Genomic DNA, 461,373 nt, shown 5'->3' on the forward strand with positions numbered 1-461,373 from the left:
GGTGGTTCCCCAGTAGTAAGACCTGTTCGGGTTGCGGCGCGGTGAAAGCCAAGCTCGCCCTGTCCGAACGCACCTACACCTGCGCCGAGTGCGGCCTTGCCCTGGGGCGGGATCTCAATGCCGCGCTGAATCTGGCCGCGCTCGCGGCCGACGTCGCCCAGAGTTGCGGGGAGACGCGAAACGCCCGTGGAGGAGCGGTAGGACCCGGCACCCGTGCCGGGCGCGCACCGGCGAAACGGGAACCCCGGACACGGGGAACGCTCCGGCGCAAGCCGGAAGCTGCCTGTGAGTGTGCTTACCAAAGCACACTCACAAGCAACGGAAAGCGTGGCTACACCGACGTGCCGTAGGCCGTGCGGACCCGCAGCACGTGCTCGACCAGGGTGATCAGCGTGCTCTTCACCGAGTCGCGGGAGCGGGCATCGGTCCGTACCACGGGGATGTGCGGGGCCAGCGTCAGCGCCTCGCGCACCTCCTCCTCGTGGTGCGGGAACTCGCCGTTCCAGCCGTTGACACCGACCACGAAGGGGAGCTTGGCCTCCTCGAAGTAGTCGATCGCCGGGAAGCCGTCGGCCAGCCGCCGGGTGTCGATCAGGACCACCGCGCCGATCGCGCCGCGGACCAGGTCGTCCCACATGAACCAGAACCGGTGCTGACCCGGCGTACCGAACAGGTACAGGATCAGGTCCCGGTCCAGCGAGAGACGGCCGAAGTCCATCGCGACCGTGGTGGTGGTCTTGTGGGGAGTCAGCCCAAGGTCGTCGATCCCGGCGCTGGCGTCGGTCATCACCGCCTCCGTGGTCAGCGGCACGATCTCCGACACCGCCCCCACGAACGTGGTCTTGCCGACGCCGAACCCACCCGCGACAACGATCTTCGTTGACGTCAGGCCACCCTGGCTAGAGCCTGCGAAGTCCACTGAGAACCCTTTCGAGCATGTTGAGGTCCGGTTGTCCCTCGTTGAGATGCGGCTGGTGGATGCGGACGAAGCCCTCGTCGACCATATCCGCCACCAGCACGCGGGCCACGCCGAGCGGCACCTTCAGCAGAGCCGAGATCTCGGCGACCGACCGGTACGAACGGCAGAGCCTGATGATCGCATCCTGCTCGGGGGTGAGCAGAGCCAGGTCCTCCTCCAGGATGAAGGAGGAGGAGACCAGCGCCTCCATCGCCATGTGGAAGCGCGGCTCCGACCTGCCGCCGGTGACGGCGTACGGACGGAACAGGGGCTCGTCGTCCCCGGTTCCGTCAATCCCGAGCACGAGCCTCTCCCGTGAGGAGACCGGGCGTGAGCGCGATCATCACCGGCCCCGGGAGGACTGCAGCTCGGCGCGGAGCGCCGGGGTGAGCACCTGTCCGGCCCTGTCGACGAGCAGGGTCATCTGGTACGCCACCAAACCCATGTCACAGTCGGGAGAGGCCAGTACGGCGAGCACGGAGCCGTCGCTGATCGCCATGACCAGCAGCAGGCCACGCTCCATCTCGACCACCGTCTGGGTGACGGCGCCTCCCTCGAACACGCGGGAGGCGCCCACCGTCAGGCTGAGCAGGCCCGCCGCGACGGCGGCGAGCTGGTCGGCCCTGTCGGGAGGAAACCCCTCGGAACTGGCGATCCTCAGCCCGTCGGCGGAGACGCACACCGCGTGCGCGACACCTGGCGTGCCGCGGACGAACTCGGTGATCAGCCAGTCGAACCTGCGTGCCTCATGACTCAGGGTCGTCACGAGCCCTCCTCCTTGTCCACCAGGCTCCTGGTGGTGGTATCGACTACTTCGGCACGGCCCCGCCGTACACCCTGCTGGAAGCTGGACAGACGGCTGCGCACCCTGTCCGGTGACATGGGTGGCATGGGGCTGGACGGCACGGCTGCGGCCGTACCGGGTACGAGATTCGCCTTGGGGGTGCGCTTGGGCAGGCCCGCGGCGGTCACCCCGCCGAGCGCGGGCTCACTCGCCGCCTGGGCGGCCCGCCACCCGGCGTCGGCGGGGGTGTTCCAGCTGTCCGGCTCGGCCGCCACCGCCCTCACCTGCTCCCTCGTCGGCGGTGTGTCGCGAGCCGTCTCGCGGACCGGCATGCCGGTCGGGGGCGTCGGCTCCTCCCCCCACGCCGCCTCCGGATCGTAGAGCTCGCTCTCCGGTCCGGAAGATGGCACCTGTCCCGGGGATCCGCCCGTGACCGGCTGCTCGCCCGGCCCCTCCGCCCGGCGGAACCAGGCCGACTCGATCGAGGCGAAGATGGGCAGGTACTCCTCCTGCTCGGCCTCGAGCGGGGAGACGCCCACCGCGGGCATCGCGCCCACCGCCGTGTCCTCGTACGAGGACTGGCTCCAGGCGGAGAAGTCGGAGACGGGAGCGCCGTTGCCGTTGCCGTTGCCGTTGACCTGTCGCTTGGGCAGCGGCGGGCCGCTCCTGGCCGGGCCACCGGGCGGGCCGGAGGCGATTCCCGGGGCCGGGGGGGCACCGAACGGCGGAGCGGAACCGAACGGGGGCGCGTCCACGGACGTCTGACCGAACGCCTCCTGACCGAACGCCTCCTGACCGAATGCCTCCTGACCGAACGAGGCCTGCCCGTACGACGCCTGCCCGAAGGGATTCGACCCGAACGGGGACTGTCCCTGCTCGAACGAGGGGTGGGTGTGTCCGAACCCGGGCCGGGACTGCCCGTACGAGGGCTGCCGACCGGCCGGGCGACCCGCGGGCGTCTGGGCGAAGAGGTCCTGCGAGAGAGCCTGCTCGGCCCCCCAGGAGGGCGTCTGGACCGGCTGGACCGCCTGGACGACGAGCTCCGGCGGGAACAGGACCATGGCGACGAGACCGCCGCCCTCCTGCGGGCGCAGCTGGACCCGGATGCCGTGGCGCAGCGCCAGGCGGCCGACCACGAACAGGCCCATGCGCCGTGACACCGAGACGTCGACGACGGGCGGGTCCGCCAGCCGGCGGTTCGTCTCGACGAGTTCCTCGTGGGTCATGCCGATGCCTGGGTCGCTCACCGCGAGCAGCGCGCCGCCGCCCTCGATCACGCTGCTGGAGACCACGACCTGGCTGGCCCGGGGGGAGAACTGCAGGGCGTTCTCCACCAGCTCGGCGACCAGGTGCACGATGTCGTTGGCGGCGCTGCCCGCGACCGAGATGGTGCGGTGCACCTTGACCTGGACCCGCTCGTAGTCCTCGACCTCCGACAGGGAGGCGCGGACGACGTCGACGAGCTTGGCCGGCTGGCTCCGCCTGCGGGTCGGCTCGTGACCGGCGAGGACCAGGAGGTTCTCGGAGTTGCGGCGCATGCGGGTGGCCAGGTGGTCGAGCCTGAACAGGTCGGCCAGCCGGCTGCCGTCCTCCTCGCCCTTCTCCAGGCCGTCGATCAGCGAGATCTGCCGCTCGACCAGGGTCTGCGTGCGCCGCGACAGGTTGACGAACATCGCGCTGATGTTGGAGCGGAGCTCGGACTCCTCCGAGGCCAGGCGCACGGCCTGCCGGTGAACCTCGTCGAAGGCCTTGGCGACCTCCCCGATCTCGTCGCTGGTGTCGACCGAGATGGGATCGACGTCGGGTTCCCGGGTGTCACCGGAGACCCGCAGGCGCCGCACGACCTCGGGAAGCCGGAAGCTCGCCACCTCCAGCGCCTCGGCGCGCAGGCGGCGCAGCGGCGTCACCATCGAGCGGGCGATGACGACCGTGAGGCCGAGCACCAGCAGGAGCAGAAGCAGGATGAGCCCGGCGGTGATGATCGCGTTGCGCTGCTCGGCGTCCTCCAGGTCCCTGGCCCGGGTGACCACGTCACCGGCGACCTGGGTCTCGACCTTCCGCATCCGGTCGAGGACCACGCTGTTGTCCGAGAACCACTGCTTGACCTCGTTGAAGTCGGACAGCAGCCGCCCGGTGCGCGCGGGATTGCTGGCGAGCACGATCACTCTGGCCTTGATCAGCTCGGCCCGGTGGACCCGCTCGTCGATCAGGGCGGTGACGAGGAGCTGGGCGTTGTCCGGGCTCGCCTCGACGCCGAAGTCCGCCTCGTACTCGTCCATCCGGGAGCGGGAGGCGATGAACTTCTCGACCTCCTGCGGATTGATCAGCGAGGGCGCGTAGTAGCCGGCCAGCAGCCGGGCGCGCTGCTTGGAGACCTCCTCCTTGGCGTACGCCAGGGCGCTGAGCGCGCGGGTGTTGCCGATGATCTCCGGGTCGTCACTGACCAGCGTGAGCTCCTCGTGGAGCGTCAGCAGCGGGGCGATCATGGAACTGTACCGTTCCACACGATTGATGCCCGGCAGACGGCGCAGCTCCGGAAGGCCCTCCAGCTGGTAGGCCACGTTCCTGGCCGCCTCGACGACCCGGGCGCCGTAGGAGTCGTCGATCGCCTGGACTTCCAGCCGCACCTTCCTGGCCAGCGCGTCCACGGTCCTGCGCTGCGCGTCGGAACTCTCCTTCAAGCCCTTGTTCGAAGGCTGGAACGACGACCACGCGCCTCGGTCACGTTCCAACCCGAGCGCCTGGGCCAGGTCACGGAGACCGCCCGAGTACTCCGCGGCGGTGGCGGTCCGCTGGTATCCGGCCACGCTGTCCACGGAGGCCACCACGCGCGTGCCGGCGAGCACGACGCCCACCGCCGTCGGCACCAGGATCAGGGCCGTCAGACGCGAACGGACACGCCAGTTTTTCAAGCCGAACCGGGCGGCAGGCCGCTTGCCACGGTCGGGTGCCGAAGCACCTCCGCTTTCGGATGTCGCCGTAGTCACCGCTCTCGCTACCCCTCAATCACGACACAAGTGGACAACATCAGACCACAAGGTCATGGGAAAGAATCGGCAAAACCGACATAGCGACTTTAATCGTTACGAAGGCGACGAGGGACCGATTTTTTACGGTTACCGCAGGGCAGCCAGCACCTGATCGCGCACCTGCGCCCGCTGTACCTCGTCGGTCAGCGGGCGGCCGGCTCTGTCGACCACGTAGAAGACGTCCACCGCCTCTGCGCCGAGAGTCTCCACACGGGCAGCCCGTACGTCAAGGCCACATTCACCGAATGCTCTACCAATCCGCCACAAAAGTCCCGGACGGTCATGGGCCCGCACCTCGATGACGGTCGCGGTGTTGGACGCGTCGTCCACCAGGTTCACCCTCGGCGGCGCCACCGGCACCCGGGCCGGGCGCATCGACCTCGTCCTCCTGGCCAGGCGTTGCTCGATGTCGAGGCGGCCGGCCAGCACCAGGCGCAGGTCGGCCTCCAGCGTCGCGGGGTCGGGCGGCGAGCCGTACTCGGGCACGACCGAGAACTCGATCACGGCGGTCGCCCCCGCCGAGGCGGCCGACGCGGCGCGGACCACCATCCGGTGCGCGGCCAGCACCCCAGCCGCGCGCCAGAGCAGCCCGGCGCGGTCGGGCGCGACCACGGTGACCGCTCCCCCGTTGACGCGTACGGCGCCGCCGCCGTGGCGGGCCAGGGACGCCTGCTCCACCGAGAGGGACGGCGCGGGGCGCAGCGGGGTTCCCGAGAGCGCCGAGCGGACTCGGCGTACCAGGTCGGCGACGAGCGAGGCCTTCCACGAGTTCCAGGCGGCGGGCCCGGTGGCGTGGCCGTCGGCCACGGCGAGGGCCGCCAGCAGCTCGAGAACCTCGCGCGAGCCGACGGCCTCGGCCACCCGGGAGATCGTCACCGGGTCGTCCAGGTCGCGGCGGGTGGCCGTCTCGGGCAGCAGCAGATGGTGGCGGACCACGGTCTCCAGGATGTCGACGTCGGCCGGGGGCAGGCCCATCCGGGCCCCGATGTCGCGGGCGACGACGGCGCCGGTGGTGGAGTGGTCGCCGGGATATCCCTTGCCGATGTCGTGCAGGAGCGCCGATATGAGCAGCAGGTCGGGCCGGGAGACCTCGCGGGTGAACGAGGCGGCTCCGGCGGCGGCCTCGATCAGGTGCCGGTCGACGGTGTAGCGGTGCACCGGGTTGCGCTGCGGGCGGTGCCGCACCCGCTCCCAGTCGGGCAGCAGGCGGACCAGCACCCCCGCCTGGTCCAGCTCCTCCCAGACCGGCACGGCCGCGCGACCGGCGCCCAGCAGTGCCACCAGCGCGTCACGCGCCTCGTCCGGCCAGGGCACGGGCAGCGGCGGCGACTGGGAGGCCAGCGTGGTGACCGTGGCGGGTGCCAGCGGCAGCCCCGCCTCGGCCGCCGCGGCGGCGGCGCGCAGCACCAGGACCGGGTCCTTGCGCGGGTTGACCCCCCGGGCGAGCACGACCTCTCCACCGTGCTCGACGACGCCGTCGGCGAGCGGGCGGCGGCCGCGGGGGGTGGGGCCGGTCAGCAACCGGTCGACGGTGCGCCAGGTGGCGTCGAAGGCGTGCCCGATCGTCCTGGCTGCCTCGGCGAGCCTGCGCATCAGCGCCTCGGCGTCGAGCAGGCCGAGCATCCCGGCGACGGCGTCCTGTTCCTGGAGCACCAGCCTGTCTGCGCCGCGGGCGGTCACCAGGTGCAGGCCGTGCCGGATGTCGAGCAGGAGCTCGTAGGCCTCGCGCACCCGGGGGCCGGGCGCCGAGGCGACCCAGGCCGCCGCCACGGCCTGCATCGCCTGCACGTCGCGGATGCCGCCGCGGGAATCCTTAAGGTCGGGTTCGAGCAGGAACGCCAGCTCACCGCTGGCCTCCGCCCGCTTGTCGGCGGCGTCGCGCAACTCGCCCAGGCGGCGCCGGGAGTCGGCACGCCACTCGGCGAGCACGATCTCGCGCGCCGAGCGGGTCAGCTCCGGGTCTCCCGCCACGTGCCGTGCCTGGATCAGGCCGAGGACCGCCTTGAGGTCCTCCCTGGCGACCTTGGCCGCCTCGTCCACCGTCCGCACCGAGTGGTCGAGCCCCACCCCGGAGTCCCAGATCGGGTACCAGATGCGGTCGGCGACGCGCGCCACGTCCTCCCGGCCGTCGTGGAGCAGGACCAGGTCGAGGTCGCTGCCCGGCGCGAGCTCGGAGCGTCCGAGACTCCCGACCGCGACGAGCGCGACTCCGGTGAGGGCGCCGCGCTCGTCGTTTCTCGTCGTTCCCCCGTTGGGCCCGTACGGCGTGCCGACCGCGGTGCGGACCAGGTCCGTCAGCCAGCGGTCGATGTCCGCGGCCCGTTCCTTACGGGCCGCGGCGTACGAGCGCGTGTCGCCTCTCACCGGTTAGAGCGCCTCGGGTCCGCGTTCCCCGGTGCGGACGCGAACGACCGTGTCCACCGGAACGGACCAGACCTTGCCGTCACCGATCTTGCCGGTCTGCGAGGCCTTGACGATGACGTCGATGACGTCCTCGGCGTCCTCCTCCTCGGCGAGCACTTCGAGGCGGACCTTGGGCACCAGGTCGACCTGGTACTCGGCGCCGCGGTAGACCTCGGTGTGACCGCGCTGGCGGCCGTAGCCGCTGGCCTCGCTGACCGTCATGCCCTTGACCCCGAACTGCTCCAGGGCCGCTTTCACGTCGTCGAGCTTGAACGGCTTGATAATCGCTGTGATGAGTCTCATGCGTCCACCTTCTTAGACGCCGGGGTGGGGGCCGGACCGTTGACGGCGGCCACACCCGAGGAGTGGATGGTGCCGAGGTCGTAACCGGTCTCGGCGTGGGAGGTGATGTCGACGCCGGTGATCTCGTCTTCCTGCGTGATACGGAAGCCCATCGTCTTGTCGATGATCTTAGCGAGGATCCACGAGACGATGAAGGAGTAGGCGCCGACCGCGACGGGACCGAGCACCTGCACCCCGAGCTGGGAGATCGGGCCGCCGTAGAAGAGGCCCTTCTCCTGGCCGTCGGCGAACGGGTAGGCGGCGACGAAGCCCAGCGCCACCGCACCCACGACACCGCCGACGAGGTGGACGCCGACCACGTCGAGGGAGTCGTCGTAGCCCAGCTTGTACTTCAGGCCGACCGCGTAGGCGCAGGCGACACCGGCGAGCGCGCCGATCAGGAACGCCGCCCAGGGGTCGACGAAACCGCAGGCCGGGGTGATCGCCACCAGGCCGGACACCGCGCCGGAGGCGACGCCCAGGGTGGTGGAGTGACCGTCGCGGAGCTTCTCGACGAGGATCCAGGCGCCCGCCGCGACGGCGGTGGCGATCTGGGTGTTCATGAAGGCCAGGCCGGTCGTGCCGTCGACGGCGAGCTCGGAGCCCGCGTTGAAGCCGAACCAGCCGAACCACAGGAGGCCGGCACCGAGAAGGACCAGCGTGAGGTTGTGCGGCCGCATCGGATCCTTGCGCCAGCCGACGCGCTTGCCGATCACCAGGGCGACCGCCAGGGCCGCGGCACCGGCGTTGATGTGGACGACCGTGCCACCGGCGAAGTCCTCGATGCCGAGGCTGCTCAGCCAGCCGCCGCCCCACACCCAGTGGGCCACGGGGAAGTAGACGAGCGTCGCCCAGACGATGGCGAAGACGACCCAGGCGCCGAACTTCACGCGGTCGGCGAGCGCTCCGCTGATCAGCGCGACCGTAATGATCGCGAAAGTCATCTGGAACGCCGAGAAGACCAGGCTCGGCATGCCCGTGCCGTCGTCCTTGGTCGCGGTCTCGACCATTCCGCTCAGACCGATGTTGTCGAGTCCACCGATGATCTTGTTAAGGAACCCCGAACCGTCCCCGACGGTGTCGAAGGCCAGCGAGTGGCCGTAGAGAACCCAGGCGATCGTCACGACGATGATGCTGACCCACGACATCATCATCATGTTGAGAACGCTCTTGGCCCTGGTCATGCCCCCGTAGAAGAACGCGAGACCCGGTGTCATGAGCAGGACGAGTGCGGTACTCGCGAGCATCCAGGCTGTGGAGCCGCTATCGATCTCCATGCGAAGCGACCCTCCTTCCAATTGGCGTTTTGCCGGTTTCACGGGCAGTGATCGCTTCCTGGGCTCCATCGACCGGCCGCGCACTGACGTTGCGCCACAGCGTGTTCTTCCACCGTTTCAAGGTGCGACCTTGTGTGTTTCACATCTGTGAATCTCGGCCGCGTGGTGTTTCAGACGTGTTTCGGACGAGGCGTGCCATGACTTGCAGTTGACCGTAAAAGCGCCCAGGTGGACCGCGCTTGACGGTTCCCGGGAGCTTGGAAGCCCTTGCTCCTGGCCGTCGCCACGCCCGCCGTGTCCCCTTGAGCCGGACATATAGGTAGGGCCGTAACCCCTGGCCAGGACCCCGTGTGATCTTGATCGGCTCCGGCGCCATTCACGCTGCGGTGGGCGGGTGCTCCGGACGGCCGTCTCGGTTGCGCTCCGGTGATCCAGGCCTCCGGCCTGCTCAGGCGCGACGGTTACGGGCTCTTTTAAGCCGTCCGGAACACCCGCCCACCTCCGCTGCGCACGCTCCCGCCGTACGGCGTGCGACCGTAGTGGCTCACTCTCCGGCCGCCCGGTGAACGGTGTGCGGCTGAAGCAATCCGTACGAGACCGTTCAGGGCGAGCCGCCGTAACTGAAGCGTCACTTTCGAAAGGAGCGCACGGCGAGCACCGTAAAAACCGTGCCGTCCTTCTCACCGCACAACAGGGTGATCTCCGCGATTTTCGATGATTCTGTTAAGTACGGAGTGGGAGGACGAGTACGGCACGGACGATGTCACCGGCTTCGCCGAAGCCGGTGATGACGCACCGCTTCAATGATCGCCGGGCAGGTCCCCACGCTGTCTCGCGGGGTCAGGTCAGGAGCCCCGTGGCGTACATGAGGGCCATTCCGGTGAGGATGCCGGTGATGCCGAGAGGGTGCAGCAGCCGTCCAGTGTGATCACGTACCGACGGCGCGATCTGAACTATCACCTGCACGATCGCGCCGACGCCCAGGCCCAGCAGCAGCGCGGCGATCGCGGGTTGCACCGTGGCGGCGCCGAGCCAGGCGCCGAGGATGGCAGGGCTGCCCGCGATGAGGCCCAGGAGTGCCAGTCGCGGCGGTGAGACGCGTTCCTCGCTGACCGGGGCGACGATGGCGAGGCCCTCGGTGGTGTTGTGGATCGTGAAGCCGACGACGAGCGTCGCCCCGAGGGCGAGCGCGCCGACGGCGTAGGCCGAGCCGATCGCGAGTCCTTCACCGAGGTTGTGCAGGCCGATGCCGACGGACACGAGCAGCGCCAGGCGGTGGCCGCCCGCCTGTCCCGGTCGCGCGGCCATCCAGGCGTGCACGCCGGACAGCAGCAGGTACGCGGCGACGGCGCCCATCGCCACGAGCCCGGCGCCGCCGAGCCCGCTCGCACCGGCGTCGGCGACCTCCATGCCTTCGAGCGCCGCGTCGATCGCCAGCCAGGCGAGCAGACCGATGGTCAGTGCCATCAGGGCGCGGATCCAGGAGGGAGGCACTCGCCGTAGCCACGGCAGCCAGAGCATCCCGATGGCGACGGGGATCACCCCGACGTACGTCCCCAGGATCGTCATCAGGCCGAGGAATCCGGACGGGTCGGGGGTTCTGACAGCGACGGGGATGCCGTGGGTGGCGACGCCTCCGGTGGAGGTGAGGAGCGTCACCTCGTAGGCCTCCGCGTCGACCCACGGGTAGGTGATCCGGACGTTGGCGGAGCCGAGGCGGCCGATCTCCGGTTCGCTCATCCGGAAGTCGGTGAAGGCGTCGTTGACCGCGACCTGGACGACGGAGACGGGATCGGCGCCCTGGTTGCGCACGATCAACTCGATGGAGCCCGCGCCGAGGATCGTCCGCTCCACCGTGAGCTCCTCGGCCGGAGGGCCGTTGCGCGCGGCCAGGCCGGGGCCGTCCAGGACGGCGAGACCCGCGACGGCCAGCGCGATGACGCACAACGGCAGGAGACCGAGCAGCCATGTGCTGACGCGGCTCCCACCCGGATGACGTGCTCGGCGGTCCTCCACGTCACCGGTTCCTCTCGCAGCCGGTGGAGGCGGTGCCGCCGCAATCGGCCTCGAAGAGGCCCATCCAGCCGAGCTCGGCGAACTCCGACTGGTGCGCGTGGAACATGAAGCGCCCCTGGCGGGAAAACGTCATCTCGAGAATTCCCCGCTGGCCCTGGCACAGCATCACGGTGTCGGTGTGCTCCGCCGGGCGCGGTGACGTGCCGGTCGGGTACCAGTCGAAGAAGTTTCCGTGGACATGGAAGGAGTTGACGAGATCGTATTCAAGGATGTTGACGAGATAGATCCTCACCAGCTCGCCGACGGTCACCTTCACCGGCTCTCCCATGTACGCGAAGGGGATGGTGTTGACCGCGTACAGCTCGTTCGAGCGATCGAAATCGGTGTCGAACCCGTTCATGACCATCACCAGTTCGTCGGCCTCGGCGCGCGAGCCCTTCGGGTCGATGACGAAGGCGCCGTACAGGCCCTTGGCGATGTGGGCGGCGAGCGGCGTCACGTGGCAGTGGTACAGATGCACGCCGAACGGCTCCGCGTCGAACTCGTACACCGTCCGCCCGCCCGGCTGGACCAGGCCGAGGCCTATTCCCGCGACCCCGTCGACCTCCGCCGCGTGCAGGCCGTGAAAGTGAATCGTGTGCGCGTGCGCCGAGTAATTGACGAGAGTGATTCTCAGGCGGTCACCCTCATTCGCGCGAAGTGTGGGTCCGGGAATCCTGTCGTTATAGGTCCAGGCGGGGAACACGACTCCGGGAGCCACCTCGATCGGCTTCTCTCGAGCCACCAATGTCCATTCTCGAAGCGTCCTTCCGCCGGACAGCGCAGACGTTCTCCCCCTGTCGAAATCACGGAGGAGCGCCGTCGGATGAAACCCGTTCTTTCCATTGTCCACCCGGGTTCCCGACCTGAAACCGGCGTGCGCGGACCCCGCGGTGTGTGCCGGAAAATGCTGGTGGCCGCCCGGATCGGGGGCCGAAATCGCCGGCCTCCCGGTCAGCTGCGCGGCGACAGCGGCTCCGACCGCGGGAGCCAATGCGGCAATTGCGCTACGTCGAGAGATGTCTGACATACAAAACACGGTAAATGGTCAAAGCTCGCGTTACAATACGCAAATTAAGTCCCCATTTGACCTAATATGCCAGAATAAGAGATCCATTGTTGGCGATGACGGCGAACATCAAGGCTCTCCGTAGTGGCCGACCCGCCACACAACCGGACCCATGAAGACACCCCGGCCAATCCACATACCATAAATATCCGATTTAGCGTGATTGTCCACCCGGAAGCGGCGAGGTAATCCCAGCGGCGATGCCGGGCGTTTTCGAGAACGGAAAAATCACGTGAAAGTAGCTTAAATCCTCTTAATGCAGCTAAAAAACGCGGGACATAGCACCACAAACCATGAAGCAGTCCGACCCGTGTCAGTTCAGGCCATTGCGGATGGCCAGCGCGTGAAGCTCCGAGGGGACCGGGCCCGCGCCGTACCTCATCCCCGAGATCAGCGTGGACACCGCCGGCCGGCGGATCTCCTGAGGGGCGGTCCGTTCCGCCGCGAGCAACGCGGTCACCGCCCGGTCCCTGCGGCCGAACTGCTCCCAGGCGCGAGCCGTGTCAACGCACCAGCGGGCACGACGTTCAGGGGTGGTGAGAAGGCGGTGGTTCACCCCACGGGCGTGGTCGAGAGCCACCCCCGGCTCACCGAGGGCGGTATGAATGCCGACCCGATACACCGCGACGTTCGCGGGCGTCGGGAGCCTCCCTCGCGACGTGGCCTCGGGAAGACGGCCCGCCGCCTGCTCCGCTTCCCCGATCAGATCGAGCGACTGGGCCCTCAGACCGTTCTGGGCGCAGGAATAGGCGGCGGTGCACAGCAGAGCGGCATAGACCTGGAGGGTCTGCGACTCCGGCGTTCCCCTGTCCACCCCCAGGTCGAGCGCGGTACGCGTGAGCATGCCGACCGCTCCCTCATGACGCCCCTGGCGCCGCATGGCGATCGCCACAGCACGGGAGGCACCGGCGACCGCGAACGGGTCACCCGAGAAGGTGGCCATGGCGAGGGCCCTGTCGGCGGCCACCCAGGCCATGCCGTCCTGGTTGAGCTTGACCGCGAGCTCGCTGGTGAGCATGTAGGCATCCGCGAGACAGGCGTTCACCTGGTCACGTTCACGCCCTTCGACCTGGGCGAGGGTGGCCTGCGCGGCGGTGGCGACTTTCGGAAGCATGGCCGACAGGTCGCCGTACCGGCAGGCGTCGAATGTCGTGCGCGCCACGTCCAAAGCCGCACGCAACTGGGTGACGGTCGCCGGGCTTCCGGCGGTGTCCATGGTGAGAAACCGTTCGAGACGCTGGGCCATCGTCGCGGCATCGGCCGCCTCCTGAGGCCCCGCGAGGAGGGCCGCCCCGGTCAGACCGGTGAGCCCGGCGAGAAACCGGCGTCGCTTCACGGCGTCATCCTCCCCTGCCAGGTGAGGTTCAACACTAACGGGCGCGGTCGTGAAACGAGGGTGGGCGCTCCGGCCCACCGGAGGACCCTCCGACGCGAGCGGGGACGACAGCCCCAGCCACGACGGCGGAATGTCAAGCACGCGGGCAAGGATGCGAAGCGTGGTGATGTCGTCCAACACCTGATGCCCGGTTTCCAGCCGCGAAATCGTCGCGGCCGAGTAACCCGCCCGGACACCGAGCTCCTGCTGCGTCAGACCTCGGGCTCGGCGGGCGAGCCGTACCACTTTCCCGTAGTCGTGCGCGGCGACCGCGTCGCGCCTCGGGGGCTGCGACATGTCATGCCTTCGCGTCTCCACCATGGGCCACCTGATCCAGGGAAGGGATCTCATCGTAAGCGGACCGTCACCTTGAGGAGCAGCGCGCACATCTCTTTCCCCGCCGATTTTGCAAGGTGCGCAAATGATCTTTCGCAGTATGTACGGGCTCTGCCGTTCCGTCGTCACATGGGATGTCGTGGGAGATGAGCGCCCGATCTCGTCGAGCCGAACGGAGAGCCCCAATGGCTGACCTCGCTCATCGACCATCCACGACCAGCGAACCGGCCGTGCCCCGTCCCGAGCTGATCCATGCGATGGTGGCGATCCGCCCCGGCGGCCTGACCTGGCGGCGGACCTTCATGGGACGTCTTGATCAGGCCCCACGGGCTCGCCAGTTCGTTCGTTTCCTGCTGGACGACTCACCCTGTCGTGAAGACGCCGAGTTGGTCGTCTCCGAACTCGTCGGCAACGCGATGCGCCACACCGCCAGCGGGAAGGCCCACGGCTCCTTCATCGTCGAGGTCATCCGCAAGACCACGACCGTCCGTGTCGCCGTCTATGACTGTGGCTGGGGTGGAACGCCCAAAACCCGGCGGCAGCGATGTCCGGCCGGGGACGAGGAGAACGGCCGAGGTCTCCTGACGGTGGCGGCCCTGGCCTCCGAAGTCGGGTATCGAGGCACCCAGGCCGTGGGCCACGTGGTGTGGGCGCAGTTCGACCTCACGTCACCGTGACGCGGTACGGCGCCCCGCCCTGCGCTCCTTTCCGAGGTGGAGCTTCAGCTACGGCGCCCCACACCGAGCGCTCCCGTACGGATCGCTTCAGCCGCGCAGAGAACCTGGGCGGCCGGAGAGAAAACCACTACGGTCCGCACGCCGTACGGCCAAAAGGCGTGCAGCGGAGGTGGGCGGGTGTTCCGGACGGCTTGAAAGAGGCCCGTAACCACCACGCCCGCGCAGGCCGGAGGCCTGGATCACCGGAGCGCAACTGAGACGGCCGTCCGGAGCACCCGCCCACCGCAGCGTGAACGGCGACGGAACCTACCGACGTGACCGGTGGCGCACCACGACCTGAACAGCCATGGAGCCGACCACAGCGCGAACAACCATGGGACCGACCAAGCGTGAACGGCAATGAAGCCCACCACAGCCCGAACAGCCACGGAACCGCCACAGCAACAGAACCCGCCGCGAAACGCGTCAGAAAAACCGATCCGGCACGGTCCAAACGGACCGTGCCGGATCGTGGGAATCAGGCGGCCGTGGCCATCTTCCGCAGCCGGGCCAGAGCGTCACGCTCGATCCGGCGGGCGCGGTCGCGGCCGATGCCGTAGCGCTCGCCGACCTCGGTCAGCGTGTGCTCGCGGCCGTCCATCAGGCCGTAGCGCCAGCGGAGCATCTCGCGGGTCTGCCCCTCCAGCCCGGTCAGCCACACCTCCAGGCGCTCGCGCTCCAGGATGTCCATCGCCTGCTGCTCGGGATCGGCCCACGTGTCGTCGGCGATCATGTCGCCGAGCTCGGTCTCGTCCTCGTCGCCCACGCCCAGTTGCAGGGAGACGGGGTCGGAGGCCCAGCGGCGGAGCTCACGGACCCGCTCGATGGGAAGTTCGAGCACCGTCGCCAGGTCGGCGTCGGTCGGCTCCTGGTCGAACTCGGCCAGCATGTCGCGGCGGACCCGCATCAGCCTGGTCATCTGCTCGCCCGCGTGGGTGGGCAGGCGCACCGGCCGGGCCTGCTCGTGGATGGCGCGCCCCACCGACTGCCTGATCCACCACGTGGCATATGTCGAGAACTTGTAACCACGCCGATAGTCGAACTTCTCAACCGCGCGGACCAACCCCAGGTTTCCCTCCTGGACCAGATCGATCAGCGGCATTCCCCGCCCCGAATATTTGCGCGCGACGGCCACCACAAGACGTAGATTGGCCTGGATGAATTCATCCTTGGCCCTCCGCCCGGAAACGGCCAGTCGTTCGAGCTCCTCATCGGCCGCGTCCCCGATCCGCGGCTCCGTCAATCCACCCAACCCACCGTCCAGCAACTGCTCGGCGAAGAGACCCGCCTCGATCCGCTTGGCGAGTTCGACCTCTTCCTCCGCGGTGAGCAGGGGCACCCGTCCGATTTCTGCCAGGTAGGTCCCGAGCAGGTCTCGATCAGAGACATGCTGATCCTGCGTCCGATTCCCCGTCGGCCTTGCCATCCGATGGCACCTCGCTCCGCCTGCTTATGACGTGTCCACTCGCTCGCTTGACGCCCCGTGCGCGCAGCCACATCGCTTGTCTTTTCAACGGACGTGCCAGGGCAAAGATTCCCTCAAAAAGTACGCCTGGAGAATGGTTTGGATTTCCTCCTCAAGGAGGAGGTTTCCTGACGTGCCGCCAAGGCCCGCAACTAACCCCCGCAAGGAGGCTCAAACCAGGCGGCGGCCCCGCTTCCACACCTGCGTCACCAGCGGCACCCCCGGCCGGTAGGCGAGATGGACGTACGTGGGTGTGTCAAGAATCACCAGATCCCCGCTGCTTCCCACCCGCAGCGTGCCGACGTCCCCGCGGCGCAGCGCCCTGGCCCCTCCGTGCGTGGCGGCCCTGATCGCCTCCAGCGGCGTCATCCGCATCTCGCGGACCGCCAGCGCCACGCAGAACGGCATGGAGGAGGTGAAGGAGGAGCCGGGGTTGCAGTCGGTGGCCAGCGCGACCGTCACCCCGGCGTCCAGCAGGCGGCGGGCGTCCGGGTAGGGCGAGCGGGTGGAGAACTCCGCGCCGGGCAGCAGGGTGGCCACCACCCCCGACGACGACAGCGCCGAGACGTCGTCGTCGCTCAGGTGGGTGCAGTGGTCGGCGGAGGCCGCGCCCACCTCGGCGGCGATCCGCACCCCCGGCCCCTCGCCCAGCTGGTTGGCGTGGATCCGCGGCAGCAGCCCCGCCTTCACCCCGGCAAGGAGGATCTCCCTGCTCTGGTCGGCGTCGAAGGCCCCGCGCTCGCAGAACACATCGACCCACCGGGCGTGCGGCGCGCAGGCCTCCAGCATCTCCCCGGTGACGGTGCGGACGTACTCGTCGGCCGAGGAGGCGTCGGGGGGGACGACGTGCGCGCCCAGGTAGGTGGTCTCCTCGGTGAACCCCCGCGCGATCTCCAGTGACCGGCGCTCGTCGTCGACCGTGAGGCCGTAGCCGCTCTTGATCTCGACCGTGGTCGTCCCCTGGGCGAGCATCTCGGCGACCAGGGTGGCGGTGCGCGTCACGAGCTCGGCGTCGGAGGCGGCGCGGGTGGCCGACACCGTCGTACGGATGCCTCCCGCCGTGTACGGGCGGCCCGCCATGCGGGCGGCGAACTCGGCCGTGCGGTCACCCGCGAAGACGAGGTGGGCGTGGCTGTCGACGAAGCCCGGGATCACGCAGCGCCCGTCCACGTCCACCCGCTCGTCGGCGCACGGAGCCGCGCCGGCGGGCCCTGCCCACACCACCTCGCCGCCCTCGACGACGAGCGCCGCGTTCTCGATCTCCTCCCGCGCCGGGTCGCCCGTGTAGAGCAGGCCGATGCGGTCGAAAAGGGTGCTCGTCACCGGCCGGTCCTCGCTCGTCATACCGACTTCTCCTCTCGCGCCTCGGCGATCGCCTCGGCGAGCATGGTGCCCACGTCGCCGAGGGCGTGCCTGCCGTCGACGACCACGTGGCGCCCGCCGGACACCACGGAGTGCACGTCGGCGGCCGTGGCGGCGAAGATCACGGTCTCGGCCAGGTGCGCCGGGGCGGCTCCGGCCGTGCGGACCGAGTCGAGGCGCACCGACACCAGGTCCGCCCACGCGCCGGGGACGAGCATGCCCGCGCAGGCGAAGCCGAGCGAGTCGTGCCCCGCGGCCGTGGCGGCGTTCAGGAGCTCGGCGGCCGACCAGTGGCCGCGCTGCTCGGTGGCCAGCCGCTCGTCCAGCTCGACCGCGCGGGCCTCCTCGAACAGGTCGACGACCGCGTGGCTGTCCGAGCCGAGCGTGATGGGCGCGCCCGCCTCGAACAGCCTCCTGGCCGGTCCGATGCCGTCGGCGAGGTCGCGTTCGGTCGTCGGGCACATGCACACGCGCGTGCCGGAGGCGCCGAGCAGCGCGACGTCCACGTCCGACAGGTGCGTGGCGTGTACGGCGGTCGAGCGGGGGCCGAGCGCGCCGTGCGCCTCCAGCAGCTGGACCGGGGTCGCGGCGTAGGCATCCACGCAGGCGGCGTTCTCCGCGCGCTGCTCGGAGACGTGGGCGTGCAGCGGGACCCCGTGGTGCCGGGAGAACTCGGCGACCACGGGGATCTGCTCGGCCCTGACCGCGCGGACCGAGTGCACGGCCACGCCGATCTCCACGTCCCGCTCGCCCCGGTAGCCGGCCGCGAGCGCCTCCGCCCGCGCGGCCCACCCGTCGATGTCCCTGTCGCCGAACCGCCGCTGCACACCGCTCAGCGGGGTGCCGACGCCGCCGGTCAGGTAGCAGGCGTCCAGCAGCGCGATGCGCAGCCCCGCCTCCCGCGCGGCCTGGACGAGCGCGTGTCCCATGGCGTTCGGGTCGTCGTACGGCCTGCCGTCCGGCCCGTGGTGCAGGTAGTGGAACTCTCCCACGCAGGTGATCCCGGCCAGCGCCATCTCGGCGAACGTGGCCCTGGCGAGCCTGAGGTAGGAGCCGGGGTCGAGCCTGCCCGCCAGGCCGTACATCTGCTCACGCCAGGTCCAGAAGCTGCCCTTCTCCCGCTGCGTCACCCCGCGCAGGGCGCGGTGGAAGGCGTGGGAGTGCGCGTTGGCCAGCCCGGGGATGGTGAGCCCGGCCAGCCGGACGGCTCCGCCGGGCGGGGCCGCCACGCCGGTGACGATCTCGGCGATCAGGGTGTCCCTGACCCTGACGAGCACCCCCGCGACGACCTCGCCCGGCGGCAGCCAGGCCAGCTCGCACCAGTAGCTCAGCTCCCGCACAGGTCCTCCACAACGGCGGCGAGGGCGGTGACCCCGGCATGGCAGTCGGCCCTGTCCGCGTGTTCCTCCGGAGAATGAGAGATGCCCGTTGGATTACGGACGAACACCATCGCACTGGGCACACCCGCGGACGCCAGGATGCCCGCGTCGTGTCCGGCGCCGGTCGGCAGGACGGGCGCGCCCCCGGCCGCGGCCGCGTTCCCAGCCGCGTTCCCCGCGGCGACCGCGTTCCCGGCGGCGACCGCGACCCGCTCCCGCAGGACCGCGTCGAAGTCGACGACCGGGGTCCACGACTCGACGGTCACCTCGGCGCCGGAGAAGTCGGTCAGCTCGTCGACCAGCGCCCTGACCGCGTTCTCGTCGCCGCCCCTGGCGTCCAGCCAGGCACTGACCAGGCCGGGCACGGCGTTGGCGTTGTTGGGTGACACGCGCGTCTTGCCGAAGGTGGCGAGCACGCCGTTGCGCTCGGCGGCCTGGCGGGCGTGCAGGACGGTACGGGCGAAGGGCAGCATCGGGTCGTCGCGGTCGGCCAGGCGGGTGGTGCCCGCGTGGTTGGCCTGGCCGTGGAAGTCGAACCGCCAGCGGCCGTGCGGCCAGATGGCCGAGGCGACGCCGACCTGGGCGTCCCGGTGGACCAGGTCCTGTCCCTGCTCGACGTGGAGTTCGACGAAGACACCGATGTGCCGCAGGGTCTCCTCGTCCCGGCCCAGCCCGCCGGGGTCGCGCCCGGCCCCGCGCAGCACCTCGGCCAGCGAGTCGCCCTCGTCGTCCTTCAGGGCGCGCGCCCTGTCCGGGTCGAGGATCCCGGTCAGCAGGCGCGATCCGACGCAGGGGACGCCGAACCGGGCGCCCTCCTCGTCGGTGAAGCAGGCGATTCCCAGCGGGCGTGCGGGCCGGAAGTCCCTGGCCCGCAGCAGGTCGAGGGCGGCGAAGGCCGACACGACGCCGAGCGGGCCGTCGAAGGCGCCGCCCTGCCGCACCGAGTCGAGGTGACTGCCGGTGACCACGCCGGGCCGGGCCGACGGGTCGCCCCACCAGGCCCACAGGTTGCCGTTGCGGTCCTCTCTCAGGTCGAGGCCGCGCCTGGCGGCCTCCTGCCCGAACCATCGCCGAAGTTCCAGATCCGCGGGCGACCACGCGTCTCGCAGGTAGCCGCGGGTCCGGCCGTCACGTCCGAGGTGCTCTATGGCACCCCACATCTCGTCGAACACCCTCCCATTATGTGAATGGGTTCATTCAATGGCGAGCCCGCCGCACCTTCGGCCCAGTCGCATCCTCGGCCAGCAAGCACGCGCTGCGCGCCCTCGGCCCGGTCGCACCGCTCTCAGTTCGGGGGCCCGGCGGCGGGACGGACGGTGATCTCGGTGATGTGGGCGTCGGAGGACGCGGTCAGGGCCGTCAGCGCCACCCGGGCCACCGAGTCCGGGTCGAGGTAGTTCTCCGGCTGGTAGGGGCCGCCCTCGCTGGCCCGCACCTCGCGCTGCATGTCGGTGGCGACCCGCCCCGGGTAGATCGTGGTGACCTGGAGCTCGGGCTCCTCCAGGCGGAGCCCGTCGGCGAAGGCGCGCAGCGCGTGCTTGCTGGCCGAGTAGGAGATCCAGTTCGGGTTGGCCCGCTGCCCCGCCCCGGAGTTGATCAGCACCACGTGGCCGCGCGCCGCGCGGAGCGCGGGCAGCAGCAGCCGGGTCAGCTCGGCCACCGCGATCACGTTGATCTCCATCGTGCGCCGCCACACCTCGGCCGGGGTCTCCTCGACACGTCCCAGGGTCACCACGCCCGCGCTGTGCACCAGCACGTCGAGCCGGTCGATGCCGGCGACGTCGGCCTCCGTGACGGTGGTGAGCTCCACCGGCCAGGGCCGCGCGCCGGGCAGTTCGGGGATCATCCCGGCCAGCGCCTCGGTGTCGCGGCCGCCGAGCAGCAGGTCGTGCGTGGGAGCCAGGGCGCGGGCGATCGCGGCGCCGACCCCTCTGGAGGCGCCGGTGACCAGCGCGGTAGGGCGTGCGGACATGACAATCACCCTACTCGGGCACTGATTCCCCACTCACCCCGCAACCACCTCACCCGGGACGAAACGTCTCCGGTCCGGGGCGCTCCGGCGTCACCGCCAGAACGTTCTCGCGTGGATGCCCTCGCGCCGTCAGTCGAGCTGCTCGGTGAAGACCCCGGCCTGGTCGGTCATCCGCTCGTACTCCTCCAGCCGGGCCTGCGTGCGCAGCGGTGCCGCGTCGGCCATGGCCTCCACCAGCACCATGGCCAGGGCCAGCGGCGCCGCGTGCGAGTCGAAGACCAGCCGCTCGCCGACGGGGGCGGCCAGCACCACGTCGGCCTCGAAGGGCACGTCCCTCCGGTCGGTGATCACCGCCGTACGCAGGCCGAGGTCGCGGGCGCCCCGCAGGGCCTGCACCGCCTCGGCCGGGTAGCGGGGCAGGATCACCGCGACCAGCCAGCCGGCCCCCGCCCGGCGCGCGGCGTGCAACCCGTCGGCCAGCTCCGAGCCGCCGTGGGTCAGCAGGCGGACGTCGGGGTGGATCCGGCGGGCGAAGTAGGCGAACGTGGTCGCCAGCCCGCTCGACACCCGCAGGCCCAGCACCGGCAGGGGCTCGCAGCCGGCCAGGTTGGCACCCAGCTCCGCGAGGTCGGAGGGGTCGCTCAGCGTGTCGCGCACGCTCCGCAGGTTGTCGATCTCCACGTCGATCGCGGTCTGCAGGTCGTTGGCCCTCGACGGTTTCCTGCCGCCCACGACGAGGGGCCGCAGCGCCTGCCTGAGCTCGGGGTATCCCGCGAAACCGAGGACCACCGCGAACCTCGTCACCGACGGCTGGCTCACCCCGGCCCGGTCGGCCAGCTCCACGCTGGACAGGAAGACGGCCTCGGACAGGTGGTCGCCCAGGTAGCGCGCGATCCGCCGCTGGACGGGCGACAGCCGTCGCCCCTCCAGAAGCCGATCGAGTCCGTCACCCACGCCCCCTCCAACCGCTCGAAGGCCCACGCGATTCCCTCCCCCGTCCCGCCCCGATGTCGTTCATACACCCGTGCGGGAGGAAGCGAGCGGCGCCCGGAGGAATCACGCCCCGGAATCGGGAGACGGCACGGCGCACGGGAGCCGGGACGGGGGCCAGGACGCCGATCGGCACGGGACCAAGACGCGGATCGGGACGCGGACCGTACGGGCCAGGGCGCGGACCCGACGGGGACCGGGACGCGGATCGACGCACGTACGGCGCGGTCACGACCCGCGTGCCCCCGGTCAGGACCCGCGCCCGGTCAGGACTCGCGCATCGGGATGCGCACGCCTCGCTCCTCGGCCACGGTGACGGCCTCGTCGTACCCGGCGTCGACGTGCCGGATGACCCCCGTGCCCGGGTCGTTGGTGAGGACCCGGTTGAGCTTCTCGGCGCCGAGCCTGGTGCCGTCGGCCACGGTGACCTGCCCGGCGTGGATGGAACGGCCGATGCCGACGCCGCCGCCGTGGTGGATGGAGACCCACGCGGCGCCGGAGGCGACGTTGAGCATGGCGTTCAGCAGCGGCCAGTCGGCGATCGCGTCGGAGCCGTCGGCCATGCCCTCGGTCTCCCGGTACGGGCTCGCGACACTGCCGCAGTCGAGGTGGTCGCGGCCGATCACCAGCGGGGCCTCGATCTCCCCCGAGGCCACCATGTCGTTGAACCGCTCCCCGGCCAGGTGACGCTCGCCGTACCCGAGCCAGCAGATGCGGGCGGGCAGTCCCTGGAAGTGGACCTTCTCCCCGGCCAGCCGGATCCACCTGGCGAGCGGCTCGTTGTCGGGGAACAGCTCCAGGATCGCGCGGTCGGTCTTGGCGATGTCGGAGGCGGCGCCGGACAGCGCGGCCCAGCGGAACGGGCCCTTGCCCTCGGAGAACAGCGGCCGGATGTAGGCGGGCACGAAACCGGGGAAGTCGAACGCGCGGGTGTAGCCCGCGAGCTGGGCCTCGCCCCGGATCGAGTTGCCGTAGTCGAAGACCTCGGCTCCGGCGTCCTGGAAACCGACCATGGCCTCCACGTGGGCGGCCATGGCCTCGCGGGCCCTGCGGGTGAAGCCCGCCGGGTCCTTCTCCCGCTCGTCGGCCATGTCCTCGAAGGCCACGCCGATCGGCAGGTACATCAGCGGGTCGTGGGCGGACGTCTGGTCGGTGACGACGTCGATCTCGGCGCCCCTGCGCAGCAACTCGGGCACGACCTCGGCCGCGTTGCCCTCGACGCCGATGCTCAGCGGCCTGCGCTGGTCGCGGGCCTCGTACGCCAGGCGCAGCGCCTCGTCGAGGCCGGCGGCGCGGACGTCCAGATAGCGGTGCTCGATCCGCCGGTCGATCGACCTGGGGTCGCAGTCGACGCAGATCGCCACGCCGCCGTTCATGGTCACGGCCAGCGGCTGGGCGCCGCCCATGCCGCCGAGCCCGGCGGTCAGCGTGATCGTCCCGGCGAGGCTCCCGCCGAACCGCTTGGCGGCCACGGCCCCGAAGGTCTCGTAGGTGCCCTGCAGGATGCCCTGGGTGCCGATGTAGATCCAGGAGCCGGCCGTCATCTGCCCGTACATGGTCAGCCCGGCGGCCTCCAGGCGCCGGAACTCCTCCCAGTTGGCCCAGTCGGGCACCAGGTTGGAGTTGGCGATGAGCACCCGGGGGGCCCACTCGTGGGTGCGGAACACCCCGACGGGGCGGCCCGACTGCACCAGCAGCGTCTCGTCGCCCTCCAGGGTGGTCAGGGTACGGGTGATCGCGTCGAAGGAGCGCCAGTCGCGGGCGGCCTTGCCCGAGCCGCCGTAGACGACGAGCTGTTCCGGATGCTCGGCGACCTCGGGATCGAGATTGTTCTGGATCATGCGGAGCGCCGCCTCCTGCGGCCACCCCTTGGCGGTGAGCGTGGTACCGCGCGGCGCGCGCACGATCCGGCTGCCGGACATGCCCGACCTCCCCCTCAGGAATGAATGAACGTATTCATATTTGGTCACCCGGAGGCTACAGGTCAACCCGAAAAAGGGGGTGCCGCGGGCAGCACGCCCGCGACACCCCGGTGGTGGCCGTAACGATCGTCACGCCCCGGGTCCTCGTCCCGCACGGACGGGACCGGGTGATCGAATGCGGCGAGCGCCCGATGGGCGCTCCGATGCGAAGGAGAGGCTTCGCACAGGCGGGGATTCCCGATTCACCGGACAGCGAATCAGCCCCCCGGCCCACTGTCCGAATTATTCCTTTATGGGCGATATGAATTTACGCAACCGAGCCAGTGACCGCAGGACCAGGTGGGCAACGGGAACCGCGGCCGGTGGCTCCGGCGGAGGCCGGAACCGGGGTGCGACCCTAGGTGGGCAGCAGGAACTGGGTGGTGGCCAGCTCGCGGTAGAGGGCGTCGTCGGCGAGCAGCTCGTCGTGGGTGCCCACGGCCCGCACCCGGCCCGCCTCCATCACCACGATCCGGTCGGCCCCCGCCACGGTGGAGAGGCGATGGGCGATCACCAGCACGGTCGTCTCCGCCGCCACCTCCGCGATCACCTCGCGGAGCCGCAGCTCGTTGACCGCGTCGAGCTGGGAGGTGGCCTCGTCGAGCAGCAGGAGCCGGGGGCTGCGCAGCAGGGCGCGGGCGATGGCGACCCGCTGGCGCTCGCCGCCGGAGAGCATGATCCCCCGATGGCCGACCCGGGTCTCCAGCCCCTCGGGAAGCCGGGAGACCAGGTCCTCCAGCCGGGTGCGGGCGAGGACCCGCCAGATGTCGGCCTCGTCCACGCCCGGCGCGGCGAAGACGAGGTTCTCCCTGAGCGTCCCGTCCAGCACCGGCGCGTCCTGCTCGACGTAGCCGAGGCAGGCGCGCAGCTCGGCGAGCGGCCAGTCCGCGATGTCGCGGCCGTCGATCGTGATCGTCCCCGCCCGCTGCTCGTAGAACCGCTCCAGCAGGGCGAAGACGGTGGACTTGCCCGCCCCCGAGGGCCCCACCAGGGCGGTCAGCCCGCCCGCGAGCACCTCGAAGGAGACGTCGTCGTGGACGACCGGCCTGTCGTCGCCGTAGCGGAAGGCGACGCCCTCGAAGACGACCCCGGCCGGGGCCCTGCCGACCTCGTACACCGCGCTGTCCGCCTTCTCGGCGGGCAGTTCCTCGATCTCGCGGATCCGCTTCACCGCGGCCAGGCCGTTCTGCACCTGGGTGAAACCGTTGACCAGCTGGCCGATGGGGGCGACCAGGTAGAACAGGTACAGCAGGAAGGCGATCAGCGAGGAGACCTCCAGCGAGCCCGAGGAGACCCGCGCACCGCCCACGCCGAGCACGGCCACGAAGGCCAGCTGCGCGGACACCCACGCCGAGACACCGGCGATCGAGGTCAGCCACGCGACGGCGATCCCGCGGTCGCGCGCCTCTCGGGCCGCCTCACCCACCGCGGCGATCTCCCGCTCCTCGGCGCCGCTGGCCTTGACCGTGCGGAACGCCTGGAGCACCCGGTCGAGGACCGCGCCCATCTCGCCGACCGCGACCTGCGCCTGCATCGAGGCGCGCTGGATGCGGGGCATGATCAGGCTGACGAACCCGCCGACCACGACCAGCACTCCCAGCGTGATGAGCAGCAGCACCCCGTCGATGACCGCCATCATCACCACGGCGCCCACGAGCATGAACAGTGAGCTGACCGTCTCGACCACGCCGTTGGTGAACACCGCCCGCAGCAGCGTGGTGTCGGAGGTCACCCGGGACATCAGGTCACCCGGCTTGAGCCGGTCGACCTCGGACACCCGCAGCCGTAGCATCCGGTCGACCAGGGTACGGCGGGCGGAGAAGACGATGCCCTCGCCCATCCGTTCCAGCACGTAACTGCCCAGCGCGCCGATGGCCGCGCCCAGGAGCACGGCGGCGGTCAGTCCGAGCACCGGGCCGAGCAGGGAGCGCTGCTCGCCGAAGGCGTCGATGACCGTCTTGGCCAGGAGCGGCATCGCCAGCCCGGCCAGCGAGCCGACGAGGCTGAGTACCCCGCCCAGCAGCAGCGCCCTGCGGTGGGGCCTGATGTACGCGACCAGCAACCGCCAGGACGCGGTCCCGGGCCGCGCGTCCCCCTGCCCCGTGTCGTCCCTGTCCCCTGGCCCGGTGTCCCCTGGCCCCGTGTCCCCCGGCACTGTTTCGTCCGGCAATGCGACCCCCGGCAATGTCATCCTCTCCGAAGCGACGTGGACGGCCTCCGGCCGCTTTTCCTGTCTACCGCGCATGAGCCCATCTCGAGCGTCTCGCCCTGTTTCGTCGGCAAAAAACCGATGCCGTCAACATAAGTTGACGGCATCGGCGTTGTCAATCCAGGTTGACCTCAAGGGGTGCACGGAGTGCGGGAAAGGGGGAGCCCGCGCGGTCGCGGGAGAGGCGAGGGGGAACGGGGGGACAAGGGGGCACAGGGGCCAGGGGCACAGGGGCACGGGGCGCCTCGGGGCGGTCCGTCACATGCCGGTGTCCCGCCGACGCGGAGTCGGCTCCGAGGAGCCCGTCGGCGGGACACCGGTGGCCGGTGTGGCTGTGCGGGGGTCAGCGGCGGCGGGCGCCGTATTCCTTGCGCATCTCCGCGACGGTGTCCAGGATCTCGTCCTGGGTCTTCAGAAGCTTCGCCTCGGCCTCCTCAGTCCTGGCCTCGGCCACCTTCCGGCGGTTGCCCGTCCGGCCGGCGAGCTTCAGCTTGGCCCTGGCCTTCATTTCGCGCAGGTTGAGCTTCTCCATGAGACCCATGATCAGCACCCTTCAGCAGAGAGGACCGTCAACTGCCCGGCGGGCGGCCGAGTATGCGTCACAGGAGTTTTCCCGCCTCTCTCGGGCCCCCGGCCTCACCACCGGCCCGCTTCCGGCTTCCTCAGTCGGGGTCGGGGACGTCGTCGTATTCGACGTCGCCCTCCTCGGCGCGGCGCAGGCCGATGTCCTCCACCCAGGCGCAGGCGAACCGGCGGATCTCCATGATCTGCTCGCCGTCCACGCCGTAGGCCTCGAAGTCCTCGTCGGCGATCAGGTCGACGAACTCCAGCCGCATCACCAGCTCGGCGAGCGAGAACTCCTCGTTGTGCAGGCGGGCGAGGTGTTCGAGCTCGCGGAAGCCGTACAGGTGGGAGACCGAGGCGATGTCGATGACGTCGCGAGCGAGGCTGCGCTCGTGCAGGGCCCGCATCTTCAGGCCGACCGCGTCGTCCAGGGAGACGACGGAGACGTCGCCGACGATCACGGGCTGCCGCTGGAACGCCTCCCTGAGCAGGTCGAACTCGCAGCTCTGCTCGGTCACCGGGTCGCTGACCACGAGGCGGCCCATCCGGAGCGTCACCTCCGTCAGGGTGACCTCCAGCCCGGCCTCCCTGAACGCCTCGGCCATTCCCTCGGCGACCTCGGGCAGCGGCGTCTCCGCGGCGGTGGCGAAGTCGAGGTCGTTGCTCGGGCGTTCGGTGAGGCCGTGCGCGTTCATCGCGTAACCGCCCGCCAGGACCAGCCCGAACCGGGTGCAGGCGGGCAGCGCGGCCTCCAGCATCCGCTGCTGGAAGGGAGGCAGGATCATCGTTCCCACCCCGGCGTCACGGCGCCCGCCCCGGTGTCACGGCCCGCCGCGGTTTCCCCTACGGCGTCACGCCCGCCCCCGGTCTCCGTCCCGGCGTCACGGCCCGCGCCGGCGTCGGGCCGCCACCCCAGGGCGGCGATCTTGGTTTCCCAGGCCCTCCGGTAACTCGGCCCGATGCCCCGGCGCAGGGTCGGCCAGTCGGCCACGAGGAGCTCGGCGTTCAGATACGACTCGGCGTCGGACCGGCCACCGCCGGTGATGACCGTACGGTAGAGGCTCATCCGCAGCAGCGGGTTCACCAGGTCGAACTCGGTGAGCCCGGACCAGCCGAGGTGCACGGGCAGGGCGACCGTCCCCGTCGCCGGGCCGCGCAGGTCGGCCAGCGATTCGGGGACGCGCTGCTCCACGCCGTCCCATCGGGACGGAAGCGTACTCACGTCCCCCAGTATGCCCGCCATTCGCCCGAGGTCCACGGGGCGCGCGGGCTCAGAGGCGGGAACGGCGGCGGGTGGAGGGGAGGTCGTGGCGGCCGGAGAGGAACTCCTGGAAGGCGATCTTGCCGCGGATCACCGGGCGGCGCCAGCGCTCCTCGCGGCCCTCGGCCCTGGCCATCTTGCGGGGCTGCGGGCGCCGGGAGTCCGGGGCGAAGAACCAGTGTGCCCAGGGCGATCCCGGGCGGGCCAGCCGCACCGCGCCGGGCACCAGGAGGATCGGGACGAACAGTCCGGCGAGCCCCGTCCAGATCTTGCCCTTGAGCAGCGTGATCACGGCGAGCGCGAGGTTGGTCACGATGAAACCGACCGTCAGCAACGTGCCGCGGGGTTCGCTGTCGTAGTCCTCCCAGCCGAGGGGGCGCAGGCCGAGCAGGAGCAGGGCGGTGATCGCGACGGCGATGAACACGGCGTCGACCGACGCGCGCCCCTCCTCCTCCCAGTAGACGTCGTGCAGGTGCAGGATCAGCGCGAACTCGTCCAGGATCAGGGCGGCTCCGGCGCCGAAGACGGCGGCCGTCACCGCGTACCAGCCCTCGGAGACGCCCGAGACGACGAGACCGGACACCCCGCCGAGCAGGGTCAGCACCACCCCGAAGACCACGTGGTGGATGTGCATCTCACCGATGTTGACGTTGCCGAACCAGCCGATCTTGGCCCGGATGAGCCGGACGTTGATCCTGGTGAGCAGGAAGACGACGATCAGCGCGACGAAGAAACAGAACAGCGGCAGCCGTCCTGTCTCCATGATTCGCTCTCGGAACAAATCCCCCACCGTCCCCCCAGGCTATGCGAGAGAGCCCTCCCGTCAGGTGAGGAACCCGCGCAGCAGCGCCGCGGTCCCCTCGAGATGCTCGGCCACGGCGCGGCGCGCGCCCTCCGGGTCCCCGGCCAGGATGGCAGTCACGATCGCCTGGTGCTGGACCGCGGCGTGCTCGATGTTGCGCTGGAGCACCGGGATGGCGTTGAGCAGGTCGGTGACCCGGAGCCTGGCGTCGGCGCAGGCCCCGGCGAGCAGGGAGGAGCCGGTCAGCTCGGCGATGGCCAGATGGAAGGCCGTGTCGAGACGGCGGTAGTCGTCGGGCCCGGCCGCGTTGACCTCGCGCAGCCTCTCCCGCAGGGCCTCGCGTCGCTCCTCGGTGAGCGAGGTGGTGGCGAGCACCTGGGCCGCGCCGCACTCGACCGCCATCCTGAAGGTGAGGGCGTCGGACAGGTCGTCGATGCCCATGTCGGCCACGGCCCTGCGCAGGTCGTCCCGGTGCGGGCGGGGCGGGTCGTAGGTGAGGAAGGCGCCGCCGTACCGGCCGCGGCGCACCTCCAGGTAGCCCGCGTCCTGCAGCTCGCGGATGGCCTCGCGCAGGGTGACCCTGCTGATGCCGAGCTGGGCGGCGAGCTCCCGCTCGGGCGGCAGTTTCTCGGCCACCAGCCCCAGTTTGATCACCTGGAGCAGGCGCTCCACGGTCTCCTCGAACGCGTTGCCCGCGCGCACCGGCCGCAGCACGGCGGTCAATCGCGACACCTCGTCCAATTATCCCCTCCGGCCCTTGACAAGGCTCCCCCCGCTACACGTCAATGGTCTGACACTAGCCCAATAGGACCCCGACGAGGAGGGCATGTGGACGTCACCGAACTCCACGACGAGGTGCGGGCAGGGCGGATCGACACCGTGCTGCTGGCGGTCGTCGACATGCAGGGGCGCCTCCAGGGGAAACGCCTGTCGGGGCGCTACTTCCTGGAGGAGGTGCTGCGGCACGCCTCCGAGGGCTGCAACTACCTGCTCGCGGTGGACGTCGACATGAACACGGTCGACGGGTACGCCATGTCGTCGTGGGAGCACGGATACGGCGATTTTGTTATGAAGCCTGACATGTCCACTCTGCGCCGCGTGCCGTGGCAGGAGGGGACGGCCCTGGTGATGGCCGACCTGGTCTGGGAGGACGGCTCCGACGTGACCGCCTCGCCGCGCCAGATCCTGCGCCGGCAGCTCGCCCGGCTGGACGAGCGGGGCTGGGGCGCCTTCGTCGGGACCGAGCTGGAGTTCGTCGTCTTCGGCGACACCTACGAGGACGCCTGGCGCCGCGGCTACCGCGACCTGACGCCCGCCAACCTCTACAACGTCGACTACTCCCTCCTCGGCACCGCCCGGGTCGAGCCGCTGCTGCGCAGGATCAGGCTCGGCATGGAGGGCGCGGGCATGTACGTCGAGTCGGCCAAGGGCGAGTGCAACCTCGGCCAGCACGAGATCGCCTTCCGCTTCGGCGAGGCCCTGTCCAGCTGCGACAACCACTCGATCTACAAGAACGGCGCCAAGGAGATCGCCTCCCAGGAGGGCATGGCGATCACCTTCATGGCCAAGCCGAACCAGCGCGAGGGCAACTCCTGCCACATCCACATCTCGCTGCGGGACGCGGCCGGGGAGCCGGTCATGGCCGGTTCCGGGGCCCACGGCCTGTCGGCCGCGGGCCGGCACTTCATCGCCGGGCAGATCGCGCTGATGCGCGAGCTGACCCTGCTGTACGCGCCGAACATCAACTCCTACAAGCGGTACGTGCCGGGCAGCTTCGCCCCCACCGCGGTCAAGTGGGGCGTGGACAACAGGACCTGCGCGCTGCGCCTGGTCGGCCACGGCCCCTCGCTGCGGATCGAGAACCGGGTGCCCGGCGGCGACGTCAACCCCTACCTCGCGGTCTCGGCGCTCGTCGCGGCCGGGCTGCACGGCATCGAGAACGAGCTGCCGCTCGAGGACGCGTTCACGGGGAACGCCTACTCGTCCGGCGCGGAGACCGTGCCGAGCACGCTGCGGGACGCGCTGGAGCTCTGGGAGGGCTCCGAGTTCGCGACGGCCGCCTTCGGCGAGGACGTCGTGGCGCACTACGCGAACAACGCCCGGGTCGAGCTGGCCGCCTTCGACGCGGCGGTGACCGACTGGGAGCTTTTCCGGGGATTCGAACGGATGTGAACATGAAGATCATCAACCCGGCGACGGAAGAGGTCGTCGCCGAGGTCGAGATGGCGGACGCCGCCGAGACCGACCGGGCCGTGGAGCGTGCCAGGCGGGCCTTCGCGACCTGGCGGAACGTCGGCCCGGGAGACCGGGCCCGGCTGCTGCGCCGTTTCGCCTCGCTGGTGCGCGAGCACGCGGAGGAACTGGCCCTGCTGGAGGTCGCCAACTCCGGGCACACGATCGGCAACGCCCGCTGGGAGGCGGGCAACGTCGCCGACGTGCTCGACTTCTACGCGGGGGCGCCCGAGCGCGACCACGGCCTGCAGATCCCGGTGCCCGGCGGGCTGGACGTCACCTTCAGGGAGCCGCTGGGCGTCGTCGGCGTGATCGTGCCGTGGAACTTCCCGATGGTCATCATGACCTGGGGGGCGGCCCCGGCGCTGGCCGCGGGCAACACCGTGATCGTCAAGCCCGCCGAGTGGACGCCGCTGACCGCGCTGCGGGTGGCCGAGCTGGCCCTGGCCGCCGGCCTGCCCGAGGGGGTGTTCCAGGTCCTGCCCGGGGCCGGGGAGGTGGCGGGCGCCCGGCTGGTCGAGCACCCCGGCGTGGCGAAGATCGTGTTCACCGGCTCGACCGAGGTCGGCAAGGAGATCGCCACCACCTGCGCCGGGCAGGTCAAGCGGCTCACCCTGGAGCTGGGCGGCAAGAGCGCCAACGTGGTCTTCGCCGACGCCGACCTGGAGAGGGCGGCGGCGACCGCGCCGTACGCGGTCTTCGACAACGCGGGCCAGGACTGCTGCGCGCGCTCCCGGATCCTGGTCGAGCGCTCGGTCCACGACGAGTTCCTGGCCCGGTTCGGGGAGGCAGTGCTGGGTGTCAGGGTCGGCGACCCCCGCGACGAGGCCACCGAGATGGGCCCGCTGATCAGCGCCGAGCACCGGGACCGGGTGGCCTCCTTCGTCACCGAACCGCCCCACCTTCAGGGCGCGTGCCCGCCGGGGCCGGGGTTCTGGTTCCCCGCGACGGTCCTGACGCCCCGGTCGGCGGACGACCGGGCGTTCACCGAGGAGATCTTCGGACCGGTGGTGTCGGTGGTGCCGTTCGACGACGAGGCGGACGCCGTGCGGATCGCCAACGACACCCCGTACGGCCTGAGCGGGTCCATCTGGACCCGCGACGTCGGCCGGGCGCTGCGGATGGCCAGGGCGGTCGAGGCGGGCAACCTCAGCGTCAACTCCCATTCGAGCGTCCGCTACTGGACCCCGTTCGGCGGTTTCAAGCAGTCGGGCCTCGGCCGCGAGCTGGGCCCCGACGCCCTGTCAGCGTTCACCGAGATCAAGAACGTCTTCATTTCCGAGGAGTAGTAGCGATGCTGCGTTTGCAGGACCGGGTCGCCGTCATCACCGGCGCCGGAAGCGGGATCGGCCTGGCCACCGCGCGCCGGTTCGCCGAGGAGGGCGCCCGCGTCGTGTGCGTGGACCTGGACGAGAAGACCGGTGCGGCGGCCGCCGACGAGGTCGGCGGGCTGTTCGTGCGGGCCGACGTGACCAGCGAGGACGACGTCGCCCGCGCGTTCCAGGCCGCGTTCGACACCTACGGCAGCGTGGACATCGCGTTCAACAACGCGGGCATCTCGCCGCCGGACGACGACTCGATCCTGGAGACCGGCATCGACGCCTGGCGCCGGGTCCAGGAGGTCAACCTCACCTCGGTCTACCTGTGCTGCAAGCACGCCATCCCGTACATGCGGCGGCAGGGCAAGGGGTCGATCATCAACACCGCGTCGTTCGTGGCCGTGATGGGGTCGGCGACCAGCCAGATCTCCTACACCGCGTCCAAGGGCGGGGTGCTGGCCATGTCGCGTGAGCTGGGCGTGCAGTTCGCCCGCGAGGGCATCCGGGTGAACGCCCTGTGCCCGGGGCCGGTGAACACTCCGCTGCTGCGGGAGCTGTTCGCCAAGGACCCCGAGCGGGCGCAGCGCCGCCTGGTGCACATCCCGGTGGGCCGGTTCGCCGAGGCGTCCGAGATCGCCGCCGCGGTGGCGTTCCTCGCCTCGGACGACGCCAGCTTCATCACCGGCTCGGAGTTCCTGGTGGACGGCGGCATCTCCGGCGCGTACGTCACCCCGTTCTGACGCCCGTCACCGGAATCCCGGCACGCCCACGCCGTCCGCCACCCCGTTCCGACGCCCGTCACCGGCGTCCCGGCACGCCCGTGCCGTCACGGGGTGGCGGCGTCGGTCACCGGCGTCCCGGAACGCCCGTGCTGCCCCGCGGCGTGAGCCGGGCCGTCTCGGTCCGGACGCCGGTGACGTGCTCACCGGCGATCAGCGCCAGCAGGCTCCGCGCGGCCTGCGCCCCGGAGTGGGGGATGTCCCGGCCGAGAGCGGTCAGGGCCGGTCGCACCACCTGGGAGAGGGGCGAGTCGTCCCAGGCCACGAGGGACAGGTCCGCGGGCACCTCCAGCCGCATCTCCTGCGCGACGGAAAGCCCGGCGACGGCCATGATGTCGTTGTCGTAGACGATCGCCGTCGGCCGGTTCGCGCCGCTGACCAGCCGCCGCGTGGCCCGCGCGCCCTCCTCGCCGGTGTAGTCCGTGTGCACGACGGAGTGACCGGCCAGGCCGAGCTCGTCGCACGCGGCGGTGAAGGCCTGATCGCGCAGGGCGGTGTGCACCAGCGCGGGCAGCCCGGCGACCCTGGCGATCCGGCGGTGGCCGAGTGCGGCGAGATACTCCACCGTCTCCCGCATGGCCGCGCCGTCGTCGGACCAGACGGCGGCGAGCGAGCCCGTCTCCGACGGATGGCCGATCACCACGGCCGGCAGGTCCAGCTCCTCGATCTCGGGGATGCGCGGGTCGGCGAAGTGCAGGTCGACCAGGATGATGCCGTCGACGCGTCCCTCTCCCCACCACCTGCGGTAAACCTCCGCCTCCTGCGCGTGGCCGGTCACCACCTGCAGGAGCAGGGCGTAGGAGCGGGCCGACAGCTCGCTCTCGATGCCGCTGATCAGCTCCATGAAGAACGGTTCCATCCCCAGGACCCGCGCCGGGCGGCACACGGTCAGGCCGACGGCGCGGGCCCGTGCCCCGTTGAGCGCGCGCGCCGCGCTGTTGGGCTGCCAGCCGATCTCCCTGGCGATGGCCTTGATGGTGTTCCTTCTCGCCTCCGACACACCCGGCCGGTCGTTCAGCGCGTAGGAGACCGCGACCTTGGACACCCCCGCGCGACGAGCGATGTCGGCGATCGTCGGTCGCTTCACGAGACCCCCACCTGAACCGGTTATTCGACGCGTTTCCGCTGCGCACCCTACTACGCTCGTCTCGATCTCCCACGCTCTCCCTGGCGGCCGGTGACCCGCCGTGATCGCCGGAGCACGGCGGAACGCCCGCGCTCGCGACGACACCGGCGGCGGTGGCTTCGCCACCTCCCCGGCGGCGGATTCGCTTAACCACTTAACTCCCGCCACCCGCCACGGCGCCGCCCGCACCCCTCCCGCCCCCCACCGGTGCCGGGGCTCGCCGGGGCTCGCCGGGGCCGGTAACGTGCGGGAGGGCGCCGGGATGGGCACACGGTGCCGGGACCTCGGTGCAAGCGCGGCGAAACAGGAGATCATGTCCCGTCCCGTCATCGGCATCACCTGCTACGTCGAGCCCGCGCGGTTCACCGTCTGGGAGACGACCACCGCACTCCTGCCGTACGACTACGTCGACCACGTGGCCCGCGCGGGCGGGCAGCCGGTGATCCTGCCCCCGGCGGGCGACCCCGCGACGCTGGCGGGACGCCTGGACGGGCTGATCCTGGCCGGCGGCGGGGACGTCGGCCCGGAGCGGTACGGGCAGGAGCCGCACGAGCGGACCGGCCACGTCCGGCCGTTCCGCGACGACGCGGAGCTGGGGCTGGTCCGGGCGGCCCTGGAGCGGGGCCTTCCCTTCCTGGGCGTCTGCCGGGGCATGCAGGTCCTGAACGTCTCGCTGGGCGGCACCCTGCACCAGCACCTGCCCGACGTGGTCGGCCACCCGGGGCACGCCCCGGCTCCCGGCCGCTACGGCAGGATGCCGGTGTGGCTCGCCCCCGGCAGCCGGACCTCGAAGATCTTCGGGGCCGAGACCGTGGATGTGGCCCACTACCATCACCAGGCCCTCGACCGGCTCGCCGCGGGCCTGAGCGTGACCGCCCACGCCGAGGACGGCACGATCGAGGCCGTGGAAGTGGACGACCACCCCTTCGCCGTCGCCGTCCAGTGGCACCCCGAGACCGACGACGAGTCGGCCCTGTTCGAGGCGCTGGTACGCCACGCCACCCCCTGACCGGCGCGGATCGGGGCGGCGAGGGGATGGCGAGGGGATGGCGAGGGGATTTCGCCCGGCCGGTTCGGGGCGGCGAGGGGATTTCGCTCGGCCGGTTCGGGCGGTTAGGCTGGCCGCTGACACCGATGAATCCCGTGCGGGAGAGCGTCCTGACACCCAGGCCAGGACCCCTGAAGGAGCAAGCCCTCCCCGCGAACCTCTCAAGGCAAAGGACCGTGCGGGTAGGTGCCCTCTGGAAAGCAGGTCCCACGGCCTCGCCGAAGGTGAAAGTCCGGTAAAACCCGGATGAAACTCTCAGGCACCGACGACAGAGGGGGAGGATGCTCTCATCTGTCCCTTGTCTGAGGTGCGCACATGTCCCGACCTACGCCGCTGCGCGGCGTGCACGAGTCCCTCGGCGCGACGCTGACCGACTTCGCGGGCTGGCTGATGCCGCTCCGCTACGGCAGCGAGTCGGCCGAGCACAACGCGGTCCGCCAGGCGGCCGGCCTGTTCGACCTCTCCCACATGGGCGAGATCTTCGTGACCGGACCGCAGGCCGCCGAGGCCCTCGACTACGCGCTGGTCGGCCACCTGTCCGCGCTGGAGCCCGGCCGCGCCCGCTACACGATGATCGTCGACGCCGAGGGCGGCGTGCTGGACGACCTGATCGTCTACCGGCTCGCCCCCGCCGAGTTCATGGTCGTCGCCAACGCCTCCAACTACCCGCGGGTGGCCGCCGAGCTGACCGGCCGCGCCAAGGGCTTCGACGCCGCGGTGGACGACCGCTCAGAGCGGTACGCGCTGGTCGCGGTCCAGGGCCCGCGCTCCGCGGAGATCCTGGGCGCGCTCACCGACGCCGACCTCGACGGGCTCAAGTACTACGCCGGCCTGCCCGCCGTCGTCGCGGGCCGCGAGGCCCTCGTCGCCCGTACGGGCTACACCGGCGAGGACGGCTTCGAGCTGTTCGTCGCGGCCGAGGACGCGGAGCCGCTCTGGGCCGCCCTCACCGAGGCGGGCGCGCCGCACGGCCTGATCCCCGCGGGCCTGTCCGCCCGCGACACCCTCCGCCTGGAGGCCGGGATGCCGCTCTACGGCAACGAGCTGTCGGCCGGGCTGACCCCGTTCGACGCCGGGCTGGGCCGTGTGGTGAGGTTTGACAAGCCGGGCGACTTCGTCGGCCGGGCCGCCCTCGAATCACGCAAGGACGTCCCGCCGTCCCGCCGCCTGGTCGGTCTGATCGCGACCGGCCGCAGGGTGCCCCGGCACGGGTACCCGGTGGTGGTCGCCGGCGACGGCACGGTCGTCGGCGAGGTCACCAGCGGGGCGCCCTCCCAGTCACTGGGCAGGCCCATCGCCATGGCCTACGTGGACAACGGCCTGTCGTCAGGACTGGCCGTGGACATCAGGGGCAGCCACGAGCCGGTCGAGGTCGTCGCACTGCCTTTCTACAGGAGGAAAAAATGAGCAGCATTCCCGAGGAACTGCACTACACCAAAGAACACGAGTGGATCTCCGGCATCGATGACGGCCTGACCCTCACCGTCGGCATCACCGCCTACGCCGCCCAGGCGCTGGGCGACGTGGTCTTCGTGCAGATCCTCCCCGAGGTCGGTTCGGCGATCGCCGCCGGCGACGCGGTCGGCGAGGTCGAGTCGACCAAGTCGGTGAGCGACATCTTCGCGCCGGTCTCCGGCGAGGTCGTCGAGGTCAACCAGGCCGTCGTGGACGACCCCTCGCTGGTCAACGGCGACCCCTACGGCGACGGCTGGCTGTTCCGCGTACGCCTCGAGGGCTCCGCCGACGACCTGCTGTCGCCGGAGGAGTACGCCGCGCTCACCTCGGGTGAGTCCTAAGCCTCTCCCCCCTCGCGTCACGGCCACGCGCGTCTCCGGGCGCGCGTGGCCGTCCACGCTGGAAGGATTCAGATGACGATCAGCGTCTTCGATCTCTTCAAGATCGGAATCGGCCCGTCCAGCTCGCACACCGGCGGCCCGATGGCCGCCGCCCACAAGTTCGCCCGCGGCCTCCACCAGGACGGGCTGCTGGAGAAGACCGCCCGGGTGAGCGCCGTCCTGTACGGCTCGCTGGGCCTGACCGGCAAGGGCCACGGCAGCGACAAGGCCGTGCTGCTCGGCCTGTCCGGCGAGAAGCCCGAGCTGGTCGACGTCGACACGGTCGACGAGCGGCTCGCCGCCATGCGCGAGTCCGGCACCCTCTCCCTGTACGGCTCCCGCGAGATCCCCTTCGTCATCGGCGAGGACCTCGTCTTCGAACGCAAGATCTCGCTCCCCGGCCACCCCAACGGCATGCGCTTCACCGCGCTGTCCGAGTCCGGCGAGACGATCCGCGAGAAGGTCTACTACTCGGTGGGCGGCGGCTTCGTCGTCGACGAGAACGCCACCGGCGCCGACCGGATCAAACCCGACGACACCGTCCTGCCGTACCCCTTCACCACGGCCGCGGAGCTGCTCGCCCAGTGCGCGGAGACCGGGCTGTCGATCTCCGGGCTGATGCTGGAGAACGAGCGGGCGTTCGGCCGCACCGAGGCCGAGATCCGCGCCCAGCTGCTCGTGCTGTGGCAGGTCATGAGCGAGTGCGTGCGGCGCGGCATCGGCAAGGAGGGCGTGCTGCCCGGCGGCCTGAAGGTCCGCCGCCGCGCCCACCAGCTCCACCGGCAGCTGCGCAGCGAGTCGCCGGAGAAGGACTCGCTGCAGACGATGGACTGGGTCTCGCTGTTCGCCCTCGCGGTCAACGAGGAGAACGCCGCCGGAGGCCGCATCGTCACCGCGCCCACCAACGGCGCCGCGGGCATCATCCCGGCCGTGCTCACCTACTACGACCGCTTCACGAAGGACTCCGACGACGAGGGCGTGATCCGCTTCCTGCTGACCGCGGGGGCGATCGGCGTGCTGTTCAAGGAGAACGCCTCCATCTCCGGCGCCGAGGTCGGCTGCCAGGGCGAGGTCGGCTCGGCCTGCTCGATGGCCGCCGCCGGGCTCACCGAGGTGATGGGCGGCACCCCGGAGCAGGTCGAGAACGCCGCCGAGATCGGCATCGAGCACAACCTGGGGCTGACCTGCGACCCGATCGGCGGCCTGGTGCAGATCCCGTGCATCGAGCGCAACGCGGTCGCCTCGATCAAGGCCATCGCCGCCGCCAGGATCGCGATGCGCGGCGACGGCCGCCACTTCGTCTCGCTGGACAAGGCCATCAAGACGATGCGCGACACCGGCCGCGACATGCTCGACAAGTACAAGGAGACCAGCCGGGGAGGGCTCGCGGTCAACGTCATCGAGTGCTGACCTCAATCCCTATCAAATTTCGCATCACGTGCAAGACCCCCCGATCCCACGCCTATGCTGGGTGGCCATGTGCGCGGGACTCGGGAGGTCGCGGTGGTAACGGGAACGCACCTGGCAAGCCGTTCCCGTCGCTCCCAGCGCCCCGCGAACCCCTCCGGCCCCCTGCGGGTGCTCCGCTTCCTCGGGTCGCACTGGCTCTTCATCACCGCCCTGCTGGCGGGCGGCGGCCTGCGGCTGCTCGCCATGCTCGGCTACCGGCCCGCCCTGTGGTTCTGGGCCGACTCCTTCGTCTACCTGAACGCGGGGCTCGACCCCCGCCCCCTGGAGTCCCGCCCGGCGGGCTACGCGCTGTTCCTGTGGATCCTCAAGCCGCTGTCCAGCGTTCCCGCGGTGGTCGCGGTGCAGCACCTGCTCGGACTGGCCGTAGCTGTCTGCGTCTACCTGCTGCTGCGCAGGCTGGGCGGGTTGCCGGGGTGGGGCGCGACGCTCGCCGCGCTGCCGGTGCTGCTGGACGCCTACCAGCTCCAGCTCGAACACCTCGTCATGGCGGACCTGCTCTTCCAGTTCCTGGCGGTGCTGGCGGTCACGCTGCTGCTGTGGCGGCGGCGCCCCGCGGTATGGGTCGCGGCACTGGCCGGAGCGCTGCTGGCCGCGGCGACCGTCACCCGCACGATCGGGCTGCCGCTGATCGCCGTGGCGCTGGTCTGCATGCTGATCCGCCGGGCCGGATGGCGGGCGGTCGTCGCCGCGACGCTGGCCGCCGCGATCGGCCTGGGCTCGTACGCGGCCTGGTTTCGGGCCGAGCACGGCAGCTTTGGGCTGACCAGGGGGAACGCCTTCCTCTGGGCGCGGACGATGACCTTCGCCGACTGTTCCAGGATCCACCCGGCCGGTCCCGAGGCGGCCCTGTGCCCCGTCGAGCCGCTCGGACAGCGCCCGGCGCCACCGGTCTACATCTGGGACGGCGAGTCGCCGCTGAACAAGGTCAAGGGCAGTTGGGCGGAGCGCGACGCGCTCGCGGGCGCCTTCGCCACCCAGGCGATCATGGCCCAGCCGTTCGACTTCCTGCGGGCGGGCCTCGACGACGCGGCCCACATCTTCGACTGGAACCGGCGCGTCTACCCGGCCCCCGGGCCGCAGAGCGCCTACGTCTTCCCCGACACCGTGCGGCCCTTCTCCTCGGGGGCCGCCTCGCAGGGAAAGACCGCCGAGCAGCTGACCGTGGCCTACCAGGGCTCGTCGGGGGCGCCGGTGATGGTCGAGCCGTACGCGGGCTGGCTGCGCGGCTACCAGGAGTACGCCTTCGTGCGGGGCCCGTACCTCGCGGTGATCCTGCTGGTCGGCCTGGTCGGGGTGTTGATGCGGCTGCGGCGGCTCGGCGGCGCGGTGCTGCTGCCCTGGGCGGCGGGGACCATGCTGCTGGTCCTGCCGCCCTTCATCGCGGCCTTCGACCACCGCTACGTCATCCCCGCCCTCCCGCTGGCCTGCCTCGCCGCCGGACTGGCCTTCGGGGCCAGGCACGAGGAGAACGCGCCCGAGGCGACGGCCGGGGAACCGGACGAGGACCCGCCGTACGAGGGCCCCGGCGACGAGGACCCGTCGTACCGCACGACGGCCGAACGGCCGGTGTACGCGAGCCCCGTCGGGGAATCGGGGTACGGGCCGGGGTCGTACGACGAGCAGGCGCACCGGGGTGGCGCGTACGGAGGCACCGCGTACGGGGGCACGACGGAGCCGCCGGTGTACGGCGCGACGGGCGAGCGACCCGCGTACGGCGTCACCGGCGAACGGCCGGCGTACGGCATGACGGGCGAATGGCCGGTGCTGGGAGGGACGGGCGAGCGGCCGGCGTCCGGAGGAACGGCCGAGCGACCCGCGTACGGCGCGACGGGCGAGCGGCCGGTGTCCGGAGGGTCAGCGGCGGCGGACGTGCAGGCGAACCACCACGCCGAGTTCTACCTCCCCGAGCGCCCGTCGGACCTTCCCCACCGCGTCCCTGTTCAGCCGGGCCACGAGTTTGCCGACATCGGTCGCGGGCGCGCAGCCCACCCCGATGCGCAGCCGCTCGTGCCGTACGTACCTGACGCGGACACGGGTGAGCCCTTCGACTTCTTTAAGAGCAACCCCGAGCATGGCGGTCCCCGTCCCGGACCGCCTGCCCCACCGTCCCCATCCCAGGGCGTGTAGCAGCCACCGCACCGCCAGGAGTGCCAGCGCCACCAGCAGCAGCGCCACCAGCCAGCCCAGCCACGGATGCGCGGCCAGCCAGCCGGGGAACCCCTTGCGCACGAGCCTGGCCCCGGGCGACTGGCCGGGAATGTCACCGCGTCCTCGCAGGAAGGCGTAGAGTCCCGCGCACACCAGCACCGCCCCGGTGACGGCCAGACCGATCCGGTTGCCCAGGTAGGGCCTCATCGCGCCTTCTTCCTGCGCAGCCGTACGACGACGTCACCCGCGCACATCGCGCCCAGCCCGGACAGCCGGTCCCCCACCGCCGCGCCCACCCGGCGCAGCACGGGCCCGGTCCGCTCGGCGTCGGTGAACACGGTGACCTCGACGATCCGCGACGTGAGCCGGACCCGGGCCCCGTTCACCTCGTCCACCGCCTCGGCGGCCTCCCGCAGCGTGCGGCGAAGCCCGGACCTGGTGATGCCGATCACCATGTGCGGATCCCCCGACTCCAGCGGCACCAGCCGGGTCCGGCCCGGCAGCGCGGCGAGCGCGAGCATCACCAGGCCCGCCGCCATGGCGAGCGTCGACGCGGCGAACGTGGCGGGATCCGACCAGTTCCACGCGCCGGCCCCGTTGACGAGCCGCCGGTAGGGAACCCGCGCGACCGGCGACTCCATGAGCAGGCCCACCGTCACCGAGGCCGAGACCACCAGCACGGCGGACACCATCATGGCCGCGGGGACACCGGCGGGGGTCCTTCCCGGCCGCAGCAACCGCACCGACCTGCGGCGGACGTCCTGGAACTGCTCGGCCGCCGCCTTGCCTCCCGAGCCGCCGGTGGTGGTCCCCGCGCCGCCGGTGCCTCCCGAGCCCGCCAGGATGTCCTGGAGAGTAGTCGTCATTCGGTCATGTGTACGCGTCCGGGCAGGAGCGGGCCGGGGATCAACCACCCACTTACGCGATCTTGAGGTCCTCCTGGCGGGAGCATTGACCACCCGTCCAGCAATATGAACATTGCTCATATTCGTGGGAGCCGGGTTATCCTGCGAACATGGACGACCGCCAGCGCTACGACCGGGCCACAGCGCACCTGGATCCTCCCTTCGCCGTCCTCGACCTGCCCGCCCTGCGCGCCAACGCCGAGGGAATGGTCCGCCGGGCCGGGGGCAAGCCGATCAGGGTCGCCAGCAAGTCCATCAGGTCCCGGGCCGTGCTCGAACGCGTCCTCGCCATGGACGGCTTCACAGGGATCATGGCCTTCACCCTCCCCGAGGCCCTCTGGCTCGTCTCCACCGGGATGCGGGACGTGCTCGTGGCGTACCCCACCGTCGACCGCGCCGCGCTCGCCGAGCTGGCCGCCGGCCCGGTCGCGGCACGGGAGATCACGATCATGGTGGACCACGCCGAGCACCTGGACCTCATCGAGTCCGCCGTCTCCGGAGTCCACGACCGCCACGAGATCCGGCTCTGCCTGGACGTCGACGCGGGCTATCTCGCCTTCGGCGGCCGGTTCAGGGCGGGGGTCCGCCGCTCCCCCATCCGCGAGATCGGCCAGGCCGCCGACCTGGCCACCGAGATCGCGAAACGGCCCGGATTCCGGCTCGCAGGCCTGATGGCGTACGAGGCGCAGATCGCCGGAGTCGGCGACGACCCTCCGGGCAACCCCGTCCTGACCCGGGCCGTCCGCCTGATGCAGGCCCGGTCCCGGCGCGAGCTGATCACGCGCAGAGGCCGCATCGTCCAGGCCGTCCGCCAGATCACCGACCTGGAGTTCGTCAACGGCGGCGGCACCGGCAGCATCGAGAAGACCGCCAGGGAGAGGGCCGTCACCGAGATCGCCGCCGGATCCGGCTTCTTCCACCCCCGCCTGTTCGACTTCTACCGGGGATTCACCGGCCGGCCCGCCGCCCTGTTCGCCCTGCCCGTCGTACGCCGCCCCTCCCCCGGCGTCGTCACCGTCCTCGGCGGCGGCTACCCCGCCTCCGGCGCCCCCGGCGACAGCCGCCTGCCCCAGCCCTACCTGCCGTGCGGGCTGCGCTACGACGCCGACGAGGGAGCCGGGGAGGTGCAGACCCCCCTCATCGGGCAGGCCGCCGAGGACCTGCGCGCCGGCGACCGGGTCTGGTTCCGGCACGCCAAGGCGGGCGAGCTCTGCGAGCGCTTCGCGAGCCTGCACCTGATCGACGGGGACGAGGTCGTGGACGAGGTCCCCACCTACCGGGGCGAGGGCCGCACCTTCCTCTGACCCGCCGCCCCCCTCTCCTCCCCCGGACCCACGGCCGGGATCGGCTGGAACTCCGGCAGAGCGGCGTCCCTTCCGAACCCGGCATTGTCCGGAACACGGGAGCGGACCCCGGCACGAGGAACGGGCACCCGCCGCTCCGGCGACGGGTGCCCGTTCCTGCCGCACCTCGGCCTCCCCGGGCACTACGGCCCCCGGTGCTCCGCGCCCGGAGAGACCGCGCTCCCGAGGAATCTCAGGGGGATCTCGGGGGGATTTCAGAAGCCCAGGTCGAGCTCTTCCCACCTGCTGCACCTGTGGGTCGACCAGCTCCGGAACTTGACCTGGCAGGTCTTGACCCGCACCTCGCTGACGTCGTGCTCCGTGACGCGGAAGCGCTTGGTGTCGTCGTAGCTGCACAGCCTGTCGCGCTTGGCGACGTCCCAGTCCTCGTCGCCGGACGGGACGACCTGGACCTCGACGTAGGCGCAGCGACCGCCCTGGCGGAAGGTGCGCCTGTCGCCGTCGTACAGCTCGCCCCGCAGCCTGAACGTGTTGTCGTCCTCCTCGTCGCCCCTGACCGAGTACCTGGCCTCCAGCGTGGCCAGGCCGTTCCTGGACTCCTGCTCGAAGCTGTCGTCGAAGTCGCGCGCCGAGGACGCAGAGGACGACGAGGACGACGAGGACGACGAGGACACAGCCGACGCGGACGAGGCGGAGGCCGGTGTCGCGGCGAAGGCGGCCGGAGCCACCGTCAGCACGAGGCCCGTGGTCGCCACCACCGCGATCGCGGCGCGAATGATGTTTTTCATGGATTTACCCCTCCCTTTCACCTACCCGCGATGTTCCGCGAGCGGGAAAAAGGTCACATGAGTAAACCCCTACTCAATTCGGGGCCGCCGACCGGTCGCCGGCGACACCGGAACCCCCGGTCAGCGATGGTCAGCGACGCCGGCGCCGCCACAGCACGACCACCGCGCCGAACGCCAGCACCGCCCCCACCCCGATCAGGATCGGCGCCAGGTCCGGCCGGTCGTCCGCCCACAGATCCTCGGGCTCGCCGGCGAGCTTGACCGGCTTCGGTCCCGCCACGCCCACCATGTCACCGACCTGGGCGACGAGATGCTCCGCGTTCGCCCTGACCTTGGCCACACCGCGTACCGCGACCCGCTTGGGGCTCACCCGGTCCGCGATGGCGTCCACCGTCTGAGCCAACTCCGCGCGCGTGCGCTCGATCTGCCGCTCCAACTCCGCGGGATCGGTGTCCGCCATGGCGCTCCTCCCCTACTCCTTGACATTGATCAGTCTGTCAGGTCCTGCCCGCCCACGGCACTTCGGACAGGCCGGTAAGTTGATCGGGGAACCATTCCTCGGAGGACCACCATGAAACTCGAGCCGGGCGACGCCGCCCCGGACTTCACGCTTCCCGCCGCCGACGGCACCACCGTGTCGCTGGAGACACACCGCGGTAAGCGCGTCATCCTCTACTTCTACCCGGCCGCGATGACCCCGGGCTGCACCAAGCAGGCCTGCGACTTCCGCGACAGCCTCGCCTCGCTGACCGCGGCCGGATTCGCCGTGCTCGGCGTCTCGAAGGACAGCCCGGCCAAGCTCGCCAAGTTCGCCGAGCACGAGGCCCTGACCTTCCCCCTCCTGTCCGACCCCTCCCTCGAGGTCCACAAGGCCTACGACGTGTACGGGGAGAAGATGATGTACGGCAAGACGACCGTCGGGGTCATCCGCTCCACCTTCGTCATCGACGCCGACGGAAAGATCGAGAAGGCTCTCTACAACGTGAAGGCGACCGGCCACGTGGCCCGCCTCCGCCGCGAACTCGGCATCGACTAAAACCCGTTTTTTCACCATTTAATACGACGTGAGCATGCCCCAAGAATTGTCAGTCCCATTGCCTAGGCTTGGGGCGTGCCCATCAAATACAAATACACCCCCGAAATGCTGGCGGAGGCCGCAGCCGACTCCCTCAGCATCGCCGACGTCCTCCGCCGCCTCGGCATCACCATCGCGGGCGGCAATTACACCCACATCAGCCGCCAGCTGAAGCGCTTCGGAATCGACACGTCCCACTTCCTCGGTCAGGCACATCAGCGAGGACAGTCCTCACCGAGGCGACGCGGCCCGGAACAGGCCCTGACCGTACGACCAGAGGGCAGCTCTCGCCCACATCCAAGGCAGCTCAGGCGCAGCATGATCGCAATCGGGGTGCCGTACCACTGCGCGGGATGTAGGATCGGGGACGTCTGGCAAGGCCAGACATTGATACTTCACGTTGACCACATCAATGGCAACTGACTGGATAATCGAAAAGAAAATCTGCGCTTTCTCTGTCCGAACTGCCATTCACAGACAGAGAATTTCGCAGGAAAATCAAGGGGCCGTAGTCCAAAGGCAGAGACGCACGGTTTAGGTCCGTGACAGTCCGGGTTCGAATCCCGGCGGCCCTACAAAACAATTCAAAATCGCCCGGCCGACATAAAGTCGATAGACACCAGCGTAACGATATCGGCCCAGGATTCATTCTTCATAGAATACTGCCGGAGCGAAAAACGCTTCGCGTCGAGGTCCGCGGTCATACGCAGGGCCATTCAGTTGCTGCGCGACTCCGTTCTCGAAGAGGAGCGCGCCGCCGCGTCCGTCGAGATGGGCGAGAGCGGTGAGACGGGTTCGCCCGGCCGCGCCGTGCGGGGTGGCTCCGGCGGGTCGCCCGCGTAGGGTTCGGTCTCGCCCGGGACCGCACGATGTCCACCCCTGGACGGGAAAACCTCCGGGAATCCGCGCGGGTGACCGGGTGAGGTCACCGAAGCATCCGAGCGGGCGGGGCAGCGGCCGTCCGGTATTGCGGCTATTCGGCGCGGCGGAAGGAAAACGTCAGGTCGCGCGGCCCGTCTTCGGGGCCGCGCGACCCGGCGTCGTTGTGATTGATCACCACAAACTATCTCCCTTTACTCACCCCAGAGGGCGCTCCCGGAAACCATGGTGCCCCAGAGACCGTAAAGGCCGCGTAAGCCGTGCCGCCTGTGCGGCTCGATGTGCGACCTGAGTCGTACACCGGGCTCCCCCTTGAGGGGGAAGGGCGCTGATCTGCGCATACGTATCGTGGTGATGTGTTCGGCAGACTACGCGCCTGGAGCGGGCGCCATCCCAGGATCACGGATGCCCTGTGGCTGGCTCCGTTCCTGCTGGTCTCGCTGCTCAACGTCTGGACCGTCGGGATCGACCTGGCGGCCTGGGGGGCGGAGAGGCTTGGGCCGTGGGGGTTCGCGGGGTTGACGCTGCTGTTGTTCGTGCCGCTGTTCTGGCTGCGCGAGCGTCCCGTCGCGGTCTTCGCGATCATCGCGCTGGCTTCCTTCCTCCAGTGGCTTCTCGGGGTGCAACCTCTGGTCTTCAACCTCTCTGTGCTCGTCGCCATGTACGAGGTGGCGTCGCGGCGCCCGTTGCGCTGGGCGGTGGGGGCGGGTCTGGTGGTGGAGCTGGGGTTGCTCCTGGTGTTCGGGCGGGTGCCTCAGGGCCTTGACCTGAGTGCGTTCGCCACGGCCTCGGCGTTCGCGGTCGCGATCTGGATGGCGGGGATCTACGCGAACACCCGCCGTCGTTACCTGGAGGGTCTGGAGGAGCGGGCCGAGCGGGCCGAGCGGGAGCGCGATCAGCAGGCCAGGCTGGCGGCGGCGGCGGAGCGGGCCCGGATCGCCCGTGAGCTGCACGACGTGGTCGCGCACAACGTGAGTGTGATCATCGTTCAGGCCGACGGGGCGGGGTATGCGATCGACAGCGATCCCGAGCAGGCGCGCAGGGCGATGCAGGCGGTCTCGGCCACGGGGCGCAGGGCGCTGGCGGAGATGCGGCGGATGGTGGGCGTGTTGCGGGCCGACGGTGTCCAGGAGGAGTACGCTCCGCAGCCGGGCCTGTCGCAGCTGGACGGTCTGGTGGCGCAGGTGCGGGAGTCGGGGTTGCCGGTGGAGTTGCGGGTGTCCGGCGTTCCCCGGGAGCTTCCCGAGGGGGAGCAGCTGACGGTTTACCGGATCGTGCAGGAGGCCCTCACCAATACCCTCAAGCATGGCGGTCCGGACAGCAGGGCCACGGTCGAGATGGAGTACGGCGTGCGGGAGCTGCTCTTGCGGGTGACCGACGACGGTCGCGGGGCCGCGACGCCGGAGCGTGAGGGCGGGCACGGCCTGGTCGGCATGCGGGAGCGGGTCGCGCTGTTCGGCGGGAGCGTGGAAGCACGGCCCGTTCCGGGTGGCGGGTTCCAGGTGGTGGCGCGGTTGCCGATCGGCGACACCGGGGCGGGTCGGGCGGCTTGACGGAGCGCGCGGTGGGTGACCAGGTGATCCGGGTGATGCTGGTCGACGATCAGGAGTTGTTGCGCACCGGTTTCCGGATGGTTCTCAGTGCCCATCCCGGGATCGAGGTCGTCGCGGAGGCGGGTAACGGGGCGGCCGCGGTGGAGACGGTGCGGACGGTCGCCGTCGACGTGGTGCTGATGGACGTGCGGATGCCGGTCATGGACGGGGTGGAGGCGACGCGGCTGATCCGTTCGGCGGCCGGCGGGCCTCGGGTGCTGATCCTGACCACGTTCGATCTGGACGAGTACGCGTTCGCGGCGTTGAAGGCGGGTGCGTCGGGGTTCCTGCTGAAGGATGTGCCGCCCGCCGATCTGGTGAGCGCGATCCAGTCGGTGCACAGCGGGGACGCGGTGGTGGCTCCGAGCACGACGCGGCGTTTGCTGGAGCGTTTCGCGGTGCATCTTCCCTCGGCGGGGGCGGCCGAGCCCGCGGTGCTGTCCGGGTTGACCGCGCGGGAGCGGGAGGTGCTGGTGCTGGTGGCCAGGGGGTTGTCGAACATGGAGATCGCCGGTCGGCTGGAGCTGGCGGAGGCGACGGTCAAGACGCACCTGGGCCGGATACTGGCCAAGCTGAGCCTGAGAGATCGGGCGCAGGTCGTCGTGTACGCCTATGAATCAGGGATCGTAACCCCGCATTCGGCCGACTAGCATGATCTTATGACGCATCCTGACGGTCGGCTTCGCGCGTCGCACGCCGACCGGGACGTGGTTATCGAACAGCTGCGCGTGGCCGCCGGAGACGGGCGGCTCACCCTGGAGGAGCTGGAGGAGCGGATCGAGCGGACTCAGGCCGCCAGGACGTACGACGACCTGAGGGCCCTCACCGCCGACCTGCCGCGGACCGACGGGACACTCGCCGTGCCGGGCGATGTCGGCAGGGTCCTGGAGTTGCGGACGAAGAGCGGGCAGGTCCACCAGAAGGACTACTGGGTGGTGCCCGGGCGCATCGTGGCGAGTTGCACCTCGGGCAACGTGAAGATCGACTTCACCGAGGCGGTGTGCTCGCATCGCGAGGTGCTGCTGGAGGCGACCTGCGGGATGGGCAGCATCCTGGTGATCGTGCCGCGCGGGTGGACGGTGTGGATCGAATCGGTGACGACGAACATGGGCACGATCAGCAACAAGGCCACCGACCCGGGCCGTCCGGACGCGCCGGTGCTGCGTGTCACCGGCAAGGTCGGCATAGGCAGCCTCAAGATCAAATATCCGCGAAGGTAGCGTCGCCTCGGCCGAATGGCCGAGGCCCGTGCTACGGCGGAGGTCGCGCCTGTCCTTCTCCGGACCCCCTCCGCCGCGCCGCAAGTCAGGCCTAACGCCTGATGGATCCCTCTTTCCCCGTCAATAACGTTTGGTCCGTCATAACGCCATACGTTGTTGAAGGAGAGCTGCCGTGACCATCACCGGAGAGGTCGGCGCGTGGGACGCGCGGGGAAGCGCGGCGCCGGCCGTGACGGCCAGAGGTCTCACCAAGGTGTACGGCCGGGGGGACACCGCCGTGCACGCGCTGCGAGGGGTGGACGTCTCCTTCTCGACGGGCGCCTTCACCGCGATCATGGGCCCCTCGGGGTCGGGGAAGTCCACGCTGATGCACTGCCTGGCCGGGCTGGACACGGTGAGCGGCGGTCAGGTGCGCATCGGGGACGTGGAGCTGACCGGGCTCAACGACAGGCAGCTCACCATGCTCCGCCGCGAGCGGATCGGCTTCGTCTTCCAGGCGTTCAACCTGCTGCCGACGCTGACGGCCGAGCAGAACATCCGGCTCCCGCTGGAGATCTCCGGGCGGCTCGCCGATCCCGCGCTGTTCGACCTGGTCGTGGAGACCGTGGGCCTGCGCGACCGGCTGGGTCACCGGCCGTCGGAGCTGTCGGGCGGCCAGCAGCAGCGCGTCGCGGTCGCCCGCGCCCTGATCAGCAGGCCTCAGGTCATCTTCGCCGACGAGCCCACCGGCAACCTGGACTCGCGCAGCGGCGCCGAGGTGCTGTCCTTCCTGCGGACGTCGGTGCGCGAGCTCGACCAGACGATCGTGATGGTCACCCACGACCCGGTGGCGGCCTCGTACGCCGACCGCGTGGTCTTCCTCCGCGACGGCCTGGTGGTCAGCGAGCTGACCGGGCCGACGCCGCAGTCGGTGCTGGACACGCTGATGAAGCTGGAGGCGTGAGGTGCTGAGGACGACGCTGGCCGGGTTGCGGGCGCACCGGCTGCGGCTGGTGCTGACGTCGCTGGCGATCGCGCTGGGGGTGGGCTTCATCGCGGGGACGTTCGTGCTGACCGACACCATCGAGGCGGGCTTCACCCAGAAGTTCGCGGCGGCGGCCGACCGGATCGACGTCGCCGTGACCCCCCTGTCCGGGGGGAACGGCGACGAGACGCCGCCCGTCTCCGAGGCGACGCTGGAGAAGGTGCGCGCCGTGGACGGCGTGGCCGACGCCCAGGGGCTGGTGCGGGGCACGTCCGCCCTGCTCGGCAAGGACGGCAAGGCGGCCGGCGACTTCCCCACCGCGGGGATCTCCCTGCCCGAGGGCGACCTGAACCGTACCTCGATCGTGAGCGGTGCGGCCCCCAGGACCGCGACGCAGGCCGTGCTCGACGAGGACACCGCCAGGACCCGGGGCTTCAGGCTCGGCGACGTCATCGCGGTGCTCGACGCGAAGAACGTCCGGCACGAGTTCACGCTGGTGGGCCTGTTCGACATCGGCCTGGACCAGGAGCTCGGATACTTCGGCGCGGTCGGCTACACCACGGACACGGCCAGGAAGATGACCGGGCAGAAGGGGTACCGGGAGGTCGACGTCGCCGCCGCCGAGGGCGTCACCCAGGAGGCGCTGCGCGGCTCGGTCGCCTCGGCCGTGGGCGCGGGTCACGAGGTCAGGACCGGTGAGCGGTACGCGGCGGACCTGGCCAGGTCCAACGGCGCCAACGGCGACTTCCTGATGCTGGGCCTGCTGCTGTTCGGCGTGGTGGCGATGTTCGTGGCCGCGCTGGTCATCTACAACACCTTCAACATCCTGGTGGCCCAGCGGACCCGCGAGATGGCGCTGCTGCGGTGCATCGGGGCGACGCGCGGGCAGGTCTTCGGGTCGATCGTGCTGGAGTCGGCCGTGGTCGGCCTGCTGTCGTCGGTGCTCGGCCTGCTGCTCGGCTACGGCCTGGGCGCGGGGGCGCTCGCCGTGCTCGCGATGTTCGACGCGCCGATGCCCTTGGACGCCGCCGTCACCCTGGCGCCGCGCACCATCGTCCTGGGCCTGGTCATCGGCCTGACGGTCACGGTCGTCGCGGCGCTGCTGCCCGCGCGGGCGGCGACGCGGGTGGCGCCGATCGCGGCGCTGCGCTCGCAGGCCGAGGAGCAGACCTTCAGGACCGGCCTGGTACGGATGATCTTCGCGGGGCTGTTCCTGGTCGCGGGCGTGGGCACCACGGTGGCCGGGATGTCCATGAAGCCCGGTGAGACCGCCCTCGTGGTGGTCATGGCCGGTTGCTCGCTCGTCTTCCTCACGGTGCTGGTCCTCGGGCCGGTGATCGTCAGGCCGCTGTCCGCGTTCGCGGGGTGGGTGCCCGCCAGGATCTTCGGCGTGCCCGGCAGGCTGGCCGTGGACAACTCCCGGCGCAACCCGAAGCGGTCGGCGACCACCACCGTGGCGCTCACCGTGGGCGTGACGCTCATGACGGTCATCTCCGTCGTCACCGGCACCGTGCGGGTGACGTACACCCAGCAGCTCGACGAGCAGTTCCCCTTCGACTACATGGTGCAGACCCAGGAGCGCGACGCGGGCCTGCCCCGTGCGATCGCCGAGAACCTCCGGAGCAGTCCCGAGCTGGCCTCGGTCATCGCCTTCCGCGAGACCACCGCCAGGCTCGCGACCGGGACCGCGAGGTACGACGTGGGGACCTTCACCCCGGCCCCGGGCTTCGACCCGCCGCTCGACGCGGGCTCGCTCGACCGGCTCGGGCCGGGGACCGCGCTCGTCGCCGAGCGCGTCGCCGAACGGCTCAAGCTGGGGGTCGGCGACCGGATCACCGTACGGACGGCGAAGGCGGGCGCGGTCGGCCTGACGATCGTGGGTCTCTCCGACATCGACGCGAGCCTCGCCAGCCTGACGGTGCCGGAGCGGGATTTCGACCGCTACTTCGGTGAGGTCGGCGACAACCGGGTGATGATCAAGAATCGGGACGGCGTGAACCCGGACCGGGCGCTCGCGGCGGTCGAGGCGGCGACGGAGCCGTACCCGACGGCGAAGGTCGCCAGCTCCACGGCGATGCGGGGCCAGTTCGACGAGGCGCTCGACATGATGCTGATGATCATCACGGGGCTGCTCGGCCTGGCGGTGCTCATCTCCCTGCTGGGCATCGCCAACACGCTCTCCCTGTCGGTCCACGAGCGCACCCGCGAGTCCGCGCTGCTGCGGGCGCTCGGCCTGACCCGGCCCCAGCTGCGGCGGATGCTCTCGGTCGAGGCGCTGGTCCTGGGCCTCATCGGCGCGCTGGTCGGCGTGGTGCTGGGCGTCGCGTTCGGCTGGGCCGCCGCGCAGACGATGACCGACAACGTCATCTTCCAGCTGCCGGTGCCGCAGATCCTGTCGTTCGTGGCCCTGTCCGGCCTGGCCGGGGTGGTCGCCGCGGTCCTGCCCGCCCGGCGCGCGGCCCGCGCCTCGGTCGTCGGCGCGCTCGCGAGCGGCTGAGTGCGGCGGCCGGGACGTCTCGCTATCGGGGGCGGCGTCCCGGCCACTGCTCGGCCACGGTCTCGGGGTTGAGCAGCGGCCGGATGACGATCTCGCCGGTGGCCCTGTCGATCACCACGCACCCGGAGCCGACGGTGTCGGGCAGCACGCTGGGATCGTCGGACTCGGGCTCGTTCGACCAGGCGACATAACCCTCGTTGAAGGCGTAGATCCTGATCTCGACGGCGGAGCCGGGGCCGCGGACCCCGTTGAAGTACTCCTCCGCCACCGCCCTCGCCTGGTCCGGGTTCACCCTGTTCTCCTCGTCTCGCTCGTCTCGCTCGTCTCGCGGAAACCCGCCGGCGCGGGGGAAGGCGCCGGGATCGGGAAGGGCACCGGGGAAGGCGTCACAGCCGCCGCCCCTCCCTGTCGATCACGACGCAGAACACGCCGGTCACCGACTCGTACGGCGGCTCCACCGCCATGTGGCCCCGCTGCGCGTCGATCCAGATCACCTCGCCGTCGAAGTTCACCGCGTTCCACGCGTGGCTGCCCCCGGCCGGCCAGCGGTTGATGATGACCGCGGAGGAGCCGTGCCCCCCGGCCAGCAGCGCCTGCGCGATCGGGAGGTAGGAGTGACGGCCCTGTCCCACGTACTGGAAGCGCTGCCCCAGCCACCGCTCCGCCCTGGCCACTCCCCCGGCCTCGCCACTGAGCAGCGGCTTGCCCACCCGGTCGTACTCGGGCCTGCGCGGCGCGGCCACCGCGGGGGTGCCGTACCAGGTGGAGAGCACCGACAGGGCGCAGTCGATCGCGTTGGTCGCCCGGAACGGGTCGTCCGCCGGGCCCGTCCCGTTGATCAGCCTGATCCACATGCCGCGCGGGTCGGGGAAGCGGCGCGGGGTGCCCTGCTCGGTGAGGGGGACGGCCCGCAGCATGTCCTCCTCGGTCTGCGGATCGGGCCTGGCCAGCCCGCCCGCCACCCCGTACGGCCTGCACTGGTCCAGCCGCGCCGGACCCCAGCGCATCCGCTCCCGCTCCCGCTCGCGCTCGCGCTCGCGCGGCGCCGGTGCCACGACCGGCACCTGGACCTCCAGCTCGAAGTCCCGCCACCGCTGCCCGTCCACCGTCACCACGGGGTTGTAGACCCCCGCGGGCAAACTCCACTCGTTCACGACTCCCCCGTCACCATCCCCTGGGAGCCAGATAGTAGGGCGGCCCTCTCCACGACAGGGAAGAGTTGACCATTTACAGCCCGGGGACCGCCCTGGGATGGGGCGGCGGAGAAGCCGCCGCATGGTGAGGATGGCGATTCGGGGCCGTTCGGCGGTACGGGCCTCGTGCTGGGCGGAAGGTCAAAGACCGTCGGGAATGTGGCTCAGATCTTCCCCCTTTCTCCCGATATTCAGGGTTATTATCTGCCCAGTTCCCCGCGATCAAGCGGGGCCCCGATCGGAACGAAGGTGGCGAGGTGTCCGAGCGCGGCGAGGATTGGAACGAGGCGATGCTGAACAAGGATCGGCTTCCTGCGGAGATCGACACGACGAAGCCCAGCATCGCGAGGGTCTACGACTGGTTTCTGGGCGGGAAGGACAATTTCGCCATCGACCGGCAGGTCGCCGAGGCGGCCCTGAAGATCTCCCCGGGAGCCCCGGAGGCCGCGCAGCAGAACCGCGCCTTCCTGCAGCGGGTCGTGCACCACATGGCGGCCGAGGCAGGGGTCAGGCAGTTCATCGACATCGGGTCGGGCCTGCCCACTTTGGGCAACGTGCACCAGGTGGCGCAGGAGGTCGATCCGGCGGCCCGGGTGGTCTACGTGGACAACGACCCCATGGTGCTGGTCCACGGGCGGGCGCTGCTCGCCGCCGACAACAGCACGACGGTCGTCCAGGCGGACGCGCGCGACCCACGGTCGATCCTGCAGAACGACCAGGTCAAGAAGTTCATCGACTTCAGCGAGCCGGTGGGGCTGCTGATGCTGAGCATCCTGCACCATCTGAACGACCACGACGATCCCGCGGGAGTGGCGGCCACGCTGCGCGCCCCGCTGGTGTCCGGCAGCTTCGTGGCGATCTCGCACTTCTGCAATCCCGGTGAGGTGCATCCGGCGGCGTCCCAGCAGGCCACGACGGTCGAGAAGCTCTTCAACGAGAACCTCGGCACCGGCCGCTGGCGCACCACGGACGAGATCACGGAGTACTTCGGCGACTTCGAGCTGGTCGAACCGGGCCTCGTCCCGCTCCCCGAGTGGCGTGACGAGCCGAGCTTCTTCGTCAAGAACGCCCTTCTGTACCACACCTATTACGGCGGTCTGGCCCGCAAGCCCTAGACGAACCTCAGCCGGGCGCCGATCCGCGGCAAGGCCGCGCCGTTCACCCGGTCCGCCGCCCGGTCCACCGCCTGATCCGTCGCCTGGTCCGCTGGAGGCCGTCCCGCACAGGCCGGAACACGATTCCCCCGCATCGGCCGCGGACTGCGCGGGGTACGAGATCACGGCCCGGGTCAGGCGACCTCGACGGTGATGGTGTGCCAGCCGGTGGCGCCGTCCGGGGCGATGGGGACGCGGTCGCCGGTCTGGGTGTAGCCGGTGGCGTCGGTGGCGCGGACCTCGATGGTGTGGCTGCCGGGGGTGGCGTCCCAGTCGTCGAGGACCCACTGGCGCCAGGTGTCGGCGGTGGGGGCCTCGGCGAGGCGCGCCTGGCGCCACTGGCCCCGGTCGACTCGGACCTCGACCGCGTCCACGCCCTTGTGCTGGGCCCAGGCGACGCCCGCGACGACGGTCTTGCCCGCCGGGACGGTCGCGCCGTCCCTGGGCAGGTCGATGCGCGACTCGGTCTTGATCGGGCCCTTGGCCGACCAGCCCCTGGGGGTCCAGTAGGCCTCGTCCCGGTCGAAGCGGGTGACCTTGATGTCGGTGACCCACTTGGTGGCCGAGACGTAGCCGTAGAGCCCGGGGACGACCTGGCGGACCGGGAAGCCGTGGTCCACGGGGAGCGGCCGGCCGTTCATGCCGAAGGCCAGCAGGGCGTCGCGGCCGTCCATGACGACGTCGACCGGGGTTCCCGCGGTCCAGCCGTCGGCGGAGGTGCTGAGCAGCATGTCCGCGTCCTTCTGGACCCCCGCGTCGCGCAGCACCCCGGCCAGGCTGACGCCCAGCCAGCGGGCGTTGCCGATGTAGGGGCCGCCGACCTCGTTGGAGACGCAGCACAGCGTGACGTCGGCCTCGACCACGGCGCGTTTCATCAGGTCGGCGAAGGTGAGCTCCACGGGCCTGTCGACCATGCCGTGGATGGTGAGGGTCCAGTCGCGCGGGTCGACCTGGGGGACCACCAGGGCGGTGTCGACCCGGTAGAAGTCGCTGTTGGGGGTGACGAACGGCGACAGTCCCTTGATCCTCAGGTCGACCCCGGCGGGCAGCGCGGGGAGGGGTTTCGCGGGCCGGGGCAGCGTGACGGAGCCGCGCGCCGCGCTCACCTCGGCCCGCCCCGAGAACGCGCGCCCGGCCAGTCCCGCCACCCCGGCGAGGGCCACGCCGCCGACCGCGCCGGTCAGCAGGCCCCGGCGGTCGAAGGCGCGCAGGTCGTTCCCCGCCCGCATGACGGACGGCGTCGACGGCTCGGGATGCTCCCCGGCCTCCGGCGGGGCCTCGGGCGTGACCAGTCGCAGGCGCGTCGGCCCGGTGTCGTGCGCGGTCCCCGCCGCGCTCACGGCACCGGCGCAACCGGACACTCCTCTGTACGGCCCGGCCCAGGCCTCGTCGGGTACGAGGGCCCGGCGGACGAGCCATCGCAGGACGAGCATGGCGGCGCCGACCCCGGCCAGCGTCGGGACGACGTCCATCGGCCCGGAGCCGGGGCGGGCCAGCACGGCGACGACACCGATGAGGCCGAACACGGCCAGCCCCGCCACCCCGTACCGGAGGTCGCGGACGGCGACCCTTCCCAGCCAGGCGGCGATCGCGGCCAGGATCAGCAGGATCCCGGCGAGCAACACGGTCTTGTCGCTCTCGCCGAAGGTGCGGATCGCCCACTCCTTGAGCGGGGCCGGGGTGAGGTCGACAACAGAGTTACCGACCGCGACGACCGGGAAGGCCGCGGGTTTCACCAGGCCCGCGACGAGCAGTGACACCCCCACCGCGACCGCACCGGACACCAGGCCGATCAGCGCCGAAGCCCAGGAAGGCATGCGCCTGTTGCTCTGCATACCCCGACGCTACGCCCATACAGGACCGAAGGTTCTTACGCGCCGATTACAGGTGCCGTCCCGCGCCTATCGCGGGCGCCCCCGGCCACCCGCGAGCACCGTCCGGCGATCCACCGGCATCCTCAGGCGATCACTTCGGCGATGATCGGGGCCAGCGCGCGGAAGGCGCGGCCACGGTGGCTGATGGCGTCCTTCTCCGCCGCGGACAGCTCGGCGGTGGTCCGGGTCTCGCCCTCGGGGACGAGGATCGGGTCGTAGCCGAAACCGCCGCTGCCGCGCGGAGCGTCGATGATCACGCCGTGCAGCGCCCCCTCGGTCACCCGCTCCTCCCCCGACGGGAGTGCCAGCGCCGCCGCGCACGCGAAGTGCGCGCCCCGGTGCCCCTCGGGCACGTCGGAGACCTGCGCGAGCAGCAGGTCAAGGTTGGCCCGGTCGTCGCCGTGCCTTCCCGACCAGCGGGCGGAGAAGATGCCGGGCATGCCGTTCAGGGCGTCGACGCAGAGGCCGGAGTCGTCGGCGATCGCGGGCAGGCCGGACTGCTGGGCGACCGCGTGCGCCTTGAGCAGGGCGTTCTCCGCGAAGGTCAGGCCGGTCTCGGCGACGTCGCCGATCTCGGGGAACTCCTCGAGCCCGACGATCTCCACCGGGATCGAGGCGTCGGCCAGGATCCGGCGCAGCTCGGCGATCTTCCCGCCGTTCCGGGTGGCGAGGACCACGCGTGCCCGGTTCACGCCGGACCCGGCCGTTCCGGCCTCGTTCACGCCGGACCCGGCCGGACCGGACCCGTTCGCACCGGACCCGCTCATGCCAGTGCCTCCCGCTGGAGCCGAGTGAGCTCGGCGCACCCGGCCGCGCCCAGGTCGAGCAGCTCGTCGAGGGCGGCGCGGTTGAACGGCTTGCCCTCGGCGGTGCCCTGGACCTCGACGAACTCGCCGGAGCCGGTCATCACCACGTTCATGTCCGTCTCGGCGGCGACGTCCTCGGTGTAGCAGAGGTCGAGCAACGCCGTGGAGCCGACGACGCCGACGGAGACGGCCGCGACCGAGTCGATCAACGGGTCTCCGCCGCACATCTTGCGCTTGCGCATCCACGCGACCGCGTCGACCAGTGCCACGTACGCCCCGGTGATGGCGGCGGTGCGGGTGCCGCCGTCGGCCTGGAGCACGTCGCAGTCGATGACGATCGAGTTCTCGCCCAGCGTCTTGTAGTCGACGCAGGCGCGCAGGGAGCGGCCGATCAGACGGGAGATCTCGTGCGTACGGCCGCCGATCTTGCCGCGGACCGACTCGCGGTCGTTGCGGGTGTTCGTGGCGCGGGGCAGCATGGCGTACTCGGCCGTGATCCAGCCCTGACCGCTGCCCCGGCGCCAGCGCGGCACGCTGTCCTGCACGGAGGCGGCACAGAGCACCTTGGTGCCGCCGAACTCGACGAGCACCGAACCCTCGGCGTGCGCGAGCCAGCCGCGGGTGATGGTGACGGGGCGGAGTTGATCGGAAGAACGTCCATCTGCGCGAGCCATGAAACTCACCCTAGGTCATACCGGACCCCGCTCCGTGCGAGTTCCATGCGCCCGCCGAACCCGCCGCGGGAGGCGTCCTCCAGGACGCGGTCGCGGTCGTTCCAGGGCACCAGATGGGTGAGTACCAGGGTGTCCACGTCCGCCTTGGCCGCGTGCTCGGCCGCCTGGCGGCCGTTCAGGTGCAGACCGGCGGGCAGGCCCGGCTTGTCGATGTGTGACGCCTCGCACAGGAGCACGTCGACCCCCGAGGCGAGCTTGACGAGTTCGGCGCTCTCACCGGTGTCGCCGGAGTAGGCCACCGAGCGCCCGCCGTGCGAGACCCTGAACCCGTAGGTCTCCACGGGGTGGTTCACCAGCGCGGCCGTCACCTCGAACGGGCCGACCTCGAACGTCCCCGGCGTCAGCCCCACGAAGTCGAAGGCCGTGTCGAGCGGCGGCTCGTCCGGCATCGCGTAGGCGGAGTTCAGCCGCCTGCGCGCGTCGGCGGGCGCGTACACCGGTATCCGGGGCAGCGGGCCCTGCGGAGAATAGGTGCGGACCACGTGGTACGGGCACATGTCGAGGCAGTGGTCGGCGTGCAGGTGCGACAGGCATATCGCGTCCACGTCGTACAGGCCTATGTGCTTCTGGAGCGCGCCGAGCGCGCCGTTCCCGAAGTCGAGCAGCATGCGGAACCCCTCCGCCTCCAGCAGATAGCAGGAAGAAGGGCTGTCAGGCCCGGGGAAACTCCCCGAGCATCCAATGATCGTCAATTTCACGGCGGCCTCCTACGGTTACTGTGCGGCGCCGCGTGTCACGGCGCGGGCGCCGGTGGCCGGTATCCGCCCCCCTTCGTCCGCCACTCCCGGCTGCTCCCCCTACGGAGCGCCTGAGCACCGTCACACGCGATGCCCGTTGTGCGGGACATCCCCTACTACCGCCACTTCGACCGCCTGGATCTCCGGCCCGAGGAACCGTCGTCCGAGGTCGGCGAAGAGGCCCGCGTCGCCGGTGGCGCGGAAACGGTGCCTGGGCGCGCCCCCTACGGCGGCCAGGCTCCGGTCGTGCAGGACGCGGTAGACGTCCTTGGCCGTCTCGTCGGCGCTGGACACCAGCGTGACGCCGTCTCCCACCACATAGGAGATCGGCCCGGCGAGGAGCGGGTAGTGCGTACATCCCAGGATCAGCGTGTCGCACCGGTCGGCGAGCACCGGCGCCAGGTATGCGCGGATGACGTCGATGAGCTCGTCGCTCATCGTCTCCCCCCGCTCGACGAACTCCACCAGGCGCGGCGCCGCCACCCCGGTCAGCCGGACGTCGGGAGCCGCGGCGAACGCGTCCTGGTACGCCATCGACGCGATCGTGGCCCTGGTCCCGATCACCCCGACCCTGCCGTTGCGGGTGGCCTGCACGGCACGGCGCGTCGCGGGCTGGATCACCTCGACGACCGGGACGTCGTAACGCTCCCGGGCGTCGCGGAGCACGGCCGCGCTGGCACTGTTGCACGCGATCACCAGCATCTTGACGTCGTGCTCGACGAGGTGGTCCATCACCTCCAGCGCGTAGGCGCGGACCTGCGCGATGCTCTTGGGGCCGTACGGCTGCCTCGCCGTGTCCGCCACGTAGAGGATCGACTCGTTGGGCAACTGGTCGATGATCGCCCGGGCCACCGTGAGACCACCGACACCACTGTCAAAGATTCCAATGCTCGCTTGCGACACAGTTCCCAAGGCTAGGCGACCTGGGACGATCGATCACGGTAAGAATCCTCACAACGCCGATTACCAGCTCAGCCATGTATTTTTCGTAACATCTGGCCGCACGAAGTCCTGCCGGGGACCACGGCGCCGCACGAAGTCCTGCCAGTCCTACGGCACGGCACGACGCCCTGCCAGTCCTACGGCACGGCACGACGCCCTGCCGGTGCGGCACCGCACGACGCCCTGCCGAGCCCTGCGGCGCCCCGCGGACGCCAGGGGTCGTCCGTGGGACGCGACCAGGACGTCAGCCCCGCCCGACGCGGGCCAGCTGGCGGGACTGGGCGACCAGGCGTCCGGCGGAGTCCCAGACCTCGACGTCCTCGTCGAACCAGCCGTCGCTGATCAGACGGCCTCCGGCGATGAGGGTGAGCCAGCCGGGGGCCGGCAGGGCGCGCAGGTGCCAGGTGAGGTCGACCGTGGGCGCCCAGCCTCGCTCTCCTGCGGAGAAGACCACCGGCGGGAGGGCGTCCACGGCCAGCGCCAGCACGTACGGGTCGGGGTCCTGCGGCTCGGCCAGCCGGAAGTAGGCGCGGGCCTCGGGCCTGCCGGTGGGCCTGCCGTCGAGCCAGCCGATGGTGGGAGGGTCGAAGACCAGCTCCATCTGGGCGTTGAGCGTCATGTTCGACTCAGCCTTGGGAGCGGGCAGCGAGACGCACCGCTCGATCGGCGGCATCGCCACCGAGGGCTCGTCCGTCCAGTCGGGCGCGGCGTCACCGAGGGTCGCGGTCGTGACGAGCCCCTCGATGAAGGACTTGCCGTCCTGGACCAGGGTCGCCCGGGTCATCGTGGCGGTGCGGCCGGTCTTGACCTGCTCCAGGCGCACCTGCGCGGGACCGGGCCCGGCCGCGCGCAGGAACTGGACACCCGTGGTCACCGGATGCTCGTGGGGAGAGGCGTCCACGACCGCGCGCAGCAGCACGGCCATCAGGTAACCGCCGTTGAGGGGGCCGCCGATCGAGTATCCGGTGTCGAGGCACACGTCGTAGGTGGTCTCGTCCACCCTGATGGCCGCTGTCGCCTCGTCGAACTTCGTCATCCACGCTCCCGAACCTTGTTCTAGAAAGGCCACTTTACCCATTCCGCGCGACCTTCGCCTCCCCAGGCCCCGGATGGCCCGCCCGCCGGAGCCCGGCCGGCCCCGAGCCGGTGAATCGGCGCCGGCCGGGACATCGGAGCCCGCGGGAGGCGCAGGGGACGGAGGTACGGAAGAAACGGCAGCGACCTGCGGGAATAGAGCGACAAAGCCGACAATGGCCCATAAAGCCCCGTTGAACAGGGGTTGATCCCGCTTAGATGCACCAATCACATAGTTAGTTCAATGCAAGCGGGTTGCTAGCAATGTGCACTAACTTCTCCATATCCGCTAAGCCCACCTTGTGAGTGATCATGCCTGCCAACAATCCCCCCGACCAGTCGCCCACGCCGGGTCAGAACCCCGACAGGACGATCGCCTACCGATGGAACGAGGGCGCGCAGCACAACGACCAGCCGCACACACAGGCCTATCCGCAGAACGGCCAGCCCGGATATCCCCAGCCTTCCGGCGGCTACCAGCAGGGGCAGCCCTACCCGCAGCAGGGCCAGCCCTACCAGCAGCAGAACCCCCAGCAGGGCTACCAGCAGCAGCCGTACGGCCAGCAGGGCTACGGCCAGCAGCCCGGCCAGCAAGGTCAGCAAAGCCAGCAGGGCTACGGCCAGCAGCCCGGTCAGCCGTACGGCCAGCTGCCCGGCTACCAGCAGCAACAGCAGCAGAACTACGGCCAGCAGGCGTACGCGCAGCAGGGCGGGAACTGGCAGCAGGGTCCCGACTTCCTGAGCGCCGGGCCGCCGGCTGGCCCGGCCGCCCGCAGGAGCGGCGGTAAGGGCTGGCTGCTCGCGGCGATCGCCGCGCTGGTCGTGGCCCTCGTGGGCGGTGGCGGCTTCTTCGCGGTCAACCTGCTCAGCGGCGGCGGCGCGCAGCCGCACGACGTGCTGCCCGCCAACGCCATCGGCTACGTGCGCCTCGACCTCGACCCCGCCGCGAACCAGAAGGTGGCGCTGTTCACCATCGCCAGGAAGTTCACGGCCACCAAGGACTCCTTCACCGGCGAGGACCCGCGCCAGGCGATCTTCGACCTGATCAAGAAGGACGCCGGCAGCCTCGGCAAGGTCGACTACGCCGCCGACATCGAGCCGTGGCTCGGCGTCCGCGCCGGCGTGGCCGCGCTGCCTCCGGCCAAGACCGGCGCCGAGCCCGGTGCCGTGGTGGCCGTCCAGGTCACCGACCAGGACAAGGCCACGGCGGGCATCGCCAAGCTGATGGGCAAGGAGAAGTACGGCATCGCGTTCCGCGACGACTACGCGCTGCTCGCACCGACCCAGGCGGAAGCCGACAGGGCCGTCGCCGCCGAGCCGCTGTCGGGGAACGCCAACTTCTCCGACGACCTGAGCGCCCTCGGCGAGACCGGCGTCCTGTCCTTCTGGGCGGACGCGGGCAAGATCGCCGGACTGGCTCCCGAACTGGCGGCCCAGGACCCCACCGCCCTCGCCCAGATCAAGAACGTCCGCGTGGCGGGCGCCCTCCGCTTCGACGGCGAGTACGTCGAGCTCGCGGGCATCAGCCGCGGCGCCGAGAGCCTGGACATGGGCACTCCCGAGGCCTCCAAGATCGGCACGCTTCCGGCCTCCACCGCCGGCGCGATCTCGATCTCCGGTCTCGGCGAGGTGATCGGCAAGCAGTGGGCGCAGGTCATGAAGTCGGCCGACCAGGCCGCGGGCGGCGGCGTCCAGCAGTTCGCCGACCAGGCCAAGCAGAGGTACGGCCTGGCGCTCCCCGACGACCTGGTGACGCTGCTCGGCAAGAACATCACCCTCGCCATCGACTCCGGCGGCCTCAACACCAGCCAGCCGCAGTTCGGCGCGAAGATCGTCACCGACCCGGCCAAGGCGCAGGAGGTCGTCGGCAAGATCGAGAAGTTCCTCGCGGACTCAGGGGCGGCCGTCCCGCAGCTCGCCAAGGTTCCCGGCGACGGCGTCTTCGTCCTGGCCAGCGCGCAGGACTACGCCGCCCTGCTCAACAAGGACGGCACCCTGGGCGACAGCGAGACCTTCCAGCTCGCGATCCCCAACGCCGGCGAGGCGACCTTCGCCCTCTACGCCGACCTGGACAAGGTGGAGAACCTCTATCTCAGCGGCCTCCAGGGCGAGGAGAAGGCCAACCTCCAGGTGCTCCGCGCCGTGGGCATGAGCGGCACCCAGTCGGGCAGCGAGGCGTCCTTCTCGCTGAGGCTCCTGTTCAACTGACCGACCTGATCCACCTGGCTCCCTGATCCTGTTCGATCAGGCCTCCCCAGATCCCCGGCCGGGCTCCGGCCCGTCGGGGATCGTCCCGCCCGGGGACGGCGAAGGGCGGGCGTCCCACCGGGACGCCCGCCCTTCGTCATCGACACGTCATTCGCCGTCGCGGTTTCCCCGCGACCTCCAGGTCCCGCCACGGCGAGAAGCCTCGCCGCCCTTCCCCGGATGCGGTTCAGGCCCAGAGCTGGCCTTCGAGCCGCTCCTCGGCCTCGTCCAGCGTCCCCTCGTAGGCGCCGGTGGACAGGTACTTCCAGCCGCCATCCGCGACCACGAACACGATGTCGGCCCGCTCGCCCGCCTTGACGGCCTTGGCCGCCACGCCGAGCGCGGCGTGCAGGGCGGCCCCGGTGGAGACCCCCGCGAAGATGCCCTCCCCGGCCAGCAACTCCCGGGTGCGCCGGAGCGCGTCGGCCGAGGAGACCGAGAAACGCGTGGTGAGGACGTCGGCGTCGTACAGCTCGGGGATGAAGCCCTCGTCCACGTTGCGCAGTCCGTACACCAGCTCGCCGTACCGCGGCTCGGCGGCGACGATCTTCACGTCGGGTACGTGCTCGCGCAGGAACCTGCCGACGCCCATCAGGGTGCCCGTGGTGCCCAGACCGGCCACGAAGTGGGTGACGGACGGCAGGTCCTCCAGGATCTCCGGCCCCGTCGACTCGTAGTGCGAGCGCCAGTTGGCCGGGTTGCCGTACTGGTAGAGCATCACCCAGTCGGGGTTCTCCTCCGCCAGGCCCTTGGCGACCCTGACCGCCTCGTTGGAGCCACCCGCCGCGGGCGAGGAGATGATCTGCGCCCCCCACATGCGCAGCAGCTGGCGGCGTTCCTCGGAGGTGTTCTCCGGCATCACGCAGATCAGCTTGTAGCCCTTGAGCCTGGCGGACATCGCCAGCGAGATGCCGGTGTTGCCGCTCGTGGGTTCGAGGATCGTGCAGCCCGGCTGGAGGAGCCCGTCCTTCTCCGCCTGCTCGATCATCCACAGTGCCGGACGGTCCTTGATCGAACCTGTCGGGTTGCGGTCTTCGAGCTTGGCCCAGACCCGCACGTCCTCCGAGGGAGAGAGCCTGGGCAGGCCGACCAGCGGGGTCCGGCCGACCGATTCGATCAGTGAGTCAAAACGCATGGTGTACGGCTTCCGCCTCGGGTTGACCTTGTGGTGACAGACCTTTGCCTCGCGGTGACAGCCCTGAAACCGCGGCGTACGCCACCCGCCCCGCGAGACCTCGCCGGATCTCGCGGGAGATCACGGAGTCTCGCGGGACGGGCGGCGCCGCGCGGCTAGCGGGAGCCGCCGGCCACGGCGGGCAGGACGGTGACCGTGTCGCCGTCGGCGACCGGCGTCTCCAGCCCGCCCAGAAAGCGGACGTCCTCGTCGTTCAGGTACACGTTCACGAAGCGGCGCAGCGCGCCCTTGTCGACCAGGCGCTCCTTCAGCCCGGGATGCCGGGCCTCCAGATCGCCGATGAGCTCCTCGAGCGTGGCGCCCTTGGCGTCGACGGCCTTGGCACCGTCGGTGTAGGTGCGCAGGATGGTCGGAATGCGAACCTCGATGGCCATCGCGGGTCAATCTCCTTGCGTCGTCATGGGAGTAAAGCCCACCGGATCAGAACACCGGCGAGCACCGGAGGATTCCAGAAAAGCCGGTCAGCGACAGTCGTAGACGACGACGAAGGGCGTGTGCGCGAACAGGAAGTTCTGTACGGGCGCGACACCCGCGTGCCGCGCCCGGGGGCCGGGACGCGAGAGCACGACGTCCTCCTGGCTCGGGGCGACGGTCAGCATACTCGCCAGTTTACCCAAAGGGGTCATTCGCCTCACGGCCGTACCGGGCACCGATGCCGTGCGAACCCGGGACGCCACCCGGCACGGGCATCCGGACGGTGACGGACGCCCGGAAACGCGAGGCCTCGGACATGCGACCCGGACGGTGACGGTCACCCGGAGGTGATCGTCACCTCCTCCTCGCTCACGACGCCGTCGACGATCCGGTACGAGCGGAACTCGGCCTTCTCCCCCAGTTCCTCCCGGGTGGAGACCAGCACGTAGTGGGCGTTCGGCTCGGAGGCGTAGGAGATGTCGGTACGGGAGGGGTAGGCCTCGGTGGCGGTGTGGGAGTGGTAGATGACCACCGGCTCCTCGTCGCGGTCGTCCATCTCCCGCCAGACGCGCAGCTGCTCCAGCGAGTCGAACCGGTAGAACGTCGGCGACCGCTCGGCGTTCTCCATCGCGACGAACCGTTCGGGAGAGTCGGAGCCGACCGGCCCGGCGATCACGCCGCAGGCCTCGTCAGGGTGATCCGCCCGAGCGTGCGCGATGATCCTGTCAACCAGTTCCCGAGAGATCGTGAGCATGACTGGAAGTTACCAAAGGGCACGGACCAGGGTGTCCTGGAGGTAGGTCAGCCAGTCGTAGATGACGTACGCCGGATAGCGGGGGTCGCTCTCCGACATGTCGGCGATCTCGTCGTGCACCTCCTCGGTCACCTCCAGCCGGGTGCCGAGCGCGAGCCGCACGTCGTTCAGCGCGCGCATCCACGCCTGCGCCTGCTCCCTGGTCAGCTCGACCCGGCCGGGCTCGGCGCTGTCGAGCATCGTCTTGGCGTCGGCCCGCTTGCCCTCGCGCAGCGTCGCCTCGGTGTATCTGCGGAACTCGGCGGCCGCCTCGCCGTCCTCGTAGGCCGAGGGGAACAGCCGGGCCAGCACCGGGTCGTCGGACTGCTCGGAGGCGCCGATGCCGAGCGCCTTCTCCAGGGGGTCGTCACCCGTCTCCCCCGGCTCGATCAGGCCCAGGATCTGGGTGACCAGCGAGCGCAGGATCGACACCTCGGCGGCGTCGAAACCCGTGATCACGCCGCCCTCGCGCCCCGGCTTGAACCCCGAACTCATCTCTCGCCCACCATTCCTCGCGGACTCCACCCGAGATCCGCCCGCCACCCGCCGCCCGGCCGTCGCTCCGAGCCTCTGCGCTCCGTACCCGAGGGCCTCGAGCCCGGCCGCCCGCCGCGCGGCGACGAGTGACGCCGGGCCGCCCGCGCGCTCACGAATCCCGCTGGACGGTGGCCCACAGCCCGTACGAGTGCATGATCTGCGCGTCGCGCTCCATCTCCTCGCGGGTGCCGCTGGAGACCACGGCCTTGCCCTTATGGTGCACGTCGAGCATCAACTTCTCCGCCTTCTCCTTGGAGTATCCGAAAACGGACTGGAAGACGTACGTCACATAGGACATCAGATTGACCGGGTCGTTCCAGACGATCGTCAACCATGGCAGATCGGGTCTTACGTCGATTGACGGACGCTCGACCTCCGTTGGAGCGGTGCTACCCACATTCACCAGTCTGCCCTACCCCGGGCTTAGTCTTCGACTCGTGACAAAGAGCATGAGCACCGCGTTGCTTACCGATCACTATGAGCTGACGATGTTGGAGGCGGCGCTGAGAAGCGGGGCCGCCTCCAGGCGGGCGGTCTTCGAGGTGTTCGCGCGCCAACTGCCCGGCGGGCGGCGCTACGGGGTCGTGGCGGGAGCCGGCCGGGTGCTGGACGCGCTGGAGTCCTTCCGCTTCGAGGAGGAGTCCCTGGCGTTCCTGCGGGACAACGAGGTGATCGACGAACCCACCCTGGAGTTCCTCGCCGGATACCGGTTCTCCGGGAACGTGGACGGCTACGCCGAGGGCGAGTGCTACTTCCCCGGTTCCCCGATCATGACGGTGGAGGGCACGTTCGCCGAGGCCGTGCTGCTGGAGACCGTGATCCTGTCGATCCTCAACCACGACTGCGCGATCGCCACCGCCGCCACGCGCATGATCCGCGCGGCCGGGACGAGGCCCCTCATCGAGATGGGCTCGCGGCGCACCCACGAGGCGGCGGCCGTGGCCGCGGCGCGGGCCGCCTACCTCTGCGGGTTCTCCTCCACCTCCAACCTCATGGCCGGCCGCGAGTACGGCATACCGACCGCCGGGACCGCGGCCCACGCGTTCACCCTGCTCCACGACTCCGAGGAGCAGGCCTTCCAGGCCCAAATCGCCTCTCTCGGCTCCGGCACCACGCTGCTCGTGGACACCTACGACGTGGCCCAGGCCGTACGGACCGCGGTGGAACTCGCCGGGCCCTCCCTCGGAGCGGTCCGCCTCGACTCCGGCGACCTCGGCCAGGTCGCCCACGAGGTCCGCGAGCAGCTCGACGCGCTCGGCGCCCACAAGACCCGGATCATCGTCACCAGCGACCTCGACGAGTACGCCATCGCCGCGCTCGCCTCCGCCCCCGTGGACGGCTACGGCGTCGGCACGTCCCTGGTCACCGGCTCCGGTTCGCCCACCGCCGCCCTGGTCTACAAGCTCGTCGCCCGCGAGGACGCCGAAGGGGTGATGCGGCCGGTGGCCAAGAAGTCGGTGGGCAAGCCCAGCCGGGGCGGGCGAAAGGAGGCCTTCCGCGAGCTCGACGCCGACGGCACGGCGATCACCGAGCTGGTCACCGTCTCGGGCGAGCACCCCTCGGACGCCCGCCCGCTGCAGGTTCCGCTGGTCAGGGAGGGTGAGATCGTCGGCCGCGAGAAGCTGGACGCGGCCCGCGTCCGGCACCGCGAGGCCGTCGCCGAGCTGCCCTCGAACGCCCACCAGCTGTCCCGGGGCTACGCCGCGATCCCCACCGTGTTTGACTGATCGCATGTCAACCGCACTCATCATCGTCGACGTCCAGAACGACTTCTGCGAGGGCGGCAGCCTTCCGGTCGGCGGCGGCGCCGAGGTGGCCGCCGCCATCTCCCGGCACGCCGCCTCACACGGCTACGACCACGTCGTGGCCACCCGTGACCATCACGTCGACCCCGGCTCCCACTTCGCCGCCGAGCCCGACTACGTGAGCACCTGGCCCGTCCACTGCGTCGCCGGAACCCCGGGGGCCGGCTTCCACCCCGCCTTCGACACCGCACGCGTCGAGGAGGTGTTCAGCAAGGGTGCCCACAGCGGCGCCTACAGCGGCTTCGAGGGCGTCACCGCCGACGGTACGAGCCTGGCCGACTGGCTCGGCGAGCGCCGCGTGGACGCGGTGGACGTCGTCGGCATCGCCACCGACCACTGCGTGCGGGCCACCGCCCTGGACGCGGTCGCGCACGACCTGTCCGTTCAGGTGCTCCTCGACCTCACCGCCGGGGTGTCCGCCCCGACCACCGAGGCCGCCCTCGCCGAACTCCGCTCTGCCGGAGCCCGCCTCACGGGCACGCCCGTGGTCCGCCCGGCCTGACGGTCTCTCAGCTCTGCGGCATCCCCAGAAAAAGGATCATCCGGTCGAGCTTTCCGTCCATGGTCCGGTAGTTCTCCTTCAACTCGCCGATGTCGCATGCCATGGCCTTCATGTCGCGCTTGACCCCGACCATGTCCTCCGCCAGGACCGCGACATCCTCCTTGACCCCGTCAAGGTCCTCCTTGGTCGCACACTTCGCGACCTCCACCTTGAGCCCGGCCACATCCTCCTTGAGCCCGGCGACATCCTGCTTAACCTCGGCCATGTCCACCTTGAGCCCGGCCACATCCTCCTTGAGCCCGGCGACATCCTGCTTAACCTCGGCCATGTCCACCTTGAGCCCGGCCACATCCTCCTTGAGCCCGGCGACATCCTGCTTGACCTCGGCCATGTCCACCTTGAGCCCGGCGACGTCCTCCTTGACCTCGGCCATGTCCACCTTGAGCCCGGCGACGTCCTCCTTGACCTCGGCCATGTCCACCTTGAGCCCGGCGACGTCCTCCTTGACCTCGGCCATGTCCACCTTGAGCCCGGCGACGTCCTCCTTGACCTCGGCCATGTCCACCTTGAGCCCGGCGACGTCCTCCTTGACCTCGGCCATGTCCACCTTGAGCCCGGCGACGTCCTCCTTGACCTCGGCGAGGTCTTCCTTGGTCGCACATTTCGCGACCTCCTGCCTGACCTCGGCGAGGTCTTCCTTGGTGGCGAGGGTGTCCATCCTCGCCATGATCTGCTCGAACATGGGAGCCACGTACTCCATGATCTCGGTACGGATCATCTCGGCCAACACTTGTCCTCTTTGGGTGCATCACAGGGGGAACCCGGCGGAGGGCCCGGGATGGTTACGACGGCACGTTACCAACAACGACCACTCTGAGCATCCGAACGATTACCGGATCGGCATGGATGGGCAAACAGAACCATCACCGGTTGCGACAGGAGTATCACGGGGAGTTGAGACTTCTTACTACCGGTGGTGACCTCATATGTTCGTGCTCGGCGTCTCCTGGCTGATCCTGACCCCGCTGTGCCTGTGGAACCTGTTTCGCGGAGGGACGCTGGTACGGCTGACGAGCGTGCTGTCGCTGGTCGCGCTGGAAGCGGCCACGATCTGGGCCACCACGGTCGTCCAGATTCCCGCGCGGACTCCGATCGCCGCGCCCCCGGCCCCGGCGGCCCGGGCTCCGTACCCTGCGTCCCCGGCGGCCCATGCGCCGGCGCCGCCCCCCGAGGCGGCCCAGCAGGGCGCGCGGGACGCACGGGGAGCACAGGCGGGACGGGAAGAGCGGCTCGCACAGGGTGAGCCGGGCGCGCGGGGCACCTCCGGCGCGCGGGACACGTCCTGCCGCGGCCGGATGCCGGCCCCCGAGCGGGTGCGGCTGGCTCGCCGCCAGGGCGCGCCGCGCGGCGTGACGCTCTTCTGGAAGGCCAGGGCGGACGAGTGCGACACCGCGACCGTGGTCCTGCACCACAGGAAGCGCACGATCAAGGTCTGGATGCGCGAGGACGAGGCGGAGAACCGTTCGTCCGGCGCCACCACGTGGCCCGTGAGCGTCGCCGGCGGCGTGGCCTCCCTGGAGGTGCCGCTCACGGCGCCGGTGCGCGACACGGGGGCCTTCAGGGCGATCGACGGGCGGACCGGCAGGCCGATCGCCCTCATCCGGCCGGGTCGCATACCGCAGGAGCCGTCCACGTTCCGGTGACCCGGCCCGGCGGGACCGCCGGGCCGGGTGGCGATCCGCCCGGCCCGGTGACCCGGTCAGCGGGAGCGCTGGGTGGCCCAGTGGCGGATCTTGCCGATCCGCTCCTGGATCTGCTCGGCGGAGGCCTGCGCGATGGCGGGCCCGCCACAGGCCCTGCGGAGCTCGGCGTGGATGACGCCGTGGGGCTGGCCGGTGCGGTGGTTCCAGGCGCCGACGAGGCCGTTGAGCTCCTTGCGGAGGTTGGCGATCAGCTCGTGCGGGGCGAGCTGCGGCTCCTTGGGCTCGGGCTTGCTGCGCCTGGCCTTCAGCTGGTCGGACTGGCGCTTGCTCAGCAGGGTCCGGACCTGGTCCGGCTCCAGCAGGCCCGGCAGGCCGAGGAAGTCCTCCTCCTCGGGGGAACCCGTCTCCGCCGCGCTGCCGAACTCGCCGCCGTCGAAGAGGACCCGGTCGAAGGTGGCGACCGCCTCCAGGGTCTCGAACGGCAGTTCGTCGCCCACGACGTCGGGGTTGTCCTTCTTGCGCTGGGCGTCCTCCAGGAGGAAGTCGTCCAGCCCTTCCTCGGGGGGCTTGCGGTCGAGCACGTGGTCGCGCTCGGCCTCCATCTCCCCTGCCAGGCCCATCAGGGTCGGCACGGAGGGCACGAAGACGGACGCGGTCTCGCCCCGCTTGCGGGCGCGGACGAAGCGGCCGACGGCCTGGGCGAAGAACAGCGGGGTCGAGATGCTCGTCGCGTAGACGCCGACGGCCAGGCGCGGGATGTCGACCCCTTCGGAGACCATCCGGACCGCGACCAGCCAGCGCTGCTCGGAGGCGGAGAACTCCTTGATCTTCTTGGACGCCGTGGGGTCGTCGGAGAGCACGACCGTGGCGCCCTCCCCGGTGATGGTCCGGATGTGGCGGGCGTAGGCGCGTGCGGTCTCGTGGTCGGTCGCGATGACCAGGGCCCCGGCGTCGGGCACACCCCTGCGCACCTCGGTCAGGCGCCGGTCGGCCGCCCGGAGGACCTGGCGGATCCACTCGCCCTTCGGGTCGAGCGCGGCCCTCCAGGCCTGGCCGAGCTGGTCCTTGGTGAGGGGGGTGCCGAGGGTCGCGGCGATCTCGTCGCCCGCGCGGGTCCGCCAGCGCATCTCACCGGCGTAGGCGAGGAAGATGACCGGCCGGACGACGCCGTCGGCGAGTGCCGGGCCGTACCCGTAGGAGTAGTCGGAGACGCTGCGCCGGACCCCGTCGCCGTCCTCGGCGTAGGTGACGAAGGGGATCGGGTTGACGTCGGACCTGAAGGGGGTTCCGGTCAGGGCGAGGCGTCTGGCGGCCGGCTCGAACGCCTCCCGCACGCCGTCGCCCCAGGACTTCGCGTCGCCCGCGTGGTGGATCTCGTCGAAGATCACGAGCGTCTTGCGTGCCTCGGTGCGGGCGCGGTGCAGCGCCGGGTGCATGGACACCTGGGCGTAGGTGATGGCCACCCCGATGTAGTCGCGGGAGGTGGCGCCCTGGCTGTTCTTGAACTCCGGGTCGATCGCGATGCCGACCTTGCTCGCGGCGTCCGCCCACTGCTGCTTGAGGTGCTCCGTCGGTGTGACGATCGTCACAGCCCGGATGATCCCTCGTGACAGGAGGTCGCTGGCGATGCGGAGCGCGAAGGTCGTCTTGCCCGCACCCGGTGTGGCGACCGCGAGGAAGTCGCGCGGCTCACGGCTGGAGTACAGGTCAAAGGCCTCCTGCTGCCACGCGCGAAGCTTCGGCGCGGTGCCCCAGGCGGCACGGTCCGGATATGAGGGCGAGAGGTGGGATGCGGCGAAAGTGCTCACAGTGTCCCCAGGGTAATCTGCGCCGCCGACAAGACGTGCCGATCCGCCGACATCCTCGCCAAGGTCGTCTCCTCGTGCTAGTGACTCGTGCCGGTGATTCTCGAAGCCGGAAACCCCGGAACCGCGCGAGACCCCCTCAGCGCAGGCCCGCGATCACCGTGTCGATCTCGGCCCTCGACACGGGATCGTCCGGCTGGGTCATCGCGACCACGACCACCGGGCGCGCCCCGGCCCCCGTCAGAAAGACCACGCGCAGGTACGCGGGCCGGTTAACCACGTCCAGGTACTCCGCGCGCAGGGAGCGGGTGTGCCCGGTACGCGCCCCCACGGTGATCTCCGTGTCGTCCACGACCTTCACCTCGTCGCCGTGGAGCAGGAGCCGCGCGTACAGGTCGCTGAGCTCGGCGGTGGTGGCGCGCACGTCGCTCACCGGCTCCGCGGGCATGACCATAACGGTCGTGTTGACGCCGTCGCCCGCGGCCGAGGTGAAGTCCGTGACCGGTGGCACCGTACCCGCGAGCCAGCGGTCGGGCAGCGGGTAGCTGACCCCCGCGACCGGGTCGGTCACCCGCCCCGGCGGCGGGGAGGGCAGCGCCCGCAGCGCCAGCACGACCACTCCGGCGATGACGCCGCCTCCAACGGCCAGGGCGAGCAGTACGAGCAGCACGCGTCGCAGGCGCCCCGGACGGCGCTCGGGAGGCGCGATGGGCGTGCCGTACCAGCGGGCCGAGGGTGGGAGGTCGTCGCCGGGCTCGGGGATGCGGGGAGGCCACGTCAGGCTGGAGCGGGCATCGGGCGGCTCGGACGGCTCGTCCTCCGGCGGCGGCCAGGGGCGGTACTCGTCGTCCTCGGGCGCCGGCCAGGGACGGCGCTCGTCGTCGAGGTCCGGATCCGAGCGCGGCCACACCTCGTCCTCGGCCGCCCGCGCGGCCCTGCGGGCCCGCCGGGACCGGCGGCCACCGCCACGGCCGGACTCGTCGGGCGGGTCCGACCGGCGAGGTCGTTCGTGCACGGGACCTCCTCCAGGCGGCGACGGTCCTACCGTCCTACCACGCATCCCGCGGCGTGACCCGGCTATGGGTGATCGCTGTTACGGGAGTGACCAATGAGTCATGGGATGTCCCTCATGCGCCGGGCCACGACCGTCCCGAAGAGCCCGATGGAGGCCATCAGCACGACGATCGTGGTGTAACCGGTGGCGATGTCGTCGTGGCCGATCAGGTTGACCAGGCCCCCGCCGACGCCGATGGTGATCGCGCTGCCCAGGGTGTCGACGACCTGGAGCGCGGCGGAGTTGGCGCCCTGCTCGGCGTCGGGCGACTGGCGCAGCGCGGTGACGTTGACGCTGGTCATGCCGAGGCCCATGCCGAACCCGGCGACGACCCAGGCGGGCACGATGACCCAGCCGCCGACCCCGGGCACGAGGGCGAGCAGGGTCGTCAGGATGCCCACGGTGATCGCCGCGGCGCCGATCCGTACCAGCAGCGGCCTGTCGTACGAGCGGCGGGTCTGCAGGTAGGAGCCGGTGCTCCAGCCCAGGGCGCCGAAGGTGAGGGCGACCCCGGCCGCAGCGACGGAGAAGCCGTGCACCTCGGTGAGGAACAGCGGGATGAAGGCGTTGACCCCGAAGAACGCCGAGGCGAACACCCCGCGCATCATGATCGTGGTGGGCAGGCCGCGGCCGAACCTGAGGGCCCGGGGAGGCAGCAGCCTCGGCAGGCCCGCGGCGAGGGCGGCCAGCCCCACGACGGTGGCGATCCCGCCCGGTACGGGGGTGTCGTGGAGGTGGCTCACCCCGTACAGCAGGATTCCCGCGCCGCACGCCGTGGCGGTGGCGGCCAGAGTCATCGCCAGCGGCCTGGAGCGGGGGCCCGTGGAGGGCGTGGGCGCCGGGGAGTGTCCGCCGATGCGCAACGCGGGCAGGAGCATCACGAGGGCGGGGACGACCAGCGGCACGATGCCGTAGAAGACCCATCTCCATCCGGCGGTCTCGGCGATGAGCCCGGTGAGACCGGGCCCGACGACGGCGGGGAGCACCCAGGCCGCCGACAGCGCGGCGAACACCCGGGGCCTGGTCGCCGGGACGTAGACCCGCGCGATCATCACGTAGATCGCCACGATGACGGCGCCGCCGCCGAGGCCCTGCACGACCCGCGCGACGATGAACAGTTCCTTGGACCCGGCGGCCCCGGCCATGGCCATACCGGCGGTGAACAGCCCCACGCCGAACAGGAACGGCCAGGCGTGCCCCCGCCGGTCGGACCAGAGCCCGGCGACGACGTTGGCGAGCAGGCAGGCGATGAGGAAGGCGGACAGGCTCGCCCCGTACAGGTCGAGGGCGTCGAGGTCCTCGGAGACGGCGGGCATGACCGTGCTCACGGACATGCCCTCGAAGGCGATCAGCGTGACGACGAGCAGGATGCCCAGGGAGGCGGTCCGGTATTCGGGACCGAAGATCCGGGGGGTTTCGTATGGAGCGTCGGCTGTCTTCGGTGCTGTCACCCGTCAAGGGTAGTGTCCGCTCCCCGGCCTCGGTAGACGGCCCATATCTCCTGCATCCTGGCGGCCTGACCAGGGGTGAACCCGGACATGCAGCGGTCGTCGGAGTAGTCCATGAAGTTGTGGACCGGGTCGGGACCCCCGCCCTTGCACGTGTCCTTGATCAGCGGGCAGCCCTCGGTGGGCTGCCCCTCGGGTTCGGTGTCGGCCACGCCGTCGCCCGGCGGATCGCAGCCCTTCTCGAAGGTGTGCAGCAGCCCGAGCCAGTGCCCGATCTCGTGGACGCCGGTGTACCCCCGGTCGAAGCTGCGCATCGCCCCGCCGGGCAGGCTCCGCCAGTCGACGACCACGCCGTCGAGGCCGGGCTCCTTGCCGTACCCGTGGGGGTAGGTGGAGTAGCCGAGCACCAGCTCGCCGAGCTGGGCGAGATAGAGGTTGAGGGTCTCGGGGCCGCCCCTGCGCATCCGTTTGATCGATCGCTCGTGGGTGACGGGCTCGCGGAACCAGGCCGCGTTGGCGGTACGGGTGACGCCGTCCAGCCTGAACCGGATCCCGGTGTCCGCGCCGCCGAACCCCCCGGAGTAGGCGGCGTTGAGCGTGGCGATCTGGGCGCGCACGGCGACGTCGGGCGCGCCAAGGCGGCCGTCGGTGATGACGTGCACCCAGGTGGGCACGGTGATGGCCGCCAGTCGCGGGAGCGGGCTCGATCCGCGCCGCCCGCCGGCGCGCGCGGGTGACGGCACGGACGGCATCGACGACACGGGCGGCACCGGCGCGTGCTCCGCCGCCGCGGGACGGGCGAGCCGGGAGGCGTGGGCGCACCCCGGTGGCCCGGACGCGGCCGTACCGCCGGGAACGGCCGGAGCGGGAGGAGAGGCGCCCACCGTGAACAGGCATGCGGACACAACGGCGATCGCACGCCGAAACATGGACTCCCCCGACAGATCCCAGACGCTGGTCGTTCGCCGCCCCCCGGCGGCATCCCGACCGTAGCCTCATCTGTGGCGATCACCCATGAGCAACACTCACTCGTTGTTGCTGTCTTCACCCTTCGGCAGACCCGAGTAGATCTCCTTGCACTCCGGGCAGACCGGGAACTTCTGGGGGTCGCGGTTCGGCACCCAGACCTTCCCGCAGAGCGCGCGGACCGGGGTCCCGCTCAGCGCGCTCTCCATGATCTTGTTCTTCTCGACGTAGTGGGCGAAGCGCTCGTGGTCGCCGTCGCCGTGCGACAGGTCCGGCCGGACGTCGCTCTCAGGGAGAATCTTCGTACTCACCCTGGCGATTTTATGCCCGTACCACCGCGCTCGGGGCACCGGCGGCCGGTGGGTCGCGGAACACCTCCCACCGGCGCGGGCACGACCGCCGGCGCGGACCCGGCCACCGGCGCGGGCGCGGGCGCCCCTGACCGGCCCGGTGCCCGGGTGGCGGGATCCCGCGCGGGCCCGGCCGCGCCGGCCCGGCCACCTGGGGACGGCCGTCCGGGAGCGGCCGTCCGGCTAGTTCATCGACGGGTCGTCGGGACAGGTGGCCACGTAGGCGAGCTCGCCCCGCTGCCGACGCAGCACCGCCCGCCACAGCGACTCGGGCTCGTGGTGGAAGGTGTCACCGGGCTCCGCGTCCACGACGTACCAGGCGCCCTCGCCGATCTCGCTCTCCAGCTGGCCCGCCGACCATCCCGCGTACCCCGCGAAGATGCGCATCTGGGCGATCTCCCCGGCGAGGATCTCCGGCGGCGCGTCGAGGTCGACGGTGCCGAGCCTGGAGACGGCCGCGGTGCCCGCGTGCAGCCTCCGCCAGCCGAGCGGTTCCTGGCCGCTCGGGACGGCGGCCAGCGCCAGCGCGCTGTCGGTCTGGACGGGACCGCCCTGGAACAGCACGGACGGGCCGGTGACCATGGTGTCCCAGGTGGGGAGCACCTGGATCACCGAGATGTCACTCGGTCTGTTGAGCACCACGCCCAGGGTGCCGCCGTCGAGGTCGTGTTCCAGCACCAGGACCACGCTGCGCCGGAAGTTGGGATCTTCCAGTTGCGGCGTCGCCACCAGAAGCCCACCGACGTAGATCGCCTCCGCCATACCTCCATCATGAGGGGTGAACCCCCTTTCGCGCTGCTCCACCCGCTCTTCCGATGGTTCGGGCCTCACCCGGTGTCATGTGACGCGCGGGTGGGCGCACTCCTCGGGGCGGGACGGGAGCCGCGGGCACCGTCCACGCCTCCGTCAGGCCTCCGTCAGGCCTCCGTCATGCCTCCGTCATGCCCGTACGAGCCCGGCCACCGGCCGACTCGCGCACGGCCGCCGCGACGGCGCCCGACACGTCCGGGTGGAACACGCTGGGGATGATGTAGTTGGGGCCGAGCTCCTCGGCGGTCACCACGGCGGCCAGCGCCTTGGCCGCGGCCAGCAGCATCTCCTGGCTGACCACGGTGGCCTGGGCGTCGAGCAGGCCGCGGAAGACACCGGGGAAGGCCAGCACGTTGTTGATCTGGTTCGGGTAGTCGGAGCGGCCGGTGGCGACCACGGCGGCGTACTCGCGGGCGTCGTCGGGCGAGATCTCGGGCTCGGGATTGGCGAGCGCGAAGACCACGGCGTCCTTGGCCATCGTGGCGATGTCGTCGCCGTTGAGGATGCCGGGCGCGGACACGCCGATGAACACGTCGGCGCCCTTGACCGCGCCGCGCAGGTCGCCGGAGTAGCCCTCGGCGTTGGTGTGGTCGGCGATCCACTGGAGCGAGTCGTCCAGGTCCTGGCGGCCGCGGTGCACGGCGCCCAGGTAGTCGCAGACGACCAGGTTGCGGGCGCCCGCCGCGAGCAGCAGGCGCAGCACCGCCGTACCGGCCGCGCCCGCGCCCGCGAGGGCGATGCGGACCTCGCCCAGGTCCTTGCCGACCACGCGCAGCGCGTTGGTGAGCGCGGCCAGCACGCAGATCGCGGTGCCGTGCTGGTCGTCGTGGAAGACCGGGATGTCCAGCAGATCGCGCAGCCGCCGCTCCACTTCGAAGCAGCGCGGCGCCGAGATGTCCTCCAGGTTGATGCCGCCGAAGCCGGGGGCGATGATCTGCACCGTGCGCACGATCTCGTCGACGTCCTGGGTGTCCAGGCAGATCGGCCAGGCGTCGATGTCGGCGAACCGCTTGAACAGCGCGGCCTTGCCCTCCATGACGGGGAGCGCGGCGGCCGGGCCGATGTTGCCCAGGCCGAGCACCGCCGAGCCGTCGGTGACGACGGCGACGGTGTTGCGCTTGATGGTCAGGCGGCGGGCGTCCTCGGGGTTGCGGGCGATGGCCATGGAGACCCGGGCGACGCCGGGCGTGTAGGCCATCGAGAGCTCGTCGCGGTTGCGCAGCGGCACCTTCGACCGCATCTCGATCTTGCCGCCGAGATGCATGAGGAAGGTCCGGTCCGAGACCTTGTGGATGACGACGCCCTCGACGCCCTCCAGCTTGTCGACGATCGCCTGCGCGTGATCGGTGTCACGCGCGGCGCAGGTGACGTCGATGCGCAGCGTTTCATGGCCGGCCGTGGTCACGTCGAGCGCGGTGACCACACCTCCGGCCGACTCTACGGCGTGGGTGAGCTGGCTGACGGCATTGCCGCCGGCGGGCACCTCCAGGCGCACGGTGATGGAGTACGACACACTCGGCACGGTGGCCACAGCCAATCCGCTCCTTTGCGACTGACTTTGGTTGGGATGGTTTCCATCGTGCCATCCCGTGACGAGTGTGCGCGCCCAGGTCGGCGGACCTGCTCATATAGATGCGGTCACGACATACCCCACGCCACCGGGCTGTCACCCGGCCCTCGATCCGGACCGTGAGCCGGGTGCCCGGACCACCGATCGCCCGGAAAGTCCCTCGGAACAGGGCTCAGAACAGGGCGCTGGCCAGGTTCCTGCGGGCCCTGCCGATGGAGGGGTCGTCACCGGGGAGCGTGTCGAACAGGCCGAGCAGGTGCACCCTGGCCGTGTCGCGGTCGGCGCCCGAGGTGCGGCGCACCACGTCGACGAGCCGGTCGAAGGCCTTGTCCACCTCGCCGGAGAGCATCTCGAAGTCGGCGGCCAGGAGCTGGGCCTCGATGTCGGCGGGGTCGGCCAGGCGGCTCTGCAGGCCGGCCGGGTCGACGTCCTGGGTGCGGCGGATCAGGCCGAGGCCGGCCAGGCCCAGCTTGGCGTCCTGGTCGTTCGGCGAGCGGGCCAGCAGCCGCTCGTACGCGGCCACCGCGCCGTCGAGGTCACCGGCGTCGATGGCCTGCTCGGCGGCGAGCACGTCCGGGTCGACCGGGGGCTCCTGCGGCTGCTGCTCCTCCGCCCCGTTCGCGGCCTCCTCACCGGGGGGCGGGAGGTACTGGGCCAGTGCCTCCATCAGCTGCGACAGCCAGTCGCGCAGCTGCGGCTCGGTGGCGATGCCCGGGACGACGGCCACCGGCTGCCCCTGGAAGATCGCGTAGAGGGCGGGCACGTTCTGCACCCGCAGCGCCTGCGCGATCTGCGGGCTGAGCTCGACGTCGACCCTGGCCAGGACCCACCGGCCGGTGTTCTCCGCGGCCAGCTTCTCCAGCAGCAGGCTGTACTGCTTGGCCTGCTCGGCACGGGTGACGGTGAGCTCCAGCAGCACGAGGCCGTTCATGGAGCGTTCGACGACCTCGGTCGCGAAGTTGGCGTCGTCGATGTCGATGACCGGCGCCGGAACACCGCCGGTTTCCTGCGCGGTGGTCTCCCGCCGCGCCTGTGCCTCGAGTGCCTGCTTGCGGGCGCCGAGATCGACGGCGCCGTAGAGCGATCCGGGTCGAGTGAAGTCCGCTGGGCTCATGACTCCAATCCTGCCGTATCCCGGTCGATGCCCCGACGCGCCACCGCTAGAAGCGGGCCGGTTCGGTGTAGACGCCCCATTCGTCGCGCAGCGCGTCGCAGATCTCGCCCAGCGTGGCCTCGGCCCTGGCCGCGTCGAGCATGGCGGGGATCATGTTGCCCTCACCCCTGGCGACCTGCACCATCGTGGCCAGGGCGGCGTCCACGGCCGCCTGGTCGCGGGCGGCGCGGCGCTCGGCCAGGACGCGGTTCTGCTCGCGCTCGACCTCGTGGCTGACCCGGAGGATCTCCAGCGGCTCGTCGATGGAGGCCGTGTGGCAGTTCACCCCGACGATCCTCTTCTCGCCCTTCTCCAGCTTGCGCTGGTAGTCGAAGGCCGCCTCGGCGATCTCGGACATGAACCAGCCGTCCTCGATGCCGCGCAGGATGCCCGAGGTCATCGTGCCGTCCGAGCCCATCTCCCTGATCCTCGTGAAGATCGCCTCGGCCTCGGCCTCCAGCCGGTCGGTGAGCGCCTCCACGTACCAGGACCCGCCGAGCGGGTCGGCGACGTTGACGATCTCGGTCTCCTCCATGAGCACCTGCTGGGTGCGCAGCGCGATCTCCGCCGCCTTCTCTGAGGGCAGCGCGAGGACCTCGTCGAGCGCGTTGGTGTGCAGCGAGTTGGTGCCGCCGAGCACCGCCGCGAGCGCCTCGACCGCGGTGCGCACCACGTTGTTGTACGGCTGCTGCGCGGTCAGCGACACACCGGCCGTCTGGGTGTGGAAGCGCAGCCACTGGGCCTTGTCGGTCTTCGCGCCGTAGACGTCGCGCAGCCACCGCGCCCAGATCCGCCGGGCGGCCCTGAACTTCGCGATCTCCTCGAAGAAGTCGATGTGCGCGTCGAAGAAGAAGGACAGGCCGGGGGCGAAGACGTCGACGTCCAGGCCGCGCGACAGGCCCAGTTCCACGTAGCCGAACCCGTCGGCCAGGGTGAAGGCCAGCTCCTGGGCGGCCGTGGACCCGGCCTCGCGGATGTGGTAGCCGGACACGCTGAGCGGCTTGTACGCGGGGATCTCGGTGGCGCAGAACTCCATCAGGTCGCCGATCAGCCGCAGGTGCGGCTCGGGGGCGAACAGCCACTCCTTCTGCGCGATGTACTCCTTGAAGATGTCGGTCTGCAGGGTCCCGTTGAGCTTCCCGACGGGCACCCCCTGCCGCTCGGCGGCGACGACGTACATGCAGAAGATCGGGACGGCCGGGCCGCTGATCGTCATCGAGGTGGTGGTGTCGCCGAGCGGGATGCCGTCGAAGAGCAGGTCCATGTCCAGCGCGGAGTCGATCGCCACGCCGCAGTGGCCGACCTCGCCGAGCGAGCGCGGGTCGTCGGAGTCGCGGCCCATCAGCGTCGGCATGTCGAAGGCCACGCTCAGCCCGCCGCCGCCCGCGCCGAGAATCATCTTGTAGCGCTCGTTGGTCTGCCTGGCGTTGCCGAACCCGGCGAACTGCCTGATGGTCCACGCCTTGCCCCGGTAGCCGGTGGGGTGCAGGCCACGCGTGAACGGGTACTCGCCGGGCCAGCCGATGCGCTCCATGCGCGCGTCGCCGCCCTCGGGCCCGTAGACCGGCTCCACCTCGATCCCGGAGAGGGTGCGGAACTCCGCCTCGCGCTTGCGCGCCCCGTCGAACCGCGCCTGCCAGCGTGCCCGTCCCGCCTCGACCCGCTCAGCGTCCATGGCCAACCCCCTTGTACGGCATGTGGCTTCTTATCCGGCTTGTGGCCTCATGCAGATACTAGGACGTCCTACTAATTCTTGGCCAGGCATGCGGCCGCGCCGAGGTGGATCGGGAGGGCCGAGCCGGGTAAGAGCGGTCTCACCGCGACGCGCAGCGTCGCCTTCGGTACTGGTCGCCTTCAGTACTGAAAGTCGCCGGCGGCCACGCGGAGGGTTCTGAACAGGTCGAACATCTGGTCCAGCTTCGCCTCGTCGTACATGGGCATGGCGAAGTCGGCCTCCATCAGGTCGGCGGTCGCCCGGCGGACGGTCTCGCGGCCCCGGTCGGTGATCTCGGCGAGCACGCCCCGGCCGTCGCGGGGGTTGGGCATGCGCCGCACCAGACCGGCACGTTCCAGGCGGCTCACGGTGTTGGTCACGCTCGTGGGGTGGACCATCAGGCGCTCGCCGATCTTGGAGAGCGGCAGCGCCCCCGTCTTGCTGAAGGTCAGCAGCACCAGCGCCTCGTACCGGGCGAAGGTCAAGTCATGCGGTTTGAGCAGCGTGTCCAGTTGCGACAGCAGGATCTGGTGCGCTCTCATGATCGATGTGACGGCGGCCATGGCCGAGGAGGGCCCGAAGTGAACGCGCCACGTCTCCGCGGCACGTTCGATGGGGTCAAACGGGAGATTCAGCTGACCTGTAACCACAGGGCTACGGTAGCGCGGCCTCATCCCGGTTCGCCCATATACGTAGAGTCACCGGACTGATGGCTTCACCAAGAACCCGGACGCCAAACGTCACGCTCCGTTATGGTTCCCACATCGAATGGTGAGGCCGTGGCCAAGTGGCCACGATGACTCAGTCCGGCCTGCGGGGGACGCGAGCCGGACCGGCGCCGAGGGGACCGGCATCCGCACATTCACGGCACGGGGGGTGCTTGATGAACGACAACTTGACGGCGTTCGAACGCCGGACGGACTTCGGCTACACCGACGCGGCGTGGGTTCTCACCACGCCGGCCGGTGCGTGAGCACAGGGGCGTTTCACGCGAGGAACTCCAGCAGAGCGGACTGATGGCCGTCGCCATCCTGCTCGTGCTCGGGGTGGTCGCGGCGTGGAGCGTCCTGGTTCCCGGTGTCAGCGCGTGGGAGAACATCGTCGTCGCGGTGATCGGCTCGCTCCGGCTGACCGGCCCGGTGGCGGCCGCGTTCGCCGCCTGGGTGGCGGTGCGCAGGCGGCGCGGGACACGCGGGCGGTCGATGACGCCGTGGCAGGCGGTACGGGCGCCACTCGCGATCCTGGTGGTGTCGGGAGGCGCGTTCACCGCCACCGTCGTGGTCCTGGCGGTCAGAACCATGGTCACGGAGCAGGCCGGGCGGCTGCTGCCCAGCGGCCTGGTGATGGGCGCGGCCGGGCTGGCGCTGTACGTCGTCATCGGCTGGGTGGTCGGCTGGCTGTTGCCGTGGACGATCACCCCGGTCCTGGCCGGGCTCGGCTGCTACAGCCTGTTCACCTGGCTGTGCCAGGGGCCGGCCTGGGGCGACCGGCTCGCCCCCGCGACGCGGGAGCCGTATGACCCGTTCCAGGGGCTGAACGCGGCGGCGTTCACCGACCAGACGCTCTGGCTGGTCGGGATCAGCTCGGCGCTGCTGCTCGGCTGGGCGGCGGTCGTGACGCGCCAGGCCCTGGTGCTGGCCGCCGCGCTGATCGCGGTGCTGGCCGCGGGGACCGGCATGGCCCGGCTGTTCACCGAGCAGCAGCCGGTCTCGGCCCAGCAGGTCGTCTACAGCTGCCAGGAATGGCCGATCATGGTCTGCGTGCACCCGGGGATGCGCGCCGGCCTGCCCGAGCTGAGCGCGGAGTTCATCAAGATCGCGTCCCGGCTGGCGGGGACGCCCGGGGAGTTCTCCCGGGTGGAGCAGCACCCACGGCGCGACACCACCCCGGTCGCCGCGGGCGTGATCGCGATTCACGTCGACGACCTGGCGGCCGGGTTCGCCGAGAAGGCGGCCGACGAGTTCGTCGACGGCCTGGCCGCCCGGTGCGACGCCACCCCCGCGGCGGGCTACCGCGACATCGTGGCCGCGTGGCTGCGCGGCGAGCCGCTGCCCGGCGGCCCGCTCCCGGAACACCGCTACGCCGCGGCGTGGTTCTCCGGCCTCACGGACGTCCAGCGGCGCGACTGGCTCCGGCTCTCCTACGCCGACTTCACCGGTTGCCGGCTACAAAGCACTCACTTCGGGGGCCAGGCCGGGCAGACCTCTCAGACAGGGCAGACCGGGCAGGGGGCGGGGGGCGCCTCGACCGGCCCCGAACCCCGGCCCGGCACCGGTCACCAGGCACCCGGCGGGCTCCCCTCCCCTGGAGCGAGCACCCCGGGCGGCCCCTGGCGCGTCCCCTTCGCCGAAGGCGGCGCGCTCCCGTCGCCACGGGGATAGGAAGATCGGCATAGGCTCCGCGTGAGAAGGTCACCGTCCGGGGAAGGAGAGCGCTGTGAAAGCCTCCCAAGAAGCTCCGCCCGCGGCGCCCCAGGCGGCCCGACGCGGGCGCGGCTGGCGTTTCCTCGCCGGGCTGCTCGTCGTCGTCGTCCTTCTCGTCGTGGGCGCCCGCCTCACCTGGTCGTGGCTGAACCCGTTCGGCGAGGAGACGGTCGACCGCAGCCAGCCGGTGCTGCTGGAGTCCATCCACAACCTCAGCCGCTTCGAGGCCGCCACCGGCAACTTCCAGGTCGTGGTCGACCTGGAGAAGGACGCGGCCTTCCTGCCCGACGCGGTCAAGGGCAGCCGGACGCTCTTCGTCGGAGCCGGCGGCGTCGACGCCTACGTCGACTTCGGCGGCATCGCCGGCAACGCCCTGACGGTCTCCCCCGACCGTACCGAGGTCACGGTGAAGCTGCCCCGCGCCCAGCTGGAGAAGCCGAATCTCGACAACAAGCGCTCGTACGTCTACGCCCAGCAACGCGGTCTCTTCGACCGGGTCGAGGACCTGCTGTCCTCCTCCCCCGCCGACCAGCGGGAGCTCTACATGCTGGCCGAGAAGAAGATCGCCGAGGCCGCCCAGGCCAGCGACCTGCGCAACCGGGCCGACCAGAACACCAAGATCATGCTTGAGGGCCTGCTGAAGGGCCTCGGCTTCGAGAAGGTCACCGTCAAGTTCGCCGACGAGACCTGAGCCCCGGTGCCCGAGCCCCCGCACACGGGCTCGGACACCGGGAGACCCGGGAGACACAGACCTCGCTCAGCCCGCGGCGGCCAGGAGTTCGTCCGCCGCCGTGTAGGGGTCGAGTCCCGCGTCCAGGACGCGGGTGGCGAGGGCGTCGAGGCGCCGGTCGCCGTGCAGGTGGGCGAAGCGGGAGCGCAGGGCGGTGAGGGCGATCGCCTCGATCTCGTCCCTCGCCCTGGCGTGGCGGCGGCGGACGAGCTCGCCCGACGCCTCCAGATAGGCCAGGTGGTCGTCAAGGGCGCCGACCACCTCCTCGCCCCCCTCGCCCCGGTAGGCCACGGTCTGCACGATCGGCGGCCTCCAGGGCCGCTCGACCAGGGCGATCATGTTGCGGAGCTCGCGGACGGTGGCCTGGGTGCCCTCGCGATCGGCCTTGTTCACCACGAACACGTCGGCGATCTCCAGGATGCCCGCCTTGGCCGCCTGGATGCCGTCGCCCATCCCCGGGGCGAGCAGCACGACGGTGGTGTCGGCCATCGAGGCGATGTCCACCTCCGCCTGGCCGACCCCGACGGTCTCGACGAGGATGACCTCGCAGCCGGCCGCCTCAAGGACGCGCAGCGCCTGGGGCGTGGCCCACGACAGCCCTCCCAGGTGCCCCCGGCTCGCCATCGACCTGATGAACACGTCCGGGTCGGTGGCGTGGTCCTGCATCCGGACCCGGTCGCCCAGCAGCGCCCCGCCGGTGAACGGCGAGGACGGGTCGACGGCGAGCACGCCGACCCTCATGTCCCGCTTGCGGAACGCGTGGACCAGCATCCCGGTCGAGGTGGACTTGCCGACGCCGGGAGAGCCGGTGAGCCCGATGATCTGGGCCCGGTGCGGCCGGTCCGCGCAGAGCAGCCCGGTGATCTCCCGCAGTCGCGGGGAGCCGTTCTCGACCATGGAGATCAGCCGGGCCACGGCCCGCGGCCTTCCCTCCCTGGCCATCGCGACCAGGTCGGAGACCTCCGCGGTCATGCCGAGGGGACGCGGATGATCAGGGCGTCGCCCTGCCCGCCACCGCCGCAGAGACCGGCCGCGCCGAGGCCGCCGCCCCTGCGCCTGAGCTCGTGGGCGAGGGTGAGCACGATGCGGGCGCCGGAGGCGCCGATCGGGTGGCCGACGGCGATGCCGCCGCCGTTGACGTTGATCCTGTCGAGGGAGACGCCGAGCTCCTTGGCCGACTGGAGGACGACCTGCGCGAAGGCCTCGTTGATCTCCAGCAGGTCGAGCTCGCCGACCGAGAGTCCCTGCTTGCCGAGCGCGTGCTTGATCGCGTTGGCGGGCTGCGACTGGAGCGAGTTGTCGGGCCCGGCGACGTTGCCGTGGGCGCCGATCTCGGCCAGCCAGTCGAGGCCGAGCTCCTCGGCCTTGGCCCTGGACATCACGACCACCGCGCAGGCGCCGTCGGAGATCTGCGAGGCCGACCCGGCGGTGATCGTGCCGTCCTTGGCGAACGCGGGCCGCAGCCGTGACAGGATCTCGACGGTGGTGTCCCCGCGCACGCCCTCGTCGGCGGAGAAGACCACCGGCTCGCCCTTGCGCTGCGGGATGGCCACCGGCACGATCTCGTCGTCGAGCGTCCCGTTCTTGATCGCGGCCGCGGCGAGCTCGTGGGAGCGGGCGGAGTACGCGTCCTGCTCCTCGCGGGTGAGGCCGAGGCGCGCGTTGTGCCGCTCGGTGGACTCGCCCATGGCCACCTGGTCGTAGGCGTCGGTGAGGCCGTCGAAGGCCATCGAGTCGACGACGCCGGCGGAGCCGTACTTCACGCCCCTGCGCAGGCCGGGCAGCAGGTGCGGGGCGTTCGACATGGACTCCATGCCGCCCGCGACCACGATGTCGAACTCGCCGGCGCGGATGAGCTGGTCGGCCAGGGCGATGGCGTCCAGGCCGGAGAGGCAGACCTTGTTGATCGTCAGGGACGGCACGGTCATCGGGATGCCCGCCTTGACGGCGGCCTGGCGGGAGGGGATCTGACCGGCGCCCGCCTGGAGCACCTGCCCCATGATCACGTACTGCACCGCCTCGGGGGCGACGCCGGAACGCTCCAGCGCGGCCTTGATGGCGATGCCGCCGAGTTCGGCGGCCGACAGGCCGGACAGCGAACCGAGCAGTCTTCCGATGGGCGTACGAGCTCCGGCGACGATGACGGAACCAGACATGAGTGGAGCCTCCCTGGCGGGCTTGGGGCGACTTTGCCACCATACCCATGAGTACATCAGCGATCGCCATGGAGGATGTCCCTATGTTCATGCGCATCGATCATGTGGGAATCGCCTGCCACGACCTTGAGGAGAAGATCGCTTTGTTCGAGCGGATCTTCGAGCTCACGGTGGTGGCCCGCGAGGTGAACACCGAGCAGGGAGTGAAGGAGGCCATGCTGCACATCGCCGACGGCGAGGGCGGTGGATCTTATATCCAGCTCCTCGAACCGCTCGGCCCCGACACGCCGGTCGGCAAATTTCTCGCGAAGCGCGGGGAAGGTGTTCATCATGTCGCCTTCGGCGTCCCGGACGTCGTGCAGGCCCTGGAAAAGATCGACGACAGGGGTGTTCGCCTCCTCGACAAGCAGCCGCGCCACGGCTCCCTGGGCTCCTCGATCGCTTTTCTTCACCCCAAGGACGTCGGGGGAATGCTCACCGAACTCGTGCAGGCCGCGGAAAGGCAAGCCGAGGTCACGCCGAATGCAAGAAACGCTGATACGTAACAAGTCACGCATAAAGCCGGACGAGACCGCCAACTCGGCACCGGCGGAGTACGCTGGCGTACCACCGGACGTGGATCCCGCCCCGGCTCCCGCTTCGGATGCCTGAAACCCCCGTCCGGCCCGTGTAGCCGTCTCGACAACCCAGGATCGAGCCTCCATGCAGTCCGACATCGACGCCCAGCTCAACAACTTCTTTGAAGACGCCCCCGCTCGGGAATTCGACGTGGTGCTCCGTGGCTATGACCGGCACCAGGTCCACGACCACCTGAAGCAGCTCGACGGCGAGCTCCGGCAGTCCCGGGAGCAGGTTCAGGGCCTGCAGCGGGAGCTGTCCGACTCCCAGCGCCAGCTTCAGGAGCAGGAGCGCCCGACCTACTCCGGGCTCGGCGCCCGCATCGAGCAACTGCTCCGCCTGGCGGAGGAGCAGGCGACCGAGCTGGTCCAGGCGGCCAGGTCAGAGGCGAACGAGATCAAGGCGGCGTCCAAGGTCGAGGCCGCCGATCTGCGCGCCGCCGCCGAGAACGAGGCGGCCGAGAAGCGTGCCCTCGCCACCCGCGAGGTCGACGAGATGCGCACCAGCGCGGAGCGCGAGGCCGAGGAGATCCGCTCGACGGCCCGCCGCGAGGCCGACGAGCTGACCGCCACCACCGAGCGCGAGGTCTCCAAGCTGCGCGCCACCGCCGACCACGAGGTGGCGGAGAAGCGCGCCGACTCCGAGCGTGAGATCGCCAAGCTGCGCACCACCACCGAGCGCGAGGTGGCCCAGCTGCGCGCCTCGACCAAGCGCGAGCGCGACGAGGTCCTCACCACCGCCAAGCGCCAGGCCGACGAGATGCGCGCCCAGGCCCAGCGAGTGCTCGAGGAGTCCGAGGCCAAGCGGGCCCAGGACGAGGCGGAGTTCGAGATCCAGCTCGCCGCCAGGCGCGAGGAGGCCGAGCGCCAGGAGGCCGAGCGCCACGCCAACGCGCAGGCCGCGGCCCAGCAGCTGACGGCCACCGCCGAGCAGCGGGCGGCCACCGCCGAGCAGCGGGCCACCAAGGCCACGCAGCAGGCCGAGCAGACCCGTCGCGAGGCCGACACGCACGCCAAGCAGTTGCTGGCCAACGCGCGCAAGAACGCCGACCAGGTCGTCTCCGAGGCCAAGGCGAGCGCCGAGTCCATCGTCTCCGAGGCGAAGGCCGAGTCCGAGCGCAGCCGCTCGGTCGCCCAGCGCCAGGTCGACGAGCTGACCCGTCAGCGCGACAGCATCACCAGCCACCTCGCGCAGCTGCGCCAGCTGCTCGGTGGCGCGCCGCTCCCGGCCGCCGAGCCGGAGCCCGCGATCGCCGCGGCACCGCCGAAGCCGGCCATCCCCGCCGCCAACGGCGCCGAGAAGCCGGTTCCCGCGCCCGCCAGGGCCGAGACGAAGGACGACGACGCGGAGTGGTGGCAGGAATAGGCGGCCGCTGACTCCGGGGCGTTGGCGCGACGGCTACCAGAGAGCCTGGCGACCTTCACGGTCGCCAGGCTCTCTTCCTGTCTCGCTGTCCCCCGCCGAGTCGTCCCGGCCTGCCCCCGCCAGGTCGTCCCGGCCTGTGGCGCCGTCGCCGCTCACCCGCGAGGTGACGATCCCCCGGCAAGCTCGGCGACGAAGCCGGACACCGCCCGGTTGAACGCCTCGGGCTGCTCTACCGCGCTGAGGTGACCGGCCTTCTCGATCACGGCGAGCCTCCCGTCGGGCACGGCCTCGACCATCGCCCCCGCCTCGGCGAGCGGGGCGATCTCGTCCTCCTCACCCACGATCACCAGGACGGGCGTCTTGAGCGCCCGCAGCGTGTCGAAGGAGTCGGGGCGGCCCGCCATGGCCCGCTGCGCCCAGGCGACGGCCGTCGGCGGGGCCGACTGGACCAGCCCGCGCACCCGGCCGAACACCATCGCCCTGCGCCGCACGGTGGTCTGCCCGACCAGTCCGGGAAGCACCTCCCGCAGCAGGACGGACGTGCCCTCCTCCAGCACCGCGGCGGCGATCCGCTCGCGGTTGGACCTGGCGGCCTCCGGGTCGGCCCCCGCCTTGGTGTCGGCGAGGATCACCCCCAGCAGCCGGTCGGGGTGGCGGCGGCACAGGGCCATCGTCACGTAGCCCCCCATGGACAGCCCGCCGACGACCGCGCGGTCCACGCCCTCGCGGTCCAGCAGGCGTACGACGTCATCGGCCATCACGTCGAGGGAGGGCTCGTCCTCGCCCAGCACCGAGCCGCCGAAACCGCGCAGGTCGGGGGTGATGACCTTGCAGACCGTGGACAACCCCTCCCGCTGGGCCAGCCACATGGCCGACGAGAGGGGGAACGCGTGAAGGAGGACGACCGGAAGCCCCTCTCCCGCCGACCGTGTGTACAGCTGCACGCCGTCCACCGTATTCCCGGGGTCCCCTCCTGGCACCCCCGGTTCCACAACCGTTTATGACGTTGTGGTAACTCCGCCGTCAACGAACGGGACCCGCCCGGCGATACACGACGAAGATCCCGCGAGAGGTCCGAACCGGACAGGCTCCTAGGCCTCCGGGACCTCGGTGGGCAGGGGGTGGGCGGCCGGGTTCACCCGCAGGACGATCCGGTCGAGGACGATGCGCACGTACGGCTCGCCGACCCACAGGTGCTTGGCGTCGTCCACCCCGACGACCTCGGCCTGGGGCACCCTGGCGAAGCGCTCGCGGGCCTGCTCGGGACGCAGGTAGTCGTCGAACTCCGGGACCATCGCGGTCAGCGGGCGGCCGAACTCCGCCCACGCGTCGAGGTCGGCGTCGGTGGCCCGGTGCAGCGGCGGGGAGAGCAGGATCGCGCCCTCCACCAGCGGGTCGCGGCCCCACTTGAGCGCCAGCTCGGTGCCGAAGGACCAGCCGAGCAGCCAGACCCGGGGCAGGTCGTGGAAGTCGGCGTACTCCAGGGCCGCGGCGACGTCCAGGCGCTCGTCCTCGCCCCCGCCGAAGGCGCCCTGGGAGGTGCCCCGATCGGAGGTGGTGCCGCGCGTGTTGAAGCGCAGGACGGCCAGGTCGGCGAGGGCGGGCAGCCGGTTGGCCGCCTTCTTGTAGACGTGGCTGTCCATCATGCCGCCGTGGGTGGGCAGCGGGTGCAGGCAGACCAGCGTGGCCACCGGGGGCCGGTCGGCGGGAAGGGCCAGCTCGCCGACGAGCGTCAGGCCGTCGCCGGTGTGCAGCTCGATCGGCTCCCTGCGCGCGGGCAGCACCGTAGAGGCCCGAATCTCCATGTCTCTCCTCGAATCCGCTTCGGCCGGCCGACGTCAGCGCCGGTCGTGGCCAGTCGTGCCGGTCGTGACCGGCCGGTCAGTATCTGCTTCGGCCGGGACCGCGCCTGACCCGGTTGCGCCAGCACGCGGTGTGCCAGTGCCTGCGCTCGTCCTCCCCGCCCTGCCAGGCGGGCCAGCTGACCAGGTGCGGCAGGCCGGGCCTGATCTCCTGGTCGCAGCCGGGGCAGCGGTAGACCTTGTCCGCCGCGCCGCCGGTGACCCGGCGCACCTGCCAGTCGCCGTCGGGCCACTCCTCGGTACGGTCGAGGCCGGGCACGAAGCCGCCGACGGGACGGGAGTGCCCCCGGTTGCCACCTCGGTCGAAGGGGTCGGCGCGGCGGGCCTTGCGGGGGCTCACGGAAGGTCTCGGATGCTCCGGACCCACGCGGCGCCGAGGTCGTCCGTCCCGGTCCTCTCGGGCGTCCCGGTCACCTCGACCGCCTCAAAAGTGCTCGTCATCGCTCTCCCACCCTGCCCGCCAGGTCCGCCCCACATGGCGGACCGCCCTTTCCGGCATCGCAACAGTCTCCCAGAGAGGTACCGACTACCCCAAAAGCCGGTCGGGTGACAGATGAGCAGACAGAAAGTACTTGAACCAGAGTTGAGTAGTAATTACCATTTGAGGATGTGAGCGGAGGAGGAGACGTGAAGGACGAGATGACACCGGAGGAGGCCCTGCGGCGGATCGCCGAGGTCGACCGGCGCGCCCGGCGCCCGGCGCGCATCGTCGGCCTGCTCTACGCGGTCGTCGGCCTGGGCACGATCGTCTACTGGCCCGTCATGTTCCTCGGCCCCGCCTGGTCACAGGTCACGGCCGGGGTGGCGTGGATCGTGCTGACCGTCCTGTTCGTCGGATACCTCGGCGGCATGAGGGTCCAGGACCCGGAGGTCACCTGGGCCAACAAGTCGAACGGCCCCGTGACGATCTCGTACGTCGTCCTGACCCTGATCGTGTTCGTGTTCGGCGCGTTCCTCCGTCCCGACGACCCGGGCGTCGGCTGGAGCGCGGCGCTGATCGCGCTGTCGCTCTGCGCGGGCGTCCCGCCCCTCTACGCGGCGTGGCGCGTGCTGCCGGCGGGGCGGTGAGCGTGGCGAGCGACACAAACGGCGACACGAACGACGCGAACGGCACGAACGGCACGGAAAGGGCGGGCCACACGCGTCGTACGGGCGGCGGCGCGGGCCGGGCGGCGCGCGACGCGGGGAGCGCAGGAGGCGGCACGGGAAGCGCCGGGGGCGGCACGGGCTCGCACCCCCGCCACGACCTCGACGACGTCATCCACGCACCCGTCAGGCTGTCGATCATGGCCGCCCTCTCGGCCACCGACAAGGCCGAGTTCCGTTTCCTGCGCGACACGATCGAGGTCAGTGACTCGCTGCTCTCCAAGCACGTCATCACCCTGGAGGAGGCCGGCTACGTGCACGTGGAGAAGGCCTTCGTGGGTAAGCGTCCACGCACCTGGCTGGCCATGACCGACGAGGGCCGCCGGGCGTTCCATGACTACGTCTCCGTGTTGAGGCGCCTCACCGAGGGATCCCCCCAATGATCGAGATAGACGACCTGCACAAACGGTACGGCGACAAGGTCGCCCTGGACGGTGTGACGTTCTCCGTGAAACCGGGCGAGATGTTCGGCTTCGTCGGAGCGAACGGCGCGGGCAAGACCACCACGATGCGCATCCTGATGGGCGTGCTGACCGCCGACTCCGGCTCGGTGCGCCGCGACGGCAAGGCCCTGACGTTCGACGACCGGCGCCGGTTCGGCTACATGCCGGAGGAGCGCGGCCTCTACCAGAAGATGAGGGTCGCCGAGCAGGTCGAGTACTTCGGCAGGCTCAGCGGGCTGACCCCGAGCGGGGCCAGGAAGGCCACCGCCGACCTGCTCGAACGGCTCTCGCTCACCGAGCGCGCCAACGACGCGGTGGACGCGCTCTCCCTGGGCAACCAGCAGCGCGTGCAGCTCGCGGTGGCGCTGGTGCACGATCCCGAGGCGCTCATCCTGGACGAGCCCTTCTCCGGGCTGGACCCGCTCGCCGTCGACGCGCTGGCCGAGGTGCTCGCCGAGCGGCGCGCCGCGGGCGTGCCGGTGCTCTTCTCCAGCCACCAGCTGGACCTCGTCGAGCGGCTCTGCGACTCGGTCGGCATCATCTCCGCCGGCCGCGTGGTGGCCAGCGGCACGGTCGAGGACCTGCGCGAGCGGGAGGGACGCGGCCGGCTCAGGGTGGTCGTCAGGAACGCCTCCCCCGGCTGGGCCTCGTCCCTGCCGGGAGAGGTCACCGAGAAGGGCGACGAGGTCCTCGTCGCGGGCGTCGACGGCGACGGCCAGGAGATCCTGCACCTCGCGGTCAAGGCCGGACGGGTCGAGCACTTCGGCTGGCAGCGCCCCACGCTCACCGAGATCTTCAGGGAGGCCGTCGCATGAGCGGACTGTGGCTGGTCGCACGGCGGGAGATCGTCACGCGCAGCCGTACGAAGGCGTTCGTCATCGGCCTCGTGGTCAGCGCCGTCCTGGTCGCGGCCCTGGCGTTCCTGCCCAGGCTCTTCTCCGGGCCCGACTCCTACACCGTGGGACTCACCGGAGCGCAGTCGCAGGCACTGGGGCCGGCCCTGACCGCCGTGGCCAAGGACGTGAAGCTCACCGTCAGGGAGTTCCCCGACGAGACCTCCGCGAGCGGCGCGGTCACCGCGGGCGACGTGGACGCCGCCGTGGTGGACGGCCGCAGGGTGCTCGCCGACGGCGAGGTGGACCGCGAGCTCGGCCTGCTGCTGGAGACCGCGAACCAGACCGCCCAGACCCAGCGGCAGCTGTCCGAGGCGGGCCTCGACCCGGCCAAGGTGGCCGCCGCCATGCGGGTCGCCCCGCTGGAGCAGGTCTCGGTCGGCGCCGACGCCCGCTACGCGGACGTGCGGGTGGGCATCGCGTCCCTGCTGGTGATGGTGCTGTTCTTCCTGCTCATCTACTCCTCCATGTACGTCGCCATGGGCGTGGTCGAGGAGAAGGGCAGCCGGATCGTGGAGATCCTGCTCACCTCGGTCCGCCCCTGGCAGCTGCTCGGCGGCAAGATCGTGGGACTGGGCGCGCTCGCGCTGGCCAACATGGTCGTGATCATCGTGGCCGGTCTCGGCGCGGCGGCGGCGACCGGCCTCGCGGCCGACCTGCCCCCGGGCATGACGGGCATCGTGGTCAGCGCCCTGTTCTGGTTCGTCCTCGGGTACGCCTTCTTCGCCGCGATGGCGGCGGCGCTCGGGTCGCTGGTGTCCAGGCAGGAGGACGCGAACAGCGTCCTGACCCCGATGACGATGCTCATGATGGTCACCTACCTGGTCGCCTACTTCGCGGCGGTCCAGCCGAACAGCGCGGTGGCCAGGATCCTGTCGCTGGTGCCGCCGTTCTCCTCGATGGTCATGCCGGTCAGGATGGCCGGGGGCGAGGTGCTCGCCTGGGAGATCGCCGTGGCGGCGGTCCTGATGCTGCTGGCGACGGCGGGCACCCTGATGCTCGGCGCGCGCATCTACAGCCGCGCGGTCCTGCGTACCGGCGCCCGCGTGAAGCTCTCCGAGGCGATGCGCTGACCCCGCGGCCCTCCCTCTCGACGGACGTGACTCCCCGAGCCGTACGGCCGGGGAGTCCGTCTTCGTTCACCGGGCCGCCAGGTCGTCAGGCCGTCCGCCCGGATCACGGGGATCCGGGCCCCGTCCGGCCGATAGGGTTCGGTCATGCGTCTGGTCATAGCGCGGTGCAGCGTGGATTACGTCGGGAAGCTCACCGCCCATCTCCCGATGGCGCCCCGGCTCATCCTCATCAAGGCCGACAGCAGCGTCTCCATCCACGCCGACGACCGGGCCTTCAAGCCGCTCAACTGGATGAACCCGCCGTGCAAGCTCCGCGAGGAGGAGGGCACCTGGACGGTGACCCACGGCAAGACCGGCGAGAAGCTCGTCCTCACCATGGAGGAGATCATCCACGACACCAGCCACGAGCTGGGCGTGGACCCGGGCCTGATCAAGGATGGCGTCGAGGCCCACCTGCAGGAGCTGCTCGCCGAGCACATCACCACCCTGGGCGCGGGCTGGACGCTCGTCCGCCGCGAGTACATGACGGCCATCGGCCCCGTCGACATCCTCTGCCGCGACCACACGGGCGCTTCCGTCGCCGTGGAGCTCAAGCGCCGCGCGGGCATCGACGCCGTGGAACAGCTCACCCGCTACCTGGAGCTGATGAACCGCGATCCCCTGCTCGCCCCGGTCGGCGGCGTCCTGGCCGCCCAGAGCATCGCGCCCCAGGCCAAGACCCTCGCCGAGGACCGCGGCATCCGCTGCGTCACCCTCGACTACGACGAGCTGCGCGGCATCGAGCGCAACGACACCCTCTTCTGAGTTCCGGCGCCCGCGGCGCCGGCGGCCGACCTACCGGCGGGGATGTGCGCAACGCGATCCCGCGGCCGAGAGGGCGGCTGCTCCGTCAGTCACGCTCCCCGGCCGGCTTCCCGTTTCCTGGCGCCAGGTGGGGGGTGTACGTCCTAACCGCTTCGAGCAGCCGGGCCTTCGACGGGTTCACCATCGCCTTCCCGGCCACGGTCACCGTCGGTACGGTCTCGTTCCCGTCCGCGACCGAGCGGACGAACGCCGCCGCCTCGGGATCTTTCCAGATGTCGACCTCGCTGTAGCGCAGCCGCGTGAAACGCAGGCGCGTGCGCAACTTCATGCAGTACGTGCAACCGGGCCGCCAGTAGACGACCACGCCGCCGTGGTCCGCGTTCTCGTACGACGTCGCCCGGCCTCGGCGGGGCAGGTTCGTGACGACGAGCAACGCGACGGCGAGAACAAGGAGGGCGAAGGACACCGGGGACATGGGGGAAGTATCTCAAGCCGCTCGTGACCTGACGGCATGGACCTCACCGACCTCACCACCCGGCGCTTCGCGCGAACCAAGCTCGGGCTGTGCCTTCCGGGGCGCCGCCCCGGACCCCGGGCGAAGGGCCTTCCGGCCCCTCGCGCTCCCCGGTCGTTCTGCGGTTCCCCTGATGACGGCCCCTTTACAACGGGAACCCAGCCGATCATGCGACGGGGACGAAGGCCCCAGCCCGGACACCGCCAAAGCCCGGACGAGATCCCTGAAACGGAGTCCGACGACCGTTACGGCGTGCCGAACTCGCCGTCCAGCACTCCACCAAGGAACGCCGACCACTCCGCGGGCGTGAAGACCAGGGCGGGGCCGTTCGGGTTCTTGCTGTCGCGGACGGCGATGACACCGGGCAGGTTTCGTGCCACCTCAACGCAGGCGCCACCCTGGCCATTGCTGCGCGCGCTCTTGCGCCACTCGGCGCCCGACAGGTCTACAGGCTGATCGTTGACGGACATCCCCGCGTCCCTTCTCCCCGGCGGTCACTGCCCAAGCTCGGCCGCGATTTTCGCCAGGAGCGTCCTTGATGCCTCTACCGGCAGTGCGGCTGCGCGCAAATGGTCGAACATCAGCGTATACCGCTCGACTTCTGGAGTCTTCTCCAAATACAGGGTGCCGGTGGTGTACTCGATGTACACCACATCGGGATCGTCAGAGCCGAAACCCAGCACGTGGAACGGACCGTCCATCGCGGCGTGCGCGCCGACCGAGAACGGAAGGACCTGCAGCGTCACGTTGCGCAGCTCACTGGCCTCGACCAGCCGCAGGAGTTGCTCCCGCATGGTCTCCGGCCCGCCTACCGCGCGGCGGATGGCCGCCTCGTTGATGACCGCCCACAAATGTGGCGCTTCAGGACCCGTGAGGAGCTGCTGCCGCGCCAGACGAACGGCTATCCGCCGCTCGATGTCCTCATCTTCGGCGCCGATCGATCCAGCCCGATGCACCGCGCGGATGTAGCTCTCCGTCTGGAGCAGGCCAGGCACGAACTCGACCTCGTACACCCGCAGTGACGTCGCCTCAGACTCCAACCCCACGTACGCCTCGAACCATTGAGGCACCGCCTCTCCGTACGTGTGCCACCACCCGCGCTGCCGCGCCTCGCGGGCGAGTGTCAGGAGCCGGTCGGATTCCGGTGCCCGCACGTCGTAGACGGCGATGGAATGGCAGGGTCCCGTGTCCTCCGTTCGGTGGACACGGGGTTCCACCGAACGTTGGTGCCGCGAAAACCGTGTGAACGCGACGCTTGGGACATGCACACAGCGGTGAGAGCGAGAGGCCTGACCAAGCGCTACGGCGACGTCCAGGCCGTCGGGGGAATCGATCTCGACATCCACGCGGGTGAGGTGTTCGCGATCCTGGGCCCGAACGGGGCCGGGAAGTCCACCACGGTGGAGATCATGGAGGGACACCGCACCAGGGACGCCGGGGAGGTCAGCGTCCTGGGGGTGGACCCCGGCAAACCCACCCGCGCGTGGCGGTCGCGGATCGGCGTCGTGCTGCAGACGGCCAACGACGCGGCCGAGGCGACCGTACGGGAGACCGTGCGGCACTTTGCAGGCTACTACCCCGGGGGCAAGGACCCGGACGAGGTGATCGAGCAGGTCGGGCTCACGGAGAAGGCGGACCAGCGCATCCGGAAGCTCTCGGGCGGCCAGCGGCGCCGGGTGGACGTCGCGCTGGGGGTGATCGGCGACCCGGAGCTGCTCTTCCTGGACGAGCCGACCACCGGGTTCGACCCGGAGGCCCGCAGGCGGTTCTGGGAGCTGATCGAGGGCCTGGCCCGCGACGGCACCACGATCGTGCTGACCACCCACTACCTGGACGAGGCCGAGGCGCTGGCCGACCGGGTGGCCGTGGTCGCCGGGGGGCGGATCGTGGCCGAGGGCGAGCCCAAGACCCTGGGCGGCAGGGCCACCGCCAAGGCCCTGGTGAGCTGGTCAGAGGCGGGTGAACGCCGCTCCCTGGAGACGGACACGCCGACCGGGACGGTCCTGGAGCTGACCGGCCGCTTCGGCGGCGAAGTCCCCGAACTGGCCGTGACCCGCCCCACCCTGGAGGACGTCTACCTCCGCCTCATCGAGACCCCCGCCTGATCGTCTCCCGTACGAGCGCCGACCGATCCCCTGAGGTGATCAGCAATATGAGCCAGACCCTTGCCCGCCCTTCAGCCCCGGCCGCAACTGCCGGGCAACCCTCCGTGATGCGACTGGGGCTGTCACGGATGGTCCTCGAGAACAGGATGTTCTTCCGCGAGCGGGACGCGGTGATCTTCACCTTCGCCCTCCCGATCATCATGCTGGTGCTCTTCGGCTCGATCTTCTCCAGCGAGATGGAGGGAACCGGCCTGACCGTCTCCCAGCTCTACGTGGCCGGGCTCATCGGGACCGCCGCGATGACGGGGTTCCAGAACCTCGGCATCAACGTCGCGATGGACCGCGACGACGGCACCCTCAAACGGCTGGCGAGCACCCCGCTGCCCCGCACCTCCTACTTCATCGGCAAGGCCCTCAACACCCTGTTCGTCTCCTTCCTGCAGGTCGTCATCCTGCTGGCCATCGGGGTCGCGCTGTTCGGCCTGGACCTGCCGTCGGAGGCGTCCAGGTGGGTGACCTTCACCTGGGTGTTCGTGCTCGGCGTGGCCGGCTCGTCCCTGCTCGGGGTCGCGATCAGCAGCCTGCCCAGGTCGGCCAAGAGCGCCAGCGCGGTGATCGCGATGCCGTTCGTGGTGCTGCAGTTCATCTCCGGGGTGTTCATCCCCATCGGGCAGCTGCCGGCCTGGCTGGTGAACGTCGCCTCGATCTTCCCGCTCAAGTGGATGTGCCAGGGCTTCCGGTCGGTCTTCCTGGGTGACGCCGGTGTCACGCTCGAGGTCGCGAACTCGTACGAACTCGACCGGGTCGCCCTGATTCTGGGAGCCTGGGCGATCGGAGGACTGCTGCTGTGCCTGATGACGTTCCGCTGGAAGAGCCGCCGAGACGGATGAGCCGCGACGGCCACACCGAGCCTCCCGCCCGGGGGGCCGGTGCCCACGCCTGGGAGTCCCTGCGCGTCTGGGAGGTGCTCCTGGTGCTCGGGCTCCTCCCGCCCATCTGGGTCGCGCTCACCGTCGACGCGCCCGTGGCCGAGAAGGTGATCGTGGCGGGCTGCCTGGCCGCGATCCTGCCGCTCTACGTCCTGCTGGGCCGCCCGGCGATCGTCGCCGGCGACCGGCTGCGGGGGGCGATCTACATCGCCCTGCTGATCGCGCTGTTCACTCCCCCGGGGCTCACCGCGTCGTACGTGACGTTCGCCCTGTTCGGCCTGTGCCCGCAGTGCTTCATCGTCTTCCGCGTCAAGCAGGCGATAGTCGCCATGATCGCGCTGAACCTCTCCCCGATGATCCGCTACCTGTTCCTGCAGGAGAATCCGGAGCCGTTCAACTTCCTGGTGGTCGTCATGACCATCGTCCTCTTCTCCTCCACGTTCGGCTTCTGGATCGAGCGGATCACCACGCAGAGCGAGGAGCGGGCCGCGCTCATCGAGGAGCTGGAGAGCAGCCGGGCCGAGATAGCCAGGCTCTCGGCCGAGCGCGGGGCACAGGCCGAGCGCGAGCGGCTCGCCGGGGAGATCCACGACACCCTGGCGCAGGGCTTCACCAGCATCATCATGCTGATCCAGGCGGCCGAGGCGCAGCCGGACCCGTCCCGTCATCTGGCGCTGGCCGTCCAGACGGCACGGGAGAACCTGACCGAGGCCCGCCTGCTGGTCACCACGCTGAGCCCGGCCCCCCTGAACGACTCGACGCTGGACGAGGCGCTGCGGCGGCTGACGAACCGGCTCGGCGAGGAGACGGACCTGTCCGGCGGGTTCGAGGTGCACGGGGAGTCCCGGCCGCTGAGCGCTCCGGTCGAGGTGGTGCTCGTCCGCGCCGCCCAGGAGGGCCTGGCCAACGTGCGCAAGCACGCGGCCGCGGAGTCCGTCACGGTCTCGATCGCCTACGGCGACGGCTCCGTGCGGCTGGAGGTACGCGACGACGGACGCGGTTTCGAGCCGCTCGGCGGCCAGGGGTACGGCCTGCGGGGCATGCGCGCCCGCGTGGAGCAGGTCGGCGGGACCCTCACGGTGACGGGACTCCCCGGCGGGGGGACGGCACTCGAAGTGGTGGTCCCCACCGGCCGGCCCGCCCTTCCCGCCGACGGCGACCCCCTGGAGCCGACCGGCGCCCCCACCGATCCGCCCGTCCTCCCCGCCGACGACCCCCCGGACCCGCCCGGCGCCCACGGCGACCGGGCCGGTCAAACCGGCCAGCCCACTCAGAGGGTGTGACACATGCTTCGCGTGATGATCGTCGACGATCACCCGGTGGTCCGCGAGGGCCTTCGGGGCATGCTGGAGGCCGACCCCGGGATCACGGTGGTGGGTGAGGCGGCGTCCGGGGACGAGGCCGTCGTACGGGCCGGGGAGCTCGCACCGGACGTGATCCTGATGGACCTGCGCATGCCGGACGGGGACGGGGTGAGCGCCACTTCGCGCATCCTCACCGGGCGGCCGGAGAGCCGGGTGGTCGTGCTGACCACCTACGAGACCGACGCCGACATCGTACGGGCGGTCGAGGCCGGTGCGGCGGGGTATCTGCTGAAGGACACCTCCAGGGCCGACCTGCTGGCCGCGATCCGCTCGGCGGCGCGCGGGGAGACCGTGCTGTCGCCGTCGGTGGCGACCAGGCTGGTCACCCGGATGCGGGCTCCGGTCGCCGAGTCGCTGTCGCCACGCGAGACGGAGGTGCTCTCCCTGGTCGCCGGGGGGCTGACCAACGCGGAGATCGGCAGGGCCCTCTTCATCAGCGAGACCACGGTGAAGACCCATCTGCTGCGTGTCTTCGGCAAGCTCGGCGTCTCCGACCGCACCGCCGCCGTGACCACGGCCCTGGACCGGGGCCTGCTCACCCGCTAGCGCGGTGACCGCACGCGTCGGCCTCGGCGATCGCGCAGCTGGTCGCCACCGTCGGAGGCATCGCCTGTGATGTCATCCACGTCCTCGTCGAGTGCGCCGACGCGAGGTCACCCCTTGAGGTGCAGGGCGAGCTGGATCCGGTCGGGCAGGAGCCCGCGCCCCGCCGACGCAGAACTCCACTCCCGCCTGTGACGGCCGTCCGGCCTCTGCACCGCTGCCCGCCGGTCCTCGATAACACCGGTACCGGCGGGACCGAGGACCGGCGGGCCAGGGGCGAGCGGGACCGAGACCCGGCCGGGCCGGGAACGAGCAAGACCGATGACGGGCGGAGCCGGGAACGAGGGGCGCCGATGACCGGCGGAACCGGGTTTTCCCGCTCCGGCCGGAATGGACCTCACCTCGTTCGCGCGAAGTTCGCGCGAACGGCAGGACCTTGACCGACTACTCAGACTTGTCACCTTCTTGCACCGGGGATGTAAGCAATAACACAACAACCCTTCCGCAAAAAGGATCTTGCACCCATAATGGTTGATTCCGGGGGCCAGAACCATGAGGTGGAAGTGATAAAGCGAGTATCTGTCAACCTCGCACTGACCTGCGGGAGCTTGACATGAATGGACGGTCCTACCGGGGAATGTCGGCGGAGGAGCGGCTGGCGGAACGTCGGGAGCGCCTCGTCTCCGCGGCGTACACCCTTTACGCCGATCCCGGATTCCCGGAAACGACGATCGAGAGATTGTGCGCCGCGGCACGCATCTCCAATCGCGCCTTCTACGAGTGTTTCTCGGGTCGCGAGGAGCTGATGCAGACCGTGTACGACCGGTGCGTGCGCGAGACGCTGGAGGCGATGTCGAAAGCCATCGACCAGGCCCCCGACACCCTGGCCTCCCGGGTCAAGACAGGGGTCACCAGCTACATCAACTTCGTCACCGGCGACCGGCGCCGCGCGCGGATCATGCATCTGGAGGTGCGCCGGGCGGGCGACTGCCTCACCACCTCCAGGCAGTCGGCCGTCTCGGCCTTCATCAAAACGATCGAGTCGAACGTCGCCGACCTGCCGGAGGCCACGAAGGCCAACCAGCGCCTCCTCGCGCTGGGCATGATCGGAGCGGTCCAGGAACTGCTCATCGAGTGGGTCCTGGCCGACGACCCGCCTCCGGTCAGCAGCCTGATCGACACCGCCACGCACATCTTCCACAGGTCCTTCGTGACCTGACGCCTGCGGGAGACGCTTGACGGGCCCGTCGGGCCCGTCCCACGATATGTTCCGGCGCCGCCGTCGCCCCCGAAGCTCCGGCGGCCGTCCGGATCAGGCCACCGCGGCCACGGGAAGCTCGACGGTGAGGACCCGGTTTAGCCGGGTCACCGCCAGCACCCGCATGACCCTCGGCGGCACCCCCCTCAGGATGAGCCGGCGTTCCGCGCCCACGGCGCGGCGATGCGTGCCCACCAGCACCCCGAGACCGGTGGCATCGATCATTTCCAGCCTGGAAAGATCTACGATCAGGTCGCCGTGCCCGGAGTCGACCGCCTCGTGCAGCCGCGGGCGCACTCGGGCGACGGTTCCGACGTCGAGACGATTCCCGACGCCGACCACTTGAGCCCGGGGGTTACCAGGGACGCGCATGCCTCCTCCTCACGCCTGGCCGCCGAGGAACAGCGGCCCGGCACAACGGCGGTGCGTCGCCATGGCCATCCGATCACGCACCGCGTTCGTACGATGTCGCAGCGTACAAGAAGGTGCGAACCTCCTTCGCTCCTGATGCCGACCGTCTGACGAACATGTGAGTTCCTTGCCCGAATCAAGTGAGAAAACGCGGTTTAAAGCCAACCTTTTTGTTGAGCCGATCGGATCGCGGTGATCCGGTTGGTCGCGCCCAGTTTGGTGATGGCGCTGGACAGGTAGTTGCGTACGGTGCCCTGGGTGAGGTGGAGCGCGGCGGCGATCTCGGCGACCGAGGCCCCCTGAGCGGCCAGCTCCAGGGCGCCACGCTCGCGCTCGGTGAGGGGGCTCTCCCCCGCCATCATCGCCGAGGCGGCCATCTCCGGGTCGAGGTAGCGCCCGCCCGCGTGGACCTTGCGGATCGCCGTCGCCAACTCGTCGGCGGAGGCGTCCTTGGGGATGAAGCCGCGCGCCCCGGCCGCGAGCGCCCTCCTCAGGTGTCCCGGCCGCCCGAAGCTGGTCAGCATCAGCACCGCGTGGCCCGGCAGCGTCTCGGCGACGCTCAGCCCGTCCATCCCCGGCATCTCGATGTCCAGGACGACCACGTCGGGCCGGTGCTCCATCACGGCCGCCGCCACCAGGTCCCCCCTGGCCACCTCGGCCACCACCTCGACATCCGGCTCCAGGCCGAGCAGGGTGGCGATCGCCTTCCTGACCAGGTGCTCGTCGTCGGCCAGCAGTACCCGGATCACCGCGCCACCCCCGCCGGAGCGCTCGCCCCGGCCGAAGAGCCCGGCACCGCGGTCATCGTCTGGACCATCATTGTCCCCCCAGCGGAACCGTCGCCCGCAGCCTGAACTCCCCGGGGCCTCCGGGTCCCGCCGTGACGGTTCCGCCGATGGCGGCGACCCGCTCCGACAGCCCGATGAGGCCGGTACCGCCCCGGCCCTCCACCCCTTCCACCCCGTCGTTCGTCATCGTCAACACGACACTTCCCTCGCGGACGGTGATCACGATGAGACACTCGGTCGCGGAGCTGTGCCGCAGCACGTTGGTGGTGCCCTCCCTGACCACCCAGGCCAGCAGGGTGGCCACCCCCTCGGGTACCTGGTCGCGCGGCGCCCGCAGCGTGCAGCGGATGCCGCCCGCCTCCAGCACCGCGGTCATCGCGCGCAGCTCCGCGGCGAGGTCGACCGTCCGGTAGCCGCGTACCGCCGTGCGGATCTCCTTGAGCGTCTGCCGCGCCAGGATCCGTACCTCGTCCATCTCCCCCGCCGCCCGCGCGGCGTCCACCCCCGACAGCTTGGCGGCCACCTCGCTCTTGACGGCGATCGCGGAGAGGCTGTGGCCGACCAGGTCGTGCAGGTCGCGGGAGAAGCGCAGCCGCTCCTCGGTGACCGCCAGCCTGGCCTGCGCCTCCTTGCCCTCCTCCGCGGCTCTCACCACCTGCCAGAACCGGAGCTGGAGCCGGTTGGCCCACGGTGCCGTCGCGGACACCCCGAGGTAGGCGCCGAGGGCGGGAAAGACTCCCTCCCGATGCGGCGACAGGAACATGTCGGCGAACCCGGGACCGGGATCGACGCTCGGAGACGCGAGAAGCAGGCTGACGGCGATCGCCGCGGCAGTGGCGGCGATCGCGGCGGGCCTGCCCAGTAGCAGCACGGCACCCGACGCCCAGGCCGGGCCGAGCAGCCCCCAGGACCAGGGGTCGCCGTCCTGGGTCAGCAGGAGGATCACCGCGACCACGGCCGAGGCGACGATCTCACCTCTCGCGGTGGTCCCGGCCACGGCCGCCTGGAGGATTCGCACGTACAGAACGCTGAAGACCAGCAGGCCCGGCACCCCGACTGCCAGCAGCGAGAGCCGGGACTGCCCGTCCGGGTCCCCCAGCGTGCTGAGAGGGCCGACCCAGGCCAGAACGAGGCCCAGAGTCAGGGAGAGCACGGTCATCCGTCGGAGCCCCTGGACGGGGGATCGCTGCTTCCTCCGGGGAAGCACGCGGGAAAACCGGGAAAATCGGGAAAGCACGGAGGGGATGAGGCGCGCGAAGCGCCTCATCCCTTTTAGAGCAGTATCAGCTGACATGTCGTGATGAAGGCTAACCGTGCCGGGGTTCCCAGCGGAACAGCCACCGGGCCAGCACCCCGGCCACCGCGATCCAGACCAGCAGGATCGCGAAGGAGGGCAGCGCGGCAGCCCACTGCCCGCCCATGCTCAGCGCCGCCCCGCCCCCGGAGACGTGGTCCCCGCCCAGGAAGGCGGTGCGTGCGATCTCCACGACCGGGGTCGCGGGGAGCAGGGCGGAGACGTCGCCCAGCACGCCGGGCAGCGTGTCGGCGGGGAACGCGATCGGGGCGCCGACCAGCACGAGCAGGAGCACCGGCAGCACCGTGATCTGGGCGAGCTCCGCGTTGGGCGTGAGGCCCGAGAAGGCGGCGGCGAGCAGGCAGAACAGCGCGACCCCCAGGACGGCGACAGTCACGAGCATCGGCACGTTGGCCACCGTGACCCCCTCGGACCGCTGCATCCAGACGGCCAGGAGTGCCACCTGGGCGAGATAGAGCACGAGCGCCCCGAGGGCACTGCCGGCGAGGATCGCCGGGCCCGACGGCTGGCCGGCGCGCAGCCGCTTGAGCACCAGTTCCTCGCGTCGGGCGGTGAAGGAGTTCACCAGGTTGACGAAGACCGCGAACACCAGGATCAACCCCGGCAGCCCGGCCAGGACGAACAGTTTCCCGGCCACGCCGTCGATCTTCTCGGCTCCGACGGCCTGGGTGTAGACCCAGGCCATCAGGAGCGGCAGCAGGAGCACGTTGAACAGGACCGTGGTGTTCCTGCTCACCAGGGTCAGGTCGATCCTCGCGAGCCTCATCGCGTGCAGCACGTCGGTTCTCATGGTCACTCGCCCCTTCTCGCCGGTCCTGCCGCCATCGGCCCTTCGCCGGCCTCCCGGGCCGCTCCATCCGCTCCGGTCGCTCCGGCTTTCTCCCCGTCCACCGACATCTCCCCGGCCACGCGCATGAAGGCGTCCTCCAGGGTCCCCCGGCGGACGGCCAGCCGCTCCAGGGTCTCGCCGCGCGCGTCGGCCCAGGCCAGGAGCTGCCGTACCGCCGTGTGCGCGCGGGCCTCGGCCCGTGCTCCGTTCAGAATGTAGGCGACCTCCGTGTCGCCCGTGTCGCCGCCGTAGGTCAGCACGGGGGCCACGCCGTCCAGCGCGGGAAGATCACCGAAGGCCCAGGAGATGCCCGGAAGGCGGAAGGAGATCCGGTCGCCCGACCCGGCCACCACCTCCTCGACGGTGCCCTGAAGGTGGATCCGGCCCTCGTGCATGATCGCCAGCCGGTTGGCGAGGTGCTCGGCCTCCTCCAGGTAGTGGGTGGTGAGCAGCACCGTGGTGCCGCCCGCCCGCAGGTCCTCGATCACCTTCCAGGTGGCACGGCGCGCCTCGGGGTCCATGCCGGTGGTCGGCTCGTCAAGGAAGAGCACCTCCGGCCGGGAGATCACCGCCAGCGCGAGGTCGAGCCTGCGCCGCTGGCCGCCGGAGAGCTGCCGCACCCTGGTCCTGGCCTTCCTGCCCAGCCCCGCCGCCTCCAGGGCGTCCGTGGTCCGCGGATCCGTGCCCCTGTGCCGGCCGAGGAAGGAGGACGCCCCGGAGGGACGGGCGGGGGTGTCCCCGCGGCCCGCGTCCTGGCTCAGCCCCTCCCACAGGCCGATGGTCTCGGCGACCGTGAGGTCACCGAGGAAACCCCCTTCCTGCAGCATGATCCCCACGCGGGGCCGCAGCCGTCGCCGCTGCCCGACCGGGTCGAGCCCGAGCACGCGGACGCTGCCGCCGGTGGGGGCACGGAAACCCTCCAGGACCTCCACGGTGGTGGTCTTGCCGGCGCCGTTCGTGCCGAGCAGGGCGAACAGCTCGCCCCTCGGGACCGTGAAGGAGACGCCGCGCACCGCCTCGAAGTCGCCGTACGCCTGCCGGAGCCCGCCGACCTCGATCACGTTGTCGAGGCCGGCGGTCGCGGCGCCGGCCGGATCCGTCGCCTGTGGTGTTCTCATGGGGACAATCGTCGTCGCCCCGCGTTTGACCAGGTAGTCGCCGATATCATCGGAAAGGCAGTGATCCTTAATGTGTTCCGGATGACAAATGTCAACTACGGGCGGGGCGGTAGCGCGGGACGCCGGCGGGACGGCCGGGTGGCGGGGTCGGGCGGGGTCGCCGCCGGACGCTCGGCCAGCGCGGCCAGCGCGAGCCGTACCGCCTCCTCGATCTGCGGGTCCCTGTCCTGCGCCCAGTCGCCGGGGGCGATGTCGACCTCGACGTCCGGATCGACGCCGTAGTTCTCCACGCCCCAGCCCAGCTCCTCGAACCAGAAGGAGTACTTGGGCACGGTGATGCGCGAGCCGTCGACCAGGCGGTGGGCGTCCTCGATGCCGATGACGCCTCCCCAGGTCCGGGTGCCCACCACGGGCCCGAGCTTGTGGATCTTGAAGGCCGCGGTGACGATGTCGCCGTCGGATCCGGCGTTCTGGTCGGTGATCGCGACCAGCGGGCCGCGCGGCGCGTCCTCGGGGTAGGTGATCGGCGTCATGCCCCGGGGCAGGTCCCAGGCGATGACCCGGCGGATCAGCTTCTCGATGACCAGCTCGGAGGTGTGGCCGCCCCGGTTCCCCCGCACGTCCACCACCAGCCCCTCGAAGGTCATCTCCCTGCGCAGGTCGCGGTGGAACTGTGCCCAGCCTTCGGCCACCATGTCCGGGATGTGCAGGTAGCCGAGGCGTCCGCCGCCGAACTCCCTGACGCGCGCCCGGTTTCCGGCCACCCAGTGCTGGTAGCGCAGGCGCCGGTCGTCGCGGAGCGGCGTGACGACCACCCGACGGCCACCGTCCAGGGTAAGTTCGACCGGCTTGTCGGCGGCGCCGACCAGCAACCGCGCGGGCCCCTCGGGCGGCACCGGGCGGCCGTCGACCGCGAGCAGCGCCTCCCCCGGCTGCACGCTCGCCCCCGGCCCGGCCAGCGGCGAGCGGGCGTGCACGTCGGAGGACTCGGCGGGCAGCACCCGGTCCACCCGCCAGCGGCCGTCGTCGCCCCTGGAGAGGTCGGCGCCGAGCAGCCCGATCGGCTCGGAGGCCGGATGGCCCCAGGGAGCGGCGTCGACGTAGGCGTGCGAGCTGCCCAGCTCGCCCGCGACCTCCCAGAGCAGGTCGGCGAAGTCGTCGGCGGTGGCGACCCGGTCCACCAGCGGCCGGTACTCCTCCAGCACGGCCTCCCACTCGACGTCGGCCATGTCCTCGACCCAGAAGTCGGCGCGCATCCGGCGGCCCAGCTGGGCGTAGGCGTGCCGCCGCAGCGCCCGGGGGTCGGCGGTGATCCGGATCCTGGACAGGTCGACGGCCGTGTCGTCGCCGTTCTTGCCCCCCTGCTTTCCCCCGGCCGGGCGGACCGTGAGCGTGTTCTTGTCGCTGACGACGAGCTGCGTACCGTCACCGCTCACCCGGTACCAGTCGAGCTTGTCGACCACTTCCTCCCACTTGCGCTTGACCAGGTCGTAGCGGTCCAGCGCCGGACGGGGCGCCTCGCCCCCCACCTCGTCCCTGTCCTCGCCGAGCTCCCCGGCCAGCGGCTCCCGCAGCCAGACGAACCCGCCCTTGACCGCCCGCAGGTCCGAGTAGCGGCCCTCGGGCACCGGCACCTGCACGACCCTGGTGGCGATGCCCTCCAGGTCCACGGTGATCGCGCCGTCGTCCTTCTTGCCGTCGTCGTCGCCGGATCCCGGGCCCGAGCCCGCGTCGGCGGCCCGCCCCGCGGAGCTGGGCGCGAACGGGGACGGCGTGGACGCGGACAGCGGCACCAGGTAGGGCCGGTAGCCGAAGGGGAAGGACATGTCGAAGGAGTGCGCGTCGTAGACCGGGTCGAAGCCGCGTCGCGACAGGAACGCCAGATAGTCCCCCGCGAACGCGGGTGAGATGTCCACGAACCGGCCGTCGGTGACGTCGGTCACGCTGCGGTCCGCCACCCTGGCCAGCCTGATCCTGCGCAGCTGCGGGCCGTCCGGGTGCGACCAGGCCAGCCAGGCCGAGTCGGACGACCAGGTGAGGCCGTTGATCTCCCCGTCTGCCCTGGACAGCTCCACGGCCTCGCCCGAGGCCACGTCGACCAGGAGCAGCCGCCCGTTCCTGCTGGTCACCGCGATCGTGTTCCCGTCGGGCGCGACGGCGAGGTCCCCGACCTCGCCCAGCGCGCCCACGGCGATCCTGCGGCTCTCCCCGCCCCCCGCCGGGGCGATCTCCAGTCCCTGCGTCTCGCCGTCGTCGAAGACCCACACCACGCGGTCGTCACCGAGGATGCGGGGCCGCCCCGCCGACAGGCCGTCGCTGAGCTGCCGCGCCGGGCCGTCCCGGTGGGTCACCCAGTGCACTGATCCCTGGACCTCCACCGCGCTGGCCCGCCCGGTCGCGTCCACGGCCAGGTCGTGCAGCCGCCTGCTCGCGTTGACCTGGTACGGCTGCCGCCCGCGCAGCGGGGAGCCCGGGGTGACGTCGAGCTTGCGGGCCTCGGCGTCGAGACCGTCCAGGAGATAGAGGTCTCCGGCGTTCTGGTAGACGATCCGGGTCCCGTCGGTGGTGGCGTGCCGGGCGTAGAAGACGTCGTGGTCGGTGTGGCGGCGCAGGCCGCCACCGTCCGGCTCGCAGGAGTAGAGGTTGCCGACGCCCTCGTGGTCGGAGACGAAGACGAGCCGCCCCCCGACAAGCATCGGGTTGGCGAGGTGGCCGTTGAGGTCGGCCAGGATCCGGGTGAAGTCACCGTCACCGCGCCGCACCCACAGTCGGCCCGCCGTGCCGCCCCGGTAGCGCTTCCAGGTCGCCGGATCGCGGGGAAGCCCCCCGGTGAGCAGCGCCACTGTGTCTTCCGGGTCCACCGTGACCGACAGGTCGTTGACCGGGCCGTACGGCAACCGCTCGACGCGTCCCTCCCCGAGCACGTAGGCCCAGGTCTGCGAGACGAACGGCCTGCCGGTCGCGCTGATCGCGAGAATCCCGCCGTCCGGCGTCCAGCCGCGGGTACGGGTCCGCGCGTCTCCCCAGTAGGTCAGCCGCTCCGCCGAACCGGATTCCAGATCCGCCAGGTAGACCTCGGGAGCGCCGTCGCGGACGCTGGTCCAGGCGACCTTGGTGCCGTCGGGTGAGAGGCGGGGATGACCCGCGGGAGCCCGGTCCGAGGAGAGGCGCCACGCCCGGCCGCCGTCCGCCGGGGCCGCCCAGACGTCGTCGTCGGCGACGAAGGTCAGCGTCTCGTGGGAGATGTGAGGGAATCGCAGGTAGAAACCAGAAACCATCGACAAATCATATTGTCCACTATCGGGTTGATCGGGAGAGTTTTTTGGCCGATACGCTGAGCCACATGACGCGAGCTGACAGAGACAAACCGGTGGTGCTCTCGAAGATCTACACCCGTACCGGGGACGACGGCACGACCGCGCTCGGCGACATGAGCCGCACCCGCAAGACCGATCCGCGCCTGGCCGCCTACGCGGACGTCGAGGAGGCCAACGCGGCGATCGGCGTGGCCCTCGCCGCGGGGACCCTGGAGGCGGACGTCACCGCCGTCCTCGGCCGGATCCAGAACGAGCTGTTCGACGTCGGGGCCGACCTGTGCGCCCCGCTCGTGGAGAACCCCGAGTTCCCGCCGCTGCGGGTCGAGCCCTCCTACGTCGACTGGCTGGAGGCCCGGTGCGACGAGTTCAACGAGCGTCTCACGCCGCTGCGCAGCTTCATCCTGCCCGGCGGCACCCCGGCCGTGGCCGCGCTCCACGTCGCCAGGACCGTGGTCCGGCGGGCCGAGCGGACCGTCTGGTCGGCGCTGGAGGCCCACGACGACGTCAACCCGCTGACCGCGAGGTACCTCAACCGGCTGAGCGACCTGATGTTCATCCTCTGCCGGGTGGCCGCGGACGGCGACGAGATCCTCTGGAAGCCCGGCGGCACCCGCTGAGGACGAGACTCCGAGGCCCGGGGCACCCGCCGAGGACGGCTCCGGAACCGCGGCGGCACCCGCTGAGAGCCCTGTGGAAGCCCGGCGGCACCCGCTGAGGAAAAGGATCCCCCAAGGCCCTGCGCGCCCGCCGGGAAGGTGAGGAGGGCTCAGGCGACGTCGAGGTAGGCGCTGGGCGGGGCGGACTCCAGCCAGGCGACGAAACCGGTCAGGGCGCGGTATCCCATGGCGAGCTCGAAGGCGTCCTGCCCGTTGCGGCACTCGATCGCCGTCACACCCTCGATGAACCCGAAGAACTCACCGGACCCGACCCTGCGGCGCCCGGAAACGACAAGGCCGCGCCTCACGATGACGTGGCGCGGCCTTGGAAGCAGACCTATGAGCGGGATCCAGTTGAGGTGGCCGTCGGCGTAGCGGGCCACCCCTACCCGCCAGCCTCGCTCCTTCGACAGGGAGCGCAGGCAACAGAGCACCGATCCCCGGGAGCGGGTCAGTATCAGAACCCGGAGTCCCAGGAGGGCGACGAGCAGCCCCAGCACGATGAGAACATCCACCACCATGTCTGCTCGCCCCCCAAAAGCGCGTACAGCCTAAGAAGCAGAATTTATCCGACTTCTTCCCCGGCCGCGCGCAACCGGGCCCTGGCACGCTTGGCCTCCGCGACCGCGTCCGCGTTCTCCTGGTCGGACTCGACCGAGGCCTGAGCCCGCTCCAGAGCGCTCTTCGCGCGGGCGACGTCGACCTCGGAGCCCAGCTCGGCCAGCTCGGCCAGGATGGACACCTCGTCGTCGGCCACCGAGAGGAATCCTCCGTGGACGGCGGCGACGAGGTCGGCTTCGCCGTCGCCTCGCTTGATCTTCAGCAGGCCGCCCTCGACGAGAACGCCGAGCACGGGCGCGTGCTTAGGCATGATACCGATCTCGCCGTCGACGGTCTTGGCAATCACCATGTCGGCCTCACCGGACCAGATCTCACGCTCCGGGGAGACGACGCCTACTCGCAGCTTCGCCACTTTCTCTCCAGTTCCTTATCGAACCAGGCGCCGGTACGGCCGCGTGACCGTACCGGCGCCGAAGGCGACTAGCGGGCGAGTTCCTTGGCCTTGGCCACGGCCTGGTCGATGCCGCCGACCATGAAGAACGCCTGCTCGGGCAGGTGGTCGTAGTCGCCGGCGCACAGGCCCTTGAACGAGGCGATGGTCTCGTCCAGCGGGACGTTCTCACCGGGCTGGCCGGTGAACGCCTCGGCGGCGTACATCGGGTGCGACAGGAAGCGCTCGATGCGACGGGCCCGGTTGACGGTGACCTTGTCCTCTTCCGAGAGCTCGTCGATACCGAGGATCGCGATGATGTCCTGCAGTTCCTTGTACTTCTGCAGGATCCGCTTGGTCTCCTGGGCCACGCGGTAGTGCTCCTCGCCCACGATCAGCGGGTCGAGGATCCGCGAGGTGGAGTCGAGCGGGTCCACCGCGGGGTAGATGCCCTTCTCCGAGATCGGCCGCGACAGAACGGTCTGCGCGTCGAGGTGCGCGAACGCGTTGTGCGGGGCCGGGTCGGTGATGTCGTCCGCGGGGACGTAGATCGCCTGCATGGAGGTGATCGAGTGACCGCGGGTCGAGGTGATGCGCTCCTGGAGGACACCCATCTCGTCGGCCAGGGTCGGCTGGTAACCCACCGCGGACGGCATGCGGCCGAGCAGGGTGGACACCTCGGAACCGGCCTGGGTGAACCGGAAGATGTTGTCGATGAACAGCAGCACGTCCTGCTTCTGGACGTCACGGAAGTACTCCGCCATGGTCAGGGCGGAGAGCGCGACGCGCAGACGGGTGCCCGGGGGCTCGTCCATCTGGCCGAAGACGAGGGCGGTGTCCTTGAGGACGTTCGCCTCCTCCATCTCCAGCCAGAGGTCGTTGCCCTCACGGGTGCGCTCGCCGACGCCGGCGAACACCGAGGTGCCACCGAAGTTGCGGGCGACCCGGCGGATCATCTCCTGGATCAGAACGGTCTTGCCCACGCCCGCGCCGCCGAACAGGCCGATCTTGCCACCCTGCACGTACGGGGTGAGCAGGTCGATGACCTTGATGCCGGTGGTCAGCATCTCGGTGCGCGACTCGAGGGTGTCGAAGGCGGGCGACGGGCGGTGGATGCCCCAGCGCTCGGTGATCTGGAGCGAGGAGGTCTCGACGTCCAGCGACTCGCCGAGGGTGCTCCACACGTGGCCCTTGACGACGTCGCCGACGGGAACCGAGATGGCCGCGCCGGTGTCGGTCACCGGGGCGCCACGGGTGAGGCCGTCGGTGGGCTGCATGGAGATCGCGCGGACGAGGTTGTCACCCAGGTGCTGGGCGACCTCCAGGGTGAGGACCTTGGCCTCGCCCTGCAGCTCGACGTCCACCTTGAGGGCGTTGTAGATCTCGGGCATCGCCTCGACGGGGAACTCCACGTCGACGACGGGACCGGTGACCCGCGCGACGCGGCCCACGCCGGTCTCAACAGTCTGTGCAGTCATTTCACTCTTTCCCCGCTGCGGAGTCGGCCAGCGCGTTCGCGCCACCGACGATCTCGCTGATTTCCTGGGTGATCTCGGCCTGGCGGACCTGGTTCATCTGCTGGGTGAACACGCGGATGAGCTCGTTGGCGTTGTCGGTGGCCGACTTCATGGCCCGGCGGCGCGAGGCCTCCTCCGAGGCCGCCGACTGGAGCAGCGCGGTGAAGATGCGCGACTCCACGTAACGCGGCAGCAGCGTGTCGAGGACCTCGCCCGCGGTGGGCTCGAACTCGAAATACGGCAGCGGCGTGTCGGACGGGTCCTCGGCGGTCTCCTCGACCTCCAGCGGAAGGATCCGCTTGACCACGACCTCCTGCGTCAGCATCGAGACGAACTCGGTGGAGACGATGTGGATCTCGTCCACCCCGTTGTCGGCCGAGAAGGCCTCGATCAGCGCGCCGGCGACCTCCTTGGCGTCGGAGTAGGCGGGCTTACGGGAGAATCCCGTCCACTGCCCGCCCATCTCACGGTTGCGGAAGGTGTGCCAGGCGACGCCCTTGCGGCCCGTCACGTAGGGCACGGGCTCGACGCCCCTGTCCCGCAGCAGGTTGCCGAGCGCCTCCGCCTCGCGAAGGATGTTGGCGTTGAAGCCGCCGCAGAAACCGCTGTCGCTGGTGACGATCAGGACGGCGGCCTTGACGGGCTGCTCCTTGGCCACCGTCAGCGGGTGGTCGGTGGTGGAGGTGTTGCTGACCACGCCCGTGACGGCGCGGGTGATCTCGCGCTCGTACGGCACGGCGGCCTGCATCCGCTGCTGAGCCTTGACGATGCGGGACGAGGCGATGAGCTCCTGGGCGCGGGTGATCTTCGCCGTGGACTTGACCGACTTGATCCGCCGCCGCAGCAGTCTTAGCTGGGCACCCATCGGCTACTTCTTCTCTGCCGTGCGGACTCGCTTCGTGATCTTCTCCTGGCCGACCTCGCCCTCGCCGAGCGCGGCGACCGGCTCGTCGTTGACCAGGTACTCACCGGAGGAGGTCTCGAAGCTCTTCTTGAACTCGGTGATGGCGTCCTTGAGGGCGACCACCGCGTCGTCGGGCAGCTGCTTGGTCTCGCGGATGCCGTCGAAGATGCCCTTGTGCTCGCGGCCCAGGTAGTCGAGGAACTCCGTCTCGAAGCGGCGGATGTCCTCGACCGGGACCTCGTCGAGCTCGCCCGTGGTGCCGGCCCACACCGAGACGACCTGCTTCTCGACCGGGAACGGGCTGTACTGGGCCTGCTTGAGCAGCTCGACCAGACGCTGGCCACGCTCCAGCTGGGCGCGGGAGGCCGCGTCCAGGTCGGAGGCGAAGGAGGCGAACGCCTCCAGGTCACGGAACTGCGACAGCGACAGGCGCAGCGTGCCGGCGACCTGCTTCATCGCCTTGATCTGCGCGGAGCCGCCGACTCGGGAGACGGAGACACCGACGTTGATGGCCGGACGCACACCCGCGTTGAACAGGTCGGTCTCGAGGAAGCACTGGCCGTCGGTGATGGAGATGACGTTGGTGGGGATGAACGCCGAGACGTCGTTGCCCTTCGTCTCGATGATCGGCAGACCGGTCATCGAGCCGGAACCCATGTCCTTGGACAGCTTCGCGCAACGCTCAAGGAGGCGGGAGTGCAAGTAGAAGACGTCGCCGGGGAACGCCTCGCGGCCCGGCGGGCGGCGCAGCAGCAGGGAGACGGCGCGGTAGGCGTCGGCCTGCTTGGTCAGGTCGTCGAAGACGATGAGGACGTGCTTGCCCTGGTACATCCAGTGCTGGCCGATGGCCGAACCGGTGTAGGGCGCGAGGTACTTGTAACCGGCCGGGTCGGACGCCGGAGCGGCGACGATGGTGGTGTACTCCATCGCGCCCGCCTCCTCGAGGCGGCCCTTGACCTGGGCGATCGTGGAGCCCTTCTGGCCGACCGCGACGTAGACGCAGAGAACCTGCTTGTCGGGGTCGCCGGAGAGCCAGTTCTCCCGCTGGTTGAGGATGGTGTCCACGGCGACGGCGGTCTTGCCCGTGCCACGGTCACCGATGATCAGCTGGCGCTGGCCGCGGCCGATCGGCGTCATGGCGTCGACCGCCTTGAGACCGGTCTGCAGCGGCTCCTTCACCGGCTGACGCTGGACCACCGAGGGGGCCTGGAGTTCGAGGGCGCGCAGGCTCTCGGACTCGATGGGGCCCTTGCCGTCCAGGGGGACGCCCAGCGGGTCGACCACTCGGCCGAGGAAGCCGTCGCCGACCGGCACGGACAGGACCTCGCCCGTCCGGCGGACCGACTGGCCCTCCTCGATCTTGCTGAAGTCGCCCAGAACAACGACACCGATCTCCCGGACGTCCAGGTTCAGTGCCAGGCCACGCGTGCCGTCCTCGAACTCAAGCAGCTCGTTCGCCATCGCCGAGGGAAGGCCGGAGACATGGGCGATACCGTCGCCGCAGTCGACGACGGTCCCGATCTCCTCGCGCGCGGCACCTTCCGGCTCGTACGCCTGGACGAAGCGCTCAAGTGCGTCCCGGATCTCGTCCGGCCGGATCGTAAGCTCCGCCATCTCTCTTCAGTCTCCCTATTCGCCTAGCCGGCCAACCGGCGGCGGACTTCTTCGATTCGTCCCGCGATGGTGGTGTCGATGAGGTCGTCCCCGATGTGAACCGAGAACCCTCCCAGCACCCGCGGATCCACCTCGACGTTCAGATGAACGTCGCGGCCGTACGAGGTGCGCAGCCACGTGGCGAGACGCTGCTTCTGCCCCTCTGAAAGCACGACGGCGCTGCGCACCACCGCGACGAGGCGCTGCCGCTGGGCGGCGACCAGCTTGCCGAACTCCTCAAGCCCACCGTCCAGGCTACGTCCTCTCGGATGCAGCACGAGCTGGGTGACCAGCCGCAGGGTGGTGGGGGCGACCTTCGCGGCCAGGAGGGAGCCCAGAAGCTCCCGCTTGGCGGACTCGGGGGCCGCCGGCGCCGTCAGGGTCCGGTGAAGCTCCAGGTTCGAGGCGGCGATGCGCCCGAACCGGAACAGCTCGTCCTCGACGTCGTCGAGCCTGCCCTGCGCCTCCGCCTCGGCCGAGGCCGCGATGACGCCGAGCCGCTCCAGGGAGTCGGCCAGGTCACCCGAGCGCGCCCACCTGGCGGACACGGCCGCGGCGACCGTCTCCAGGGCGGCGTCGCTGATCTTGCCCTCCAGCAGCACCCGGACGATCTGCGCCTTCTGGGCCGCGGGACTGGCCGGGTCGGAGAGGTTGCGGCGGAGCCCGTGTTCGCGGTCGAACAGGGCGGCGACCGAGAAAAGCTCGTCGGCCAGCGTGCCGAGGTCCGCGCTTCCCGCGACGGCGTTGAAGCGCTCTTCGACCTCGGCCAGCGAGGCCCTGCTGAGGCCCCTCATCAGCCGCTCACCGACACTCGCGCGTCACGCCTGGTTCGCCGTGTCATCAGCGGACCGCCGCGTTGCTCGACTCGAGCTCCTCGAGGAACCTGTCGACGGTACGGCGCTGGCGCGCCTCGTCCTCCAGGGACTCCCCGACGATGCGGCCGGCCAGCTCGATCGACAGGCGGCCGAGCTCCGTGCGGAGCTGGGCGAACGCCTGCTGGCGGTCGGCCTCGATCTGCAGGTGGGCGGCCTCGACCAGGCGGCGGGCCTCGGCCTGAGCCTCCTCGCGGAGCTCGGCCTTGATCTGCGCACCCTGCTCACGGGCCTCCTCACGCAGCCGCGAGGCTTCGTGACGGGCTTCGGAGAGCTGGTCCTTGTACTGCTTGAGCAGCGCCTGGGCCTCGGCCTGCGCGTCCTCGGCTCGCTTGATGCCGCCTTCGATCGCATCGGTCCGCTCGACCAGGGTCTTCTGGATGCGCGGGGTGAGGATCTTACCGACGACGAAGAGGACGAAGAAGAAGGCGAAGCCGCCGACGACAAGCTCGTAGGTGTGCGGGAGGAGGGGGTTAGCCCCCTCCTCCGCTGCCAGGAGCGAAGCTGCCTGAATCATTTGTGCAGCCTTCCGTCAGAGGTTTTTCTGCGTCTTACTGACCGAACATGAACGGCGCGACAAGGCCGATGAGGGCCAGCGCCTCGGTGAGGACGAAGCCGAGCAGCATGTTCTGGCGGATCAGGCCGTAGGCCTCGGGCTGGCGGGCGATGGCCTGCACACCCTGACCGAAGATGATGCCGACGCCGATGCCGGGGCCGATGGCGGCGAGGCCGTAGCCGATGGAACCGAGGGAGCCGGTGACCTCAGCGAGGATTCCCATTGCCATGGTGTTGTGTTTCCTTTACAGGTCGGCCGGTGAAGGCTCACCGGTCTGGATATTCGAGGGAGGTCTGTGTGCCTAGTGGTCGGCGTGGAGCGAGTTGCCGATGTACATCGCGGCGAGCATCGCGAAGAGGAACGCCTGCAGGAACTGGATGAACATCTCGAAGCCCGTCATCGCGATCGTCATGATCACGCCGACCACGCCGAGCGGTGCGCCCAGCGGGGTGAGCTTCTCGAAGAGGAACCAGAAGCCGACGAGGCTGAAGAAGGCCAGGATGATGTGGCCGGCGAACATGTTGGCGAACAGTCGCACCGCGTGCGTGAAGGGCGCGATGATCATGTTGGACAGGAGCTCGATCGGGGCCAGCAGCACGTAGATCGGCTTGGGCAACCCCGGGGGGAACATCATGTTCTTGAAGTAGCCGATCGCGCCCTGGTGCTTGACACCCAGGTAGATCTTCAGGATGTAGACGCTGAGGGCGAGCACGATCGGGAAGGCGATGTGCGAGGCGACCGGGAACTGCAGCACCGGGATGACGCCCATCAGGTTCCAGACCCAGACCAGGAAGAACATGCTGAGCAGCAGGCCCATCCACCGGTCGGCGTCCTTGCCGAGGAACGGCCGGGCGACCTGGTCGCGGACGAACATGTAGCCCATCTCGCCGATGTTCTGCACGCCCCGCGGCACCAGCTTCGGGTTGCCGAAGGCCGACCAGCAGAAGCCGATGACGATGATCGAGCTCAGCAGGGCCAGCAGTACCGGCTTCGTGAACCAGGCGACGCCCGAGACGAGCGGGGCGGCGTCGAAGAGTTCGAGTCCCGGAGGCGTGAACTCGTCCCCGGGAGCGAGGAGCGTCAGCGTGCTCACGCGGCGTTCCCTTCAGCGTGGTAGTTGATCGAAATGGCTTCGTCAGCGAAGCGACCGCCGCCGAAGGCTAGCGACCGTACTTCCGGTAGACCAGGTAGACGGATAGAGCGACCCCGAGAATCAATCCGATCGGGGTGAAGGCGACCACGCCAGTCCACTTGGACAGCAACCAGCCCGCACCGCCGTACAGGATCATCCCGGAGAGGAGATAGCTGGGGATCGACCAGGCGGCGTTGGCGAAGTCGCGGCCGTCGTCTTCGGGCCGGATTTTCTTTTCGCTCATCGCGGGCATGACGATAGCAGTCGCGGTGAGGACTAGTCATATCGGGCAGGGTCCAGACCGCCAGCGAGATGATACGCCTCATCGCGGATCGCCCTGACCTGGAACCCGGCCATCGGGGTCGACGTAGAGCATCTTGAGCTTCATGAAGCCGCGCATCTCGCCGACCGTCCAGGCGATCGTGCACGCGATGGCCGCCCAGCCGAAGGCCTTGGGCTCGAACGCGGTGGCGTCCTCGAAGGTCTTGAGCAGAGCCATGATCACGAGAATCTTCACCGCGTAGCTCAGCACCGCGGCGGTCATCATCATCATGGGCGACACGCGGCTCGCGTACGAGACCGCCATGATGCCGAGGGTGAAGAAGACGCCGACGACCACGGTCCCGATCGCGGCGCCGAGCGCTCCCTTGGCTCCGGCCAGCAACGCCGCGACGAGGATCACGACCAGCCCCACCAGCACCGTGGGTATCGCAGCCCCCTTCAGAAGGCGCACGTCGTTGGCCAGCATCGGCACTCCAAGTGACTGTTATCAAGCGAGCGATTGCTACCTTGCAGGTCTAAGCAGGTTCACCATCTGCTAGTGAAAGCTATCACAAGCTCATGGAAGAGCGCCTTTACCTGCCGTTTCAAGTGAACGATCAAGGAGCCGGGGAAAGCGGCTCAAAGCGGCGTCTCAGGGTTTGAGAAACCGTGCCGGGGAGCGCTGAGTGACAGGTCGGGCCGCACCGGCAGGGTGGCCGTCTCGTCGCCGGCGGCGGCCGGACGGTGCCCCGGCGCCTCCGCGGGATACGGATGGGGCCTGACCCGGCCCGGCTGCTGCTCACCGGGGTGCGCGTGCCGCCCGGGTCCCTCCGCGGGACCGCCGGGACCCGCGGGACCGGGATCGAGCGGGCCGCGCCCGTCACCTCGCCCGTCGCCGCGCTCCTCGTCAGTGCCCTCGGCCCCGCCGAGGTCACGGCGGGCGCGCAGGCGGGGCAGCGCCATCATCACCAGCACGCCGATGGCGAGCAGCACGGTCAGCGGGAACAGGATGAGCGGGACGCCCTCGATGGACAGCGCCACGACCGCGAAGGCGAACAGGAAGGTCCACGCGTACATGATCATGACGCTGCGGCGGTGCGAGTGGCCGATGTCCAGCAGCCGGTGGTGCAGGTGCCCCCGGTCGGGCGAGAACGGCGACAGGCCGTTGGACGTGCGCCGGATCACCGCCATGATCAGGTCCAGCAGCGGGAGCACCAGGATCGCGACCGGCACCAGGAGCGGGAGGATGACGGGGAAACGGTTGATGCTGCTGGAGTCGAGCGGTGTGACCAGAATCATCGTGGAGGCGAGGACCAGGCCGATCAGCATCGCCCCCGTGTCGCCCATGAAGATCTTCGCCGGGTGGAAGTTGTGCGGCAGGAAGCCCAGGCAGACCCCGATCAGCACCGAGGCGATGACCGCCGTCGCGTTGATGCTGGTGTCGCCGTAGTCCTTCGACAGGGCCACCGAGTACGTCCACGTGGCCATCGCGGCGATGCCGACGATCCCCGCGGCCAGCCCGTCGAGCCCGTCGACGAAGTTGACGGCGTTGATCATGACGACCACGATCAGGATCGTGATCAGCGGGCTCAGTGTCGAGTCGAGGATGGTCTGCCCGCCCAGCGCGGTCGGCAGCGGGAGCCACGGCAGGCTGACACCGAAGGTGACGAGCACCCCCGCGGCGCCGATCTGCCCGGCGAGCTTGACGAGGGCGTCCATCCCCAGCCAGTCGTCCAGGAAGCCGGTCAGCGTGATCAGGCCGCCTGCGGCGATCAGCGCGATCACGATCTTTCCCTGGCCCTCGGCCAGCTTGCCTCCGGCGTAGGGCAGCTCGGCGGCGATCAGCAGGCCGGCGACGAGGCCGCCGTACATCGCCAGACCACCCAGCCTGGGCGTCGGCGTGGTGTGCACGTCACGATCGCGGACCTCGGGCATGGCGCCGATACGGACGGCGAAAACGCGGATCAGCGGAACCAGCAGATACGTCACTGCGGCCGCGACGAGCGCCATGAGTAGATATTCGCGCACGGAACCAGTTTCGCGGATAGTCCGGCCACCTGTGACCGGAAAACGACACAGAACAGCTCATAGTTCGCTGGGATATATCCGGTGGGTCCTCGTCAGCACCGCGACGCGCTCCCGTATCTCCCCCGTCGCGTCGGGGTTGCGGATGACCTGCGCCACCATCGAGGCCACCTCCTTCATCTCCTCGGGCCCCATCCCCTGGGTCGTGACGCAGGGGGTGCCGACCCGGATCCCGGACGTCACCGTGGGCGGTTCGGGATCATAGGGGATCGCATTGCGGTTCAGCGTGATCCCGGCCGCTTGACACCGCTGCTCGGCCACCGCGCCGGAGATCCCGACGTCGCGCAGGTCGATCAGCGCCAGGTGGCTGTCGGTGCCCCCGGAGACGGGCCGCATGCCCTCGGCGGCCAGCGCGTCGGCCAGCACCTGGGCGTTGGCCACCACCCGCCGCGCGTACTCCGCGAACTCCGGCCGCAGCGCCTCGCCGAACGCCACCGCCTTGGCCGCCACCGCGTGCATGAGCGGGCCGCCCTGCACGAAAGGGAAGACCGCCCGGTCGATCCTGGGGCCCAGCTCCCCCGTGCACATGATCCCGCCGCCCCTCGGACCGCGCAGCGCCTTGTGCGTGGTGAAGGTCACCACGTCCGCGTACGGCACGGCGGAGGGCAGCGCCCGCCCGGCCATCAGGCCGACGGTGTGCGCGACGTCGGCGAGCAGCCAGGCGCCCACCTCGTCCGCGATCCCCCGGAAGGCGGCGAAGTCGATCTCGCGGGGGTAGGCGGTGGCACCACAAATGATCATCTTGGGCTGGTGCCGCAGCGCCAGCTCCCTGACCTCGTCGTAGTCGATCAGCTCGGTGTCCCTGCGCACGCCGTACGCCACGACGTCGAACCAGCGTCCCGAGAAGTTGACCTTGGAGCCGTGCGTGAGGTGGCCGCCGTGCGACAGCTCCATCGCCAGCATGGTGTCGCCCGGCTGGAGCAGGGCCGCGTAGGCCGCCAGGTTCGCCGAGGCGCCGGAATGGGGCTGCACGTTGACGTGCTCGGCGCCGAACAGCCGCTTGGCCCGGTCGATCGCGAGCCGCTCGGCCCGGTCGACGACCTCGCACCCGGCGTAGTAACGCCTGCCGGGGTAGCCCTCGGCGTACTTGTTGGTGAGCGTCGAGCCGAGCGCGGCGAGCACGGCGGGCGAGGTGAAGTTCTCACTCGCGATCAGCTGGACGCCCCCGCGGAGCCGGTCGAGCTCGTCGAGCAGCACGCTCGCGATCTCCGGGTCCTCGCGCTGCAGGAGACCGAAATCCGGCCCGTAGTACGGTTCTGCGCCCATGGCTCACACCCCGAAGACGACGACTCACCCCCACTGTAAGCCCGCCGTCCCCGGTTATCCCACGTCAGGGACACGCCGCCCCGGGACAGCGTGTCGCGGAGGACCGCCGCCGCCGGGAGGCCGCCTCACGAGAACGCGTGCGGGGCTCCGGCCTTGACCGGCACCCATCTCGGCGTGTCGGCCGCCTGGTCGCTGATCGACGTCAGGATCGCCTGCCGGTAGAGGCTCAGGCGGGTGCGCCACTCCGTCATGTCCTCGACGTAGCGGCCGGAGACGGGGGCGTCCCAGACGTCCCTGCTCCTGGCGAGCTGGTAGGCCTTGTCCAGGCTGGCGGTCAGCGTGTCGAGCACGGGGAGCACCTGCCTCCACATCATGACCAGCCGCTGGTAGTCGGGGTTGAACTCCCACGACGTGACGGCGTCCGGGGACGGCAGCCCGTTGTTGGCCGAGGCCGGCGGGGTCTCCCCCGGCTGCAGCGGCTGCGGTGCGGGTGGATCCACGAACATCACAGGCTCCTCACCCTCGCTGACACGCTCCCTGCCTCCTGCTCACTCACCGCTACCCGGTGTCTCGTGCTCATCCGCCCGCCGCTTCGCGCTCACGGCGCTCACGGCGCTCACGACCTCGCGCCCGCGTTCCGGCGATCACCGGCCGCCGCCCGGAGGCGGGATCGGCCGCAGCGGGTCTCCCGGTTCCACGTCGCCGGCCGGGCCGTCGGGCCGGATGTCCATGGGCGCCCAGGCCCCCTCACCCCAGGTCTCCCCGTCGGGCACGCTCACGCCCGGCATCTCCAGCGGCTCGATCTCGCGGGCGTTGTCCGCGAGCGTCCTGAGCGCGTCGAGATCGAGCGGGCCCGCCTCGGCGGTGACGACGTCGCTGCCGTCGTTCGCCCACCGGGCGGCCGAACCCTCGCCCGGCTGCGCGGCCACCCCGCCGGGCGCCGCCCCCGCCGCCTGCCCGGACGTGCCCTCGGCACCGCGCGCCTCACCGGAGACCGCGTCGCCGATGGACGGCGCCGGTCCTCCGGCGGGCCGGGTGGCCGCCTCGCCCGAGGTCGTGCCCGCCGTCTGGATCGCGGGCTCACCCGAGGCCGTACCGGCGGGCCGGGGCGCGGCGTCACCGGTGGACGTCGAGTCTCCCGCGGGCCGGGGCCCGGCGGGCTCGCCGGAGGTCGTACCGGTGGATTGGGGGCCCTGGGAAGTGGTGTCGCCACCGGTGCCCGGCGGCTGGACGGTCTGGTCCGTGGCCGGCCCCGCGGTGTCGAGGAGCGGGTACGCGGGCTTGGCGGAATCGAGCGGGCCGTGCGGCTCGACCCAGCCGGGCTGCCCGGTGGTGCCGGAGACATTGTCGATCGCGGGCATCTCCAGCGGCGGGATGTCCTCGATGTTCTTCAGCAGCTCGTCGACCTCGGCCGCCGTGGGCGCGTCGAGCGGGATCTGGAGCACCTTCACCCCGTCGACCTCCACGATCTTCGCCTTGGAGTCGCTCTGGTCGATGTCGTCGGGGTGGTCCTTCCTGGAGGTGTCGAGGACGGTGTCGCCGGAGGAGCCGCCCTCCTGCCTCGGCGAGCGCTCGTCGCCCTTGGAACCGGCGTCGCCCTTGGCGTCGGGATCGTTCGCGGGCGCGTTGCCGGTGGAATCCCCGCGCGGGGTCGTCTCGTCGCCCTTCGAGCCCGTGTCGCCCTTGGTGTCGGAGTCGTTCACGGGCGCGTCGCCGGTCGGATCCTGCCCGCGCGGCGTCGTGTCGTCCGCGTTGACGATCTCCGGCCGGGTGCCGTCGGCCCTGGGCGGTTCCGGCGCGGGCGTGGACTCTCCCTGCGGCGTCCCGGGCCCAGGGTTCTGGGTGGCGGTCTCGGGCGTACGCGGGACGTCGGGCGCCTCGCGCGGCGCGGCGTCGACCGGCTGCCCCCCACCCTGCGGGTTCTCCCCCGGTCCGGGGACCGCGGGCTTCAGGTCCTCGACCCTCGGCGTCTCCGGCCGCGCGTCGTCGGCCCTCGGGGCGTCCGGCGCGGGCGCGGAATCCTGCCTGGGCGCCTCCGGCGCGGGCGCGCCCTCGGCGTTGGGCGTCCCCGGCACGGGCGCGCCCTGGGCGTTCGGCACCTCAGGGACGCGATCCGGCGCGGGCGCCTCGGGCCGGGTGTCCTCGGCCCTCGGTGCGTCCGGCAGGGACGGGGAATCCGGGGTGCGGGCCTCCGGCGGGGGCGCGGAATCGCCTTCCGGGACCTCCGGTACGGGATCCGGGGCAGGAGGCTCGGGGCGCGGCTCCTCGGCCCTCGGGGGCTCCGGCGCGGGATCGGGCTTGGGGTCGGGCTTGGGAGGCTCGGGACGCGACTCCTCGGCCCTCGGGGGCTCCGGCGCGGGATCGGGCTTGGGAACCTCGCGCGGCGCGCTGTCCGTCGGCTTGCCGCTCTCCTTGGACGTCTCCCCCTCCCGCGGGGAGGTCTCGTCGGCTTTCGACCCCGTTTCCGGCTTCCGGTCGTCGGCTCCGGACGCCTCGGGTTTCGGCGTCTCCTTCCGATCGTCGCGATCGTCGCGCGGGGAGGTCTCGTCACCCTTCGAACCCGCCTCGGGCTTGGCCTCGTCGCCCTTCGGGGTGTCCGGCTTGGTGTCCGGCTTGGTGTCGGGCTTGGAGGAGTCCTTGGGATCGTCACGCTGGGTGCTCTCGGCCGACTGGTCGCCGACGCGGGGCCTGTCGTCCGACCCGACGGCCGGCTTGAGGTCCTCGGCCTTCGGGGTGTCGGGCTTGGCGCCGTTCTGAGAACCGGTCTCCGGTTTGGCGCCGTTCTGGGAGTCCGTCTGCGGCTTCGCCCCCTCGCCCTGGGAGCCCGTCTCGGGCTTCGGATCCCCGGCCTTCGGCTCGGTGGGGGGCGCCGTCGCGTTCTGGCTGACCTTCTTCTCCAGTAACGTCACGCGGGCGGAGACGTCGCGGACCATCACATCGCACGCGTCGGCGATCTGGACGGGTCGGTGGGTCGACTGCGAGGACAGGCCGGCCCCGCTCATCATCTGCGAGACCCTGCCCTCGACGTTCCGCATCTGCTCGGCGGCCCGCTGCACCTCGGACAACAGGTCGCGGACCAGCTTGGGGTCCATTCCTTCGAACTTGCCCATGGACGTCTCCCAGGAAGTGTCGGCCCACTTCAAGGTACCGGGGAGACAGCCCGGCGTCACGGTGATAATCAGATGGCATGGATCACGGCATATGCCGTGGATGCACTGGTCAGTTGTCGGGCTCCGGGCCCGTGTCCGTCGCGACGTAGCCGATCACACCGCGCAGCTTCTCCACGCTGATCGCCCCGCGCCGCAGCAGCCTGGGCACCGCGGTGGTCAGGTCGAGGATCGTCGAGGGGATGTCGCTCTCGCACGGCCCCGCGTCGAGATAGACCGACACCGAGTCGCCGAGCTGCTTCTCCGCGTCGGCGGCGGTGGTGGCGGCCGGGGCACCGGAGCGGTTGGCGCTGGAGACGGCCAGCGGGCCGGTCTCCTTGAGCAGGTCGAGGGCGACCGCGTGCAGCGGCATCCGGATGGCGACGGTGCCCTTGGCGTCACCGAGATCCCACGACAGCGACCGGTTCGCGCGGCAGATCAACGTGAGCGGGCCCGGCCAGAAGGCGTCGACAAGATCCTGGCCGTACGGGCCGAGGTTCTCCACCAGGGCGTTGGCGGCCCGGACGGTCCCGACCAGCACGGGCACCGGCATGTCACGGCCGCGCCCCTTGGCCGCCAGCAGTGCGGTGACCGCGGCGGGCGTGAAGGCGTCGGCGCCGACACCGTAGACGGTGTCGGTCGGAAGCACCACGAGCTCCCCCCGCTGGAAGGCGGAGGCGGCCTCGAGCAGGCCGGTGGCTCGCTGCTCGGCATCCATACAGTCATAACGTCGGCTCACGGCGTGCATCCTATTCCTGGCCGAATCGAGCGGTGACGAAGCGGTCCCTGCGCGTCAGATCCTGGCGGCTGCGCACGTCGCGCCAGCCGTTCTCCTCGGAGAAGATCAGATATACCGGAGTGCCCTGCTGGTCGGCGTGCTCCACGGCGACGAACCCGCCGGGACGGAGCAGCCTCCTGGCGGTCCGCTCGACCGCCCTGACCTCGTCGAGGCCGTCGCTGCCCGATCCGTACAGCGCGCGGTGCGGGTCGTAGTCGCGGACCTCGGGGTCGCGGGGGATCGCGCCCGGCGGGATGTAGGGCGGGTTGGAGATCACCAGGTCGACCTGGCCGTCCAGCTCGGAGAGGGCGTCGGCCAGATCCTCCGGGTGCAGGTGGACGCGGCCCTGGCCGTACTCGATGATGTTGCGCTTGGCCCAGGTGTAGGCGCCCGGGTCGACCTCGACCGCGTGCACGGTGGCCAGCGCGACCTCTTGGGCGATCGACAGCGCGATGGCGGCCGAGCCCGTCCCGAGATCCACGACCACCGGCGAGGCGACGTCCATCTCCCGCAGCCGGTCGATCGCCCAGCCCGCCACGACCTCGGTCTCCGGGCGCGGTACGAACACGCCGGGCCCGACCTCCAGGGACAGGTAGCGGAAGTAGGCCCGCCCGGTGATGTGCTGGAGCGGCTCGCGGGACTCCCTGCGGGCGACGCCCTCCCAAAACAGGGCGTCGAAGTCGGAGTCCTTCACCATGTGCAGCTCGCTGCGGCGCACGCCGTGCACACACGCGGCGATCTCCTCGGCGTCGGTGCGCGGCGACGGCACACCTGCCTCGGCGAGCCGGGCGGTGGCGAGGGCGATCTCGTCCAGCAGAAAGGTCATGGGCGCGTTCTATGAATGGGCGAGCTACGAATGGGCGGCGAGCTTCTCCGCCATCTCGGCGTCGAGCAGGGACTGGATGACGGCCGAGAGGTCTCCGTCGAGCACCTGGTCGAGGTTGTAGGCCTTGAAACCGACGCGGTGATCGGAGATGCGGTTCTCGGGGAAGTTGTAGGTGCGGATGCGCTCGGAGCGGTCGACCGTGCGGATCTGGGACTTGCGCTCGGCCATGGCGGCGGCGTTGGCCTCCTCCTCGGCGATCGCCTGCAGGCGGGCCCGCAGGATGCGCATGGCCGACTCCTTGTTCTGGAGCTGGCTCTTCTCGTTCTGGCAGGAGGCGACGACACCCGTCGGGACGTGCGTGATCCGCACGGCCGAGTCGGTGGTGTTGACGCTCTGGCCACCGGGGCCGCTGGAGCGGTAGACGTCGATGCGCAGGTCGTTCGGGTCGATCTGGACGTCGACATCCTCGGCCTCCGGGTAGACGAGCACCCCGGCGGCACTGGTGTGGATGCGCCCCTGCGACTCGGTGACCGGGACCCGCTGGACGCGGTGCACGCCACCCTCGAACTTGAGCCTCGACCAGACGCCCTCGTCGCCCCTGGCCTTCAGGGCGATCGTGACGTCCTTGTAACCGCCGAGGTCGGAGTGGGTGGCGTCGATCAGCTCGGTCTTCCAGCCGATCCGCTCCGCGTAGCGCAGATACATCCGCAGGAGGTCCCCGGCGAACAGGGCGGACTCCTCGCCGCCCTCGCCCGCCTTGATCTCCATGATGATGTCCTTGTCATCGTTGGGATCGCGCGGGACGAGCAGATGCCTGAGCTTCTCCTCCAGCTCGGGAATCCGGGCCTCCAGCTCCTTGGCCTCCTCGGCGAACCCCTCGTCCTCCGAGGCCAGCTCCCGCGCCGTGCCGAGGTCGGACTGGACGCCCTCGAGCTCGCGGTAGGTGGCGACGATCGGGGTCAGCTCGGCGTAGCGCCTGCCGAAGGTGCGCGCCTGCTTCTGGTCGGCGTGCACGGAGGGGTCGGCGAGCTTGAGTTCCAGCTCGGCGTACTCACTGAGCAGCTCGTCGAGATTCACCGTGCGTCCTTCCTTGAAAGCCCTGGTCAGCCTGCCTCATCACCACGAACGCCGACCCGGGCCCCCACGAGGGGGGTTCTCCGAGCCGGCGCCGGGATGAGAGCTACTGGCCCGCGGGCTTCTTGCCGAAGCGCTTCTCGAAGCGCGCCACCCGGCCGCCGGTGTCCAGGATCTTCTGCTTGCCCGTGTAGAAGGGGTGGCAGGCGGAGCACACGTCAGCGTGGATCACGCCGTTCTTGGCGGTGCTGCGGGTGGTGAAGGAGTTACCACAGGTGCAGGTCACCTGGGTCTCGTTGTACTCCGGGTGAATGTCGGGCTTCATATCGCCTTTTCCTCTCCAAAACGCGGTCGCCGGGTCGCCACTGTCTCTCGCCTGTGGGGCTTGCGCGCTGAGCACACCGAGGTGCGCGCGGGCGGGAACCGGAACCGCTACGGTTCGGCTACCAGTGTGCCAGATCCTCCAACCATCCCAGGCCACAAGACATTCCCCCACCCCGTGACCCGCGGCCCCGGAACGGGCACGGCGTGCTCACGGCCCCCCGGCGAGCGCGATATCCGTGAGGGAACCGGAACCCCGGACCCCGCGGGGAAACCAGGGGCTCCAGGCCCTCACCTCCCCAGGTACGCGAGCACGGCGAGGACCCGGCGATGATCGTCGGCGGCGGGCTCCAGCCCGAGTTTGCCGAAGATGCTGGAGATGTGCTTCTCCACGGCACCCTCGGTGACGAGCATCCGCCCGGCGACCGCGGTGTTGGAGCGCCCCTCCGCCATCAGGGCCAGGACCTCGCTCTCCCTGGCGGTCAGGGACTCCAGGGGGTCGCCCCTGCGCTGGCGGCTCAGGAGCTGTCCGATCACCTCGGGGTCGATGACCGTCCCCCCGGCCGCCACCCGGCGTACGGCGTCGAGGAACTCGGCCACGTCCGCTATCCGCTCCTTGAGCAGGTAGCCGACCGCCGCGGCGCCGCCGCCGATGAGCTCCGTGGCGTACTGCTCCTCGACGTACTGCGACAGGACGAGGATCGGCAGCCCCGGCCGCCGGGACCTGGCCTCCAGAGCGGCGCGCAGCCCCTCGTCGGTGTGGGTCGGCGGCATCCGCACGTCGACGACGGCCAGGTCCGGATCGTGCTCGTCGACCACCGTCACCAGGCCGGGGCCGTCGCCCGCCACCCCGACGGTCTCGATGCCCCCGTCGGCCAGCAGCCTGGCCAGTCCCTCGCGCAACAGCACCGAGTCCTCGGCGATCACCACCCGCATGGGTCTCACGTTCTCACCATTCGCAGGGCAACTCCGCCCTGATCATCGTGGGGCCGCCCAGCGGGCTGTCGACGGTCAGGGTACCGTCGATGGTCGCGGCCCGGTCGGCCAGTCCGGCGAGGCCGCTGCCCGGCCGCGGCACGGCGGCGCCGACCCCGTTGTCGTAGACCTCGACGATCACCCGCTGCTCCTGGCGGCTCACCCGGATGAACGCCTCGGTGGCCTCGGAGTGCTTGGCGAGGTTGCTCAGGCACTCGGCCACCACGAAGTACGCGATGCTCTCCACCGCGGGCGGGGGCCGGTGGGAGACCTCCACCGACAGGTCCACCCGTACGGGCGCGCGGGCGGCGAGCGACGACAGGGCCGCGCTCAGCCCCCTGTCGGTGAGGATCGCCGGGTAGATGCCCCTGGCGAGGTCGCGCAACTCGGCGATGGCGGCCTTGGTACCCCGGTGTGCCTGGGCCAGGAGCTCCCTGGCCGCGTCGGGGTCGGAGTCCAGCTTGGCCTGGGCCCGGCCCAGGTCCATGGCCACGGACAGCAGCCGCTGCTGGGCGCCGTCGTGCAGGTCCCGCTCGATCCGGCGCCGCTCGGCCTCGGCCGCGTCCACCCCGCGGGCCCGGCTGGCCCGCAGGTGGGCGGCACGGGCGGCCAGCCGGTTCTTCTCGCTCGTCCCCAGCAGGGCGACGCCGAGCAGACCGTGCAGCCAGGCCATGCCCCGGGTCGCGTAGAGGGCCGCGAGCAGGAAGCCGACCCCGATCAGCGTGCACAGCAGCGCCCTCGGCACGCTGTCGATCGGCAGCTCGTCGATGGGCGTCATCGGCTGCCCGGCCAGCAGCAGGGGCAGTGGCGCGACCGTCAGGCTCAGTCCGAGGATCCACAGGACCGCCGTGACGGTGAACTCCGCGATCCCGATCGGCAGCAGCAGCAGGAGATAGAGCAGGTCCTTCCAGGTCGCGGGGTCGACGAACATGTCCTTCCAGCGCAGGAACAGGTTGTCGCCCTCGGAGGGCCGGTACGGGCTGGGGATGTCGACGCCGAAGGCCAGCCGCAGGAACCGGCGCTCCAGTATCGCGGCGCCCCGCCAGGCCAGCATGGTCAGGGCGAGCAGCGGCAGCCCGACCCACACGAGCACCATCACCAGGGAGGCCGGGATCACGGACGCGAGGAACGCGAAGCAGGCGAGGCCGTAGAACATGCTGACCAGCAGGTAGGGGACGGCCCGCCAGGTCATCGGGTCGACGAGCATGCCCAGGGGACCGTTGGGACCGAGCGGCACGCGCCGCCTGAGCGGCGTCCTGACCGCGGTCGTGCTCGCCAGCGTCTCGGCCGTCATGCGCCTCCCCTGTCCCCGGTCAGCCCGTCGTACGCCGTCCTTGTCGCGTCCCGCCGTCCCTCGCGCGTCGGGGCGTCTCCTCGCACCGCCCGCCTTCGCGTGACCGCCCCTCCCCCCTCCTCGCGTGCCGTCCACACGCCGCGGTCATCGCGGGCGCGGACCCGGGAGCCGCGCGGGAAAAGCGTCCTGAAGTAGGGATATCCCGAAGTACGGGGTCGCACAAGGGCTTTGGAAATGCGAACGCCCCGGCCGGAGGGGCCGGGGCGTTCGACGTACGGCGGATGATCAGTCGCGCTCGGAGCTGACCGTCGTCTTCTGCACCTGGAGCAGGAACTCCGCGTTGGACTTGGTCTCCCTCATCTTCTCCAGGAGAAGCTCGAGGGCCTGCTGCATGTCCAGGGCGTGCAGCACGCGGCGGAGCTTCCAGGTGATCTGGAGCTCGTCCTTGCCCATGAGGATCTCTTCCTTACGGGTGCCGGACGCGTCGACGTCCACCGCGGGGAAGATCCGCTTGTCGGCGAGCTGCCGGTTGAGCTTGAGCTCCAGGTTGCCCGTGCCCTTGAACTCCTCGAAGATGACCTCGTCCATCTTGGAGCCGGTCTCGACCAGCGCGGTGGCGAGGATCGTCAGCGAGCCGCCGTTCTCGATGTTGCGGGCGGCGCCGAAGAAACGCTTCGGCGGGTAGAGCGCGGTGGAGTCGACACCACCGGACAGGATGCGGCCGGAGGCCGGGGCCGCCAGGTTGTAGGCGCGGCCCAGACGGGTGATCGAGTCGAGCAGCACGACCACGTCGTGGCCGAGCTCCACCAGGCGCTTGGCGCGCTCGATGGCGAGCTCGGCGACCGTGGTGTGGTCCTCGGCCGGGCGGTCGAAGGTCGAGTGGATGACCTCGCCCTTCACCGACCGCTGCATGTCGGTGACCTCTTCCGGACGCTCGTCCACCAGGACGACCATCAGGTGGCACTCGGGGTTGTTGCGGGTGATCGCGTTGGCGATCGACTGGAGGACCATCGTCTTGCCCGCCTTGGGCGGGGAGACGATGAGACCACGCTGGCCCTTGCCGATCGGCGCCACCATGTCGATGATCCTGGTGGTCAGGATGTTCGGCTCGGTCTCCAGGCGCAGGCGCTCCTGCGGATAGAGGGGGACGAGCTTGTTGAAGTCGGGCCGCTGCCGCGCCTGCTCCGGGTCCATGCCGTTGACCGTGTCGAGGCGGACGAGCGCGTTGAACTTCTCGCGGCGCTCACCGTCGCGGGGCTGGCGGACGGCGCCGGTGACGACGTCACCCTTGCGCAGGCCGTTGCGGCGGATCTGGGCCAGCGAGACGTAGACGTCGTTGGAGCCCGGCAGGTAACCGCTGGTCCTGACGAACGCGTAGTTGTCGAGGATGTCCAGGATTCCGGCGATCGGGATCAGGACGTCGTCGTCGCCCACCACGGGCTCGTTGCTGTCGAAGCGCTCGCGGCCACGGCGGTTGCGCTCGCGGAACCGGCCGCGACGGCCACGGCGGTCGTCGTCGTCGCCCACGCCGTGCTGGTCGTTGCGGTCCTGCGGGCCCCGGTTCTGCGGGCCCCTGTCGCCGCGCTCGCCCCTGTCGCCGCGCTCGGCCCTGTCACCGCGGTCGCCGCGGTCGGTGGTGCGGTCACCGCGGTCGTTGAGACGCTCGCCGCGCTCACCGCGGTCGTTGAGCCGGTCGCCGCGGTCGTTGAGCCGCTCCCCGCGGTTCTGGCCGGCGTCGGCGGCGCGCTGGTCGGCGCGGCCGTCGCTGCGGTTGTCGTTGCGGTTGTCGGGACGGTTGTCGCCGCGCTCACGGCGATCGTTGCCCCGCTCGCCGCGCTCGCTGTTGCGGCCACGGCGCTCGCCGCGCTCGCGACGGCTCTCGCCGCGCTCGCCACGGCCCTCGGCCGGGGCGGTGTCGATGGTCTGCTGCTCCACGACGGGCTCGGGCGCGACGACGGCGGCCACGGGCTCGGGGGCGGGGGGCGCCTGCTCCACGACGGGCTCGGCGGCCACGACGGGGCGGGAACGTTCCCTGCGGGTGCGCGCCGGACGCTCGGCGACCGGCTCGGCCACGACGGCCGGGGCGGCCACGGCAGGAGTCTCCTTGACGGCGGCGGGAGCCTGGGCGCTCTCGGTGGAGACGCCCTGCTTCTCCTGGATGGCCGCGATCAGCTGGCTCTTGCGCATCCGCCCGGTCCCGCTGATGCCGAGGCCGGAAGCCATGGCCTGCAGCTCAGGCAGCACCATGGCGGAAAGGCCTGTGCCGGAGCGACGGCGCGGCTTGGCCGCGGGGCGGGTGGGGGTGTCGCCGGACGCCGGCGCCGTGCCGGTGACGTCGGAGAGGAGTTCGGTGGTGTCGCTCACTAATGGGTCCTTCCCAGGGGTCGGGCGTGGCCATGATCAGCCAATCGTCCCGGTGGTGCGATCGACCCGGTGGGACAGACCGGGTCGGGTTGCACGTCGCGATCCTCGGCGGCCCATGGAGAGCCGCCGCCACTGTCGGAGAAGGGCGGATCCAGGCCGTCACCATCGAGAATCGCCGACGGTGGGACTTGGAGGACACCCCCCCGGATTGCTACCGGCAACCAGATGTCGAGGTAGATCGAACGCGCATGTCCCCTAAAACGCCGCTTCTCGTTGCCCCAACCGAAATCTGGAGCATTCGGAGGCGACGGATTCGGGGAGGCCACTGCGGCGCTCATGTCTCACCAGGTGAGACATGATGCAGCGATGTGTGGCTGACAAGCACGCACCCAACGCGGGGCACCTGGTGCGGCTATCAGCCTAACATCACCAGCGCACACAGCTATTCCCTGAAGGTCGAAGAGTCGTCAGCGTGTCTCAAGAGAAACAACGCGGGCGCCCCTGGTTTCGACTTCCAGTGGCTGGATGTGCCAGTCATTACCCACTTCCGGTGCGATCAAATCCTGCGTATTCATCGTTGACAACGCAAGAACCGTGGGCCCCGCACCCGAGACGACCGCGGCCACTCCCGCCCCCCGCAGCCGTCGTACCAGGTCGGCGGTGTGCGGCATCGCGGGCGCGCGGTAGTCCTGGTGGAGGCGGTCCTCCGTGGCGGCCAGCAGCAGGTCCGGCTCGGGCCTGGCGGTCAGCGCCGCGACCAGCAGCGCGGCCCGGCCGGCGTTCGCGGCGGCGTCGGCGTGCGGGACCTCCTTGGGCAGCAGCCCGCGGGCGGTCTCGGTCGACAGCCGATGCGCGGGGACGAGGACCACGGGCCTGACGGCCTCGTGCGGGAGCAGTCGCACCAGGTGCGGCACGCCCCCGGCGTCCGTCCACGCGACGGTGAGCCCGCCCGCCAAGCACGGCGCCACGTTGTCGGGATGGCCCTCGATCTCGGTGGCCAGTGCGAGGACGCCGTCGTCGGTCAGCCCGGGCGGATGATCCCGGCCGGGCTGGGAGCCGTGCTCGGACGAGGGCGCGTACGGGGTCGTGGCCAGTGCCCGGGCGGCGAGGATCCCGGCGCAGATCGCCGCGGAGGAGGACCCGAGGCCGCGGGCGTGCGGGATCCGGTTGAGACAGCGCAGCCGGATGCCGCGCGGCTGCGGGAGACCCATCCTGTCGAAGGTCGCGCGCATCGTGGTGACGATGAGGTGCCCCTCGCCCAGGTCGAGCTCTCCGGCCCCCTCGCCCTCGACCGCGATGTCGATGCCGGGGGACTCGAGGATCTCGGCCTCGATCTCGTCGTGCAGGCCGAGGGCGAGTCCCAGCGTGTCGAATCCGGGGCCGAGGTTGGCCGACGTCGCGGGGACCCGGACGGTCGCCTTCGCCCCGCCGATCATCGGGGTCCCGTGGGGGCCGTGTGGTCCGTGGGGGGCACGTCGCTTCTCCTGAGGTCCACTAGGCGAGTTCGAGGGCGGTGGCCGCGGCGTGCGCGTCGATCGGGATCGTCACCGGGGTGGGCGCGCCCGAGATGGCCCAGTCGGGGTCCTTGAGACCGTTTCCGGTCACCGTGCACACGATGCGCTGCCCGGGCTCGACCAGTCCCTGCGCGTGGGCCTGCAGGAGGCCCGCCACGCTGGCGGCGGAGGCAAGCTCGACGAACACGCCCTCCTCCTGGGCGAGCAGCTTGTACGCGGCGGCGATCTGGCGGTCGGTGACGGACTGGATGACACCGCCGGACTCGTCGCGGGCGGCCTCGGCGAGCTGCCACGAGGCCGGGTTGCCGATGCGGATCGCGGTGGCGATCGTGTGCGGGTGGGTCACCGGCGCGCCGTTGACGATCGGCGCGGCGCCGCTGGCCTGGAAGCCGAACATGCGCGGCGTCCTCGTCGCGACGCCGTCCCGGGCGTACTCGGTGTAGCCCATCCAGTACGCCGAGATGTTGCCCGCGTTGCCGACCGGGATGCAGTGGATGTCAGGGGCGTCCCCGAGCGTGTCGACGATCTCGAAGGCGGCGGTCTTCTGGCCCTGGAGCCGGAACGGGTTCACCGAGTTGACCAGCGCGATCGGGTAGTTCTCCGACAGCTTCCTGGTCATCTCCAGGCAGTCGTCGAAGGACCCCTCGACCTGGAGCAGCCTGGCCCCGTGGACCAGCGCCTGGGCCAGCTTGCCCATCGCGATCTTGCCCCGGGGCACCAGCACGGCGCAGGTCAGGCCCGCGCGGACCGCGTAGGCGGCGGCGGAGGCGCTGGTGTTGCCGGTCGAGGCGCAGATGACGGCCTTCGCCCCGTCCTCGACGGCCTTGCTGATGGCCATGGTCATGCCACGGTCCTTGAAGCTTCCGGTCGGGTTGAGGCCCTCGACCTTCAGGTAGACCTCGCAGCCGGTCAGCGCCGACACCCGGTTCGCCGGGACGAGCGGGGTGCCGCCCTCCAGGAGCGTGACGACGGGCGTCGCCGTGGTCACCGGCAGTCGGTCACGGTACTCCTCGATGAGGCCACGCCACGCCCTGGTCATGATTGCTCCTCACCGCGCGCGGCCGGTCCGCGCGCGTGCTACCTGCGGTATTGGAAAACGAGTCTACGGGCAACACGTTCGGCTCTGGGATGTGTTGTCCACCAAATGGACAAGCCGGGCGTCCTGTCTCCAGGGAACTCTAAGGATCGGCCGGTATGGTCTGCGGGGCTTGACAGAGCTTGACAGACGGGGAACACGACAAGGGGTGTCACATCATGACGGGCGGCACGGCGGCGGACCTGCCACCGATCCGGCACAACGACTACTCGCCCCTGGACCCGCCCGCGCTCGGCGAGTGGGATCCGGAGCTTCCGGTGAGCGTGATCATTCCGGCCCACGGCGGGCAGCACAGGCTCGACCTCACCCTCGCCGCACTGGCCGCGCAGACCTACCCGGACCACCTCATGGAGGTGATCGTGGTCGACGACGGCAGCGAACCGCCGCTGCGGCTGCCGGAGATCGCCCCGGGTGGCGCCAGGATCGTGACCGCCGGCTCCTCCGGCTGGGGCATCGCCCACGCGGTGAACACCGGCGCCGCCCTCGCCGAGGGGCGGATCATCCAGCGTCTCGACGCCGACATGGTCGTCTGCCGCGAGCACATCGAGGCGCTGGCCCGATGGCACCACCTGGCCGGGTACCTGGTCACGATCGGCGCGAAGAAGTTCGTCGAGGAGCCGTCACTGACGGCCGCGCAGGTGCACGAGGGCGTGCGGGCGGGCTCGCTGGGCTCCCTCTTCGACCTGTCGGGCGCCCTGCCCAGCTCCACCGAGCAGACGATCTCCCGCACCGACGGCCTGCGGGCGAGCCGCAACCCCTACCACGTGTGCACGGGGCCGACGGTGTCGATGCGGCGCGAGATCTTCCACGCCGTGGGCGGGGTGGATCCCCGGGTGCTGCGGGGCGAGGACACCGAGTTCGCCTACCGGCTGGCCGCGCACGGCGTGGTCTTCGTCCCCGACATGGCCGCCCAGGCCGTCCATCTGGGGCTTCCCGCCCAGCGCCGCGACCCGCAGCGGGCGGTGCGCGTCGTCGCCCCCTACCTGGCCCACCGGGTGCCGCTCCGCCGTGACCTGCGCAGGGACCGGGGACGCCACTGGCTGGTTCCGTACGTGGAGGTGGTGCTCCACGTCGACGGGCCAGAGGAGCGGGTACGCGAGGCGGTGGGCGCCGCGCTCGACGGGTCGTTCGGCGACGTGATCGTCACCCTGGTCGCCCCGTGGTCGAAGCTGACCGGGGACCGCCGGCCGGTGCTGGACGACCCCCTGTTCGACCTGCGGCTGCTGCGCGAGCACTTCGCCCACGACGAGCGGGTGCGGTTCGCCGACGAGGTCTCCGCCACCCCCGCCCCGATCCCGTTCCGCTACACGGGCCCGGTCTCGGTCCCGCTGGGACGCGACACGCTGGAACGGATGATCCGCGTGATGCAGGACGACCGCACGGGCATGCTCGTCGTCGAGCTCGGCGGCGACGGCGAGGCGACGCTGGAGCGGACCGAGGCACTGGGCCGGGCGAGGCTGCTCGGCGCGGACGACGTCGCCGCGTCGATCGAGGCCACCCACGGTGTGCGGCGCGGCGACCGGCCGGAGTTCTGGCCGGCCGGGCCCACGTCCTCGGCCTCCGCTCCACCCCCCGCCCGGGTTCCGGCTTCGCCCGGGGCCAAGGCCCAGGGGCAAAAGGCCGCGAGGCCCGCGGCGGAGCGGGTCCCCGGACAGGAGCAGCGGCGCCAGGAGGAGAAACGCCGGGAGGGGAAGCGCCAGGAAGGGCGCGACTCCCTCCTGGGCAGACTCCGCACCGCCCTCAGGAACTGAGCGGCGGCCCAGTGGCGGCCGGGTGATCGGGGACGGTCAGGACCGGCCGATGCCGTCGGCGAGCCGGGGCCGGGCACACGGCGCGAGCCGGGGCCGGACGCACGGGGCCGGGCGCACGCTCCGCGAGAAGGAGGCCGGGCGCACGCCGCCGGCCGGGACCGGACGCGTGCCGCGCGATGGAGGCCGGGGACGCGCGCGAGGGGAGGCCGGCCATGGCGCGATCTCGTTCGTCCGTTAAAGGCTTTCCCGATGTCATAAGTGGCTATGATCTACGCAATTCTGGAAATTTCATTACCTGGGAGCGGCGCGTGGCCGACCAGATGCCCAAGGGTGTCCAGACGCATATTCCCAACGTCGCGCGCATGTACGACTACTACCTGGGAGGCAAGGACAACTTTCCGGCGGACCGGCAGGCCGCGGAGAGGGCCCTGGAGATCGTCCCCGAGATGCGGCAGGGTGCCCGCGCCAATCGCGCGTTCCTGGGCCGGACGGTCGGTTTCCTCGCCGAGTCGGGGATCGACCAGTTCCTCGACATCGGCGCCGGACTGCCCACCCGGAACAACGTGCACCAGGTCGCTCCCGGCGCCCGGGTCGTCTACGTCGACAACGACCCGACCGTCCTGGTCCACGGCAGGGCGATCCTCGGCAAGAACGAGAACGTGACCATCGTCGAGGGGGACGTCCGCCGGCCCGGGGAGATCCTGGAGCACCCGGACGTGCGCGCGGCGATCGACTTCGACCGGCCTGTCGGGATCCTCCTGGTGGCGATCATGCATTTCGTCCCCGACGCGGACGACCCCCTGGGCATCATCGCCACCCTGCGCCGGGCCATGGCACCCGGCAGCCACCTCGTGCTGTCCCACGTCGCGACCGACGTCCGCCCGCGGGCCGCGGACGAGGTGGCCCAGGTCTACGACCGGGCCTCCGCCCCCTTCGTCACACGTACCGGCAAGGAGATCGTCCGCCTGTTCGACGGTTTCGACATGGTCGAGCCCGGCATCGTCAACCTGCCGGAATGGCGGCCGGCGCCCGGTACCGCCGTGCCCTACCGGGGCATCGGCTCCTACTTCCTGGGGGGCGTCGGCGTCGTCAGCGACGGCGGGTGATGGCCCGCCTCACCGAGGACAGCAGCCCGTACTGGACGACCTTCCTGGCGGCGGCCAGTTCCCTTCGCAGGGTGCCGACCTCGCGCCGCAGCTCGACCGTGCTCCTGCGCCAGCGGCCCGCCTCGTCGCGCCACTTGGCCACCTGCTCGCGGAGCCGCTCCGCCTCCTTGGTGAGACGGGCCACCTCGGCCGCCGCCTCGGCCCTGGCGCGGTAGGCGCCGCGACGGCCGGTGAGGACACCGGCCTCGGGCGCGAACCCGTAGGTCTCGCCGTCCACCCAGATCACGCCGAAGGTGTCGTCCACGGCGTCGTCGAGATCCTCCCCCTCCTCCAGCACGATCGCGGCGCGCGCGAACGCGGCGGCACGTTCCAGCCGCGCCTTGACGACCGTCCTCCCCGAGCCCGAGCCCGAGCCCGTGCCCGCCGCACCGCCCGCGCCACCGTCACCGTCACCGCCGGCCGCGTCGTCCTCCTCGGCCAGCAGCACCGAGACCAGGCCGTACCCCTCGTCCCTCGCCAGGTCGAGCAGGCGGGCCAGGGTGTCCTCGCCGGGCACCCATCCGGCGGGCAGCCACAGACGGTACGGAACCGCCCAGGCGGGGCCCGGCGCGGCGGAGCCGTCGGGCGGGCCGGAGGGGAGGGCCGGGACGGCGGAGGTCGCGGAGACCTTGTCGGCGAAGCGGACCCTGGGCTCGTGGGCGTAGTGGCCGCGGATCAGCACCAGGTCCAGGTCGGGGTTCTTCAGGGGAGAGCGCCCCTCGGCGCCGACGCGGTCCCACGGCCCCGTGAGGGTGACCGCGACGTCGGGCAGGGTGCCGGCGAGCACGGCGTCGACGGTGGCGCGGACCTCGTCGTAGGTGTATCCCTTCCCCGGCCGCCCCGCGAGCTCGACGACCACCTCCACGTACGGCACCTTCCACTGCCGGGCCGGGTGGGAGCGGAGCCAGCGGTAGGACGGGATCCGGTCGGCCACGAAGGCGTGGCTGACCCGGTCGATCGGGGCCTTGTCGCGCATGCGCATCGTCGGGCCCAGGTGGAAGGCGCGCGACAGCGGCTCGGGGACGAAGACGGCGCCCGCCTGGGCGAGCCGGTAGCCCATCTCGGTGTCCTGGCCGAGGATCAGGTCGGTGTCCATCGGCCCCGCGACGGCGAGCAGTGCGGCGTTGACCGAGGTCGCGCCGCCGACGTGCAGGCTGAACGCGCGGTGCGGGTTGGCGGTGAGGCCGTCGGTGCGCTCGACCAGGTCGACCAGCCAGGCGTGCGGCTCGGCGGGCTCGAAGAGCTTGGCCAGGTCGTCGGCGGCGGCGATCACCTCGGGGGCCGGCAGCCCGGCCGGGGTGAAGCGCAGGTAACCGGTCACCACGAGGTACGGGGCGGCGTGGTGCCAGCGCATGTGCGCCTCGACCGACCTGCGGTCCAGGACCACGTCGGAGTCGAGCCAGTGGATCACGTCGCCGGTGGCGGCCGCCAGCCCGGCGTTGCGGGCGTGGGCGCGGCCGGGGACCGGGCAGACGATCAGGCGGGTGTCCGCGGGGCACAGGGCCGGCAGGCGCAGCGGCGGGCTGCTGCCGTTGTCGACCACGACGACCTCGGTCAGCGCGGCCGGGTAGGTCTGCACGGCCAGCCCGGCGAGCGCCAGGTCGAGTTTCTCCTGGTCACCGTACGCGGGAACGACGACGCTGACCCGAAGCGAGGGGGTCCAGGAGCCCAGGGCGGGCGGCGTGAGGCTCCGGTAGTCGTTACCGGCGATCCGTGCTGTCATGGCGCTTCCAGGGTCGGGCTCGGGCGGGGACCGCGCCACCGGTTCGGCGCGACGCGCGGGAAACGGGCCGGGGAGAGCCGACAGGCGTGCTCGGTGCCGGCCGGGCGGTGAGAACCGTGGGCGCCGCGGCCCCCATGGACCCCACGGACCCTGTGGAAGCGGACCCCGTGGAACTCGTGGACCCCGGGGGCACGCGCCCCCGGCACCGGCCGCGGGAGGCTCACCGGGGTGGCGGGAGGGGGCGGGGGAAGGGCGGTCGGCTGCGCGGGCACGAGCGAAGGATAGCGAGGTGAGAAGATCCCTTCTCGCCGCATATCACACTTGACATCGAGGATCACCGCCAAACACTCGCAGCTGTCACACAGGTCACAGGAACCTTCGAATTTCCTATTTATCGCCGTATCTGCACTTGAGGAGCCGATAACCTCAATTACCACCCACAAGGACAGGTAAAGACAGAGCGGCACGGAAGGTAAGCGCGGATGCCCACGCCCCGAAAACTGACGCTTCTGGCGGCGATCCTCGGCCCGGTGTTCCTGATCGCGCTGACGCTGCTCGCGAGCACCGGGATCATCTCGGTCACGGCGGCCATCGTGCTCGGCGCGATCGCGACGGTACTCGCCGTCCAGGTGCTGGCGGTCGCGACCGTACGCAGGGTCGACGGCAAGGCCCAGCGGATCGACGCCCGGGTCAAGCGCTACGAGGCGGAGCTGGCCACGGTCAAGACGGCCACCCAGCGGCTGGACCGGCGGCTGGACGAGATCGTCGAGCTGCTCAAGGATCACGAGCGCAAGCGGGACGAGGACCTGCAGGCGATCCTGGTCTCCCTGGGCGAGGACCGCCTGGCCTCCGTACCCCGGCGCCAGGAGATCGAGGAGATCGTCCACGACCTGCTGCCGCGCCTGGCCGCGGAGAAGGCCGGGACCGAACGGGCCACGGAGGAGAGAGCGTGACCGAAACCGGCTTCGCCACCTCCGGCGCCGCCCCGTCCGCCCGCCCGCGCGACGACCGTGCCGGTTGCGACGACCGCGCCGACCGGGGTGAGCGGGCCGGCCGGGCCGGCCGGGCCGCTGTCCCGCGCGCCAGGATCAGGCACAACGACTACGGGTCGCTGCGCCCGCCCGACCTGGGCGAATGGGAGCCCCGGCTCAGGGTGAGCGTGGTGATCCCGGCGCACGACTGCCAGGAGGCCCTGGAGCGCACGCTCGCCGGGCTGGCCGCGCAGACCTACCCCGCGCACCTCATGGAGGTGGTCGTCGCCGACGACGGCAGTGACCCGCCGTTGCGCGTCCCAGAGATCACCCCGGCCAACACCAGGCTCGTCCGGGTGCCCGACGGCCGATGGGGACGCGGCTGGGCCCGCCAGACCGGCGCCGCCGCAGCGGCGGGCGACATCCTGCACTGGGTCGACTCCGACATGATCCTCGACAGGGAGCACGTCGAGGCGCACATGCGCTGGCACCATCTCGCCCCCTACGCCGTCGTGATGGGTGACGTCCGCTTCACCCTCGACGGGACCGGCCCCTCCGCCAGGGAGGTCTTCTCCGCGGTGGAGGCCGGGGACGCGGAGAAGCTGTTCGACGAGTCCGCGCCGCACGAGTGGCGGGCCGGGGTGCTGGAGGAGACCCGGTGGCTGCGGGACGCGGGCGCCGGGGCCTACCGGCTCCACTCGGGCGCCACCACCTCGGTTCCCGTGGCCCTGCTGCGCTCGGTCGGCGGGGTGAACACCACGCTGAACATGGGTGAGGACACCGATCTCGGCTTCCGCCTCGCGCAGGCGGGCGCGGTCTTCGTCCCCGACCCGCGGGCCCGCGCCTGGCACCTCGGGCCGTCCACGGTCATGATCCGGGAGAAGGAGGTGCACCGGCACAACTGGTCGGTGCTGCCCGACCTCATCCCCGACCTGCGCTGGCTGCGCACCCACCCGCGCAGGGCCTGGCTGGTGCCGTACGTGCACGTCGTCGTCGACGCCCGCGGCGCCTCCTACGAGGACGTGCGGGCGAGTGTGGACTCCGCGCTCGCGGGCACCCTCGTCGACGTCGCCGTCACCGTGGTCGGGCCCTGGTCGGACCTTCCCGCCGGACGCCGCCCCTCCCTCGACGAGCCGCTGCTCGACCTGCGCCTGGTGCGCAACCTGTACGTCCACGAGCCGCGCGTCTCCTTCACCGAGGAGGTGCCCGCGGGCTCAGCTCCCGCGCCGTTCAGGCTCACCTTCCCCGCCGGGTGGGCGCTCGGCGCCGACAGCCTGGCCGAGCTGGTCAAACTCGCCGAGCGTGAGGAGTACGGGCTGCTGAGCGTGGCGCTCGACGAGGGGGCCTCCGGGGTCAGGGCGGCCAGGTTCGAACGCACCGCCGCCTTCGCCAGGGCGGCGCTGGTGAGCGAGGGACCCGACGGCGACGACGACGGGCTCGACGACGTCGTCCACGAGATGTTCGGCTCGCTCTGGGTGAGCGCCGCGGAGGCCGGCGTGACGACCGCCGACGAGGCGGAGCCCGTCGCCGGGGACACCGCGAAGTGGCGGGCCGACTCCGCGCGCTGGAAGCGCGAGGCGGAGGGCCTGAAGGACGAGGTGGAGAGCCTGCGCGCCGAGACGGAACGGCTGCGGGCGGAGGCCGGGCGCCTGGCGGCCGAGCGGCGGCGCGGCCCGCTGGGAAGGATCACTTCCATGGCCAGGCGTCGGGGGAAGACCGGCTGATGTCCTTTCTGATCGAACTGGTCCGCGCCGCCCTGGAGCGGAGCGGCAAGCGACGCGTCCTCGTCTACTGCGCGGGCTTCGAGACCCTCGGCGAGCTGGAGACGTACGGGGCGATGGACCTCGACGGCGACCTCGACGGCATCCCGCGCGCCGAGGAGGGCGCCGCGGAGATCCTGGTGCTCGCCCGCACGGCGACCGACGTCCGCAGGGCCGCGAGCCTGCAGTCGCTGCTGCCCATGGCCCCCCGGGTCGTCGTCGCCGTGCGGGAGACGCCGCACTGGTACACCGCGCCGGTGATCTCCCCCACCCCCGCCCACCGCTGGCGCGCTCTCGTGGAACTCCGCGTCCACCAGCCGAAACAGCATGCCTGGGTGGTCGAGGCGAGCTTCTCCAAGCCGGTGCCGGCGGGACGGACGCTCGCCGCGACCGCGAGGGCGTTCGGCGGGCACCGGATGGACGCCGTCGCCGGGCCCGTCGCCGGTCTGGCGGGGCCGGGAGCGGCCCATTGGCGCCCCGGCGACCCGAACGCGGCCCCGGCCCCCCTGACAGGGCCCGTCCCCGACAGGTTCGGCGCCCGCGGCGCCGACCTGGTCGTGCGCGCGGTCGGCGAGGAGCCGCCACCCTGGACCGGCGCCGAGTCCCCTGGCAGGACCACGGTGGATCGCCCGGTCGCCGGGCTGATGACCTGGGAGAGGCTCGGCCGTCCCGGTGGCGGCAGAATCCTGGAGGACGGCCTGGGCGACCTGTCCGAGCCCTGGACCATCCCCCCCGTCGACGACCGTTCGGTCAACCCCATGAACTTCGTCACCGTGCCGTCCCTCGGCACGGCCGACCTGTCCTCCGAGTCCGGCCGCTGGACGATCACCTGCGAGGGCAGGACGCTCACCTCCTTCGACGCCTCCGGCCGCGTCACGGACGTTGACGTCAACCGGATCAGGCAGGTCAGAGGGGTACGGGTGGACTGGCGGCGCAGCCACACCGGCCCGCCGGCCGCGCTGCGGGTCGTCACGGGACTGGCGGCGGCCGGGGTGCCCCTGGTCTCCGAGGCCGTGCCGCGCTGGGCGGGCGCCCTCGGCCCCGAGCTGGCCAGGCTGATCACCTCGGTCGACGGGCCCGCGCTCAAGGACGACCTGGAGCGCGAGGAGCACAGCATCCGGCTGCGCCGCGAGGCACTGCGCCTCCACGGGGTCCGTGCCCGCTGGGAGCAGCTGGGCGCCCCCGCGGCGCCCGTGCCGACGGTCTCGGTGCTGCTCGTCACCCGCCGCCCGGACATGGTGGGCTTCGCGCTGGAGCAGCTGTCCAGGCAGCGCGGCGCCGAGTTCGAGGTGATCCTCGCGCTGCACGGCGTCCCCGCGACGCATCCCGGCGTGGCCGGGGCCCTGGCGTCCTTCGAGCGGCCGGTCACCGTGGTCGAGGCCGACGGCGGGACCGTTTTCGGGACCGTGCTGAACCAGGCCGCGGCCAGGGCGTCGGGGTCGTTCCTGCTGAAGATGGACGACGACGACTGGTACGGGCCCGACTTCATCTCCGATCTGCTGCTGGCCCACTCCTACTCGGGCGCCCAGGTCGTGGGCATGGTCCCCGAGTTCGTCTATCTCGCCTCGATCGGGGTGACCGTCCACCGCGAGCAGATCACCGAGCAGATCACCAACTTCATCGCCGGGGGCACCATTTTCTCCGAACGCTCCGCCTTCGAGGCCGTGGGCGGCTTCCGTCCGATGCCCGGCACGATCGACGCCCAGTTCCAGCACGCCGTGCAGGCCGCGGGCGGGCAGATCTACCGCACCCAGGGTCTGGGCTACATCCTGCGGCGCGGGAACGTCGCCAACCACACCTGGCGCGAGCCGATCGGCACGTTCCTGCGGCGCAACAAGCGCCAGTGGCGCGGCTTCCGGCCCAGCGCGCTCATGGAACTCCCCCGGGAGGCACAGTGAGCACGCCGCGGATCCCCCCTGACGCGCCGTACGTCCCCGACGCGCCGTACGCGACGCCGGTCCCGGCCGAAGGTGGCGCGAACGTTCCGCCGGTCCCTGCCGGAGGCGACGCCGCGAACGCGCCGCGAGTCCTCGCCGGCGCCCCCGCCGGCACGCCGCGGATCCCGGGCAACGACTACGGGGTGCTGGCCGTGCCCGCCCCCGGCGCGTGGGAGCCGCACCTGACGGTGAGCGTGGTGATCCCCGCCAAGGGGCGGCAGGACAGGCTCGACCTCACCCTGGCCGCGCTCGCCGCCCAGACCTACCCCTCTCACCTCCTTGAGGTGATCGTCGTGGACGACGGCAGCTCGCCCCCGCTGCGGCTCCCCGAGATCGCCCCGGAACGCACCCGGATCGTCGGCGACGCCTCCGGCCGCCGGGGCATCGCCTGGGCCCTGGAGACCGGTACGGCCGTCGCGGACGGCCAGGTGATCCACCGGATGGACGCCGACATCGTCTCCTACCGGGAGCACGTCGAGGCGCACATGCGCTGGCACCACCTGGCCGGCTACCTGGTGGTGATGGGGACGCTGCGCTTCACCGCGATGGCCGGCATCCCGCCCTCCCCCGCCGAGGTCCAGATCGCCGTCGCCAAGGACAGGGCGGGTCTCCTCTTCGAGGAGGATCCCGAGCACGGGCACGACTGGATCGGCGAGCTCGTCGCCGCCCACCGCGGCTTCCGCGACGCGCCCAGCTCCTTGCTGCACCGCGTCCACGTGGGCGCGACGGTCTCGCTGCCGGCCGCCCTGCTGAGGGAGACGGGAGGGCTGGACACCTCCCTGGCCCTCGGCGAGGACACCGAGCTGGGCTACCGGCTCACCCAGACGGGCGCGGTGTTCGTCCCCGACGCCGAGGCTCTGAGCTGGCACCTGGGCACGACGACGGCCATGCGCAGGCCCGCGGACGTCAGGCGGCACAACGACCCGTTCATCGCCGACCGGATCCCGTACCGTCGCCACCTGCGCACCGACGCGGGCCGGCAGTGGCTGGTCCCCTACGTCGACGTCGTGGTGGACGCCGGGGGTGCCTCCTTCGAGGACGTCAGGGCGAGCGTCGACGGGGCGCTGGCCAGCACCCTGCCCGACGTGCACGTCACCCTGACGGGGCCGTGGGCGTCACTGGACGGCGAGCGCCCCGCACCGCTGGACGACCCGCTGCTCGACCTGCGGCTGCTGCGCGGCCAGTACGCCCACGACGGCCGCGTCTCCTTCGCCGAGCGGGTCCCCGCGACCTCGGCGCCCGCGCCGTTCCGCCTGGTCTGCCCGGCCGGGTGGGTACCGGGGGCGGACTCGCTGGCCAGGCTGATCGAGCAAGCGGAGAAGGACGACGAGGGCCTGCTGCTCGTGGCGCTGGACGAGGACGAGTCGGGAGTGCTGGCCGCCCGCCTGGAGCGGACCTCCGCCGTCGCGAGGGCGACGCGCGTGCTCCGCGAGGGCGAGCGGCTCGACGACGTGATCGCCGACCTGCACGGGGCGACCTGGCTGGACGCGGAGTCGTGGAAGCTGCGGCCCGCCGCCCGCGCCTACCCTTACTGGGCCGTGAACCGCAACCGGGAGGCCGCGCACTGGAAGGCCGCGGCCGAGTCGCGCGCGCGGGAGGCCGAGCGGGCCCAGCGGCAGGTCGCCGCCCTCAAGGCCGAGCTGAAGGAACTGCGTGCCAAGGCCGCCAAGGGCAGCCGCGACACCGTCAGGTGGAAGGAGAAGGCCGAGCAGCGCCGCCTGGAGGCCGTCGCCCTGCGCCAGGCCCAGCAGCGCTCCCTGCTCGCCCGCGCCGCCCGCCGTCTCCGCAGGCTCACCGAGGGCTCCTGACGCCCTGCCGCCACGCCCTGCCGCCACGCCCTGCCGCCACGCCCTGCCGCCACGCCCTGCCGCCACGCCCTGCCGCCGAGGACGCCCCGGACACCGGGCGTCCTCGGCGGCCCGGTCACTCCTGCCTGGGCAGGGGGCGGTACCGGGCGCCGACGGCGCTCTGCAGGGTCCGCACGACCGTGCCGTGGGCCTTGCGGCTCACCAGCCAGTCGAGGAACTGGCCCATGAGCTTGGGAGTCGTCGAGTAGAGGCCGCAGTCGTCGCAGACGCGGTGGAACACCATCGGGACCAGCCCGCCACCGTCCTTCTCGGCGTTGAGGACCTGCTGCTTCATGTGCCGCAGCAGGGTGTCCTCGCGGATGGACCCCGGCGTGCGGATGTCGTAGCGGCTCTTCGGGCGGAGAGTCTCACCGGCCGGGCAGCCGGGGCACCCCCACTCCTTGAGCCCGCCGACCCCGCGAGCCGCGTCGTAACCGCACCGCCGCGCCACCGCCATGGCGTCGGCGTCGACCGCGCCGAACGGGTAGGCGAGGGTGGTGGGCCGGTACCCCCACGCCACGAGCGTCCTGCGGTCGTCGCAGATCTGGCCCTCCTGCTCGCTCTGGGTCAGCTCGGTGAGACGCACGTGGGTCAGCGTGTGACCGCCGATCTCGTGACCCTTCCTGGCGATCTCGGCGAGCCCGCGGCGGGTCAGTTTCTGCTCACCGCCGACGGTCTCGGTGTTGACGTAGAACGTTCCACGCATGCCGCGTTTCTCCAGCATGCGGGCCACGGCGGGGTGGGAGGAGTCGCCGTCGTCGAAGGTGAGCGCGACGACCGTCCTGACCTTCTTCGCGGGCCGTTCGGCCGCCGCGTGGGCCGCCGGGCCCAACGCCGCCACGACGGTCAGCGCCGTGGCGAAAGCCGCCGCCCGGCGAAAGACCTTCCCGGTGAGCCCTCTTTCGCGGAACGGCAAATAAAGCATGAAAGCACCTTATAAGCCGATAGAGGTCACCAAATAATCTGTTACCAAATGCCCAGGAACCCGATGCCGAGCCGGCATGGCACGATCGCCGCGAGGGCCGGGACCGGGTCCCCTGACAGTGCCGGCGACGGCGGGACGCTCCCGTGCCGAACCGGCGCGGGCCAAGCAGACCGAGCAGACCGACGGGCCGACGGGCCGACGCCGAATCAACGCGGACCGGGCGGGCCGGGCACCGCGGACCGGCCCGGCCCGGCCCGGCCCGGCCCGGCCCGGCAGCGCTAGGGGGTGTCCTCGCCCTCGACGCGCATGACGCTCACCACGTCGCGGACGATGTCCAGCTCGCGCAGGCCCTCGATCGTGGCGGAGAGCGCGGCGTCGCTGGCCCGGTGGGTGACCAGCACCAGCTGGGCGTCCGCGCCGTGCCCCTCCTGCCGGACGGTCTGGATGGAGACGTCCTGCTTGGCGAACATGTCGGCGACCCTGGCGAGCACGCCGGGCTTGTCGGCGACGTCCAGGGAGACGTGGTAGCGGGTGACGGTCTCGCCCATCGGGTGCACGACCAGATCGGCGTACGTGGACTCCTCCGGCCCCCGGGTGCCCGCCAGCACGTTGCGCGCCACGGCCACGATGTCGCCCAGCACGGCGCTCGCGGTCGGGGCGCCGCCCGCGCCCGCGCCGTAGAACATGAGCTGCCCGGCGGAGCGCGCCTCGACGAACACCGCGTTGTAGGCCTCGCGGACCCCTGCCAGCGGGTGCGTCCTGGGGATCATGGCCGGATGCACCCGTACGCCGAAGGACCTGCCGTCGTCGGAACGGGCGCAGATCGCGAGCAGCTTGATGACGTATCCCATGGCCTTGGCGCTGGCCACGTCCGTCGCGGTGATCTCGGTGATGCCCTCGCGGTGCACGTCGGCGGCCGTCACCCGGCTGTGGAAGGCGATCCCGGCGAGGATCGCCGCCTTGGCCGCGGCGTCGAAGCCCTCCACGTCGGCGGTGGGATCGGCCTCGGCGTAGCCCAGCGCCTGCGCCTCCCCGAGCGCGTCGGAGAACGAGGCCCCGCTGGAGTCCATCTGGTCGAGGATGTAGTTGGTGGTGCCGTTGACGATGCCGAGCACCCGGTGCACGTGATCCCCGGCGAGCGACTCGCGCAGCGGCCTGATCAGCGGGATGGCGCCCGCGACGGCCGCCTCGAAGTAGAGGTCGGCGTCGCCTGCCCTGGCCGCGGCGTGGACGGTCGCGCCGTCCTCGGCGAGCAGCGCCTTGTTGGCCGTGACGACCGACTTGCCGTTGTTCAGCGCGGCCAGGATGAGCGATCTGGCGGGCTCGATGCCGCCGATCACCTCGACGACGATGTCGACGTCGTCCCGGGTGACCAGGGCCTCGGCGTCCGTGGTGAGCAGGGCGGGGTCCACGTCGGCGTCCCGCCTGCGGCCCAGGCGCCGCACGGCGACCCCGGCGAGCTCCAGCGGCGCCCCGATGCGGGCGGCGAGGTCGTCGGCCTGCTCGTGCATGAGCCTGACCACCTGGGAGCCGACGACGCCGCATCCCAGCAGTGCGACTTTCAGTGCCATGCGGTCACGCCCCCTTTTCGCTCACACCATGGGCGGGCATCCCCCGCCGCTCCGGGTCGTTTCACAGCTGTCCTCTCAGGAGGTCGTCCTCGGTCTCCCTGCGGACGATCACGCGGGACACCCCGTCCTTGACCGCGACCACGGCGGGCTTGGGGAGGTAGTTGTAGTTGTTGGCGAGCGAGCGGCAGTAGGCGCCGGTGCCCGCGACGGCGATCAGGTCGCCGGTGGCCAGGTCGGCGGGGAACCACAGGTCGCGCACGACCATGTCGCCGCTCTCGCAGTGCTTGCCGACCAGGCGGGAGAGCATCGGCCTCGCGGCGCTCTCGCGGGAGGCCAGGCGCGCGGTGTAGTCGGCCCCGTACAGGGCGGTGCGGATGTTGTCGCTCATGCCGCCGTCGACGCTGACGTAGGTGCGCAGGCCCTCGACGTCCTTGATCGTGCCGACCTCGTAGAGCGTCACCCCGGCCAGGCCTGCGATGGCCCTGCCCGGCTCGACGGTGAGCTTGGGCACCGGCAGGCCCGCGGACCTGGCCACCTTGCTGACGATCTCCCGCAGGTTGTCGGCGATCTCCTTGACGTCGGGCGCGGTGTCGCCCTCGACGTAGGGGATGCCGTAGCCGCCGCCGAGGTCCAGCTCGGGCAGCACGACGTCGTGCTCGTCCTTGATCTTGACCAGGAGGGTGGCCAGACGGGCCGCGGCCACCTCGAACCCGGCGGTGTCGGTGATCTGGGAGCCGATGTGGGAGTGCAGGCCGACGAGCTCCAGCTGGGGCAGGGCGAGGATCCGCCTGGCCGCCTCCGCCGCCGCGCCGCTGCTCAGCGAGAAGCCGAACTTCTGGTCGTCGTGGGCGGTCGCGATGAACTCGTGGGTGTGGGCCTCGACGCCCACGGTGACGCGGATCATCACCTTGGGACGCCTGCCGTGCTTGTCGGCGAGGAAGCCCAGGCGGGCGATCTCCTCGAAGGAGTCGGCCACGATGTGCCCGACCCCGGCCTCGACGGCCTTCTCCAGCTCGGCGAGCGACTTGTTGTTGCCGTGCATGGTGATCCGCTCGGGCGGGAACCCGACGCTGAGCGCGACGGCGAGCTCGCCGGCGCTGCAGACGTCGAGGCCGAGGCCCTCCTGCATGATCCAGCGGGCGACCTCGCGGCACAGGAACGCCTTGCCCGCGTAGTGGACCTCTCCCCCGGAGAACGCGCTCGCGTAGTCGCGGCAGCGGGAGCGGAAGTCTTCCTCGTCCACCACGTAGAGCGGGGTGCCGTGCTCCTCGACGAGGTCCCTGACGTCCGCGCCGCCGATCGTGATCGAGCCGTCGGCGCGGCTCGACGTTCGCGGCCAGATCGTGGGGTCGAGCGTGTTCAGATCGGCAGGTGCGTGCGGAGGGCGCTCCTCGGGCAGCACTTCTGCATGCCGGTCACCGGCGGGGTGGGCGAATCGACTCACCCGATCGAGGCTATCGGACCCGGTGATCCCCCTGAGACGATTGCCCACCTATCGAGACGCGATCCACCTCGAACACGCGAACTTTTTACGTTATGTGCCACTTTGGCGACATATTTTAACGTCGTACGGCGACACGATCTTCGGGAGAGACCGGAGCGAGACCGTTCCGGGGAGACCCGGGCGAGCCTAGGAGACCGAATCGGCGGGAGCCGCCCAGGTGTTGCAGGACCCCACGGTGCCGCCCTCCTGGCCGCGCCGCATCCACTCGGCGCTGCTGGCCCCCGAGCCGTGCGACTGCCGGTAGCCCGCCTCGACGCCCTCGTCGGCGCCGGAACCGCGCCCGGCGAGGAGGCGCAGGCTCTCCAGTCGGCGCGGCGCGGCGGCGCGCAGCGTCACCGCGGCCAGGCAGTCCGCCTGCAGTTCGAGCCGCCGCGACCACGCCTCGTCGAAGGCCTCCGAGCCTCTGCGGTCGGCGATCCCGCTGACCTCCTGGACGTGGTGGGCGTACTCGTGCGCGAGCGTGAACATCATCGGGAAGGCCCGCTCACCCTCGACCAGCACGTTGACGACGCGCGGCTCGGGACAGTAGATCCCGGCCCAGTCGTAGTCGTCGATCCCGCACGCGGCCTCCTCGGGGGCGTCGACCAGCCGCACCTCCTCCGGCGGCTCGTAGTCGATGCCCGCCCGTGCCAGGGTGTCGGCCCACATCCGGTCCAGGCACCCGCCGAGGGCCTCCAGCGACGTGGTGAGGTCGGCGTCGAGGTCCCGGGGAAGCGTGCCGCAACGGCCGTCGACCGGCCGGGTCTCCTGGTAGAGGCGATGCGTCGCCGCGGCCGAGCGGGCCGAGCCCGGGGCGGTCCCGAGGAGTTCCCTGAGGTCTCCGCCCAGATAGGCGAGCCCGCCAAGGATGACGGCGAAGGCGAGCAGGGTCGGCAGCACCCGCCGGACCATCCCGGATCGGCGCGGCTCGCGCGCCTCCCAGTCCCGGGGCCCGGCCATTCACCTCTCCCCTGATCTCTTTAAGCTCCTTTGGGAGGGTCTATCACAATCTGTCGGGCGCCGTCTCGCCAAGCGCCGCCAGCGCCTCGGCCAGCACGTCCCGCACGGCCCGCGCCAGGCGCACCCGGGCGGCGTGCAGCTCCGACGGCTCCTCGTCCCCCGAGGGAAGCGCGGGGGCCCCCTCGAACGCGTCGTGGTAGGCCAGGGCCAGCTGCTCGGCGTAGGCGGCCCACCCGGGGTCCCGGCTCACCCGCCTGCCGTGCACCTCGGCCAGCAGCCTGAGCACCGCCCGGTCCCTGCGGCCCTCCAGCAGCTCGGGCCTGAAGTCCCCGCCGACGCCGAGTTCCGCGGCCCAGCGCTGTACGGCGACCGCCCGCGCGTGCGCGTACCTGACGACGAACCCGGGGTTGGCCCACGTCCTGGGCAGGTCCTCCCACGGGGACCCGCCCGCGCCCGCCACCCCGCCCGCGCCCGTGCCCTCGCCCGTGATCCCGGCCGTGACGGCGGGCGCGTCCGCGCCGATCTCCGTGACCAGCTCGCCGGGCACCGCCACCACGATCTCCAGGAAACCGCCGGGCCGCACCCGGACGGCCGTGATCCCCGGCAGCGTGCGGAGCCGGCCGGCCGTCTCCTCGGGGTCCTCGCCCCGGCGCAGCGCGGCCGGGGAGACGTAGAGCGCCTCCCCGGCCCACGTCCCCCTGGGGATCGGTGGCAGGCCGAGGACCTCGCCGAGCGCGCCGGGCGTCATCCCGGCAGCCTAACGACCCCCGGACGGCCCGCGCTCGGACCAGGGCGTGCGGGCCGCCCGCCGCCGTCGCGGCGAGGAACGCGCACCCGGGGACGCGCTCAGATCAGGGCGTGCGGGTCGGCCGGGCCGTAGTCGACGAGCTGGGCCGAGCCGAGCAGCCAGCGGTCACGGTCGCGGAGGCAGACGTACCCGAAGCGGTCGGCGGAGAAGACCTTGATCCCGTCGGCGCGGCACTGGCGCATCAGCACGTCGGCCCAGTTGTCCGAGACGTCGGCGAAGCCGATGCCCCGCAGGACCGCGCGGCGGGCCAGCAGGGTGGCCCCCGCCACGTCGGGCAGGTAGGAGTACTCCGCCGAGGGCTGGCGCAGCACGGTCGCCGCGACGTCGCGCAGGTGGGCGTAGTAAGCCGCCTTGCCCACGATGTCGGCGTTGGCGAACAGGAAGGCCCGGCTGAGATCGGTCAGGTAGTGCTCGCCGTACCGGTCGCGGGCGTCCATCACCGCCACCAGGTCGCCCTGGCACAGGTCGAGGGCGCGGTTGAGCAGGCCGCCCGTGGTCAGCTCGGTGTCGGAGCGGCGCACCGCGACGTCCACCCCGTCGGGCATCGCCTCGCGGGCCCGGCCGACGGCGTCAGGGGCGTCCGACAGCAGCACCAGCTGGACGACGCCCTTCTGCGGCGCGACCTGGGCCAGCGCGTAGTCGAGGTCGCCCCGGTCGATCATGATCACCGAAATGTTCAGGGTGGCCCTGCCGCTGGGCAGGCCGATCGCGTCCAGCAGGTCGTCGACCTTGTTGGTCATCGTGCCCGAGGCGTACGCCTGGCGGAGCGCCAGGTGGGCGCGGCGCGGGTCGGGCTCGGTGCCGATGGGGGTGCCGCAGGCGGCCAGCTCGGCCATCCGCCAGGGTTCCGTGCCCGGCGGGCAGTCGACCGCGACGGGCCAGCGGTAGGAGGTGAGCACGTCCGGGTACGACAGGTGCCCGGGAAGCAGCTCCTCCAGCGAGAGCACCCGCTCGAACCGGTCCCCGGCCAGCGGCAGCGGGTTGTGCACGCGCGGCTGGACGGCGAAGGGCAGGATTCCCAGCGAGGGCGCCCGGCGTCCCTGCTCGGGCTCCTGGGCCGCCAGCGCGGCGCCCCACGGTCCCACGGACCTGGGCAGCGCGGTCACGACGTGCTCGAACAACCTGGCCGCGGCGACGAACTCGCCGGGCTCACCCTCGGTGTGCCAGAAGACGGTGCGGATGCCCCGCTCCGCGCACCAGGCCAGCAGGGACCGCAACCCCTGGTCGGGACTGCGCAGCTCCGCGGCCCACGGCCCCTCGGTCACCGACTCGACCAGCAGCAGGTGCGGGACCTCGGCGGCCAGCACCCGGGCGAAGTCCCTCGGCGTGAAGCCGGTGGTCTGGCGCCACTCGTAGCGCAGCAGCGCCTCGCCGTGCGGCGCGGCGATCACGGCCGCGGTCAGGTGCGGGCGGGTGTTCGGGCCGGTCGGCACGCGGTACGGCTTGAGCTTCACCGACCTGCCGCCGACGGTCCTGACGGAGCTGGTGGCCTGGAAGGACGCCCCGGGGGCGGGCGCCTTGTCCCCCGCCTTGCGCGGCACCGGCTGGCGCTTGGGGGCGGTCGGGCGCTTGGCCGGCTTGGCCGCCCCGCGCAGGCCGCGCGCCAGCCGCACCGGGTTGCTCTTACCCGTCTTGATCGCGTCGCCCAGCCGCGACCAGCGGGCCACCTGCACCGAGGAGAGCTTCCACCTGGCGACCTCGGCCTGGTAGCGCTGCTCCGCCAGGTCCTTGCGGAGCTTCTCCTCGGCCGCGTTCGCGGCCTCCAGCCGCTCCTCGGTCTCGCTCAGGAGTTCCCTCACCCCGCGCAGTTCCTCGGCCGCACGCTCCGCATCGGCGATCTTTGCCTGTGCCGCGTCAAGCAGGCGGGCCAGCTCGGAAGCCCTCTCCGCGTGCGCCACCGCCTCCCGCAACGCCTGTCGTGTGCTTTCGAGTTGCTCGCCCGCCACGCCGTCCTCCGTTTCGTGAGCCGGGCGAAAGGATACCCTTTGGTCAATCGCGACACAGAGGAGTCAGCACGGTGCAGTGGCCGACGTTCAATGTGAGGCCGTACGTCTGCGGCGGCATCGGGCACCTCGACGAGGCCGTCCTGGAGACGCTGCGCGGGGCCGGGCCGCGGGTCAGGCCCGCCGTCCAGGCCGGGAACGCGGCCCTGTTCAGCTCCTCCCCGCTGCCTCCCTACCAGCGGGACGAGCGCACCTGGGCCTTCGCCTGGGGGGAGCGCAAGCCCGGCGGGACGGCCCCGTGGATCACCGTGGCGGAGACCTACGAGACGCCCGGCCTGATCGACGACGGCGAGCGGATCACGCTGCACGCCGGAGGTCTCGGCCTCGTCGACGTCTACTACCTGTCCCACGGCGGGGCGGTCTACTTCTCCTCGCTGCTGGAACCGCTGCTCTCCCTGGCGCGCACGCCGTACGAGATCAACTGGGACGCCTGGGCCTCGATCATCCAGATGACCTTCCCGCTGCGCGACGACACCCCGTACACGCAGGTGAAACGGCTGTCGGGAGCGAGCGCGCTGGTCTTCGACCGGGCGACGGGCCGGATCGGCGTCGAGCGGATGCTGCCCAGGTGGCTGCGCGAGGAGCCCTACGAGGCGGGCCGGACCGCCGGGGAGATCCTGGAGATCCTGCACGAGGTCTACAAGGAGTTCGACGGGCGCCCGCTGCTGGTGCCGGTCAGCGGCGGCTACGACTCGCGGCTGCTGTGCTCGGTGGCGGTGGCGCGCGGGGCCGACGTGGAGTCGTGGACGACCAGCCCCGACGACGGCACCGACACCGACATCGTCTTCGCCAAGGCGATCACCCGCGAGCTGGGCGTGCGCCACCGGGTGATCCCCCAGGACGCCGCCGCCTACCCCGACGACGCGCTGGCCGCGGCGCGGCGGCTGGAGTTCCTCACCCCGCACCACGCCTGGTACACCCCGTTCGCCCGCGAGGTGCACCGGGCGGGACGCACCCTGGTCGACGGGCTGGCCGGGGGTCCGCTGCTGAAGAACTTCATGGTCAGCGGGGCCGCTCTGGACGCCTCCACGCAGGCCGAGCGCAAGGCGGCGCTGCTCGGCTCGCTGGCGCTGGGCTCCCCGTCCGTGCCGTTCCTGTCGGAGGAGGCCGAGGCCTGGATCACCGACAGCGTCGGGCACGCCTTCACCCAGTCGACCGCCATGCTCAACGGCCACCGGGCGGAGCTGCCGCTGTCGGTCCTGCACACCAGGACCGCGCGGGGCATCGCCCGCTCGCCGGTCAACCTGGTCGGCCCCGAGGCCTCGTTCGCGGCGCCGTTCATCCACCCCGCCTTCTTCGACGCGGCGCTCTCGGTCGGCGTGCACCGCAAGGACCAGGGGCGCTTCTACCGCGAGATCCTGTACGCGGCCAACCCGCGCGTGGCCGCGCTGCCCTCCACCAACGTGGTCAAGCAGCCGCTCCAGCGGGTCCCGCTCCGCTCGGCCGCCGCGCCCGCCAGGGAGTACGGGCACCGGATGCTCACCCGGGTCGCCGACACCGTGCCCTCGCTGCTGTCGGAGCAGCTCCACGTCGTGATCGCCGAGGGTCCCGACGGGCTGGCGCGGTTCAACGGCTGGAACGACCGCTTCTGGGTACGCGGCCTGGTGCTGTTCGGCGCCTGGCTCGGCGACTACCGGGACGACCTCCCCGACCTCACCCCGCCCTGGGCCTGACCCACCCCCTTTCCCCCTTTTCCAGGCCCGGTCACCCCACTCCGGACCCACCCCTCTCCGGACCCGGCCCACCCCGCCCCGGGCCCGGCCCGGCCCCTGTGACCCACCCGCCGGACCCCTATGACGTGGTCCGGCGGAGCCTCGCCGCGCCTTTGGGGACCGGGTCTGGAACCCCTGATTCGGGGGCCGACCCGTACTCTCTCCGTCCGCCACGCGTACGGGCCTGACCTGCGGGCACAGGGCGAGACCGCTCTCCCGGGGCGTCCAATGTTTCGCCCGGGAAAACGGTGAGCGACGCCACGATTACGCGGCCTCGGCGCGATGCGCGCGGCGATTCCGTGGGACGGTGGCGACGTCCCACGCCAAGAGGGGTTCCACGGCGGCGGACGGCTGGTAGTGTTCGGCCCAGAAAGCGCCACAAGGGACGGCACAGAATCACAAATTCGGTCCGCCCGAGAGCACGGAGCTCGTGGGGATGACGGCTCCCGCCGGCGCGGTCACCAAACATCATCAGCCGGAGCATCCGGTGACTTCGTCCTGCCCTTCATCACCGTGAGCGAGAACACGATGACCCCATCCCCCCTCCCCTCCCCTTCCCAGGAGTCCGTGGCCGAGGACTTCGTCTCGGCGGACCCCCAGTGGTACAAGCGCGCCGTCTTCTACGAGGTCCTGGTCCGCGGGTTCAAGGACTCCAACGGCGACGGCACCGGCGACCTGCGCGGCCTCATCGAGAAGCTGGACTACGTCGAGTGGCTCGGCGTCGACTGCCTGTGGCTGCTCCCGCTGTACGAGTCTCCCCTGCGTGACGGCGGATACGACATCTCCGACTACATGAAGATCCTGCCGGACTTCGGCGACCTCGGGGACTTCGTGGAGCTGATCGAGTCGGCGCACAAGCGGGGCCTGCGCATCATCACCGACCTGGTGATGAACCACACCAGCGACAAACACCCCTGGTTCCAGGCGTCCCGGCACGACCCCGAGGGTCCGTACGGCGACTTCTACGTCTGGTCCGACGACCCGGCCGGGTACCCCGACGCGCCGATCATCTTCGTCGGCGCCGAGGAGTCCAACTGGACCTACGACCCGGTCCGCAAGCAGTACTACTGGCACCGCTTCTTCCACCACCAGCCCGACCTGAACTACGAGAACCCGGCGGTCCAGGAGGCCATGCTGGAGGTCCTGCGGTTCTGGCTGGACCTGGGCATCGACGGCTTCAGGCTCGACGCGGTGCCCTACCTCTTCGAGCGCGAGGGCACCGACTGCTCCGGCCTGCCGGAGACCCACGCGTACCTGAAGAAGGTCCGCGCCGAGGTCGACCGCCTCTACCCGGACCGGGTGCTGCTCGCCGAGGCCAACGGCTGGCCCGAGGACGTGGTCGAGTACTTCGGCGACCCCTCGGTCGGCGGCGACGAGTGCCACATGGCCTTCCACTTCCCGCTCATGCCGCGCATCTTCATGGGGGTGCGGCAGGGCAGCCGCGAGCCGATCTCCGAGATCATGTCGCGGACGCCGAAGCTCCCCGACAGCGGCCAGTGGGGCATCTTCCTGCGCAACCACGACGAGCTGACGCTCGAGACGGTCACCGAGGAGGAGCGCGACTACATGCACGCCGAGTACGCCAAGGACCCGCGAATGCGGGCCTACCTCGGCATCCGGCGCCGTCTCGCCCCGCTGCTGGAGAACGACCGCGACCAGATAGAGCTGTTCACCGCGCTGCTGCTGTCACTGCCCGGCTCCCCGGTCATGTACTACGGCGACGAGATCGGCATGGGCGACAACATCTGGCTGGAGGACCGCGACGCGGTCCGCACCCCGATGCAGTGGAGCCCCGACCGCAACGCGGGCTTCTCCAAGGCCGACCCCGGGCGCCTGTACCTGCCCGTCGTCATGGACCCGATCCACGGCTACCAGGCGATCAACGTTGAGGCGCAGCAGAAGAACCCCGCGTCGCTGCTGCACTTCACCAGGAACATGCTGGCGATCCGCCGTGACCACCAGGTCTTCGGCACCGGCATCTACAACGAGCTGTGGTCCAGCAACCAGGCGGTGCTCAGCTTCGTCCGCGAGGACGGCGACGACCTGATGCTGTGCGTCAACAACCTGTCGAAGTATCCGCAGCCGGTCGAGCTCGACCTGCGCCGCTTCGCGGGCATGATCCCGGTCGAGGCCAGGGGCGGGGTGCGGTTCCCCCCCGTGGGCACCCTGCCGTACCTGCTGACCCTGCCCGGCCACGGCTTCTACTGGTTCTCGCTCAAGAACTCCGACACCCCCGGCATCGACGTCTGAGCCCTTCCTGAGCCCTTCCTGAGCCTTACCTGAGCCCTACCTGAGACAGCCCCGGGACGGTCGCCGTCCCGGGGCTGTCCATGTCCTGGCGCTGCCTCCGCCTAGGGTGCCTCTGTCTTGGGGCCGTCTCCGTCGCCTCTATCGCGCGGTGACCGGGACCTGGGCGCGGGCCGCGCGTCCGGCCGGGATCAGCGTCACCAGCAGGGCGGTCCCGATCGCGACGAGCATCGCGACGGCGAGCGTCAGGGCCGAGGGCGTACGGCCGATGCCCGCCCCGACGCCACTGGTGTGCCCCTGCAGGTCGATCAGCCCGCCGACCAGCGAGGCACCGGCCGCGGCGCCCGCGACCACGCCCAGCACGATCAGCAGACCGGTCCCGGTGACCAGGGTGGCGGCCACCTGCCGGGGTGTGAGACCCATGGCCTTGAGCACCGCCAGGTCGAAGGCGTGGTCCCGCAGGCCCAGCGCGCTCGCCGTCAGGAGGTTGGCCAGGCCGAGCAGGGCGAGCACGACGATCAACGCCACGATCACCACGCGGATGATCGCGAGCCGTTCCGCCGGGTTGACCACCCGCTGCACCTCCAGGGCCTCGCCCGAGGCGATCAGCAGCCGCGCCCTGACCTCCGCCGGGTCGGCGCCCGGCCTGAGCACCAGGCTGTAGAACTGCGGCGGCACCGCGTCCTTGGCCGCGAGGCTGTCGATGCCGAAGGAGAGCACCTCGCCGTCCTGGTCGGGCTCCACCACCCGGCCCACGAGGTGCACGATCAGCGGGGTGCCGCCGACGGTGAGCCGGACCCGGTCCCCGATCTTCACGTCAAGCAGGTCGAGCAGCCCCTGCCCGGCGACGGCCTCGCCCCTGGCGGCGTACATCCGCCCCTCGACGACCGAGAAGGGGTACGGCTCGGCGGAGGTTCCGGCGGCGCGGGCCAGCACGCTCCTGGTCTGCTCGGGCTCCAGCGCGGGCACCTCGGTGCCGGGGTAGACGGTGAGCACCCCCGGGTCGGCCCTCGCGATCCGCAGGGCGTCGTCGGCCGGGAGCTTGTCCGGGCGCACGATGAGCGCCGCCGCCTGGCCGACCCGCTCCGGATGGCGCAGGAAGTCGTCCAGGGTGGCCCAGCAGCCGAGCCCGATGGTGATCATCATCATCGGGACCGCGACGCCGAAGATGCTCAGGAACGCCGGGACGCGCCGGGTGAAGGCGTCTCGGGTGCCCAGCACCAGGGCCGGAGGCAGCCGTACGAGCAGCGCCAGGCGCGCCAGCCGCGACAGGTGCCCCCTGGGCGGCGCCGCGGGGGCCGCGGGGAGGGGCGGGGTGCGCCCGCCCCGCCAGGCGGGCAGGGCCACCGCCACCAGGACCACGGCGGCGGTGCCGCCGGCGATGGCGAGCAGCGGGACCGGGGAGAGCGGCAGGATCGGCGCCCCGTCCAGGACGAACGAGGCGGCGAACTGGCCGCAGACCAGCCCGATGACGATGCCGAGCAGCCCGAGCGCCCCGTGCTCGGCCATGAGCACGCCGAAGACCTGGCCCCGGGTGTAGCCGAGGGACTTGAGGGTGGCGATGTCGCGCGTCTGGCTCAGCACCCGGCCGCCCACCGCGTTGGCGATGGCGAGCGCGGCGGCGACCAGCCCGGTGACCCCGAACAGCGCGAGCAGCAGGCCGAGCAGCCGGTTGTCCAGCTCCATCGAGGCGCGGACCTCGCGCCAGGTGGACATCCGCTGGATCTGCCCCTCCAGGAGGGTGACGGCGCCGTGGACGGCGGGCAACGTGGCCTCGCCGTCGGACAGGCGCAGCCCGGTGACCGACTCGCTGCGGCCCAGCGCGGGCTCGACCCTGGCCAGGACGGGCGCGAGCGTCCAGGCCAGGCCAGGCGTCCACTCGGGGTAGAAGCCCTGGTCGGCGGTGTCGGCCAGGCCGACCACGACGAGCGGGTGGGTGGCGCCGTTGAGCGCGGTCACCGGGAAGGTGCCGCCCACCCGCAGGCTGAGCGCTTTGGCGAAGGAGCGCTCGACGATCACGCCGTCGGTGTCGCCGGGGCGCAGCGGGCGCCCCTCGCGGATCAGGGGGACGGCGACCCGCGGCGGCGTCGCGGACATCTCCCTCAGCGCCACCGGTGACTTCTTCCCGTCCAGCGTGAGGGTGACCGGGGCCGACCGGTAGGGTCCGGCGACCTGGACCACGCCGGGGAGTCCCGACAGCGCGGCCGGGTCGGGGGCGTCCTTGGTGTGTATCCACACGTGCGCGCCCCTGGACTCGGCGAACAGCCCGCGCCACGGGTTGGTGCCGTCCTCCAGCAGGGTCGCGGAGGTGATCAGCGCGGTGACGATCCCGGCCACGGCCAGCACCGTCAGCAGCGCCTGGACCCTGCGGGCCCGCAGGTCGGCCCGGATCCACCTGACGGAGGCGCGTACGGTGCTCACCGCGACACCCCCCGCACGGCCCGTGAAACCCGCGCGGCCGCGGGCGGGGAGGGCATGGGACGGGGAGCCCGCGCGGCCGGGGGCGGGGAGGGCCGGAGGCGCACCGTCAGCCTCTCAGCTCGACGACGTCGCCCGCGGTGCCCTTGGGGCGGCGGCGGGCCAGCCCGGCGCCGCCGTCGTCGACGATCTGGCCGTCCAGGAGGGAGATCACCCGGTCGGCCAGGCTGGCCACCCTGGCGTCGTGGGTGACCAGGATGACGGCCTGGCCCTCGCGGTGGACCTCGCCGAGCAGGCGCAGGACGTCGCGGGTGTTGCGGCTGTCGAGGTTTCCTGTGGGCTCGTCGGCGAGCAGCAGGCTCGGTTCGTTGGCCAGCGCGCGGGCCAGCGCGACCCGCTGCTGCTCGCCCCCGGCGAGCTGGGAGGGGGCGGCGTCGGCGCGGGCGGTCAGGCCGAGCTCGCCGAGGAGGTACTCACGGCGCCGGCGGGCCTCGCGCGTGGAGGCGCCGGCCAGCAGCGCGGGCAGCTCTACGTTGTCGGCCACCGTCATGTTGGCGACGAGGTTGAAGAACTGGAAGACGAAGCCGATCTTCCGGCGGCGCAGCAGCGCCCAGGCGCTCTCGTTGAGCGTGTCGGCCCGCTGCCCGTCGAGCCAGATCTCGCCGCTGGTCCTGGCCTCGAGGCCGCCGATCATGTGGACCAGGGTGGACTTGCCGGAGCCGGACGGGCCCATGACCGCCACGAACTCCCCCGGGCTCACCCGCAGGTCGACCCCCCGCACCGCGGGCACCGGAACCCCGCCGTCCTGGTAGATCTTGACGAGGTTGACGGTTTCGACCACGGGGACCACGGGGGACGTCAACTCAGCTCCTCCTGGCAGCGTTCGAGCCAGTCGAGGTCGGCCTGGAGATGCAGCATGGCCCCCTCGACCAGCAGGAGCGCGACGCGGTTGTCCGGGTCGGTCCGCTCGGCGAGCTCGTTGAGGTCACGCATGAGTCCGAGGTAGTGACGGCGCTGGCGGTTGATCATCGCCATCCTGTCGGCGATGCCGGTCATCGGGGCCAGCACGAGCTTCATGAAGAACTCGTCCCGGACCCTGGGCCCCTCGGTGGGCTCGTCCACCCACGTGTCGAGGATCTCGCGGCCGGCGGCCGTCAGATAGTAGACCTTCTTGTTCGGCCGGTTGGACTGCTCGACGTCCACGGCACGCACCAGGCCGTCCTTCTCCAGACGGCCGAGCGTGACGTAGATCTGCCCGATGTTCGGTGAAGGGTAGGCGCTGCCGAAGATCTGTTCAAGTGCCTGTTTGAGCTCGTAGCCGTGGGCAGGTTCCTTCGCGAGGAGCGCCAGCAGCATCAGCCGCACGCCCCACCTCCTCGGAGAGCTCGTTACGTGAGCGTTACGGGGTTATCCGTTGACGGTGATGTTATCGCTATGCATAACATGAATGCATCTACCTAACACGTATGTAACCAACTGGAAACCGGGAGGTCATGGTGCGCCGACTCATCCCCGTCGCGCTCACCGTGCTTCTCGTGGCGGGGTGTTCGGCGACCGGCGCGCGGGAGACGGAACGGTTCGGCGGGACCGGTCCGTTCACCCTGGTGATCGGACGTCCCGCGACCGCCTACCTGCAGCCGCTGCTCGACCGATGGAACCAGACCCACCCCGAAGAGCGGGCGACCCTGCTCGAGCTCCCCGAGGCGGCCGACGAGCAGCGTGCCCAGATGGTCGCCAACCTCCAGGCCAAAAGCGACCGATACGACGTGATCGGGCTGGACGTGATCTGGACCGCCGAGTTCGCCGAGGCCGGTTGGATCCTGCCGCTGGAGCGCGCGATGTTCCCGCTCGACCGGTTCCTGCCGCCGGTCGTCGACACGGCGGTCTACCGGGGCAAGCTCTGGGCGGTCCCGTACACCAGCAACGCCGGCCTCCTCTACTACCGCAAGGACCTGCTGGCCAAGGAGGGCTTCAGGCCGCCGAGGACCTGGGAGGAGCTGCGCGCCCAGGCGCGCGTCCTGCACGACAAGTACGGCATCGGCGGATACGCGGGGCAGTTCCTGGCCTACGAGGGCCTGACCGTGAACTTCGCCGAGGCCGTGCAGTCGGCGGGCGGGCAGATCCTCAGCCCGGACGGCACCAAGGTGACCATGGACGTGGCCAGGGCGAAGACCGGCCTGGACTTCCTGGTGGACGGGTTCCGTGAGGGGTGGATCCCGCAGGAGGCGCTCTCCTTCAAGGAGGACGAGGCACAGCTCGCCTTCGAGGAGGGGCGGCTGGCCTTCGCCCGCAACTGGCCGCACGCCTACGGGCCGGCCACCACCTCGGCGGTCGCCCGCAAGTTCGGGGTGACCCGGCTGCCAGGTCTCGACGGCCCCGGCACCGGCTCGCTCGGCGGCTACAACCTCGCGGTGAGCGCCTTCTCCAAGCGGCAGAAGTCGGCCACCGAGTTCATCCGCTACTTCACCGGTCTGGAGAACCAGCGGCGGGTGCTCGCCGACGGCTCGTTCCCGCCCGTGTGGGCCGAGCTGTACGACGACCCCGGCCTGATCAAGCGTTTTCCCTACCTGCCGGTCCTGAAGCAGAGCATCCTCTCCGCCCGGCCCAGGCCCGCCAGCGCCAACTACAACCAGGTGAGTCTGGTGATCGCCAGCGCGGTCTCCAACGCCCTCACACCGCCCTTCACCGAGCACGACAGCGAGGACGTCGTCTCCTCCATGAAGGGCCAACTCGAAGAGATCATCCGGGCTCAATGACGCCGGGCCGACCCCCGGCACAAGCCGTCATCCCCATTTCGGCTGCTTGTACGTCCCATATATCGCTCCATTTTCAGCCTCAACGTCTCAGGAGGTCTGTTCAGCATGCGCAGAACCATTGCCGCGGTGACGACGGCGGGACTCGCTCTGGCACTCGCCGCGTGCGGCGGCGGCGAGTCGGCCGCCCCGGCACCGGCCACGAGCGGCGGCGCGTCCGCGTCGGCGCCGGCCGCCGCCAAGACCCTCGAAGGGGTGACCGTCGAGGTCGCCGCCAAGTGGACCGGAGCCGAGCAGGCCAACTTCGAGGCGGTGCTCAAGGCGTTCCAGGATAAGACCGGCGCCAAGGTCACCTACGCCTCCACCGGCGAGGACACCGGCGCCTACCTCGGCCCGCGCATCGAGGGCGGCAACCCGCCGGACGTCGCGATCCTGCCCCAGCCCGGCCTGGTCCAGCAGTACGCGGACCAGAAGGCGCTCAAGCCGCTCACCGCCGAGGTCCAGAAGCAGATCGACGACAACTACACCCCGTACTGGAAGGAACTCGGCTCCGCCGACGGCCAGTCCTACGGCGTGCTGGTGAAGGCGGCCCACAAGTCGCTCATCTGGTACCGCGACCAGGCCTTCCAGGACGCCGGCGCGACGCCGCCGGCCACCTGGGACGACCTGATCAAGACCGCCCAGACGGTCGCCGACTCCGGCACCCCGCCGTTCTCCCTCTGCGGCGCCTCCGGCTGGACGCTGACCGACCTGTTCGAGAACGTCTACCTGTCCACCGCGGGCCCGGAGAACTACACCAAGCTCTCCAAGCACGAGATCCCGTGGACCGACCCCAGCGTGACCACCGCGCTGGAGAAGATCGCGCAGCTCGTCGGCAAGAAGGAGTTCCTGCTCGGCGGCTCCGCCGGCGCCCTGCAGACCGACTTCCCGACCTGCGTGACCCAGGTCTACGGCCAGGACAAGTCGGCGATGGTCATCGAGGCCGACTTCGTGGGCGTCACGGCCGAGCAGTCGGGCGCGAAGCTCGGCGAGGAGGCCAAGTACTTCCCGTTCCCCAAGGCCGGTGAGACCGAGCCGGTCGTGCTGGGCGGCGACATCGCGGTGGCGCTGAAGGACTCCAAGGGCGCGATGGCGCTGCTGGAGTTCCTCGCCTCCAAGGAGGGCGGCGAGGTCTGGGCGAAGCTCCCCGGCTACCTCTCTCCCAACCGCAACGTCTCGCCCGACAACTACCCGGACGAGCTGACCAAGAAGCTCGCCGAAACGATCATCGCCGCCGGCGACGCCGTCCGCTATGACATGTCCGACCTCGCGCCCAGCGCCTTCGGCGGGACCGACGGCAAGGCCGAGTGGAAGCACCTGCAGGACTTCGTCCGCGACCCCTCGGACATCAAGGGCATCCAGGCCAAGCTTGAGGCCGACGCCAAGAAAGCCTGGAAGTAAGGGAGAGCGGCCGTGACCGATCGGTTAGACGGCCCGCAGGGCTCGCGTGGCGGCGACGCCGCCCGCGACCCCTCCTTCGGACCGGACGACACCCGGCGGCCGGCGCAGGACGCCGGCCCCGCCCGCACCCCGGAAACCGCCCCGGCCGAGCCGGTCGCCGAGCCCGTCACCGAGCCGGAGCTCGCGACGGCCGGGGCCGCGGCACCCGCGGCGGCACCGGCGGCGATACCCGCCGGGGCCTCCCGGCTGGGGCCGCCGCCGACGCTGGCGCTGTGGTTCCTGCTGCCGGGCGCGCTCGTGCTCGGCGTGATGGTGATCTACCCGATCATCTACTCGATCTACCGGAGCCTCTACGACGCCGGCGGCCGCACCTTCATCGGGGCGGACAACTACGCGACGATCTTCAGCGACTCCTCCACCCTGACCACGATCAGGAACAACCTGATCTGGGTCGCGGTGGCTCCCGCCCTGGTCACCGTGATCGGTCTCATCTTCGCGGTGCTGACCGAGCGGATCCGCTGGGCGACCGCGTTCAAGCTGGTCGTGTTCATGCCGATGGCCGTCTCGCTGATGGCCTCCGGCGTCATCTTCCGCCTGGTCTACGAGCAGGCCCCCGACCGGGGCGTGGCCAACGCCGTGATCACCTCGGTGACCGGCCTCTTCGGCTCGGACCAGGGCTATCCGGACGCCCGTCCCAGGGAGAACGACCAGTCCCCGGTCGCCCCCGGGCAGGGCGGCGGGGTGGTGGCCAAGCAGCCCGCGCAGCCGGGGCAGGCGGTGCTCCTGCCGCTCGTGGGCGTGAAGCCCGCCACCCTCGCCTCGGCCTCGACGGCGAAGGCGGCCCAGCCGGGCCCCGGCGAGCTGGCCGGGACCGTCTGGTTCGACTTCACCCAGGGCGGCGGCGGCGCGCCCAACCAGGTGGACGGCACCGAGAAGGCCCTGGCCGGGATGACGGTCGAGGCGGTGCAGAACGGCGCCGTCAAGGCCACCGCCACCAGCGAGGCCGACGGCACCTTCCGCTTCACCGGGCTCGCTCCCGGCGAGTACCAGGTGCGGCTGCCGCAGTCGAACTTCGACGCGGCCTTCGGCGGCATCCCCTGGCTGGGCCCGACGCTGATCACCCCGGCGATCATCGGCGCGTTCGTCTGGGTGTGGGCCGGGTTCGCCATGGTGCTGATCGCGGCCGGGCTCGCGGCCATCCCGCGTGACGCGCTGGAGGCGGCCCGCATCGACGGCGCCACCGAGTGGCAGGTGTTCCGGAAGATCACCGTTCCGCTGCTCGCCCCGGTGCTGCTCGTCGTGTTCGTCACAATGATCATCAACACCCTGAAGGTCTTCGACCTGGTCTTCGTCATCGCGCCGGGATCGGTGCAGCCGCAGGCCAACGTGATCGCGCTGGAGATGTGGCGGGTCTCGTTCGGCGGAGGCAGCAACCAGGGGCTGGGCAGCGCGCTCGCCATCTTCCTGCTGGTCCTCGTCCTGCCCTTCATGATCATCAACATCCGCCGGTTCAGGAGGGACAACCAGTGACGACCTCCACCCTTGGCACCCCGCGCCGCGGCACCCTCGGCAGGATCGTGGACCGGCTGGGCGGCGGCCTGGTCCAGGCGGTGCTGGTGGTGATCGGCCTGTTCTGGCTGGTTCCCACCCTGGGCCTGTTCGTGGTCTCGATCCGCGACGAGACGGCCAACAACTCCACCGGCTGGTGGACGGTCCTCACCAAGCCGGCCGAGCTGACCTTCAAAAACTACTCCGACCTGCTGGCCACCGGGTTCACCGCGTCGTTCTGGAACACCGTGTTCATCACGGTGCCCTCGACCGTCCTGGTGATCGGCATCGCCGCCATGGCGGCGTACGCGTTCGCCTGGATGGAGTTTCCCGGCAGGGACGCGCTGTTCCTGGTGGTGGTCGGCCTGCTGGTGGTGCCGACCCAGATCGCGCTCATCCCGATCGCGAAGCTGTACGGCTCCGCCGGGATCTTCGGCTCCATCGTGAGCGTGGTGCTCTTCCACGTCGCCTTCGGACTTCCCTTCGCCATCTTCCTGCTCCGCAACTTCTTCGCGGGCATCTCACGCTCGCTGCTGGAGGCGGCGCGGATGGACGGCGCGGGGGAATGGAAGATCTTCTCCACCGTGGTGTTCCCACTGGCCAAGCCGGCGGTCGCCTCACTCGGGATCTTCCAGTTCCTCTGGGTCTGGAACGACCTGCTCGTCTCGCTGGTCTTCGCCAACACCGAGAACCAGCCGATGACCAAGGCCCTGCAGTCCCAGATGCGGCAGTTTGGGACCAACGTGGACATTCTTGCGCCAGGAGCTTTCCTGTCGCTGATCATCCCGTTGATCCTCTTCTTCGCCTTCCAGCGGTATTTCGTCCAGGGGATGATGGCCGGTTCGGTGAAGTGATCCACAGGGGCAGGCCCGGTGCGACGCGCGCTGATTTCCAGTACTTTCCAGCACGCGCCGTACCGGGCCTAAAACCTCGATAGGGTCCTGCACATGGCCGCACGCCCCTTGAACGAAGTCGTGGAAGCCGGGTGGGCCAAGGCCCTCGAACCCGTCGCCGAGAAGATCGCCGAGATGGGCGAGTTCCTCCGGAAGGAGGTGGCGGAAGGCCGGCAGTACCTCCCCGCGGGCGCCAACGTGCTCCGGGCCTTCCAGCAGCCCTTCGACCAGGTCAAAGTGCTGATCGTGGGCCAGGACCCGTACCCCACGCCGGGGCACCCGATCGGCCTGAGCTTCTCCGTGGCCGCGGACGTGCGCCCGATCCCGGGCAGCCTGCGCAACATCTACAAGGAGCTCACCGAGGACCTCGGGCTGCCGATGCCGGGCAACGGCGACCTGACCCCCTGGACCGAGCAGGGCGTGCTCCTGCTCAACAGGGTGCTCACCGTCATGCCGGGCAAGCCCGCCTCGCACCGGGGCAAGGGCTGGGAAGAGGTCACCGAGCAGGCCATCAAGGCCCTCGTCGCCCGCGACAAGCCGATGGTGGCGATCCTGTGGGGGCGCGACGCCCGCAACCTGCGCCCGATGCTCGGGTCCACCCCGGCCATCGAGTCGGCCCACCCCAGCCCCCTGTCGGCCCGCAGCGGTTTCTTCGGCTCGCGCCCGTTCAGCAGGACGAACGAGCTTCTCGAGCAGCAGGGCGCGGGCCCCGTGGAGTGGAAGCTCCCCTAGGCAGTTCTCACCCCACCCAGGCACTAGGATTTCCACCATGAGTGATGTATCGGGCACCGAACGCTATCTGCGTCTGACCGTTGAGCTGACCGTGGAGGTGCAGGACCTCGCCGCCCTGCAAACCGCCGCGCTGAAGGAGATCAACCACCCTGACGCCGATCTGGACGACGACGAGCGTAAGGAGCAGGCCGAGCTGGTCTCGGCCGACGACACCGGCGCCAGCGCGCTGCAGTGGCTGATCGAGCCGGACCACGTCCTGGGCCTGATCGAGCACGTCGACCAGATCGAGCCCCGTGAGGCCGTGCTGGGCGTCGAGCCCTCCGACGGCCCCTCGGACGAGGATGAGGACGACGACCACGCGGGCCACGACCACGCGGGCCACGACCACAGGCACTGAGACCACCGCACTGAGACGATCACCGCCACCCCGGCGGTGGTGGGCCTTCCCGGCCAGGCGCCCCGCCGGGAAGGCCCACCACCGCCGGGGCTTTTTCATCACCGGGGTTTTCGGCCGCCGGAGCTTTTCGTCGCCGAAGCTTTTCACCGCCGGGGTTTCGACCGCCGGGGTTTCGGCCGCCGGGGTTTCGGCCGCCGGAGCTTTTCACCGCCGAGGGCCCGTTCCACTGCTGAGGGCCCGCCGGAAAGGCCCGCGCCTCAGCCGGTGACGATGACCTTCTCGCGGCGGGCCACCAGGGCGTCCCGCTGCCGGGCCAGCTCTTCGAGGCGAAGGTCCAGACCATCGACCGTGCGCCTCACCCACTCGGCGACGTCCGCGACGGCCGCGCCGGTCTCCGCGATCCGGTGGTGCTTGATCGCGTCGGTGATGATGTTGTCGAAGAACATGTCGGCGAACCAGCGGGTGTCCACCTTGGGAAGCTTCGGGGTGACGTGCACGCCGATGTCGACGAGCTCCCTGGAGAAGGTGTCCAGCAGCTGCTGGGCGTGCCAGGCGGCCTCGTCCGCGTTGCGCAGGTGGCCGTGCTCCACCATGTCCGCGAAGCCGCCCCCGGCCAGCATGTCCCACCTGGAGGCGCCACGGGCGCCGCCGAGGCAGCGCAGGACCTCGCCGACCCCGTGGAGCGCGTCCACCCCGGCCTGGTGGGCCTCCTGATGCTCCACGAGGCCGGCGCGGGTGTCGGCGAGGCGATGGCCGATCTCGACCAGCTCGCGCCCCTCGGGGGCGCCGGAGGCGACCAGCCGGCGCTCCTCCCGCTCCAGCAGCGCGTCGTACTCCTCCCGCGCCGTCCCCAGCCCGGCGAGCCCCTCGTCGACGGCCGCCCGGTCGGCGTTCAGCCATGCGAGGCGGTTGCGCTGGCCGTCCAGGCGTTGCCGTACGGCCAGCGCCTCGGCGCGCTCCCTGGCGAGCCGCTCCTCCCTGGACCCGGTGAGCCCGGACAGGAGGGCCGCGAAGCCGCCGCCCTCCAGCTTGGAGACGTCCCGCTCCTCCTTGGCGAGCTGCTCCTCAAGATCGCCCAGGAGCGCCCCGACCTCGTCGAGCTGCACGGCCACCGCCTCGCGCCTGCTGGTCAGTTGTTCGAGCCGGCGCACCCGTTCGCGGGCGGCGAGCAGGGCGTCTGCGGCGTTGTCATAGGGGGTCACACCTGTGCGACGCGTGGGGAGGAAGATTCGTTCCGAACCTCCCCGCATCATCGCTCACGGCCCCTGTCCGGCCGGGCTCAGCCCATGGACACCAGGGGCGCCGGATACCCCGGCACGCCCGAGGGGAGCCTCCAGGGCTCGTGGATCATCCGCGTGGGCACGGCGTCGAGTTCGGGGACGTGAAGGCGGACGTACTCGCCGTCCGGGTCGTACCGTTTGGCCTGCCGGATGTGGTTGACAGGCCGGTTGGGCCGGGTGTCGTTGCCGGTCCCCGCCACCCACTGCCAGTTGCCGTAGTTGTTGGCGACGTCGCCGTCGAGCAGCAGGTCGAAGAAGTGGTCGGCGCCGACGCGCCAGTCGACGCCCAGCCGCCGGACGAGGAACGAGCCCGCGACCAGGCGCGCCCGGTTGTGCATCCAGCCCTCGGTGAGCAACTGCCGCATCCCGGCGTCCACGATCGGAACCCCGGTCATGCCGGCCTTCCACGCCTGCGCCGCGTGGTCGTCGTCGCGCCACTCGTGCCCGCGCGGCCGGTAGTCGTCCCGGTTGATGCGCGGGAAGGCCCGTGTCACCTGGTAGAAGAAGTCACGCCAGCACAGCTGCCTGACGAACTCGTCGGCCCCCCTGCGGTCCTCGCCCTCTTCCTCTATCCGCCCTACGTCCCTCGCGTCACCCGCGCCCCCCGCGTCCCTGGCGAGCGCCTCCAGCTCCAGCGGCGAGACGCAGCCGAAGCGCAGGTAGGGGCTGAGCCTGGAGGTGCGGTTGCCCGCCATGTCGTCGTGGCCGTCGGCGTAGTCCTCCACGCAGTGCTTCAGCCACTGCTCCATCCTCCGCCGCCCGGCCTTCTCGCCGCCCCTGAACAGCTCGTACGGCTCACGCCCCGGCTCGGGCAGCCTTCCGGCCCTCAGGCCGCCGGGGACGTGCACGATGTCGGGGGCCTTGAGCACCTCCCTGCGCGGCTGCCGGGCCCAGGCCCGCAGATAGGGTGTGAAGACCCGGTAGTGGTCACCTCCGCCCGTCGGTCTCAGGGCGTCGGGGGGCACGATCGTCAGGCCGGGGAACACCCGGAACGCCATCCTGAGGCGATCGCACTCCTCGGCCAGGCGCCGTTGCCTGCGTCGCGCGAGGGTGCTGACGTCCAGGCTGGTGTGGACGGCCTGGGCCTTCGTCTCCTCCGCCAGGCGCATCGTCTCGGCGACCGGGTCGCCGTGGCGCACGACCAGCTCACCACCCCGCTCGCGGAGCGATCCACGCAGGTCGGCGAGACATTCGGCGAGGAACCCCCCGCGGTTTCCCGAGGGAATGGCGGGGTCTGCGACGAAGAGCGGTATGACATGACGTGCGCGCTCGCACGCCGCGGCGAGCGCCGGGTGGTCGTGCACCCGGAGGTCGCGGCTGAACAAAACGATCACAGTATCGGTCACGTTTTTCCTTCGCCCGGTAACGCTCCGCCGGTTGCGTCCGCCAGGGGCCCGGAACTCGAAAGAACGTTCAGGGAGCGACCGCTCCCCTCGCCTGTCACGCTGGTACCGCACATAGCAGGCTCGAAATGGGATGAGATGAACGAGCAGCGTCACGTGGTAGCCGACGAGGAGCCCGGATACGGCATCGGAGCCGTCGCACGGCGCCTCGGAGTACCCGCCCCCACGCTGCGGACCTGGAACCTACGCTACGGCGTGGGCCCGAGCCGCCGGAGCCCGGGGGGGCACCGACGCTACGACGCCCGTGACCTGTGGCGTCTGGAGGAGATGAACCGGCTCATCAGGAGCGGGATTCCGGCCTCCGACGCGGCACGGAGGGTCCTGCGGATCGAGGTCGTCCCCTCCGCACCTCCGGCGGAGCAGGAGCGGGAGCGGGAACCCGAGTGGCCGACCCCGAAGGGGATCCCGTCCCTCACGGCCGATCGGCTACCGGGCGTGCCGACGGTGGCGATGCTGACGCGGGCGGCGGTGATGCTGGACAGCGGGGCCGTGCACGACTGGATCGGCGCGGCGCTGGCCAGGCACGGCGTGCTGTGGACCTGGGAGCGCCTGGTGATGCCGGTCTTCGAGACGATCTGCAGGCGCCAGTCCGAGAGCGGGGCGAGCATCGAGGTCGAGCACCTGTTCTCCGACCGGCTGATGGCCGCGCTGATCGGGCTCACCGAACGCCCCGCCCGGCCGACCGGCCCGCGTCCCGTGCTGCTCGCCTGCGCCGAGAACGACCTGCACAGCCTGCCGATCTACGCGCTCGCCGCCGCGCTGACCACCGAGCATCAGGTGGAGACCCGGGTGCTGGGCGCCCGGACCCCGTACCCGGCGCTGGCGGACGCGATGCGGCGGCTGGGCCCCTCGGTGGTCTTCGTCTGGTCCCAGCTGCCCGAGACCGGGGACCCCGCCCCGCTCGCGTCGCTGCCCGTGCTCCGCCCGCCGAGCCTGATCGTCGCCGGCGGCACGGGCTGGTGGGAGGGCCTGCCCGCCTCTATCCCGCGCGTCGCGTCGTTCCAGGACGCGATCACCCGCGTCGCCGCCGCCGCCCTGACCTGATCCTTTCCCGGCACACCTCCCACCCTCCCGGCAGGCCTCCGACCCGCTTTCTCCCGGCCGGTCGGGCGCGTCCACTCTCCCTGACGGGCGCCTCCGCTCTCCCTGACGGGCGCGTCCGCTCTCCCTGACGGGCGCCTCCGCCTCTCCCGATCGGCCGGGCGCGCCACCGCTTCCCGGGCCCGCTCCCCTCGCTGTTCCGCCTGCCCGACCCCCGCGGCCCCAGGCCGTCCCAGGCCGTCCCAGGCCGTCCCGCGCCGCCTCTCCCTGCCCCGACCTGCGGGCATCTCCGTGCCGCCCGCTTGCGATCACAGGCGTTGAGCGAGTATGAATAAGTTTTGAGTAGCTTTTCTCGGTAAGAGGAGGCATCATGACAGACCCCCTGAACACCCGGTTCGCCGCGGGCGACGAGGCGGCGCTGGTCGAGTGCTTCCAGGTCCACGGGCCCCTCGTCCGTTCCTACCTGCGACGGTTCGTTCGCCCGCAGGATGTCGACGATCTTCAGCAGATCGTGTTCGTGGAGGTCTGGCGTTCCAGGCACCGCTTCGACCCGGCGCGCAGCCTTCCCGCCTGGATGCTCGGCATCGCCCACAAGCGGGCGGTCGACCAGCTGCGGATCCGCACCCTGCAAACGGTGCCGCTGGATGTCATCGCGGACCGCACCGGTGCCGACGGCCGGACCGACGGTGACGGCCTGGCGGAGCGCGACCAGGTGCAGCGGGCGCTGGCCGAGCTGCCCGCACCGCAGCGTCAGGCGATCGAGCTCGCCTACTACGGCGACCTGACCCAGCGGGAGATCGCCGAGAGGCTGAGCGTCCCGCTCGGCACGATCAAGGCACGTACGGCACGCGGCCTGCGCCGCCTGTCCGGCATCCTCGGCACGGCCGCGACGGGCGTCCGGCACGCCGAACCCCGCCGGGATGAAGTGGCCGCCGCGCGTGGCGCGGACGGTACGGGCGCGATGGACAAGGTGGACACGATGCACGGAACCGGCCGGACCGACGAGACGGGCGGGCAGGTCGTCAGACCGAGAATCGCGGTGTCCAGCTGCCTGATGGGCGAGCCGGTCCGGTTCGACGGCGGGCACAGCCGCAACCGGTTTCTCAACGGCGAGCTCGACAGGCACGTCGAGTGGGTGCACATCTGCCCGGAGATGGAGATCGGGCTCGGCAGCCCACGCGAGACCCTCCTCCTGGAGCTCTCACCGGACGGCACTCGGCTGGTCTCCAGGAAGAGCCGGGTGGACCTCACCGACAGGATGACCGCCCTCGCCGAAGAACGGGCTCCGGCCCTGCGCGAGGTGGACGGCTACGTCCTCAAGTCCAGGAGCCCCAGCTGCGGGGTGCACGGCATCCCCGTCCACGCCGGGGGCACGACCGTGGATCACAAGGGCACGGGGGTGTTCGCGGCCGCGGTGCTCGGCACCCATCCGCTGCTGCCCGTCGAGGACGAGGGACGGCTCAACGACGCCCTGCTCCGCGAGACCTTCGTGGAACGGGTCTTCGCCCGTGCCCGGCTCCGCGCGCTGCTGGAGAGCGACTGGTGCCCCCGTGACCTGGTGTCCTTCCACGCCCGGCACAAGATGCAGTTGCTGGCCCACAACCCCGCGGCCTTCAGGGAGGCGGGCAGGGTGGTGGCCCAGGCGGGCACGAGGCCCCGCGAGGAGTTGGCCGCCGACTATGCCCGCGTCTTCGGCACGGCGCTCGCCGCCAAGGCCAGCATCGGCCGGCACGTCAACGTCCTGCAGCACTGCGTGGGCATGGTGGGCGACGCGCTCGACCCGGTGCGCCGGGCCGACCTGGCCGAGGTCATCGCCTCCTACCGGGCCGGACGGGTGGCGCTGAGCGTCCCGGCGACCCTGATCCGCCACCACGCCCAGGGCCTGGCCGCCGGCTACGTGCGGGACCAGACGTACTTCTCCCCGTACCCCGAGGACCTCCGGCTGCGCAACCACGTGCCGGCCTGAGCCCGCGGCCGCTCCCTCGCCACCGCGAGGGAACGGCGATCTCACCACCCCGAAGGAGCGGCGAGGGAACGGCTCAGAGGGCAGGATCCAGCCTCACCACCGCGAGCGAGCGAGGAGGCAGGAACAGCTCCTCCCCCTCCACGGTCGCCGACGGGTCGGAGGCGAGCAGGATGTGGCCGGGCGCGAACCGGCCCGTCCCCAGCTTGACCGTGAGCGCGACCGGGCCGAGGTTGGCCGCCACCCTGAGCCCTCCCCGGTGCACGACCAGCCAGGACTCGCCGTGGTCGACCCGTACCCGATCCAGCCTCGGGTCCGTCAGCTCGGGGTGGGCGCGGCGCAGCGCGATCAGGGCGCGGTACCAGTCGAGGTGGGCCCGGTGGGCGTCGTCGTCCAGCTCGCTCCAGTCGAGCTTGGAGCGCAGGAACGTCAGCTCCTCGCCCGGATCGGGAGCCTTGTCCGCCCAGTCGTCGTAGCCGAAGCCGACGAACTCCCGCCGCCGCCGCTCGCCCTCGCCCTCGCGCAGCTGCGGCTCGACGTGGTCGGTGAAGAACAGGAACGGCGCCCGCGTCCCCCACTCCTCCCCCATGAACAGCATGGGCGTGAACGGCGAGGTCAGCAGGAGCCCCGCGGCCAGCCGCAGCGCCTCGGGCGCCATCCGGTCGCCCTCGGCCCGGTTGCCGATCTGGTCGTGGTTCTGCGCGCAGCAGACGAAGCGGTAGCCGGGCACGTGGGACGCCGGGCGGCCGTGCGAGCGCCCGCGGAAGGACGAGTAGGTCCCGTCGTGGTAGTAGGCGCGGGTCAGCACCTTGGGCAGGGCGCCGTAGAAGTCGTCGTAGTAGCCGTGCCGCTCACCGGTTGCCGCCACGTGCAGGGCGTGGTGGACGTCGTCGTTCCAGGCCGCCGCGAGACCGAACCCGCCGGCCTCGCGCGGGGTCATCAGCCGGGGGTCGTTGAGGTCGGACTCGGCGATGAGCGTGAGCGGCCTGCCCACCGCCGCCGACAGCGCCTCCGTCTCGACGGCGATCTCCTCCAGCAGGTGCACGGCCCGGTCGTCGTGCAGCGCGTGCACGGCGTCCAGCCGCAGGCCGTCGATGTGGTAGTCGCGCAGCCACTGCAGCGCGTTGCCGACGAAGTAGGCGCGCACCTCGTCGGAGCCGGGGCCGTCCAGGTTGACGGCCTGCCCCCAGAAGGAGGAGGCGCTGGAGTGGAAGTACGGGCCGAAGGGGGCGAGGAAGTTGCCCGAGGGGCCGAGATGGTTGTAGACGACGTCGAGGATCACGCCGAGCCCGCGCCGGTGACAGGCGTTCACCAGGCGCTTGAGCCCGTCGGGGCCGCCGTAGTTCTCGGTGACGGCCCACAGGTCCACGCCGTCGTAGCCCCAGTTGCGCCCGCCGGGCACCGGCGGCACCGGCATGATCTCCACGAAGTCGACGCCGAGCTCCACCAGGTGCTCCAGCTTGCCGATCGCCGCGTCGAAGGTGCCCTCAGGGGTGAAGGTGCCGATGTGCAGCTCGTAGATGACCGAGCCCGGCAGGTCACGGCCCTTCCACAGGGCGTCTCCCCACTCGAAGCGGTCGTGGTCGTAGACCCGGCTCGGCCCGAAGATCCCCTCGGGCTGCCGGCGGGTCCTGGGGTCGGGCAGCGCCTCGCCCCCGTCCAACCGGAACCGGTAGTCGGTCCCGTGCCCGGCGCCGGACACCTCCGCCGTCCACCAGCCGCCTCCGGCGGACGACATCGGGTAGCGGACCTCGCCGATCTCCACGTCCACCGCCGTCGCCCGCGGTGCCCATACCTCGAACATCGGTCAGTCCCTTTCCAGCAGCGCGACAGGGTGGATGGACAGCAGGTGGGCCAGCGGGATCCGGCCGGTGTACTCGGCGCCCGACAGCAGATCCCGCCACGTGCCGTGCGGCAGGGTGAGCGTGGTGCTCCCCCAGCCGCCGCGCCGCTCCAGGCCGACGGGCAGCCGGGTGGCCACCGCCACGGCCCGCTCCCCCCTGGCGAAGGCGATCGCGTGCTCCCCGGCCTCGATCGGGACGTACGGCGCCTCGGGGTCCAGCCTCCGCCGCAGATCCAGGGCCTGGGCGGTGACCGCCAGCTTGGCCTCGTCCCACGACAGGCTGCCGGTGGCGGCGGGGCTCGGGTGGGCCTCGCCCGGGTGGGCCTGGCTCGCGTGGGCCTGGGCCGACGAGAGCATCCGGCGGCGCAGCGGGAAGTCGACCGGGCGCCGGTTGTCCGGGTCGACCAGGGAGAAGTCGGTGATCTCGTTGCCCCAGTACAGGTCGGGCACGCCGGGCAGCATGAGCTGGACGAGCTTCTGGCTCAGCGAGTTGGACCTGGCGTACGGCTCGATCCTCGCGGCGAACTCCGCGACCGAGGCGCCGCACTCCTCGACGGCCCGGCCGACGAAGTCGCGGATGCCGCGCTCGTAGGCCGGGTCGGGGGTGGCCCAGGAGATCGAGGTCTTGGCCTCGCGGGCCGCCTTGAACAGGTACTCGAAGAACCTGTCGGACCCGATCGGCCAGGAGGCCATCAGGTTCTGCCAGGCCAGGTAGTCGAGAGCCGGGTCGAAGGAGACCTTCGAGGACCACTCGCCGACCGCCGCCGCCCACTCCCCCGGCAGCTCGGACAGCACGGCGAGCCGGGCCCGTACGTCCTCGGAGCGCTTGGTGTCGTGCGTGGAGAGCGTCGTCATCGTGCCCGGCGACATCTCCCGGCAGAACGCGTGGAACTCCTCGACCGACCCGCCGAACCGGTCGGGCTCGCCGCCCACCTCGTTGAGGCAGGACAGGGGGTACCAGCGGTAGAGGGCGGTGTCCTCGACCCCCTTGGCCATCACCGGGCCGCAGGTCTGCTGGAAGCGGGTGACCGCCTCGGCGGGCCCGTTCAGGACCCGTTCGACGACCTCCGCCACCGGGGCGCCCTCGGGCAGCCGCCCTGCGGCGACCCGCCCGGCCTCCTCGACGATCCTGACCGAGGTCTCGGGCACCGGCTCGCCCGGCACCGCGTAGGCCCGGTAGACCGGCATCGCGGCGAGCAGCTCCACCAGCGTCTGCCGGTCGGAGCCGACGACGGCGTGCAGCCGGTCGATCTCCGAGCCGAAGAACAGGTTCAGCACCTCCGCCTTGGACTCGCGGACCACGGCGGCGTAGTCGTCCCGCACCCCGGTCTGCTGGGCGAACAGCTCGACCAGCGGCTCCTTGCCCGCCGGGTCGACGAACAGCCCGGTGATCCGGTTGAGCGTCTCGTAGCCGGTGGTGCCGTCGCACTCCCAGTCGGCGGGCAGCCGCTCGGAGCCGACCAGGATCTTCTCCGCCACGGTCCACACGCCCGCGCTCTCGCGCAGCCGCGACAGGTAGCCGCGCGGCTCGGCGAGCCCGTCGGGGTGGTCCACCCGCAGCCCCTGGATGACCCCCTCCTTGACGAGCGAGAGGATGACGGCGTGCGTGGCGTCGAACACCTCCGGGTCCTCCACGCGCACCCCGATCAGCGAGGACACGTCGAAGAACCGGCGGTAGCCGGGCCCGCGCCGCCAGTCGACGAGCCGGTAGTGCGTGTCGGGCAGCGGGAACTCGTGGTCGTGGTAGCGCAGCACGTCGCCGTCGGCCACCACCTCGCCCGAGTCGCCGAGCACCGGCATGTTCACCTTGCCGCCGACGCCGGCGCCGACACCACCGACGTCACCGTTCTCGCCGTCCTCGACGGACCAGTCGATGTCGAACCACGACGCGTACGGCGAGTCCCGCCCGTCCTTGAGCACCGACCACAGCTGCGCGTTGCCCGACTCGGGCACCGGGATCGTCATGTGGTTGGGCACGATGTCGACGACGATGCCGATCCCGTGCTGGGTCAGCGTCGCCGACAGCTCCCGCAGCCCCTCGACGCCGCCGAACTCCTCGCGGACGCGCGAGTGGTCGGTCACGTCGTAGCCGTGCCGCGACTCCGGCACGGCCTGCAGGATCGGTGACAGGTAGACGTGGCTGACGCCCAGGTCCCGCAGGTACGGGGCCAGCTCGGCCACCTTCTCGAACCCGAAGTCGGGGGTGAGCTGGAAGCGGTAGGTCGAGATCGGCACCCCGTACGAACCCGGCGGCGGCGGGGGCGCGGGCACCTCCTCGGGAAGCGCCAGGGGGTCGGGGACGTCCACGCCGGTCCTGGTCCCGGGAACGGACTCCGGCAGGAGCTCGTCATGGGCGACCTGCGGCGGGACGGCACCGGGCGGGGTCTCGGGCGAGATCTCCGGCAGCGGGTCCGGCGGCATGCCGGGCCCGGGTTCCGGCACGGGTTCCGGCACGGGTTCCGGCACAGTGCCCGGCTCGGGCACCGACTCCGGGGGGACGATCCCGGGCGCGGGCTCCAGCGGAACGGGCTCGGGGACGGGCTGGGTCACGGGCTCAGACACGGCGCAGCACCCTCACCGAGCGGCCGACGACCGGCACGCTCTCTCCGGCCCGGCAGACCCGGGTGTCGACCGTGATCGGCATGGCCGTGTCGATCTCCGTCAGCCACATCTCACCGTAGTCCTTGGGCAGCGTGAACTTGATGACGTCGTGGTGGGCGTTGAACAGCAGCAGGAACGAGTCGTCGACGATCTGCCGGCCCCGGCGGTCGGGCTCGGTGATGGCCTCACCGTTCAGGAAGACGGCGAGCGACTTGGCGTACCCCACGTTCCAGTCGGCGTCGGTCATCTTCTCCCCCCTCGGAGTGAGCCAGGCGATGTCGCTGAGGTTCTCCTCCGAGCCGCGTACCGGCCGCCCGTAGAAGAACCGGCGCCGCCGGAAGACCGGATGGTCGGCGCGGAGCTTGGCCAGCCGCCGGGTGAACTCCAGCAGCAGCCAGTTCTCCCTGATGTCGGACCAGTCGACCCAGCTCAGCTCGTTGTCCTGGCAGTACACGTTGTTGTTGCCCCGCTGGGTACGGCCCAACTCGTCGCCGTGGGAGATCATCGGAACGCCCTGGGACAGGAACAGCGTGGTCAGGAAGTTGCGTTTCTGCTGCTCGCGCAGGGACTCGATCGCCAGCGAGGCGGGCCCCTCCTCGCCGCAGTTCCAGGAGCGGTTGTCGTCGGCGCCGTCCCGGTTGTCCTCGCCGTTGGCCTCGTTGTGCTTGTGGTTGTACGAGACGAGGTCCTGCAGGCTGAAGCCGTCGTGGCAGGTGACGAAGTTGATGGAGGCGGCGGGGCGGCGGCTGTCGTCCTGGTAGAGGTCGCTGGAGCCGGTCAGCCTGGACGCGAACTCGGGCAGCGAGGCGGGCTCGCCCCGCCACAGGTCGCGGATCGTGTCGCGGTACATGCCGTTCCACTCGGTCCACCTGGCGGGGAAGTTGCCCACCTGGTAGCCGCCGGGGCCGACGTCCCACGGCTCGGCGATCAGCTTGACCTGCGACAGCACCGGGTCCTGCTGGACCAGGTCGAAGAAGGCGCTCAGCCGGTCGACCTCGTGCAGCTCGCGCGCCAGCGTCGAGGCCAGGTCGAACCTGAAGCCGTCGACGTGCATCTCGATGACCCAGTAGCGGAGCGAGTCCATGATCATCTGAAGCACGTGCGGGGAGCGCATGAACAGGCTGTTGCCGGTGCCGGTGGTGTCCATGTAGTACCGCTTGTCGCTGTCGACCAGGCGGTAGTAGTCGGCGTTGTCGATGCCGCGCATGCTCAGCGTCGGGCCCAGGTGGTTGCCCTCGGCCGTGTGGTTGTAGACCACGTCGAGGATGACCTCAATGTTCGCCTCGTGCAGGGCCTTGACCATGGCCTTGAACTCCAGCACCTGCCCGCCGCGCTGCCCCGTGCTGGAGTAGGCGTTGTGCGGCGCGAAGAACCCGATGCTGTTGTAGCCCCAGTAGTTCGTCAGCCCCCGCTCGGCGAGGACGTGGTCGGTGACGAACTGGTGCACCGGCATGAGCTCGATCGCCGTCACCCCGAGGGCGGTCAGGTGATCGATGATCTCCGGGTGGCCGATCGCGGCGTACGTGCCGCGGATCCGCTCGGGGATCTTCGGGTGGTTGATCGTCAGGCCCTTGACGTGCGCCTCGTAGATCACCGTGTTGTGGTACGGCGTGCTCGGCGGCCGGTCGTGCCCCCACCCGAAGAACGGGTTGATCACGATGGAGCGCGGCACGAACTCGGCGGAGTCGGCGTCGTTGCGGCTGTCCGGATGGCCGAAGCGGTAGCCGTACACCGCCTCGTCCCACTTCACGTCCCCCTCGACCGCCTTGGCGTACGGGTCGAGCAGGAGCTTGGCGGGATTGCACCGCTGCCCTCTCGGCGGGTCGTACGGGCCGTGCACGCGGTAGCCGTACCGCTGCCCCGGGCCGACGCCCGGCAGGTATCCGTGCCAGACGAAGCCCTCACACTCGGTGAAGGTGACCCTGGTCTCCTTGTTCTCCTCGTCGAACAGGCACAGCTCGACGCGTTCCGCGGCCTCGGTGAAAAGCGCGAAGTTGGTTCCCGCGCCGTCGTAAGTGGCCCCGAGAGGATAGGGGTCACCCGGCCAAATCTCGATCATCAGTCCCTCTTGAACGTGGAGACCTCCGCCTTGAGGCGGAGGAGAGAACACGGCACGACGCCGCACTGCGGATTTCTCTCGAAAGTCTGAGCGAGCTCGGCCGATGGGGGAGGACGTCAACGCGCCGCCTTCCAGCGGTGCAGGAATATGCCCCGTGTTCGCCTGGCCATGCGCACATTCCCACTCCTGTGACGGTGATCTCAGATCCTGGCGATGACGCGCGTCGACCGAGCGTAGATCAGACCGGGGTGGAGATGTCCACCACCGCCCCGCCGGGGTCGAGCGGCGGGCGACCGCGCCGGCCGCGGAACCGGTCGCGCGGGGGCGCGACGACCGTGGTCCCGGCCGGACGGCCGGACGGGATGTCGGTCACCACACGGTTGACGGCCATGCACGCTCCTCGCTCCTCCTGGCCCCCCGGCCACGGACGCCCTCAGGCCTTTACCACCTAACCCTCTCGTCGCAGGCGAAACGTACCGGCCGGCGCGCGGACCGCGGGGCGTCGCGGCCGATCACGCCCCCGGCGGGCGGAGCGTCTCGCCCAGCGCGCGGAGCGCGGGCCCGTAGACGCGCAGCCCCGCCCCGGCGGCGAACGCCTCGGCCGCCCGCAGATGGGCCCGCGCCCGGTCCGCGTCGCCGCCGAGCAGGGCCAGCCTGGCCAGGCACAGGTCGGTCAGCGACCAGCCCAGCAACCGGCCCGCGTGCGGGGCGAGCCTGCCGTACAGGACCCTCCCCGCCGCCTCGTCGCCGAGCGCCGCGCAGATCTCGCTGACGGCGTCCGGGACGAACCGGTAGGCCAGCTCGGGGCCTACCGCCGCGAAGCCGTCGCGGGCGAGTTCGGCGAAGGCGTCGCGCGCCTCGGCCGTCCTGCCCAGGTCGATCAGGGCGAGGCAGCGCAGGATCCGCCAGGGCTTCTGGCCCGGGCGGCGGGCCAGCACCTCGTCGGCCAACGCGAGCGCCTCCCCCGCACTGCCCGGCTCGTGAACCCTGCCCGGCTCGTGCGGATCATCCGGCTCGTGGCCCCTGCCCGCCGCCCGCAGGGACAGGAAGCGGAACACCTCCCGCCGCAGCGACGCGTCGTCCCGGCCCAGCGCCCCCTCGGGATGGGCCGCGCCGGACGCGTCGGCCGCGGCGAGCGCGTCGGCGAAGCGCCCGGACAGGTAGGCCCGGACCGCGGCCTGCCAGGCGGCCAGGCTGACCATGGAGGGAAGCCTGAGCCGCTCCGCGGTCTCCCGCAGCCGGTCCAGCAGTTCCGCGGCCCGCCCGGCGGCTCCCCCGGCGGTCAGCTCGACATACTCGTTCTCCCTGCCGATCCACTCGACGGCCAGGTCACCGGTGCGGCGGCCGATCTCCGCGATCTCGCCGGCGACCGCCTCACGGCGCTCGTGGTCGGGGCCGGAGCGCAGCAGGATCTCCAGGACGATCAGCGTCCTGGCCAGGGTGGGCTCGTCACCGGCGAGGCGGGCCAGCCGCACCGCCTCCCCCGCCATCTCCACGCTCCGCTCGACGGGCCGTACGGTGGAGCCGGTCAGCGCGGCGGCGGCGAGCAACCGGGCCCGCCACGGCGAGTCCGCAACCAGGTCCGAGGCGAGGACCCGGTCGACGCGCCCGGCGAGCCGGTCGATGCCGGTCATCTCCTCGTACATGGCCAGAGAGATCGGGTCGGAGAACCCCAGCACCGCCCTGGCCAGCCGGTTGTCGTCACCGAGCCGTTCGGCGATCTCCGCGGCGGCCTCCAGCGAGGCGTGGGCCGCGGCGCTCATCCCCGCCACGGTCTGCGCCTCGGCCAGGTCGAGCAGGAGGTCGCAGCGGAGCGCGTCGTCGGGCTCCGGCAGCCGGTCGATCATCGCGATCGCCCTCTCCAGGCCCTCCACCGCGTCCTCGTGGGCGAACTGCGCGCTCGCCTGGGCCGCCGCGCGCCGGGTGTAGCCGATGGCCCTGCCCGCCATCCGAGAGTTCAGCAGCCCCTCGCGACAGTGATGGGCGATCTCGGTCAGGCGCGTCCCGCTGCGCTCCTCCAGCACCTCCGCGATCCGCGCGTGCAGCCTCCTGCGCCGCAGCGGCGGCAGCGCCTCGCGCAGCACGTCGCGGACGATGTCGTGGACGAAGCGGCAGCTCGGCCCGTCCCCCTCCACCAGCAGCCGGGCCCCCACGGCGGCGTCGACGATGTCGAGGACCCGCTCCTCGGGCAGCCCCGCCACGCGCGTGAGGATGTCGGTCGCCGCCTCCCTGCCGAGCAGCGCCGCGACGGTCAGCACCTCCTCGGTGCCGGGCGGCAGACCGGCCATCCGGCCGCGCACGACGTCCGACAGCGCCTCGGGGGTCTCCCCCAGCCGCAGCACCTCCCCCAGGAAGAACGGGTTGCCCGCGGTCAGCCTGCCCATCTCCGCGGCCAGCGCGGGGTCGGCGCCCGCACGTCCCAGATACTCGCGGATCTCCTCCTCCGCCAGGCCGCGCGGCAGGAGCCGCCGCACGTGCGGCAGCCGCAGCAGCGCGCCGAGGGCGTGCTCCAGCGGTTCGCCGGGGCGTACGTCGGTGTCGCGGTACGTGGCCACGACGGTCAGCTCGGGACAGAGCCGGGTGGAGGCCAGGAACTCCAGCAGGCGCAGCGACGAGGTGTCCGCCCACTGGAGGTCGTCGAGGACCACCAGGACCCGGCCGTGCTCGTTCAGCAGCCGGGCGAACGCCTCGTACAACGCGAACTGCCCGAGCTGCCCCGCCTGCCCGACCTGCCCGACCTGCCCAGCGGGTCCGGCTCCGGCCAGCCGCGCCAGCTCACCGTCCCTGCCGACCAGGTCCCGCGCGGCCTGTGTCCAGGGCCAGAAGGGCGGCGCGCCGGTGCCGCCCCAGCAGCGGCCCCACACCACCCGGTGGCCGCGCGCCCGCGCGGCCCCGGCGGCGTGCTCGGCCAGGCTGGTCTTGCCGATGCCGGGCTCCCCGGCGAGCAGCACCACCCGGTGCCCGCCACCGGCGACCGCCCGTTCCAGCACCTCCGCCTCGGCGTCCCTGCCCACCAGCCCGGTGCCCTTCTCCTCCTCTTCCTCCCGCGCCGCCGTCCGTCCCGCCCCCACCGCGAGGCGGGGCGCCAGCGCGGGATCCTGGCCGAGGATGCGCCGTTCCATCTCCCTCGACCGGGGATCGGGGTCCAGCCCCATGTCCTCCATCAGCAGCCGGCGCCCCTCGGCGAGCACGCCGAGCGCGTCGGCCTGCCGTCCCGCCTGGTAGAGCGCGTGGGCGGCGAGCACGCGCAGCCGCTCCCTGAACGGGTGGGCGCCGACCAGGTGGACCAGCCCGCCCGTCAGCGCCGCCCCCCGGCCGAGCGCGAGTTCCGCCTCGGCCAGGTCCTCCTCGATCGTCAGCCGCAGCTCGGCCAGGTGCGCGCTCTCCTCCACCGCCCAGGAGGTGCCCGACAGATCCGCGAGCGGCTCCCCGCGCCACTCCCCCAGCGCCAGCCGCAGCTCCCTGACCGCTCCCTCGTGGTCGCCCCCGGCTCCCAGGCTCCTGCCCCCGGCCGCGTGCCCCCGCGCCCTGCCCAGGTCGATCGCGCCGCCGGGAACGTCCAGCGCGTAGCCCCCCGGCCTGCTGACCAGCACCACCGGGGGCACGTTCCTCGTCCTGCCCGGCTCGAAGACGCGGCGGAGCTTGGAGACGTACGCCTGCACGGTGTTGAGCGCCCCCGGCGGAGGGTCGCCCTCCCAGAGCGCGTCGATCATCCGGCTCGGGCCGACCGGCCGCGGGGCGGCGAGGACGCACATGGCCAGCACCAGCCGCTGCTGGTAGGGGCCGATGTCCAGCGCCACCCCTCCGTCGGCGAACACCTCGACGGGGCCCAGCACACGAAAGTCCATCCGACCGCCTCGCTCGCGAACTGCGCCGATATTAGCTTTCCGCGTCCACCACCCCGTCTCCCGTACGCCCCGCGCGGCGACGTTCCGGTACTGTCCCTCTTCAACGAAAGGCCGGGAAAATACGGAAGTTTGGCCGCCGGCAGATGGGTAGCCCGACCGTCTCACAAGTGGAGGACATGAGTGATGGGCGGATTCAAGAAGTTCCTGCTGAGGGGCAACCTCGTCGAGCTCGCCGTGGCCGTCGTGGTCGGGGCGACCTTCAGCGGGCTGGTGCAGGCACTGGTCAAGGACCTCATCACACCGTTGATCGGAGCGATCACGGGCGGCAGGAATCCGGACTTCTCGCAGTACGTGTTCACGGTCAACGGCTCCCGGTTCATGTACGGCGACTTCATCAACCACCTGCTGAGCTTCCTGATCATCGCCGCGGTCATCTACTGGCTGGTCGTGATGCCGATGACCCGGCTGATCGGCTTCTTCGACAGGAACAAGAAGGCCACCGAGAAGGAATGCCCGGAGTGCCTGAGTGACATCCCGATCGACGCCAAGCGCTGCGCGTTCTGCACCGTGGAGCTGTCGCGGGTCGCCGCCGCCGACAGGCCGCCCGCCTAGCGCCGGCTCGGCGGGATCCCCCTGGAGTCCCGGGTTCCGTGGCCCGTTCCAACCCCCGGGAATCGTTAACGATCATTGACGGTCGGGGGGAGGTCGGGCAAACTTGGCCACTGCGAAACCTTCCAGGGGAGTGGTATGGACTTCTCCGTCCTGGGGCCGGTCGAAGTGAGAGCCGACCACCAGCCGCTTCCCCTGGGCGGACGCAAGCAGCGGGCCCTGCTCGCGATGCTGCTCCACCACGCCAACAGGTCCGTGGCCGACGACCTGCTCGTGGACGCGCTCTGGCGCGAGCACCCGCCGAAGACGGCCGACAACAACCTGCGCCTGTACGCCTCCCGCCTCCGCCAGTCCCTGGGCCACGAGCGGGTCCTGCGCCGGCACGGCGGCTACCTGCTGGTCGTGCACCCCGGTGAGCTGGACGTCCATCGATTCCAGTCACTGGCGAAGAACGGCCGCGACGCGTTCCTGCACGGTGACCACCACGAGGCCGCGGACTTCCTCCACCAGGCCCTGCGGCTGTGGCGCGGCCCCGCGTACGGCGATCTGCGGTTCGTCGAGGACCTGTCGGGCGAGGCGGCGCGCCTGGAGGAGCTGCGGCTCACCACGCTGGAGAACCGCGTCGAGGCCGACCTCGCGGTGAGGTTCCAGCCGGAACTCGTCGCCGAGCTCACCGGTCACGTGAACGCGCACCCGCTCCGCGAGCGCCTGCGGGCGCACCTGATGGTGGCGCTCACCCGCGCCGGCCGGAGTTCCGAGGCGCTGACGGTGTACGCCGACACCCGGCGCCTGCTGAACGAGGAGCTGGGCGTCGAACCCGGGGACCGGCTGCGCGACCTGCACCGGCTGATCCTGGCAGGGGAGCAGGCGAACCCCGAGCAGGTCGCGAGCGTGCTCGCCGAGGACGACCGGGACGAGCAGCCGAGAACGAACCGGGGGCCGGCCGAGCCGCGCGAGCCTCCCGCGGAACTGCCGATGAACATCGCCGACTTCGCGGGGCGCGAGCAGCACGTCAGGGAACTCGTCGCGCGGCTGGACGACCGTTCGGCGACGACCGTCTCGGTCATCACCGGAATGGGCGGCATCGGCAAGACGGCCCTGGCGGTGCGCGTGGCGCACCAGCTGGCCGACAGGTTTCCCGGGGGGCAGCTCTACGTCGACCTGCACGGCGCGCACGAAGAGGAGCAGGAGCACCCCGGCGACGTGCTCGGGCGGTTCCTCGTCGCGCTGGGCGTGCCCGGGTCGAGCATCCCGGATTCGGTCGAGGCCCGTGCCGCGCTGTACCGCAGCCGCCTGGCCCGCGCGAACGTCCTGATCGTCCTCGACAATGCCGCGTCCGAGCAGCAGGTGAGGCCTCTGCTCCCGGGCGTCTCCGGCTGCGCGGTGATCGTCACGAGCCGCGCGAGGCTCTCCGGCCTGGAGGGCGTGCGAGCGGTCGAGCTGGACGTCCTGAGCACCCAGGAGGCCGTGGAGCTGCTCTCGCGGCTGATCGGGCACGACCGCGTCGCCGCGCAGCTCTCCGCCGCCACCGAACTCGTCTGGCTGTGTGACCGCATCCCGCTCGCCGTGCGCGTCGCGGGCGCGCGGCTGGCCGCCCGCCCCCGGCAGAGCATCGCCTGGCTCGTCGGGCGGCTCGGCGACGAGCGCGGGCGCCTCGACCAGCTGGTCGTCGGCGACCGCGCGGTCAGGGCGAGCCTGGCCCTGAGCTACGTCGGTCTCCCCGCGAACGCGCGGCGCGCCTTCCGGCTGCTAGGCCTTCTCGACGTCCCCGGCTTCGCGAGCTGGGTCCCCGCCACGCTGCTCGACTGCCCGCACGAGGAGGGGGAGACATACCTGGAGTCGCTGGTGGACGCGCAGCTCGTCACCATCTCCGGGGTCGACGCCACCGGGCAGGCCCGCTACCGCTTCCACGACCTCGTCCGGCTGTACGCCCGCGAGCGCGCGGAGGCCGAGGAGGAACCGGCCGAACTCCTGCTCGCGACGACCAGGGCGTTCGGCGCGTGGCTCTGGCTGGCGGAACAGGCCATGGAGCACGTCCACGGCGCCTGCTACGCCGTGCTCCACGGCCCGGCGCCGCGTCGGGCACTGCCCGGCGACGTCGCCGCGTCCCTCCTGCGCGACCCCCTCGCCTGGTTCAACGCCGAGCGGACCGCGCTGGCCGGTCTCGTCGAGCAGTCCTGCGTCCTGGAGCTCGACGACTTCGCCTGGGACCTCGCCGGATGCCTCGAACGCTACTTCGACTCCCACGGGTTCTTCTCCGAGTGCCGGCGCCTCAACGAGCGGGCCATGCTGGCCTGCCGTACGGCCGGGAACCTGCTCGGCGAGGCCGTCATGCTGCGCGGGCTGCTCGACGTGACCACCTGGACCGGCGTCGAGCACGAGGGTGGCGCCATGGTGGCGCTGCACACCAACGCCGTCCGGCTCGCGGAGATGTTCACCGAGGCCGGCGAGCTGCGCGGGCTGTCGGACGCCCACGTGATGTGCGCCTGGGGCCTGGCCGCGCAGGGATTCGTCGAACCGGCCGTGGAGTCGGCGGGGACGGCGCTGCGCCTCGCGGAGGAGACCGGCCACCTCGGCGGCCGGGCGCGCGCCCACCTGGCGCTCGGTATCACGCACGGCCAGCGGGACGTCCTCTCGGCGATCCCGCACCTGGTGAGCGCGCTGGAGGTGGCGGAGACCCTGGGAAACCCGCGCTTCGAGGCGACGTCCCTGCAGTTCCTCGGCCTCGCGTACGTCGAGACCGGCCAGCCGGAACCCGCGGAGCGGTGTCTCAACCGCTCCCTCGTCATGTCCCGGGTGGCGCGGGACCCGGCGTCCGAGACGATGACCCTGGTCACGCTGGCGAAGCTCTACAGCGGCGAGGGCGACGAGCGGGCGCGCCCCACGGCCGTCGCCGTGGAGGAGCTCAGCCGCCGCTACAACCTCACCCACCACCTGGCCGACGCCCTCTGGATCCTGGGCGACCTCGACCGCGCCGACGGCGACCACGCGCGGGCGGTCGAGCGCCTGACGGAGTCCGTGGCGCTGTGGCGGACCCGCAGCTGGACGACATACCTGGCCGGCGCGCTCCGCAGCCTCGGCCTCGCCCACGTGGCGGCCGGCGACAGGGAGAGGGCCGTCAGGTGCTGGCGTGAGGCCCACGAGCTCTTCACCGTCATCGGGGACGGGACGAAGGCGGACGACCTGGCCGGGCTCCTCGGGTCATCGATCACCGGCTGCCCCTGATCGGTTTGTTCGGTATATGCGGAAAATATGCAGCGGCTCCGTAGCGTCCGGGTGGCAGGAAATCACGTGGTCGTTCGAGGCTTCACGATCCGTACGAGGATGAGCGGGTACGGCGGGCTCATCTCTGGCAGGGTCACACAGGGGCTGACCCTTCCCGCGCATCGTGAGCGCTCAGGCCACCGGCGCGTCCTCCGGGTCGATCACCCGATCGGTCCGGCCCTTTCCACCGGGAAAGGCACCCGGAGGACAATGGAGCCGTGAGTTTCGAACTGGCCGTCTGGTACGAGCCCAAACCGATCACCAGGGAACACGCGGAGCAGGTCTTCCGGTCCCTCCACCGTGGGGCCTCAAAGGACCCTGGAACGCCTCCTCCCGGGGAGCCTGAGACGACGCTCCCGCATGGCGAGGACCCCCGCCCCGAAGAGCGGGAGGACGCCGAGGCGTACCCGGGGGTGACGGCGTTCGCCGATCGGCTGCCCGGGGCCGAGTGGCTCTCCCCTGACCACGTCCTGGTCAGCATGGACCCGGAGCGGGCCGACGAGGTGTCCGCCGAGGTCTTCGCCCTGGCCGCCGAGTGCGGGCTGGTCTGCTACGACCCGCAGCGCGGCCTGGTGCACAACCTGTCTCCGCGAGGCGTCTATCCGACCATGGAGATGCGGACGGGCGACGGGATGATCGTGGTCGGGCCCGATCTCCAGCTCATCTCCGACGCGCTCGCCACCATGTCCCCGCAGAACCCGTTCACGGCCCTGGTCGTCTTCGGCGAGCACTTCGTCCAGAGCTCCCCGGAGATCTCGGGCTACGAGCTGGAGTACAAGGACAGCGTCAGGAACCGGATGTTCCGCACGCACGTCCCGGACCTGGGGGCGGTCCAGGAGGCCTTCACCGAGTACGCCACCGGCGAGCGCGCCTTCCTGGAACGCCACGACTGGAAGCTCGCCTGACTTCCTCTTGGTGGGGTGTTTCCCTTCCCGTGCATCCGGAGCGCTTCCCTTTCCGGGTGTGTGGGGCGCTTCCCTTCGCGTGTTCCTGGGGTGTTTTCCTTCCCGCGTGCTTTGGGGTTTTCCGGGGGTGCGGGTGGGGCGTTTTCCGGGTGCGCCGGGTGGTTGTTGTCGGTGCTCGCTGCGGTGGGCGGGTGTTCCGGCTGGCCGTCTCAGTCGCTGTCTCGTGGTTCAGGCCTCCGGCCTGCGCGGGCGTGGTGGTTGCGGGCTTTTTTAAGCCGGCCGGAACACCCGCCCACCTCCGCTGTGCGTGTTCCGGCCGTAGGGAGTACGGGCCGTAGTTGCTCACTTTCGGACCGCTCTGGCGTCCCGCCGCCGCTGAAGCGTCAGTCAGGGCTGGTTCAGGGCGAGTCACCGTAGCTGAAGCGCCCCCGCGTGACCCAGTCCAGGGTCGCCCTTTTTTCGGTACCGGGACGCGGCAGCCAGTGAGCTCACTGTTCGGCGCTCGGCGGCGCTCAGCCCTGTCGATGGTCAGCGCGTCCCGGGTGACCGCCGAATCCCGCGGAACTCAGTCTGGACCTCGAGGTCGAGCGAGCAGGACGGTGATCCGGCGGCGCCTGGGGTGCATCGGCGGTCTTTCGACTGCCGACAAGACGGTGGTGCACCAGTGAGCGGGGTGGGCCAGCGCAAGGGTTGCCGCACCACGATCACCGATCGGCGCGCTGTGGCCGCCTGCGACCTGGTCAACCGGAATTTCGAAGCAGACGAGCCGAACCGGATCTGGACCGCCGACATCCCCTACACCGACCTGACAGGGCTTTCTCTACCTGGCCGTAGTGCTGGACGTGTTCTCCCGACGGATCGTCGGTTGGGCGATGGCCGAGCACATGTGCACCAAGTTGGTCACTGACGCGCTGGCGATGGCCATCCACCAGCGCCGCCCCGGTACCTGAGTGATCCATCACAGCGACAAGGGCGGTCAACATATCTCGGTCGCCTTCGGGCAGCGCTGCGCCCAGGCCGGGACCCGCCCCTCGACGGAGAGAACGGGGTCGTGCTTCGATAATACGATCACCGAGAGCTTATTCGCCTCACTGGAGTGCGAACTGCTCGACCGGCGGACCTTTCGTACCAGGCCGGAAGCCAAGCGAGCGGTGTTCGCCTACATCGAGGGGTTCTACAACCCTCGGCGCCGGCATCCGGCCAACGGCCAGCTGAGCCCGGCCGAGTACGAGCGCCGACACGCACTCAAGAACGTTTACGAAGACGACTATGCTGCCGCGTAACCGCAAGCCCTGATATGTCTACCGAACCAGGTAAACTTCATACTTCATATCAAAAAGACTCGTTTGTCCCATGCCTAGTTGAATTCTGACAGAGATGGGGAGCGTTCGGGGTGAGGACGGCCGGTCGCGCCAGACATAGAAGTCCGACTCCGAGACGTTCAGAATGCGGCATCAGACCTGGATGGGGAGTCCTTCGGCGGCCATCACCGCGATGGCCTCGAACCGCCTTTTGGAGCACCGCCTCTCTAAACAGTTCGGCGGCACGCCTGGTCACGACCAGTTCGAGCTCCAACTCAGCGATCTTGCGTCGGGCCGCGACCCCCTCGGCGCGATCGGAGGGGGTGAGGCCGTGCTTCTGGGCGGTATCGATCAATTCCTGCTCACGCCAGTTGTAGATCGTCTAGCTGCTGATGTCCAGGTCACGGGCCACGTCGGTGACCGTGCGGCCCGCCTCAATGAGATCTAGTACCTTGCGCCGGAAATCCGACGGGTAGCCACGCCGTCCCATGCCACTCTCCTCTCAACGAGTGGCACAAGAATCCAAGAATCCGCCCCCACAAGACCAGGGGCGCATCAGCGACTCCACCGAACCCGGGGCAGACCAGCACCTCCACGAAAGCCGGGGTACATCAAACGTTCCGACACCAGTGCCGTGGTCCCGTTCCGGTCACAGGGTGCCGGACTCGCTCCACCTGGTGGCTGATTCGCATAAACTGATTTGTTCGGAACGATCTTGGCTCGGCAAAACCGTGCCTGCGATTAGTGCATGCAAGGAGACCGATGCTGGAGCAGGTACCCGATCTACAGGAGTTCGCGGCACGGCTGGCCGCCGGGCCGGCATTCCTCCTCCTCGGCCAATCAGCGGATCGCGACGAGAGCATCGCCGCGCAGTATCGCTGGAGCGGCGTCTACACTACGCGTGCCGATACCGCCGTTGCGGCGTGGCTCCGCACTGAGTGGCGGACGATTGTGCCAGTTGGCGCGATGTCATCTACTCCGTCACGCAGTCAGACCGAACTCGAGGTTTGCTATCTGTTCGGCGGCCAAAGCTTGCCCGAGGCTCAGCATCCGCCGACAAACCCGCTGCAGATAGCGGATGCCCGGATGCGATGCGTCCAGGAGCTCACACGCCTGGCCACGGAGACCATCACCCCACGAGGCGTCCTTGTGATCGAGGGGTGGAGGCCCGACGACGACCTTGCGGTCACTGACCTGGTGCCAGCGTTGCGGTCGCTCGGCGTGGGCCAGATCCACCTATTCTCGGGTAGAGCATGGGCCAGCGACATCTTCATCTCGAGCCTAGTCAGCACCGGTCAGCTGGTTCTGCATCTCGAGTCGCTCGACGATGCCGTCAGCAGACTCGCCGGGATGGGCGCGATCTTGATTGGCGCCCCCTCCGGCCGTGGTCATGGTTCCCAACACGTCATCGCGATCGGCGACGGCTTCGTTGAAATCGATGTTCATACATGGAACCAGATCCGGCGCTCCGCTCGTCCGGTAGACCTCGAACTGTTAACGCCGTCGGTTCTCAGTTCCGAGGCCGCGCGGTACCAGGAGTTCCGCAACTTCACAGGTGCCACCGAGGGTTCGCCGCACTGGCGGGGCATCGCCGCAGGTATGAACATTCGCCGCGACTTTGAAGACGACCTCGCAAGGCGAGTTGAGGAGGCCTTGGCGGATCCAGAACTTCTCTCGCCAGTCATTCTACGAGGTCAGACGGCAACTGGTAAAAGCGTTGCGCTGGCGGCACTCGCCATGGAGCTGGCCCGTGGAGGTGAATGGGCGGTGTTGCACCAGTCAAGACGCACTGTTCGGCCGTCCTTCGATGATGTCGACATGTACGCTGCCTGGGCAGAACGCCACGGCGCAAAAGCCACCATTCTTATCTGGGATGGGATGGTGGACACTGACGAGTATGCGGCGCTGCTGCGGCAGCTGCGCCGCAGGGGCCGAAAGATGCTCGTCGTCGGCTCTGGATATGTCGTACGAGACAGGGCCTTCTCGTCCGTCGATGCTCCGGCGGAGCTCTCCAGCAACGAGCTTACTCAACTCCTCACTTTGCTGAAATCGTTCGATATTAACGTTCGGGCTCCGAAGGCCACCACATTGGATGCCAGCTTCCTAGCATTCCTCTACCACGCGCTGCCAGACTCCCACTTCACACTCACCAGGGGTCTTGCACGGGAGATGCGGGCGGCCGAGCGGGGGATGGAGAAGCTCGTCCGAAAGCGCGGCGTGCAAGCTAGTCAGGGCGAGCGTATTACCGCAATGAAAGCGGCGCTTCAGGCCGCGGGATTGAACCTCAACAACCTGCTTCCTGGTCAGGGACCGGACGAGAAGCCAATCCTCGATCAGACCTTCGAGGAGCGCCACCCAATCCAGCGAGTGACAACTCTGGTGTTGACGGCTACCCGGCACGGCGTACCTGTCCCAATCGACCTGGCCTTGCGCATTCTGGGCCGTGAGGGTGCGCAAGCGATCCAAGAAGTGTTGAACTCCTTCGACATCATCCGGGATGTCGAGGACGACAACGGTGAGCTCTTCCTAGCGATCCGTACTCATCTTGAGGCGGAACTCCTGGCTAGGCATGAGGTCTCACTCGAGGTGGAGATCGAGGTCATAACCGAAGTTATCCGGAAGGCCCGGATTAACGAGGGCTACACCGGTGTGACCGACGAGGTCGGGTTCGTGGTCTCGCTCCTTGAACGCATCGGGCCGAAGTCGAAGATTTCTAGGTACCGGCCGCACTACGGCGAGATATCTGCTGCACTCGCCGACAGGCGTGTGGAGACCGGGCGCTACCACCCCCGGCTAGTACTACAAGAGTCGAATTTCGCTCGCGACTTCGTTCATTGGTGCCAGGACAGGGGCGACGGAACCGTGGAGGAACGGATCGCCGATCTCGAGCACAACCGCGTGTTGCTCGACGAGATGCTGTCTGACGGCCGAGTCAAGGGGCAGATGCGCCTGTCTCTCTCGGTGGAACTGGCCTCGACCTTGGGCTCGATCACCCACGAGGTCTCCTCGAAGCCTGAGATCGCTCAGGCGTTCGCGGTCGTCAGCGGGCTCGATGACATCCTTCAGGCGGTTCTCGAGGCAAGGGCCATCGATCCAGGAAACCTGTACCCAGTCGACGTGCTGGCGTGGTCGACCCGCGACGCCATCAAGACCAACATGCTTTCGCCTCGGGAACGGTTGAACCGTCTCACGATTGCCATTGCCACGCTGACCTCGGTAGACCGTCCATCGCTGACAGGGAAGCAACAGGCAGACCTCGATCGGCGCGGCGCCGAACTCAACAAGCTGCTGGCTGACGACGAGGCACTGTGGGCGAACCTCCGCAGTCTAGAAGCGAACGCTGATCCGGCCGCTGTTTACTTCCTGGCCAAGTTCGAGGCCGACGAGGGGCCTGAGGGCGAGGCCAAGGCGCTTCGTCGGCTGGAGGGCGCACCGCTGGCGACCAGAAGGGATTGGCGGTGTGCTCAGCTGCTGCTCGATCTCACATGGAAGAAGATCACCGGGCAGCGACTGTTGCGAGGTGATCGCACTCCGGTCCACCTGTCGCAGACAGACTTGGACACCTTGCTCCGTCTCACCACCGATCTCGGCGACGCCGAGCTTCCCGATCGCCACAAGCTCGCCTTCGTTAAGGCACTGGCGCTCTTCATATCGGGCGACTACGCCGAGGCAAAACATCTGTTCCACGAGGTCAATTGGATGACCCAACAGCTGACGCAGCGTCTCCACACTTTGGTGCTGCTTGGTGACGAGTCGGGCCGACCGAAAATTTTCACCGGCAGAGTAGAATGGGCTGATGAGGCTGGCGGGGAAGTCTGGGTTAATGAGCTCAGCACGAAGATCCACTTCGAGCCACACCGCTTCTCGGCTTCCCAGCAGTTCACCAAGCAGCAGCCGCTGCCCGCCTTCATCATCGGGTTCAAGCTGACGCGCGGACCAGTCGCCGAGCCTCGCAGTCTGTACTACGAGAAGCGGTCGCGATGATTGATCCATTCACCGTGCTCGCCAGGAACAAACTGATCTGTACAGGTGTGGCGCTGGACTATGAGGTACCTGTTGACTTAGGGCCGCGTCCTGGCACAGAAGCGGACTTTGACGCACTGGTCACGCAATATTATAAGCTTTTCCGCGAGACCATTCGTGCCGATATAGCCTTCCTTCGTTCCGTCGAGGAATCGTCAGCCGTCGCAACTTTCGATAAAGCAGTCAGCAACTTACGACATGCGAAACAGCACAACGACAACGAGAGAGCAAAAAATTTTTACGCTTCATGGACCAAAGGTCGATCTTGGGAAGCGGCAGCAGAAGCCTTTCTGAGCGCCTCAGCCCTAGCACTGTCCGAACTGGAGCGCGTGAGTTCGTTAGTACGACGGGATCCAAAGCTGACAAAGGCCTGGAAAGACAACGCTTCAACCGAGACAGAGACGATATTCGAAGCTGTATGCCGAGACCTCAGCGCCAGTTTTAACTTCGGCTTTAGAAAAAAGTTGCTACATAACATTAACCTCCGACGACAGCGTCTGAAGCCGGGGGTCGACGTGCGTGCAGCGGTCGAACAGTTCTGCGTACAGGAAATCACCGCTGCTCAAAACCTCACGCTCCCCGTACCACATTACGACATTCTCGACAGGCTGGGCCTCCTGGGCAAGCGCAAGGCACGGGCAGCACTTTTCGTAGCGTACTCCGTTAGCGCAGCCACCAACCTCACCGGTGAGGCTTTCCTGCAACGCGTCGAGCAGACATGGCGAATTGGGGCTTCCTGACAACAGGTCAGACCGTCATGCTGACCCTTTTTCATCTTTACGACCTCATGCATAGTTGGAATTGAAGCGCGGTGGCCTGTAGTCACGTTCTCTTATGCGGTCTGCTGGTCGGACAGGAGTCCCGCGATGGCAGTGACGATCTCGGGCAGGTGGTCGCGACGGCCATGGTGGCGGGCCAGGGCTCGCCAGTTCTTCAGGTGAGCGATGCCGTGCTCGACCGGTCGTCGGCGGGCGGCATGGGCGTGACGAGCTGCGTCGTGATAGGCCATCAAAAACTGCACGTCATCGAGGTATTTGCCGCGGCGTTTGCGCGGTGGAGTCACGACTTGGCCTCGGGTTTGGTTACTCAGGCCTTGATAGCCGGCATTGGCCAAGATCTCCACGTTCCAAGTATCGGACAGCAGCTCTAGCAGTCCTGATTGCCGAGCCTGGGTAATGTCGGCGACCTATCCGGGACGGACCTGACCGCAGTAGAGCACCGCGCCGTGGGCGTCGGTGAGCACCATCGCCTTCATCGCGTTGATCCGGCTTCCCATAGCGGCCCGATTTCGGCCACCAACTCCGCCAACGCATCTACCGGCAACCCGGTGACACACCTGTTGTTCACCACGATCGAACACCTGACAATCCTCGCCACACGTAGATCAACGGTCACTCACACCACTGGACTACGGCTAACCATGCACGAGGTCGTTAGACCATCACGCCGGAGGCCTGAAACACCGGCGGGAATCACGCCGGCCTGATCACCTGACCCGGACGCCCGCGCGGAAGACCGCTCGGACGTCCCGGAGCCGGTCGAGATCGTCGAGGGGGTTCCCGGTCACGGCCAGCAGGTCGGCGTCCGCGCCCACCGCGATCCGCCCCTTCCGGTCGGTAACCCCGCACGCCTGGGCGGCGAGGCTGGTCGCCGCCGTGAGTGCTTCCAGTGGGGACGGGCCCTCCGCGGTGAACTGGGCGATGGCGTACGGCAGCACGTCGTGCGGCTTGGCCGGCATGATGCCGGCGTCCGTACCGAGCACGATGCGGGCACCGAGCCTGTAGAGGGCCCTGAGGGCCTCGTGTACGGCCTGCACGCGCTTGGCGACCTCCGGCGGCAGGACGAGCGGTGAGTCGCCGGGGACGACTCCGATCGTCACGCTCACGAAGACGTCGCTCCCGGCGATGGCGGCGAGCAGGACGGGATCCGCGTCGACGCCGTCCGCGGTCACGAACGTGGCGTGCTCGATGCTGTCCACTCCCGCCGCCAGCGCGTCCCCGATCGCTCGCGTGCCGTGCGCGTGGGCGGCGACGGGCAGGCCGAGCCGGTGCGCTTCGTCGACGACGACCCGCAGGTCGGCCGCCGAGTACTGCGACTCGTGTGGCGGCGGCGAGCCCGGCGTCATGTTCCCGCCGCTCAGCATGATCTTGACCACCGCGCAGCCCCGCTCGTGCCGGTCCCGTACCGCGGCGCGCAGGGCGGCGGCCCCTTCGGCCGCGCCGCCCATGAAATGGCAGTGGCCGCCGGGCGTGGTGATCGGAGGCCCGGCGGCGAGGATCTCCGGGCCCTCTCCGGGGCATCGCCCCATCTCCGCACTGAGCGCCAGCGCCAGGTAGTCGCGGTCACCGAGGTCACGCACGGTCGTGATACCGGCCCGGAGCGCCCTGCCGGCCGCGGTCCGCATCCTGGCCAGCAGCTCCGCGTCGTCGGCGGTGGTGAACGCGGTCACCGGGTCGGGGCCGGCGTCGAAGCCGAGATGCACATGAGGGTCGACGAGCCCCGGCATCAGGAAGGTGTCCGTGCCGAGGTCGATCAGGTCCACCCCGTCCGGCGGAAGGACGCCCGTGGTGTCCACGCCGGTGATCCGCCCGTCCTCCACGAACACCGTCGCGGGGCCGGACAGGCTCGTGCCGTCGAACATCAGTCCGGCGTGAATCGCGAGAGAAGTCATGGTCGGGAAGCTCCTGGAGGGAGGCGGCATGCGTGGCCCCCGTCCCGTTCCCCGGGCGTTGCGGGTCTGGTGAAGGCGGCGGGCACAACAACATCACGAACGACCTGAGAGGCCCCTGAATCTCCCTGAGAAGATCCTGAGAGGGGCACCTCGAATATCAGGCACGGGTCCCGTACATCCGACATCGATGAGCCAGGGCGGCCTGTGGCGCCTCAGCCCTGGACTGGGTCGTGCACGGGGCGCTTCAGCTACGGCGACCCGCCCCGAACGATCCCGAAGCGACGCTTCAGCGGCGGCGGGACCACCGGGCGGCCGGAAAGCGAGCGACTACGGCCCGCACCCCCTACGGCCGGAACACGCACAGCGGAGGTGGGCGGGTGTTCCGGCCGGCTTAAAAAAGCCCGCAACCACCACGCCCGCGCAGGCCGGAGGCCTGAACCACGAGACAGCGACTGAGACGGCCAGCCGGAACACCCGCCCACCGCAGCGAGCACCGACAACAACCACCCGGCGCACCCGGAAAACGCCCCACCCGCACCCCCGGAAAACACCTCAGATGTGCGGGAAGGGAATCGTTCACGGCAAGCGGGAAGGGAAACGTCTCCGGTGTGTGGGAAGGGAAACGTCTCACGCACCCGGATCAGTTATTCACCGGGAAAACGGACACCCACCTGCGAGCGGACCTCGTCCATGACGCCCATCACGTCGAGAGTCGCCTGCCAGGGCATCAGCGGGCTCTCCAGCAGGCCCTCGCGCAGGCAGCGCATGGCCTCGGTCGCCTCGTGCAGCATGCCCTTCCCCTCGAAGGGGACGTGGAAGGTCTCGGGCTCGCCCTCCGTCGGGTGCAGGGTGAAGGTGTCGGGGCGGAAGAACGGGCCCGGCAGTTCGATCCGGCCGAGCGTGCCGGAGATGGACGCGGCGACCGGGCTGTGCGTGGTGATGCCGCAGGACAGCAGGGCGACCGCCCCGCTGTCGTAGCCGAGCAGCACGCCGGTGTTCTCGTCCACCCCCTCGGGGGTCAGCCGTGCCCAGGATCGCACCCCGGCGGGGGCGCCGAGCAACATGTGGGCGAAGGAGATCGGGTAGACGCCCACGTCGAGCAGGGCGCCACCGCCCAGCGCCGGGTTGCGGAGCCGGTGCTCGGGCGGGACGGAGACGGAGAACCCGAAGTCGGCGTGGACGGTCTGGACCGGGCCGACGGCGCCCCCCTCGACCAGCTCCATGATCTTGCGGACGGCCGGGATGCAGCGCGTCCACATGGCCTCCATCAGGAACAGGCCCCGCTCCCGCGCGAGGTCGACCAGTTTGGCGGCCTCGGCCCGGTTGAGGGTGAACGCCTTCTCGCACAGTACGGCCTTGCCTCCTTCGAGGCAGGTCCGTACGGCGTCGTAGTGGGCGTTCTGGGTGTTGGCGACGTAGACGATGTCCACGTCGGGGTCGGCGGCCAGCTCCGCCCAGCTCCCGTGGGCCCGCGGGATGGCGTGCCGGTCGGCGAAGGCCCGCGCGGACTCCTTCGACCGCGATCCCACCGCGGCCACCTCGGCGTCCGGCAGAAGCTTCAGGTCCTCGGTGAAGGACGCGGCGATGCCGCCGGTCGCCAGAATTCCCCACTTAATCGCGCTCATAACGACATATCTCACCACGAAAGCCTGACGGGGAGGCCTCCGGTACCCGGACCTCCCCGTCTCACGTCACGCGACCCACGCTCCCCATGGGGAGGTCAGCCGCGTGTGTCGGCGAGCAGGGCGTTCAGCACCAGGTCGGGGTTGTCACGCATCACGCCGCGCATGCGCCACTCGTCGGTGAACAGCGCCAGCAGGGCACCGTCGAGCGAGCGGGTGAAGACCTCCACCCCGCGCTGGCGGGCCAGGAGCGGCGCCGACTCGGCGTCGGTGAGCCTGGCGATACCAAAGTCGAGCCGGTCCATCAGGATCTCGGTGTTGAACTCGGCGGCCATCCGGTGCTTGACCACGTCGAACTGCATCGGGCCCACCGCCGCGAGCACCGGCGACTGGTCGCCGCGGACGTCGGAGCGGAGCACCTGGACCACGCCCTCTGCGTCGAGCTGCTCGATCCCCTTGCGGAACTGCTTGGACCGGCTGGAGTCGCGGACCCTGGCCGTGGAGAAGTGCTCGGGGGCGAAGCTCGGGATCCTCGGGAACTCGACGGGCGGGCCGTCGTAGAGCGTGTCGCCGGGACGCAGGGCGCTGGCGTTGACCAGGCCGACGACGTCGCCGGGGTACGCCTCGTCGATCGTGGCGCGCTCCTGGCCGAAGACCGACTGGGCGTACTTGGTCGCGAACGGGCGGGCGGTGGCCGCGTGGACGAGCACCATGCCGCGCTCGAACCTGCCCGAGCAGACCCGGACGAAGGCGATGCGGTCACGGTGCGAGGGGTCCATGTTGGCCTGCACCTTGAAGACCAGGCCGGAGAACGGCTTCTCCAGCGGGCGCGGGTCGTCGGCGACGTCCGGGCGGGGCGTGGGGGCGGGGGCGATGTCGACCATGGCGTCCAGCAGGCGGCCGACGCCGAAGTTGGACAGCGCGGCCCCGAACAGCACCGGGGTCGACTCGTGCGCCTCGAAGGTCTTCTGGTCGTGGTCGGCGCCGATCGCGGAGAGCAGGTCGATCTCGTCCTTGGCCCGCTCCCAGTCGCCGCCCAGCTCCGCCAGGGCCTGCTCGGCGCTCAGGTCGGTCTCGATGGCCTTGGTGGCGCCGCCGGGGGTGCGGGTGTAGCGGACGATCCGGTCGGCGGTGCGGTCGGCAACCCCGTGGAAGAAGCCGCCGGTGCCGATCGGCCAGGTGATCGGCGTGGGCTTCAGGCCGGTGCGCTCCTCGATCTCGTCCAGCAGCTCCAGTGCCTCGCGCCCCGGCCGGTCCCACTTGTTGACGAAAGTGATCACCGGGATGCGGCGGTGCCGGCAGACCTCGAACAGCTTCAGGGTCTGCGGCTCCATGCCCTTGGCCGCGTCGAGCAGCATGACCGCGCAGTCGACGGCGGCCAGCACCCGGTAGGTGTCCTCGGAGAAGTCGGCGTGGCCGGGGGTGTCGACCAGGTTGAACATGTGGCCGCGGTACTCGAACCGGAGCGCGGCCGAGGTGATGGAGATGCCCCTGGCCTTCTCCATCTCCATCCAGTCGGAGGTGACCCCGCGCCGCCCGGACTTGCCGTGCACCGCGCCCGCCTGGCTGATCGCGGAGGCGTGCAGCGCCAGCGCCTCGGTCATGGTCGACTTACCCGCGTCAGGGTGGCTGATCACCGCGAACGTGCGGCGACGAGCCGCCTCCTGAAGGATCGCGGCCATTACTGATCTCCTAGCGATGCGTAAGGTGGGGTACTTCGGGCACAGTGCGGGGGCACTGAAGGGGCGGTCGGGTGGCACCGAAACCAGCTTACGCGCCACCACAGGTGTCAACAGATGTGGCAACACTTCCCCAGGCCGCTTGCGCCACCATGGTGTTAAGTGGATCGTGGAACATCTCGGTTCGCCCTATGCCCATCCCAACTGTCCGAAAGCGGCTCAGCTCGTGCAACTCGACGATCTAGTGATGTGCAGATGATCACGCTGCGCTATACGGCAGGCTCCGACGTCGGCCGGATCCGGCAAGGCAACGAGGACGCCGCCTACGCGGGCGCCCGGCTTCTCGCCGTCGCCGACGGGATGGGCGGCCACGTGGGCGGGGAGGTCGCCAGCTCGGCGGCGATCGCCACCGTCGCGTCCCTGGACCAGGAGTGCCCCGGCGACCTCGCCGCCGCCGCCGAGGCCGGGGTCCGCAAGGCCAACCAGCGCCTGCGCGAGCTGGTCGAGGAAGACCCGTCGCTCACCGGCATGGGCACCACCCTGACCCTGATGCTCTGGAACGGCTCCCGCGTCGCCCTCGCCCACATCGGCGACTCCCGCGCCTACCTCCTGCGCAACGGCGATCTTTACCAGATCACCTACGACCACACCCTGGTCCAGACGCTGATGGACGACGGCCGGATCACCGCCGAGGAGGCCGCCCGCCACCCGCACCGGTCGATCCTGCTGCAGGTCCTCGACGGCGGCGACAACCTCGAGCTCGACCTCTCCCTCCGGGACGCCGAGCTGGGCGACCGCTACCTGCTCTGCTCCGACGGGCTGTCCGGGGTGGTCGACGCCGAGCGGCTCCGCCAGGTGCTCGCCGAGGTCGACGACCTCGACGAGGTGACGCGTCAGCTGATCGCGCTCGCCTGCGACGCGGGAGGCCCCGACAACATCACCTGCGTGGTCGCCGACGTGGTCGAGGGGGAACTCTCGGACACCCCTGTGGTGGTCGGCTCGGCCGCCCCCTCGTAACGGCCGCCCCCGCGGGAACCGGCCCCTCGCGGGAACCGGTCTTTCGTCGCGGGCGAACCGGTACGCGACGGGTCCTGGTCGCCGCCGGGAACAGCGGCTATCGTCGGAAATCCACGCTCCTCGCCGACCACCGCTCCGGAGGGATGTTCCTCATGTACAAGGAGTTCGCCATCGAGGCAATCGTGTGGCTCATTCCCGTCGTGATCCTCGTCGGTCTCGCCTACATGATCACCCGCCCCGCCTGACCTCCCCGGACGGCTCTCCGGGACAGGGCCGAGGACGCGGAGCCCCGCTCCCGCTCCTCCGCATCTCCATGCCCTGGCTTCTCGGTGCTCCGGTTTTTCCCACCCCGGCTTCTCCATGCCCCGCCGCGCCCTGCCTCCGCGCCTCGGATGGCGGCCGGGTGAGCCCCGCGCGTCGATAGCCCCTGCGGGCGCGAAATCCATACGGATATCTTCCCGCTTTGGGAACTATTCCCTTTAACAGAACTTTATCTGTATATAGTCACCTACACGTGCTCGGGGGAGCACGTTCCGGTATGCCAGCAGGGGGATCTCACACGCCGATGGGCCAGTTCGTCGATGCCGCACTGTCTTTTCCGACCGTCCTGTTCACGTTCCTGCTCCTGGTGATCATCGCGTACTGGGTGCTCGTCGTGTCCGGGGTGTTCGGGTTCGACGGCGGTGGCGACGGTGACGGGTCCGAGGCGACGGGGGCCACCGGCCTCCTGAGCGGTCTGGGACTCGGCGGAGTCCCCGCCGCGGTGGCCGTCTCGCTGCTGGTCGTCGTCGCGTGGTTCGCGAGCCTCGTGGGCGGCACGCTGTTCACGAGCACCCCCGCCCTGGTCGCGGTGCTGGTCGCGGCACTGGTCTGCGCCTGGGCGTGTACGCGCCTCGTCGTCCTGTCACTTCGGCGTCTCGTCCCGAAGGAGCGCGTCCCCTCCCGCGCCGACTTCGTGGGCCGCGTGTGCGTCGTCCGCACGAGCCGCGTCGGTCGCACCTTCGGCCAGGCCGAGGTCACCTCCGCCGACGGCTCCTCCGCTCTCGTTCAAGTACGGCAGACCGGCGACGAGGTTTTCGCAGCCGGCAGCGTCGCCCTGATATTCGCCTATGACTCCCCCGGCGAATTCTTCTGGGTGATGCCGTACGACGCGGAACTCGACCCTGATCGTCCTATTTAACCGAGGGACCACATTGGACGTCATCTCCACCGGGCTCGGCATTCTCCTCGCCGTCGTCCTCCTCGTCGTCATCGCCGTGCTCTTCATGATCAGCCGGCTGTTCCACAAGGTGGAGCAGGGCAAGGCCCTGATCATCTCGAAGATCAACAAGGTCGACGTCACCTTCACCGGGGCCGTCGTGCTGCCCGTCTTCAACAAGGCCGAGCTGATGGACATCTCGGTGAAGACCATCGAGATCGCGCGTACCGGCCGTGAGGGCCTGATCTGCCGCGACAACATCCGCGCCGACATCCGCATCACCTTCTTCGTCCGGGTCAACAAGACCGTCGAGGACGTGGTGAAGGTCGCCCAGGCCATCGGCACCGCGCGGGCGAGCGACCAGGAGACGCTGCAGGAGCTGTTCAACGCCAAGTTCTCCGAGGCGCTCAAGACGGTCGGCAAGCAGCTCGACTTCGTGGACCTCTACACCCAGCGCGACCAGTTCCGCGACCAGATCATCCAGGTCATCGGCACCGACCTCAACGGCTACAGCCTCGAGGACGCGGCCATCGACTACCTGGAGCAGACCTCGCTGCTCTCCCTGGACAAGAACAACATCCTCGACGCGCAGGGCATCAGGAAGATCACCGAGCTGACCGCCATCGAGCACGTGCGGACCAACGAGTTCCAGCGGCGCGAGGAGAAGGAGATCACCCGCCAGAACGTGGACGCGCGGGAGGCCATCCTGGAGCTGGAGCGCCGCCAGGCCGACGCGGAGACCAAGCAGAAGCGCGAGGTCGAGACCATGCGCGCCCGCGAGGAGGCGGAGACCGCCAAGGTCCAGGCCGAGGAGCGGCTCAAGGCGCACGCCGCCCACCTGCGTACCGACGAGCAGCTCGGCGTCCAGCAGGAGAACCAGGCCCGCGAGATCGCGGTGGCGGCGAAGAACCGCGAGCGGGTCCTCGCGATCGAGACCGAGCGGATCGAGAAGGACCGGCTGCTGGAGGTCATCGCCCGCGAGCGCGAGACCGAGCTGTCGCGCATCTCCAAGGACAAGGAGCTGGAGGGCGAGAAGCGCTCCATCGCCGAGGTGATCCGCGAGCGGATCGTGGTGGAGAAGACAGTCGCCGAGCAGGAGGAGAGCATCAAGCGCCTGCGCGTGGTCGAGGAGGCCGAGCGGACCCGCCAGGCCGTGATCATCCAGGCCGAGGCCGAGGCGCAGGAGAGCCTGGTCAAGGACATCAAGGCGGCCGAGGCCTCCGAGGCCGCGTCCAAGCACCGGGCGCGCGAGGCGCTGGTGCTGGCCGAGTCGCGGCAGCAGGCGGCCGAGCTCGACGCCCGCGCCAAGATCCGTCTTGCCGAGGGTGTCCAGGCCGAGGCGGCCGCCGCCGGTCTGGCCGAGGTGCAGGTACGCGAGCGGGACGCCGCGGCGATCGAGAAGGTCGGCCGCGCCGAGGCCGCCGTCGAGCGGGAGAAGGCGCTGGCGGTCGCCGAGGGCGAGCAGGCCAGGGCCCACGCCGCGGCCACCGCGGTGCGCGAGAAGCTGAAGGCCGAGGCGGAGGGCGAGCAGGCGATGGCGCTGGCCGCCGCCGCGACGGTCGGCGAGAAGCTCAAGGCCGAGGCCGAGGGTCTCACCGAGAAGGCCGCGGCGATGGCCGCGCTCACCGACGCGACCCGTGCCCACGAGGAGTACCGCCTGCGGCTGGAGGCCGAGAAGGAGATCCGCCTCGCCGGGGTGAACGTCCAGCTCAAGATCGCCGAGGCGCAGGCCTCGGTGGTGTCGGCCGGGCTGTCCAAGGCCAACATCGACATCGTCGGCGGCGACACCGTGTTCTTCGACCGGCTGATGAGCTCGATCACCATGGGCAAGGCCGTGGACGGTTTCGTGGAGAACTCCGACGTCGCCCGCACGCTGGCCGGACCGTACCTGGACGGCTCGGCGAGCCTCCCCGCCGACCTGGGCAGGGTCCTCGGCTCGATCGACACCGCCGACGTGCGCAACCTCTCGCTGTCCGCGCTGCTGATGAAAATGATCAAGGAAGGCGGTCCCGACGCGGACAGGCTGCGCGGCCTGCTGGGCGAGGCCCAGGCGGCCACCACGACCGAGGTCCCCGTCGCCGCGCTCGGCGCCGCCGGCTCCGGCAACTCAACCGGCAACTCCACGGGCAACTCCGCCGGTAACTCCGCCGGTTCCGCCAAGCAGTGACGTCCTCCACGGCGGAGGCCGTCACCGGCGCCCCCGGCGAGGGGGCGGGGCTGGACGCGGGCACCTACGAGGTGCTCCGCGCCCGGCTGGCCGAGCAGGCCGCCGAGCTGGCCCGGCAGTCCGACGCGCTCAACGCCGAGCGCCTGGCGGTGTTCGGCGGGACCGAGCTGCGCCTGGTCGGCACCGAGCGGATACGCACCGAGAACAACTGCGTGCCGCGCGACATCGTGTCGGTCGGCGGGCTCATGCTCTTCAGCTACAACGTGTTCATCGGGATGAAGCCGGAGACGACCGTCGAGGACGTCTTCTCCGTGCACACGTTCGTCCGGGACGGCGGGGACGGCGGGGGGAGCGGGAACGCGTTCCGGTTCGACCCAGCGCCGATGTTCCGCGACCCGCGCTTCGAGCGGGACTTCGCCGAGCTCTACCGGTACTACCGGGAGACCCGGCTGCTCCAGCTCCGCCGTGTCGAGGGCAAGATGCTGGCCGTCTTCCAGACCGGCCCGCAGGACACCCGCGTGCTGCGCTGGCAGGTCGGGGCGGACGGCATGCTCTCCTACATCGACGACCGGGGGGAGCGCGACCACACGTTCCCGCCCTCGCACGACTTCGAGTGGGTCCCGGCCACCCGCGACGACCACGTGACGGGCCGCCACCCGCACATCTCGATCGAGGGCGAGGTGTTCGTCGAGACCGTCGGCGGCGATCTCACCATCAAGATCGAGAACAACACCGAGACCGGGGAGGGCGTCTACCGCGAACCCGTCGCGGAGCCGCTGCAGAGCCTCGCCGACGCGGAGGTCCACCACGCCAGGATCGGCCCGCTGATCCTGCTGCGGGTGCGGCCGTACAAGGAGCCCGAGTGGCGGCACCTGGTGTTCAACACCCGGACCAAGGGCGTGGTCCGCCTCGACGGCATCGGGCAGGCCTGCCAGCGCCTGCCCGAGGACCAGGGGATCATCTTCCCCGGCGGCTACTACCTGTCCACCGGGGTCAGCAAGACGTTCGACACCGACGTGTCCGAGCTGGAGTTCGAGCGGGTCATCCGCTCCCCCAACGGCGAGGACGTGCTGTACGTCTTCCACGCCCGCGTCGAGGGGCGGTCGCTGCTGCTGCCGTACAACGTGATCCGCAAGCAGGTGGAGACGCCGCTCTCCTGCCACGGGTACTCGCTGTTCGACGACGGCACGCTGGTCGTCTTCAGGGCCACCTCCGACGAGCCCACCCGCGTCCACCCCATGCAGGTCTGGCAGACGGCCTACCAGTCGGACCTCTACGCCGCCGGGCGTCCGGTCGGCACCGGGCCGCTGGAGCGGATCGGCAACGCGGAGCTGGTACGGGGCATCTCCGACTGCCTGTCGGTGGCGCGGATGGTCGAGGAGATGGCGCCGTCCGTCCCGGTCTTCGAGGCGCTGATCGCCTCCTGCGCCCGGGTCTTCGACCACTACCACTGGCTGGGCGAGCACCGGCTGCGCGGCCCGCTCGCCGATCTGCGGGCCACCGCCGAGCAGGTGCTGGACGAGTTCGAGAAGGTCCAGTCGCTCACCCGGCAGGCCGCCGAGGCGCTGGAGAGCGCCGCCGCCGAGGTCACCGCGCTCGTACGGCACGCGCGCGGCGAGGCGCCCAGGTCCGCGCAGGGCTGGGTCGACCGGCTGTCGGAGCTGCGGCGGTCGCAGGGACATCTGGTGACCCTGCGCGAGCTGCGCCACGTCGACACGGCCAGGATCGACGCGCTCGACGCGGAGCTGGCGGCCGAGCTGGACAGCAGCGCGCAGCGCGCGGCGGGATTCCTGCGGGGCGACGACGCCTTCGCCGGGTACCACGCGGAGGTCGGGCAGCTGGTCTCCGACGCGGGCGCCATCGCGACCGTGGCCGAGGCCGGGCCGATCGGCGAGCGGCTGGAGCGGCAGGCCCGGGGCCTGGAGATCGTGGTCGAGGTGGTCGGCACGCTCGACATCGCCGACGCCACCGTGCGGACCGCCATCCTGGAACGGGTCGGCGAGGTGCTCGGCGGGGTCAACCGCGCCCGCGCCACGCTGGAGGCCCGGCGCGGGGAGCTGCTGGCCGGTGAAGGGCGGGCGGCCTTCGCGGCCGAGTACGCCCTGCTGGGGCAGGCGATCACCGGGGCGCTGGCGATGTCCGACACCCCCGAGCGCTGCGACGAGCAGCTGGGCCGCCTGATGCTCCAGCTGGAGAACCTGGAGTCGCGCTTCGCCGAGTTCGACGACTTCCTGGGGCAGCTGGCCGCCAAACGGGAGGACGTCTACGAGGCGTTCTCCTCGCGACGCCAGGCGCTGCTCGACGAGCGGGCCCGCCGCGCCGACCGGCTCGCGGATTCCGCCACGCGGATCCTGTCGAGCGTACGGCGGCGGGTGGCCGGGCTGGCGTCGCTGGACGAGGTCAACACCTACTTCGGGTCCGACCCGATGGTGCTCAAGCTGAGGGGCGTGGCCGGGGAGCTGCGCGCGCTGGGCGACCAGGTGCGCGCGGAGGAGCTCGAGGGCCGGATCAAGTCCGCCCGCCAGGAGGCGGGCCGCGCCCTGCGCGACCGGCTCGACCTCTACACCGACGGCGGGGAGACGATCCGGCTCGGCCGTCACCTGTTCGCGGTCAACACCCAGCCTGCCGACCTCACCCTGGTCCCGCACGAGGACCGGATGGCGTTCGCCGTCACCGGGACCGACTACCGCTCCCCGGTGCGCGACGCGGCCTTCGAGGACACCCGGCCGTTCTGGAACCAGCTGACGGTCTCGGAGTCGCCCGAGGTCTACCGGGGCGAGCACCTGGCCGCGTCGATCCTGGCCGCCGCCGAGGCCGGAACGCCGCTGTCCCCCGGCACCGGCGGGACCCCGGTGTCCCTGGACGCGCTGCACGAGGCCGCGGTGAGCGACGGGGAGCTGCTGGAGATCGTCCGCCGGGTGGCGGAGACCAGGTACGACGAGGGCTACGAGCGCGGCGTCCACGACCACGACGCCACCGCGATCCTCCAGGCCGCGCTCCGCCTGCACGCGGGCGCGGGGCTGCTGCGCTACCCGCCCGCCGCGAGGGCCGCCGCCCAGCTCTTCTGGGCCTTCGGCGCCGACGAGGCCGCCCGGGCCGCGTGGACCACCCGGGCGACGTCGCTCGTACGGGCACGGACCCTGTTCGGCAGGGTGGAGGCGGTGGAGGAGACCCGCGCCGCCCTCGGCTCCGCGATCGCGTCCTTCAGCAGGGGTCTGCACGGCGACACGGGAGACGAGGGCCTTTTCGAGCTGGCCGGGGAGTATCTCTTCGAGGAGCTGCCGGGCAAGCCGTTCGGGTTCGTGACGAGCGCGGGGGCGCGGTCGCTGCTCGACCGGTTCGACCGGGCGCTGGGGCCCGCGCGCGCGGAGTTCGAGGACGACCTGCGGGCGCTCGGCGACGACCTCGCCGCACGCCACCGCCTGGCCGAGGCGTGGCTCTCCGCCTTCGACGTCTCGACCTCGACCTGGGGCCCGGGCTCGGGGTCCGCTCCGGGCTCAGGCCCGGGAGCGGGTACGGGCTCCGTGCCGGAACCGGGAGCCTCGGGCGCGGGACGGGCTTCGGGTGCCGGACGGGCTTCGGGTGCCGGATCGGCGGAGCTGGTGGAGGCGGTGGCCGTACTGCTGTGCGAGGTGCCGCGGCACGACTCCTCGGCGGCGCTGACCGCCACGGTCGAGGGGCTGCTCGGCGCGCACCCCCGCGTCTCCGGGCGCGCGATGGAGCTGCGCCTGGACGAGTTCCTCGCCAGGACCCGGCACTTCCGCGACCACCGTGTCCCCGCCTACCGCGCCTACCAGCGGCGGCGCAACGAGCTGGTCGCGGCCGAGCGCGAACGGCTGAGGCTGGAGGAGTTCCGGCCGAAGGTGATGACCGCCTTCGTCCGCAACCAGCTGCTCGACGAGGTCTACCTGCCGCTGATCGGCGACAACCTGGCCAAGCAGCTCGGCGCGGCGGGGGACGCCAAGCGGACCGACCAGATGGGCATGCTGCTGCTCATCTCCCCGCCGGGCTACGGCAAGACCACCCTCATGGAGTACGTGGCCAACCGGCTCGGGCTGATCTTCGTCAAGGTCAACGGCCCGGCCCTGGGCCACCTGGTGACCTCGGTGGACCCGGCGCAGGCGCCCGACGCGACGGCGCGGCAGGAGATCGAGAAGATCTCCTTCGCGCTGGAGATGGGCAACAACGTCCTGCTCTACCTGGACGACATCCAGCACACCTCCCCCGAGCTGCTGCAGAAGTTCATCTCCCTGTGCGACGGCCAGCGCCGGATGGAGGGCGTCTGGGAGGGAAGGACCCGCACCTACGACCTGCGGGGCAAGCGCTTCGCGGTCTGCATGGCGGGCAACCCGTACACCGAGGCGGGAAGGCGCTTCCGCATCCCCGACATGCTCGCCAACCGCGCCGACGTGTGGAACCTGGGCGACGTGCTGTCGGGGCGCGACGAGCTGTTCGCGCTGAGCTACATCGACAACGCGCTCACCTCCAACCCGGTCCTGTCTCCGCTCTCCACCCGCGACCGGGGCGACATCCGCCTCCTGGTGCGGCTGGCGCGCGGCGACTCGGGGGTCCGGGCCGACCAGCTCTCCCACCCGTACTCCTCGGTGGAGCTGGAACAGGTCCTCGCGGTGCTGCGCAAGCTGCTGCGGATCCAGCGGGTGGTGCTGGCCAACAACCAGGCCTACATCGCCTCGGCCGCCCAAGCGGACGCGTCGCGGACCGAGCCGCCGTTCCAGCTCCAGGGCTCGTACCGGAACATGAACAAGCTCGCGGCCCGGGTCGTCCCGGTGATGAACGACGCCGAGCTGGAGGCCGTGATCGACGACCACTACCTCGGCGAGGCCCAGACCCTCACCTCGGGCGCGGAGGCCAACCTGCTCAAACTGGCCGAGCTGCGCGGCACCATGACCCCCGTACAGGCCGCGCGATGGGCCGAGGTGAAGGCCGCCTACCTTCGCGCCCAGGCCCTCGGCGGCGCCGAGGACGACCCGATGACCCGCGCGGTCGGCGCGGTCGGCCTGCTGGCCGACCGGGTGAGCACCGCCATCGAACACGCCGCCGACCGCCTGTCCCCCGAACCGTGAGACCCGGGGCCGGACCACCTCCGAGATCCGCGAGGTGGGCCGGCCCCGGTCCCGAGGGCGGGGGCGGTCGTCCGGCAGGGCGGGCGCGGGTCGTCGCCGGGTGTCGAATACGGTGAGCAGGTGTCGGTCAGCGACCGGCGGCCCGCAGACGGCCGCCGGGTCGAGCGAGAGCAAGGAACGCAGTGAAGCTTCTTCATTCCGGGAAGGTCCGCGACGTCTACGAGGATCGCGGGGACATCGTCCTCGTGGCGTCCGACCGGGTGTCGGTGTACGACGTGATCCTGCCCACCCCGATCCCCGACAAGGGGAAGATCCTCACGCGGCTGTCGCTGTGGTGGTTCGAGCAGCTCGCCGACATCGTGCCCAACCACGTGATCTCGGCGACCGACGTGCCCGCCGAGTTCGAGGGGCGTGCGGTGCGGTGCCGGAGGCTGGAGATGGTGCAGGTCGAGTGCATCGCGCGCGGTTACCTGACCGGCAGCGGGCTGAAGGAGTACCAGGCGCACGGGTCGGTCTCGGGCGTGCCGCTGCCGCCCGGGCTGGTCGACGGCTCCAAACTCCCCGAGCCGATCTTCACCCCGAGCACCAAGGCTCCGCTCGGGCAGCACGACGAGCCCATCTCCTTCGAGGACGTCGTCTCCCGGGAGGGCGCGGAGGCCGCCGAGGAGTTCAGGCGGATCACGCTGGAGGTCTACCGGCACGGCTCCGAGCTCGCCGCGGAGCGGGGCGTCATCATCGCCGACACCAAGATCGAGCTGGGCCGGGCCGCCGACGGCACGCTCGTGCTCGGCGACGAGGTGCTGACCTCCGACTCCTCCCGCTTCTGGCCCGCCGACCAGTGGGAGCCCGGCCACCCGCAGTTCTCCTTCGACAAGCAGTACGTGCGCGACTGGGCCACCGGCACGGGCTGGGACAAGCGGGAACCCGCCCCGGAGGTGCCCGCCGAGATCGTGGAGGTCACCCGGGCGCGCTACATCGAGGCGTACGAGCGCATCACCGGCAAGACCTGGTGAGTTCCCCGGGCTCGTAGCCCGCCCGGCAAGGAGGCCCGCCGGCGAGGGCCGGCTCCCGGGCCCCGCCAGGCCGGGAGAGCCGGAGCCCCGGGACCCGGGGATCGGCCCCGCGGGGCCGAGGGGCCGCGGGGCCGGGGGTCAGAGGGAGAGCCTCCGCTCGACCGCGGCGCCCACGATGGTCGGGCCCGCCGGAGCCGCGTCGGTGGGCGTCCCGAAGTCGGCCACGACGCAGGTGATGTTGTCGGGGCCGCCGCCCCGGTTGGCCAGGTCGATGAGCCAGCGGGCGGCCTCGTCGGGGTCGGAGATCTCGGTCAGCGTGTTGAACAGGGTCTCGGGGCCGACCACGGCGGTCAGGCCGTCGGAGCAGAGCAGGTAGCGGTCCTCGGGATAGGCCTCGCGCAGCGACAGGTCCAACTCGCCGTCGCCGGTGCCTTCGAGGACCCGCAGCACCATCGACCGGCGCGGGTGCTCGGCGGCCTGCTCCGGGGTGATCCGCCCCTCGTCCACCAGTGACTGGACCAGGGTGTGGTCGTGGGTGATCTGGTAAAGGGCGCCGTCACGCAACATGTAGGCCCGGGAGTCCCCGACGTGGGCCAGGGCGAAGGTGGCGCCGTCCCAGAGCATGGCGGTCAAGGTGGTGCCCATGCCGCGCAGCGTGGGGTCCTGCTCGCTCATGTCGCGCAGCGTGTGGTTCACGTCCCTGGCGGCGCCCTTGAGCGCGGCGAGCAGGTCGACACCGCCGGCGGGCAGGGTGTCGTCCAGCTTCGCCATGGCGGTGACGGCAAGTGAGCTGGCGACCTCTCCACCCGCATGACCACCCATGCCGTCGGCTATGGCAAGCAGGCGGGCGCTCGCGTAGCCCGAGTCCTCGTTCGCCTCACGGCGGACACCCACGTCCGAGCGGGCCGCGTAGCGCAGTGCAAGTGGTTGGTTCAGTGCCATGAGGGCAGTAAATCATTGGTTGAAGCACTTCACAAGCAAAGTCGTTGTAGACCGTTGCGGCACAGTCAACTACTGTGGCCCACCATGGAGGAGAGCCAGGAGATCACCGTGAACGCGGGCGACATCGCCCGGCTCGCCGGGGTCGGCAGGGCAGCGGTGAGCAACTGGCGCCGCCGCCACGAGGACTTTCCCCAGCCGGTGGGCGGCACCGCCTCCAGCCCGCTGTTCTCCCTGCCCGAGATCGCCGTGTGGTTGCGCGCGAACGGCAAGTCCTTCGAGGTCTCGCTCGGCGACCTGGTCTGGCAGCGGATGCGCACCTCGGTCGACGACCTCAGGCTGGGCGAGCTGGTGGCCAAGGTCGGCGCGTTCCTGCTGTTCCTGCGCCGCGAGCCCACCGCCTGGCGTGATCATGGCACGAAGTCTCTCACCCGCGTGGCCGAGGTGACGACGGACCTCCCCGGCTCCGCCGATCTCCGCCTGGACGACCTGGCCCTCGTCCGGCTGGTCGCCGAACTGGCCGCCGAGCGCGGCCCTCTGGAGGTCTTCGAGTTCCTGTTCGGGCGCTACGCCGAGGCCCACTCCCGCCAGCTCCCGGTCACCAGGGACGACGTGGCCGCGCTCATGGTCCGGCTGGCGTCCGGGAACGGGGGCGTCGTCCTCGACCCCGCGTGCGGCGTCGGGACACTGCTGCTGGGCGCGGACTCCCTGGCCGGTCGGGGCGGCGCCCCGGCGGGCGGGGGGACGAGCGCCCGGGCGGGACGCGGGGCCGTCCTGATGGGGCAGGAGATCAACGAGACGAACGCGCTGCTCACCGCCGTACGCCTGCTGCTGCGCGGGGCCGAGGCGCGGATCGTCGCCGGTGACTCCCTGCGCGAGGACCGCCTGGCAGGTGAGCCCGCCGACGCCGTGGTCTGCGACCCGCCGTTCAACGAGCGGGTCTGGGGACACGAGGAGCTCGCCGGCGACCCGCGCTGGGAGTACGGGCTGCCGCCGCGCGGGGAGTCGGAGCTGGCCTGGGTGCAGCACTGCCTGGCCCGGGTGAGGCCGGGCGGCCTGGTGGCGATCCTGATGCCCACCGCCGCCGCCAGCCGCCGTCCCGGCAAGCGGATCCGCGGCAACCTGCTCAGGACGGGGGCGCTGCGGGCCGTGGTGACGCTGGCGCCCGGCGGCCCCGACCTGTGGATGCTCCGCAGGCCCGACGGCGGGCGTCCGCCGTCGCAGCTGCTGGTGGTGGACGCCGCCGAGGACCTGTCGATCGTGGAGCCCGCCTGGCGCGCGTACGTGGAGGACCCGGAGGCCGAGCTGTCCGGGGAGAGCCGGACGGTGCGCATCATCGACCTGCTCGACGACGAGGTCGACCTCGCCCCGTCCAGGCACCGCCCCCAGCACGGCGGCCTCGACTTCCTGCGCGACTTCACCGACGCCCTGACCAGGTTCAAGGAGACCTCGGCCCTGCTGCCGGACGCCACTCCCGCCCTCCAGCCGCTCGCCGAGCGGCAGGACCTGCCGACCACCACGGTCGGCGAGCTGGCCAAGGCCGGGCTGATCACGATCCTGCAGGCGCCGGCGAGGATGTCCGCGGACGAGGGCCCGCTTCCGGTGCTGACCGCCGACGACACCGCGGCGGGCGTGCCGCCCTCGGGCCGCACCACCCTCGACCCGGCCCTGGTCATGATCAGGCCGGGCGACGTGGTGACCACCGCGCTGGGCGCGGTCAGGGTGATCACCCACAGTGGCGCGGCGCTCGGCCCGCAGCTCACCCTCTACCGGGTCGACCCGCAGCGGCTCGACTCCGGATTCCTGGCCGGGTTCCTGCGCTCGGCCGACGCGGCGAGGATCCATCCCAGCTCCAGCCGCCTCGACGTGCGACGGGCGCGGGTGCCCATGCTGCCCCTGTCCGACCAGCGGATGTACGGTACGGTCTTCCGCGAGCTGTTCGACCTGGAGGACAGACTGCGCGAAACGCGGACGCTGGGGGAAACGCTGCTCCGGCTAGGCTTTGACGGACTGGTCGACGGCCATCTCCGGCCGTGCGACCAAGGGGCGTGACGCCCGCAGGTCCATGGGAGGGTCGATGGTCATCGGCGACCGATACGTGCTCGACGACCTTCCTCTCGGCCAGGGGGGCATGGGGGCCGTCTACGGCGGCCACGACAAGCATCTCGACCGCAGGGTGGCCGTCAAGTTCCTGAAGTTCCTCACCGGCCCCGACGAGGAGCTGAAGCGGCGTTTCCTGCGCGAGGCCCGCATCCTGGCCAGGCTGGAGCACCCCGGCGCTCCGGTCCTGTACGACTTCGGCACCTTCGACCAGCGGCTGTTCCAGGTGATGCAGTTCATCGAGGGCGTCACCGTGGCCGACGTGGTCAGCGAGCACGGCCCGCTCCCGGTGCCGTGGGCGGCGGCGATCGCCGCGCAGGCCTGCGCGGTGCTGACGGCCGCCCACGCGCTGTCCATCTACCATCGCGATCTGAAGCCGACCAACCTGATGCTCTGCCCCGACGGGAGCGTGAAGGTCCTCGACTTCGGCCTGGCCGTGCTCCGCGAGTCCGGTTCGACCCAGTTCACCCGGGTGGGCCAGATCCTCGGCACCCCGTCGTACATGGCGCCCGAGCAGATCCAGCGCGGCCTGTCCGGCCCCCGCAGCGACCTCTACGCCCTCGGGTGCGTGATCCACGAGATGTTGACGGGCCGCCAGCTGTTCACCGGCCCTACCGAGTACGCCGTGTTCGAGCGCCAGGTGAAGGAGCGCCCGCCGGAGGTGCCCGGCGTCCCGGACGAGCTGAACCGCCTCGTCGCCGACCTGCTGGAGAAGGATCCCGACAACCGTCCCTCGGGCGCCGACGTCCTCTACGAGCGGCTGCAGCCCTTCGCGGTGGACCTGCCGATGCTTCCCGGCTTCCTGCACCCGTCGTCGGTGCCGAGCCCGGGACGGATGTACGCGCGGATGGTCGGCCGGGTCCTGGGCTGACAGGTCCTGGGCTGACGGGTCCACGGCCCCTGTGGCGCCGCCGGGCGGGCCGGGAACGGATCCTCGCCCGCGTTTCCCCGCCGAGGGCGCCGGGCGGCGGCCGGCGCTCCCATGGTGCTGTTCCACCGTTTCAGGCACCCTTTACCGGGATTTTCGGTACGTAATGCAGTTCGTTCAGGTCGCTGCCCGGGTTGTAGGTGCAGTAGTAGTCGCGCCAGGGGTATTTGGCGTGCGCGCTGACCTCTTCGTACAGGCAGATGTAGCAATTGGTGAGGCTTGTGACGTACGTGCTGTCAGGGCGGACGAAAGTCGGGAAGTTGCAGCTGTTCACCGTGATCGGCGTCGATTCCCGCATGGCGTCGTCACCGATCGCGGCCGCGCATCCTGACGCGCCCAGCACACTCAGGCCGAGCCACAGCGTGACACTCGTACGAGCGAGCGCGATCACCCAAGCGAAATTTCCCTTCTTCACGAACATCCCTTTCTCAACGTGATCTGGATGATTCCGACCGCACCGTCACGGTGTCCGCGGAGCCGCGCGGAAACCACGCTCCGGCCGGACGGCACCCTGATCGGGGGGCGGTGACCGCCTCCGTGGTCCCGCGGCCGGGGACGGTTGGGCGGCGGGCGAAGGGGTAAGGGCCGAGCAGCGAACCGAGGCCGGACGACCCGGTCCCACGTGCGACGACTCCGATGGCCTCGACCAGGCCGGCCTCGCGAGCATCGAGCTCGATCGGCGGCAGCGGGGCGTTCACCGCGACGGCCCCGGCGCGCACGACAGACTCGAGGAGAATGAGGTGGCACAGGTCAGGCATGACGGCTTTTGGCTGGTCATCGGGCCGCTCATACCATCTGGACCAATCTTTAATCAGATTTCGCCATACGTCCAAGGCTTGTTCTGACGTCATCGATGCCCTCCAGACATCGACGAACGCGATCAGGGCGGGGGTGGTGCTCGAATGGATCTTGATCTGCGCAAGCTTCGCTACTTCATCGCGGTGGCGGAGCGGCTGCATTTCGGCCAGGCGGCCGAAGCACTGCACATCACCCAACCCGCGCTCTCCCGGCAGATCAGGCAACTGGAACATGACGTGGGCGTCGACCTCTTCGTCCGTACCAGCCGGGAGGTCACCCTCACTCCCGCGGGCGAGCAGCTCCTGCATGACGCGGGGCGGCTGCTCGCCGCCAGCCACGCGGCCCGGGACAGGGCGCGCCGCGCCGGCGAGGACGGGCGCCACCTGACCGTCGGGTTCATGCTCGGCATAGACACCGCCCCGGCCCTGCAGTGCTTCGCCGAGCGCCACCCCGACGTGATCATCCACCTCAAACGCCTGCGCTGGAAGGACTACGGCCAGGCTCTGCTCGACGGCCGCGTCGATGTCGGCTTCGTCCGGCTCCCCCTGGTCTCCGAGGGGCTGAGCACGATGTTCCTGTACAACGAGCCGTTCACCGTCGCGCTGCCCGCCGACCACCCTCTGGCGGGCAAGACCTCGCTGAGCATCGACGACATCGCCGACGAGCCCGTCCTGCACTACGCCGACGCCGACCCGGCGTGGAACGCCTTCTGGAGAATCGACCCACGCCCTGACGGGAGCCGGCCCCGCTCCGGGCCCGTCGTGCACGACATAGAGGAGATCGTGGAGTACGTCCGGGCGGGGCGCGGTGTGGTGTTCCTCCCTCCCGCGATCACCTCCTTGTTCCCGCGGCCCCACGTCACCTACGTTCCGGTCGCCGACGCCCCGCTGGGCGGGGTCGCGCTGGCCTGGGACAGCACCCGGCACTCCCCCCTGATCGCCGCCCTGGCCGAGGCCATCCTGGAGACCGGCCCCCTCGGGAGGTGAGCCGGAGGTCGTTCACCGGCCGGTTCCGGCGATCGGGGAGAATACGGCCCGTGGAAGGTCGATGGGTCGAGGTGGCGGACCGAGTGCTCGTGCGGCGGTACGCCGAACTGGACCTGTCGGTGGGGCTGGTCATGGGCGACGGCGGCTGCCTGGTGGTCGACACGCGGGGGGACGAGCGGCAGGGGGCGGAACTGCTCGCGGAGGTGAGACGGATCACCCGCGACCCGTGGACGGTGGCGATCACCCACTCGCACTTCGACCACAGCTTCGGCACCCGGCCGTTCCTCGACTGTCCCGTCTGGGCGCACGAGGGCTGCCGCGCCGACCTGGTCGAGAACGGCGGCCGGGCCAGGGACGAGTGGGCACGGTACTACCGGGATCTGGAGCGCGCCGACATCGCCGGCGACATCGCGAGGACCGAGATCGTGCCGCCGGACCACCTCGTGACCGACCGGGCCCGGCTGGTCGTCGGGGGCCGCCCGGTCGTCCTGGCCCACCTCGGCCGCGGCCACTCCGGCAACGACCTGGTCGTCCACGTTCCGGACGCCGGGGTGATCTTCGCCGGGGACCTCGTGGAGAACGGCGCGCCGCCCGCCTACGAGGACGCCTATCCCCTCGAATGGCCCGCCACGGTCGCCGGGCTGCTCGACCTGCTCGACGGGGGTCCCGGCCCCGGTGGCGCGGTCGTCGTTCCCGGTCACGGCGACCCGGCCGGCCGCGCGTTCGTCGTCGCCCAGCACGCGGAGATCTCCGCTCTGGCCCGTCTCTGCGAGCGGGTGAGCGCGGGTCTCCTGTCCCCCGCCGACGCCGTACGCCGGTCGCCGTACCCCGAGGACACGACCAGGATCGCCCTCGGCCGCGCGGCGGGTCACCGCTGACAGGGCGGTCGCAGTCGACAGGGCCCGGCCCGCCGGTCGTCGTGGGGAAGGGTGAGCGTGTTCAGGAACCGTCCGTGCCGAGCATCCGGGCGACCTCCTCGTCCGTAAGCGCGGACAGCTCCTCCATCAGGATCCGCTCCACCACGACCGCGAGATCGGCCACCGTGCGGTTCCTGAAGAGCTCGCGGACGGGAACGTCGATCCCGGCGGCCGTACGCAGGCGGGAGCCGACCCGCACGGCGAGCAGGGAGTGGCCGCCCAGCGCGAAGAAGTCGTCGAGCGCGCCGATCTTGCCGACACCCAGCACCTCCTGCCAGACGCCCGCCACGAGGATCTCCGCGTCGTTCCTCGGCTCCACGAAGGGCCGGTCCTCGTCGAGGTCGAAGCCGGGCGCGGGCAGCGCGCGACGGTCGATCTTCCCTCCGGTGGTCACCGGCAGCTCGTCCAGGCTCACCCAGACGTCGGGAACCATGTACGGCGGGAGCGCCGCGGCGAGGTCGCGCCGGAGCTCCGCCGGGTCGGCGGGGCCCGCGACGTAGGCGACCAGCCTGTCCTCGCGGGCGGTCACCGCCGCCTGCCGCACGCCGGGGTGGGCGAGGAGGCGTCCCTCGATCTCGGCGGGCTCGATCCTGAACCCGCGGACCTTCATCTGGTCGTCGACGCGGCCCAGGAACTCCAGCAGGCCGTCCGCGCGCCACCGGACCAGGTCTCCGGTGCGGTAGAGCCGCCCCGCCTCCGGGTCGTCGAGGAAACGCCCGGCGGTCAGGTCCGGACGGCCGAGGTATCCCCTGGCGAGCCCCGCGCCGCCGAGGAGCAGTTCCCCCGGGGCGCCGGGCGGCACCCGGCGGAGAGTCCCTCCCGGAGCGCCGGGCGGCGCGCGGTGCGGAAGCTCGGGCGGCGTGCGGCGCGCAGGCGCTCCGGAGGCGCCGGGCGGTACACGGTGGTCGCGTGGGTCGCGTGGGTCGCGTGGGTCGCGTGGGTCGCGTGGGTCGCGTGGGTCGCGTGGGTCGCGTGGGTCGACGACGACCGCCCGGGTGCCGCCGATCGGCCGCCCGATCGGCGGGCGTCCCTCGGTGTCGGCGGAGCCGAGATCGGCCGCGGTGGCGATGATCGTGGCCTCGGTGGGCCCGTAGGTGTTGACCAGCCGGACCCGGTCGCCGAACCGCTCCCGCCAGCGGGCCACGGCTCCGGCGTGCACCTGCTCGCCACCGAGAATGACCAGCCGCAGCCGTTCCGGCCAGGCCACGTCGTCGATCTGGTCGACCAGCCGGTGCCAGTAGGCGGTCGGCAGGTCCAGCACGGTCACCTCGCGCCCCCGGGGTTCGGCGAGCACCTCGGGAAGGGTGACCGCGCCGCCCGGCAGGAGTTCGAGGGCCGCTCCCGAGGCCAGCGCGGGGTAGATCTCCTCGGCGTGCGCGTCGAAGCCGAACGCGGCGAACTGGACCACCCGGTCTCCCGGCCCCAGCCCGTACGCCTCCCTCATCCAGGCCACCCGGTCGGCCAGGGCCCGGTGCTCCACCACCACGCCCTTGGGCTGCCCGGTGGACCCCGAGGTGTAGATGACGTACGCGGCGTCGTCCCCGTCGACGCGATGCGCGGTCTCCTCGGGCATCTCGGGCTCCAGGTCGTCCAGGACCAGCACCGGGACGTCCCCCGGCGGCGGGCCGCCGGGACGGCGGGCCGTCACCAGGAGGGCGGCTCCGCTGCCGGACAGGAGCGTCCCCACCCGTTCCTCCGGGAGTTCGGGGTCGACGGGCAGGTAGGCGCCACCGGCACGCCACACGGCGAGCATCGCTGCGACGACGTCGATCGACCGGTCCGCCAGGACCGCGACGACCGTCTCCCGTACGACGCCGCGGCGCCGGAGCAGCGCGGCCAGCGCGGCGACGCGGCGCTCCAGGCCCGCGTAGGTCAGCGTCTCGTCGCCGCAGCCCACCGCGGTCGCGTCCGCGTGCAGGGCGGTCGCCTCCCGGACGAGGTCCGGCACGAGGGGACCCGGGAGGAGGGCCGTCGCCTCCTCGTGGACGCGCAGCCGGGCGTCGTCCTCGTCGGTGCGCAGCGGCAGCGCGGAGAGGGCCCGGCGGGGGTCGGCGGCGATCGCGCGGCACAGGACGCCGAACCGGCCCGCGAGGCGGGCGGCGGTCTCGGCCTCGAACAGCTCGGCGTCGTAGCCGAGCACCAGGAAGAGCCCGTCGTCGTCCCGCCACATCTCCAGCATCAGGTCGAACTTGGCCTGCCGGTATCCGGCGTCGAAGAACTCCAGGTCCAGGTCGGCGAGGGAGTCCCTGGTGCCGTCGTCCTGGCTGTGCAGGATGGCCATGGTCCGGAAGAGCGGCGTACGGCTCAGGCCGCGCTCCACCTCCAGCTCCGTCGCGAGCCTCTCGAGCGGCACCTCCTGGTGCGCCATCGCCTCCAGCACGATCGTCCGCGTACGGTCCACGAGGTCGGTGAAGGAGGGGTCTCCCGACAGGTCACCCCGCAGGACCAGGGTGCCGGCGAGATAGCCGACGACCGGCTCCAGCTCGACGCGGTCCCGCCCCGCGTAGGAGGAGCCGACCATGATGTCGTCCTGGCCGGTGTGGCGGGCCAGCAGCACCTGGTACGCGGCGAGCAGCACCATGAAGAGGGTCGCCCCGCGCTCCTGGGCCACCTCCTCCAGCCGCGCGGCGAGATCGGCGGGCAGGCGGAAGGAGTGGAACCCCCCGGTGTGGGAGGAGATCGGCGGGCGGGGGTGGTCGAGCGGCAGCTCCAGCACGGGAGGGTCGGCGAGCCGCTCGCGCCAGTAGCCGAACGCCGCCCCGTCGTCGCGGCTCCGCTGCCAGTACGCGATGTCCCCGTACGTCACCGGCGGCTCGGGGAGACCGGGTTCCGTCCCGTTCCGGTGCGCGGCGTACAGGGCGGCCAGGTCGTCGGCCAGGACGTTGAGCGACCAGCCGTCGCCCGCGATGTGGTGGAGGACGAGGCAGAGCACGTGGTCGTGCTCTGCCAGGCGCAGCAGGCTGACCCGGAACGGGGGCGGGCCCGTGAGGTCGAAGGGGGCGTTGGTCCGCTCCGCGACCAGCCGCCGCGCCTCCCGCTCCCTCCCGGCGAGTCCCTCGCCGTCCTCTCCTCCGGCGGTTCCGTGGCCGGCGCCGCCCGCGAGCCGCTCTCCCCGCCCGCCGCCCGCCGGTTCCCCGCCGGGGGGCATGCCGCCCGCCGGTTTCCCGCCGGAGAGGTCGATGCGCTCGATCAGCGGACCGGTCGCGGGGTCGGTGATCGCGACCGGCCCGCCGTCCACCTCCGGGTAGCGGGTGCGCAGGGTCTCGTGCCGCGCCGCCAGGTCCCGGAGAGCGTGTTCCAGCGCGGCGGTGTCGAGATCGCCGCGCAGGCGCCAGACGTTGAACATGTTGTACGCCGCGTCGTCCGGATCCAGCCGGTGCAGGAGCCAGAGCCGCTCCTGCGCGGGCGAGAGCGTGAGCGGCGCGCCGTCGGGGCGCGGACGCAACGGGACGGCACGACCGTCGTGGTCGTCCGCGGGGCTGGGCACGGCGCTGCCGACGGCCTCGGCGAACCCGGCGATCGTCGGCCGGCCGAACAGCTCCCTGACGGGAACCTCCACGTCGAGCAGCGCCGCGATCCGCGCGGTGACCTTGACCGCGAGCAGCGAGTGCCCGCCCAGGCCGAAGAAGTCGTCGTCGGCGCCGAGCCGGTCGGCGGCCACGCCCAGCACCTCGGCGAAGATCCCGGCCACCCGCCGTTCCAGGGGGGTCTCCGGCGGGCGGCCGTGCCCGGCGGACGGCCTGCCGGGCGCGGGGAGCGCCTTGCGGTCGACCTTGCCGTTCGGGGTGAGGGGCAGCGCGGGCAGCGGCACCACGACCGCGGGCACCATGATCGCTGGCAGCGACCGCGCGACGTGCTCCCGGAGCCTCGCGAGGTCTACCTCACCGGTGACCGCGACGCCTCCGGCCGCGCCTCCGACCGCGCCTCCGGTCCCCGTTCCGGTTCCCGCTCCGGTTTCGGCCTGGGTTCCTGTTCCGGCTTCGGCTTCGGTTTCGGCCTGGATTCCTGTTCCGCCTTCTGCGGCACGGTCCTCTCCGGCGACGGGTGAGACCCCGACCACGTACGCCACCAGGGTGTCGTCGACGATCGCGGCGACCGCGCGGGAGACCTCGGGGTGGGTCTCCAGGACGGCCTCGACCTCGCCCAGCTCGATACGGTGGCCCCGCAGCTTCACCTGGCCGTCGGCCCGGCCGAGGAACTCCAGCCGCCCGTCCGCCAGCCATCTCACCCGGTCGCCGGTTCGATACAGACGCGACCCCGGCGGGCCGAACGGGTCGGGCAGGAAGCGCTCCGCGGTCAGGCCCGGCCGCTTCAGGTAGCCCCGTGCCAGACCCGTCCCCGCGATGAACAGCTCGCCGACCACCCCGACGGGTACCGGGTCGAGCCTCTCGTCGAGCACGTGAACACGGGTGTTGGCCAGCGGCCTGCCGATCGCCACCGTCCCGGGCTCGGCGGGCACCTGCTCGTAGGTGGACCAGATCGTCGTCTCGGTGGGCCCGTACACGTTCCACATCGCTCGCACGCGCCCTCGCAGCGCGCGGGCGAGGGCGGGCGGCAGCGCCTCGCCCCCGGCCAGGGCTGTCACCCCCGGCCCGTCGAATCCCGCGTCGAGGAGCGCCCGCCAGCCCGACGGCGTGGCCTGGACGTGCGTCACGCCGTGCGCGGCGGCGAGCCTCACCAGCGCGAGCGCGTCCGACGCCTCCGCACCGCCCGCGACGACCACCCGGCCGCCGCTGACCAGCGGGAGGAAGAACTCCAGCACGGAGATGTCGAACGACAGGGAGGTGAGCGCCAGCCAGACGTGGCCGGGGCCGGCGCCGAGCAGGTCCCGCATGGCCAGCAGCAGGTTGACCACGGCGCGGTGCTCGATCGCGACCCCCTTGGGGCGGCCCGTCGAGCCCGACGTGTAGATCACGTACGCGAGGTCGTCCGGCGCCGCGAGCGGCGCGGGGGGCGTGCCGGGTTCATCGGCGAACGCCAGGGGGTCCTCGATGAACAGGACCCGGGCCGTGTTCCCGCCGTTCCCGCCGCTCCCGCCGCTCCCGCCGTTCCCGCCGTTCCCGGCGTCCTCGGGAAGCCGTCCGCGCACGCGCTCCTCGGTGAGGAGAAGTTCCGCGCCCGAGTCGCGCAGGACGAAGGCGAGGCGCTCGGCGGGGTAGTCCGGGTCGAGGGGCAGGTAGGCGCCGCCCGCCCTCATCACGGCCAGCAGCGCGACCAGCGTCTCCAGCGAGCGGGTGGCGCACACGGCCACGACGGCGCCGGGCCGCACGCCCTCGCGCCGCAGCCGGTTGGCCAGCCGGTTGACGCTCGTCTCCAGTTCCGCGTACGTCAGGCTCCGCCCCCCGCACGTGGCCGCGACCGTCCCGGGCTCGCCCGTGACCAGGTCGTGGAGGGTGGCCTCCGGGCGCGGGGCGGCGGTGTCGTTCCACGCGGTGAGGGTCAGCTCGCGTTCGGCCTCCGGGGGAAGGCCCAGCTCCGACAGTCGCGCGCCGGGGTCCTCTACGGCCCTGCGCAGCATGGCCGCGACGTGCTCCGCCATGCGCTCGGCCGTGCCGTGGTCGAACAGGGCGGTGCTGTAGACCAGGGAGAGTTCGAGGTCGCCGTCCCGCCGCCCGAACTCCAGCGACAGGTCGAACTTCGCCGACCGCGCGTCGCCCAGGTCGAGCGCCTCGGCGGTGACGCCGGGCAGGGTGAGGGCGGTGTCCTGATAGTCGTGCAGGACGAGCTGGGCCTGGAAGAGGGGCGTGCGGCTGAGGTCCCTGGGGACGTTCAGCTCGCTCACCAGCCGGTCGAAGGGCAGGGCCGCGTTGGTGTACGCCTGCAGGGCCGCGCGGCGGACCCTGACGAGCAGCTCCCCGAAGGTCGGGTCGCCCGACAGGTCCCCGCGGATCACCAGCGTGTTGAGGAAGAGCCCGATGAGCGGCTCCAGCTCGTCCCTGTCCCGTCCGGCGATCGGCGTGCCGACGCAGATGTCCTCCTGGCCGGAGCGGCGCGACAGCAGGACCAGGTACACGGCAAGCAGCACCATGAACGGCGTGGTGCGGGTGCGCCGGGCGAGCCCGTCGACGCCGTCGGCCAGCTCGGCGGGGAGCCGGAGCAGGGCACAGCCGCCCTCGGAGGACCGGACCGGGGGACGCGGCCGGTCCGTCGGGAGCTCCAGCGTCGGCGGGTCGGCCAGCCTTCGCCGCCAGTGGCCGAGTCGCTCGTCCGCCAGGTCGTCCGGACGCTCGCGCTGCCACAGCGCGAAGTCCGCGTACTGGATCGGCAGCGGCTCCCACGACGGCCGCTCACCGGCCAGGAACACCCCGTACAGCGTGGCCAGCTCGCGCGCGAACACGCCGACCGACCAGCCGTCCACGGCGATGTGGTGGAACACGACGTAGATCCCGTGCTCCCGCTCGGACAGGCGCAACAGGCCCGCCCGGAGCGGCGGCTCGCCCGCCAGGTCGAACCGCCGCTCGATCTGCTCCCGGACGAGCCGCGCGGTCCGCGCCTCACGTTCCGCCTCGGGAAGATCCGACAGGTCCAGCAACCTCAGGTACGGCCGGTCACCGGCCAGGTGCGGCCCGTCGACGACCTGGACGGGAGCGCCGTCCCTGCTCGGAAAGCGGGTCCGCAGGATCTCGTGCCTCGCCACGATCTCGGCGAGCGCCCGCTCCAGGGCGTCCGGGTCGAGCGGTCCCCGGAGCCGTTCGGCGATGAAGACGTTGTGGGCGCCGCCGCCTCCGGCCCGTTCCAGCCGGTCGAGGAACCACATGCGCTCCTGGCCGTACGAGAGCGGCAGCTCGCGGATGCCGTCGGGCCGGGGCGTGATCCCGTCCCGCGCGTCCCCCCGCGCGAGCAGGTCCATCCCTAGACCTCCCGCCGGAGAGGCGCGGGAACCGTTCTCATGACGGCCTCCCTACTGGCAGATCGCGAGCCCGAAAGGAGATCCTTCATAATCACGACAAAAGACTGTCAGATAAAAATATAAATCCGCAAGGAGTAAACATTTAGCGCCGGATATCGGTGCCGCCTTCGAAGAAGGCGCTGACTTCGCTCCGGGCCGTCCGCGCCACCGCCGGGGGTACCGCTGACATCATGTTGCTTGACACTAGTTGCCGGTGCCCACGCCGTGAAGGCGGGGGCGGGAGGTCGACCGCGCCGCCGCCGGGAGTGTCCGGCCGCGCCGGTGCGGCACGGGCGGTCAGATCTCCTCCTTGAGCTTGGCCGCCGGGTCGAGCTGGCGCGGCTGCATCGCCACCCTCGGGTGGTGCAGGTCGAAGGCCGGTCGCTCCGAGCGGATGGCCGGGATCGAGGTGAAGTTGTGCCGGGGCGGCGGGCAGGAGGTGGCCCACTCCAGCGAGTTGCCGAAGCCCCACGGGTCGTCCACCGTCACGCGCGGAGCGCGGCGGGCGGTGCGCCAGAGGTTGTAGATGAACGGCAGCGTGGAGGCGCCCAGCAGGAACGCGCCGACCGAGGAGAGCAGGTTGAGCCCGGTGAAGCCGTCGAGCGCGCTGTAGTCGGCGTAGCGGCGCGGCATGCCCTGCGCGCCCAGCAGGTGCTGGACGAGGAAGGTGGTGTGGAAACCGATGAACAGCGTCCAGAAGTGCAGCTTGCCCAGCCCCTCGTGCAGCATCTTGCCGGTCATCTTCGGCCACCAGAAGTAGAAGCCCGCGAACATCGCGAACACCACGGTGCCGAAGACCACGTAGTGGAAGTGCGCGACCACGAAGTAGGAGTCGGTCACGTGGAAGTCCAGCGGCGGGGAGGCCAGGATGACGCCGGTCAGCCCGCCGAGCAGGAAGGTGACCAGGAACCCCACGGCGAACAGCATCGGTGTGGCGAGCACTATGTGCCCGCGCCACATGGTGCCGGTCCAGTTGAAGAACTTCACCCCGGTCGGGATCGCGATCAGGAAGGACATGAAGGAGAAGAACGGCAGCAGCACCTGGCCGGTGGCGAACATGTGGTGCGCCCACACCGTCATCGACAGGCCCGCGATGGCGATGGTCGCGCCGACCAGGCCGATGTAGCCGAAGATCGGCTTGCGGCTGAAGACCGGGATGACCTCGGTGATGATGCCGAAGAACGGCAGCGCGATGACGTAGACCTCCGGATGGCCGAAGAACCAGAACAGGTGCTGCCACAGGATCGGCCCGCCGGTCTGCGGGTCGTAGATGTGGGTGCCCAACCGGCGGTCGGCCAGCAGGGCGAGCAGCGCGGCGGCCAGCACCGGGAAGGCCATCAGCACGAGCACGCCGGTCAGCAGCGTGTTCCAGGTGAAGATCGGCATGCGGAACATCGTCATCCCGGGGGCCCGCATGCAGATGATCGTGGTGATGAAGTTCACCGAGCCCAGGATCGTCCCCAGACCGGACATCGTCAGGCCCGCGATCCACAGGTCGCCGCCGAGCTGCGGGGAGAAGGTGGCGCGGGAGAGCGGCGCGTACCCCGTCCAGCCGAAGTCGGCCGCGCCCCCGTCGGTGAAAAAACCGAAGCTCGCGATGAGACCGCCAAACAGGAAGAGCCAGAAGCTCACCATGTTGAGCCGGGGGAAGGCCACGTCGGGCGCCCCGATCTGCAGCGGCATGACCACGTTGGCGAACCCGGCGAACAGCGGGGTGGCGAACAGCAGCAGCATGAGGGTGCCGTGCATGGTGAACATCTGGTTGTACTGCGCCTGGCTCACCACCTGCATTCCGGGATGGGCGAGCTCCGCCCGGATGACCATGGCCATCAGCCCGGCGAACAGGAAGAAGACGAACGACGTTATCAGGTACATGTAGCCGATGACCTTGTGGTCCGTGCTCGTGAGCCAGCGTACGACGATCGAGCCCGGTGCCTTCCCGCGCGGTGCCAGCGGTGAGGTCAGCGGCTCCTCGCGCGACTGTTCGAAGGTCGTCACGACCCACCCCCTTCGAACCGGCTCGCCCCCGAACCGGCCCGTTCCCGCGAACCGGCCCGTCCGCGAACCGGACGTCCCCGGAGGCGGCCCGGCCACGAAGCGGCCCGGCCGCAGGGTCGGCCCGTCCACGAACCGGGCCGTTCCCGAACCGGCGCGGCATCCGATTCCCACCGCCTTCCCCCGGCCATCCCCAGGGAAAGCGGCTCCCACTCGCCCGCGCCGCCATCTTGCCCGCGCGATGACCTGGCGGTTAATCCTTCTTATCCGCCTTCTGGCAACCCCAGCCCCGCCGGTCGGCATCACGCGCCGTACGCGCCGTCCGGGCAACATGGGACGGCCCGTCGCGCTTGACCCGGGGGCAGACAGGGCACGCCGCTGGAAACGGAGTACGGAAAGGAGCGACGTCATGGTCCAGCGACAACGAGTCGTCGTGATCGGAGGAGGGTTCGCGGGTTTCACCGCGGTCCGCACCCTTTCCCGGATCGCGAAGGGCGCGGTCGAGATCGTCCTGATCAACCCGACCGACTACTTCCTCTACCTGCCGCTGCTGCCGGAGGTCGCGGCGGGCATCCTCGATCCGCGCAAGGTGGCGGTCTCGCTGGCGGGCGACCATCCCGGGGTGCGGCACCTGCTCGCCACGGTGGACACCGTCGACGTCGAGGCGCGCCGCGTGAAGTGCACCGACACCGAGGGCAACCACCGCGAGCTGGGCTACGACCGCCTGGTGATCGCGGTCGGCAGCGTCAACAAGCTGCTGCCCGTACCCGGCGTCGCCGAGTACGCCCACGGCTTCCGCAGCATCGCCGAGGCCCTCTACCTGCGCGATCACCTGATCCGCCAGGTCGAGCTCGCCGACGCGTCCGACGACCCCAAGGAGCGCAGGGCCAGGTGCACGTTCGTGGTCGTGGGGGCCGGGTACACCGGGACCGAGGTGGCGGCGCAGGGCCAGCTGCTCACCCGCGACATCCGCGGCCGGCGGCCGAGGCTGCGCGACCAGCCGGTGCGCTGGATCCTCGCCGACATCGCCCCGCGCATCCTCCCCGAGCTGGACGAGCGCCTGTCCCGGATCGCGCACCGGACGCTGTCCGAACGAGGCATGGAGATCCGCACCGGGACGAGCGTGGCCGAGGCGACGGCGGAGGGGGTCGAGCTCTCCGACGGGGAGTTCGTGGCGACCAGATCCCTGATCTGGTGCGTCGGGGTGCGCCCCGACCCGATGGTGGAGTCCCTGGGGCTGCCGACCGAGAAGGGGTGCCTGCTCGTCGACGAGTACCTGAGGGTGCCCGGCCACCCGGAGATCTTCGCCTGCGGCGACGCGGCCGCGGTTCCCGACCTCACCCGGCCGGGTGAGTACACGGCGATGACCGCCCAGCACGCCACCCGCCAGGGCAAGCGCGCCGCCCGCAACATCGCCGCCTCCTACGGTCACGGAGAGCTCCAGCCCTACAGGCACCACGACCTGGGGTTCGTCGTCGACCTCGGCGGGACCGGCGCCGCCGCGAACCCGCTGGGCGTGCCGCTGTCCGGTGTGGTGGCCAAGGCGGTCACCCGGGGTTACCACCTGCTGGCCATCCCCCGCAACCGGGCGCGCATCGCGGGAAGCTGGTTGCTGGACCTCGTGGCGCCCCGCCAGACCGTCCAGCTGGACCTGATCCGCGGCCCGGAGATCCCGCTCGCCCACGCCGCCCCCGAACACCCCCACGGCCCGGGCGGGGAACCGCCGGAGACGGACGCCTCACGGAAGGCGGACGTGGCGTCCAGGGCGGGGGTCTCGTCGCAGGCGGGCGATTCGTAGGGCACCGCGGCTCGTAAAGCACGACGGCTCGTAAAGCACGACGGCTCGTAAAGGACGACGGCTCGTAAAGGACCGCGAGATTTTCGGCTCCTCTGGCGATGCTTCCGGAGAGCCGGGTAAGGGGCGGGGTATGGCAAAGATCGGTTACACGATGATGTGCGAGCAGACGCCCGCCAGGCAGCTGGTCAAGGACGTCACCACCGCCGAGCAGGTCGGCTTCGACTACGCGGTCATCTCCGACCACTACTTCCCGTGGCTGGAGGAGATGGGCCACTCCCCGTACGCCTGGTCGGTGCTCGGCGCGGCGGCGCAGGCCACTCAGAGTCTGCCCCTGATGACGTACGTGACCTGCCCGATCATGCGCTACCACCCGGCGGTGGTGGCGCAGAAGGCGGCGACCATGGGCGTGCTGAGCGAGGGCCGTTTCACGCTGGGACTGGGCGCCGGGGAGAACCTCAACGAGCACGTGACAGGCCAGGGCTGGCCTTCGGCCGACACCCGGCACGGGATGTTCCGCGAGGCCGTGCAGATCATCAGGGAGCTGTTCGAGGGCGGGTACGTCACCTACCGCGGCGAGTTCTTCGACGTCGACTCGGCCAAGCTGTTCGACCTGCCGGACCGGCCCGTCCCGCTGGCGATCGCCGCCTCCGGCGGCCAGTCTGGGAAGATCGCCGCCGAGCACGGCGACGCGCTGGTCGCGACCGACCCCGACTCGGAACTGGTGCGCCTGTTCTCCGGGGAGGGCGGCACGGGCAAGCCCGTCTACGGCCAGCTCGCCATCTGCTACGACCCCGACGCGGAGGCCGCCAAGGAGCGGGCGCACCGGCTGTGGCGCTGGTCGGTGGCCGGGTGGAAGGTCATGGCCGAGCTTCCCGGGCCCGTCAACTTCGCCGCCGCCGCCGAGACCGTGCGGCCCGAGGACGTCGCGGCGAAGGTGCCGTGCGGCTCTGACATGGACGCCGTGGTGGAGGCGGTACGCGCCTACACCGATGCCGGTTTCACCCACGTCGCCCTGGTTCAGATCGGCCACGAGCACCAGGACGCGTTCTTCGACTGGTCGGAGAAGGAACTGCTCCCCGCCCTGAGCGGCCTCTAGCCACCGCCACCGCCGGGGATCCGCCTGCGACGGCGGTTCCCCCGGACGTACGGGGGAAGGCTCACCGGGGTGGATGACGTGTGGGATCTGGTGGTCGTCGGCGGCGGGCCCGCGGGGGCGGCCGCGGCCCTGCGCGCGAGACAACTCAGACCGGAGGCGCGGGTCCTGCTGCTCGACAGGGCCGACTTCCCGCGCGACAAGGCCTGCGGCGACGGCATCGCCGCCCACGGGCGCGACGAGCTCGCCCTGCTGGGCGTCCCCGACCTCATCGCCGACTACCGGCCGACGCGGCGCCTGGCGGTGGTCTCCCCCGGCGGCGCGCGCGTCTCGGCCACCTCCGCCCGGCCCAACCACGTCGTCCCCCGCAAGGTCTTCGACGCCCGCCTCGTCGACGCCGCCCGCGCCCGGGGCGTCGAGGTCCGCCGCCACCAGGTCCGCGCGCTCGCCGTCCTCGGCGATCGCGTGGTTCTCGACGGCACCGTCACCGCCCGCGCCGTCGTCGCCGCGGACGGGGCCAACTCGACCGTGCGGCGTCTCATCGGCGTCGCCCCCTCCCCCGAGAGGCACACCGCGATCGCCGTGCGCGGCTACGCCGACGTGGCCGACGACGACGACGTCCAGTCCATCTTCATGCAGCGGGACGGGTGGCCCGCGTACGCGTGGTCGTTCCCGATCGGTGACGGCACCGCCAACGTCGGCTACGGCATGCTGCTGCCCCGGCTGCACGCCACCGGCCTGCCGGGCCGCCAGGTGCTGCACGGACGGCTCGCCGAGCTGCTGCCCCACGTGAGCGCCCGTGACCTGCGCGCCCACCACCTGCCCCTGTCCCCCGGCCGTCCGAGGCCGGGTTCGGGGCGGGTGTTGCTCGCCGGTGACGCCGCCGGTCTCATCAACCCGCTCACGGGCGAGGGCATCTTCTACGCGCTGCTCTCCGGCCGGCTCGCCGGGGAGGCCGCCGTCCAGGCGGCGGGCGACCCGCTGCCCGCGTACCGGCGCGGGCTGGGGAAGGCCCTCGGGCGGCACCTGCGCACCACCGACGTGCTCGCCCTCGCCTCCCAGTCCCCCGGTTTCATCGACGCCGCGATCGACACCGCCGCCCGCCGCAAGGAGGTGTTCGACCTGCTGGTCGACGTGGGGCTCGGCGCGGGCACGGTGCCGGTGCCGCTGGCGCTGGCCGTGGTCCGCCGCTGGCTCCTGAACGCCGTCCGGCGACGTTGAACACGGGCCCCGGCGGGCTCCAGTAGGCCCCGGCGGGGCCGGGGGTCGGCACCGGAGGATCCGCCGGCGAAGGAGTCGCGGAGCGCCCCGGTGAATGCGACGTTCAGCGCGGTTCCGATGTTGATCTTCTTGAGCCGGCGGCGACGGCCCGGCGAGGTGTGGGAGGTGGCGTTCCGCGCGGCCGATCCCGGCGTGTGGATGAACCACTGCCACAACCTCGCGCACGCCGACCAGAGGATGGCCCTGCATCTGCGGTACGAGGGCGTGACATGCCCCTTCCACGGCGGGCACGGCGGCTAGCGCCGCGTGGAAGTTTCACGGCGGGGCGGGGCGTCCCGCCACCGGGCGGAAGTGGTCTTCGCAGGAGACGAGCGGGGACGGGCCGGCACGGAAGGATCATGCCGTGGGCAACCGGTTGCCCGGATTTTGCGGCTATATAAGGATTCTCGCGTGACTGATCGCGCGCCCGCCGGGCCGGTGGAGATAACGGAGCCGGAACCGGCCGACGCGGAACCCGGCGCACGTCCCGGCGAGACCACCGGCGAGACGACCGGCGAAACTTCCAGCAAGACGACCGCCGAGACTTCCGGCAAGACGACCGGCGAGTCAACCGGTGAGGTGGCCGGGCGGCGGTGGGTGCCCAGGTTCCTGACCGACCCCGGCGACCGGCTGGCCCTGCTCCTCTGGGCGCTGTCGCACGTCGGTGTGCTGATCTACGCCTACCTGGCCGGCCCTGGCCGGACCACCGACCCCTTCCTCAACCGGTTCACCCGCTGGGACGCCGAGAACTTCATCGCCATCGCCCAGTTCGGCTACGACGGCCCCCCGGGCATGCAGGACGCCGGGAAGCTGCCGGCGTTCTTCCCGGGCATGGCGATACTGATCAAGGTGATGCGGCCGGTCGTCGAGGACGGCCGGCTGGCCACGATGATCATCTCGCTGGTGGCCAGCGCGGTGCTCGCGGTGGCGCTGTCGCGGCTCGCCGAGACGTACGCGGCAGGCAGCGGCCGGTACACGGTGGCGGCGCTGTTCCTCAGCCCGTTCGCCGTGTTCCTGTACTCCGGCTACTCGGAGGCGCTGTTCCTCGCCCTGGCCGTCTCGGCGTGGCTGCTCGCCAGGAACGGCCGCTGGGAGGACGCCGCGCTGTGCGCCACCGGAGCCGCCACGGTGCGCATCTCCGGCCTGTTCCTGGCCTTCGGGCTGCTCGTCATGTTCCTGGTGGCGGAGAACGGCCGCAAACGCCCGGGCGGGTGGCGCCTGCTGCCCTGGCTCGCGCTCCCCGGTGTGCCGCTCGTGCTGTACAGCGTCTACCAGTGGACCCGCACCGGCGACTGGCTGGCCTACAACTCGGTGCAGGACCGGTTCTGGGGCCGGCACGCCGTCTGGCCGTGGGAGGCGCTCGCCAACACCTGGAGCATGTCCGACGACGTCGCCTCACTCACCACGTCCTACTACGAGGAGATCATCTCGGCCGCGGTGCTGCTGGTGCTGGCCGGCTGCCTCGCGGTACGGCGCAAGTGGCCGGAGCTCGCGTACATCACCCCCCAGGTGCTGTCCTTCCTCACCCTTTCGTCGTTCTACATGTCGATCGGCCGGGGGTCGCTGACCTGGTTCCCCCTGTGGATCGCCATCGGCGTCGCGGGGGTGCGAAGACCCTGGGTGTGGCTGGTGAGCATGGCCATCATGATCCCGGTCATGGCGATCAACACCGGGAACTTCACCACCGGCGCGTGGATCGGCTGACACCGCCCGCGCCCGGCACTCCGCCCGCGCCCGGCGGTCCACCGGCGGGCGTCAGGGCGGGCGCGGGGCGGCGGGTGCCGTCAGGGCCGGGAGGAGTCCTGCTCGGGGTCGCCACCGTCGGACAGTAGCCGGACGTCAGCCTCGACCGTCATGGCGACAAGCTCCTCATCCCGCGCGGCAGCGTCAAGACCGGCTGGGAGACGGCGTCGCAGTTCCAGCTGTCGTGGCGAGCGGCATTACGTCTCCTGGGACGGTGACGTCCAGCGCGGCGTTGAGGGTGACGGTGACGATCTCGCCCATGACTACTGGAGGATCACCGAGCGGGTCAGGTTGCGCGGGCTGTCCGGGTCGAGGCCGCGCGAGCGGGCCAGCTCCACCGCGAGCCGCTGGGCCCGGATCAGGTCGGCCAGCGGGTCGAGGGCGGTGGCCGTGGTCAGGGCGCCGGTGCGGGCGACGTCGTCGAGCAGCTCCTCCTGGCCGCCGAAGAACCACACCAGGCTGTTCTCGTCGGCGATGCTGATCGGCCCGTGCCGGTACTCCATCGCGGGGTACGCCTCCGACCAGGCCAGCGCGGCCTCCCTGAGCTTCAGGGCCGCCTCCTGGGCCAGGCCGTTGGTCCAGCCGCTGCCCAGGAAGGTGAACTGCCGCCGCGAGAGCGCCCCCTCCGGGAGCGGCGCGGTGAGCGCGGTCTCGGCCTGGGCCGCCAGGTCGGCGGGGGCCTCCCCGAGGTGCGCGCGGAGCAGGGCGAGCCCGCTGGTGGCGAACCGGGTCTGCACCACGGAGCGCTCGTCGGCGAACTCCAGCGCGATCACCGTCCCGGCCAGGCCGGTCACCGGGGTCGCGGGGTCGGCGGTGACGGCGACCGTCGGGACGTCGCCGGCCGCGCCGAGGGCGTGCAGCACCTCCGTCGTGGTCCCGGATCTGGTGATCGCCACCAGCCGGTCGTAGCGGCGCGCGGGCAGCTCGGAGGCGGGGAACGCGTCGGTCTCCCCCTGCCCCGACCGCTCGCGCAGGACCGCGTAGGCCTGCGCCATGTAGTACGAGGTGCCGCAGCCGATCACGGCGACGCGCTCACCCGCCTCCGGCAGGCCCGCCGGGTTCGCCGCGCCGAGATCCAGCGCCTGCCGCCAGCACGCGGGCTGGCTGGCGATCTCCCGCAGGACGTACGTCACGCGCGCCTCCTCATGGATGCTTATTTATGCTTGCACCATGCCACAACGGCCCGGCGCCTCACCGGCACCGGAGCCGCGGATGGACGGGCGGCAGGTCACGGCCGGACGGCCAGCACCCGGAAGCTGACACCGCGTGTCATGCGGGACACCGACTCGATCCGGAAACCGGCCTGCTCCAGGAACGGCCGGGGATCGCGGGTGAGGTAGTCGGCCTCGAACCGTACGAACACCGGTTCCACCAGCCGCATCCCGGCCCGGATGATCGGGTTGCTCGACGGCCCGTGCTCGGCCAGCACGAACCGCCCACCCGGCTTGAGCACGCGGTAGGCCTCGCGCGCCGCGGCCGCCGGGTCAGGGATGGTGCACATCGTGAACGTGGACAGCACGGTGTCCGCGAAGCCGTCGGGCAACTCCAGGCGCTGCACGTCGCCCTGCCGCAACTCCACCCGCTCGCCGAGACCCTCCCGCACCACCCGGCGCCGCGCCAGTTCCAGCATGCGCTCGGACAACTCGATCCCGACGACCGTGACGTCGGCGCCGTACAGCGGCAGGTTGAGCCCGGTGCCGACGGCGATCTCCACGGTGCGGCCGCGCGCCTGCCCGACGGCCCACTCCCGGCTCCCCGGAAACAGGCGCCGCTCCCAGACCCGCATCTGGTCGTCGTACCGATCCGCCATCCGGTCGAACACCCGCCGCACATCGGCATCCGTGGTAGCACGCATCGAGCAACCTTTCCGGAACGGGAACTCCGCGAAATCATTCACCGCCGTGAGACGGCGAAAGATCGTCCTTAACGAGACGACGACCGCGCCTCCGCCGTCATCCTGCTGAGACTCTGTCCGCCTGTCGTCACGCCCTGCCGCATCGGCCGGATGTCTGGTCTCCCTGTAACGAACCGGCCCCCGGCACCGTTCCGGCGGCCCGGCATCCACCTGCCCGACCTGTCGAGCGTCGACATACGACGGCCGAAAACGGGATGAACAGGGAGATCGCAGCGCGTATCCTTCTCCCGTGCCGTTGCGGTTGGAAACACGCGTGTCCGACTCATCGTGGGTCGACACCGTGTGGACCTGCACGAGCGAGCGGGTCACGGAGATGACCTCCGTCGCGGCGGTGTGCTGGGGCCTGGTGTTCTGGCAGCGCGAGGGCACGGCGTACGCGAGCATTTCCGGCCCCGAGACCAGCACCGGCACCGCACCGGTGCCGGAGGACGCGACCTTCGTCGGTATCGAATTCGCCGTGGGCACGTCGCTCCGGGCCGTGCCCACGCCGACCCTGGTCGACGGGGGCACCGAACTCCCCGACACCACGCGCAGGACCTTCCGGCTGGACGGCGTCCGCTGGGAGACGCCCGGCCCTGACGACGCCGAGGCCCTGGTCGACCGTCTTGTCCGCTCCGGAGTCGTGATCCGTGACCCGCTCGTCACCGAAGTGCGCCGAGGTCACCGCCCGGCGGTCTCGGAACGCACCGTCGAACGCCGGTTCCGTGCGGCAACCGGCCTCACCCAGGGCGCCGTACGGCAGATCGAACGCGCACGCGAGGGCTCGGCGCTCCTGGCCGCCGGCGCCCCGATCGTCGATGTCGTCTCCGGGCTCGAGTACTTCGACGAGCCGCACCTGGCCCGCGCGCTACGCCGGTACGTCGGCCGGACGACGCGACAACTCCGCGAGGGCGCCGGCGGTGCGATCGCCCTGAACCTGGATCAGCCGACGACGTCGTAGATCAGCTTCACGATGCCGTTCGGGTAGGCCGCGGACTCCCGGAGGGTCAGTGCCCGCTTGGCCTTGTCCTCCCTGCTGAACAGGCTCTTCCCGGCTCCGAGCAGCACGGGGAAGACGAGCAGGTTGTACCGGTCGATCAGGCCCGCGTCCGACAGCCGCCGGGCAAGCTCCGCACTCCCATGAATGAAGATCGCACCACCCTCACTCTTCTTGAGCGCGGCGATGTCATCGACCGAGCGCAGGATCGTCGTCTGGCCCCATCCCTCGACGAGGGCGTCGCCGGACAGCGTGGTCGAGACCACGTACTTGGGCAGTTCCTTGTAGGCGGCGTGGTCATCCGAGTCGCGCCAGACCGGCGCGAACACCTCGTAGCTCCGGCGGCCGAACATCAGTGCCGTCGTATCCTCAAGCTCCTCACCCTTGAGCGAGAAGGCCTCGGGCAGGAACTCGACGTCCATCACCCAGCCACCGCCGCGGTGCTCCTCGTTCGGCCCACCGCCCGGAGAGTCCACAACGCCGTCGAGCGAAACGAACCCGGTATAGACCAGATCACGCATGTACTTGTTCTCCCCATGGTCAGGCGACGAGATCGCCAGATAAATCGATAGGCGGGCCGCGGCGCCATGCCGACGCACTGCGGCGGAGCGCCCATGCCCATGCATGCTAGGAAGCGGCCACCGCGGCTGTCTTGTACAGAAACGACGGCAGTACGGCTCTGTTCCGCCTCCGTTCCGCCGGAACATGCAAGATTTCCGATCAAGCGCCACGCCAGGTGCCCGGATGCAGGGCCGAAGCGTTCTCATGTGGTGAAACCGAGTAGCTGAAGGCCGTCGGCTGGGTGGCTGCGGTAGTGGTCGGTGGCGGCGGCGATGTTGGTCCAGCCGATCAGGCGGGCCAGGCCGGTGAGCGAGGTGCGGTGTGGGGATGCGCTGGTGGCGGGCGGGTCGGTGGTGGGCGGGCTGACGGGCGGGTCGGCGGGGGTGAGGCGCTCGAAGTGGCGGGCGAGCATGTTGATCGGGGATGATGGCACGCGAACGCGGCCCCTGTTCTTGATCGACTGGCGTAGACAACCAACGATCATCGGGGGTCGCGTTCGTCGTTTCCACCCCGGGGATGCCTCCGTCACCGCGCTACGTCATCCCTGCGATGCCCTCATCAGCGGAGAACGCTTCGGCCCTGCGGCGCACGGGGGGCCGCCACTGGACGGAAGAAGCCGTCGCCCGGAATGAAAGGGCTCCTCGTCACGAGAAACCACGCGTTGCCCTGCAATATGTGTCATCGCTTATCCGGCACTGGCCAGGCATCCTCCCGTGAAGTAGCGTTCCAGGCATGGACGACATTCACCCCGTCAAAAAAATTATTCTCCTGTGCTCCGTGACTGTGTTCGTGTCGGCCTGTGCCGGCTGGGGGGCGGGCGGCGATCCTGCCGTGGCAGCGGATCAATGGCGCGATTTTCCGTACGCGCGCGATCCACGTCCGATAGTCATCGTCGATGATCTCCCGAAAGCCACGGGAAACGCCAAGCCGGGAACGCGGTTCACTTTGCGGGAGAAACTGTCCGATGATCCGCCGGAAAGCCGGGAGGTCCTCCTCCACGGAGGCAGGGTGAATCTTACTCAGATATCAGCCGCAAATGCTTTTGCCCGCCTTTCGGAACAGCTTCGGCAGTTGCCCGGCGAGACCATGACCGTCGTCGAGGCACGCCTGGATCAATTGGAATGGATGACGGACAGGGGCTCGTTGTCACTTCCCTCATGGAGCTTCCGTACGGACAGGGGAGGATCGGTAAGCTGGCCGGCGGTGACACCCGACGCGTTCTGGCGCCTGGGGCAGACAAGGCGGTCGACGGCAATCGACCGTGTCTCTCTGGACCCGTCGAAAACCTCACTTTCCTTCGAAATGATCGCCGCCCCGGACCCCTGCGACGGCTCAACGGGGGGCGATCATTTAGAAGCCGGTCAACTCCGGTCAGCCGTGGTGATCTTTACCGGTGAATCGAGTACCGCGCGGTCCGACTGCGACGGGCCGGCCTTCGCGATACAGAAAAAAGCAACCGTACGAATCGATCAGCCACTGGGGGGAAGGGTCGTTGTCGATCAGCACGGTAATCCCGTGCCGGTTGAAATGCCATGAGATCACCGCTTCCGGCGGAGTTTCACTCCCAGTCGTACCTGCTCGCGGATCGTCAGTACGTTCGCATCTGTATCGGGAAATCCATCAGCGCAGTGAATATGTCCTGGAATATCAGGCTGCCCGAACTAGACCCGGATGTCACGCCGACCGGGTGAACCTGCCCGCCCGTGTTCGGATAGAAAACCGGCCCTCCGCTGTCGCCGCCGCGTGCCCCCTGCCCGTTTAACTGGTTGGCACGGAACAGGTCGTAGTAGCACTCGTAGTTGCCGTATGCGTCACTACCGCAGTAAGCATAATCCCCGCTGGTCACGACCTCGAAGCTGCAGACCGCGCCACTCGTCTGCCCGGACTGGCAGAGCCACTGTCCTTCGTACACGTGGTCCCAGCCTGCGATTTGCTTCGAGAACTCGCCCGACGTGTTCCATCCTCCCGGCACTCCGCCGTCCCACATATACCTTCCCGTGCCGCTTGGAGCTTGAATCAGCGCCAGGTCGTGGTCGGCTCTTTCGAGGAGCGTCTGGCCGACGTACGTGGAGCGATCACCGTTTCGCCAGTGTGTGTACATGCCGGTGCAGTGTCCTGCGGTGAGCAGGTAATGAAAGGCGGCGTTGTTCGTCGCCGCCACCGGCCACCCCGAGGTACAGGTCGCACCGTCGTCACTTCGAATACTCATCCCTCCGTAGAACGGCGCGGTGTCGTTCATACGCCCGGCGGTAACCGCTCGCTCGGCGATCTTGACGACAATGGGCACGGAAGAATCAAGCGAGTCGTATGTATTACTGAGATCCTTCCTGGCCTGGGAGGCTTCGGTCTCGACGTAGACCCCGCTGCCGTCGGACTCTATGCCGACAGCATGAAGTGGCCCGCGAGGGTTGACGGCCAGGTCTTTCCTTATCGCCGTCGCGGTTTCCCTGAGTTCCTCCCGGGAGAACCGGGCCGGCTCCACCTTTACCTGAGCGTTCAGCCGCGCCTTGGCAAGAACCGTCTGCAGGTGAGCGGGAACGTCTCCCTTCCACCAGACCTGGACGAAGCCGTCTTCCAGCCTGAGCCCGGCGAATCCCAGGTCCTCCTTGCTGGAAAGAACAGCGTCCATGATCGGCCTGGCCGCCCGCCGAAGCGGCTCCTGCGCGTCCATTCTTTTCTTTGTCTCGGGCGAGAGGTAGCCGAAGGGCTCCTTCTCGACCTGTTCACCGGGCTTCGGCGGATCGTCCGAGGAGAGCGTGAGCGCATGCGCCGAGGTGGTCGTACCGCTGACCGCGAGCGTGAGGACGAGCAGCAGCATCGGGAGTTTTGGTAATCGCACCGGAAGCCTCGTTTCATTGGGGGCCGAACGCCGAGTCGATCACATTTCACAGGGATGATCAACAGCTCGGCCTTATTGCTTCCGGTAATGGCCAGGATGATTTTTCGCTTCACTTTAAAAGAACGACCGAGTGTCGCGAAGATGTCGAAAAGATTACAAAATTCTAGATTTTTTCTTAAGGACTGGACTGTGATGTCCCTGGAAAGGGTGAGCGGCGACGCGTGGACGATCCGGTGGTCCTCGCGGCGATCGTGACATCTTTCCAAGCAGGGCCGAAGCGTTCTCATGTGGTGAAACCGAGTAGCTGAAGGCCGTCGGCTGGGTGGCTGCGGTAGTGGTCGGTGGCGGCGGCGATGTTGGTCCAGCCGATCAGGCGGGCCAGGCCGGTGAGCGAGGCGCGGTGTGGGGATGCGCTGGTGGCGGGCGGGTCGGTGGTGGGCGGGCTGACGGTGAGGGCGGTCAGGTAGCCGTAGACGGCGGTGTCGAAGGTGTCGCCGTCCAGGCGGGTGAGCAGGCGTCCCAGGGTGCTGGCGGCCAGGCGGATGGGGCCGGGCAGGCCGGCTCGGGCGCGCAGGGCGGGGTCGTATCCGGTGATGATGCGGGTGATCTGTTTGAGGGAGGTTGCTCCGCCGAGGACGGCGAGCAGGGATAACGCGAGCAGGGGCCGAGCCGGTAGCGGCGTCCACGGCGGCTGCGCGGGTCGGGGATCGTGTCCAGGATCTCGGTCAGGGTGGGCAGATCGAGCAGGTCAGCGGGCGGGCTGACGGGCGGGTCGGCGGGGGTGAGGCGCTCGAAGTGGCGGGCGAGCATGTTGATCGGGGATGATGGCACGCGAACGCGGCCCCTGTTCTTGATCGACTGGCGTAGACAACCAACGATCATCGGGGGTCGCGTTCGTCGTTTCCACCCCGGGGATGCCTCCGTCACCGCGCTACGTCATCCCTGCGATGCCCTCATCAGCGGAGAACGCTTCGGCCCTGTGCCCGGATGGCCGTCAAGATCAGAACAACCGCCGTACAGGGGCCGTGCCAACCCCGTGAGATCCGGTCCACAGCCGGTCCACAGCCAATGAGCGCAAATGAGGACGGGCGGGACTCCGTGAGACTGGAGACCCGCCCGTTTCTCTGTCGTTCACCCTGGTCAGCGACTGGATCCGCCGACTAGGGCTTGGTGCCCCCTGCAAGATTCGAACTTGCGCTCCCGGCTCCGGAGGCCGGTGCTCTATCCCCTGAGCTAAGGGGGCCAACGCGTGATTACATTACCAGCATCCTGAGGGAAACCGACACTCGGTTAGGGAGGCGAGTGATCTCCGGAGCATGTCCGGGGACGGCGAGAGAGCCGAGGGTGAGAGGTCATTGAGACGGCCGGGCGTTGGCGGGGCGTCACAGGCCCGCGCCGCGCGGGACGGGACGCCGCCGGACGGGGTCGAGACGGCGCCAGGCGAGGCGGGCCAGCCGGGCAAGGCGAGTACGCGGGGTGGGGCGAGTCAGCGCGGGGTGGGGCGGACGGCGCCTCGGTAGCGGGAGAGGTAGTAGGGCGAGGCGGCGAAGTCGGCGGTCCTGACGACGTCGCCGGTCTTGGGGGCGTGGACCATGACACCGTCTTTGACGTAGACGCCCACGTGGGTGGGGTCGCCGCTGCCTCCGCCGAAGAAGACGAGATCTCCCGGACGCAGCCGGGAGAAGGGCACCCGGCCGCCCTGCCTGAACTGGGTGCCGGTGTAGTGGGTGAGCCTGGCCCCGGCCTTGGCCCAGGCGTGCAGGGCGAGCCCCGAGCAGTCGAAGCCCCCACCGGTCGGGCCCGCGCTCGAACCGCCGCCCCATACGTATGGCCTGCCGACCTGGCGGAGCGCCGTGGCGGCCGCGATCCGGCCCCGCAGGGCCAAGGCGCCTTCGCGCGAGGACCCCGCCTTCCCTCGCGAAGGTGCCGCCCGCCCGCCGGAGAGGGCCTTCCCCTGGGAAGGGACCGCCCGCCCGCCGGGGAAGGCCTTCCCCCGGGAGGAGGCTCTCCCCCGGGAAGAGACCGATCCTCGACCGGAGGGCGCTTTCCACCCCTCAGAGGGGCGCTGCGACCGCTTGGCACCCGCCTGTGAGGACTCCGGCACGGAGAGGGCCCGGGGATCCCTCCGCTCCGCCATAGAGGACGAGCCGGCCCACACGTCCGAGGTGCCTGAGGGCTCCACCGGCCCTACCGTCTCCGGACCAGAAGAGTCGAACACCCATTCGTCGTCCGCTTTCGAGGGTTTGGGCGGCCATTCGCCGACCAGAGCCAGGGGCGGGGGCGGGGCCAGGAATGCGGCCGTGGCCGGGGCCGGGAAGGAGCCCCATGAGGACGTCGATCGGCCGCCGCCCGCGTCCGGCGAGAACGGGGACCGTGGCTCGCAGGCGGCGAAGAGGGCGGCGCGGATCTCCTCCGGCAGCCAGTGAGGGGTGCCGTCCGGCGGGGCTGCCGGGGAGAGGGAGAGGAGGCGGCCCCAGGCGTCGCAGGCTTCCGGGGACAGGCGGGGCGCGGGAAACGGGGAGCTTCCCGCGATGGCCGCCGAGAGGATGGTGACGGTGACGAGTGCCGTGATCACGCACGCCCTCCTTGGGCTCGATGAAGGATCGAGGCCCCAGGATCGGCGGGATGGGGTGATCGCCAACGAGCCGAACGCGATTCTGTGGATAACGCGTGGACCATCCAGCTAAAACGCCACCTATCCAGACATGGCCTGAAGCAGCCCCTCATGTGGCGACACAGACCGATGAGCTGGGGTACTTACGCCCAGGTGAGCACCTATTTCAAAGCGACATAATTATCGATTATGCCTATTTCAACGAATATCTTTACGAGATAGACAGATTGAAATTAATATATTCGCTGGAGCTGTCACCTTCACGGACCGAGCTGGAGTCCAGCGTCCTCATGACCCATCCGTATCCCGCGCCTTCGCCCTCCCCCCAGGCTGCCCCTGACCCGCGACCCTCCGCCCCACCGACCGGCACCGCTCAGCCGACCCCCGCCGTGCCCTCCCCCGCGCCGCAGAGCTCTCCGGCGGCTCCGGCGCGGAGCGTGAACGGCGAGTATTCGGGGATCGACCCCGAGCGGATGAACGACTTCGAGCGAGGGCTCGGCCGGGCACAGGACGCGCTCGGCCGCAACGAACCGCAGATCCGCCGTACCCTGCAACGGTTCGATCTGGACGTTTCGGGGCTGAGCGCGCTGCGCGAGATGCAAAGCTGGATCGAGACCAGCCGCCCCGACCTGCGACGCCGCAACGAGACGATCAGCACCAAGCTCACCGAGTGGGGCGCCGCCACCAAGACGCCCAGCGGGCTGGCCGCCTTCGACGAGACGCTGTACGGCAAGGCCGGCCAGGACCCGAACGTCTACGCGGCGACCCTCGGCCTCGGCAAGACCGCCGAAGACGGCGAGATCGACGAGAAGCTCCTGAAAGGGCTGGAGAAGCGGACGGGGGACGCGACGTTCGCCGCCACGTTGATGAACACGCTGGGCACGGCGAGATTTCGCGAACTGATGGTCAAAACCGCGAACCTCAGGGACGACAAGAAGGCGGAGCGCCTGCAGGCCGCCCTCGGAAAAGCCCTCGGCACGGCGACCCCCCGACTGGGCGACGCCTGGCACAAGGAGCTTCTGTCCGACCTCGAAGTCGGCCGGACGACCGGCTACATCGGCTGGGAGAAGGGCTACGCCACGGCGGCGGCCCTCAAGCACGGCACCTTCAGCACCGCCTTCCTCCTCGCCACCGCCAGGAAGATCGAGGCCGCCGATCGCGAAGGGTGATGTTGGATCCGCGTGTCATGACGGCCCTGTTGGAAGGGCTCAGCCGTGATCCGGTGGCCGCCCAGGACTTCTTCGCGGGTGACCCGACCATGCTGAAACGCTTCCTGACCGAACGGCGCCTCGGCGACGACGCGTGGCCCTGGGCAAGGCGCTGGAGGCCGCCACGCTCACCTTCCGCGACCACGACGGCTCACCGCAGAACCCCTCACGCGGCTTCCTCTCGGCCAAGCTCGCCTCGGAGACCGTCCACCTGGAAGCCGTACGGATCAAGGACGGCAAGCTCCCCGGCTCCTCCGTGAGCGCCACATCGATGGGGCGCATCCTGGCCAGCTACATCAGTGACATCAACCACATCGCTCAACGAGGCCGCGACCCCGAGTCGTTCGGCGTGCGAAGTGCCGACAACCTCGCCACACCGGGACCTGACCCCTGGGGCGCCGAGTTCAACACGGGAGAACTACGCCAGGTGATGAAAGAGGCGTTCACAGACACCAAGGCATTCGCTCCTGTTCTGGCCGCTCAGACGGCGTTCACGGGCTTACTCCTTAATCACGGTGCTGCTGAGATGGCCGCTGGGCGGGGCAGCGAAACATTCCTGACCAATGCAAAAGTGGTCGGGGCAGGCTTCGGAATGATCACCGATGCGGCGGGCCTGGCGAAGATCGAAGAAGGCAAGGATCTGGACGAGGCGCAGAAGCGCAACATGAAGATGCTCATAGCGGGGGTCAATACCGGTCTCGCCTTGCCCCAGTCGGGGACATGGCCGATTACCACCGGTGTCATCGGAGCCTGGACCGGGATGGCGGAAGAGATAGCCAAAGGGAGGGAGGAGAACAACGCCCGCGTTGACGCCAATGCCGCCGTCGAAAAGACCCGAGGGCTCGTGCACGATCTTGCCGCTCAGGCCATGCTCAAAAACGGGCTCTTCGGCTCCGCCGAGCCCGCCGCCCGAAACCATCCCTGGGCCACCCTGGAGGGTCTGGGTAAGGGGGACGACCCCCGCGACAGCCCCAACAACTTCCTCAAGGACGACGGCCGCACCCTCATGACCATGGACGAGATGATCGACAAAACGGCTACCAACAGCACCGACAAGTATCGGCGGGTCGAGGCCTACGACCGCTGGCTCTATGGAGGCCCGGCAGGAAAACCCTGGCTGGATGTGGAGAGTCGTCTGCATCAGGGATTTACCAACGGCTTCGCTCAGTACGGCTCGTGATGCGAAGAGTGTTCACCGTAGCCACTGTGCTGACCTGCGTCCTAGTCACGTTAACGGCCTGTCAGAACGATGAGGTGCCGGTCGATCGCAGTCCGATGCCGACGGTGGCCGCACCTCCGTACCTCTGTGAGCACATCCCGTTGAGGGCGGTGGAGTTGATGACCGGGGTACGCGATCCACTGGTACGTGGCTTCTTCGACCTTACGAGTGCGGGAGGTCTGGGGGACGGGAGTTGCGCGATCTATCAGAGAGAGGGCGAGCGGCTGAAGGTGCTGTTGATCAACCTTACTCCGGGAGGATACTCAGGGGTGGTTGAGGAGCAGATCGAAGATGGCGCCTTGCCGCTACCAGAGATACTTCCTGGGGTTATCGGCTCTTATTTCAAGCCCTCGGACAGCGAAACCAACGACGCGTACGCGCTGCTTGTACGTGGCAAAGCTGAGATAAGCATCCAGATGGAGATCGGAGCCAAGGGACGGGACAACGCCGCCGATGTGCTGGCGCTTATGAAGCTGATCGCGCCGAAGCTGCTCACCGATGCCAGCGCGCCGTCCCCAACACCGAAGACCCCCACCCCCAAGAAGGACTGACCCCATGGCCGAGCTGGTGCCCAATCCGCTCCACGCGGCGTTGGGAGAGGCCCTCCGAACGGTCGAGCCGCTGGTCCAGGAGATCGAGAGCGGTATCGAGACCCCGTTTCGGGACTTCCACGAGGGCACGGTGTGGACGAGACCAGCCGCCAAGAAATTCGACGCCCAGCTCGTCCAGCACCGCACCCGGGTCCGGGGCGCGGGCGAGAAGATCATCTCCGACCTGCGAAGGACCCTGGCCATCACCCCTCGCCAGGTGAGCGAGGAGGAGGCCAGAACAATCAAGCAGCGGTACGGCCTCCCCTGACGAGGCCCAGAAAACTCCGGGAACGGTTCCGCGACCGAGGCGCAACCCGCTGACTCGCCACCGCGGAACCAGATCGGGTGCGCGGGCTCGACATGGGCCGTAACCGCGCCTGGTGAGAGGACTGGTTCTGAGTCCCTCAAGATCTAGCCGCCTGCCGCGGGCAATGCGTACACGTTGCCGTTCGTGCTGCCGACGTACACGAAGCCACCTGTCACGACAGGTCTGGTTTCGATGGTGCCGCCGGTTTGAAAGCTCCATCGCACCGCGCCGGTGGCGGCGTCGAGCGCGTGAAGCGTTCCCCCGTCGTGTCCGACGTAAATGGTCCCGCCTTCGGCCACGGGGCCGGAGGTGAAGCCCTTGCCCAACGAGAAACTCCATCGCACCGTGCCGGTGGCGGCGTCGAGCGCGTACAGCCTGCTGTCGTCGCCGGCGTATACGAGTCCCTGGGCCACCGCGATGTCCCACCGGAAGCCGGGCCTGTCGCCCTCGGTCTGGAAGCTCCACAGTTGCGTACCGGAGCCGGCGTCCAGTGCGTATGTCGTGCCGTCCTTGTTGTCGAGATACACGGCCCCGCCGGCCACCACCAGACGGAAATCGACAGGACCGTCGATCCCTGAGCTCCATCGGACTTTCCCTGAGGATCCTTCCAGCGCATGCACCTTGCCACCGGGGCTCGCGGCATAGACGACCCCCTTGGCTCGCGCCAGATGAGTGTGGTCTCGTCCTCCGCCAACCCGGAAGCGCCACTTCTGGGCTCCCGAACCGGCGTCCAGCGCGTACACCATGCCATGGTCGCTGCCGACATGGACGACTTCGCCGACCAGCACGGGGTCGGGGTTGACGACATAGCCCTGCGGCTGGAAGCTCCACAGCCTCTTGCCGGAGGCACCGTTCAGTGCGACGACCTCGGCGTTCATCGAAAAGGGGGACTTCCTGGTCCAGACGTAGAGGCGGCCGGCTGCGACCACGAGGCCGCTGATCACATCGATCCTGCGGCTCCACCTCATGCGGCCGGTGGCGGCGTCCAGCGCGACCAGCCTGCCGGAGGCGTTCGCCGCGAACACGGTGCCATCCACCACCACGTGATCGAGCAGCAGGGGACCGCCCGTCTGGAAACGCCACCGCATCGCGCCACTGACGGCGTCCAGCGCGGACACCGTGCCATCGCGACTTGTGGCGTAGACGACACCGTCGACCACCACCGGCTCGGCGTAGACGACCGCGTCGGTCGGATGGTTCCAGCCGCTCTCTCGCGCGGGGCGGGGAGCGCGGACGCCTGGCTGATACCGTGCGAGCAGATTGCCCTGCAGCGATGGGGAGATGAGTCGCACCGCCTGTCGGGAGAGCGAGCTCAGCCGGACGACGACGGGGCCCACGTTGATGATCGTCGCGCCGTAGAACCCGTTCGTCTCGGCCACGGTATAGGAGAGGAAGCCCGGGCTCTCAGTGGTGGGATCGAAGGCGTTGGTCTCTTTGATGGCGCCGACCTCGGCGGTGAACAGCTTTCGCGCGCCCGCGTTCGACGAGGACACCCATTCCACGGAGAGCGAGACGACGGCGCCGTCGTCCGTGGGCGGTATCCAGTCGCATTTCGCCGACTTCGGCGGCGCCGTTCCCGCAGGGTCGTCCGCTCTGGGAACCGCGCGGTAGCCGTCCGCGAGGACGGACAGATCATGGCCGGTGAGCAGGGCGCAGGCATCCGGCCAGGCGCTCGCCGGGACACCGCCGAAGCGGGCAGGCTCGCGCGAAAGTCCGTAGATCAGCTTGTACGCGGTGATCCGGCCGTCACCGGGGACATCGCTGTGCACGAAGGCCATACCCCGGATCGACCCGACAAGGGACACCCGAGGGTGGGGCATGTCGAGCGGCAATCCGCCGAGCTGTCCGGTGCCGGGGTCAACGGAGAACAGGTAGGCGGGCAACGGCCATTCGTTTCCCGGGAGGCCCCCGCCAGGGTCGGCTGCCGCGGAGTACGAGCCGACGAACAAGGGCGGGCTCCAACTGCTCGGGTTCACGACCCCCACAGCTTCCGGACCGGTGGACAGCAGGCGGCCGTCCGCCCCGTAGAAGAAATCATCGTTCCCCACCGAGGCGTGAACGTATCCTTCCGCATTGGCCGTAACGCGAATCGCAGCGTCTTCGCCCGGTGGCGAGGGGGATGACGACAGCGGACGCGTCCAACCGTGCCGCAGTGTGCGCGGGTCCATCGAGGTGAGCCGCTGCTCATCTCCCGCGCAAGAGCTGAGCAGCACCACCGATCGGGCGGTTGCCGCGCCTCGCAGGTGGCAGCCTCGCGGATACGTCATCCGTGCCGTGGTCGCCCCGGTCCGGAGGTCAAGGGCATGGATGTCGAAGGGCTCGGCCGGTCGCTCGAACACCACGATGCCGCGCTCGGTCACCATGATCTGCGGGCCCCGGTACACACCGATACCTTCCGTCCCGGAGCGATCACTGGAGGCGGCGATCGTGCGCCGCCACAGCGCGGCGCCTGTGGTCAGGTCATGGCCGTTCAGGGCGTGGTCGACGATGTCCGGCGTTCCTCTCGACACGACCAGCGTGTCCGCCGCGATCCACACGCCGGTGATGGGCGCGGTGAGAATCGGGTCGGCCGGGACGGTGCGCCGGAGCTCACCTGTGCGCGGATCGTGGATCCGCACGGTGTCCTGGCGTGTCGCTACGGCGACTGCGTGGTCGGACACGGCGTAGCGCGGAGTCTCGAAGAACGGCTCGCCGGTGTCGGCGTCCGCAGGCACCGACCACACCGCACGCCACTCGACGGGCACGAGCGGGAGCCGCGGAGCGTCCGCCACCGCGGTCGAGCAGGCCGTCAGGACCACCGCGAACAGGACCGCGACCGAGCGGCGCCCGTGCACGATCAGCACTCCTTGCTCTTTTGGATCTTCCGCTCGATCAAGCACGCCTGGCCACGAGAGATCGTCTGCCAGCCACGGAGCGGCGAGACGGCGTAATAGGTGCGGTAGGCGTCGGCAGTGCCGGTTACCCGGAACGGGTTCTTGTCCGGGCCCTCGATCGTAATTTGCTCGGTTCGGTCCTCCGCGAGCACGGTGACCAGGAGATCGAACTCGTAGTACGCCGCCGTGCCCTTGACCGACATGGAGAGCGTGACCCGCTCACCCCGTTTCAGGTCTATCTGCTTCTTCCTGAAATACGAGGTGTCCGGGTCCTTGGCGGCAGCAAAGCGGGGAGCCGGCTCATCGAGATCGGCGGAGAGTTCGACGGTGCCGACCTCTCCGGCGGAGGTGTAGACCAGCAGCGCGCCGTCCGAGACCGGCTTGCGGTCGAGGACGCGCGGCTTGATGTCGACAATGCGCAGGCTGCTGCGGTTCCCGATGAGGACGACGGTGACGTCCGTCTTTTCGAGGGGGGCCCGGTGATGGCGTGCCATGACGGCGTCATGGCGCGAGCCGGACGTGCTGCTCAGCAGAACCGCTCGTTCTCCAGGATCGGTCACCGGCTCCCTCAGGGCGGTGTCCTGCGTGGAGTAGTCGACGGCCACGTGGCCGACCTTGATCGGAGGCTCCCCGCTGATCCGGTCGACCGCGTCGGATCCGCGTGCGTTGAACCAAGCGGTGAACACGACACCGATTACTGCGATGATCACGGCGCTGAGGATTCCCGCCAGCCACGTCCACATGGCTTTCCATCGCCCGGCCCCGGTCGGCTCGGCCTCCTCGGCCCGGGGGGCGGGAGCCGCATTGGCCCGACTGGGTTTGGCACGCCTGTTCTGGCGCGCTTTGGCCATGAGACGCCCCCTATGAACGGCGAACGGCAGCTGACTCCCCTGCGCTACACAGCTATATAGGGCTGGACGGCCACAGTGTTGAGTTATCGAGGGATTTCCTGTGCGACGGGCAAGTTCTTGTTCCGCACGGCTTCCACACGGCGATGTTTCGCCTTCGCGCGGTACGTCTTGGATGGCACGGCGGCCCTGGACCGGGGAAGGGATGGGGCCGCCGTGCCCGCTCATCAGACGCTCATCAGAAGTGGCCGATGCTGGCCGAGCCGGAGGTGAGCACCCAGCGGTGCAGGAGCGCGGTCATCTCGGCCTCGCGCATCTGGGTCTTCAACCCGTCGACGGTCCGGTCACAAATGATCAGCGGTTCGGGGGTGGGCCAGGTGGCGATGGCGTGGAAGAGACGGCTGCCGGTGCCGTACAGCACCGACCAGCCCGGCCAGGTGATCTCCAGCATCGCGGCCTCGGCCCGCGCCTCGTGGTCCCAGGTGTAGCGCGGGACCTGGGCGACGGCCTGGCCGTCGCGGTGACGGCCCCGGGCGGCGGCCAGACAGCGGCGGATCATGAGATCACCTGCCCGCTCTGCTCCCGCTCCGGCGTCTCCCGCTCTCGCGTCTTCCGTTCCCGCTCTTCCGGGGCAGGGGCCTCCCGCGTCTCCTGTTCGCGGGCCGCCTGCTCGTCCGCCTCGCGGGCGAAGGTCTCCTGCCGGTCGGTCTCGGCCCGCAACGCCTCCAGGTTGTCGGCGTCGACGGTCCGTTCGGCCCCGGCCTGAGTGGCCACCGGGGAGAAGGGCCTCTCCCGGCTGGCCCACAGCCGTCCGGCGTCGCTGAGGATCAACCGCCAGCCGGGAATCGTCGTGTTGGGGCTGGTGGGCTCTGGGTGGGTGGAACTACCATCTCTCACTGATTGGACCTCGATCCGATCAAGGGCCCGTCCGGTCGTTTCCAGCGTGGGACGGGCCCGCTCTGTTGAGCAGGGAAAAATCTGGAGGGGTACGCCGTACCGGTCGGGTGACCGGCACGAAGATGGGGTGACCGCTGAGCGGTTCGGTGCGCAGGTGGTTCTTCGCCCGGAGCGGGACACGAGGTGGCGTCCGCCTCCGAGCCGGGGCGGCCTGGTGAGAGCGGACCCCGGCGGCGACGCCGGGCGCGGGCGACAGGGCATCCGCCGAAGCGACAACGCCGGTACGGGCGGCCCGACGGCCACGCACCGCTCGGGACGACGCTGCCCGGTCATCGCCGGAATCCCCTCGGCCGGAGCCGACCCAGCACACCGCTGACCGGATACCGGCGCGACCACCTCGGCGGACCGCTGCGCGGGGATCGCACCGGCCGGGGCCACGTCGGCGGACTCGAAGCACGACAGGGAACGGTCTCCGGTACGACGGGCCCGCAGCCGGATGTCCAGCAGGTCGCCGGAGGGCTGGACGTACTCGTGATCGGCGGGCCGATCGGGACAGCCGTGCGCGTAGGGGGCATGCCCGCAGGTGGCACACCCCATCGGCATGGGCGGCACCTCGGCGAAACAGCCGCAGCCACCGACCGCCTGTCTGTCAAGAACGGGAGCACTAGGGTTGCTCACGGATCAGGACTCACTTCCTGGTCAAGGACCCGTCCAGACGCTTGCATCGTCGGACGGGTCCGTTTGTTAGCGGGCAGTTAAAGCGGACATCCCATGGATAGGGCATGTCCATGCGTGTCCATGCACGCCTAGGCACGTCTAGGCGTGCCCGATATCGCCCAGGCATGCTGGTAACAAATATGGTCGCTAACATGATCGATTTCGAGCCTGGCCGACCTAAGTGGGAGCAGATCGCCGAGACGTTTGAGCAGCACATCCACAGCGGCAAGTGGCCGCCTGGCCACAAGGTCCCGAGCATCGTGGCGATCATGGGCGACTACCACGTCGGAAACAACACTGCTCGCCACGTCCTCCGATACTTGCACGACCTGGGGCTCGTGAAGCTCGTCCCCAGCCTCGGAACCTTCGTGTTGCCCCCGGAGCACAGCAGGAAAGAGTCTCCTCGAGGCACGCGAACCGCGAAGTCCTAACAGAGACTCAACGACCATGGTCGACTCCGCTCACGGAGCGGCGGTCTAGCGCCACGACACCCCATTCAAAGTAGCGATGCTGTCGAGCCATCATGTAGTTACACTGCGCGAGCGCGCAAGCGCTGTGCGTATAGATTTTTTACCGGATCCCTAGCACACTGAGCGGCATGACGAAGAGCCCCACAGTCCGGCAGCGTCGTCTGGGCCGTGAACTACGACGACTTCGGGAGCAAGCCGAGCTCACGCCCGAGGCGGCAGCTCGCCCGCTTGGGTGGAGCCGATCCAAGCTCAACAGGGTTGAGAACGCACGGATCACAGTGACCCCCTCGGACGTCGCCAACGCCTGTGACCTGTACCGCGCGGACTTCGCGACGAAGACCGAGCTGATCCAGCTCTGCAAGGACGCCGCCATACGTGGCTGGTGGACCGCCTACTCGGATGTCTTCACCGGCTATTACATCGCGCTCGAAACCGAGGCGGCGACTATCCGCAAGTGGGAGCCGATCCTGATCCCGGGCCTGCTCCAGAGCGAAGAGTACGCCTATGAGGTCATCCGTGCAGCGAGGCCCGAGCTGACCGAAACCCAGCTCGACCGGCACGTCAGCGCCCGCATGACCCGGAAAATCAACCTGCTCGGACCAGGTGCGCCAACGCTGCACGCCCTCATAGACGAGGCCGCGCTACGTCGTCCGGTCGGATCGCCTAGCCTCATGGCCCGCCAGCTCAACAACATCCTCCAGGTCTCCGATTGGCCCAGCATCACGATCCAGGTCCTCCCCACTGCGGTCGGCGCACACAGTGGCCTGGAAGGCGCCTTCTCCGTGCTGGGTTTCAGCGACGAGGACCCGGAAGTGGGCTATACCGAATGCTCCAGCGGAGACGTTTACGTCGAAGCGGCCGACCAGGTGCTCCGACTTACCCTAAAGTTTGAGCGCCTTCGCGACGTCTGCCTGTCCCCCGAGGATTCTGCGGCATTCATAGCCGCGGTGAGGAGCAGCCATGATCTCCCCTGACCTGTCCGGTGCCGAGTTCCGCAAGTCCAGCCTCAGCGGCGGCGGCAACGACTGCGTAGAGGTAGCCACCAACCTGCTTGACCTCGTCGCCGTCCGCGACAGCAAGGACCCAGCCGGCCCCGCGCTGACCTTCTCCCCCACGGCCTGGAACACCTTCCTGACAGGCCTCCGCAACGGAGAAATCTGACCCCGGCCACGGGTGCCGCGCGGCCAGACCGCTGCGAAGCGGTCTGGCCGCGCGACAACACGAGCCGAGGATCAGCGGACAGAGAGCCTGGACCGCGTCGTGACCGTTCATCGGCCCCGTGAGGAGACTGGCGTCCCAGACGGCTGCGGAATGTCATGGCCTCGCGTCTTGATCAAGCCTGCCAGGAGGCTCTGATCTGGTCTTTCTCGTTACCTGGGGCTGGTGGCACCGGCCCGGGCGGAGGGACTTGATCCAGAGGTTCGGCATCTTGGGCGAGAAGGACCCCGGGCTTGCGCGCGCCGAACACGGCAGGATCACATGAAGGTTCCCTACGCTCTCTTCCGTCTTACGGTGAACGGGTGCCTCGCATCGGTTTTGTCCGCCGTCAACCCAGGTGATCCAGGGCTCGCGGTAGGGAGGTATGGAGTTGGTGGGATTGATGGAGCCGCCAGGGGAGCGGATCGTGGGTCGGGCCACGGACATCGCGGTGATCGAGGAGCTCATTGAGGCTTCGGCCGATGGCCGTGGTGCGGCCGTGATGATCGTCGGTGAGGCGGGCATCGGCAAATCGCGGTTGCTGGCGGAGGCGTCGGCCCGGGCGTCGGCGGCGGGCATGGAGGTGCTGGCGGGCCGGGCGGTGCTGGCGGGGGGCACGTACCGGGCGCTGGCCACCGCGTTGGTCGGGCGGTTGCGGGATGCCGTGCTCGCGGGGGACGCCGAGCTGCGGCCGTATCGGGCGGCGCTGGGGCGGATCATTCCCGATTTCGGGTCGGCCGGCGATGCCGAGAAGGCCGACACGATGGTGGACCCCGCCGTGGTGGTGGGGGAGGGCGTGCTGCGGCTGCTGCGCGTGGTCGGCGCCGGACGCGGCTGCCTGCTGGTTCTGGATGACCTGCACTGGGCAGACCTCGACACGCTCGCGGTCCTGGAATACCTGGTCGATCAGGTAGTCGACCAGCGGATCATGATCTGTGTGGCGGCACGTGAGGAGCCGCGTACCGCCGATCAGATCGAGCGGATCGGCCGGCGGCCGGGCGTGCGGATGCTGCGTCCGGCTCGGTTGGACGCGGCCCAGGTGGCCGAGCTGGCCGGCGATCGGGCCGGTGTGCCGCTCGCGGCGGCGACCGCCTCGTTCGTGGTGGAGCGCTGCGACGGGCTGCCGCTGCTGGTGGAGGAGCTGACGGCGGGGCTGCGCGAGACGGGCGTGGATCTGGCCGCCCCGCGGGAGGCGTTGAACGACATCGCGGTGCCGCCGACGTTGCGGGCGCTCGTCGGTGAGCGGATGGCGGCCCTGGCCGGTGAGCACCGCCGGTTGCTGCACGTAGCCGCGGTGGTGGGGGTCGACCTGGGCTGGGACGTGGTGGCCTCGGTGGCGCAAGTGGACGAGGCGGTGTTGCTGGCGGGTCTGCGCGCCGCCACCCATGCGCATCTGCTGCGGGCCGAGGCCGATGAGCTGACCTGGCGGCACGCGCTCACCCGGGAGGCGGTGCTGGCGGGATTGCTGCCGCCGGAACGGGCCGCGATAGCACGGCGCGCCGCGGATCTGCTTGACGGCGGTGGCGTTGGCGAGGCTGACGTACGGGCCGCAGAACTGCTGGCTGCGGTGGGAGAGCGTGAACGGGCCGGCCGGATCCTGCTCCGGCTGGCCCGCCACGATCTCGCCCGAGGGGCGTTACGCAGCGCGCGGGCGCTGCTGGCCCGGGTGGAAGCCGCCGGTGCGATCCGCACCGCGTTGGCCATCGAGCAGGTCCGGCTGCTGACGCTGGCCGGCGAGGTGGAAGCGGCGTTGCGTACTGGGGAACAGGCCATCGGCACCGCGACCGGGGACGAGTACGTCGAGCTGTGCCTGCAGCTGGCCCGTGGCTGCGTGGTGGGCGGACGCCGGGCGGCGGCGATCGAGTACGCCGAGCGAGCCGGCCGGCCGCACGATCCGCGTTTCGCCATCGTGCGGGCCGACGCCGCCTACGGGGAGGGGGATCCGCACCGCGCCGGCTCCCTCGCCGCCGACGCGGTCCGCGAGGCCGAGCGCGCGGGTGATGGCGAGTCTCTGGCGGGGGCACTGCTGGTGCAGGGGCGCTGCCTGGCCCATCGTGATGCGGCTGCGGCGCGGGTGGCGTTCGGGCGGGCGGTGCAGGTGGCCGCCGAGCGTGGCCTGACCCCACTGCGCGTGTCCGCCCTTTTCCACCTGGCCGCCGTTCAGCGTGGCCAGCCGGACCCGCCCGCGCTGGCCGAGGCCCGCGAGATCGCTGAGTCCGCCGGGCTGCTGGGGCAGCTGGCGTCGATCGACCTGCTGGTGGCCGACCTGGCGCTGGTGGCGCACGGTCCCCGCGTGGGTGAGCCGGTGGCCCGCAGCTGTGCCGAGCTGTCAGCACGGCTGCGGCTGACGAGCGTCCAGGCGGTCGCCGAGCTGTTCGTCGCCGCCGCCCGCGCAGGCGCCGGAGACCGCGACGGCGCGGAGCGATGGCTGCGCCGGGCCGGAGCCCGACCCAACGCGCCGCGGGAGGTGCGAGCAGGTCTTGACCTGGTACGCGCGATCTGCTCAGTGGTGACCGGAGACCTGCCGGGCGCGGCCACGCAGGCGGATGACGGTGCCGCGATCCTGGCCGGTCACGCCTCGGCGGCCCCCACCCACTGGTGGGGGCTGTGGTTGCTGTTGCGCGAAGTGACCGGTCACGAGCCGCAGGACGCCCGCGCGGTGTTCCACCGCGCCCGGGCGGGCCGCCGGCAGGTCAACCGGGGCGCGCTGCTCTATGCCGACGCCGTCGCCGCGGGGCGCGAGGGCAGGGCGGAGGAGTCGATGCAGGTGCTGGCCCGCGGGGACGCGGCGCTCGAGGAGCATCCGTGGTGGCATCGACTGCTGCGGCTGCCGGTGTGGACTGCGGCGGTGAGCGAGGGATGGGGAGATCCCGTACCCGGACTGCGCGCCGACCTGGCCTGGCACGAGCTCAACGGTGACGAAGCACCGGCACGGCAGTGCCGGGACCTGCTGAGGCAGGCAGGTGCGCCGTCCCGCCGCAGCAGGGGCGCGACCGTGCCGCCCTGGCTACGCGCCGCCGGGGTCACCGGCAGGGAGGCCGAGGTGCTCGCCCTGGTGGCCGAGGGGCTGGGCAACACGCAGATCGCAGCCCGGCTGCACCTGTCCGTACGCACGGTCGAAACCCACGTCAGCCGGCTTCTGGCCAAGACCGGCGCGGCCGACCGGACCCAGTTGCGTACGTACGCGCCCGGCCAACATCAGTAGTCGGCACGGACGCGTAACCGGCCCTGACCCGGCGACCCTGGAGGACATGACCACAACACCCGACGACACCGCACAACCAGCCAAGGAAGGCAAGGGCGCCCACGTGCGCAACATTGCCACTGCTACCGCACTCCTCATCTCGGCCATCACCGGCTTCGCCGGTGCGGCCTCGCCGGCCTCAGCCGGAACCACCGCCGACCAGATCGTGAAGATCAGGCCACTGCACACCACCAACAAGTGTCTGGACGTCCAAGACGGCAGCCACGCCAACAGCGCCAACCTGATCCAGTACGACTGCACCGGCGCCACGAACCAGAGATTCCGCCTGATCCGCGTGAGCGGCAATGATTTCGAGATCCGGCCAACCCACGTCACCGGGAAGTGCCTGGACATCCAAGGCGGCAGCCCGGCCCTGGGAGCGCGAGTGATCCAGTTCGACTGCACCGGCGCGTCGAACCAGCGCTTCGCGCTCGACAACGGCGGGTCATCGCTGAACAGCATCAGGCCGCGGCACGTCTTCAACATGTGCTTCGACGTTCCGAGCGCCGGCACCGCGAACAGCGTGAACATCATCCAGTTCACCTGCAAGGGCGGGGCCCGCAACCAGCTGTTCGAGTTCCTGCCGACGCTGTGACAGCGATCGCGGGCGAGCACCGCGTCCACCCCCAGGCCTATCTCGGGCGGCGGGGAGCGGGCGGTGTGGCACGGCGCGACCATCCCTCCCGGCCATGAGGAGAACGACACCCATGCCACAAGACCCCTTGGCGAGCCCGCTGTTCCCGCGAACCTCGCGGTACCACCCCGACTGGATCCGCTCCAGCGTCAGCGGCGGAGCCAACTCACTCTGGCTGACCGAATGGCTCACCCATGCGATGACGCTGGAGCCCGGGATGCGGGTGCTGGATCTGGGCTGCGGCCGCGGCGCGTCATCGATCTTCCTGCACCGCGAGTTCGACGTCCAGGTCTGGGCAACGGACCTGTGGTTCGGTGCGGACGAGCGACTGCACCGCATCCGCGACGCCGGCGCCGGCCACGCGGTGTTCCCGATCCACGCCGACGCCCGATCCCTGCCGTTCGCGGCGGGCTTCTTCGACGCCGTCATCAGCATCGACTCCTTCGTCTACTACGGCACCGACGACCTGTACCTCAACTACCTGGCCCGGTTCGTCCGGCCGGGCGGCCAGATCGGCATCGCGGGCGCGGGACTGACCCAGGAGATCGACGGGCCGGTTCCCGAGCATCTGCGGGGCTGGTGGGAGCCGAGCATGGCCTGCCTGCACTCGGCCCGCTGGTGGCACCGCCACTGGGAACGCAGCGGCATCGCCTCCGTGGACCTCACCGACACCATGACGGACGGCTGGAAGCACTGGCTGGAATGGCAACGGGCGGTAGCACCTGACAACGAGCCGGAAATCAACGCCATCACCGCCGACCGCGGCCGCCATCTCGGGTACGTACGCGCGGTCGCCCGGCGTCGAGCGGACACCGCACTCGACGAACCCATCTCCTCCATCCCCGTGACCTATGCGAAGCAGCCCCTGTATCGCGCCTGAACGGCGAGGGCGGAGGAGAGCTGAAGACGTACCGCCGGTCCCGGCGTACTTCGAGCGGGTCGGCCCACCGCCGGACCGTAACGCCACCTACTCACTCGCACCACACGCTCACGCGCGTACAAACCTCAACGATCAGACGGGATATCACCATGTCGCTTATCCATCGCTCCCTCACCGCTCTGGCGTTGGCGGGGACCAGCTTGATCACTATCGCCGCCGCCGCCTCGCCCGTGCAGGCCGCGGCCGTCACCACCGTCCATGTCAGCAGCCGCACGGTGTTCATCACGGGCACGTCCGGCGCTGACACCATCAAGATCGACATCCTTGAGGGCAAGGTCACCGTGGACAGCACATCAGGGATGAGCGCCGGCGCCGGATGCATCACGTCAGGTACCAACGTGGTGCAGTGCGCCGGGACCGGCAGCACGATCCAGTTCATCGACGCGGCCACCCTCGGCGGTAAGGACAGCGTGACCAACAACACCTCGTTGCAGTCGTCGATCTTGGGCGGGAGTGACAATGACACCCTGACCGGCGGTTCAGGCCGCGACGGGCTCAACGGCGGCGGTGGAGACGACACACTGAACGGCAAAGGCGGCATCGATGTCGCCAACGGCGTCAGCGGCTTCGACACCTGCACCGCCGAAACCGAGAACTCCTGCGAGGCCTGATCCGGACACACTCTCGCCGCGGCATGGATCAACGACCCGGACAACCGCAAGAGTGAGGCCCCCCGCAGGCACAGAACAGCTGAAGCAACCATGTCTCACCGAGCTTGACGAGTTCCGGCCAAGGTTGCCGCCGATATGTACGTCAACTATGGTTGACGCATGGACGACAGGCGGCCAACAGATTCCTACGGTGACGAAGAACTCGCGGCGCGGCTCCGTGAGCTCGTGGGCGACCGGCATCCTGTGATCGCGGTCGCGACGGTCTCGCCCAAGGGGACGACGGTGGCGAGTGTAGGCGCACCCCTGAGCGCGGATTTCGAGATCGGCTCGATCTCGAAGGGAGTCACGGGCCTGCTCTACGCCGACGCGCTCGCACGCGGAGAGATCCGTACGACGTCGACCCTCGGCGAGTTCCTGCGGCTCGACGGGACGGCGGTGGCGGGGGTGACGCTGGCGTCGGTCAGCACGCACCGTTCGGGGCTGCCGAGCCTGCCCGGGTCGGCGGAACCGTGGCGACGGACCCTCGCGCTGTGGCGGCACGGGACGAATCCCTACGGTGAGAGCCTTGACCAGCTCCTCGCCCAGGCGCAGGGGGTGAAGATCGGGAAACCGCGGGCCCGATACTCCAACTTCGGGTTCGAATTGCTCGGCCACGCGATCGCGCACGCGGCCGGGACGAGCTACCGCGATCTCGTCCGCACGCGGGTCGCCGAGCCCTTGGGGCTCGGCGTGTTCTACACGCCCGCCAACCCGGACGAGTTGCTGCCCGGCGCGGTCATCGGCAGGAGCAGGTCGGGACGGGTGCGGCAGCCGTGGACGGGTGAGGCGATTGGACCGGCGGGTGGCATCCGGGCGTCGATCGAGGACATGGCGCGCCTGACGTCCGCCCTGCTCGACGGCACGGCCCCCGGCATCGCGGCCCTCGACCCCGTGGCGAACCTCTCCGGGCCTGCGGTGCGCGTCGGCGCCGCGTGGATCACCGTCGAAGCGAAGAAGCGTCCCATCACCTGGCACAACGGCGGCACCGGCGGGTTCCGTACGTGGCTCGGAATCGACCGCGCGGCCGGCACCGGTGTGGTCGTCATGTCCGCGACCTCGGTCTCGGTGGACCGCCACGGGTTCGCCCTGCTGGCACGGCTCACCGGGGAGGAAGGCCGATGATCACCGGGCACCGCCCGCCCTGGCCGCCGCGCCCGGAGTTCTCGGGGAAAAACGGGAAACACCTGCCGCCTGTGGATAACCGTACGTACACATCTTCGGAAACCCGCGCGGGCGCGGGAGAGAGGAGTTAGCCTCACGCCGTGGGAGAGGTTCTGGGCAGGGTCTTGGTAGTGGATGACGACGACGTCATCCGGCAGCTCATCGCGGTCAACCTGACCCTGGAGGGGTTCCAGGTGGATACGGCCTCCGACGGGCAGGATTGCCTGGACCGGGTGCTGGACGTGATGCCCGACGTCATCACGCTGGACGTCATGATGCCCAGGCTGGACGGCTGGATGACCGCCACCAGGCTGCGCAACGACGAGGGGACCCGCCATATCAAGGTGGTCCTGATCACCGCGCGGGCGCAGGAGGACGACAAGCGGCGGGGCCTCGGAATCGGGGTCGACGCCTACCTCACGAAACCCTTCGACCCGGCGGAGCTGATCCAGGTCGTGCGCGAGCTGGCCCTGACCGCGCGCAGCGGCCACGGCAAGGTGTGACCTCGCGCAGTCGATCAGGACAGGCCTCAGGGGCCGATCAGGGCGACGCCTGACCCGCGCGAAGCCGATCGGCGCCTGACCCGCGAAGCCGATCACGACCGCTTGGTGGGCAGGATCTCGACGAACACCTCCTGCGGGCGGAATCCGTTTGCGTGATGACCGATGGGTTCAAGTAGTGTTCGTGGCATGTCGAGCCCTGAGGCATCCAAGGTGGGGGCTTTCGGTCACGCCGTCAGCCCCCTGAACCACTGAGTTCGTAGTCCACTCCCCCGGCAGCTTCGCTGAGCGGGGCAGGTGCGCGCACCCCTGGGTGCTGGCCGCGGTGACGAGACGTCTTTCCTCTCGTTCTCTCACCTCGGAGTTCTCGATGCCTCTCCCGCTCTACCTGCTCGCCGTGGCGGTCTTCGCCATGGGCACCTCGGAGTTCATGCTCTCCGGCCTGGTGCCGGACATCGCCGCCGGCCTGGAGGTGTCAGTCGGAAATGCCGGACTTCTGACCTCGGCATTCGCAGTCGGAATGGTCCTCGGGGCGCCACTGATGGCGGTGCTCGCACGCCGGTGGCCCACCCGTGCCAGTCTGCTGGGCTTCGTGCTGGTGTTCGCCGCCGCCCATGTCGTGGGTGCCCTCACGTCGAGCTTCCCGGTTCTTCTGTCCACTCGCGTGATCGCCGCCCTGGCCAACGCGGGCTTTCTGGCAGTCGCGCTGAGTACGGCGATCACGCTCGTCACAGCCGCCCAGAAGGGACGTGCGCTGGCGGTACTGCTCTCCGGCACGACGGTGGCCACCATCGCCGGAGTTCCGGGCGGCGCGGTGCTCGGAACGCTGCTCGGCTGGCGGGCAACCTTCTGGGCGATCGCACTGCTCTGCCTTCCCGCCGCCTTCGGCATCGTGAGAGGCATCCCGGACCACGCCGCAGGGAGCACCCGGGACGCTCCGACCGGCCCCTCTCTACGAACCGAGATCGCCCAGCTCGCGATGCCCAGGCTGGTCCTGGCCATGTTGCTGGGCGCCCTGGTCAATGCCGCCACATTCGCCACCTTCACCTTCCTGGCACCGATCGTGACCGACACCGCGAGCCTGAATGAGCTCTGGGTCCCGGTGGCACTGGTGCTCTTCGGTGTGGGGTCCTTCGTCGGCGTCACTCTCGCGGGCCGGCTCTCGGATCAGCGCCCCGGTATCGTGATCGGAATCGGTAGCCCCATGTTGTTGCTCGGCTGGGCCACGTTGGCGACCGTCGCCGCCCAGCCGGTGGCGCTTCTGATCCTCGTGTTCGTACAGGGCGCGCTGTCCTTCGCCGTGGGCAGCACCTTGATCGCCAGGGTGCTCCATGAGTCGGCGGGCGCCCCCACCATGGGTGGGTCATACGCGACCGCGGCACTCAACATCGGCGCAGCGGGTGGCCCCGCCGTCGCGGCAGCGACCCTCGGAACCGATGCTGGTGATCTTGGCCCGATATGGGTGAGCGCCCTCCTTGTCGCGCTCGCGGTGCTCACCGCACTGCCTCTGCTTCGAGTGATCGCACCCCAGGTCGGCCCTGTGCGAGAGGTCCCTGACGGCCTCGACGTTCACTAGGTCTGCGACGACTACGCCACGCAAGAACCCTGGCGTCTTCCGCGGCCGTCATCCTCTCCCGTTGGAACTCCGGCCGCCCGCCGTGTCGACCACGGCCTCGATCTCCTCGGCCAGCAGGAGACCGGCGTCCATGCCCATGCTGTCGAAGGCGCCGGCGATTTCGAGCGAGACGAGTCCGTGGACGCGTGACCAGCAGAGCACGCCGAGCCGCAGCGCCGCCGGCGTGACGTCCGCGGGTGCGCCGATCGCCTGCCCCCACCGCAGCAACGCCTCGTCGAGCGGGGTGCCGTCGGCGGAGGAGTGCGACGCGATCTCCTGCAGGGCGATGACCAGCGGGAGCATGCCCTGGTTGACCGCGGCGACCCCCTCTGGGGGATCCTGCGCGGCGGGCGAGCGGTCGGAGAAGAGCATCGCGTACCGGCGCGGGAGTGCCAGTGCCCAGCGCCGCCAGGCCTGGACCATGAGGGCGACCCTGGACCGGGCGTCCTGCCCCGCCCCGCCCCGCGCGGCCGCCGCGACGGTGGACCCGAGGTCGGTGTAGGCGTCGACGACGAGCGCTTCCAGCAGCGCTTCGCGTGAGGGGAAGTAGCGGTAGAGCGCGGGCGGGCTCATGCCCATGGCCTTGCCGACCGATGCGATCGACACGTCGTTCGTCCCGCCGGTGTCGAGGAGTTCGAAGGCGCGCTGCTTGATCTCGTCGATGGTCTGCCGGCGCAGCCGTTCACGGCGGGTCGGGCCTCCGGTACCGGTACTCATGGACATGCCCAAAGTGTAGCCCCGTTGCAATCAATACGAACCAGCGCTAGAGTTAATGATCGTAACAGAAGTTATTGTTCATAGCAGATATATCCGTCGGCGTCGGGTTCAGGTCCGCGACGGCGACACGGCCGGTCGGTGCTCGTGGAACGCGGTAGCCGTCCGGCGGCCTCGACGCGACCGGACGCGCCTCCCCCGGCAGCCGGCCGCGCCTGGATGTCGTGCACTCACGGTGTGCCGATGGCACCCGCCCCAGAGCACCCCCTCGATACAAGGAGTTCTCATGAACGTTGGAACCGCTGTCCCCACCGCCGTCAGGCACCCGACCCCCTGGGCGGATCGGATCGGGCGCACGCTGATGGCCCTCAACGCCGTCGCGACCCTCGTCGCGTTCGCGGGCGGAGTCATGATCATGACCAGCGTGTCCGACGACCGCGTCATCACCGAGGCGTGGCGGACGTTCGCCTACATCGTCTTCGCGGGACTGTGGGCCATCCTCGCCGTCGCACCACGCCGGCAGTGGGGCCTGTGGGAGCTCCTGCTCCTCCAGAAAAGCGCGATCACCGTGTACTCCTTCGCGATGTGGGACATGCCCGACGCGTCGAGTACCGCCCTCATCGACCTCGCCGTGACGGTGACGACCGCGGCGGCCTACGTGCTGTGCCGCGGCTGGTACGCATGGCGAACCGATGCCCCGAGCCGGTGAGCGGCGGACGGCCCGCCCACCCGGCTACGCGGCCCGCCCACCCGGTCACGCGAACGGCCCACCCGGTCACGCGGCCCACCCGTCCGGCCGCGACGGGGCGCGGTGGTCAGAGCAGGCCGTCCCGGTGGGCCACGGCGGCCGCCTGGGTGCGGGAGGAGACGCCCAGCTTGCCCAGGATGTTGGAGACGTGCACGCTCACCGTCTTCTGCGCGATGAACAGCCGCTCGCCGATCTCGCGGTTGGGCAGGCCCTCGGCCACCAGGGCGAGCACCTCCCGCTCACGGGAGGTGAGCACGGTCGGCGGCGCGGAGGTGAAGCGCGCCCTGCGTCCCAGCTCCGCCAGGGCCGCGCCGAGCGGCTGGGCGCCCAGTGACTCGGCGGCCTCGACGGCGAGCTTCCATTCCTTCAGGGCGGCGGCACGGTCGCCCTCGACGAGCAGCGCCTCCGCCAGCCGCCACCGCGAGCGCGCGACCTCGTAGACGAATCCGAAGTCGAAGGCCTTGACCACCGCGCGCCACGCCACGACGTCGAGACGGCCGTGCGCGCGGTGCCATTCGGCCTCGGCCCTGGCCAGCCAGGCCAGTCCCTCGGGGCCGAGCGGGCCGCGCCGCACGGAGCCGGGGCCGACGGCGGCGGGCACCCTGGCCCGCTCCAGGAAGGCGTCGGCCTCCTCCGTGCGTCCCAGGTCCGTCAGCGCCCACAGGGCGGTGCTGCTGAGCCGGATCACGGCGGGGTCGTTGGGAAGGACGACGTCGAGCCCCGCGCGGGCGTGTTCGAGTGCCGCCTCCGGGTCGCCGCGCCACAGGGCGTGCTCGGCGGCCAGGCCGCGGCTCATGGCGGTGACCGTCACCTCGTCGGGCCAGAAGGACTCCAGCCACGACAGGCGGTCCTCGACGACGGGAAGGCCCCTGGCCACCTCGACGAAGAGCGCGAAGGACGACAGGAGCGCCTCCTGCGGGGTGCCGACGCGGACGGCGAACCCGGAGGCGACCTTCTCCGCCAGGTCCCACTCCCCCGCGACGTAGTGGATCAGAAGGCGCAGGAAGCGCAGGTCGGTGCCGTAGGTGCTCCAGTTGAGGCCGCTCTCGCGTGCGAGCCGCAGCCCCCGGTCGGTGGTGGTCGCCGCCTCGGCGAGGTCGCCGCTCTCGTACTGGACCCGGGCGTAGGTGAACATGGCCCGCAGGTCGATGGCGAGGTTGCCCGAGCTCTCGGCGCTCGCGCAGGCGAGCAGCTCCTTGGCCCGGGAGATGTCGTCGGCGAGCGCGGCGAGGGCGGCGAGGGTGATCAGCGCGCTGGTCTCCGCGTCGGCGGCGCCGCTCGCGCGGGCCGTCTCCAGGGCGCGGCGGGCCAGGGCCTCGACCTCGTCGTGTCGCTCGGTCCAGTAGAGCGAGCGGGCGTAGGTCGCGAGCGCGCGGGCGAGCACCGGCCCCTCCGGCGCCGCCTCGACGGCCGCGTACGCGGCGGCGATCGCGCCCTCGACATCATCGGTGTCGATGAGGTAGTACGACAGCCGCTCGTTGATCTCGGCGGAGGGCGGGAGGCGCCGGAGCTGGGAGATCGCCCGGTGGTTGTCGCCGCTGTCGGCCGCCGCGGCGGCGCTGCGCGCGGCGAGGGCGACGTGGCCGATCCCGGCCAGCCGCTCGGCGTCGGGAACCCGGTCCCAGAGCCCGAGCGCCCGGTCGAAGTGGCGGTGCGCCTCGGCGGGAGCCCCCAGCCGCTCGGCCCTCCGCCCGGCCTCCACGGACGCGGCCAGCGCCCCCGGCAGGTCGTGACCGGCCAGGTAGTGGTGGGCGAGCTCGGCCGCCGACCCCCCTCGGGCGGTCAGCAGGCGGGCGAACTCGGCGTGCATCCTGGTCCGCTCGCCGGGCAGCAGGTCGTTGTAGACGACCTCCTGGAGAAGCGCGTGCCGGAAGGCGTAGCCGTACTCCCCGTCGGGGCGGAGCAGGCCGCGCGAGACGATCTCCCGCATGCCCTCCTCGAAGGCCAGGTCGTCGAGGCCGGAGGCCTGCTGGAGCAGGTCGTGGTCGGCTCGGCGGCCCGCGACGGCCGCGCCGCCGAGCACTCGCTGCGCGGGGTCGGAGAGCAGCTCCGCCCGGGAGAGCAGCAGGCCGGCCAGGCCGTCGGGCATCGAGGAGCCCTTGGAGGCGGCCTCCAGCAGCTCCTGCGCGTAGAAGGGATTGCCCTCGGCCCGGTCGACGACCTTCCGCATCACCCCGGCGTCGGTGCCGCCGAGCGCGGCCAGGTAGTCGGTCATCTCGTGGCGGTCGAGAGGCTCCAGCTCCACCGGCGTCACCGAGGGGAGGCGCTTGAGCTCGGCGAGGACCCGGCGCAGCGGGTGGCGGCGGTGGAGGTCGTCGGTGCGGTAGGTGCCGACGAGGCAGACGCGCTCGGTCTGCAGCATCCGGCTGAGGAAGACCAGCAGGTCGCGGGTGGACTGGTCGGCCCAGTGCAGGTCCTCGAGGACGAGCAGCACGGGCCGCGTGGCCAGGAAGCCGAGCACCGAGCCGAAGAGCTGCTGCTGCGTCAGGCCCGACGTGCTCTCCCTGCCGGGGTCGGTGCCGCCGGGCAACAGCCTGCCGAGGACCGGCCTCGCGTCGAGCGCCGCGCGCAGCTCCCCGCGTGCCGAACGCAGGGCGTCGGCGAGCGGGAGGTAGGGGAGGGCGTCGCCGAGTTCGGCGCACTGGCCGATGAGCACGGCGAATCCGGCGGCCTCGGCACGATCGGCCAGCTCGGTGATCAGACGGGTCTTGCCGATGCCCGCGTCACCTCCCACGAGGGCCACCCCCGCCTGCCCCGTGGCCGCGGTGTCGAGCACGGCGGTGAGGTGATCGAGCTCGACCGACCGCCCGATCAGAACACCCCGCGTGCTTTGCCACCCCACGTCGGCGAGTATCGCACGCGGTACCGACGGAATCGACATTCCGGCTGGGTGGACCCATCGGCCCCGTCAGGGGACGAACATGGACCGATTGGTACACCAAAGGGTCCGGGCATTGGCCCTGACGGCGAGGACCGGGACGACCTTAGGGTCGGGGCATGATCTCGCCGTCCACATTGCTGATCTTCTCGCTCGCCTCGCTGGCCCTGGTCCTGGTACCGGGCCCGAACCACATCTACATCATCACCCGCGCCGTCTCGCAGGGCCGGGCCGCCGGTGTGGCGAGCGCGTTCGGCGTCGAGGTGGGCACGCTGGTGCACATCGCCGCGGCGGCGGCCGGTCTCTCGTACGTGATCGCGCGGTCGGCGACCCTGTTCAACGTGATCAAGTGGGCGGGCGTGGCCTATCTGGTCTACCTGGGCATCCGGGCGCTGACGAGCAGGCAGGAGTTCGCGAGCCGGGAGGCCGCACCCCAGCCGCTTCGGGCGATCTTCCTTGAGGGGGTGGTCGTCAACGTGCTCAACCCCAAGGTGATCCTCTTCTTCCTCGCGTTCCTGCCCCAGTTCGTGGAGCCCGAGGCAGGCGCGGTGCCGCTGCAGATCGCCGTCCTGGGAGGAACCCTGCTGCTCCTGGGCCTGCTCTCCGACATGATCTACGCCATGGCGGCGGGCGCCGTCGGCACGCGGCTGAGGACCAGGGCACCGCTGATCGGCCAGTTCAGCGGGGTCGTCTACCTGGGTCTCGGCGTCGCGACCGCGCTCTCCGGCCGCTCCGTCTGAACACCGGGACGGCGTCAGGCGGAGAGCGCGCCCGGGATGCGGTCCAGGATCGGGTAGGGCATGAGCCCGTACGCGTAGAAGTCGACCGCGTCTGCTCCCGAGGCCCGCACGGCGCGGACCTTGGCGGCGAGGCGGTCGGCCGAGTCGGTGTCCGGCAGGCCCGGCCGAAGGACGACCCGCAGCTCCTTGTCCTTGCCCGTCGAGCGGCGATAGGCGACCACGTCGTCGGCCACCCTGGCCGCGTCGCGGGCGTAGGCGAGCACGCCGAGCGAGGGCACCAGGTCACCGAGGGCGACCAGGTCGACGCCGAGCTGCCAGGAGTCGTGCGCGGCGAGCCCGGGTGAGGGCAGGCCGTCGGTGTAGCCCTTGACGGCGCCGGTGGCGTCGAGGAAGACGAGGCGCGAGCCCTCCGCGGTGACGGCGGTGGAGACCTCGGAGACCAGCGAGGTCACCACCTCGGAGCGGGCCCGCGCGTAGGCGACCACCTCGGGCCCCGCGTACGCGGTCAGCGCGGCGCGGGTCACCTCGCCCTGGGCGGGAGGGTCGCCGTCGAGCACGGCGCCCACGATCCTGGAGCACTCCTCGCGCGCCACCTCCGCGTTGACGCCCAGGTCGGCGGCGCGGCGCATGCAGAAGCCGCAGAAGCACAGGCCCAGCAGGAACGCGTCCATCGGCCCGAGCGGGACGAAGCTGCGCTCGTGGTGGTAGCCGTGGCCGAAGGTGCCGAAGTGCAGCGCCTCCGCCACCACGCTGTCGACACCCTGCCTGGCCACCGCCCGCCCCAGCGCGACCGCGTACAGGCGCACGTCGGGGTGGGAGGGGCACAGGTCGGCGGGCGAGCCGCGGTCGCCGAAGCAGTTGCGTACGGTCACGTCCGGGTCGGCCAGGCCGAGCGTGGTGTTCTGCAGGAAGACGGTCCAGCCGTGCAGCGCGAGCCCGCGCTCGGCGGTGGCCCGGCGCAGGGCGGCCAGCGGCTCGTCCCCGGCACCGTCCTGGACGGGCGGGACCAGCCGCAGCCCGCCGAACAGGTCGGCGGGCGGCGTGAAGTGCGCGCCGTCCCTGCGGAGCGTCACCCGGGAGCGGCCGTGCGGGGTGACGTCACGGGCACGGTGGTAGGCCGCGGCCACGGTCACGCCCGTCACGCCGTATCCGGTGATCCGGTCGAGGACCGCGTCGAGGCCCTCCCCGCGCACGTCCTCGACGTAGACGTATAGCGAGCTGTCCAAGCCACCGCCCTCCCACGAAGTCGGTCAGACTCTAACGCGGCTTGTAGGCCACGAAGTCGATCTCGACGAGGATGTCCATCAGGTCGGAGCCGACGGTCGTGCGGACCGGGTACGGGCGGGTGAAATACGACTTGTACGCCTCGTTGTAGGCGGCGAAGTCACGCTTGAGGTGCTCCAGGTGCACGGTCGACTTCACCACGTCGTCGAAGCCGAGCCCGTGCGCCGCGAGGATCGCGCCGAGGTTGCGCATCACCTGGTGGGTCTGCTCGGCCACGTCGGTCCCGACGACCTCGCCGGTCTCGGGGCTGAGGGGCCCCATGCCCGAGGTGTAGACGAAGTCGCCGACCACGAGGCCCTGCGAATACGCCCCGACGGGCGCCGCGCCCTCGTCGGTCCTCAGCTCCTGCTTGCCGCTCATCTCAGCATTCCTCACAACGGAAAAACACGACATTAGAAAAAGGTGTTTATCAGATCGACGACGACATACTCCTCGTCGACCACCGGCATGGTCCGCCACTTGTCGAAGGCGGTGCACGGGTGGGAGATGCCGAACGACACCAGGTCCCCCGGCTTCACCGGCGAGCCCGGCGCCAGCCTCAGGACGGTGTGCTGGTCCTGGACCTTGAGCACCGTCGCGTCCGCGACGGCTCCGCGCGGGATCGGCGGCCCCTCGTCGAAGGGGGCGTCGCGCTTGCCGAACCCGACCACGGCCAGACCGGGCTCGGGGACGCTCAGCACGTGCGCCCAGATCTCCAGCGCCGCGCGCAGCTCCCCGTCGATCCGGGTGTACGGGGTGCGCTCGCGGTAGTAGCCGTCGTCGTGGGAGACGTAGGCGCCGCTGCGCAGCATCACCCTGGCCTGGCAGGCGGCGAGCTCGCGACCGATCACGTCGAACCACTGGCTGCCGCCCACCGACAGGATCGGGTCGCGCACCCGCAGGTGCTCCAGCGCCTCCAGCAGCCGGCGCAGGTAGGCCCGCACCTCCTCCGCCGACCCCAGCGACCCCTCGTATCCCGCGACACCCGCCAATTCCACGCCCTCGGCCGCCTGCGCCGCCGAGACGACCTCCAGCAGCTGGGCGAGGGTACGGCTGCCGCCCCGCCCGCCCTCGTGGCCGAGCTCGGCCAGCACGCGGAACGGCCTGGCCCCGGCGTGCCGGGAGAGCGCCTCGACCCCGGCCACCGAGTCGACGAAGCAGAGGAACTCGAACGCGGGATCTGAGGCCAGCTGGGCGGCGAGGGCGGACAGCCCGGCCGGGTCGAAGACCTGGTTGGCGAGGACGATCCGGGAGACGCCGAACTCGCGCAGGGTGAGCGCCTGGCTGGGGGTGGCGACCGTGAGCCCCCACGCGCCCGCGTCGAGCTGCGCCCTGACCAGTTCGGGCGACATGGTGGTCTTGGCGTGCGGGGCGAAGGTGAGCCCGTACTCCCGGGTGAAGGCCGCGAGGGTCGCGATGTTGTGCTCCAGCGCGGCGCGGTGGGCCACCATCACGGGGAAGGTGAACGCCCCGCCGAACAGCGAGGCCCCCAGCGCCGCCCCGGGATCCACGATCCCCTTCACGTCCCGTCCCCCTCTGGTCGCCTCGGCGGGTCCGCCGGCTCGCCGGCCGCCGGATCCGGGCGTGGGAGATCGCGTCCCCGCCGGCTGCCCTGAGGACCCTATCCTCACGATCCTCACGGCGCCCTCTCCAGGGCCGTGCCCTCGTGGCCCTGGTGGCCCTCGTGGCCCTCGCGGCTTCCTGAGGGCTCAGGGGCGCAGCGCCCTGCCGGGGGTGGCGCCGGTGAGCTCTCCTCCGGCGAGGACCGGGACCCCGGAGACGAGGACGTCGCCGATCCCGGTGGCCGGGGTGCGCGGGACGGCGTACGTGGCCAGGTCGGCGACCGCGGTGGCGTCGAGGACGACCAGGTCGGCGACCTGCCCGGGGCGGACGAGGCCCCGCCCTTCGAGGCCGAAGCGGCGGGCCGGGTGCGAGGCGAGGTGGACGACGGCCTGCTCCAGGGTCCAGTCGCCGGTCTCGCGGACGTGGTGGCCGAGCATCCTGGCGAACGCCCCGTAGCCCCGGGGGTGGGGGTGGCCGCCCACGTAGATGCCGTCGGAGCCGCCGGTGTGGGCCGGGTGGCGCAGGATCGCGCGGACCGACGCCTCGCCCTCGGGGCCCTCGTCGGGGCGGGCCGACACGCATCCGGCCTCCAGCCGGGTGTCGACCAGGATCCTGCGGCAGAACTCCCCCGGCTCCAGTCCCGCCTCGGCGGCGGCGTCGGGCAGCGTCATCCCCTCGGCCCACTCGGCGCCGGGCACGTGGGAGAAGGTGATCCTCGGCCAGAGCGTCTCGTCCCACTCGATCGGCTCGGACTCCAGGATCTCCAGCGCGCGGCCGGTGTCGGCGGCCGGGACCCACGCGGGCAGCGCGAGCATCGCGAGGATCGTGCTGCCCCGCAGGTAGGGGTAGGTGTCGAAGGTGATGTCGATCCCCATGAGCCGGGCCTCGTCGACCAGCGGCAGGAGCGTGGCGGCCGGGCCGTGGTAGTGCGAGACGTGCACGGCGGCGCCCGAGCGCCGGGCGATGTCCGTCACCTCGGCCATCCCCGCGGGGGCCGCGGCGCCGTACCCGCGCATGTGCGTCACGTACGGCAGGTGGTCCAGCGGCGCGCAGAGCGCGGCGATCTCGGCGGCGTCGGCGTAGCGGCCCGGGGCGTACTCGAGGCCGGTGGAGAGACCGCAGGCCCCCTCCGACAGGCCGCGCTCGACGCGGGCCAGCATCGCGGCCAGCTCGCCGGCGGTGGCGGCCCGCTCGGCGGCGCCCATCACGTCGTGGCGGATCGTGCCGTGCGGCAGCAGGTACGCGGTGTTCAGGGCGGTCGCCCGGTCGTAGCCCGCGAGCAGTTCCCCGACGCCGACCGGCCCGTCGGCCGAGGGGTGGACGCCGTTGACGGCCGCGAAGTAGCGGGTGGCGTAGGCGAAGGTCTCCGGGGTGGTGGAGGGGGCGAAGGAGAGCCCGTCCTGGCCGAGGACGAACGTGGTCACGCCCTGCCGGAGCGCGGCGAGCTGCACCTCCTTGTCTAGGACGAGGGCGTCGCCATGGGCGTGGCAGTCGACGAGGCCGGGCATGACGTGGCGCCCCGCGGCCTCGACGACGGTCGTGGCGTCCGCGCCGTCGAGCCGGCCCACGGCGGTGATCCGGTCACCGTCGACACCGACGTCGGCGCGGCAGGCGGGGGCTCCGGTGCCGTCGAGCACCCAGCCATCCCTGATCAATACATCGAACGACATGCGGGGATTCAATCACCCGGAAGGTGTTCGCCACATCCAGCGCTCGCCTTCGTTCTCCCTGCCCATGTCCTGGATTTCCCCTCGATCACGGAGTGGGGGAATTTGGGCCCCCCACCCCCCTTGACCGTAGCGCGTCAGGGATGGTGCCATCTTTCCCTAGTTAGGAACCTTTCCTAACTAGATAATCGCAGAGAGGGCACCCCCTGTGCATGCGAGATTGCGCCTCCAACGCCTCCAGCGCCCCCCACGCCCCTCGACCGTCCTCGTCCTGGCACTGGCGTCGGCACTGATCGCATCGGTGTTCGTGCTGGCGGCGCCGCCCGGCTTCGCCGTGGACTCTCTGCTCTCCCAGGGCCGCCCGGCCACCTCGTCCTCCGACGAGGACGCCACGCTGCTCCCCGGCGCCGCCTTCGACGGCGACACCGCCACCCGCTGGGCCTCCGCCGAGGGCCACGACCCCGAGTGGATCCGCGTCGACCTCGGCGCCTCCGCCACCATCTCCCGGGTCAGGCTGACCTGGGAGGTGGCGTACGGGAAGTCGTACCGCGTCGAGGTCTCGCCCGACGGCTCCACCTGGACCACCGCCTACTCGACCACCACCGGCGACGGCGGCGTCGACGACCTGGCCCTGTCGGGCACCGGCCGCTACGTGCGGATGTACGGGACCGCGCGAGGCACCTCCTACGGCTACTCGCTGTACGAGATGGAGATCTACGGCAGCACGGGGGGCACGACCCCGACGCCCACTCCGACGATCACCCCGTCCCCCGACGGCCCCGGCGTGCCGTTCGGCTCCCACAAGATCCCCTACGCGGCCGGGATGCTGCGCCCGACCGGCGCCCAGGCCACGCTCGACCAGAAGGTGGTCGACTACTACCAGCGCTGGAAGGCCGCGTTCGTCAAGCAGAACTGCGGCAACGGCTGGTACCAGATCATCTCCCCCGACGCCGACCACCCGTACGTGGCCGAGGCGCAGGGCTACGGCATGGTCATCACCGCCACGATGGCCGGGGCCGACCCCGACGCGAAGAAGATCTTCGACGGCCTGGTGAAGTACGTCCTGGCCCACCCGTCGTCGATCACCCCCGGACTGCTCGCCGCCGAGCAGAACACCTCCTGCCAGAGCGTCAACGGCGGCGACTCCGCCACCGACGGCGACCTGGACGTGGCCTACGGGCTGCTGCTCGCCGACCGGCAGTGGGGCAGCTCGGGCACCTACAACTACCGGCAGCTCGCGATCAACCACATCAACGCCATCAAGGCCGGTGAGGTCAACGCGACCACCAAGCTCATGAAGCTCGGCGACTGGAGCAGCGCGGGCGACCAGTACTACTGGATCAGCCGCTCCTCCGACTGGATGATCGACCACTTCAGGGCGTTCCGTAAGGCCACCGGCGACACGACCTGGGACACCGTCCGCACCAACCACCAGAACCTGATCGCCTCCCAGCAGTCCACCTACGCCCCGAACACGGGCCTGCTCGCCGACTTCGTGGTCAACACCAACACCACCCCGAAGCCCGCACCGAACCAGGTGCTGGAGGACGCCAACGACGGCAAATTCTGGTGGAACGCCTGCCGCGACCCGTGGCGGATCGGCAACGACGCGGTGACCAGCGGCGACACCAGGTCGCTCGCCGCCGCGCGCAAGCTCAACACCTGGATCAAGGGCAAGACCGGCGGCAACCCGAACAACATCGCGGTCGGCTACTCCCTCAACGGCACCCAGATCTCCGGCGGCAGCGAACCGGCCTACTTCGCCCCGTTCGCGGTGGCGGCGATGACCGACTCCGGCAGCCAGGCCTGGCTGGACGCCCTGTGGAACAAGATGCTCAGCACCCCGTTCACGGCGAGCGACTACTACTCCACCAGCATCCAGCTCCAGGTCATGATCACCGTGACCGGCAACCACTGGGTCCCCTGATACCCGCCCGAACCAACGCGACCCCCGTCTTCGGACGGGGGTCGCGCTTTTCATTTCTTCCCGGCCTCGGATTCCGGCCTCAATGCTCACGCGTTGACAGCATGCCGGTTTCATGTAATTTTAGGTCAGCGCTGACGTCCGTCCTTGCGTCGATCCCCATGCAGGAGAACGACGTATCACAGATTTCAGCGACGAGCACCGCTCCCCCGAGAGGTAGTTTGTCGTGCCCGCTTTTCTGGCTGCTCTCCTGGCAGCGATTCCCTGGCTCACCTGTGCCCTCGTCTGCTGTCTGGTGGGAACGTACGCGGCAGCCGTTCTAATGGCGCTTCTGCATTCCGATCCGAAACGCCGGGCTGACGCGAGAGCGGTCCTTGACCGGCACGCTCTCACGGTGCCGCACAGGAGAAAGAATTGACGACCGTGCGACCTCGAACATTTCTCACCCGGCCGATCCTCCCGTCATCGTGTTTCAGTCGGCGTGACCGCGACCTTGATGCCCTTGATGCCTTTGATTAAGAATCCGGCGGGGATCCGCACGCGCCGCCAGTGAAAGTGCCGCGGGCTTCGAAACCGTTCGGCCCGTCCTTCTTCCCGGCCCGCTCACCACCCCGGTGCGGCCTCGGTCCGCGGGGCTCACCGACTTCGGCCTCGCCTCTCACCCGGGCGATCACTTCGGCGCGGAGCCGACGCCGCGATCGCGTACGTCGGCTCCGCTGCCTGCCGGAATGTTGGGATCAGTCCTGGTCGGGGATCTCCAGGCGGGAGAGCGTCTGCGGGCATGAGGCGCCCCTGTCGACCGGGCGCCGTTCCAGCAGTTCCCTCGCCTCGCGACGGGCCAGGTTCCAGCCGTTCCACGGGTCGGGCCCGGCGAGCTCGTTGGCCGCGATCACGTCTCGCAGGACGCAGCTGCGGGCCGGCTCCGGCAGCCTGTCCAGGGCGGGCACGGCCTCCGCGCCGAGGTCGCCGAGGTATTCGAGGTCGACCCGCTCCACGCCCCGTACCGCGATCTGGGTCTCCGCGACCCGCAGGTCGGGGTTCCAGACCGCGAACGCCAGCAGGGAGGCGCTCGTCATGATGACGACGGTCCTGGGCAGCCAGCGCGCGTGCCCGCGTCCGGTGAGCCGGGCCGCGCCCGCGACGAGGACCAGCGCGAAGATCCCGCCCAGCCACAGCACCGTCGCCGACACCGAGGCCCGCAGCCGGGACAGGCCGTAGGCGTCGGCGTACAGGTCCAGGCGGTGCAGCGCGGAGAACAGGATCACCAGGGTCAGCACGCAGAGCACGCCGAGCAGCCCGGCCATCAGCCAGCGGTCGGCTCCCTTGAGCTCCAGCGTCCCCGAGGCGACCGCCACGATGGCCAGCACGAACACGCTGACGACGACGAGCTGGAAGAACCCGGAGCGCGCGTACTCGGCGTAGGTCAGCCCGGTGGCCTCCACCACCCATCGGGTACTGCCGAACAGCACGGTCAACTGCATCCCCACGAACGTGGCGAACAGCAGGTTGAGCGCCGTCAGCGGGGTCACCCAGAGACCGCGCCCGACCGTGACCTTCAGGTCGGGGGCCTTCGGCTCGGCCACGGGCCGCAGCCCCACCAGCACGGCGGAGGCGACCACGACCGCGAAGACGACGAAGAGGAGGATCCGCAGCGGCATCGACTCCGCCCACTCCTGCGCGCTGAACACCCGCTCGACGGCCTCGGCGAAGACCGCGTCCGCCGAGGCGAACAGCGCCCCGAACACCACCAGCAGCACGACGGTGAGCCCGCCCCCCAGCAGCAGCGGCATCACGCGGCGGCGGGACGCGAGGCCCTTCAACCTCGCGCCGAGGAACCACGGCACCGGCAGCAGGCCCAGGACCACCGACGCGGCGCCCCTGATCACCCCGAGCCAGCCGCGCCCGGCCCCCGACAGAGCGAGCGCGGCCGTCAGGAACCCGGCCAGCAGAAGGATCCCGACCAGCCAGTCCGCGTCCCTGAACATCACCGTCGCGACCAGCCCGTAGGCGATCGCCCCCATCCCGGCCGACCAGGGGTTGATCCTCCTGCGCGCCGCGGGGATCGCCGCCACCCCCATCGCCGCGGCCACCAGCACGAGCCCCAGCCCCGCCCTGCTGTACGGCACCGCGACCGCGGCGAGCGCCCCGACGGCGGCCGAGACCGGCAGCACCCAGCGGGGCGTGTCCGGCAGCTCGGGCCGGGGGAAGATCGGCGGTGCCTCGTATCCGCCGGGATCCCCCGGGCCCCGTCCCCCGCCCGGCCGGGAGACCACCGACGAGCCCGTCGCCCCTTCCCGGACGCCTACCGGCGGTGCCCCGCCTTCCCGCCGCGGAGCTTCCGGACCCGCCACGGTGACGCGCTGCGCGACGGGTCCCCGCGCCGGGGAACTGGGCGGGGGCTGATCGGCGGGGGCCAGGATGTCGTCGGTGGGCGTGGTGGCGCCGATGACCGTGCCGACGAACGCGCCGACGGTCAAGATGGCGGCCCCGGCGAACGCGGCCAGCAGCGGGGCGATGCTCGAGAGGCCGATGCCCACGATCACGGCGCACACCAGCCCGCCGACGCCGCCGACGAACACCCCGATGACCGCCCCCGCCCAGTTCCGCATCACGACCGGCTTCTGACGCGCGCTCCCCCTCTGGGCGAGAACGGGCCTCGGGGGGTACGGCTGCGGGGAGGGCCGTACGGGAGGAGAGGATGTGGCGGCGACGTCGGGGACGGCGGCTCCGGGGGCCGTTCCGGGGGTGGCTCCGGGGGCCGGAGCGGCGGGCACCGGCCCGGACGTCACGCCGTGCCCGGGTTCGCCCGTGGCCGTGACCGGGCCGGAGGTACCGGGCGCCTCGCCGGTCTCCCGAGGTTCGGGCACCCAAACGGGTCCGGCGGCCTGAACGGCTCCGCCCGGTTCGCCGGGGCCGGACCCCGAACCGGTCACCGAGTCGGTCGCCGGGCCGTCCGGCGAACCGGTCACCGGACCGGCCGCCGGGTCGGCCACGGAAGCGGCCACCGGACCGGTCACCGACTCGGACGGCGCACCGGCCGCGGACGGGACGAAGGGCGCGGAAGCCGCCGGCCCCGTGGGGGCTTCGCCGGGAGGAGCCTGGCCCGGGGCGACGGCGTCCGCCTCCGCGGGGAGGGAGCCCTTGGCGGGGAGAGACGGGGGGTTCATCTCGGTCCTTTCCGGAAGGTCGGCCACGACGTGGCAGCCGGCACCGTCGTCGAAGTGAATGGAACCGCCGTGGAGCTCGACGATCTCCTTGGTGATGGCCAGGCCCAGCCCGGCGCCGCCGTCGTCGGCGGCCCGGCCCGCGTCCAGGCGCGAGAAGCGCTCGAACGCCCGCGCCCGGTCCTCGGCCGCGATCCCCGGCCCCTGGTCGCTCACCCTCAGCCGGACGCCCTCTCCCCTGGCCGTGGCCGTCAGCACCACCAGCCCTCCGGCGGGGCTGTGCCGCACCGCGTTGTCCAGCAGGTTGGCGAGGACCTGCGCGAGCAGGTCGGGATCGGCGCGCACGCTCAGCCCCTCCGGGACCTCGCAGCGCGCCACCACCCCCTCCCTGGCCATGACGGCCTCCCGCAGTGCCTGCTCGCACAGCTGGCGCAGCTCGACGTCCTCACGCTCGATCAGCCGGGCTCCGGACTCCAGGCGGGACAGGTCGAGCAGCTGCGCGACCAGCCGGCCCAGCCGCTCGGTCTGGGCGAGCGCGGTGCCGAGGGTGACGGGATCGGGGTCTGAGACCCCGTCGACCACGTTCTCCAGCACCGCCCGGAGCGCGGTGATCGGCGTACGGAGCTCGTGGCTGACGTTGGCCACCAGCTCCCGGCGCTGCCGGTCCACCTCGCCCAGGTCAGCGGCCATCGCGTTGAAGGCGCGGGCGAGCTCGCCGACCTCGTCACGGGAGGACGCGGTGACCCGCAGGCCGTACCGGCCCTTGGCGATGGTCTGCGCGGCGGCGGCCATCTCGCGCAGCGGTTTGGTCATCCCCCGCGCGAGCAGTTGCACCATGATCAGTGCGAACACCGCGGCCACCGCGACGCGCACGTCGCGCGAGTATCCGGCGTTGATGCCGACCTCGTTGACGACGAACGCCGCCACCACGGCCAGCAGGATCACCATGCCGAGCTTTATCTTGATCCGGCCCAGGAAGTCGAGAGGTCTCAATGGTCGGCGCGTCCCGGTGTTGGAGGTGAAGGGCACATGAGTGTCTGAGTGACGGAGAGGGCGATCGGTTCTCGTCCGGACGCGAGCGCCGTTTCCGGGGCGTGCCGGCACGCCTCCTCGCGGCCGTATCCGAGCACGTGTCCACCGGCCGCGCCGGAATGCCCGCTCACGGTTTGACGAGGGCGTAACCGACGCCGTGGACGGTACGGACGACGCCGGGGCCGAGCTTGCGGCGCAGGGCCCGCACGTGGCTGTCGACCGTGCGGGTGGCCGCGGCCTCGGAGAAGCCCCAGATGTCGGCGAGCAGCCGCTCGCGCTCGAAGACCTGGCCGGGGCGCTCGGCGAGGCGGCAGAGCAGGTCGAACTCGGTCCTGGTGAGCTGGGCCTCGGTGCCCCGCACGTAGACGCGGCGCTCCGCGGTGTCGATCTCGACGTCGGCGAGGCGGATGACCGTGTCGGCCACGGCCAGCTGGGAGGCCCGCTCGACCCTGCGCAGCAGGGCGTGCACCCGGGCGACCAGTTCGCGCATGCTGAACGGCTTGGCCATGTAGTCGTCGGCCCCGACCCCAAGTCCCACGAGCAGGTCGGTCTCCTCGCCCAGCGCGGTGAGCATGAGGACCGGCACCGGCCTGGCCGCCTGCATGCGCCGGCACACCTCCAGCCCGTCGAGGCCGGGCAGCAGCCGGTCGAGCACCACCACGTCGGGCCCCGTCCTCGCGTAGGCGGCCAGCGCCGCCTGCCCGTCCCCGACGACCTGCACGTCGAAACCCTCGGCGGCCAGCCTGTGGCGTACGGCCCGCGCGATCGTCTCGTCGTCCTCGACCACGAGGACACGTCGTTGTTGAGGGGTTGCCATGCCCGGCAGCGTAGACCGGAGCCGTGCAGAAGACATGTGGTGAATTGTGAAGGTTCTGCGCACTCGGTGGCGGAGGCGGCCCACCGAGCAGGGCTCTCGCGCGGACGAGGGCCCTGCCCGGCCGGGCCGGAGAGGCCGGGATCAGACGGGAATCAGGCCGGGATCAGGCCGGGATCAGACGGGAATCAGGTGAGGATCAGGCGGCGGCCGGTGATCCGGTAGCCGATCCGGGCGAACGAGGCCGCCATGGGCACGTTGCCCACGTCGGTGTTGTCCTTCACCTCGGGCTCGCCCTCGGCGACGAAGATGTGCAGCGCCTCGGTGACCAGGTCGTCGGCGTAACCGTGGCCCCGGTGGGCCGGGTCGACCCCGAGGTAGCCGATCGTGGCGTTCCTGGAGTTGCGCGTCGCCATCACGATGCCGACGAGCTCCCCCGACGCGTCGCGGGCGAGCCGCCACCGCCGGCGCCCGCCGGGCATGTCCGCGACCTCGGCCACGGTCTTCTCGGCCGTCGCCCTCGCGCCGCTGTCGGCGAGGTTGCGCCGGTCCCAGTCGTCGAGGCTGCCCTCGGCGACGCGGGCCAGCAGGTTCACCACCACCTCGTCGTCGTCGGCCGGGGCGAAGGTGAGCCGGGCCGACCTGGGCGGCAGGCCGTACTCGGGGAGCCAGTGCAGGTTGAGCCGCTCGACGGACCGCCGCAGCCCGGCCTTCTCGACGGCGGCGATCCGGTCGGAGGCGTCCGCGAACGCGTCGGGGCGCTCTCGCCAGTCGGCGGGCAGGAACAGGTGGTAGTCGGGCCGCGTCCCGGACGGCGTGGCGTACCCGGGCGTGACCAGGGTGGCGTACGCGGCCCGCAGCAGGGCGGCCCCCACCTCGATCCGGTCGGGGCCGGACCCGGGGTCGAGCCAGTCGAGGCTGAAGGGGTGCTCGGAGCCCGGCGGACCCCAGAAGGCGGCCCTGGCGACGACCTCGTCGCCGCGCAGCGCGACCCAGACCCATTCGGGCCGGTAGCCGAGCTCGTCGAAGGGCAGGTGGCGGGCGCCGACGCCGGAGGCGGGGAGCGGGCCGTAGCGGTGGAACAGGTCGAACTCGCCCGCTTCGAGCGGACGGAACCGCAGATCGGACATCGAACGGTCGGACAGGGACAGCTCAGACAAGCGAAACTCCAGAAAGCGGGTGCGCTTCCCGAGCTCAGGCGGCCTGTCGCCCGAGGCGGGAGCGCGTGACCAGGCTGGCGAACATCTGCTCCTCACCTCCTCACACTCGAAGGGACGGTCAGGCTACCGGCGTGTCCGGCTCGGGCTCAACCGAATAAACCGGACCTCCGCTCGCCGCGCGGGTGAACCGTTCGCCGGTCGCGCGCAGGTAGTCCCGGAACTCGGCCGGCCGGACCACCTCGACGTCGGCGCCCAGCGCGGCGAGGACCAGGACCGGCCACTCCATCCCGTCGGCGTTCATCAGCAGCCGGCACGACCGGTCGTCGACGGCCTCGACCACCCCGCCCAGGGGTGTCGCGACCCGCTCGACGTCGGCGGCCGCCGCCTGTATGACGACCACGATCTGATACTGCGCCGGCATCGACGTGATGCTGTCGCGGACGAACGCCCCGGCGTCGCCGCCGGGCAGCTCGCGCGGGCGGAACCGGGCACCGGTCGGCTCCGCGGCGGCCAGCCGGTCGACGCGGAAGGTGCGCCAGCCGTGGCGCTCGACGTCCCAGGCGACGAGATACCAGCGGCGTCCCAGCGACACGAGCCGGTGCGGCTCGACCAGCCGGGTCGTCCGGTCTCCGTCGCGCGCCGTGTACTCGAACCGCAGCCGCTCGTCGTCCCGGCACGCCTGGGCGATCACCGTCAGGGCGAGAGAGTCGACCGTGGGCCCCCCGCCGACGACGGCGGGCACGGTGTAGGCCCGCAGCGCGTCGACCCTCCGCCGCAACCGGGGCGGCATCACCTGGATGACCTTGGTCAGCGCCCGTACCGACGTCTCCTCGATACCGGCCACGGCGCCGCCGGCCGCCGTCCGCAACCCGACGGCGATGGCCACCGCCTCCTCGTCGTCGAGCAGCAGGGGCGGCATGGTCGCGCCGGTCTGGAGCTGGTAGCCGCCCGCGACACCCCGGTTGGCGTCGACCGGGTAACCCAGCTCGCGCAGCCTGTCGACGTCGCGCCGCAGCGTCCGCTCGCTCACGTCCAGCCGGTCGGCGAGCTCTCCGCCCGGCCAGTACCGATGGGTCTGCAGCAGGGACAGCAACCTCAGCATCCGCGCACTCGTGTTCGCCATGAGTCCAGTTTCCCGCTGATTCCGGTCAGAAAGTGACCTGAACGAATCTGACGTGACTCCCATGGACAGCCGCTGTTCTTCGTGGCGCTGTTCGCGGCCGTTCCCGGGAAAGCGCATGTCCGACGCCGGGCCGCGCCCACCTCGGCGTTACCGTGACGGAGTGATCGATGTGATCGATGTCACCGCGTACCTGCGCAGGATCGGTGTGAAGGTCGACGGACCTCCGAGCGCGGAGTCGCTGCACGCGCTGCACCGGGCACACGTGGAACGTGTGCCCTACGAATGCCTGGAGATCTGGCTGGGCCGCCCGACGACCGTCGACCCGGTGGAGTCGGCCGCGCGGATCGTGCGGGGCCGGGGCGGCTACTGCTACCACCTGAACGGGGCCTTCTCCCTGCTGCTGAAGGCGCTCGGCTACCGGGTGACCCGGCACCTCGGCGGGGTGCAGGGCCGCGCCGGGGGTCCGGCGAACGTGGACGGCGGCCACCTCGTGCTCACGGTCTCGGGACTTCCCGCTCCGGGCAATCCCGGCGGGGAGTGGCTGGTCGACCAGGGCCTGGGCGACGCGATCCACGACCCGCTCCCGCTCGTCGAGGGCACGTACCGGCAGGGACCCTTCACCTACGGCCTGCGTCCCTCCGAGGTGGCACCCGGCGGGTGGCGGTTCGACCACGACCCGCGCGGCGACTTCCTCGGCATGGACTTCCGTGCCGGGCCCGCCGGGATGCCGGAGTTCGCCGCGATGCACCGGTTCCTCTCCACCTCACCCGAGTCGGGCTTCGTCCGCGTGGCCACGGTCCAGCGGCGCGACGCGAACGGTGTCGACATCATGCGGGGTCTGGTCCTGACCCGTCTCGGCGACCGCGAGCACACCCTGACCGCGCGGAGCGAACGCGAGTACTTCGAGATCCTGGCCGACGTCTTCGGCCTGTCCCTGCCCGACGTCACCCCCGCCGAACGCGCCAAACTGTGGCAGCGCCTGTGGACCGCCCACGAGGAGTGGTCCGACTCGTACTGACTCCTCGGACACGGCACGGCCCCGGCTCCGGACGGCCCGCGCGGGCCGGTCCTCCCGGCGGCCCGGCCGCGGAGGACCACGGCCGCCGGGGTGGGGGTCGCGGGATTCAGCCGTTCGCCGCCAGCGACTCCTTCAGCTCCCGCTTGAGGATCTTGCCCAGCGGGTTGCGGGGCAGCGCCTCGACGATCTCCAGGCGTTCGGGGAGCTTGTACGAGGCGATGCCCTTGCCCCGCAGGTGCTCCACGACCGAGGCGAGGTCCACGGTCTGATCGGGCTTGGGGACGAGCACGACGCAGACCCGCTCGCCGAGGACCTCGTCGGCGTAGCCGACCACCGCCACCTCGGCCACCGCCGGGTGCCCGGAGACCAGCGCCTCCAGCTCGGCCGGGGCGATGTTCATGCCGCCCCGGATGACCAGGTCCTTGGCCCGGTCGACGTAGCGCAGGTACTGCCCCTGGTCGCCGGCGATCTCGAACACGTCGCCGGTCATCAGGTAGCCGTCCTTGTCGAACGGGTCGGCGGCGGCCGTGCCCGGCAGGTAGCCGGAGAAGACGGTCGGCCCCGACAGACGGAGCTCACCGGGGACCCCGGCCTCGACGATCTCCTCGCCGAGGGGGTCGACCAGCTTGGTCCTGGTCGCGCCGAGGGTGCCGGGCCGGCTGGTACCCGGGGCGTCGGGCCGGGGGAAGAAGCGGGCCCTGTCCTCGGGGTCGGGCATGTGCACCGGGTCCGAGAGGAGCGCGACGCCCTCGTTGGAACCGAAGAAATTGATGATCGCGATGCCGTACCTGTCCTGCCAGCCCTTCACCATCGGCGGTGGCAGCGGCGCCGAGCCCGAACCGATCCGGGTCAGCGTGGTGAGGTCGGTCCTGGCGAGGATCGCCTCCTGCTGGAGCAGCATCGTCAGCAGCGCGGGCGGGGCCAGGGTGTAGGTGACGCCCTCGGCCGCGATCTGCCCGAGGTAGGTCGGCAGGTCGAACGGGTGGTGCTGGACGAGCACGGCACCGGTCTTCAGCCAGGGCAGGAAGACCCCGCCGATCCCCGCCATGTTGACCATGGGGAAGGGGTTGAGGATGACGTCGTCCTCGGTGAGCCCGGGAGCCGCGGCGCAGGTGGACGCGACCGCGAGCCAGTCGTAGTGGCACCTCGGCACACCTTTGGGAGTGGCCTCGGTACCGGAGGTCCAGCAGATCGTGACGGGGTCGGCGGGGTGGGCCTCGTACGGGATGCCCGGCCCCTCGTGCGACTGCGACTCCGGCTCGTGCGGGGAGGGGGCGCCCGGAGGGGAGGCGGCGTCGAGGTCGGCGCCCCAGGTGAGGGTCGGGACGATCGTAGGCACGCGGGCGGCGGCGGTCGTCGAGGTGACGAAGATCATGGCCCCGGCGAGGGCGCAGAGCTGGTTCAGCTCGTACTCGCGGTACTGCACGGGGAACGGGGTGACCACCGCGCCCACCCTGATCGCGGCCAGGAAGGTGACCGCGAGCTCCACGCTGTTGGGCAGCTGGACGGCGACCACGTCCCCGGGTCCGGCGCCCCGGCCGCGCAGCACCCCCACCACCCGGTCGACCTCGGCGTCCAGCTCGGACCAGGTGAGCCTCTTGACCCCGCCGGGCAGCAGGTCGGCCTTGTTGGGCGGGTCGGCGATCGCGAGAGCGCCGGGGCGGGCGCTCACCTGGGCACGGAGCAGCTGGTCGATCGTGTCTCCGGTCCACCAGCCGCCGGCGGTGTAGTGGTCGATCCGCTCTTGGGTGTGCAGGCGCTTCATCGCGGCTCCAGGGGCGTCGTGAGGATGCTCGTGACACTACGAAAACAGAAGCCAGGGGTCAATGGATGAGGCGGAATCATCGTTCATTGGTTCATGTGCCGGTAAGTGACTATGTTGCTGTCCGCGATGGGATAAGCGAACGGGGTGAGCGGGATCGACACTCGAGTGCTGGCAGGCCGTTACCGGCTCCTCAACCCTCTCGCCGAGGGTGGGGCGGGCACGGTCTGGCTCGCCACCGACGAGACGCTCGGCCGCGACGTGGCGGTGAAAGAGGTACGGCTCCCGCCTGACCTCGACCCCGTCAGACGGCAGGAGGTCTTCGCCTCGGCGATCCGCGAGGCCAACCTCGCCGCCCGGCTCAAACACCCCTCGATCGTGACCGTCCACGACGTGGTCATCGACCAGGAACGGCCCTGGCTCGTCATGGAGCTGCTGTCGGGCTCGTCCCTGGAGCAGACCGTCCGCGACCGGAGCCCGCTTCCCGCGCACCAGGCGGCCAGGATCGGCGTGGGCGTCCTCAGCGCGCTCGGCGCCGCCCACGCCGCCGGGGTGGTCCACCGCGACGTCAAGCCGGGCAACGTCTTCCTCACCAGGACCGGCAAGGCCGTCCTCACCGACTTCGGCTTCGCGGTCGCCGACGGTGAGGCCACCTCGGGCCGGACCGGCCACCTGGTCGGCTCGCCCAACTACATCGCGCCCGAACGGCTGCGCGGCGAGCGCGGCGGCCCCGCCTCCGACCTGTGGTCCCTCGGCGCCACGCTCTACTTCGCCGTCGAGGGGGTGCCCCCGCACCCGGCGGAGACCCCCATCGCGGCGATCAGCCGGGTGCTCACCGAGCCGCCGAGGCCGCCGGAGCGCGCCGGCGAGCTGGGCCCGCTGCTGACGCGCATGCTCGACCCGGTCCCCGAGGCCCGGCCGTCCTTCGAGGCCGTCGCCCGCTCGCTGGGAGAGCTGGCCGCCGGTCGTACGGTCACCGGGATCCCGGCCGCGCCTCCCTCCCCCTCGCCGTCCCCGGCCCCCGTCCCCGCCCGGCCCCCCGAGCCGCGCCGGAGCCGCACGGCGCTGTGGGCCGCCGCCGAGACGGCCGGGATCGCGGTGGTCATCGGGGTCACCTTCGGGGTGACGTTCCTGCTGACCTCGGACCCCACGGCCGCCGAGAAGCGGGTCAGGCTCAGCGAGAGTCCCGGCGCCTTCGCCACGCCGGTGGACGTGTGCAAGCTCATCCCCGGCGCCATGGCCAGACAGCTGCTGCCCGCGCTGGCGGGCGAGGGCAAGCCGACCAACGACGGCGGCTGCCAGTGGCCGGCACCGGGCATGGGGCTGGAGGTGCGTCTCTCCGGCCCCGACCAGTGGGGCAAGAGCCCCCGGCAGGCCCACGAGCTGTTCGTGAACCGGCGCCAGAGCGTCATACCGAGCGGGGAGAACGCCTGGAGCTGGCCGGAGATCCAGGCAGGTATCCGCTCCTCCCGCTCCACGGCGCCGACGACGGTGAAACCCGTCGGGGACGAGGCGTTCGGCTACGACGTCTACGAGAACCGCAAGACCGGCAGGCTGGAGCAGAGCTACGTGGTCGTACGCGTGGACAACCTCGTCCTCGACGTCGGTTACACCGTGGTGGACGGCAGCAAGGACGGCCCGGCGATCCAGGCGGGCGCCCACACCACCGCGACGTGGATCGCGAACGCGTTGAACAAGCAGAAAGCGAGCGGATGAACCATCCAGACGTCCCTCGATCGCAGGGCAGGCACGCGGGCGGGCACACCGCTCCCCCCGCGCCGGGGCCCGGGATCGCCGGAGCCGAGGGCCCGCCGATGCTTGAGCAGAGCCCCCTGGAACAGGTGATCGCCCGGTTCGGGCCGATGTCCCCGCAGCAGGCCGCGGTGGTCGGGGTGGCCGTGCTGGACCAGCTCGTGGCGATGCACAGGCAGGGCATGCTGCACGGCGACGTGCGACCGGGTTCGGTGCTGCTCGGCCCGTACGAGCAGATCGTCCTCGCCGCGCCGTCCCTGCCCTCCTCGCTCTTCACCTCTCCCGAGGGGGTGACCAGCCCGGCCGCCGACCTGTGGTCGCTGGGCGCGACCCTCTACACCGCCGTCGAGGGCCGTCCGCCGTCGCCCGGCGGATCCCTGGACAACGCGGGCCCGATCGCGCCCGTCCTGTTCCACCTGCTCGCGGGCGACCCCGCCCAGCGGCCCGACCCGGGCGTCCTGCGCGGCGCCCTGATCGACGTCTCCCAGTACCGTCCCGAACCTCCGGCCGCGCCACCCCTCTCGGGCGCGTTCCCGCCGCCCCCGGGGGGTTCGCTCCCCCCGGTTCCGGGAGCCCCCGATCCGGGAGCGTCCGTCCCCTCCGTTCCCTTTCCTCCCTCCGCGCCCGGAGCCTCTGCCCCCGGAGGCCCGGCCGCCTTCGGGCAGGGGCCCCTCCAGGGTCCCGGAGCACCCGGGGCGCCGGGGCCGTACACCGCGACGGGACCCGGGACGACCGGGCCGGGCGCGGCCGGACCCCAGGGGCTCGACACGACCGCACCGCCCGGGAGTCCCGGAGCATCCGGGGCCCTCGGATCCCTCGGAGGACGGGAGGGGGGCGACACTCCGGTCGCCGAGGGCGAGGTGACCACGCCCTTCAGGAAGAACCTGACCGAGCAGATGTCCGCCATCACGGCGAAGCTCCCCCCTCAGGACGTCCCCGTCCCCTCGCAGGTCGCGCTCTCCTCCTCCCCGGGAACGCCGATCGTCTGGCAGGCCCCGCCCTCGAGCCCGCCGCAGCAGGACACCGTCCACCAGGGCCCGCCCCACCCCGGCGCTCCCCGACAGGAATCGCCCCAGCAAGGACAGCCCCCGCCCGGCACGCCCTTCCCTCCCGGCTCCACGCCGCCTCGTCCGAACCCGCAGGACGCCCCCACCTCACACGAACTGGCCCCCCTCCCCTCCCCGGCGCCGGAGGGCGCGTCCGCCGGACCTCCGACGCGGACGACGGGGGTGCTCGTACCCCGGCCCGTCGTGGCGCTGACCGGTGTACTGCTCTTCGGCATGGCGGTCACCATCGGCGTCCTTCTCACCTCGGTGGTCGCGAACTCGGACGACGGCCTCTCCGCCGCCGAGCCTTCCGGCGCCAAGGGCCGCTTCGCCACGGCCCCCCGGGCCTGCAGCCTGCTCGACGAGAAGCAGGTGAACGAGGTCGTGCCGGGCTTCAAGAGCTCGGAGGTCGAGCGCTCCGCGTGCGACTGGCTGAACCGGCACGACTGGCGCAAGCCCAACGTGGAGAAGTACGACCTGCGGGTCCGGCTGATCGCCCAGAAGCAGGACGGGGCAGAAGTGACCAGGGCGCGGGAGTACCTGGCAGGTAAGAAGAAGGAGATCGCCGACAAGGGCCAGTTCTCCACCCCCAAGCCCGCACCCCCCGTGGACCTGCGGGGCATCGGCGAGGAGGCGTTCAGCTACGGCACGTCCAACTCCATCAACCTGTACGGCGGCTCCTACAAGACGACCGTGATCTTCCGGATCAGCAACCTGATCGCCGAGGTCCAGTACGAGCGGGGCAGCGTCAAGGAGGACCCCGACGGCAAGATCTCCGAAGGCGCGCTGAAGGTGGCCCGCTGGCTCTCCGAGTCCCTGAAGACCGATGACTGATCGGATGGCGGGCCCGCTGCCCGTGCTGGCGGGCCGCTACCGGGCGCTCACGAGGCTGGGCGCGGGAGGGATGGGCGTGGTGTGGCGGGCTCGCGACGAGCTGCTCCACCGCGAAGTGGCGATCAAGGAGGTCAGGCTCGACCCGAACCTGCCCGAGGCGCAGCGCGCCGAGGCGCGGGAACGCACCCTGCGCGAGGCGCGCGCCGCGGCCAGGCTGGGGCACCCGTCCATCGTGGCCGTGCACGACGTCGTGGCGCAGGACGGCCGGCCGTGGATCGTGATGGACCTGGTCGACGGCCGTTCGCTGGAACAGGCGGTCCAGGCCGAGGGACCGCTGCCGCCCCGGCGGGTGGCCATGATCGGCCTGGCCGTCCTGGACGCGCTGGCCCTCGCGCACAGCAGGGGCATCGTGCACCGCGACGTGAAGCCGGCCAACATCATGCTCGACAGGAACGGCGGGGTGCTGCTGACCGACTTCGGCATCGCCACCCTGGAGGGGGACGTCCAGCTCACCTCCCCGGACGCCCTGGTCGGCTCCCCCGCGTACATGGCCCCCGAACGGCTGCGCGGCGGCGACGGCCCGGCCACCGACCTGTGGTCCCTGGGGGCGACCCTGTACACGGCTGTCGAGGGCCGCAGCCCCTTCCGCCGCGACACCTCGGCCGCGACCATCGGCGCGATCCTCACCCAGGAGGCGCCCCCGCCCCGCCGGGCGGGGGACCTGGCTCCGGTGCTCGTCGCGGCGCTGGCCAAGGATCCCCGGCAGCGCCCGGGAGAGGCCGGGCTGCGCGCCGCCCTGCGGCAGGTCTCCCAGGGACTGCCCGCGCAGCCGCTCTCCCAGCTCGCGCCCGCCCTGCCCGGCTCGCCCCTCTCCGCGCAGGAGACCGTGCCCGGGAGGCGGGTGGCCTCGCGCCGTCGTACCGGCCTGATCGCCGGGGCCGCGCTGGCCGCGGTGGCGGTGCTGGCGACCGGGGCGGTACTGCTGACGACGACCGCGAGCGACCCCGAGGCGTCCGGTTCCCAGTCCCCGGCGCCGCCTGCGGCCGGCGCCGGGCGGTTCGCCACCGTGCCCGACGCCTGCTCGCTGCTGTCCGCCGCCCAGAGCCGGGCCGTGGCGCCCGGCTCCACTCCGGAACCCGCGGAAGGGCTGAAGGAAGGGGAGGCCCGCTGCACCTGGGGCGGCCCGACGGAGGCGCGCTGGTTACGGCTCTCGCTGACCCGCAAGGAACCCGTGAGGGCGAAGGCCGCCCCTGAGGTGGCCCACGAGTTCTTCGCCTCCGAACGCACCAGGATCGTCGCCGATCGGGGGGAAGGCCTCCTCGGCGAGACCGGCGCCCTCCGGAACGTCGGCCGGCTGGGCGCGGAGGCCTTCGCCTACGACGTGATCGTGCTGGACCGGGTCAACTCCACGGTTCGTTTCCGGATCAGCAACCTGCTGGTCGAGGTCGACGTGTCGCGGGAGGGCGAGCGTCCGGACGCCGGGCTGCGCGGGCAGGCCCTCCGCGTCGCCCGCCAGGTCGCCGAGAGGCTGAACAGCCGTGACTGAGCACCCCCGGCCCGCGCTCGGCGCCGCCGCACCCGCACGACCCCCACGGCTCGGTACCGCACCCGCACGACCCCCACGCTTCGGCACCGCACCCGCACGACCCCCACGCTTCGGCACCGCACCCGCACGACCCCCACGGCTCAGCCCCGCCGCGCCCGCACGACAGGCACGGTTCGCTCCCACCTCCCCCGGACGACCGACATGACCGATCCGAACCTGCTGGCCGGTCGCTACCGGCTGCTGGAGCGCCGCGACCGGGCCGGGACCAGCTGGCGCTCCCGCGACGAGCTGCTCCAGCGCGACGTCACGATCACCGGGATATCGCTCCCGCCGCCCGGCCCGCACCGCGACCGGCTTCTCGGCCGCATCCGCGCCGCGGCCGACTTCAGGCATCCGAACGTCATCACCCTGCACGACGTCGTCTCCTTCCCCGACCGGGTGTGGCTGATCCTGGAGTCGGTCGAAGGCCGCTCGGTGCTGCGGACCGTCCGGGCCGAAGGACCGCTCACCTCCGAGCGGGCGGCCGAGGTCGGGCTGCGCGTACTGGACGCGCAGACCGCCGCCCACGGGCGAGGCGTTCATCTTCTGGCCGGCCCGGAGAGCGTGCTTCTCACCCCGGACGACAGGGTCGTGGTCACCGACTTCGCCATCTTCGACGCCACCGACGAGCTGCGCGACCTGGGCGCCGTCCTGTTCACCGCCGTCGAGGGACAGGCCCCGGGCACCGGCCCGCACACTGGCCCGCACACCGGCCCGCGCCCGGCGGACGGCACCGCCCCCGCCTTCGGGGACGTCGGCGGGCCCGGCCCCGCCGCGGGGGACACCGGCGCGACGGACTCCGGCCCGCTGGCTCCGCTGCTGGAGGGCCTGCTGGCGGCCGACCCCGCCCACCGCCCGGACGCCACCACGACCCGCACGGTCCTGCTGGGACTCACCTCCCGTCCCGCGAGGTCCCGTCCCGCGAGGTCCCGCCCCGGCCGCCTGCTTCTCGTGGCCGCCGCGCTCGCCCTCCTGGCCGTCGGCGGTACGGCGTTCTGGCTCTGGCCCCGCCCCGCGGCCCAGCCGCGGAGCGCGGTTCCGGCGCCGCTGCCCACCTTCTTCGCGAAGGCTCCCGACCCGTGCTCCCTGATCTCGGGGGAACACGCCGGACGTCTCTACCTCGCGCCTTCCCCGTCGAGAAAGGGAGCGGCGTGCCACTGGACGGCGGCGGACCCGACCGCGCCCGACAGCCTCCGGAACACGCTGGAGATCACCGTCGTCCGCGAACCGAAAGCGGCGCTCGCGCACGCCACCTACCTTCGCCTCCGCTCAAGGGACGTGAAGGACACGCGGATCGTGAGCGCTCCGGCCGACGTGCCCGGTCTCGGTGACGAGGCCTACGTCTACCAGCTCAGCAACGGCCATTCGAGCGTCAACTCGGTGGTCGTCCTCCGGGCGGGAAACGTCGTGACGGCCCTGCAGTATCACCGGTTCACCGTTCCGGACGCCGGCGGCAGGGGATACGCCGGAGCGCTCCAGGCGGCCCGCTGGGCGGTCGAGTCGCTGCGCGGCCGGAGATGAGCGCGGCCGGGGACGACCCCCGGACCGCCGTCACCCCGGTAGGACGAAACGGACCTCGCGCCGCTGGAGCGGCCGGCCGCACGCCCGGCACAGCAGGACCGGCTGGAAGGTGGCGCCGCAGAGCGCGTGGGTGATCGACAGGGCCGAGCCCTCGGGGGCGGGGAACTCGCGCTGGGCCCAGTCGACCAGGAAGGCGAAGACCTCGAAGAAGGCCAGCCCCTTGTCGGTGAGCCGGTACGAGCCGTCGGGCCGGGCGTCGAAGACGCGCAGCTCGACGAAGCGGCGCAGCCGGTCGGTGAGCACCGAGGGCGCGATGCCGAGACCGGACTGGAAGTCGACGAAGCGGCGGATGCCCAGGAACGCCCCGGCCAGCACGCTGGTGCTCCACCGGTCGCCGAGGATCTCCATCGACGCCGGGCAGTAGCCGATCAGGTCGGCCGGGGCGTCGGAGCGGACCGTGCGGCGGTGCCGCCGCGGCGGGCCGATCCTGGAGAACGTGGCCAGCGGGCCGGGCTCGGTCCGGGTGTCGCGCGCGCTCATCGGCTCCAGGCAGGAACCGCACCCCAGGTACGGTTTGGCGTCCTGGCCGCACTGCTCGTGCAGCAGCGGCGGGAGCCGCCCCGGATCGACCCAGTCGCGCTCCCACGCCTGGATGGCCACCAGCAGGGCCCACAGCTGGAGCCCGCGCTCCGTCAGCCGGTACTCGTAGCGGGTGCGCCCGTCGCGGTACGCCGACAGCTCGAAGATGCCGTGGTCGACCAGCTCCCTGAGCCTGGCGGCGAGAACCGACTCGGAGATGCCCAGCGCGTCGCGCCAGCCGGCGAAGGTCCTGATCCGCAGCAGGAACGCCCGCTGCAGGATCAGCAGCACCCACCGGTCTCCCAGGATCACCAGCGCCTGCCCGATCGCACTGAGCTCGGCTCGCGGCTCCCGCCCAGTGCCGTTCACAGCCTGTCCTCCCGATGGTCGCGTGGTCGTGCTCATCACCGGCGGGCGGGGCCGTACCCGTTTTCGACGAACACGGCGATGTTCGTCGTCATCAACATGATCGCGCCCGTTTCCGGCGAGCACGGTCGTTCCCACTTCCGGCGAAACCGCCAAACTACCAACCCGGCACCGCCCGGACGGCTCGGCGCCCCTCCTGGCCACGCGTCGGCGGAGGACGGTCATTGACGAGCTGACTTCTTTTATCATAGCGTCAAAGCATGGCGGAACCTGTGATGGTCATGGACGAGTCGGGCGAGCCGAATCCGTACCTGCTGGGCGTCTACGCGCCGGTCCAGGACGAGATCACGGCCGAGAACCTCAAGGTCATCGGCGAGATCCCGAAGGATCTCAACGGCGTCTACCTGCGCAACGGGCCCAACGCGCGGTTCCCGATGAAGGGGCGCTACCACTGGTTCGACGGCGACGGCATGGTGCACGCGATGCACTTCGAGAACGGCAGGGCCCGTTACCGCAACCGCTACGTCAGGACCAGGGCGTTCGAGGCCGAGTCGGCGGCCGGGCGGTCCCTGTGGACCGGCGTGATGGAGAACCCGAAGGGCAACCCGTTCGGCAACACCCGCGGGCTCGGCCTGAAGGACTCCGCCAACACCGACGTGATCTTCCATCGCGGCCAGGTCCTCACCACCTGGTACCTGTGCGGCTCCCCGTACGGCATGGACCCCCTCAGCCTGGAGACGCTCGGCGTCGAGACCTTCCTCGACACGCTGACCGGCGACTTCATGGCCCACCCCAAGGTCGACGAGCGGACCGGGGAGCTGTTCTGGTTCGACTACGGGCCCCGCAGGCCCTACCTGCGCTACGGGGTGGTCGGCGCGGGCGGGCAGGTCGAGCACTGCGTGGAGCTGGAGCTGCCGGGGGCGCGGCTGCCGCACGACATGGCGATCACCGAGAACCACGCGATCCTCATGGACCTGCCGCTCTACCAGGACATGGACGCCGCCCGCCAGGGCCGCTACAAGCTGACGTTCAACCGGGAGCTGCCCTCGCGCTTCGGCGTCATCCCCCGGCGCGGGCAGGCGCACGAGATCCGCTGGTTCGACGCGAAACCCTGCTACATCTACCACGTCGTCAACTCCTGGGAGGAGGACGGGGAGATCGTCCTGGACGTCTGCCGGGTGAGCCGGCCCGCGCCCGCCGGGGGCGGCAGCCCGCTGGCCCGCATGATCTCCTACCTCAAGCTCGACGCGCGGATGTACCGCTACCGCTTCGACCTGCGCACCGGCCGCACCTCCGAGGGGTTCGTGGACCCGGACCACAACACCGAGTTCCCCTCGGTGGACGCCAGGCTGACGGGTCTGCGGTCGCGCTACGCCTACAACGTGTCGGTCAAGGACGCCGCGACCAACCTCTTCGACGGCCTGGTCCGCTACGACAACGTGAGCGGTGCCAAGGAGACGTACTACTACGGCGAGCACCGCTACGGCAGCGAGGCCCCGTTCGCGCCGCGCGACGGCGCGACGGACGAGGAGGACGGCTACCTCGTCAGCTTCGTCACCGACGAGCGCGAGGGCACCTCCGAGGTGCAGGTCCTGCACGCGGCGAACCTGGGCGCCGGGCCGATCGCCCGGATCGTCCTGCCCCAGCGGGTGCCGCTCGGCTTCCACGCCACCTGGGTACGCGCCGACCAGCTGAGGGGCTCGACCACGTGAGACCCGCGTACGACCTCCGACGGGAGCCGGAACAGATGACGACATACATCTACGAGACCGTCAGAACCCCCCGGGGCAAGGCGAGGCCCGGCGGGGGGCTGGCGGACGTGACGCCGCTGACCATGCTGGAGAGGCTCCTGGACGCCCTGCGCGAGCGGACCGGCGTCGAACGGGCGGACGACATGATCGTCGGCTGTGCCTCGCAGAACGCCGACCAGGGCGGCAACCTGGCCAGGACCGCGGCGCTGACCTCGGGCTTCGACGCGCCCGGCATGACCGTCAACCGCTACTGCACCTCGGGCATCGACGCGGTCCGCACGGCCTTCGCGCTCGTGCAGTCCGGGCAGAGCCGCACCGTGGTCGCCGGAGGGGTCGAGTCGGTCTCCCGAGTGCCGATGTTCTCCGACGGCGGGCCGCTGTGGAGCGACCCCGCGGTGGTGGACCGGGTCGGGTCGATCCACATGGGCACCGCGGCGGACCTGGTCGCGACGATCGAGGGCTTCGAACGCGAGGAACTCGACGCGTACGGCCTGCGCACCCAGACCCTGGCCGCCGAGGCGTGGGCCGCCGGACGCCACGACCGCTCCCTGGTGCCGGTCAACGACCTGCGGCGCGACGAGCACGTGCGGCCGGGCGTGACCCTGGAGGCGCTCGCCGCGATGGAACCCGCCTTCGCCGGCCAGGACGACCAGGACGCCCTCGTCCGCAGGCACCGCCCCGAGGTCGGCGAGCTGCGCCACCTGCACACCCGGGGCACCTCCCCCGGCCTGTGCGACGCGGCGGGCCTGCTCCTGATCGGCTCCGGGACGGCCGGCGCGCAGCTCGGCCTGCGGCCCAGGGCCAGGATCGTGGGCACCGCGACCTCCTCCGTCGACCCGGTCACCATGCTCACCGCGGGCCAGCTCGCGGTCGAGCGGGTCATCGCCAGGGCCGGGCTCACCCCCGACGACGTCGAGGTCTACGAGTTCGCCGAGGCGTTCGCCGCGCTGTGCCTGAAGTTCCAGCGGGACCTGAAGGTCGGCGAGGACCGCTTCAACGTCAACGGCGGCACCATCGCGATGGGCCACGCCTTCGGCGCCACCGGGGCCATCCTCGTCGCCGCCTGCGCGGACGAGCTCGAACGCCGCGGGGCCCGGTACGGCGTCGCCGCGGTCAGCGGGGCCGCGGGCAGCGGTTCCGCCGTGCTGCTGGAGCGTGTCGCGTGAGGCTGGGCGTCTCCCTGGGACTCTGGCAGGACCGGCCGGCCGAGGAGGCCCTGCTGACCGCGAGGGCCGCCGACGAGCTGGGCTACGACGAGCTGTGGGTGGGCGAGATGGCCACCTACGACGCCTTCGCGCTGGCCACCGCGATCGGGCTGTCCACCGGCCGGATCGGGCTCACCGTCGGGCCGCTGGCGGTGGCCGTACGGGACCCCATGATGATCGCGATGGGGGTGGCGTCGGTGGCGGGCCTCGTCGGGAGGCCGGTGAACGTGGCGGTCGGCACGTCGAGCCCGCTCGTCGTCGAGGAGTGGCACGGCAGGTCACGGGCGCGGTCGGCCGCCGTGCTGCGGGAGGCGGTGCGGGCGCTCAGGCCACTGCTCGATGGCGACAAATCCGATTTTTCAGGTGAATGCGTGAAGAGTCGCGGCTATCGGCTCCGGCTCCCGGCGCCCCGCGCCGAGCTGACCGTGGCCGCCTTCGGCGCCTCCGCCGTGCGGACCGCCGCGACGGCCGACCGGATGGTGCTCAACCTGATCACCCCCGCCTCCGCCGCCCGCCTGACCGCCGACCTCCGCGCGGCGGCGCGGGAGGGGACGGCACGGACACCGGCGCAGGCGCAGGGTGCGGCACCGGCACCGAGGGTGGCGGCCTGGGTGACCGCCGCGGTCGACCCCGGGCGCGAGGCGGTCGACCGGATACGGCGCGCCGTCGTGGGATATCTCGCCGCGCCCGGGTACGGCGAGATGTTCGCCGAGGCCGGATTCGGGGACGTGGTCGCGTTCGCCAGGACCCGCCCGCACCCCCGCGAGCTGCTGGCCGCCGTCCCCGACGGCCTGCTGGAGGCGGTCGCCCTGATCGGCGACATGGACGCGGCCCGCGAGCGCCTGCGCGCGTACGCCGACGCGGGCGTGGACGAGGTGGCCCTGGTCCCGGTCGGCACGGACGCCGACCCCGGCGGCGTGGCGACGCTCAAGGCGCTCAAGACGCTTGAGGCCCTGACTCGATAGCGAAACCCGAAGGCAAAATCACGATATATCTCGGTTGGAACCACCTCGGTAGCTCCACACGTTGGACCGGCGACGCAGAATGAACTACAGACGGGGCGTCCGCCCCGCGTTCGGAGGATGTTGAGGATGTCGCCCGTCCAGAAGTACGCGATCGGCGCCGGAGCAGTGGTGTTCCTGTCGTGGCTGTTCCTGCCAGGTTTCGTGACGCTGCTGATCTTCCTGGGCGTCGTCGCCGCCCCGGTCGTCGGCTACCTGATGCTCGACCCGTCACAGCGCGAGCGTCTCAAGCGCTCGCGTCGCCGGGGTCTCGGCCGCTGACCCGGCATGTGACCGCCCACCGCGCCACCCACCGCGCCACGGCACGGCCCGGCCACGCGAACCCGCGTCTCCGGGCCGGGCCGGGCCGGGCCGGTCAGGCGGCGGCGGTCGCGAGCTCCGATTCCACCCGGCGGGTGACCCTGCGCTCGAACACGAACGAGAGCAGCGGCACGGTGCCCGCGAGCATCACCCCGAGGATGTACGGCCACGTCCAGCGCGCCTTCATGCCCAGGTTCATCGTGGCCACGAGATAGAGCATGTAGAGGAAGCCGTGGATCGGAGAGACGATCTTCGAGGGCTCCTCGATGCCGAAGCCGTACCTGAGCACGATGCAGGTGACCAGGACGAGCAGCATCACACCGACGACGTAGGCCAGGATGCGAAAGGGCTTGAGAGCGGATTCCACGGTCGGTTACCTCGGTCTTGGGGTTCGGTTCACGGGGCGGTGCGGGCTGGTAGGGCGGGGGTTTCCGGCTCGGCCCCCGGATCGGGCGCGGCCTCGGCGCCGGTCCCGGGACCGGCGTCCCCGGGAGCGGCTCCGGGACCGGGGTCAGGGCCGGGGTCAGTGCCGCGGTCAGGGCCGGAACCGGAGGCGGAAGGGATGCCGGAGTCGCGCTCCCGGGTGCGGCCGCGCAGCGCGTCGCGGACGAAGTGCCACCACATGAAGACCGCGAACAGCCCGAAGATCCACCACTGGGCGGCGTAGGCGAGGTTGCGCCAGGTGAGCCCGCCCCGCTCGGTCGGCGGGGGAACGCTCACCGGCCTGGCCGCGACCTCGGGGGGCGGTGACTGGGTGGCGGCGACCAGGAACCCGTCGCGCAGCTTCGTACCCCGCCAGACGTTGATCAGTTCGGCCGACGAGACGGTCAGCACCTGTCCCGGCGGCAGCTGCCGAACCCTGCGCTGGACGCTGTCGGTGGCCTCCGAGGGCCGCAGGCGCCCGCTGACGGTCACCCTGCCCCCGGAGGGAGCCGTGACGGCGGGGTCCCCGGCCGTGGCCACCCAGCCGCGCACGACCGGGATGGAGGTGCCGTCGCCGAGGTCGAGCGGCGCGAGCAGCCACAGGCCTCCGTCGCGCTCGGCCACCAGGAGCTGCTTCGAGGCGTCGAAGGTGCCCTGGGCGGTCACCCGGCGGCTGACCTTGTCGGCCGTCAGGTGCTCTCCGGGCGCGGTGAGCGTGGCCACCGCCACGGGGGCGGGGTCGAGCAGCGACTGGGGCCTGCCGGACTCCTCGAAGACACCGAGCTGCCACCTGCCCAGCAGACCGCACACGACGAGGGCTCCGACCGCGAGCAGGTGGAGCGCCACCACGCGGGCGGAGAACAGGATGCGGAGCATGGCACCACGCTATCCGCCCCGGTCGGCGGTCCGGCCCCCAGCACCCGCCCTTGGCCGGGCGCCGGGACATCCTTCCCGTGAAAGTGGACAAATCCGTGTTGGAGGGTATCCCGTATCGCTAAAGTCATCCCCATGTCTGATCCTCAGCCGATTGACCCCGCGGGCAACACCCAGGCGTTCCGTGCGTTCGCCCAGCGCAAGGACCCGGAGGCCGCTCCCGAGAAGCGGTCGCTCGCCCTGCCGATCACGGCGGCGGTGGTGGTGGCGGTGCTGGTCGTCGTCGCCGTGGCCGCGTACCTGCTGCTCTGACGACCGGGGGTCCACAGCGCCGACGGCATAGCCCTCGGCGCTTTTCGCGTTACCGAACGGCCAGGCGCTCCCGGGGATGGGAACATGAGGGGAGCGGAGGAGGCCCGATGAGCACGCGCCCCGGGATCACGATCATCGGCTCCGGCTTCGCCGGGCTGGGCATGGCGATCAAGCTCAAGGAAGCCGGATACCACGACTTCGTCATCCTGGAGAAGGCCGGCGACCTGGGCGGGACCTGGCGTGACAACACCTACCCCGGCTGTGCCTGCGACGTCCCCTCGCCCCTGTACTCCTTCTCGTACGAGCCCGGCCCCGGCTGGTCGCGGATGTTCTCCCCCCAGGCCGAGATCCGCGACTACCTGCGGGCCTGCGTCGAGAAGTACGGCCTCGGCCCCCACCTGCGGTTCGGCGCGGAGGTCGCCGGGCTGGAGTACGACGACGCGGCGCGCCGCTGGCGGGTGGACGTCGCCGGGGGCGAGACCTTCACCACCAACGCGGTGGTCTCGGGCACCGGCGCGCTGCACGTGCCGTCGCTGCCCGCGATCCCCGGCCGCGAGAGCTTCGCGGGCCCGTCCTTCCACTCGGCCGAATGGGACCACTCGGTGGACCTGACCGGGAAGCGGGTCGCGGTCATCGGCACCGGGGCGTCGGCGGTCCAATTCGTCCCGCGGATCGCCGGGCGGGTCTCCCGCCTGCACGTCTTCCAGCGCACGCCCCCCTGGATCCACCCCAAGCCCGACTTCCCCTTCTCCCCCCGGGCGAGACGGCTCCTCGGCCTGCCCGGCACCACCCGCGCGCTGCGCGCCGCGATCTACTGGGCGCTGGAGAGCCGGGCGCTGGGCTTCGCCGTCGACCCGCGCCTGATGGGGGCCCACCGGAAGCTGGCCCTGCGCCACCTGGCCGACCAGGTCCCCGACCCGGCGCTGCGCGCCAGGCTCACCCCCGGCTACACGATCGGCTGCAAGCGCGTCCTGATCTCCAGCGACTACTACCCGGCGCTGGGCAGGGACAACGTCGAAGTGATCACCGACGAGGTGCGGGAGATCAGGGAGGGCTCGATCGTCGACTCCACCGGCAGGGAGACCGAGATCGACGTGCTCGTCTACGGCACCGGTTTCAAGGTCACCTCCGCGCTGAACGAGCGGCGGATCGTCGGCAGGAACGGCAGGAAGATCCAGGACGCCTGGCAGGACGGCGTGCAGGCCTACTACGGCATCACCGTCGCCGGGTTCCCGAACCTGTTCCTCCTGCTCGGCCCCAACACCGGCCTGGGCCACAACTCGGTCGTCTTCATGATCGAATCGCAGGTCCGGTACGTCCTGGGCTGCCTGCGCCTGCTGTCCAGGACGAAGGCCAGGGCCCTCGACGTCCGCCCCGAGGCGCAGCGCGCCCACAACGACCGCCTCCAGGATCGCCTGAACCGCCGCGTCTGGAACAGGGGCGGCTGCGACAGCTGGTATCTCGACGAGCACGGCGTCAACAGGACCCTCTGGCCGGGCTTCACCTTCGAGTACTGGGCACGCACCCGGACGCCGAGACGCGAGGCCTACGAGCTGATCCCCTGACCGCCTCCCCTGCTCCCCGCCGCCACCGGCGTTCCCACCGTCGACGTTCGCACCGGCCCCGCCGACGCCCCGGCGGCGCGGTCAGGACCGCGCCGCCGGGGTCGGCATCCGTTCGTACCGTCATCACGCCTGCCGCCGCGCCTGCCGCGGCGGACGGGAACCCTACCTGCGCTCGCTCACCACCAGCGCGCTGCCGCCGCCGCGACGGGTCGGCTCCGCCACCGCCTGGAGCTTCCCGTTCCGCAGGAACTCGACCGCCGTGGCCGCGCCGATCTCGGGGTTCAGCACGAGGCTGTGGCCCCGGCCGGTGAGCTCGGCGCCGTAGCGGTCGATGAAGCCCTGCTCGGCCTGGGTCTGGGCGGTGTTGCGCTGGGTGGCCCGGGGCGCCGCGAGCGCCTCGGGGAGCGACATGCCGAAGTCCCAGCGGTTGACCAGGATCTGCAGCACGGTGGTGATGATCGTCGAGCCACCGGGGGAACCCAGCGCGATCAGCGGCCGGCCGTCCTTCAGGACGATCGTCGGCGCCATCGAGGAACGGGGCCGCTTGCCCGGGGCGGGCAGGTTCGGGTCGCCCGGGGCCGGCCCGAAGGTGAAGTCGGTCAGCTCGTTGTTGAGCAGGAAGCCCCGGCCGGGGACGACGATGCCGTTGCCGCCGGTCGACTCGATGGTGATGTTGTAGGCGACCACGTTGCCCCACCGGTCCGTGACCACCAGGTGCGTGGTCTCCGGCCCCTCGGGGGCCGACGGGGTGGCCTCCGCGGAGGGCGCGGGCGCGCACGGCCCGTACGTCCCGTCGGGGTTGCCCGGCGCGGCCGGGCTCGTCAGGGCCCGCTCGCCGATCAGGCAGGCGCGCTCCTTGGCGAACCCGTCGGACAGCAGCTCATCAAGCGGGACGCCCGGGATGTCGCCGACGTACCTGCCCCGGTCGGCGAAGGAGAGCCTGGAGGCCTCCAGGTACTCGTGCTCGCCGACCTCCGGCAGGGCCTCGAGGATGTTGAGCGCCTCGCCGACCGTCGAGCCCCCCGAGGACGGCGGCGCCATGCCGTACACGTCCATGCCCTTGTACGTCACCTTCGTGGGCGGCCGTTCGAGCGCCCGGTAGGCCTTCAGGTCGGACAGCTCCATCAGCCCCGGCCGCACGTTGCGGGTGGAGCCCGGGGTGACCGGCGGCTTCTTGACGGTGGCCACGACCTCGGCGCCCAGGGAGCCGCCGTACAGCCACTCGCCGCCCTGCCTGCCGAGCCTGCGGTAGGTGTCGGCCAGCTCGGGGTTGCGGAAGGTGGAGCCGACCGGCGGCGGGGCACCGCCCGGCAGGTAGAGCTTGGCGGTGGAGGTGAAGTCCTTGAAACGGGCCGCGTTGGCGGCGGTCTGGTCGTAGAAGGTCTGGTCGACCTTGAAACCCTTGGACGCGACCTCGATCGCGGGCTTCAGGGCCTGGCGCAGCGAGAGCGTGCCGAACCTGCGCAGCGCCAGCTCCCACTGGGCGACGCTGCCGGGCACCCCCGCGGACAGCCCGCTGGTCACGGCCTCGTCGAACGGGATGCCCTCCAGAGAGGCCGGCCCCATCGCCTTCGGCGCGGTCTCCCGGCCGTCGATCGTGTGGATCTTCTTGCGGCGCGCGTCGTAGTAGACGATGAACCCGCCCCCGGCCAGTCCGGCCGAGTAGGGCTCGGTCACGCCCAGGGCGGCCGCCGCGGCGACCGCCGCGTCCATGGCGTTGCCGCCCCCGCGCAGCACGCCCAGCGCGACCTTGCTGGCGTCGAGGTCGACGGTCGAGACCGCGCCTCCGTACCCCTCCGCGACGGGTTTCTTCTCCGCCTGCGGCCACACCGGCGACGCCTGTGGAGCGGCGGCGGCGGGTTGGACGAGCAGTAAGGAACTTCCCACCAGGATCCCCGCCAGGGGGATGGCGAATCGACGATTGATCATGAGACCTCCCGCAGACAGCTTGACTCAGCCCGTGAGCCTTGTCAGCCCCTTCCCTACCGCGGGGGATGTAGTACCTCATGCCTCACGAGGTGGACGCGAGCTTCGGGCGGGCGCACGTACAGTGCTGAGCGTGCACGCCAAACCCCGCTGGACCGAGTTCCTGCTCCCGCTGTTCGCGGGGGTCTTCCAGGGCATGGTCACCCGCGGCGTGCAGTGGTGGCAGGTCCACGACCCCGGCATGCTCAGGGTCCCGCTCGACCCGCTGGGCTGGGCGCTCGTGCTGGCCGGACCCCTGGCCCTGATCGTACGCCGCCGCCACCCGGTGGCCTGCCTGGCGGTCGCGGTGGGATCGACCGCGATCTTCATCGGCCTCGGCCACCCCTACGGCCCGGTCTTCCTCAGCCCGATCATCGCGCTGCACACCGCCGTGGCGCGCGGCCACCGCCGGGCGGCCTGGTCGATGTGGGGCCTGGCCTACGTGTTCCTCGTGGTCTACACGTCCTGGCTCGCCCCCGTCCGCCCGGCCGGCTGGTTCCACGACCTCACGGTGGGCGCGCTGATGGGCCTGGTCCTGGTGGTGGCGGAGTTCTCGCGGGCCAGGAGGGAACGGCAGGCCGAGCGCGAGCGGGTGGAGGAGGAGGAGCTGCGGCGGCGGGCCAGCGAGGAGCGGCTGACCATGGCGCAGGAGCTGCACGACGTGCTCGCGCACAACATCTCCCTCATCCACGTCCAGGCGTCCACCGCCCTGCACCTCATCGAGGAGCATCCCGAGCAGGCCCGGACCGCGCTCACCACGATCAAGCAGGCGTCCAAGGACGTGCTGGCCGAGATGCGGTCGGTGCTCAACGTCCTGCGCGACGGCGCGCCCCGCTCCCCCACCGCCGGGCTGGACCGGCTCGACGAGCTCATCGAGCGCAGCGGGCTGCCGGTCACCAAGAAGATCGTCGGCGTGGCCGGGCCGCTGCCTCCCGGCGTCGACCGGGCCGGGTACCGCATCGTGCAGGAGGCCCTCACCAACGTCACCCGGCACGCCCCCGGCGCGTCGGTCACGGTCGTGCTCGGCTACGACCCCCGCGCGCTGACCGTCCAGGTCACCGACTCGGGCGGCGGCACCCCCGGGGAGAGCCTGGGCAGCGGGAACGGCGTTCCCGGCATGCGGGAGCGGGCCTCGGCCCTGGGGGGAACGCTGACCGCCACGCACCACGGCCGGGGCTTCCGCGTCGAGGCCCGGCTGCCTATCCCGGAGGAACCCCGATGATCAGAATCGTGCTCGCCGACGACCAGGCCCTCGTCAGGGCCGGGTTCCGTGCCCTGCTGGACGCGCAGCCGGGGATGACCGTGGTGGCCGAGGCCTCCGACGGGGCGGAGGCCCTGCGGCTGGTCGCCGAGCACGAGCCGGACGTGGTCCTGATGGACATCCGCATGCCCGGCATGGACGGGCTGACCGCCACCCGCGAGATGCCCGCCGGGCCGAGGATCATCATCCTGACGACCTTCGAGCTGGACGAGTACGTCTTCGAGGCCCTCCGCGGCGGCGCCAGCGGCTTCCTGGTCAAGGACACCGAACCGGCCGAGCTCATCCAGGCCGTCCGGGTGGTGGCCGGAGGCGACGCCCTGCTCTCCCCCGGCGTGACCCGCCGCCTCATCGCCGAGTACGCGAGCCGCGCCAAGGAGCCGCACCACGCCCGTGACCTCGGCCTGCTCACCGACCGCGAGCGCGAGGTCCTCGCCCTGGTCGGCACCGGCAGGACCAACGACGAGATCGCGGGTGAGCTCTTCATGAGCCCCGCCACCGCCAAGACCCACGTCAGCCGGACCATGATGAAACTCCACGCCCGCGACCGCGCCCAGCTGGTCGTCATCGCCTACGAATCCGGCCTCGTCCGCCCCGGCTGGGTCTGACGCCCCGTATCCCGGTAAAGGCTCGCACCCACCCGCCCCACTTGCGATACTCAACGTGTTCACCAGAACACGAAGGGACATATCGTCATGGTCATGACATCGCGACGGAGCCACGCCAATCTGCGCCCCTCCCCCGAGACCTCGTCCCAGCCTCTGCCAGGAACGGCGCGCGAGCTCTTCGACGCGCTTCCGCAGCTTCCAGGGCTGCGGACAGAGATCATCGACGGGAGACTGATAGTGAGCCCGGTGGGCACCCCCGAACACGCCAGGATCGCGATGCGCCTGTATCGCGCGCTCCTTCCGCTCATCGAGGAGAAGGAGTGGGACGGTTTCAGCGGGAACGTCGACGTCTGCATAGAAGGACCGCGTGATCCGGTTGAGCCCGACTTCGTCCTGGCGCCCGCCGACTGCCCGCGCTGGGGCGCCCGCGAGTTGCTCTCCTCCGGGCTTCTCATGGTCGCCGAAATCGTGTCTCCGGGGAGCGCCGTCGACGACCGCGACCGCAAGCCCGCCGTCTACGCCTCCGGTGGCGTCCCCGTGATGCTCCTCGTCGACCCCGTGGCCGCGCCCGCCACCGTGACGGTCCTCAGCGACCCCAAGGAGGGCGAGTACCGGACCTCCACCCGGGTCGAGATGGGTTCGCGTCTCCACCTCCCCGAGCCGGTCGGCTTCACCCTCGACACCTCGATCTTCGCGGACACCCGGACCACGCCGTAAGCAGGAGGCCGGGCGGCGGGCCGGTCCGCGCGTCCCCTGCGGTCGACGCCCCCTCCCGGCGGCCCCGGCCGGTCGGGCGGGCGCGCGAACACTCATGCCCGTCCCAAGCAGCGAATCGTGGCCGGTGCGCGTTCTTAGGGCATGAACGGTGAGATAGTCGCTCTCCCCGCCACGCCACCCGACGCCGAGGCGGTACTGGCCGGCTTCTACCGCGAGCACCGGCTCGCCCTGGTGCGCCTGGCCGTGCTGCTCGTCGGGGACCGGGAGTGCGCGGAGGACGTCGTACAGGACGTCTTCTCCAGGCTGCACGGCAAGGGTCCCGGGACGCTCACCCTGACATACGTCCGCGTCTGCGTGCTGAACGCCTCGCGCTCGGTCCTGCGCAGGCGCGGCGTCGCCGCCAGGGCGGTGCTGGGACGGCCGGAAGAGCCGGTGGACTCCGCGGAGACGGCCGCGCTGCTGGGCGAGTCGCGGCAGGAGATGCTGGCCGCGCTCGGCCGGCTGCCCAGACGGCAGCGCGAGGTCCTCGTCCTGCGCTACTACCTGGACATGTCCAACGCCGACATCGCCCAGGCGACGCGCCTCAGGGAGAGCACCGTGCGGTCCACCGCCTTCAGGGCCCTGGAGCGGCTCGAACGCGAACTGGGAGGCAAGGCATGACCGAGATCGAGGACCGGCTCAGGGACGCGCTGGCCGCCAAGGCCGGGAGCGTGCGGGACGACGGGCGGCCCCGGGCCCTGCCCGTGGCACGCGGGACGTCGTCCGGCGCCAGGTGGTGGGCCCCGATCGCGGTGGCGGCCGCCATCGTGACCGTGGTGGCCGCGACCGTCGTGGGAACGCGTACGGTCACGCCGCCCTCCCCTGCGGTCCCGGCGGTCCCGACGGTGCGGCCGACGCCCCGCGCCGGCTCCCTCGCACCGCCGATCAGGCAGGTGTGGCCGGGCGCGGTGCACGAGATCCCGGCGAAGGGGCCCGGCGGCCGGGTGTTCACCCCGGACGTGTTCGTCACCGACCGGGTCGTGGTGGGGCGGGGGCTCACCAGGAACCGGCTCGACGGGATCTGGTCGTACGACATCGGCAGGCGGAGGTTCACCCGGATCGCGCCGCTCAAGAACCCGAACGTGATGAACGCACCGCTGGTCTTCGGCGACGGTCACCTGGCGTGGTCCACGCTCCGCGGCCGTCTGACGGAGATATGGGCGGTGCCGGTCACGGGCGGCGTCCCGCGGCGGATCGCCTCGGTCACGGCCGTGCTCGTCGACAACACCTACAGCGGGATCGGCCTGGCCATCGCCGACGGCATGGCCGTGTGGTCGCCGCTCGACGGCGGCGGCGCCCACCGGGCTCCGCTGACGGGCGGGAAGGCGTCCCTGGTCGACGGCACGAGAGGCTTCCACCTGGTCGACTGGCCGTGGGCCGGGCGGCCCGAGCGGGACATGATGGCGGAGCGTCCCAGCGTTCGCCCGATGGAGTTCCTGAAGAACGTGCTCACCGGCGAGACCAGGGACGCGGCCCCTCCGGCGGGGCTGACGTCCTGGAGCGACTGCGGGGTGACGTGGTGCCTCAACGGCGCAGAGGCGTGGCGACGCGACGGCACGGACCGGCACGGGCTGCCGGGGACGGCCCGCGGGACTCTCTACTCGGGCCGCTTCGTCCTGCTCCACCAGAGGGGCCGCGACGGCAGGGGGGCGAGCTCCCTGCACGACGTCGCCACGGGACGTACCGGCCTGCTGTTCCCGGTTCCGACGCGCCAGGGGGACAAGCCGGCTCCCACCCTGTACGTGCACGAGGGCATGTTCCGGTTCCGGTCGGGACCGGGCAGGCAGGTTCTCGTCAACCTGAACGCCGCCGGCCGATGAGCCCGGCCGCCGCCGGCGGAATTCGTCGCGCGAAGCGGCGCGCGCCCTGGGGGAACGCCCCGGGATGCGCCCCCGGCCGCCGGAAAGCCGGATGCCCGGTGAGGAGTCCGGAAACCGGGACCTCCGGTAAGAAGGCCGGAAACCTGGACGCCCGGTGAGGACAGCGTGCGCGCTCGGTAAGAAAATGTCACCCTCGGTCACCTTCGGTCGCCCTCCGGCGAGATTACGTTTGGTCCGTGGGGATCTGGATGGTCATCGGGGATGTCCGCTGAGCGCGGGGCCGGCCGCGCTGTTCGCCGGGGGGCTCGCCGCGGGACTGGTCGCGGGTACGGCCTCGTGCGCGGCCGTGCAGGGCGGCCTGCTCACCGGGCTCACCTCCCGCCGCCCGGCCGGCTCCGGAGGGCTCACCTCCCGCGGCCGCCCGGCCGGCTCCGGAGGGCGCGGCGGGACCGGGGCGGGCCCCTCGGATCCCACGGGCCCCACAGTCGTCGCACTGTTCCTCGCCGGGCGCCTCGGCTCCCACACGGCGGCCGGAGCCCTGCTCGGGCTCGCCGGGTCCGCGGTGCGGCTGGGTCCTCAGGTCAGGGCCGCGCTGCTCGTCGCGGCCGGGATCGCGGTCGTGTTCTTCGGAATCCGCATGTTCGGCCGCGAACCGGAGGACGGATGCCGCCCGGACGCCCCGCCGGGCGGGCGTGCGTCCCGGCGCGGCGGCGTGTCCGGGATCGCCGCCCCCGCGCCCAGGGCGCTGGCGCTCGGTGCCGCGACGATCCTGCTGCCGTGCGGGGTGACGCTCAGCACCGAGATGGTGGCGGTCTCCAGCGGGTCGGCGCTGGGCGGGGCCGCGGTGATGGCGGGCTTCGTGACGGGGACGGCTCCCGCGTTCGCCCTGCTCGGGCTGGTCCTGCGGCGGGCCGCGACGACCAGGCTGGCGGCGCTGGCGGGGGTCGTCGCGCTGGCGGCGGGCCTGTGGACGATCTCCTCGGGGCTGAGTCTCGGGGGGTGGCTCCCCGGGTCCGGCGGCCCGGCGACGGCGGCGGACGGCCCGGCACGGCCGATGGGCGCCCCGGCGGGGAGGACGGGGACGGCGGCGGACGATCAGGGGGGCGATACCGCGGCCGTCCCGGCGGGAACGGCCGTCCGCGCCGGCGGCGTCCAGCGGGTCGAGGTCCGGGCCACCGGCCACGGCTACCGGCCGGGCGTGGTGACCGCCCACGCGGGAGTTCCCACCGACCTCGTCTTCCGTCTCGAGGGCGTCCCCGGCTGCACCCGGACGCTCACGATCGACGGCCGCGACGTGGCACTGCCCGCCACGGTACGGCTGGGCGCGCGAGAGCCGGGTTCCCTGCGCTACGTCTGCTCGATGGGCATGTACGTGGGGTTCGTGCGCTTCGTCTGAGCATCGGGATCCGGGCGACGGGACACCGGGCCGGGCACGACGATCGGATCGGCGGGCGGATCGACGGCGGACCGGCGGACGGAAGTCGCGATTACCCTCCGCCACCGGGCGGTTACGTGTCACCCTGTGACCTGTCGGCTGCGCGACGTCGGCGAGGAGGGTGACATGGGGTGGTGGCCTGACGACCCGGAGGCGACCGCGGGGCTGATACCCACCCCCCGGAGCACCGAGCACGAGAACGACACGGACGGCGAGACGGCGCTGCTGCTCGCCGCGCACGGCGGTGACGTGCAGGCCGCCCACCAGCTGGGCCGCCACTTCGCGCAGCGGGGCGACCGCTCGGCGGCACGGCACTGGTGGGAGCGCGCGGCGGCCGCGGGAAACCTCGACAGCGCCTACAACCTGGGGATCTGGCACGAGAAGCACGGCACTCCCGCGGAGGCCGCGCGATGGTACGAGCTGGCGGCGAACGCCGGAGACGTCGAGGCCGCGGTGAACCTGGCGACCCTCCTGCTGGACCAGCACGGCGACGTCCCCGCCGCCCGGCGGTGGTTCGAGACGGCGGCCGGGGCGGGTTCCCGCGCGGCGACCAGGCGGCTCGCGCTGCTCTGCGAGGACGGCGGCGAGGTGAAGGCAGCCGGGGAGTGGCACCGCAGGGCCGCGATGGACGGCGACCTGGCCTCGGCCCACGACCTCGGATTCCTCGCCTACGCCTCCGGCGAGGAGGACGAGACGCTGCGCTGGTGGGAGCTGGCCGCCCGGAGCGGCCATGCCGACGCGGCCTACCACCTCGGGCTGTTCCTGCAGGCCAACCGCGACCCCGAGGGGGCGGAGACGTTCTTCCGGCTGGCCGCCAGGAACGAGCACCCCGGCGCCGCGTCCCAGCTCGGCGGGATCGCGCTGTCCCTCGGAGACCTGCGCACCGCGCGCGCCTGGTTCGAGCGGGCGGCCTGCACCGGCAGGATCGACGACCAGCGGACGGCCGGGTTCGTGTGCGTGGAGATGAGCGACGCGCGGGGGGCCGGCCACTGGTTCAGCCGGGCCGCGGCGGGGGGCGACCCGGAGGCGGCCTTCAATTTCGGCCTGCTGCTCATCGCCGAGCACAGCGACCTGCAGGGCGGGCAGCACTGGTTCCGCCAGGCGGCACAGGCGGGACACCACCGGGCCGCGGTCGAGCTGGCCGCGCTGCTGTCGGCCGCGGGCTTCTCCCGCGAGGCGGAGCGGTGGCTGTCCGATCCGCCTTCTCCCCCGTGGAGCCGGACCACCGAACCCGAGCTCGTCGCCCGCGCCGAGCTGGCCGCGGCCGCCGTCGCCCGGCGGGGCGGCGCCCCCCTGAGGGTCGCCGACCTGACCGAGATCCTCGGCACCTGGGATCTCGTCACCCGGCCGCTGCGCGACCACACCGACGTCACGGCGTGGCTGACCGAGCGGAGCGGGCTGCCGTCGGGCGCGATCGAGCACCTGGCGTCCGTACGGGCCACGCTGTTGCGCCCCGGCGGCGCCCCCTGGCCGACCCCGGTGGAGATCGAGCACGTCCTGGTCACCGCACGCGCCCTGCGTTCCGGATCGTCGCCGTGAACGAGGCGTGGACGAGGCGCGGGTGAGGCGCGGGCAAGGAGGGAGCGAGACCGTGACCGGCGCCGCGCCCCTCGCGAACCGGCCCCCGCGTCCCGGCAGGGCCGCGCGTCCCGCGCCCGGCCGGCGCGGGACGTACGGACCCCGGCCTCAGGCGGCGATGACCTCGGAGACCGGCACGTGCGGCAGGCCGAGGGCGATGGCGACCTGCTCGTTGGTGAGCCGTCCCGCGTGGGTGTTGAGGCCCAGCGCGAGGGAGGCGTCCCGCTGGAGCGCGGTCTTCCAGCCGAGACCGGCCAGCTTGACCGCGTAGGGCAGCGTGGCGTTGGTCAGCGCGTAGGTGGAGGTGTTGGCGACGGACCCCGGCATGTTGGCCACGCAGTAGAAGATCGAGTTGTGGACCTGGTAGGTCGGCTCGGCGTGCGTGGTCGGGCGGGAGTCCTCGAAGCAGCCGCCCTGGTCGATGGCGATGTCGACGAGCACGGAGCCCGGCTTCATGCGGGAGACCAGCTCGTTGGAGACGAGGGTCGGGGCCTTGGCCCCGGGGATCAGCACGGCGCCGATGACCAGGTCGGCCTCCAAGACCTCCTTCTCGATCGCGTACGAGGTCGAGACGAGGGTCTTGAGACGGCCCTGGTAGATGGCGTCGACGAAGCGCAGGCGGTCGATGTTGAGGTCGAGGACGGTGACGTCCGCGCCCATGCCGACCGCGATCTGCGCGGCGTTGAGCCCGGAGACGCCCGCGCCGATGACGACGACCTTGGCGGGGGCCACGCCGGGCACGCCGCCGGGCAGCACGCCGCGCCCGCCGTTGAAGCGCATCAGGTTGTAGGCGCCGACCTGCGGGGCCAGCCGGCCCGCGACCTCGGACATCGGGGCGAGCAGCGGCAGGGTGTTGCCGACCTGGACGGTCTCGTACGCGATGCCGGTGACCTGGCGGTCGAGGAGGGCGTCGGTGCACTCGCGGCCGGCCGCGAGGTGCAGGTAGGTGAAGAGCACCTGGCCGGGGCGCATGCGGTGGTACTCCTCCGCGATGGGCTCCTTCACCTTGAGGATCATCTCGGCCTGGTCCCACACCTCGTCGGCGCTGTCGAGGATCTTGGCCCCGGCGAAGAGGTACTCCTCGTCGGTGAGGTGCGAGCCGAGGCCCGCGCCGCGCTGGATGTAGACGTCGTGGCCGTGACGGACGAGCTCGTGCACGCCCGCCGGGGTCGCGGCGACGCGGTACTCGTGGTTCTTGACCTCGGCAGGCACGCCGATCTTCATGGGATTTCCTTTCGTTGTTTCGACGGAGTGGCACAGCGAGGCTTCCGCGGGTGCGGTGCGGTCTCACTCCGGCGGGCATGGCGCCGGACGGCGAGCGCCGGCGAGGGCGCGGCGGGCCGGGAAGACCCGGACGGCGCGACCGCCGGCGGGTGCGGCGCGTCTCTCCGGGCCGCGCGTGGCGGTCCGGAGGGGGCGCGGCCGTGCGCGCTCAGAGGCGGCTCCATGCCTCCGTCAGCACCGAGCGGAGGATGGACTCGATCTCGTCGAACTCCTTGGGGCCGCAGATGAGCGGCGGGGCGAGCTGGATGACCGGGTCGCCCCGGTCGTCGGCGCGGCAGTACAGGCCCGCCTCGTACAGGGCGGGGGTGAGGAAGCCCCTGATGAGGCGCTCGGACTCCTCGGTGTCGAAGGTCTCCTTGGTGACCTTGTCCTTGACGAGCTCGATGCCCCAGAAGTAGCCGGAGCCGCGCACGTCACCGACGATCGGCAGGTCGCGGAGCCTCTCCAGGGTGGAGCGGAAGACCGGCTCGTTGCGGGTGACGTGGCCGAGCAGGTCCTCCCGCTCGAACAGGTCGAGGTTGGCCAGCGCGACGGCCGAGGAGACCGGGTGGCCGCCGAAGGTGTAGCCGTGGGCGAACATCTCGGTGCCGTTCTTGAACGGCTCGAAGAGGCGATCGGAGGCGATCATGGCGCCGATCGGCGAGTAGCCGCTGGTCATGCCCTTGGCGCAGGTGATGATGTCGGGGACGTAGTCGAACTTCTGCCCGCCGAACATGGTGCCGAGGCGGCCGAAGGCGCAGATGACCTCGTCCGAGACGAGCAGGACGTCGTACTCGTCGCAGATCTCGCGCAGGCGCTTGAAGTATCCGGGGGGCGGCGGGAAGCAGCCGCCCGCGTTCTGCACCGGCTCGACGAAGACGGCGGCCACGGTGTCGGGCCCCTCCATCTCGATGGCGCGGGCGACGCGCTCGGCGGCCCAGTAGCCGTACTGCTCGGGCGTCATGCCCGGCACGCCGGTGATCTCGTCGGCGCGGTAGTGGTTGGTGTTGGGCACCCTGACGGAACCCGGGACCAGCGGCTCGAACATCTGCTTGAAGGCCGGGATGCCGGTGATCGACAGGGCGCCCTGCGGGGTGCCGTGGTAGGCGATCTGGCGGCTGATGACCTTGTGCTTGAGCGGCCTGCCAGTGATCTTGAAGTACTGCTTGGCGAGCTTCCACGCGCTCTCGACGGCCTCGCCGCCGCCGGTGGTGAAGAAGACACGGTTGAGGTCGCCGGGGGTCTCGGCGGCGAGACGCTGGGCCAGCTCGACGGCCTTGGGGTGCGCGTACGACCAGAGCGGGAAGAACGCCAGCTCCTGGGCCTGCTTGGCGGCGGCCTCGGCCAGCTCGCTGCGGCCGTGACCCGCCTGGACCACGAAGAGACCCGCGAGGCCGTCGAGGTAGCGCTTGCCGTGCACGTCGTAGATGTAGGAGCCCTCACCGCGCACGATCATCGGCACCTCGGCGCCCTCGTACGAGCTGTGCCGGGTGAAGTGCATCCACAGGTTGTCCTGCGCGGCCTTCATGAGCGAGGTCACGTCGGTGTTTTCAGGGTGCGTCATCACGATCTTCCCTCGTTGAGCTGAGCTTCCAACAGTCTGCCTGCCAGAACAGCTCTTGCCAAGTGAAAACGTGGTATTAAAGTGCGAGAACCTCGGAATCCGCAAAACACCCATGTAACAACGACGAAATCCGCGATCAGGCAAGAAGGTCGCCAGACCATTGCCCAAACCCCGGTTCCACTTGGCGGAACCCTGGTGTGCTGGAATCGTGCACGAGAGCGGCCGTACCTGCGGCTGTGATCCAATAGGACGCACCAGATATTGAGATGCGGGGGAAAGTCGTGACTCCTGACGAGATCGAGAACGCCGTCACCGCCGGCATGCCCCAGGCGATAGCGGACCTCAGAAGGCTCGTCGCCATCCCCTCGGTGGCCTTCCCCGGCCATCCCGAGGAGCCCGTGCACGCGGCCGCCGCGGTGACCGAGGAACTGCTGCGGAGCACCGGCCTGCCGCGTGTCCAGCAGATCCCCGTCGAGGGCAGTTTTCCCGCCGTCTACGCGGAGGCCCCTGCCCCGCCCGGCGCGCCGACCGTGCTGCTGTACGCGCACTACGACGTGCAGCCCACCGGAGACCTCGCGCTCTGGCGCACCCCGCCGTTCGAGCCGACCGAGATCGACGGCGCGATCCACGGTCGCGGCGCGGCCGACGACAAGTCGGGCGTCATCTCCCACGTCGCGGCGCTCCGCGCCTTCCGGGGGCGTTTCCCGGTCGGCGTCAAGGTCATCGTCGAGGGTCAGGAGGAGTACGCGGGCGAGCGCCTGGAATCCTTCGTCGAGCACAACCCCGAGCTGTTCCGCGCCGACGCGATCGTGGTCGCCGACACCGGCAACCCCCGGGTGGGCGACCCCGCGGTGACGACCTCGCTGCGCGGCATGGGCGCCTTCACCATCGAGGTGCGCACCCTCAAGGAGTCGCTGCACAGCGGCTCGTTCGGCGGCGCCGCCCCCGACGCCCTCGCGGCGCTGATCCGGATGCTGGCCGCCCTGCACGACGACCACGGCGACATCCGCGTCCCCGGCCTGCCGCGCGGCAGCTTCCTCGGCTCCGGCCCGTCCGAGGAGGACTTCCGTGCCACCGCGGGCGTGCTCGACGGCGTCTCCACGGTCGGCTCCGGCTCGCTGGCCGACCGCCTGTGGGCCTCGTACGCGATCACGGTCACCGGTCTGGACGTGCCGACGGTCTCCGGCGCGATCAACGCCGTCCAGGCCGTCGCCAGGGCCCGGGTGACCGTGCGGGTGCCCCCGGCCGGCGACCCGAAGACCACCGTCGAGGCCGTCGTCGACTTCCTGCGGCAGGTCGCCCCCTGGGGCGTCCAGGTCGACGTCGGCGACTACACCATGGGCTCCGGCTACCTGGCCGACACCGGCGGCGCGGCCCGCTCCGCGCTGAACCGGGCGATGGAACGGGCCTTCGGCCGTCCCCCGCGCGACGTCGGCGCCGGTGGCTCGATCCCGCTCGTCTCCACCTTCGTCAGGCAGTTCCCCGCCGCCACGATCCTGCTCTTCGGCGCCGAGGACGACGACGCGGCGATCCACGCCCCCAACGAGCGCGTGAACATCGAGGAGCTCCGCCGCACCGCCACCGCCGAGGCGCTCTTCCTGCAGGAGTACGGCTCCACGGCGGTCTGACACCCGAGGTCTGACGATCGGGCCCTCCCGGCGATCGCCGGGAGGGCCCTTGGCGTGCGCTCACCCGTGACGCTCACCCGACCGCGGGGGCGCCTCGGAGCACGCCGGTTCCGGCACCCGCGACGAACCCCGGTCGCGGAGAACTCTCGGGGCGGGTCGTTCGTCGGACAGGTACAGACATCTCCCCGGGAGGCAGGGTTGTACCAGCAACCGCAGCGACGGCGGAGGAACTTCGCCCCGTTCATCGTCGCGATCATTCTCGCCGGAGCCCTGATCGTCGCCCTGCGGATCTTCGTCGACGCGAACGCGCCCGGAGCCGAAGCGGCACGCGGGGCGCCCGAACAGCCCAAGGCCTGCGAGGGGGGCGTCACCCTGACCGTCGCCGCCTCGTCGGAGAAGGCCGAACTGCTGCGGACGATCGCCTCCGGCTACAACGGCAGGCGGGTGGGCGGGCGGTGCGCCGACGTCGTCGTCGAGACCAAGGCGAGCGGCGGCGCCATGCAGGCGCTGGCCAGGGGCTGGGACGAGCGCCGGGACGGCCCCCGCCCCGACGTGTGGTCGCCCGCCGGCAGCGGCTGGATCACCCTGCTCCAGCAGCGCGCCTCGGCGAACGACTCCGCCTCCCTGGTCGCCGCCGACAACCCGTCGATCGCCACGACGCCGCTGGTCGTCGCGATGCCCCTGCCGATGGCCGAGGCGCTGGGCTGGCCGGGCAAGAAGCTCGGCTGGTCCGACCTGCTCGCCGTGTCCGCCGGGTCGTGGGCGAAGTACGGCCACCCCGAATGGGGACGGTTCAAGCTGGGCAAGACCAACCCCAACTTCTCCACCAGCGGCCTGAACGCCACCGTCGGCGCCTACTTCGCGGCGACCGGCCTGTCCGGCGACCTGACGGAGAAGAACGTGGCCGACGCGAAGGTCAGGGACTTCGTGCGCGGCGTGGAACGTTCGATCGTGCACTACGGCGACACGACGCTGACGTTCCTGTCGAACCTCCAGCGGGCCGACGACGCGGGCGCGGGCCTGAGCTACATCTCCGCGGTGGCCGTGGAGGAGAAGTCGGTCTGGGACTACAACCAGGGCAACCCGACCGGTGACCCCGCGACGCTGGGCAGGCACGCCAAGCCCAAGGTGCCGCTGGCGGCGATCTACCCCAAGGAGGGCACGCTCATGTCCGACAACCCGTACGCGGTGCTGGCCGCCCCGTGGGTCGACGACGCCAAGCGGGCGGTGGCGGCCGACTTCCTCGCGTACCTCCGGGCTCCCGAGCAGCAGGCCCGCTTCGCCGAGTTCGCCTTCCGCTCGCACGACGGCAAGGCGGGCAAGCTGATCACCCAGGCGAACGGGCTGCTGCCCGCCGAGCCGAGGACCACGCTGAACCCGCCCGCCCCGAACGTGCTCGACAAGATGCTCACCGGCTGGGCCGACCTGCGCAAACCCGCGAACGTCCTCCTGGTCCTCGACGTCTCCGGCTCGATGGGCGCCCCCGTGCCCGGCACCGGCAAGAGCAAGCTCGACCTGGCCAGGCAGGCCGCGATCAACGCGCTGCCCCAGTTCGGCCCGCACGACAGGGTCGGGCTGTGGATGTTCTCCACCGAGCGCGACGGCGCGAAGGACCACCTGGAACTGGCCCCGCTGGCCGCCGTCGACGCCGCCCAGCGCGGGAGGCTGCGCGCCAGGCTCGACGGCCTCACCCCCGACGGCGGCACCGGCCTGTACGACACCGCGCTCGCGGCCCACGAGCAGGTGCGCGAGCTGCGGAACGGTGACGCGATCAATGCGGTGGTCTTCCTGACTGACGGCAGGAACGAGGACCCCGACAGCCTCTCCCTGGAGAAGCTGCTGCCCGGCCTGCGTACCGAACCGGGCCAGGAGACGGTGCGGATGTTCACGATCGCCTACGGCCAGGACGCCGACCTCGGCGTGCTGAAGCAGATCTCCGAGGCGACCGCCGCCGCCGCGTACGACTCTCGCGAATCCGGAAGCATCGACCAGGTGTTCACCGCGGTGGTGTCCAACTTCTGATGGCACGCCTCGTCGGCGGGTTCGGCGCGGCTCGACGGCCACGCCGCGGCGGGTGGTTGGGGGTGGGCCCGGCTCGATCTCGATGGGGAAGCCGGACCCGTGGTCCCCGCCTCACCGGACGGGCGGGGCGCGGAACGACCCGTTCAGCGAACGGGCAGCTCGTAGACGCGGCGGACGCTGGTGGGGGCGGCGCTGAGGTCGGCCCCGTAGATGTGGAGCGAGATGGCCGTCTCGTCGCCCGTGTTGTGGACGCGGTGGATGTCACCGGGCGGGGCGAAACCGCTCACGTCACCGGTCTGGTTGGCGGCCCTGCCGATCTCGGTCAGGTGGTCGCCGTGGTCGCGGTAGAGGGTCTCGTACTCCACGCCCTGCAGCACGCCGAACACGCACCACGCGATGTGGTCGTGGATCACGGTCTTCTGTCCGGGCCGCCAGACCACGGCCACGATCGAGAAGTTCTCCTCGGCGTGGAGGGTGTGGCCGACATAGCGGTCGGGGTCGCCGAGGCGCTCCTCCTCGGTGAGGATCTCGGGGGACGGCAGCCTCTCACGCAGCAGCCCGGCCACGGCGAAGGCCGTGGTCCGAGCGTCGGCGGACGGGTCGACGAGGTCTCGGACCCCCGCGACCAGTTCGGCCAGGCCCGGGCGGGTGAGCGTCAAGGTTGTCATGCCTCAAGGATGCGGCGAGGAGATACATAGCGTCCAATGCCTATCTTCCCGCTCAACCATAGATAAAGTTAATACATGCTCGATATCGTGCGACTTCGCGTCCTCGCCTCGGTGTCCCGGCACGGCTCGGTGACCGCGGCGGCGAGGGAGCTGCACTACTCCCAGCCCTCGGTGAGCCACCACCTCGCGAAGCTCGAGGCCGAGACCGGGGCCAAGCTGATCCAGCGGGTCGGCCGGGGCATCCGGCTGACCGAGGCCGGCCGACTGCTCGCCGAGCGGGCCGTCGAGATCATCGGCCGCCTCGACTCCGCGTCCGCGGAGCTGTCGGCGCACGTGGGCCTGCGTGCCGGCCGGGTCAGGCTGGCCTCCTTCCCCTCCGCCCTGGGGACGTTCGTGCCGGAGGCCGCCGCCGTACTCGCCGGGGGGCACCCCGGCCTGGAGCTGCGGCTGACCGAGACGGAGCCGCCCGACGCGCTGCGGATGCTCAAGGCCGGCTACGTGGACGTGGCGGTCATCTTCCGCTACGACGACACCGCCCCCGAGGCCGACGGGATCCGGCTGCTCCACCTGCTGGACGACCCCAGCTACCTGATCACCTCCGGCCCGGTCGGCGAGCTGACCGCCTACCGCGACTCCCGGTGGATCGGTGGCTGCGACCGGTGCCGCACCCACCTGCTGGAGCTGTGCGCCAGGGCCGGCTTCGAGCCGGAGATCGCCTTCACCACCGACGACATCGTCGCCGTCCAGGCCCTGGTCGCCGCCGGGATCGGGGTGAGCGCCCTGCCGGGGCTCGCCCTGCACGCCCACCGGCACCCGAGGATCAACACGATCGAGCTTCCCCGCTCGACCCGCCACGTCTACGCCGCCACCTACGGCGAGCCCCCCGACCCCCCGGCCACCACCGCCCTGCTGACCGCCCTGACCTCGGCGACGGCTCTGCGGACCACGGCGGAACGCCCGGCCGGGCCCTGAGCGGCACGGACGCGGCACGGCCGCCGCACGGACGCCGCACGCGCCGCACGGAAGCGGCACGGAAGCGGCACAGACGCCCTGCCGCGGGCGGGAGCCGTCCGGCGGCGAAAATGCGAGGCGCCGGGGAAACCGGTGACCCTATGATCCGGACATGCCAGACCTGCCCGCTCTCGCGCTCTTCGCCGCGGCGACTCTCACCCTGCTGCTCGTCCCGGGGCCCGCGGTGCTCTACATCGTGACCCGCAGCGTCGCCCAGGGCCGGTCCGCCGGGCTGGTGTCGGTGCTCGGCATCCACCTCGGCTCGCTGGTCCACGTGGCCGCCGCCGCCCTGGGCATCAGCGCCCTGCTCGCCGCCTCGTCGACCGGGTTCACGATCGTGAAGTATCTCGGCGCCGCCTACCTGATCTGGCTGGGCGTGCGCAAGCTCATGACCCGCTCGAACGGGGAGGAGTCCTTCGAACCGCGGACCGCGACCAGATCCCGGATGTTCTGGGAGGGCTTCGTGGTCAACGTGCTCAACCCGAAGACCGCGATCTTCTTCCTCGCCTTCCTGCCGCAGTTCGCCGATCCGGAGGCCGGGCCGATCGCCCCGCAGATCGTGCTGCTCGGCCTGATCTGGACGGTGCTCGGCATGGCCAGCGACGGCGCCTTCGCCCTGCTCGCCTCGGCCATGGCCGGCCGCCTGCGCCGCTCGGCCCGCGCCCGCCGCCGCCTGGACGCCACCAGCGGTGTCGTCTATCTCGGCCTGGGGGCCGTCGCGGCCCTCGGCGGCGAGCACGCCACGGCCAAGGCCTGAGCGGCCTGAGCGCGGGTCACGCCCCGGCGCCCTCCCCCGGGGTCGTCAGGTGAAGCGGTAGGTGGTGGTGGAGGCGAACCGCTCGCCGGGGCGCAGGACCGTCGAGGGGAAGTCGGGCCGGTTCGGCGAGTCGGGGAAGTGCTGGGTCTCCAGGCACAGGCCCGCGTGCTTCTCGTACGCGGTGGCGACGCCGTCCAGGAAGTTGCCCGTGTAGAACTGCACGCCCGGCTCGGTGGTGGTGACCTCCATGGTGAGCCCTCCGACCGGCTCGCGGACCTCGATGCCGCCGCGCAGGACGTAGCAGTGGTCGTAGCCGCCCCCCAGCCGGGAGTCGGCGATCCGCTCGCCGATCTCGTACGGCGAGGTGAAGTCGAACGGGGTGCCGGTGACCGGGGCGAGCTCCCCGGTCGGGATCTGCGTGGCGTCGACCGGCAGGTAGTGGTCGGCGTCGATGCGGACCACGTGCTTGAGGATGTCACCGCCCCCGGCGAGGTTGAAGTAGGAGTGGTTGGTGAGGTTCAGCACGGTCGGCGCGTCGGTGACCGCGTGGTAGTCGAGCCGGATCGCGTCGCCGGTCAGCGTGTAGGTGACCGACGCAGTGAGCGTGCCGGGGTAGCCCTGCTCGCCGTCCCGGCTCACGTACTCCAGGGTGACGGCGGTGTCGGAGGCGCCGGTGATCCGCCAGACCCGGGTGTCGAAGCCCTGCGGCCCGCCGTGCAGGCTGTTGGGGCCGTTGTTGACCGGCAGCTCGTGGGCGCGCCCGTCGAGGGTGAACCGCCCGCCCGCGATGCGGTTGCCGTACCGGCCGACCACGGCGCCGAAGTAGCGGCTGCGCGTCAGGTAGTCGCCGAGGTTGTCGTAGCCGAGGACGACGTCGACGCCGGAGACCTCCAGCGACTGCAGGATCGCCCCGTAGCTGAGGATCGCGGCGCGCATCCGCCCGTTCGACAGCACGTGCCGCTCGACCTGCTCGCCCGACGGGGTGGTTCCGAAGCTCATGTGCGCACCTCTCCGGTGGATTCACGGACGACCAGGCTGGTGTCCAGGGTGGCCAGGGTAGTGGTGGCGCCGTCGCCGAACGACTGCAGCAGCAGGTCCACCGCCATCCGCCCGGCGGCGGCGGTGGGCATGGCCACGGTGGTCAGCTTGGGCCGGTTCAGCCGCCCTGACACGATGTCGTCGACGCCGACCACGCTGATGTCGTCGGGGACGCGCACACCGCGCTCGTACAGGCCCTCGATGAGCCCGATGGCCACCAGGTCGTTGTAGGCGAGCACGCCCGTCACCCCGGAGGCGACCACCTCTCCGGCGACGGCGAGGCCGCCCTGCTCAGTGGGCGCGTTCGGGCCGAGGATGACCAGCTCGACGTCGTCCATCGCGGTCGCGGCGGCGCGCATCTCGCCGCTGGTCCACGAGCCGCTCGGCCCGGAGAGCAGGGCGATCCTGCGGTGGCCGAGGCCGGTCAGGTGCTCGATCGCGAGGCGGGCGCCCTGGCCGACGTCCATCAGTATCGTCGGCAGGCCCTTCATCCGCCGGTTGACCACCACGAACGGCACGTCGGCATGGAGGCGCTCGATGGCCCGGTTGGACAGCCGGGGGCTGCAGAGCAGGACCCCGTCGACCTGCTTGGCGAGGGTCTGGATCAGCTCCTCCTCGACCTGCGGGTCCTCGTCGGTGTCGGCCACGAACACGTGGTAGTCGCGGGCCCTGGCGTGCGCCTGGGCGGCCTTGATCAGCGGTGGGAAGAACGGGTTGGAGATGTCGGCGACGATGAGGCCGATGTTGTGGGTCCTGCCGGTGGTGAGGGCCCGCGCGGCACGGTTGGGGCGGTAGCCGAGATCCTCGGCGACCGCGAGCACGCGGTTGCGGGTCTCGGTGTTCACCAGATGCGGCGCCGAGAAGGTGCGGGACACCGTCGAGACGTGCACTCCCGACGCCCGCGCCACGTCCCTGATCGTCGCTGCCACCATGCTCCTTCGCCCTGACCCGGCACCGGGGCCCTGAAGCACATTAGTGCAAGCGGTTGCGTGACTGTCAACGCCGGAATCAGATGCTTTGCGAAGCGGTACGGGATCGGTTGCACACCCCTGGCTATCAGAAATATCGAAAAATCCGCAGATGAGGAGCGATTTACAAAATTGGGCCCTTGACGTTGCCGGAAGATGTCCTCAATGTTTCTTGCAACCGGTTGCAGAACACCGGAGTCCGGGACCGCGATGGGAGGTGGCGTGATGGAACCGGTTCGCGTGGTGCTCGCCGGGGCGCACGGGCACGGCTGGTGGCACCTGTCGAACGTCCGGCGGCTGGCCGAGGCCGGGCTGGTGGACCTGGCCGGGGTGTGCGACGTGCGGCCCGTCGGCGACCTGCCCGAGGGGGCGGAGTTCTCCGGCGACCTGGCCGGGCTGATCGGGCGCACCGGCGCCGAGGTGACCATCCTGTGCACGCCCGTCCACACCCACGCCGAGCTGGCGGAGAAGGCGCTGCGCGCCGGCTCGCACGTGCTGCTGGAGAAGCCGCCCGCCGCCACGTACGCGGACTACCTCCGGATCGTCGCGGTGGCCGGAGAGACCGGGCTCGCCTGCCAGGTGGGGTTCCAGAGCCTGGGCTCGGAGGCGATCCCGGCCGTCCGGCGGATGGTCGCGGAAGGGGCGATCGGCCAGGTCACCGGGATCGGCGCGGCGGGCGCCTGGGAGCGCCCCTACTCCTACTACGGCCGGACGCCGTGGGCCGGGAGGCGCGAGGCCGGCGGCGTTCCCGTGATGGACGGCGTCCTCACCAACCCGCTCGCACACGCGACCGCGACCGCGCTGGCCGTCTCCGGCGCGGAGGTCGAGGACGTCGAGGTCGAGCTCTACCGGGCCAATGTGATCGAGGCGGACGACACCTCGTGCGCGCGGATGCGGATGGATGACGGGACGGTCGTGACGGTCGCGGTCTCACTGTGCGCGGACCGGCGGCACGAGCCGTACCTGATCGTGCACGGCGAGAGCGGGCGGATCCGGCTGACCTACACCGAGGACCGGGTCGAGTTCGACGGGACCTCGGTCGTCCACCCCAGGGCCGACCTGCTGGAGAACCTCGTCGCGCACATCCGCGACGGCACCGGCCTGCTCGTACCGCTGGAGAGGACGGCCGGTTTCATGCGCGTCCTCGACGCGGTGCGGCGGGCGCCCGAGCCCCTGGCCATACCTGACGTGTTCCAGGAGATCGGCGACGAGCGCCGGGTGCTGCCCAGGATCGCCGAGGTGACGGCGACGAGCGCGGAACGGCTGGCGCTCTACTCGGAACTCCGGGTGCCCTGGAGCGGGCGCCGTCCCGGGACGGGGCGGCCGCCCTCCGGCGGCGGCCCGGCCCCCGGAACCTCCTGGACACGTTCGCGGCCAGGCTGACCGAAGCGCAGGCGTCGTACACGCGGCGCGACGGCGGCCGAGCCGTCACAGCGAGGCGGGCGCGTCCATCCCTGACCTGGGCGCGCCCGCCTCCACCATCCGGAAGGCTCTCGGGGGCCGTACGGAGCCTCCCTCCCACCTGACCCGCGGAGGAATTCCCGTGAAACGAGCCGTCGCGCTCACCGCCCTGCTGTCCCTGGCGATCCTCGCCGCCCCGCCCGCGTCCGCCGCCGCCCTGAGGGCCGGGGCCCGCACCCCGGAGACCACCTCGCCGAAACCCGCCGGGCACAGGCCGGACCTGGGCCGCCGGACCCTGCCCGCGAACGACGGCTGGGCCGCCGAGGGCCCCGGCACCACCGGTGGCGTCGCCGCGCCCGCGTCGAACGTGCACACCGTCTCCACCCGCACCGAGCTGGCCACCGCGCTCGCCGCCCCCTCACCGAAGATCATCTATGTGAAGGGGACGGTCGACACCGACAGGACCTGCGCCGACTACGCGACCGGCGGCTACACCCTGGAGGCCTACCTCGCCACGTACGACCCCGCGGTGTGGGGCAGGGAGACCGACCCCTCCGGCCCGCTGGAGGACGCGCGCGTCGCCTCGGCCGCCAGGCAGACCGCCCACATCAGGCTCAAGGTCGGCTCCGACACCACCATCGTCGGCCTCGGCGGGAACGCGCGGATCCGCGGCGTCAACCTGCACGTCGACAAGGTCGACAACGTCATCATCCGCAACATCCTCTTCGAGGACACCGCCGACTGCTTCCCGAAGTGGACCCCGACCGACGGCGCCGAGGGCAACTGGAACTCCCTCTACGACAACATCTCGGTGACCGGCTCGACGCACGTGTGGGTGGACCACAACACCTTCACCGACGGCGACAACCCGGACTCGGAGCAGCCGCGGTACTTCGGCAGGCCCTACCAGGTGCACGACGGGCAGCTCGACATCACCCACGCCGCCAACTTCGTCACGGCCTCCTGGAACCGGTTCTCCGGCCACGACAAGACGATGCTGATCGGCTCCACCAACAACCCGGCGAACGACACGGGCAAGCTGAACGTCACCGTCCACCACAACCACTTCGACAACGTGCTGCAGCGGCTCCCGCGCGTGCGCTTCGGCCAGGTGCACGTCTACAACAACTACTACGAGATCCCCGACGCCTCCGCCTTCCAGTACGCCCTCGGCGTGGGCGTGCAGTCGCAGATCTTCGCCGAGAACAACTTCTTCCGGCTGGGCCGGGCGGTCGACCCGGCGGACCTCCTCTACAACTGGGGCGGTACCGCCCTCACCGCGCGGGGGAACCTGCTCCGCGTCGGCGGCCGGGTCGCCCCCGTCGACCTCGTCGCCGTCCACAACGCCGACAACGACCCCGACCTCGGCGCGGACGCGGGCTGGACCCCGACCCTGCACACCGGGATCGACCCGGCCCAGGCGGTGGACCGTTCGGTCTCCCGGCACGCGGGCGTGGGCGAGATCCGCTGAGGACACGCGGCGGGACACGGCGGCCCCGGACGGCTCGTCGTTCACGAGCCGTCCGGGGCCGCCGTGCCGAGCCTGGCCCTCAGGTCCTCCCGCGTGTCAGACGGGCACCGTGACGGTGTGCGGGCCGAAGGACGGTCGCCTTCTCGCGGCCCGTGGGCTCCCTGCCTCCGGGAACGTCAGGCACGTCCCTCGGCGAGGACCCCGTCGACCCGGCGCGGGATGCCAAGCGGGTTGTCGTCGCGCAGCTCGGGCGGCAGGAGCTCGGCCGGCCAGTCCTGGTAGGCGGTCGGCACCAGCCACCTGCGAATCGCGGCGGCGCCGACCGAGGTGTGGGCGGCGGCCGTGCTGGCGGGCCAGGGACCGCCGTGGTGCATGGCCCAGCGGACCGCCACCCCGGTCGGCCAGCCGTTCCAGATCAGCCGCCCCGCCTTCTTGAGCAGCACTTCCGCGCTCCCGCGCGCCTCGGCGGGGTCGGTCGCGTGGATCGTCGCGGTCAGCGAGCCGTCCAGCCTCTCCAGTACGGGAGGCAGGTCCGCGGGGTCGTTGTAGACGACCACGAGGGCGGCCGGGCCGAAGCACTCCTCCACGAGATCGGGCAGGTCCGCGGCGAACGTCGCCAGGTCGGTGACGAACACCTGCGGGGTCACCGCGAACGCCCCCTCGCCCGGCTGCCCCTCGGCGAGGGGGGTGAGCTTGCCGAGCCTGGCCAGCCCGCGCAGGTAGCCGCCCTGCATCCGCTCGGTGAGCATCGGCCCGCCCACGGTCTCGGAGACCGCCTCGGAGACGGAGACCAGGAGTTCGGCGTCGTCGGGGACGAACACCAGCCCGGGGTTGGTGCAGAACTGGCCGGTGCCGAGGGTGAGCGATGCGGCGAAGCCCTGGGCGAGGCCGTCGCGGGCGGCCGAGGGCAGCACGACGACGGGGTTGACGCTGCCCAGCTCGCCGTAGAACGGGATGGGGTCGGGACGCTCGGCGATGAGCGCCTGGATGGCCTTGCCCCCGGGGATGGAGCCGGTGAACCCGACGGCCGCCACGGACGGGTGCGTGGCCAGCCGCTTCCCCGCGTCGAGCCCGCGGACCAGGCCGAGCAGGTCCGGGTCGGGCAGGGCGCGCCGGATGATCTGCCACGACAGCTCCGACGTGGCCGGATGCCCGTCGTGAGCCTTGACCACCACCGGGCATCCGGCGGCCAGCGCCGAGGCCGTGTCGCCGCCCGCGACCGAGAAGGCGAACGGGAAGTTGCTCGCCGCGAAGACCCCGGCCACGCCGGGCAGCGGGTGGTTCATCCGCCGCAGGTCGGGGACCGGCGGCTGGGCCGTCGCGTGGTCGATCACCGCCTCCACGTGCCCGCCGTCGCGCAGCACCTGGGCGAAGAGCCGGAACTGCCCGGCGGCCCGCCCCACCTCCCCGCGCAGCCGGGTCTCCCCGAGCGCGGTCTCCGCGTCGGCCGCCCGCCAGAGCTCCTCGACGTTCGCCTCCAGCGCCGCCGCGACCGCCTCCAGCGCCGCCGCCCGGTCCGCCGTACGCCAGGCGGTGCCGGCCGCGAGAGCCGCCCCGACGATCGCGTCCACCTCGTCGTCCGAGGTCAGCGGGAAGGGATTCCCGACGGACTCGCCGGTCCTGGGGTCGATTGAGTGGATCAAAACGAAAGCCTTTCCTCAACGGATCCTGCCACGCCGGACCATCCTCCTAAGGTAAGCGCTTTCCTAGCCAGAGACCAACCGACCGGGGCAGGCACGACACAGCCGTCTCCCACCTCTGCCCTGGCCGATCCGCTACGTGCATGCCCCGCCGATCCCGCTCAGAACGCCGCCGCGACCGTGGGAGAGTCGTGGCAGTACTACGACCTGGGACACGGGTTCTGCGGCTACGCCTTCTTCGAGCAGTGCCCGCACCGGATGACCTGCGCCAAGTGCAACCTCTACACCCCGAAGGACTCCTCCAAGGATCTAATGCTGGGGGCCGACAATCTGCAGTGCATGCTCGCCGCCATTCCACCCGCCGACGACGAGCGGGCCGCGATCGACGGCCATCCTTGACCAGCTTCTGGAACGTCTCACCGACGCCCCCACGCCATCCGGTGCGACCCCGCGACAGATCGACATTCCGGCCCAGGCGACGCTGCTTCCGGTCATCGCTGTCAACTAGAAGCCGACGTAATCAAGCTGCGGCAAGCTCCGCGACCAGGCAGCATGACGGTATGACGGATCTCCGATGGGAAGAGGTCAGGGAATTCTTCGATCCCGACTTGATGGGCGCATTGCCGGACCTCCTTGTCCCGAACGCCACCATCGAGGACTGGCAGACCGTCCTGGACCTACTTAGAACGCGTGGATGGCAGTGGCAGTACTCGCAAGGCGACACGGTGCTGCCGCTGCCTATCGCAGCCGAAGTGCTTGCGCGTCCACCCGAGGCTGAGACGGTGTCGCTGCGAGTCTGGCCTGTTCCGGGCGTGCTCGCGATCTTCCGGCTCATCTCGGAGACCGAGATTGACTTCGATATCGACCTTCGTGAACTGCAAGGTCAAGAAGGGGTCGACACACTCTGCGACTTCCTGCGGGCGATCGGGAGCGAACTCGGCAAGCCGGTGCTGATGACCTCGGAAGGCGGAAGCCAAGAACAACCGGTCCTCGGCTTCGATCCCATTGTCAGCAAGGTCGTCCTGTTCGGAGATCCGGCACCCGACTGACCGCGACGATCGGCGCGGCCTGACGAAACAGACTCCACATAATGGTGTGGTTGACTCGGCCTTCGACAGGGGCAGAGTTCCATGAGTCGGTCAGCCTCTGGATGACGGCAGGTGCGCCTGGGCGAGTCCGGCTTGATCCAGGGCGAGGCTGCGCAGGCTGGTCTGTCGGCGTAGTTCCAGCGCTCGGCCGATGTGAATCACAGCGACGGCCGTGTGCTGACCCCTGAGGCGTCGCCCAGCCTCGTACCCGCTGGAAGAAGTAACGCTTCGTCCAGCAGGTGGTGGACGAAGCGTTGCACTCCGGCGGCCCGAAACTACGTCGCGGCCTCGATGGCCGGCACTTCACGAAGCTCGCCGATGGCCAGGCGGTGCTGCTGATCGAGCGGGATGGCGCGCAGCAGCATTCGCGCGGTCTCGATGATGTGGTTGCTGCGGTAGGCGACCGGGAGAGGGTCTATCACCGCCGCCGCCCGACGAACTCCCTCATCAACGGCGCCTTGGACGACCGTACAGAGCGCTTCATGCAGAGCGACATTGACCTGGTACTGGTAGTCATTGGTCAGTCTGAGCACGTTCTCCCGGGCCACGCCCGCCCTGGTCTCATCTCCCGCGCCGGCATAAATCCAGCTCTGCGCGAAGTAGATCTGATCCTCTTTCCAGAAGCCGAGCGAATCCCCGCGGCCTCCCTTCTCCGTCAGGCCGACAAGCGCATCCAACGTCTGATATGCCTCCGTGTGTTTGCCAAGCAGGGAGAGGGCTTTCGCCCGGGTGGTCAGCAAGTCGACGGAGGTGCCGCCGGCGACCTGCTCCGCGTTGCCGACGAGGCGCATGACCGTCTCCGGAGCACGCTGCCCGTAGAGCCCGTGCCCCGCCTCCTCAGAGCGGACCAGGAGGCGCACCTCCCGGTCCCCGGAGGCGTCGGCCGCGCTCCGTCCGGTACGCCACCAGCGGACGGCGGCCCCATGGTCACCCAGGCGGGTCAACGCGTTGGCGTGGATGCCGGCCAGCATGGCCAGGGTCCGCTGCAGTTCGGTCACCTCGGCTGGAGACGACGCCTCCATCTGCCGCCGTACCGTGAGCAGATCGATGACGAGATCGGCCGCCACCTGCGCGGGGGGCCGGGTGCGAAGCGCGTACAAGTGGTCGGCGGCGGACATCTCCCACTCCTCGCCGCTTCGGAAGCCATGGTCGATGGACAGGTCGAGAAGCTGGCGAACCGGCTCACCTGAAGCACCGAATATCCCGATCCCGGCACTGGCGGCGGCAAGCCGCAAAAGTCGTCGGCGTTCCATGTCGTCGTCGCCTCCATCTGACGCCTTCCACATGAGGTTACCCTCGGACGCTTTCGCCAATTCGGCGACATTCGGCAGATCGGCGAACAACTCCCCCTCGGCGACCTCGAAGATCTGGGCGAGCAGCAGAGGATAGGGCTCACTCGGTCGATGCTTACCGGTCTCCCATGCGCGAACCATTCGGGTCAACGATTCACAGGTCGGCATATGTGCCCGAATACGACCGCTCGCCGTATCAATCAACTGCCGAGCCACGTCCTTCAAGGACCAGTTACGCGACTGTCGCTCGTTGCGCAACCGAACGGCCCACACAGGAAGATCATTCATGTGCGCACCTCAAGGGCACAGGGGATACGAGGGGGATATCCGCCCTCATCCAAAGTATCCCCTGTTGTAAAGCGACCACGCAGCGTTCTCATGGGGTCACCGTGAAAAGACGGAGCCCGCCCACGGCATTGCGCGCCAGGACGGGCTCCTTGATCAGGAAATGGTGTCCTGACCCGTGAACAACCTTAATGCTCCGGTTCTTGACCGAACTACAGCGAGACCCTGTGGCTGCTTCGCTGAGACCCCGCCCCTGCCGATGGGGTGCGCCGACTGCGGGCACGCTCCCTACGCCCACGGCTGCCCCGGCCAACGCGTCGACCACGAGTACGCGCAGCCGTCCGGCGCGCTGATGGCCGAGCGCCTCGACGCACGCCGCCGACTCGGCCTCGGCCGTACCCTGCCGGCCTTCGAGCCCGCGCAACCGACGCTGGTGCCCGCGCCCCGCCAGGCCGCCCCCGAGGCGACGCCGACGCGTGCCCGGCCCACCGGACGCACCGACACTCGCCGCCCGACAATGCCCACTGCCCGCCCGCCCCGGCCGGTCGAGACGCGGGAGAGTCGCGCGGTCCGCCTGGCGCTCGCTCGCGACTCTCTCGCCCGCCGCCGGGCCCGCGTCGCGGCTCGCACGCGCGAGCGCAGCGCCCCACCTCTGAACACGGGCCGGGAACCAACCACCCTGCCGCTGCTCACCTTGCTGCCGGACCCTCCCGACCACCAGCACCAGATCCTTCGGCCGGAATTCGCCGTCGCCCTTGGCAGGAACCACTCCCCGGATACCCCTCCACTCCGACAGCACCAGCCCTATCGGTGGGAGGCAGCGGCATGAACGCGACCCCGCAGGGCGACCCCGCGAGCAGGCGCGGCGGTGTGTCCCCTTCCCAGGCGTACGCCGCCGCGCAACCCGTCACCGAACCGTCGCCCGCCCTGCGGCGTGCCGAGGACTTGGCCGCCATCCTGGACGACGTCTACGGCATCAAGGCCGATATCCACGAGCTGCGCTCCGGCAACGCCATCGTGTCCGTCTTCCTCGGACTCCTGGCCTACACCGACGGCGAGAAGTTCTGGTGGACCGGCCCCGAGCTCAGCGACTCCGGCGCACCCTTGCTCAGTTCCGAGCTGACGCTGCCCGCCGCCGCCGAGCAGCTCGCCGAGCACTACGCGATCCTGCGCGCCCGCCCCGCCGCCGGCGTGCTGGGAAGCGAGCTGCCGCTGCTCGCCGACATCCTTACGGCCGACCATGTTGTCCCGCGCTGACGCCGACGCGGCACGCGCCGCCAAGCAGGTGCAGCGATACGCACCCACCTGGTGGGTCAGCTGGAGCTTGCGTTTTCGCCGGTTCGAGGCATGGGAGTGCACCGACCCGGCCCAGTGCCGCATCGTCTGCGCGGACAGCGCCGCCGACCTGTGGGACGACATGCAGCAGGTAGACCTCCTGATCGGCACCAGGCTGACCGGGTGGACCGACCATAAGGGCGAGTTCTTCACGTGGGGCGCCGTACATGTGAAGGAGCCCGCCGAGCACGCTCGGGTCGACGACGTGCCGCAGGTCACACGCCAGATCGCCGAACAGCTCGGCGAGCACTGCACTGAGCCGACCGCGGCTCCATGAGCGGCGCGGCGGCACGGCGACCAGCCTCCCGTGCCGTCGCGCTCACACTCCCCGCAGGCGGTGGTGCGTGACCAGGGGCCGCCCCCCGGGTGTCCGGCACCTGTTCGCCCGTTAATACAACTCATGCAATCGAACGACCCGTCGCGTTACGAGGACGATGCTCGGGTTTCACGTGAAATCACGGGAGCACCGCCACCCAGCGGGCGATCAGGGTCTTGCCCCCGGCGACCACCGTCACGTTGTCCCCCGCCTTGCCCAGGGCGGCGCGCAGTGTCGTCGCCTCGCCTCCCCGGTAGGTCCGGGTGCCGAAGTTGCCGCCGGTCCCGGCCTCGATCGGCGTGGTGACGCCCTCGGGCCAGGTCGCCTGCCGCCTGGGCCGGGCGCTCGGGTCCTCGTACATCGTCACCGTGATCGGCGCGGTGACATCGGGCGCGCCGGTGGAGCGGATCCTGGCGGTCAGCTTCGAGAGGCGCTCGGTCGCGGCGACGATCGGCGCGTCCTCCGCCAGCGGCGTCCCCTCCAGCCTGGTCTCGTGGGTCTTCCCGCCGGAGTCGACCACGGTGACGACGGCGAAGGGCTGGTCGGTGGCCCCTCCCGTACGGTCGAGCGTGCCCTCCCGCCCGGCCAGGGATTCGACGAGCCCGGCCCGCAGATCGCGCAGTTCGGCCTCCGGGAGCGGGACGACGACGAGTTCCGCGTCGCGCAGCGAGACGGCCCGCCCGTCGGCGGTGACGCTCATGCTGTCCCCGCCCTCGCACGTCATTCCGCCGCAGCTGACGTACCGGACGACGACGGCACCCGGCCGTTCCACAGCGGGCGCGGTGGTCTCGACGGTGGCGGTGGTGCCGTTCCCTGAGCAGCCGATCACGAGGAGGAGCGGGAGCAGGACGGCGGTCCGCAGAAAACGCATCACACCTCAGGAACGGATCGACCACCCGGGCGGTTCACACCTCACCGGACCACGCGACCTCCCCCGCCGGGCCCTTCCGGACCGTACGCCGGAGGTGTTCAGCTCGCCAGGAGCATGACCCCGGTGACGACCAGGGCGACGACCTTGACCACCTCCAGGGCGACGTAGGCGTGGTGGCCCTTCGAGCGCGGCGCGTCCCGCCCGGCGAGGACGCGGTCGGATCGGCGCGCCAGTCGTGGCCGTACCACCGCCAGTTGCACGACCAGGGTCACGACCGCGACCGCCGCCGGGGTGACGGCGCCGGCCGGTGGGAGGCCGGAGGCGACGGTCTCGACGGCCATCACGCTCAGGAGCACGGTGGCGAGGACGGCCTCGACCATGTTGAGGGCGCGGAAGACCAGCCGCCCGATGCCGAGCCCGATCTTCGTGGTCACGCCGGGAGCACGGAACTTCAGCGGTGCCTCCAGGAAGGAGATCGCCAGCACCATGCCGAGCCAGACGAACGTCACGGCGGCACCGATGGCGAGCGCCTGCGTCGCGGTCACGAGCTCTGCCGCGGGAGTGCCGCGACGAGGGGCGTGTCGACTCCGAGCGGGCCGATTTTGGCCGCGCCTCCGGGGGACGACAACGGCTCGGGCCGGCCCGGCAGCGGTTCGGCGAAGAACCTCGCGTTGTCCGCCAGGTAGGGCCGCAGCACCCCGGGCAGGTCATCCTCGTAGTAGATCGCCTCCACCGGGCACACGGGTTCGCACGCGCCGCAGTCGACGCATTCGTCGGGATGAATGTAGAGGCTGCGCGCGCCCTCGTAGATGCAGTCCACCGGGCACTCCTCCACGCAGGCCCGGTCCATCACGTCCACACACGGCTCTCCGATCACGTAGGTCATGGGCTTGAGTTTATACAAAACACAGTTGTATAAATAGGGGGGACGAGAGGAAACCCATGAACGACCAGGAACTTGACGTACGCCCCCTACGCAAGCCCGACAAGCATCCGACGATCTTCGCGACCTACGAGGCCCTCGCCGTCGGCGACTCCTTAGTGCTGGTCAACAACCACGATCCCCGGCACCTGCGCGACGAGTTCGACGCCGAGCACCCTGGCGGCTACGGCTGGGACTATCTCGACAAGGGCCCCGAGGCCTGGCGGATCCGGATCACCAAACTGGCCTCCACCCCGCCGCCCCGCGTCCCGGACGGCACCGGCCCGCACCTGCCCCTGGTGTGACCCCCGGCGGGCCGGATCGGCCCGCCGGACGACACCGGCAAGAACCAGGAAGGGCGTTCAGGAACGGGCGGCCTCGGCGGTCGTCCTGGCCCAGCGGTAGTCGGCCTTGCCCGCCGGGGAGCGGACCATCTGGTCGACGAAGGCGAAGGTCCTGGGCACCTTGTAGCCGGAGATCCTCCCCCGGCAGTGGGCCTCCAGTTCCTCGGCCGTCGGTGCCGTGCCGGGGCGCGGCTCGATCACCGCCGCCACCCGGTTGCCCCAGCGCTCGTCCGGGATGCCGGTCACGACCGCGTCGAAGACCGCCGGGTGGCCCTTGAGCACCGCCTCGACCTCCTCGGGGAAGACCTTCTCCCCGCCGGTGTTGATGCAGGCGGAACCCCGGCCGAAGATCGCGATGGTGCCGTCCTCCTCGACCTTGGCCATGTCGCCGGTGAGCAGCCAGCGGACCCCGTCCTTGTCCGTCACGAAGGTACGGGCCGTCTTGGCCTCGTCCTTGTAGTAGCCGGAGGCGATGCGCCCGCTCCTGGCCACGGTGCCCAGCTCGTCCGAGCCGGGCTTGACCGGTTCGAGGGCCTCGTTGAGCACGGCCATGGTGGCCTGGGGGTTCGCCTGGTAGCGCAGCCCGGACTCCGGAGAGGAGCCGGGCACCGCCGAGGCGGTGTAGCCGGACTCGGTGGAGCCGAAGCTGTCGATGATCATCTTGCCGGGCAGCAGTTCCTCCAGGCGCGCGCGCACGGAACCGCTGAGAATCGCGCCGGTGGAGCTCAGCACGAACAGCGAGGACAGGTCGTAGGCGCCGGTGGCGATCTCCTCGACCAGCGGGCGGGCCATCGCGTCCCCGGTGATGTTGAGCGTCAGGACCTTCTCCCGCTCGATCGTCCGCAGCACGTCGGCCGCGTCGAACTTGCGGACGTACGCGATCGTGCCGCCCATGCACCAGGTGATGAAGGTGCCCATCTGGGCGGCGCCGTGCATCAGCGGGGCCGCGGCCATCATGGTCATCTCGCCTGCCGCGACGGCCGCCTCGACCACCTCGCCCGGGGTGGCGCGCGGCTCGCCGTAGGGGTTGCCGCCGCCGAAGGCGAAGAACAGGTCCTCGGTGCGCCACATCACGCCCTTGGGCATGCCGGTCGTGCCGCCGGTGTAGATGATGTAGAGGTCGTCGCCCGACCGCTCGGGGAACCCGCGCGTCTCCGGCTGCCCGGCCAGCGCCTCCTCGTACGGCACCGCGCCCTCGACCTGGGACGGTCCCCCCACCGCGATCAGGTGTTCCAGAGCGGGGGCGTCCGGGGCGGTGGCCGCCACCCGGGCGTCGAACTCCACGTCGAACAGCAGGGCCACGATGTCGGAGTCCCGGTAGAGGTAGAGCAGCTCCGCCTCGACGTAGCGGTAGTTCACGTTGACCGGCACCGCCCGGATCTTGAGGGCGGCCAGCAGCCCTGCCACGTACTCGATGCCGTTGTACAGGTGGATCCCGACGTGCTGCCCGGGGCGCACGCCCCTGCCCTGGAGGAAGTGGGCGAGCCGGTTGGCGTGCGCGTCCAGCTCGGCGTAGGTCATGCGGCGGTCGCCGCAGATGACGGCCGTGCGGTGCCCGACCGCGTCGGCGACCCCTTCGAAAAGATCCGCGTGGTTGAACTCCATTCGCACCCCTCCTGGGGGATCAGGGTTTGTCGCTGCCGACCATCCACATCGCGAAGAACTGCGCGCCTCCCCCGTACGCGTGCCCGAGGGCCCGCCTGGCGCCGTCCACCTGGTGCTCCCCCGCCATCCCCCGCACCTGGAGCGCCGCCTCGGCGAACCGGATCAGCCCGGAGGCGCCGATCGGGTTGCTCGACAGCACGCCGCCCGAGGCGTTCCACGGGATGTCGCCGTCCAGGGCGGTGGCCCCGGACTCGGTGAGCTTCCAGCCCTCCCCCTCGGCGGCGAAGCCGAGGTTCTCCAGCCACATCGGCTCGTACCAGGAGAAGGGCACGTACACCTCCGCCACGTCGATCTCCCGGCGCGGGTCGGTGATCCCTGCCTGCCGGTAGACGTCGGCCGCGCAGTCCTTGCCGCCCTGCGGGTTCACGGTGTCGCGGCCCGCGCGGAAGATCGGCTCGGAGCGCATCGCGGTGCCGAGGACCCAGGCGGGGGTGCCGCCGGTGAGCTTGTCCTCCGCGGCCAGCACCATCGCGCAGGCGCCGTCGGAGGACGGGCAGGTGTCGAGGTAGCGGATCGGCTCCCAGAGCATCGGGGTCGACTCGACCATCTTCCGGTCGATTCCGGGGATCTTGAGGTGCGCGTACGGATTCTTCAGCGCGTTGAGCCGGTCCTTGACGGCCACCAGGTGGCCGACATGCTCAGGGGCGCCGGAGCGGCGGATGTACTCGCGGATGTGCGGGGCGAAGTAGCCGCCCGCGCCGACGACCAGCGAGGCGCTGAACGGCAGGTGGGTGGACAGGGCCCAGGTCGCGTTGGACTCCGACTGCTTCTCGAACGCCACCACCAGCACCCGGTCGTGCACGCCGCCCTGGATCAGCGAGGCGCCGACGAGCGCGGTGGACCCGCCGACCGAGCCCGCGGTGTGCACCCGCATCATCGGCTTGCCCGCGGCGCCCAGCGCGTCGGCGAGGTAGGCCTCGGGCATCATCACGCCCTCGAACAGGTCGGGCGCCTTGCCGATGACGACCGCGTCGATGTCCTTCCAGGTCAGGCCCGCGTCCTCCAGCGCGCGCAGGGCCGCCTCGCGGACCAGCCCGGCGAGGGAGACGTCGCGCCGCTTGGTCGTGTAATGAGTCTGGCCGACACCGATGACAGCGCAGGGGTTACCCATGGTCGCTCACCGCTCCTCGCTCACTACGCGGACCGCTTGCTCCGCCGCGCGATCCACTCCGCTCGCTGCGTCGGGTTCGCTCCATTGCCTATGGTCGCTCACCGCTCCTCGCTCACTACGCGGACCGCTTGCTCCGCCGCGCGATCCACTCCGCTCGCTGCGTCGGGTTCGCTCCATTGCCTATGGTCGCTCACCGCTCCTCGCTCACTACGCGGACCGCTTGCTCCGCCGCGCGATCCACTCCGCTCGCTGCGTCGGGTTCGCTCCATCTCTATGCCTCCATCACGGTGACGAGGTTGTGCTGGAGGCAGGGGCCGCTCGTGGCGTGCCCGAGGGCGCGGCCCGCGGTGCCGTTCATGACGCGCCCGGCCGCCTCGCCGATCCTGATGAGGCCGGTGGCCATGACCGGGTTCGCGGCGAGGGGGCCGCCGCTCGGGTTGACGCGCATGCCCTCGCCGAGCTCCAGCGCCTCGCGCAGGACGATCTCCTCGTGGCTGAACTGGACGTGCAGCTCTGCCACGTCGACGTCACCCTTGCCGGCCCCCGCCGCGCGTGCGGCGTCGGCGGCGGAGGCCGACCGGGCGAGGTCCCTCATGCCCAGGTAGTGCGGCTCTATCCGGTGGGCGATCCCCGTTATCCACGCGGGGCGTTCGCACAGCTCCCTGGCCAGGTCACCGGCCGCCAGCACCACCGCGGCGGCGCCGTCGGTGATCGGGGCGATGTCGTACGGCCGCAGCGGCGCGACCTCCGCGTCCTCCGCAGTGGGATCCGGGGTGGGGTCCGGCAGGTCGAGGGCGTAGGGGTTGGCCCGGCCGTCGGCGCGGCTGCGCCGCACGATCTCGTCCAGCTCGGCCCGGTCCGCCCCGGTGGCCGACGCCTGCAGCGCGGCGAAGGAGACCTGGTCCAGGCCGAGGGGCGCCAGGTAGTACGGGTCCAGCTGGAGCGTCATGATCTCCCGCAGGTCTCCCTGGGACGACTTGCCGAAGCCGTAGACCAGGGCCGAGTCGACGTCGCCGTGCTGGAGCCTGACCCAGGCCTCGTACAGCGCCCAGGCCGCGTCCATCTCGACGTGGCTCTCCGAGATCGGCGGCCAGGCGCCGAGCGCATCGAGCGCGGAGACGAACGAGAACGGCGCGCCCGCCAGGTAGTCGCACGACCCCGAGCAGGTGAAGTCGAATTTCCGCAGCCCGGTGGCGGCCCTCACCTCCTCCAGCGGGGGCAGGATGAGCTCGGCCTCGCTCTGTCCCTCGTCGACGGCGCTGTGCCGGGTCTGCGCGAACGCGACGACCGCTATCTCCCGCATCTACAGCTCCGCGTCCGGCTCGCCGGTGGGGGCGAACCACTTGATGTTCGACATGGACATCGTCCGCTCCTCCTCGGGCACCCACACGGCCCGCACCCGCATGCCCTGGCGCACCTCGTGGGCCGGGATCCCGCCGACCAGGGCGATCATCGGGATGTCGGTGCCGTCGAGCTGGATGTACGCCGAGACGAACGGCACCTCGGGGGCCCGCGGGTCGGGCAGGTTGTTGATGGCGAAGGTGGTGATCGTGCCAGTGTCCGGGACGACCACCTCCTCGGTGATCGACACCCCGCACTCGGGGCAGGACAGCCGGTAGGGCACGTAGACCTTGTGGCAGGTGCCGCACCTGCAGCCGATGAGGACGCCCTCGGCGACCCCCTCCAGGAAGCGGGTCAGCGCCCGGCCGGGCGTCACGGTGTACTCGACGGCGACCTCGGAGACGATCCTGGTGACCTCGGGGACGAAGCTCTCGATGTCGGTGATGTGCCCGGTGCGCCCGGCCCGCCAGCGCGGGCGCACCCGCAGCCCGGGACGCATCGCCCTGACGTCGCCGGCGTCCACCGCGTGCACCAGCGAGGTGTCGGCGCCGTCCAGCCGGATCAGGGCCCAGGCGAACGGCCGGTCCAGCGGGTGGTTCTTCCTCGGGGTGGTCACCCACGCCCAGCTCTCCACGGTGCCGGCCGGGCCGACCTCGACGAACTCGCCGGTCACGGCGTCGCCGGTCTCCGGGTCGTACTCCAGCGGCGGCACCAGCGTGCGCCCGCCCGCCGTGCGGACCCCGACGAGCCGCCCGTCCCGCAGCTCGGTGAGGAAGCGCCCGATCACCGGTCCCGTCGTGCGCGTGTATCCGCCGGGGAACTCCAGCACGTGCCGCGCCCGCAGCGGCGAACGGGTGTCTTCGCTAGATGGCACGTTCGTGTCCCTCCCAGTACGGGTCACGCAGCTTGCGTTTGAGGAGCTTGCCGTTGGGCTCGCGGGGCATCTCCGCGATGAAGTCGACGGATTTCGGCCACTTCATCCTCGACAGGCGGCCCCGCAGCGACTCGACGAGCTCGGCCGCCAGCTCAGGCGAGGGGACGACACCGGCCGCGGGCTCGACCACGGCCTTGATCTGCTCGCCCCACTCCTCGTCGGGGATGCCGAACACGGCCACATCGGCGATCTTGGGGTGAACCATCAGCTCGTTCTCGATCTCGGCCGGGTAGATGTTGGTCCCGCCGGAGATGATCATGTCGGCCTTGCGGTCGCAGAGGAAGAGGTAGCCCTCCTCGTCCAGGTAGCCGATGTCGCCGACGGTGAAGTGGTCGCGCAGCCGGTTGGCCGCGGTCTTCGCCGGGTCGCCCTTGTACTCGAACTGGACACCCATCATCTTCATGTAGATGGTGCCGGGAGTCCCCGTCGGGACGGGCTCCAGGTTCTCGTCCACGATGAGCAGCTCGCTGATCGGCCAGGCGGTGCCGACGGTGCCGGGGTGGCTCCGCCAGCCCTCCGGGGTGGCGAGGGTGCCGCCGCCCTCGGTAGCCGCGTAGTACTCGTAGATGCAGTCGCCCCACCACTCCAACATGGCCCACTTGACGGGGACCGGACAGGGGGCGGCGGCGTGGATCATCCACCTAAGCGAGGAGAGGTCGTACTTGGACCGCACGTCGGCGGGGAGCGCGAGCAGGCGCTTGAAGTGGGTGGGGACCATGTGCGAGTTGGTGACCCGGTACCTCTCGCAGAGCCGGAGCGTCTCCTCGGCGTCCCACCTGTCCATGTAGACGAGCGTGTGCCCCATCTGCAGGGCCGTCCCCCCGAACTGGGTGACGGCGGTGTGGTAGTTCGGCGAGGTGACCAGGTGGACGTTCTCCTTGCCCGGGGTGATGCCGAACAGGGTGAGCAGGAACGACATCAGCTCGGCGGCGTCGTCCGGGTCCAGGCCGCTGAGCGGGCGGCGCACACCCTTGGGCTTGCCGGTGGTGCCGGAGGTGTAGTGCATGGTGGCGCCCGCCGTACGGTCGGCGGGGGCGGTGTCCGACTGCCCTTCAGTCAGCTCGGAGACGGGCCGCGCACCTTCCACCCGCCCGAACGCGAAGACGCGCTCGGCGGGAATGCCCGACTCGGCGGCGCCGCGCAGGCCCTCCTCGGCGTAGCGCTCGTGGACGAAGAAGGCGCGCGCCTCGCTGTCGGCGACGATGTAGCCGATCTCGGGTCCGGTGAGGTGCCAGTTGATCGGCGTGTAGTACCAGCCGGCCTGCAGGGCGGCGAGGTAGAGGGTGAGCCCGTCGGAGCCGTTGGGCACGAGCCCGCAGATGCCGTCGCCCGCCTTGAGGCCGAGTTCCCTCAGGCCGTGGACGAGGCGGTTGGCACGGGCGAGCAGGTCGCCGGCGCGGTGTTCGGTGCCGTCCGGGTCGACGGCGGCCACCCACTCGGGGTCCGCCTGTGCCAATCTCCAGAAACCGAGCGTACCCATCGGAAATCCTCTCGGTGGAAAGGCCCCGGCACGCCGGAGTGAATCACGTTCTCTTTATCGCGACAAGCCCTGGCGGAACGGGGTATTTAGAACAAGAATCTGTTCTTGTACGCATGGGCAGACTAACCCTGCGAGGTACGCCTAGCAAGCGCTTGACTGAGCACGGGCCCCGCCCTTTCGATACGGGACCGGCGTCCCCGGGAGGCGTCTCGCCCGGCGGTGCCGGAACCCCGGTCCCACCCCGGGCGGTGCCCCGCCCGAGGTTGCCGGAACCCCGGTCCCACCCCCGGGCGGCCAGAGGCCGCGCGGGAACGATACGCATCCAGAATTTCCCATCAGCACCTGGTGAATCAACGGAGGTCGTCCCGTGGAACTCCTGCCGATCAGCACGCCGCACTGCCGGGTCGAGCGCGACGGTCACGTCGTGGTCGTCACCATGGACCGGCCCGAGGCGAGGAACGCGCTCTCCACCGACATGCTGGTCGGCCTGGCCGACGCCTGGGCGTACGTCTCGGAGGAGCCCGAGGTCCGCGTCGCCGTGCTGACCGGCGCGCACGGGACGTTCTGCGCGGGCGCCGACCTGAAGGCCATGGGCAGCCCGTCACAGGACGCCCGGGTCAGGGAGCGGGCCGCGGCCATCCCCGACTTCCACTGGAAGGGCCTGCTCCGCGACTCCGGCGCGCTGCCGACGAAGCCGATCGTCTGCGCGGTCGAGGGGTACGCCGTGGCCGGGGGCACCGAGCTGCTCGTCGGCACCGACATGCGGGTGGTCGCCGAGTCCGCCACCCTCGGCCTGTTCGAGGCCCGCCGCGCCCTCTTCCCCATGGGCGGCTCCGCGATCCGCCTGCCCCGCCAGATCCCGTACGCCTTCGCCATGGACATCCTGCTCACCGGCCGCGCCGTCACCGCGCGGGAGGCGCTGTCCATGGGCCTGGTCAACCGGGTCGTCCCCGACGGCCAGGCGCTGACGACCGCCCTGGAGATCGCCGCCCAGATCGCCGAGTGCGGCCCCCTCGCCATCCAGGCCATCCTCCGCGCCTACCGCGAGACCCTGGGCCTGCCCGAGGCCGAGGCGCTGAAGGTCTCCGACGCCATCGGCTGGCCGGTCATCGGCTCCGAGGACGCCAAGGAGGGCTCCCGCGCCTTCCGCGAGAAGCGCCCGGCCGCCTACCGGGGCGAATGATGTGACGTGCCCGGTTTCCGTGCCCCGCTTCGGCGGAGAACGGGACGCATCCGTAGGGTCGAGAGTGACCTGGGAGGTTTCATGGCATACGACGTGGCGGCTGTACGGGCGCACTTTCCCGCGTTGCACGAGGGTGCGGCGCACTTCGACGGGCCGGGGGGCTCGCAGGTGCCCGAGCCGGTCGCGGAGGCCGTGGCCGGCGCGCTGCGGTCCGCCGTCTCCAACCGGGGGGTCGAGACCGCCGCCGAGCGTCGCGCCGACGGGATCGTGACCGGGGCGCGCCGGGCGATGGCCGACCTGCTCGGCGGTACGCCGGGCGGCATCGTGTTCGGCCGCAGCATGACGCAGCTCACCTACGACATGGCCCGCGCGCTCGCCAGGGAGTGGCACCCCGGTGACGAGGTCGTGGTCACCACCCTGGACCACGACGCGAACATCCGGCCCTGGGTCCAGGCCGCCGAGGCGCGCGGGGTCACGGTGCGCCGGGCCGACTTCGACCCGGCGAGCGGCGAGCTGGCCGTCGACGCGATCGCGAGCCTGCTCACCGGGCGCACCCGGCTGGTGGCCGTCACGGCCGCGTCGAACCTGCTGGGCACCCGCCCGGACGTCCCGGCGATCGCCGAGCGGGTGCACGAGGCCGGGGCGCTGCTCTACGTCGACGGCGTGCACCTGACGCCGCACAGCCTGGTCGACGTCGGGCGGCTGGGCGCCGACTTCTACGCCTGCTCGCCGTACAAGTTCCTCGGCCCGCACCTGGGGGTGCTCGCCGCCGACCCCGGCCTGCTGGAGACCGTCCACCCCGACAAGCTGCTCCCCTCCAGCGACGCGGTGCCCGAGCGCTTCGAGCTGGGCACGCTGCCGTACGAGCTGCTCGCCGGCACGACGGCGGCGGTCGACTTCCTCTCCGCTCTCATGCCCGGCGAGGGGACCCGGCGCGAACGCCTGGCCCGCTCGATGGCCGCGCTGGAGGAGCACGAGCGGGCGATGCTCGACCGGCTCGACGCCGGTCTGGCCGAGATCGCCGGGGTGACCTTCCACGGCGCGGCGTCGCGCCGCCGTACCCCCACGACGCTGTTCTCCGTCGACCGCGTCAGGCCCGCCGACGCCTACCGCTTCCTGGCCGAGCGCGGCGTCAACGCTCCCGCGAGCAGCTTCTACGCGCTGGAGTGCTCCCGGCGCCTGGGCCTCGGCGACGCCGGCGCCCTCCGGGCCGGAATCGCGCCGTACACCGACGAGTCGGACGTGGACAGGCTGCTGAAAGGCGTCCGCGAGCTGGCCGGGACGTCCGGCCCGGGGGCGTAGGCGATCCTGTCACCCTGCCGCGTGCGAGCCGTCCCGATCGGCGACGGCCCGTCCCCGGCGGAGATGCGCGGGTCTCACTTCGCGGGAACGACGCCGCCGAGGGCGGCGAGGGTGACGCACAGCTCCGCGTCGGGGGACAGGATCTCGATCTGGATCGAGGGCGCGGCGGCGCTCACCGGCAGGAAGATCTTCCCCGCTCCCCTGCCGAAGACGACCTCGGTCTCCTCCGGGCCGACCCGCACGTAGGCCGCGGTCTCCTCCGCGCGGACGTAGGAGAGGCTGAGCGTCTCCGTCTCCGTCTCGGCCCGGTGCCGCAACGGGATCGTGACGACGCCACCGGCGCGGGGGAAGCACTCGCCGGACTCGGGCACGGCGTACCCGCCGAAGACTCCGGCGGGGGCCAGCGCGCCCCGGGGGTCGATGACCCGCGGGCTCGCGGCCGGCCTCGGGTGGCGCATGAGGGCGGCCAGGCCGGGCGGCGCCAGCGGGCTCAGCAGGTGCGAGCTGAGGTTCTCCTCGCCAAAGGAGAGCCACATCAGGTCCTCGGGGAGGAAGTGCGGGTAGAGGTCGGTCGTCTCGGGCGCCGAGGCGAGGGTGGCCCGTACGGACTCCAGATACCGCTCGGTCCTGGCGCGGTGGCCCTCCTGCCCGGCGACGAAGCCCTCGACCGACACGACGGAGAAGGCCAGGAAGGCACAGGCCGACGCGCCCACCGCCACGCGGACGGACCGGCCCCGGGGGACACGGCGGCGGTAGGGGCGCTTCTCGCCGAGCAGCGGAAGCGTCGCGAGGCCGAGCGCGAGCGTCACGACCAGGGCGCTGTCGGCCAGGTAGCGGGTGTCCTGCGCCGAGAAGAACAGGTGGCCGCGTCCCAGGAAGACCGGGACCATCAGCACCGCGGGGGTCAGGAACAGGATCGTCCAGGCCCGCCACGCCCCCCGCCGCCAGAGGAGGGTGATCACCATGGCGGCGACGATGACGGCCCAGGCGAGCGCGATCACCGCGACCGGGGGGTCGGACAGCTCTCCCCTCCACCAGCCGGGACCGCCGATGATGGAGGTCGGCATGGTGACGCCGAAGAACCGCGCGACGAACGTCGTCCCCTCGGCGGGCGTGGGGAGCCTGGCCGACTGCTGCAGCTCGCCGAGCTTGGTGAGCACGTAGACCGAGTAGACGGCGATCAGCCCGGCGTACACCCCCCAGGCCCGCGCGTGCCGGGTGAGGACCCGCGAGCGGGGCCGCTCGGGGAAGTAGAGGACCGTGACCAGCAGCAGCAGCAGCGGGATCGCGACGGTGGCCTTCAGCTGGAACGACAGGAGCCCGAGAAGGGTCCACCCGGCCGCCGCGAGGACGTGCGAGAACCTGCCGTCGCGCAGGTAGAGGACGTGGCTGCCCAGCGCCATCGCGACGGCGATCTGCAGCGGGAGCGCCTGCAGGCCCGCCGCCCACCACCACGAGGCGGTGAAGGCCATCGGCGTGATCAGGTAGAACGCCAGCGGGAGCAGGACGGCCGCGCGCTCGCCGAAGAGCACCCTGAGCATGCGGAACACGGCCAGCGACGCGCCGAGCTGCAGCAGGAGCAGCGAGGCGGCGGCCAGGCCCCAGCCGTAGGGGTGGACGGCCGTGACGATCCCGACGATCGCCATCGGGACCGGCATCAGATGGGCGCCGTAGATCTGGGTGAGGAACTCCCAGCCGAACCCCTGCCAGGCCGCCCTGCCGGTGAGCGTGAGGTCGTCGAGGAAGAAGTAGCCGCGGCCGAGGAGGACTCCGTGCCAGGCCAGCTGGGCGGCGATGAGCGCCAGGGCGACGGCCGGAACCCACCTCCGGCGGGGACGCGGCTCGATCGCCGTCTCCACGCCGGGGGCCTCGTCGACCTCGGGGTGCGCCATCTCTCTCCAACCTCGTCAACCACATCACCGCTGATGAGGTTCTAGCGCACATCCGAACGTCTGTGCCACTCAGTCACCCGTTATGCGATCCAACCGTTCCATAGCCGCCACATACTCTTCTACCAGGCTGAACACCACATCGCGGGTCGACCTGACCTGGTTCATCGCGCCGATGATCTGCCCGGCGGGGAAGGTCGCCAGCTCGGTCGCGTCGGAGCGGCCGATCCGGCGGAGCGCGTCGGAGATCAGCATGAACTGCAGCGGCATCGGGAGCGTGCCGGGCGACTCCTGGGACTCCCAGGCGTCGGTCCACTCGTTCTTGAGCAGCCGGGCGGGCTTGCCGGTCCAGGACCGCGAGCGCACGGTGTCGCGCGAGGTGGCGTCCAGGATGCGGCGCTTGACCACCTCGGAGGTGTCGGCCTCCTCCACGGCGAGCCAGATCGACCCCGTCCACACGCCCTCGGCGCCGAGCGCGAGCCCGGCCGCCATCTGGCGGCCGTCGCCGATGCCGCCCGCGGCCAGCACGGGGACGTCGACGGCGTCCACGACCTGCGGGATGAGGACCATCGTGGAGATCTCCCCGGTGTGCCCGCCCGCCTCGGTGCCTTGGGCCACCACGATGTCCACGCCGACCTCGACCTGCTTGATCGCGTGCCGGGGGGTGGAGGCGAGCGCGGCGACCTTCACCCCCTTGGCGTGGGCCTGGTCGACCACGTCGGCGGGGGGCGGGCCCAGCGCGTTGGCGAGCAGCGCGATCGGGTGTCTCAGCGCCACCTCGACCTGCGGCCGGGCGGTGGCGTCGGTCCAGCCGAGCAGCACCCTCCCCGCGTCCGCGTCGGCCGACAGCGGCGGCACGCCGTGGGCGGCGAGCAGGCCGTCGACGAACTCCCGGTGCCCCTGGGGGATCATCCCCTGGAGCCGTCCCACGAGGTCCTCGGGAGAGTCGACGCCGAGGTCGGAGCCCGCGTACGAGGCGGGCATGACCACGTCGACGCCGTACGGCTTGCCGTCGACGTGGTCGTCGATCCACTTGAGCTCCATCTCGAGCTCTTCGGGGGTGAAGTAGAGGGCGCCGAGCACGCCCATCCCACCGGCGCGGCTGACCTCGGCGACGACGTCACGGCAGTGGCTGAAGGCGAAGATCGGCAACTCTATCCCGAGCATGTCGGTGACACGTGTCCGCATGCGTCGACTGTACGACCGTCGGAAACTAACTGCAACGCGTTCTAGTCTAGAACCTTTCTTTCGGCCGGAACTCAAAGCTACTCGCGAGTAATCAACCGGGAAAATGAGTGAAACACGTTGCAGTAATGGCCCGGTGAACGCTTCGGCGGGAAAGGCGGCCTCCCGCGCCTTCCGGTCGGACCGCCCCCGCCGAGAACCTCAGCCGTGCGTGCGGCGCCTCAAAAGCACGGCGCCGACGACGACCAGGACCACTCCCAGCAGCAGGGACACCAGCGGGATCGTGGTCCTCAGCATGGTGATGGTGTTCCTGCCCTCGGTCGCGTTCTTGACCAGTTCGTTCTCGGTGTCCTGGGTCATCTTCGCGGTGGCGACGAAGGCCAGCGAGCGCTCGATTCCGTCCTGGGTCTTGAGCACCTCATGACGCTGCTGCTCCTGCCGGACCGGCGAGCCGGTGGCGGGCTCGATCCAGAAGGTGTTGACGCCGTCGTAGACGCGGTCCACCTGCACGTCGCCGGGGTCGTCCATGCCGAGGACGGAGGCCGGGGCGGTGATGGTGTCGGTCTTGGTCGGCGGGATGGCCTGCTCGAACCGGTAGACCTTCAGCCCTCCGACCTGCTCCTCGCCGACGAACTTGGCGTCGAACGCCTTGCCGGTGGTCGAGTTGAACACGCTGTAGGTCTTCTTCTCGACGTCGAAGGGCCACTTGTAGATCTGCCCCTGGAGCCGCACCGGGTTCTTGTCGATGTTGACGTCGCAGCAGTTGACGCCCTCGCCGGTGTACTTGTTGAACGCGCTGCGGCGCTCGACGAACGAGATGAGGGGGTTCTGGTTGGTGACGTCGTTGACCGCCATCGCCTCCTCCCAGACGACCCGGTCGCCCTCGGCCGCGGCGACGTCGCCCCTGGTGGTGACGGTGATGTCGAGGTCACCCGTCATCACCTTCAGGTCCCCGGGACTGAAGTACTGGGCGTCGACGGCCTCCAGCTTGCTGATGCCGTACTGGTCGGCGGGGGCGGCGATGAGGCCGGTCGCGACCTGGAACCGCACGAGTGGTGCGAGAACGATGAGAAACGCCCCGATACCGATCAATACCAAGCCGATGACGCGACGCATCGCTCCTCCAGGGGCCGTCCGCTGTTCAGGGATCCCGATCGCGCTATAACAAGTTCCATTTCGCGATATGTTAGTGCGGGCGATGACCTACGTCACGAGGGATGCCAAAAAGTGACCGAAGCAGGCTCTCCGCCGATATACCGACCGGTAACCCCCTCGGACGTGCGGGACCTTCCGGCGGTCGACGGCCACCTCGACGCGCTGGACGGAATCCGGGCGGTGGCGTCCTTCTCCGTGCTCTTTTATCATGTGGCGGCCCAGACGGGCGCGTCCCTGCGGGAGGGGTTCGTCAGCGGCCTGATCGCCCGCGGCGACATCGGGGTGCCCATCTTCTTCCTGCTGTCGGGGCTGCTGCTCTACCGCCCCTGGGCCCGGCAGGTCATCGAGGGCACGCCGACTCCCGGCACGCCGGGCTACCTGTGGAGACGCGCCCTGCGCATCCTGCCCGCCTACTGGCTCGTCGTGGTCGTGGCCATGGTGCTGTGGGCGCCGCAGGCGGCCGGCGACCCGCTGAAATGGCTCCCGCTGCTGCTCCTCGGGCAGAACTACGTCACCGGCCCCTGGTGGGAGGGGGCGAGCCCGGTGGGGCTCGGGCAGATGTGGAGCCTGTCGGTGGAGATGTCGTTCTACCTCGCCCTGCCGGTGATCGCCCTGGTGCTGCGGGCCGTCGCGGGACGGGGCGCGTCCCCGCGGGCGCGTGCCGTGCGACTCCTGTTCTGCGTCGGGGCGCTGGCCTCGGTCTCGTTCATCTGGACGATCCTCATGCACGTGCCGGTCCACCGGCCGGAGCTGGGACTGTGGCTGCCCCGGATGCTCGTCTACTTCTGCGCGGGCATGGCCCTGGCGATCGTCTCGCTGTGGGCCAACGCCGAACCCGACCCCGAGGCGCCGGTGCGGCGCCTGACACGCGGGATCCGCGAGTCGTGGTTCACCTGCTGGGTCATCGCCGCCTTCGTCCTCGCCATCGCCGCCACCCCGATCGCCGGGGGCCGCCTCTTCGAGCTGCAGGACCTGTGGACGGACGTCTTCGAGATCGTCCTCTACACCGCCTTCGTCCTCGCCTTCCTGTCCCCCGTCGCCCTGCTCACCGCCGACCCCTCGCCGCCGCGCTCGCTGCTCGGCAACCGCGTGATGCGCTATCTCGGCCGGATCTCCTACGGCGTCTTCCTGTGGCAGTTCGTGGTGATCGTGGCCTGGTACGAGCTGACCGGGCAAGCCGTCTTCAGCGGCGACCTGGTGACCACGCTGGTGGTGTGCACCGCGCTGACCGTCGCGATCGCCGACCTCACGCATCGGCTGGTAGAGGCTCCCGCCCAGCGGCTGTACCGGCTGATTCCCCGGGCTCTGGGCGGGGGTCGCCGGGCCTGAACTGCCGGCGCAGGCCCAGCAGCAGGGCGACCAGGCCCGGCAGGGCCAGGCTGAGCGGCACCACCGTGCCGACGACGACCGACCAGGAGCGGAAGTGCCCGGCCTCCCCGGCGTTCCACCGCTCGTCGCCCGAGGACGTCCGCAGGTCGGCGGAGAAGAGCACCAGGCTGCCCCGGCCGTCGTCCGTGCGCAGGGTCTTGACGAGGTTCTCCCTGACCCCGATCACCATGCCGCTCGCGGGTTCCACCCAGAAGGTGCGGGTGCCGTCCAGGTAGGCGGTGGCCGGCACCTCCCCGGGCTCCTCCAGGCCGAACACGGTGCCCGGCAGGTTCATCGCGGGCTGCCGGAGCCGCTCGTTGACCAGGCGCTGGGTGTAGCGCTGGACCCGCACGCCGTACAGGGTCTCGATGGCCTCGAACCTGGCGGTCACCGCGCGCCGGGCCAGCGGGTCGTAGACCGGGTGGGAGATCGGCCGCGTGTCCAGCGGCCAGCGGAAGACCAGCCCCCGGGGTCGCGGCCGGGGATCGGCGTCCTCGTAGCCGTCACAGCAGTCGACCGCCTGCCCGGTACGGCGGTCGAAGGCGGCCCGCCGCTCGTGGTAGTCGACGCGGTCGCCCGTGCGCGTCTGGACCGACACGAACTCGGTCCAGACGGCGACGTCCGCCGTCGACCTGACCAGGTCGCCGTACCGGGCGATGGCCACGTCGATCGGCACCCCCCGCCGCGTGCGCAGGGCCGCGGTGTCGAAGTAGGTGCCGGACTCGGAGCTCATCCTGGTGATCCGGTCGTGCTCGGCGGGCAGGAGCATGGCGCTCGGATAGACGTACAGGCGGACCAGCGCCGCGAGCGTGACGAGAAACGCTCCCACGGCGATCGCGACGACACCGTGCAGGCGACGGTCGATCATGGCTTCTCCGCGGGCTGGACGGGCCGGGGCACCGCCGGCGCGGGCAGCCACGACCGGGGAAGGGGACGGGCGCCGAGCGCGGCGAACAGCAGGCCGAGCACGGCCAGGCAGAGATACTGCGCCACGGTCTGCCCGGTGTCGCCGCCGTACCCCAGCGCGGCCCCGGCCGCCCCCAGGACGACCACCACGGGCAGGGGCGATCTCAGCACCCTGCCCGCCCGGTACGGCAGGCCGCCCGCGCTGTGCTCGGCGGCGGCGACCTCGCACAGCCAGAGGGCCAGGGCGGCGACCACCCCGACGAGCAGCGCGCCGGGCCAGCCCTGGACCCAGAAGCCGAGCAGCGGGGCGAGGGGCCAGAGCCGGGCGGCGCGCACCGTCGCGGGCCGCGCCTCGGGAAGCGGCCGCTGGGGACGGGGGCGGGAACGGAACAGCGCGAGCGCGGCGACCAGCGCGACGAGGATTCCCCCGGCGACGAGCGAGGCCCGGTACGGCCCGTCGGGCTCGTAGGTGATCACCACGACCCCGGTGGACGGCGGGAGCGACCAGGCCTGCCGCCAGCCGTCCAGCCGGGCGGGCTGGAGGCGGCGGCCGTCGATCGAGGCCTGCCAGCCCCGGTTGTGGTTCTCGTTGACCACCAGGTAGGAGGGCTCGGTCGTGCTGACCCTGACCCGCCGCTGCGAGGCGTTCCAGCTCTCGATCCCGACCGGCCGCATGACGGCCTCCGCGGCCTCCGCGGCCTCCACGGCCTGTCCGGTGCGGGCGGGCTCCCCGGTTCCCTCGCCGCCGGTCCTCGCGGGCCGTCCGCTCCGGCCGCTCCCCGCGTCCGCGACGACCAGCGAGTCGACCCGGTAGCCCTGCGAGGAGGGAGCGGTGAACCGCGCGACGCCCTCTCCCAGCGGGAGCGACGCGCAGCCCCGGTAGCCGAGCGGGCGGCCGTTCAGCAGGTCGGCGTAGGTCCCAGAAACGATCTCGGTGCTCACGGCGGTGCCGTTCACCCTCAGGGTCGGGCCGTAGCCGCAGGGGATCCGCAGCGGCCGGCCCGGCTGGTCGGGGTAGGAGGGCAGCGGCTTCACCCCGGGGATGGACACGCCGACCACCTCGGTCTTCCACGCGCCGAGCACGCCGAAGGCCAGCGTGATCCGGCTCGCGCTGAGCGGCTTGAAGTCGATCCAGCCGTCAGCGGAGGCCCACGCGTACCGGGTGCCGCCGTCGGTGGTGATCGTCACCCGCACGGGCGGCGCGCCCGCGCGGACGTCGGGGAAGTCGACGCGCAGGCGCGAGAGCTTGACGGTCCTGCCCAGGTCCGCGCTGAGGGAGGGGGCGAGGTCGTCGCCGTGGGCGTACCAGATCGTGCTCCGGTCGTCGTCGAACGCCGCCCAGGGGCCGGTCGCGGGAATGTCGCTCTTGGTGGAGGACGCGGTGACCTTCGGGTGGAGGGCCGGGGGCGTCAGCAGGCCGACCGCCAGGTTCCCGTCGGTCAGCGCCACCCTGCCGCTGATCACGCGCCTGCCGGGGTTCTCCAGCAGCACCGTGCGGTCGAAGCCGTAGCCGTCCTCGCCCACGATGCCCAGCCCATCGGCGCAGGTCCACGCGTAGGAGCCGCGCATGCAGGCCGAGGCCCGGTCGGTGCGGCTCGTCACGACCGTGGGCCCCGCCGCGCCCGGCCGCGCGTCCCGCGCCGAAAGCGACGCCGCACCCGGCGCGGCGTCCGACGCGGCATTCGGTGCGGCGTCCGACGCGGCGTCCGGTGCCGTGGGCACGGTGGGCACGAGGAGCGAGCGGCCGGGCTGGAGGCCGGGGATCGACAGGTCCAGGATCCCGACCTTGTTGCTCCGCTCCGAGGCCACCCCGGTGATCCGCACGCGGAGCCGGGAGGTCTTGCCCGGCCTGACGTTCAGTTTCTGCCAGAAGGCCGCCGGGTCCACCCGGGTGCGCACCGCACCCGCGTCCGTCTCCACCGACACCTCGGAGACCGGCGCGGTCTCGCCGGAGCGGTCGAAGGCCGCCTGGAGCGAGGGGACGGCCGTGGGCTCGGCGAACCGCACCTCCAGCCACTCCTCGGCCGGCGGCCGCCACCCCGTGGAGCGCCACCCGGTGCGCGCGTCGCCGTCCAGGGCGGCGTACGGCTGCCGTCCGGGATCCCGGACGTTCCACGGGGCGCCCAGCCGGGACTCCGAGGAGGAGGCGGTCACGCCGTCGGCACCGCTCAGGACGGCAACGGTCTTCGGCTCCTCCCACGCGGGGTCGGTGAGGTCGCTGACCGGCCTCTCCGTCTCGAAGGGCTCGTCGGCGGTGAGCGTCTCGGTCAGCGACCTGCGCAGGTCGCTGACCCCCAGCTCCCGCCGGCGCATGGTGTCGGTGAGCACGGTGTCGGCGGCGGGCACGGTCTCCGCCCCGGGGTCGTCCCCCAGGATGACGGGCCTGTCGTCGTCGAGCACGCCCTCCTCGGCCATCGTGAGCAGCGCCTCGGGGCCGCCGGACACTCGCAGCGGGCTCCGCGCGCTCACCGTGCCGACCGGCGGCCTCGCGCCCGTCACCTCGTAGATCTCCAGGGCGGTGTACGGCTGGTCCAGCCAGCCGGCCCCGGTCGCCGACTCCGAGAAGCCGACCGCCGGGCCGTACCCGCTCACCCGGACGAGACCGGGAGAGTTCTCCAGCGCCTGGTGCACCCGGGCGGGCCAGGCGCCGCCGAAGGTGACGCGGTCCAGGTCGTTGCGGATCACGAGATAGCGGATGCCGACGCGGCGCAGCGTCGCGGCGAGGCCGGCGGAGCCCTGGCCGTTGGCGAAGCGGTCGTCGATCGCGTCCACGAGGCGCGAGGAGCCGGCCGTACCCCAGGGCACGATGGTGTTGCTCACCCACCGGGCCTTCCTCAGCAGCGGCTGGAACGGCTCGTCGATGGGCCGTCCCCAGGTGTACTCGCCCCTGCGGGAGCCCGGCAGGATCAGCACCGTCCCCCGGTCGGCCCGCTGGTCCAGCCAGGCCGCCGCCTCCCGCCAGTACCCGGGGACGTCGGCGAAGGCCCCGCTCGGGGCGATGCCCGCGGTGGCGACCGGGACGAGGGTGAGCCCGACCAGCCCGGCGCACGCCGCGGCGGCGGGAACGCGGACCCTCGCGCGGCGCGCCCCCACGTAGGACACGAGCGCCGCGAACCCGAGGACGAGCGGCAGCCTGACGAGGGCGTTGAACTTGTGGAGGTTGCGGAACGGCGAGAGCGGCCCGTCGAGCAGTGCCCGCATCGGCTCGGCCAGCGGCCCGGCGTACCCCACGACGAGGACGGCCACGCCGACGAGCGCCGTGGCGACGAGGAAGAGTCGTTCGGGGGTGGAGGGGAGCGTGAGCCCGGCCAGCCCGAGCCCCGCGACCAGCGCGGTCACCAGCACCAGCCAGGGAACGGTCGCGTGCTCGTAGGCCGCGGGAAGGTACGGCCGCCCGTCGACGGGCAGGAAGGCCACCCAGTTGTTCACGCCGCGCAGCACGTTGGTCAGGGAACCGACCAGCGTGGTCGTCCTGGCGTTCTCGGTGAAGGGCATGAAGGAGAAGACGTACCTGCCCAGCATCACCAGGGGGACGATCCACCAGAACGACACCGCGGCGATCGCGCCGAGCCACCAGGCGATCAGCCGCCGCTTGCGCGGACCGCCCGCCCGGGTCAGCAGGTAGATCATCGGTACGACGAGCACGGCCAGCTCGGCGGCGGCGTTGATGCCGCCCGCGAACAGGAACGCCAGCGCCGACAGGCAGGCCGCCCTGCGCGGGGTCGTCTCCCCCCGCGCGCCCCTGACGAGGAAGAGCAACACCCAGGGCAGGGCGGCGCTGGGGGCGAACTCGACGGAGTTGAATCCCACGAGCGCCTGCGCGTGCGGGGCGAGCGCGTAGGCGAGACCGGCCAGCACCCCGGCGAGCTGCCCGCCGATCCGCAGCGCCCTCGCCACCTGGGCGACGCCGACGAAGGCCGCGCACAGGATGAGCGCCACCCAGAGCCGCTGCACCACCCACGGGGGCATGCCCGTGTTGATCAGGAGGGTGTAGAAGGGGCCCATCGGGAAGGCGTAGCCGTACGCCTGGTTCTGCAGGTGTCCCAGGTAGTCCTGGTCCCACATGTTCAGCGCCTGGGACAGGAAGCCGATCGGGTTGATCGGCATGTCCAGCTTCGTCTCGGCGATGAGCATGCCCGGCGCCATGTTGAAGGCGACGGCCGCGAGGAAGAGGCATCCGGCGAGCAACCTGAGCCGGAGGCGGAGCCCGGTGTCGGAGGCCCCGAACGTGGCGGGGGGCGCGGCCAGGCGGGTGATCCACGCCTGAGAGGTCACGGACACTTATGGCGGGTCGGTCTCACCCGTGGCGAGACAGGGATCGGATACATGGAGGTGGCGACCGTTTTTAGATAGTTCTGTGGTGATTAGTCCGGTCATCGTAGCGCCCGTTCTTCCCCAGGTGAACTCGGCGGCCCAGAGCCTGCACGCCTGCTGGATCTCCTCGCGCCTGGCCGGGTCCGACAGTTCCCGCAGCGCGCGGTCCACCACGTCGGCCAGCTCCTCACCCTCCCTGACCAGCCAGCCCGTGACACCGTCGCGTACCGAGTCGCGCAGTCCCGCGACGTCGAAGGCGACCGTCGGGACGCCGAGCGCGGCGGCCTCGATCACGGTCAGCCCCCAGCCCTCGAACTCCGAGGCGGTGACGTTGACCCGCGCCGCTCCCAGGATCGCGTTCTTGGCGGCCTCGGGCAGGAAGCCGTGCAGGTGGACCCGGCCCTCCAGCCCGCGGCGGGCGGCGTGGGCGGCGAGCCGCTCCCGCTCGCCGCCGCGCCCGATGACGTGCACGTGGATGCCGGGCCAGGCCTCTTCGAGGTCACCGGCGAGGTCCACCACCCGCTCGACGCGCTTGTGGCCCACGAGCCTGCCGAGGTAGACCACGACGGGATCCCCCGTCGTGTCCTCGACGCTCGCGACCGGGCGCGCCGCCGGGCTGCCGTTCGGGATGACCTGGATCGGCGCGAGCCAGCCGAGCCGCTCGCGCAGCTCGTTCCTGGAGGACTCCGAGACCGTGACGGTCGCGCGACGCCGGTAGACGAGCCGGGCGACCGGCCCTTCGATGAAGCAGCCGATCCTGGCCAGCCAGCGCGGGAAGAAGGCGTGGAACTGGCGGTCGTGCACGTGGTGCACCAGGGAGACGACCGCCGTGCGCCGCCTCACGACCAGGGGGGCGAAGAAGGGGATGCCGTTCATGCAGTCGATGACGGCGTCGAAGCGCCGGCGCCGCCACAGCAGCCAGAGCGGGACCAGGAGATAGACCAGGAACGGGTTGCCCATCCGCCGCAGCTCGATGCCGTCGCGCACCTCGGCCGCGGGCTGCCCGGCCTCCCTGGAGGTGACGAAGGTGACCGAGGCCCCCTGCCCGACCAGGTAGCGGCTGACCTGCCAGGCGTACTCCTCGGCGCCGCCCGCCACGGACTGCAGCGGCTCGCGGAAGTTCAGGACGGCGACGCGCACCCCGCGCATGGACGGCCACTGCCGCGCCGTCGCGGCCACCAGGCCCGCGGCGGGCTGCGGGCCCGAGGCCCGGGAGGTCGCCCTGGCGCCCTGTCCGGCCACGACCACTCCTATCTCCTGCATCTCCTGTGACGCCGTGCGGCATGTCCCCGCACGACGGGTGTCCACGTGAACTCGCCGTACGACAGCCGTACGGCACGCGAGAACGGCGCCGGGGGGAACCGGGGGGAACCGGGGAATTCGCGCATGCGGCGGCCAGGCCCTGTCGCGTCGACGTGACCCGGAACGGGTTTCCCTCGCGTCGGGGGTACCGGCGCTCAGGTGGCTGCCGGGGCCGGCCCGCGGCCCCGGGCCGTCACCTGGTGCCGTAGTTGTAGAGCGGTCTGTTGGGCGGCTCGGGGGTGGGCGCCGCGACGTTCGTGACGGCCACCGAGGCTCCGACCGCCAGCACCGCCCCTACCGCCAGAGCGGCAATCACTCGCAACACTCGAGTTCTCCCTCCAACGCGTGGTCGTGCGGTCTGCCCGACAGTAGAACCTGATACAGGTCTTCAGCTAGTCAATCGGTAAAAATGTGATAAATAATGTTACCAGCTGGTAAATCGCAACATAGTTGCATCTCAGCGGATCACAGGCGGAAGAGAAGCAGGTCCTGACCAGCGAAGATCAGCCGTGCGCCGGGGAGCCTGACACGGAACAGGTTCTCGTTCGATCTCTGGATCAGCACGTGGCCGATCCCCTCCGCGGCCAGCGGCCCGGTCAGCGGGCCGGCCCTCGCGAGGACCGCGCCGACCCTGCGCGCCAGCGGGTCCTCGGTGGCGAGGGTGAGCGTGCGGCCGTCTCCCAGCCCGACCGGCAGGCCGTCGTTCCAGACGACCCTGCGCTCGAAGAGCTTGACCGCCGGGTCGAGCACCACCCGGCCCCCGTTCCAGCCGAACGCCCGGTAGGCCCCCCACGGCAGCGTCAGCAGCGCCCCCGGCGCGGGATCCGCGTCCACGATCCGCTGCACCCTGGACCAGTCCGGGGGGTAGTCGACCGCGACCAGCCGGCCGAACGCCCCCAGCGCGAAGGTGGGCAGCACCAGCAGGGGCAGCACGAGCATGCCGGGGCGGACCGCCGGGGACAGCCGCGCGGTCACCGCGGCCAGGCCGACCGCCTGCAGCAGCGCGAAGGGGGCGAGGTAGAGCTGCCCGTCGCGGAGCGGCCCGAAGCCGGGCCACAGGCCGATCATCGCCTCCACCACCCCCGGCACGAAGGCGCCGGCACACCCCACCGCCAGCCCCGCGGCCGACGCGACCGCCAGCCCGCCCCAGTACGCGGGCCGCCCGCCTTCTCCCCCCTCGCCGGAGCCCCGGCCGCGCCACCCCCCTTCGAGCAGGACGTACCCCGCCACCGCCGCCACGGCCACCGCCAGCCGGACCAGGGCCGACCACCAGGTCTCCTGTCCCGGTACGGCGGCTCCGGAGTTCCACACGCCGCCGAGGGTGAGCAGGCTGCCGAGGGTGCCCAGCGGCCCGTCCGCGCGCGGCGCGAAGGCCCGCACCCCGGCGGGGTCGGTGACGGCGGCGCTGCCCAGCGCCGGGACCAGCCACGGCAGGCTCAGCACGGTGACGACCAGCAGGGTGCGCGGGGCCCGGCGGCCCGCCACGGGCAGCACGGTCATCGCCGAGACGAGCATCGCCTGGAAACCCCCGATCGCCGCGGGGAGCAGGGCGAGGACCGTGCGCCGGCTCCCCTCGCGGGTGACCGCGCGCACCGCCCACGGCAGGCCCGCGTACCCGAGCAGCAGCGCCCACTGGCCGAGCAGCAGCCGCTGGGCGAGGTAGACGTTCCAGGCGTAGAACGCCGCGGCGGCCAGCCGGGCGACCCGGCGCTCCCCGGGCACCAGGGCCGCGGCGCCCGTCGCGGCGAGCACGAAGATCCCCAGCAGGATCGCCTTCTGCGTGATCTGGTCGGGAAGGACCGACGAGAGCAGGGCCACCACGAGGTCGCTCGGCACCGCGCGGGGGAAGCCGCCGCCGTCCGGCGGGAGCGGCGGGTCGGGCACGAACACCATGTCGTAGCGGAGCACGAAACCGGGACCGAGCGCGGGCCAGAGCGCGAGCACCCCGAGGACCAGCCCCACCAGGGCGGGAGCCAGGAGCGGGGCGAGAGCCGGGCGCGGGGCGGGAGCGCGAAGGGGGCGCACTAGCGGGTCGCCGGGCGGAACAGCACCATGTTCACGTACTCGCCGCCGGGTCTGAGAAGGCGGGAGACGAAGCTCCGCTCCACCTCGCCGACCGCCGCCTTCTGGTGGGCGGCCAGGTCGAAGCCGTCCAGCGGCACCCAGGTTCCGCCGGTGAGCACGGAGCCGGTGTAGCCCCACTCGGCGAGCTGGTCGACGACCAGCTCGATGTCCTGGTGCCGGGTCTCCAGCTCGACGAGCAGGACGGGCCGGTCCCGGAGGACGGTCCGCTCGGCGCCGCGCAGGGCGGCGAGCTCGTGGCCCTCCACGTCGACCTTGACGAACCGGACGTCCCTCAGGTCCAGCTCGTCGATGGTGACGGTCGGGACGTCCACCGGGACGCCCTTCCCCTCCCCGTGGACGAGCGAGGCCGTGGCCTCCGCCCCCCGCCCGCCGCCGGGTATCCACAGCCGCGCCGTACCCGAGCGGTCAGAGGCACCCGCCGCGATCACCCGGACGTCGGGAAAGGTCCGCCCGAGCATGGCCGCCAGGCGGGGGTTGGCCTCGATCGAGACGACGTCACAGCCGAGCCGCCGCAGTTCCGCGGTCCACGGCCCGTACCAGACGCCCACGTCGACGGCGGTACCGCCGCGCGGCACGAACTCCTCGGCACGGGCCAGCTCGGCGTCCAGCCGGGGGTAGACCCGGCGGATCGCGGCGCCGAACCAGCGCAACGGGATCGCACCGGCGACGGCGCTCCGCACGACCACACCGGGCCGGAACCGCATCGACATGCGCGAAGCCTAACCGAAGGGTCAAAACCCCCCGTACCAGACGTAGCGGGCTCTGACCGGCGGCGCCCGCCCGCGGGATCACGGGCGGTCGGGGACGCGCCTCACGACGGCACGGGAGGACGGGCCGCTACGACGAGAACCGAGCCACCCGCCCGCCGGGGAGCCGGCGGGCGGGAACGGCCCTTCTCACGACGAGAGGCGGCTCACTTGCCCGGCTCGGGGTCACGGGGCAGCCCGAGCATGCGCTCGGCGATGATGTTGAGCTGCACCTCGGTGGTGCCACCGTAGATCGTCATGGCCCGGGTGGAGAGCACCGCGCGGTTCCAGTAGCCCGCGTCGCCGAGCTTCATGTCGGCGGCGATGACGGCCGAGGAACCGAGCAGCGAGACCGCACACTCCGAGACGTGCTGGGCGTGCGATGTGGACAACAGCTTGCGGACCGACGCGTCGGCACCGGGCTCCAGGCCGGTCAGCTGCTTCAGGGTCACCCGTAGCCCGAGCGCGGCGATCGAGTGGCCCTCGCAGACGACGCGCGCCAGCTCCTGACGCTCGGCGGGGGTGAGCTCCCGGCCGAGACGCCCGGCCAGGCCGAGCAGGTCGGGGACGGACGAGCCGGTGCCGCCGGAACCCGAGGAGAGCGAGACCCGCTCGTTGGACAGCGTGTTCCTGGCGACCTTCCAGCCCTGGCCCACCTCGCCGACGACCAGGTCGTCCGGGACGAACACGTCGTCGAGGAAGACCTCGTTGAACAGGTTCTCCCCGGTCATCTCGGTGAGCGGCCTGACCGTGACGCCGGGGCCCTTCATGTCGACCAGGAAGTAGGTGATGCCCTCGTGCTTGGACCCCTCCGAGGAGTTGCGGGCGATGCAGATGCCCCACTCGGCGAAGTGCGCCACGGAGGTCCAGATCTTCTGGCCGTTGAGCCGCCAGCCGCCCTCGACCTTCTCTGCCTTCATCTGCACGTTCGCCAGGTCGGAGCCCGCGCCGGGCTCGGAGAAGAGCTGGCACCAGATCATCTCGCCGCTCAGCGTGGGCGGCAGGAAGCGCTCCTGCTGCTCGGGGGTGCCGTACGAGACGAGCGAGGGCACCACCCAGGCACCGATGATCATCTGAGGCAGCTTGACCTTCGCGGCCTTGAGCTCCTGGAAGATGAGGACCTGCTCCAGCGGCTTGGCGTCGCGGCCCCAGGGCCTGGCCAGGTGCGGCATGACGTACCCGGCGCTCGCCAGCGCCCGCTTCTGCTCCTTGCCCTCCAGCGCGGCGAACCCGGCGATCTCGGCCCGGATGCCCTCGCGCAGCTCGGCGGCCTCCTCGGGCAGCTCGATCTCCAGCTCCCGGCTCACGCCGTTCAGGGCGAGCTCGGCGACCGACTCGGCCCACTCCCCCGAGGAACCGAGCAGGGCGCGCAGGGTGAGCGCGCGGCGGTAGTACAGGTGGGCGTCGTGCTCGTAGGTGTAGCCGATGCCGCCGAAGATCTGGATGGCGTCCTTGGCGCAGAGCACGGCCGCGTCGGGGGCGACCACGCCCGCGATCGCGGCGGCGTAGGCGAGCTCGTCGGCAGAGACCTCGGCGACCTCGGCGACCTCGGTATCGGTGCCGGTCCCGTCCGCGGCGCGGGCGGCGTCCCACACGGTCGCGCGGGCCTGCTCCAGGGCGACGAGCATCCGGGAGGCCTTGTGCTTGACGCCCTGGAACTGCCCGATCGGGCGGCCGAACTGCACGCGGACCTTGGCGTATCCGGCGGCCGCGGTCACGCACCACGACGCGAGGCCCGCGGCCTCCGCGCCGAGCAGGATCGCGGCCAGGTTGAGGACCCCGGGCCCCTGCAGCCCGTCGAGGACCCGTCCCGCCGGTACGGTGACCGCGTCCAGCTCGACCCTGGCCACCCCCCGGGTGAGGTCGAGCGCCCTGACCGGGGTGACGGTCGCCGCGGAGGCGTCCACCGCGACCCACTCCTCACCGCGGTCGGTGCTCACCGGGAGCACCAGGATGTCGGCCGACGCGCCGCCCAGGACCAGGTCGGCGGTGCCGCCGATCGTCAGGGCGCCGTCCTCGCCCCGGCTGCCGGTGATCGAGGCGCCCAGCGCGACCGCGCCGGTCAGCGTGCCGTCCGCGAGGCCGGGCAGGAGCTCGGCGTGGGCCTTGCCGTCGGAGGCGAGGATCACGGCGCTGGCGAGCACCGTGGGAACGTACGGGCCGGGGGCGACGCGCTCGCCGAGGGCCTCGACGGCGACGGCGGTCTCCAGCAGGCCGTAGCCGCTGCCGCCGTGCTCCTCGGGGACGTGCAGGCCGAGCAGCCCCTGGTCGGCCAGTGCCGCCCAGAAACCGGGGCGCTCCGCGCCCTCGGCCGCGACGGCGGCGCGCACGACCTCGGACGGGACGTTGCGCTCCGCCCACCTGGTCACCGACTCCCGGAGCGCCTCGTGCTCCTCGCTCAACCCGATCGCCATGACAGCCTCCAGACAGGATTCAATGCCAGAACCATATTCTAGAAGGTGCTTCCATCACAACGCGCGAGCCCTCATCACCGGGTACGCCGCCCCCTGCCGCCCCGCCCTACCCCGGCACGGCCCGGCCCGCTCCGTGGACGGCCGGGGAGAACCCGCTCGCCGGAAATCCCGGCCCCCGGCGAACCGGGCGGGCGCCGGAGAACGTCAGAGGGCGCGGACGCTCGCCATCAGGGGGGCGATGTCGGCCCAGAGCCGCTTGCGCGTGTCGGGCACGGTCACGAAGAGCACGGAGGGCTTGCGGCGGCCGACGTCGATCACCGCGAGCGCCGCCTGGGAGGTGTGCCTCACGCCCTTGACCTGGTAGGTGACCCGGTAGCCGAGCATCCACCCCTTGCCTCCCGCGGGCCGCTGTGAGGCGGTCCAGGTGACCTTTCCCCCCGCCGGGTGGTGGTTGCGGATCGTCCACCGCACCGCGTTCAGCGCCGCCCTGCGGTAGTCGGCGTCGCTCTTGAGCGCCTTGGCCGGGGTGGCGCCGGGAAGCGGCCCCGAGGCGATGACCGTGCGCGGCGACCTGGCCGTGCCGACCTGCTGGCCGACGGAGAACGACGGCACCGCCTTGGTCTCCCAGGGCGCGCCCAGACTGGCGTAGGTCAGCGCGGACCTGGTGTCGGTCACCGCGCCCAGCACCACGCTCGGCCTGCCCGGCAGAACCCGCAGGGCGGTCGCGCCCGGCAGGGCGGGCAGCGTGATCGGCGAGACGGTCGGCGAGGGCTTCGCGGTGGGCAGCACGGCCCGGCCGACCCCGGCCGGATCACCGGGCTCGTCACCGGAGAACAGCACGAAGATCAGGACCACGATGACACCGGTGAGGGCGGCGGCGCCCAGGCTGTAGGCGACCCGGATCGGGATGTCGCCGATCCGCATCAGCAGGCCGCCGGACCTCTTCGCCCCGCCCTTCGCCTCCGGGCCGCCCCGCACGCCGCCGGGCCGGCCCTGGAGACCGGGCTCCGCGAACACCTCGGGCCGCTGCGCCGCGCCGGGCCATCCCGCCGCCACGCCACCGTGTCCGTCGCCGCGCCCGTCACCGTCCCCGCCCCCATCGCCGTGCCCGTCACCGGCGCCCGCCAAGGCGCCGGTGCCCGGCCGGCCGGGCATCCCGGTCCTGTCGGGACTCCAGGGTCTCGCGGATCCGCCTACCTGCCTGACCGGGATCGTCCCGAGCCCACCCGGCTCGCGCGCCTGGCCGGCGTCCGCCTCCGGCTCGTCCCGCCGGTCGCCGGGCGCGGCCACGGGGCGAGGGAACGATCCAGGGGGCCTGGAGACCAGAGCGGTCTCCTCGCCGTCGCCGATGGGGAACCTCCGGGGCACCCGGGGGCTGATGATCGAACCGTCCTCGGCGGGAATGGCGGGTATGGGCGCCGTGGGCGCGTCATATGAGGGGATGTATCTCTCGTGAGAGCGCCCGGAGGAGTTGCCGCCGACGTCCGCCATACGCGCCAGGTTATGTCACCTCGGAAAGAATCGACGCATCGTCGTTTATTACGCTTCGGCCACGAGGTGTGCATCAGCCCAGGTAACCGCCTTTCCCCTTCCATGAACAGAATGTCGTTCTGTATGGTCGCGCCATGAGGGCTACGAGGGGCTTCTACGAGATCGCGGCGGTCGATCCCGGACGCGTCGCCGTCGTCGCGGACGCGACCACGACCACCGCCACGACCACCGGCGCGGGCGCGACCGGGGACGCCACCGCGACGGTGACCACGACCTACGGCGAGCTGTACGAGCGGGTCAACCAGGTCTCGCACGGCCTTCTGGCGCGTGGCACCCGGCCGGGGGACACCGTCGTGACGGTCTTGCCCAACGGGGTCGACGCGATCACGATGATGCTGGCGACGTACCAGATCGGCGCCTATCACGTCCCGGTCAACTGGCACTACACGGCCGACGAGGTCGGTTACATCGTCACCGACTGCGCGGCGCGGGTGACGGTGAGCTCCGAGCGGTACGGGCACGCGGTGCCGGGCGGGTTCGTGGAGACCGGCGCCCTCGCCGAGGGGCGGCCGGCCACACCCCCCGAAGGGCGCAGGGCCGGGTCGATGATGCTCTACACCTCGGGGACCACCGGCAGGCCCAAGGGCGTGCGGCGGCGGCTGATCGAGCTGAGCCCCGAGGACCTCTACCCGATCCTGATGCGCAAGGGCTGGCGGCACTTCGGGCTGCCGCCCGACGGGGTGCACCTGTTACTTTCGCAGCTCTACCACTCGGCGCCGTACGGGCAGGCGATGATGGCCCTGCAGTTCGGGCACACCCTCGTGGTGACCGAGCGGTTCGACGCCGGGGAGACGCTGGAGCTGGTCGAGCGGCACCGGGTGACCAACGCGTTCATGGTGCCGACCATGTTCCACCGGCTGCTGGCCCTGCCCACCTCCATCAGGACAAAGTACGATTTATCGTCATTGACGCACCTCTATCACGGCGCCGCCCCCTGCCCGCCCGCCACCAAGCAGGCGATGATCGAATGGCTCGGCCCCGTGCTGTGGGAGTACTACGGCTCGACCGAGGCCGCCGTGGCCACGATGGTCTCCTCGGCGGAGTGGCTGGAGCGGCCGGGCACCGTCGGCCGGGCGATCGACGGCATCACGTTCACGATCATCGGCGACGACGGCGCGGAGCTCCCGCCCGGCGAGCCCGGCATGGTCTACATCGGCGGAATCAACCGCTTCGAGTATCACCGCGACCCGTCCAAGACCGCCTCCACGATGCGCGGCCCCCTCTACACCCCCGGCGACATCGGCTACCTGGACGAGGACGGCTACCTGTTCCTCTGTGACCGGCGCACAGACCTGATCATCTCCGGCGGGGTCAACATCTACCCGGCCGAGATCGAGGCCGTGCTCCAGGAACACCCCTCGGTCGCGGACGTGGCGGTGATCGGCGTCCCCGACCCGGAGTGGGGCCAGCGCGTCGTCGCGCTGGTCCAGCCCGCGGCGGGCGTCACCCCCGGCGCGGAGCTCACCGGCGAGCTGCTGGCCCACTGCGACTCCCGGCTGGCCCGCCTCAAGCACCCCCGAGTGATCGAGTACCGCGACCCGCTGCCGCGTACTCCCACGGGCAAGCTCAGCCGGAGCAACCTGCGCAATACGTATCTTCCTTCCTGAGCTGGGCAAATACCCTTGCATGGGGGGATCAACGACAGGCGCCGCGCTACTGGCGGCCGCCGTCATGACGCTCGCGGGCTGCGGTCAGGGCCTGCAACTGCAAACACCCGGGACGGCCGGCTCGCCGGGCGCCCCCACACCCGGCGCGTCGGCGAGCACCTCCGCCGCGGCCTCCCCGAGGGGCTCACCCACCACCCCCGGCCCCGTCCCGGACGCCCTGGAGGCCGCGTACGAGCGGACCATCGCCAGGGTGCTGCCGTCCATCGTGCAGATCACCACGGGGGACGGTCTCGGCTCGGGGATCGTGTACGACACCGCCGGGCATGTCATCACCAACGCCCACGTGGTCGGGGGCGCCAGGACCTTCAAGGTCACGCTCGCCAACGGCGGCACCCCGCGCACCGCGAGGCTGGTCGACTCGTTCGAGCTGGGCGACCTGGCGGTGATCAAGGTGGACGACCCTGCCGGGCTGAAACCCGCCGTCTTCGGCGACTCCTCCAAGCTGAGGGTCGGCGAGATCGTGATGGCCATGGGAAACCCGCTGGGCCTGTCGGGCAGCGTCACCGAGGGGATCATCTCGGCGCTGGGCCGCACGGTCACCGAGCCCGGGGGCGAGGGCTCGCCGGGCGCGACGATCAGCGGGGCCATCCAGACCTCCGCGCCCATCAACCCGGGCAACAGCGGCGGCGCCCTGGTCAACCTCAGGGGCGAGGTCGTCGGCGTGCCGACCCTGACCGCCGTCAACCCCGAGCTCGGCAACGCCCAGGCCCCGGGCATCGGCTTCGCGATCCCGGCCAACACCGTCAAGGACGTCGCCACGCAGATCATCAGGGACGGCAGGGTCACCAACACCCGCAGGGCCGCGCTCGGCGTCGTCGTACGGACCGTGATCGACATGAACGGGCAGCCCGCGGGTGTCAGCGTCGTACGGGTGCAGCGCAACAGCGGTGCGGAGCGGGCGGGGCTCAAGGCCGGCAACCTGATCGTCTCGGTCGACGGCATGCCCACCCCGTCGACCCAGGAGCTGGCGGCGGTCCTCTCCCAGCTCAGGCCCGGCCAGGACGCGAAGGTCGAGGTCCTGCGCCCCGACGGCTCGACGACCACCGTGGTCGTCCCTCTCACGGAGCTCCCGGGCGGCTGACGCCGGCGCCCCGCCCGATCACGCCGGGACCACCGTGGCCGCCCGGCCGGCGTGATCGGGCGGCCGGGCCGGGCGGGCCGGGGCGGTCAGTAGGGCAGGACGCGGTCGGTGAAGGACTTGGCCACGAAGGGCGCCTTGAACTTGGGGAAGGCGACCGTCTTCACGTCGCCGTCGGAGGTGTAGCGCTCGTCGGCGTTCGCCTTCAGCCAGTCGAGCCAGGCCACGGAGCAGAACTTGGCGCAGTCGCCCTTCTTGTCCATCGAGCGGATGCGCGGGATGCCGAGCGGGTCGAACTTCTTGTTGAACGGGGACAGCGCCGGGGTGTAACCCGCGAGGAACACGCCGCCGTAGTCGTAGGAGACGTCCCCCGAGGAGCCCTTGCGACCCCACGCCTTGCCGTCGGGCTGGATGCCGTACGGCAGGGCCAGCGTGACCGGCGGCACCTTGATCAGGCCGGTGATGAGCCGGTGGCCCGCCGCCACCTCCGCGTTGACCGCCTTCCTCGGCTTGCCGCCCAGGCTGAGGTGGTCGCGGGTGTGGTTGCCGATGTCGAAGCCCTTGTCGGTGAGCCAGAGGAGCATCTGCGCTCCCTCCTCGGGCGTCGCCTTGCCGAACATGTCGCGCGTGACATAGAACGTTCCAACGCCGCGGAAGCCCGGATAGGTCTTGGCGACGTCCTGGAGGATCGCGACCGCGGTGTTCGGCTTGGGCAGCCCCATCCCGTCCAGCTCGAACTGCGAGGGTGAGGAGTCGTCGAAGGTGAGGACGACAGGATGCTTGCCCGCCGGGATGTCCATGCGCCCGGTGACGAACTCGGCCGCGGTGACCGCGACGTAGTCCTCCTTGGCCAGCCGCTCCAGCTCGGTGCGGAACTGCTTGGGGGTGCGGTCGTCCTGGGTGGAGGGCTTGTCGATCACCCGGTGGTACATGAGGACGGGCACCTGCCCGAGCTCGTTGGCCTTGACCTTGGCGGCGGCCTGCGTCTTGGCCTTGAGTTGGTTGGCCTGCGAGGCGGCGGCGGCCGACGCCTTCGCCGAGGCCGCCACCTTGGCCTTCTGTTCGTCGCCCTCGTTCGACCCCGTCGATCCGCATCCGGCCAGCACGGCTCCCGTCGCGACGACGGCGATACCGGCCCTGCCCACTCTGAGACGGCCCATCGAATTCCTCCAAAGCGCACTGACGATACGCTTCTCATCCCCCTCTGACCTGCGGATTGACCTCCACGCCCGGCAAAGGTTCCCGCCGGAGCGACTCTCGGCGGCACCGAGCGGCACCGAGCGGAGTCGCGCGACTCCACCCGCGACTCCACCGGGGATGGGGGCCTCCACACCTGGAGACGCCGGACGGTGACAGGGTTCTCACTCAGCGGAGACATCGCAAGTGCGGACATAGGACCACATTTCGGCCTCGTTACCGACACCTTAGATTGTTGACCAAAATTCAATAATTTCGTCACGTTACCGTTGACTGCCATGAAATTCCCGCTTACCGTCCGGGCATCCGAGCGGCATCGTGAGGGGGAAAGATGGCGGAACGCCTGAAGAACCGGGGGCTTGTCGGCGAGCTGGCGGCCGAGTTCGCGGGCACCATGATCCTGATTCTGTTCGGGGTGGCGGTGGTGGCCCAGGTCGTGGCGGCCGAGATCGGCGACCACGACAGCATCGCGTGGGCGTGGGGACTCGGAGTGACCCTGGGCATCTACGTCGCCGCCCGCACCAGCGGAGCCCACCTCAACCCCGCCGTCACCATCGCGCTCGCCGCCTTCAAGGGGTTCTCCTGGCGCAAGGTCCTGCCGTACTCCCTGGCGCAGACGGCGGGCGCGTTCGTGGCGGCGCTCATCGTCCGCTTCAACTACAGCGAGGTGCTGCAGAAGGCCGACCCCGGGCTCACGATCAAGACCCAGGGCGTCTTCTCGACCCTGCCCGGCAACGGGAGCCTGCCCATCGGCACCTGGGGCGCCTTCCGCGACCAGGTGATCGGCACCGCGATCCTGCTCCTGCTCGTCCTCGCCGTCTCCGACGCGCGCAACTCGGCGCCCATGGCCAACCTGGCCCCCTTCGTGATCGGCCTGATCGTGGTGGCCATCGGGATGGCCTGGGGCACCAACGCCGGGTACGCCATCAACCCCGCCCGCGACTTCGGGCCGCGACTCGCCTCGTACCTCACCGGATACGAGACCGCCTGGCAGGATCAGTACGGCCAGCTCTACTTCTGGGTGCCGATCGTGGCGCCCGTCATCGGGGCCCTAATCGGGGCGTTCCTGTACCAGGTCCTGATCGCCAGGTTCCTTCCCCCCGAGGACGCCGAGCCCGAGGTGGGACGGATGCCGTCCGGCGAGGGGGCCACCCCCGCCTGAACGAGGGTCTCGTCCAGGCGGGGCCGGGAACCGTTACGGGGAGAGCGGCAGATCTCCCGGAGAGTCTCACAGAGGAGGCACCATCCATGCCTGACTTCGTCGGAGCGATCGACCAGGGAACGACGAGCACCCGATTCATGATCTTCGATCATGGCGGTAACGAGATAGGCCGCCACCAGCTCGAACACGAGCAGATCCTGCCCCGGGCCGGATGGGTGGAGCACAACCCCACGGAGATCTGGGAGCGCACGAGGGCGGTGATCGAGACCGCGATGAACAGGGCGGGCCTCGCCGCCTCCGACCTGGCCGCGCTCGGCGTCACCAACCAGCGCGAGACCGCGGTGGTCTGGAACCGCAGGACCGGGCGCCCGTACCACAACGCGATCGTCTGGCAGGACACCCGCACCGACCGGATCGCCTCCGCCCTGGACCGCGACGGCAGGGGCGACGTCATCCGCCGCAAGGCGGGCCTGCCCCCGGCGACGTACTTCTCCGGCGGCAAGATCCAGTGGATCCTGGAGAACGTCGACGGCGTGCGCGAGGCCGCCGAGGCGGGAGATGCGATCTTCGGCAACACCGACACGTGGCTGCTGTGGAACCTGACCGGCGGCACCGACGGCGGCGTGCACGTCACCGACCCGACCAACGCCAGCCGCACGATGCTGATGGACCTGGAGACCCTCGACTGGGACGACGAGCTGCTGTCGTTCTTCGGCATCCCCCGTCAGATGCTGCCGTCCATCGCCCCCTCCTCCCACCCCGGCCTGTACGGCACCACCCGGGCGACCGGCCCGCTGGAAGGGGAGGTCCCGCTCTCCGGCGACCTCGGCGACCAGCAGGCCGCCACCGTCGGGCAGGTCTGCTTCGGCGTCGGCGAGGCCAAGAACACCTACGGCACCGGCAACTTCCTGCTGCTCAACACCGGCACCGAGCTCGTACGGTCCCAGAACGGCCTGCTCACCACCGTCTGCTACCGCTTCGGCGAGGAGCCACCGGTGTACGCGCTGGAGGGCTCCATCGCGGTGACCGGCTCCGCCGTGCAGTGGCTGCGCGACCAGCTCGGCATCATCTCGGGGGCGGCGCACAGCGAGGCGCTCGCCCGGCAGGTCGAGGACAACGGCGGCATCTACTTCGTCCCCGCCTTCTCCGGCCTCTTCGCCCCGTACTGGCGGTCCGACGCCCGGGGCGCCATCGTCGGCCTGTCGCGCTTCAACAACAACGCCCACCTCGCGCGGGCCACCCTGGAGTCCATCTGCTACCAGAGCCGCGACGTGGTCGAGGCGATGCGGCAGGACTCCGGCGTCGCCCTCGACGTGCTGCGCGTCGACGGCGGCGTCACCGCCAACGACCTGTGCATGCAGATCCAGGCCGACGTACTCGGCGTGCCCGTCTCCCGGCCCGTCGTGGCCGAGACGACCGCCCTGGGGGCCGCCTACGCGGCGGGACTGGCGGTCGGCTTCTGGAAGTCGACCGACGAGCTCAAGCAGAACTGGCAGGAGGGCCGCCGCTGGGAGCCCCAGTGGTCGGACGAGCAGCGGGCCACCGGCTACGCCGGCTGGAAGAAGGCGGTCGAACGCACCCTCGACTGGGTCGACGTGTCCTGACCCGCGGAAATCGTGGGACGGCTCATGAAATGTGCTACCCGGCGGCACCGGGTAGCACATGAGACGCACAGTCGTCACACGCCGGGGAGTGACACCATTTTTTGATACCACTGTTGGGTACCATCGTGTCATGGACCTTCGACTCCGCCTTCCCGACGAGACCCACCGGCGGCTGCGCGCCGTCGCCGACGAGAGCGACAACAGCCTCAACACCGAGATCCTGATCGCCATCGAGGAGCACCTGGAGCGCAGGCAGACCAGCGCGGTGCGGGCCATCGCCCGCAAGGTCGCCAAGCGTGACGCCGAACTCCTGGACAGGCTCTCCAAGTGACCGTCTACCTCACGAAGGCCGACGTTCTGGCCATCGCCGAGGAGATCCTGCCTTCGGTCGGCCTGCGGGACGGCGGCCAGTTGCACGCGGCGGTGCTCAGGCCACAGACCAGCGTGTTCGGGGACGACGCCTATCCCGACCCGTGGACCAAGGCGGCCGCGCTGATGCAGAGCCTGATCATCGGTCATCCTCTGGTCGACGGGAACAAGCGGCTCGGATGGACGTCGGCCGTCGTCTTCCTGGAACTGAACGGCGAGACGCTGAGCGGCACCGACACGGACGCGGCCGAAGCCCTCGTGATCGCCGTCACCACAGGAGAGCTGGACGACGTGACCGAGATCGCCAAGCGGCTCCGCGAGCTGGAGCCGTAGTTCGCGGCGGATTCGACCGCGGTCCACGTCCGCCAGGGAGCGCGGCCACAAAAAGACGCCACAAAAGACGAAGGGCGGCCGGGGCGGCACGGGGCCGCCCCGACCGCCCTTCGGCGATCTGTTCCGCACGGTTCGATGCGGAACGGGGGTGGAGGTGGCGGGAATCGAACCCGCGTCCTTCAACTCCAAGACAGGGCTTCTCCGGGTGGAGCCTGCTGTGCTTTTCTCAGCCCCGGCAATCACGCAGGCAAGTCGCCGACGGGCTCAGCCACTGTAAGATTTCCCGATCTTCCCCGTGGCCGGGTCGATCGGTTGAGCCTCCTAGCGATGCCGGATCCGGGCCGGAGGCGCTCCCGGGCCGGCAGAAGTCACTCGCTGCTTAGGCGGCGAGTGCCAGGTTGCCCTGGCTGACTTCGGAGTGCGTCTTATTGGCACTTGTTGGTCGCGGTCACAGTGTTAACGAGGTTATGTCCGCAGTCCTCGACCCGCTTCACCTGACTTGAAAAGCCAAAGTCGAAACCAGTCACCCCCTGTTGAGTTTTCAACGCGACCCCGAGGGGCCGAGCTATCCGAAGATACCTCTTACAACACGGCTGAAGCGAATCGAATTCCCGCTGGGCGCGCCACGGCGGGCCGGGGACGCCGGCACCCCGGGAACGCCGAAACCCCGGGGACACCCGCGAATCGCGAGCGTCCCCGGGGTCGACCGGCAGGGTCGAGCCGGTCCTGACGGCAGGGCTTCCCCCGAGATGAAGCCCTGATCTCATCACAGCGACCGGGTCCGCAACCCCCCAAGCGGAGCCCGGTCACTTAGAAGGACGCAAACAAGACACTCCATGGTTGCTCAGGGTGAAAAGAATATTCCGTAGCGTCACAGACCGGCGTGCAGCCCCTGGAAGAAGCGCCCGGCGACAGTCGCTCCCGCCGTGGCGTCCGAGCTCTGCGTCAGCACGGCGACGGCCACGTCCCCCTGCCACCCGACGAACCAGGAGAGCGGCTTGCGGTTCTGCGAGGCGGAGGCGGTGATGCCGTGGACGGGGTCGCCGGGGGCCGCGGCGGCCCGCGCGGAGCCCCCGGTCACTCCGCTGCGCATGAAGGCGCGGAGGGTCTCGACCGTCTTGTCGTCCAGCTGGACCGGGTCGGGCGCCTTGGAGGGCTTGGCGTCGATCGTGGGGTCGGCCGTCTGGGGCTCGGTGACCAGGACCGGCGGGCGCCAGGTGCCGGAGGCGACGGCCCCCGCGACCAGCGCCATGGACAGCGGGCTGACCAGGACGTTCTGCCCGGTGATGGCCTTGGCCGTGGCCGCGTCGTTCTTCAGCGGTTTCCTGGAGTTCACGGAACCGCTGAACGACTTCAGCGGGAGGCTCCAGGGCACCCCGATGCCGAACTTCGCGGCGTCGGCCGTCAGCTCCGCGCCGTTGATCCTGCGGGCCAGCGCGGCGAGCGCGGTCACGCAGCCGGTGGCGAAGTTGGCCTGGAGGGTCGGCGAGCCCCCTGCGGGCCCGCCCTCCTGGTGGAACGCGGCACCCCCGACGGACCTGTCGGCCGGGCAGGCCACCTTCTGCTTGGGGTCGATCTTCGCCCGGAGCATGCCCTCGACGGTCATGATCGAGAAAGCGGTCCCGGCGGGGAACCTCCCGGCGAGGGCGTGCCTCTCCTGGTTGTACTGCTCGGTGCTCGACACCGCCAGGATGTCACCGGTCGAGGCCTGGACCGCGACCAGCATGCCGGGAGTCCCGCCCAGCAGCGCGCTGTCGGCCGCCTTCTGGTGGGAGCGGTCGAGCGTGGTGCGGACCGGTGAGGTGGAGCGGTCGGGCCGCCACTTCTTGAGCTCGGTCACCTTGAGCGTCTTGAGGTCGACGGTGATCACCCGGGTGTCGGTCGAACCGGTCAGATGCTCCTGGTACGCCTTCTGCAGACCGGCCCTGCCGACCGTGTCCCCGGCCCGCTGCGGCCCGCCGAGCTGCTGCTCGCTCTCCGGGGTGACGGCGGTGACGGTGCCGACGATCTGGGTGGGCGAGGCGGGGGCCACCGCCTGCTCCTGCGCGGAGAGGGTGAGGCCGGGGATCGCCTCCAACTGCCCCTGCAGCTGCCGGAACTTCGTACGGCCGAAGGTGACCAGCGGCACCTGGAGGTTGGGCGGCGCGGAGCGGATCCGGCTCAGCAGGCGGTCCTGCGGGAAACCGGTGATCTTGGAGAGCTTCTCGCAGAGATCGTCCGCCTCGCCGCTCTTGAGGTTGGACGGGACCACGCTCGCCACGTGCAGGACGGCCTTCTCCTGCAGCGGGTCGCGGTTGCGGTCGAGGATCGGCTGGCGACCCTCGGGGGTGACCTTCACGGCGAACCGCTCACCCTCGCGCAGCTGGGGGTGCAGGACGCTGGGCGACCAGCGCACCCGCCACTGGCCGTCGACCAGGTGGAGCGGCAGCTTGCCCTCGTACTCCCACAGGGGGTTGTTCTCCCCCAGGTCGACCTCGGCGTCGAAGTCGGCCTCGACCTCGTCCGCCGCGCGCCGCATACTCTTGACGTCGAAGCGGAACGAGGCCGCGTCGAGCTGGAGCTTGGCGTTCTCCAGCGCCCGGCTGACCACCTTCTGGTCACCGTCCGTGCGTCTGGCCGCGGCGGCGTAGTCGCCCGTCTGCCAGCCGATCAGGAAGTCACGCACCGCCTCGTGGGCCGAGGGCTCCTCGAAGCAGGCGGACAGCATGGGAGCCGTCGCCACCAGCGCGAGCGCGGCGGCGGCGGCGGTTCGCCGGGCCCTGCCCCTCACGATCACCTGTTCCTGTGCCTGAGCGCGCGCGCCATCTCCCGCTTGGCCTGGTTCTCGGCCAGCGTCTGCCGCTTGTCCCAGTCTTTCTTTCCCTTGGCGAGGCCGATCTCTATCTTGGCCTTGCCGTCCTTGAAGTAGATGGCGAGCGGCACCAGGGTCAGGCCGCCCTCCTTGGTCTTGGAGACCAGCTTGTCGATCTCCTTGCGGTGAAGCAGGAGCTTGCGGGTTCGGCGCGCGGCGTGGTTGGTCCAGGTCCCCATGGTGTATTCGGGGATGTGGACGTTGATCAGCCAGGCCTCGCCGTCCTTGATGACGGCGTACCCGTCGAGGAGGGAGGCACGGCCGAGCCGCAGCGACTTGACCTCCGTGCCCTGGAGCACAAGACCAGCCTCGTAGGTGTCCTCGATGTGGTAGTCGTGCCAGGCACGCTTGTTCTGGGCGATTACCTTACGCCCGGTCTCACGTGGCATGCCTGGAGCCTACCGGTGACCGGAACCGCGCACCGCGCCCGCGAGCGCGGGCGAGACCTGGATCGGCGCACGGAGGCGCCACGCTCGCGGGACGGTCACAGCGGATGAGGGAGGCACGGGATCGTCACACACGCAGGTAGCGGCGGAGGGTGACGAAGGAGGCCAGCACACAGATGAGCACGCCGAAGACCATGGTGACACTGATCACCGAGGCGACCGTCTCCCAGGACAGCTGGCTGTTGGGAGAGAGGTAGAGCTGCACCCCGTCGAAGAGGAAGACCTTGCTGACGATCAGCAGCATCGCGGCCAGCACACCGCCGATCAGGCCGGCGATGACGCCCTCCATCACGAACGGGAGCTGGATGTAGAGGTTGGAGGCACCCACCAGCCGCATGATGCCGGTCTCCCGCCTGCGGTTGTACGCCGAGAGCCGGACGGTGTTGCCGATCAGGAGCGTGGCCGCGAAGACCAGGATGATCGCCACCACCAGGGCGGCCCAGCGGAGCTTCTCCAGCAGCCCGAAGAACTTCTCCAGGAGCTCCTTCTGGTTGACCACGTTGGAGACCCCCGGGGCGCCCTTGACCGCCTCGATCACCGGCCCGTACGCCTCGGGGTCCTTGAGCTTGACCCGCAGCGACTCGGGCATGTCCTCGACCTGGATGGCCGAGAGCAGCACGGTGTTGTTGGCGTTCTGGTCCCGGAAGTTCTTGTAGGCCTCGGTCGCGTTCTCCACGGTGACCGCCTCGACCTGGGACATGCCCTCGATGGTCGCCTTCAGCTCGGCCTGCTCCTGGGCGTTCACGCCGCCGCTGCCCTTGCACTGCGGGAAGGGATCGTTCTTCTTGCACAGGAAGACCGAGACCTCGACCTTGTCCGCCCAGAAGTCCTTCATGCTGTTGATCTGGGAGTTGATCATCAGACCGACCCCCAGCAACGCCATGCCGATCGCCACGGTCACGATGACCGCGATGGTCATCGTGAGGTTGCGGCGGAGGCCGATCCAGACCTCGGAGAAGATGAAGTTTGCCCGCATGCTCTTCCTGTCGCTCTATCCGGTCCTGGTGTCAGTACGCCTGGCCGTACACGCCTCGCGACTGGTCACGGACGATCTTTCCGTCCTCCAGTTCCACCACCCGCTTGCGCATGGAGTCGACGATGGCCGCGTCGTGCGTGGCCATGACGACCGTGGTGCCGGTCCGGTTGATCCGGTCGAGCACCTTCATGATGCCGATGCTCGTCGCGGGGTCGATGTTTCCGGTCGGCTCGTCGGCCAGCAGGATCATCGGCCGGTTGACGAACGCCCGGGCCATCGCGACCCGCTGCTGCTCGCCACCGGACAACTCGTCGGGCATCCGGTGTGCCTTGCCCTCGAGGCCGACCAGTTCGACGACCTCCGGGACCACCTTACGGATGAAACGCCGGGGCTTGCCGATGACCTCCAGAGCGAACGCGACGTTTTCGTACACGTTCTTGTTCGGGAGCAGCCGGAAGTCCTGGAAGACACATCCGATCCGGCGGCGCAGGTGCGGGATCTTGAAGTTGGACAGTCGGGCGAGGTCCTTGCCGGCCACGTGGATCGCACCCGAGTTGGGGCGCTCCTCCTTCAGGACCAGCCGGAGAAAGGTCGACTTCCCGGACCCCGAGGGGCCGACGAGGAACACGAACTCGCCCTTGTCGACGTCGACGCTGACGTGGTCCAGCGCGGGCCGGTTCTGGTTCGCGTAGACCTTGGTGACATTATCAAAATGGATCACGGGCGCATCACGGCATGCCAGTCTAGGGGTTAGGACGGTCGCAGGAGTGGCAGAGGGCCACTTCCGCCTCTCGCCGGCCGGGGGGCGCCGGTCTTTTACTCTCGATCGACGTTCCGGTTGGCCGGAGCCCAGTCTAGGGGGAAGACTGGCATGGAAAGCCCATAACGGAAACAAAACGATTCGGCGCCCGGTAACGACCGCATAAAGTAGTTCTGACCTCGAAGAGGGAGGACGTCATGAGCTGTGAAGACCTGGTCTGCGCGGGGTGCGCTCACCCCGTGGCGGAAGGCCGCTGCCCCCGCTGCCGCGCGTACCGCGACCGGATGCACCAGAACGGTTTCGGAGGCATGACCCCCGCGCTCCTGTCGCTGGTGCTGATCGCGCTCTTCTTCCTCACCCTGGCCCTGAAGCACCTCAGCGGCACCTGACCGCCCTCCCGGGGGCTCCCCGGGCTCGCGGGCGGAGATCGCGTCACGGGCGCTCAGGGGCGCCCGTGAGCGAGCTCTTCGGCAGGCCCGGGGAACAGGGACCCGGGGACGAGACGAAGGCGGCGGGAGAGGACGGTCTCCATCGCTCCCCTCCCCCGGTGCCGCGTGTTCCTCTCCCGGCTCCCGGGAGAGGACGCTCTACTCGTCGGCGCCCGACTCCTGGCGGCGGGTCCAGCGGATCTCGGCCTCGATGAAGCCGTCCAGGTCGCCGTCGAGCACCCCGCTCGGGTTGCCTTCCTCGGCGCCCGTCCGCAGGTCCTTGACGATCTGGTACGGGTGGAGGACGTAGTTGCGGATCTGGGTGCCCCACGACGTGGTCGACTCGCCCCGGATCTCGTTCAGCGCCGCCTTCTCCTCCTGGCGCTTGCGCTCCAGCAGCTTGGCCTGCAGGACCGCCATCGCGGTCGCCTTGTTCTGCAGCTGCGAGCGCTCGTTCTGGCAGGAGACCACGATGCCGGTGGGCAGGTGGGTCAGGCGGACCGCGGAGTCGGTCGTGTTGACGCCCTGGCCGCCGGGGCCCGAGGAGCGGTAGACGTCGACGCGCAGGTCGTCCTCGTTGATGTCGATGTGGTCGGTCGTCTCCACGACCGGCACCACGTCGACGCCCGCGAAGGAGGTCTGGCGGCGCCCCTGGTTGTCGAACGGGCTGATGCGGACCAGGCGGTGGGTGCCGTGCTCGCCGCGGAGCGTGCCGTAGGCGTAGGGGGCCTTGACCGTGAAGGTCGTCGACTTGATCCCGGCCTCCTCCGCGTAGGAGGTCTCGTAGACGTCGGTCGGGTAGCCCTTGCGCTCGGCCCACCGCAGGTACATCCGCTGGAGCATCTGGGCCCAGTCGGCGGCGTCCACGCCGCCCGCCTGGGACTGGATCGTGACGACCGCCTCGCGGGCGTCGTACTCGCCGGACAGGAGGGTGCGGACCTCCAGGGCGCCGATGTCGCTCTTCAGGGACTCCAGCTCGCGGTCGGCCTCCTCCCGCGTGTCGTCGTCCTCCTCGTCGGCGGCCAGCTCGTACAGGACGGAGAGGTCGTCCAGCCGCTGCCCCAGGGACTCGATCCTGTTGACCTCGCCCTGGAGGTAGGACAGCCTGCTGGTGACCTTCTGGGCGCGATCCTGGTCGTTCCACAGGTCTGGCGCGGCGGCCTGATCCTCCAGCTCCTCGATCTGCTTGCGCATCGCGCCGAGGTCGAGCACGTCCTGGATGCTGTTCAGCGTCCCGGTAAGCTCGTTGATCTGTTCTGCCGGATCGATGAGTGCCACGTCTGTAAAGGGTACGCGACCTCCGAACCCCATCGTGTACGGCGCGCTCCCCCACCATGGCTAGCATGGCCCGCATCGGGGGAGCATCGGGGAGCATCGGGAGGTGGACGTGCGCGAACACGGGCGACAGGGTGCGCTCGCACTCGCGCTGGTGTTGATCACCGTGACCGCCGCGACCGCGGCGTGCTCCGGTTCCGGCGACGCCCCGCCGGAGCGGAGCTCCCCGGCCGGCGGTGTCACGCCGGCCACCTCCGCCGCGTCCGTCCCCTCGCCGCCCCCGGTCACGCTCGCCGAGGCGGAGAAGGCGCTGGCGGGCGTCATGGGCGCCGACGGGGTGCTGGGGGCGGCGGTGCCGCACCTGGAGGCCGACCGCAGGCTCATGCGGGAGCAGACCCGCGACGGGCAGAGAGCCCTCACCTCGGCGGCGTTCGACGGTTCCGCCGAGGCCCTCCCCCCCTACACGTGGGGCCCCTCCCGGCTGCTGGTCCCGCGCGATCAGCGGGGCCCGCTCTGGTTCGCCGCGGTCGTGGACCGTAAGGAACCCTCGGGCCGGGTCCGCACCGCCGTGCTGACCCTGATGCGGGACGACGGCGAGGACTGGCAGGTCAGCTCGACCTCGCTGCTCGACGAGGGCGTCCGGCCCCCGGTGGTCGCCACGGACGCGGAGGGCTACGCGACGGCGCTGGGCGAGGAGGACGCGACGCTGGCCATCAGCCCGCGGCTGATGGCCCCGCTGCACGCGACCTCGGCCGAGGAGGGCGAGCGGGGGTTCGCGGCGGGGCTCATCGAGGCGGGCCCGCACACCACCGGCTTCGCCGACGAGATCACGAGGAGGCGGACGGACGGGAAGACGGACGACTGCCTGAGCTACGACTCGATCTTCGCCGCGAGCGACTACCCGGTGCACGCGCTGCGCACCGCCGACGGCGGCGCGCTCGTCCTCTACTCCCTGATCAGGACGACGACGCGGACGATCAAGATCACGCCGTGCGGGTCGGACATCCAGATCCCGCCCGAGGCCAGGAAGCTGACGAAGGAGCGGTTCATCCCCAAGGAACTGCGCACGGTGGAGACACAGCTGTACGTGAGCACGGTCCCGGCCAAGGGCAGCGGCCGATCGGCCAAGGTCATCGGCTATCTCGGCGGCCTCACCAAGGTCACCGTGGCGTAACCCGCGCGACCGGGCCCACCCGACCTGGCCCGCGCGACCGTCCTTCCCCGCCCCTTCACGCCCCTTCACGCCCCTTCACGCCCCTCCCGCGACCGGACCCCCGCACCGGGGACGTGCCGCGCGGCCGGGCCCCGGTGCGGGACCCGGCCGGGCGCCGGGCGGGTCAGGCGTCGGCGTGCGGGAGGTTGATGGTGGCCACCAGCGTGCGGATCGCGCGCAGCGCCACCGACAGCGTCGCGAGGTCGAAGTTGTCGCTCTCCCAGATCTCCGACAGGGTCTGCCGCGCCCGCGAGACCGCCGCCGAGTTGGCCTCGGTCCAGCGCGCCAGGCGCTCCTCGGGCGACAGCCCGGGCGTGCTGTGCGTCAGGACGTCGTGGGTGAGCGCGGCGTGCGCGGCGTAGAGGTCGTCGCGGAGCGCGGCCCGCGCCATGGAGTTCCAGCGGCTGTCCCTGGGCAGCGCGACGACGCGCTCGCGCAGCCTGGAGAGCTGGAGCCGGTCGGCGAGGTCGAAGTAGACCTCGGCGACGTCGTGCACGGGACGGCCGGTGCGCCAGGCCACCTCGACCAGGTCGAACGTGGAGTAGGCGGGCACCATGGCGGCGACGCGCTCGGCCAGCTCGGACGGGACGCCCCGGAAGACGAAGGCGTCGCGCCGCTCCTCGAACGCCGACAGGTCGGACCCGGTCAGCAGCTTGGGCAGGTGCGGCAGCAGGCCGTTCATGCCCTTGGCGAAGAAGCCGACGGTGGAGGCCAGGTCGAGCGGCGGGCGCCGGTTGCCCAGCAGCCAGCGGGTGCCCCGCTCGACGAGCTTGCGGGCCTCCAGCTCCATCGCGATCTGGGTGGAGGTGTCGACCTTGTTGTCCAGCTCCTCGATCTGGCGCCAGAGACTGGGCATGTCGAAGACCTCCCGCGTGACCAGGTAGGCGCGGGCGATGTCCGGGGTGGACGCGCCGCTCTCCTCGCCGAGGCGGAACATGAAGGTGGTCCCGCTGGAGTTGACCAGGTCGTTCACCACGCCGGTGGTGATGATCTCCTTGCGGAGCGGGTGGGTGCCCATGTAGGCGCGGAGCCCGGGGTCGCGCAGCGCCGACGGGAAGTACGACACCAGCCAGGACTCCAGGTAGGGGTCGTCGGGCAGGTCGGAGGCGAGGATCTCGGCGTCGGCCACCAGCTTGGTGTAGGCGAGCAGCACCGAGAACTCCGGCGCGGTCAGCCCGAGCCGTGCCTGGCGCCGCTCCGCGAGCATCTTGTCCGACGGCAGGAACTCCAGCTCCCGGTTGAGCAGCCCGGCCCGCTCCAGCCTGCGCAGCTGGCGCGAGTGGATGTGCAGCATCTCGGGAGCCTGCTCGCGGGCGGCGGCCAGCACCACGTTCTGGTCGTAGTTGTCGCGCAGGACCAGCCCGGCCACCTCGTCGGTCATGTCGAGGAAGAGCTGGTTGCGCTGCTTGTCGGTGAGCTCCCCGTCGCGGACGGCCCGGTCCAGCAGGATCTTGATGTTGACCTCGTGGTCGGAGGTGTCCACCCCGGCGGAGTTGTCGATGAAGTCGGTGTTGACCAGGCCGCCGTTGAGCGCGAACTCTATCCGGGCGAGCTGGGTGAAGCCCAGGTTGCCGCCCTCGCCGATCACCTTGCAGCGCAGCTCGGCGGCGGTGACCCGCAGGGCGTCGTTGGCCTTGTCGCCGACGTCGGCGTTGGACTCGCTCGACGCCCTGACGTAGGTGCCGATGCCGCCGTTCCACAGCAGGTCGACCGGGGCCCGCAGGATGGCGCTGATCAGGTCGTTGGGAGCCAGCGACGTCACGTCGCCGTCGATGCCGAGCGCGGCGCGCATCTGCGCGGAGACGGGGACCGACTTGGCCGTACGGGACCAGACCCCGCCCCCCTTCGAGATGAGCGAGGCGTCGTAGTCCTCCCAGGAGCTGCGGGGCAGCGCGAACAGCCTGGCGCGCTCGGCGTAGCTCCTGGCGACGTCCGGCTGGGGGTCGACGAAGATGTGCCGGTGGTCGAACGCCGCGACCAGCCGGATGTGCTGGGAGAGCAGCATGCCGTTACCGAAGACGTCACCGGACATGTCGCCGACTCCGACCACGGTGAAGTCGGTGCTCTGGATGTCGACGCCGGTCGTGCGGAAGTGGTACTTGACCGACTCCCAGGCGCCCCTGGCGGTGATGCCCATGGCCTTGTGGTCGTAGCCGATCGAGCCGCCGGAGGCGAAGGCGTCGCCCAGCCAGAAGCCGTACTCCTTGGCCACCGCGTTGGCGATGTCGGAGAACGTCGCAGTGCCCTTGTCGGCGGCGACCACCAGGTAGGTGTCGTCACCGTCGTGCCTGACGACGTCGGCGGGCGGGACCACCTCGCCGTCGACGAGGTTGTCGGTGAGGTCGAGCAGGCCGGAGATGAACATCCGGTAGCAGGCGATGCCCTCGACCAGGGTGTCCTCCCGCGACCCCGACTTTGGCGGATTTTTTACGACAAAGCCACCTTTGGAGCCAGTGGGAACGATGACGGTGTTTTTCACCATCTGCGCCTTCACCAGGCCGAGCACCTCCGTACGGAAGTCCTCCATCCGGTCCGACCAGCGCAGCCCGCCCCGCGCGACCTTGCCGAAGCGCAGGTGCACGCCCTCGACCCGGGGCGAGTAGACGAACACCTCGAACCTGGGCCGGGGCAGCGGCAGCACGCTGATCGACGGCGAGTCGAGCTTCAGGCTGACGTACGGCTTGCGCTCGCCGTCGGCCCGCTGGAAGTAGTTGGTCCGCAGGGTGGCGCGGATCATCTCCAGGTAGGCCCGCAGGATCCGGTCCTCGTCCAGCGAGGCCACGTCGTCCAGGGCGGCGAGGATCTCCTCGTGCAGCGCGTCGGACAGGTCGGAGCGGACCTCGGCCGGGCGCCGGGGGTTGAGCCTGGCCTCGAACAGGCGCACCAGCAGCCGGGCGAGCCGCACGTTGCCCATCAGCACCCGCTCGATGTACTCCTGGCTGAACGTGGTGCCCGCCTGGCGCAGATACCTGGCGTAGACGCGCAGGATCTCGGCCTGCTCCCAGGTCAGCCCGGCGGCCAGGACGAGCCCGTTGAACCCGTCACTCTCCACCCGCCCGGCCCACAGGGCGCCGAACGCGTCCTGGAAGAGCCGTTTGAACTCGTCCCTGTCGACCTCGGGCGAGGGCGTGTAGCGCAGGCCGAAGTCGTAGATCCAGGCGTCCTTGGTCGCCGGGTCGTTATCGCGGTCGATCTCGTACGGCCGCTCGTCGACCACCTCCACGCCCATCCGCTGGAGCAGCGGAAGCACGCGCGACAGGGAGACGGGCGCGCCGAGGCGGTAGAGCTTGAAGCGGCGCTCGCCCTCCGAGGCGTCGTACGGCTCGTAGAGGTTCATCCCGATCTCGTCGGTGGAGGAGGCCAGCACCTCCAGGCGGCGCAGGTCGGCGACCGCCATCCGGGCGGGGAAGTCGGCCTTGTAGCCCTCGGGGAACGCCGTGGCGTAGCGGCGGATGAGCGTGGGCGCCTCGTCCTCGGGGCTCAGCTCGGCGATCGCGGAGGCCAGGTCGTCCTCCCAGGACCTGGTGGCGGCGGCCAGCCTCGCCTCCAGCTCCTCGACGTTCACCGTGTCGGCGCGCAGCGGCCTGCCGCGCTCGCCGCGCACCACCACGTGCAGCCTGGCGAGGGCCGACTCGCCGATCATCGCGCTGTAGTCGAAGGAGGTGCCGCCGAGCGCCTTGAGCAGGATCTCCTGCATCTTGATGCGGATCTTGGTGGTGTAGCGGTCGCGCGGGAGGTAGACGAGGCACGAGACGTAGCGGCCGTAGTCGTCCGGGCGCAGGAAGAGCTTCACCTGCTTGCGCTCGCGGAGCCTGAGCACGCCGAGGGCGATCGGCAGCAGCTGGTCCACGGAGGTCTGGAAGAGCTCGTCGCGGGGGAAGGTCTCCAGGATCTCGATGAGGTCCCCGCCGTCGTGGCTGTCGGCGGTCAGCCCGGCGAGCGCCATCACCGCGGCCAGCTTCCGCCTGAGCACCGGGATACGAGAGATCGACTCGCTGTAGGCGACGTGGGTGAAGAGGCCGAGGAAACGCCGCTCGCCCACGACCTCGCCCGAGGCGTCGAAGAGCTTGACGCCCACGTAGTCGAGGTAGGCGGGGCGGTGGACGGTGGCCCGGGTGTTGGCCTTGGTGATGATCAGCATTTGCTGCTTCTCACGGGCCTTGGCGCGCAGCTCCGGGGGGAGCGCGGCGAAGCTGCCGGAGTCGGCGCTGTCGTTGCGGAGGATGCCCAGCCCGGTCCCGGGCATCGGGTGCAGCCTGTCGCCCTGCTCGCCCTCCTCCAGGCGGTACTCGCGGTAGCCGAGGAAGGTGAAGTGCCCGTCGGCCAGCCAGCGCAGCAGCTCCAGGCTGTCCTCCACCCCGGCGGGATCGAGGGGCGGCGGGTTGGCCGAGACGTCCTCGGCGGTCCGCAGGGCGAGGGCCCGCATCTTGACGAAGTCCTCGACGGCGCCGCGCACGTCCTCCAGGACGCGCTGCAGGTCGGTCTCGATCGCCTTGAGCGCGGTCTCGCCGGCCTGCCTGTCGATCTCGAAGTGCATCCAGGACTCGGCCAGCACCTGCCCGGTGACGTCCTCCTCGCCGGCCCCGAGCAGCTTGCCGGTCATGTCCCTGCGCACCCGCATCTGCGGGTGGACGACCAGGTGGGTGCCGATGCCGTGCCGGTCGAGCTCCATCGTCACCGAGTCGACGAGGAAGGGCATGTCGTCGGTGACGATCTCCACGACGGAGAACCCGGGATCCCAGTGGTGCTCCTCCGTGGTGGGGGTGTAGGCCCGCACCAGGGCGCGGCCCTGGGGACGGCTCCCGGCGAGCCGCCGCTGGGCCATCGCCGGGCCGTACACGTCCGTCAGGTCCCGGCCGAGCAGGTCCTCCGGGGCGACATGCCGGTAGTAGAGCCGCAGGAAGGCGAGCGCCTCCTCCACGCTCACGTGATCGCCGCCCGGTGTGCGCGCGTACGTCTCCGCGGCACTCCTCAGCAGCTCGTCCTTGGCCTCGTCGAGCGGCATGTCGCTCTCACTCCTTTGTGAGGGGTTTTGCATGGTTGGACGGGATTCCATGGCAAAAGTCATGATTCCCGGAGAAATGTTGCCCAGCGGAGCGGAAGTGATGTCGCGCGCGCCCGCCAGGATGCGGTGCCCCCGCCCGGCCACCGGCTCCGCTCCCGGGAGATCCGGGCCCGGAACGCCCGCCGCGGGGCGGTCGTCTCGTCACGGATGATCGGGATCTCGGCCAGGCGCCACGGCTCGTCATGGGAGCCACGGTCTCTCGCCGCTGCCGGCGGGGAACGGAAGGGCTCCTGGTCGGAGACGGCGGGTTCTCCCTGCGAGGTGGCGGTAGGGCAATCATCCCACAGGGTCGCCTCGGAACGGCTACGGCGCCGCCGGGCGAGTCTGACCTCGCTCCGGGCACCTCGCCCGGCGGGCTGGGCCGATCGGCCCGCACTCCGCCCATCGGGCATGGCCCGTGGCACGACACCTCCAGTGGCCGCCTGTCCCGATCCTCGTTGACCGGGACACACCACCGCTTCTGATATCACCCCAAAACCGACCAAACGTCAATGTGGCATCCGGTCGTCGTCCAGGGCATTGGAGCGGTCCCGCTTGACCCCGTCGAGGAGTCCGGGAACCTCACTGAGTTCCCGGAGCTCGACCTGGCACTCCTCGCACGTCATGAGGTGACGTTGGAACACCTCGTGGTCCTCTTCGTCGAGAACCCCGAGCGCGTACGCCGCCACGTCATGATGCGGGGAGGGGACCATCAGCTCGCGACACCTCTCTCCTTCAGGACCTTTCGGAGAGCCCGGATCCCGTAGTAGAGCCGGGACTTGACCGTACCCGGCGGTATCCCGAGGATTTCCGCCGCTTCGTTAATCGTACGGTCCCGTAGGTAAGTCTGCTCGATGACTTCGCGGTGTTCTGGGGACAGTTCTCGCAACGCCTCGGCGACGATCATCGCCTCCAGCGCGCGATCGGCCCCGTCGGGAACGGGCACGGCGTTCGCGTCGGCGGGCTCGACCTCCTGTGGTCTAGTCCCTCGCCTGCGACGACCGTCGATGACGATACGCCGGGCGACGGTCAGGAGCCAGGCCCACAAAAGGCCGGGCTCTCGTTGCAACCTTCCTGCATTGCGCCAGGCTCGAACGAGCGTCTCCTGGACGACGTCCTCCGCCCATTGCAGATCGTTACCGGTGGCCTTACGCACATGGCGGAGCAGGGGTACACCGAACTCCCGATACAGATCTTCTACCAAGAGGACATCGGTGTCCGCGCTCTCGAACCGACTGTCGAGTTGACGCACGGGCACATCTTTACACCTTCGTTATGAGTCCCGTCTGCAACTCTGGCAACTCCAGTCATTTCTAACTATCTCATCACTTCTTCTGAACCACCCCGGGCGGCACCGCGTACCTCCCACCAAGTGCGCCCGCACCGGCGGGCCTCGGGGAAAGGAAACGACATGGCAGTGCGGCACATTCCGTGGCCGGTCGGAGCTGTCCTCCTCCTCACGCACCCGGTCCCCCACGGGCCGGGCGGCACGTTCGACACCACGCCGGGCGCCGAGAAGGCCCCGGTAGCGGCCAGTCTCTGAGAGCGGAACCGGGCCATGTTCAGATCACTGTTCCGCCGCTTCAAGAACGGCGAACCCCTGCTGTTCGGGGCCTTCATCGCGATCGCCGCCGTGGCGGTCGTCCTGATCACCCCGCCCGGCGGCGGGGCGGCCGCGCAGGGCTGGGTCCAGACCCCGCAGGGGCCGCTGGGCGCGGCCGACCGCGACCTGCTGGTCAAGGTCCGGCTGGCCGGTCTCTGGGAGATTCCCAGCGGTCAGCAGGCCCAGCAGAAGGCCGCGAGCAAGCGGGTGAAGGAGGTCGGCATGCACCTGATGACCGACCACCTCAAGCTCGACGAGGAGGTTCGCGCCCTCGCGGCGAAGCTGAACGTGCCGCTGCCCGACCAGCCCAACGCCGACCAGCAGGGCTGGATGGCGCAGCTGGCGGCGGTGAAGCCGGGCGCCGAGTACGACCTCCTGTTCGCCCAGCTGCTGCGGGCGGCCCACGGAAAGGTCTTCGTGACGGTCGCCGGCGTACGGTCCGGCACCCGAAACGACCTGGTCAGGACATTCGCCCAGCGGGCGGTCGAGGTGGTCATGAAGCACATGACCCTGCTGGAGAGCACGGGGCTGGTCGACCACTCGGACCTGCCCGAGCCTCCGATGCCCTCCCCGGCGCCGCCCGTCTCCGCTCTCGACACACCTGTGAGGAGAGAAAACGCTTGAAAATCATGAAACGCTCGCTCGTCTCCCTGTCGGCGCTGGCGCTGGCCGCCAGCACGCTCACCACCGTCACGTTCACCGTGGCGGTCACGGCCCCCGCCTACGGTGACCACTGCGACCCCGCCGAGCAGGGCCAGAACCAGCAGAACCAGCAGAACCAGCGCAGCCAGCAGGACCAGCCCGCACAGGACCAGAACCAGCAGGGTCAGAACCAGGACCAGGCACCCCCCGCGCAGGACGCTCCCGCGCAGGACCAGCCCGCACAGGACCAGCCCGCGCAGGACCAGCCGGCCCAGGATCAGCCCGCCGACGCGCCTCTCGCGGGCGGAAGCCTCATCCAGGCGTCTCCCACGGAGCCGCCCGCCCCTGAGGAGTCGGCCGACCAGCAGCAGGCCCCTGAGCAGGAGAACGCCGACAACGGCAACGCCCGTCGCAGGCCCACCCAGGCGCCCTCGCAGAGCCCCACCCAGGCACCGCCGACCGACGCCCCGCCGAACGACCCGCCCGCGGAGACGCCGGCTCCCAGCGAGACCCCCGCTCCCCCGCAGGACGACGAGGACGACGAGGAGGCCGAGTGCGCCGACCTCGGGCCGTTCCCCGAGGACTTCATCGACATCCGGCAGGTCCCGCGGAACGTCCAGGAGATCCGGCCGCGGCGCAGCGGCTCCGCCGGCCTCTTCACCTCCCGGTGCGGCACGAACAGGAACGGCCACCGCAACTCCGACAACTTCATCGTGGCCCCCGGCGTGACCAACGGCGCCCACCACATCCACGACTACGTCGGCAACCTGTCGACCGACGCGTTCTCCACGGACCAGTCCCTGGCCGCCGCGGGCACCACGTGCGCGCTCAACGACCGCTCGACCTACTTCTGGCCGGTCCTTCGCGACCGTACGAGCGACGCCAACGCCAATGACCCGGACGGCAACGTCGGCACCATCATGCAGGCGCGCCAGGTGAGCCTGCAGTTCCGCGGGAACGCGATCTCCAGGGTGAGCCCGATGCCGCGCTTCATCAGGATGATCACCGGTGACGCCAAGGCCGCCACCAACGGCGGCGCGAACGCCCTCGCCAAGTGGAGCTGCACCGGCTTCACCAACCGGATCACCACCAAGTACCCGCTCTGCCCCCGCGGCAGCCAGCTCGTCCGGATCCTGGACTTCCCCAGCTGCTGGGACGGCCAGAACACCGACAGCGCCAACCACCGCACGCACGTGCTGTTCCCCGACGCGAACGGCGCCTGCCCGTCCGGCACCAGGGCCATCCCGCAGCTGCGGATGACCTTGGTCTACTCCACGCCGCGTACGCCGTCCTTCGCGCTGGACGCCTTCCCCGAGCAACGGCACAACCCCGTCACCGACCACGCCGACTTCGCCAACCTGATGCCCGACCGGCTCATGAGGCTCGTCGTCGACTGCATCAACAGGAACCGTCGCTGCTGACGGCTTCCTTCCGGGACCGCCGCCCCCCGTCTCCGCGCCTCTTCCACACCCCGCGGAGACGGGGGGCGGCATCTCGCGATATCAGAGTCCATCACCCTCGGACGCAGACGTCCGAGCCGCTTCGCAGACAGGAGCCATAGGTGGGTAACAGACGGACTCCGAGACACACCCGGTCGGAGGCCGGGATAAGTCTCGACCAGAGGCCCGCCAGGATCGGCCTCGGTGTCACGATCACGATCTCCGTGGTCGGCCTCCTCATGCTCGGGCGGACAGCGCCCGGCATGGAGGTGGCAGCCGCCGTTCGTGGCGTCTTCTCGTTCTTCTCGGGCGTGATCGCCCTCGTTTCGCTCACCGCGACCGTGGCACTCGGCCTGCTCTCCGCCGACCGGATCGTGCTGCCGGTCCTGGGCAGGATCCGGTCGCAGCTCGCCCACCGGGCCGCCGCCATGCTCGGCATGGGCTTCCTCGCCATCCACGTCATCATGAAGATCATCGAAAGCAGGACCTCTCTCGCGTCCGTCGTGGTCCCGCTGGGCGCGAGCGGCCAGAGCCTGTACGTCGGCTTCGGCGCCGTCGCCTCCGACCTGATGATCCTTGTCTTCCTCACCGGGGTCGCCCGGGCCAGGTTCGCGGAGAACCGCAGGCCGTGGCTCTGGCGCATGCTGCACGGCTCCGCCTACCTGGCGTGGCCGATGGCGGTCCTGCACGGGCTGACCGCGGGCCGCCCGCCCGCGGAGTGGGTGACCTGGAGTTATGTGGTCTGCCTGGTCGCGGTGGGAGCCGCCCTGCTGATCAGGGTGATCTCCGAACTGCAGGCCAAGCCGATCCTCGTGCGCGAGGAGGTGCCCGTGGAGGTGCCCGTCGCCGCGGAGCTGACGCCGCCCACGAGCCTGACGCCGCCCACGAGCATCGTCGGCCGCATCCCGCGCATCGTTCGTGAGGAGTCGCCGGAGCTTCGTCGCATCGGAGGCGTCGGATGATCCCCTACCGCGTCCCTCCCGTTCGCCAGTTAGGACCCGCCCGGCTGACCGCCGGGCTCGAGGACTGCCGCAGGATGGACCTCGCGGAACACCGCGACATGCACGGCACGGCGCCGAGCATGTCCGGCGAGGAGCTGGCCGCGCTCGCCGACGAGGTGGACATGCGCGGGCGGGGCGGGGCCGCGTTCCCCTTCGCCCGCAAGGTCCGCGCGGTGATGGACAAGAAGGCGGACAAGATCGTCCTGGTCAACGCGGCCGAGGGCGAGCCCGCGAGCAGCAAGGACACGATGCTGCTCACCAGGACCCCCCACCTCGTCATCGAGGGCGCGCTGCTCGCGGCGGGCGCGATCGGCGCCAAGCAGGTCGTGATCGCGACCGTCGAGGGCGGCATGGGCCAGGCGTCCGTGGCCGCCGCGGTCGAGGAACGGGGCATCAGCGGCCAGGTCCGGGTGGTCGGCATCGTCGAGAGGTTCATCTCCGGCGAGGGCGGCGCGCTGGTCCGTTCGGTGAACGGCCAGGTCGGGGAGCCGCCGGGCCGCAAGGTCAGGGCCGTGGAGAGCGGCGTGAACGGGCTGCCCACCCTGCTGTCCAACGCCGAGACGTACGCCCAGCTCGCGGTCCTCGCGACCCTGGGCGCGGAGCGGTACGCCGACGTCGGCACGGCGCGCGAGCCGGGGACGGTCCTGCTCACGGTGGGAGGCTCCGCCAAGGCCCCGGCCGTGGTCGAGGTCGCGACCGGCACCCCGCTGTACGCCGTCCTGGACGCCTGCCAGGCCTCCACCGGCGACGGGGTGCTGGTCGGCGGGTACCACGGCGCGTGGCTGCACGCGGACGCGGCGGCCGTGGCGACCGTCTCCCGCCAGGGCATCGCGGAGGCGGGCGGCCAGCTCGGCGCCGGGATCATCGTGCCGCTCGGCGGGGAGACTTGCCCGCTGGGCGAGACGGTCAGGGTCGCGAAGTACCTGGCCGCCCAGTCGTCGGGGCAGTGCGGTCCCTGCCGTCTCGGACTCCCGGACGTCGCGCAGTCGATGGCCGAGCTCGTGAATGGGTCGGCCTCCGCCCTGGACGAGCTGCGGAGCAGGGCCGCGAGCGTCAAGGGCAGGGGCGCGTGCTTCCACCCCGACGGAACGTCCAGGTTCGTGCTGTCGGCGCTGGACGCCTTCCCCGAGGACATCGAGGAGCACCTGCTGCGCGGCAGCTGCGGGCGCCCGGTGCTCGGAGTGCTCCCCCTGCCTCCGCAGGAGAACGAGCCCGAGGTGAAGCTCACCGTGGACTGGACCCGCTGCCAGGGCCACGGCCTGTGCGCCCAGCTCGCCCCCGACCTCGTCCACCTCGACGAGCACGGCTACCCGGTGTTCGGCCGTGACACCGTACCCGCCCAGTTCCGGCGGATGGCCCGCAGGGCCGTCGAGATGTGCCCGGCCCTCGCGCTGCGCGTGGCACAGGGAGCGTGAGCCGTCTCTCGCCGGGCCTTCACCGCTCCGGGGCTCCAGAGCTCCAGAGCTCCAGGAGTGATGTGAATGTGACCAACCGGAAGGGTGGCGCGGTCGTCCTATCGGGAAGGTGACACCGAACCTCGGGGAGTAGAGACATGCGGACCCCTCCGGACAGGCGGGCATTCCTTCGGACCGGCGGCCTGGCCGCCCTCGCACTGGGCGCTCAGGGCACACCCGCCCTGGGCGCCGCCGGCACGACCGGCCACGACGCCACCGGCGCGACCGGCGCGACCGGCCGGGGCACCGCGAGCGCGCCACGGCCCGCCGACTGGCGGGCCCTGGCCGGCGGGCTGGAGGGCAGGCTCGTCCGGCCGGGCGACGCCGCGTACGACGGCGCCAGGAAGCTGTTCAACCCCGCCTTCGACGCGGTCCGGCCCTCGGGGGTGGCCTACTGCGCCAACCCCTCCGACGTCGCCGAGTGCGTCGCCTTCGCGCGCCGGCTGAAGCTGCCGCTGGCCGTACGGTCCGGCGGCCACTCCTACGCGGGCTGGTCCACCGGGACCGGCCTGGTCCTGGACGTCTCCCGGATGAGCAAGGTGAGCCACACCTCGGGGCGGGCGACCGTCGGGGCGGGCGCCAAGCTGATCGACGTCTACGACAGGCTGGCCGCGAGCGGGGTCAGCATCCCCGCCGGGACCTGCGCCACGGTCGGGGTGAGCGGGCTCGCGCTGGGCGGCGGGATCGGCGTGGTCTCCAGGAAGTACGGCCTGACCTGCGACGTGATGGAGTCGGTCCAGATCGTCACGGCCGACGGGCGGCTGCTGACCTGCGACGCGAACCACAACGCCGACCTGTACTGGGCCTCGCGGGGCGGCGGCGGGGGCAACCTCGGCGTCGCGGTCTCCTTCGGGTTCCGCACCCACCCCACCCGCGAGGTCACGGTGTTCTTCCTGCACTGGCCGTGGTCGAGGGCGGTCAGGGCGCTGCGCGCCTGGCAGGCGTGGGGGCCCTCGGCTCCCGACGCCATGTGGTCGGGCATGCACCTGAGCCGCGCCGGCGGGACGGACGTGGAGGTCGTCGGGCTCTACCTCGGCGGCAGGGCCGGTTGCGAGCGGCTGCTCGACAGACTGGCCGACGCGGCCGGGTCGCCGTCGTCGAGCTCCGTCCGGCAGACCTCCTACCGCCAGGCCATGCTGACCATGGCGGGCTGCGGCTCGCTGTCGGTCACCCAGTGCCACCTGGGCGGCTCCCTGCCGGGGCAGACCCGGGGCGGGCGGCTGTCCAGGGACACCTTCAAGGCCAAGTCGCACATGGCCTACCGCCCGCTCTCCGAGGCCGGGGCCAGGGCCCTGATCGCCCAGGTCGCCCGGCCCGGCGAGCACACCGTGCTGCTGGACGCCCTCGGCGGCGCGGTCGCCAGGGTCCGCCCCGACGCCACGGCCTTCCCGCACCGGGCCGCCCTCTACAGCGTGCAGTACTACGCCCACCACTCCGGAGCGGCCGGCTGGGCCAGGACCGCGCACGCGGCGATGCGGCCCCACTTCGGCGACCACGCGTACGTCAACTACGTCGACCCGGAGCTCGGCGGCTGGCGCGCGGCCTACTACGGGGGCAACGCCACCAGGCTCGCCCAGATCAAGGCCGCCCGCGACCCCGGCCGCCTGTTCCGCCTCCCCCAGGGGATCTGACCCCGGATGCCGCGGGCCGCCGGGGTCGGAGAGGTCAGTGCCGCGTGACGTCGGCTCCCGGGGCGAAGTGGGGGAGGACCTCGGGATTGGCCATGGCGTCGAGGTTGGCGGCCTTTTCCGGGGCGACCCCGAGGAGGATCTTGCGGACGGGGACCTCCAGCTTCTTGCCGCTGAGGGTGCGGGGGATGCCGGGGACCTCGATGATCTCGTTCGGCACGTGGCGCGGGGAGAGACCTTCCCGCAGTTCCCGGCGCAGGCGCGCGACGAGGTCGTCGTCCAGGGTCGCCCCCTCGGCCATGGTGACGTACAGCAGCAGGCGACCCTCCTGCCCGAGCTGGCCGGTGTCGATCACCAGGCTGTCTGTGATCTCCTCGAAGCGCTCCACCACGCGGTAGAACTCGCTGGTGCCCATCCGGACACCTCCCCGGTTCAGGGTCGAGTCGGAGCGGCCGTAGATCACGCAGCCGCCGTCGGGAAGGATCTTGATCCAGTCGCCGTGCCGCCAGACGCCGGGATACTCGGAGAAGTAACTGTCGCGGTAGCGGGACCCGTCGGGGTCGTTCCAGAACATCACCGGCATCGACGGCATCGGCAGGGTCAGCACCAGCTCGCCCACCTCGCCGACCACCGGCACGCCCGACGGGTCGAAGGACTCGACCCTCGCGCCCAGGCAGCGGCACGGGATCACCCCCGCCCGGACCGGGAGCAGCGGTACGGCGCCCACGAAACCGGTGCACACGTCGGTGCCGCCGGAGAACGAGCCGAGCTGGACCTCCGGCAGCGCGTCGTGCACCCAGGCGAACCCCTCGGGCGGCAGCGGCGAGCCGGTGGACCCGAGCCCCCGCAGCCGTTCGAGGCCGGACGGCTCGAGGCCGGCCTTCATGGACGCGATCACGTACGGAGCCCCCGTGCCGAAGTAGGTGACGCCCTCCTCCGCGGCCAGCCGCCAGAGCGCGCCGGTCTCCGGGTAGGTCGCCGCCCCGTCGTGGAGCACCACCGTCGAGCCGACCAGCAGGCCGCCGACGAGGTAGTTCCACATCATCCAGCCGGTGGTGGTGTACCAGAAGAAGACGTCGTCCTCGCCCAGGTCCTGGTGGAAGGAGAGCGCCTTGAGGTGCTCCAGCACCACGCCGCCGTGACCGTGCACGATCGGCTTGGGCAGCCCGGTGGTGCCCGAGGAGTAGACGATCCAGAGCGGGTGCCCGAACGGCACCGGCTCGAAGGCGAGCGGTCCCGCGACGGCGCGCACCTCCGCCCAGCTCACCGTACGGACTCCGTCCCCGGTCACGGCCGCGTCCCGGGGCTCCGGGGCGTCCGCCGCACCGGGGGTGTCCGCGCCGGGCGCGGCCCGGGCCGGGATGCGGACCCGCGCCACCAGGGTCGGCAGCTTGGCGGCGATGTCCCGGACGACCTCGCTCCGGTCGAAGCGCCTGCCGTTGTAGCCGTAGCCGTCGACCGCGACGAGCACCTTCGGCTCGATCTGGGTGAAACGGTCGATCACGCTGGGCGCGCCGAAGTCGGGCGAGCAGGAGGACCAGATGGCGCCCAGGGACGCGGTCGCCAGGAAGGCGATCAGCGCCTCGGGGACGTTCGGCACGTAGGCCGCGACCCGGTCACCTCGCCCGACGCCCAGCGCGGCCAGCCCGGTGCGGACCCGCGCCACCTCCTCGGCCAGCTCTCCCAGGGTGAGCGTCCCGCGCCCGCCCGTCTCGTCGCGGGAGATCACCGCGAGCCGCCCGGGGTCGGCGACGGCCCGGCGCAGCGCGTTGGCCGCGTAGTTCAGCGTCGACCCGGCGAACCACTCGGTGCCGGGCATCTCCCCCGACATGACGGGCCCCTCACCGCGCTCTCCCACCACCTCGAAGTAGTCCCAGATCGACGTCCAGAACTCCTCCGGGGCATCGACCGACCACTGCCACAGGGACTCGTAGTCACCGGCCCGGCCCAGCCACTCCGCGTAACGGGTGACCTTGGCGTTCCTCACGATCTCCGGGGACGGCTCCCAGAGCGGCGCACCTTCCTCAACCATGGCCCCATCCTCTCGGCGCCCCACCCGAATGTCATCCCCCGTGGCCACACACCCTCCGGCCGCCCCGTGTGGGACGGCCACGTACGCGCCCCTCGCCGGGAACCGGTGGCGGCCGGGCACGAACATGAAACCCGGCCGGACATGTGGGATCGATCGGCGGCGACGGGCCCGGCTCGTCACGATCCACCTCACACTGTTCACCTCGTACGGCTCATCCCGTACGGCCGCCGAGGGCCGGGGGTCAGCGGCCCGCCGGGGAACGGCCGGCGCGCCGGGCCGGGGAGGTGAGGCCGGCGACGGCGGCGACGACCTCGGAGGGGTTGGAGAGGTCGGGCAGGACCACGTCGGCTCCCGCCTCGTGCAACTCGGCCGGGAGGGAGCGTCCCGAGGCGACCCCGATGATCGCGGCTCCGGCGATCCTGGCGGCCTGGACGTCCCTGGCCGAGTCGCCGATCAGCACGGTGTTGTGCCCGTCGAAGACCGCTCCGTACTTCCGCTTGGCGCGGCCCTGCGCGACCTGCAGGAGGGTGGCCTTGGGATAGACCTCCTCGCCGTAACCGCCGATCTCGAAGTCGATGTGCTTGTCGAGGCTGAACGCGGTCAGCTTGTGCACCGCGTTGCTCTTGATCGTGCCGGTGAGCACCGACTGGACCACGCCGTCGAGCCTCGCCACGGCCTTCAGCGCGTCGCGGGCACCGGGCATCATCCGGCCGTCCTTGGCCAGGCGTTTGCGCCGCGCCCCGAAGGCCCCGGCCAGCGCGTCGAGGAACCGGGGAAGGTGGTCGTCCCCGGCGACGATCCCGTTGATGGCGAGCATCTCGAAGACGATCTCCGAATCGGGACGCCCGTTGGCCTGGGTCAGTTTGACCAGGGGCCTTCCGGTGACAGCGCGGAAGGCCTCCGCGTATGCCTCGCGGGTGACGATCGACACGTCGACCAGCGTGAGGTCGATGTTCCAGAGGACGAGGCGATTGATCGGGGGCCTCCCGGAATGGGTGCGGATGCCCAGGGTAAGGCCCTGAGCGCACGGCGACCGCCTTCGATACCGAAAGGATCCGTTTGCCGGTTCTCCCGAGGTCGTGTGACGGGCCGTTCCCGCGAGAGCGCGTCAGGCCGTTCCCGTAGAGTCACATGACGGGTCGCGCTCACGGAATCGCGTGACGGGCCGTACTCACCACGTCGTGTGACGGGCCGTGCTCACGAAGTCGCGTGACGGGCCGTTCCCGCGAGGTCGCGTGACGTGCCGTCAGGCGTGGTCGAGCGCGTTCTCCAGAGTGTCGACGACGGGGACTCCGCAGGCCAGCAGATCGGCCCGGCTGGTCATGCCACCGGTGTAGAGGACCGCGCGCGCCCCGACGTGCTGGGCGGCGTGCGCGTCGTCCAGGCTGTCGCCGATCACCAGGACGTCGGCCGGGTCGACGCCGAGCGCGGCGAGGTGGGCCTCCATCGACTCGGCCTTGTGCCCGCCGGAGGCGCTGCGCAGGCCGTCGATCCGGGTGAAGTGGTGGTCGATGCCGAATTCCGCGATCTTGGGAACCAGCCGCTCGTGCGCCCACATGGACAGCAGTGACTGCCTGCCTCCCGCGCGCTCCCAGCTCTGCAGGGTGGAGAGGGCGTCGGCGGCCAGCCCGCACTCCAGCATCAGCCGGTGGTAGCTCTCGTGGAAACCGAGGTCGAGCCTCTCCCACTCGCCGTCCTCGAGGGCACGGCCGAGCATGCGCTCGTAGGCGGCCCAGATCGGGCGCGTGTAGACCGCGCGGAAGCGGTCGGCGTCATAGGAACCCAGCCCGTACGGCTCGAACACCGCGTTCGTCGCACCAACGACGGCGTCGATGTCGTGAAACAGCGTGCCGTTCCAATCCCAAACAATGTGTCTCATATTGCCGTCCAGAATAGCGAAAATCCCCGCCGGAGCGGCGCCGCGACAGGGGAACAGGCCCGCGCGGGGCGCTCGCGGCGCGGGGATCCCGCCCCAGGCCCAGGGGGTGAGGGCGCCGGGCTCAGGACACGGCGCGGAGGTCAGCCGACCAGGTCGGGGATCTCCTGGGTGGCGTACCACAGGAGCTCGTTGGCCTCGGCGCCGTCCACGGTGAAGCGGGCGTCGTCGTCGCCGCCGTCGGCCGCGGGCAGCGCGGCGAGAGCGGCCTCGACATCCTTCACCGCCGACGGGTCGTCCACGTGGACCGCGGCGATCAGCCCCAGCGGGACCGCCGCGGCGAGCCGCACCCGGGCGCGCTCCTCCAGGTCGGCGCTCGCGCTCACGTCACCCTCCGGTACGTCGACGGCGACGACCACCCGCCGCGCGGCGACCTCCACCCCGTCGGCGCGGTCCGCGGCCAGCATCCGCAGGGAGTCCCTGGCGGCCTCGGTCAGGGCGACGTACTCCAGTTCCTCGGTGTCACCCGAGACGTACCACTCGATCAACGCGGGGGTCACCGCGTAGCCGGTCAGCGGGGCCGGGCCGAGCTCCCCCACGGTGGCCACGCGGGCCAGCGCCGGGAGCGTACACGGCAGGTAGACGCGCATCCATGCCTCGATCTGTCTCTCCGACATCGGCGCCGCTCCGGCGCCGATTCACGCATCGAGTGTGCCAGTACCCGCGACCCCCGGTGATACCACCCGCGCGGAGCGACACGATCCGGGGCCCGGCCGCGCTCCCCACCGGGCGGCACCCGGTGGGGAGCGGGGAGACGAGCGGCCCCGTGGACGGAGCGAGGAAAGCGAGAAAGCGGGGAGACGGGCGGACGGGCCGGGGGTCAGCGGAGCGTGACCCGGAAGAGGGTCTCCAGTTCGGTGATGGTCAGCTCGGGGTCGCGGTGGTGCACGCCGACGATGCCGAGCCGCCGGGCGGCCTCGATGTTGGCCTCGATGTCGTCGACGAACACGCATTCCTCCCCGGCCAGGCCGATCCTGCCGAGCGCGTGCTCGAAGATCCTCGGCTCGGGCTTGCGCATGCCGATCTCTCCCGAGATGACGACCTCGTCGAAGAAGTCCTCCCAGCCGTCGCGGGGATACTCGTTCGCCCAGGAGTTGGAGAGCAGGCAGGTGCGCAGCCCCGCGGCACGTGCCTCACGGAGCATCGCGTACATCGGCTCGACCCGGTGGAAGCGGGAGAACATCCTGTTCAACAGCCCCTCGGCGACCGGCGGCACGCCGTCCGTCGTGATCAGCCTGGCCGCCAGGTCGCGTTCGAAGTCCAGGGCGGATATCTCTCCGCGCTCCAGGGCGTGAATCGTGTTCTCGCCGTTCGCAGCGTTCTCGCCGTTCTCGTACGCGTGCACGATGAGCTCGCGCATCACCTTCCGGTAGTGGGCCTCGTCGAGGCTCTCCGCGACGATCCACTCGGCGGTCGCCTCGGCAAGATCGACGGTGAGCACGCCACCCCAGTCGATCAGCACGCCCTTCAGCATCTGTCCTCCTTGATGGAACGGGTTCCAGGTTAGGTGCGGACCGATGGACGACCGAAGAAGGGGTGGTGCCAAACTGGCCGCCATGGACTTCGCGCTCAGCGACACGGCGCAGGAATACCTCGCCAATCTGACCGATTTTATGGCTACCCACGTCTATCCGGCGGAGCCGGTCTACCACGCGTGGCGCCGGACCAGAGGGCACGACGACCACGAGCTGCCGCCGGTGGTGGAGGAGCTCAAGTCCGAGGCACGCTCACGCGGCCTCTGGAACCTGTTCCTTCCCGCCGAATCGGGCATGTCGGTGCTCGACTACGCCAGCCTGGCCGAGGTCACCGGCCGCTCCATCGACCTCGCCCCCGAGGCACTGAACTGCGCGGCCCCCGACACCGGGAACATGGAGGTCCTGCACATGTTCGGCTCGCCCGAGCAGCGGGACCGGTGGCTCAAGCCCCTGCTCTCCGGCGAGATCCGTTCGGCGTTCGCGATGACCGAGCCCGCGGTGGCCTCCAGCGACGCCACCAACATCGCCACCTCCATCAGGCGCGACGGCTCCGAGTACGTCGTCGACGGCCGCAAGTGGTTCATCACCGGGGTGGCCGACCCGCGCTGCGAGATCCTGATCGTGATGGGCAAGACCGACCCCGAAGGACCCCCGCACCGCCAGCAGTCGATGATCCTGGTCCCGGTGGACACCCCGGGCGTCGAGGTCGTACGTCACCTACCGCTCTTCGGCTACCAGGAGCAGCACGGCCATTCGGAAATCGTCCTCACCGACGTCCGGGTGCCCGCGGCGAACCTCATCGCGGAGGAGGGGGACGGCTTCCGCATCGCCCAGGCCAGGCTCGGTCCGGGCCGCATCCATCACTGCATGCGCGCCATCGGGATGGCCGAGCGCGCTCTGGAACTGATGTGCACCCGCGCCGCCAACCGGGTGGCCTTCGGCCAGACGCTGGCGCAGCAGGGTGTGGTGCAGCAGCAGATCGCCGAATCGCGGCTCGCCATCGAGCAGGCCAGGCTGCTCACCCTGAAGGCCGCCTGGATGATCGACACGGTCGGCGTGAAGGCGGCCGCCTCGGAGATATCCGCCATCAAGGTGGTCGCCCCGAGGATGGCGTGCGACGTCATCGACCGCGCCATCCAGGTTCACGGCGGCATGGGACTGTCCGACGACGTCCCGCTCGCGACGATGTACGCGCAGGCCCGCGCGATGCGCATATTCGACGGCCCGGACGAGGTCCACATCCGTACCGTGGCGCGCCGCGAGCTCAAGCCGTACCTCTCCTAAAACATCCCCAAACGGACAGCGAGCGGTCCGGGCTGCCAGAGATTCATCCCCTAACATCCGATTCAACGGCCGTTACGCGTTTCGCGGCCACAATACGAGGAAGATTACGAGAATGGCACTCGGGCCATATAACCGCACGTAGAAGGCATGATCGACCTCCTGCGGGCTCCATTTGCACCTTCCCTCGGTTCCCATGAGGAGGGATCATGGCAGTAGCTCAGACGAGCCGGTCACGCGCCCGTACGGCGCAGAGACCGACCACACCCGCAACGTCCACCACGCATGCCCAGGCAAGCAGGAAACAGGACGGCACCTCGCTAACGCTCAAACTTCCGATGCTGACCGTGCAGCTGCGGCCTCCGCATGTTCACATGCCGCACGTCAGCAGGCAGGAGGCGGGACAGGCCGTTGACACGGCCAAGTCGTTCCTTCCTCCGGCTGAGCGCATCGTCTACTACGGGGGGCTCGGCGCGCTCGCGGTGGCGGGGTTGCTCGAATGGCCGGTAGCGGCGGCCATCGGGGTCGGGACGTTGATCGCGCAGCGTGCGCGCGGGAAGAACCGGTCGTCGAGTCCGGTCTCCAGGCCCGCGAGCTCCGCTTCCGGGTCTTCGACGGCCACCTCCGCGTCCCGGAGGACGGGTTCGACATCCAGGTCCCGGGCGGGAGGCACCACCTCCCGGACCACACCCGCGTCCCGTACGGCGGCGTCCGCGTCACGCACCGCCTCCAAGGCCGCGAGCACCGTGTCCCGGGCCGCGGGCACCGCCGCGTCACGCACCGCGGGTGCCGCGACCCGCGCGGCCGGCACCGCATCTCGCACCGTGGGCGCCGCGACCCGCGCGGCAGGCACCGCCGCCTCCCGGGCGACCGGCGCCACACCACGCACCAAGAGCTCCACATCCCGGACGACCGGCACGACGTCCCGGGCGAAGAGCCCCACCTCACGGACCCGGAGCACCACCTCCCGCACGGGAGGCACCACCTCACGGACCACGAGACCCGCGACACGCACCGCGGGTGCCGCGACCCGCGCGGCCGGCACCGCATCTCGCGCCGTAGGTGCCGCGACCCGCGCGGCGGGCACCGCCGCCTCCCGAGCGACCGGCGCCACACCACGCACCAAGAGCTCCACATCCCGGACGACCGGCACGACGTCCCGGGCGAAGAGCCCCACCTCACGGACCCGGAGCACCACCTCCCGCACGGGAGGCACCACCTCACGGACCACGAGACCCGCGACACGCACCGCGACCCGGGCGGCCGGGACCGCGACCCGCGCCGCGGGCACCGCGAACCGGGCCGCGGGCACCGCCACCCGCGCCGCAGGCACCGCGAACCGCGCCGCGAGCACCGCCACCCGCGCGGCGGGCACCGCCGCCTCCCGGGCGACCGGCGCCACACCACGCACCAAGAGCTCCACATCCCGGACGACCGGCACGACGTCCCGGGCGAAGAGCCCCACCTCACGGGCCGCGAGCACCGGCTCCCGGACCACCACGTCCACCTCACGTTCACGGGCCACGAAGCCCGCGTCCCGGGCCACGAAGCCCGCGCCGCGGACCGCGAGGCCCGCGTCCCGGGCCACGACGTCCGCGTCACGAACTTCGGCGTCCACTTCCCGTACCGCGGGCTCCGCCTCCCGGGCGAGGAGTTCGGCCCGCGGGAGATCGTCCAAGTAATCGCAGCGACGGGGCCGATCAGGCCGCGTAACCACGGCCTGATCGGCCCCGTCATCTTGCCTGCCGGAGATCTGAATGTTCGTGCCCCGCCTGCTGTCCGTGCCCGCGGAAACCCTCTGGAACGTCGTGCCCGGTGCGATCAAGGTCGTGCCCACCGCGGTCATGAACGCCCTGCCGCGTTCGCGCGGCAAACGGGTCTGTCCCGGAGGGCTCCATGTCGATCTGCGCGTGATCGGCTCGCCTGGCAGCGAGCCGAAGGCCCGGCGGCTGGAGAACGCCCTGCTGAAGCTCGAGGGGGTCGAGCGGGCGGAGGTCAACGGGATACTCAGCTCCGTCTTCGTGGGGTGTGACCCCGGGGCGATCGATCTGGAGAAGCTGCTGGCGATCGTCGACGCGCTCGACGGCGGGGACCTGGGGGACGACGACGATGACGACGATCTGACCGACGGCTACGACGACCTGGACGAGGACATGGAGGACGTAGAGGACGCCGAGGACGAGGACGAGGACGCCGAATCCGACGAGGCCTCGTCTCCGGAGCCGGGGTCCCTCGTTTCCATGCTGGTGCAGCACCACACCGCCAGGCTGGTGGAACGGCAGACCCGCGCCGGCATCCGGCTCGGCGCGAGCCTGATCGGGGCGGGCATGGCGTTCGCCGGGCGGGCGGTGCGCGCACCGTCGATCCCGCCGATCTTTCCCGCCCTGCTGGGCCTGGCCGAGTCCACCCCGAGAGTCCGCCACGAGGTGGAACGCCACCTCGGCGGCCCGGCCACCGTCACCCTGTTCACGACGGCGAGCATCATCACCCACACGCTGGCGCTGCGCCGGGCGGGAATGCTCATCCAGTCGGCCACCGCCGCCGGCCGCTACATCGAGGCGCGCGACACGCGGCGGGCCTGGGAGGCGCGCCAGCACGAACTGGCGTCGCGGAAGGGCTCCTACCGCCACATCCGCGCGGCCGGGAAACCACGTCCCGCGCCCCTGGCCCACAGCCCCGTGGACCGGATGGAGCGCATCGCGAGTCCGGTGGCGGCCGGCGCGTCCGGGCTGACGTACCTTCTCAGCGACGGCCACGCGCGTGCCGTCGCCATGCTCACCGCGACGACGCCCAGGGCCGCGAAACTGGGCCGCGAGTTCTTCGCCGCCGCGATCGGGCGTGCCATGGCGAAACGCGGCGCGATCGTTCTCGACGATCGCGCCCTGCGCCACATGGACGGCGTCGACACGGTCATCCTCGACGCCGACGTGCTCGGCACCGGTTCGTGGGAGATCGACCGCATCGTTCCCCTCGGCGACGCGGACTCCGCGAACGGCGAGGGCCTCGACGGGCTGCGCGCGCGGCTCCTCACCCTGATCGACGTCGACGACCCCGGCGCGCGGCGGGAACGCGACACGTGGAAGGCCGAGCCCCTCGCGGGCCCGGCCGGGCTCGTCACGGAGGACGCCGAGGATTGGGAGGCCCGGGGGATCCGGGCCGTCCGCGTGACGAGGAAGGGCGTTCCGGCCGCCCTGGTCGGCCTGGCGCCGCGCGTCGACCCGCTGGCCGACGCGATCGTCGCCGCGGCCAGGGGCGCGTGCGCCGTGGCGCTCGCGGGGGGCGATGCGGAACTCGGCCTGCGGCTCGGCATCGACGAGACCGTGCCGGGCGGTTCCCGGCTGGCCCGGTCGATCCGCACGCTCCAGGCCGCCGGCCACGGGGTCGCCGTGGTTTCTGCGCGCCGGATGGCCGCGCTGGCCCAGGCCGACCTGGGCATAGGCGTGCTGCGCGGCTCGGGCCGGGTGCCCTGGGACGCGGACGTGATCGCCGAGCTCGAGGAGGTCCACCTGCTCCTGAGCTGCCTGGGACCGGCGAGGAAGACGAGCGAGCGCTGCGTGTGGCTCACCGCCGCGGGAACCGCCGCCGGAGGCGTGTTGACGACCCTCGGCCCGGCGGAGGAGTCACAGCACAAGGCGCAGCTCGCGAGCAGCTGCACGTCGTTGGCCACCCTCGTCACGGGCGGGTGGGCGGGCTGGCACGCCGGGCGAGAGGCCCCGCCGACCCAGGTCGACCGGACCCCCTGGCACGCGATGCCCGCCAAGGAGGTCCTGGCCCTGCTGGGCTCGTCGGCCGGCGGGATCAGCGAGGCCGAGGCCGCGCGGCGCAGGTCCGCCACCGGATCGGGAGAACCGCAGGGCCCCGATTCGCTGCTCCACGTGTCCGTCGCGGAACTGGCCAACCCGCTGACCCCCGTCCTGGCGGCCGGAGCGGGCCTGTCGGCCCTGGTCGGCTCGGTGTCGGACTCGGTGATGATAGGCACGGTCGTCCTCGCCAACGCGCTCATCGGAGGGGGCCAGCGATACAGCGCCGACCGGGCGCTGCACCGTCTGACCGAGGCGGTGGCGGTTCCCGTGCGGCTGCGCCGCCCCCGGGAGAAGGCCGGCGCGAAGGAGAAGGCGAGCGCGACTCACTCTCCCGGGCGTGGTTCTCAGGAGAAGCCGGGCTCCCGCCCTCACGAGCAGGCGAACGCGACCGTCGAGGACCTCGTACCCGGCGACGTGGTCGAGCTGCGCGCGGGCGACACCGTGCCGGCCGACTGCCGCGTGCTCAAGGCCGTGGGCCTGGAGGTCGACGAGGCCGCCCTCACCGGCGAGTCGCAGCTCGTCACCAAGTCACCGGAGCCCGTCAACGCGCCCGCCATCGCCGACCGGACCTCGATGGTCTACGAGGGGACGACGGTGGCGGCCGGCAGCGGGCTGGCCGTGGTGGTCGCGGCGGGCGAGGCGACCGAGACGTCCAGGACCGCCAGGCTCGCCGCGGAGCAGCCTCCGGTCACGGGCGTGCGGCTGCGGCTGCGGGAGCTGAGCCGGCGGGTCCTCCCGGTCGCGGTCGGGTCCGGCGTCGTCCTGCTCGCCGCCGACCTGCTGCGCGGCAATTCGGCGCCGCAGGCGCTCGCGCCGGCGGTGAGCCTCGCCGTCGCCGCCGTACCCGAGGGACTGCCGTTCGTCGCCTCGGTCGCGGAGCTCGCCTCCGCGCGGCGGCTGTCGACCCGCAACACCCTGGTGCCCAACCCCTCCACGATCGAGGCCCTCGGCCGGGTCAACGTCCTGTGCTTCGACAAGACGGGAACCCTCACCGAGGGGCGTATCAGCCTGCGGTGCGTCTCGGACGTGCAGGACGAGCGCACCGTGGAGGACCTGACGCCCGAACTGCGGCACATCGTGACCGCCGGGATGCGCGCGTGCCCCCGGCACGACGAGGGGCGCCCCGTCCCGCATCCCACCGACCGCGCCGTGCTGAAGGGGGCCGAGCGGCTGGGAGTGACCGAGAAGGGGACCGGAAGCTGGGAACGGGTCGACGAGCTTCCCTTCGAGCCGGGACGCGGCTACCACGCCGTGCTCGGCAAGGGCGACTCCGGCCCGCTGCTGAGCGTCAAGGGCGCCCCCGAGATCGTGGTCACTCGTTGCACGTCCATCCTCCGTGACGGCCAGGTGGTCCCTCTCGCGGACCACCTCGTGGCGGAGGTCGAGAAGGAGCTCGACCAGCTCGCCCGGCAGGGCTACCGGGTGCTCGCGGTCGCGGAGCGCTCCGCCTCCGACCGCCGCGACCTCGACGAGTCCCGCATCCAGGACCTGTGCTTCCTCGGGTTCCTCGGCCTGGCCGACCCCGTGCGGCCCACGGCCGCGGAGAGCGTCGGCCGCCTCACGCGGGCGGGCGTGCGCATCGTCATGATCACCGGCGACCATCCGAGCACGGCGGAGGCGATCGGCGCCGAGCTGAACGTGCTGAACGGCGGGCGGATCATGACGGGGCCCGAGCTGGACGAGATGGACGACGACACCCTGGTGGAGGCGTTGCCGGATGTGACGGTCTTCGCCAGGACCACCCCGGCGCACAAGGCGCGGATCGTCGGCTGCCTGCGCCGGACCGGCAAGGTCGTCGCGGTCACCGGCGACGGCGCCAACGACGCCCCCGCGATCCGGGTCGCGGACGTGGGGATCGCCCTCGGGTCCCGCGCCACCCCGGCGGCGCGGGCGGCGGCCGACATCGTGGTGACCGACGACCGCATCGAGACGATCGTCGACGCGATCATCGAGGGCAGGGCGATGTGGGGCTCGGTCCGCGACGCCCTCAGCATCCTGCTCGGCGGCAACATCGGTGAGATCGTCTTCGCGGTCGGATCCAGCCTGATCAGCGGCGGGAACGTGCTGAACGCCCGGCAGCTGCTACTGGTCAACCTGCTCACCGACATGCTGCCCGCGATGGCGGTGGCCTCCCGGCCGCCCGCGGCCACCAGCCCGGAGAAGCTGCTGGACGAGGGCCCGGAGGCCTCGCTGGGCGCCTCCCTGACCCGGGACATCTACCTGCGCGCCGCGACCACGGCGAGCGCGGCGGGCCTGGCCTGGGCGATCGGCCGGGTGACCGGTACGCGCGGGCGGGCGGACTCCATGGGGCTGGTCGCGCTCGTGGCGTCGCAGTTGCTGCAGACCCTGGCCCTGGGCAGCCGGGATCGCCTGGTGGTGCTGGCCTCGCTTTTGTCCCTGGGCGTCCTGGGCATGGCCGTCTCGGTTCCGGGGCTCTGCCGGTTCTTCGGCTGTCACTTCCTGGGGCCCGTGGGGTGGACCGTCGCCCTGGGGAGCGCCGCCACCACGACGGTCGCGGGGGTGGCCTTCCAGGCGTCGGCGCGGGGAACGTCACCGAATGTTCACCAAACAGCAACCTCATGATTGGTGACTTAGACTCCTTTGGTATGAATTATCGCCTTAAGACCCCTTTCTCCCTGTGAGGTTGCTATGTCCGGATTCATCTCCACCGTGCTCGCGAAGGCCGCCGTCATGCTGATCGAGGCCCTGCTCACGCGTATCGTCCAGTCGCTCGTCGTCTCGCTGGCCAGGACCGGCAGCCTCCAGTTCGCCTGATCCGGCCTCACGACAGGGCCCCTGGATCCTCCTCCAACGGGCCCGTGAGGTGACTGCAGCGGACCCGTGAGGTGACTTCAGCGGGCCCGTGAGGTGACTTCAGCGGGCCCGTGAGGTAATGAGCCGGGCGACCTTGAGGTGCTCGGCCGAGCGCAGCACCCGCTCGGCTTCGGCCGGGTCGGCGACCGGCGCCCTGTCCAGCAGGCCGCGGGCGGCCTTCAGCGTCAGCAGTCGCCGGACGGACTGGTCGAGTCGCGCCTTGGAGATCTTCCCGGACGCCACGGCGGCCAGCAGCGCCCGATGGGCCTCGCGGTAGTCCGGCGGCATGAGCAGCAGGTCCACCCCGGCCTGGATCGCCCGTACCGCGACCTCCCCGTCCCCGTACTTCTTGCGTACCCCCGCCATGTCCAGCGCGTCGGTCGAGACGACCCCGTCGAAGCCGAGTTTCTCCCGGAGCAGCCCGGTCAGGATCGGCTTGGAGAGGGTGGCCGGGTCACCCGAGGGGTCGAGCTTCGGCATCACGACGTGCGCGCTCATGATCGCGTCGACGTCCTTGCCGATGGCGGCGGCGAACGGCGGGGCGTCCAGCCTGTTCCACTGGGAGCGGGAGTGCCTGATCACCGGCAGGCCGGTGTGGCTGTCGACGCCGGTGTCGCCGTGGCCGGGAAAGTGCTTGGCCGTGGCCCCGATCCCCGCGTCGTGGAAGCCCTGGACGGCGGCGGCGACCATCGGCGCGACCTTCTTCGGGTCCGAGCCGTACGCGCGCGGGCCGATCACCGGGTTGCGCGGGTTGAGGTTGACGTCGGCGACGGGCGCGAAGTCGAGGTTGACGCCCAGGGCGCGCAGTTCGGTGCCCGTCACCTCGGCGGCCCGGCGGGCCAGCGAGAGGTCGCGGGTCGAGCCGATGACCGACGCCCCGGGGAGGGGGGTGACCAGCGGGGCGAGGCGGGAGACCTTGCCGTTCTCCTGGTCGGTGCCGATCAGCAGCGGGATCTCGGGGGACGCCTTCTGCAGGCCGTTGGTGAGCGCCACGACCTGCCGGACGCTCTTGACGTTGCCCGCCCAGGGAAAGAGGATCACCCCGCCGGGGCGGTAACGGGCGATCATCTTCGCCGGGGTGTCCACGCCGAACCGCGCCTGGTTCTCCCCCGACGCCGTGTCGGCCGACGGGCCGTACAGCACGGGCATGAACAGCTGGCCGACCTTCTCCTCCACGCTCATCGAGGCGAGCACGCCCTCCACCCCCGCCACCTCCGCCGTCGCGGAGGCCGCGGGGGGAACGGCCGCCTCTGAGGATCCTGAGGATCCCGAGGACCCCGGGGTGACGGCCGTGGTGGCGCCGGGTGCCGCCGCGTCGGCGCTCGCGGAGGCCTCGCCCGCCCGCGTCGCGCCGGACGCGGGCGGAGCGGTCCTGCCCGCCTCCGCGCATCCGGCCACCATCGTCGCGATCACCGCGATACCCGTCACACGTCTCCACCCAGCCATGCCGCTTACGCTATCCGGGCCCGCGCCCCGGTGCCCGCCCATCCACCCGGTCACCATCGGCCACACGCCTCCCACCAACCGGTGCTTTCCGGTCCTTACGTCACCCATGAAGGAAGTCCGCCCACGTCACAGGGCCAGGTCGGCCAGGCCGGGCAGGTGCGAGCGCGCCTCGGCACGCGCCTCCTCCGGGGAGGCGGCGACCCGCGCGGCCGCGGCGGCGAGATGGCACTGCTGCCGCGTGTGGCGCGACAGCGCGGCCCGTACGGCGGGCAGCGCCGGGGCGGACATCGACAGTGAGGTGACCCCGAGCCCGACGAGCACGCAGGCCAGGGCCGGGTCGGCCGCGGCCTCACCGCAGGCCCCGCACTGCCTGCCGCGCTCGGCGGCGCCCGCCGCGGCCAGGGCGACCAGGTCGAGCAGGGCGGGTTGCCAGGCGTCCTGGAGCCCGGTCAGCGCGCCCAGCTGCCGGTCGGCGGCGAGGGCGTACTGGGCCAGGTCGTTGGTGCCGATGGAGAGGAAGCCCGCCCGTACGGCCAGGTCGGAGGCGCGCAGGGCCGCCGAGGGTATCTCGACCATCACTCCCGACGACGGCAGCCCGGCCGCGTCGCAGGCGTCGGCGAACCAGGCGGCCTCCTCGGCGGTGGCCACCATCGGCGCCATCACCTGGAGCCTCGCCGACGAGCGCGCGGCCGCCGCGGCCAGGGCGGCGAGCTGGGTGCCCATGATCTCCGGATGCGTCCTGAACAGCCGCACCCCCCGCTCCCCCAGCGCGGGATTGGGCTCGTACGCTCCCGGCGGCAGGAAGGCGAGGGGCTTGTCGGCTCCCGCGTCGAGGGTCCGCACGATCACCCTGCCGCCGGGGAAGGCGTCCAGCACCTCCAGGTAGGCGGCCTCCTGCTCCGCCGCGGAGGGCGCCTCCGCCCGGTCGAGGAAGAGGAACTCGGTCCGGTAGAGCCCGATCCCCTCGGCACCGTGCTCCAGCGCGGCGGCCACGTCGCGAGGCCCGCCGATGTTGGCGAGCAGCGGCACGGCGTACCCGTCGGCGGTCGTCCCCGGCCCCGTGGCGGAGGCCAGCACGGCCTCCCGCGCGGCGGCGGCGTTGCGCGCCCCGAGGACCTCGTCGCCGGAGGGCGCGGGCCGCACGAGACCGGAGGCCCCGTCGACCAGCACCGGCGTCCCCGGCGCGATCGAGGTCGCCCCCGGGCAGGCCACCACGGCCGGCACCCCCATGGCGCGGGCGAGGATCGCGGTGTGGCTGGTCGGGCCGCCCTGCTCGGTGACGAAGGCCGCCACCACGTCCGGGGACAGCAGCGCCGTGTCGGCGGGCGCCAGGTCGCGGGCGACGAGGACGTACGGCTGCCCGGTGTCCGTGGGAACGCCGGGCATGCTGGGCAGGGCCCGGCCCTCGATCACCGCGACGGCGCGGTCCCTGACGTCGTCCAGGTCGGCGACGCGCTCGCCGAGGTATCCCCCGGCGGCGGCGAGCAGGTCGCGGTAGTGGCCGAACGCCTCGTAGACCGCGCGGGCCGCGGCGGTGCCCGCCTCGACCAGCGTGGCCACCCCGTCCGCCAGGCCGGGGTCGCGGGCCATCATGGCCTGCGCCTCCAGGATCTCCCTGGCCTGGCCACCGGCGCGGGCCCCCCGCGCCTCCAGGTCGGCGGCGACCCGTTCCAGCGCCCGCCCGGCCACGGCCAGCTCCGCGGCCGCGTCCCCGGCGCCCCCGCCGTGCCGGGAGCCCGGGTCCGGGACGGTCGCCTCGTACACGAGCACGTAGGCGGGACCGACACCGACCCCGGGGCTCACCCCCACCCCGGTGAGGGTGCTCACGGCGCCGACGCGATGCCGGCCAGCCGGTCGAGAAGCTCGTCGGCTCCCTCGCCCTCCGCTCTGATCGTCACCGTGTCGCCCTCCCTGACGTCGAGCGCGAGGACCGCCAGGATGCTCTTGGCGTTCACCGGCTCGCCGGACCCCTTGGCGACGGTGATGTCCAAAGACGACTTCGCCGCCGTCTGGACGAACGTCGCGGCGGGCCGGGCGTGCAGGCCGACCTCCGCCTTGACGGTGACTTGGCGCTCGGCCACGTGTTCCTCCCAGAAGTTCGCCCGCGGTCTAGACCGCGAGATCATTGATGCTCGACAGGGGCCAGTCGACCCCCGTCAGGTCCGTGACCACGAGATCGGCCTCGGCCAGCTCAGTGCCCGGGTGCGTGGTCGCTATGCCCACGCACGCCATACCGGCCGCCTTGGCCGCCGCGATCCCGGCGATCGAGTCCTCGAACGCCACACAGTGTGCCGGATCGACCGACAGGCGTGCGGCGGCGAGGAGGAACCCCTCGGGGTCGGGCTTGCCCACGGCCACGTCGTGGGCGGACACGATCGTCTCCAGCAGGTCGCGGATGCCGACCTGCGTCAGCCGCTCCTCCGCCCAGTCACGGCCGGCGGAGGTGACGACCGCGATCGGCGAACCGTGCGCCGAGACCCTACGGACCAGCTCGGCGGCGCCAGGCACCGGCACGATGTCCGGCAGGCCGGGATGGTCCTGGAAGGAGAAGACCTCCTCGATCAGGTCGTCGATCCGCTTGCCGGGGAAGAGATGGGCGCTCTCCGTCAGGACGTCGCGCCCGCGCCGCCCCATGAACCCGCGCAGCACGACCTCGTCGTGGACCACTCCGTGGCTGTCGAGCAGCATCGACCACATGGCCATGCTCCGTCGTTCGCTGTTGATCAGCGTCCCGTCGAGATCGAAGAGCGCCGCCCTCATCGGCGGTCTCGCCGTCGTCCCCATTCCCGTCACCACTCCCGGCTCCGTTTTCGTCCGCACGGACGTCGCCCGCGTCCGTGTCCGCGCCCGTGTCCGTGTTCCACGTTCCTCGCCCTTTCCCCGTCCCGCGAGCCCTCAGGCGGGATCGCTCCACTCGAAAAGCTCGTCACCGGCACCGACGGGCCCCGCGGCGAGGCCGGTGACGGAGTTCGCGGCGGCGTCCAGCGCCACAACCGGGCAGATCGGGTAGCGCCCGCCCGCCTCGATCCCGGCCGGGTCCCACGCCACCACCGGCTGCCCGGCGCTCACCCGGTCGCCCTCGGCGGCGAGCGGCTCGAAGCCCTCCCCCCTGAGCTCGACCGTGTCGATGCCCAGGTGGACGAGGACCCCCCGGCCGTCGTCGCCGACGACCACGAACGCGTGCGGGTGCAGCTTGACGATGGTGCCCGCGATGGGGGAGAGCACCCGGCCGGGCGCCCTGTCCGGCTCGATCGCCATGCCGGGCCCGACCAGCCCCTCGGAGAAGACCGGGTCGGGCACCGAGCCGAGCCTCACGGCCACCCCCGCGACCGGTGCCAGAACTGTGGTCACCGCACCCCCCTCGGCATGCCGCCGCCCGCGAGGACGGCCCGTCCGCGCCCCGGCCGCCCACGCGTGCGTCCGGGCACGCCCCGCCCGCGAGAGCGCCCTTGTCAGCCCCTGCCGGCTCCCGCCGGCCCTGCTCAGCCGATGTCGGCCGATGACGGCCGATGACGGCCGATGACGGCTCTGCTCAGCCCATGATGTCCTCGATGTCGCTGGCGATCGTGTCGGCCTCGGGACCCACCACCACCTGGACGACGTTGCCCGCCGCCATCACACCGTGCGCGCCGGCCGCCCGCAGGGCCGCCTGGTCGACCTTGGAGGCGTCGCGCACCTCGGTGCGGAGCCGGGTGATGCACGGTTCGATCTCGATGATGTTGTCCGCACCACCGAGTCCAGCGATGATCGCGTCGGCGTCGGCCGCCATGTCGCCCTCCAGATGTGATCACCCTGTTCCCAGGGCTATCCAGGCTAAAGGACATATCGCGATCAGTCGGTCTGGGTCACCTTGTTGAGACCGCGGGGGGCGTCGGGGTCGATCCCCAGCCTGCGCGCGAGCGCCTCGGTGAGCAGCTGACCGGGGACGATGAGGCCCAGCGGGGCGACCCACTCGGGAAGGTCGGGGCCGTGCAGCGCGGCGGTGGAGACCGAGGAGAGCGCGGTACCGCCGCCGACCGTGTAGGCCGAGGCGCCCGCACCGGTCACCCGCTCGGCGAGCGCCACGGTGCCGGCCAGGGTCGGGCCCTCGCCCGCCGCGACCAGGATGGCCGGGGTGTCCTCGTCGACCACGGCGATCGGGCCGTGCAGCAGGTCGGCGTACGACAGGCCCATGGCGTGCAGGTAGCACGCCTCCTTGAGCTTGAGCGCCAGCTCCAGCGCGGTGGAGAAGGCGAGCCCCCGGCCGGAGACCACGACGCCCGGCTTGTCGGCCAGGCCCTCGACGATCGCCTCCAGGTCACCCGGGTCGCCGACCAGCTTCTCGACCGCGTCCGGCACCCGCCGCAGGTCGGCGGCGTCGACGTCCGCGCCGAGACCGAGGGCGAGCACGGCGAGCGCGGCGAGCTGGGTGGTGTAGGTCTTGGTGGCCGGGACGGCCTTCTCCTCGCCCGCGACCGTGCACAGGGCGAGGTCGGCGGCCTGGGCCAGGGGGCTCTGCTCGCCGCCGTTGGTGATGGCCACGGTCCTGGCGCCGCAGTCCTTCGCCCAGGCGAGGGTCTCGACGATCTCCTCGGTCCTGCCCGACTGGGAGAGGGCGACGGCCAGCACGCCGTCGAGGTCCAGCCTGCGCCGGTAGGTCGTGGCGATCGAGGGAGCGGCGAGAGTGGAGAGCCTGCCCGTGTGGGTCTCGGCCAGGTAGCGACCGTAGACTGCGGCGTTGTCGGAGGTGCCGCGGGCGATGAACAGCAGCTGGCGGGTCTGCCCCGCGAGCCGCTCCACCTCACCGATCCGGGGAAGGAGGGCGTCGAGCGTGGCTCGCAGCGCGGCGGGCTGCTCGGCGATCTCGCTGCGCATCTTGGTCGTCATCTCGCGCTCATCCTTCGCTTCGGACGGACGAGACCGGGCCGTTATCGATCCGTCTCCGGTCCGTACGTTGACACCCTTTTCCGGCCTGTGGTCTAGTCCGGACTAGACCAGTACGAACCATAACTCATGCGACATCTCAGATCGAGGGGGGAGGATCCTGTGGCCCAGATCGATCCGGACAGTCCGGTGCCCAAATACTTCCAGCTCCGGGAGATCCTGCTCGATCTGATCGAGAACAACGAGCTGGCGATCGGCACGGCGATCCCGTCCGAACGCGAGCTCTGCCAGCGCTTCGGGCTGTCCCGCATGACCGTGCGGCAGGCCGTGGACCACCTGGTCTCCGAGGGCAGGCTCCAGCGGGTGGCGGGCAAGGGCACCTTCGTGGCCCGCCCCAAGATCGAGATGTCCCTGCGGCTCACCTCCTTCAGCGACGAGATGCGCGCCAGGGGCATGGAGCCCGGCTCCCGCGACCTGGACCGGCGGGTGGTCAGGGCCAGCGCGCACCTGGCCAGGGAGCTCGGCATCCAGCCGGGTGACGAGGTTCACTTCATCGAGCGGCTGCGGACCGCGGCCGACGAGCCCATGTGCATCGAGCGGGCCCACATCCCCGTCTCCCTCGCGCCCGACCTCGACACCCACGACCTGACGGGCCGCTCCCTCTACGCCCTCCTGGAGACCCGCTACGGCCTGGTGCTCGACGCCGGTGAGCTCACCATCGACGGCGGCATCGCCGATCCCGGGGACGCCGACCTGCTGAAGTTACCGCGCGGCGGGGCCGTGCTGCTGCTCCAGCGGCGCTCCTTCGCGGGAGGCGTCTGCGCCGAACTCGGGGTGTCCACCTATCGCGCCGACCGCTACCAGCTCCGTACGATCCTGGAGATACCTGCCCGCCGCGCCTGATCCCGATGCCCGCCCGACCACGGCCCACCCGCCACGCCCGTCCCGACCACATCCAGAGCACGTCCCACCCGCCGCGCCCGCTCCGACCGCCTCCCGGCCCCGCCGACACCTCGCCCGCTCCGACCGCACCCCCGGCCCACCCGCTCCCACCGCCTTCCGGCCCCGTACCGCCGCCGTCACACCCCGTCCTGTCCCGCGCGACCGCCCCTTCGCCGCCCTCCTCCCTTCCAGCCCTTGGAGGAAAGCCCGATGAGCTCTCTCCCGGCGGACGCGGGCCCGCCCGCCGCCCACCCGGGGGCCGCCGTGATGAGCGTGCTCCAGCGCCTGGGACGTTCCCTGATGCTGCCGATCGCGGTCCTGCCGGCCGCGGGCCTGCTGCTCAGGCTCGGGCAGGACGACCTCCTCGGCCGGACCGACAGTGCCCTGCTCGACGACGTGGCCCGCGTCGTCGGCACCGCGGGCGGCGCCCTGTTCGACAACCTGCCCATCCTGTTCGCGATCGGCGTCGCCATCGGGTTCGCCCGCAAGGCCGACGGCTCCACCGCCCTGGCCGCGCTCGTCGGCTACCTGGTCTTCCACGCCGTCAGCATGAACATGTTCTTCATCCTCTTCGACGCCGACCTGAGGGAGTCCATCACCACGGAGGTGTTCGACAGGGCCAACCCCGGCGTTCCCGAGGCGGTCCTGAACCTCGGCGCGCAGAACCCGACCCGGGTGCTCGGCGGCATCGTGATGGGCCTGGTCTCCGCGCTGCTCTGGCAGCGCTACCACCGCACCAAGCTGCCGACCTGGCTGGCCTTCTTCGGCGGGCGCCGCCTGGTGCCGATCCTCACCGCCTTCGCCGGACTGGTGATCGGCGTGCTCCTCGGCCTCGTCTGGCCGGTGCTGGGCGGCTGGGTCCGCGCCTCGGGGACCTGGCTCGCCTCCAACAGCGAGCTCGGCGCCGGGGTCTACGGCATGATCAACCGCGCCCTGCTCCCGCTCGGCATGCACCACATCGTCAACAACGTGATCTGGACCCAGGTCCCCGAGTGCGTGGTCGACGGCAAGAAGCTCGCCGGGGACCTGATCTGCTTCAACAACGGCGCCGTCGGCTACGGCGGCTTCGAGGCCGGCTTCTACCCGGTCCTCATGTTCGGCCTGCCCGCCGCCGCGATCGCCATCTGGCGGGCCGCGCCACCGCACCGCCGCACCGCGGTCGGCTCGATCATGATCTCCGCGGCGCTCACCGCGTTCCTCACCGGGATCACCGAGCCGATCGAGTTCGCCTTCATCTTCGTGGCGCCGGTCCTGTTCGTCATCCACATCGTGCTGACCGGCATCTCCATGGCCCTCGCCTCCGCCCTGGGCGTCAAACTCGCCTTCAGCTTCTCCTCCGGGCTGATCGACCTCGGCCTGTACGGGACCGCGCCCAACGCCCGGGGAGTACCGATCATCATCGTGATGGGGCTGGTCTACGCGGTGATCTACTACACCGTGTTCAGCTTCCTGATCAGGAAGCTGAACATCATGACCCCCGGCCGCGAGCCCGAGCCCGACGTCGACTCCGGCGAGCCCTCGGCCCCGGCGCGGGGCAGGGCGGACACCGGCCCTCCCGCCATCCGGGAGGCGCACCGCCCTCCCCCCGAGCCGCCCTCCCCTGACCCGACCTCCACCTGAGCCGTCCTCCGCCTGATCCGACCTCCGCCCGAGGAGGCGCGACGGCTCCTCCTGAGCCCGAGCCTGAGACGATCCCCGCCGGAGAGGCGCGCCGGGCGGTTTCGGCCGTCCACCGGAGATCACACCGCTGGCCGCAACCCGCCCCTCGCGAGGACCGACCACTCCAACCCGGGGTCACCTTCTCCGCCCAACAGGGCGAAGCGACCGGGATTCACCGGAAGTTGGCGGACGGCGTATCTGCGTGGCGGACCGGAAACTCCCTGATATGTCAGTTTCTTCGCCCCAGCCGAGCACATCGGAGTTCCCATGTCGCCCCCACGACGCCCGGCCTCGCTCCCCAGGATCGCGCCCTCCCCCGCCGCCGAGCCGCCCTACGACGACGACCGCCCCGCCGGTGACACCCCGGCCATGCCGCCGTACGTGCAGGGCACCCTCGCCCTCGCCCTCGATCCGGGAACGCCGCGCCTCCCGCCCGGGAAACCGCTGGTCTGGGGCTCGCCCGGCGCGGTTCCCGACGAGCGCCGACTGCGGGCCCTCGCGCAGGCGATCGCCGAGATCCTGTCCGGCAGGCGCCCTCCGGCGAGCGTCTCCTGCCACATGACCGGCAGGGCCCAGGCCGAACTGGCGCGGAGCGGGAAGATCATCACCAGCGCGCGGCCGCCCCGGGTGGGCCGGGCCCACGTCTCCCAGCCGGAGGACGGGGTGGTGGAGATGTGCGCCGTGGTCGACTGCGGCGACCGCTCGCGCGTCCTGGCGCTGAGGCTGGAACGCAGGGGCGTGCGGTGGCTGTGCACCGAGTTCGAGACGACCCCTGACCCGCGTCCCGTGCGGGGAACGGCTCGTGACGCGCCGCCCGGCCACCGGCCCGCGCTCGCCTGAGGGGCCCGGACACGCCGGAGGGCCCGCACCGTGCGTGGTGCGGGCCCTCCGGCGACGGTCAGACCTCGACGTGCTTGGGGTCGCCGTGGCAGCGCTTGTACTTCTTGCCGGAACCGCAGGGGCACGGGGCGTTGCGCTCGACGTTGCCGTACGCGTCACGCTCGGCCTTGGTGCTGATCCGGGTGTGCTCCACCTCGCCGCTCTCGCCCGGAGCCGTGTACTCCAGCTCGGTGGGACGCTGCGGGCCGCGCAGGCCGCGGGCGATGATCGAGCGGGTCTCCGCGATCGCGGCGTCCTCGGAGTGGTCGTGCTCCTCGACGATCGGGTTGCTCTGCACCTCGACCTCGAGGTTGAACAGGTAGCCGACCGACTCCTCCTTGATGCCCTCGAGCATCTGGGAGAACATCTCGAAGCCCTCGCGCTGGTACTCGATCAGCGGGTCGCGCTGGGCCATCGCGCGCAGGCCGATGCCCTCCTGGAGATAGTCCATCTCGTAGAGGTGCTCGCGCCACTTGCGGTCGAGGACCGACAGGATGACGCGGCGCTCCAGCACCCGCATGCCCTCCGGGTCCATGGCCTGGGCGTTGATCTCCTCCTCGCGACGGTCATAGGCGGCCATCGCGTCGGCCTTGATCCGCTCGTCGAGGAACTGTGCGGTCAGCTCCTCGCGACCCCCGGCCTCCTCGATGAGCTGCTCGGCGGTGATGCTGATGGGGTACAGCTGGCCGAGGGCCTTCCACAGCTTGTCGAGGTCCCACTCCTCGGCGAAGCCCTCCGCGGTGGCGCCCGCGATGTACTCGTCGATCACGTCGTTGACGAAGCCGCGGATCTGCTCGTGCAGGTCCGCGCCCTCCAGCACCCGGTGGCGCTCGGCGTAGATCACCTTGCGCTGCCGGTTCATGACCTCGTCGTACTTCAGAACGTTCTTGCGGATTTCGAAGTTCTGCTGCTCGACCTGGTGCTGGGCGGAGGCGATGGCCTTGGAGACGATGCCCGACTCGATCGGGACGTCGTCGGGGATGTTGAGGCGCGTCATGATCATCTCGACCCTGGCCGAGTTGAACAGGCGCATGAGGTCGTCCTCGAGCGAGAGGTAGAAGCGCGACTCGCCCGGGTCGCCCTGACGGCCGGAACGGCCGCGGAGCTGGTTGTCGATGCGCCGCGACTCGTGCCGCTCGGTGCCCAGCACGTACAGGCCGCCGAGCTCGGTGACCTCGTCGTGCTCGGCCTGCACGGCGGCCTTGGCCTTCTCCAGCGCCTCGCCCCAGGCCTTGTCGTACTCCTCCGGGGTCTCGACCGGGTCGAGGCCGCGGCTGCGCAGCTCCAGGTCGGCGCGGAAGTCGGGGTTGCCGCCGAGCATGATGTCGGTGCCTCGACCGGCCATGTTGGTGGCCACGGTGACGGCGTGCTTGCGGCCCGCCTCGGCGATGATCGCCGCTTCACGGGCGTGGTTCTTGGCGTTGAGGACCTCGTGCTTGACGCCCTTGCGCTTGAGCTCCTTGGCGAGGCGCTCGGACTTGGCGACGCTCGTGGTGCCGACCAGGACCGGCTGACCGCGCTCGTAGCGCTCCTTGATGTCCTCGACGGTCGCCATGAACTTGGCGTCCTCGGTCTTGTAGACCACGTCGGCCTGGTCCTTGCGGATCATCGGCCGGTTCGTCGGGATCGGGACGACGCCGAGCTTGTAGGTCTGGTGGAACTCGTTGGCCTCGGTCGCCGCGGTGCCGGTCATGCCGGAGAGCGTCTCGTAGAGGCGGAAGTAGTTCTGCAGCGTGATCGTGGCGAGAGTCTGGTTCTCGTCCTTGATCTTGACGCCTTCCTTCGCCTCGATGGCCTGGTGCATGCCCTCGTTGTAGCGGCGGCCGTGCAGGACGCGACCGGTGAACTCGTCGACGATCAGGACCTCGCCGTCGACGACGATGTAGTCCTTGTCCTTCTTGTAGAGCTCCTTGGCCTTCAGCGCGTTGTTGAGGAAGCCGACCAGGTGGGTGTGCTCGGGCTTGTAGAGGTTCTCGATGCCGAGCCAGTCCTCGACCTTCTCCACGCCGGACTCGAAGATGCCGACCGTGCGCTTCTTCTCGTCGACGGCGTAGTCGCCGGTGTTCTCCTCGCCGTCCTTGCCCTCGGTGCCCCTGCGGAGCCGGGGAACGATCTTGGAGAACTCGGCGTACCACTTGCCGGACTGCTCGCCGGGACCGGAGATGATCAGCGGCGTCCTGGCCTCGTCGATGAGGATCGAGTCGACCTCGTCGACCACGGCGAAGTGGTGGCCGCGCTGGACGCACTCCTCGAGAGACCACGCCATGTTGTCGCGCAGGTAGTCGAAGCCGAACTCGTTGTTCGTGCCGTACGTGATGTCGGCGTTGTACTGCTTGCGGCGCTCGTCGGACGGCATGTTGGCCAGGATCACGCCGACCTCGAGACCGAGGAAGCGGTGGATCCGGCCCATCTCGTCGCCGTCACGCTTGGCCAGGTAGTCGTTGACCGTGATGACGTGGACGCCCTTGCCCGAGATGGCGTTGAGGTAGGTGGGCAGCGTGCAGGTGAGGGTCTTGCCCTCACCGGTGCGCATCTCCGAGATGTTGCCCATGTGCAGGTTGGCCCCACCCATGATCTGCACGTCGAAGTGACGCTTGCCCAGCACGCGCCGGGACGCCTCGCGGACGGTGGCGAAGGCCTCGGGAAGCAGGTCGTCGAGGGACTCGCCCTCGGCGTAGCGCTGCTTGTAGTCGTCGGTGAGCGCGCGAAGCTCGGCGTCGGTCAAGCTCGTGAAGTCGTCTTCAATGGAGTTGACCTGGTCGGCGATCCGCTTGAGCTTGCGCAGAAGCTTGCCTTCGCCGGCGCGAAGAATTCTATCGAGAAAGGCTGGCACTTTAGGTAAAGCTCCTCGCAGGTCTTCCGCGGCCGGACCGGCCCGGCTGAGGACGAGACATGGTTCTCCGCTGCCATCGTAGGCGGTTCCGCCACCAGACACAGCCACCCTGAAAGACGCTCTTGTGGCCGATGGAGTTCCTTGCCCGCTTCTTTGAGAGAGTACGACCAGCTTCAGAGGGTATGCCGCTCTTTGTCATGTCCGTGATGAATCCGCGCGGGCGCGTCGCCGTGCCTGGAGGGAGGAGCCGTGATGGCAGAGGACGCGCGTCAGGCGACTGGCGGAACCCACGAGGGCCAGGGGGGTGACGGCGGTCCCGCGGTCCACCAGGGCTCCGGGGGCCACGGCGGCCGGGCGTCGTCCTGGCTGGCGGTGACCGTCATCCTGCTGGGCTTCACCATCGCGGGGGTCGCCCTCTGCCTGGGCCCGAACTGGCCCCTCCTCTGGATGGGCACGGCGGTCTGCGTCATGGGCGGCATCCTCATGCTGGTCTTCCGCGTCTTCCAGGACATCGTCGTCGAGGCCCCTCGCTCGATGAGCGGCGGAAGCGGCCAGGGCGTCCTGGACTGAACGGCCGGCTCGGCGGAGGCACCTCTCCTGAACCGAGCGGTCTCCTGAGCCGACCGGCCGGCTCGGCGGAGGCACCTCTCCTGGACCGACCGACCGGCCGACTCGGCGGGGGCACCTCGCTCGACGTGACTTGCCCTGATTCGCCCTGATCACGGACATCCTGACACCGGCGTAGCCTTTTCGTCGGTGTCAGACGCTAGCCTCGGCCCACGACGTGTTGTCTCCCCCTGGGGCGGTCATGCAGCTTTTTCTTTCCTCCGACGAGGCCCGCCGTGTCATCCTCCGCGCCCAGGGGTTCCTGGGCGCGGAGGCCCGGCGAGGCGGCGCTCCCGCGACCCTGCGCCGCCTCGGGGCCGTCCAGCTGGACACGATCTCCGTGCTGGCCCGCTCCCACGAGCTGGTCGCGTACGCCCGCCTCGGCGCCGTCGGCAGGCAGGAGGTCGAGCGGGCCTACTGGGACGAACCGGCGCGGGCCTTCGAATACTGGTGTCACGCCGCCTGCATCCTGCCGATCGGCGACTGGGCGCTGTACGCCTTCAGGCGGAGATATTTCCACGCCAGGAAGTTCCGCTGGCACGAGGTGCCCGACAGTGTCGGCAAGGTGCTGAACCTGGTCCGCGAGAGCGGCCCGGTCACCACCGCCGACATCGGCGGCGCCAAGAAGGGCGGCCCGTGGTGGGACTGGTCCGACTCCAAGATCGCCATCGAGTGGCTGCTCGACACCGGCGAGGTCGTCTGCACGCGCAGGGTGGGCTGGCGACGCGTCTACGACCTGGCCGAACGCGCGGTCCCCGCGGACCTGCTGGCCGAGGAGCTCTCCGACGCCGAGTGCGTCACCCGCCTCGCCGGGATCGCCGGGGTCGCGCTCGGCGTGGCCACCCGTGCCGACCTCGTCGACTTCCTGCGCCTGAAGGCGCCCGAGGCGCGGCTGCTCGACGCGTGCCTGCTCGACGGTTCCACCGGGCTGGTGCCCGTCCGCGTCGCGGGGTGGCCCGAGCGGGCCGCCGACGCCTGGGCCGACCCGGCCGCGCTGGAGACCGAGCCCAGGGGCCGCCACCGCACGACCCCGCTCTCCCCGTTCGACTCCCTTGTCTGGGACCGTGCCCGCACCGCCCGCGTGTTCGGCTTCAACCACCGCCTCGAGGCGTACGTGCCCAAGGAGAAGCGCGTCCACGGTTACTTCACGATGCCGGTGCTGGCCGGGGGCAGGCTGGTCGGGCGGATCGACCCGGCCCGCGAGGGGGCGACGCTGGTGGCCCGCCAGGTGAGCCTCGAACCCGGTGTCGCGCCGGGCAGGGGGGCCGTCTCGCTGGCCGACGCCCTCTGGGAGGCCGCGAGCTGGGTCGGCTGCGAGGCCGTCCGGGTCGAGCGCGTCGATCCCCTCCTGGCCGGCCCTCTCCAGGACGCCCTGCGCCGGAACGCTCCCTGAGCGGGAGGAGTCCCGCCGGACCGGGTCGTTTCCCGACCCGGGACGACCTGTCCGGCAGAGCCGCCCCCGGAGCCGGAACGCCGGGTCGGGGGGCCGGGCCGCGACATCGGCTCGGGACGCCTGTCCCGAGCCGGAGTGCGGTGACCGCCGGGCGGTCACCGCACCGGCCGCGTGTCAGGTGATCTCGAGCATCCGCTCGCGGACCGCGTAGACCACCGCCTCCATCCTGGAGTGAAGCTGAAGCTTGTCCAGGATGTTTCTGACGTGGTTCTTCACGGTGTTCTCCGAGATGAACAGCTGCTTGGCGATCTCGCGGTTGTTCATCCCCTTCGCGACGAGGCGGAGCACCTCCATCTCCCGTTCGGTCAGGCGTGGAACGGGGAGCTGCGGGGGCCGCTCGGCCTCCTTGCGGCTCATGCTGGCGAACTCGCTGATCAGTTTGGCGGCCATCGCCGGGTTGATCAGCGACTGTCCTTCGTGGACGCCGCGGACGGCTTCCGGGACCTCGTCGAGCTGGACGTTCTTCAGCAGGTAGCCGGTGGCACCCGCCTTGATCGCCTCGAAGAGATCCTCCTCCTCGTCACTCACCGTCAACATGATGATCCGCGTGCTCGGCACCGAGGCCTTGATCTCACGAGTGGCCTCGATACCGCTCCTCCGTGGCATCCGGACGTCCATGAGCATGACATCCGGAGTGAGGCGGTCGGCGAGCTCGACCGCTTCCTGTCCGTCGCTCGCCTCGCCGACAACCTCGATGTCCGTCTCCGCTGCCAGCGCCATCTCCAGACTGCGGCGGATCAGCGCGTGATCGTCAACGATCAGCACGCGGATCGGTTCGCCGCGTCCGGTCGGGCCGGTCGCGTCGTCGGGTTCCGTCACGCCTCCTCCTCGGGGGGCCAGAGCCGGTGGACCGCCATGATTACACGGGTTTCATGGTCCTCGGTTGGTCGGAGAGGATCTTCGAATGCGTTCGTCAGGGCTCAACGAGCCGCAGCACGCCGTAGTTGTACCCCTGTCGGAGGTATACGACGCTTGGCTGCCCGCTCTCCTTGTCACGGAAGAGATAGAAATCGTGTCCCACCAGTTCCATCTCAAGAAGTGCCTGATCGATCGTGATCGGATCGGCCTCGTGGAACTTCTCCCTGACCATCAGCGGCCCGTCTCCATCCATCTGGATCGGGATGATGGTCTCGTCCTCCGGAACATCGGTCTCGGCCTGGGACTCGGCCGGCGACTGTTCGGTGAGCAGGTTGGCCGGGGCGCTCTCGAACGATTCGGCGAGCGCGGTGGCCGTCAGCTCCGCGACCGACGGAGGGCAGTGGTTTCCGTGATGGATCTTCCTGCGATCGGCGAGACGCCGCAGCCGTCCTTCGAGTTTGCCGAGTGCGATGTCAAGGGCGGCGAAACGGTCGTCGGCCGAAGCCTCCGCCCGGACCGCGGGACCACGTGAGTGGATCGTGAGCTCGACTCGCTCTCGCTGGTCGACGATACGGGGATTACGTTCCTTGGACACCTCCACGTCAACGCGAATGAGCTTGTGGTCCAAACGCTCGATCCTGGCCAGCTTGGTGTTCACGTGGTCACGGAATCGGTCACTCACTCCGGTGTGCCGACCCTTGACGATGATCTCCATGCACAGCCCCCCTTCGAATCTCGACGGTGGTATTGCGACACCCGCTCGGCCGACCTGGTCTTCGTCCCCACATCCGCCTGCTGAGGGTTTCGCAGCTCTTTGCCACTACATGCCCTTCTCTTCTGGCAAGGAACATCTGGCTCCTTGGGAAGGCAGGACTTACCTCTAAGCCGCACCGTGATCGATCGACGAAAAGTCGTCTTACGTGGACCGTTTGGCCTGCGGCTGGCATCGGCTAGCCGGGCCGGCCTCCTCGCGGAGGTCGGTCCGGTGCAACCACGGACCCGAGCGGGTGCCATGGCTCAGACGCTATCCGCATCCTGGCCGAATGTCAGCCTGACGATCGGCCAAAGGATCACTTTGCGTAATTCACAGCCGGGTGGCCGGCTCCCAGGTCTCCTGTGCTCGCGGGTGAGCGACATCACAGGCGAAGGCTTCTCGCGTTCGTTGAGCTGCCGGAAAGTACCGCAGGACAGTGAGATGTGGCTTCCAGGTGAGGCCGGAACCGGTGCGCCGTCTCACCCTCCGTCACGATCACCGGTTTTGGATCTTCGGCGTGTCGCGGCGACCGTGGCGGCGAGGGACGGCGTCACCCCCGCCTCGCGCATCGCCCTGGCGGCCTCCGCGAGCGTCGCACCGGTGGTGACGATGTCGTCGACCAGCACAATCGCCTCCGTACCGCCCCAGGAGCGCGGCACGGGCGCGTTGCGGCCGACCGTGACCGTGAAGGCGGTGGACAGATTCGCGGCCCGCTGGAGGGAACTCAGCCCCGCCTGGTCGGCGACGCGGCGGCGCTGGGCAAGAACCCTCGCCACGCTCGCGGGCCAGCCGGCCTGGCGGAGGTAACCGGCCGCCAGCCCCGCGAGCCTGGCCACCGGATCGTGCCCGCGGCGCCTCAGGGCCGGCCGGGCACTGGGCACCGGCACCAGCAGCACCGGCCGCTCGCCGGCCGCCGTGGCGACCGCGAGGGCGAGGGCCCCGGCCAGGGGAGGGGCGAGGGCCGTGCGACCGCGCTCCTTGTAGGCGATGATCGCCCGCCGCACGGCGGGGGTGTATTCGGCCGCCGACCAGCACTCGGGCAGGCCGGACGGGACGGGATCGGGCATCCGGAGGGCGGGCGCTCCGTGAAGCTCCGCCGCGCATCGGGGACAGACGAGGGCGCCCGGCGCGTCGCATCCGGCGCAGCGGGGCGGCAGGATCAGGTCGAGCATGGCGGTCGTCACGGATCCAAGGTTTCAGATGGCACCGACAAAAAGCCCAGCCCAGAGTACCGGAGGGGGGTTCGGCGCCCGTGGGGCGGCGGCGGCCGGCCCCGCCCGGCGCCGGGGTGGTCCTCCCGGAAAACGCCCCGACCCAGGGCGAAGGCCGCGCACCGACGAGCCCGCCGGGGCTCAGCCCAGGCGACCGGGGTTCAGCCCAGGGGGAAGGCCGGGGAGGAGGGGCCGTTCTCGGTGAAGTCCGTGGTCCCGGTCTCGTTCTTGATCAGCGGCTCCCACTTGGTGGAGTTCCAGAACAGGACCTGCTGGTCGCCCTGCTCGTCCCTGGCCCCGGCGAGCAGCGTGCCGTCCAGGGCGGTGATGCTCTCGATCCGCGAGTCGAAGGGCAGGGACTTGGGCTCGGCGGTGACCGAGGCCTCGAGCAGCTCCGACTTGCCGGTGAGCGCGTACAGGGTCTTGCCGTCCTTCCAGGCGATGTCCTTGATCGTCCGGTTGCCGTCGGTGTCGACCACGGTCTGGAGGTTGGTGATGCGGGTGCTCTCCCGATCCCCGATGACGGTGCCGACCTGGACCTGCTCGCCCAGCCCGTCCCTGACGACCACCGCGACGTGCACGCCGTCCCGCGCGACCTTGAGCGACTCGATGTGGAACGTCTCCAGGTCGGGGGCGGACACCCGGTACCGGTGCTTGTTGTCGCCGTCGTGCCTGGTGATGATCGAGGTGTGGTCGTTGGGCCGGTCGACCGTCCAGAGCGTGTGGTAGCGGTCCCAGGCCGGCGGGGCGAGGGAGACCCCCGTGGCCCACACCCGCCACTCGCCGCCCGCGGCGAGCGGCGCGACGGAGACGCTCCTGCCCCCCTCGGAGAGCGCCGCCACCTGCTGCAGGGGCTGGCCGCTGATCGCGGGGCGGGTGAGCCCGACCCCCTTCTGGCCGGCCCTGCCCGGCACGATCCGTCCGACGTTCTCCTTGTCGAGCAGCCGCAGCGCGCCGTCGGCGAGATAGAACGGGTGGACGGCGTCGGGAGTCGTCCAGGGGTCGAAGTTCGACTGCTCCTGGGCGTCGATCTGGAGAGGCGCGTCGGGATGGTACGGCTCGCCGTTCACCGTGACCTCGAAGCCCCAGCCGCCCTTGGTGAGCGCGGCGAGGGTCGCGGCGAGCTGGGCCGACATCGGGTCGATCAGGTCGGAGTCCACCCGCCTGGTGAGGTCGACGACCACCCTGTTGTTCTCGATGGTGACGTCGATGAGCTCGGTGTCGGTGAAGGCGGTGCGCACCGCGTCCTTGAGGGAGCTGCTCGGCCCCCGCAGCAGCCGCTCGACCGTCGTCTTGGCGAAGTTGGAGCCCGGGTCGATCGGCACCCGTACCTGGTCGACCACCAGCCCCTTCCACTGGGAGTCGAGGAAGTACAGGTCCACGGGCAGGTAGCCGCGGGCGACGTCGGCCTCGGACAGCAGGAGGCCGTCGGGGGCCATGCTGATGCGCCACTCGCCGTCCGCTCCCCTGGCGAGCGTGAAGGGCTGGTTCAGCGGGCCACCGCTCGGACGGTATCGACCATCCTGGTCAATGATGGCGGTTTTGGTGCCCTTAAGCGTGACCTGAGCCTGCTTGTCCTCATCCGTGAGGGGAGCGAACTTCTCGTAGTCGCCCTGCCGGTAGACCGTGACGCCGCTGCGCGGGTTCCACTTGGCGGCGAAGTCGCCGGTGAGGTACTTGCGGGCCACCTGGAAGCCGGGGTCGTCGGGGCTCGCCATGGCCGCGCGGAAGCCGGTGACGACCTCCTCGGGCGACCAGCCGGCCTTCGGCGGCATGGCGATGACCCGCGCGTACGGGTCGCCCAGCGGGCTGCCCTTGCGCTCGTTGTCCACCGCGACGACGGACTTGCCGCCGGTGGGGATGACCGAGCAGGCGGTCATCCCGTAGACCAGGGCGATCGCCAGGAGCACCGTCCCCGCGTTCCGCGCGCCCGCCCTCAGCGCCGGCCCGCGCCCGTGTCGCCTCTCGCCGGCCCGGGGCCGCGCCGCGCCTTCTCCCGGCACCGGCCCGTACCGCGCCTCGCGGGTTCCGGGCCGCGCGGCGCCTCTCGCCGGCTCCGGCCGGCGTCGCGCCCGTTCGGTTCTAGTCCGCATCGCGTCCCCCGTCGGCCACCGCCGGCGACAGCACCGGCGTCACGTGCCCTCGCCACGTGCGTCGCATCTCGACCTCCGGGGGTACGAGCGGCAGGGGCGAGCCCCTGAGCACCGCCCCGGCCACCCGGGGCAGCGAGAGCCGGAACTGCGACCCCTCGCCGTGCGAGCCCCACGCCTGAAGCCAGCCGCCGTGCAGGATGGCGTCCTCGCGGGAGATGGCCAGGCCCAGGCCCGTACCGCCGATCGTGCGCGCCCGGGACGGGTCGGCCCGCCAGAACCGGTCGAACACCAGGTTCTCCTCGCCGGGTTTCAACCCCACCCCGTGGTCTCGTACGGCCACCGCCACCGCGTCCCTGTCGGCGGCGACCGAGACGATGACGTCGCGTCCCTCGCCGTGCTCGATCGCGTTGAACAGCAGGTTGCGCAGGATGCGCTCGACCCGGCGGCTGTCCATCTCCGCCATGCACGGCTCGCCGGGAAGGCGCAGGTCGAAGCGGGTGGAGTGGCGCTCGGCCAGCGCCTCGGAGTCGGCGACGGCGCGGAGCACCACGTCCCTGACGTCCACCGGGTCGACGTCGAGGTCGGCCGCGCCCGCGTCGTAGCGGCTGATCTCCAGGAGGTCGGCGAGCATCGCCTCGAACCGGTTGAGCTGGTTCTGCATCAGCTCGGCCGACCTGGCGGCCATCGGGTCGAAGTCCTCGCGGGCGTCGAAGAGCAGGTCGGCGGCCATCCGCACGGTGGTCAGCGGGGTGCGCAGCTCGTGCGAGACGTCCGAGACGAACTGGCGCTGCACCTGGGAGAGCTCCTCCAGCTGATGGATCTTCAGTGCCAGGTTGGCGGCCATCTCGTTGAAGGAGGTGGCCAGGCGGGCCAGGTCGTCCTCTCCTCGCACCTTCAGCCGCTCGTCCAGGCGCCCGGCGGCGAGCCGCTCGGCGGCCTGCCTGGCCAGCCGCACCGGCGTGACGACCTGGCGGGTGACCAGGGAGGAGATCGCGGCCAGCAGCAGCACGAGCCCGGCGCCGACGAGGATGATCATTTGCTGCACCGAGGCGAGAGTCTGCTCCTCCCTGTCCAGCGGGACCAGGTGGTAGATCTCGTACGACGAGTCGAGGCGGGTGCCGATGATCATTCCGGGCACCGGCTGCTCGGGCTGCCCCTTGTAGTACAGCGGGGTGTACCAGGTGCTGTCCTCGCCCGCCTCCTTCTTGAACAGCTCCTCGCGCTGCCTGGGCGGGATGCTGCGGGGGTCGATGTCCGTGGTCCCGTAGAACGCCCCGGGCAGTTCCTCGTTCCGGATGATCACCGAGTAGCGGCTGGCCGAGCCCGCGCGCCGCGCGAGCGCCTCCGTGGCCTGGCCGAGCGGGCTGCCTCCCGCCGCCTGCGGCGCCTGGCCCGGCTCGACGGGCTGCTTGGCGGCCTCGGCCGCCGGCTGGCTGAGATAGCCGAGCACCGCGTTCCTGTCGGCCTGCGCCTCGCTCTTGGCCGCGCTCTCCCTGGTCTCCAGGGTGGTCCTGATGATCTGCTGCATGAGGAAGACGCCGAGCACGGCGACGACCACGATGGAGATGACCATCGTGCTGGTGACCACGCGCAGCTGGAGCGAACGCCAGAAGACGCGGCGCGCCCGGCCGGCCACGCGCCGGGTGCGGCGCCGCACACCCCGCAGCAGCTGGCGCGGGGTGCGACGGCGTTTCTTCGGTGCGGGAGGCATCTCGGGGTCCGGGGGAGGTCGGCGGCTAGGCCGGCCCGGCCTTGTAGCCGACCCCGCGGACCGTCACGACGATCTCGGGGTGCTCGGGGTCCTTCTCGATCTTCGCCCGGAGCCGCTGGACGTGCACGTTGACCAGGCGGGTGTCGGCCGCGTGGCGGTAGCCCCAGACCTGTTCGAGCAGGACCTCGCGGGTGAAGACCTGGCGCGGCTTCCTGGCGAGGGCGACCAGCAGGTCGAACTCCAGCGGGGTGAGGTTGATGGTCTCCTCCTCCCGCTTGACCGAGTGCCCGGCGACGTCGATCGTGATGTCGCCGATCTGCAGGATCTCCGGCGTCGGCTCGTCGGTGCGGCGCAGCCGGGCGCGGACCCTGGCGACGAGCTCCTTGGGCTTGAAGGGCTTGACGATGTAGTCGTCGGCCCCCGACTCCAGCCCGAGCACCACGTCGATGGTGTCGCTCTTGGCCGTCAGCATGACGATCGGCACCCCGGACTCGGCCCTGATGCGCCGGCAGACGTCGATCCCGTCGGCGCCGGGCAGCATCAGGTCGAGCAGGACCAGGTCCGGCCGGGTGTCGCGGAACGCGTCGAGCGCCTTGTCACCGTCGGAGACGAAGGAGGGTTCGAAGCCCTCCCCGCGCAGCACGATACCGAGCATCTCGGCGAGAGCGGCGTCGTCGTCGACGACCAGCACGCGTCCTTTCATGGCCCCTCATTCGGTTTACGCAGTTCGGGAGTTATTGGGATAAACCGCTCGATCGTCGAAGATTACCCTTGTCCGCCTACTGGATGACACCGGTCGACGACCGGGCGTCCAAATGACGAATTTTAGGCGCACGCAACGTGAAACGCGCAGTGGTGCCCCCCTACGGCCGCCGCCGGCCCCGGCGACTGCGGACGCCGGGCGGTGATGACCACGGTCACAGTCTGCGGTAAACCACGGCGTCTCGGCCATCCCTCCGCCATCTCCGCCGCTCTCCGGAAGGATGAAACGTTCGCGTGATCGCCCGATCACCACGGATGGCGGGTCCACATGTCAGGATTGGGATATGTCAGACGGTCACGGCTCCACTCCCGGCGCTCCCGACACGCCCCCCGGCTGGGCGTCCAACCAACCTCCGCCGTACGGAAACGCCCCGGGATCGCCGTGGACCGCGCCCGGACCGGCGTCCGGCACTCCCCAGGGCCCGCCCCGAGGGTTCCCGCCGGGCCCTCCGCCGGGCCCCGGGCAGCCCTACGGCCAGGCGCCGTACCAGCAGCCGTACCAGCAGCCGTACCAGCAGGGTCCCTACGGTGCGAGCGCGCCGCCCCCCGCGATGCGCCCCGGCATCATCCCGCTGCGCCCGCTCGGCCTGGGCGACATCCTCGACGGCGCGATCAAGCTGATGCGCTCCAACCCCAAGAGCGTCCTGGGCCTGTCGGCGATCGCCGCCGCGCTGGGCGCGATCCCCCTGGCGGTCGGGCAGGCGATCATGCTCACCTCTCTCGCCCCGATCGTGGAGAACCCGAACGCGGCCCCTCCCGAGGAGAGTTTCCTCACCCAGTACGGCGGCAGCCTGCTCTCCTTCGCGGTCCAGTTCGTCGCGGTGACGCTGCTGACCGGCGTGCTGACCCGCATCCTGGGCCGCGCGGTGTTCGGCGGCAAGATGACGGTCGGCGAGGCCTGGACGCTGACCCGCAACCGGGTGCCCACCCTGTTCGGGCTGGTCGTCGTCAACCTCGTGATCCTGTTCGTCCCGATGGCCCTGATCGTCGGCCTGTTCCTCGCGCTCGGCGCGGCCGGGGCCGGGGTCTCCGCGGTGGCGGTCGTGGGCGTGGTGGCACTGCTGGCCTACGTGGTCTACGCCTTCTTCGTCACCACCCGGCTGCTGCTCGCCCCGGCGGCCGCGGTGCTGGAGCGGCGCGGCGTCGTCGACTCCCTGCGCAGGTCCTGGCACCTGGTCTCGGGCGGCTTCTGGCGGACGCTCGGCATCATGATCCTCACCCAGATCATCGCCTTCCTGGTCGGCCAGGTGCTCGCCTTCCCCTTCGTCCTGGGCGGAAGTTTCTTCGCCATCCTCGGCGGGGGCTCCACCGGCGCACAGATCGCCTCGGCGGTCCTCATCGCCGTGGGCGTCACCCTCGGCTCGATGATCACCTATCCCTTCCAGGCGGGGGTGAACGGCCTGCTCTACGCCGACCGGCGGATGCGCTCCGAGGCGTTCGACCTGGTGCTCCAGACCGCGGCGATCGAGCAGCGGCGACAGGGGTGGGTCCACGCGTCGGCCGACGACCTGTGGGATCCCTCCGTCACGCCCGGAGGCCCCACCCAGCATGGGTCCCCCGACCAGGGAGCCCCGTGGTCCCACTCCTGACGTCCCCGATCGACGTCGAGCGCGAGGAGGCGCGGCGCCAGGCGATCCAGGAGCTGCTCAGACCCGAGTACGCCAAGGAGTCCCTGGTCGACCGCCTCTGGCGGAACGTCAACCAGTTCCTCGGCGACCTGCTCGACCAGGAGTCCCTGGGCGCCGCCGGCAGCGTGGCGGCGCGGGCGGCCCTCCTGGTGATCGTGATCGGGATCGTCGTCGCGCTGCTCCTGATCGCCCGCAGGACCGCCGGGGGCGGCACCTCCCGCGCGGAGGGGATCTTCGGAGACCGCCGCCTCACCGCCGCCGAGCACCGCGAGGCCGCCGAGCGGCTGGCGGCGGAGAGCCGGTGGGCCGAGGCGGTCCGCGAGCGGCTCCGGGCCGTCGCCCGCGATCTGGAGGACCGCGTGATCATCGACTACACACCCGGCCGTACCGCCGACGAGCTGGCCGTCGAGGCCGGTCGCGCGCTACCCGCGCTCGCCGCCGAGCTGGCCTCCGCGGCCCGGGTGTTCGACGACGTGACCTACGGCGAGGTGCCCGGCACGCCCGAGGCGTACGGGACCATGCGCGATCTCGACGATCACCTGCGCGCGGCCCGCCCGGCGCCCGTCGTACGGTCGGACGCGCCGTGAACCCCGCCGCGCCCGGGCAGCCGGGATCGACCGCCCCCGAGGCCACCTCCGAGGCCGCTGCCGAGACCTCCGCCGAGACCGTCCCCGAGACCTCCGGGCGGACCGGCGCGCGGGCCGGCTCGCGGGCCGCCGGGCAGGCCGCCGCGCGGGACTCCGCGACGACCTCCACCTCGCCGACCGCCGCCGGCCTCTGGCGCGGCGGCAGGGGCGCCCTCCTGGTGGCGCTCCTCGTGGTCGCCGTCGCCGTCATCGGCGTGCTGCTCGGCGGCTCCGGCGGGCCGGGCAGTACCCTCGACCCCGCCGGCACCTCGCTGTCGGGAGGCAAGGGCCTGGCCAGGCTGCTGCAGGCGCGGGGCGTACGGATCGAGCGGGTCACCTCGGTCTCCGAGGCCGTGGCGCTGGCCGGGCGGGCGGGTCCCGCGGGCAGCACCCTGCTGGTGAGCCCGGACTTCCCGCTCGACGAGGACGAGGCGGAGCGGCTCGCCGCACTGCCCTCGGACCTGCTGGTGGCGGGGGTGCGAACCCACCTGAACGTGCTCGCGCCGGGAGTGGTCCCGATGCGGGAGGCGCGGGCGCGCTCCCGCGAGCCCCGGTGCGGGCTGCCGGCCGCGGCGAGGGCGGGCAGCGCCTACACCGGCGGCGTGGCCCTCACCCCGCCCCCCGGGTCGATCGGCTGCTACCCCGCGGACGGGGTGCCCACCCTGGTCTCCCACAGCGGCGCGGGCCGGACGGTCACCGTCGCGGGCGACGGGCAGTTCATGACCAACCTGCGGCTCGCCGAGGACGGCAACGCCGCGCTGGCGGCGAACCTCGCCGGCGGGCGGCCCACCCTGATCTGGCTGACCGCCCCCGAGACCGCCTCCCCCGCGGGCGGCGGCGGCAAGGCGGGCTTCTACGACCTGGTCCCCGAGGGGGTCAAATGGGCCGTGGTACAGGTGCTCGTCGCGGTGCTGCTGCTGGCACTCTGGCGGGGCCGCAGGCTCGGCCCCGTGGTGGCCGAGCGGCTGCCCGTCGTCGTGCGGGCGGCCGAGACCGTCGAGGGACGTGCCAGGCTCTACCGCGCGCGGCGGGCCCGCGACCGGGCCGCCGCGGCGTTGCGGGCGGGCTTCACCGACCGGGTCACCCCCCGCCTCGGGCTGCCCTCGGGGACGGGACCCGACGCGCTGGTGAACGCGATCGCCGAGCGGACCGGCCAGGCGGCGTCGCACGTGGGCGCCGCCCTGTACGGACCGCCGCCGGTCGACGAGGCGGGGCTGGTAGCCCTCGCCGAATACATGGACATCGTGGAAAGGCAGGTCGGAAAGTCGTGACCACACCACCGGGGAACGGCGGTCTCACCGAGGCGACCTCCGTCGTCAGGACCGCGCCCGGCGCATCCGCCGTGCCCGCCGCGCAGAGCGCGGACCGCGCCAGGGAGGCACTGGGAGCCCTGCGCGCCGAGGTCTCCAAGGCGGTCATCGGCCAGGACGCCGTGGTCACCGGGCTGGTGATCGCGCTGCTCTGCCGGGGACACGTGCTGCTCGAGGGCGTGCCCGGCGTCGCCAAGACCCTGCTCGTCAGGACGCTGGCGGCGGCGCTCTCCCTCGATTTCAAGCGGGTGCAGTTCACCCCCGACCTCATGCCGGGCGACATCACCGGCTCGCTGATCTACGACGCGAAGACGTCGGAGTTCGAGTTCCGCGAGGGGCCGGTCTTCACCAACCTCCTGCTCGCCGACGAGATCAACCGCACGCCCCCGAAGACGCAGGCCGCGCTGCTGGAGGCGATGGAGGAGCGCCAGGTCAGCGTGGAGGGGTCGGCGCGCGGGCTGCCCGACCCGTTCATCGTGGCCGCCACCCAGAACCCCGTCGAGTACGAGGGCACCTACCAGCTGCCCGAGGCGCAGCTCGACCGGTTCCTGCTCAAGCTGACCGTCCCGCTGCCGCCCCGCGACCAGGAGATCGCGGTGCTGGAGCGGCACGCGCTCGGCTTCGACCCGCGCGACCTGTCGTACGTCAAGGCCGTGGCCACCGCCGCCGACCTCGCCGCGGGACGCGCGGCGGTCGGCCAGGTGCACGTGGGCCCCGAGGTGCTCGGCTACATCGTGGACATCGCCAGGGCCACCCGCCAGTCGCCCTCGCTCCAGCTCGGGGTCTCCCCGCGCGGCGCCACCGCGCTGCTGGCCGGGGCGCGGGCCTGGGCGTGGTTGTCCGGCCGCGCCTACGTGACGCCCGACGACGTCAAGGCGCTGGCCAGGCCCGCGATGCGGCACCGGATCCAGATACGTCCCGAGGCCGAGCTGGAGGGCGCGACCGCCGACGGCCTCATCGACGCCATCCTCGCCTCCGTCCCCGTCCCCCGCTGACCATGGCGCTGACGGGACGGGCCGCGCTGCTGGCACTGCTGGGCACCCTGGCCGTGCTGCTCGCCCCCCGGCCGGGGCCGGCCGTGGCCGGGGTGGCACTGCTGATCGTGGCGCTGGTCGTGGTCGACCTGCTGCTGGCCGGGAGCGTGCGCCCGCTGCGCTTCACCCGCTCGGGCGAGCGGCTGGTACGACTCGGCGAGTCGGTCGCGGTCGAGCTGATCGTGGAGAACCCCGGCCCCCGCCGGGCGCGCGGCGTGCTCAGGGACGCCTGGCCGCCGTCCGCCGGTGCCGCGCCCCGGCACCTGCCGCTGGACGTGCCCCCGGGCGAGCGCCGCCGGCTGGTCACGACGCTCACTCCCACCCGCAGGGGCGACCGCGAGGCGGTCACGGTGACGGTGCGGTCGATGGGCCCGCTGGGCGTGGCGGCCCGCCAGGGCTCGCACCGGGTGCCCTGGTCGGTCCGGGTGCTGCCGCCCTTCCTCAGCCGCAAGCACCTGCCCGCCAAGCTGTCCAGACTCAGGGAGCTGGAGGGCCGGCACCCGTCGATGATCCGGGGGCAGGGCACCGAGTTCGACTCGCTGCGGGAGTACGTGGTGGGTGACGACGTCCGCTCGATCGACTGGCGGGCCACCGCGCGCCGCAACGACGTCGTGGTCCGCACCTGGCGGCCCGAGCGCGACCGCCGGGTGCTGATCGTGCTCGACACCGGGCGCACCTCGGCCGGCCGGGTGGGCACCGCCCCGATCCCGCTGGCCGGCGAGGTACCGGGGACCGCCGGGCGCGGGCGGTCGCGGGTCGTGCCCGGCTGGCCCCGCCTGGACTGGTCGATGGACGCGGCGCTGCTGCTGGCCGCCCTGGCCTCCCGCGCGGGCGACCGGGTCGACTTCATGGCCCACGACCGGGGGGTGCGCGCCTGGGTGTCCGGCACCGGCCGCACGGAGCTGCTGTCGTCGCTGGTCAACACCATGGCCCCGATCGAGGCCGAGCTGGTCGAGGCCGACTCCGCGGGGATGGTCGCGGCCGTCATGTCGCGGGCCAGGCGGCGCTGCCTGGTCGTCGTGCTGACCGACCTCAACCCGGCGGCACTGGAGGAGGGCCTCCTGCCGGTCCTGCCCCGCCTCTCCTCGCGGCACCTGGTGCTCCTGGCCGCCGTCTCCGACCCGCAGGTGGCCGAGATGGCCGCCGGGCGCGGCACCTCCGAACTGGTCTACGGCGCGGCGGCGGCCGAGCACCTGAGCGCGGGACGGCGCAGGATCACCGCCCTGCTGCGCCGCCAGGGCGTGGAGGTCGTGGACACCGCCCCCGAGCAGATCGCCCCGGCCCTGGCCGACGCCTACCTGGCGCTGAAGGCGGCCGGGCGGCTCTGAGCCGCCTGGCGCTCGGCCGGCGCGGGGAGCGATCGTGTCACTCTGAGCCGCGTGGCGCTCAGCCTGTCGGCCGGGCGGCTCTGAGATGCGGTGCTCAGCCGACACCGGGAGCGGCCGGGCGGCTCGGGGGTGCTCGGGGGTGCTCGGGGGTGAGGGTGCTCAGCCGGCGCTGGGGGCCAGGTCGGGGGCGCGCTCCACGTCGCCGCTCTCGCCCGCGGCCACGGCCCGGCGGCCGAAGAAGATCACGTAGGCGAGGAAGGCGGCCTCCGCGACCACCCCGATGCCGATCCGCGCCCAGGTGGGCAGCCCCGAGGGGGTGACCAGGCCCTCGATGAGCCCCGAGACGAGCAGCACCACGACCAGGCCGAGGGCCACGCTCATCACGGCCCTGCCCTGCTCGGCCAGGGCCTCGGCACGCCTGCGCGGGCCGGGGTCGACGACCGTCCAGCCGAGGCGCATGCCGACGGCCGCGGCGAGGAACACCGCGGTGAGCTCCAGCAGGCCGTGCGGGGTGATCAGCCCGAAGAAGATGTCGAGCTTGCCGCGCGAGGCCATCAGCCCGGCGGAGACGGCCACGTTGAGCGCGTTCTCCCACAGGATGTACGGGATCGGCAGGCCCAGAAAGATCGACATGATGATGACCTGCATCGAGACCCAGGCGTTGTTGACCCAGACCTGCCCGGCGAAGGAGGTCGCCGGGTTCTCCGAGTAGTAGTCGGCGAAGTCGTGTTCGACGAGCTGGGTGATCTCTTCGGGGGTGGCGATCGCCCCCTGGACGTCGGGGTTCTGCCCCACCCAGACGGCGACGACCGTGGAGACCAGCAGGAACGCGACGCTCGTGGCCAGCCACCACCAGCGGGCCCGGTAGGCGACCACCGGGAAGGAGACCGTGAAGAAGCGGACGAACTCCCGCCAGGCCGGGGTGTGCGCCCCGGTCACGGCGGAGCGGGCACGGGCGACGAGCGCCGACAGGCGGCCCACCAGGATCGGGTCGGCGGAGGCCGAGCGGACGAGGGAGAGGTGCGTGGCGACCCGCTGGTAGAGGTCGACCAGCTCGTCGACCTCGGCGCCGTCCAGCGAGCCGCGCCGCCGGACCAGGTCCTCGAGACGGTCCCAGGCGGGCCGGTGCGCGGTGACGAAGGCGTCGATGTCCACGCGGGCAGCCTATCCAGTCGAAGGTAGGGTGCTGAGTGTGTCCGATGTCGTAACCGGCGAGGCCGTCGTCGTCGAGGTCCGTGTCGCCCAGCTTCCGAGCAGGGCCGCGGCGCTGCTGATCGACATGACGGTCCAGGTCGTGACGCTGTTCGGCGCCTCCCTGCTGGTCGGCAGCCTGGGATTCCTGAACGATTCGGCACTGACGACGATGGTCTACATCGTGCTCACCGTGCTCGTGGTCGTCGGCTACCCGGTGATCTTCGAGACGCTCACGCGCGGGCGCAGCCTGGGCAAGCTCGCGCTGGGGCTCCGGGTCGTCAGCGACGACGGCGGCCCCGAGCGGTTCCGGCAGGCCCTGTTCCGCGGGCTGGCGGGGGTCCTGGAGTTCTGGATGCTCAGCGGCGCCCCCGCGCTGATCAGCTCGCTGATCTCGGAGAAGGGCAAGCGGCTCGGCGACGTCTTCTCCGGCACCATGGTGATCTCCGAACGCGTTCCGCGGCAGTACGGGCCGCCGCTGGACATGCCGCCGTCGCTCGCACCGTGGGCGGCGACTCTGGAGCTGTCACGGCTGCCCGAGCAGGTCGCGGCCACCGCGAGACAGTACCTCATGCGCTGGCACGACCTGGCCCCCGCCGTCCAGCACGAGATGGGCGTGCGCATCGCCACCGAGATGTCGGCCTTCGTGTCCCCGCCGGCCCCGCCCGGCGTGCCGCCGTTCGCCTACCTGACCGCCGTGCTGGCCGAGCGCCGCCGCCGCGAGCAGGCGCGTCTGGCCCAGCAGTGGCACGACCGGCAGCGGCCCGGCGAGCAGGGGGCCGGTCAGCGGTGGTCCGGCCACGGCGCGCCCCCGCCCCACCGGGCTCACCCGCCGTCGCTCCAGCCCTACCCGGGCGCGCCGCCCCCGCCGCCCCCGCCGTACGCCCCCTCGGGGAACGGGGACGGGCCGTACGCGCCTCCCGGGTCGGTGCCCCTACCTCAGGCCCGGCCCGACCACCGGCCGCCGCAGCCGCGGATCCCGCTGCCTCCCCCGGCACCCCCGCCGCCCGCGGCCGGGCCCTCCACGCGGGAGTCCGGCCCCACACCCGGCGGATTCGTCCCTCCCGCCTGACCTCCTCCATCGGACCCCCCGCCGCCGCGCCGCCGTACGGGCGTGACGTGGGCGGCGCGGGAACGCGAAGAGGGACGGCGGGAGACCCGCCGTCCCTCTCATGAGACCCGCGAACCCGCTACGGGTGTCTCATCGGTGCCGCTCGCCCTCGCGGGCGACCGCGCGTCAGTGACCGTGGCCGTAGGAGGCCTGGGTCTGCACGTTCAGCCGGTCCAGGCGGACGCTCCTGGCCGGGTCGGTGCGGCGGTCGTCGATCTTGAGAACGTCCAGTCCCCTGCGGAAGTCGCTGGCGTAGACGTAGCCGTTGTAGTAGTACGCGGACCAGATGCCGCCGCCTCCGCCGTCGGGCTCGGGGCCGCGCTCGAAGAAGCCGAACTCCTGCGGCTTGGTGGAGTCGGTGAAGTCCACGAAGGAGACGCCGCCCTGGTACCAGGCCTGGACCATGATGTCCTTGCCCTTGACCGGGATCAGCGAGCCGTTGTGCGCGACGCAGTTCTCGGTGTCGGCCTGGTGTCGGGCGATCTTGAAGTAGCTCTTGAAGACCAGCTTGCCGCGGACGATGTCGTAGTAGGCGTTGGCGCCGCGGTTCGGGCCGATCACCTCGTTGCAGGTGGCCTGGCCGCCGCCGCCGAGCTCGTCGGTGAAGATGACCTTGGTGCCCTTGTTGTTGAACGTCGCCGAGTGCCAGAACGCGAAGTTCGGGTCGGTGACCCGCGCGGTGATCACCGGGTTCTCCCGGTCGGAGATGTCGAACAGGACGCCGTCACCCATGCAGGCTCCGGCCGCGATGTCCTTCTCCGCGTAGACGGTGATGTCGTGGCAACCGCTGGTCGGCAGCAGCAGGCCCGGCTGCGTCTCGTTGCCGCCGTCGGGGAAGACGACCGGCGTGTTGACCACGGCCGCGGCGGTCGGGTTGCGCAGCGGCACCTTGATGACCGAGATCTTGTCGTGCGGCGGCTGGCAGTCGGGGAACGTGGCGTTCGGGTTGTAGGAGGAGACGTAGAGGTAGACGTTACGCCGGTCCCTGGACTTGCCGGGAACGAGTGTCAGGGTGTGGGAACCGCAGTTGGTCTCGACCGACTTGATGTACTTGGGGTTCTTCTTGTCGCTGATGTCGAAGATCCGAACCCCTTCCCACGACTCCTTGACGCTGGCCGGCTGGCCGGCGCTGTTGCAGGAGTCGTCGCTGCGGGAGTTGTCGACCGCGGCGAACAGCAGGTCGCCGTGGACCGACACGTCCATCTGGGAGCCCGGGCACAGGACGCCGCTGACGAGCTTGGCGCGCCTCGGGTTCCTGATGTCGTAGATCGAGAAACCGCCGTAGTTGCCAACGTAGGCGTAGTCGCCCTGGAAGGCGATGTCGCTGTTGGTGGTGGCCTCAAGGCCGGGGAGCTTGGGCAGGGTGCCCACGTGCGTCACGTTGGGGCTGGTGACGATCTCACCGGGCGGGGGAATGTCGGCGGCCTGGGCCGAGACCGTGGACATCAGCATCGCGGCGGCCGTCGCCGCCACTACCAACGCCCGGACGGTCCTTCGGGGAGCGAACACTCGGGTGCCTCCTTGGAGCAGACATAAGGCATGCATAAATTAGCAAATCGCTCCTCCTGACAGCCGGATCGACGCAGCGTGACTTTGTCACAATAAAATATGAGATTAACTCTTTACGAGAGCCCGAGAAAAGCTTATGGTTTATGCCCTTTCTGTCGCTTTTGGGCTTTTCCTGACACGCAGAACGGCCACCGGACGCTCGTCGAGCGCCCGGTGGCCGTCACCGGGTGGTGGCCGTGGCCGTCGTCAGAGGTCGATGGCCGTGACCGCCCTCAGATGTCAGTGACCGTGGCCGTGGCCACCGCGGTAGGACGCCTGGGTCTGCGCGTTCAGGATGTCGAACTTGACCTTCTCCGCCTTGTCCGTACGCCGGTCGTGGATCTTCAGGACGTCAAGGCCGAGGTTGAAGTCGCTGCCGTAGATGTGGCCGTTGTAGTAGTACGCGGACCAGAAGCCGCCGCTGAGCGCGGGGGCGGTGTTGTCGGGGCCGCGCTCGAAGAACGCGATCTCCTGCGGGTTGGCCGAGTCGGTGAAGTCGACGACCGAGATGCCGCCCTGGTACCAGGCCTGGACCATGATGTCCTTGCCCTTGACCGGGATCAGCGAGCCGTTGTGCGCGACACAGTTCTCGGTGTCGGCCTGGTGGCGAGCGATCTTGAAGTAGCTCTTGAAGGTGAGCTGGCCGCCCTCGAGGTCGTAGTAGGCGTTGGCGCCGCGGTTCGGGCCGATCGCCTCGTTGCAGGTGGCCTGGGTGCCGCCGCCGAGCTCGTCGGTGAAGATGACCTTGGTGCCCTCGTTGTTGAACGTCGCCGAGTGCCAGAACGCGAAGTTCTCGTCGTCGCGGACCGTGGTGGTCACCTTCGGCTCGAGCGGGTTGGAGATGTCCATCAGGACGCCCTCGCCCATGCAGGCTCCGGCGGCGATGTTCTTCTCCGGGTACGCGGTGATGTCGTGGCAGCCGGTCGTGGCCGAGGTGCGCTCGGGGTAGGGCAGGGTCTCACCCGGGTTGCCGCCGTCGGGGAACAGGACCGGGGTGGCGACGACCGAGGCGGACGCCGGGTCGCGCAGCGGCACCTTGATGATCGAGATCTTGTCGTGCGGCGGCTGGCAGTCGGGGAACGACGCGTTCGGGCTGTAGGAGGAGACGTACACGTAGACGTTCTTGCGGTCCCTCCCCTTGCCCGGGACGAGCGTCAGGGTGTGCGAGCCGCAGTTGGTCTCGACGGCCTTGATGTACTTGGGGTTCTTCTTGTCGCTGATGTCGAAGATCCGGATGCCCTCCCACGACTCCTTGGTCGCCGCGCTCTGGCCGCCGCTGCTGCAGGAGTCGTTGCTGCGGGAGGAGTCGACCGCGCCGAAGAGCAGGTCGCCGTAGACCGACACGTCCATCTGCCCGCCGGGGCAGATCACCGAGCTGACCAGCGAGGTCTTGCTCGGCTTCCTGATGTCGTAGATCGAGAAACCGGTGTAGTTGCCGACGTAGGCGTAGTCGCCCTGGAACGCCATGTCGGTGTTGATGTCGGTCAGCTCGCCGGGCTTGGGCACGTTCAGGACATGCTCGATGTTCGCGCTCTTGGCGATCTCGCCGGGAGCCGGGATATCGGCGGCCTGCGCGGGGAACGCAGCCAGCGCCGTCGCGACGGCAACCCCGGCCACAAACAGGAAGCGGCCGGTCAGGCCCTTCCCGAGGGGGGTGGACACTCGTGAACCTCCTTGACACATGCACCCAAATAAAAGGTGCATAAATGCTTAAATAGTTCATGGTGTACGGTCATCCGGCAAGCCATCACAGTGTCAGCAACTGTTGCCGGTGTGCGGTCTTTACGGACCGGCCCCGCAGGGGTTACGGTCTTTCGTCACTGGACAATCACGAAGGAGGCCGGGTGCGCGTCGCGCTCATCGTCGTGCTCGCCGCCCTGTCCCTCAGCGCGTGCAGCTCCGAGCCCGAGCCTGCCCCCTCCCCTCAGGCGTCGGCGCCCATCATCGTTCCCGGCAGGCCGGGTGAGGTCGCCAGGACCGTCGGCCCGAGCGAGGCCGCCACGCTCGTGCCCACGCCCACCCCCAACGCGGCCGACGTGACGTACGTCCAGAAAATGGTCGTCCACCATCGCCAGGCCCTCGACATGGCCTCCCTGGCCCCGACCCGGGGCGAGCACGTCAGGCTGAAGAGCCTCGCCTCGCGCATCAAGGACTCGCAGGGGCCGGAGATCCAGTTCATGATCTCCTGGCTCCAGCAGCAGGGCCTGCGGGCCCCCGAGCACCACGCCGAGCACGACGCCATGCCCGGCATGGCCTCGCCCGAGCAGATGGAGGCGCTCAAGGCCGCCTCGGGCAAGGACTTCGACCGGCTCTTCATCCAGCTCATGACCGCGCACCACCAGGGCGCGCTCAAGATGTCCGAGCAGGTCCTGATCTCCGGCTCGCACCAGCGGATCGAGGAGCTGGCCAACGACGTCTCGGCCGGCCAGAGCGCCGAGATCCGCAGGATGCAGGAGATGCTGGCCGAGCTCTGACGACGGCGGGCGCGACGGCGAGGCTCAGGCGGCGAGGACCGTCACCACGAGACCCCGACGACGGCAGGCCGCGACGGCGAGGCCCTGACCGCGACGCCCGAAAGCGTGACGGCGAGGCTCGGCGACGCCTGTGACGACGCCCGAAAGCGTGACGGCGAGGCTCGGCGACGCCTCTGACGACGCCCGAGAGCGTGACTACGAGCCGAGCCGCCAGGAGTGCAGATACTCCTTCTGGTCGGGGGTGAGCTCGTCCGTCTCGATCCCGGCCGCGGCCAGCTTGAGCCGCGCCACCTCCACGTCGACCTCCCCCGGCACGTCGTAGACCCCCGGCTCCAGCCGCGCCCGCTCGCGGACCAGCCACGCCACCGAGAGCACCTGCGCGGAGAAGGACATGTCCATGACGGCGGCCGGATGCCCCTCGGCGGCGGTCAGGTTCACCAGGCGGCCCTCGGCGAGCAGCAGGAGCCTGCGGCCGTCGGCGAGGACGTACTCGTCGGTGTTGGGGCGCACCCCCCGGTGGACGGCGTGCGCCAGGTCGTCCAGGGCGCGGACGTCGATCTCGACGTCGAAGTGCCCGGCGTTGGCGAGGATCGCGCCGTCCTTCATCTCGGCCAGGTGCTCGCCCCTGATCACGTCGCGGTTGCCGGTGACCGTGACGAACACGTCCCCAGTGCGGGCCGCCGCCGCCATCGACCGTACGTCGTAGCCCTGCAGCGAGGCGTCCAGCGCCTTGACGGGATCGATCTCGGTCACCACGACCCGCGCCCCCAGGCCCCTGGCCCGCTCGGCGACGCCCCGGCCGCAGTAGCCGAATCCGGCGACCACCACGGTCTTGCCCGCGAGCAGGGTGTTCGTGGCGCGCATGATCCCGTCCATGGTCGACTGGCCGGTGCCGTAGCGGTTGTCGAACATCCGCTTGGTCCGCGTGTCGTTGACCGCCACCACGGGGAACCTGAGCGCATTCTCCGCGGCCATCTGGCGGAGCCTGATGATCCCGGTGGTGGTCTCCTCACACCCGCCGGAGACCGTCTCCAGCAGCTCGGTCCGCTCCGTGTGCAGGATGTTGACGAGGTCGCAGCCGTCGTCCAGGACGATGTCCGGGACGATGTCGAGCGCCTGGTGGATGTGGCGGTAGTAGGCGTCCATGGTCACCCCGGCCTGCGCGTGCACGACGACGCCGTAGTCACGGAGCGCCTCGGCGACGTCGTCCTGGGTGGACAGGGGGTTCGACGCGGCCAGGGCGATCTCGGCCCCGCCCGCCTTGAGGGTGCCCATGAGCACGGCGGTCTCGGCGGTGACGTGCAGGCACGCGGCGATCCGCAGCCCCTCGAAGGGCCGTTCGGCGGCGAACCGCTCACCGAGGGCGGTGAGCACCGGCATCGACCGCGCCGCCCACCCGATCCTCAGCTCCCCCTCGGCCACCAGAGCGCTGTCCACGTCTCTCCCCAGATTGCCGGAACCTCAGATTGCCGGAACCCCGGATCATCCGAAACCCGAAACCTCGAATTCCGAAATCCGAAACCCCGGATCGCCCGAAGGCCCCCGCGAAGCCGCGGGGGCCGGTGGAACTCGACCGAAGGTGTCAGTAACGGTAGTGGTCGGACTTGTAGGGGCCCTCGACGTCCACGCCGATGTACTCGGCCTGGGCCTTGGTGAGCGTGGTGAGCTTCACGCCCAGGGCGTCGAGGTGGAGGCGGGCGACCTTCTCGTCCAGGTGCTTGGGCAGCACGTAGACGCCGACCGGGTAGTCGTCGGTCTTGGTGAACAGCTCGATCTGCGCGATCACCTGGTTGGTGAAGGAGTTGGACATGACGAACGAGGGGTGGCCGGTGGCGCAGCCCAGGTTCATCAGGCGGCCCTCGGCGAGCACGATGATCTGCTTGCCGTCGGGGAAGCGCCAGGTGTGGACCTGCGGCTTGACCTCGGTCTTCTCGATGCCCGGAATCCGCGCCAGGCCGGTCATGTCGATCTCGTTGTCGAAGTGACCGATGTTGGACACGATCGCGTTGTGCTTCATCTGGGCCATGTGGTCGGCCGTGATGATGTTGAAGTTGCCGGTCGTCGTGACGAAGATGTCGGCGATGCCGACGACCTCCTCCAGGGTGGTGACCTGGAAGCCGTCCATGGCGGCCTGGAGCGCGCAGATCGGGTCGATCTCGGTGACGATGACGCGGGCGCCCTGGCCCTTGAGCGCCTCGGCGCAGCCCTTGCCGACATCGCCGTATCCGGCGATGACCGCGACCTTGCCGCCGATCAGCACGTCGGTGGCGCGGTTGAGGCCGTCGATCACCGAGTGGCGGCAGCCGTACTTGTTGTCGAACTTCGACTTGGTCACCGAGTCGTTGACGTTGATCGCCGGGAAGAGCAGCGTGCCGGTCTTGAACATCTCGTACAGGCGGTGCACGCCGGTGGTGGTCTCCTCGGTGACGCCCTTGATGCGCGAGGCGACCTGGGTCCAGCGGCCCTCGTCGGTGACCGTGCGGCGGAGCAGGTCGAGGACGACGCCCCACTCCTCGGGGTCGTTCTCGCCCGCGCTGGGCACGGCGCCGGCCTTCTCGTACTCGCTGCCCTTGTGGACGAGCATGGTGGCGTCGCCGCCGTCGTCGAGGATCATGTTGGGGCCGTCGTCACCGGGCCACGTCAGGGCCTGCTCGGTGCACCACCAGTACTCCTCCAGGGTCTCGCCCTTCCAGGCGAAGACCGGGACGCCCTGGGGGTTCTCCGGGGTGCCCTCCGGGCCGACGACCACGGCGGCGGCGGCGTGGTCCTGGGTGGAGAAGATGTTGCAGCTCACCCAGCGAACCTCCGCGCCGAGCGCGACGAGGGTCTCGATGAGCACGGCGGTCTGGATGGTCATGTGCAGCGAGCCCATGATCTTCGCACCGGCCAGCGGCTGGGCCGCGGCGTACTCCTCGCGGATGGCCATCAGGCCCGGCATCTCGTGCTCGGCGAGCTGGATCTCCTTGCGCCCGAAGGCCGCAAGAGAAAGGTCGGCGACCTTGAAGTCCATGTGTGGTTACCCCTCTGGTTGATGGCGGCGTTCGCCTCACACCCTCGCCCGTCGCGCTCGTCTCGCGATCGTGCTTCGTTCCGGGGCCGGGCTCGCCGTTCCATCGGAACAGTCGACGCTTGCGAGTTTAGGCGGCTGAAGCACCTCCGCGCACCTTCTGAACGGGTAACCTGACACAAGAATGTAAGTTTTCCCGCAAAACCGCTGGAAAGAGGTCACCGATGCGGATCACCGAGGCCGCCGGCAGGCTGGGCATGTCCCCCCGGATGCTTCGCTACCGCGAGGCGCTCGGGCTGCTCCCCCCGGTCAGGAACCAGGGCGCGCACCGGCGGTTCGGCCCCGACGAGCTCTCGGCCGTCGCCCAGAGCCTCGAGTTGGAGAAGCGGTTCGACATCTCCCCCGCCGAGCTGGCCTTCGCGCTGCGGGCGCTGAGCGAGCCCGCGGTCGCGCAGGCCGTACGGGACCTGGGGCTGCGGATCGGCCGCCTGCAGGCACCCCGCAGGGCACTGGACTTCGAGAAGGAGAAGGCGCTGCGCCTGCTCCAACGCCGCTCCCAGGGGTGACGCCCCGGGCCGGCGACCCCGCCCTCGCGGTGCGCTCGGCCCGCTCCGCGGACATCGCGTCCCACCCTCCCGATCACCCCGCGGTCCGGGGAAACCCGGCCACCCCGCGGTCCGGGAGAACCCGGCCACCCCGCGGTCCGGGAGAACGGAGGACCCCGGCGGCGTGCGCCGGGGTCCCGGGTCCGGGCCCGGATCCGCACCGCGGGGTACGGCCGTCGGGACCCTACACGTGATCGATCACGTCCGGTCAGAGACGGGACCGTTGACGCTGCTCCTGTCGAGGTCGGGCTCCAGGTAGATGACGCGGGCCTCCGGGACGGCCGCGCGGATGCGCTGCTCGGCCTCGTCGATGCCGCGGGCCACGTCGGCGGCCGTGTCGTCGTGGTCCACCGCGATCTTGGCGGCGACCAGGATCTCCTCGGGCCCCAGGTGGAGCGTGCGCATGTGGATGACCCGGCTCACCTCGGGCGCGCTCTCCAGGGCGTCCGCGATGCGGGTCTCGACCTCGGGCCCGGCGCTCTCGCCGATCAGCAGCGACTTGGTCTCGATCGCCAGGACGACCGCGATCACCGCGAGCAGGACACCGATCATGATGGTGCCGATGCCGTCCCAGATGGGGTTCCCGGTCACCACGGCCATGGTCACGCCGAAGAGCGCGAAGATCAGGCCGAGCAGCGCGCCCAGGTCCTCAAGGACGATCACCGGCAGCTCGGGCGACTTGGAGCGGCGGATGAACTGCACCCACGACTGGTTTCCCCGGACGTGGTTGGACTCGATGATCGCCGTCCGGAACGAGAACGACTCGGCGATGATCGCGAAGATCAGCACGCCGAAGGCCCATCCGGGGCTCCTCAGCGCCTCCGGGTGGGAGAGCTTGTGCCAGCCCTCGTAGAGCGAGAACACCGCGCCGATGGTGAACAGCACCACCGCCACCACGAACGCGTAGAAGTAGCGCTCCCGGCCGTACCCGAAGGGGTGCTGGGGCGTGCGCGCCCGCTGGGCGCGCTTGCCGCCCAGGAGCAGCAGCGCCTGGTTGCCCGAGTCGGCCACCGAGTGGACCGACTCGGCGATCATCGATGACGAACCCGTGAAGAGAAACGCCACGAATTTGGCCACGGCGATCGCCAGGTTGGCCGTCAACGCCGCGATGATTGCCTTAGTACCGCCGCCCGCGCTCACGGCAGCCTCCGCTCAGCTCGTTGGTCAGGAAAGACGAGACAAGGATCCTATTGCGAAACCCTTGCCTTGAGTTCTGTGATCGCCGACACAGTGGCCGGGTCGATCCCGTACCCGAGAGCGAGGTACGTACTCGCGAAGTCCCCGAGCGCGATCAGCGTGGCGAGCCGCTCCAGCGGGTGCGCCCCCTCGGCGGCGATCTGCGTGACCGGGACGCCGCGATCCTCCGCCAGCCGCACCGACACCTCCCGCTGCCGCACCACCCGGGGGTGCTCCTCCACGTCGCGCAGCACGAACAGCCGGAGCGACCTGCCGCTCTCGTCGGCGAAGATGTCGCGCTGGGCGAGCGGGCCGTCGAGGACGGCCACCTGGTCGTGACCGGCCTCGGGGAGCTCCCCCCACATCGCCGGATACTTGCCGTTCGTGGTGAGCTGACCGGCCCACCTGCGGGCCGCGACGGCCGCCAGCGGGGAGGATCCCCAGATCATCGGCACGGTCTCGGCGAGCTCCATGGCGAGCGACTTGCCCGGGTTGATGAACGACTCGCTCGCCGGGCGGCAGCGGTGGGCGAGGTCCTCGAGGCGCTTGGCCACCTCCTCGAACACCTCCTCGCCGGCCTCGACCAGGCCGAGCTCGGCCGCGGCGACGACCAGCGGGACCGACAGCGCCCACACCGCGGCGCTCGCCCGCCCGCCGCCCGCGACGGGCACGAACGGCGCCCCCGCCTGCCTGGCGATCGCGTGGAGCGGCGAGTCGGGCCCGCCGACGGCGAGCAGGCGGCAGCCCCGGCGGACGGCCTCGGTGGCCGCCGCGAGCGTCTCCTCGGTCCTGCCCGAGCGCGACACCGCGATCACCAGGTCGGTCGCGCCGATCCAGCCGGGCAGCCGGTGGGACCTGACGGTCAGGATCGGCAGCGGGGCGCCGTGGCCGCACACCACGTTGAGGATGTCACCGGCGATGCCCGAACCGCCCATGCCGGCGACCACGACCGCCCGGGGCCGGCCGTCCCTGGCGAGCAAGGACAGGCCCGACTCCAGGGCGGCCCTGCGGGAGGTGCGGACCTGCGCGGCCGAGTCGGCCACCGCCCGCAGCATGCCCGCCGGGTCACCCTCGGCCAGCCATTTCTGGTCGTCGAGCCGATCAGGCTCCCAGCTCACGACTTCCGGGCCTCGTCGACCAGCAGGACCGGGATGTCGTCCCGGACCGGGTAGACCAGGCCGCACGAGGCGGAGGTGCAGGACAGCTCGTCCACCTCGGGTTCGGCTCGCAGGGGGGACTTGCAGTTGGGGCAGGCCAGGATCTCCAGCAGCCAGTCGTCGATCTTCACTCGTTCAGCTCCTCACGACAGCAAGGACCTCGTCCCTGATCGCTGCCATCTGAATCTCGTCGGCCGCCTCGGCGTTCAGCCTGAGCAGCGGCTCTGTGTTGGACGGACGAAGGTTGAACCACCATCCGGGGCCGGAGACGGTCAGGCCGTCCAGCTCGTCGAAGGTGACGCCGTCGCGGGCGGCGAAGGTCTCCCGGACCCGCTCCGTCGCCGCACCCTGGTCGGCGACCGTGCTGTTGATCTCCCCGGAGGCCGCGTAACGAGTGTATTCGGCGAGGATGTCCGAGAGCGGCTTCTCCTGCTCGCCCAGCGCCGCCAGCACGTGCAGCGCGGCCAGCATGCCGGAGTCGGCGAACCAGAAGTCCTTGAAGTAGTAGTGAGCGGAGTGCTCGCCGCCGAAGACCGCGCCGGTCCCGGCCATCTCGGCCTTGATGAACGAGTGGCCCACGCGGGTGCGGACCGGGCGGCCGCCGTGCTCGGCGACGATCTCCGGGACGCCCCTGGAGGTGATCAGGTTGTGGATGATCGCGGCCCCGGGGTGCCTGCCCAGCTCGCGGACCGCGACCAGCGCGGTGATCGTGGACGGGGAGACGGACTCGCCGTGCTCGTCGACCACCCAGCAGCGGTCGGCGTCGCCGTCGAAGGCCAGCCCGATGTCGGCGCCCACGTCGAGCACGGCCTTCTGCAGGTCGCGCAGGTTGTCGGGCTCGATGGGGTTGGCCTCGTGGTTGGGGAAGGTGCCGTCGAGCTCGAAGTAGAGGGCGGTCAGCTCGACGGGCAGTCCCTCGAACACCGTCGGGACCGTGTGCCCGCCCATCCCGTTGCCCGCGTCGACCACGACCCGCAGCGGCCGGATGCCGGACAGGTCGACCAGGGTGCGCAGGTGGTCGGCGTAGCCGCGCAGCAGGTCGCGCTCGGAGACCGTCCCGCCTCCCTGGCCGCCGAGGGTGCCCGAGGCCAGGATCGCGGCGGCCCGGTCGCGGATCTCGAGGAGCCCGGTGCCGCCGCCGATCGGCACGGCGCCCGCCCTGCACATCTTCATGCCGTTGTAGCGGGCCGGGTTGTGGCTGGCGGTGAACATCACCCCGGGCAGGCCGAGGCTGCCGCTCGCGTAGTAGAGCAGGTCCGTGGAGCCCAGGCCCGCGTTGATCACATCGGCCCCCCGCGAGGTTGCCCCCCGGGTGAAGGCCGCGGCCAGCGGCACCGACGACTCGCGCATGTCGTGTGCCACGACGACGGTCCCGGCCCCGGTCACCTCCACGAAGGCGGCGCCGACCGCCTCGGCGGTCGCCTCGTCGAACTCGTCCGGCACGACGCCACGAACGTCGTACGCCTTGAAGATCTTGGCGAGGTCGCCCACTCCAGCTCCACCCTTTACGTCGTGTTCGTGCCCCCCAGCCTAGTAGGGTCAGCGGTCACGCTGGGGCTGAGCGGAGCGCAGCACGCGCAGATGGCCTCGGCGGCCGACCTCGACCCCCTGGCCGACGGGCTCGGTGCCACCGCTCGGCGCGGGTCTGGCCGCCTCGCGGACCGCGTTGGCGAGGGCCTCCAGGTCGTCCGTGCTCGGCGGGGCGCCGTCGGTCGGCAGGCGGACCACCTCCCAGCCGCGGGGGGCGGTGAGCCGCTCGGCATGCTCGGCACACAGGTCGTAACAGTGCGGCTCGGCGTACGTCGCCAAGGGCCCGAGAACAGCGGTCGAATCGGCGTAGACGTACGTGAGCGTGAAAACGGCAGGCTGACTGCACGCGGTGCGGGAACAGCGGCGGACGGGGCTCACGGTGGGACCGTATCCGGTAAGCGTCCGGGGCGCCACTATCTGAGCGCTCTTAACGAGCGTGTCGCCACAATTCGGACACGTGTCCCGGGTTCCACCCGCCTGTACGGCTTACACCCCCTGTCCGCACGCCTCCCGGTGGCATCTCCTCTCTCCCGCGCACCCGCCGTCACGGTTCCCGCCCCTCCGCGCTCCCATCACGGCACCTCCCGCCCCCGTCCGGGTCACGTCTAAGCTGGGGCCGTGAGCCCGGCACCCGGCAGACCCCGTTCTCCCCGCAGGCGCGACAGGCACGGTCGCGGCCTGCGCGGCCCGCTGGCGCCCTCGCACGTGCCGATCGCCAAGGCCCGCAGCGAGCGGTTCGACGATCTCGTCCTGGACGCCGTCGACCGGCTCAAGCCCCGATGGGCCAAGCAGTTGTCGGCCGTGGAGTTCGCGGTCGAGGAGGTCCCGCCGATCAACGAGCTGGGCGACGGCCCCGGGCTGCTGACCGGCGAGCCCATCCCGTTCGGGCGGGCGGAGCCCGCCTCGGGAAACCGCCCGGCCGTCGTGATCATCTACCGCCGCCCCCTGGAGAGCAGGGCACGCGACCGCGACCACCTGGGCGCGATGGTGCACGAGGCGGTGGTGGAGCAGGTCGCGGGCCTGTTCGGCCTCTCCCCCGAGTCGGTCGACCCCGGCTTCGACGACCACGACTGACCCGACGCTCCCGCCGCCTCCCAGGACAGGACGGTTCTCAAAGCAGGACGGTCGCTCTCAGGGCAGGACGGTCGCCGCGGACTCGGCGATCGGCGGGACCAGCGCCCACATGCGGGCGGGGGCCAGCGGCTGCACGGTCAGCGCCAGCCCGTCCTTGAGCCGCTCGTCCAGGACGCGCCCGCCGTAGACCGGTCCCGAGCCGGGCAGCGGCTGTACGACCACCGCGAAGGGCCCGTCGACCTTGGTGAGGGCGACCTGCTTGGTCCGCGAGGCGGGGATCTCCACCTGGAACGGCTCGCGCGGCTCGCCCTCGCGCGGGACCACCTGCACGCTCACCGTTCCCGCCGCGTCCGGCGCGGTCAGCAGCAGCCGGGAGCTCACCTTGCCGCCCGTACGGTTGTCGGCGACGACGCTGCCCAGGTCGATGGGGACCGCTCCGGCGGTGAAGGCCACGTCGGTCCTCGAACCGGTGCCGGTGGCGACGAGCCCGGCGACGATCGGGGTGTCCGAGGTGAGCATCAGCGCGGACGGCTGGCCGCCGATCCCGCTGGACAGGTCGACGGAGGCGACGGAACCCGCGGGCACCTCGACGAGCTCGTGGCCCTGGAGCTCGTACGTGCCTTCGGGGGTGAGGGCCTTGACCTCCACCAGCGTGTCGACCTCCTCGGCGGAGGCGACGAGCAGCTCGCGCCTCCCGCCGCCGCCGGGGATGCCCGGCACGACGACCCGGGTGGCGGGGGGCGCGGCGACCGGCAGCCAGTCCACGCCGCGCCCGTCGTTCATGATCGCCCGCGCCGCGGCGGTGACCCGCCCCGAGCTGGTACGGACCTGGATCGCCAGGACGAGCGCCGAGGGCGCGAGATCCAGGACCTTGATCGTGCGGCTCTGCCCCGGCTTGAGGGTGAACACGCCACCGGTGTCGTCGAACACCGGGCCCTCACCCGTGTAGACCATGATCTCCGCGATGGCCGGGGCGAGGTCGGCGTTGGTCAGGTACAGCGTGACGTCCGCCGCGGCCGGCCCCGGCCCGACCAGCCAGGTGCTCCCCGCCGGCTCGGCACAGCGCGTCCCGGCCAGTCCCCGCTGCTTTCCCGACTTCTCCCGGCGGGTCTGCGCCACCTCCAGGCCCGCGGCCATGCTCCCGTCGGCCGCGACGACGAGGGGCGGCGACGAGGCCGGCACCTCGTCGTGCCAGAGACGGCCGGGGATGTCGACGGTGGCCAGGGTCTTGTCCCCGGTGACGAGCGTCGCGGAGCCCGGCTCCCGGCTGCCGGGCGGGGCGACCACGCCGACGGAGGTGTCGCCTGGCGACGGGCAGACGGCCGTCACCGAGGCGACGGGCACCTTCTCGAACCCCGGCGCGGGGGTGGCGACGGCCGGCGGCTGGGTGGCGTAGGCCACCCCGTACAGGGCGAGCAGGGCCACCAGGACCAGCACCAGCAGGCTGAACCGGTTCTCGATCAGGGATTTCACCGGGCGGCCAGCTCTCTGCGAGGTTCGGGCAGGTCCTGGGGAACGGCGGGTTCGTCGGACTCGGTACGCGAACCCGGCGCGGCCAGGACCGAGACGACCAGCACCAGCACGGCCTGGGCCCAGAGCCAGCGGCCGTGCCAGGGGTCGCCGGGCGGGGTCGCGGGGAGGGCGATCGGCTGGGTGAGCCGCCACACGCCGACCGAGCGGGACAGGCTCATCCTCGCCAGCGAGGGCTGCGAGTCGAGCGCGTGGCTGATCTCCGGGCCGACGGGCGCGGTCACCACGACGAACCGCACACCGTGGGCGGCGAGGACCCGGGCGTCGTCACCGCCCCTGCCGGACACCAGCCCGGCCGCGGCGACCCGGACCTGCTCCCTGGGACCGTCGGGGACCGGGATGTCGGCCTCGCCGATCACCGGGGTGCGCCCGCGCAGCACGGTGAAGAGCAGGCCGCCCGGCGAGGCGCGCAGCAGCAGGGTCCGCTCGCCGCCCGCGGAGTTCTCCGCGGCGAGGGCGGGCACGACGTCGCGTACCGTCCCGCGGAGCGGGCCGTCCACTCCCTTGGCGATCCACATGCCCGCCGCGAGCAGCGGCGTGGAGAACGCGACCAGCACGACGCCGAACGCGGCGAGCCTGCGCGCTCCCCCGGCCGCCCGGAACTCCACGACCCTGTCGGCGGTGAGGGCGGCCACCACGAGCATGCCGGTGGCGGCGAAGGCCAGCGGCACGCCCGGCCAGGCGGGGGCCTCGACGTCGCCGTTGATCGAGGTGACGGTGGTCCTGCTCACCAGGATCGCCACCAGCACGCCGAAGAGCGCGACGCCCCAGCCGACCGCGATGACCATCCGGTTGCGGCGCATCAGCAGCGCGGCCAGGCAGGCGGCGAGAAGGCCGCCGGTCACCCAGAGCGGCGGCATGCCGGGACCGCCGGGGCTGAGCAGCAGCAGCGAACCGGCCGGCAGGGCGGGGTCGACCAGCGCGGGCTGGTGCAGCCCGGCCTCCAGCAGGAGCTGCCCCGGGTCGGCGACCACCTGGGCCAGCCAGGGGAACAGCAGGACCACGGGGACGGCGAACGCGACGAGCATCGAGACCGCGACGCCCCTGCGCGGGAAGGCAAGCGCCGCCAGCGCGCCGAGGATCGCGGTCAGCGGGTAGACCAGCGGGGCGAAGGCCGTGCCGACGGCCAGCAGGAGCCCCAGCCCCCAGGCGGCGCGACGGGCGCGGCGGCGCTCCCCGGCGAGCACCGTGGTGGCGAGCGCCGCGTAGACGGGCAGCAGCACGAAGACCACCGCGGTACCGAGCCGCCCCGCGGCGACCGCGCCGGTGGCGACCGGCAGGAGGGCGTACGAGGAGGCCAGCCAGACCCTGGTCCAGCGGCCGGGGACCATCGACCGGGTGGCCGCGTACGCGGAGATCCCGGCCAGCGGCACGCAGCCGAGCAGCAGCAGCGACACCGCGAGCCACGTCTTGCCGAACAGCACCGTGGAGAGCACGGCCAGCACCGCCACGTAGGGCGGGGCCCACGCATCGGTGCCCAGGCCCACCTGGTGGTAGCTCTCGCGGTAGAGGTTCCACAGGTCGGAGGCCCCGCCGATCACCGGGACGAGCGCTCCGCCGCCCAGCCTGGCGCCGCCCGTCACCGCGCGCTCGGCGACCAGCGTGACCACGGTGAGCGCCAGGAAGAGCAGGACGCCGGGGTTGCCGAAGAATCGCTGCATCACCCCGGCGTCGGTGAGCAACTCCTCGCCGTCCTCCTGCGCGTGCGGCGAGGCGGCCACGGCGTGGTGGCGTCCCGCGGACTCCACGAACCCGCCCCCGGCCAGGTAGCTCTGGGCCCGGTCGACGAGCCGCCGGTAACCGGCGCCGGGCGGGGTGAGCAGCCGGCTGACCGCCGCGTACCCCTGCCTTCTGCCCTTGGCCCGCACCCGCCTGGCCTTGATCATCCGGATGGGGTGGCCGAAGACCGAGCCGAACGCGAGGAACTCGTCCAGCGCGTTGGCGGGCTGCTTGGCCACCAGGAACAGCACCGTGCGGAAGAGCGACCCGAACGCGTTGCGCACCAGCGCCCACAGCAGCGGGCGGGCGGGCAGGTTCGCCATCACGACGAAGAGCGCGTTGCGGCGGTCCAGGCGGCGGGGGTGGTCGCCGCTGGCGGTGATGCGGCGCCGCCGCCGGGTGGCCGCCTCGGCGTGCCAGGCGATCGCCCGGGTGACGTTCTGCACGCGGTACCCGGCGGTCCTGACGCGCCAGCACAGGTCGAGGTCGTCGCGGAACAGCGGCAGCGCGGGGTCGAGCCCGCCGACCTCCTCCCAGACGTCCCTGCGGATCAGCATGCCCGCGGTGGAGACCGAGAGCACGTCCCTGGTCCCGTCGTACTGCCCCTGGTCGAACTCGCGGGCCTCCAGCCCGGTGTCCCTGCGGCCGGTACGGTCGACGGTGACGCCGACCTCCAGCAGGAGCCGCCGGTCGAGCCAGTCGCGGAGCTTGGGGCCGAGCACCGCCGCCTTGGGATCCTCGTCGGCGGCCTCCAGCAGGAGCCGCAGGGCGTGGACGTCCGGGGCGCAGTCGTCGTGCAGCAGCCAGATCCACTCCCGGCCGCCGCCGGGGCCGAGCCGGTCGAGGACCTCGGCGACGGCCTCGCCGAAACCGGTCGAGCGCGGCAGGGTGAGCACCGCCCTGGAGCCGAGGGCGCCGGTCAGCAGCGCGGCGCTGCCGTCCCTGCTGCCGTTGTCGACCCCGACGACCCGGTCCACCGGGCGGGTCTGCCTGAGCAGGGCTTCCAGGGTCTCCCCCAGCCAGCGGGATCCGTCGTGGGAGACGACGATCGCGGTGACGGTGTGCTGGGGGCGCGGGGGGTGAGGGGGGTCGGTGATGGACATACGTCCCGTGTTCAGGAGTGGTGATGATCGGCGCGACAACGATACGGCACCCTCTGTCTGGCTATGTCTTACACCTGGTCGCGCGCATGAAAAAAGGGCCACGCGACCGACGGTCACGTGACCCCATGGACATATTCGTCAAGCGCCTCGGAGAGGCGTCACATACTTCTGTCAGACCGCTCGACCGTCTTCGGCACTTCTTCGGTGTCGATCGGTGTTCATAGTGTTCATAGTGTTCATCGGTGCTCGGACGTCCGAACCGTCCGGATCCCAGAGCGCTCGAACCTTCCCGCCATCCGGCTCGCGGACGGCTCAGACGGCCTCACGCTTGATCCGGCGGCGCTCACGCTCCGACAACCCACCCCAGATTCCAAACCGCTCGTCATGCTCGAGCGCGTACTCAAGACACTCGGCACGCACCTCGCAGGAGCGGCAAACCTTCTTGGCCTCGCGGGTGGACCCTCCCTTCTCCGGGAAGAACGCCTCCGGGTCGGTCTGCGCGCACAAGGCGCGCTCCTGCCAGCCAAGCTGCTCTTCAGCGATGCTCTCCTGTGCGATGACCAGGTCGGCCACTGCACACCTCCCTGCCGCACGCCCGCAAAATTGGAGCCCCCCTATGAACGCCTCCCCCTTACCCACCCAGAGGAAGGCGTAACAACACGTGTGTAATTACACGCGCGTGGTCGGTGTGGCGTCAAGCGGCATGCTGGTATCCGGGGAAAGACCTGCTCTCCCCGGTTGTGGGTCGTGTGCCTGCCACGACGGCAATTGCACCAGGTGATCGCTTCGACCGCCAGGGGCTCAGTGCTCTCGGCGGTCGGAACCGTACCAGGACATGTTCTGATCCTGACCGGGGCCCACCCTCTCTCTATCCGGGGTTTCCTCATCCGTGACCTGACCTGGGCGTTGTTCGGGCTTGTAGATCGCCGTGGGGTCTATCGGCTGCGAGTCCCACGTCCTGGCGGCGGGCGTGGGGTCGCTCAGCGGGTCTCCCTGGTAGGCGTTCGGGTCGAACCGGAGCGTCGACTCCGACTGGGGGTCCCACTGGTGGGACTGGTAGGGCGGCGTCTGGGAGGCCTGCGGAGCCTGGGGGGCCGGCGCGGGCTGGGGATTCTGCGGGGTCTGCGGGTGCCCGAACGGGCCCTCGTAGCCCGGGGAGCCGTACTCGGGGACGCGCAGCTGAGGCTCGGTGCCGCCCTGCTGGGCCTGCTGCTGGTAGCTCTCCGCCTGCTGGTAGGCCTGGGCCATCTGTTGGGACCTGAGATCCACCGGGTCGGGCGCGGGGTAGGACGGGCCCTGCTCGGCCTGGCGGCCGAACTCCGCGCCCGAGTAGCCGCTGAACGGCTGGCCGTAGTTCTCCGGAGGCTGCGGGAAGGACTGCGGCGGCCGTCCGTCGAACGGCGGGCGCGGCTGGGCGTCGAGCGGCTGGTCCTGGCGTCCGTCGACCGGCGGGTAGGACGCGGGGGCCTGCTGCTCGGGCTGGTGACCGTACCCGGGCGACTGCGGCTCCTGCTGCCCGAAGCCCTGCGGCTCCTGCTGCCCGCCGAAGCCCTGGGTCTCGGACCGCTGGTAGCCCTGGGAGTCGGCCTGCGGGTATCCCTGCGGATCGGGCTGCTGGTAACCCTGCTGCTCGGACTGCCGCCGGGAACCCGACGACTGCGACTCCTGCCCGTACGCCGGAGAAACCGGGGAGACCGGCGGCTCGGGCTGCTGGCCGAAGAGCGGGTCGGACTGCCCGTAGTCGGGCTGCGACCGGTCCGAGCGCCGACCGTACGCGGAGGAGTCGGAGGAGGCGGAGGAGTCGGCCTGCTGGCCGAAGCCCTGCGAGTCGGGCTGTCCGTACGACGAGGAGTCCGAGTACTGGGAGTAGCTCGGCAGGTTGGGGCTGGAGTGCCGCCCGGAACCCGACGACTGCGACTCCTGCCCGTACGCCGGAGAAACCGGGGAGACCGGAGAGACCGGAGAGACCGGGGAGGTCGGCGGCTCGGCCTGCTGGCCGAAGCCCTGCGACTCCGACTGCCCGTACGACGATTCCGACTGCCCGTACGACGAGTCGGGCTGCCCGTACGACGAGGAGTCAGGGAACTGGGGATAGCTCGGCAGCCGGGGTTCTGTCTGGGCCTGCGGCTCCACCGGGGCGGCGTAGACCGGCGGGTCGTAGGCCGCAGCCGGCGGGTCGTACGGCTTGGCCGGGGCCGGGGGCTGGACGTCCGCCGCGACGTACGGGCTCGGGGTGTAGCCCGCGGCCGGGGCGGCGGGCTGCGACGCCTGCGGGTAGCCCTGCGGCTCCGGCTGCGCGTACCCCTGCCCCTGGGGCTCCGGCTGCGGGTAGGGCTCGCCCTGGGGGGCGTACTGCTGGTTCTCGGCGGGCGGCGCGTAGGGGGCCTGGGCGTATCCGTCACCGGCCTGCGGCGCGGGGGACGCCGGCGGCACGGACGCCGCGTGGGAGGGCGCCTGCAGGCCGTACCCCTCCGAGGCCCCGGCGGAGCCGTGCTCGGGCGCGGGCGGAAGCGCGGGGCGGTTGTACGGGGGCTGCGGGGCCGGAGCGGGCGGGGCCTCCTGCGGGTAACCGTGGCCACCCTGCGGGCCCTGGTCCTGCGGGTGGTGAGCACCCTGCTGGGGCATCTGCCCCTGAGGACCCTGGGGACCCTGGGGACCGGGACCCTGCGGCCCCTGGAAACCCTGGGCGTGGGGGTACGCGCCCTGCGGAACGCCCTGTCCCTGAGGGCCGGGACCCTGAGGACCCTGATGACCCTGATGACCCTGGGGGTGCTCCTGGAAGGGGACCTGCCCCTGCGCGGGAGCGGGCGGCCGGCCGTAGGCGGCGTACCGCTGGTCCTGCGGGTGCTCCGGGGAGCGGCCGAAGCCGCCGTCCGCGCGGAACGCGCCGTCGCGTGAACCCGCGGGGACCGCCTTCGGCAGCACGTACAGCAGCGCGACCGCGGTCAGCGCGAGGGCGGGCAGGTTGACGAGAAGGAACTCGACCTTCCCCAGGAAACCCTCCACGCCGCCGAACAGCCCGCCGAACAGGCCGATCAGGCCGAACAGCACGGAGAGCCCGAGCGTGCCGGCCACCACGAGGGCCATCACCTTCAGCCGCTGGATCACCGGGCCGAGGTTGGTCGCCAGCAGCACGCCGCCGACGAGCAGCGCGGTGGCGACCGGCGAGGCGAGCTGCCCCAGGGAGGCCGCCGCGCGCTCGGCGAAGGAGAGCGATCCGCTCCCGAACAACAGGCGTTCGATGCCGACGAGAACGCTCGCGGACGCGACGGCGACCATGAGCCACGCCGCCGGTTCCCGGAGCCGGACTGCCTCGACATTGATCACAACTACCCCCATAGGGTCTTTAGGTAAACCCGGGTCAGTTTTGCACATGGCTGACTTTGTTGCCGGTGGTCCCAGGAAGCCCACCAACCCCATAAGTGCTCCATTACACCCTATAAGCCCACATTTCGGGCGGCCAATCAGGCGATCCGGCCAGGGCGGACACCTCTCATAACGATCATGAAAAGACTACTGTGAACCGCCCGCGGACACCCCGCCGACAGGCTTGGTGACCTAGTGGAACACTGGACGGCATGCGCATCGTGTCCCTCGCCGGCGGCATCGGCGGCGCCCGTTTCCTGCGGGGCCTCCTCACCGCGGCCCCCGATTCCGAGATCACCGTCATCGGCAACACCGGTGACGACATCAGCCTCTACGGCCTGCGGGTCTGCCCCGACCTCGACACCGTGATGTACACGCTGGGCGGCGGCATCGACGAGGAGCAGGGCTGGGGACGGCGGCAGGAGTCGCACGTCGTCAAGGAGGAGCTGGCCGCCTACGGCGTCGAACCGCAGTGGTTCGGCCTCGGCGACCGCGACTTCGCCACCCACATCGTGCGCACCCAGATGCTCGACGCCGGATATCCCCTGTCCGCGGTCACCGAGGCGCTGTGCGCCCGCTGGCGGCCGGGCGTACGCCTGATCCCGATGAGCGACGACAGGACCGAGACCCACGTGGTCATCTCCGACGAGCGGGGCCGCCGCGCCGTCCACTTCCAGGAGTGGTGGGTGCGGCTGCGCGCCTCGGTCCCGGCCGAGCAGATCATCCTGGTCGGCGCGGACGAGGCCTCCCCCGCCCCCGGCGTGCTGGAGGCGATCGCCGCCGCCGACGCGGTCATCCTCCCGCCGTCCAACCCGGTCGTCAGCATCGGCACGATCCTGCAGATCAAGGGCATCCGCGAGGCCCTGGAGGGCAAGACCGTCGTCGGCGTCTCGCCCATCGTCGGCGGCGCCCCCGTCCGGGGCATGGCCGACGCCTGCCTGACCGCGATCGGCGTGGAGACCACCGCGCAGGCGGTCCTCGAACTGTACGGATCGCCGCTGGTGGACGGCTGGCTGGTCGCGGAGGAGGACGCCGGGGTGGCCCTCGGCGGCGTCGAGGTCGAGGCCCGTCCGCTGATCATGCACGACGTCGAGTCCGCCGCCGCCATCGCCCGCGCCGCCCTGGACATGGCCATGCGGCTCGCGGGCCGGGACACCGGCCCTCAGGCGCCGTACGAGCGCTCCCCCGTCGCGGACGAGACCTCGGCCCGTGAGGAGGGTTCGCGATGAGCAGGCTCAGGCGCGGGCGGGAGGAGCCCGCCGACGTCAGGCTGGAGATCTTCGCCGTCCCCGGCATCCCCGAGGTGCGCGAGGGCGACGACGTCGGGGAGCTGATCGCCACGGCCATGCCCGACCTGCGCGACGGCGACATCCTCGTGGTCACCTCGAAGATCTCCAGCAAGGCCGAGGGCCGGGTGCTGCGCGGCGTGAGCCGCGCCGAGGCGGTCGGCACGGAGACGAGACGGGTGGTGGCCCGCAGGGGTGAAACCGTGATCGCCGAGACGGCGCACGGGTTCGTCATGGCCGCCGCCGGGGTCGACGCCTCCAACACCCGCCCCGGCACGGTCGTCCTGCTGCCCGCCGACCCGGACGCCTCCGCCTCGGCCGTGCGGGCGCGCGTCAGGGAGCTGCTCGGCGTGTCGGTCGGCGTGGTCGTCTCCGACACCTTCGGCCGCCCGTGGCGCAACGGCCAGACCGACATGGCCGTCGGCCTCGCGGGGGTGACCCCCGCGCTCGACTACCGGGGCATGTCCGACGACCACGGCAACGCGCTCGAGGTCACCCTGACCGCCGTCGCCGACGAGTTCGCGGCCGCCGCGGACCTGGTCAAGGGGAAGGTCGCGCAGACCCCGGTGGCGGTGATCAGAGGTCTGGCGGAGTACACCACCGAGGATGACGGGCCGGGGGTCGGCGAGTTGCTCCGCCCTTCCGCCGACGACATGTTCCGGTACGGTTCGCGCGACGTGGTCTTCGCCCGCAGGACCGTCCGCGAGTTCTCCGCGGACCCCGTGGACGGCGACAAGGTCCGCAGGGCGGTCGACGCCGCGATCGCCGCGCCCGCCCCGCACCACACCACCCCGTGGCGGTTCGTCCTGCTGGAGTCCGCCGGGACCCGCGAGAAGCTGCTCGACGCCATGCGGGAGGCCTGGATCGCCGACCTGCGCGGTGACGGCTTCTCGGAGGAGTCGATCGTCAAACGGGTCAGGCGGGGTGACGTGCTGCGCGCGGCCCCGTACCTGGCGGTGCCCTGCCTGGTGATGGACGGCTCGCACACCTACCGCGACGACCGGCGCAACGCGGCCGAGCGGGAGATGTTCGTGGTCGCGACCGGTGCGGGAGTGCAGAACTTCCTGGTCCAGCTCGCGGTAGAGGGCCTGGGCTCGGCCTGGGTGTCGTCCACCATGTTCTGCCGCGACGTGGTCCGCGAGGTCCTCGGCCTGCCCGCGGACTGGGACCCGATGGGCGCCGTCGCCATCGGCCACCCCGCCGCCCCGCCCAGGGATCGCGCCCCCAGGCGGGCGGCGGACTTCATCGTCGTCCGCTAGAACTTCGTCAACGTCGTCGTCCGCCGTCGTCCACCGGACCCGCCTGGGACCCGGTCCCGGCGGGTCAGCCCTCCGCGTCCCCTTCGAGTTCCATCGCCCGGTTGATGTCGACGAGCGAGTCCTCGTAGCGGCCGAGGGAGCGCAGGACCTCGCCCCTGCGGATGTAGGCCCAGGTGTATTCGGGGTCGATCTCGATCGCCCTGCTGAGATCGGCCACCGACTCCTCGTTCCGCCCGATCTCGTGCAGGACCGCGCCGCGGCTCGCCAGGGCACGGTCGTTGTCGGGCTCCAGTTGGAGGGCGTGGTTCAGGTCTCCGAGCGCCTCGTCGAACGCGTCCATCATGCGGTGCGTCTCCCCGCGCGAGACGAGCGCCCAGACGCTGTTCGGCTCCAGGCTCAGGGCGTGGGAGAAATCCGTGATCGCGTCCGCGTAGCGGTCCATCTGGTAGTACAGGTCGCCGCGCGCGTTGTACAGGTCGGCGTCCTCGGGAGCGAGCATTATGGCCCGCATCAGGTCGGTCTCCGCGTCGTCGTACCGCTCGAGCCCGCGCAGCAGCCTCGCCCTGTCGCCGAGGATCCAGACCTGGTCCGGGGTCAGCTCGATCGCGCGGTCGAAGTCTGCCAGGGCCTCAGCGGACCGGTGGAGCGCCGCGTGGGCCTGTCCCCGGCTGCCGATCGCGAACGCGTACTCCGGATCGATCTCGATCGCGCGGTCGAAGTCGGCGACGGCCTCCTCGAACCGCTCCATCCTCCGGTACAGCTCGCCCCGGTTGGCCCACGCGATGTCGTCGGCGGGGTCGAGCCGTAGTACCTCGGTCAGGTCCGCGGCGGCCTCCTCGAAGCGCTCCATCTCCGTGTAGGTCTTGGCACGCTCGATGAGCAGCCTCCGCCGCTGCCCGCCGCCCCCTGAACTCGCCTCGCTCACTCGCCCGGCCCTCTCTCTAGATCATCAGCGATCGTAGGCGCTATGCCCCGATAAATCAGCACATTTCACCACGTCCGCTTGGTCGTAGGCGAAGCGAAAGACGCTCAGGCGGGGGTGCGGCAGGTGGGGTGGCACAGCCGCCTGGCGAGGGCGGACAGGAAGACGTCGATGATCTCCTCCGGGCCCTGGGCGACGTGCAGGGAGCCGTTGGTGACGGAGGTGACCTGGGTGAGGGCGGCGCGGTCGAGGTCGGTGCCGAAGGCGAGGACGACGACCTGGACCGGCGCCTCGGGGTCCCACTCCTCGCGCAGCGCCCGCACCAGGCCGGTGCCCGAGACGCCCTTGCCGTCGTCCTTTCCCGCCGTGATGACGACGAGGGTGTTGTTCATGTCCTCGTCGTAGACCTTGGTCATCTCCCGGAACCCGGCGAGGATCGAGTCGTACAGGGCGCTGGGCTCCTTGGGGGCGGCGCGCAGGGTGCGGGTCAGCTCCTCCAGGCGGCCGCGCCGGACGACCTGCCCACCGTCGGGCTCGACGACCGGGCCGATGCGCACCCGCTCGCGCTGGTCCCTGCCCTTGGCCGAGGAGAAGTCCCACAGGCCCATGTGGGTGGAGTCGGGGAACAGCTGCAGGCCGAGCCTGGCGGCCTCCAGGGCGACGGTCAGCCTGGTCTTCCCCTTCTGTCCCCTGATCGGCTCCGCCATGTGCCTGCCGGTGTCGGTCATGACCAGGATGTTGGTCGGCGGGGCGAGCCTGCTCCACGCCTCCAGCGCCTCGTCGATCATGGCGGGCAGGATGGTCGGGCGGGTGCGGGGTGCCTCGGTGGGGATCTCGGGACCGGGCGAGTACGGGCCCAGGGAGCCGTCGGCCGAGCGGAACCCCGCCCTGCGGGCCCCCTCCTGGGTCTCCGGGGAGCGCAGCCAGGCGGCGAAGGCCCGCGACCCGCTCGCCTTCGCCTCGTTGGAGGAGGTGACCACGTACGGGTAGTCGAGGTTGATCGTCCCTTCGCGGGGGTGCAGGGCGACCACCGGGTCGTCGGAGGGCAGGCGGTTGTGCGCCCACACCGCCGACTCCGGCACGATCACCACCGGCCGCTTCCAGAAGGAGCGGTCGTCGACGGTGGCGAGCATGCTCCGGTAGTCGGGTGCCGACCCCGCCTGCGCCCAGCGGACGAACGCGGTGAGCGCCCGGTCGGCCTCGGGGCCGCTGCCGACCACGTCCCTGGCCGCGGCCACGGTGGCGATCCCGGCCCCCGCGAGCGACGGGTCGGGGACGCGGACCACGTCGGGCTCGTTCTCGTTCGGCCGGATCCGGCCGCGGGTGGTCGAGGGGAAGACCATCCGCCAGTTCATGTCGGTCCTGCCCATGGCGAAGCGCCGGGCGAGGGACTTGCGGGTGGCAAAGACCAGGGGCGAGGTCGCCACGACGGTCTCGGTCCCGGCCAGGTTCGCGGCCCCCTGCTTGCGGGCGAGGCGGATCCAGGCCGAGGAGTCGGAGATCCAGCCGTCGGGGCGGCGGCTGAGCACCCCCGCGGTGCCGCCGAGCAGGGTCCGCAGCACGGTGGCGGGCGGCTGCTCGGTCACCTGCACCAGCACGCACCGGCCGTCGACGCCCGTCCGGCTCCGGTTGAACCGCCCCGCCGCCTCCATGACGGCCGGGGCGATGTCGATGGCGGCGGCGACGCCGACCAGCACCGGGTCGCGGGCCGAGCACGAGTTCCCCACCCGGCCGGACACCAGGGCGACACCGCCCACCAGGGCGACCGCGATCGCGACCGCCGCCAGCGACAGGCGCAGGCGAGCCTGCCGCCGGCGCCGCTCGATGCCGGCGGCCACACGGTGTCGACCGGAGGAGGACAAACCCGCACCTCTCCCTACATATGCCTACAAGGGAATGATGATTGTGCCCACGAACCTCTCACGAAAGACGGACAGATGTAGAACTCGTTATAATTTTGCCGACGGCTCCAGGGAGAGCAGCGGGAGGGCGTCGGGGCGGACATCGGGGCGGACGCTGCGACAGACGCCGTCGCTCGCCCTGGCCGCGGCCACCCGCTCGGCGTCCGGCACGCCGTAGGAGGTGGTCCGCTGCCGGACCGGCCTCCCGGTCGGGGCGACCATGGCCTCGATCTCGCTGATCGTCTTGAACGAACCGTTCTCCGACCCGGCCATCCTGCTGATCGTCTCCTCCATCAGCGTGCCGCCGAGGTCGTTGACCCCGCCCAGCAGCACCTCGCGGCAGAGCCCGTCCTGGAGCTTCACCCACGAGCACTGGATGTTGGCGATCGCGCCGTGCAGCAGGACGCGGGCCAGCGCGTGCACGGCCCGGTTCTCCCGCGCCGTCGGCCCGGGACGGGCGATCCCCGCCAGGTAGATGGGCGCGCTGTGGTGGACGAACGGCAGCAGCACGAACTCGGAGAACCCGCCGGTCTCCTCCTGGATGCGGCGGATCAGCCGGATGTGCTGCACCCAGTGCGCGTGGTTGTCGACGTGGCCGTACATCATCGTGGAGGTCGTCGGGATGCCGACCCGGTGCGCGGTGGAGATCACCTCGACCCACTCCCTGGTGGGAAGCTTGCCCTTGGTCAGCACCCAGCGGACGTCGTCGTCGAGGATCTCGGCCGCGGTGCCCGGGAGCGAGTCGACGCCCGCCTCCCTCGCGGCGACCAGCCAGTCCTCGATGGACAGGTTGGTGCGGCTGGCGCCGTTGATCACCTCCATCGGCGAGAACGCGTGGACGTGCATCTCCGGCACCCTGGCCTTGACCGCCCTGGCGATGTCGAAGTACGCGGTGCCGGGCATGTCGGGGTGGATGCCGCCCTGCATGCACACCTCGGTCGCCCCGGCCTGCCACCCCTCCCAGGCGCGGTCGGCGACCTGCTCCAGCGAGAGGGTGTAGGAGTCGGCGTCGGTACGGCGCTGCGCGAAGGCGCAGAAGCGGCAGCCGGTGTAGCAGACGTTGGTGAAGTTGATGTTCCGGTTCACCACGTAGGTGACGTCGTCGCCGGCCGCCTCCCGGCGCAGGCCGTCGGCGATCCGGCAGAGCTCGTCCAGCGCCGCGTCGTCGGCGCCCACCCCGTTCTGGTCCCCGGCGAGGTCCAGCAGGACGAGCGCCTGGGCGTCGCTCAGCCCCGCCGGGTCGCTCTCGGCCTGCCTCAGCGCCTCCCGCACGTCGCCCCGCACGATCGAGGAGGCGGCGGGCAGACGCTCCCTGAGCGCCTCCCAGTCGCCGTACACGTTGTCGAAGTCGTCGCGGCGGTCGGCGCTGCGGCCCTCGGTGTCGACGGCCGTGTGCAGGTCGACGCGGCCCACGGAGACGAAACCGCCGTCCGGCTCCTGCCAGGGGCGGCCGGTCAGGACCGCGTCCTCGCGGGCGAGCCCGGTCTCCGGGTCCGCCAGGGCGGCCACGTGCGCGTTGAGCCTCGGGTCGAGCCAGGGCTCCCCCGCCAGCACGAACTCGGGGTAGATGGTGAGCCGCTCGCGCAGCGCGAACCCGGCGGCGGCCGTACGGGCGGCGAGGTCGTCGATCTGCGGCCAGGGACGCTCGGGGTTGACGTGGTCGGGCGTGAGCGGCGAGACGCCGCCCCAGTCGTCGATGCCCGCCCTGATCATCAGCTCGTACTCGGAGTCGACCAGGTTCGGCGGGGCCTGCACCCTCATCTTCGGCCCCAGCACCAGCCGGGTCACCGCGATGGTCGCGGCCAGCTCCTGCAGGTCGGCGTCCGGCATGCCACGCATCGCGGTGTCCGGCTTGGCGCGGAAGTTCTGGACGATGATCTCCTGGATGCCGCCGTACTCGCGCGCCACCTTGCGCAGCGCGAACAGCGACTCGGCGCGGTCCTCGATCGTCTCCCCGATGCCGATGAGGATGCCGCTGGTGAACGGCACGTTCGTCCGCCCGGCGTCCTCCAGCACGCGCAGCCGCACGGCGGGGTCCTTGTCGGGCGAGCCGTGGTGCGCCTGCCCCTTCTCCTCGAAGAGCCGCCGCGAGGTCGTCTCCAGCATCATGCCCATGGAGGGCGCGACCGGCTTGAGCCGCTGCAGGTCCTGCCAGGTCATCACGCCCGGGTTCAGGTGCGGCAGCAGCCCGGTCTCCTCCAGCACCCGCACGGCCATCGCGCGGACGTAGGACAGCGTGTCGTCGTAGCCGTGCGCGTCCAGCCACTCGCGGGCCTGGTGCCAGCGGTCCTCCGGCCGGTCACCCAGGGTGAACAGCGCCTCCTTGCACCCCATCGCCGCACCCTGCCTGGCGATCTCCAGCACCTCGTCGGGGCTCAGGAACAGGCTTTCCAGCTTGTGCGGCGCGGTGGCGAACGTGCAGTATCCGCAGCGGTCGCGGCAGAGCCGGGTCAGGGGGATGAAGACCTTGCGGCTGTAGGTGATGATCCCTTGCCGCCCGACCGCCTCCAGGCCCGCGTCCCGCACCCTCCCGGCGTGGTCGAGGAGGGTCTCCAGATGTTCGTCCCGTGCGTGCAGCAGGACGGTGGCTTCGGCGGTATCGAGAGCTTTGCCGTCGCGGGCCCTGGCCAGAGCCCGGCGCATCGCGTTGTCGGTGGGGTTAGCGCTCATGACGGAACAGTACGGCGCGAGACGAACGTGTGGGGCGGCGGGTGCCCCTCGCGGACCGGGGACCCGACACTTCAGATCTCCTAAAGCGTACGGTCAAGCAAGTCTCGATAGACGTAAATACTTGCAGGTGCATAAATTAGAGATGTCCACAGAAACCCCGCATTCGCGGGGAATCCACCCGGATCCTCCGAGGAAACCCCTCGGACCCCACCCGGCAGGAGCCGAAAATGATCGCATTGCTCATCGTCCTCGTCGCCGTCGCCGTCCTCGCCCCGCTGATCGGCGCCGACACGCGCGACAGCCTCGACTGGCATCGCGACGAACCGTCCCCCGACGAGGGAGCGCTCAGAACGACCGGTAGTCGCGCGCGGGCGTTCTCGGCCCGCGAGCGGGTGGCCGCACACCGCCCAACCCCAGCAGCCGGCTGACCCGGTGCCGGTGCCCCCGGTAGGGAGCGAGCAGCCGCAGCATCCGCGCGTCGTCCACCCGCTCGCCGCTGAGCGACCAGCCGACCAGCGACGGCAGGTGGAAGTCGCCCACCGAGACGGCGTCCGCGTCGCCGTGCGAGCGCTGGCGCACCTCGGCGGACGTCCACACCCCGATCCCGGGCAGCGCCCTCAACAGCCGATCGGCGTCGGCGCTGCCCTCGATCGCCTCCAGCTTCCCCGCGTGCCGGGCGGCGTTCGCGATCGTACGGGCCCGCACCGCCTCCGCCCCCGCGCGGTGCCAGTCCCACGACGGGATCGACCGCCATACCTCGGGCTCGGGGAAGACCCTCATCCCCTCGGGCGCGGGACCCGGCGCGGGCTCGCCGTAGCGGCCCAGCAGCCACCGCCACGCCCGCCACGCCTCGGTGGAGACCACCTTCTGCTCCAGCACGGCCGGGACCAGCGCCTCGAACACCCGCGACGTCCTGCCGATCCTGAGCCCCGGATAGCGTCTCGCCGCGTTCCGCAGCACCATCGGCCAATCGTGGCCCGGAACGAACCCCGACACGTCGTCACCGGCGCCGAGCAGCGCGGGAAGCGTCTCCAGCATCCACTCCGCCCCCGGCCCCCACGCGGCGGCCGCCACCTGTCCGCCCGTTGAGGCCACGCGCAGCGTCCCCGGCCCGTCGGGTGTGCGCGAGGTCCGCCAGAAGACCCCGCCGGGCGCCGTCCTCAGGGTGGGGTCGCCGCTCCCGCGCCGGTGCGGGTCGAGGGCCAGCGCCAGGTCGACCGGCCACGGCGGGCACCACTCACGTTCCCTCACGAAGGTACCCGCGCCGCGAACGGTCAGATGTCGCTGGAGAAGCGGATCGCGAACTCGGGGAGCACGACGCCCGGCCAGACCCGGCTGCCCGCGATCAGCTCGTTCCCCGAACCGACCACGGCGCCGTCGCCGAGGACCACGTCCCTCAGGACCGCTCCAGCGTTGACCCGCGCGCCGATGCCGACCACCGAGTCGACCACGACCGCGCCCGAGTGCACGACGCAGTCGTCTCCGAGCACGCTGCCGCTGATCTGCGCCTCCGACTCCACGATCGCGCGGGCGCCGATCACGGAACCGCCGGAGACCTTGGCCGCGGGCGAGATCATGGCACCGGGCAGGGCGAGGAAGTCACCGGTGGGCCCCGGCAGGGCGGGCGAGGCGAGACGGCCGAGCACCAGGTCGCGGGAGCCCTTCACGAAGGCGGCGGGCGTGCCCACGTCGAGCCAGTAGGAGGCGTCGGCGTAGCCGAGCACCAGGGAGCCGTCCTCGATCAGGCCGGGGAAGGTCTCGCGCTCGACCGAGACGACCTCGCCCGCCGGGATCGTGTCGATCACCGAGCGGGTGAAGACGTAACACCCGGCGTTGATCCGGTTGGTGACCGGGGTGGGGGTCTTCTCCAGGAAGGCGGTCACCCGCCCGTCCTCGTCGGTCGGCACGCACCCGAAGCGCGAGGGATCCTCCACCTCGGTCAGGTGCAGGGTGACGGCGGCCTTCCTGGCGACGTGCGCCGCGACCTGCTCGCCGATGTCGTGACCGGACAGGATGTCACCGTTGAGCACCAGCACCGGGGCGTCGGGGCCGCAGGTCAGCGCCTCGGCCGCGTTGCGGATGGCCCCGCCGGTGCCGAGCGGGACCTCCTCCGTCATGTATTCGAGCGAGAGGCCGAACGCCTCGCCGTTCCCGAAGGCCTCGGAGAACATCTCCGCCCGGTAGGAGGTGGCGAACACGATGCGCCGCACGCCGGAGGCCCTCGCCTTGGCGAGCTGGTGCGCCAGGAAGGGAACCCCGGCCGTGGGCAGCAGGGGTTTCGGGGTGCCGAGCGTCATCGGGCGCAGGCGCGTCCCTCGTCCACCGACAAGGAGGATCGCCTCTAGATCGGGCAAGGGGGTCTCCATCATTCCGCGAGGTTAGCTCACTACTCGGCCGCGCGCTGGTAGGAGAGCAGGTGCGCCTCGGCCGAGGCGTCCCAGGTGAACTCCTTGGCGCGGGCGATCCCGGCCACGGACAGCGTCCCCCTGCGCTCGGGCGACGAGAGCAGCGTGCGCAGCGCCTCGGCGATGCTCTCGGCGTCGGGCTCGGTGTAGGCGACCGCGTCGCCGCCCACCTCGGGCAATGAGGTGCGGTGGGTGGTGAGCACCGGCGCGCCGCAGGCCATGGCCTCCAGCACCGGCAGCCCGAAACCCTCGCCCCGCGACGGGAAGGCCGCGACCACCGCCCCGCCGAGAAAGCCGCACAGGTCGGCGAACGACAGGAAACCGGGACGGAGCACCCGCACGGTCGAGGGGACCTCCTCCACCGCGGCGTCCACCTCGGCGTCGCGGATGCCCCCGGCGAGCACCAGAGCGGGCGGCTCCGGGATGTTCTCGACGGCGCGGACGAAGCCGCGGATCAGGTTTGGCACGTTCTTACGCGGCTCCAGCGGGCCGAGGAAGGCCACGTACGGGGTGCCGTGCAGGCCGAGCCGGTCGGAGGCGTGCGTGATCTCGCGCTCGGACGGCGGGTGGAACAGCGCCGGGTCGACACCGTGGTAGGCGACGTCGATGCGGGTCGGATCGGCCGAGAGGATCCTGATCAGCTCGTCCCTGGTCGCCTTGGAGGGCACGATCACCCGGGTGGCGTGCCGGACCGCGGTGCGGGTCGCGGCGCGGAAGAACGCCGCCTTGACCGCGTCGTGCTGCAGTGGCTCGGTGAAGCAGGTGAGGTCGTGAACGGTCGCCACGGTCGGCAGACCCGAGCTCAGCGGTATCGAGTAGTAAGGGGCGTGGATGACCTGGGCGCCGACCTGCCGGGCGAGGAACGGCAGACCCGTCTGCTCCCACGTCAGGCGCGCGGCCCGGTTGGTGATCCCGTGAGGCCCCGGCACGATCCGCGCGGAAGGTGCCAGGCCGGCGTATCTGGCGGCGTCGGCGCGCTGGCAGACGACCGCGAGGTCGGCGCCCGCCCTGTCCAGTGCGGCGACGAGTCCGTCGACATACCTGATCAGCGCACCGCGATCGGCCGGAACCGCGGCCGCGTCGACGAGCACTCTCGGCGGCAAGAAGGATCGCTCCCCTCATGATCCACGGCGGGACGACCGTCCCCTTCCTCTGTTTACTCTATTGCCAGACTCTCCGGAACCGTGGGGGAAATCACACTGCTTTTCCCGAAGCGTGGTCCTTCCGGGACCCCTCGGCGCGGCGCGCGACCAGACCCGCGAGACCCGCGCAGAGGAGATCGCCGAGGATGATCACGATCCGGGAGCAGAGCGCCGCCGCGATGGCCGACCCCTGGTCCAGAACCGGCGCCAGGACGGCCACCATCGCCACCTCGCGCACCCCCGCGCCCGCCGGGACGACGAACGTCATGATCCCCAGGCACCACGACAGCGCGAACGCGCCGATCGAGAACAGGACCGCGGGCAGTCCGGAGGATCCGAGATCGTGGACGATCGCCGCCAGGTGCAGCCCGTACGCGATCCAGCCGAGCAGTGCCCAGCCCAGCGCGGTGAGCATGCCCCTGCGGGTGAGCGGGCGCTCCAGCGGCTCGCGCCTGAGCTTCCGCAGCCCGAACCCGAGGACCGCGTTGACCACCCTCGGCTCGAAGGCCACCGCGAGCACCGGGATCAGCAGGAACACCCACGCGTACGGCGCCACCGACCCCGGCAGCGCCGCCAGCAGGGTCACCCCCGAGACCACCAGCCCGCTGCCGAGCTGCACCGGCAGCGTCAGGAAGAACGCCGCCGCGCTCCGCGACCGGGGCACGCCCAGCTCCCGGCCCATCTCCATCTGGGCGATCACCGGCCACAGCGAGCCCGGGATGTACTTGCCCAGCTGGCCCACGAAGAAGACCTTCGCCCCGTCGCGCAGGGGCAGCGGCGAGCCCAGGTCGGCCAGCAACGCCCGCCACGTCATCATCCCGCCGCACAGCGCGGCGAGCACCGCGACCAGCGACAGCGCGAGCGACGTCCACGACAGCCGGGCGAACCCCGCGCGGATCTCCTCCCACTGGCCCGCCACCACCCACGCGCCGAACCCGAGCGCGACGAGCAGGAAGGCGACACGGACCACCCGCCTCAGGGTGGACCTGCCGGATCCGGTGCCCGCGGTCACCGAGGACCCGCCGGAGTCGTGGCCGGCGCCGTACCGGATCCGGCGGTCACGGCGCGTCGCCCGGCGCGATGACCGCGGAAAGGCCCACCGTAGGCCCGTGGAGAGCTCACAGGGGACGTACCGGCTCTGGCGGCCGGGGCAGGGAGGGGCCGGCCGGGCGGCGGTCGCCCTTGGTCGCCACCCACAGGTAGGTGGGCACCACCGGCAGCAGGGCCCGCAGCACCGGGCGGGGCAGCCTCGAAAGCACCCCGCCGGCCACCCGTCCCACCAGGCCGGGGAAGAGCTCGTTCCCGGCGAACGCGGCCGGGGTGGCGAGCACGGGGAAGGTGTAGTCCCACACCCGCAGGCCGCGCACCATCCTCCGCAGGCCCCGGCGGGTCCGGTAGCGCTCGTAGTAGCTGTCGGCCCGGCCGGAGAGCCGCACGTAGCGGTCGGCGAGCGCGGGCGGCAGGTAGGACAGGAACGGCAGCTTGTAGTGCGGCTCCATCACCCCGAGCCGGTTGCCCAGCCCCAGGTAGAGGACGCCGTCGTCGGAGAGCACCCGGCGCATCTCGGCCATGATCGCGTCCGGGTCGACCACGTGCTCGTAGATGTGGTTGAAGACCAGCACGTCGACCGAACCGTCGGGGAAGGGCAGCGCGGTGCCGTCGGCGCACACGAACTCGACCCGCTCGCCGAACCTCTGGGACGCCTTGCGCAGGCCCGGCACGTCGATGTCGACGCCGAAGGTGTGGCTCGCGCCCGCCGCGGCCAGCTCGTCGGCGATGAAGCCCGCCGAGCAGCCGATGTCGGCGACCGTCAGACCGGCGAGGACGTCCTTGTCCCTGCCGAGGAAGTGCCCGAGCACCGCGACGATCTTCGCGGCCTTCCTGCGGCGCTTCTCCTCGTCCAGCATCGCCGCCTGGAACTCGGAGTACTCAAGCTGCGCGACCCGCTCGGCGCTCATCACTCGCTCACCGTTCCTCTTCTTCCCTCCGCGTGACGCGGTCCGCCACCGCTCCGCCACGCCGCCCAAGAGTACCGGTGACCGGTGACCCTACCGCCGGGTAAGGAGACCGTCGTACCCTGGGCGGATGCTCAGCCGACTGCGGTCAAGCCGCCTCCTGCGGGTGCTGCTCGCGCTGGTCGCGGTGGGTTTCCTCGGCTACGGCCTGGTCAGGAACCGTGACGAGACGGCGGCCGCGATCTCGCAGCTGTCGTGGTGGTCGCTCGGCGGCTCCTACCTGTCGGTGATGGCCGGGATCGGCGTCATGGTGCTGGCCTGGCGGGCGGTGCTGGCCGGGATGGGCTCGCCGCTCCCCCTCGGGAGCACCGCGAGGGTGTTCTTCGTCGGCCAGCTCGGCAAGTACGTGCCGGGCAGCGTCTGGGCGTACGCCGCGATGATCGAGCTCGGCCGCGACCACGACGTCCCGCCCCGGCGCATGTTCGGCTCTGTCTCCCTCGCCTTGCTGATCTCCCTGGGCTGCGCCCTGCTCGTCGCGGCGGTGACCCTGCGCGAGACCCTGACCCGGGCGGCCCAGGCGTGGTACCTGCTGGCGCTGATCCCCGTCATCGCCGTCTGCCTGCACCCCGCGGTGCTCACCTTCGGGCTCAACCTGGCCCTGCGGGTGGCCCGCCAGGAGCCCCTCGGCCAGGGCCGGTTGCTCAGCGGCAGGGCCGTGCTCGCCGCGGTCGCCCTCACGGTCACCGGCTGGCTGGTGTACGGCCCCCACCTGCTGCTCCCGATGGCCGACCTGGGCGCCTCGGGCGCCTCCCTCTATCCGGTGGCGGTCGGCGCCTACGCGCTGGCCTGGGCGACGGGCATCGTCACGGTGATCGTCCCCGCCGGGATCGGCGTCCGCGAGGGGGCGCTGGTGCTCGCCCTGGCGCCGGTGCTCGACACCCCCAGGGCGCTGGTGGCCGCGGTGGTGTCGAGGGTGATGTTCACCCTGGCCGACCTGAGCTGGGCCGGGATCGGCTTCCTGTGGGGACGCCTCTCCGGCCCCGCGGACCGTCAGCGCGAGGAGCCCGAGACCAGCGTCTCGACGTAGGAGGTCCAGTACGGCTCGGGGTCGACGGCCTTGACCCCGGCACGCAGCCGCTCGGGCTCGCCCGGCCGGTAGAACGCGGCCAGCGCGGCGCGCAGCGCCTCCACCGAGCCCGGCTCGACCAGCAGCCCGTCCACCCCGTCGGTGACGTGGTCGCCGAGCGTGCCCGCCCGGCTGGCGACGACCGGCACCCCGTGCTCGTGGCCGAGCCACACCTGCTGGCTCGCCGTCCCGCTCCGGTAGGGCAGGACCAGCGCGTCCACGTCCGCGAACAGCCCCGGCACGTCGGCCGAGGCCACGTACCCCGGCCGCAGCTCCACC

At 71.1% G+C, this 461,373-nt stretch carries 379 protein-coding genes, 2 tRNA genes, 1 other RNA gene, 2 pseudogenes and 2 riboswitches (1 of these 386 only partly in view); of the genes and pseudogenes, 163 read left to right on the forward strand and 221 right to left on the reverse strand.

The window, feature by feature from the left end; all coding sequences use genetic code 11:
- A partial coding sequence (locus ACTOQ2_RS05765; RefSeq protein ID WP_440098683.1) for a zinc ribbon domain-containing protein occupies positions 1 to 350 on the forward strand: 350 nt, incomplete at its 5' end.
- Here the strand turns inward: ACTOQ2_RS05765 and ACTOQ2_RS05770 are convergent.
- The 11 genes and pseudogenes from ACTOQ2_RS05770 to ACTOQ2_RS05820 all read right to left on the reverse strand — a co-directional run.
- Complete coding sequence (locus tag ACTOQ2_RS05770; protein ID WP_329091201.1) at positions 332 to 919, reverse strand: GTP-binding protein; 588 nt, start codon at positions 917 to 919, stop codon at positions 332 to 334. The genes ACTOQ2_RS05765 and ACTOQ2_RS05770 overlap by 19 nt on opposite strands.
- A complete protein-coding gene (locus ACTOQ2_RS05775) occupies positions 900 to 1,262 on the reverse strand; it encodes a DUF742 domain-containing protein (RefSeq protein WP_440071233.1) in 363 nt (120 codons plus the stop codon). The genes ACTOQ2_RS05770 and ACTOQ2_RS05775 overlap by 20 nt, the downstream gene beginning before the upstream one ends.
- Before the next feature lie 39 nt (positions 1,263 to 1,301).
- The gene (locus tag ACTOQ2_RS05780; RefSeq protein ID WP_440086912.1) at positions 1,302 to 1,724 is read right to left on the reverse strand and encodes a roadblock/LC7 domain-containing protein; all 423 of its coding nucleotides are present in this window, start codon (positions 1,722 to 1,724) and stop codon (positions 1,302 to 1,304) included.
- The gene (locus ACTOQ2_RS05785) at positions 1,721 to 4,609 is read right to left on the reverse strand and encodes a nitrate- and nitrite sensing domain-containing protein (protein WP_440098684.1); all 2,889 of its coding nucleotides are present in this window, start codon (positions 4,607 to 4,609) and stop codon (positions 1,721 to 1,723) included. The genes ACTOQ2_RS05780 and ACTOQ2_RS05785 overlap by 4 nt, the downstream gene beginning before the upstream one ends.
- A 249-nt stretch (positions 4,610 to 4,858) precedes the next feature.
- Complete coding sequence (locus tag ACTOQ2_RS05790; RefSeq protein WP_440098685.1) at positions 4,859 to 7,135, reverse strand: [protein-PII] uridylyltransferase; 2,277 nt, start codon at positions 7,133 to 7,135, stop codon at positions 4,859 to 4,861.
- Between the two features lie 3 nt (positions 7,136 to 7,138).
- Complete coding sequence (locus ACTOQ2_RS05795; protein ID WP_329091194.1) at positions 7,139 to 7,477, reverse strand: P-II family nitrogen regulator; 339 nt, start codon at positions 7,475 to 7,477, stop codon at positions 7,139 to 7,141.
- The gene (locus ACTOQ2_RS05800) at positions 7,474 to 8,793 is read right to left on the reverse strand and encodes an ammonium transporter (protein ID WP_440098686.1); all 1,320 of its coding nucleotides are present in this window, start codon (positions 8,791 to 8,793) and stop codon (positions 7,474 to 7,476) included. Before ACTOQ2_RS05800 ends, ACTOQ2_RS05795 begins: the two co-directional genes overlap by 4 nt.
- An 840-nt stretch (positions 8,794 to 9,633) precedes the next feature.
- Positions 9,634 to 10,809, reverse strand: coding sequence for a ZIP family metal transporter (locus tag ACTOQ2_RS05805; protein ID WP_440098687.1), 1,176 nt, complete (start codon positions 10,807 to 10,809; stop codon positions 9,634 to 9,636).
- Between the two features lies 1 nt (position 10,810).
- A complete protein-coding gene (locus ACTOQ2_RS05810) occupies positions 10,811 to 11,878 on the reverse strand; it encodes a multicopper oxidase domain-containing protein (RefSeq protein ID WP_440098688.1) in 1,068 nt (355 codons plus the stop codon).
- 352 nt (positions 11,879 to 12,230) lie between these two features.
- Positions 12,231 to 13,253: a hypothetical protein gene (locus tag ACTOQ2_RS05815; protein ID WP_440099087.1), complete on the reverse strand. Its 1,023-nt coding sequence runs from the start codon at positions 13,251 to 13,253 to the stop codon at positions 12,231 to 12,233.
- Between the two features lie 126 nt (positions 13,254 to 13,379).
- A pseudogene (locus ACTOQ2_RS05820) lies at positions 13,380 to 13,838 on the reverse strand (helix-turn-helix domain-containing protein); the annotation flags it as partial.
- Here ACTOQ2_RS05820 and ACTOQ2_RS05825 point away from each other — a divergent pair.
- Positions 13,814 to 14,305 (forward strand): ATP-binding protein, encoded by a 492-nt coding sequence (locus tag ACTOQ2_RS05825; RefSeq protein WP_440098689.1) that lies wholly within the window; start codon positions 13,814 to 13,816, stop codon positions 14,303 to 14,305. The pseudogene ACTOQ2_RS05820 and the gene ACTOQ2_RS05825 overlap by 25 nt on opposite strands.
- A gap of 517 nt (positions 14,306 to 14,822) precedes the next feature.
- Here ACTOQ2_RS05825 and ACTOQ2_RS05830 read toward each other — a convergent pair.
- The 13 genes from ACTOQ2_RS05830 to ACTOQ2_RS05890 form a co-directional block, all read right to left on the reverse strand.
- Entirely contained in the window at positions 14,823 to 15,770 is a 948-nt protein-coding gene (locus tag ACTOQ2_RS05830) for a sigma-70 family RNA polymerase sigma factor (protein ID WP_362680216.1), read from the reverse strand.
- A 210-nt stretch (positions 15,771 to 15,980) separates the two neighbouring features.
- Positions 15,981 to 17,153, reverse strand: coding sequence for an imidazolonepropionase (gene hutI / locus ACTOQ2_RS05835; protein ID WP_440098690.1), 1,173 nt, complete (start codon positions 17,151 to 17,153; stop codon positions 15,981 to 15,983).
- Positions 17,150 to 18,511 carry a formimidoylglutamate deiminase gene (locus ACTOQ2_RS05840; RefSeq protein ID WP_440098691.1) on the reverse strand — a complete coding sequence of 454 codons (1,362 nt, stop codon included), beginning with the start codon at positions 18,509 to 18,511 and terminating at the stop codon, positions 17,150 to 17,152. The genes hutI and ACTOQ2_RS05840 overlap by 4 nt, the downstream gene beginning before the upstream one ends.
- Positions 18,499 to 19,710: an allantoate amidohydrolase gene (locus ACTOQ2_RS05845; RefSeq protein ID WP_440099071.1), complete on the reverse strand. Its 1,212-nt coding sequence runs from the start codon at positions 19,708 to 19,710 to the stop codon at positions 18,499 to 18,501. The genes ACTOQ2_RS05840 and ACTOQ2_RS05845 overlap by 13 nt, the downstream gene beginning before the upstream one ends.
- A 125-nt stretch (positions 19,711 to 19,835) precedes the next feature.
- Entirely contained in the window at positions 19,836 to 20,522 is a 687-nt protein-coding gene (locus tag ACTOQ2_RS05850; RefSeq protein WP_440098692.1) for an SDR family oxidoreductase, read from the reverse strand.
- Between the two features lie 129 nt (positions 20,523 to 20,651).
- Positions 20,652 to 21,476, reverse strand: a complete 825-nt coding sequence (locus ACTOQ2_RS05855) for a MurR/RpiR family transcriptional regulator (RefSeq protein ID WP_440098693.1) — start codon at positions 21,474 to 21,476, stop codon at positions 20,652 to 20,654.
- A gap of 302 nt (positions 21,477 to 21,778) precedes the next feature.
- The gene (gene hutU, locus ACTOQ2_RS05860; RefSeq protein WP_440098694.1) at positions 21,779 to 23,434 is read right to left on the reverse strand and encodes a urocanate hydratase; all 1,656 of its coding nucleotides are present in this window, start codon (positions 23,432 to 23,434) and stop codon (positions 21,779 to 21,781) included.
- Between the two features lie 397 nt (positions 23,435 to 23,831).
- Positions 23,832 to 25,643 carry an ABC transporter ATP-binding protein gene (locus ACTOQ2_RS05865; protein ID WP_440098695.1) on the reverse strand — a complete coding sequence of 604 codons (1,812 nt, stop codon included), beginning with the start codon at positions 25,641 to 25,643 and terminating at the stop codon, positions 23,832 to 23,834.
- A gap of 382 nt (positions 25,644 to 26,025) precedes the next feature.
- Positions 26,026 to 26,214 (reverse strand): hypothetical protein, encoded by a 189-nt coding sequence (locus ACTOQ2_RS05870; protein ID WP_440086932.1) that lies wholly within the window; start codon positions 26,212 to 26,214, stop codon positions 26,026 to 26,028.
- A gap of 130 nt (positions 26,215 to 26,344) precedes the next feature.
- Entirely contained in the window at positions 26,345 to 27,031 is a 687-nt protein-coding gene (locus ACTOQ2_RS05875; RefSeq protein WP_440098696.1) for a nucleotidyl transferase AbiEii/AbiGii toxin family protein, read from the reverse strand.
- A complete protein-coding gene (locus ACTOQ2_RS05880) occupies positions 27,028 to 27,468 on the reverse strand; it encodes a hypothetical protein (RefSeq protein ID WP_440098697.1) in 441 nt (146 codons plus the stop codon). Before ACTOQ2_RS05880 ends, ACTOQ2_RS05875 begins: the two co-directional genes overlap by 4 nt.
- A gap of 49 nt (positions 27,469 to 27,517) precedes the next feature.
- On the reverse strand, positions 27,518 to 28,270 hold the full coding sequence (locus ACTOQ2_RS05885; protein WP_440098698.1) for a hypothetical protein: 753 nt from the start codon (positions 28,268 to 28,270) through the stop codon (positions 27,518 to 27,520).
- 60 nt (positions 28,271 to 28,330) lie between these two features.
- Positions 28,331 to 29,050, reverse strand: coding sequence for a FadR/GntR family transcriptional regulator (locus ACTOQ2_RS05890; protein ID WP_440098700.1), 720 nt, complete (start codon positions 29,048 to 29,050; stop codon positions 28,331 to 28,333).
- Between the two features lie 87 nt (positions 29,051 to 29,137).
- On the opposite strand from ACTOQ2_RS05890, the gene ACTOQ2_RS05895 reads away from it, so the two are divergent.
- Genes ACTOQ2_RS05895 through ACTOQ2_RS05905 form a run of 3 tightly spaced genes read left to right on the forward strand, consistent with a single transcriptional unit; the run spans position 29,138 to position 32,600 of the window.
- Positions 29,138 to 30,481, forward strand: a complete 1,344-nt coding sequence (locus ACTOQ2_RS05895; RefSeq protein ID WP_440098702.1) for a glutamine synthetase family protein — start codon at positions 29,138 to 29,140, stop codon at positions 30,479 to 30,481.
- A 2-nt stretch (positions 30,482 to 30,483) separates the two neighbouring features.
- Positions 30,484 to 31,830, forward strand: coding sequence for an aldehyde dehydrogenase family protein (locus tag ACTOQ2_RS05900; RefSeq protein WP_440098703.1), 1,347 nt, complete (start codon positions 30,484 to 30,486; stop codon positions 31,828 to 31,830).
- Between the two features lie 5 nt (positions 31,831 to 31,835).
- On the forward strand, positions 31,836 to 32,600 hold the full coding sequence (locus ACTOQ2_RS05905) for a 3-oxoacyl-ACP reductase (RefSeq protein WP_440098705.1): 765 nt from the start codon (positions 31,836 to 31,838) through the stop codon (positions 32,598 to 32,600).
- A 106-nt stretch (positions 32,601 to 32,706) separates the two neighbouring features.
- Here the strand turns inward: ACTOQ2_RS05905 and ACTOQ2_RS05910 are convergent, their stop codons facing one another.
- Positions 32,707 to 33,726 carry a LacI family DNA-binding transcriptional regulator gene (locus ACTOQ2_RS05910; RefSeq protein WP_440098707.1) on the reverse strand — a complete coding sequence of 340 codons (1,020 nt, stop codon included), beginning with the start codon at positions 33,724 to 33,726 and terminating at the stop codon, positions 32,707 to 32,709.
- A 352-nt stretch (positions 33,727 to 34,078) separates the two neighbouring features.
- On the opposite strand from ACTOQ2_RS05910, the gene ACTOQ2_RS05915 reads away from it, so the two are divergent.
- From ACTOQ2_RS05915 to ACTOQ2_RS05935, 5 genes are all read left to right on the forward strand, one after another.
- Positions 34,079 to 34,774, forward strand: coding sequence for a gamma-glutamyl-gamma-aminobutyrate hydrolase family protein (locus ACTOQ2_RS05915; protein ID WP_440098709.1), 696 nt, complete (start codon positions 34,079 to 34,081; stop codon positions 34,772 to 34,774).
- Between the two features lie 127 nt (positions 34,775 to 34,901).
- Positions 34,902 to 35,000, forward strand: a riboswitch (glycine riboswitch).
- Positions 35,001 to 35,095: riboswitch (glycine riboswitch) on the forward strand.
- Between the two features lie 33 nt (positions 35,096 to 35,128).
- On the forward strand, positions 35,129 to 36,220 hold the full coding sequence (gene gcvT / locus ACTOQ2_RS05920; RefSeq protein WP_440098710.1) for a glycine cleavage system aminomethyltransferase GcvT: 1,092 nt from the start codon (positions 35,129 to 35,131) through the stop codon (positions 36,218 to 36,220).
- Positions 36,217 to 36,609 (forward strand): glycine cleavage system protein GcvH, encoded by a 393-nt coding sequence (gene gcvH, locus ACTOQ2_RS05925; RefSeq protein WP_440098712.1) that lies wholly within the window; start codon positions 36,217 to 36,219, stop codon positions 36,607 to 36,609. The genes gcvT and gcvH overlap by 4 nt, the downstream gene beginning before the upstream one ends.
- A gap of 72 nt (positions 36,610 to 36,681) precedes the next feature.
- Positions 36,682 to 38,058 (forward strand): L-serine ammonia-lyase, encoded by a 1,377-nt coding sequence (locus ACTOQ2_RS05930; protein ID WP_362680148.1) that lies wholly within the window; start codon positions 36,682 to 36,684, stop codon positions 38,056 to 38,058.
- Between the two features lie 93 nt (positions 38,059 to 38,151).
- Positions 38,152 to 40,245, forward strand: a complete 2,094-nt coding sequence (locus ACTOQ2_RS05935) for a hypothetical protein (RefSeq protein WP_440098714.1) — start codon at positions 38,152 to 38,154, stop codon at positions 40,243 to 40,245.
- A 224-nt stretch (positions 40,246 to 40,469) separates the two neighbouring features.
- Here ACTOQ2_RS05935 and ACTOQ2_RS05940 read toward each other — a convergent pair whose 3' ends face one another.
- Positions 40,470 to 41,132: a DUF6286 domain-containing protein gene (locus ACTOQ2_RS05940; RefSeq protein ID WP_440098715.1), complete on the reverse strand. Its 663-nt coding sequence runs from the start codon at positions 41,130 to 41,132 to the stop codon at positions 40,470 to 40,472.
- Between the two features lie 149 nt (positions 41,133 to 41,281).
- Between ACTOQ2_RS05940 and ACTOQ2_RS05945 the strand changes: the two genes are divergently transcribed.
- The gene (locus ACTOQ2_RS05945) at positions 41,282 to 42,475 is read left to right on the forward strand and encodes an amino acid deaminase/aldolase (RefSeq protein WP_440098717.1); all 1,194 of its coding nucleotides are present in this window, start codon (positions 41,282 to 41,284) and stop codon (positions 42,473 to 42,475) included.
- 254 nt (positions 42,476 to 42,729) lie between these two features.
- On the opposite strand, the gene ACTOQ2_RS05950 is transcribed toward ACTOQ2_RS05945, so the two are convergent.
- Together ACTOQ2_RS05950 and ACTOQ2_RS05955 are read right to left on the reverse strand one after the other, a co-directional pair.
- Positions 42,730 to 43,263, reverse strand: coding sequence for a hypothetical protein (locus tag ACTOQ2_RS05950; protein ID WP_440098718.1), 534 nt, complete (start codon positions 43,261 to 43,263; stop codon positions 42,730 to 42,732).
- 130 nt (positions 43,264 to 43,393) lie between these two features.
- A complete protein-coding gene (locus ACTOQ2_RS05955; protein ID WP_440098720.1) occupies positions 43,394 to 43,723 on the reverse strand; it encodes a DUF3618 domain-containing protein in 330 nt (109 codons plus the stop codon).
- Positions 43,724 to 43,834: 111 nt separating this feature from the next.
- Here ACTOQ2_RS05955 and bcp point away from each other — a divergent pair, with 111 nt between their 5' ends.
- From bcp to ACTOQ2_RS05995, 8 genes are all read left to right on the forward strand, one after another.
- On the forward strand, positions 43,835 to 44,299 hold the full coding sequence (gene bcp / locus ACTOQ2_RS05960) for a thioredoxin-dependent thiol peroxidase (protein WP_440098722.1): 465 nt from the start codon (positions 43,835 to 43,837) through the stop codon (positions 44,297 to 44,299).
- A 75-nt stretch (positions 44,300 to 44,374) separates the two neighbouring features.
- Positions 44,375 to 44,761 (forward strand): hypothetical protein, encoded by a 387-nt coding sequence (locus ACTOQ2_RS05965; protein WP_440098724.1) that lies wholly within the window; start codon positions 44,375 to 44,377, stop codon positions 44,759 to 44,761.
- A 79-nt stretch (positions 44,762 to 44,840) separates the two neighbouring features.
- Positions 44,841 to 44,913 (forward strand) — tRNA-Leu (locus ACTOQ2_RS05970).
- A gap of 660 nt (positions 44,914 to 45,573) precedes the next feature.
- Positions 45,574 to 46,770 (forward strand): sensor histidine kinase, encoded by a 1,197-nt coding sequence (locus ACTOQ2_RS05975; protein WP_440098726.1) that lies wholly within the window; start codon positions 45,574 to 45,576, stop codon positions 46,768 to 46,770.
- A 23-nt stretch (positions 46,771 to 46,793) separates the two neighbouring features.
- Positions 46,794 to 47,459: a response regulator gene (locus ACTOQ2_RS05980; protein ID WP_440099072.1), complete on the forward strand. Its 666-nt coding sequence runs from the start codon at positions 46,794 to 46,796 to the stop codon at positions 47,457 to 47,459.
- 9 nt (positions 47,460 to 47,468) lie between these two features.
- Positions 47,469 to 48,029, forward strand: a complete 561-nt coding sequence (locus ACTOQ2_RS05985; RefSeq protein WP_440098728.1) for a DUF1707 SHOCT-like domain-containing protein — start codon at positions 47,469 to 47,471, stop codon at positions 48,027 to 48,029.
- Positions 48,030 to 48,201: 172 nt separating this feature from the next.
- The gene (locus tag ACTOQ2_RS05990; protein ID WP_440086961.1) at positions 48,202 to 48,972 is read left to right on the forward strand and encodes an ABC transporter ATP-binding protein; all 771 of its coding nucleotides are present in this window, start codon (positions 48,202 to 48,204) and stop codon (positions 48,970 to 48,972) included.
- 1 nt (position 48,973) lies between these two features.
- On the forward strand, positions 48,974 to 51,490 hold the full coding sequence (locus ACTOQ2_RS05995) for an ABC transporter permease (RefSeq protein ID WP_440098729.1): 2,517 nt from the start codon (positions 48,974 to 48,976) through the stop codon (positions 51,488 to 51,490).
- Between the two features lie 22 nt (positions 51,491 to 51,512).
- Here ACTOQ2_RS05995 and ACTOQ2_RS06000 read toward each other — a convergent pair whose 3' ends face one another.
- On the reverse strand, positions 51,513 to 51,782 hold the full coding sequence (locus ACTOQ2_RS06000; protein WP_344919251.1) for a hypothetical protein: 270 nt from the start codon (positions 51,780 to 51,782) through the stop codon (positions 51,513 to 51,515).
- 94 nt (positions 51,783 to 51,876) lie between these two features.
- The gene (locus ACTOQ2_RS06005; RefSeq protein WP_440098730.1) at positions 51,877 to 52,644 is read right to left on the reverse strand and encodes a toxin glutamine deamidase domain-containing protein; all 768 of its coding nucleotides are present in this window, start codon (positions 52,642 to 52,644) and stop codon (positions 51,877 to 51,879) included.
- 296 nt (positions 52,645 to 52,940) lie between these two features.
- On the opposite strand from ACTOQ2_RS06005, the gene ACTOQ2_RS06010 reads away from it, so the two are divergent.
- Positions 52,941 to 53,798 carry an SAM-dependent methyltransferase gene (locus ACTOQ2_RS06010; protein WP_440098731.1) on the forward strand — a complete coding sequence of 286 codons (858 nt, stop codon included), beginning with the start codon at positions 52,941 to 52,943 and terminating at the stop codon, positions 53,796 to 53,798.
- A gap of 173 nt (positions 53,799 to 53,971) precedes the next feature.
- Here the strand turns inward: ACTOQ2_RS06010 and ACTOQ2_RS06015 are convergent, their stop codons facing one another.
- The 6 genes from ACTOQ2_RS06015 to ACTOQ2_RS06040 all read right to left on the reverse strand — a co-directional run bounded on the left by ACTOQ2_RS06015 (position 53,972) and on the right by ACTOQ2_RS06040 (position 59,966).
- Positions 53,972 to 55,672 carry a molybdopterin-dependent oxidoreductase gene (locus tag ACTOQ2_RS06015; protein ID WP_440098732.1) on the reverse strand — a complete coding sequence of 567 codons (1,701 nt, stop codon included), beginning with the start codon at positions 55,670 to 55,672 and terminating at the stop codon, positions 53,972 to 53,974.
- Between the two features lie 122 nt (positions 55,673 to 55,794).
- Positions 55,795 to 56,478: an RdgB/HAM1 family non-canonical purine NTP pyrophosphatase gene (rdgB, locus tag ACTOQ2_RS06020; RefSeq protein ID WP_440098733.1), complete on the reverse strand. Its 684-nt coding sequence runs from the start codon at positions 56,476 to 56,478 to the stop codon at positions 55,795 to 55,797.
- Entirely contained in the window at positions 56,475 to 57,191 is a 717-nt protein-coding gene (gene rph / locus ACTOQ2_RS06025) for a ribonuclease PH (protein ID WP_440098734.1), read from the reverse strand. The genes rdgB and rph overlap by 4 nt, the downstream gene beginning before the upstream one ends.
- A gap of 5 nt (positions 57,192 to 57,196) precedes the next feature.
- The gene (locus ACTOQ2_RS06030) at positions 57,197 to 57,949 is read right to left on the reverse strand and encodes an MBL fold metallo-hydrolase (protein ID WP_440071788.1); all 753 of its coding nucleotides are present in this window, start codon (positions 57,947 to 57,949) and stop codon (positions 57,197 to 57,199) included.
- A 120-nt stretch (positions 57,950 to 58,069) separates the two neighbouring features.
- Positions 58,070 to 58,891, reverse strand: a complete 822-nt coding sequence (gene murI / locus ACTOQ2_RS06035) for a glutamate racemase (protein WP_440098735.1) — start codon at positions 58,889 to 58,891, stop codon at positions 58,070 to 58,072.
- A 283-nt stretch (positions 58,892 to 59,174) separates the two neighbouring features.
- A complete protein-coding gene (locus tag ACTOQ2_RS06040; RefSeq protein ID WP_440071790.1) occupies positions 59,175 to 59,966 on the reverse strand; it encodes a thioesterase family protein in 792 nt (263 codons plus the stop codon).
- A gap of 350 nt (positions 59,967 to 60,316) precedes the next feature.
- Here ACTOQ2_RS06040 and ACTOQ2_RS06045 point away from each other — a divergent pair, with 350 nt between their 5' ends.
- The gene (locus ACTOQ2_RS06045; RefSeq protein WP_440098736.1) at positions 60,317 to 62,212 is read left to right on the forward strand and encodes a DUF3352 domain-containing protein; all 1,896 of its coding nucleotides are present in this window, start codon (positions 60,317 to 60,319) and stop codon (positions 62,210 to 62,212) included.
- A gap of 226 nt (positions 62,213 to 62,438) precedes the next feature.
- Here the strand turns inward: ACTOQ2_RS06045 and ACTOQ2_RS06050 are convergent, their stop codons facing one another.
- From ACTOQ2_RS06050 to clpS, 6 genes are all read right to left on the reverse strand, one after another.
- The gene (locus tag ACTOQ2_RS06050) at positions 62,439 to 63,386 is read right to left on the reverse strand and encodes a PLP-dependent cysteine synthase family protein (protein ID WP_440098737.1); all 948 of its coding nucleotides are present in this window, start codon (positions 63,384 to 63,386) and stop codon (positions 62,439 to 62,441) included.
- Positions 63,387 to 63,541: 155 nt separating this feature from the next.
- Complete coding sequence (locus ACTOQ2_RS06055; RefSeq protein ID WP_030906436.1) at positions 63,542 to 63,820, reverse strand: MoaD/ThiS family protein; 279 nt, start codon at positions 63,818 to 63,820, stop codon at positions 63,542 to 63,544.
- Between the two features lie 87 nt (positions 63,821 to 63,907).
- Positions 63,908 to 64,045: a hypothetical protein gene (locus tag ACTOQ2_RS06060; RefSeq protein ID WP_440071793.1), complete on the reverse strand. Its 138-nt coding sequence runs from the start codon at positions 64,043 to 64,045 to the stop codon at positions 63,908 to 63,910.
- A 152-nt stretch (positions 64,046 to 64,197) separates the two neighbouring features.
- Complete coding sequence (locus ACTOQ2_RS06065) at positions 64,198 to 64,614, reverse strand: M67 family metallopeptidase (RefSeq protein WP_350973579.1); 417 nt, start codon at positions 64,612 to 64,614, stop codon at positions 64,198 to 64,200.
- Positions 64,615 to 64,623: 9 nt separating this feature from the next.
- On the reverse strand, positions 64,624 to 65,148 hold the full coding sequence (locus ACTOQ2_RS06070; RefSeq protein WP_362680058.1) for a DUF2017 domain-containing protein: 525 nt from the start codon (positions 65,146 to 65,148) through the stop codon (positions 64,624 to 64,626).
- Positions 65,149 to 65,299: 151 nt separating this feature from the next.
- The gene (clpS, locus tag ACTOQ2_RS06075) at positions 65,300 to 65,587 is read right to left on the reverse strand and encodes an ATP-dependent Clp protease adapter ClpS (protein WP_329091067.1); all 288 of its coding nucleotides are present in this window, start codon (positions 65,585 to 65,587) and stop codon (positions 65,300 to 65,302) included.
- Between the two features lie 40 nt (positions 65,588 to 65,627).
- Between clpS and ACTOQ2_RS06080 the strand changes: the two genes are divergently transcribed.
- Both ACTOQ2_RS06080 and ACTOQ2_RS06085 read left to right on the forward strand, forming a co-directional pair.
- A complete protein-coding gene (locus ACTOQ2_RS06080) occupies positions 65,628 to 66,917 on the forward strand; it encodes a nicotinate phosphoribosyltransferase (RefSeq protein WP_440098738.1) in 1,290 nt (429 codons plus the stop codon).
- A 4-nt stretch (positions 66,918 to 66,921) separates the two neighbouring features.
- Complete coding sequence (locus ACTOQ2_RS06085; RefSeq protein ID WP_440098739.1) at positions 66,922 to 67,497, forward strand: isochorismatase family protein; 576 nt, start codon at positions 66,922 to 66,924, stop codon at positions 67,495 to 67,497.
- Positions 67,498 to 67,504: 7 nt separating this feature from the next.
- On the opposite strand, the gene ACTOQ2_RS06090 is transcribed toward ACTOQ2_RS06085, so the two are convergent.
- On the reverse strand, positions 67,505 to 68,287 hold the full coding sequence (locus tag ACTOQ2_RS06090) for a hypothetical protein (protein ID WP_440098740.1): 783 nt from the start codon (positions 68,285 to 68,287) through the stop codon (positions 67,505 to 67,507).
- A 196-nt stretch (positions 68,288 to 68,483) separates the two neighbouring features.
- Between ACTOQ2_RS06090 and ACTOQ2_RS06095 the strand changes: the two genes are divergently transcribed.
- Positions 68,484 to 69,200, forward strand: coding sequence for a hypothetical protein (locus ACTOQ2_RS06095; protein ID WP_440098742.1), 717 nt, complete (start codon positions 68,484 to 68,486; stop codon positions 69,198 to 69,200).
- 56 nt (positions 69,201 to 69,256) lie between these two features.
- On the opposite strand, the gene ACTOQ2_RS06100 is transcribed toward ACTOQ2_RS06095, so the two are convergent.
- The 10 genes from ACTOQ2_RS06100 to ACTOQ2_RS06145 form a co-directional block, all read right to left on the reverse strand.
- Entirely contained in the window at positions 69,257 to 71,008 is a 1,752-nt protein-coding gene (locus ACTOQ2_RS06100; protein ID WP_440098743.1) for a DEAD/DEAH box helicase, read from the reverse strand.
- Between the two features lie 136 nt (positions 71,009 to 71,144).
- Positions 71,145 to 72,020 carry a hypothetical protein gene (locus ACTOQ2_RS06105; protein WP_440098744.1) on the reverse strand — a complete coding sequence of 292 codons (876 nt, stop codon included), beginning with the start codon at positions 72,018 to 72,020 and terminating at the stop codon, positions 71,145 to 71,147.
- Positions 72,021 to 72,118: 98 nt separating this feature from the next.
- Positions 72,119 to 73,510 (reverse strand): MFS transporter, encoded by a 1,392-nt coding sequence (locus ACTOQ2_RS06110; protein ID WP_440098745.1) that lies wholly within the window; start codon positions 73,508 to 73,510, stop codon positions 72,119 to 72,121.
- On the reverse strand, positions 73,507 to 74,412 hold the full coding sequence (locus ACTOQ2_RS06115) for a M43 family zinc metalloprotease (protein WP_440098746.1): 906 nt from the start codon (positions 74,410 to 74,412) through the stop codon (positions 73,507 to 73,509). Before ACTOQ2_RS06115 ends, ACTOQ2_RS06110 begins: the two co-directional genes overlap by 4 nt.
- 120 nt (positions 74,413 to 74,532) lie before the next feature.
- Entirely contained in the window at positions 74,533 to 74,784 is a 252-nt protein-coding gene (locus tag ACTOQ2_RS06120; protein ID WP_329091055.1) for a DUF3039 domain-containing protein, read from the reverse strand.
- 222 nt (positions 74,785 to 75,006) lie between these two features.
- Entirely contained in the window at positions 75,007 to 75,585 is a 579-nt protein-coding gene (locus tag ACTOQ2_RS06125) for a YqgE/AlgH family protein (protein WP_389922645.1), read from the reverse strand.
- 166 nt (positions 75,586 to 75,751) lie between these two features.
- Positions 75,752 to 77,164, reverse strand: a complete 1,413-nt coding sequence (locus ACTOQ2_RS06130) for an NAD-dependent malic enzyme (protein WP_362850780.1) — start codon at positions 77,162 to 77,164, stop codon at positions 75,752 to 75,754.
- Between the two features lie 211 nt (positions 77,165 to 77,375).
- On the reverse strand, positions 77,376 to 78,317 hold the full coding sequence (locus tag ACTOQ2_RS06135) for a tetratricopeptide repeat protein (protein WP_440071804.1): 942 nt from the start codon (positions 78,315 to 78,317) through the stop codon (positions 77,376 to 77,378).
- Positions 78,318 to 78,363: 46 nt separating this feature from the next.
- Positions 78,364 to 80,031, reverse strand: coding sequence for an acyl-CoA mutase large subunit family protein (locus ACTOQ2_RS06140; protein ID WP_440098747.1), 1,668 nt, complete (start codon positions 80,029 to 80,031; stop codon positions 78,364 to 78,366).
- A 179-nt stretch (positions 80,032 to 80,210) separates the two neighbouring features.
- The gene (locus tag ACTOQ2_RS06145; RefSeq protein WP_440098748.1) at positions 80,211 to 80,744 is read right to left on the reverse strand and encodes a MarR family winged helix-turn-helix transcriptional regulator; all 534 of its coding nucleotides are present in this window, start codon (positions 80,742 to 80,744) and stop codon (positions 80,211 to 80,213) included.
- 291 nt (positions 80,745 to 81,035) lie between these two features.
- Between ACTOQ2_RS06145 and ACTOQ2_RS06150 the strand changes: the two genes are divergently transcribed.
- Positions 81,036 to 82,451: a hypothetical protein gene (locus tag ACTOQ2_RS06150; RefSeq protein ID WP_440098749.1), complete on the forward strand. Its 1,416-nt coding sequence runs from the start codon at positions 81,036 to 81,038 to the stop codon at positions 82,449 to 82,451.
- 55 nt (positions 82,452 to 82,506) lie between these two features.
- Positions 82,507 to 83,184, forward strand: coding sequence for a DUF4230 domain-containing protein (locus tag ACTOQ2_RS06155; RefSeq protein ID WP_362850789.1), 678 nt, complete (start codon positions 82,507 to 82,509; stop codon positions 83,182 to 83,184).
- Between the two features lie 66 nt (positions 83,185 to 83,250).
- On the opposite strand, the gene meaB is transcribed toward ACTOQ2_RS06155, so the two are convergent.
- Positions 83,251 to 84,195, reverse strand: coding sequence for a methylmalonyl Co-A mutase-associated GTPase MeaB (gene meaB / locus ACTOQ2_RS06160; RefSeq protein ID WP_440098751.1), 945 nt, complete (start codon positions 84,193 to 84,195; stop codon positions 83,251 to 83,253).
- Positions 84,192 to 85,379: an acetyl-CoA C-acetyltransferase gene (locus ACTOQ2_RS06165; protein WP_440098752.1), complete on the reverse strand. Its 1,188-nt coding sequence runs from the start codon at positions 85,377 to 85,379 to the stop codon at positions 84,192 to 84,194. The genes meaB and ACTOQ2_RS06165 overlap by 4 nt, the downstream gene beginning before the upstream one ends.
- Positions 85,380 to 85,462: 83 nt before the next feature.
- On the opposite strand from ACTOQ2_RS06165, the gene mce reads away from it, so the two are divergent.
- Together mce and ACTOQ2_RS06175 are read left to right on the forward strand one after the other, a co-directional pair.
- Positions 85,463 to 85,924 carry a methylmalonyl-CoA epimerase gene (mce, locus tag ACTOQ2_RS06170; protein WP_440071810.1) on the forward strand — a complete coding sequence of 154 codons (462 nt, stop codon included), beginning with the start codon at positions 85,463 to 85,465 and terminating at the stop codon, positions 85,922 to 85,924.
- 157 nt (positions 85,925 to 86,081) lie between these two features.
- Positions 86,082 to 87,362 carry a DivIVA domain-containing protein gene (locus ACTOQ2_RS06175; RefSeq protein WP_440071811.1) on the forward strand — a complete coding sequence of 427 codons (1,281 nt, stop codon included), beginning with the start codon at positions 86,082 to 86,084 and terminating at the stop codon, positions 87,360 to 87,362.
- A 152-nt stretch (positions 87,363 to 87,514) separates the two neighbouring features.
- On the opposite strand, the gene ACTOQ2_RS06180 is transcribed toward ACTOQ2_RS06175, so the two are convergent.
- From ACTOQ2_RS06180 to ACTOQ2_RS06190, 3 genes are all read right to left on the reverse strand, one after another.
- Complete coding sequence (locus tag ACTOQ2_RS06180) at positions 87,515 to 88,306, reverse strand: alpha/beta fold hydrolase (RefSeq protein WP_440098753.1); 792 nt, start codon at positions 88,304 to 88,306, stop codon at positions 87,515 to 87,517.
- A gap of 147 nt (positions 88,307 to 88,453) precedes the next feature.
- Positions 88,454 to 89,167 (reverse strand): alpha/beta hydrolase, encoded by a 714-nt coding sequence (locus ACTOQ2_RS06185; RefSeq protein WP_440098754.1) that lies wholly within the window; start codon positions 89,165 to 89,167, stop codon positions 88,454 to 88,456.
- A gap of 76 nt (positions 89,168 to 89,243) precedes the next feature.
- Positions 89,244 to 89,564 carry an ATP/GTP-binding protein gene (locus ACTOQ2_RS06190; protein ID WP_440071814.1) on the reverse strand — a complete coding sequence of 107 codons (321 nt, stop codon included), beginning with the start codon at positions 89,562 to 89,564 and terminating at the stop codon, positions 89,244 to 89,246.
- A 287-nt stretch (positions 89,565 to 89,851) separates the two neighbouring features.
- On the opposite strand from ACTOQ2_RS06190, the gene ACTOQ2_RS06195 reads away from it, so the two are divergent.
- The 5 genes from ACTOQ2_RS06195 (at position 89,852) to nucS (ending at position 93,583) form a co-directional block, all read left to right on the forward strand.
- Positions 89,852 to 90,292, forward strand: coding sequence for a hypothetical protein (locus ACTOQ2_RS06195; protein WP_440098755.1), 441 nt, complete (start codon positions 89,852 to 89,854; stop codon positions 90,290 to 90,292).
- Between the two features lie 2 nt (positions 90,293 to 90,294).
- Positions 90,295 to 90,753, forward strand: coding sequence for a winged helix-turn-helix domain-containing protein (locus ACTOQ2_RS06200; protein ID WP_440098756.1), 459 nt, complete (start codon positions 90,295 to 90,297; stop codon positions 90,751 to 90,753).
- A complete protein-coding gene (locus ACTOQ2_RS06205; RefSeq protein WP_440098757.1) occupies positions 90,750 to 91,628 on the forward strand; it encodes an ABC transporter ATP-binding protein in 879 nt (292 codons plus the stop codon). Before ACTOQ2_RS06200 ends, ACTOQ2_RS06205 begins: the two co-directional genes overlap by 4 nt.
- Positions 91,625 to 92,779, forward strand: coding sequence for an ABC transporter permease (locus tag ACTOQ2_RS06210; protein ID WP_440098758.1), 1,155 nt, complete (start codon positions 91,625 to 91,627; stop codon positions 92,777 to 92,779). Before ACTOQ2_RS06205 ends, ACTOQ2_RS06210 begins: the two co-directional genes overlap by 4 nt.
- A 144-nt stretch (positions 92,780 to 92,923) precedes the next feature.
- Positions 92,924 to 93,583 carry an endonuclease NucS gene (gene nucS / locus ACTOQ2_RS06215; RefSeq protein ID WP_440087263.1) on the forward strand — a complete coding sequence of 220 codons (660 nt, stop codon included), beginning with the start codon at positions 92,924 to 92,926 and terminating at the stop codon, positions 93,581 to 93,583.
- 85 nt (positions 93,584 to 93,668) lie between these two features.
- Here the strand turns inward: nucS and ACTOQ2_RS06220 are convergent, their stop codons facing one another.
- From ACTOQ2_RS06220 to ACTOQ2_RS06230, 3 genes are all read right to left on the reverse strand, one after another.
- Entirely contained in the window at positions 93,669 to 94,058 is a 390-nt protein-coding gene (locus ACTOQ2_RS06220) for a glutaredoxin domain-containing protein (RefSeq protein WP_362679970.1), read from the reverse strand.
- A 284-nt stretch (positions 94,059 to 94,342) separates the two neighbouring features.
- Positions 94,343 to 94,567, reverse strand: a complete 225-nt coding sequence (locus tag ACTOQ2_RS06225; RefSeq protein ID WP_344919209.1) for a DUF397 domain-containing protein — start codon at positions 94,565 to 94,567, stop codon at positions 94,343 to 94,345.
- 24 nt (positions 94,568 to 94,591) lie between these two features.
- On the reverse strand, positions 94,592 to 95,314 hold the full coding sequence (locus ACTOQ2_RS06230) for a DUF5753 domain-containing protein (RefSeq protein ID WP_440098759.1): 723 nt from the start codon (positions 95,312 to 95,314) through the stop codon (positions 94,592 to 94,594).
- Positions 95,315 to 95,359: 45 nt separating this feature from the next.
- Between ACTOQ2_RS06230 and ACTOQ2_RS06235 the strand changes: the two genes are divergently transcribed.
- From ACTOQ2_RS06235 to ACTOQ2_RS06255, 5 genes are all read left to right on the forward strand, one after another.
- On the forward strand, positions 95,360 to 96,202 hold the full coding sequence (locus ACTOQ2_RS06235; RefSeq protein ID WP_440098760.1) for an ABC transporter ATP-binding protein: 843 nt from the start codon (positions 95,360 to 95,362) through the stop codon (positions 96,200 to 96,202).
- Positions 96,203 to 96,309: 107 nt separating this feature from the next.
- A complete protein-coding gene (locus tag ACTOQ2_RS06240) occupies positions 96,310 to 97,092 on the forward strand; it encodes an ABC transporter permease (RefSeq protein WP_440098761.1) in 783 nt (260 codons plus the stop codon).
- The gene (locus ACTOQ2_RS06245) at positions 97,050 to 98,414 is read left to right on the forward strand and encodes a sensor histidine kinase (RefSeq protein ID WP_440098762.1); all 1,365 of its coding nucleotides are present in this window, start codon (positions 97,050 to 97,052) and stop codon (positions 98,412 to 98,414) included. The genes ACTOQ2_RS06240 and ACTOQ2_RS06245 overlap by 43 nt, the downstream gene beginning before the upstream one ends.
- A 3-nt stretch (positions 98,415 to 98,417) precedes the next feature.
- A complete protein-coding gene (locus ACTOQ2_RS06250) occupies positions 98,418 to 99,041 on the forward strand; it encodes a response regulator (RefSeq protein ID WP_440087258.1) in 624 nt (207 codons plus the stop codon).
- Positions 99,042 to 99,651: 610 nt separating this feature from the next.
- Positions 99,652 to 100,257, forward strand: a complete 606-nt coding sequence (locus ACTOQ2_RS06255) for a TetR/AcrR family transcriptional regulator (RefSeq protein ID WP_440098763.1) — start codon at positions 99,652 to 99,654, stop codon at positions 100,255 to 100,257.
- Positions 100,258 to 100,350: 93 nt separating this feature from the next.
- On the opposite strand, the gene ACTOQ2_RS06260 is transcribed toward ACTOQ2_RS06255, so the two are convergent.
- The 6 genes from ACTOQ2_RS06260 to ACTOQ2_RS06285 all read right to left on the reverse strand — a co-directional run bounded on the left by ACTOQ2_RS06260 (position 100,351) and on the right by ACTOQ2_RS06285 (position 108,035).
- A complete protein-coding gene (locus tag ACTOQ2_RS06260) occupies positions 100,351 to 100,668 on the reverse strand; it encodes an STAS domain-containing protein (RefSeq protein ID WP_362679943.1) in 318 nt (105 codons plus the stop codon).
- A gap of 194 nt (positions 100,669 to 100,862) precedes the next feature.
- Positions 100,863 to 101,456, reverse strand: coding sequence for a response regulator (locus tag ACTOQ2_RS06265; RefSeq protein ID WP_440098764.1), 594 nt, complete (start codon positions 101,454 to 101,456; stop codon positions 100,863 to 100,865).
- Positions 101,457 to 101,523: 67 nt separating this feature from the next.
- Positions 101,524 to 102,654 (reverse strand): sensor histidine kinase, encoded by a 1,131-nt coding sequence (locus ACTOQ2_RS06270; protein WP_440098765.1) that lies wholly within the window; start codon positions 102,652 to 102,654, stop codon positions 101,524 to 101,526.
- A gap of 148 nt (positions 102,655 to 102,802) precedes the next feature.
- On the reverse strand, positions 102,803 to 103,600 hold the full coding sequence (locus ACTOQ2_RS06275; RefSeq protein ID WP_440099073.1) for an ABC transporter permease: 798 nt from the start codon (positions 103,598 to 103,600) through the stop codon (positions 102,803 to 102,805).
- 2 nt (positions 103,601 to 103,602) lie between these two features.
- On the reverse strand, positions 103,603 to 104,757 hold the full coding sequence (locus ACTOQ2_RS06280) for an ABC transporter ATP-binding protein (RefSeq protein WP_440098766.1): 1,155 nt from the start codon (positions 104,755 to 104,757) through the stop codon (positions 103,603 to 103,605).
- A 95-nt stretch (positions 104,758 to 104,852) separates the two neighbouring features.
- Positions 104,853 to 108,035, reverse strand: a complete 3,183-nt coding sequence (locus ACTOQ2_RS06285; RefSeq protein ID WP_440098767.1) for a S41 family peptidase — start codon at positions 108,033 to 108,035, stop codon at positions 104,853 to 104,855.
- 65 nt (positions 108,036 to 108,100) lie between these two features.
- Here ACTOQ2_RS06285 and ACTOQ2_RS06290 point away from each other — a divergent pair, with 65 nt between their 5' ends.
- Positions 108,101 to 108,691: a cob(I)yrinic acid a,c-diamide adenosyltransferase gene (locus ACTOQ2_RS06290; RefSeq protein WP_440098768.1), complete on the forward strand. Its 591-nt coding sequence runs from the start codon at positions 108,101 to 108,103 to the stop codon at positions 108,689 to 108,691.
- Between the two features lie 149 nt (positions 108,692 to 108,840).
- On the opposite strand, the gene ACTOQ2_RS06295 is transcribed toward ACTOQ2_RS06290, so the two are convergent.
- The 24 genes from ACTOQ2_RS06295 to thrC form a co-directional block, all read right to left on the reverse strand.
- On the reverse strand, positions 108,841 to 109,251 hold the full coding sequence (locus ACTOQ2_RS06295; RefSeq protein ID WP_344744681.1) for a DUF2550 domain-containing protein: 411 nt from the start codon (positions 109,249 to 109,251) through the stop codon (positions 108,841 to 108,843).
- A 44-nt stretch (positions 109,252 to 109,295) separates the two neighbouring features.
- Complete coding sequence (locus tag ACTOQ2_RS06300) at positions 109,296 to 109,703, reverse strand: F0F1 ATP synthase subunit epsilon (RefSeq protein WP_440087246.1); 408 nt, start codon at positions 109,701 to 109,703, stop codon at positions 109,296 to 109,298.
- 68 nt (positions 109,704 to 109,771) lie between these two features.
- Positions 109,772 to 111,199 carry a F0F1 ATP synthase subunit beta gene (gene atpD / locus ACTOQ2_RS06305; RefSeq protein WP_440071832.1) on the reverse strand — a complete coding sequence of 476 codons (1,428 nt, stop codon included), beginning with the start codon at positions 111,197 to 111,199 and terminating at the stop codon, positions 109,772 to 109,774.
- Position 111,200: 1 nt separating this feature from the next.
- The gene (locus ACTOQ2_RS06310) at positions 111,201 to 112,103 is read right to left on the reverse strand and encodes a F0F1 ATP synthase subunit gamma (protein ID WP_440098769.1); all 903 of its coding nucleotides are present in this window, start codon (positions 112,101 to 112,103) and stop codon (positions 111,201 to 111,203) included.
- 3 nt (positions 112,104 to 112,106) lie between these two features.
- Positions 112,107 to 113,756, reverse strand: a complete 1,650-nt coding sequence (gene atpA, locus ACTOQ2_RS06315) for a F0F1 ATP synthase subunit alpha (protein ID WP_362844749.1) — start codon at positions 113,754 to 113,756, stop codon at positions 112,107 to 112,109.
- A 23-nt stretch (positions 113,757 to 113,779) separates the two neighbouring features.
- Entirely contained in the window at positions 113,780 to 114,589 is an 810-nt protein-coding gene (locus ACTOQ2_RS06320; RefSeq protein WP_440071835.1) for a F0F1 ATP synthase subunit delta, read from the reverse strand.
- A gap of 46 nt (positions 114,590 to 114,635) precedes the next feature.
- A complete protein-coding gene (locus tag ACTOQ2_RS06325; RefSeq protein WP_440087243.1) occupies positions 114,636 to 115,184 on the reverse strand; it encodes a F0F1 ATP synthase subunit B in 549 nt (182 codons plus the stop codon).
- Between the two features lie 34 nt (positions 115,185 to 115,218).
- Positions 115,219 to 115,446 carry an ATP synthase F0 subunit C gene (atpE, locus tag ACTOQ2_RS06330; protein WP_030906562.1) on the reverse strand — a complete coding sequence of 76 codons (228 nt, stop codon included), beginning with the start codon at positions 115,444 to 115,446 and terminating at the stop codon, positions 115,219 to 115,221.
- A gap of 78 nt (positions 115,447 to 115,524) precedes the next feature.
- The gene (gene atpB / locus ACTOQ2_RS06335) at positions 115,525 to 116,316 is read right to left on the reverse strand and encodes a F0F1 ATP synthase subunit A (RefSeq protein WP_440098770.1); all 792 of its coding nucleotides are present in this window, start codon (positions 116,314 to 116,316) and stop codon (positions 115,525 to 115,527) included.
- A 67-nt stretch (positions 116,317 to 116,383) separates the two neighbouring features.
- Positions 116,384 to 116,599: an AtpZ/AtpI family protein gene (locus tag ACTOQ2_RS06340; protein WP_344744671.1), complete on the reverse strand. Its 216-nt coding sequence runs from the start codon at positions 116,597 to 116,599 to the stop codon at positions 116,384 to 116,386.
- Positions 116,600 to 116,677: 78 nt separating this feature from the next.
- Positions 116,678 to 117,103, reverse strand: a complete 426-nt coding sequence (locus ACTOQ2_RS06345) for a hypothetical protein (protein ID WP_440071837.1) — start codon at positions 117,101 to 117,103, stop codon at positions 116,678 to 116,680.
- A 152-nt stretch (positions 117,104 to 117,255) separates the two neighbouring features.
- The gene (locus ACTOQ2_RS06350; RefSeq protein WP_440098771.1) at positions 117,256 to 118,644 is read right to left on the reverse strand and encodes a glycosyltransferase family 4 protein; all 1,389 of its coding nucleotides are present in this window, start codon (positions 118,642 to 118,644) and stop codon (positions 117,256 to 117,258) included.
- Between the two features lie 57 nt (positions 118,645 to 118,701).
- A complete protein-coding gene (gene glyA / locus ACTOQ2_RS06355; RefSeq protein ID WP_440098772.1) occupies positions 118,702 to 119,967 on the reverse strand; it encodes a serine hydroxymethyltransferase in 1,266 nt (421 codons plus the stop codon).
- Between the two features lie 125 nt (positions 119,968 to 120,092).
- Entirely contained in the window at positions 120,093 to 120,473 is a 381-nt protein-coding gene (locus tag ACTOQ2_RS06360) for a hypothetical protein (protein WP_362679889.1), read from the reverse strand.
- A gap of 138 nt (positions 120,474 to 120,611) precedes the next feature.
- Entirely contained in the window at positions 120,612 to 123,077 is a 2,466-nt protein-coding gene (locus tag ACTOQ2_RS06365) for a hypothetical protein (RefSeq protein ID WP_440098773.1), read from the reverse strand.
- 109 nt (positions 123,078 to 123,186) lie between these two features.
- A complete protein-coding gene (locus tag ACTOQ2_RS06370) occupies positions 123,187 to 123,852 on the reverse strand; it encodes an L-threonylcarbamoyladenylate synthase (RefSeq protein ID WP_440071841.1) in 666 nt (221 codons plus the stop codon).
- A gap of 10 nt (positions 123,853 to 123,862) precedes the next feature.
- Positions 123,863 to 124,717 carry a peptide chain release factor N(5)-glutamine methyltransferase gene (prmC, locus tag ACTOQ2_RS06375; protein WP_440071842.1) on the reverse strand — a complete coding sequence of 285 codons (855 nt, stop codon included), beginning with the start codon at positions 124,715 to 124,717 and terminating at the stop codon, positions 123,863 to 123,865.
- Between the two features lie 24 nt (positions 124,718 to 124,741).
- Positions 124,742 to 125,794 carry a peptide chain release factor 1 gene (gene prfA / locus ACTOQ2_RS06380; protein WP_344744662.1) on the reverse strand — a complete coding sequence of 351 codons (1,053 nt, stop codon included), beginning with the start codon at positions 125,792 to 125,794 and terminating at the stop codon, positions 124,742 to 124,744.
- Between the two features lie 103 nt (positions 125,795 to 125,897).
- A complete protein-coding gene (rpmE, locus tag ACTOQ2_RS06385) occupies positions 125,898 to 126,116 on the reverse strand; it encodes a 50S ribosomal protein L31 (protein WP_362679879.1) in 219 nt (72 codons plus the stop codon).
- Between the two features lie 287 nt (positions 126,117 to 126,403).
- On the reverse strand, positions 126,404 to 127,048 hold the full coding sequence (locus ACTOQ2_RS06390) for a response regulator transcription factor (RefSeq protein WP_440099074.1): 645 nt from the start codon (positions 127,046 to 127,048) through the stop codon (positions 126,404 to 126,406).
- Between the two features lie 13 nt (positions 127,049 to 127,061).
- On the reverse strand, positions 127,062 to 128,381 hold the full coding sequence (locus ACTOQ2_RS06395) for a sensor histidine kinase (RefSeq protein WP_440098774.1): 1,320 nt from the start codon (positions 128,379 to 128,381) through the stop codon (positions 127,062 to 127,064).
- Between the two features lie 285 nt (positions 128,382 to 128,666).
- Entirely contained in the window at positions 128,667 to 130,745 is a 2,079-nt protein-coding gene (gene rho / locus ACTOQ2_RS06400) for a transcription termination factor Rho (protein WP_440098775.1), read from the reverse strand.
- 467 nt (positions 130,746 to 131,212) lie between these two features.
- A complete protein-coding gene (locus ACTOQ2_RS06405) occupies positions 131,213 to 132,181 on the reverse strand; it encodes a homoserine kinase (protein ID WP_440098777.1) in 969 nt (322 codons plus the stop codon).
- 58 nt (positions 132,182 to 132,239) lie between these two features.
- Positions 132,240 to 133,298 (reverse strand): threonine synthase, encoded by a 1,059-nt coding sequence (gene thrC, locus ACTOQ2_RS06410; protein WP_440098778.1) that lies wholly within the window; start codon positions 133,296 to 133,298, stop codon positions 132,240 to 132,242.
- A gap of 215 nt (positions 133,299 to 133,513) precedes the next feature.
- Here thrC and ACTOQ2_RS06415 point away from each other — a divergent pair, with 215 nt between their 5' ends.
- Both ACTOQ2_RS06415 and ACTOQ2_RS06420 read left to right on the forward strand, forming a co-directional pair.
- Positions 133,514 to 135,106, forward strand: a complete 1,593-nt coding sequence (locus tag ACTOQ2_RS06415; protein ID WP_440098779.1) for a glycosyltransferase — start codon at positions 133,514 to 133,516, stop codon at positions 135,104 to 135,106.
- 308 nt (positions 135,107 to 135,414) lie between these two features.
- Positions 135,415 to 136,212: an SAM-dependent methyltransferase gene (locus tag ACTOQ2_RS06420; protein ID WP_440071849.1), complete on the forward strand. Its 798-nt coding sequence runs from the start codon at positions 135,415 to 135,417 to the stop codon at positions 136,210 to 136,212.
- Here the strand turns inward: ACTOQ2_RS06420 and ACTOQ2_RS06425 are convergent.
- Positions 136,196 to 137,974, reverse strand: a complete 1,779-nt coding sequence (locus tag ACTOQ2_RS06425) for a glycosyltransferase (protein WP_440098780.1) — start codon at positions 137,972 to 137,974, stop codon at positions 136,196 to 136,198. The genes ACTOQ2_RS06420 and ACTOQ2_RS06425 overlap by 17 nt on opposite strands.
- Before the next feature lie 482 nt (positions 137,975 to 138,456).
- Here ACTOQ2_RS06425 and ACTOQ2_RS06430 point away from each other — a divergent pair, with 482 nt between their 5' ends.
- Genes ACTOQ2_RS06430 through ACTOQ2_RS06445 form a run of 4 tightly spaced genes read left to right on the forward strand, consistent with a single transcriptional unit; the run spans position 138,457 to position 144,450 of the window.
- Complete coding sequence (locus tag ACTOQ2_RS06430; RefSeq protein ID WP_440098781.1) at positions 138,457 to 138,927, forward strand: hypothetical protein; 471 nt, start codon at positions 138,457 to 138,459, stop codon at positions 138,925 to 138,927.
- Complete coding sequence (locus ACTOQ2_RS06435; RefSeq protein WP_440098782.1) at positions 138,924 to 140,669, forward strand: glycosyltransferase; 1,746 nt, start codon at positions 138,924 to 138,926, stop codon at positions 140,667 to 140,669. Before ACTOQ2_RS06430 ends, ACTOQ2_RS06435 begins: the two co-directional genes overlap by 4 nt.
- Positions 140,669 to 142,603 carry a glycosyltransferase gene (locus ACTOQ2_RS06440; protein ID WP_440098783.1) on the forward strand — a complete coding sequence of 645 codons (1,935 nt, stop codon included), beginning with the start codon at positions 140,669 to 140,671 and terminating at the stop codon, positions 142,601 to 142,603. The genes ACTOQ2_RS06435 and ACTOQ2_RS06440 overlap by 1 nt, the downstream gene beginning before the upstream one ends.
- A complete protein-coding gene (locus ACTOQ2_RS06445) occupies positions 142,600 to 144,450 on the forward strand; it encodes a glycosyltransferase (protein ID WP_440098784.1) in 1,851 nt (616 codons plus the stop codon). The genes ACTOQ2_RS06440 and ACTOQ2_RS06445 overlap by 4 nt, the downstream gene beginning before the upstream one ends.
- Before the next feature lie 115 nt (positions 144,451 to 144,565).
- Here the strand turns inward: ACTOQ2_RS06445 and ACTOQ2_RS06450 are convergent, their stop codons facing one another.
- From ACTOQ2_RS06450 to ACTOQ2_RS06475, 6 genes are all read right to left on the reverse strand, one after another.
- Complete coding sequence (locus ACTOQ2_RS06450; protein WP_440098785.1) at positions 144,566 to 145,414, reverse strand: polysaccharide deacetylase family protein; 849 nt, start codon at positions 145,412 to 145,414, stop codon at positions 144,566 to 144,568.
- 278 nt (positions 145,415 to 145,692) lie between these two features.
- Complete coding sequence (locus tag ACTOQ2_RS06455; protein ID WP_440098786.1) at positions 145,693 to 146,985, reverse strand: homoserine dehydrogenase; 1,293 nt, start codon at positions 146,983 to 146,985, stop codon at positions 145,693 to 145,695.
- Positions 146,986 to 147,046: 61 nt separating this feature from the next.
- Complete coding sequence (gene lysA / locus ACTOQ2_RS06460) at positions 147,047 to 148,429, reverse strand: diaminopimelate decarboxylase (RefSeq protein ID WP_440087224.1); 1,383 nt, start codon at positions 148,427 to 148,429, stop codon at positions 147,047 to 147,049.
- A 186-nt stretch (positions 148,430 to 148,615) separates the two neighbouring features.
- Positions 148,616 to 149,428, reverse strand: coding sequence for a neutral zinc metallopeptidase (locus ACTOQ2_RS06465; RefSeq protein ID WP_440071858.1), 813 nt, complete (start codon positions 149,426 to 149,428; stop codon positions 148,616 to 148,618).
- A 43-nt stretch (positions 149,429 to 149,471) separates the two neighbouring features.
- Positions 149,472 to 150,176, reverse strand: a complete 705-nt coding sequence (locus ACTOQ2_RS06470) for a DALR anticodon-binding domain-containing protein (RefSeq protein ID WP_440098787.1) — start codon at positions 150,174 to 150,176, stop codon at positions 149,472 to 149,474.
- A gap of 98 nt (positions 150,177 to 150,274) precedes the next feature.
- A complete protein-coding gene (locus ACTOQ2_RS06475; RefSeq protein WP_440098788.1) occupies positions 150,275 to 152,182 on the reverse strand; it encodes a hypothetical protein in 1,908 nt (635 codons plus the stop codon).
- 71 nt (positions 152,183 to 152,253) lie between these two features.
- Between ACTOQ2_RS06475 and ACTOQ2_RS06480 the strand changes: the two genes are divergently transcribed.
- Both ACTOQ2_RS06480 and treS read left to right on the forward strand, forming a co-directional pair.
- The gene (locus ACTOQ2_RS06480; RefSeq protein ID WP_440098789.1) at positions 152,254 to 153,912 is read left to right on the forward strand and encodes an asparagine synthetase B family protein; all 1,659 of its coding nucleotides are present in this window, start codon (positions 152,254 to 152,256) and stop codon (positions 153,910 to 153,912) included.
- A 567-nt stretch (positions 153,913 to 154,479) separates the two neighbouring features.
- Entirely contained in the window at positions 154,480 to 156,201 is a 1,722-nt protein-coding gene (gene treS, locus ACTOQ2_RS06485; RefSeq protein ID WP_440098790.1) for a maltose alpha-D-glucosyltransferase, read from the forward strand.
- Between the two features lie 138 nt (positions 156,202 to 156,339).
- Here the strand turns inward: treS and ACTOQ2_RS06490 are convergent, their stop codons facing one another.
- The 3 genes from ACTOQ2_RS06490 to ACTOQ2_RS06500 all read right to left on the reverse strand — a co-directional run bounded on the left by ACTOQ2_RS06490 (position 156,340) and on the right by ACTOQ2_RS06500 (position 159,972).
- A complete protein-coding gene (locus ACTOQ2_RS06490; protein WP_440098791.1) occupies positions 156,340 to 158,619 on the reverse strand; it encodes an FtsX-like permease family protein in 2,280 nt (759 codons plus the stop codon).
- Positions 158,620 to 158,725: 106 nt separating this feature from the next.
- A complete protein-coding gene (locus ACTOQ2_RS06495) occupies positions 158,726 to 159,478 on the reverse strand; it encodes an ABC transporter ATP-binding protein (protein ID WP_440098792.1) in 753 nt (250 codons plus the stop codon).
- A complete protein-coding gene (locus ACTOQ2_RS06500; protein ID WP_440071885.1) occupies positions 159,475 to 159,972 on the reverse strand; it encodes a PadR family transcriptional regulator in 498 nt (165 codons plus the stop codon). Before ACTOQ2_RS06500 ends, ACTOQ2_RS06495 begins: the two co-directional genes overlap by 4 nt.
- 137 nt (positions 159,973 to 160,109) lie before the next feature.
- On the opposite strand from ACTOQ2_RS06500, the gene ACTOQ2_RS06505 reads away from it, so the two are divergent.
- The 6 genes from ACTOQ2_RS06505 (at position 160,110) to ACTOQ2_RS06530 (ending at position 166,379) form a co-directional block, all read left to right on the forward strand.
- Complete coding sequence (locus ACTOQ2_RS06505; protein ID WP_440098793.1) at positions 160,110 to 161,372, forward strand: ABC transporter substrate-binding protein; 1,263 nt, start codon at positions 160,110 to 160,112, stop codon at positions 161,370 to 161,372.
- Between the two features lie 105 nt (positions 161,373 to 161,477).
- Positions 161,478 to 162,809 (forward strand): ABC transporter substrate-binding protein, encoded by a 1,332-nt coding sequence (locus tag ACTOQ2_RS06510; RefSeq protein ID WP_440098794.1) that lies wholly within the window; start codon positions 161,478 to 161,480, stop codon positions 162,807 to 162,809.
- Positions 162,810 to 162,821: 12 nt separating this feature from the next.
- Positions 162,822 to 164,339 carry an ABC transporter permease subunit gene (locus ACTOQ2_RS06515; RefSeq protein WP_440098796.1) on the forward strand — a complete coding sequence of 506 codons (1,518 nt, stop codon included), beginning with the start codon at positions 162,822 to 162,824 and terminating at the stop codon, positions 164,337 to 164,339.
- Entirely contained in the window at positions 164,336 to 165,211 is an 876-nt protein-coding gene (locus ACTOQ2_RS06520) for a carbohydrate ABC transporter permease (RefSeq protein ID WP_440098797.1), read from the forward strand. Before ACTOQ2_RS06515 ends, ACTOQ2_RS06520 begins: the two co-directional genes overlap by 4 nt.
- 93 nt (positions 165,212 to 165,304) lie before the next feature.
- Positions 165,305 to 165,982, forward strand: coding sequence for a uracil-DNA glycosylase (locus ACTOQ2_RS06525; protein ID WP_440071869.1), 678 nt, complete (start codon positions 165,305 to 165,307; stop codon positions 165,980 to 165,982).
- A 37-nt stretch (positions 165,983 to 166,019) separates the two neighbouring features.
- Complete coding sequence (locus ACTOQ2_RS06530; RefSeq protein WP_362863939.1) at positions 166,020 to 166,379, forward strand: hypothetical protein; 360 nt, start codon at positions 166,020 to 166,022, stop codon at positions 166,377 to 166,379.
- 257 nt (positions 166,380 to 166,636) lie between these two features.
- On the opposite strand, the gene ACTOQ2_RS06535 is transcribed toward ACTOQ2_RS06530, so the two are convergent.
- Both ACTOQ2_RS06535 and ACTOQ2_RS06540 read right to left on the reverse strand, forming a co-directional pair.
- Positions 166,637 to 167,581 carry a hypothetical protein gene (locus ACTOQ2_RS06535; protein WP_440098798.1) on the reverse strand — a complete coding sequence of 315 codons (945 nt, stop codon included), beginning with the start codon at positions 167,579 to 167,581 and terminating at the stop codon, positions 166,637 to 166,639.
- Positions 167,582 to 167,658: 77 nt separating this feature from the next.
- The gene (locus ACTOQ2_RS06540) at positions 167,659 to 169,005 is read right to left on the reverse strand and encodes a cryptochrome/photolyase family protein (protein WP_440098800.1); all 1,347 of its coding nucleotides are present in this window, start codon (positions 169,003 to 169,005) and stop codon (positions 167,659 to 167,661) included.
- A gap of 135 nt (positions 169,006 to 169,140) precedes the next feature.
- Between ACTOQ2_RS06540 and ACTOQ2_RS06545 the strand changes: the two genes are divergently transcribed.
- From ACTOQ2_RS06545 to ACTOQ2_RS06555, 3 genes and pseudogenes are all read left to right on the forward strand, one after another.
- A complete protein-coding gene (locus ACTOQ2_RS06545; protein WP_440098801.1) occupies positions 169,141 to 170,106 on the forward strand; it encodes a MerR family transcriptional regulator in 966 nt (321 codons plus the stop codon).
- Between the two features lie 367 nt (positions 170,107 to 170,473).
- A pseudogene (locus ACTOQ2_RS06550) lies at positions 170,474 to 170,959 on the forward strand (RNA polymerase sigma factor); the annotation flags it as partial.
- A 123-nt stretch (positions 170,960 to 171,082) separates the two neighbouring features.
- Positions 171,083 to 172,069, forward strand: coding sequence for a YbgA family protein (locus ACTOQ2_RS06555; RefSeq protein WP_440099075.1), 987 nt, complete (start codon positions 171,083 to 171,085; stop codon positions 172,067 to 172,069).
- Between the two features lie 73 nt (positions 172,070 to 172,142).
- Here the strand turns inward: ACTOQ2_RS06555 and treZ are convergent, their stop codons facing one another.
- From treZ to ACTOQ2_RS06580, 5 genes are all read right to left on the reverse strand, one after another.
- Complete coding sequence (gene treZ, locus ACTOQ2_RS06560; RefSeq protein ID WP_440098802.1) at positions 172,143 to 173,870, reverse strand: malto-oligosyltrehalose trehalohydrolase; 1,728 nt, start codon at positions 173,868 to 173,870, stop codon at positions 172,143 to 172,145.
- Positions 173,871 to 173,873: 3 nt separating this feature from the next.
- Complete coding sequence (gene treY / locus ACTOQ2_RS06565; RefSeq protein ID WP_440098803.1) at positions 173,874 to 176,471, reverse strand: malto-oligosyltrehalose synthase; 2,598 nt, start codon at positions 176,469 to 176,471, stop codon at positions 173,874 to 173,876.
- Entirely contained in the window at positions 176,464 to 178,569 is a 2,106-nt protein-coding gene (gene glgX, locus ACTOQ2_RS06570; protein WP_440071875.1) for a glycogen debranching protein GlgX, read from the reverse strand. The genes treY and glgX overlap by 8 nt, the downstream gene beginning before the upstream one ends.
- Before the next feature lie 238 nt (positions 178,570 to 178,807).
- Entirely contained in the window at positions 178,808 to 178,960 is a 153-nt protein-coding gene (locus ACTOQ2_RS06575) for a hypothetical protein (RefSeq protein ID WP_440098804.1), read from the reverse strand.
- Between the two features lie 121 nt (positions 178,961 to 179,081).
- On the reverse strand, positions 179,082 to 182,417 hold the full coding sequence (locus ACTOQ2_RS06580) for a BTAD domain-containing putative transcriptional regulator (protein WP_440098805.1): 3,336 nt from the start codon (positions 182,415 to 182,417) through the stop codon (positions 179,082 to 179,084).
- Between the two features lie 183 nt (positions 182,418 to 182,600).
- Between ACTOQ2_RS06580 and mscL the strand changes: the two genes are divergently transcribed.
- The 8 genes from mscL (at position 182,601) to ACTOQ2_RS06620 (ending at position 193,259) form a co-directional block, all read left to right on the forward strand.
- Positions 182,601 to 183,029, forward strand: coding sequence for a large conductance mechanosensitive channel protein MscL (gene mscL, locus ACTOQ2_RS06585; RefSeq protein ID WP_440098806.1), 429 nt, complete (start codon positions 182,601 to 182,603; stop codon positions 183,027 to 183,029).
- A gap of 135 nt (positions 183,030 to 183,164) precedes the next feature.
- Positions 183,165 to 186,251 (forward strand): AfsR/SARP family transcriptional regulator, encoded by a 3,087-nt coding sequence (locus tag ACTOQ2_RS06590; RefSeq protein ID WP_440098807.1) that lies wholly within the window; start codon positions 183,165 to 183,167, stop codon positions 186,249 to 186,251.
- A 257-nt stretch (positions 186,252 to 186,508) separates the two neighbouring features.
- Positions 186,509 to 187,195: a hypothetical protein gene (locus tag ACTOQ2_RS06595; RefSeq protein ID WP_440098808.1), complete on the forward strand. Its 687-nt coding sequence runs from the start codon at positions 186,509 to 186,511 to the stop codon at positions 187,193 to 187,195.
- Between the two features lie 824 nt (positions 187,196 to 188,019).
- Complete coding sequence (locus tag ACTOQ2_RS06600; protein ID WP_440099076.1) at positions 188,020 to 188,145, forward strand: DDE-type integrase/transposase/recombinase; 126 nt, start codon at positions 188,020 to 188,022, stop codon at positions 188,143 to 188,145.
- Entirely contained in the window at positions 188,146 to 188,478 is a 333-nt protein-coding gene (locus ACTOQ2_RS06605) for an IS3 family transposase (RefSeq protein WP_440098809.1), read from the forward strand.
- A 163-nt stretch (positions 188,479 to 188,641) separates the two neighbouring features.
- On the forward strand, positions 188,642 to 188,944 hold the full coding sequence (locus ACTOQ2_RS06610) for a hypothetical protein (RefSeq protein WP_440098810.1): 303 nt from the start codon (positions 188,642 to 188,644) through the stop codon (positions 188,942 to 188,944).
- Positions 188,945 to 189,258: 314 nt separating this feature from the next.
- A complete protein-coding gene (locus ACTOQ2_RS06615; RefSeq protein ID WP_440098811.1) occupies positions 189,259 to 192,480 on the forward strand; it encodes a P-loop NTPase in 3,222 nt (1,073 codons plus the stop codon).
- Entirely contained in the window at positions 192,477 to 193,259 is a 783-nt protein-coding gene (locus ACTOQ2_RS06620) for a hypothetical protein (protein WP_440098813.1), read from the forward strand. Before ACTOQ2_RS06615 ends, ACTOQ2_RS06620 begins: the two co-directional genes overlap by 4 nt.
- A 92-nt stretch (positions 193,260 to 193,351) precedes the next feature.
- Here ACTOQ2_RS06620 and ACTOQ2_RS06625 read toward each other — a convergent pair whose 3' ends face one another.
- The 4 genes from ACTOQ2_RS06625 to ACTOQ2_RS06640 form a co-directional block, all read right to left on the reverse strand.
- Positions 193,352 to 193,696, reverse strand: a complete 345-nt coding sequence (locus ACTOQ2_RS06625; protein WP_440099077.1) for a transposase family protein — start codon at positions 193,694 to 193,696, stop codon at positions 193,352 to 193,354.
- Positions 193,697 to 194,005: 309 nt separating this feature from the next.
- The gene (locus ACTOQ2_RS06630; RefSeq protein WP_440098815.1) at positions 194,006 to 195,190 is read right to left on the reverse strand and encodes an amidohydrolase family protein; all 1,185 of its coding nucleotides are present in this window, start codon (positions 195,188 to 195,190) and stop codon (positions 194,006 to 194,008) included.
- A gap of 644 nt (positions 195,191 to 195,834) precedes the next feature.
- Complete coding sequence (locus ACTOQ2_RS06635; protein WP_440067178.1) at positions 195,835 to 196,815, reverse strand: Gfo/Idh/MocA family protein; 981 nt, start codon at positions 196,813 to 196,815, stop codon at positions 195,835 to 195,837.
- 95 nt (positions 196,816 to 196,910) lie between these two features.
- Positions 196,911 to 198,494 (reverse strand): peptide chain release factor 3, encoded by a 1,584-nt coding sequence (locus tag ACTOQ2_RS06640; RefSeq protein WP_440098817.1) that lies wholly within the window; start codon positions 198,492 to 198,494, stop codon positions 196,911 to 196,913.
- A 252-nt stretch (positions 198,495 to 198,746) separates the two neighbouring features.
- On the opposite strand from ACTOQ2_RS06640, the gene ACTOQ2_RS06645 reads away from it, so the two are divergent.
- The 5 genes from ACTOQ2_RS06645 to ACTOQ2_RS06665 all read left to right on the forward strand — a co-directional run bounded on the left by ACTOQ2_RS06645 (position 198,747) and on the right by ACTOQ2_RS06665 (position 208,970).
- A complete protein-coding gene (locus tag ACTOQ2_RS06645) occupies positions 198,747 to 199,508 on the forward strand; it encodes a PP2C family protein-serine/threonine phosphatase (protein ID WP_440067603.1) in 762 nt (253 codons plus the stop codon).
- Between the two features lie 565 nt (positions 199,509 to 200,073).
- Positions 200,074 to 200,688: a hypothetical protein gene (locus tag ACTOQ2_RS06650; RefSeq protein WP_440067182.1), complete on the forward strand. Its 615-nt coding sequence runs from the start codon at positions 200,074 to 200,076 to the stop codon at positions 200,686 to 200,688.
- A gap of 13 nt (positions 200,689 to 200,701) precedes the next feature.
- Positions 200,702 to 202,873, forward strand: a complete 2,172-nt coding sequence (locus ACTOQ2_RS06655; RefSeq protein WP_440098818.1) for an SPFH domain-containing protein — start codon at positions 200,702 to 200,704, stop codon at positions 202,871 to 202,873.
- Entirely contained in the window at positions 202,870 to 207,957 is a 5,088-nt protein-coding gene (locus tag ACTOQ2_RS06660; protein WP_440098819.1) for a DNA repair ATPase, read from the forward strand. The genes ACTOQ2_RS06655 and ACTOQ2_RS06660 overlap by 4 nt, the downstream gene beginning before the upstream one ends.
- Before the next feature lie 182 nt (positions 207,958 to 208,139).
- Positions 208,140 to 208,970, forward strand: coding sequence for a phosphoribosylaminoimidazolesuccinocarboxamide synthase (locus ACTOQ2_RS06665; protein ID WP_440098820.1), 831 nt, complete (start codon positions 208,140 to 208,142; stop codon positions 208,968 to 208,970).
- Between the two features lie 138 nt (positions 208,971 to 209,108).
- Here the strand turns inward: ACTOQ2_RS06665 and ACTOQ2_RS06670 are convergent, their stop codons facing one another.
- Entirely contained in the window at positions 209,109 to 209,912 is an 804-nt protein-coding gene (locus ACTOQ2_RS06670) for a PP2C family protein-serine/threonine phosphatase (protein ID WP_362679730.1), read from the reverse strand.
- An 84-nt stretch (positions 209,913 to 209,996) separates the two neighbouring features.
- On the opposite strand from ACTOQ2_RS06670, the gene ACTOQ2_RS06675 reads away from it, so the two are divergent.
- Positions 209,997 to 211,961 (forward strand): HsdM family class I SAM-dependent methyltransferase, encoded by a 1,965-nt coding sequence (locus ACTOQ2_RS06675; RefSeq protein WP_440098821.1) that lies wholly within the window; start codon positions 209,997 to 209,999, stop codon positions 211,959 to 211,961.
- Positions 211,962 to 211,986: 25 nt separating this feature from the next.
- A complete protein-coding gene (locus ACTOQ2_RS06680; protein WP_362849110.1) occupies positions 211,987 to 212,880 on the forward strand; it encodes a serine/threonine-protein kinase in 894 nt (297 codons plus the stop codon).
- 130 nt (positions 212,881 to 213,010) lie between these two features.
- Here ACTOQ2_RS06680 and ACTOQ2_RS06685 read toward each other — a convergent pair whose 3' ends face one another.
- Positions 213,011 to 213,358 (reverse strand): hypothetical protein, encoded by a 348-nt coding sequence (locus ACTOQ2_RS06685; RefSeq protein ID WP_440098822.1) that lies wholly within the window; start codon positions 213,356 to 213,358, stop codon positions 213,011 to 213,013.
- Positions 213,359 to 213,839: 481 nt separating this feature from the next.
- Between ACTOQ2_RS06685 and ACTOQ2_RS06690 the strand changes: the two genes are divergently transcribed.
- Both ACTOQ2_RS06690 and ACTOQ2_RS06695 read left to right on the forward strand, forming a co-directional pair.
- Positions 213,840 to 214,721, forward strand: a complete 882-nt coding sequence (locus ACTOQ2_RS06690) for a LysR family transcriptional regulator (protein WP_440098823.1) — start codon at positions 213,840 to 213,842, stop codon at positions 214,719 to 214,721.
- A 50-nt stretch (positions 214,722 to 214,771) separates the two neighbouring features.
- Positions 214,772 to 215,599, forward strand: a complete 828-nt coding sequence (locus ACTOQ2_RS06695; protein ID WP_440098824.1) for an MBL fold metallo-hydrolase — start codon at positions 214,772 to 214,774, stop codon at positions 215,597 to 215,599.
- Between the two features lie 61 nt (positions 215,600 to 215,660).
- On the opposite strand, the gene ACTOQ2_RS06700 is transcribed toward ACTOQ2_RS06695, so the two are convergent.
- Together ACTOQ2_RS06700 and ctaD are read right to left on the reverse strand one after the other, a co-directional pair.
- Positions 215,661 to 222,488, reverse strand: coding sequence for an amino acid adenylation domain-containing protein (locus ACTOQ2_RS06700; RefSeq protein ID WP_440098825.1), 6,828 nt, complete (start codon positions 222,486 to 222,488; stop codon positions 215,661 to 215,663).
- Between the two features lie 336 nt (positions 222,489 to 222,824).
- Positions 222,825 to 224,492, reverse strand: a complete 1,668-nt coding sequence (gene ctaD, locus ACTOQ2_RS06705; protein ID WP_440099078.1) for an aa3-type cytochrome oxidase subunit I — start codon at positions 224,490 to 224,492, stop codon at positions 222,825 to 222,827.
- 439 nt (positions 224,493 to 224,931) lie between these two features.
- Between ctaD and ACTOQ2_RS06710 the strand changes: the two genes are divergently transcribed.
- The 5 genes from ACTOQ2_RS06710 to ACTOQ2_RS06730 all read left to right on the forward strand — a co-directional run bounded on the left by ACTOQ2_RS06710 (position 224,932) and on the right by ACTOQ2_RS06730 (position 230,377).
- The gene (locus tag ACTOQ2_RS06710; protein WP_440098826.1) at positions 224,932 to 226,320 is read left to right on the forward strand and encodes an NAD(P)/FAD-dependent oxidoreductase; all 1,389 of its coding nucleotides are present in this window, start codon (positions 224,932 to 224,934) and stop codon (positions 226,318 to 226,320) included.
- 130 nt (positions 226,321 to 226,450) lie between these two features.
- On the forward strand, positions 226,451 to 227,416 hold the full coding sequence (locus ACTOQ2_RS06715; protein WP_440098827.1) for a TIGR03557 family F420-dependent LLM class oxidoreductase: 966 nt from the start codon (positions 226,451 to 226,453) through the stop codon (positions 227,414 to 227,416).
- A 69-nt stretch (positions 227,417 to 227,485) separates the two neighbouring features.
- Positions 227,486 to 228,634: an NAD(P)/FAD-dependent oxidoreductase gene (locus ACTOQ2_RS06720; protein WP_440098828.1), complete on the forward strand. Its 1,149-nt coding sequence runs from the start codon at positions 227,486 to 227,488 to the stop codon at positions 228,632 to 228,634.
- Positions 228,635 to 228,751: 117 nt separating this feature from the next.
- A complete protein-coding gene (locus ACTOQ2_RS06725) occupies positions 228,752 to 228,934 on the forward strand; it encodes a multicopper oxidase domain-containing protein (RefSeq protein WP_440098830.1) in 183 nt (60 codons plus the stop codon).
- Between the two features lie 150 nt (positions 228,935 to 229,084).
- Positions 229,085 to 230,377, forward strand: a complete 1,293-nt coding sequence (locus tag ACTOQ2_RS06730) for a mannosyltransferase family protein (protein ID WP_440098831.1) — start codon at positions 229,085 to 229,087, stop codon at positions 230,375 to 230,377.
- Positions 230,378 to 230,679: 302 nt separating this feature from the next.
- Here the strand turns inward: ACTOQ2_RS06730 and ACTOQ2_RS06735 are convergent, their stop codons facing one another.
- Positions 230,680 to 231,549 (reverse strand): SIS domain-containing protein, encoded by an 870-nt coding sequence (locus ACTOQ2_RS06735; protein ID WP_440098833.1) that lies wholly within the window; start codon positions 231,547 to 231,549, stop codon positions 230,680 to 230,682.
- Between the two features lie 95 nt (positions 231,550 to 231,644).
- Positions 231,645 to 232,271, reverse strand: coding sequence for a class I SAM-dependent methyltransferase (locus ACTOQ2_RS06740; protein WP_440098835.1), 627 nt, complete (start codon positions 232,269 to 232,271; stop codon positions 231,645 to 231,647).
- Positions 232,272 to 232,584: 313 nt separating this feature from the next.
- Between ACTOQ2_RS06740 and ACTOQ2_RS06745 the strand changes: the two genes are divergently transcribed.
- Positions 232,585 to 233,271 (forward strand): helix-turn-helix domain-containing protein, encoded by a 687-nt coding sequence (locus ACTOQ2_RS06745; RefSeq protein WP_440098837.1) that lies wholly within the window; start codon positions 232,585 to 232,587, stop codon positions 233,269 to 233,271.
- Here ACTOQ2_RS06745 and ACTOQ2_RS06750 read toward each other — a convergent pair.
- Both ACTOQ2_RS06750 and ACTOQ2_RS06755 read right to left on the reverse strand, forming a co-directional pair.
- Positions 233,253 to 233,828, reverse strand: coding sequence for a dihydrofolate reductase family protein (locus ACTOQ2_RS06750; RefSeq protein WP_440098838.1), 576 nt, complete (start codon positions 233,826 to 233,828; stop codon positions 233,253 to 233,255). The genes ACTOQ2_RS06745 and ACTOQ2_RS06750 overlap by 19 nt on opposite strands.
- A 242-nt stretch (positions 233,829 to 234,070) precedes the next feature.
- On the reverse strand, positions 234,071 to 234,301 hold the full coding sequence (locus ACTOQ2_RS06755) for a hypothetical protein (protein WP_440098840.1): 231 nt from the start codon (positions 234,299 to 234,301) through the stop codon (positions 234,071 to 234,073).
- Positions 234,302 to 234,600: 299 nt separating this feature from the next.
- Between ACTOQ2_RS06755 and ACTOQ2_RS06760 the strand changes: the two genes are divergently transcribed.
- Positions 234,601 to 235,404 carry a hypothetical protein gene (locus ACTOQ2_RS06760; RefSeq protein WP_440098842.1) on the forward strand — a complete coding sequence of 268 codons (804 nt, stop codon included), beginning with the start codon at positions 234,601 to 234,603 and terminating at the stop codon, positions 235,402 to 235,404.
- Positions 235,405 to 235,456: 52 nt separating this feature from the next.
- Here the strand turns inward: ACTOQ2_RS06760 and ACTOQ2_RS06765 are convergent, their stop codons facing one another.
- From ACTOQ2_RS06765 to ACTOQ2_RS06775, 3 genes are all read right to left on the reverse strand, one after another.
- Positions 235,457 to 236,686, reverse strand: a complete 1,230-nt coding sequence (locus tag ACTOQ2_RS06765; protein ID WP_440098843.1) for a hypothetical protein — start codon at positions 236,684 to 236,686, stop codon at positions 235,457 to 235,459.
- Positions 236,687 to 237,875: 1,189 nt separating this feature from the next.
- Positions 237,876 to 237,950: transfer RNA gene (locus ACTOQ2_RS06770), tRNA-Arg, on the reverse strand.
- 243 nt (positions 237,951 to 238,193) lie between these two features.
- Positions 238,194 to 238,592 (reverse strand): C40 family peptidase, encoded by a 399-nt coding sequence (locus tag ACTOQ2_RS06775; RefSeq protein ID WP_440098844.1) that lies wholly within the window; start codon positions 238,590 to 238,592, stop codon positions 238,194 to 238,196.
- 1,166 nt (positions 238,593 to 239,758) lie between these two features.
- Between ACTOQ2_RS06775 and ACTOQ2_RS06780 the strand changes: the two genes are divergently transcribed.
- The 4 genes from ACTOQ2_RS06780 to ACTOQ2_RS06795 all read left to right on the forward strand — a co-directional run bounded on the left by ACTOQ2_RS06780 (position 239,759) and on the right by ACTOQ2_RS06795 (position 242,606).
- Complete coding sequence (locus ACTOQ2_RS06780; protein ID WP_440098846.1) at positions 239,759 to 240,490, forward strand: hypothetical protein; 732 nt, start codon at positions 239,759 to 239,761, stop codon at positions 240,488 to 240,490.
- A 133-nt stretch (positions 240,491 to 240,623) separates the two neighbouring features.
- A complete protein-coding gene (locus tag ACTOQ2_RS06785) occupies positions 240,624 to 241,709 on the forward strand; it encodes a hypothetical protein (protein ID WP_440098848.1) in 1,086 nt (361 codons plus the stop codon).
- 26 nt (positions 241,710 to 241,735) lie between these two features.
- A complete protein-coding gene (locus ACTOQ2_RS06790) occupies positions 241,736 to 242,299 on the forward strand; it encodes a hypothetical protein (RefSeq protein ID WP_440098849.1) in 564 nt (187 codons plus the stop codon).
- A 4-nt stretch (positions 242,300 to 242,303) separates the two neighbouring features.
- Entirely contained in the window at positions 242,304 to 242,606 is a 303-nt protein-coding gene (locus ACTOQ2_RS06795) for a hypothetical protein (RefSeq protein ID WP_440098850.1), read from the forward strand.
- A gap of 143 nt (positions 242,607 to 242,749) precedes the next feature.
- Here the strand turns inward: ACTOQ2_RS06795 and ACTOQ2_RS06800 are convergent, their stop codons facing one another.
- The 4 genes from ACTOQ2_RS06800 to ACTOQ2_RS06815 all read right to left on the reverse strand — a co-directional run bounded on the left by ACTOQ2_RS06800 (position 242,750) and on the right by ACTOQ2_RS06815 (position 247,263).
- Positions 242,750 to 245,488, reverse strand: a complete 2,739-nt coding sequence (locus ACTOQ2_RS06800) for an outer membrane protein assembly factor BamB family protein (protein ID WP_440098851.1) — start codon at positions 245,486 to 245,488, stop codon at positions 242,750 to 242,752.
- Entirely contained in the window at positions 245,482 to 246,369 is an 888-nt protein-coding gene (locus ACTOQ2_RS06805) for a hypothetical protein (protein WP_440098852.1), read from the reverse strand. Before ACTOQ2_RS06805 ends, ACTOQ2_RS06800 begins: the two co-directional genes overlap by 7 nt.
- 235 nt (positions 246,370 to 246,604) lie before the next feature.
- Positions 246,605 to 246,925 (reverse strand): hypothetical protein, encoded by a 321-nt coding sequence (locus ACTOQ2_RS06810; protein ID WP_440098853.1) that lies wholly within the window; start codon positions 246,923 to 246,925, stop codon positions 246,605 to 246,607.
- Positions 246,922 to 247,263: a hypothetical protein gene (locus ACTOQ2_RS06815; RefSeq protein ID WP_440098854.1), complete on the reverse strand. Its 342-nt coding sequence runs from the start codon at positions 247,261 to 247,263 to the stop codon at positions 246,922 to 246,924. Before ACTOQ2_RS06815 ends, ACTOQ2_RS06810 begins: the two co-directional genes overlap by 4 nt.
- Before the next feature lie 869 nt (positions 247,264 to 248,132).
- On the opposite strand from ACTOQ2_RS06815, the gene ACTOQ2_RS06820 reads away from it, so the two are divergent.
- The 10 genes from ACTOQ2_RS06820 (at position 248,133) to ACTOQ2_RS06865 (ending at position 258,352) form a co-directional block, all read left to right on the forward strand.
- Positions 248,133 to 248,411, forward strand: coding sequence for a GntR family transcriptional regulator (locus ACTOQ2_RS06820; protein WP_440098855.1), 279 nt, complete (start codon positions 248,133 to 248,135; stop codon positions 248,409 to 248,411).
- A 167-nt stretch (positions 248,412 to 248,578) separates the two neighbouring features.
- Entirely contained in the window at positions 248,579 to 249,424 is an 846-nt protein-coding gene (locus tag ACTOQ2_RS06825; protein ID WP_440098856.1) for a helix-turn-helix domain-containing protein, read from the forward strand.
- Positions 249,411 to 249,611: a DUF397 domain-containing protein gene (locus tag ACTOQ2_RS06830; protein WP_440098857.1), complete on the forward strand. Its 201-nt coding sequence runs from the start codon at positions 249,411 to 249,413 to the stop codon at positions 249,609 to 249,611. Before ACTOQ2_RS06825 ends, ACTOQ2_RS06830 begins: the two co-directional genes overlap by 14 nt.
- Before the next feature lie 463 nt (positions 249,612 to 250,074).
- Positions 250,075 to 252,852 carry an ATP-binding protein gene (locus ACTOQ2_RS06835; RefSeq protein ID WP_440098858.1) on the forward strand — a complete coding sequence of 926 codons (2,778 nt, stop codon included), beginning with the start codon at positions 250,075 to 250,077 and terminating at the stop codon, positions 252,850 to 252,852.
- Between the two features lie 46 nt (positions 252,853 to 252,898).
- The gene (locus tag ACTOQ2_RS06840) at positions 252,899 to 253,486 is read left to right on the forward strand and encodes an RICIN domain-containing protein (protein ID WP_440098859.1); all 588 of its coding nucleotides are present in this window, start codon (positions 252,899 to 252,901) and stop codon (positions 253,484 to 253,486) included.
- A 112-nt stretch (positions 253,487 to 253,598) separates the two neighbouring features.
- Positions 253,599 to 254,405: an SAM-dependent methyltransferase gene (locus ACTOQ2_RS06845; RefSeq protein WP_440098860.1), complete on the forward strand. Its 807-nt coding sequence runs from the start codon at positions 253,599 to 253,601 to the stop codon at positions 254,403 to 254,405.
- A 149-nt stretch (positions 254,406 to 254,554) separates the two neighbouring features.
- A complete protein-coding gene (locus ACTOQ2_RS06850; RefSeq protein WP_440098861.1) occupies positions 254,555 to 255,076 on the forward strand; it encodes a hypothetical protein in 522 nt (173 codons plus the stop codon).
- Between the two features lie 159 nt (positions 255,077 to 255,235).
- Positions 255,236 to 256,237 carry a serine hydrolase domain-containing protein gene (locus ACTOQ2_RS06855; protein ID WP_440098862.1) on the forward strand — a complete coding sequence of 334 codons (1,002 nt, stop codon included), beginning with the start codon at positions 255,236 to 255,238 and terminating at the stop codon, positions 256,235 to 256,237.
- A gap of 140 nt (positions 256,238 to 256,377) precedes the next feature.
- Positions 256,378 to 256,779, forward strand: coding sequence for a response regulator transcription factor (locus ACTOQ2_RS06860; RefSeq protein ID WP_440098863.1), 402 nt, complete (start codon positions 256,378 to 256,380; stop codon positions 256,777 to 256,779).
- A 367-nt stretch (positions 256,780 to 257,146) separates the two neighbouring features.
- Positions 257,147 to 258,352, forward strand: coding sequence for a Cmx/CmrA family chloramphenicol efflux MFS transporter (locus ACTOQ2_RS06865; RefSeq protein ID WP_440098864.1), 1,206 nt, complete (start codon positions 257,147 to 257,149; stop codon positions 258,350 to 258,352).
- Positions 258,353 to 258,400: 48 nt separating this feature from the next.
- On the opposite strand, the gene ACTOQ2_RS06870 is transcribed toward ACTOQ2_RS06865, so the two are convergent.
- Positions 258,401 to 259,114 (reverse strand): TetR/AcrR family transcriptional regulator, encoded by a 714-nt coding sequence (locus tag ACTOQ2_RS06870; RefSeq protein WP_440098865.1) that lies wholly within the window; start codon positions 259,112 to 259,114, stop codon positions 258,401 to 258,403.
- 277 nt (positions 259,115 to 259,391) lie between these two features.
- On the opposite strand from ACTOQ2_RS06870, the gene ACTOQ2_RS06875 reads away from it, so the two are divergent.
- A complete protein-coding gene (locus tag ACTOQ2_RS06875; RefSeq protein WP_440098866.1) occupies positions 259,392 to 259,814 on the forward strand; it encodes a hypothetical protein in 423 nt (140 codons plus the stop codon).
- Positions 259,815 to 259,920: 106 nt separating this feature from the next.
- Here the strand turns inward: ACTOQ2_RS06875 and ACTOQ2_RS06880 are convergent, their stop codons facing one another.
- Entirely contained in the window at positions 259,921 to 262,695 is a 2,775-nt protein-coding gene (locus tag ACTOQ2_RS06880) for a helix-turn-helix transcriptional regulator (protein WP_440098867.1), read from the reverse strand.
- Positions 262,696 to 262,850: 155 nt separating this feature from the next.
- Between ACTOQ2_RS06880 and ACTOQ2_RS06885 the strand changes: the two genes are divergently transcribed.
- Entirely contained in the window at positions 262,851 to 263,471 is a 621-nt protein-coding gene (locus ACTOQ2_RS06885) for a LysE family translocator (RefSeq protein WP_440098868.1), read from the forward strand.
- 14 nt (positions 263,472 to 263,485) lie between these two features.
- On the opposite strand, the gene ACTOQ2_RS06890 is transcribed toward ACTOQ2_RS06885, so the two are convergent.
- From ACTOQ2_RS06890 to ACTOQ2_RS06905, 4 genes are all read right to left on the reverse strand, one after another.
- Positions 263,486 to 264,697 carry a hypothetical protein gene (locus tag ACTOQ2_RS06890; RefSeq protein ID WP_440098869.1) on the reverse strand — a complete coding sequence of 404 codons (1,212 nt, stop codon included), beginning with the start codon at positions 264,695 to 264,697 and terminating at the stop codon, positions 263,486 to 263,488.
- Positions 264,698 to 264,728: 31 nt separating this feature from the next.
- Positions 264,729 to 265,115, reverse strand: a complete 387-nt coding sequence (locus ACTOQ2_RS06895; protein ID WP_440067264.1) for a Rid family detoxifying hydrolase — start codon at positions 265,113 to 265,115, stop codon at positions 264,729 to 264,731.
- Positions 265,116 to 265,147: 32 nt separating this feature from the next.
- Entirely contained in the window at positions 265,148 to 266,257 is a 1,110-nt protein-coding gene (locus ACTOQ2_RS06900; RefSeq protein ID WP_440098870.1) for an alanine racemase, read from the reverse strand.
- Positions 266,258 to 266,443: 186 nt separating this feature from the next.
- On the reverse strand, positions 266,444 to 267,967 hold the full coding sequence (locus tag ACTOQ2_RS06905; RefSeq protein ID WP_440098871.1) for an N-acyl-D-amino-acid deacylase family protein: 1,524 nt from the start codon (positions 267,965 to 267,967) through the stop codon (positions 266,444 to 266,446).
- Between the two features lie 217 nt (positions 267,968 to 268,184).
- On the opposite strand from ACTOQ2_RS06905, the gene ACTOQ2_RS06910 reads away from it, so the two are divergent.
- Complete coding sequence (locus tag ACTOQ2_RS06910) at positions 268,185 to 269,891, forward strand: glycosyl hydrolase family 8 (protein ID WP_440098872.1); 1,707 nt, start codon at positions 268,185 to 268,187, stop codon at positions 269,889 to 269,891.
- A gap of 734 nt (positions 269,892 to 270,625) precedes the next feature.
- On the opposite strand, the gene ACTOQ2_RS06915 is transcribed toward ACTOQ2_RS06910, so the two are convergent.
- The 4 genes from ACTOQ2_RS06915 to ACTOQ2_RS06930 form a co-directional block, all read right to left on the reverse strand.
- The gene (locus ACTOQ2_RS06915; RefSeq protein WP_440098873.1) at positions 270,626 to 274,045 is read right to left on the reverse strand and encodes a DUF4153 domain-containing protein; all 3,420 of its coding nucleotides are present in this window, start codon (positions 274,043 to 274,045) and stop codon (positions 270,626 to 270,628) included.
- Between the two features lie 166 nt (positions 274,046 to 274,211).
- Positions 274,212 to 274,901: a response regulator transcription factor gene (locus tag ACTOQ2_RS06920; protein WP_362679567.1), complete on the reverse strand. Its 690-nt coding sequence runs from the start codon at positions 274,899 to 274,901 to the stop codon at positions 274,212 to 274,214.
- Positions 274,902 to 275,086: 185 nt separating this feature from the next.
- Positions 275,087 to 276,058 carry a GNAT family N-acetyltransferase gene (locus ACTOQ2_RS06925; protein WP_440098874.1) on the reverse strand — a complete coding sequence of 324 codons (972 nt, stop codon included), beginning with the start codon at positions 276,056 to 276,058 and terminating at the stop codon, positions 275,087 to 275,089.
- A gap of 118 nt (positions 276,059 to 276,176) precedes the next feature.
- The gene (locus ACTOQ2_RS06930; RefSeq protein WP_440098875.1) at positions 276,177 to 277,181 is read right to left on the reverse strand and encodes a helix-turn-helix transcriptional regulator; all 1,005 of its coding nucleotides are present in this window, start codon (positions 277,179 to 277,181) and stop codon (positions 276,177 to 276,179) included.
- 160 nt (positions 277,182 to 277,341) lie between these two features.
- Between ACTOQ2_RS06930 and ACTOQ2_RS06935 the strand changes: the two genes are divergently transcribed.
- Positions 277,342 to 278,199: an arylamine N-acetyltransferase family protein gene (locus ACTOQ2_RS06935; protein ID WP_440098876.1), complete on the forward strand. Its 858-nt coding sequence runs from the start codon at positions 277,342 to 277,344 to the stop codon at positions 278,197 to 278,199.
- A 106-nt stretch (positions 278,200 to 278,305) separates the two neighbouring features.
- Here the strand turns inward: ACTOQ2_RS06935 and ACTOQ2_RS06940 are convergent, their stop codons facing one another.
- Positions 278,306 to 279,964, reverse strand: a complete 1,659-nt coding sequence (locus ACTOQ2_RS06940) for a class I adenylate-forming enzyme family protein (RefSeq protein ID WP_440098877.1) — start codon at positions 279,962 to 279,964, stop codon at positions 278,306 to 278,308.
- 144 nt (positions 279,965 to 280,108) lie between these two features.
- Here ACTOQ2_RS06940 and ACTOQ2_RS06945 point away from each other — a divergent pair, with 144 nt between their 5' ends.
- The 4 genes from ACTOQ2_RS06945 to ACTOQ2_RS06960 all read left to right on the forward strand — a co-directional run bounded on the left by ACTOQ2_RS06945 (position 280,109) and on the right by ACTOQ2_RS06960 (position 286,699).
- Positions 280,109 to 281,677, forward strand: coding sequence for a serine/threonine-protein kinase (locus tag ACTOQ2_RS06945; protein WP_440098879.1), 1,569 nt, complete (start codon positions 280,109 to 280,111; stop codon positions 281,675 to 281,677).
- 98 nt (positions 281,678 to 281,775) lie between these two features.
- Entirely contained in the window at positions 281,776 to 283,593 is a 1,818-nt protein-coding gene (locus tag ACTOQ2_RS06950) for a hypothetical protein (RefSeq protein WP_440098880.1), read from the forward strand.
- Positions 283,586 to 285,139 carry a serine/threonine-protein kinase gene (locus tag ACTOQ2_RS06955; protein ID WP_440098882.1) on the forward strand — a complete coding sequence of 518 codons (1,554 nt, stop codon included), beginning with the start codon at positions 283,586 to 283,588 and terminating at the stop codon, positions 285,137 to 285,139. Before ACTOQ2_RS06950 ends, ACTOQ2_RS06955 begins: the two co-directional genes overlap by 8 nt.
- Positions 285,140 to 285,340: 201 nt before the next feature.
- Positions 285,341 to 286,699 (forward strand): hypothetical protein, encoded by a 1,359-nt coding sequence (locus tag ACTOQ2_RS06960; RefSeq protein ID WP_440098884.1) that lies wholly within the window; start codon positions 285,341 to 285,343, stop codon positions 286,697 to 286,699.
- 30 nt (positions 286,700 to 286,729) lie between these two features.
- Here ACTOQ2_RS06960 and ACTOQ2_RS06965 read toward each other — a convergent pair whose 3' ends face one another.
- Positions 286,730 to 287,647 carry a winged helix-turn-helix transcriptional regulator gene (locus tag ACTOQ2_RS06965; protein WP_440098885.1) on the reverse strand — a complete coding sequence of 306 codons (918 nt, stop codon included), beginning with the start codon at positions 287,645 to 287,647 and terminating at the stop codon, positions 286,730 to 286,732.
- A gap of 257 nt (positions 287,648 to 287,904) precedes the next feature.
- On the opposite strand from ACTOQ2_RS06965, the gene ACTOQ2_RS06970 reads away from it, so the two are divergent.
- The 4 genes from ACTOQ2_RS06970 to ACTOQ2_RS06985 all read left to right on the forward strand — a co-directional run bounded on the left by ACTOQ2_RS06970 (position 287,905) and on the right by ACTOQ2_RS06985 (position 291,883).
- On the forward strand, positions 287,905 to 289,356 hold the full coding sequence (locus tag ACTOQ2_RS06970; RefSeq protein ID WP_440098886.1) for a carotenoid oxygenase family protein: 1,452 nt from the start codon (positions 287,905 to 287,907) through the stop codon (positions 289,354 to 289,356).
- A gap of 35 nt (positions 289,357 to 289,391) precedes the next feature.
- Positions 289,392 to 290,561, forward strand: a complete 1,170-nt coding sequence (locus ACTOQ2_RS06975) for an acetyl-CoA C-acyltransferase (protein ID WP_440098887.1) — start codon at positions 289,392 to 289,394, stop codon at positions 290,559 to 290,561.
- The gene (locus ACTOQ2_RS06980) at positions 290,558 to 291,565 is read left to right on the forward strand and encodes an LLM class F420-dependent oxidoreductase (protein ID WP_440098888.1); all 1,008 of its coding nucleotides are present in this window, start codon (positions 290,558 to 290,560) and stop codon (positions 291,563 to 291,565) included. The genes ACTOQ2_RS06975 and ACTOQ2_RS06980 overlap by 4 nt, the downstream gene beginning before the upstream one ends.
- Positions 291,566 to 291,691: 126 nt before the next feature.
- Positions 291,692 to 291,883, forward strand: coding sequence for a hypothetical protein (locus ACTOQ2_RS06985; RefSeq protein WP_440098890.1), 192 nt, complete (start codon positions 291,692 to 291,694; stop codon positions 291,881 to 291,883).
- 94 nt (positions 291,884 to 291,977) lie between these two features.
- On the opposite strand, the gene ACTOQ2_RS06990 is transcribed toward ACTOQ2_RS06985, so the two are convergent.
- Positions 291,978 to 292,289, reverse strand: a complete 312-nt coding sequence (locus tag ACTOQ2_RS06990) for a DUF3817 domain-containing protein (protein ID WP_440098891.1) — start codon at positions 292,287 to 292,289, stop codon at positions 291,978 to 291,980.
- 29 nt (positions 292,290 to 292,318) lie between these two features.
- On the reverse strand, positions 292,319 to 293,221 hold the full coding sequence (locus tag ACTOQ2_RS06995; protein WP_440098892.1) for an SURF1 family cytochrome oxidase biogenesis protein: 903 nt from the start codon (positions 293,219 to 293,221) through the stop codon (positions 292,319 to 292,321).
- A gap of 132 nt (positions 293,222 to 293,353) precedes the next feature.
- On the opposite strand from ACTOQ2_RS06995, the gene ACTOQ2_RS07000 reads away from it, so the two are divergent.
- Together ACTOQ2_RS07000 and ACTOQ2_RS07005 are read left to right on the forward strand one after the other, a co-directional pair.
- Complete coding sequence (locus tag ACTOQ2_RS07000) at positions 293,354 to 293,530, forward strand: hypothetical protein (protein WP_350971244.1); 177 nt, start codon at positions 293,354 to 293,356, stop codon at positions 293,528 to 293,530.
- Positions 293,531 to 293,637: 107 nt separating this feature from the next.
- A complete protein-coding gene (locus tag ACTOQ2_RS07005) occupies positions 293,638 to 295,095 on the forward strand; it encodes a flavin-containing monooxygenase (RefSeq protein ID WP_440098893.1) in 1,458 nt (485 codons plus the stop codon).
- 162 nt (positions 295,096 to 295,257) lie between these two features.
- On the opposite strand, the gene ACTOQ2_RS07010 is transcribed toward ACTOQ2_RS07005, so the two are convergent.
- Positions 295,258 to 297,024, reverse strand: a complete 1,767-nt coding sequence (locus ACTOQ2_RS07010) for a gamma-glutamyltransferase family protein (RefSeq protein ID WP_440098894.1) — start codon at positions 297,022 to 297,024, stop codon at positions 295,258 to 295,260.
- Between the two features lie 130 nt (positions 297,025 to 297,154).
- On the opposite strand from ACTOQ2_RS07010, the gene ACTOQ2_RS07015 reads away from it, so the two are divergent.
- From ACTOQ2_RS07015 to ACTOQ2_RS07045, 7 genes are all read left to right on the forward strand, one after another.
- Complete coding sequence (locus ACTOQ2_RS07015; protein ID WP_440098895.1) at positions 297,155 to 298,282, forward strand: sensor histidine kinase; 1,128 nt, start codon at positions 297,155 to 297,157, stop codon at positions 298,280 to 298,282.
- The gene (locus tag ACTOQ2_RS07020) at positions 298,279 to 298,926 is read left to right on the forward strand and encodes a response regulator transcription factor (protein WP_440098896.1); all 648 of its coding nucleotides are present in this window, start codon (positions 298,279 to 298,281) and stop codon (positions 298,924 to 298,926) included. The genes ACTOQ2_RS07015 and ACTOQ2_RS07020 overlap by 4 nt, the downstream gene beginning before the upstream one ends.
- 93 nt (positions 298,927 to 299,019) lie before the next feature.
- Positions 299,020 to 299,643, forward strand: coding sequence for a Uma2 family endonuclease (locus tag ACTOQ2_RS07025; RefSeq protein WP_440098898.1), 624 nt, complete (start codon positions 299,020 to 299,022; stop codon positions 299,641 to 299,643).
- A gap of 141 nt (positions 299,644 to 299,784) precedes the next feature.
- A complete protein-coding gene (locus ACTOQ2_RS07030; RefSeq protein WP_440098899.1) occupies positions 299,785 to 300,303 on the forward strand; it encodes an RNA polymerase sigma factor in 519 nt (172 codons plus the stop codon).
- A complete protein-coding gene (locus tag ACTOQ2_RS07035; protein ID WP_440098900.1) occupies positions 300,300 to 301,502 on the forward strand; it encodes a hypothetical protein in 1,203 nt (400 codons plus the stop codon). Before ACTOQ2_RS07030 ends, ACTOQ2_RS07035 begins: the two co-directional genes overlap by 4 nt.
- Before the next feature lie 229 nt (positions 301,503 to 301,731).
- On the forward strand, positions 301,732 to 302,898 hold the full coding sequence (locus ACTOQ2_RS07040) for an urease accessory protein UreH domain-containing protein (protein ID WP_440098901.1): 1,167 nt from the start codon (positions 301,732 to 301,734) through the stop codon (positions 302,896 to 302,898).
- A 165-nt stretch (positions 302,899 to 303,063) separates the two neighbouring features.
- Positions 303,064 to 304,476, forward strand: coding sequence for a tetratricopeptide repeat protein (locus tag ACTOQ2_RS07045; RefSeq protein WP_440098902.1), 1,413 nt, complete (start codon positions 303,064 to 303,066; stop codon positions 304,474 to 304,476).
- A gap of 147 nt (positions 304,477 to 304,623) precedes the next feature.
- Here ACTOQ2_RS07045 and ald read toward each other — a convergent pair whose 3' ends face one another.
- Complete coding sequence (gene ald, locus ACTOQ2_RS07050; RefSeq protein ID WP_440067317.1) at positions 304,624 to 305,739, reverse strand: alanine dehydrogenase; 1,116 nt, start codon at positions 305,737 to 305,739, stop codon at positions 304,624 to 304,626.
- A 208-nt stretch (positions 305,740 to 305,947) separates the two neighbouring features.
- Complete coding sequence (locus ACTOQ2_RS07055) at positions 305,948 to 307,342, reverse strand: aspartate aminotransferase family protein (protein WP_440098903.1); 1,395 nt, start codon at positions 307,340 to 307,342, stop codon at positions 305,948 to 305,950.
- A gap of 281 nt (positions 307,343 to 307,623) precedes the next feature.
- On the opposite strand from ACTOQ2_RS07055, the gene ACTOQ2_RS07060 reads away from it, so the two are divergent.
- Complete coding sequence (locus ACTOQ2_RS07060; RefSeq protein WP_440098904.1) at positions 307,624 to 308,970, forward strand: M20/M25/M40 family metallo-hydrolase; 1,347 nt, start codon at positions 307,624 to 307,626, stop codon at positions 308,968 to 308,970.
- Between the two features lie 198 nt (positions 308,971 to 309,168).
- Complete coding sequence (locus ACTOQ2_RS07065; protein WP_440098905.1) at positions 309,169 to 310,992, forward strand: substrate-binding and VWA domain-containing protein; 1,824 nt, start codon at positions 309,169 to 309,171, stop codon at positions 310,990 to 310,992.
- Positions 310,993 to 311,135: 143 nt separating this feature from the next.
- On the opposite strand, the gene ACTOQ2_RS07070 is transcribed toward ACTOQ2_RS07065, so the two are convergent.
- Positions 311,136 to 311,660 carry a cysteine dioxygenase gene (locus tag ACTOQ2_RS07070; RefSeq protein ID WP_440098906.1) on the reverse strand — a complete coding sequence of 175 codons (525 nt, stop codon included), beginning with the start codon at positions 311,658 to 311,660 and terminating at the stop codon, positions 311,136 to 311,138.
- Positions 311,661 to 311,735: 75 nt separating this feature from the next.
- Here ACTOQ2_RS07070 and ACTOQ2_RS07075 point away from each other — a divergent pair, with 75 nt between their 5' ends.
- Together ACTOQ2_RS07075 and ACTOQ2_RS07080 are read left to right on the forward strand one after the other, a co-directional pair.
- Positions 311,736 to 312,632: a LysR family transcriptional regulator gene (locus ACTOQ2_RS07075; protein WP_440098908.1), complete on the forward strand. Its 897-nt coding sequence runs from the start codon at positions 311,736 to 311,738 to the stop codon at positions 312,630 to 312,632.
- 151 nt (positions 312,633 to 312,783) lie between these two features.
- Positions 312,784 to 313,428 (forward strand): LysE family translocator, encoded by a 645-nt coding sequence (locus tag ACTOQ2_RS07080; RefSeq protein ID WP_440098909.1) that lies wholly within the window; start codon positions 312,784 to 312,786, stop codon positions 313,426 to 313,428.
- A gap of 45 nt (positions 313,429 to 313,473) precedes the next feature.
- Here the strand turns inward: ACTOQ2_RS07080 and ACTOQ2_RS07085 are convergent, their stop codons facing one another.
- Together ACTOQ2_RS07085 and ACTOQ2_RS07090 are read right to left on the reverse strand one after the other, a co-directional pair.
- Positions 313,474 to 314,427, reverse strand: coding sequence for an aldose epimerase family protein (locus ACTOQ2_RS07085; RefSeq protein WP_440098910.1), 954 nt, complete (start codon positions 314,425 to 314,427; stop codon positions 313,474 to 313,476).
- Positions 314,424 to 315,395 carry a LacI family DNA-binding transcriptional regulator gene (locus ACTOQ2_RS07090; protein WP_440099079.1) on the reverse strand — a complete coding sequence of 324 codons (972 nt, stop codon included), beginning with the start codon at positions 315,393 to 315,395 and terminating at the stop codon, positions 314,424 to 314,426. Before ACTOQ2_RS07090 ends, ACTOQ2_RS07085 begins: the two co-directional genes overlap by 4 nt.
- 264 nt (positions 315,396 to 315,659) lie before the next feature.
- Here ACTOQ2_RS07090 and ACTOQ2_RS07095 point away from each other — a divergent pair, with 264 nt between their 5' ends.
- Together ACTOQ2_RS07095 and ACTOQ2_RS07100 are read left to right on the forward strand one after the other, a co-directional pair.
- The gene (locus ACTOQ2_RS07095) at positions 315,660 to 316,817 is read left to right on the forward strand and encodes a Gfo/Idh/MocA family protein (protein WP_440098911.1); all 1,158 of its coding nucleotides are present in this window, start codon (positions 315,660 to 315,662) and stop codon (positions 316,815 to 316,817) included.
- A 160-nt stretch (positions 316,818 to 316,977) separates the two neighbouring features.
- Complete coding sequence (locus tag ACTOQ2_RS07100; RefSeq protein WP_440098913.1) at positions 316,978 to 318,306, forward strand: pectate lyase family protein; 1,329 nt, start codon at positions 316,978 to 316,980, stop codon at positions 318,304 to 318,306.
- 176 nt (positions 318,307 to 318,482) lie between these two features.
- Here the strand turns inward: ACTOQ2_RS07100 and ACTOQ2_RS07105 are convergent, their stop codons facing one another.
- A complete protein-coding gene (locus tag ACTOQ2_RS07105) occupies positions 318,483 to 319,949 on the reverse strand; it encodes an aldehyde dehydrogenase (NADP(+)) (RefSeq protein ID WP_440098914.1) in 1,467 nt (488 codons plus the stop codon).
- A 177-nt stretch (positions 319,950 to 320,126) separates the two neighbouring features.
- Between ACTOQ2_RS07105 and ACTOQ2_RS07110 the strand changes: the two genes are divergently transcribed.
- Together ACTOQ2_RS07110 and ACTOQ2_RS07115 are read left to right on the forward strand one after the other, a co-directional pair.
- Complete coding sequence (locus tag ACTOQ2_RS07110; protein WP_440098915.1) at positions 320,127 to 320,345, forward strand: hypothetical protein; 219 nt, start codon at positions 320,127 to 320,129, stop codon at positions 320,343 to 320,345.
- 161 nt (positions 320,346 to 320,506) lie between these two features.
- A complete protein-coding gene (locus ACTOQ2_RS07115) occupies positions 320,507 to 320,995 on the forward strand; it encodes a hypothetical protein (protein ID WP_440098916.1) in 489 nt (162 codons plus the stop codon).
- Between the two features lie 314 nt (positions 320,996 to 321,309).
- Here ACTOQ2_RS07115 and ACTOQ2_RS07120 read toward each other — a convergent pair whose 3' ends face one another.
- Positions 321,310 to 322,614: a helix-turn-helix domain-containing protein gene (locus tag ACTOQ2_RS07120; protein WP_440098917.1), complete on the reverse strand. Its 1,305-nt coding sequence runs from the start codon at positions 322,612 to 322,614 to the stop codon at positions 321,310 to 321,312.
- 256 nt (positions 322,615 to 322,870) lie between these two features.
- On the opposite strand from ACTOQ2_RS07120, the gene ACTOQ2_RS07125 reads away from it, so the two are divergent.
- The 3 genes from ACTOQ2_RS07125 to ACTOQ2_RS07135 are packed head-to-tail and all read left to right on the forward strand — an operon-like array spanning position 322,871 to position 324,223.
- The gene (locus tag ACTOQ2_RS07125) at positions 322,871 to 323,440 is read left to right on the forward strand and encodes a hypothetical protein (protein ID WP_440098918.1); all 570 of its coding nucleotides are present in this window, start codon (positions 322,871 to 322,873) and stop codon (positions 323,438 to 323,440) included.
- Complete coding sequence (locus ACTOQ2_RS07130) at positions 323,437 to 323,868, forward strand: hypothetical protein (RefSeq protein ID WP_440098919.1); 432 nt, start codon at positions 323,437 to 323,439, stop codon at positions 323,866 to 323,868. The genes ACTOQ2_RS07125 and ACTOQ2_RS07130 overlap by 4 nt, the downstream gene beginning before the upstream one ends.
- Complete coding sequence (locus tag ACTOQ2_RS07135; RefSeq protein WP_440098920.1) at positions 323,852 to 324,223, forward strand: hypothetical protein; 372 nt, start codon at positions 323,852 to 323,854, stop codon at positions 324,221 to 324,223. Before ACTOQ2_RS07130 ends, ACTOQ2_RS07135 begins: the two co-directional genes overlap by 17 nt.
- 178 nt (positions 324,224 to 324,401) lie before the next feature.
- Here ACTOQ2_RS07135 and ACTOQ2_RS07140 read toward each other — a convergent pair whose 3' ends face one another.
- The 3 genes from ACTOQ2_RS07140 to fdxA all read right to left on the reverse strand — a co-directional run bounded on the left by ACTOQ2_RS07140 (position 324,402) and on the right by fdxA (position 326,019).
- Entirely contained in the window at positions 324,402 to 325,133 is a 732-nt protein-coding gene (locus tag ACTOQ2_RS07140) for a hypothetical protein (protein WP_440098921.1), read from the reverse strand.
- A gap of 98 nt (positions 325,134 to 325,231) precedes the next feature.
- Positions 325,232 to 325,678 carry a hypothetical protein gene (locus ACTOQ2_RS07145; RefSeq protein ID WP_440098923.1) on the reverse strand — a complete coding sequence of 149 codons (447 nt, stop codon included), beginning with the start codon at positions 325,676 to 325,678 and terminating at the stop codon, positions 325,232 to 325,234.
- Entirely contained in the window at positions 325,675 to 326,019 is a 345-nt protein-coding gene (gene fdxA, locus ACTOQ2_RS07150; protein WP_440098924.1) for a ferredoxin, read from the reverse strand. Before fdxA ends, ACTOQ2_RS07145 begins: the two co-directional genes overlap by 4 nt.
- Before the next feature lie 56 nt (positions 326,020 to 326,075).
- Between fdxA and ACTOQ2_RS07155 the strand changes: the two genes are divergently transcribed.
- Positions 326,076 to 326,360, forward strand: a complete 285-nt coding sequence (locus ACTOQ2_RS07155; RefSeq protein ID WP_440098926.1) for a DUF2249 domain-containing protein — start codon at positions 326,076 to 326,078, stop codon at positions 326,358 to 326,360.
- 57 nt (positions 326,361 to 326,417) lie between these two features.
- Here the strand turns inward: ACTOQ2_RS07155 and ACTOQ2_RS07160 are convergent, their stop codons facing one another.
- From ACTOQ2_RS07160 to ACTOQ2_RS07180, 5 genes are all read right to left on the reverse strand, one after another.
- Positions 326,418 to 328,004: an acyl-CoA synthetase gene (locus ACTOQ2_RS07160; RefSeq protein ID WP_440098928.1), complete on the reverse strand. Its 1,587-nt coding sequence runs from the start codon at positions 328,002 to 328,004 to the stop codon at positions 326,418 to 326,420.
- A 19-nt stretch (positions 328,005 to 328,023) separates the two neighbouring features.
- Complete coding sequence (locus tag ACTOQ2_RS07165; RefSeq protein WP_440067338.1) at positions 328,024 to 329,175, reverse strand: thiolase domain-containing protein; 1,152 nt, start codon at positions 329,173 to 329,175, stop codon at positions 328,024 to 328,026.
- A gap of 271 nt (positions 329,176 to 329,446) precedes the next feature.
- The gene (locus ACTOQ2_RS07170; RefSeq protein WP_440098930.1) at positions 329,447 to 330,478 is read right to left on the reverse strand and encodes a thiolase domain-containing protein; all 1,032 of its coding nucleotides are present in this window, start codon (positions 330,476 to 330,478) and stop codon (positions 329,447 to 329,449) included.
- A complete protein-coding gene (locus ACTOQ2_RS07175; protein WP_440098932.1) occupies positions 330,479 to 331,390 on the reverse strand; it encodes a Zn-ribbon domain-containing OB-fold protein in 912 nt (303 codons plus the stop codon).
- Positions 331,380 to 332,930, reverse strand: coding sequence for an acyl-CoA synthetase (locus ACTOQ2_RS07180; RefSeq protein ID WP_440098933.1), 1,551 nt, complete (start codon positions 332,928 to 332,930; stop codon positions 331,380 to 331,382). The genes ACTOQ2_RS07175 and ACTOQ2_RS07180 overlap by 11 nt, the downstream gene beginning before the upstream one ends.
- Before the next feature lie 367 nt (positions 332,931 to 333,297).
- On the opposite strand from ACTOQ2_RS07180, the gene ACTOQ2_RS07185 reads away from it, so the two are divergent.
- Positions 333,298 to 334,113 (forward strand): crotonase/enoyl-CoA hydratase family protein, encoded by an 816-nt coding sequence (locus tag ACTOQ2_RS07185; protein ID WP_440098935.1) that lies wholly within the window; start codon positions 333,298 to 333,300, stop codon positions 334,111 to 334,113.
- Positions 334,114 to 334,194: 81 nt separating this feature from the next.
- Complete coding sequence (locus ACTOQ2_RS07190) at positions 334,195 to 335,415, forward strand: cysteine desulfurase-like protein (protein WP_440098937.1); 1,221 nt, start codon at positions 334,195 to 334,197, stop codon at positions 335,413 to 335,415.
- Between the two features lie 74 nt (positions 335,416 to 335,489).
- Here ACTOQ2_RS07190 and ACTOQ2_RS07195 read toward each other — a convergent pair whose 3' ends face one another.
- The 3 genes from ACTOQ2_RS07195 to ACTOQ2_RS07205 form a co-directional block, all read right to left on the reverse strand.
- On the reverse strand, positions 335,490 to 337,307 hold the full coding sequence (locus ACTOQ2_RS07195) for a hypothetical protein (RefSeq protein WP_440067349.1): 1,818 nt from the start codon (positions 337,305 to 337,307) through the stop codon (positions 335,490 to 335,492).
- A gap of 69 nt (positions 337,308 to 337,376) precedes the next feature.
- Positions 337,377 to 338,492, reverse strand: coding sequence for an NAD(P)H-dependent flavin oxidoreductase (locus ACTOQ2_RS07200; RefSeq protein ID WP_440067351.1), 1,116 nt, complete (start codon positions 338,490 to 338,492; stop codon positions 337,377 to 337,379).
- Positions 338,493 to 338,690: 198 nt separating this feature from the next.
- The gene (locus ACTOQ2_RS07205) at positions 338,691 to 339,605 is read right to left on the reverse strand and encodes a DUF3068 domain-containing protein (protein WP_440067353.1); all 915 of its coding nucleotides are present in this window, start codon (positions 339,603 to 339,605) and stop codon (positions 338,691 to 338,693) included.
- Positions 339,606 to 339,767: 162 nt separating this feature from the next.
- On the opposite strand from ACTOQ2_RS07205, the gene ACTOQ2_RS07210 reads away from it, so the two are divergent.
- The gene (locus ACTOQ2_RS07210; protein ID WP_440098939.1) at positions 339,768 to 340,973 is read left to right on the forward strand and encodes an acyltransferase family protein; all 1,206 of its coding nucleotides are present in this window, start codon (positions 339,768 to 339,770) and stop codon (positions 340,971 to 340,973) included.
- Here the strand turns inward: ACTOQ2_RS07210 and ACTOQ2_RS07215 are convergent.
- The 8 genes from ACTOQ2_RS07215 to ACTOQ2_RS07250 form a co-directional block, all read right to left on the reverse strand.
- Positions 340,891 to 341,880 carry a DUF3068 domain-containing protein gene (locus tag ACTOQ2_RS07215; RefSeq protein ID WP_440098941.1) on the reverse strand — a complete coding sequence of 330 codons (990 nt, stop codon included), beginning with the start codon at positions 341,878 to 341,880 and terminating at the stop codon, positions 340,891 to 340,893. The genes ACTOQ2_RS07210 and ACTOQ2_RS07215 overlap by 83 nt on opposite strands.
- Entirely contained in the window at positions 341,877 to 346,193 is a 4,317-nt protein-coding gene (locus tag ACTOQ2_RS07220; RefSeq protein WP_440098943.1) for an alpha-(1->3)-arabinofuranosyltransferase domain-containing protein, read from the reverse strand. The genes ACTOQ2_RS07215 and ACTOQ2_RS07220 overlap by 4 nt, the downstream gene beginning before the upstream one ends.
- 6 nt (positions 346,194 to 346,199) lie before the next feature.
- The gene (locus tag ACTOQ2_RS07225) at positions 346,200 to 347,495 is read right to left on the reverse strand and encodes a glycosyltransferase family 4 protein (protein ID WP_440098944.1); all 1,296 of its coding nucleotides are present in this window, start codon (positions 347,493 to 347,495) and stop codon (positions 346,200 to 346,202) included.
- A 232-nt stretch (positions 347,496 to 347,727) separates the two neighbouring features.
- Positions 347,728 to 347,859, reverse strand: coding sequence for a hypothetical protein (locus ACTOQ2_RS07230; RefSeq protein WP_344745256.1), 132 nt, complete (start codon positions 347,857 to 347,859; stop codon positions 347,728 to 347,730).
- A gap of 140 nt (positions 347,860 to 347,999) precedes the next feature.
- Complete coding sequence (locus tag ACTOQ2_RS07235; RefSeq protein WP_440098945.1) at positions 348,000 to 349,559, reverse strand: hypothetical protein; 1,560 nt, start codon at positions 349,557 to 349,559, stop codon at positions 348,000 to 348,002.
- Positions 349,559 to 350,329 carry an FkbM family methyltransferase gene (locus ACTOQ2_RS07240; RefSeq protein WP_440098946.1) on the reverse strand — a complete coding sequence of 257 codons (771 nt, stop codon included), beginning with the start codon at positions 350,327 to 350,329 and terminating at the stop codon, positions 349,559 to 349,561. Before ACTOQ2_RS07240 ends, ACTOQ2_RS07235 begins: the two co-directional genes overlap by 1 nt.
- 203 nt (positions 350,330 to 350,532) lie before the next feature.
- Positions 350,533 to 352,779 (reverse strand): acyl-CoA dehydrogenase, encoded by a 2,247-nt coding sequence (locus ACTOQ2_RS07245; RefSeq protein WP_440098947.1) that lies wholly within the window; start codon positions 352,777 to 352,779, stop codon positions 350,533 to 350,535.
- A 204-nt stretch (positions 352,780 to 352,983) separates the two neighbouring features.
- Positions 352,984 to 354,270 carry a hypothetical protein gene (locus ACTOQ2_RS07250; RefSeq protein ID WP_440098948.1) on the reverse strand — a complete coding sequence of 429 codons (1,287 nt, stop codon included), beginning with the start codon at positions 354,268 to 354,270 and terminating at the stop codon, positions 352,984 to 352,986.
- Between the two features lie 134 nt (positions 354,271 to 354,404).
- Here ACTOQ2_RS07250 and ACTOQ2_RS07255 point away from each other — a divergent pair, with 134 nt between their 5' ends.
- Together ACTOQ2_RS07255 and ACTOQ2_RS07260 are read left to right on the forward strand one after the other, a co-directional pair.
- The gene (locus ACTOQ2_RS07255; protein WP_440098949.1) at positions 354,405 to 355,937 is read left to right on the forward strand and encodes an AMP-binding protein; all 1,533 of its coding nucleotides are present in this window, start codon (positions 354,405 to 354,407) and stop codon (positions 355,935 to 355,937) included.
- A 19-nt stretch (positions 355,938 to 355,956) separates the two neighbouring features.
- The gene (locus tag ACTOQ2_RS07260; protein ID WP_440098950.1) at positions 355,957 to 357,078 is read left to right on the forward strand and encodes a S1C family serine protease; all 1,122 of its coding nucleotides are present in this window, start codon (positions 355,957 to 355,959) and stop codon (positions 357,076 to 357,078) included.
- An 86-nt stretch (positions 357,079 to 357,164) separates the two neighbouring features.
- On the opposite strand, the gene ACTOQ2_RS07265 is transcribed toward ACTOQ2_RS07260, so the two are convergent.
- The gene (locus tag ACTOQ2_RS07265) at positions 357,165 to 358,235 is read right to left on the reverse strand and encodes a polysaccharide deacetylase family protein (RefSeq protein WP_440098951.1); all 1,071 of its coding nucleotides are present in this window, start codon (positions 358,233 to 358,235) and stop codon (positions 357,165 to 357,167) included.
- Positions 358,236 to 358,603: 368 nt separating this feature from the next.
- On the opposite strand from ACTOQ2_RS07265, the gene ACTOQ2_RS07270 reads away from it, so the two are divergent.
- From ACTOQ2_RS07270 to ACTOQ2_RS07285, 4 genes are all read left to right on the forward strand, one after another.
- Positions 358,604 to 359,434 (forward strand): MIP/aquaporin family protein, encoded by an 831-nt coding sequence (locus ACTOQ2_RS07270; protein ID WP_440098952.1) that lies wholly within the window; start codon positions 358,604 to 358,606, stop codon positions 359,432 to 359,434.
- 86 nt (positions 359,435 to 359,520) lie between these two features.
- Positions 359,521 to 361,038, forward strand: coding sequence for a glycerol kinase GlpK (gene glpK, locus ACTOQ2_RS07275; RefSeq protein WP_440098953.1), 1,518 nt, complete (start codon positions 359,521 to 359,523; stop codon positions 361,036 to 361,038).
- A gap of 130 nt (positions 361,039 to 361,168) precedes the next feature.
- Positions 361,169 to 361,369 (forward strand): Arc family DNA-binding protein, encoded by a 201-nt coding sequence (locus ACTOQ2_RS07280; protein ID WP_440084079.1) that lies wholly within the window; start codon positions 361,169 to 361,171, stop codon positions 361,367 to 361,369.
- Complete coding sequence (locus ACTOQ2_RS07285; protein WP_440098954.1) at positions 361,366 to 361,740, forward strand: type II toxin-antitoxin system death-on-curing family toxin; 375 nt, start codon at positions 361,366 to 361,368, stop codon at positions 361,738 to 361,740. The genes ACTOQ2_RS07280 and ACTOQ2_RS07285 overlap by 4 nt, the downstream gene beginning before the upstream one ends.
- Positions 361,741 to 361,886: 146 nt before the next feature.
- Here the strand turns inward: ACTOQ2_RS07285 and ssrA are convergent.
- The 5 genes from ssrA to ftsE all read right to left on the reverse strand — a co-directional run bounded on the left by ssrA (position 361,887) and on the right by ftsE (position 366,734).
- Positions 361,887 to 362,271: a transfer-messenger RNA gene (gene ssrA, locus ACTOQ2_RS07290) on the reverse strand.
- Positions 362,272 to 362,611: 340 nt separating this feature from the next.
- Positions 362,612 to 364,510 carry a penicillin-binding transpeptidase domain-containing protein gene (locus ACTOQ2_RS07295; RefSeq protein WP_440098955.1) on the reverse strand — a complete coding sequence of 633 codons (1,899 nt, stop codon included), beginning with the start codon at positions 364,508 to 364,510 and terminating at the stop codon, positions 362,612 to 362,614.
- 2 nt (positions 364,511 to 364,512) lie between these two features.
- A complete protein-coding gene (smpB, locus tag ACTOQ2_RS07300; protein WP_362679364.1) occupies positions 364,513 to 364,980 on the reverse strand; it encodes an SsrA-binding protein SmpB in 468 nt (155 codons plus the stop codon).
- Positions 364,981 to 365,104: 124 nt separating this feature from the next.
- Positions 365,105 to 366,013, reverse strand: a complete 909-nt coding sequence (gene ftsX, locus ACTOQ2_RS07305) for a permease-like cell division protein FtsX (protein WP_362871592.1) — start codon at positions 366,011 to 366,013, stop codon at positions 365,105 to 365,107.
- 31 nt (positions 366,014 to 366,044) lie between these two features.
- Positions 366,045 to 366,734: a cell division ATP-binding protein FtsE gene (ftsE, locus tag ACTOQ2_RS07310; protein WP_012888192.1), complete on the reverse strand. Its 690-nt coding sequence runs from the start codon at positions 366,732 to 366,734 to the stop codon at positions 366,045 to 366,047.
- 236 nt (positions 366,735 to 366,970) lie between these two features.
- Here ftsE and ACTOQ2_RS07315 point away from each other — a divergent pair, with 236 nt between their 5' ends.
- Complete coding sequence (locus ACTOQ2_RS07315) at positions 366,971 to 367,162, forward strand: hypothetical protein (RefSeq protein ID WP_440084083.1); 192 nt, start codon at positions 366,971 to 366,973, stop codon at positions 367,160 to 367,162.
- 198 nt (positions 367,163 to 367,360) lie between these two features.
- Here ACTOQ2_RS07315 and prfB read toward each other — a convergent pair whose 3' ends face one another.
- Positions 367,361 to 368,479 (reverse strand): peptide chain release factor 2, encoded by a 1,119-nt coding sequence (prfB, locus tag ACTOQ2_RS07320; protein ID WP_440098956.1) that lies wholly within the window; start codon positions 368,477 to 368,479, stop codon positions 367,361 to 367,363.
- A 103-nt stretch (positions 368,480 to 368,582) separates the two neighbouring features.
- Here prfB and ACTOQ2_RS07325 point away from each other — a divergent pair, with 103 nt between their 5' ends.
- Complete coding sequence (locus tag ACTOQ2_RS07325) at positions 368,583 to 369,650, forward strand: hypothetical protein (protein ID WP_440098957.1); 1,068 nt, start codon at positions 368,583 to 368,585, stop codon at positions 369,648 to 369,650.
- 163 nt (positions 369,651 to 369,813) lie between these two features.
- On the opposite strand, the gene ACTOQ2_RS07330 is transcribed toward ACTOQ2_RS07325, so the two are convergent.
- The 3 genes from ACTOQ2_RS07330 to ACTOQ2_RS07340 all read right to left on the reverse strand — a co-directional run bounded on the left by ACTOQ2_RS07330 (position 369,814) and on the right by ACTOQ2_RS07340 (position 375,985).
- The gene (locus ACTOQ2_RS07330; protein WP_440098958.1) at positions 369,814 to 374,694 is read right to left on the reverse strand and encodes an NAD-glutamate dehydrogenase; all 4,881 of its coding nucleotides are present in this window, start codon (positions 374,692 to 374,694) and stop codon (positions 369,814 to 369,816) included.
- A 548-nt stretch (positions 374,695 to 375,242) separates the two neighbouring features.
- Positions 375,243 to 375,446, reverse strand: a complete 204-nt coding sequence (locus ACTOQ2_RS07335) for a zf-HC2 domain-containing protein (RefSeq protein WP_440067391.1) — start codon at positions 375,444 to 375,446, stop codon at positions 375,243 to 375,245.
- Positions 375,446 to 375,985, reverse strand: a complete 540-nt coding sequence (locus tag ACTOQ2_RS07340; protein ID WP_329090583.1) for a sigma-70 family RNA polymerase sigma factor — start codon at positions 375,983 to 375,985, stop codon at positions 375,446 to 375,448. Before ACTOQ2_RS07340 ends, ACTOQ2_RS07335 begins: the two co-directional genes overlap by 1 nt.
- 306 nt (positions 375,986 to 376,291) lie before the next feature.
- Between ACTOQ2_RS07340 and ACTOQ2_RS07345 the strand changes: the two genes are divergently transcribed.
- The 5 genes from ACTOQ2_RS07345 (at position 376,292) to ACTOQ2_RS07365 (ending at position 382,503) form a co-directional block, all read left to right on the forward strand.
- Entirely contained in the window at positions 376,292 to 376,960 is a 669-nt protein-coding gene (locus ACTOQ2_RS07345; protein ID WP_440098959.1) for a DUF4142 domain-containing protein, read from the forward strand.
- 5 nt (positions 376,961 to 376,965) lie between these two features.
- On the forward strand, positions 376,966 to 378,399 hold the full coding sequence (locus ACTOQ2_RS07350; protein ID WP_440099080.1) for a DUF1996 domain-containing protein: 1,434 nt from the start codon (positions 376,966 to 376,968) through the stop codon (positions 378,397 to 378,399).
- Between the two features lie 140 nt (positions 378,400 to 378,539).
- Positions 378,540 to 379,379, forward strand: coding sequence for a hypothetical protein (locus tag ACTOQ2_RS07355; RefSeq protein WP_440098960.1), 840 nt, complete (start codon positions 378,540 to 378,542; stop codon positions 379,377 to 379,379).
- Positions 379,376 to 380,833 carry an NADH-ubiquinone oxidoreductase-F iron-sulfur binding region domain-containing protein gene (locus tag ACTOQ2_RS07360; RefSeq protein WP_440067398.1) on the forward strand — a complete coding sequence of 486 codons (1,458 nt, stop codon included), beginning with the start codon at positions 379,376 to 379,378 and terminating at the stop codon, positions 380,831 to 380,833. Before ACTOQ2_RS07355 ends, ACTOQ2_RS07360 begins: the two co-directional genes overlap by 4 nt.
- Positions 380,834 to 380,970: 137 nt before the next feature.
- Positions 380,971 to 382,503 carry an FAD-binding oxidoreductase gene (locus ACTOQ2_RS07365; RefSeq protein ID WP_440098961.1) on the forward strand — a complete coding sequence of 511 codons (1,533 nt, stop codon included), beginning with the start codon at positions 380,971 to 380,973 and terminating at the stop codon, positions 382,501 to 382,503.
- A gap of 34 nt (positions 382,504 to 382,537) precedes the next feature.
- Here the strand turns inward: ACTOQ2_RS07365 and ACTOQ2_RS07370 are convergent, their stop codons facing one another.
- From ACTOQ2_RS07370 to ACTOQ2_RS07390, 5 genes are all read right to left on the reverse strand, one after another.
- The gene (locus tag ACTOQ2_RS07370; protein WP_440098962.1) at positions 382,538 to 384,532 is read right to left on the reverse strand and encodes an acetoacetate--CoA ligase; all 1,995 of its coding nucleotides are present in this window, start codon (positions 384,530 to 384,532) and stop codon (positions 382,538 to 382,540) included.
- A gap of 241 nt (positions 384,533 to 384,773) precedes the next feature.
- On the reverse strand, positions 384,774 to 385,508 hold the full coding sequence (locus ACTOQ2_RS07375) for an HAD family hydrolase (protein WP_440099081.1): 735 nt from the start codon (positions 385,506 to 385,508) through the stop codon (positions 384,774 to 384,776).
- Positions 385,509 to 385,778: 270 nt separating this feature from the next.
- Positions 385,779 to 386,411: an HAD family hydrolase gene (locus tag ACTOQ2_RS07380; RefSeq protein WP_440098963.1), complete on the reverse strand. Its 633-nt coding sequence runs from the start codon at positions 386,409 to 386,411 to the stop codon at positions 385,779 to 385,781.
- A gap of 140 nt (positions 386,412 to 386,551) precedes the next feature.
- Entirely contained in the window at positions 386,552 to 387,058 is a 507-nt protein-coding gene (locus tag ACTOQ2_RS07385; RefSeq protein ID WP_362837783.1) for a DUF6912 family protein, read from the reverse strand.
- Positions 387,059 to 387,288: 230 nt separating this feature from the next.
- Positions 387,289 to 387,942, reverse strand: coding sequence for an HAD family hydrolase (locus tag ACTOQ2_RS07390; protein WP_440067404.1), 654 nt, complete (start codon positions 387,940 to 387,942; stop codon positions 387,289 to 387,291).
- An 82-nt stretch (positions 387,943 to 388,024) separates the two neighbouring features.
- Between ACTOQ2_RS07390 and ACTOQ2_RS07395 the strand changes: the two genes are divergently transcribed.
- Complete coding sequence (locus tag ACTOQ2_RS07395; protein WP_440099082.1) at positions 388,025 to 389,227, forward strand: acyl-CoA dehydrogenase family protein; 1,203 nt, start codon at positions 388,025 to 388,027, stop codon at positions 389,225 to 389,227.
- A gap of 454 nt (positions 389,228 to 389,681) precedes the next feature.
- On the opposite strand, the gene ACTOQ2_RS07400 is transcribed toward ACTOQ2_RS07395, so the two are convergent.
- Positions 389,682 to 390,902: a hypothetical protein gene (locus ACTOQ2_RS07400; RefSeq protein ID WP_440098964.1), complete on the reverse strand. Its 1,221-nt coding sequence runs from the start codon at positions 390,900 to 390,902 to the stop codon at positions 389,682 to 389,684.
- A gap of 79 nt (positions 390,903 to 390,981) precedes the next feature.
- On the opposite strand from ACTOQ2_RS07400, the gene ACTOQ2_RS07405 reads away from it, so the two are divergent.
- Both ACTOQ2_RS07405 and ACTOQ2_RS07410 read left to right on the forward strand, forming a co-directional pair.
- Positions 390,982 to 395,610: an HAD-IC family P-type ATPase gene (locus ACTOQ2_RS07405; protein ID WP_440098965.1), complete on the forward strand. Its 4,629-nt coding sequence runs from the start codon at positions 390,982 to 390,984 to the stop codon at positions 395,608 to 395,610.
- Between the two features lie 66 nt (positions 395,611 to 395,676).
- Positions 395,677 to 395,802 (forward strand): hypothetical protein, encoded by a 126-nt coding sequence (locus tag ACTOQ2_RS07410; RefSeq protein ID WP_440098966.1) that lies wholly within the window; start codon positions 395,677 to 395,679, stop codon positions 395,800 to 395,802.
- Positions 395,803 to 395,901: 99 nt separating this feature from the next.
- Here the strand turns inward: ACTOQ2_RS07410 and ACTOQ2_RS07415 are convergent, their stop codons facing one another.
- The 7 genes from ACTOQ2_RS07415 to ACTOQ2_RS07445 form a co-directional block, all read right to left on the reverse strand.
- Positions 395,902 to 397,269: a glycoside hydrolase family 3 protein gene (locus tag ACTOQ2_RS07415; RefSeq protein ID WP_440098967.1), complete on the reverse strand. Its 1,368-nt coding sequence runs from the start codon at positions 397,267 to 397,269 to the stop codon at positions 395,902 to 395,904.
- Positions 397,270 to 397,413: 144 nt separating this feature from the next.
- Positions 397,414 to 399,114, reverse strand: coding sequence for a phosphoenolpyruvate--protein phosphotransferase (ptsP, locus tag ACTOQ2_RS07420; protein WP_440098968.1), 1,701 nt, complete (start codon positions 399,112 to 399,114; stop codon positions 397,414 to 397,416).
- Positions 399,111 to 399,368, reverse strand: a complete 258-nt coding sequence (locus ACTOQ2_RS07425) for an HPr family phosphocarrier protein (protein WP_440067415.1) — start codon at positions 399,366 to 399,368, stop codon at positions 399,111 to 399,113. Before ACTOQ2_RS07425 ends, ptsP begins: the two co-directional genes overlap by 4 nt.
- Positions 399,369 to 399,396: 28 nt before the next feature.
- Positions 399,397 to 400,083 carry an HAD family hydrolase gene (locus ACTOQ2_RS07430; RefSeq protein ID WP_440098969.1) on the reverse strand — a complete coding sequence of 229 codons (687 nt, stop codon included), beginning with the start codon at positions 400,081 to 400,083 and terminating at the stop codon, positions 399,397 to 399,399.
- Positions 400,084 to 400,182: 99 nt separating this feature from the next.
- On the reverse strand, positions 400,183 to 400,638 hold the full coding sequence (locus ACTOQ2_RS07435; RefSeq protein ID WP_440067419.1) for a PTS sugar transporter subunit IIA: 456 nt from the start codon (positions 400,636 to 400,638) through the stop codon (positions 400,183 to 400,185).
- Positions 400,639 to 400,819: 181 nt separating this feature from the next.
- A complete protein-coding gene (locus ACTOQ2_RS07440) occupies positions 400,820 to 401,056 on the reverse strand; it encodes a PTS glucose/sucrose transporter subunit IIB (RefSeq protein WP_329090552.1) in 237 nt (78 codons plus the stop codon).
- Between the two features lie 62 nt (positions 401,057 to 401,118).
- Entirely contained in the window at positions 401,119 to 402,153 is a 1,035-nt protein-coding gene (locus ACTOQ2_RS07445) for an SIS domain-containing protein (RefSeq protein WP_440067420.1), read from the reverse strand.
- Between the two features lie 159 nt (positions 402,154 to 402,312).
- Here ACTOQ2_RS07445 and ACTOQ2_RS07450 point away from each other — a divergent pair, with 159 nt between their 5' ends.
- The 3 genes from ACTOQ2_RS07450 (at position 402,313) to ACTOQ2_RS07460 (ending at position 405,591) form a co-directional block, all read left to right on the forward strand.
- Entirely contained in the window at positions 402,313 to 403,053 is a 741-nt protein-coding gene (locus tag ACTOQ2_RS07450) for a GntR family transcriptional regulator (RefSeq protein ID WP_362837563.1), read from the forward strand.
- Between the two features lie 249 nt (positions 403,054 to 403,302).
- Complete coding sequence (locus ACTOQ2_RS07455; protein ID WP_440098970.1) at positions 403,303 to 404,712, forward strand: PTS transporter subunit EIIC; 1,410 nt, start codon at positions 403,303 to 403,305, stop codon at positions 404,710 to 404,712.
- A gap of 306 nt (positions 404,713 to 405,018) precedes the next feature.
- A complete protein-coding gene (locus ACTOQ2_RS07460) occupies positions 405,019 to 405,591 on the forward strand; it encodes an Rv3235 family protein (protein ID WP_440098971.1) in 573 nt (190 codons plus the stop codon).
- 58 nt (positions 405,592 to 405,649) lie between these two features.
- Here ACTOQ2_RS07460 and secA read toward each other — a convergent pair whose 3' ends face one another.
- Positions 405,650 to 408,463 (reverse strand): preprotein translocase subunit SecA, encoded by a 2,814-nt coding sequence (gene secA, locus ACTOQ2_RS07465; RefSeq protein ID WP_440098972.1) that lies wholly within the window; start codon positions 408,461 to 408,463, stop codon positions 405,650 to 405,652.
- Positions 408,464 to 408,715: 252 nt separating this feature from the next.
- Between secA and ACTOQ2_RS07470 the strand changes: the two genes are divergently transcribed.
- Entirely contained in the window at positions 408,716 to 409,033 is a 318-nt protein-coding gene (locus ACTOQ2_RS07470) for an HGxxPAAW family protein (RefSeq protein ID WP_440098973.1), read from the forward strand.
- A 238-nt stretch (positions 409,034 to 409,271) separates the two neighbouring features.
- Positions 409,272 to 410,462 (forward strand): winged helix-turn-helix domain-containing protein, encoded by a 1,191-nt coding sequence (locus tag ACTOQ2_RS07475; protein ID WP_440098974.1) that lies wholly within the window; start codon positions 409,272 to 409,274, stop codon positions 410,460 to 410,462.
- A gap of 174 nt (positions 410,463 to 410,636) precedes the next feature.
- Here the strand turns inward: ACTOQ2_RS07475 and ACTOQ2_RS07480 are convergent, their stop codons facing one another.
- The 6 genes from ACTOQ2_RS07480 to mtrA form a co-directional block, all read right to left on the reverse strand.
- Entirely contained in the window at positions 410,637 to 411,341 is a 705-nt protein-coding gene (locus ACTOQ2_RS07480; protein WP_440067432.1) for a response regulator, read from the reverse strand.
- 94 nt (positions 411,342 to 411,435) lie between these two features.
- Positions 411,436 to 412,095: a ribosome hibernation-promoting factor, HPF/YfiA family gene (gene hpf, locus ACTOQ2_RS07485; protein ID WP_440067434.1), complete on the reverse strand. Its 660-nt coding sequence runs from the start codon at positions 412,093 to 412,095 to the stop codon at positions 411,436 to 411,438.
- A gap of 518 nt (positions 412,096 to 412,613) precedes the next feature.
- Positions 412,614 to 413,318, reverse strand: coding sequence for a ComF family protein (locus tag ACTOQ2_RS07490; protein WP_440098975.1), 705 nt, complete (start codon positions 413,316 to 413,318; stop codon positions 412,614 to 412,616).
- Between the two features lie 188 nt (positions 413,319 to 413,506).
- The gene (locus ACTOQ2_RS07495; protein WP_440098976.1) at positions 413,507 to 415,255 is read right to left on the reverse strand and encodes an LpqB family beta-propeller domain-containing protein; all 1,749 of its coding nucleotides are present in this window, start codon (positions 415,253 to 415,255) and stop codon (positions 413,507 to 413,509) included.
- Between the two features lie 172 nt (positions 415,256 to 415,427).
- Positions 415,428 to 417,149: an MtrAB system histidine kinase MtrB gene (gene mtrB / locus ACTOQ2_RS07500; RefSeq protein WP_440067440.1), complete on the reverse strand. Its 1,722-nt coding sequence runs from the start codon at positions 417,147 to 417,149 to the stop codon at positions 415,428 to 415,430.
- A gap of 25 nt (positions 417,150 to 417,174) precedes the next feature.
- Entirely contained in the window at positions 417,175 to 417,852 is a 678-nt protein-coding gene (gene mtrA / locus ACTOQ2_RS07505) for an MtrAB system response regulator MtrA (protein ID WP_030907316.1), read from the reverse strand.
- 343 nt (positions 417,853 to 418,195) lie between these two features.
- Between mtrA and ACTOQ2_RS07510 the strand changes: the two genes are divergently transcribed.
- The 5 genes from ACTOQ2_RS07510 (at position 418,196) to ACTOQ2_RS07530 (ending at position 423,837) form a co-directional block, all read left to right on the forward strand.
- Positions 418,196 to 419,500 carry a hypothetical protein gene (locus ACTOQ2_RS07510; RefSeq protein ID WP_440098977.1) on the forward strand — a complete coding sequence of 435 codons (1,305 nt, stop codon included), beginning with the start codon at positions 418,196 to 418,198 and terminating at the stop codon, positions 419,498 to 419,500.
- On the forward strand, positions 419,485 to 420,126 hold the full coding sequence (locus ACTOQ2_RS07515) for a DUF4129 domain-containing protein (RefSeq protein WP_440098978.1): 642 nt from the start codon (positions 419,485 to 419,487) through the stop codon (positions 420,124 to 420,126). The genes ACTOQ2_RS07510 and ACTOQ2_RS07515 overlap by 16 nt, the downstream gene beginning before the upstream one ends.
- Positions 420,123 to 421,436, forward strand: a complete 1,314-nt coding sequence (locus ACTOQ2_RS07520) for a DUF4350 domain-containing protein (RefSeq protein ID WP_440098979.1) — start codon at positions 420,123 to 420,125, stop codon at positions 421,434 to 421,436. Before ACTOQ2_RS07515 ends, ACTOQ2_RS07520 begins: the two co-directional genes overlap by 4 nt.
- Before the next feature lie 71 nt (positions 421,437 to 421,507).
- Entirely contained in the window at positions 421,508 to 422,470 is a 963-nt protein-coding gene (locus ACTOQ2_RS07525; protein ID WP_440099083.1) for an AAA family ATPase, read from the forward strand.
- A 2-nt stretch (positions 422,471 to 422,472) separates the two neighbouring features.
- Entirely contained in the window at positions 422,473 to 423,837 is a 1,365-nt protein-coding gene (locus ACTOQ2_RS07530; RefSeq protein WP_440098980.1) for a DUF58 domain-containing protein, read from the forward strand.
- Between the two features lie 159 nt (positions 423,838 to 423,996).
- Here ACTOQ2_RS07530 and ACTOQ2_RS07535 read toward each other — a convergent pair whose 3' ends face one another.
- Positions 423,997 to 424,992, reverse strand: coding sequence for a stage II sporulation protein M (locus tag ACTOQ2_RS07535; protein ID WP_440098981.1), 996 nt, complete (start codon positions 424,990 to 424,992; stop codon positions 423,997 to 423,999).
- A 37-nt stretch (positions 424,993 to 425,029) separates the two neighbouring features.
- On the opposite strand from ACTOQ2_RS07535, the gene ACTOQ2_RS07540 reads away from it, so the two are divergent.
- A complete protein-coding gene (locus ACTOQ2_RS07540; protein ID WP_440098982.1) occupies positions 425,030 to 426,100 on the forward strand; it encodes an RDD family protein in 1,071 nt (356 codons plus the stop codon).
- A gap of 165 nt (positions 426,101 to 426,265) precedes the next feature.
- Here the strand turns inward: ACTOQ2_RS07540 and ACTOQ2_RS07545 are convergent, their stop codons facing one another.
- Both ACTOQ2_RS07545 and ACTOQ2_RS07550 read right to left on the reverse strand, forming a co-directional pair.
- Positions 426,266 to 427,648: an LVIVD repeat-containing protein gene (locus tag ACTOQ2_RS07545; RefSeq protein ID WP_440098983.1), complete on the reverse strand. Its 1,383-nt coding sequence runs from the start codon at positions 427,646 to 427,648 to the stop codon at positions 426,266 to 426,268.
- Positions 427,649 to 427,927: 279 nt separating this feature from the next.
- The gene (locus ACTOQ2_RS07550) at positions 427,928 to 429,349 is read right to left on the reverse strand and encodes an LVIVD repeat-containing protein (protein ID WP_440098984.1); all 1,422 of its coding nucleotides are present in this window, start codon (positions 429,347 to 429,349) and stop codon (positions 427,928 to 427,930) included.
- Between the two features lie 182 nt (positions 429,350 to 429,531).
- On the opposite strand from ACTOQ2_RS07550, the gene ACTOQ2_RS07555 reads away from it, so the two are divergent.
- Positions 429,532 to 430,161 (forward strand): DUF305 domain-containing protein, encoded by a 630-nt coding sequence (locus tag ACTOQ2_RS07555; protein WP_440067456.1) that lies wholly within the window; start codon positions 429,532 to 429,534, stop codon positions 430,159 to 430,161.
- A 195-nt stretch (positions 430,162 to 430,356) separates the two neighbouring features.
- Here ACTOQ2_RS07555 and ACTOQ2_RS07560 read toward each other — a convergent pair whose 3' ends face one another.
- Together ACTOQ2_RS07560 and ahcY are read right to left on the reverse strand one after the other, a co-directional pair.
- Positions 430,357 to 431,598: an adenosylhomocysteinase gene (locus ACTOQ2_RS07560; protein ID WP_440098985.1), complete on the reverse strand. Its 1,242-nt coding sequence runs from the start codon at positions 431,596 to 431,598 to the stop codon at positions 430,357 to 430,359.
- 145 nt (positions 431,599 to 431,743) lie between these two features.
- Entirely contained in the window at positions 431,744 to 433,171 is a 1,428-nt protein-coding gene (gene ahcY, locus ACTOQ2_RS07565) for an adenosylhomocysteinase (protein WP_440098986.1), read from the reverse strand.
- A 221-nt stretch (positions 433,172 to 433,392) separates the two neighbouring features.
- On the opposite strand from ahcY, the gene ACTOQ2_RS07570 reads away from it, so the two are divergent.
- Positions 433,393 to 433,734, forward strand: coding sequence for a MerR family transcriptional regulator (locus ACTOQ2_RS07570; protein ID WP_440067461.1), 342 nt, complete (start codon positions 433,393 to 433,395; stop codon positions 433,732 to 433,734).
- A 237-nt stretch (positions 433,735 to 433,971) separates the two neighbouring features.
- Here ACTOQ2_RS07570 and ACTOQ2_RS07575 read toward each other — a convergent pair whose 3' ends face one another.
- Genes ACTOQ2_RS07575 through ACTOQ2_RS07595 form a run of 5 tightly spaced genes read right to left on the reverse strand, consistent with a single transcriptional unit; the run spans position 433,972 to position 438,014 of the window.
- Positions 433,972 to 434,913, reverse strand: coding sequence for a cation diffusion facilitator family transporter (locus tag ACTOQ2_RS07575; RefSeq protein ID WP_440098987.1), 942 nt, complete (start codon positions 434,911 to 434,913; stop codon positions 433,972 to 433,974).
- Between the two features lie 47 nt (positions 434,914 to 434,960).
- Positions 434,961 to 436,067 carry an SIS domain-containing protein gene (locus tag ACTOQ2_RS07580; RefSeq protein ID WP_440098988.1) on the reverse strand — a complete coding sequence of 369 codons (1,107 nt, stop codon included), beginning with the start codon at positions 436,065 to 436,067 and terminating at the stop codon, positions 434,961 to 434,963.
- Entirely contained in the window at positions 436,064 to 436,237 is a 174-nt protein-coding gene (locus ACTOQ2_RS07585) for a Trm112 family protein (RefSeq protein WP_012888128.1), read from the reverse strand. Before ACTOQ2_RS07585 ends, ACTOQ2_RS07580 begins: the two co-directional genes overlap by 4 nt.
- Before the next feature lie 4 nt (positions 436,238 to 436,241).
- Positions 436,242 to 437,597 carry a phosphomannomutase/phosphoglucomutase gene (locus ACTOQ2_RS07590; protein ID WP_440067466.1) on the reverse strand — a complete coding sequence of 452 codons (1,356 nt, stop codon included), beginning with the start codon at positions 437,595 to 437,597 and terminating at the stop codon, positions 436,242 to 436,244.
- A 48-nt stretch (positions 437,598 to 437,645) separates the two neighbouring features.
- Entirely contained in the window at positions 437,646 to 438,014 is a 369-nt protein-coding gene (locus tag ACTOQ2_RS07595; protein ID WP_329090499.1) for a DUF3499 domain-containing protein, read from the reverse strand.
- A gap of 240 nt (positions 438,015 to 438,254) precedes the next feature.
- On the opposite strand from ACTOQ2_RS07595, the gene ACTOQ2_RS07600 reads away from it, so the two are divergent.
- Positions 438,255 to 438,710, forward strand: a complete 456-nt coding sequence (locus ACTOQ2_RS07600) for a metallopeptidase family protein (protein WP_440098989.1) — start codon at positions 438,255 to 438,257, stop codon at positions 438,708 to 438,710.
- Positions 438,711 to 438,767: 57 nt separating this feature from the next.
- On the opposite strand, the gene ACTOQ2_RS07605 is transcribed toward ACTOQ2_RS07600, so the two are convergent.
- From ACTOQ2_RS07605 to ACTOQ2_RS07620, 4 genes are all read right to left on the reverse strand, one after another.
- A complete protein-coding gene (locus ACTOQ2_RS07605) occupies positions 438,768 to 440,183 on the reverse strand; it encodes a DUF5719 family protein (RefSeq protein ID WP_440098990.1) in 1,416 nt (471 codons plus the stop codon).
- Positions 440,180 to 443,062 carry a glycosyltransferase gene (locus tag ACTOQ2_RS07610; RefSeq protein WP_440098991.1) on the reverse strand — a complete coding sequence of 961 codons (2,883 nt, stop codon included), beginning with the start codon at positions 443,060 to 443,062 and terminating at the stop codon, positions 440,180 to 440,182. Before ACTOQ2_RS07610 ends, ACTOQ2_RS07605 begins: the two co-directional genes overlap by 4 nt.
- A 312-nt stretch (positions 443,063 to 443,374) precedes the next feature.
- Positions 443,375 to 443,635 carry a WhiB family transcriptional regulator gene (locus tag ACTOQ2_RS07615; protein ID WP_037969494.1) on the reverse strand — a complete coding sequence of 87 codons (261 nt, stop codon included), beginning with the start codon at positions 443,633 to 443,635 and terminating at the stop codon, positions 443,375 to 443,377.
- A 228-nt stretch (positions 443,636 to 443,863) separates the two neighbouring features.
- Positions 443,864 to 446,389, reverse strand: a complete 2,526-nt coding sequence (locus ACTOQ2_RS07620) for a hypothetical protein (RefSeq protein WP_440098992.1) — start codon at positions 446,387 to 446,389, stop codon at positions 443,864 to 443,866.
- Positions 446,390 to 446,640: 251 nt separating this feature from the next.
- Here ACTOQ2_RS07620 and cofD point away from each other — a divergent pair, with 251 nt between their 5' ends.
- Together cofD and ACTOQ2_RS07630 are read left to right on the forward strand one after the other, a co-directional pair.
- The gene (gene cofD, locus ACTOQ2_RS07625) at positions 446,641 to 447,657 is read left to right on the forward strand and encodes a 2-phospho-L-lactate transferase (RefSeq protein WP_440098993.1); all 1,017 of its coding nucleotides are present in this window, start codon (positions 446,641 to 446,643) and stop codon (positions 447,655 to 447,657) included.
- On the forward strand, positions 447,654 to 448,973 hold the full coding sequence (locus ACTOQ2_RS07630; RefSeq protein WP_440098994.1) for a coenzyme F420-0:L-glutamate ligase: 1,320 nt from the start codon (positions 447,654 to 447,656) through the stop codon (positions 448,971 to 448,973). The genes cofD and ACTOQ2_RS07630 overlap by 4 nt, the downstream gene beginning before the upstream one ends.
- 64 nt (positions 448,974 to 449,037) lie before the next feature.
- Here the strand turns inward: ACTOQ2_RS07630 and ACTOQ2_RS07635 are convergent, their stop codons facing one another.
- From ACTOQ2_RS07635 to ACTOQ2_RS07670, 8 genes are all read right to left on the reverse strand, one after another.
- Entirely contained in the window at positions 449,038 to 449,898 is an 861-nt protein-coding gene (locus tag ACTOQ2_RS07635) for a tetratricopeptide repeat protein (RefSeq protein ID WP_440098995.1), read from the reverse strand.
- 104 nt (positions 449,899 to 450,002) lie between these two features.
- Entirely contained in the window at positions 450,003 to 451,757 is a 1,755-nt protein-coding gene (locus tag ACTOQ2_RS07640; protein WP_440098996.1) for a substrate-binding and VWA domain-containing protein, read from the reverse strand.
- A gap of 87 nt (positions 451,758 to 451,844) precedes the next feature.
- On the reverse strand, positions 451,845 to 454,466 hold the full coding sequence (locus ACTOQ2_RS07645; RefSeq protein WP_440098997.1) for a bifunctional FO biosynthesis protein CofGH: 2,622 nt from the start codon (positions 454,464 to 454,466) through the stop codon (positions 451,845 to 451,847).
- Positions 454,467 to 454,811: 345 nt separating this feature from the next.
- Entirely contained in the window at positions 454,812 to 455,717 is a 906-nt protein-coding gene (locus ACTOQ2_RS07650) for a DNA-3-methyladenine glycosylase family protein (RefSeq protein WP_440098998.1), read from the reverse strand.
- A gap of 23 nt (positions 455,718 to 455,740) precedes the next feature.
- The gene (locus ACTOQ2_RS07655; protein ID WP_440098999.1) at positions 455,741 to 456,820 is read right to left on the reverse strand and encodes a sugar phosphate nucleotidyltransferase; all 1,080 of its coding nucleotides are present in this window, start codon (positions 456,818 to 456,820) and stop codon (positions 455,741 to 455,743) included.
- 32 nt (positions 456,821 to 456,852) lie between these two features.
- Positions 456,853 to 457,974 (reverse strand): glycosyltransferase family 4 protein, encoded by a 1,122-nt coding sequence (locus tag ACTOQ2_RS07660; protein ID WP_440067489.1) that lies wholly within the window; start codon positions 457,972 to 457,974, stop codon positions 456,853 to 456,855.
- A gap of 91 nt (positions 457,975 to 458,065) precedes the next feature.
- On the reverse strand, positions 458,066 to 458,983 hold the full coding sequence (locus ACTOQ2_RS07665) for a lysylphosphatidylglycerol synthase transmembrane domain-containing protein (protein ID WP_440099000.1): 918 nt from the start codon (positions 458,981 to 458,983) through the stop codon (positions 458,066 to 458,068).
- A gap of 148 nt (positions 458,984 to 459,131) precedes the next feature.
- Positions 459,132 to 459,971, reverse strand: coding sequence for a class I SAM-dependent methyltransferase (locus ACTOQ2_RS07670; protein ID WP_440099001.1), 840 nt, complete (start codon positions 459,969 to 459,971; stop codon positions 459,132 to 459,134).
- 127 nt (positions 459,972 to 460,098) lie between these two features.
- On the opposite strand from ACTOQ2_RS07670, the gene ACTOQ2_RS07675 reads away from it, so the two are divergent.
- On the forward strand, positions 460,099 to 461,055 hold the full coding sequence (locus ACTOQ2_RS07675) for a lysylphosphatidylglycerol synthase domain-containing protein (protein ID WP_440099002.1): 957 nt from the start codon (positions 460,099 to 460,101) through the stop codon (positions 461,053 to 461,055).
- On the opposite strand, the gene ACTOQ2_RS07680 is transcribed toward ACTOQ2_RS07675, so the two are convergent.
- On the reverse strand, positions 461,019 to 461,373 hold the 3' end of the coding sequence (locus ACTOQ2_RS07680; protein WP_440099003.1) for a glycosyltransferase family 4 protein. It continues 725 nt past the right edge of the window; the window shows 355 of its 1,080 coding nt (coding positions 726-1,080); its start codon lies off the right edge, out of view; it ends in the stop codon at positions 461,019 to 461,021. The genes ACTOQ2_RS07675 and ACTOQ2_RS07680 overlap by 37 nt on opposite strands.

Source organism: Streptosporangium sp. H16 (genome assembly GCF_051918855.1).
In the GTDB taxonomy this organism is placed as follows: domain Bacteria; phylum Actinomycetota; class Actinomycetes; order Streptosporangiales; family Streptosporangiaceae; genus Streptosporangium.

Excerpts from the sequence above, each read along its gene's own strand:
- ACTOQ2_RS05795 (WP_329091194.1), bottom strand. The coding sequence starts at position 7,477 with ATGAGACTCATCACAGCGATTATCAAGCCGTTCAAGCTCGACGACGTG.
- ACTOQ2_RS05800 (WP_440098686.1), bottom strand. The coding sequence starts at position 8,793 with ATGGAGATCGATAGCGGCTCCACAGCCTGGATGCTCGCGAGTACCGCA.
- ACTOQ2_RS05810 (WP_440098688.1), bottom strand. The coding sequence starts at position 11,878 with ATGTCAGACATCTCTCGACGTAGCGCAATTGCCGCATTGGCTCCCGCG.
- ACTOQ2_RS05825 (WP_440098689.1), top strand. The coding sequence starts at position 13,814 with ATGGCTGACCTCGCTCATCGACCATCCACGACCAGCGAACCGGCCGTG.
- ACTOQ2_RS05830 (WP_362680216.1), bottom strand. The coding sequence starts at position 15,770 with ATGGCAAGGCCGACGGGGAATCGGACGCAGGATCAGCATGTCTCTGAT.
- hutI (WP_440098690.1), bottom strand. The coding sequence starts at position 17,153 with ATGACGAGCGAGGACCGGCCGGTGACGAGCACCCTTTTCGACCGCATC.
- ACTOQ2_RS05845 (WP_440099071.1), bottom strand. The coding sequence starts at position 19,710 with ATGTGGGGTGCCATAGAGCACCTCGGACGTGACGGCCGGACCCGCGGC.
- ACTOQ2_RS05850 (WP_440098692.1), bottom strand. The coding sequence starts at position 20,522 with ATGTCCGCACGCCCTACCGCGCTGGTCACCGGCGCCTCCAGAGGGGTC.
- hutU (WP_440098694.1), bottom strand. The coding sequence starts at position 23,434 with ATGTCCGGCAGCCGGATCGTGCGCGCGCCGCGCGGTACCACGCTCACC.
- ACTOQ2_RS05870 (WP_440086932.1), bottom strand. The coding sequence starts at position 26,214 with ATGGAGAAGCTCAACCTGCGCGAAATGAAGGCCAGGGCCAAGCTGAAG.
- ACTOQ2_RS05875 (WP_440098696.1), bottom strand. The coding sequence starts at position 27,031 with ATGATCCTGCCTCCCTTCCAGCAGCGGATGCTGGAGGCCGCGCTGCCC.
- ACTOQ2_RS05885 (WP_440098698.1), bottom strand. The coding sequence starts at position 28,270 with ATGGAGACAGGACGGCTGCCGCTGTTCTGTTTCTTCGTCGCGCTGATC.
- ACTOQ2_RS05900 (WP_440098703.1), top strand. The coding sequence starts at position 30,484 with ATGAAGATCATCAACCCGGCGACGGAAGAGGTCGTCGCCGAGGTCGAG.
- ACTOQ2_RS05905 (WP_440098705.1), top strand. The coding sequence starts at position 31,836 with ATGCTGCGTTTGCAGGACCGGGTCGCCGTCATCACCGGCGCCGGAAGC.
- ACTOQ2_RS05915 (WP_440098709.1), top strand. The coding sequence starts at position 34,079 with ATGTCCCGTCCCGTCATCGGCATCACCTGCTACGTCGAGCCCGCGCGG.
- gcvT (WP_440098710.1), top strand. The coding sequence starts at position 35,129 with ATGTCCCGACCTACGCCGCTGCGCGGCGTGCACGAGTCCCTCGGCGCG.
- gcvH (WP_440098712.1), top strand. The coding sequence starts at position 36,217 with ATGAGCAGCATTCCCGAGGAACTGCACTACACCAAAGAACACGAGTGG.
- ACTOQ2_RS05930 (WP_362680148.1), top strand. The coding sequence starts at position 36,682 with ATGACGATCAGCGTCTTCGATCTCTTCAAGATCGGAATCGGCCCGTCC.
- ACTOQ2_RS05940 (WP_440098715.1), bottom strand. The coding sequence starts at position 41,132 with ATGACGACTACTCTCCAGGACATCCTGGCGGGCTCGGGAGGCACCGGC.
- ACTOQ2_RS05945 (WP_440098717.1), top strand. The coding sequence starts at position 41,282 with ATGGACGACCGCCAGCGCTACGACCGGGCCACAGCGCACCTGGATCCT.
- ACTOQ2_RS05950 (WP_440098718.1), bottom strand. The coding sequence starts at position 43,263 with ATGAAAAACATCATTCGCGCCGCGATCGCGGTGGTGGCGACCACGGGC.
- ACTOQ2_RS05955 (WP_440098720.1), bottom strand. The coding sequence starts at position 43,723 with ATGGCGGACACCGATCCCGCGGAGTTGGAGCGGCAGATCGAGCGCACG.
- bcp (WP_440098722.1), top strand. The coding sequence starts at position 43,835 with ATGAAACTCGAGCCGGGCGACGCCGCCCCGGACTTCACGCTTCCCGCC.
- ACTOQ2_RS05985 (WP_440098728.1), top strand. The coding sequence starts at position 47,469 with ATGACGCATCCTGACGGTCGGCTTCGCGCGTCGCACGCCGACCGGGAC.
- ACTOQ2_RS06015 (WP_440098732.1), bottom strand. The coding sequence starts at position 55,672 with ATGCAGAGCAACAGGCGCATGCCTTCCTGGGCTTCGGCGCTGATCGGC.
- rdgB (WP_440098733.1), bottom strand. The coding sequence starts at position 56,478 with ATGAGCGGGTCCGGTGCGAACGGGTCCGGTCCGGCCGGGTCCGGCGTG.
- rph (WP_440098734.1), bottom strand. The coding sequence starts at position 57,191 with ATGGCTCGCGCAGATGGACGTTCTTCCGATCAACTCCGCCCCGTCACC.
- ACTOQ2_RS06040 (WP_440071790.1), bottom strand. The coding sequence starts at position 59,966 with ATGACGAAGTTCGACGAGGCGACAGCGGCCATCAGGGTGGACGAGACC.
- ACTOQ2_RS06045 (WP_440098736.1), top strand. The coding sequence starts at position 60,317 with ATGCCTGCCAACAATCCCCCCGACCAGTCGCCCACGCCGGGTCAGAAC.
- ACTOQ2_RS06050 (WP_440098737.1), bottom strand. The coding sequence starts at position 63,386 with ATGCGTTTTGACTCACTGATCGAATCGGTCGGCCGGACCCCGCTGGTC.
- ACTOQ2_RS06055 (WP_030906436.1), bottom strand. The coding sequence starts at position 63,820 with ATGGCCATCGAGGTTCGCATTCCGACCATCCTGCGCACCTACACCGAC.
- ACTOQ2_RS06060 (WP_440071793.1), bottom strand. The coding sequence starts at position 64,045 with ATGCTGACCGTCGCCCCGAGCCAGGAGGACGTCGTGCTCTCGCGTCCC.
- ACTOQ2_RS06065 (WP_350973579.1), bottom strand. The coding sequence starts at position 64,614 with ATGCTCACGATCTCTCGGGAACTGGTTGACAGGATCATCGCGCACGCT.
- ACTOQ2_RS06070 (WP_362680058.1), bottom strand. The coding sequence starts at position 65,148 with ATGAGTTCGGGGTTCAAGCCGGGGCGCGAGGGCGGCGTGATCACGGGT.
- ACTOQ2_RS06085 (WP_440098739.1), top strand. The coding sequence starts at position 66,922 with ATGTCAACCGCACTCATCATCGTCGACGTCCAGAACGACTTCTGCGAG.
- ACTOQ2_RS06095 (WP_440098742.1), top strand. The coding sequence starts at position 68,484 with ATGTTCGTGCTCGGCGTCTCCTGGCTGATCCTGACCCCGCTGTGCCTG.
- ACTOQ2_RS06125 (WP_389922645.1), bottom strand. The coding sequence starts at position 75,585 with ATGGCGGAGGCGATCTACGTCGGTGGGCTTCTGGTGGCGACGCCGCAA.
- ACTOQ2_RS06135 (WP_440071804.1), bottom strand. The coding sequence starts at position 78,317 with ATGAGCCCAGCGGACTTCACTCGACCCGGATCGCTCTACGGCGCCGTC.
- ACTOQ2_RS06140 (WP_440098747.1), bottom strand. The coding sequence starts at position 80,031 with ATGGACGCTGAGCGGGTCGAGGCGGGACGGGCACGCTGGCAGGCGCGG.
- ACTOQ2_RS06145 (WP_440098748.1), bottom strand. The coding sequence starts at position 80,744 with ATGAGGCCGCGCTACCGTAGCCCTGTGGTTACAGGTCAGCTGAATCTC.
- meaB (WP_440098751.1), bottom strand. The coding sequence starts at position 84,195 with ATGACCGCGGAGGTCTCCGACCTGGTCGCGATGGCCAGGGAGGGAAGG.
- ACTOQ2_RS06165 (WP_440098752.1), bottom strand. The coding sequence starts at position 85,379 with ATGTCTGGTTCCGTCATCGTCGCCGGAGCTCGTACGCCCATCGGAAGA.
- mce (WP_440071810.1), top strand. The coding sequence starts at position 85,463 with ATGTTCATGCGCATCGATCATGTGGGAATCGCCTGCCACGACCTTGAG.
- ACTOQ2_RS06175 (WP_440071811.1), top strand. The coding sequence starts at position 86,082 with ATGCAGTCCGACATCGACGCCCAGCTCAACAACTTCTTTGAAGACGCC.
- ACTOQ2_RS06185 (WP_440098754.1), bottom strand. The coding sequence starts at position 89,167 with ATGGAGATTCGGGCCTCTACGGTGCTGCCCGCGCGCAGGGAGCCGATC.
- ACTOQ2_RS06205 (WP_440098757.1), top strand. The coding sequence starts at position 90,750 with ATGATCGAGATAGACGACCTGCACAAACGGTACGGCGACAAGGTCGCC.
- ACTOQ2_RS06210 (WP_440098758.1), top strand. The coding sequence starts at position 91,625 with ATGAGCGGACTGTGGCTGGTCGCACGGCGGGAGATCGTCACGCGCAGC.
- nucS (WP_440087263.1), top strand. The coding sequence starts at position 92,924 with ATGCGTCTGGTCATAGCGCGGTGCAGCGTGGATTACGTCGGGAAGCTC.
- ACTOQ2_RS06220 (WP_362679970.1), bottom strand. The coding sequence starts at position 94,058 with ATGTCCCCGGTGTCCTTCGCCCTCCTTGTTCTCGCCGTCGCGTTGCTC.
- ACTOQ2_RS06225 (WP_344919209.1), bottom strand. The coding sequence starts at position 94,567 with ATGTCCGTCAACGATCAGCCTGTAGACCTGTCGGGCGCCGAGTGGCGC.
- ACTOQ2_RS06235 (WP_440098760.1), top strand. The coding sequence starts at position 95,360 with ATGCACACAGCGGTGAGAGCGAGAGGCCTGACCAAGCGCTACGGCGAC.
- ACTOQ2_RS06240 (WP_440098761.1), top strand. The coding sequence starts at position 96,310 with ATGCGACTGGGGCTGTCACGGATGGTCCTCGAGAACAGGATGTTCTTC.
- ACTOQ2_RS06250 (WP_440087258.1), top strand. The coding sequence starts at position 98,418 with ATGCTTCGCGTGATGATCGTCGACGATCACCCGGTGGTCCGCGAGGGC.
- ACTOQ2_RS06255 (WP_440098763.1), top strand. The coding sequence starts at position 99,652 with ATGAATGGACGGTCCTACCGGGGAATGTCGGCGGAGGAGCGGCTGGCG.
- ACTOQ2_RS06260 (WP_362679943.1), bottom strand. The coding sequence starts at position 100,668 with ATGCGCGTCCCTGGTAACCCCCGGGCTCAAGTGGTCGGCGTCGGGAAT.
- ACTOQ2_RS06270 (WP_440098765.1), bottom strand. The coding sequence starts at position 102,654 with ATGACCGTGCTCTCCCTGACTCTGGGCCTCGTTCTGGCCTGGGTCGGC.
- ACTOQ2_RS06275 (WP_440099073.1), bottom strand. The coding sequence starts at position 103,600 with ATGAGAACCGACGTGCTGCACGCGATGAGGCTCGCGAGGATCGACCTG.
- ACTOQ2_RS06280 (WP_440098766.1), bottom strand. The coding sequence starts at position 104,757 with ATGAGAACACCACAGGCGACGGATCCGGCCGGCGCCGCGACCGCCGGC.
- ACTOQ2_RS06285 (WP_440098767.1), bottom strand. The coding sequence starts at position 108,035 with ATGGTTTCTGGTTTCTACCTGCGATTCCCTCACATCTCCCACGAGACG.
- ACTOQ2_RS06290 (WP_440098768.1), top strand. The coding sequence starts at position 108,101 with ATGACGCGAGCTGACAGAGACAAACCGGTGGTGCTCTCGAAGATCTAC.
- ACTOQ2_RS06295 (WP_344744681.1), bottom strand. The coding sequence starts at position 109,251 with ATGGTGGTGGATGTTCTCATCGTGCTGGGGCTGCTCGTCGCCCTCCTG.
- atpD (WP_440071832.1), bottom strand. The coding sequence starts at position 111,199 with ATGACTGCACAGACTGTTGAGACCGGCGTGGGCCGCGTCGCGCGGGTC.
- ACTOQ2_RS06310 (WP_440098769.1), bottom strand. The coding sequence starts at position 112,103 with ATGGGTGCCCAGCTAAGACTGCTGCGGCGGCGGATCAAGTCGGTCAAG.
- atpA (WP_362844749.1), bottom strand. The coding sequence starts at position 113,756 with ATGGCGGAGCTTACGATCCGGCCGGACGAGATCCGGGACGCACTTGAG.
- ACTOQ2_RS06320 (WP_440071835.1), bottom strand. The coding sequence starts at position 114,589 with ATGAGGGGCCTCAGCAGGGCCTCGCTGGCCGAGGTCGAAGAGCGCTTC.
- ACTOQ2_RS06325 (WP_440087243.1), bottom strand. The coding sequence starts at position 115,184 with ATGATTCAGGCAGCTTCGCTCCTGGCAGCGGAGGAGGGGGCTAACCCC.
- atpE (WP_030906562.1), bottom strand. The coding sequence starts at position 115,446 with ATGGGAATCCTCGCTGAGGTCACCGGCTCCCTCGGTTCCATCGGCTAC.
- ACTOQ2_RS06340 (WP_344744671.1), bottom strand. The coding sequence starts at position 116,599 with ATGAGCGAAAAGAAAATCCGGCCCGAAGACGACGGCCGCGACTTCGCC.
- ACTOQ2_RS06345 (WP_440071837.1), bottom strand. The coding sequence starts at position 117,103 with ATGCTGGCCAACGACGTGCGCCTTCTGAAGGGGGCTGCGATACCCACG.
- glyA (WP_440098772.1), bottom strand. The coding sequence starts at position 119,967 with ATGGGCGCAGAACCGTACTACGGGCCGGATTTCGGTCTCCTGCAGCGC.
- ACTOQ2_RS06360 (WP_362679889.1), bottom strand. The coding sequence starts at position 120,473 with ATGTTCGTGGATCCACCCGCACCGCAGCCGCTGCAGCCGGGGGAGACC.
- ACTOQ2_RS06365 (WP_440098773.1), bottom strand. The coding sequence starts at position 123,077 with ATGGGCAAGTTCGAAGGAATGGACCCCAAGCTGGTCCGCGACCTGTTG.
- prmC (WP_440071842.1), bottom strand. The coding sequence starts at position 124,717 with ATGACCTTTCTGCTGGACGAGATCGCCCTCGCCACCGCCCGGCTCGCC.
- rpmE (WP_362679879.1), bottom strand. The coding sequence starts at position 126,116 with ATGAAGCCCGACATTCACCCGGAGTACAACGAGACCCAGGTGACCTGC.
- ACTOQ2_RS06390 (WP_440099074.1), bottom strand. The coding sequence starts at position 127,048 with ATGCGGGTGGTGATCGCCGAGGACTCGGTGCTGTTGCGCGAGGGACTG.
- ACTOQ2_RS06395 (WP_440098774.1), bottom strand. The coding sequence starts at position 128,381 with ATGACGGCCGAGACGCTGGCGAGCACGACCGCGGTCAGGACGCCGCTC.
- ACTOQ2_RS06405 (WP_440098777.1), bottom strand. The coding sequence starts at position 132,181 with ATGATCGGCGGGGCGAAGGCGACCGTCCGGGTCCCCGCGACGTCGGCC.
- thrC (WP_440098778.1), bottom strand. The coding sequence starts at position 133,298 with ATGACCAGGGCGTGGCGTGGCCTCATCGAGGAGTACCGTGACCGACTG.
- ACTOQ2_RS06415 (WP_440098779.1), top strand. The coding sequence starts at position 133,514 with ATGACGGGCGGCACGGCGGCGGACCTGCCACCGATCCGGCACAACGAC.
- ACTOQ2_RS06425 (WP_440098780.1), bottom strand. The coding sequence starts at position 137,974 with ATGACAGCACGGATCGCCGGTAACGACTACCGGAGCCTCACGCCGCCC.
- ACTOQ2_RS06430 (WP_440098781.1), top strand. The coding sequence starts at position 138,457 with ATGCCCACGCCCCGAAAACTGACGCTTCTGGCGGCGATCCTCGGCCCG.
- ACTOQ2_RS06440 (WP_440098783.1), top strand. The coding sequence starts at position 140,669 with ATGTCCTTTCTGATCGAACTGGTCCGCGCCGCCCTGGAGCGGAGCGGC.
- ACTOQ2_RS06450 (WP_440098785.1), bottom strand. The coding sequence starts at position 145,414 with ATGCTTTATTTGCCGTTCCGCGAAAGAGGGCTCACCGGGAAGGTCTTT.
- ACTOQ2_RS06455 (WP_440098786.1), bottom strand. The coding sequence starts at position 146,985 with ATGGCACTGAAAGTCGCACTGCTGGGATGCGGCGTCGTCGGCTCCCAG.
- ACTOQ2_RS06465 (WP_440071858.1), bottom strand. The coding sequence starts at position 149,428 with ATGGCCGGGCCCCGGGACTGGGAGGCGCGCGAGCCGCGCCGATCCGGG.
- ACTOQ2_RS06470 (WP_440098787.1), bottom strand. The coding sequence starts at position 150,176 with ATGACGCCCGGCGCGCTCGGCGAGGTCCTCGGCCTGCCACCGATCCCC.
- treS (WP_440098790.1), top strand. The coding sequence starts at position 154,480 with ATGACCCCATCCCCCCTCCCCTCCCCTTCCCAGGAGTCCGTGGCCGAG.
- ACTOQ2_RS06500 (WP_440071885.1), bottom strand. The coding sequence starts at position 159,972 with ATGCTGCTGGCGCTCCTCGCGAAGGAACCTGCCCACGGCTACGAGCTC.
- ACTOQ2_RS06505 (WP_440098793.1), top strand. The coding sequence starts at position 160,110 with ATGGTGCGCCGACTCATCCCCGTCGCGCTCACCGTGCTTCTCGTGGCG.
- ACTOQ2_RS06510 (WP_440098794.1), top strand. The coding sequence starts at position 161,478 with ATGCGCAGAACCATTGCCGCGGTGACGACGGCGGGACTCGCTCTGGCA.
- ACTOQ2_RS06525 (WP_440071869.1), top strand. The coding sequence starts at position 165,305 with ATGGCCGCACGCCCCTTGAACGAAGTCGTGGAAGCCGGGTGGGCCAAG.
- ACTOQ2_RS06530 (WP_362863939.1), top strand. The coding sequence starts at position 166,020 with ATGAGTGATGTATCGGGCACCGAACGCTATCTGCGTCTGACCGTTGAG.
- ACTOQ2_RS06545 (WP_440098801.1), top strand. The coding sequence starts at position 169,141 with ATGAACGAGCAGCGTCACGTGGTAGCCGACGAGGAGCCCGGATACGGC.
- ACTOQ2_RS06555 (WP_440099075.1), top strand. The coding sequence starts at position 171,083 with ATGCACGGAACCGGCCGGACCGACGAGACGGGCGGGCAGGTCGTCAGA.
- treZ (WP_440098802.1), bottom strand. The coding sequence starts at position 173,870 with ATGTTCGAGGTATGGGCACCGCGGGCGACGGCGGTGGACGTGGAGATC.
- glgX (WP_440071875.1), bottom strand. The coding sequence starts at position 178,569 with ATGATCGAGATTTGGCCGGGTGACCCCTATCCTCTCGGGGCCACTTAC.
- ACTOQ2_RS06575 (WP_440098804.1), bottom strand. The coding sequence starts at position 178,960 with ATGGCCGTCAACCGTGTGGTGACCGACATCCCGTCCGGCCGTCCGGCC.
- ACTOQ2_RS06580 (WP_440098805.1), bottom strand. The coding sequence starts at position 182,417 with ATGGACTTTCGTGTGCTGGGCCCCGTCGAGGTGTTCGCCGACGGAGGG.
- mscL (WP_440098806.1), top strand. The coding sequence starts at position 182,601 with ATGGGCGGATTCAAGAAGTTCCTGCTGAGGGGCAACCTCGTCGAGCTC.
- ACTOQ2_RS06590 (WP_440098807.1), top strand. The coding sequence starts at position 183,165 with ATGGACTTCTCCGTCCTGGGGCCGGTCGAAGTGAGAGCCGACCACCAG.
- ACTOQ2_RS06610 (WP_440098810.1), top strand. The coding sequence starts at position 188,642 with ATGCGGCATCAGACCTGGATGGGGAGTCCTTCGGCGGCCATCACCGCG.
- ACTOQ2_RS06615 (WP_440098811.1), top strand. The coding sequence starts at position 189,259 with ATGCTGGAGCAGGTACCCGATCTACAGGAGTTCGCGGCACGGCTGGCC.
- ACTOQ2_RS06620 (WP_440098813.1), top strand. The coding sequence starts at position 192,477 with ATGATTGATCCATTCACCGTGCTCGCCAGGAACAAACTGATCTGTACA.
- ACTOQ2_RS06630 (WP_440098815.1), bottom strand. The coding sequence starts at position 195,190 with ATGACTTCTCTCGCGATTCACGCCGGACTGATGTTCGACGGCACGAGC.
- ACTOQ2_RS06635 (WP_440067178.1), bottom strand. The coding sequence starts at position 196,815 with ATGAGCGCGATTAAGTGGGGAATTCTGGCGACCGGCGGCATCGCCGCG.
- ACTOQ2_RS06640 (WP_440098817.1), bottom strand. The coding sequence starts at position 198,494 with ATGGCCGCGATCCTTCAGGAGGCGGCTCGTCGCCGCACGTTCGCGGTG.
- ACTOQ2_RS06645 (WP_440067603.1), top strand. The coding sequence starts at position 198,747 with ATGATCACGCTGCGCTATACGGCAGGCTCCGACGTCGGCCGGATCCGG.
- ACTOQ2_RS06650 (WP_440067182.1), top strand. The coding sequence starts at position 200,074 with ATGGGCCAGTTCGTCGATGCCGCACTGTCTTTTCCGACCGTCCTGTTC.
- ACTOQ2_RS06670 (WP_362679730.1), bottom strand. The coding sequence starts at position 209,912 with ATGGCACTGAACCAACCACTTGCACTGCGCTACGCGGCCCGCTCGGAC.
- ACTOQ2_RS06675 (WP_440098821.1), top strand. The coding sequence starts at position 209,997 with ATGGAGGAGAGCCAGGAGATCACCGTGAACGCGGGCGACATCGCCCGG.
- ACTOQ2_RS06680 (WP_362849110.1), top strand. The coding sequence starts at position 211,987 with ATGGTCATCGGCGACCGATACGTGCTCGACGACCTTCCTCTCGGCCAG.
- ACTOQ2_RS06685 (WP_440098822.1), bottom strand. The coding sequence starts at position 213,358 with ATGTTCGTGAAGAAGGGAAATTTCGCTTGGGTGATCGCGCTCGCTCGT.
- ACTOQ2_RS06690 (WP_440098823.1), top strand. The coding sequence starts at position 213,840 with ATGGATCTTGATCTGCGCAAGCTTCGCTACTTCATCGCGGTGGCGGAG.
- ACTOQ2_RS06700 (WP_440098825.1), bottom strand. The coding sequence starts at position 222,488 with ATGGACCTGCTCGCGCGGGGGGACGCGCGGGACGGGATCACGCCCCGG.
- ACTOQ2_RS06710 (WP_440098826.1), top strand. The coding sequence starts at position 224,932 with ATGGTCCAGCGACAACGAGTCGTCGTGATCGGAGGAGGGTTCGCGGGT.
- ACTOQ2_RS06715 (WP_440098827.1), top strand. The coding sequence starts at position 226,451 with ATGGCAAAGATCGGTTACACGATGATGTGCGAGCAGACGCCCGCCAGG.
- ACTOQ2_RS06725 (WP_440098830.1), top strand. The coding sequence starts at position 228,752 with ATGTTGATCTTCTTGAGCCGGCGGCGACGGCCCGGCGAGGTGTGGGAG.
- ACTOQ2_RS06740 (WP_440098835.1), bottom strand. The coding sequence starts at position 232,271 with ATGCGTGCTACCACGGATGCCGATGTGCGGCGGGTGTTCGACCGGATG.
- ACTOQ2_RS06750 (WP_440098838.1), bottom strand. The coding sequence starts at position 233,828 with ATGCGTGATCTGGTCTATACCGGGTTCGTTTCGCTCGACGGCGTTGTG.
- ACTOQ2_RS06760 (WP_440098842.1), top strand. The coding sequence starts at position 234,601 with ATGGACGACATTCACCCCGTCAAAAAAATTATTCTCCTGTGCTCCGTG.
- ACTOQ2_RS06765 (WP_440098843.1), bottom strand. The coding sequence starts at position 236,686 with ATGCTGCTGCTCGTCCTCACGCTCGCGGTCAGCGGTACGACCACCTCG.
- ACTOQ2_RS06795 (WP_440098850.1), top strand. The coding sequence starts at position 242,304 with ATGGCCGAGCTGGTGCCCAATCCGCTCCACGCGGCGTTGGGAGAGGCC.
- ACTOQ2_RS06805 (WP_440098852.1), bottom strand. The coding sequence starts at position 246,369 with ATGGCCAAAGCGCGCCAGAACAGGCGTGCCAAACCCAGTCGGGCCAAT.
- ACTOQ2_RS06810 (WP_440098853.1), bottom strand. The coding sequence starts at position 246,925 with ATGATCCGCCGCTGTCTGGCCGCCGCCCGGGGCCGTCACCGCGACGGC.
- ACTOQ2_RS06820 (WP_440098855.1), top strand. The coding sequence starts at position 248,133 with ATGATCGATTTCGAGCCTGGCCGACCTAAGTGGGAGCAGATCGCCGAG.
- ACTOQ2_RS06825 (WP_440098856.1), top strand. The coding sequence starts at position 248,579 with ATGACGAAGAGCCCCACAGTCCGGCAGCGTCGTCTGGGCCGTGAACTA.
- ACTOQ2_RS06830 (WP_440098857.1), top strand. The coding sequence starts at position 249,411 with ATGATCTCCCCTGACCTGTCCGGTGCCGAGTTCCGCAAGTCCAGCCTC.
- ACTOQ2_RS06840 (WP_440098859.1), top strand. The coding sequence starts at position 252,899 with ATGACCACAACACCCGACGACACCGCACAACCAGCCAAGGAAGGCAAG.
- ACTOQ2_RS06845 (WP_440098860.1), top strand. The coding sequence starts at position 253,599 with ATGCCACAAGACCCCTTGGCGAGCCCGCTGTTCCCGCGAACCTCGCGG.
- ACTOQ2_RS06850 (WP_440098861.1), top strand. The coding sequence starts at position 254,555 with ATGTCGCTTATCCATCGCTCCCTCACCGCTCTGGCGTTGGCGGGGACC.
- ACTOQ2_RS06855 (WP_440098862.1), top strand. The coding sequence starts at position 255,236 with ATGGACGACAGGCGGCCAACAGATTCCTACGGTGACGAAGAACTCGCG.
- ACTOQ2_RS06865 (WP_440098864.1), top strand. The coding sequence starts at position 257,147 with ATGCCTCTCCCGCTCTACCTGCTCGCCGTGGCGGTCTTCGCCATGGGC.
- ACTOQ2_RS06870 (WP_440098865.1), bottom strand. The coding sequence starts at position 259,114 with ATGTCCATGAGTACCGGTACCGGAGGCCCGACCCGCCGTGAACGGCTG.
- ACTOQ2_RS06875 (WP_440098866.1), top strand. The coding sequence starts at position 259,392 with ATGAACGTTGGAACCGCTGTCCCCACCGCCGTCAGGCACCCGACCCCC.
- ACTOQ2_RS06885 (WP_440098868.1), top strand. The coding sequence starts at position 262,851 with ATGATCTCGCCGTCCACATTGCTGATCTTCTCGCTCGCCTCGCTGGCC.
- ACTOQ2_RS06895 (WP_440067264.1), bottom strand. The coding sequence starts at position 265,115 with ATGAGCGGCAAGCAGGAGCTGAGGACCGACGAGGGCGCGGCGCCCGTC.
- ACTOQ2_RS06905 (WP_440098871.1), bottom strand. The coding sequence starts at position 267,967 with ATGTCGTTCGATGTATTGATCAGGGATGGCTGGGTGCTCGACGGCACC.
- ACTOQ2_RS06920 (WP_362679567.1), bottom strand. The coding sequence starts at position 274,901 with ATGGCAACCCCTCAACAACGACGTGTCCTCGTGGTCGAGGACGACGAG.
- ACTOQ2_RS06930 (WP_440098875.1), bottom strand. The coding sequence starts at position 277,181 with ATGGCGAACACGAGTGCGCGGATGCTGAGGTTGCTGTCCCTGCTGCAG.
- ACTOQ2_RS06940 (WP_440098877.1), bottom strand. The coding sequence starts at position 279,964 with ATGAAGCGCCTGCACACCCAAGAGCGGATCGACCACTACACCGCCGGC.
- ACTOQ2_RS06950 (WP_440098880.1), top strand. The coding sequence starts at position 281,776 with ATGCTTGAGCAGAGCCCCCTGGAACAGGTGATCGCCCGGTTCGGGCCG.
- ACTOQ2_RS06955 (WP_440098882.1), top strand. The coding sequence starts at position 283,586 with ATGACTGATCGGATGGCGGGCCCGCTGCCCGTGCTGGCGGGCCGCTAC.
- ACTOQ2_RS06960 (WP_440098884.1), top strand. The coding sequence starts at position 285,341 with ATGACCGATCCGAACCTGCTGGCCGGTCGCTACCGGCTGCTGGAGCGC.
- ACTOQ2_RS06970 (WP_440098886.1), top strand. The coding sequence starts at position 287,905 with ATGGCGGAACCTGTGATGGTCATGGACGAGTCGGGCGAGCCGAATCCG.
- ACTOQ2_RS06975 (WP_440098887.1), top strand. The coding sequence starts at position 289,392 with ATGACGACATACATCTACGAGACCGTCAGAACCCCCCGGGGCAAGGCG.
- ACTOQ2_RS06985 (WP_440098890.1), top strand. The coding sequence starts at position 291,692 with ATGTCGCCCGTCCAGAAGTACGCGATCGGCGCCGGAGCAGTGGTGTTC.
- ACTOQ2_RS06995 (WP_440098892.1), bottom strand. The coding sequence starts at position 293,221 with ATGCTCCGCATCCTGTTCTCCGCCCGCGTGGTGGCGCTCCACCTGCTC.
- ACTOQ2_RS07000 (WP_350971244.1), top strand. The coding sequence starts at position 293,354 with ATGTCTGATCCTCAGCCGATTGACCCCGCGGGCAACACCCAGGCGTTC.
- ACTOQ2_RS07005 (WP_440098893.1), top strand. The coding sequence starts at position 293,638 with ATGAGCACGCGCCCCGGGATCACGATCATCGGCTCCGGCTTCGCCGGG.
- ACTOQ2_RS07010 (WP_440098894.1), bottom strand. The coding sequence starts at position 297,024 with ATGATCAATCGTCGATTCGCCATCCCCCTGGCGGGGATCCTGGTGGGA.
- ACTOQ2_RS07020 (WP_440098896.1), top strand. The coding sequence starts at position 298,279 with ATGATCAGAATCGTGCTCGCCGACGACCAGGCCCTCGTCAGGGCCGGG.
- ACTOQ2_RS07025 (WP_440098898.1), top strand. The coding sequence starts at position 299,020 with ATGACATCGCGACGGAGCCACGCCAATCTGCGCCCCTCCCCCGAGACC.
- ACTOQ2_RS07030 (WP_440098899.1), top strand. The coding sequence starts at position 299,785 with ATGAACGGTGAGATAGTCGCTCTCCCCGCCACGCCACCCGACGCCGAG.
- ACTOQ2_RS07035 (WP_440098900.1), top strand. The coding sequence starts at position 300,300 with ATGACCGAGATCGAGGACCGGCTCAGGGACGCGCTGGCCGCCAAGGCC.
- ACTOQ2_RS07045 (WP_440098902.1), top strand. The coding sequence starts at position 303,064 with ATGGGGTGGTGGCCTGACGACCCGGAGGCGACCGCGGGGCTGATACCC.
- ald (WP_440067317.1), bottom strand. The coding sequence starts at position 305,739 with ATGAAGATCGGCGTGCCTGCCGAGGTCAAGAACCACGAGTACCGCGTC.
- ACTOQ2_RS07055 (WP_440098903.1), bottom strand. The coding sequence starts at position 307,342 with ATGACGCACCCTGAAAACACCGACGTGACCTCGCTCATGAAGGCCGCG.
- ACTOQ2_RS07070 (WP_440098906.1), bottom strand. The coding sequence starts at position 311,660 with ATGACAACCTTGACGCTCACCCGCCCGGGCCTGGCCGAACTGGTCGCG.
- ACTOQ2_RS07075 (WP_440098908.1), top strand. The coding sequence starts at position 311,736 with ATGCTCGATATCGTGCGACTTCGCGTCCTCGCCTCGGTGTCCCGGCAC.
- ACTOQ2_RS07080 (WP_440098909.1), top strand. The coding sequence starts at position 312,784 with ATGCCAGACCTGCCCGCTCTCGCGCTCTTCGCCGCGGCGACTCTCACC.
- ACTOQ2_RS07085 (WP_440098910.1), bottom strand. The coding sequence starts at position 314,427 with ATGAGCTTCGGAACCACCCCGTCGGGCGAGCAGGTCGAGCGGCACGTG.
- ACTOQ2_RS07095 (WP_440098911.1), top strand. The coding sequence starts at position 315,660 with ATGGAACCGGTTCGCGTGGTGCTCGCCGGGGCGCACGGGCACGGCTGG.
- ACTOQ2_RS07115 (WP_440098916.1), top strand. The coding sequence starts at position 320,507 with ATGACGGATCTCCGATGGGAAGAGGTCAGGGAATTCTTCGATCCCGAC.
- ACTOQ2_RS07120 (WP_440098917.1), bottom strand. The coding sequence starts at position 322,614 with ATGAATGATCTTCCTGTGTGGGCCGTTCGGTTGCGCAACGAGCGACAG.
- ACTOQ2_RS07125 (WP_440098918.1), top strand. The coding sequence starts at position 322,871 with ATGGGGTGCGCCGACTGCGGGCACGCTCCCTACGCCCACGGCTGCCCC.
- ACTOQ2_RS07130 (WP_440098919.1), top strand. The coding sequence starts at position 323,437 with ATGAACGCGACCCCGCAGGGCGACCCCGCGAGCAGGCGCGGCGGTGTG.
- ACTOQ2_RS07135 (WP_440098920.1), top strand. The coding sequence starts at position 323,852 with ATGTTGTCCCGCGCTGACGCCGACGCGGCACGCGCCGCCAAGCAGGTG.
- ACTOQ2_RS07140 (WP_440098921.1), bottom strand. The coding sequence starts at position 325,133 with ATGCGTTTTCTGCGGACCGCCGTCCTGCTCCCGCTCCTCCTCGTGATC.
- fdxA (WP_440098924.1), bottom strand. The coding sequence starts at position 326,019 with ATGACCTACGTGATCGGAGAGCCGTGTGTGGACGTGATGGACCGGGCC.
- ACTOQ2_RS07155 (WP_440098926.1), top strand. The coding sequence starts at position 326,076 with ATGAACGACCAGGAACTTGACGTACGCCCCCTACGCAAGCCCGACAAG.
- ACTOQ2_RS07160 (WP_440098928.1), bottom strand. The coding sequence starts at position 328,004 with ATGGAGTTCAACCACGCGGATCTTTTCGAAGGGGTCGCCGACGCGGTC.
- ACTOQ2_RS07165 (WP_440067338.1), bottom strand. The coding sequence starts at position 329,175 with ATGGGTAACCCCTGCGCTGTCATCGGTGTCGGCCAGACTCATTACACG.
- ACTOQ2_RS07170 (WP_440098930.1), bottom strand. The coding sequence starts at position 330,478 with ATGCGGGAGATAGCGGTCGTCGCGTTCGCGCAGACCCGGCACAGCGCC.
- ACTOQ2_RS07180 (WP_440098933.1), bottom strand. The coding sequence starts at position 332,930 with ATGGGTACGCTCGGTTTCTGGAGATTGGCACAGGCGGACCCCGAGTGG.
- ACTOQ2_RS07190 (WP_440098937.1), top strand. The coding sequence starts at position 334,195 with ATGGCATACGACGTGGCGGCTGTACGGGCGCACTTTCCCGCGTTGCAC.
- ACTOQ2_RS07195 (WP_440067349.1), bottom strand. The coding sequence starts at position 337,307 with ATGGCGCACCCCGAGGTCGACGAGGCCCCCGGCGTGGAGACGGCGATC.
- ACTOQ2_RS07200 (WP_440067351.1), bottom strand. The coding sequence starts at position 338,492 with ATGCGGACACGTGTCACCGACATGCTCGGGATAGAGTTGCCGATCTTC.
- ACTOQ2_RS07205 (WP_440067353.1), bottom strand. The coding sequence starts at position 339,605 with ATGCGTCGCGTCATCGGCTTGGTATTGATCGGTATCGGGGCGTTTCTC.
- ACTOQ2_RS07215 (WP_440098941.1), bottom strand. The coding sequence starts at position 341,880 with ATGATCGACCGTCGCCTGCACGGTGTCGTCGCGATCGCCGTGGGAGCG.
- ACTOQ2_RS07225 (WP_440098944.1), bottom strand. The coding sequence starts at position 347,495 with ATGCAGGAGATAGGAGTGGTCGTGGCCGGACAGGGCGCCAGGGCGACC.
- ACTOQ2_RS07240 (WP_440098946.1), bottom strand. The coding sequence starts at position 350,329 with ATGTCGATGCGGTTCCGGCCCGGTGTGGTCGTGCGGAGCGCCGTCGCC.
- ACTOQ2_RS07245 (WP_440098947.1), bottom strand. The coding sequence starts at position 352,779 with ATGGCGATCGGGTTGAGCGAGGAGCACGAGGCGCTCCGGGAGTCGGTG.
- ACTOQ2_RS07250 (WP_440098948.1), bottom strand. The coding sequence starts at position 354,270 with ATGGCGGACGTCGGCGGCAACTCCTCCGGGCGCTCTCACGAGAGATAC.
- ACTOQ2_RS07255 (WP_440098949.1), top strand. The coding sequence starts at position 354,405 with ATGAGGGCTACGAGGGGCTTCTACGAGATCGCGGCGGTCGATCCCGGA.
- ACTOQ2_RS07260 (WP_440098950.1), top strand. The coding sequence starts at position 355,957 with ATGGGGGGATCAACGACAGGCGCCGCGCTACTGGCGGCCGCCGTCATG.
- ACTOQ2_RS07265 (WP_440098951.1), bottom strand. The coding sequence starts at position 358,235 with ATGGGCCGTCTCAGAGTGGGCAGGGCCGGTATCGCCGTCGTCGCGACG.
- ACTOQ2_RS07270 (WP_440098952.1), top strand. The coding sequence starts at position 358,604 with ATGGCGGAACGCCTGAAGAACCGGGGGCTTGTCGGCGAGCTGGCGGCC.
- glpK (WP_440098953.1), top strand. The coding sequence starts at position 359,521 with ATGCCTGACTTCGTCGGAGCGATCGACCAGGGAACGACGAGCACCCGA.
- ACTOQ2_RS07280 (WP_440084079.1), top strand. The coding sequence starts at position 361,169 with ATGGACCTTCGACTCCGCCTTCCCGACGAGACCCACCGGCGGCTGCGC.
- smpB (WP_362679364.1), bottom strand. The coding sequence starts at position 364,980 with ATGCCACGTGAGACCGGGCGTAAGGTAATCGCCCAGAACAAGCGTGCC.
- ftsX (WP_362871592.1), bottom strand. The coding sequence starts at position 366,013 with ATGCGGGCAAACTTCATCTTCTCCGAGGTCTGGATCGGCCTCCGCCGC.
- ACTOQ2_RS07315 (WP_440084083.1), top strand. The coding sequence starts at position 366,971 with ATGAGCTGTGAAGACCTGGTCTGCGCGGGGTGCGCTCACCCCGTGGCG.
- ACTOQ2_RS07330 (WP_440098958.1), bottom strand. The coding sequence starts at position 374,694 with ATGCCGCTCGACGAGGCCAAGGACGAGCTGCTGAGGAGTGCCGCGGAG.
- ACTOQ2_RS07335 (WP_440067391.1), bottom strand. The coding sequence starts at position 375,446 with ATGGTCCCCTCCCCGCATCATGACGTGGCGGCGTACGCGCTCGGGGTT.
- ACTOQ2_RS07345 (WP_440098959.1), top strand. The coding sequence starts at position 376,292 with ATGTTCAGATCACTGTTCCGCCGCTTCAAGAACGGCGAACCCCTGCTG.
- ACTOQ2_RS07350 (WP_440099080.1), top strand. The coding sequence starts at position 376,966 with ATGAAACGCTCGCTCGTCTCCCTGTCGGCGCTGGCGCTGGCCGCCAGC.
- ACTOQ2_RS07360 (WP_440067398.1), top strand. The coding sequence starts at position 379,376 with ATGATCCCCTACCGCGTCCCTCCCGTTCGCCAGTTAGGACCCGCCCGG.
- ACTOQ2_RS07365 (WP_440098961.1), top strand. The coding sequence starts at position 380,971 with ATGCGGACCCCTCCGGACAGGCGGGCATTCCTTCGGACCGGCGGCCTG.
- ACTOQ2_RS07370 (WP_440098962.1), bottom strand. The coding sequence starts at position 384,532 with ATGGTTGAGGAAGGTGCGCCGCTCTGGGAGCCGTCCCCGGAGATCGTG.
- ACTOQ2_RS07380 (WP_440098963.1), bottom strand. The coding sequence starts at position 386,411 with ATGAGACACATTGTTTGGGATTGGAACGGCACGCTGTTTCACGACATC.
- ACTOQ2_RS07385 (WP_362837783.1), bottom strand. The coding sequence starts at position 387,058 with ATGCGCGTCTACCTGCCGTGTACGCTCCCGGCGCTGGCCCGCGTGGCC.
- ACTOQ2_RS07390 (WP_440067404.1), bottom strand. The coding sequence starts at position 387,942 with ATGCTGAAGGGCGTGCTGATCGACTGGGGTGGCGTGCTCACCGTCGAT.
- ACTOQ2_RS07395 (WP_440099082.1), top strand. The coding sequence starts at position 388,025 with ATGGACTTCGCGCTCAGCGACACGGCGCAGGAATACCTCGCCAATCTG.
- ACTOQ2_RS07405 (WP_440098965.1), top strand. The coding sequence starts at position 390,982 with ATGTTCGTGCCCCGCCTGCTGTCCGTGCCCGCGGAAACCCTCTGGAAC.
- ACTOQ2_RS07410 (WP_440098966.1), top strand. The coding sequence starts at position 395,677 with ATGTCCGGATTCATCTCCACCGTGCTCGCGAAGGCCGCCGTCATGCTG.
- ACTOQ2_RS07440 (WP_329090552.1), bottom strand. The coding sequence starts at position 401,056 with ATGGCGGCCGACGCCGACGCGATCATCGCTGGACTCGGTGGTGCGGAC.
- ACTOQ2_RS07445 (WP_440067420.1), bottom strand. The coding sequence starts at position 402,153 with ATGACGACCAAGATGCGCAGCGAGATCGCCGAGCAGCCCGCCGCGCTG.
- ACTOQ2_RS07455 (WP_440098970.1), top strand. The coding sequence starts at position 403,303 with ATGAGCTCTCTCCCGGCGGACGCGGGCCCGCCCGCCGCCCACCCGGGG.
- ACTOQ2_RS07460 (WP_440098971.1), top strand. The coding sequence starts at position 405,019 with ATGTCGCCCCCACGACGCCCGGCCTCGCTCCCCAGGATCGCGCCCTCC.
- ACTOQ2_RS07470 (WP_440098973.1), top strand. The coding sequence starts at position 408,716 with ATGGCAGAGGACGCGCGTCAGGCGACTGGCGGAACCCACGAGGGCCAG.
- ACTOQ2_RS07475 (WP_440098974.1), top strand. The coding sequence starts at position 409,272 with ATGCAGCTTTTTCTTTCCTCCGACGAGGCCCGCCGTGTCATCCTCCGC.
- hpf (WP_440067434.1), bottom strand. The coding sequence starts at position 412,095 with ATGGAGATCATCGTCAAGGGTCGGCACACCGGAGTGAGTGACCGATTC.
- mtrB (WP_440067440.1), bottom strand. The coding sequence starts at position 417,149 with ATGCCTCCCGCACCGAAGAAACGCCGTCGCACCCCGCGCCAGCTGCTG.
- mtrA (WP_030907316.1), bottom strand. The coding sequence starts at position 417,852 with ATGAAAGGACGCGTGCTGGTCGTCGACGACGACGCCGCTCTCGCCGAG.
- ACTOQ2_RS07510 (WP_440098977.1), top strand. The coding sequence starts at position 418,196 with ATGTCAGACGGTCACGGCTCCACTCCCGGCGCTCCCGACACGCCCCCC.
- ACTOQ2_RS07530 (WP_440098980.1), top strand. The coding sequence starts at position 422,473 with ATGGCGCTGACGGGACGGGCCGCGCTGCTGGCACTGCTGGGCACCCTG.
- ahcY (WP_440098986.1), bottom strand. The coding sequence starts at position 433,171 with ATGGACTTCAAGGTCGCCGACCTTTCTCTTGCGGCCTTCGGGCGCAAG.
- ACTOQ2_RS07570 (WP_440067461.1), top strand. The coding sequence starts at position 433,393 with ATGCGGATCACCGAGGCCGCCGGCAGGCTGGGCATGTCCCCCCGGATG.
- ACTOQ2_RS07610 (WP_440098991.1), bottom strand. The coding sequence starts at position 443,062 with ATGTCCATCACCGACCCCCCTCACCCCCCGCGCCCCCAGCACACCGTC.
- cofD (WP_440098993.1), top strand. The coding sequence starts at position 446,641 with ATGCGCATCGTGTCCCTCGCCGGCGGCATCGGCGGCGCCCGTTTCCTG.
- ACTOQ2_RS07630 (WP_440098994.1), top strand. The coding sequence starts at position 447,654 with ATGAGCAGGCTCAGGCGCGGGCGGGAGGAGCCCGCCGACGTCAGGCTG.
- ACTOQ2_RS07645 (WP_440098997.1), bottom strand. The coding sequence starts at position 454,466 with ATGAGCGCTAACCCCACCGACAACGCGATGCGCCGGGCTCTGGCCAGG.
- ACTOQ2_RS07670 (WP_440099001.1), bottom strand. The coding sequence starts at position 459,971 with ATGAGCGCCGAGCGGGTCGCGCAGCTTGAGTACTCCGAGTTCCAGGCG.
- ACTOQ2_RS07675 (WP_440099002.1), top strand. The coding sequence starts at position 460,099 with ATGCTCAGCCGACTGCGGTCAAGCCGCCTCCTGCGGGTGCTGCTCGCG.